At 69.4% G+C, this 456,142-nt stretch carries 442 protein-coding genes, 6 tRNA genes, 4 pseudogenes and 1 riboswitch (2 of these 453 only partly in view); of the genes and pseudogenes, 193 read left to right on the forward strand and 259 right to left on the reverse strand.

Features of this window, described 5'->3' with window-relative positions; all coding sequences use genetic code 11:
* Positions 1-231, forward strand: partial view of a transglutaminase TgpA family protein gene (locus tag H4W30_RS28435; RefSeq protein ID WP_192745617.1) — the 3' end only. It extends 2,277 nt beyond the left edge of the window; the window shows 231 of its 2,508 coding nt (coding positions 2,278-2,508); its start codon lies beyond the left edge, outside the window; it ends in the stop codon at positions 229-231.
* A 170-nt stretch (positions 232-401) separates the two neighbouring features.
* Here the strand turns inward: H4W30_RS28435 and H4W30_RS28440 are convergent, their stop codons facing one another.
* From H4W30_RS28440 to H4W30_RS28450, 3 genes are all read right to left on the reverse strand, one after another.
* Positions 402-815, reverse strand: coding sequence for a DUF3040 domain-containing protein (locus H4W30_RS28440; protein WP_192745618.1), 414 nt, complete (start codon positions 813-815; stop codon positions 402-404).
* Between the two features lie 197 nt (positions 816-1,012).
* Positions 1,013-2,230, reverse strand: a complete 1,218-nt coding sequence (gene dinB / locus H4W30_RS28445; protein ID WP_192746848.1) for a DNA polymerase IV — start codon at positions 2,228-2,230, stop codon at positions 1,013-1,015.
* Positions 2,231-2,629: 399 nt separating this feature from the next.
* Positions 2,630-3,361: a methyltransferase domain-containing protein gene (locus H4W30_RS28450; RefSeq protein WP_192745619.1), complete on the reverse strand. Its 732-nt coding sequence runs from the start codon at positions 3,359-3,361 to the stop codon at positions 2,630-2,632.
* Between the two features lie 109 nt (positions 3,362-3,470).
* Here H4W30_RS28450 and H4W30_RS28455 point away from each other — a divergent pair, with 109 nt between their 5' ends.
* From H4W30_RS28455 to H4W30_RS28475, 5 genes are all read left to right on the forward strand, one after another.
* Positions 3,471-4,328 (forward strand): ParA family protein, encoded by an 858-nt coding sequence (locus H4W30_RS28455; protein ID WP_126737598.1) that lies wholly within the window; start codon positions 3,471-3,473, stop codon positions 4,326-4,328.
* A 6-nt stretch (positions 4,329-4,334) separates the two neighbouring features.
* Entirely contained in the window at positions 4,335-5,138 is an 804-nt protein-coding gene (locus H4W30_RS28460; protein ID WP_192745620.1) for an Fpg/Nei family DNA glycosylase, read from the forward strand.
* 126 nt (positions 5,139-5,264) lie between these two features.
* Entirely contained in the window at positions 5,265-6,314 is a 1,050-nt protein-coding gene (add, locus tag H4W30_RS28465) for an adenosine deaminase (protein ID WP_192745621.1), read from the forward strand.
* 356 nt (positions 6,315-6,670) lie between these two features.
* Positions 6,671-7,234, forward strand: coding sequence for a GNAT family N-acetyltransferase (locus H4W30_RS28470; RefSeq protein WP_192745622.1), 564 nt, complete (start codon positions 6,671-6,673; stop codon positions 7,232-7,234).
* Between the two features lie 180 nt (positions 7,235-7,414).
* Positions 7,415-8,464: a quinone-dependent dihydroorotate dehydrogenase gene (locus H4W30_RS28475; protein ID WP_192745623.1), complete on the forward strand. Its 1,050-nt coding sequence runs from the start codon at positions 7,415-7,417 to the stop codon at positions 8,462-8,464.
* Here H4W30_RS28475 and H4W30_RS28480 read toward each other — a convergent pair.
* The 4 genes from H4W30_RS28480 to H4W30_RS28495 all read right to left on the reverse strand — a co-directional run bounded on the left by H4W30_RS28480 (position 8,424) and on the right by H4W30_RS28495 (position 13,388).
* A complete protein-coding gene (locus tag H4W30_RS28480) occupies positions 8,424-10,022 on the reverse strand; it encodes an amidase family protein (RefSeq protein WP_192745624.1) in 1,599 nt (532 codons plus the stop codon). The genes H4W30_RS28475 and H4W30_RS28480 overlap by 41 nt on opposite strands.
* 392 nt (positions 10,023-10,414) lie before the next feature.
* Positions 10,415-11,392: a phage shock envelope stress response protein PspM gene (pspM, locus tag H4W30_RS28485; protein WP_192745625.1), complete on the reverse strand. Its 978-nt coding sequence runs from the start codon at positions 11,390-11,392 to the stop codon at positions 10,415-10,417.
* Positions 11,393-11,466: 74 nt separating this feature from the next.
* Positions 11,467-12,312 (reverse strand): PspA/IM30 family protein, encoded by an 846-nt coding sequence (locus tag H4W30_RS28490; protein WP_126737591.1) that lies wholly within the window; start codon positions 12,310-12,312, stop codon positions 11,467-11,469.
* A 194-nt stretch (positions 12,313-12,506) separates the two neighbouring features.
* Complete coding sequence (locus tag H4W30_RS28495) at positions 12,507-13,388, reverse strand: RNA polymerase sigma-70 factor (protein WP_192745626.1); 882 nt, start codon at positions 13,386-13,388, stop codon at positions 12,507-12,509.
* 170 nt (positions 13,389-13,558) lie between these two features.
* Between H4W30_RS28495 and H4W30_RS28500 the strand changes: the two genes are divergently transcribed.
* Entirely contained in the window at positions 13,559-14,035 is a 477-nt protein-coding gene (locus tag H4W30_RS28500) for a carboxymuconolactone decarboxylase family protein (protein ID WP_192745627.1), read from the forward strand.
* A 52-nt stretch (positions 14,036-14,087) separates the two neighbouring features.
* Here the strand turns inward: H4W30_RS28500 and H4W30_RS28505 are convergent, their stop codons facing one another.
* From H4W30_RS28505 to rimO, 4 genes are all read right to left on the reverse strand, one after another.
* Complete coding sequence (locus H4W30_RS28505; protein WP_185927427.1) at positions 14,088-14,537, reverse strand: helix-turn-helix domain-containing protein; 450 nt, start codon at positions 14,535-14,537, stop codon at positions 14,088-14,090.
* Positions 14,538-14,638: 101 nt separating this feature from the next.
* On the reverse strand, positions 14,639-15,100 hold the full coding sequence (locus H4W30_RS28510) for a CinA family protein (protein ID WP_192745628.1): 462 nt from the start codon (positions 15,098-15,100) through the stop codon (positions 14,639-14,641).
* Positions 15,097-15,738, reverse strand: a complete 642-nt coding sequence (gene pgsA / locus H4W30_RS28515; RefSeq protein ID WP_192745629.1) for a CDP-diacylglycerol--glycerol-3-phosphate 3-phosphatidyltransferase — start codon at positions 15,736-15,738, stop codon at positions 15,097-15,099. Before pgsA ends, H4W30_RS28510 begins: the two co-directional genes overlap by 4 nt.
* Positions 15,735-17,183: a 30S ribosomal protein S12 methylthiotransferase RimO gene (gene rimO / locus H4W30_RS28520; RefSeq protein ID WP_192745630.1), complete on the reverse strand. Its 1,449-nt coding sequence runs from the start codon at positions 17,181-17,183 to the stop codon at positions 15,735-15,737. The genes pgsA and rimO overlap by 4 nt, the downstream gene beginning before the upstream one ends.
* A gap of 88 nt (positions 17,184-17,271) precedes the next feature.
* On the opposite strand from rimO, the gene H4W30_RS28525 reads away from it, so the two are divergent.
* Entirely contained in the window at positions 17,272-17,799 is a 528-nt protein-coding gene (locus H4W30_RS28525; protein ID WP_192745631.1) for an amino-acid N-acetyltransferase, read from the forward strand.
* Here the strand turns inward: H4W30_RS28525 and H4W30_RS28530 are convergent.
* Positions 17,796-18,323 (reverse strand): CGNR zinc finger domain-containing protein, encoded by a 528-nt coding sequence (locus tag H4W30_RS28530; RefSeq protein ID WP_192745632.1) that lies wholly within the window; start codon positions 18,321-18,323, stop codon positions 17,796-17,798. The two genes, H4W30_RS28525 and H4W30_RS28530, sit on opposite strands and share 4 nt — an antisense overlap.
* A gap of 57 nt (positions 18,324-18,380) precedes the next feature.
* Between H4W30_RS28530 and H4W30_RS28535 the strand changes: the two genes are divergently transcribed.
* Complete coding sequence (locus tag H4W30_RS28535) at positions 18,381-19,226, forward strand: alpha/beta fold hydrolase (RefSeq protein ID WP_192745633.1); 846 nt, start codon at positions 18,381-18,383, stop codon at positions 19,224-19,226.
* A gap of 10 nt (positions 19,227-19,236) precedes the next feature.
* Entirely contained in the window at positions 19,237-19,881 is a 645-nt protein-coding gene (locus H4W30_RS28540) for a nitroreductase family protein (protein WP_192745634.1), read from the forward strand.
* A gap of 16 nt (positions 19,882-19,897) precedes the next feature.
* On the opposite strand, the gene H4W30_RS28545 is transcribed toward H4W30_RS28540, so the two are convergent.
* Together H4W30_RS28545 and H4W30_RS28550 are read right to left on the reverse strand one after the other, a co-directional pair.
* Positions 19,898-20,356 (reverse strand): hypothetical protein, encoded by a 459-nt coding sequence (locus H4W30_RS28545; protein WP_192745635.1) that lies wholly within the window; start codon positions 20,354-20,356, stop codon positions 19,898-19,900.
* A 53-nt stretch (positions 20,357-20,409) separates the two neighbouring features.
* Positions 20,410-22,737 (reverse strand): DNA translocase FtsK, encoded by a 2,328-nt coding sequence (locus H4W30_RS28550; RefSeq protein ID WP_192745636.1) that lies wholly within the window; start codon positions 22,735-22,737, stop codon positions 20,410-20,412.
* 298 nt (positions 22,738-23,035) lie between these two features.
* Between H4W30_RS28550 and H4W30_RS28555 the strand changes: the two genes are divergently transcribed.
* The 6 genes from H4W30_RS28555 (at position 23,036) to H4W30_RS28580 (ending at position 28,204) form a co-directional block, all read left to right on the forward strand.
* Positions 23,036-23,845 (forward strand): lysophospholipid acyltransferase family protein, encoded by an 810-nt coding sequence (locus H4W30_RS28555; protein ID WP_192745637.1) that lies wholly within the window; start codon positions 23,036-23,038, stop codon positions 23,843-23,845.
* 47 nt (positions 23,846-23,892) lie between these two features.
* Positions 23,893-24,507 carry an NAD(P)H:quinone oxidoreductase gene (gene wrbA / locus H4W30_RS28560; RefSeq protein WP_192745638.1) on the forward strand — a complete coding sequence of 205 codons (615 nt, stop codon included), beginning with the start codon at positions 23,893-23,895 and terminating at the stop codon, positions 24,505-24,507.
* A gap of 70 nt (positions 24,508-24,577) precedes the next feature.
* Positions 24,578-24,868 (forward strand): hypothetical protein, encoded by a 291-nt coding sequence (locus H4W30_RS28565; protein WP_192745639.1) that lies wholly within the window; start codon positions 24,578-24,580, stop codon positions 24,866-24,868.
* Complete coding sequence (locus tag H4W30_RS28570) at positions 24,868-26,400, forward strand: alpha/beta hydrolase (protein ID WP_192745640.1); 1,533 nt, start codon at positions 24,868-24,870, stop codon at positions 26,398-26,400. Before H4W30_RS28565 ends, H4W30_RS28570 begins: the two co-directional genes overlap by 1 nt.
* 71 nt (positions 26,401-26,471) lie before the next feature.
* Positions 26,472-27,029 carry a hypothetical protein gene (locus tag H4W30_RS28575; protein ID WP_192745641.1) on the forward strand — a complete coding sequence of 186 codons (558 nt, stop codon included), beginning with the start codon at positions 26,472-26,474 and terminating at the stop codon, positions 27,027-27,029.
* 203 nt (positions 27,030-27,232) lie between these two features.
* Positions 27,233-28,204: an EamA family transporter gene (locus tag H4W30_RS28580; RefSeq protein WP_192745642.1), complete on the forward strand. Its 972-nt coding sequence runs from the start codon at positions 27,233-27,235 to the stop codon at positions 28,202-28,204.
* Here H4W30_RS28580 and H4W30_RS28585 read toward each other — a convergent pair.
* Positions 28,181-28,768 carry a DUF305 domain-containing protein gene (locus H4W30_RS28585; RefSeq protein WP_192745643.1) on the reverse strand — a complete coding sequence of 196 codons (588 nt, stop codon included), beginning with the start codon at positions 28,766-28,768 and terminating at the stop codon, positions 28,181-28,183. The two genes, H4W30_RS28580 and H4W30_RS28585, sit on opposite strands and share 24 nt — an antisense overlap.
* Before the next feature lie 153 nt (positions 28,769-28,921).
* Between H4W30_RS28585 and H4W30_RS28590 the strand changes: the two genes are divergently transcribed.
* A complete protein-coding gene (locus H4W30_RS28590) occupies positions 28,922-30,331 on the forward strand; it encodes an amino acid permease (RefSeq protein WP_192745644.1) in 1,410 nt (469 codons plus the stop codon).
* On the opposite strand, the gene H4W30_RS28595 is transcribed toward H4W30_RS28590, so the two are convergent.
* The 6 genes from H4W30_RS28595 to thyX form a co-directional block, all read right to left on the reverse strand.
* A complete protein-coding gene (locus H4W30_RS28595) occupies positions 30,261-31,796 on the reverse strand; it encodes a VWA domain-containing protein (RefSeq protein ID WP_192745645.1) in 1,536 nt (511 codons plus the stop codon). The genes H4W30_RS28590 and H4W30_RS28595 overlap by 71 nt on opposite strands.
* A gap of 336 nt (positions 31,797-32,132) precedes the next feature.
* Entirely contained in the window at positions 32,133-33,830 is a 1,698-nt protein-coding gene (locus H4W30_RS28600) for a ribonuclease J (protein WP_185927423.1), read from the reverse strand.
* Positions 33,827-34,840, reverse strand: coding sequence for a 4-hydroxy-tetrahydrodipicolinate synthase (dapA, locus tag H4W30_RS28605; RefSeq protein ID WP_034312161.1), 1,014 nt, complete (start codon positions 34,838-34,840; stop codon positions 33,827-33,829). Before dapA ends, H4W30_RS28600 begins: the two co-directional genes overlap by 4 nt.
* Positions 34,841-34,951: 111 nt before the next feature.
* Positions 34,952-36,460 carry a serine/threonine-protein kinase gene (locus H4W30_RS28610; protein ID WP_192745646.1) on the reverse strand — a complete coding sequence of 503 codons (1,509 nt, stop codon included), beginning with the start codon at positions 36,458-36,460 and terminating at the stop codon, positions 34,952-34,954.
* 82 nt (positions 36,461-36,542) lie between these two features.
* Positions 36,543-36,935, reverse strand: a complete 393-nt coding sequence (locus tag H4W30_RS28615) for an ACT domain-containing protein (protein WP_034312164.1) — start codon at positions 36,933-36,935, stop codon at positions 36,543-36,545.
* Positions 36,935-37,687, reverse strand: a complete 753-nt coding sequence (gene thyX / locus H4W30_RS28620) for an FAD-dependent thymidylate synthase (RefSeq protein ID WP_007029376.1) — start codon at positions 37,685-37,687, stop codon at positions 36,935-36,937. The genes H4W30_RS28615 and thyX overlap by 1 nt, the downstream gene beginning before the upstream one ends.
* Positions 37,688-37,820: 133 nt before the next feature.
* On the opposite strand from thyX, the gene H4W30_RS28625 reads away from it, so the two are divergent.
* Positions 37,821-38,345: a toxin-antitoxin system HicB family antitoxin gene (locus H4W30_RS28625; RefSeq protein WP_192745647.1), complete on the forward strand. Its 525-nt coding sequence runs from the start codon at positions 37,821-37,823 to the stop codon at positions 38,343-38,345.
* 11 nt (positions 38,346-38,356) lie between these two features.
* Positions 38,357-39,265 carry a DUF4097 family beta strand repeat-containing protein gene (locus H4W30_RS28630; protein ID WP_192745648.1) on the forward strand — a complete coding sequence of 303 codons (909 nt, stop codon included), beginning with the start codon at positions 38,357-38,359 and terminating at the stop codon, positions 39,263-39,265.
* 74 nt (positions 39,266-39,339) lie between these two features.
* Here H4W30_RS28630 and H4W30_RS28635 read toward each other — a convergent pair whose 3' ends face one another.
* Both H4W30_RS28635 and H4W30_RS28640 read right to left on the reverse strand, forming a co-directional pair.
* Positions 39,340-39,825: an HAD domain-containing protein gene (locus H4W30_RS28635; protein ID WP_192745649.1), complete on the reverse strand. Its 486-nt coding sequence runs from the start codon at positions 39,823-39,825 to the stop codon at positions 39,340-39,342.
* A gap of 97 nt (positions 39,826-39,922) precedes the next feature.
* Positions 39,923-41,143 carry a winged helix-turn-helix domain-containing protein gene (locus H4W30_RS28640; RefSeq protein WP_192745650.1) on the reverse strand — a complete coding sequence of 407 codons (1,221 nt, stop codon included), beginning with the start codon at positions 41,141-41,143 and terminating at the stop codon, positions 39,923-39,925.
* A 59-nt stretch (positions 41,144-41,202) separates the two neighbouring features.
* On the opposite strand from H4W30_RS28640, the gene H4W30_RS28645 reads away from it, so the two are divergent.
* Complete coding sequence (locus H4W30_RS28645; RefSeq protein ID WP_225949901.1) at positions 41,203-41,763, forward strand: GNAT family N-acetyltransferase; 561 nt, start codon at positions 41,203-41,205, stop codon at positions 41,761-41,763.
* 66 nt (positions 41,764-41,829) lie between these two features.
* On the opposite strand, the pseudogene H4W30_RS44300 reads toward H4W30_RS28645, so the two are convergent.
* Positions 41,830-42,063: pseudogene (locus H4W30_RS44300) on the reverse strand (GtrA family protein); the annotation flags it as partial.
* 323 nt (positions 42,064-42,386) lie between these two features.
* On the opposite strand from H4W30_RS44300, the gene H4W30_RS28655 reads away from it, so the two are divergent.
* Positions 42,387-42,908, forward strand: a complete 522-nt coding sequence (locus H4W30_RS28655; protein WP_192745652.1) for a YqaA family protein — start codon at positions 42,387-42,389, stop codon at positions 42,906-42,908.
* 49 nt (positions 42,909-42,957) lie between these two features.
* Here H4W30_RS28655 and H4W30_RS28660 read toward each other — a convergent pair whose 3' ends face one another.
* The 14 genes from H4W30_RS28660 to H4W30_RS28725 form a co-directional block, all read right to left on the reverse strand.
* On the reverse strand, positions 42,958-43,806 hold the full coding sequence (locus H4W30_RS28660; protein WP_192745653.1) for a hypothetical protein: 849 nt from the start codon (positions 43,804-43,806) through the stop codon (positions 42,958-42,960).
* Between the two features lie 497 nt (positions 43,807-44,303).
* Entirely contained in the window at positions 44,304-44,753 is a 450-nt protein-coding gene (locus H4W30_RS28665; protein WP_192745654.1) for a tetratricopeptide repeat protein, read from the reverse strand.
* Positions 44,750-45,496, reverse strand: a complete 747-nt coding sequence (dapB, locus tag H4W30_RS28670; protein ID WP_192745655.1) for a 4-hydroxy-tetrahydrodipicolinate reductase — start codon at positions 45,494-45,496, stop codon at positions 44,750-44,752. The genes H4W30_RS28665 and dapB overlap by 4 nt, the downstream gene beginning before the upstream one ends.
* Complete coding sequence (locus tag H4W30_RS28675) at positions 45,493-46,857, reverse strand: M16 family metallopeptidase (RefSeq protein WP_192745656.1); 1,365 nt, start codon at positions 46,855-46,857, stop codon at positions 45,493-45,495. The genes dapB and H4W30_RS28675 overlap by 4 nt, the downstream gene beginning before the upstream one ends.
* A 92-nt stretch (positions 46,858-46,949) precedes the next feature.
* Positions 46,950-49,196 carry a polyribonucleotide nucleotidyltransferase gene (locus H4W30_RS28680; RefSeq protein WP_192745657.1) on the reverse strand — a complete coding sequence of 749 codons (2,247 nt, stop codon included), beginning with the start codon at positions 49,194-49,196 and terminating at the stop codon, positions 46,950-46,952.
* 235 nt (positions 49,197-49,431) lie between these two features.
* A complete protein-coding gene (gene rpsO / locus H4W30_RS28685; protein ID WP_003084034.1) occupies positions 49,432-49,701 on the reverse strand; it encodes a 30S ribosomal protein S15 in 270 nt (89 codons plus the stop codon).
* Between the two features lie 129 nt (positions 49,702-49,830).
* Entirely contained in the window at positions 49,831-50,340 is a 510-nt protein-coding gene (gene thpR / locus H4W30_RS28690; protein ID WP_192745658.1) for an RNA 2',3'-cyclic phosphodiesterase, read from the reverse strand.
* Positions 50,341-50,384: 44 nt separating this feature from the next.
* Complete coding sequence (locus H4W30_RS28695; protein WP_125675891.1) at positions 50,385-50,867, reverse strand: helix-turn-helix domain-containing protein; 483 nt, start codon at positions 50,865-50,867, stop codon at positions 50,385-50,387.
* Positions 50,868-50,982: 115 nt separating this feature from the next.
* Positions 50,983-51,945, reverse strand: coding sequence for a bifunctional riboflavin kinase/FAD synthetase (locus H4W30_RS28700; protein ID WP_192745659.1), 963 nt, complete (start codon positions 51,943-51,945; stop codon positions 50,983-50,985).
* 39 nt (positions 51,946-51,984) lie between these two features.
* Complete coding sequence (truB, locus tag H4W30_RS28705) at positions 51,985-52,908, reverse strand: tRNA pseudouridine(55) synthase TruB (protein ID WP_192745660.1); 924 nt, start codon at positions 52,906-52,908, stop codon at positions 51,985-51,987.
* A 29-nt stretch (positions 52,909-52,937) separates the two neighbouring features.
* Positions 52,938-54,248 (reverse strand): MFS transporter, encoded by a 1,311-nt coding sequence (locus tag H4W30_RS28710; protein WP_192745661.1) that lies wholly within the window; start codon positions 54,246-54,248, stop codon positions 52,938-52,940.
* A 186-nt stretch (positions 54,249-54,434) separates the two neighbouring features.
* Positions 54,435-55,757 (reverse strand): MATE family efflux transporter, encoded by a 1,323-nt coding sequence (locus H4W30_RS28715; protein ID WP_192745662.1) that lies wholly within the window; start codon positions 55,755-55,757, stop codon positions 54,435-54,437.
* Positions 55,758-55,881: 124 nt separating this feature from the next.
* Positions 55,882-57,051 (reverse strand): preprotein translocase subunit SecY, encoded by a 1,170-nt coding sequence (locus H4W30_RS28720; protein ID WP_192745663.1) that lies wholly within the window; start codon positions 57,049-57,051, stop codon positions 55,882-55,884.
* Between the two features lie 48 nt (positions 57,052-57,099).
* Entirely contained in the window at positions 57,100-58,095 is a 996-nt protein-coding gene (locus H4W30_RS28725) for a DHH family phosphoesterase (RefSeq protein ID WP_192746849.1), read from the reverse strand.
* A 40-nt stretch (positions 58,096-58,135) separates the two neighbouring features.
* On the opposite strand from H4W30_RS28725, the gene H4W30_RS28730 reads away from it, so the two are divergent.
* Positions 58,136-59,179, forward strand: coding sequence for a TRM11 family SAM-dependent methyltransferase (locus tag H4W30_RS28730; RefSeq protein WP_192745664.1), 1,044 nt, complete (start codon positions 58,136-58,138; stop codon positions 59,177-59,179).
* 235 nt (positions 59,180-59,414) lie between these two features.
* Here the strand turns inward: H4W30_RS28730 and H4W30_RS28735 are convergent, their stop codons facing one another.
* The 7 genes from H4W30_RS28735 to rimP form a co-directional block, all read right to left on the reverse strand.
* Positions 59,415-60,260 (reverse strand): alpha/beta hydrolase, encoded by an 846-nt coding sequence (locus H4W30_RS28735; RefSeq protein WP_192745665.1) that lies wholly within the window; start codon positions 60,258-60,260, stop codon positions 59,415-59,417.
* Position 60,261: 1 nt separating this feature from the next.
* Complete coding sequence (gene rbfA / locus H4W30_RS28740) at positions 60,262-60,738, reverse strand: 30S ribosome-binding factor RbfA (RefSeq protein WP_126737747.1); 477 nt, start codon at positions 60,736-60,738, stop codon at positions 60,262-60,264.
* Positions 60,739-60,767: 29 nt separating this feature from the next.
* Positions 60,768-61,061, reverse strand: a complete 294-nt coding sequence (locus H4W30_RS28745) for a DUF503 domain-containing protein (protein WP_126737748.1) — start codon at positions 61,059-61,061, stop codon at positions 60,768-60,770.
* A 73-nt stretch (positions 61,062-61,134) separates the two neighbouring features.
* Positions 61,135-64,158, reverse strand: a complete 3,024-nt coding sequence (gene infB, locus H4W30_RS28750) for a translation initiation factor IF-2 (RefSeq protein WP_192745666.1) — start codon at positions 64,156-64,158, stop codon at positions 61,135-61,137.
* A 145-nt stretch (positions 64,159-64,303) separates the two neighbouring features.
* Positions 64,304-64,519 carry a YlxR family protein gene (locus H4W30_RS28755; RefSeq protein ID WP_034312224.1) on the reverse strand — a complete coding sequence of 72 codons (216 nt, stop codon included), beginning with the start codon at positions 64,517-64,519 and terminating at the stop codon, positions 64,304-64,306.
* Between the two features lie 110 nt (positions 64,520-64,629).
* Positions 64,630-65,670, reverse strand: a complete 1,041-nt coding sequence (gene nusA, locus H4W30_RS28760; protein WP_126729275.1) for a transcription termination factor NusA — start codon at positions 65,668-65,670, stop codon at positions 64,630-64,632.
* The gene (gene rimP, locus H4W30_RS28765; protein WP_192745668.1) at positions 65,667-66,206 is read right to left on the reverse strand and encodes a ribosome maturation factor RimP; all 540 of its coding nucleotides are present in this window, start codon (positions 66,204-66,206) and stop codon (positions 65,667-65,669) included. The genes nusA and rimP overlap by 4 nt, the downstream gene beginning before the upstream one ends.
* A 135-nt stretch (positions 66,207-66,341) precedes the next feature.
* Here rimP and H4W30_RS28770 point away from each other — a divergent pair, with 135 nt between their 5' ends.
* Entirely contained in the window at positions 66,342-67,271 is a 930-nt protein-coding gene (locus tag H4W30_RS28770; RefSeq protein WP_192745669.1) for a ferritin-like domain-containing protein, read from the forward strand.
* 83 nt (positions 67,272-67,354) lie between these two features.
* Here H4W30_RS28770 and H4W30_RS28775 read toward each other — a convergent pair whose 3' ends face one another.
* From H4W30_RS28775 to H4W30_RS28795, 5 genes are all read right to left on the reverse strand, one after another.
* The gene (locus H4W30_RS28775; RefSeq protein WP_192745670.1) at positions 67,355-67,975 is read right to left on the reverse strand and encodes a hypothetical protein; all 621 of its coding nucleotides are present in this window, start codon (positions 67,973-67,975) and stop codon (positions 67,355-67,357) included.
* Between the two features lie 88 nt (positions 67,976-68,063).
* Complete coding sequence (locus tag H4W30_RS28780) at positions 68,064-69,083, reverse strand: aminotransferase class V-fold PLP-dependent enzyme (protein WP_192745671.1); 1,020 nt, start codon at positions 69,081-69,083, stop codon at positions 68,064-68,066.
* A 10-nt stretch (positions 69,084-69,093) separates the two neighbouring features.
* Positions 69,094-69,855: an isocitrate lyase/PEP mutase family protein gene (locus tag H4W30_RS28785; RefSeq protein WP_192745672.1), complete on the reverse strand. Its 762-nt coding sequence runs from the start codon at positions 69,853-69,855 to the stop codon at positions 69,094-69,096.
* Between the two features lie 226 nt (positions 69,856-70,081).
* On the reverse strand, positions 70,082-71,587 hold the full coding sequence (locus H4W30_RS28790) for a PH domain-containing protein (protein WP_192745673.1): 1,506 nt from the start codon (positions 71,585-71,587) through the stop codon (positions 70,082-70,084).
* Positions 71,584-72,126 (reverse strand): PH domain-containing protein, encoded by a 543-nt coding sequence (locus H4W30_RS28795; protein WP_192745674.1) that lies wholly within the window; start codon positions 72,124-72,126, stop codon positions 71,584-71,586. The genes H4W30_RS28790 and H4W30_RS28795 overlap by 4 nt, the downstream gene beginning before the upstream one ends.
* Positions 72,127-72,181: 55 nt before the next feature.
* Here H4W30_RS28795 and H4W30_RS28800 point away from each other — a divergent pair, with 55 nt between their 5' ends.
* Positions 72,182-72,799, forward strand: coding sequence for a TetR/AcrR family transcriptional regulator (locus tag H4W30_RS28800; RefSeq protein ID WP_192745675.1), 618 nt, complete (start codon positions 72,182-72,184; stop codon positions 72,797-72,799).
* Here the strand turns inward: H4W30_RS28800 and H4W30_RS28805 are convergent.
* From H4W30_RS28805 to H4W30_RS28820, 4 genes are all read right to left on the reverse strand, one after another.
* Positions 72,784-73,146 (reverse strand): winged helix-turn-helix transcriptional regulator, encoded by a 363-nt coding sequence (locus tag H4W30_RS28805; protein WP_126729291.1) that lies wholly within the window; start codon positions 73,144-73,146, stop codon positions 72,784-72,786. The two genes, H4W30_RS28800 and H4W30_RS28805, sit on opposite strands and share 16 nt — an antisense overlap.
* A gap of 35 nt (positions 73,147-73,181) precedes the next feature.
* Positions 73,182-73,763 (reverse strand): TetR/AcrR family transcriptional regulator, encoded by a 582-nt coding sequence (locus H4W30_RS28810; protein ID WP_192746850.1) that lies wholly within the window; start codon positions 73,761-73,763, stop codon positions 73,182-73,184.
* A gap of 51 nt (positions 73,764-73,814) precedes the next feature.
* Positions 73,815-74,252: an SRPBCC family protein gene (locus tag H4W30_RS28815; RefSeq protein ID WP_192745676.1), complete on the reverse strand. Its 438-nt coding sequence runs from the start codon at positions 74,250-74,252 to the stop codon at positions 73,815-73,817.
* Positions 74,253-74,528: 276 nt separating this feature from the next.
* Positions 74,529-76,319 carry a CocE/NonD family hydrolase gene (locus H4W30_RS28820; protein WP_192745677.1) on the reverse strand — a complete coding sequence of 597 codons (1,791 nt, stop codon included), beginning with the start codon at positions 76,317-76,319 and terminating at the stop codon, positions 74,529-74,531.
* Between the two features lie 73 nt (positions 76,320-76,392).
* Between H4W30_RS28820 and H4W30_RS28825 the strand changes: the two genes are divergently transcribed.
* From H4W30_RS28825 to H4W30_RS28870, 10 genes are all read left to right on the forward strand, one after another.
* Positions 76,393-76,761 (forward strand): hypothetical protein, encoded by a 369-nt coding sequence (locus tag H4W30_RS28825; protein ID WP_192745678.1) that lies wholly within the window; start codon positions 76,393-76,395, stop codon positions 76,759-76,761.
* Positions 76,758-76,922 carry a hypothetical protein gene (locus H4W30_RS28830; RefSeq protein ID WP_192745679.1) on the forward strand — a complete coding sequence of 55 codons (165 nt, stop codon included), beginning with the start codon at positions 76,758-76,760 and terminating at the stop codon, positions 76,920-76,922. The genes H4W30_RS28825 and H4W30_RS28830 overlap by 4 nt, the downstream gene beginning before the upstream one ends.
* Positions 76,923-76,934: 12 nt before the next feature.
* Positions 76,935-77,624: a response regulator transcription factor gene (locus H4W30_RS28835; protein WP_126729298.1), complete on the forward strand. Its 690-nt coding sequence runs from the start codon at positions 76,935-76,937 to the stop codon at positions 77,622-77,624.
* Positions 77,621-78,979, forward strand: coding sequence for a HAMP domain-containing sensor histidine kinase (locus H4W30_RS28840; protein WP_192745680.1), 1,359 nt, complete (start codon positions 77,621-77,623; stop codon positions 78,977-78,979). The genes H4W30_RS28835 and H4W30_RS28840 overlap by 4 nt, the downstream gene beginning before the upstream one ends.
* A gap of 158 nt (positions 78,980-79,137) precedes the next feature.
* Entirely contained in the window at positions 79,138-80,046 is a 909-nt protein-coding gene (locus H4W30_RS28845; protein WP_126729301.1) for a LysR family transcriptional regulator, read from the forward strand.
* A gap of 121 nt (positions 80,047-80,167) precedes the next feature.
* Entirely contained in the window at positions 80,168-81,325 is a 1,158-nt protein-coding gene (locus tag H4W30_RS28850) for a CaiB/BaiF CoA transferase family protein (RefSeq protein WP_192745681.1), read from the forward strand.
* A 10-nt stretch (positions 81,326-81,335) separates the two neighbouring features.
* The gene (locus tag H4W30_RS28855) at positions 81,336-82,100 is read left to right on the forward strand and encodes a crotonase/enoyl-CoA hydratase family protein (RefSeq protein WP_192745682.1); all 765 of its coding nucleotides are present in this window, start codon (positions 81,336-81,338) and stop codon (positions 82,098-82,100) included.
* Between the two features lies 1 nt (position 82,101).
* The gene (locus H4W30_RS28860; protein WP_192745683.1) at positions 82,102-82,848 is read left to right on the forward strand and encodes an acetoacetate decarboxylase; all 747 of its coding nucleotides are present in this window, start codon (positions 82,102-82,104) and stop codon (positions 82,846-82,848) included.
* Positions 82,845-83,771, forward strand: a complete 927-nt coding sequence (locus tag H4W30_RS28865) for a 3-hydroxyacyl-CoA dehydrogenase NAD-binding domain-containing protein (RefSeq protein ID WP_192745684.1) — start codon at positions 82,845-82,847, stop codon at positions 83,769-83,771. Before H4W30_RS28860 ends, H4W30_RS28865 begins: the two co-directional genes overlap by 4 nt.
* 1 nt (position 83,772) lies before the next feature.
* Positions 83,773-84,942 (forward strand): acyl-CoA dehydrogenase family protein, encoded by a 1,170-nt coding sequence (locus H4W30_RS28870; RefSeq protein WP_192745685.1) that lies wholly within the window; start codon positions 83,773-83,775, stop codon positions 84,940-84,942.
* A gap of 54 nt (positions 84,943-84,996) precedes the next feature.
* On the opposite strand, the gene H4W30_RS28875 is transcribed toward H4W30_RS28870, so the two are convergent.
* Positions 84,997-86,493, reverse strand: a complete 1,497-nt coding sequence (locus tag H4W30_RS28875) for a neutral zinc metallopeptidase (protein WP_378234210.1) — start codon at positions 86,491-86,493, stop codon at positions 84,997-84,999.
* A 126-nt stretch (positions 86,494-86,619) separates the two neighbouring features.
* On the opposite strand from H4W30_RS28875, the gene H4W30_RS28880 reads away from it, so the two are divergent.
* On the forward strand, positions 86,620-87,873 hold the full coding sequence (locus H4W30_RS28880; protein ID WP_192745687.1) for an HNH endonuclease signature motif containing protein: 1,254 nt from the start codon (positions 86,620-86,622) through the stop codon (positions 87,871-87,873).
* Between the two features lie 145 nt (positions 87,874-88,018).
* On the opposite strand, the gene H4W30_RS28885 is transcribed toward H4W30_RS28880, so the two are convergent.
* Together H4W30_RS28885 and H4W30_RS28890 are read right to left on the reverse strand one after the other, a co-directional pair.
* Positions 88,019-88,675, reverse strand: a complete 657-nt coding sequence (locus tag H4W30_RS28885; protein WP_192745688.1) for a response regulator — start codon at positions 88,673-88,675, stop codon at positions 88,019-88,021.
* Positions 88,672-89,787, reverse strand: a complete 1,116-nt coding sequence (locus H4W30_RS28890; protein WP_318780681.1) for a sensor histidine kinase — start codon at positions 89,785-89,787, stop codon at positions 88,672-88,674. The genes H4W30_RS28885 and H4W30_RS28890 overlap by 4 nt, the downstream gene beginning before the upstream one ends.
* Positions 89,788-89,957: 170 nt before the next feature.
* Here H4W30_RS28890 and H4W30_RS28895 point away from each other — a divergent pair, with 170 nt between their 5' ends.
* The gene (locus H4W30_RS28895) at positions 89,958-91,739 is read left to right on the forward strand and encodes a PDR/VanB family oxidoreductase (RefSeq protein WP_192745689.1); all 1,782 of its coding nucleotides are present in this window, start codon (positions 89,958-89,960) and stop codon (positions 91,737-91,739) included.
* Positions 91,740-91,743: 4 nt separating this feature from the next.
* On the opposite strand, the gene H4W30_RS28900 is transcribed toward H4W30_RS28895, so the two are convergent.
* Both H4W30_RS28900 and H4W30_RS28905 read right to left on the reverse strand, forming a co-directional pair.
* Positions 91,744-92,943, reverse strand: coding sequence for an LCP family protein (locus H4W30_RS28900; protein WP_192745690.1), 1,200 nt, complete (start codon positions 92,941-92,943; stop codon positions 91,744-91,746).
* 174 nt (positions 92,944-93,117) lie between these two features.
* A complete protein-coding gene (locus tag H4W30_RS28905) occupies positions 93,118-93,861 on the reverse strand; it encodes an SDR family NAD(P)-dependent oxidoreductase (RefSeq protein ID WP_192745691.1) in 744 nt (247 codons plus the stop codon).
* A gap of 100 nt (positions 93,862-93,961) precedes the next feature.
* Here H4W30_RS28905 and H4W30_RS28910 point away from each other — a divergent pair, with 100 nt between their 5' ends.
* Positions 93,962-94,588 (forward strand): TetR/AcrR family transcriptional regulator, encoded by a 627-nt coding sequence (locus tag H4W30_RS28910; protein ID WP_192745692.1) that lies wholly within the window; start codon positions 93,962-93,964, stop codon positions 94,586-94,588.
* A 36-nt stretch (positions 94,589-94,624) separates the two neighbouring features.
* Positions 94,625-96,190 carry an MDR family MFS transporter gene (locus H4W30_RS28915; protein WP_225949903.1) on the forward strand — a complete coding sequence of 522 codons (1,566 nt, stop codon included), beginning with the start codon at positions 94,625-94,627 and terminating at the stop codon, positions 96,188-96,190.
* Positions 96,191-96,285: 95 nt separating this feature from the next.
* On the opposite strand, the gene H4W30_RS28920 is transcribed toward H4W30_RS28915, so the two are convergent.
* Complete coding sequence (locus tag H4W30_RS28920) at positions 96,286-96,537, reverse strand: WhiB family transcriptional regulator (protein WP_126729318.1); 252 nt, start codon at positions 96,535-96,537, stop codon at positions 96,286-96,288.
* 179 nt (positions 96,538-96,716) lie between these two features.
* Here H4W30_RS28920 and shbA point away from each other — a divergent pair, with 179 nt between their 5' ends.
* Positions 96,717-97,892, forward strand: coding sequence for an RNA polymerase sigma factor ShbA (gene shbA, locus H4W30_RS44580; RefSeq protein WP_318780737.1), 1,176 nt, complete (start codon positions 96,717-96,719; stop codon positions 97,890-97,892).
* A 3-nt stretch (positions 97,893-97,895) separates the two neighbouring features.
* Here the strand turns inward: shbA and H4W30_RS28930 are convergent, their stop codons facing one another.
* Entirely contained in the window at positions 97,896-99,269 is a 1,374-nt protein-coding gene (locus tag H4W30_RS28930; protein ID WP_192745693.1) for an MFS transporter, read from the reverse strand.
* Between the two features lie 58 nt (positions 99,270-99,327).
* Between H4W30_RS28930 and H4W30_RS28935 the strand changes: the two genes are divergently transcribed.
* On the forward strand, positions 99,328-99,720 hold the full coding sequence (locus H4W30_RS28935; protein WP_192745694.1) for a MerR family transcriptional regulator: 393 nt from the start codon (positions 99,328-99,330) through the stop codon (positions 99,718-99,720).
* 7 nt (positions 99,721-99,727) lie between these two features.
* Here H4W30_RS28935 and H4W30_RS28940 read toward each other — a convergent pair whose 3' ends face one another.
* Positions 99,728-100,294, reverse strand: a complete 567-nt coding sequence (locus tag H4W30_RS28940) for a hypothetical protein (RefSeq protein WP_192745695.1) — start codon at positions 100,292-100,294, stop codon at positions 99,728-99,730.
* 155 nt (positions 100,295-100,449) lie between these two features.
* On the opposite strand from H4W30_RS28940, the gene H4W30_RS28945 reads away from it, so the two are divergent.
* The 3 genes from H4W30_RS28945 (at position 100,450) to H4W30_RS28955 (ending at position 103,079) form a co-directional block, all read left to right on the forward strand.
* Positions 100,450-100,512: transfer RNA gene (locus tag H4W30_RS28945), tRNA-OTHER, on the forward strand.
* 260 nt (positions 100,513-100,772) lie between these two features.
* Positions 100,773-102,392, forward strand: a complete 1,620-nt coding sequence (locus H4W30_RS28950) for a TROVE domain-containing protein (RefSeq protein ID WP_192745696.1) — start codon at positions 100,773-100,775, stop codon at positions 102,390-102,392.
* Positions 102,393-102,551: 159 nt separating this feature from the next.
* Positions 102,552-103,079: a hypothetical protein gene (locus tag H4W30_RS28955; protein ID WP_192745697.1), complete on the forward strand. Its 528-nt coding sequence runs from the start codon at positions 102,552-102,554 to the stop codon at positions 103,077-103,079.
* 198 nt (positions 103,080-103,277) lie between these two features.
* On the opposite strand, the gene H4W30_RS44305 is transcribed toward H4W30_RS28955, so the two are convergent.
* A complete protein-coding gene (locus tag H4W30_RS44305) occupies positions 103,278-103,412 on the reverse strand; it encodes a hypothetical protein (RefSeq protein WP_264082889.1) in 135 nt (44 codons plus the stop codon).
* Between the two features lie 300 nt (positions 103,413-103,712).
* On the opposite strand from H4W30_RS44305, the gene H4W30_RS28965 reads away from it, so the two are divergent.
* Genes H4W30_RS28965 through asnB form a run of 4 tightly spaced genes read left to right on the forward strand, consistent with a single transcriptional unit; the run spans position 103,713 to position 107,426 of the window.
* Complete coding sequence (locus tag H4W30_RS28965; protein ID WP_192745698.1) at positions 103,713-104,924, forward strand: MFS transporter; 1,212 nt, start codon at positions 103,713-103,715, stop codon at positions 104,922-104,924.
* Complete coding sequence (locus H4W30_RS28970) at positions 104,921-105,691, forward strand: hypothetical protein (RefSeq protein WP_192745699.1); 771 nt, start codon at positions 104,921-104,923, stop codon at positions 105,689-105,691. Before H4W30_RS28965 ends, H4W30_RS28970 begins: the two co-directional genes overlap by 4 nt.
* A complete protein-coding gene (locus H4W30_RS28975; protein WP_192745700.1) occupies positions 105,684-106,301 on the forward strand; it encodes a CGNR zinc finger domain-containing protein in 618 nt (205 codons plus the stop codon). The genes H4W30_RS28970 and H4W30_RS28975 overlap by 8 nt, the downstream gene beginning before the upstream one ends.
* A 3-nt stretch (positions 106,302-106,304) precedes the next feature.
* Complete coding sequence (gene asnB, locus H4W30_RS28980) at positions 106,305-107,426, forward strand: asparagine synthase (glutamine-hydrolyzing) (protein ID WP_192745701.1); 1,122 nt, start codon at positions 106,305-106,307, stop codon at positions 107,424-107,426.
* 66 nt (positions 107,427-107,492) lie between these two features.
* Here the strand turns inward: asnB and H4W30_RS28985 are convergent, their stop codons facing one another.
* The 3 genes from H4W30_RS28985 to H4W30_RS28995 all read right to left on the reverse strand — a co-directional run bounded on the left by H4W30_RS28985 (position 107,493) and on the right by H4W30_RS28995 (position 111,499).
* Positions 107,493-108,383, reverse strand: coding sequence for a helix-turn-helix domain-containing protein (locus H4W30_RS28985; RefSeq protein ID WP_192745702.1), 891 nt, complete (start codon positions 108,381-108,383; stop codon positions 107,493-107,495).
* A gap of 103 nt (positions 108,384-108,486) precedes the next feature.
* Complete coding sequence (locus tag H4W30_RS28990; protein ID WP_318780682.1) at positions 108,487-110,415, reverse strand: S8 family serine peptidase; 1,929 nt, start codon at positions 110,413-110,415, stop codon at positions 108,487-108,489.
* 748 nt (positions 110,416-111,163) lie between these two features.
* Positions 111,164-111,499 (reverse strand): WGxxGxxG family protein, encoded by a 336-nt coding sequence (locus H4W30_RS28995; RefSeq protein WP_192745703.1) that lies wholly within the window; start codon positions 111,497-111,499, stop codon positions 111,164-111,166.
* A gap of 168 nt (positions 111,500-111,667) precedes the next feature.
* Here H4W30_RS28995 and H4W30_RS29000 point away from each other — a divergent pair, with 168 nt between their 5' ends.
* The 4 genes from H4W30_RS29000 to H4W30_RS29015 all read left to right on the forward strand — a co-directional run bounded on the left by H4W30_RS29000 (position 111,668) and on the right by H4W30_RS29015 (position 114,935).
* Positions 111,668-112,297: a hypothetical protein gene (locus H4W30_RS29000; protein ID WP_192745704.1), complete on the forward strand. Its 630-nt coding sequence runs from the start codon at positions 111,668-111,670 to the stop codon at positions 112,295-112,297.
* A gap of 755 nt (positions 112,298-113,052) precedes the next feature.
* Entirely contained in the window at positions 113,053-113,310 is a 258-nt protein-coding gene (locus H4W30_RS29005) for a hypothetical protein (protein WP_192745705.1), read from the forward strand.
* A complete protein-coding gene (locus H4W30_RS29010) occupies positions 113,307-114,191 on the forward strand; it encodes a hypothetical protein (protein WP_192745706.1) in 885 nt (294 codons plus the stop codon). Before H4W30_RS29005 ends, H4W30_RS29010 begins: the two co-directional genes overlap by 4 nt.
* Before the next feature lie 9 nt (positions 114,192-114,200).
* Positions 114,201-114,935 carry a tetratricopeptide repeat protein gene (locus H4W30_RS29015; RefSeq protein ID WP_192745707.1) on the forward strand — a complete coding sequence of 245 codons (735 nt, stop codon included), beginning with the start codon at positions 114,201-114,203 and terminating at the stop codon, positions 114,933-114,935.
* Between the two features lie 57 nt (positions 114,936-114,992).
* Here H4W30_RS29015 and H4W30_RS29020 read toward each other — a convergent pair whose 3' ends face one another.
* Together H4W30_RS29020 and H4W30_RS29025 are read right to left on the reverse strand one after the other, a co-directional pair.
* Positions 114,993-115,553, reverse strand: a complete 561-nt coding sequence (locus H4W30_RS29020; RefSeq protein WP_192745708.1) for a hypothetical protein — start codon at positions 115,551-115,553, stop codon at positions 114,993-114,995.
* A gap of 963 nt (positions 115,554-116,516) precedes the next feature.
* Positions 116,517-116,593, reverse strand: a tRNA-Ile gene (locus H4W30_RS29025).
* A gap of 222 nt (positions 116,594-116,815) precedes the next feature.
* Between H4W30_RS29025 and H4W30_RS29030 the strand changes: the two genes are divergently transcribed.
* The gene (locus tag H4W30_RS29030) at positions 116,816-116,965 is read left to right on the forward strand and encodes a hypothetical protein (RefSeq protein ID WP_192745709.1); all 150 of its coding nucleotides are present in this window, start codon (positions 116,816-116,818) and stop codon (positions 116,963-116,965) included.
* A 25-nt stretch (positions 116,966-116,990) separates the two neighbouring features.
* Here H4W30_RS29030 and H4W30_RS29035 read toward each other — a convergent pair whose 3' ends face one another.
* The 7 genes from H4W30_RS29035 to H4W30_RS29065 form a co-directional block, all read right to left on the reverse strand.
* Positions 116,991-117,512, reverse strand: a complete 522-nt coding sequence (locus tag H4W30_RS29035; protein WP_192745710.1) for a hypothetical protein — start codon at positions 117,510-117,512, stop codon at positions 116,991-116,993.
* A gap of 55 nt (positions 117,513-117,567) precedes the next feature.
* On the reverse strand, positions 117,568-118,332 hold the full coding sequence (locus H4W30_RS29040) for a polyphosphate polymerase domain-containing protein (RefSeq protein ID WP_192745711.1): 765 nt from the start codon (positions 118,330-118,332) through the stop codon (positions 117,568-117,570).
* A complete protein-coding gene (locus H4W30_RS29045) occupies positions 118,329-118,913 on the reverse strand; it encodes a DUF4956 domain-containing protein (protein ID WP_192745712.1) in 585 nt (194 codons plus the stop codon). The genes H4W30_RS29040 and H4W30_RS29045 overlap by 4 nt, the downstream gene beginning before the upstream one ends.
* Before the next feature lie 60 nt (positions 118,914-118,973).
* Positions 118,974-119,636 carry a response regulator transcription factor gene (locus H4W30_RS29050; RefSeq protein ID WP_192745713.1) on the reverse strand — a complete coding sequence of 221 codons (663 nt, stop codon included), beginning with the start codon at positions 119,634-119,636 and terminating at the stop codon, positions 118,974-118,976.
* The gene (locus tag H4W30_RS29055) at positions 119,633-121,024 is read right to left on the reverse strand and encodes a sensor histidine kinase (RefSeq protein ID WP_192745714.1); all 1,392 of its coding nucleotides are present in this window, start codon (positions 121,022-121,024) and stop codon (positions 119,633-119,635) included. Before H4W30_RS29055 ends, H4W30_RS29050 begins: the two co-directional genes overlap by 4 nt.
* Before the next feature lie 9 nt (positions 121,025-121,033).
* The gene (locus H4W30_RS29060; protein WP_192745715.1) at positions 121,034-121,294 is read right to left on the reverse strand and encodes a hypothetical protein; all 261 of its coding nucleotides are present in this window, start codon (positions 121,292-121,294) and stop codon (positions 121,034-121,036) included.
* A 73-nt stretch (positions 121,295-121,367) separates the two neighbouring features.
* Positions 121,368-122,186 (reverse strand): NAD(P)H-binding protein, encoded by an 819-nt coding sequence (locus H4W30_RS29065; RefSeq protein ID WP_192745716.1) that lies wholly within the window; start codon positions 122,184-122,186, stop codon positions 121,368-121,370.
* 137 nt (positions 122,187-122,323) lie between these two features.
* Here H4W30_RS29065 and H4W30_RS29070 point away from each other — a divergent pair, with 137 nt between their 5' ends.
* Both H4W30_RS29070 and H4W30_RS29075 read left to right on the forward strand, forming a co-directional pair.
* Complete coding sequence (locus tag H4W30_RS29070) at positions 122,324-123,469, forward strand: CaiB/BaiF CoA transferase family protein (RefSeq protein WP_192745717.1); 1,146 nt, start codon at positions 122,324-122,326, stop codon at positions 123,467-123,469.
* Between the two features lie 58 nt (positions 123,470-123,527).
* Positions 123,528-124,691, forward strand: coding sequence for an FAD-dependent monooxygenase (locus tag H4W30_RS29075; protein ID WP_192745718.1), 1,164 nt, complete (start codon positions 123,528-123,530; stop codon positions 124,689-124,691).
* An 11-nt stretch (positions 124,692-124,702) separates the two neighbouring features.
* Here H4W30_RS29075 and H4W30_RS29080 read toward each other — a convergent pair whose 3' ends face one another.
* The gene (locus H4W30_RS29080; protein WP_192745719.1) at positions 124,703-125,176 is read right to left on the reverse strand and encodes a MarR family winged helix-turn-helix transcriptional regulator; all 474 of its coding nucleotides are present in this window, start codon (positions 125,174-125,176) and stop codon (positions 124,703-124,705) included.
* Between the two features lie 76 nt (positions 125,177-125,252).
* On the opposite strand from H4W30_RS29080, the gene H4W30_RS29085 reads away from it, so the two are divergent.
* From H4W30_RS29085 to H4W30_RS29105, 5 genes are all read left to right on the forward strand, one after another.
* A complete protein-coding gene (locus H4W30_RS29085) occupies positions 125,253-126,026 on the forward strand; it encodes an ABC transporter permease (RefSeq protein WP_192745720.1) in 774 nt (257 codons plus the stop codon).
* A gap of 146 nt (positions 126,027-126,172) precedes the next feature.
* On the forward strand, positions 126,173-126,754 hold the full coding sequence (locus H4W30_RS29090; protein ID WP_192745721.1) for an RNA polymerase sigma factor: 582 nt from the start codon (positions 126,173-126,175) through the stop codon (positions 126,752-126,754).
* Positions 126,745-127,311: an Asp23/Gls24 family envelope stress response protein gene (locus H4W30_RS29095; protein ID WP_192745722.1), complete on the forward strand. Its 567-nt coding sequence runs from the start codon at positions 126,745-126,747 to the stop codon at positions 127,309-127,311. The genes H4W30_RS29090 and H4W30_RS29095 overlap by 10 nt, the downstream gene beginning before the upstream one ends.
* Positions 127,301-127,702 carry an Asp23/Gls24 family envelope stress response protein gene (locus tag H4W30_RS29100; RefSeq protein WP_192745723.1) on the forward strand — a complete coding sequence of 134 codons (402 nt, stop codon included), beginning with the start codon at positions 127,301-127,303 and terminating at the stop codon, positions 127,700-127,702. Before H4W30_RS29095 ends, H4W30_RS29100 begins: the two co-directional genes overlap by 11 nt.
* The gene (locus H4W30_RS29105) at positions 127,699-128,004 is read left to right on the forward strand and encodes a hypothetical protein (protein WP_192745724.1); all 306 of its coding nucleotides are present in this window, start codon (positions 127,699-127,701) and stop codon (positions 128,002-128,004) included. Before H4W30_RS29100 ends, H4W30_RS29105 begins: the two co-directional genes overlap by 4 nt.
* A gap of 59 nt (positions 128,005-128,063) precedes the next feature.
* Here the strand turns inward: H4W30_RS29105 and H4W30_RS29110 are convergent, their stop codons facing one another.
* Positions 128,064-128,741: a fasciclin domain-containing protein gene (locus tag H4W30_RS29110; protein WP_192745725.1), complete on the reverse strand. Its 678-nt coding sequence runs from the start codon at positions 128,739-128,741 to the stop codon at positions 128,064-128,066.
* A gap of 88 nt (positions 128,742-128,829) precedes the next feature.
* A complete protein-coding gene (locus H4W30_RS29115) occupies positions 128,830-130,386 on the reverse strand; it encodes a molybdopterin-dependent oxidoreductase (protein WP_192745726.1) in 1,557 nt (518 codons plus the stop codon).
* Between the two features lie 291 nt (positions 130,387-130,677).
* Here H4W30_RS29115 and argG point away from each other — a divergent pair, with 291 nt between their 5' ends.
* On the forward strand, positions 130,678-132,126 hold the full coding sequence (argG, locus tag H4W30_RS29120; protein ID WP_192745727.1) for an argininosuccinate synthase: 1,449 nt from the start codon (positions 130,678-130,680) through the stop codon (positions 132,124-132,126).
* A 75-nt stretch (positions 132,127-132,201) separates the two neighbouring features.
* On the opposite strand, the gene H4W30_RS29125 is transcribed toward argG, so the two are convergent.
* Entirely contained in the window at positions 132,202-133,470 is a 1,269-nt protein-coding gene (locus H4W30_RS29125) for an SON protein (protein WP_318780683.1), read from the reverse strand.
* Positions 133,471-133,588: 118 nt separating this feature from the next.
* On the reverse strand, positions 133,589-134,773 hold the full coding sequence (locus H4W30_RS29130; RefSeq protein ID WP_192745728.1) for a PQQ-dependent sugar dehydrogenase: 1,185 nt from the start codon (positions 134,771-134,773) through the stop codon (positions 133,589-133,591).
* 325 nt (positions 134,774-135,098) lie between these two features.
* Here H4W30_RS29130 and H4W30_RS29135 point away from each other — a divergent pair, with 325 nt between their 5' ends.
* Complete coding sequence (locus H4W30_RS29135; RefSeq protein WP_192745729.1) at positions 135,099-136,259, forward strand: thioester domain-containing protein; 1,161 nt, start codon at positions 135,099-135,101, stop codon at positions 136,257-136,259.
* A 53-nt stretch (positions 136,260-136,312) separates the two neighbouring features.
* Here the strand turns inward: H4W30_RS29135 and H4W30_RS29140 are convergent, their stop codons facing one another.
* A complete protein-coding gene (locus tag H4W30_RS29140; protein ID WP_192745730.1) occupies positions 136,313-137,056 on the reverse strand; it encodes an AraC family transcriptional regulator in 744 nt (247 codons plus the stop codon).
* 54 nt (positions 137,057-137,110) lie between these two features.
* On the opposite strand from H4W30_RS29140, the gene H4W30_RS29145 reads away from it, so the two are divergent.
* Positions 137,111-138,310, forward strand: coding sequence for an MFS transporter (locus tag H4W30_RS29145; RefSeq protein ID WP_192745731.1), 1,200 nt, complete (start codon positions 137,111-137,113; stop codon positions 138,308-138,310).
* A 244-nt stretch (positions 138,311-138,554) separates the two neighbouring features.
* A complete protein-coding gene (locus H4W30_RS29150; RefSeq protein ID WP_192745732.1) occupies positions 138,555-140,558 on the forward strand; it encodes a tetratricopeptide repeat protein in 2,004 nt (667 codons plus the stop codon).
* 313 nt (positions 140,559-140,871) lie between these two features.
* Here H4W30_RS29150 and H4W30_RS29155 read toward each other — a convergent pair whose 3' ends face one another.
* Positions 140,872-142,089 (reverse strand): hypothetical protein, encoded by a 1,218-nt coding sequence (locus H4W30_RS29155; RefSeq protein WP_192745733.1) that lies wholly within the window; start codon positions 142,087-142,089, stop codon positions 140,872-140,874.
* Positions 142,090-142,489: 400 nt separating this feature from the next.
* Between H4W30_RS29155 and H4W30_RS29160 the strand changes: the two genes are divergently transcribed.
* Complete coding sequence (locus H4W30_RS29160; protein ID WP_192745734.1) at positions 142,490-145,333, forward strand: ATP-binding protein; 2,844 nt, start codon at positions 142,490-142,492, stop codon at positions 145,331-145,333.
* A gap of 338 nt (positions 145,334-145,671) precedes the next feature.
* Here the strand turns inward: H4W30_RS29160 and H4W30_RS43860 are convergent, their stop codons facing one another.
* Positions 145,672-146,040, reverse strand: a complete 369-nt coding sequence (locus H4W30_RS43860) for a helix-turn-helix domain-containing protein (RefSeq protein ID WP_318780684.1) — start codon at positions 146,038-146,040, stop codon at positions 145,672-145,674.
* 222 nt (positions 146,041-146,262) lie between these two features.
* Here H4W30_RS43860 and H4W30_RS29165 point away from each other — a divergent pair, with 222 nt between their 5' ends.
* Together H4W30_RS29165 and H4W30_RS29170 are read left to right on the forward strand one after the other, a co-directional pair.
* The gene (locus tag H4W30_RS29165; RefSeq protein ID WP_192745735.1) at positions 146,263-147,573 is read left to right on the forward strand and encodes a lipase family protein; all 1,311 of its coding nucleotides are present in this window, start codon (positions 146,263-146,265) and stop codon (positions 147,571-147,573) included.
* An 87-nt stretch (positions 147,574-147,660) separates the two neighbouring features.
* Positions 147,661-148,305 (forward strand): TetR/AcrR family transcriptional regulator, encoded by a 645-nt coding sequence (locus H4W30_RS29170; RefSeq protein ID WP_318780685.1) that lies wholly within the window; start codon positions 147,661-147,663, stop codon positions 148,303-148,305.
* 115 nt (positions 148,306-148,420) lie between these two features.
* On the opposite strand, the gene H4W30_RS29175 is transcribed toward H4W30_RS29170, so the two are convergent.
* The 3 genes from H4W30_RS29175 to H4W30_RS29185 are packed head-to-tail and all read right to left on the reverse strand — an operon-like array spanning position 148,421 to position 151,655.
* Complete coding sequence (locus H4W30_RS29175; protein WP_192745737.1) at positions 148,421-149,269, reverse strand: SDR family NAD(P)-dependent oxidoreductase; 849 nt, start codon at positions 149,267-149,269, stop codon at positions 148,421-148,423.
* On the reverse strand, positions 149,266-150,165 hold the full coding sequence (locus H4W30_RS29180; protein WP_192745738.1) for an alpha/beta fold hydrolase: 900 nt from the start codon (positions 150,163-150,165) through the stop codon (positions 149,266-149,268). The genes H4W30_RS29175 and H4W30_RS29180 overlap by 4 nt, the downstream gene beginning before the upstream one ends.
* Positions 150,162-151,655 (reverse strand): flavin-containing monooxygenase, encoded by a 1,494-nt coding sequence (locus H4W30_RS29185; protein ID WP_192745739.1) that lies wholly within the window; start codon positions 151,653-151,655, stop codon positions 150,162-150,164. Before H4W30_RS29185 ends, H4W30_RS29180 begins: the two co-directional genes overlap by 4 nt.
* Before the next feature lie 89 nt (positions 151,656-151,744).
* Between H4W30_RS29185 and H4W30_RS29190 the strand changes: the two genes are divergently transcribed.
* The gene (locus H4W30_RS29190) at positions 151,745-152,989 is read left to right on the forward strand and encodes a PucR family transcriptional regulator (protein ID WP_192745740.1); all 1,245 of its coding nucleotides are present in this window, start codon (positions 151,745-151,747) and stop codon (positions 152,987-152,989) included.
* 3 nt (positions 152,990-152,992) lie between these two features.
* Here the strand turns inward: H4W30_RS29190 and H4W30_RS29195 are convergent, their stop codons facing one another.
* Complete coding sequence (locus tag H4W30_RS29195) at positions 152,993-153,307, reverse strand: effector-associated constant component EACC1 (RefSeq protein ID WP_192745741.1); 315 nt, start codon at positions 153,305-153,307, stop codon at positions 152,993-152,995.
* Between the two features lie 97 nt (positions 153,308-153,404).
* On the opposite strand from H4W30_RS29195, the gene H4W30_RS29200 reads away from it, so the two are divergent.
* The 4 genes from H4W30_RS29200 to H4W30_RS29215 all read left to right on the forward strand — a co-directional run bounded on the left by H4W30_RS29200 (position 153,405) and on the right by H4W30_RS29215 (position 157,361).
* Positions 153,405-154,184: an isocitrate lyase/PEP mutase family protein gene (locus H4W30_RS29200; RefSeq protein WP_192745742.1), complete on the forward strand. Its 780-nt coding sequence runs from the start codon at positions 153,405-153,407 to the stop codon at positions 154,182-154,184.
* A gap of 34 nt (positions 154,185-154,218) precedes the next feature.
* Positions 154,219-154,848: a DUF2238 domain-containing protein gene (locus tag H4W30_RS29205; protein WP_192745743.1), complete on the forward strand. Its 630-nt coding sequence runs from the start codon at positions 154,219-154,221 to the stop codon at positions 154,846-154,848.
* Positions 154,849-154,911: 63 nt separating this feature from the next.
* A complete protein-coding gene (locus H4W30_RS29210; RefSeq protein WP_192745744.1) occupies positions 154,912-156,333 on the forward strand; it encodes an amino acid permease in 1,422 nt (473 codons plus the stop codon).
* A 293-nt stretch (positions 156,334-156,626) separates the two neighbouring features.
* Positions 156,627-157,361: a hypothetical protein gene (locus H4W30_RS29215; RefSeq protein WP_192745745.1), complete on the forward strand. Its 735-nt coding sequence runs from the start codon at positions 156,627-156,629 to the stop codon at positions 157,359-157,361.
* Between the two features lie 54 nt (positions 157,362-157,415).
* Here H4W30_RS29215 and H4W30_RS29220 read toward each other — a convergent pair whose 3' ends face one another.
* On the reverse strand, positions 157,416-157,754 hold the full coding sequence (locus H4W30_RS29220) for a YybH family protein (protein ID WP_192746856.1): 339 nt from the start codon (positions 157,752-157,754) through the stop codon (positions 157,416-157,418).
* Between the two features lie 77 nt (positions 157,755-157,831).
* Here H4W30_RS29220 and H4W30_RS29225 point away from each other — a divergent pair, with 77 nt between their 5' ends.
* On the forward strand, positions 157,832-158,803 hold the full coding sequence (locus tag H4W30_RS29225) for a helix-turn-helix transcriptional regulator (protein ID WP_192745746.1): 972 nt from the start codon (positions 157,832-157,834) through the stop codon (positions 158,801-158,803).
* Between the two features lie 32 nt (positions 158,804-158,835).
* Positions 158,836-159,087, forward strand: a pseudogene (locus H4W30_RS29230) (helix-turn-helix domain-containing protein); the annotation flags it as partial.
* A gap of 614 nt (positions 159,088-159,701) precedes the next feature.
* Here H4W30_RS29230 and H4W30_RS29235 read toward each other — a convergent pair.
* The 4 genes from H4W30_RS29235 to H4W30_RS29250 form a co-directional block, all read right to left on the reverse strand.
* On the reverse strand, positions 159,702-160,955 hold the full coding sequence (locus H4W30_RS29235; protein WP_192745747.1) for an HNH endonuclease signature motif containing protein: 1,254 nt from the start codon (positions 160,953-160,955) through the stop codon (positions 159,702-159,704).
* Between the two features lie 134 nt (positions 160,956-161,089).
* A complete protein-coding gene (locus H4W30_RS29240) occupies positions 161,090-161,530 on the reverse strand; it encodes a Dabb family protein (protein ID WP_192745748.1) in 441 nt (146 codons plus the stop codon).
* Entirely contained in the window at positions 161,527-162,366 is an 840-nt protein-coding gene (locus H4W30_RS29245) for an SDR family oxidoreductase (RefSeq protein ID WP_192745749.1), read from the reverse strand. The genes H4W30_RS29240 and H4W30_RS29245 overlap by 4 nt, the downstream gene beginning before the upstream one ends.
* A gap of 26 nt (positions 162,367-162,392) precedes the next feature.
* Complete coding sequence (locus H4W30_RS29250) at positions 162,393-163,757, reverse strand: MFS transporter (protein ID WP_225949907.1); 1,365 nt, start codon at positions 163,755-163,757, stop codon at positions 162,393-162,395.
* Positions 163,758-163,833: 76 nt separating this feature from the next.
* Between H4W30_RS29250 and H4W30_RS29255 the strand changes: the two genes are divergently transcribed.
* On the forward strand, positions 163,834-166,530 hold the full coding sequence (locus tag H4W30_RS29255; RefSeq protein ID WP_192745750.1) for an AAA family ATPase: 2,697 nt from the start codon (positions 163,834-163,836) through the stop codon (positions 166,528-166,530).
* On the opposite strand, the gene H4W30_RS29260 is transcribed toward H4W30_RS29255, so the two are convergent.
* Together H4W30_RS29260 and H4W30_RS29265 are read right to left on the reverse strand one after the other, a co-directional pair.
* The gene (locus H4W30_RS29260) at positions 166,520-167,836 is read right to left on the reverse strand and encodes an outer membrane protein assembly factor BamB family protein (RefSeq protein WP_192745751.1); all 1,317 of its coding nucleotides are present in this window, start codon (positions 167,834-167,836) and stop codon (positions 166,520-166,522) included. The two genes, H4W30_RS29255 and H4W30_RS29260, sit on opposite strands and share 11 nt — an antisense overlap.
* 185 nt (positions 167,837-168,021) lie before the next feature.
* A complete protein-coding gene (locus H4W30_RS29265; RefSeq protein WP_192745752.1) occupies positions 168,022-168,897 on the reverse strand; it encodes an FG-GAP repeat domain-containing protein in 876 nt (291 codons plus the stop codon).
* Positions 168,898-169,048: 151 nt separating this feature from the next.
* Between H4W30_RS29265 and H4W30_RS29270 the strand changes: the two genes are divergently transcribed.
* From H4W30_RS29270 to H4W30_RS29280, 3 genes are read left to right on the forward strand one after another with little or no spacing between them, the layout of a single operon-like run.
* Positions 169,049-169,648, forward strand: a complete 600-nt coding sequence (locus H4W30_RS29270) for a helix-turn-helix domain-containing protein (protein WP_192745753.1) — start codon at positions 169,049-169,051, stop codon at positions 169,646-169,648.
* Positions 169,649-169,681: 33 nt separating this feature from the next.
* Positions 169,682-170,089 (forward strand): hypothetical protein, encoded by a 408-nt coding sequence (locus H4W30_RS29275; RefSeq protein WP_192745754.1) that lies wholly within the window; start codon positions 169,682-169,684, stop codon positions 170,087-170,089.
* Positions 170,073-170,993 (forward strand): phosphotransferase, encoded by a 921-nt coding sequence (locus tag H4W30_RS29280; protein WP_318780686.1) that lies wholly within the window; start codon positions 170,073-170,075, stop codon positions 170,991-170,993. Before H4W30_RS29275 ends, H4W30_RS29280 begins: the two co-directional genes overlap by 17 nt.
* Before the next feature lie 7 nt (positions 170,994-171,000).
* Here the strand turns inward: H4W30_RS29280 and H4W30_RS29285 are convergent, their stop codons facing one another.
* The 5 genes from H4W30_RS29285 to H4W30_RS29305 form a co-directional block, all read right to left on the reverse strand.
* On the reverse strand, positions 171,001-171,318 hold the full coding sequence (locus H4W30_RS29285; protein ID WP_192745755.1) for a hypothetical protein: 318 nt from the start codon (positions 171,316-171,318) through the stop codon (positions 171,001-171,003).
* An 86-nt stretch (positions 171,319-171,404) separates the two neighbouring features.
* Positions 171,405-172,091: a flagellar basal body-associated FliL family protein gene (locus H4W30_RS29290; RefSeq protein ID WP_192745756.1), complete on the reverse strand. Its 687-nt coding sequence runs from the start codon at positions 172,089-172,091 to the stop codon at positions 171,405-171,407.
* Positions 172,092-172,222: 131 nt separating this feature from the next.
* The gene (locus H4W30_RS29295; RefSeq protein WP_192745757.1) at positions 172,223-172,897 is read right to left on the reverse strand and encodes a response regulator; all 675 of its coding nucleotides are present in this window, start codon (positions 172,895-172,897) and stop codon (positions 172,223-172,225) included.
* Positions 172,876-173,982, reverse strand: a complete 1,107-nt coding sequence (locus H4W30_RS29300) for a hypothetical protein (RefSeq protein ID WP_192745758.1) — start codon at positions 173,980-173,982, stop codon at positions 172,876-172,878. The genes H4W30_RS29295 and H4W30_RS29300 overlap by 22 nt, the downstream gene beginning before the upstream one ends.
* A complete protein-coding gene (locus H4W30_RS29305) occupies positions 173,979-175,070 on the reverse strand; it encodes a sensor histidine kinase (RefSeq protein WP_192745759.1) in 1,092 nt (363 codons plus the stop codon). Before H4W30_RS29305 ends, H4W30_RS29300 begins: the two co-directional genes overlap by 4 nt.
* A 217-nt stretch (positions 175,071-175,287) precedes the next feature.
* On the opposite strand from H4W30_RS29305, the gene H4W30_RS29310 reads away from it, so the two are divergent.
* Positions 175,288-175,704, forward strand: a complete 417-nt coding sequence (locus H4W30_RS29310; RefSeq protein ID WP_225949908.1) for a hypothetical protein — start codon at positions 175,288-175,290, stop codon at positions 175,702-175,704.
* A 142-nt stretch (positions 175,705-175,846) separates the two neighbouring features.
* Here H4W30_RS29310 and H4W30_RS29315 read toward each other — a convergent pair.
* Positions 175,847-175,919 (reverse strand) — tRNA-Asn (locus tag H4W30_RS29315).
* A 163-nt stretch (positions 175,920-176,082) separates the two neighbouring features.
* On the opposite strand from H4W30_RS29315, the gene H4W30_RS29320 reads away from it, so the two are divergent.
* Positions 176,083-176,262: a hypothetical protein gene (locus H4W30_RS29320; RefSeq protein ID WP_016332496.1), complete on the forward strand. Its 180-nt coding sequence runs from the start codon at positions 176,083-176,085 to the stop codon at positions 176,260-176,262.
* A 42-nt stretch (positions 176,263-176,304) separates the two neighbouring features.
* Here H4W30_RS29320 and H4W30_RS29325 read toward each other — a convergent pair whose 3' ends face one another.
* From H4W30_RS29325 to dnaG, 3 genes are read right to left on the reverse strand one after another with little or no spacing between them, the layout of a single operon-like run.
* The gene (locus H4W30_RS29325; protein WP_192745760.1) at positions 176,305-177,069 is read right to left on the reverse strand and encodes a trans-aconitate 2-methyltransferase; all 765 of its coding nucleotides are present in this window, start codon (positions 177,067-177,069) and stop codon (positions 176,305-176,307) included.
* A gap of 33 nt (positions 177,070-177,102) precedes the next feature.
* Positions 177,103-177,603 carry a hypothetical protein gene (locus tag H4W30_RS29330; RefSeq protein WP_192745761.1) on the reverse strand — a complete coding sequence of 167 codons (501 nt, stop codon included), beginning with the start codon at positions 177,601-177,603 and terminating at the stop codon, positions 177,103-177,105.
* Between the two features lie 2 nt (positions 177,604-177,605).
* Positions 177,606-179,513, reverse strand: a complete 1,908-nt coding sequence (gene dnaG, locus H4W30_RS29335; RefSeq protein ID WP_192745762.1) for a DNA primase — start codon at positions 179,511-179,513, stop codon at positions 177,606-177,608.
* 45 nt (positions 179,514-179,558) lie between these two features.
* Here dnaG and H4W30_RS29340 point away from each other — a divergent pair, with 45 nt between their 5' ends.
* Entirely contained in the window at positions 179,559-180,497 is a 939-nt protein-coding gene (locus H4W30_RS29340) for a sigma-70 family RNA polymerase sigma factor (protein WP_192745763.1), read from the forward strand.
* Between the two features lie 58 nt (positions 180,498-180,555).
* Here H4W30_RS29340 and H4W30_RS29345 read toward each other — a convergent pair whose 3' ends face one another.
* Positions 180,556-181,122 carry a carboxymuconolactone decarboxylase family protein gene (locus H4W30_RS29345; RefSeq protein ID WP_016332491.1) on the reverse strand — a complete coding sequence of 189 codons (567 nt, stop codon included), beginning with the start codon at positions 181,120-181,122 and terminating at the stop codon, positions 180,556-180,558.
* A gap of 186 nt (positions 181,123-181,308) precedes the next feature.
* On the opposite strand from H4W30_RS29345, the gene H4W30_RS29350 reads away from it, so the two are divergent.
* Entirely contained in the window at positions 181,309-182,544 is a 1,236-nt protein-coding gene (locus H4W30_RS29350; RefSeq protein WP_192745764.1) for an aldehyde dehydrogenase family protein, read from the forward strand.
* Here H4W30_RS29350 and H4W30_RS29355 read toward each other — a convergent pair.
* From H4W30_RS29355 to H4W30_RS29410, 12 genes are all read right to left on the reverse strand, one after another.
* Positions 182,534-184,336 carry a glycosyl transferase gene (locus H4W30_RS29355; RefSeq protein ID WP_192745765.1) on the reverse strand — a complete coding sequence of 601 codons (1,803 nt, stop codon included), beginning with the start codon at positions 184,334-184,336 and terminating at the stop codon, positions 182,534-182,536. The two genes, H4W30_RS29350 and H4W30_RS29355, sit on opposite strands and share 11 nt — an antisense overlap.
* A gap of 9 nt (positions 184,337-184,345) precedes the next feature.
* Positions 184,346-185,422, reverse strand: a complete 1,077-nt coding sequence (locus tag H4W30_RS29360; RefSeq protein ID WP_192745766.1) for a serpin family protein — start codon at positions 185,420-185,422, stop codon at positions 184,346-184,348.
* A 348-nt stretch (positions 185,423-185,770) separates the two neighbouring features.
* Positions 185,771-187,039, reverse strand: coding sequence for a deoxyguanosinetriphosphate triphosphohydrolase (locus H4W30_RS29365; protein ID WP_192745767.1), 1,269 nt, complete (start codon positions 187,037-187,039; stop codon positions 185,771-185,773).
* Positions 187,040-187,078: 39 nt separating this feature from the next.
* Complete coding sequence (locus tag H4W30_RS29370; protein WP_192745768.1) at positions 187,079-187,732, reverse strand: YdcF family protein; 654 nt, start codon at positions 187,730-187,732, stop codon at positions 187,079-187,081.
* Positions 187,733-187,764: 32 nt separating this feature from the next.
* A complete protein-coding gene (locus H4W30_RS29375; protein WP_192745769.1) occupies positions 187,765-188,370 on the reverse strand; it encodes a response regulator in 606 nt (201 codons plus the stop codon).
* Entirely contained in the window at positions 188,367-189,563 is a 1,197-nt protein-coding gene (locus tag H4W30_RS29380) for a sensor histidine kinase (RefSeq protein ID WP_192745770.1), read from the reverse strand. The genes H4W30_RS29375 and H4W30_RS29380 overlap by 4 nt, the downstream gene beginning before the upstream one ends.
* 13 nt (positions 189,564-189,576) lie before the next feature.
* Positions 189,577-190,305 (reverse strand): ABC transporter permease, encoded by a 729-nt coding sequence (locus H4W30_RS29385; RefSeq protein WP_192745771.1) that lies wholly within the window; start codon positions 190,303-190,305, stop codon positions 189,577-189,579.
* On the reverse strand, positions 190,302-191,219 hold the full coding sequence (locus H4W30_RS29390) for an ABC transporter ATP-binding protein (RefSeq protein WP_192745772.1): 918 nt from the start codon (positions 191,217-191,219) through the stop codon (positions 190,302-190,304). Before H4W30_RS29390 ends, H4W30_RS29385 begins: the two co-directional genes overlap by 4 nt.
* Positions 191,220-191,365: 146 nt before the next feature.
* Positions 191,366-192,754 carry a glycine--tRNA ligase gene (locus H4W30_RS29395; protein ID WP_192745773.1) on the reverse strand — a complete coding sequence of 463 codons (1,389 nt, stop codon included), beginning with the start codon at positions 192,752-192,754 and terminating at the stop codon, positions 191,366-191,368.
* A gap of 91 nt (positions 192,755-192,845) precedes the next feature.
* The gene (locus H4W30_RS29400; RefSeq protein ID WP_192745774.1) at positions 192,846-193,508 is read right to left on the reverse strand and encodes a class F sortase; all 663 of its coding nucleotides are present in this window, start codon (positions 193,506-193,508) and stop codon (positions 192,846-192,848) included.
* Positions 193,509-193,624: 116 nt separating this feature from the next.
* On the reverse strand, positions 193,625-194,257 hold the full coding sequence (locus tag H4W30_RS29405) for a class F sortase (protein ID WP_192745775.1): 633 nt from the start codon (positions 194,255-194,257) through the stop codon (positions 193,625-193,627).
* A gap of 6 nt (positions 194,258-194,263) precedes the next feature.
* Positions 194,264-195,334 (reverse strand): hypothetical protein, encoded by a 1,071-nt coding sequence (locus tag H4W30_RS29410; protein ID WP_192745776.1) that lies wholly within the window; start codon positions 195,332-195,334, stop codon positions 194,264-194,266.
* Between the two features lie 262 nt (positions 195,335-195,596).
* Here H4W30_RS29410 and H4W30_RS29415 point away from each other — a divergent pair, with 262 nt between their 5' ends.
* Both H4W30_RS29415 and H4W30_RS29420 read left to right on the forward strand, forming a co-directional pair.
* Entirely contained in the window at positions 195,597-195,980 is a 384-nt protein-coding gene (locus H4W30_RS29415) for an ArsR/SmtB family transcription factor (RefSeq protein ID WP_192745777.1), read from the forward strand.
* A gap of 2 nt (positions 195,981-195,982) precedes the next feature.
* Positions 195,983-196,396 carry a Fur family transcriptional regulator gene (locus H4W30_RS29420; protein ID WP_034316411.1) on the forward strand — a complete coding sequence of 138 codons (414 nt, stop codon included), beginning with the start codon at positions 195,983-195,985 and terminating at the stop codon, positions 196,394-196,396.
* Between the two features lie 68 nt (positions 196,397-196,464).
* On the opposite strand, the gene H4W30_RS29425 is transcribed toward H4W30_RS29420, so the two are convergent.
* Genes H4W30_RS29425 through H4W30_RS44310 form a run of 8 tightly spaced genes read right to left on the reverse strand, consistent with a single transcriptional unit; the run spans position 196,465 to position 202,097 of the window.
* The gene (locus H4W30_RS29425) at positions 196,465-197,190 is read right to left on the reverse strand and encodes a TIGR03943 family putative permease subunit (protein WP_192745778.1); all 726 of its coding nucleotides are present in this window, start codon (positions 197,188-197,190) and stop codon (positions 196,465-196,467) included.
* Positions 197,187-198,203 (reverse strand): permease, encoded by a 1,017-nt coding sequence (locus H4W30_RS29430; protein WP_192745779.1) that lies wholly within the window; start codon positions 198,201-198,203, stop codon positions 197,187-197,189. The genes H4W30_RS29425 and H4W30_RS29430 overlap by 4 nt, the downstream gene beginning before the upstream one ends.
* Before the next feature lie 37 nt (positions 198,204-198,240).
* A complete protein-coding gene (locus H4W30_RS29435; protein WP_005158775.1) occupies positions 198,241-198,663 on the reverse strand; it encodes a hypothetical protein in 423 nt (140 codons plus the stop codon).
* Positions 198,660-199,481, reverse strand: a complete 822-nt coding sequence (locus H4W30_RS29440; RefSeq protein WP_192745780.1) for an isoprenyl transferase — start codon at positions 199,479-199,481, stop codon at positions 198,660-198,662. Before H4W30_RS29440 ends, H4W30_RS29435 begins: the two co-directional genes overlap by 4 nt.
* A 39-nt stretch (positions 199,482-199,520) precedes the next feature.
* On the reverse strand, positions 199,521-200,282 hold the full coding sequence (recO, locus tag H4W30_RS29445; RefSeq protein WP_125676128.1) for a DNA repair protein RecO: 762 nt from the start codon (positions 200,280-200,282) through the stop codon (positions 199,521-199,523).
* Positions 200,283-200,337: 55 nt separating this feature from the next.
* Positions 200,338-200,778 (reverse strand): CD225/dispanin family protein, encoded by a 441-nt coding sequence (locus H4W30_RS29450; RefSeq protein WP_125694554.1) that lies wholly within the window; start codon positions 200,776-200,778, stop codon positions 200,338-200,340.
* 38 nt (positions 200,779-200,816) lie between these two features.
* On the reverse strand, positions 200,817-201,287 hold the full coding sequence (locus H4W30_RS29455) for a CD225/dispanin family protein (protein ID WP_192745781.1): 471 nt from the start codon (positions 201,285-201,287) through the stop codon (positions 200,817-200,819).
* A 54-nt stretch (positions 201,288-201,341) separates the two neighbouring features.
* Positions 201,342-202,097, reverse strand: coding sequence for an RDD family protein (locus tag H4W30_RS44310; protein WP_318780687.1), 756 nt, complete (start codon positions 202,095-202,097; stop codon positions 201,342-201,344).
* Between the two features lie 48 nt (positions 202,098-202,145).
* Between H4W30_RS44310 and H4W30_RS44315 the strand changes: the two genes are divergently transcribed.
* A complete protein-coding gene (locus H4W30_RS44315) occupies positions 202,146-202,694 on the forward strand; it encodes a hypothetical protein (RefSeq protein ID WP_192746946.1) in 549 nt (182 codons plus the stop codon).
* 204 nt (positions 202,695-202,898) lie between these two features.
* Here the strand turns inward: H4W30_RS44315 and H4W30_RS29470 are convergent, their stop codons facing one another.
* The 13 genes from H4W30_RS29470 to H4W30_RS29530 all read right to left on the reverse strand — a co-directional run bounded on the left by H4W30_RS29470 (position 202,899) and on the right by H4W30_RS29530 (position 213,020).
* On the reverse strand, positions 202,899-203,351 hold the full coding sequence (locus H4W30_RS29470; protein WP_126729486.1) for a DUF2752 domain-containing protein: 453 nt from the start codon (positions 203,349-203,351) through the stop codon (positions 202,899-202,901).
* Positions 203,348-203,698 carry a CD225/dispanin family protein gene (locus H4W30_RS29475; protein ID WP_126729487.1) on the reverse strand — a complete coding sequence of 117 codons (351 nt, stop codon included), beginning with the start codon at positions 203,696-203,698 and terminating at the stop codon, positions 203,348-203,350. The genes H4W30_RS29470 and H4W30_RS29475 overlap by 4 nt, the downstream gene beginning before the upstream one ends.
* Positions 203,699-203,723: 25 nt before the next feature.
* A complete protein-coding gene (locus H4W30_RS29480) occupies positions 203,724-204,065 on the reverse strand; it encodes a CD225/dispanin family protein (RefSeq protein WP_126729489.1) in 342 nt (113 codons plus the stop codon).
* Between the two features lie 156 nt (positions 204,066-204,221).
* The gene (era, locus tag H4W30_RS29485; RefSeq protein WP_016332464.1) at positions 204,222-205,121 is read right to left on the reverse strand and encodes a GTPase Era; all 900 of its coding nucleotides are present in this window, start codon (positions 205,119-205,121) and stop codon (positions 204,222-204,224) included.
* Complete coding sequence (locus tag H4W30_RS29490) at positions 205,121-205,447, reverse strand: cytidine deaminase (protein ID WP_192745782.1); 327 nt, start codon at positions 205,445-205,447, stop codon at positions 205,121-205,123. Before H4W30_RS29490 ends, era begins: the two co-directional genes overlap by 1 nt.
* Positions 205,440-206,792, reverse strand: a complete 1,353-nt coding sequence (locus H4W30_RS29495) for a hemolysin family protein (protein WP_192745783.1) — start codon at positions 206,790-206,792, stop codon at positions 205,440-205,442. The genes H4W30_RS29490 and H4W30_RS29495 overlap by 8 nt, the downstream gene beginning before the upstream one ends.
* A gap of 11 nt (positions 206,793-206,803) precedes the next feature.
* Entirely contained in the window at positions 206,804-207,358 is a 555-nt protein-coding gene (ybeY, locus tag H4W30_RS29500; protein ID WP_126729494.1) for an rRNA maturation RNase YbeY, read from the reverse strand.
* A complete protein-coding gene (locus H4W30_RS29505) occupies positions 207,355-208,440 on the reverse strand; it encodes a PhoH family protein (RefSeq protein WP_192745784.1) in 1,086 nt (361 codons plus the stop codon). Before H4W30_RS29505 ends, ybeY begins: the two co-directional genes overlap by 4 nt.
* Positions 208,441-208,554: 114 nt before the next feature.
* Positions 208,555-208,905, reverse strand: coding sequence for a histidine triad nucleotide-binding protein (locus tag H4W30_RS29510; RefSeq protein ID WP_192745785.1), 351 nt, complete (start codon positions 208,903-208,905; stop codon positions 208,555-208,557).
* A 437-nt stretch (positions 208,906-209,342) separates the two neighbouring features.
* Complete coding sequence (locus H4W30_RS29515; RefSeq protein ID WP_192745786.1) at positions 209,343-210,095, reverse strand: 16S rRNA (uracil(1498)-N(3))-methyltransferase; 753 nt, start codon at positions 210,093-210,095, stop codon at positions 209,343-209,345.
* A 3-nt stretch (positions 210,096-210,098) separates the two neighbouring features.
* Positions 210,099-211,262: a molecular chaperone DnaJ gene (gene dnaJ, locus H4W30_RS29520; RefSeq protein WP_192745787.1), complete on the reverse strand. Its 1,164-nt coding sequence runs from the start codon at positions 211,260-211,262 to the stop codon at positions 210,099-210,101.
* Between the two features lie 42 nt (positions 211,263-211,304).
* Complete coding sequence (hrcA, locus tag H4W30_RS29525) at positions 211,305-212,330, reverse strand: heat-inducible transcriptional repressor HrcA (RefSeq protein WP_192745788.1); 1,026 nt, start codon at positions 212,328-212,330, stop codon at positions 211,305-211,307.
* An 81-nt stretch (positions 212,331-212,411) separates the two neighbouring features.
* Positions 212,412-213,020 carry a DUF1707 SHOCT-like domain-containing protein gene (locus H4W30_RS29530; protein WP_192745789.1) on the reverse strand — a complete coding sequence of 203 codons (609 nt, stop codon included), beginning with the start codon at positions 213,018-213,020 and terminating at the stop codon, positions 212,412-212,414.
* Between the two features lie 245 nt (positions 213,021-213,265).
* Between H4W30_RS29530 and H4W30_RS29535 the strand changes: the two genes are divergently transcribed.
* Positions 213,266-214,456 (forward strand): lipase family protein, encoded by a 1,191-nt coding sequence (locus tag H4W30_RS29535; protein WP_318780688.1) that lies wholly within the window; start codon positions 213,266-213,268, stop codon positions 214,454-214,456.
* A 242-nt stretch (positions 214,457-214,698) separates the two neighbouring features.
* Here H4W30_RS29535 and H4W30_RS29540 read toward each other — a convergent pair whose 3' ends face one another.
* Positions 214,699-216,195 (reverse strand): CoA-acylating methylmalonate-semialdehyde dehydrogenase, encoded by a 1,497-nt coding sequence (locus H4W30_RS29540; protein ID WP_126729505.1) that lies wholly within the window; start codon positions 216,193-216,195, stop codon positions 214,699-214,701.
* A 144-nt stretch (positions 216,196-216,339) separates the two neighbouring features.
* Between H4W30_RS29540 and H4W30_RS29545 the strand changes: the two genes are divergently transcribed.
* Together H4W30_RS29545 and H4W30_RS29550 are read left to right on the forward strand one after the other, a co-directional pair.
* The gene (locus H4W30_RS29545) at positions 216,340-217,962 is read left to right on the forward strand and encodes a PucR family transcriptional regulator (protein WP_192745791.1); all 1,623 of its coding nucleotides are present in this window, start codon (positions 216,340-216,342) and stop codon (positions 217,960-217,962) included.
* A gap of 59 nt (positions 217,963-218,021) precedes the next feature.
* Entirely contained in the window at positions 218,022-218,387 is a 366-nt protein-coding gene (locus H4W30_RS29550) for an SSI family serine proteinase inhibitor (RefSeq protein ID WP_126729507.1), read from the forward strand.
* A gap of 174 nt (positions 218,388-218,561) precedes the next feature.
* Here the strand turns inward: H4W30_RS29550 and H4W30_RS29555 are convergent, their stop codons facing one another.
* The 3 genes from H4W30_RS29555 to H4W30_RS29565 form a co-directional block, all read right to left on the reverse strand.
* Positions 218,562-220,115, reverse strand: coding sequence for a DUF4153 domain-containing protein (locus H4W30_RS29555; RefSeq protein ID WP_192745792.1), 1,554 nt, complete (start codon positions 220,113-220,115; stop codon positions 218,562-218,564).
* Between the two features lie 70 nt (positions 220,116-220,185).
* Positions 220,186-221,211: a HAMP domain-containing sensor histidine kinase gene (locus tag H4W30_RS29560; protein WP_192745793.1), complete on the reverse strand. Its 1,026-nt coding sequence runs from the start codon at positions 221,209-221,211 to the stop codon at positions 220,186-220,188.
* Positions 221,208-221,891, reverse strand: a complete 684-nt coding sequence (locus tag H4W30_RS29565) for a response regulator transcription factor (RefSeq protein WP_192746860.1) — start codon at positions 221,889-221,891, stop codon at positions 221,208-221,210. The genes H4W30_RS29560 and H4W30_RS29565 overlap by 4 nt, the downstream gene beginning before the upstream one ends.
* A 241-nt stretch (positions 221,892-222,132) precedes the next feature.
* On the opposite strand from H4W30_RS29565, the gene H4W30_RS29570 reads away from it, so the two are divergent.
* Genes H4W30_RS29570 through H4W30_RS29585 form a run of 4 tightly spaced genes read left to right on the forward strand, consistent with a single transcriptional unit; the run spans position 222,133 to position 226,882 of the window.
* Positions 222,133-223,704, forward strand: a complete 1,572-nt coding sequence (locus H4W30_RS29570; RefSeq protein ID WP_192745794.1) for an NCS1 family nucleobase:cation symporter-1 — start codon at positions 222,133-222,135, stop codon at positions 223,702-223,704.
* Positions 223,655-224,497, forward strand: a complete 843-nt coding sequence (locus H4W30_RS29575; protein ID WP_073846488.1) for a nitrilase-related carbon-nitrogen hydrolase — start codon at positions 223,655-223,657, stop codon at positions 224,495-224,497. The genes H4W30_RS29570 and H4W30_RS29575 overlap by 50 nt, the downstream gene beginning before the upstream one ends.
* Entirely contained in the window at positions 224,497-225,882 is a 1,386-nt protein-coding gene (gene hydA, locus H4W30_RS29580) for a dihydropyrimidinase (protein ID WP_192745795.1), read from the forward strand. The genes H4W30_RS29575 and hydA overlap by 1 nt, the downstream gene beginning before the upstream one ends.
* A 10-nt stretch (positions 225,883-225,892) precedes the next feature.
* Positions 225,893-226,882 (forward strand): TIGR03842 family LLM class F420-dependent oxidoreductase, encoded by a 990-nt coding sequence (locus tag H4W30_RS29585; RefSeq protein ID WP_192745796.1) that lies wholly within the window; start codon positions 225,893-225,895, stop codon positions 226,880-226,882.
* A 53-nt stretch (positions 226,883-226,935) separates the two neighbouring features.
* On the opposite strand, the gene H4W30_RS29590 is transcribed toward H4W30_RS29585, so the two are convergent.
* Positions 226,936-228,423: an FAD-dependent monooxygenase gene (locus H4W30_RS29590; RefSeq protein WP_192745797.1), complete on the reverse strand. Its 1,488-nt coding sequence runs from the start codon at positions 228,421-228,423 to the stop codon at positions 226,936-226,938.
* A gap of 174 nt (positions 228,424-228,597) precedes the next feature.
* Between H4W30_RS29590 and H4W30_RS29595 the strand changes: the two genes are divergently transcribed.
* Positions 228,598-230,061, forward strand: a complete 1,464-nt coding sequence (locus H4W30_RS29595; protein WP_192745798.1) for an alpha/beta hydrolase — start codon at positions 228,598-228,600, stop codon at positions 230,059-230,061.
* Here H4W30_RS29595 and H4W30_RS29600 read toward each other — a convergent pair.
* The 5 genes from H4W30_RS29600 to H4W30_RS29620 are packed head-to-tail and all read right to left on the reverse strand — an operon-like array spanning position 230,037 to position 234,115.
* Positions 230,037-231,266, reverse strand: a complete 1,230-nt coding sequence (locus H4W30_RS29600; protein WP_192745799.1) for a styrene monooxygenase/indole monooxygenase family protein — start codon at positions 231,264-231,266, stop codon at positions 230,037-230,039. The two genes, H4W30_RS29595 and H4W30_RS29600, sit on opposite strands and share 25 nt — an antisense overlap.
* A 9-nt stretch (positions 231,267-231,275) precedes the next feature.
* Positions 231,276-232,511, reverse strand: coding sequence for a serine hydrolase domain-containing protein (locus H4W30_RS29605; RefSeq protein ID WP_192745800.1), 1,236 nt, complete (start codon positions 232,509-232,511; stop codon positions 231,276-231,278).
* 10 nt (positions 232,512-232,521) lie between these two features.
* Positions 232,522-233,322 carry a siderophore-interacting protein gene (locus tag H4W30_RS29610; RefSeq protein WP_192745801.1) on the reverse strand — a complete coding sequence of 267 codons (801 nt, stop codon included), beginning with the start codon at positions 233,320-233,322 and terminating at the stop codon, positions 232,522-232,524.
* Positions 233,323-233,351: 29 nt separating this feature from the next.
* The gene (locus H4W30_RS29615) at positions 233,352-233,708 is read right to left on the reverse strand and encodes a hypothetical protein (protein WP_318780689.1); all 357 of its coding nucleotides are present in this window, start codon (positions 233,706-233,708) and stop codon (positions 233,352-233,354) included.
* Positions 233,705-234,115 (reverse strand): SgcJ/EcaC family oxidoreductase, encoded by a 411-nt coding sequence (locus H4W30_RS29620; protein ID WP_192745802.1) that lies wholly within the window; start codon positions 234,113-234,115, stop codon positions 233,705-233,707. The genes H4W30_RS29615 and H4W30_RS29620 overlap by 4 nt, the downstream gene beginning before the upstream one ends.
* A 109-nt stretch (positions 234,116-234,224) precedes the next feature.
* On the opposite strand from H4W30_RS29620, the gene H4W30_RS29625 reads away from it, so the two are divergent.
* Positions 234,225-234,899, forward strand: a complete 675-nt coding sequence (locus H4W30_RS29625; RefSeq protein ID WP_192745803.1) for a TetR/AcrR family transcriptional regulator — start codon at positions 234,225-234,227, stop codon at positions 234,897-234,899.
* 276 nt (positions 234,900-235,175) lie between these two features.
* Here H4W30_RS29625 and H4W30_RS29630 read toward each other — a convergent pair whose 3' ends face one another.
* From H4W30_RS29630 to H4W30_RS29645, 4 genes are read right to left on the reverse strand one after another with little or no spacing between them, the layout of a single operon-like run.
* Positions 235,176-236,198, reverse strand: a complete 1,023-nt coding sequence (locus H4W30_RS29630) for a GNAT family N-acetyltransferase (RefSeq protein WP_192745804.1) — start codon at positions 236,196-236,198, stop codon at positions 235,176-235,178.
* A complete protein-coding gene (locus tag H4W30_RS29635; RefSeq protein ID WP_192745805.1) occupies positions 236,192-237,235 on the reverse strand; it encodes a GNAT family N-acetyltransferase in 1,044 nt (347 codons plus the stop codon). The genes H4W30_RS29630 and H4W30_RS29635 overlap by 7 nt, the downstream gene beginning before the upstream one ends.
* Positions 237,232-238,335 carry a hypothetical protein gene (locus tag H4W30_RS29640; protein WP_192745806.1) on the reverse strand — a complete coding sequence of 368 codons (1,104 nt, stop codon included), beginning with the start codon at positions 238,333-238,335 and terminating at the stop codon, positions 237,232-237,234. The genes H4W30_RS29635 and H4W30_RS29640 overlap by 4 nt, the downstream gene beginning before the upstream one ends.
* Positions 238,335-239,060: a hypothetical protein gene (locus H4W30_RS29645; RefSeq protein ID WP_192746862.1), complete on the reverse strand. Its 726-nt coding sequence runs from the start codon at positions 239,058-239,060 to the stop codon at positions 238,335-238,337. Before H4W30_RS29645 ends, H4W30_RS29640 begins: the two co-directional genes overlap by 1 nt.
* Positions 239,061-239,380: 320 nt before the next feature.
* On the opposite strand from H4W30_RS29645, the pseudogene H4W30_RS44765 reads away from it, so the two are divergent.
* The 6 genes and pseudogenes from H4W30_RS44765 to H4W30_RS29665 all read left to right on the forward strand — a co-directional run.
* Positions 239,381-240,331, forward strand: a pseudogene (locus H4W30_RS44765) (glycosyltransferase family 2 protein); the annotation flags it as partial.
* 387 nt (positions 240,332-240,718) lie between these two features.
* A pseudogene (locus H4W30_RS44770) lies at positions 240,719-241,297 on the forward strand (ATP-grasp domain-containing protein); the annotation flags it as partial.
* A gap of 57 nt (positions 241,298-241,354) precedes the next feature.
* Positions 241,355-241,615, forward strand: a complete 261-nt coding sequence (locus tag H4W30_RS44775; protein ID WP_378234213.1) for a hypothetical protein — start codon at positions 241,355-241,357, stop codon at positions 241,613-241,615.
* Positions 241,612-242,889, forward strand: a complete 1,278-nt coding sequence (locus H4W30_RS29655) for a hypothetical protein (RefSeq protein ID WP_192745808.1) — start codon at positions 241,612-241,614, stop codon at positions 242,887-242,889. Before H4W30_RS44775 ends, H4W30_RS29655 begins: the two co-directional genes overlap by 4 nt.
* 20 nt (positions 242,890-242,909) lie before the next feature.
* Positions 242,910-244,712, forward strand: a complete 1,803-nt coding sequence (locus tag H4W30_RS29660; protein ID WP_192745809.1) for a carbamoyltransferase family protein — start codon at positions 242,910-242,912, stop codon at positions 244,710-244,712.
* Positions 244,709-245,419: a hypothetical protein gene (locus H4W30_RS29665; protein ID WP_192745810.1), complete on the forward strand. Its 711-nt coding sequence runs from the start codon at positions 244,709-244,711 to the stop codon at positions 245,417-245,419. The genes H4W30_RS29660 and H4W30_RS29665 overlap by 4 nt, the downstream gene beginning before the upstream one ends.
* Positions 245,420-245,612: 193 nt before the next feature.
* On the opposite strand, the gene hemW is transcribed toward H4W30_RS29665, so the two are convergent.
* The 3 genes from hemW to H4W30_RS29680 form a co-directional block, all read right to left on the reverse strand.
* Positions 245,613-246,827: a radical SAM family heme chaperone HemW gene (gene hemW / locus H4W30_RS29670; RefSeq protein WP_192745811.1), complete on the reverse strand. Its 1,215-nt coding sequence runs from the start codon at positions 246,825-246,827 to the stop codon at positions 245,613-245,615.
* Positions 246,828-246,891: 64 nt separating this feature from the next.
* Positions 246,892-247,248 (reverse strand): hypothetical protein, encoded by a 357-nt coding sequence (locus H4W30_RS29675; RefSeq protein WP_192745812.1) that lies wholly within the window; start codon positions 247,246-247,248, stop codon positions 246,892-246,894.
* A gap of 85 nt (positions 247,249-247,333) precedes the next feature.
* Entirely contained in the window at positions 247,334-247,747 is a 414-nt protein-coding gene (locus tag H4W30_RS29680; protein ID WP_192745813.1) for a VOC family protein, read from the reverse strand.
* Positions 247,748-247,830: 83 nt separating this feature from the next.
* Here H4W30_RS29680 and H4W30_RS29685 point away from each other — a divergent pair, with 83 nt between their 5' ends.
* From H4W30_RS29685 to H4W30_RS29725, 10 genes are all read left to right on the forward strand, one after another.
* Positions 247,831-248,403 (forward strand): TetR/AcrR family transcriptional regulator, encoded by a 573-nt coding sequence (locus H4W30_RS29685; RefSeq protein ID WP_192745814.1) that lies wholly within the window; start codon positions 247,831-247,833, stop codon positions 248,401-248,403.
* A 153-nt stretch (positions 248,404-248,556) separates the two neighbouring features.
* Entirely contained in the window at positions 248,557-248,643 is an 87-nt protein-coding gene (locus tag H4W30_RS44780) for a putative leader peptide (protein ID WP_360907593.1), read from the forward strand.
* Positions 248,644-248,679: 36 nt separating this feature from the next.
* A complete protein-coding gene (locus tag H4W30_RS29690) occupies positions 248,680-250,374 on the forward strand; it encodes a nitrite/sulfite reductase (protein WP_192745815.1) in 1,695 nt (564 codons plus the stop codon).
* On the forward strand, positions 250,371-250,523 hold the full coding sequence (locus H4W30_RS29695; protein WP_034316341.1) for an eL43 family ribosomal protein: 153 nt from the start codon (positions 250,371-250,373) through the stop codon (positions 250,521-250,523). Before H4W30_RS29690 ends, H4W30_RS29695 begins: the two co-directional genes overlap by 4 nt.
* Entirely contained in the window at positions 250,520-251,215 is a 696-nt protein-coding gene (locus H4W30_RS29700; protein ID WP_192745816.1) for a phosphoadenylyl-sulfate reductase, read from the forward strand. Before H4W30_RS29695 ends, H4W30_RS29700 begins: the two co-directional genes overlap by 4 nt.
* 11 nt (positions 251,216-251,226) lie before the next feature.
* On the forward strand, positions 251,227-252,147 hold the full coding sequence (gene cysD / locus H4W30_RS29705; RefSeq protein WP_034316337.1) for a sulfate adenylyltransferase subunit CysD: 921 nt from the start codon (positions 251,227-251,229) through the stop codon (positions 252,145-252,147).
* The gene (locus H4W30_RS29710; RefSeq protein WP_192745817.1) at positions 252,147-253,409 is read left to right on the forward strand and encodes a sulfate adenylyltransferase subunit 1; all 1,263 of its coding nucleotides are present in this window, start codon (positions 252,147-252,149) and stop codon (positions 253,407-253,409) included. The genes cysD and H4W30_RS29710 overlap by 1 nt, the downstream gene beginning before the upstream one ends.
* On the forward strand, positions 253,406-254,143 hold the full coding sequence (locus H4W30_RS29715; RefSeq protein WP_192745818.1) for a sirohydrochlorin chelatase: 738 nt from the start codon (positions 253,406-253,408) through the stop codon (positions 254,141-254,143). The genes H4W30_RS29710 and H4W30_RS29715 overlap by 4 nt, the downstream gene beginning before the upstream one ends.
* 195 nt (positions 254,144-254,338) lie before the next feature.
* Positions 254,339-254,962 carry a cyclase gene (locus tag H4W30_RS29720; protein ID WP_192745819.1) on the forward strand — a complete coding sequence of 208 codons (624 nt, stop codon included), beginning with the start codon at positions 254,339-254,341 and terminating at the stop codon, positions 254,960-254,962.
* Between the two features lie 78 nt (positions 254,963-255,040).
* On the forward strand, positions 255,041-255,814 hold the full coding sequence (locus tag H4W30_RS29725) for an enoyl-CoA hydratase family protein (protein WP_192745820.1): 774 nt from the start codon (positions 255,041-255,043) through the stop codon (positions 255,812-255,814).
* 64 nt (positions 255,815-255,878) lie between these two features.
* Here the strand turns inward: H4W30_RS29725 and H4W30_RS29730 are convergent, their stop codons facing one another.
* Genes H4W30_RS29730 through H4W30_RS29740 form a run of 3 tightly spaced genes read right to left on the reverse strand, consistent with a single transcriptional unit; the run spans position 255,879 to position 256,926 of the window.
* Entirely contained in the window at positions 255,879-256,235 is a 357-nt protein-coding gene (locus H4W30_RS29730; RefSeq protein WP_192745821.1) for a barstar family protein, read from the reverse strand.
* Positions 256,232-256,711, reverse strand: coding sequence for a ribonuclease domain-containing protein (locus H4W30_RS29735; protein ID WP_126729552.1), 480 nt, complete (start codon positions 256,709-256,711; stop codon positions 256,232-256,234). The genes H4W30_RS29730 and H4W30_RS29735 overlap by 4 nt, the downstream gene beginning before the upstream one ends.
* An 11-nt stretch (positions 256,712-256,722) precedes the next feature.
* Complete coding sequence (locus tag H4W30_RS29740) at positions 256,723-256,926, reverse strand: hypothetical protein (RefSeq protein ID WP_126729554.1); 204 nt, start codon at positions 256,924-256,926, stop codon at positions 256,723-256,725.
* A gap of 59 nt (positions 256,927-256,985) precedes the next feature.
* Between H4W30_RS29740 and H4W30_RS29745 the strand changes: the two genes are divergently transcribed.
* The 3 genes from H4W30_RS29745 to H4W30_RS29755 all read left to right on the forward strand — a co-directional run bounded on the left by H4W30_RS29745 (position 256,986) and on the right by H4W30_RS29755 (position 260,733).
* Positions 256,986-257,963 carry a zinc-binding dehydrogenase gene (locus H4W30_RS29745; RefSeq protein WP_192745822.1) on the forward strand — a complete coding sequence of 326 codons (978 nt, stop codon included), beginning with the start codon at positions 256,986-256,988 and terminating at the stop codon, positions 257,961-257,963.
* A 171-nt stretch (positions 257,964-258,134) separates the two neighbouring features.
* Positions 258,135-259,178, forward strand: coding sequence for an alpha/beta hydrolase (locus H4W30_RS29750; RefSeq protein ID WP_192745823.1), 1,044 nt, complete (start codon positions 258,135-258,137; stop codon positions 259,176-259,178).
* 79 nt (positions 259,179-259,257) lie between these two features.
* Complete coding sequence (locus tag H4W30_RS29755) at positions 259,258-260,733, forward strand: amino acid permease (protein ID WP_192745824.1); 1,476 nt, start codon at positions 259,258-259,260, stop codon at positions 260,731-260,733.
* Here the strand turns inward: H4W30_RS29755 and H4W30_RS29760 are convergent.
* Entirely contained in the window at positions 260,708-261,757 is a 1,050-nt protein-coding gene (locus tag H4W30_RS29760; protein WP_192745825.1) for a nitronate monooxygenase, read from the reverse strand. The genes H4W30_RS29755 and H4W30_RS29760 overlap by 26 nt on opposite strands.
* Before the next feature lie 152 nt (positions 261,758-261,909).
* Here H4W30_RS29760 and H4W30_RS29765 point away from each other — a divergent pair, with 152 nt between their 5' ends.
* Positions 261,910-263,673 (forward strand): family 20 glycosylhydrolase, encoded by a 1,764-nt coding sequence (locus H4W30_RS29765; RefSeq protein ID WP_192745826.1) that lies wholly within the window; start codon positions 261,910-261,912, stop codon positions 263,671-263,673.
* Positions 263,674-263,729: 56 nt separating this feature from the next.
* Positions 263,730-264,176 carry a pyridoxamine 5'-phosphate oxidase family protein gene (locus H4W30_RS29770; protein WP_126729562.1) on the forward strand — a complete coding sequence of 149 codons (447 nt, stop codon included), beginning with the start codon at positions 263,730-263,732 and terminating at the stop codon, positions 264,174-264,176.
* 52 nt (positions 264,177-264,228) lie between these two features.
* Here the strand turns inward: H4W30_RS29770 and lepA are convergent, their stop codons facing one another.
* Positions 264,229-266,070: a translation elongation factor 4 gene (lepA, locus tag H4W30_RS29775; RefSeq protein WP_126729564.1), complete on the reverse strand. Its 1,842-nt coding sequence runs from the start codon at positions 266,068-266,070 to the stop codon at positions 264,229-264,231.
* A 113-nt stretch (positions 266,071-266,183) separates the two neighbouring features.
* Here lepA and H4W30_RS29780 point away from each other — a divergent pair, with 113 nt between their 5' ends.
* Positions 266,184-266,771: a class I SAM-dependent methyltransferase gene (locus H4W30_RS29780; RefSeq protein ID WP_192745827.1), complete on the forward strand. Its 588-nt coding sequence runs from the start codon at positions 266,184-266,186 to the stop codon at positions 266,769-266,771.
* Here H4W30_RS29780 and H4W30_RS29785 read toward each other — a convergent pair.
* Together H4W30_RS29785 and H4W30_RS29790 are read right to left on the reverse strand one after the other, a co-directional pair.
* Positions 266,768-267,142 carry a VOC family protein gene (locus H4W30_RS29785; RefSeq protein ID WP_007034800.1) on the reverse strand — a complete coding sequence of 125 codons (375 nt, stop codon included), beginning with the start codon at positions 267,140-267,142 and terminating at the stop codon, positions 266,768-266,770. The two genes, H4W30_RS29780 and H4W30_RS29785, sit on opposite strands and share 4 nt — an antisense overlap.
* Positions 267,143-267,165: 23 nt before the next feature.
* Positions 267,166-268,071: an EamA family transporter gene (locus H4W30_RS29790; RefSeq protein WP_192745828.1), complete on the reverse strand. Its 906-nt coding sequence runs from the start codon at positions 268,069-268,071 to the stop codon at positions 267,166-267,168.
* A 331-nt stretch (positions 268,072-268,402) separates the two neighbouring features.
* On the opposite strand from H4W30_RS29790, the gene rpsT reads away from it, so the two are divergent.
* Positions 268,403-268,663 (forward strand): 30S ribosomal protein S20, encoded by a 261-nt coding sequence (rpsT, locus tag H4W30_RS29795; protein ID WP_007034798.1) that lies wholly within the window; start codon positions 268,403-268,405, stop codon positions 268,661-268,663.
* A 52-nt stretch (positions 268,664-268,715) separates the two neighbouring features.
* On the opposite strand, the gene holA is transcribed toward rpsT, so the two are convergent.
* The gene (holA, locus tag H4W30_RS29800; protein WP_192745829.1) at positions 268,716-269,699 is read right to left on the reverse strand and encodes a DNA polymerase III subunit delta; all 984 of its coding nucleotides are present in this window, start codon (positions 269,697-269,699) and stop codon (positions 268,716-268,718) included.
* A gap of 135 nt (positions 269,700-269,834) precedes the next feature.
* Positions 269,835-269,967, forward strand: a riboswitch (SAM riboswitch).
* 13 nt (positions 269,968-269,980) lie between these two features.
* Here holA and thrC point away from each other — a divergent pair.
* Entirely contained in the window at positions 269,981-271,246 is a 1,266-nt protein-coding gene (gene thrC / locus H4W30_RS29805) for a threonine synthase (RefSeq protein WP_005158594.1), read from the forward strand.
* A 17-nt stretch (positions 271,247-271,263) separates the two neighbouring features.
* Here the strand turns inward: thrC and H4W30_RS29810 are convergent, their stop codons facing one another.
* The 7 genes from H4W30_RS29810 to nadD form a co-directional block, all read right to left on the reverse strand.
* Positions 271,264-273,669, reverse strand: coding sequence for a ComEC/Rec2 family competence protein (locus tag H4W30_RS29810; protein ID WP_192745830.1), 2,406 nt, complete (start codon positions 273,667-273,669; stop codon positions 271,264-271,266).
* Complete coding sequence (locus H4W30_RS29815; RefSeq protein WP_192745831.1) at positions 273,666-274,388, reverse strand: helix-hairpin-helix domain-containing protein; 723 nt, start codon at positions 274,386-274,388, stop codon at positions 273,666-273,668. The genes H4W30_RS29810 and H4W30_RS29815 overlap by 4 nt, the downstream gene beginning before the upstream one ends.
* A gap of 145 nt (positions 274,389-274,533) precedes the next feature.
* Entirely contained in the window at positions 274,534-275,379 is an 846-nt protein-coding gene (locus H4W30_RS29820) for a DegV family protein (RefSeq protein WP_192745832.1), read from the reverse strand.
* A 10-nt stretch (positions 275,380-275,389) separates the two neighbouring features.
* The gene (octT, locus tag H4W30_RS29825) at positions 275,390-276,115 is read right to left on the reverse strand and encodes a diglucosylglycerate octanoyltransferase (protein WP_192745833.1); all 726 of its coding nucleotides are present in this window, start codon (positions 276,113-276,115) and stop codon (positions 275,390-275,392) included.
* A gap of 2 nt (positions 276,116-276,117) precedes the next feature.
* Positions 276,118-276,732: a histidine phosphatase family protein gene (locus H4W30_RS29830; protein ID WP_126729709.1), complete on the reverse strand. Its 615-nt coding sequence runs from the start codon at positions 276,730-276,732 to the stop codon at positions 276,118-276,120.
* Entirely contained in the window at positions 276,729-277,133 is a 405-nt protein-coding gene (gene rsfS, locus H4W30_RS29835) for a ribosome silencing factor (RefSeq protein ID WP_016332398.1), read from the reverse strand. Before rsfS ends, H4W30_RS29830 begins: the two co-directional genes overlap by 4 nt.
* 55 nt (positions 277,134-277,188) lie before the next feature.
* Entirely contained in the window at positions 277,189-277,788 is a 600-nt protein-coding gene (gene nadD, locus H4W30_RS29840; protein WP_192745834.1) for a nicotinate-nucleotide adenylyltransferase, read from the reverse strand.
* A gap of 161 nt (positions 277,789-277,949) precedes the next feature.
* Between nadD and H4W30_RS29845 the strand changes: the two genes are divergently transcribed.
* The 3 genes from H4W30_RS29845 to argS all read left to right on the forward strand — a co-directional run bounded on the left by H4W30_RS29845 (position 277,950) and on the right by argS (position 283,230).
* Positions 277,950-280,055, forward strand: a complete 2,106-nt coding sequence (locus tag H4W30_RS29845; RefSeq protein ID WP_192745835.1) for a RecQ family ATP-dependent DNA helicase — start codon at positions 277,950-277,952, stop codon at positions 280,053-280,055.
* 91 nt (positions 280,056-280,146) lie between these two features.
* A complete protein-coding gene (locus H4W30_RS29850) occupies positions 280,147-281,433 on the forward strand; it encodes an MFS transporter (RefSeq protein WP_192745836.1) in 1,287 nt (428 codons plus the stop codon).
* Between the two features lie 72 nt (positions 281,434-281,505).
* Positions 281,506-283,230 (forward strand): arginine--tRNA ligase, encoded by a 1,725-nt coding sequence (argS, locus tag H4W30_RS29855; RefSeq protein ID WP_192745837.1) that lies wholly within the window; start codon positions 281,506-281,508, stop codon positions 283,228-283,230.
* On the opposite strand, the gene H4W30_RS29860 is transcribed toward argS, so the two are convergent.
* A complete protein-coding gene (locus tag H4W30_RS29860; RefSeq protein WP_192745838.1) occupies positions 283,225-284,499 on the reverse strand; it encodes an FAD-dependent oxidoreductase in 1,275 nt (424 codons plus the stop codon). The two genes, argS and H4W30_RS29860, sit on opposite strands and share 6 nt — an antisense overlap.
* Positions 284,500-284,591: 92 nt before the next feature.
* On the opposite strand from H4W30_RS29860, the gene H4W30_RS29865 reads away from it, so the two are divergent.
* A complete protein-coding gene (locus tag H4W30_RS29865) occupies positions 284,592-285,227 on the forward strand; it encodes a TetR/AcrR family transcriptional regulator (RefSeq protein WP_192745839.1) in 636 nt (211 codons plus the stop codon).
* Positions 285,228-285,426: 199 nt separating this feature from the next.
* On the opposite strand, the gene proB is transcribed toward H4W30_RS29865, so the two are convergent.
* From proB to H4W30_RS29890, 5 genes are all read right to left on the reverse strand, one after another.
* Positions 285,427-286,536 (reverse strand): glutamate 5-kinase, encoded by a 1,110-nt coding sequence (gene proB / locus H4W30_RS29870; protein WP_192745840.1) that lies wholly within the window; start codon positions 286,534-286,536, stop codon positions 285,427-285,429.
* Positions 286,533-287,996, reverse strand: coding sequence for a GTPase ObgE (gene obgE, locus H4W30_RS29875; protein ID WP_192745841.1), 1,464 nt, complete (start codon positions 287,994-287,996; stop codon positions 286,533-286,535). Before obgE ends, proB begins: the two co-directional genes overlap by 4 nt.
* 109 nt (positions 287,997-288,105) lie before the next feature.
* Positions 288,106-288,363, reverse strand: a complete 258-nt coding sequence (gene rpmA, locus H4W30_RS29880) for a 50S ribosomal protein L27 (RefSeq protein ID WP_007034782.1) — start codon at positions 288,361-288,363, stop codon at positions 288,106-288,108.
* A gap of 38 nt (positions 288,364-288,401) precedes the next feature.
* Positions 288,402-288,716, reverse strand: a complete 315-nt coding sequence (gene rplU / locus H4W30_RS29885) for a 50S ribosomal protein L21 (protein ID WP_005158538.1) — start codon at positions 288,714-288,716, stop codon at positions 288,402-288,404.
* Positions 288,717-288,882: 166 nt separating this feature from the next.
* Positions 288,883-291,984 (reverse strand): translation initiation factor IF-2 N-terminal domain-containing protein, encoded by a 3,102-nt coding sequence (locus H4W30_RS29890; RefSeq protein WP_192745842.1) that lies wholly within the window; start codon positions 291,982-291,984, stop codon positions 288,883-288,885.
* Between the two features lie 526 nt (positions 291,985-292,510).
* Here H4W30_RS29890 and H4W30_RS29895 point away from each other — a divergent pair.
* Positions 292,511-293,941, forward strand: a complete 1,431-nt coding sequence (locus tag H4W30_RS29895) for a S8 family peptidase (RefSeq protein WP_192745843.1) — start codon at positions 292,511-292,513, stop codon at positions 293,939-293,941.
* A gap of 4 nt (positions 293,942-293,945) precedes the next feature.
* On the opposite strand, the gene H4W30_RS29900 is transcribed toward H4W30_RS29895, so the two are convergent.
* The 3 genes from H4W30_RS29900 to H4W30_RS29910 are packed head-to-tail and all read right to left on the reverse strand — an operon-like array spanning position 293,946 to position 296,504.
* Positions 293,946-294,773, reverse strand: coding sequence for an ABC transporter permease (locus H4W30_RS29900; RefSeq protein WP_192745844.1), 828 nt, complete (start codon positions 294,771-294,773; stop codon positions 293,946-293,948).
* 1 nt (position 294,774) lies between these two features.
* Positions 294,775-295,590, reverse strand: coding sequence for an ABC transporter permease (locus tag H4W30_RS29905; RefSeq protein ID WP_192745845.1), 816 nt, complete (start codon positions 295,588-295,590; stop codon positions 294,775-294,777).
* Positions 295,590-296,504, reverse strand: coding sequence for an ABC transporter ATP-binding protein (locus tag H4W30_RS29910; protein WP_046199923.1), 915 nt, complete (start codon positions 296,502-296,504; stop codon positions 295,590-295,592). The genes H4W30_RS29905 and H4W30_RS29910 overlap by 1 nt, the downstream gene beginning before the upstream one ends.
* Positions 296,505-296,622: 118 nt before the next feature.
* Here H4W30_RS29910 and H4W30_RS29915 point away from each other — a divergent pair, with 118 nt between their 5' ends.
* On the forward strand, positions 296,623-297,633 hold the full coding sequence (locus tag H4W30_RS29915) for a M14 family zinc carboxypeptidase (protein ID WP_192745846.1): 1,011 nt from the start codon (positions 296,623-296,625) through the stop codon (positions 297,631-297,633).
* A gap of 53 nt (positions 297,634-297,686) precedes the next feature.
* Here H4W30_RS29915 and H4W30_RS29920 read toward each other — a convergent pair whose 3' ends face one another.
* From H4W30_RS29920 to H4W30_RS29935, 4 genes are all read right to left on the reverse strand, one after another.
* A complete protein-coding gene (locus H4W30_RS29920) occupies positions 297,687-301,031 on the reverse strand; it encodes a phosphodiester glycosidase family protein (protein WP_192746863.1) in 3,345 nt (1,114 codons plus the stop codon).
* Between the two features lie 127 nt (positions 301,032-301,158).
* Positions 301,159-301,902, reverse strand: coding sequence for a maleylpyruvate isomerase family mycothiol-dependent enzyme (locus H4W30_RS29925; protein WP_192745847.1), 744 nt, complete (start codon positions 301,900-301,902; stop codon positions 301,159-301,161).
* 55 nt (positions 301,903-301,957) lie between these two features.
* On the reverse strand, positions 301,958-302,368 hold the full coding sequence (gene ndk / locus H4W30_RS29930) for a nucleoside-diphosphate kinase (RefSeq protein ID WP_005158515.1): 411 nt from the start codon (positions 302,366-302,368) through the stop codon (positions 301,958-301,960).
* A 64-nt stretch (positions 302,369-302,432) separates the two neighbouring features.
* Entirely contained in the window at positions 302,433-302,780 is a 348-nt protein-coding gene (locus tag H4W30_RS29935) for a winged helix-turn-helix transcriptional regulator (protein ID WP_192745848.1), read from the reverse strand.
* Between the two features lie 112 nt (positions 302,781-302,892).
* Between H4W30_RS29935 and H4W30_RS29940 the strand changes: the two genes are divergently transcribed.
* Positions 302,893-303,786, forward strand: a complete 894-nt coding sequence (locus H4W30_RS29940; RefSeq protein WP_192745849.1) for an NAD(P)-dependent oxidoreductase — start codon at positions 302,893-302,895, stop codon at positions 303,784-303,786.
* Here the strand turns inward: H4W30_RS29940 and H4W30_RS29945 are convergent.
* A complete protein-coding gene (locus H4W30_RS29945; RefSeq protein WP_192745850.1) occupies positions 303,740-305,296 on the reverse strand; it encodes an alkaline phosphatase D family protein in 1,557 nt (518 codons plus the stop codon). The two genes, H4W30_RS29940 and H4W30_RS29945, sit on opposite strands and share 47 nt — an antisense overlap.
* A 158-nt stretch (positions 305,297-305,454) precedes the next feature.
* Between H4W30_RS29945 and H4W30_RS29950 the strand changes: the two genes are divergently transcribed.
* Positions 305,455-307,839 carry a penicillin acylase family protein gene (locus H4W30_RS29950; protein WP_192745851.1) on the forward strand — a complete coding sequence of 795 codons (2,385 nt, stop codon included), beginning with the start codon at positions 305,455-305,457 and terminating at the stop codon, positions 307,837-307,839.
* Positions 307,840-308,001: 162 nt separating this feature from the next.
* Here H4W30_RS29950 and H4W30_RS29955 read toward each other — a convergent pair whose 3' ends face one another.
* On the reverse strand, positions 308,002-308,400 hold the full coding sequence (locus H4W30_RS29955; RefSeq protein WP_125694671.1) for a DUF4233 domain-containing protein: 399 nt from the start codon (positions 308,398-308,400) through the stop codon (positions 308,002-308,004).
* Positions 308,397-310,073: a bifunctional tetrahydrofolate synthase/dihydrofolate synthase gene (gene folC, locus H4W30_RS29960; RefSeq protein WP_192745852.1), complete on the reverse strand. Its 1,677-nt coding sequence runs from the start codon at positions 310,071-310,073 to the stop codon at positions 308,397-308,399. The genes H4W30_RS29955 and folC overlap by 4 nt, the downstream gene beginning before the upstream one ends.
* A 70-nt stretch (positions 310,074-310,143) precedes the next feature.
* Between folC and H4W30_RS29965 the strand changes: the two genes are divergently transcribed.
* Together H4W30_RS29965 and H4W30_RS29970 are read left to right on the forward strand one after the other, a co-directional pair.
* Positions 310,144-310,773, forward strand: a complete 630-nt coding sequence (locus tag H4W30_RS29965) for a class I SAM-dependent methyltransferase (protein WP_192745853.1) — start codon at positions 310,144-310,146, stop codon at positions 310,771-310,773.
* 107 nt (positions 310,774-310,880) lie between these two features.
* A complete protein-coding gene (locus H4W30_RS29970; RefSeq protein WP_192745854.1) occupies positions 310,881-311,756 on the forward strand; it encodes an SGNH/GDSL hydrolase family protein in 876 nt (291 codons plus the stop codon).
* Positions 311,757-311,807: 51 nt separating this feature from the next.
* Here H4W30_RS29970 and H4W30_RS29975 read toward each other — a convergent pair whose 3' ends face one another.
* Positions 311,808-314,441 (reverse strand): valine--tRNA ligase, encoded by a 2,634-nt coding sequence (locus H4W30_RS29975; protein ID WP_192745855.1) that lies wholly within the window; start codon positions 314,439-314,441, stop codon positions 311,808-311,810.
* 107 nt (positions 314,442-314,548) lie between these two features.
* Here H4W30_RS29975 and H4W30_RS29980 point away from each other — a divergent pair, with 107 nt between their 5' ends.
* The 4 genes from H4W30_RS29980 to H4W30_RS29995 all read left to right on the forward strand — a co-directional run bounded on the left by H4W30_RS29980 (position 314,549) and on the right by H4W30_RS29995 (position 319,181).
* A complete protein-coding gene (locus tag H4W30_RS29980; RefSeq protein ID WP_225949914.1) occupies positions 314,549-315,505 on the forward strand; it encodes a hypothetical protein in 957 nt (318 codons plus the stop codon).
* A 31-nt stretch (positions 315,506-315,536) separates the two neighbouring features.
* The gene (locus H4W30_RS29985; RefSeq protein WP_192745856.1) at positions 315,537-315,860 is read left to right on the forward strand and encodes a hypothetical protein; all 324 of its coding nucleotides are present in this window, start codon (positions 315,537-315,539) and stop codon (positions 315,858-315,860) included.
* Positions 315,861-315,903: 43 nt separating this feature from the next.
* Positions 315,904-318,216, forward strand: coding sequence for an FdhF/YdeP family oxidoreductase (locus H4W30_RS29990; protein ID WP_192745857.1), 2,313 nt, complete (start codon positions 315,904-315,906; stop codon positions 318,214-318,216).
* 80 nt (positions 318,217-318,296) lie between these two features.
* A complete protein-coding gene (locus H4W30_RS29995; RefSeq protein ID WP_192745858.1) occupies positions 318,297-319,181 on the forward strand; it encodes a hypothetical protein in 885 nt (294 codons plus the stop codon).
* A 3-nt stretch (positions 319,182-319,184) separates the two neighbouring features.
* Here the strand turns inward: H4W30_RS29995 and H4W30_RS30000 are convergent, their stop codons facing one another.
* The 4 genes from H4W30_RS30000 to H4W30_RS30010 are packed head-to-tail and all read right to left on the reverse strand — an operon-like array spanning position 319,185 to position 322,877.
* Complete coding sequence (locus H4W30_RS30000; protein ID WP_192745859.1) at positions 319,185-320,585, reverse strand: LCP family protein; 1,401 nt, start codon at positions 320,583-320,585, stop codon at positions 319,185-319,187.
* A 48-nt stretch (positions 320,586-320,633) separates the two neighbouring features.
* A complete protein-coding gene (locus H4W30_RS30005) occupies positions 320,634-321,377 on the reverse strand; it encodes an SDR family NAD(P)-dependent oxidoreductase (protein ID WP_192745860.1) in 744 nt (247 codons plus the stop codon).
* A 13-nt stretch (positions 321,378-321,390) separates the two neighbouring features.
* The gene (locus H4W30_RS44320; protein WP_255355414.1) at positions 321,391-321,519 is read right to left on the reverse strand and encodes an MFS transporter small subunit; all 129 of its coding nucleotides are present in this window, start codon (positions 321,517-321,519) and stop codon (positions 321,391-321,393) included.
* Positions 321,516-322,877, reverse strand: a complete 1,362-nt coding sequence (locus tag H4W30_RS30010; RefSeq protein WP_192745861.1) for an L-lactate MFS transporter — start codon at positions 322,875-322,877, stop codon at positions 321,516-321,518. The genes H4W30_RS44320 and H4W30_RS30010 overlap by 4 nt, the downstream gene beginning before the upstream one ends.
* A 101-nt stretch (positions 322,878-322,978) precedes the next feature.
* On the opposite strand from H4W30_RS30010, the gene fdhD reads away from it, so the two are divergent.
* A complete protein-coding gene (gene fdhD, locus H4W30_RS30015) occupies positions 322,979-323,809 on the forward strand; it encodes a formate dehydrogenase accessory sulfurtransferase FdhD (protein WP_192745862.1) in 831 nt (276 codons plus the stop codon).
* 160 nt (positions 323,810-323,969) lie between these two features.
* Here the strand turns inward: fdhD and H4W30_RS30020 are convergent, their stop codons facing one another.
* On the reverse strand, positions 323,970-325,406 hold the full coding sequence (locus H4W30_RS30020) for a carotenoid oxygenase family protein (protein ID WP_192745863.1): 1,437 nt from the start codon (positions 325,404-325,406) through the stop codon (positions 323,970-323,972).
* A gap of 72 nt (positions 325,407-325,478) precedes the next feature.
* Between H4W30_RS30020 and H4W30_RS30025 the strand changes: the two genes are divergently transcribed.
* Together H4W30_RS30025 and H4W30_RS30030 are read left to right on the forward strand one after the other, a co-directional pair.
* On the forward strand, positions 325,479-326,177 hold the full coding sequence (locus H4W30_RS30025) for a TetR/AcrR family transcriptional regulator (protein WP_192745864.1): 699 nt from the start codon (positions 325,479-325,481) through the stop codon (positions 326,175-326,177).
* A gap of 133 nt (positions 326,178-326,310) precedes the next feature.
* Entirely contained in the window at positions 326,311-327,252 is a 942-nt protein-coding gene (locus tag H4W30_RS30030; RefSeq protein ID WP_192745865.1) for an alpha/beta hydrolase-fold protein, read from the forward strand.
* A 2-nt stretch (positions 327,253-327,254) separates the two neighbouring features.
* Here H4W30_RS30030 and H4W30_RS30035 read toward each other — a convergent pair whose 3' ends face one another.
* The 6 genes from H4W30_RS30035 to tig all read right to left on the reverse strand — a co-directional run bounded on the left by H4W30_RS30035 (position 327,255) and on the right by tig (position 333,093).
* The gene (locus H4W30_RS30035) at positions 327,255-328,175 is read right to left on the reverse strand and encodes a sensor histidine kinase (RefSeq protein WP_318780690.1); all 921 of its coding nucleotides are present in this window, start codon (positions 328,173-328,175) and stop codon (positions 327,255-327,257) included.
* A 75-nt stretch (positions 328,176-328,250) separates the two neighbouring features.
* A complete protein-coding gene (locus H4W30_RS30040) occupies positions 328,251-328,631 on the reverse strand; it encodes a hypothetical protein (protein WP_192745866.1) in 381 nt (126 codons plus the stop codon).
* Positions 328,632-328,734: 103 nt separating this feature from the next.
* Positions 328,735-330,030 (reverse strand): ATP-dependent Clp protease ATP-binding subunit ClpX, encoded by a 1,296-nt coding sequence (clpX, locus tag H4W30_RS30045; protein ID WP_016332355.1) that lies wholly within the window; start codon positions 330,028-330,030, stop codon positions 328,735-328,737.
* Between the two features lie 218 nt (positions 330,031-330,248).
* A complete protein-coding gene (locus tag H4W30_RS30050) occupies positions 330,249-330,920 on the reverse strand; it encodes an ATP-dependent Clp protease proteolytic subunit (protein WP_016332354.1) in 672 nt (223 codons plus the stop codon).
* A 27-nt stretch (positions 330,921-330,947) separates the two neighbouring features.
* Positions 330,948-331,550: a ClpP family protease gene (locus H4W30_RS30055; RefSeq protein ID WP_016332353.1), complete on the reverse strand. Its 603-nt coding sequence runs from the start codon at positions 331,548-331,550 to the stop codon at positions 330,948-330,950.
* 172 nt (positions 331,551-331,722) lie between these two features.
* On the reverse strand, positions 331,723-333,093 hold the full coding sequence (gene tig, locus H4W30_RS30060; RefSeq protein ID WP_125676316.1) for a trigger factor: 1,371 nt from the start codon (positions 333,091-333,093) through the stop codon (positions 331,723-331,725).
* Positions 333,094-333,545: 452 nt separating this feature from the next.
* On the opposite strand from tig, the gene H4W30_RS30065 reads away from it, so the two are divergent.
* The 7 genes from H4W30_RS30065 (at position 333,546) to H4W30_RS30095 (ending at position 344,320) form a co-directional block, all read left to right on the forward strand.
* On the forward strand, positions 333,546-335,558 hold the full coding sequence (locus H4W30_RS30065) for a fatty acid desaturase (RefSeq protein ID WP_192745867.1): 2,013 nt from the start codon (positions 333,546-333,548) through the stop codon (positions 335,556-335,558).
* A 356-nt stretch (positions 335,559-335,914) separates the two neighbouring features.
* A complete protein-coding gene (locus H4W30_RS30070; protein ID WP_225949917.1) occupies positions 335,915-337,450 on the forward strand; it encodes a sensor histidine kinase in 1,536 nt (511 codons plus the stop codon).
* Positions 337,451-337,454: 4 nt separating this feature from the next.
* Positions 337,455-339,302 carry an ArnT family glycosyltransferase gene (locus H4W30_RS30075; RefSeq protein WP_192745868.1) on the forward strand — a complete coding sequence of 616 codons (1,848 nt, stop codon included), beginning with the start codon at positions 337,455-337,457 and terminating at the stop codon, positions 339,300-339,302.
* A gap of 74 nt (positions 339,303-339,376) precedes the next feature.
* Positions 339,377-340,630, forward strand: coding sequence for a bifunctional glycosyltransferase family 2/GtrA family protein (locus tag H4W30_RS30080; RefSeq protein ID WP_225949918.1), 1,254 nt, complete (start codon positions 339,377-339,379; stop codon positions 340,628-340,630).
* Between the two features lie 4 nt (positions 340,631-340,634).
* Positions 340,635-342,491, forward strand: coding sequence for a glycosyltransferase family 39 protein (locus tag H4W30_RS30085; protein WP_192745870.1), 1,857 nt, complete (start codon positions 340,635-340,637; stop codon positions 342,489-342,491).
* A 43-nt stretch (positions 342,492-342,534) separates the two neighbouring features.
* On the forward strand, positions 342,535-343,356 hold the full coding sequence (locus H4W30_RS30090; RefSeq protein WP_318780691.1) for a hypothetical protein: 822 nt from the start codon (positions 342,535-342,537) through the stop codon (positions 343,354-343,356).
* 265 nt (positions 343,357-343,621) lie between these two features.
* On the forward strand, positions 343,622-344,320 hold the full coding sequence (locus H4W30_RS30095) for a PP2C family protein-serine/threonine phosphatase (protein ID WP_192745872.1): 699 nt from the start codon (positions 343,622-343,624) through the stop codon (positions 344,318-344,320).
* Between the two features lie 9 nt (positions 344,321-344,329).
* On the opposite strand, the gene H4W30_RS30100 is transcribed toward H4W30_RS30095, so the two are convergent.
* The 4 genes from H4W30_RS30100 to H4W30_RS30115 are packed head-to-tail and all read right to left on the reverse strand — an operon-like array spanning position 344,330 to position 347,241.
* Positions 344,330-344,794, reverse strand: coding sequence for a DUF2127 domain-containing protein (locus tag H4W30_RS30100; protein ID WP_192745873.1), 465 nt, complete (start codon positions 344,792-344,794; stop codon positions 344,330-344,332).
* 43 nt (positions 344,795-344,837) lie between these two features.
* A complete protein-coding gene (locus H4W30_RS30105) occupies positions 344,838-345,242 on the reverse strand; it encodes a hypothetical protein (protein WP_192745874.1) in 405 nt (134 codons plus the stop codon).
* Positions 345,243-345,281: 39 nt separating this feature from the next.
* The gene (locus tag H4W30_RS30110) at positions 345,282-346,739 is read right to left on the reverse strand and encodes an amidohydrolase (protein WP_192745875.1); all 1,458 of its coding nucleotides are present in this window, start codon (positions 346,737-346,739) and stop codon (positions 345,282-345,284) included.
* 49 nt (positions 346,740-346,788) lie between these two features.
* The gene (locus H4W30_RS30115) at positions 346,789-347,241 is read right to left on the reverse strand and encodes a MarR family winged helix-turn-helix transcriptional regulator (protein WP_192745876.1); all 453 of its coding nucleotides are present in this window, start codon (positions 347,239-347,241) and stop codon (positions 346,789-346,791) included.
* A gap of 143 nt (positions 347,242-347,384) precedes the next feature.
* Between H4W30_RS30115 and H4W30_RS30120 the strand changes: the two genes are divergently transcribed.
* The 3 genes from H4W30_RS30120 to H4W30_RS30130 all read left to right on the forward strand — a co-directional run bounded on the left by H4W30_RS30120 (position 347,385) and on the right by H4W30_RS30130 (position 351,482).
* A complete protein-coding gene (locus H4W30_RS30120) occupies positions 347,385-348,566 on the forward strand; it encodes an MFS transporter (protein WP_192745877.1) in 1,182 nt (393 codons plus the stop codon).
* Positions 348,567-348,594: 28 nt separating this feature from the next.
* A complete protein-coding gene (locus H4W30_RS30125; protein ID WP_192745878.1) occupies positions 348,595-349,428 on the forward strand; it encodes an aldo/keto reductase in 834 nt (277 codons plus the stop codon).
* A gap of 212 nt (positions 349,429-349,640) precedes the next feature.
* Positions 349,641-351,482 carry a M48 family metalloprotease gene (locus H4W30_RS30130; protein WP_318780692.1) on the forward strand — a complete coding sequence of 614 codons (1,842 nt, stop codon included), beginning with the start codon at positions 349,641-349,643 and terminating at the stop codon, positions 351,480-351,482.
* Positions 351,483-351,700: 218 nt separating this feature from the next.
* On the opposite strand, the gene H4W30_RS30135 is transcribed toward H4W30_RS30130, so the two are convergent.
* Both H4W30_RS30135 and H4W30_RS30140 read right to left on the reverse strand, forming a co-directional pair.
* Positions 351,701-352,531, reverse strand: coding sequence for an SAM-dependent methyltransferase (locus tag H4W30_RS30135; RefSeq protein WP_192745880.1), 831 nt, complete (start codon positions 352,529-352,531; stop codon positions 351,701-351,703).
* Between the two features lie 139 nt (positions 352,532-352,670).
* Entirely contained in the window at positions 352,671-353,768 is a 1,098-nt protein-coding gene (locus H4W30_RS30140; protein WP_192745881.1) for a sialidase family protein, read from the reverse strand.
* A 144-nt stretch (positions 353,769-353,912) separates the two neighbouring features.
* Between H4W30_RS30140 and H4W30_RS30145 the strand changes: the two genes are divergently transcribed.
* The gene (locus H4W30_RS30145; RefSeq protein WP_192745882.1) at positions 353,913-355,232 is read left to right on the forward strand and encodes a serine/threonine-protein kinase; all 1,320 of its coding nucleotides are present in this window, start codon (positions 353,913-353,915) and stop codon (positions 355,230-355,232) included.
* Between the two features lie 49 nt (positions 355,233-355,281).
* A complete protein-coding gene (locus tag H4W30_RS30150) occupies positions 355,282-355,671 on the forward strand; it encodes a hypothetical protein (RefSeq protein ID WP_192745883.1) in 390 nt (129 codons plus the stop codon).
* Here the strand turns inward: H4W30_RS30150 and H4W30_RS30155 are convergent.
* Together H4W30_RS30155 and H4W30_RS30160 are read right to left on the reverse strand one after the other, a co-directional pair.
* On the reverse strand, positions 355,664-355,840 hold the full coding sequence (locus H4W30_RS30155) for a hypothetical protein (protein ID WP_192745884.1): 177 nt from the start codon (positions 355,838-355,840) through the stop codon (positions 355,664-355,666). The genes H4W30_RS30150 and H4W30_RS30155 overlap by 8 nt on opposite strands.
* A 58-nt stretch (positions 355,841-355,898) precedes the next feature.
* Positions 355,899-356,441 (reverse strand): type 1 glutamine amidotransferase domain-containing protein, encoded by a 543-nt coding sequence (locus H4W30_RS30160; RefSeq protein ID WP_192745885.1) that lies wholly within the window; start codon positions 356,439-356,441, stop codon positions 355,899-355,901.
* Between the two features lie 98 nt (positions 356,442-356,539).
* Between H4W30_RS30160 and H4W30_RS30165 the strand changes: the two genes are divergently transcribed.
* A complete protein-coding gene (locus H4W30_RS30165) occupies positions 356,540-357,547 on the forward strand; it encodes a DNA topoisomerase IB (RefSeq protein ID WP_192745886.1) in 1,008 nt (335 codons plus the stop codon).
* Here the strand turns inward: H4W30_RS30165 and H4W30_RS30170 are convergent.
* Positions 357,530-359,110, reverse strand: coding sequence for a SpoIIE family protein phosphatase (locus tag H4W30_RS30170; protein WP_192745887.1), 1,581 nt, complete (start codon positions 359,108-359,110; stop codon positions 357,530-357,532). The two genes, H4W30_RS30165 and H4W30_RS30170, sit on opposite strands and share 18 nt — an antisense overlap.
* A gap of 184 nt (positions 359,111-359,294) precedes the next feature.
* On the opposite strand from H4W30_RS30170, the gene H4W30_RS30175 reads away from it, so the two are divergent.
* Positions 359,295-363,938 carry a HAMP domain-containing protein gene (locus H4W30_RS30175; RefSeq protein ID WP_192745888.1) on the forward strand — a complete coding sequence of 1,548 codons (4,644 nt, stop codon included), beginning with the start codon at positions 359,295-359,297 and terminating at the stop codon, positions 363,936-363,938.
* A gap of 389 nt (positions 363,939-364,327) precedes the next feature.
* On the opposite strand, the gene H4W30_RS30180 is transcribed toward H4W30_RS30175, so the two are convergent.
* Positions 364,328-364,401 (reverse strand) — tRNA-Gly (locus tag H4W30_RS30180).
* 84 nt (positions 364,402-364,485) lie between these two features.
* Between H4W30_RS30180 and H4W30_RS30185 the strand changes: the two genes are divergently transcribed.
* The 10 genes from H4W30_RS30185 (at position 364,486) to H4W30_RS30230 (ending at position 373,023) form a co-directional block, all read left to right on the forward strand.
* Positions 364,486-364,559, forward strand: a tRNA-Pro gene (locus tag H4W30_RS30185).
* Positions 364,560-364,678: 119 nt separating this feature from the next.
* On the forward strand, positions 364,679-364,987 hold the full coding sequence (locus tag H4W30_RS30190) for a DUF2695 domain-containing protein (protein WP_225950467.1): 309 nt from the start codon (positions 364,679-364,681) through the stop codon (positions 364,985-364,987).
* A gap of 217 nt (positions 364,988-365,204) precedes the next feature.
* Positions 365,205-365,654, forward strand: a complete 450-nt coding sequence (locus tag H4W30_RS30195) for a GNAT family N-acetyltransferase (protein WP_192745890.1) — start codon at positions 365,205-365,207, stop codon at positions 365,652-365,654.
* Positions 365,655-365,696: 42 nt separating this feature from the next.
* On the forward strand, positions 365,697-366,863 hold the full coding sequence (locus tag H4W30_RS30200) for an ROK family protein (protein WP_192745891.1): 1,167 nt from the start codon (positions 365,697-365,699) through the stop codon (positions 366,861-366,863).
* A gap of 89 nt (positions 366,864-366,952) precedes the next feature.
* Complete coding sequence (locus tag H4W30_RS30205) at positions 366,953-367,972, forward strand: ABC transporter substrate-binding protein (protein ID WP_192745892.1); 1,020 nt, start codon at positions 366,953-366,955, stop codon at positions 367,970-367,972.
* The gene (locus H4W30_RS30210) at positions 367,969-368,730 is read left to right on the forward strand and encodes an ABC transporter ATP-binding protein (RefSeq protein WP_192745893.1); all 762 of its coding nucleotides are present in this window, start codon (positions 367,969-367,971) and stop codon (positions 368,728-368,730) included. Before H4W30_RS30205 ends, H4W30_RS30210 begins: the two co-directional genes overlap by 4 nt.
* Entirely contained in the window at positions 368,727-369,563 is an 837-nt protein-coding gene (locus H4W30_RS30215; RefSeq protein ID WP_192745894.1) for an ABC transporter permease, read from the forward strand. The genes H4W30_RS30210 and H4W30_RS30215 overlap by 4 nt, the downstream gene beginning before the upstream one ends.
* Positions 369,560-370,882 carry an LLM class flavin-dependent oxidoreductase gene (locus H4W30_RS30220; RefSeq protein ID WP_192745895.1) on the forward strand — a complete coding sequence of 441 codons (1,323 nt, stop codon included), beginning with the start codon at positions 369,560-369,562 and terminating at the stop codon, positions 370,880-370,882. Before H4W30_RS30215 ends, H4W30_RS30220 begins: the two co-directional genes overlap by 4 nt.
* Positions 370,879-371,781: a TauD/TfdA dioxygenase family protein gene (locus H4W30_RS30225; protein ID WP_192745896.1), complete on the forward strand. Its 903-nt coding sequence runs from the start codon at positions 370,879-370,881 to the stop codon at positions 371,779-371,781. The genes H4W30_RS30220 and H4W30_RS30225 overlap by 4 nt, the downstream gene beginning before the upstream one ends.
* Positions 371,782-371,808: 27 nt before the next feature.
* Positions 371,809-373,023: an RNA polymerase sigma factor gene (locus H4W30_RS30230; RefSeq protein WP_192745897.1), complete on the forward strand. Its 1,215-nt coding sequence runs from the start codon at positions 371,809-371,811 to the stop codon at positions 373,021-373,023.
* On the opposite strand, the gene H4W30_RS30235 is transcribed toward H4W30_RS30230, so the two are convergent.
* The 3 genes from H4W30_RS30235 to H4W30_RS30245 are packed head-to-tail and all read right to left on the reverse strand — an operon-like array spanning position 373,016 to position 376,129.
* Entirely contained in the window at positions 373,016-374,782 is a 1,767-nt protein-coding gene (locus H4W30_RS30235; RefSeq protein ID WP_192745898.1) for a M48 family metallopeptidase, read from the reverse strand. The genes H4W30_RS30230 and H4W30_RS30235 overlap by 8 nt on opposite strands.
* A gap of 21 nt (positions 374,783-374,803) precedes the next feature.
* Positions 374,804-375,250: a nuclear transport factor 2 family protein gene (locus tag H4W30_RS30240; RefSeq protein WP_192745899.1), complete on the reverse strand. Its 447-nt coding sequence runs from the start codon at positions 375,248-375,250 to the stop codon at positions 374,804-374,806.
* 3 nt (positions 375,251-375,253) lie between these two features.
* Positions 375,254-376,129 carry a TIGR03619 family F420-dependent LLM class oxidoreductase gene (locus tag H4W30_RS30245; RefSeq protein ID WP_192745900.1) on the reverse strand — a complete coding sequence of 292 codons (876 nt, stop codon included), beginning with the start codon at positions 376,127-376,129 and terminating at the stop codon, positions 375,254-375,256.
* Positions 376,130-376,240: 111 nt separating this feature from the next.
* On the opposite strand from H4W30_RS30245, the gene H4W30_RS30250 reads away from it, so the two are divergent.
* Positions 376,241-377,014 carry a hypothetical protein gene (locus H4W30_RS30250; RefSeq protein ID WP_126729820.1) on the forward strand — a complete coding sequence of 258 codons (774 nt, stop codon included), beginning with the start codon at positions 376,241-376,243 and terminating at the stop codon, positions 377,012-377,014.
* A gap of 319 nt (positions 377,015-377,333) precedes the next feature.
* Here the strand turns inward: H4W30_RS30250 and H4W30_RS30255 are convergent, their stop codons facing one another.
* Both H4W30_RS30255 and H4W30_RS30260 read right to left on the reverse strand, forming a co-directional pair.
* On the reverse strand, positions 377,334-378,143 hold the full coding sequence (locus tag H4W30_RS30255) for an Fpg/Nei family DNA glycosylase (RefSeq protein ID WP_192745901.1): 810 nt from the start codon (positions 378,141-378,143) through the stop codon (positions 377,334-377,336).
* 1 nt (position 378,144) lies between these two features.
* A complete protein-coding gene (locus H4W30_RS30260; RefSeq protein WP_192745902.1) occupies positions 378,145-378,618 on the reverse strand; it encodes a ribose-5-phosphate isomerase in 474 nt (157 codons plus the stop codon).
* Between the two features lie 45 nt (positions 378,619-378,663).
* Between H4W30_RS30260 and H4W30_RS30265 the strand changes: the two genes are divergently transcribed.
* Both H4W30_RS30265 and H4W30_RS30270 read left to right on the forward strand, forming a co-directional pair.
* A complete protein-coding gene (locus tag H4W30_RS30265; RefSeq protein ID WP_318780693.1) occupies positions 378,664-379,383 on the forward strand; it encodes a 2-phosphosulfolactate phosphatase in 720 nt (239 codons plus the stop codon).
* Entirely contained in the window at positions 379,380-380,183 is an 804-nt protein-coding gene (locus tag H4W30_RS30270; RefSeq protein ID WP_192745904.1) for an MBL fold metallo-hydrolase, read from the forward strand. The genes H4W30_RS30265 and H4W30_RS30270 overlap by 4 nt, the downstream gene beginning before the upstream one ends.
* On the opposite strand, the gene H4W30_RS30275 is transcribed toward H4W30_RS30270, so the two are convergent.
* Positions 380,180-380,800 carry a mycothiol-dependent nitroreductase Rv2466c family protein gene (locus tag H4W30_RS30275; protein ID WP_192745905.1) on the reverse strand — a complete coding sequence of 207 codons (621 nt, stop codon included), beginning with the start codon at positions 380,798-380,800 and terminating at the stop codon, positions 380,180-380,182. The two genes, H4W30_RS30270 and H4W30_RS30275, sit on opposite strands and share 4 nt — an antisense overlap.
* 169 nt (positions 380,801-380,969) lie before the next feature.
* On the opposite strand from H4W30_RS30275, the gene pepN reads away from it, so the two are divergent.
* Entirely contained in the window at positions 380,970-383,543 is a 2,574-nt protein-coding gene (gene pepN / locus H4W30_RS30280) for an aminopeptidase N (RefSeq protein ID WP_192745906.1), read from the forward strand.
* Positions 383,544-383,613: 70 nt separating this feature from the next.
* Here pepN and H4W30_RS30285 read toward each other — a convergent pair whose 3' ends face one another.
* Together H4W30_RS30285 and ctaJ are read right to left on the reverse strand one after the other, a co-directional pair.
* Positions 383,614-384,096: a DUF5130 family protein gene (locus tag H4W30_RS30285; protein ID WP_192745907.1), complete on the reverse strand. Its 483-nt coding sequence runs from the start codon at positions 384,094-384,096 to the stop codon at positions 383,614-383,616.
* A complete protein-coding gene (ctaJ, locus tag H4W30_RS30290) occupies positions 384,083-384,340 on the reverse strand; it encodes an aa3-type cytochrome oxidase subunit CtaJ (RefSeq protein ID WP_034313897.1) in 258 nt (85 codons plus the stop codon). The genes H4W30_RS30285 and ctaJ overlap by 14 nt, the downstream gene beginning before the upstream one ends.
* 291 nt (positions 384,341-384,631) lie before the next feature.
* On the opposite strand from ctaJ, the gene H4W30_RS30295 reads away from it, so the two are divergent.
* Complete coding sequence (locus H4W30_RS30295; RefSeq protein WP_192745908.1) at positions 384,632-384,985, forward strand: hypothetical protein; 354 nt, start codon at positions 384,632-384,634, stop codon at positions 384,983-384,985.
* 117 nt (positions 384,986-385,102) lie between these two features.
* On the opposite strand, the gene H4W30_RS30300 is transcribed toward H4W30_RS30295, so the two are convergent.
* Positions 385,103-385,597, reverse strand: a complete 495-nt coding sequence (locus H4W30_RS30300) for an HNH endonuclease (RefSeq protein ID WP_007034711.1) — start codon at positions 385,595-385,597, stop codon at positions 385,103-385,105.
* Between the two features lie 419 nt (positions 385,598-386,016).
* Between H4W30_RS30300 and H4W30_RS30305 the strand changes: the two genes are divergently transcribed.
* Genes H4W30_RS30305 through H4W30_RS30315 form a run of 3 tightly spaced genes read left to right on the forward strand, consistent with a single transcriptional unit; the run spans position 386,017 to position 388,966 of the window.
* Entirely contained in the window at positions 386,017-386,997 is a 981-nt protein-coding gene (locus tag H4W30_RS30305; RefSeq protein ID WP_192745909.1) for a mechanosensitive ion channel family protein, read from the forward strand.
* A gap of 20 nt (positions 386,998-387,017) precedes the next feature.
* Positions 387,018-387,413 carry a globin gene (locus H4W30_RS30310; RefSeq protein ID WP_125676391.1) on the forward strand — a complete coding sequence of 132 codons (396 nt, stop codon included), beginning with the start codon at positions 387,018-387,020 and terminating at the stop codon, positions 387,411-387,413.
* Entirely contained in the window at positions 387,413-388,966 is a 1,554-nt protein-coding gene (locus tag H4W30_RS30315; protein WP_192745910.1) for a glycoside hydrolase family 13 protein, read from the forward strand. The genes H4W30_RS30310 and H4W30_RS30315 overlap by 1 nt, the downstream gene beginning before the upstream one ends.
* A 21-nt stretch (positions 388,967-388,987) precedes the next feature.
* Here the strand turns inward: H4W30_RS30315 and H4W30_RS30320 are convergent, their stop codons facing one another.
* A complete protein-coding gene (locus H4W30_RS30320) occupies positions 388,988-390,448 on the reverse strand; it encodes an LVIVD repeat-containing protein (protein ID WP_192745911.1) in 1,461 nt (486 codons plus the stop codon).
* 87 nt (positions 390,449-390,535) lie between these two features.
* Between H4W30_RS30320 and H4W30_RS30325 the strand changes: the two genes are divergently transcribed.
* Positions 390,536-391,177 carry a DUF305 domain-containing protein gene (locus H4W30_RS30325; protein ID WP_192745912.1) on the forward strand — a complete coding sequence of 214 codons (642 nt, stop codon included), beginning with the start codon at positions 390,536-390,538 and terminating at the stop codon, positions 391,175-391,177.
* On the opposite strand, the gene H4W30_RS30330 is transcribed toward H4W30_RS30325, so the two are convergent.
* The 9 genes from H4W30_RS30330 to H4W30_RS30370 form a co-directional block, all read right to left on the reverse strand.
* Entirely contained in the window at positions 391,174-391,449 is a 276-nt protein-coding gene (locus H4W30_RS30330) for a hypothetical protein (protein ID WP_034313878.1), read from the reverse strand. The genes H4W30_RS30325 and H4W30_RS30330 overlap by 4 nt on opposite strands.
* A 62-nt stretch (positions 391,450-391,511) precedes the next feature.
* Positions 391,512-392,147 (reverse strand): hypothetical protein, encoded by a 636-nt coding sequence (locus H4W30_RS30335; protein WP_192745913.1) that lies wholly within the window; start codon positions 392,145-392,147, stop codon positions 391,512-391,514.
* Entirely contained in the window at positions 392,140-392,559 is a 420-nt protein-coding gene (locus H4W30_RS30340) for an acyl-CoA thioesterase (protein WP_034313873.1), read from the reverse strand. Before H4W30_RS30340 ends, H4W30_RS30335 begins: the two co-directional genes overlap by 8 nt.
* Positions 392,559-397,532, reverse strand: a complete 4,974-nt coding sequence (locus H4W30_RS30345; RefSeq protein WP_192745914.1) for an NAD-glutamate dehydrogenase — start codon at positions 397,530-397,532, stop codon at positions 392,559-392,561. Before H4W30_RS30345 ends, H4W30_RS30340 begins: the two co-directional genes overlap by 1 nt.
* A 345-nt stretch (positions 397,533-397,877) precedes the next feature.
* Positions 397,878-400,502, reverse strand: coding sequence for a tetratricopeptide repeat protein (locus H4W30_RS30350; protein WP_192745915.1), 2,625 nt, complete (start codon positions 400,500-400,502; stop codon positions 397,878-397,880).
* A gap of 16 nt (positions 400,503-400,518) precedes the next feature.
* Positions 400,519-402,195 (reverse strand): energy-dependent translational throttle protein EttA, encoded by a 1,677-nt coding sequence (gene ettA / locus H4W30_RS30355; protein ID WP_125676410.1) that lies wholly within the window; start codon positions 402,193-402,195, stop codon positions 400,519-400,521.
* Positions 402,196-402,291: 96 nt separating this feature from the next.
* Positions 402,292-402,741: a single-stranded DNA-binding protein gene (locus H4W30_RS30360; protein ID WP_225949922.1), complete on the reverse strand. Its 450-nt coding sequence runs from the start codon at positions 402,739-402,741 to the stop codon at positions 402,292-402,294.
* 185 nt (positions 402,742-402,926) lie between these two features.
* A complete protein-coding gene (locus H4W30_RS30365) occupies positions 402,927-403,469 on the reverse strand; it encodes a hypothetical protein (protein WP_192745917.1) in 543 nt (180 codons plus the stop codon).
* Positions 403,470-403,562: 93 nt separating this feature from the next.
* Positions 403,563-405,590 carry a cytochrome c oxidase assembly protein gene (locus H4W30_RS30370; RefSeq protein WP_192745918.1) on the reverse strand — a complete coding sequence of 676 codons (2,028 nt, stop codon included), beginning with the start codon at positions 405,588-405,590 and terminating at the stop codon, positions 403,563-403,565.
* A 42-nt stretch (positions 405,591-405,632) separates the two neighbouring features.
* Here H4W30_RS30370 and H4W30_RS30375 point away from each other — a divergent pair, with 42 nt between their 5' ends.
* Positions 405,633-406,271 (forward strand): histidine phosphatase family protein, encoded by a 639-nt coding sequence (locus tag H4W30_RS30375; protein WP_192745919.1) that lies wholly within the window; start codon positions 405,633-405,635, stop codon positions 406,269-406,271.
* Here H4W30_RS30375 and H4W30_RS30380 read toward each other — a convergent pair.
* Positions 406,245-407,372: a sensor histidine kinase gene (locus H4W30_RS30380; protein WP_192745920.1), complete on the reverse strand. Its 1,128-nt coding sequence runs from the start codon at positions 407,370-407,372 to the stop codon at positions 406,245-406,247. The two genes, H4W30_RS30375 and H4W30_RS30380, sit on opposite strands and share 27 nt — an antisense overlap.
* A 96-nt stretch (positions 407,373-407,468) precedes the next feature.
* Positions 407,469-408,647 carry an MFS transporter gene (locus H4W30_RS30385; RefSeq protein ID WP_192745921.1) on the reverse strand — a complete coding sequence of 393 codons (1,179 nt, stop codon included), beginning with the start codon at positions 408,645-408,647 and terminating at the stop codon, positions 407,469-407,471.
* A 121-nt stretch (positions 408,648-408,768) separates the two neighbouring features.
* Here H4W30_RS30385 and H4W30_RS30390 point away from each other — a divergent pair, with 121 nt between their 5' ends.
* The 7 genes from H4W30_RS30390 (at position 408,769) to H4W30_RS30420 (ending at position 414,507) form a co-directional block, all read left to right on the forward strand.
* A complete protein-coding gene (locus tag H4W30_RS30390) occupies positions 408,769-409,818 on the forward strand; it encodes a LacI family DNA-binding transcriptional regulator (protein ID WP_192746867.1) in 1,050 nt (349 codons plus the stop codon).
* A 187-nt stretch (positions 409,819-410,005) separates the two neighbouring features.
* Positions 410,006-410,395 carry a peptidase inhibitor family I36 protein gene (locus H4W30_RS30395; RefSeq protein ID WP_192745922.1) on the forward strand — a complete coding sequence of 130 codons (390 nt, stop codon included), beginning with the start codon at positions 410,006-410,008 and terminating at the stop codon, positions 410,393-410,395.
* 242 nt (positions 410,396-410,637) lie between these two features.
* A tRNA-Arg gene (locus tag H4W30_RS30400) sits at positions 410,638-410,711 on the forward strand.
* Between the two features lie 262 nt (positions 410,712-410,973).
* Positions 410,974-411,582: a hypothetical protein gene (locus H4W30_RS30405; RefSeq protein WP_225949923.1), complete on the forward strand. Its 609-nt coding sequence runs from the start codon at positions 410,974-410,976 to the stop codon at positions 411,580-411,582.
* Positions 411,579-412,631: a peptidoglycan-binding protein gene (locus H4W30_RS30410; RefSeq protein ID WP_318780694.1), complete on the forward strand. Its 1,053-nt coding sequence runs from the start codon at positions 411,579-411,581 to the stop codon at positions 412,629-412,631. Before H4W30_RS30405 ends, H4W30_RS30410 begins: the two co-directional genes overlap by 4 nt.
* Complete coding sequence (locus tag H4W30_RS30415; RefSeq protein ID WP_192745924.1) at positions 412,628-413,317, forward strand: ABC transporter ATP-binding protein; 690 nt, start codon at positions 412,628-412,630, stop codon at positions 413,315-413,317. Before H4W30_RS30410 ends, H4W30_RS30415 begins: the two co-directional genes overlap by 4 nt.
* Entirely contained in the window at positions 413,314-414,507 is a 1,194-nt protein-coding gene (locus tag H4W30_RS30420) for an ABC transporter permease (RefSeq protein WP_192745925.1), read from the forward strand. Before H4W30_RS30415 ends, H4W30_RS30420 begins: the two co-directional genes overlap by 4 nt.
* On the opposite strand, the gene H4W30_RS30425 is transcribed toward H4W30_RS30420, so the two are convergent.
* From H4W30_RS30425 to H4W30_RS30435, 3 genes are read right to left on the reverse strand one after another with little or no spacing between them, the layout of a single operon-like run.
* Positions 414,504-414,989, reverse strand: coding sequence for a GerMN domain-containing protein (locus H4W30_RS30425; RefSeq protein WP_126729859.1), 486 nt, complete (start codon positions 414,987-414,989; stop codon positions 414,504-414,506). The two genes, H4W30_RS30420 and H4W30_RS30425, sit on opposite strands and share 4 nt — an antisense overlap.
* The gene (locus H4W30_RS30430; protein ID WP_192745926.1) at positions 414,986-416,389 is read right to left on the reverse strand and encodes an ATP-binding protein; all 1,404 of its coding nucleotides are present in this window, start codon (positions 416,387-416,389) and stop codon (positions 414,986-414,988) included. The genes H4W30_RS30425 and H4W30_RS30430 overlap by 4 nt, the downstream gene beginning before the upstream one ends.
* The gene (locus H4W30_RS30435; RefSeq protein ID WP_126729862.1) at positions 416,386-417,069 is read right to left on the reverse strand and encodes a response regulator transcription factor; all 684 of its coding nucleotides are present in this window, start codon (positions 417,067-417,069) and stop codon (positions 416,386-416,388) included. Before H4W30_RS30435 ends, H4W30_RS30430 begins: the two co-directional genes overlap by 4 nt.
* 66 nt (positions 417,070-417,135) lie before the next feature.
* Here H4W30_RS30435 and H4W30_RS30440 point away from each other — a divergent pair, with 66 nt between their 5' ends.
* Positions 417,136-417,747 carry an MFS transporter gene (locus H4W30_RS30440; RefSeq protein WP_192745927.1) on the forward strand — a complete coding sequence of 204 codons (612 nt, stop codon included), beginning with the start codon at positions 417,136-417,138 and terminating at the stop codon, positions 417,745-417,747.
* Between the two features lie 3 nt (positions 417,748-417,750).
* On the opposite strand, the gene H4W30_RS30445 is transcribed toward H4W30_RS30440, so the two are convergent.
* Positions 417,751-418,161: a MarR family transcriptional regulator gene (locus H4W30_RS30445; protein WP_192745928.1), complete on the reverse strand. Its 411-nt coding sequence runs from the start codon at positions 418,159-418,161 to the stop codon at positions 417,751-417,753.
* Between the two features lie 87 nt (positions 418,162-418,248).
* Between H4W30_RS30445 and H4W30_RS30450 the strand changes: the two genes are divergently transcribed.
* The 4 genes from H4W30_RS30450 (at position 418,249) to H4W30_RS30465 (ending at position 421,445) form a co-directional block, all read left to right on the forward strand.
* Positions 418,249-419,325: a substrate-binding domain-containing protein gene (locus H4W30_RS30450; protein ID WP_264082891.1), complete on the forward strand. Its 1,077-nt coding sequence runs from the start codon at positions 418,249-418,251 to the stop codon at positions 419,323-419,325.
* 83 nt (positions 419,326-419,408) lie between these two features.
* Entirely contained in the window at positions 419,409-420,032 is a 624-nt protein-coding gene (locus H4W30_RS30455; protein WP_192745929.1) for an AmiS/UreI family transporter, read from the forward strand.
* Positions 420,019-421,017: an aliphatic amidase gene (locus H4W30_RS30460; protein WP_192745930.1), complete on the forward strand. Its 999-nt coding sequence runs from the start codon at positions 420,019-420,021 to the stop codon at positions 421,015-421,017. Before H4W30_RS30455 ends, H4W30_RS30460 begins: the two co-directional genes overlap by 14 nt.
* A 29-nt stretch (positions 421,018-421,046) precedes the next feature.
* Positions 421,047-421,445 carry an SRPBCC domain-containing protein gene (locus tag H4W30_RS30465; RefSeq protein WP_192745931.1) on the forward strand — a complete coding sequence of 133 codons (399 nt, stop codon included), beginning with the start codon at positions 421,047-421,049 and terminating at the stop codon, positions 421,443-421,445.
* Here the strand turns inward: H4W30_RS30465 and H4W30_RS30470 are convergent.
* Positions 421,385-422,875: an MFS transporter gene (locus H4W30_RS30470; protein WP_378234888.1), complete on the reverse strand. Its 1,491-nt coding sequence runs from the start codon at positions 422,873-422,875 to the stop codon at positions 421,385-421,387. The two genes, H4W30_RS30465 and H4W30_RS30470, sit on opposite strands and share 61 nt — an antisense overlap.
* Before the next feature lie 55 nt (positions 422,876-422,930).
* Between H4W30_RS30470 and H4W30_RS30475 the strand changes: the two genes are divergently transcribed.
* Complete coding sequence (locus tag H4W30_RS30475) at positions 422,931-423,353, forward strand: winged helix-turn-helix transcriptional regulator (RefSeq protein ID WP_192745932.1); 423 nt, start codon at positions 422,931-422,933, stop codon at positions 423,351-423,353.
* An 8-nt stretch (positions 423,354-423,361) separates the two neighbouring features.
* Positions 423,362-424,333 (forward strand): ROK family transcriptional regulator, encoded by a 972-nt coding sequence (locus H4W30_RS30480; RefSeq protein WP_192745933.1) that lies wholly within the window; start codon positions 423,362-423,364, stop codon positions 424,331-424,333.
* Here the strand turns inward: H4W30_RS30480 and H4W30_RS30485 are convergent.
* From H4W30_RS30485 to ligD (H4W30_RS30505), 5 genes are all read right to left on the reverse strand, one after another.
* The gene (locus tag H4W30_RS30485; RefSeq protein ID WP_192745934.1) at positions 424,311-425,699 is read right to left on the reverse strand and encodes an amino acid permease; all 1,389 of its coding nucleotides are present in this window, start codon (positions 425,697-425,699) and stop codon (positions 424,311-424,313) included. The two genes, H4W30_RS30480 and H4W30_RS30485, sit on opposite strands and share 23 nt — an antisense overlap.
* A 32-nt stretch (positions 425,700-425,731) precedes the next feature.
* Positions 425,732-427,096 carry a pyridoxal phosphate-dependent decarboxylase family protein gene (locus H4W30_RS30490; protein WP_192745935.1) on the reverse strand — a complete coding sequence of 455 codons (1,365 nt, stop codon included), beginning with the start codon at positions 427,094-427,096 and terminating at the stop codon, positions 425,732-425,734.
* A gap of 79 nt (positions 427,097-427,175) precedes the next feature.
* Positions 427,176-427,709 carry a MarR family winged helix-turn-helix transcriptional regulator gene (locus tag H4W30_RS30495; protein WP_126730007.1) on the reverse strand — a complete coding sequence of 178 codons (534 nt, stop codon included), beginning with the start codon at positions 427,707-427,709 and terminating at the stop codon, positions 427,176-427,178.
* A 105-nt stretch (positions 427,710-427,814) separates the two neighbouring features.
* Positions 427,815-428,087, reverse strand: coding sequence for a hypothetical protein (locus H4W30_RS30500; RefSeq protein WP_192745936.1), 273 nt, complete (start codon positions 428,085-428,087; stop codon positions 427,815-427,817).
* Positions 428,088-428,147: 60 nt separating this feature from the next.
* On the reverse strand, positions 428,148-429,065 hold the full coding sequence (gene ligD, locus H4W30_RS30505; protein WP_192745937.1) for a non-homologous end-joining DNA ligase: 918 nt from the start codon (positions 429,063-429,065) through the stop codon (positions 428,148-428,150).
* 45 nt (positions 429,066-429,110) lie between these two features.
* Between ligD (H4W30_RS30505) and ligD (H4W30_RS30510) the strand changes: the two genes are divergently transcribed.
* Entirely contained in the window at positions 429,111-430,076 is a 966-nt protein-coding gene (gene ligD / locus H4W30_RS30510) for a non-homologous end-joining DNA ligase (protein ID WP_192745938.1), read from the forward strand.
* Here the strand turns inward: ligD (H4W30_RS30510) and H4W30_RS30515 are convergent.
* Positions 430,054-430,446, reverse strand: a complete 393-nt coding sequence (locus tag H4W30_RS30515) for a VOC family protein (protein ID WP_192745939.1) — start codon at positions 430,444-430,446, stop codon at positions 430,054-430,056. The genes ligD (H4W30_RS30510) and H4W30_RS30515 overlap by 23 nt on opposite strands.
* Positions 430,447-430,451: 5 nt before the next feature.
* Positions 430,452-431,306 (reverse strand): sigma-70 family RNA polymerase sigma factor, encoded by an 855-nt coding sequence (locus H4W30_RS30520; RefSeq protein WP_192745940.1) that lies wholly within the window; start codon positions 431,304-431,306, stop codon positions 430,452-430,454.
* Positions 431,307-431,411: 105 nt separating this feature from the next.
* Between H4W30_RS30520 and H4W30_RS30525 the strand changes: the two genes are divergently transcribed.
* On the forward strand, positions 431,412-431,825 hold the full coding sequence (locus H4W30_RS30525) for a VOC family protein (RefSeq protein WP_192745941.1): 414 nt from the start codon (positions 431,412-431,414) through the stop codon (positions 431,823-431,825).
* 38 nt (positions 431,826-431,863) lie between these two features.
* Here the strand turns inward: H4W30_RS30525 and H4W30_RS30530 are convergent, their stop codons facing one another.
* The gene (locus H4W30_RS30530) at positions 431,864-432,910 is read right to left on the reverse strand and encodes a WXG100-like domain-containing protein (RefSeq protein WP_192745942.1); all 1,047 of its coding nucleotides are present in this window, start codon (positions 432,908-432,910) and stop codon (positions 431,864-431,866) included.
* Between the two features lie 6 nt (positions 432,911-432,916).
* Entirely contained in the window at positions 432,917-433,219 is a 303-nt protein-coding gene (locus tag H4W30_RS30535) for a hypothetical protein (RefSeq protein WP_192745943.1), read from the reverse strand.
* A 174-nt stretch (positions 433,220-433,393) separates the two neighbouring features.
* Here H4W30_RS30535 and H4W30_RS30540 point away from each other — a divergent pair, with 174 nt between their 5' ends.
* Positions 433,394-434,203: a DUF4097 family beta strand repeat-containing protein gene (locus H4W30_RS30540; RefSeq protein ID WP_192745944.1), complete on the forward strand. Its 810-nt coding sequence runs from the start codon at positions 433,394-433,396 to the stop codon at positions 434,201-434,203.
* Positions 434,204-434,680: 477 nt separating this feature from the next.
* On the forward strand, positions 434,681-435,937 hold the full coding sequence (locus tag H4W30_RS30545) for an HNH endonuclease signature motif containing protein (RefSeq protein WP_192745945.1): 1,257 nt from the start codon (positions 434,681-434,683) through the stop codon (positions 435,935-435,937).
* A gap of 641 nt (positions 435,938-436,578) precedes the next feature.
* Here H4W30_RS30545 and pip read toward each other — a convergent pair.
* Positions 436,579-437,514: a prolyl aminopeptidase gene (pip, locus tag H4W30_RS30550; RefSeq protein ID WP_192745946.1), complete on the reverse strand. Its 936-nt coding sequence runs from the start codon at positions 437,512-437,514 to the stop codon at positions 436,579-436,581.
* A 133-nt stretch (positions 437,515-437,647) separates the two neighbouring features.
* Between pip and H4W30_RS30555 the strand changes: the two genes are divergently transcribed.
* Positions 437,648-438,727 (forward strand): carboxylate-amine ligase, encoded by a 1,080-nt coding sequence (locus tag H4W30_RS30555; RefSeq protein ID WP_192745947.1) that lies wholly within the window; start codon positions 437,648-437,650, stop codon positions 438,725-438,727.
* Positions 438,728-438,739: 12 nt separating this feature from the next.
* On the opposite strand, the gene H4W30_RS30560 is transcribed toward H4W30_RS30555, so the two are convergent.
* The gene (locus H4W30_RS30560; protein WP_192746871.1) at positions 438,740-439,345 is read right to left on the reverse strand and encodes a response regulator transcription factor; all 606 of its coding nucleotides are present in this window, start codon (positions 439,343-439,345) and stop codon (positions 438,740-438,742) included.
* A gap of 466 nt (positions 439,346-439,811) precedes the next feature.
* On the opposite strand from H4W30_RS30560, the gene H4W30_RS30565 reads away from it, so the two are divergent.
* The gene (locus H4W30_RS30565; protein ID WP_034313799.1) at positions 439,812-440,510 is read left to right on the forward strand and encodes a helix-turn-helix transcriptional regulator; all 699 of its coding nucleotides are present in this window, start codon (positions 439,812-439,814) and stop codon (positions 440,508-440,510) included.
* Between the two features lie 76 nt (positions 440,511-440,586).
* Here H4W30_RS30565 and H4W30_RS30570 read toward each other — a convergent pair whose 3' ends face one another.
* Positions 440,587-441,582 (reverse strand): DUF1702 family protein, encoded by a 996-nt coding sequence (locus tag H4W30_RS30570; protein ID WP_192745948.1) that lies wholly within the window; start codon positions 441,580-441,582, stop codon positions 440,587-440,589.
* A gap of 439 nt (positions 441,583-442,021) precedes the next feature.
* Between H4W30_RS30570 and H4W30_RS30575 the strand changes: the two genes are divergently transcribed.
* From H4W30_RS30575 to H4W30_RS30585, 3 genes are all read left to right on the forward strand, one after another.
* Positions 442,022-442,627 (forward strand): response regulator transcription factor, encoded by a 606-nt coding sequence (locus H4W30_RS30575; RefSeq protein WP_192745949.1) that lies wholly within the window; start codon positions 442,022-442,024, stop codon positions 442,625-442,627.
* A gap of 164 nt (positions 442,628-442,791) precedes the next feature.
* Complete coding sequence (locus H4W30_RS30580) at positions 442,792-443,604, forward strand: AfsR/SARP family transcriptional regulator (protein ID WP_192745950.1); 813 nt, start codon at positions 442,792-442,794, stop codon at positions 443,602-443,604.
* Positions 443,605-443,651: 47 nt separating this feature from the next.
* Positions 443,652-444,338: a winged helix-turn-helix transcriptional regulator gene (locus H4W30_RS30585; RefSeq protein WP_192745951.1), complete on the forward strand. Its 687-nt coding sequence runs from the start codon at positions 443,652-443,654 to the stop codon at positions 444,336-444,338.
* 45 nt (positions 444,339-444,383) lie between these two features.
* Here H4W30_RS30585 and H4W30_RS30590 read toward each other — a convergent pair whose 3' ends face one another.
* Positions 444,384-445,004 (reverse strand): L-threonylcarbamoyladenylate synthase, encoded by a 621-nt coding sequence (locus H4W30_RS30590; RefSeq protein ID WP_005154159.1) that lies wholly within the window; start codon positions 445,002-445,004, stop codon positions 444,384-444,386.
* Positions 445,005-445,358: 354 nt separating this feature from the next.
* On the opposite strand from H4W30_RS30590, the gene H4W30_RS30595 reads away from it, so the two are divergent.
* The gene (locus H4W30_RS30595) at positions 445,359-447,680 is read left to right on the forward strand and encodes a sensor histidine kinase (protein ID WP_192745952.1); all 2,322 of its coding nucleotides are present in this window, start codon (positions 445,359-445,361) and stop codon (positions 447,678-447,680) included.
* 18 nt (positions 447,681-447,698) lie between these two features.
* On the opposite strand, the gene H4W30_RS30600 is transcribed toward H4W30_RS30595, so the two are convergent.
* The 8 genes from H4W30_RS30600 to H4W30_RS44325 form a co-directional block, all read right to left on the reverse strand.
* Positions 447,699-448,307, reverse strand: a complete 609-nt coding sequence (locus H4W30_RS30600; protein ID WP_192745953.1) for a response regulator transcription factor — start codon at positions 448,305-448,307, stop codon at positions 447,699-447,701.
* Between the two features lie 244 nt (positions 448,308-448,551).
* On the reverse strand, positions 448,552-448,740 hold the full coding sequence (locus H4W30_RS30605) for a hypothetical protein (protein WP_192745954.1): 189 nt from the start codon (positions 448,738-448,740) through the stop codon (positions 448,552-448,554).
* 285 nt (positions 448,741-449,025) lie between these two features.
* Positions 449,026-449,571 (reverse strand): carboxymuconolactone decarboxylase family protein, encoded by a 546-nt coding sequence (locus tag H4W30_RS30610; protein ID WP_192745955.1) that lies wholly within the window; start codon positions 449,569-449,571, stop codon positions 449,026-449,028.
* Positions 449,543-450,025 (reverse strand): DUF6187 family protein, encoded by a 483-nt coding sequence (locus H4W30_RS30615; protein ID WP_192745956.1) that lies wholly within the window; start codon positions 450,023-450,025, stop codon positions 449,543-449,545. Before H4W30_RS30615 ends, H4W30_RS30610 begins: the two co-directional genes overlap by 29 nt.
* The gene (locus H4W30_RS30620) at positions 450,018-451,346 is read right to left on the reverse strand and encodes an FAD-dependent oxidoreductase (protein WP_192745957.1); all 1,329 of its coding nucleotides are present in this window, start codon (positions 451,344-451,346) and stop codon (positions 450,018-450,020) included. Before H4W30_RS30620 ends, H4W30_RS30615 begins: the two co-directional genes overlap by 8 nt.
* 8 nt (positions 451,347-451,354) lie before the next feature.
* Positions 451,355-451,840, reverse strand: a complete 486-nt coding sequence (locus H4W30_RS30625) for a DUF6423 family protein (protein WP_125792998.1) — start codon at positions 451,838-451,840, stop codon at positions 451,355-451,357.
* A 220-nt stretch (positions 451,841-452,060) separates the two neighbouring features.
* Complete coding sequence (locus tag H4W30_RS30630; protein WP_192746872.1) at positions 452,061-452,369, reverse strand: DUF6235 family protein; 309 nt, start codon at positions 452,367-452,369, stop codon at positions 452,061-452,063.
* A 92-nt stretch (positions 452,370-452,461) separates the two neighbouring features.
* Complete coding sequence (locus tag H4W30_RS44325; RefSeq protein WP_264082933.1) at positions 452,462-452,584, reverse strand: hypothetical protein; 123 nt, start codon at positions 452,582-452,584, stop codon at positions 452,462-452,464.
* A gap of 306 nt (positions 452,585-452,890) precedes the next feature.
* On the opposite strand from H4W30_RS44325, the gene H4W30_RS30635 reads away from it, so the two are divergent.
* Positions 452,891-453,067, forward strand: coding sequence for an eL24 family ribosomal protein (locus H4W30_RS30635; protein ID WP_192745958.1), 177 nt, complete (start codon positions 452,891-452,893; stop codon positions 453,065-453,067).
* Between the two features lie 351 nt (positions 453,068-453,418).
* On the opposite strand, the gene H4W30_RS30640 is transcribed toward H4W30_RS30635, so the two are convergent.
* The 5 genes from H4W30_RS30640 to H4W30_RS30660 form a co-directional block, all read right to left on the reverse strand.
* Complete coding sequence (locus H4W30_RS30640; protein WP_192745959.1) at positions 453,419-453,610, reverse strand: acyl-CoA carboxylase subunit epsilon; 192 nt, start codon at positions 453,608-453,610, stop codon at positions 453,419-453,421.
* An 11-nt stretch (positions 453,611-453,621) separates the two neighbouring features.
* Positions 453,622-455,163, reverse strand: coding sequence for an acyl-CoA carboxylase subunit beta (locus tag H4W30_RS30645; RefSeq protein ID WP_225950489.1), 1,542 nt, complete (start codon positions 455,161-455,163; stop codon positions 453,622-453,624).
* 158 nt (positions 455,164-455,321) lie between these two features.
* Positions 455,322-455,489, reverse strand: coding sequence for a DUF6222 family protein (locus tag H4W30_RS30650; protein ID WP_185926945.1), 168 nt, complete (start codon positions 455,487-455,489; stop codon positions 455,322-455,324).
* Between the two features lie 17 nt (positions 455,490-455,506).
* Entirely contained in the window at positions 455,507-456,079 is a 573-nt protein-coding gene (locus H4W30_RS30655; protein ID WP_192745961.1) for a flavin reductase family protein, read from the reverse strand.
* Between the two features lies 1 nt (position 456,080).
* Positions 456,081-456,142, reverse strand: partial view of an acyl-CoA thioesterase gene (locus tag H4W30_RS30660; RefSeq protein WP_192745962.1) — the 3' end only. 379 nt of this gene lie beyond the right edge of the window; only the last 62 of its 441 coding nucleotides appear in the window; the start codon falls outside the window, past its right edge; the stop codon is at positions 456,081-456,083.

The following is a 456,142-nucleotide window of genomic DNA, read 5'->3' on the forward strand; positions in this document are numbered from 1 at the left end:
GTGCGTGTGGCGGGCCGGAAGGTCGTCGAGAAGCACCGTCTGGACGAAGAGGGCCGCACCGGTCTGCGGACGGTCATCGGTGTCGTGGAGCGGTCCTGGTACTCGGACCAGCCCGCGGACGACCAGACGCTGGGCCCGGCCTTCGACGAGGTTCGCAAGAGCCTGAAGCGCAACGCGCCGATGTCGTGGAAGGGCCGCCTGTTCCCGCGCTCGCTGCGGCGAGGCAAGTAGGCGTCGCGGCGGGCGTTCGGTCCCGCCGCCCAAGTACGTGAAGGCCCCCTTCACTGCGCTAGACGCAGTGAAGGGGGCCTTCACGTACTTGCTGCGGGTTCCCGCCACTCACGACAACGCGAACATGCCGGCAGGGCGTCGCCCTGCCGGCATGTTCGCGTGTGTGGGAGCTATTGCTCCTCGAAGCGCTGGCGGAAGCGCTCTTCCATGCGCTGGGTGAACGAGCTCCGGCGCGGGGACGGCTTGCCGCCACCTCCGCCGGCCCCCGGGCCACCGCTGTCCTTACCGCCTTCCGTTTCGGCTCCTTGCCGAATCGATGTGACGGCCATCATGACTCCGAAGAACATCACGAGGAACCCGAGCACGCTGATCACGGGGATCTCGGCGACCCGGATGTTGACCACCACGCCGAGCACCAACAGTGCGACGCCCACTACGAACAGGGCGATGCCCTGCAAACGCCGTCGGCGGGCGGGGCGGCGCAACCGGGTGCCTCGCACCGTGGATGCGAACTTGGGGTCCTCGGCATAGAGCTCGCGCTCGATCTGATCGAGCAGCCGCTGCTCATGCTCGGAGAGTGGCATCTTTCCTCCTCCGGCACAGCTGTCGCGGGCGCCGGGCCGCGCAACGTCATGGACCCAACAGACAACCCCAGGCGGGGTGTCTCTGTCCAGGATACGAGCCCCGCGCTCGTCCGACTACCCGATCCCGTATCCAGTAGGGATCGAATTGCCCGAAACCACCCGGCTCGGCTCTCTCGAAGACGGCCGAGCGGGCTAAGTCACTGGTCACGAGGGGTCAGCAGTGACGCGGGCCGCACCGCCGCGGCCCCGAACTTCGACCTCGCGACGTCGGCGGCGACTTCCGCATCCCGCCAACGGGGTTCGGGTGACTCAAAAAGCAGCTGCTCTCCATCACTCTCCGTGTCCAATCCCTCGACCCTTACCCCGATCAGGCGGACTGCGCCCGTCGGCGCGTGCTCGGTCAGGAGTTCGACGGCGGTGCGGTGGATGTCGCGGGCCACGTCCACTCCCACGGCGGTCGTCCTGGCGCGGGTGATCGTCTTGAAATCCGCGAACCGGACCTTGATCGACACCGTCCGCCCGCGCAGCCCCCGGCGGCGCAGGGTGGCGGCGACGCGTTCCGACAGCCGGAGCAGTTCCAGCCCCAGCGCCGCGCGGTCGTGGAGATCCACATCGAAGGTCACTTCGGCGCCGATCGACTTGTCCGGCGACTCCGGGACGACCTTGCGATCGTCGTGCCCGTTCGCGAGCGCGTACAGATGCTCCCCCAGCGCCCGCCCGAGCGACCGCCTCAGCCTGGACAGCGGAGCGGTGGCGACGTCGGCGACGGTGTCGAGACCCTGCTGCCGCAGCTGCTCCTCGGTGCGCTTGCCGACGCCCCACAGTGCCGACACGGGCAACGGGTGCAGGAACGCGAGCGTCTCGGCCGCCGGGACGACGACCATGCCGTCCGGTTTCGCCATCCCGGACGCCAGCTTGGCGACGAACTTGACCTTCGCGACGCCGACCGAGCAGCTGATCCCGAAGTCGGCGGCGACCCGCTCCCGGATCCAGGCGCCGAGCCGCGCGGGCGAGGAGTCCAGCCGTTTGAGCGCCCCGCTGACGTCCAGGAACGCCTCGTCCAGGCTCAGCGGCTCGACCAGCGGCGTCAGCTCGCGGAAGATCCCCATGACGCCCTTGGAGACCTCGCCGTAGAGCCCCGGCGTCGGCGTGATGCAGATCAGCTGGGGGCAGAGGCGTTTGGCCGTCGAGAACGGCATGGCCGACCGGACGCCGAACTCGCGTGCCGCGTAGCTCGCCGCCGCGACGACGGACCTCGGCCCGCCGCCGGAGACGACCACCGGTTTGCCCTCCAGCTCGGGGCGCGTGCGCAGCTCGCAGGACACGAAGAAGGCGTCCATGTCGACGTGCAGCAGGCCGCAGCCGGTGTCATCGGGCCAGGTGGTGGCGCCGGTCGTCACGCGGTAGCGGGCCATCCCGCCGGGCAGTTCAGCGTTTCTCCCCACCCCCGGACGTTAACCCGGACCACCGACAGTCTCGTGAGTGGTCAGGGACGTGGGGGCCGAGGGTGTCTTGTGTACCTACCGCGGGTGCACGGGTGGCGTTTCGGAGCGCACCTGTACTGGTGAGGTCCTGGTGGGTGCCGGGCTTGGCAGGGGGTTGCGAAAGCCACTTTCGCAACGTTGAGGGTTGCGAAAGTGGCTTTCCCAACGTCGGCCATGTCCGGCACGACCCGCTCTGGCGAGCATGTCGCGAAAGCCACTTTCGAGACGTCTGATGTCCCGAAAGTGGCTTTCGCGACACCCCTCCCCCAGGCCTTCACCGACCGGACCGGGGATCACCAGCGCTCGGACCACCGACGGTCCCGTGAGTGGTCAGGGACGGTGGGCCAGGACGTGCAGCCTGCTGGCGACGTCCCGCAGCGGCGGGACCGAAGCCGCCGCCAGCTCGAACTCCGCCAGGTCCTCTTCCCGCACCCCACCGGGCACGAAGTCCGCCACGACACCGTCGCCCTGCAGCGAGGTCACCTCGAGCCCCACCTCGACCAGCTGGGTGCGGAGGCCCTCCGCGTCGAAGCGCCGCAGCACGGTCTCCCGGCCGCCACCCAGGACGCCGCTCTCGGCCGCGAGGAGTTCCCGCGCCTCCCCGAGGCGTCCGGCCAGCGCGCGCTGCAGGATCGCGGCGTGGCGGTTCGCGACCAGCACCGACACGGCGCCACCGGGGCGCACCGCGGCGGCCAGCGCGGTGAGCACGAGCGCCGGGTCGTCGACGACTTCGAGCAGCCCGTGCGCGAGCACGAGATCGGCCGAGCCCGCCTCGACGTGGGCGCCGAGCGCGTCGGAGTCGTCGGCGATCACCGTGATGCTGCCGGAGACGCCCTCTTCCTCGGCGCGGCGGCGCAGGGTCGCCAGCGCGTTGGGGTTCGGCTCGACCACGGTCACCAGGCAACCCGCCGAGGCCAGCGGCACCGCCCAGCCGCCGCTGCCGCCGCCGACGTCGACGACGTGCGGCTGTTGTGCGCCTCGCGCCCGTGCGGCCCGGAGTTCTGCTTCGAGAACCCGGCGAACCGCCCCCGATCCCCGCGTGGCCACGGTGTCCGTCTTCATAAACGCACAGGGTAATGCCCGCCTTCGCCGGCCCGCCGGGTGTAGTCCGATGCGGTGTTCGACACCTTGCCACGGAGCCACCCCGCCGACTGCCCGTAGGCTGTATCGAGTGCACACGGTCGCTGTTCTCAGCCTGAAGGGTGGCGTCGGTAAAACGACGGTCGCCCTCGGTGTCGCGTCCGCCGCGCTGCGTAGGGGCGCCCGGACTCTCGTGGCCGACCTCGACCCGCAAGGCAACGCCACCACCTCGCTGGACCCGCCCTTCACCGATCGCACGCTGGCCGACGTCCTGGAGACGCCGGTGCGCTCGGTGCTCGAACGCGCGATCGCGCCCAGCGTGTGGAGCGACCAGATCGACGTCCTCGTCGGCGCCGAAGAGCTGGAGATGCTCAACGAGCCCGACGCCGACAGCCGCCGCCTGGAGAACCTCTCCCGCGCGCTCGACGAGCTGCACACGAATCCGCTGCGCGAGGAACCCTACGAACTGGTGATCCTCGACTGCCCGCCGTCGCTCGGCAGGCTGACCCGCTCCGCGCTGGTGGCCGCGGACAGCGCCCTGATCGTCACCGAGCCGACGATGTATGCCGTCTCCGGCGCGCGCCGCGCGCTCGACGCGATCGAGAAGATCCGCGAAGAGCAGAACCCGGGGCTGCGGCCGATCGGCGTCGTGGTCAACAAGCTCCGCGTGCGCTCCTACGAGCACCAGTTCCGCGTGGCCGAGCTGCGGGAGAACTTTGGCCCGCTGGTGATGCCGACCGCCATCCCGGACAGGCTCGCCGTGCAGCAGGCACAGGGCGCGTGCAGCCCGATCCACGAGTGGCATTCCCCCGGGGCGCAGGAGATCGCGCTCACCTTCAACATGGTGCTCGCGAAGGTCCTGCGGTCGAGCCGGGCCGGGCGGCATCGCGTCCGCGGCGAAGAAGAGCCCGAGGCACCCGCCAAGCTGAGCGACACCGGCACGGGCTGACGTCCGATGCCCGAAGGCGACACCGTCTTCCTCGCCGGCAAGGTCCTCGACAAGGCGTTGGCGGGCAAGACATTGCTGCGGGGCGAGTTCAGGGTCCCCCAGCTGGCGACGACGGATCTCGCCGGACGCGACGTGCTCGGTGTCGGCACGGTCGGCAAGCATCTGCTGACCCGCCTCTCCGGAGACCTCACCCTCCACAGCCATCTCCGCATGGACGGCAAGTGGGACGTCTACCGGGTGGGGGCGCGCTGGCGGCATCCGGCGCATCAGGCGCGGGTCATCCTGGCCACCGAGGATCTGCAGGCGATCGGTTTCCGCGTGCACGACCTGGAACTCGTGCCCACGGCTGAGGAAGACCGCTTGGTCGGGCATCTCGGCCCGGACCTGCTCGATCCACAATGGACGGACGAGCTCGCGGAGCGGGCGGCGGCCGCGCTGGCCGCGGATCCGGACCGCGAACTCGGCGATGCCCTGCTGGATCAGCGGATCATGGCCGGGATCGGGAACATGTACAAGGTCGAGATGTGCTTCCTGCTCGGCGTCACGCCGTGGACCCCGGTGTCCGAAGTGGACCCGGCGAAGGTCGTCGCGCTCGGCCGGAAGCTACTGAAGAGCAACGCGTGGCGCACCTCGCAGACCACCACCGGCGATCTGCGCCGCGGCCGCGAGCACTGGGTCTACGAGCGGACCAAGCAGGGCTGCTTCCGTTGCGGCGGACGGCTTCGCGTCGCGCCCCAGGGCGCCGGGCACCAGGCGAGGCCGACGTGGTTCTGCCCGAAATGCCAGTCCGGGCCCGCCCCGAGCGGCTAAGCTGGTCTCGTGACGCTGTTCAAGCTCCCGCTCTACGGGGCCGACACCGAACGCGGCGACCTCGCTCCCTGAGCCGCCCGCTCCCTCCGCACGTCACCTTTCTCTTCACTCTCAGGGAGCTTTGTCATGCCCGGAATCCTCACGGGCACGGCGCTGCGCGCGTTCGTGCACGCCCTGCCCAAGGTCGAACTCCACGTCCATCTCGTCGGTTCGGCGAGCCTGCCCACGGTGCTGGAACTGGCCCGCCGCCGCCCGTCCGCGGGGGTGCCGACGGAGCCGTCGGCGCTCGCCGAGTTCTTCACCTTCCGCGATTTCCCGCATTTCCTCCGCAACTACCTGGCGGTGACGTCGCTGGTGCGCGACGCCCGCGACATCCACACCCTCGTCACCGGGCTGGCGGCCGATCTGGCCGCGCAGAACGCCCGCTACGCCGAGGTGACCGTGACGCCGTACAACCACGTCCTCGACGGCATGCCGGCGGACGATCTCCTCACCGGTCTCGCCTCCGGGCGGGCCGCGGCACGGGCCGACCACGGGGTGGAGCTGGCCTGGTGCTTCGACATTCCCGGCGAGAAGGGCGTCGTGGCCGGCCGGGAGACGGTCGTGTTCGCGCTCCGCGAACGCCCCGAAGGACTGGTCTCCTTCGGGCTCGGCGGCCCCGAGGTCGGCGTCGGCCGGGCGCAGTTCGCCCCGTTCTTCACCGCGGCCAGGGAGGCGGGGCTGCACAGCGTCCCGCACGCGGGCGAGACCACCGGGCCCGCCACTGTCTGGTCGGCGGTGCACGATCTCGGCGCGGAGCGGATCGGGCACGGCGTCGGCGCGCACACCGACCCGGCGCTGATGGAATACCTTGCCTTGCAACGGATCCCGCTGGAGGTCTGCCCGACTTCCAATATCCGGACCGGGCAGTTCGCGTCGATCGCGGCGCATCCCGTGCGACGGCTGCTCGATCACGGTGTGCTGGTCACGCTCAACACCGACGACCCACCGATGTTCGGCGCCACCCTCGACGGCGAGTACGTGGCGGTGGCCGAGGCCCTGGGCCTGACGGCGGCCGAAATCGCCCTGTTCGCGAAGAATGCCGTGGACGCCTCTTTTCTGCCGTCGGCGGACAAGACCGTCCTGGTGACGGAGATCGAAGAAATCTTGTTGCAGGACCCCGAACTCCTCGCATAGCGTGGCGGTACACGAGAGAGGAGGTGGTCCAAAGTTGTATTCCAACAGGACTCGTGAGGTGGCTGTCCGCTAGCGGACCCCACGCGTAGGACTTCAGAGCAGCGATACAACGCAAGTTGGAGCCACCTTCGGCTCGTCGTCTCTGCTTCGCGTGATGCCTGATAGCGAATACCAGGCAGTCACCGGGCCCCCGAGGTTCCCGAGCACCGGTCCGGCTCGGGCCCGGCCGCCGATTCCGGCGTCCGGGAGCCGCCTCGGGGGTACCCCTATTTCCGGGGTGTGCCGTCCGTCGCCCCGAAGGACCGTCCGCCGCGGTTCCGCCCCCAGGAACCTCTCCGACTCGATAGCCTGACACCATGCTGAGGCCCGATTTCCCGATCATCACCCAGCGCCTGACCCTCCGTGCCTTCACGCCGGCGGATCTCGACGAACTCAACTCCTTCCAGTCCCGCGCCGACGTCGCCCGTTACCTCTACTGGGGCCCGCGCAGCCGGGCCGAATCCGCCGCCGCGCTCGCCAAACGGGTGCACAGCAGCACCCTGTCGAAGGAAGGCCAGTTCCTCGCGGTGGCCGCGGAACTGACCGAGACCGGACAGCTGATCGGCGACCTGAACCTCGAGTACCTCAGCAGCGAGCACCGGCAGGGCGAGATCGGATTCGTCTTCCATCCCGATCACCACGGGAAGGGGCTCGCCGCGGAGGCCGCCGTCGAGGTGCTTCGGCTCGGGTTCGAAGACCTCGGCCTGCACCGGATCATCGGCCGCTGTGACGGGCGCAACACCGCGTCCGCCGCGCTGATGGAACGCCTCGGCATGAAAAAGGAAGCGCATCTGCGGGAGAACGAGATCGTGAAGGGCGAGTGGTGTGACGAACTCGTCTTCGCGATGCTCGAAGACGAGTGGAAGGCGAGCCGCACGTGATCAAGGCCGAAACTCGGCCTCCGGCGTGTTACGCCTCCAATCACGCGAGTTCCGCTTCCACGCACGCGTGATACGCCTTCGGGCACCGTGAGACGTCCGTCTCGGCCCGGGGAAGGCGTCGCCACGGGCCTAAGGCAAGCGGGATCATTCGGCACGTCGGCCACCAGGCATGATGGGGCCGTGCTTTTCGACAAGATCGTCCGTCCCGCCCTCTACCGGGTCTCCGGCAGCGACCCCGAAACCGTGCACGAACGCACCATCGGCTCGCTCGCCAGGCTGAGCCGGGTCTCCCCCGCGCTCGCCGCGCTCGGCCGCGTCTACCGGACGGACGATCCGGTCACCTTCCTCGGGCTCCGCTTCCCGAACCGGGTCGGCCTCGCCGCCGGGATGGACAAGAACGGCCGCGCCCTGCACGCCTGGCCCGCGCTCGGTTTCGGCTTCGTCGAGGTCGGCACGGTCACCCGGTATCCGCAGCCGGGCAACGACAAACCGCGGCTGTTCACCCTCGCCGAGACCGACGCGGTGATCAACCGGATGGGCTTCAACAACGAGGGCGCGGAGGCGCTCGCCGCCCGCCTCGCCGCGACCGGGAAACCGCCCGTGCCGCTCGGCATCAGCATCGGCAAGTCCAAGGTGACCCCGCTCGACGAAGCCGTCGAGGACTACCGGTTCTCGCTGCGGGCGCTGTACCCGTACGCCGACTACTTCGCGATCAACGTCAGTTCCCCGAACACGCCGGGGCTGCGGGCGCTGCAGGACAAGTCCGCGCTGGCCGAACTGCTCGCCGAGCTGCGGAAGACCTCGGCCGAACTCGCCGGGGATGCGAAGCCGACGCCGGTGCTGGTGAAGGTCGCCCCCGACCTCACCGACGAAGCGCTCGCGGAGCTGTTGGAGGTCTGCCTCGACCACGGTGTCGCCGGGTTGATCGCGACCAACACGACGCTGTCACGCGAAGGGATCGCCCCGACGGAGGCCGCCGTCGGTGAGCAGGCGGGCGGGTTGTCCGGCCGCCCGCTCACCGCGCGCTCGGTCGAGGTGGTGCGGTTCGTGCACGACGAGACCGGCGGCGAGCTGCCGATCATCGGCGTCGGCGGGATCTTCGACGCCGGCGCCGCCGCCCGGATGCTCGACGCCGGCGCCGGTCTGGTCCAGCTCTACACCGGTTTCGCCCTGCACGGTCCCGGCTTGGTCAAGCGGGTCGCCCGAGGTCTCGCGGCCCGGCCGTACTGACGAACCTCAGGTAGGCACGCCAGCACTGGTATCTCGTCAGCTCCGTCGCCGTCGCCGCGGCGGCCTGGTCGCACAGGACCGCCAGCGGGGTTTCCCCGTGCTCCAACCGGATCCGGCCCAGGACGAACGGGGCGGGCAGCGTCGCCGCGAAGGCACCGAGCGCGGCGGGCGAGAGCCGCCAGCGTTCACCCGAAAGCATCGTGTGCTCGCCCGTGGCACTCACCGGCACGACTCCCGGCTGCGGTGGATCGGTGGGCAGCAACAACATCCGATAGCCCTCGCCGGTCCGGACCAGACCGGTGAACCGGGCCCCCGCGGCGACCAGGCTTCCGTTCAACGGCTGGCCGCGCAGGTGCGCGCCGAACACCACGAGATCCGCACCCGGTGCGGGATAAGGGAAATCGGCCTGCTCGTCGGTGAGCACGGCGGCGAGGTCGATGGCGACCTGGTCGTCGAACGGCCGTACCACCACGGAAACCCCGTACGGCCCCAGATCCGACGGCGACGACGGCACCGTGACCGCGGCGAGGTCGAGCAGGTTGACGAACGCGGTGAACCGCTCCAGCCGTTTCGCGACACCGTCCGGATCGGACAGCGCCTCGGCGACCGAGGGATGATCCGCGACCGTCGGGAGCACGAGGGCGTCGTACTCCGACAGCATCCGGAGCGCGAGCATCCCGGCCTCGGCGACACGCACCCGGTCGGCGGTGAAGCCGTCGTCGTGGATCAACCCGCCCACCGTCAGCAACGCCGAGACCTCCACGGTCTCCACCCGTGCGCCGGACGCCCGAAGCGCGGAAACCGCGCCGAGGAAGGCGGACCGGGACTGCAGCGACAGGCCGGTGAGCGTGTCGGAACCCGGGATCGCCACCCGCGGCCGGTCGCCCGCGGACAGCCGGACGTCCGGCGGCCAGTCGCGGGAAAGCGGGTCGATCCCGTCGGGACCGGTCATCAGCCCCAAGGCGCGCTGTCCCAAGGTGAGGCTGCGGGCGAAGACGGCGATCCCGCCGCACGGCGCGGCGCCGGTCTTCGGCACGAGCCCCAATGTCGGCTTCAACCCGACGATCCCGTTGAGGGAAGCGGGAACCCGGCCCGCGCCGGCCGTGTCCGTGCCGACCGCCAGATCGACGAGACCGAGCGCGACGGCGACGGCCGCGCCGCTGCTCGCGCTCCCGGAGACCCGATCGGTGTTGAGCGCGGCGCTCACGGCGCCATACGGGCTGCGGGTGTGTTCGAGGTCGCTGCCGAACCGGTCGCAGTTGGTCTTGCCGATCACGACCGCGCCGGCCGCGGTCAGTCGCGAGACGGAGGTGGCGCCGGCGACGTCGATGGCGTCGGCGACCGCCACCAACGTCCCCGCGAGCGGCAGGTCCGCGCCCGCGCGAAGACGTTCGTCGACCGCCTTCGCGTCCACGAGGGTGTCTTCCACGGGGCGCAAGGTGATCCAGACGTCGGGCCGGTCGACCTCGACGATCCGGTCGTAGGCGGCGATGACGCGCTGATAGGCACTGGGAGGAGGAGCGGGGGCCGGTTCTGGTTCCGGGGGGAGCGTCGTCACTGGGCGTCCTTTCCTCGGCGGGGACGAGAAAGACCACTGCGAGATCCACTGTGTCCGGTCCCCCACCCTGGAACGCCCGCTCACGCGGGCTGGGTTCAGGCCCGAGCTGGGAAGAGCACTGCGTGCATGGAGGAAACGTTAGGCATCGCGAGTCGCCCTCACCAGCGGTTTCGGGTTACGCGAGCGTTTCGGTATCACACAGTGAGCATGTCGTTACGCAATGGAGTATTAGCGACGACGAATGAGACGATGGTCCAGGAAAGCGCCTGCTCAGAGCCTACCCGTTTGCGTAACTCGCGTGATCGAACGCGTAACTCGCGTGTTTGGAGGCGTAACTCGTGAGTTACGCCTCCAAACACGCGAGTTACGCCTCTGATCACGCGAGTCGCGCGTCAGGACAGCTCGCGCAGGGCCATGGCGAGGCCGGCGAGCTTGTCGGTCGCGTCGGAGAGCTGTTCCTTGGACGACGTCATGCCGTCCGAGCTCGCGGCGACGGTGTGGCCGGCGGCCGCGACGAGACCGCCGTAACCGTCGAGACCGTCGTCGAGCTGCTCGCGGAGTTGCTTGACGGCGGCGTCGAGAGCGCCGCGTTCCCGCTCGGGTGCCGCGTCACGTCCGCGTTCGATGGCCTGGATCCGGCCGGCCAGCCCGCGGAGGGCCTGAGCCGCCTCGGCGGCGGTGGTCCGGGCGTCCGCGACGGCGATCTCCGAGACCGGCATGGTGCCGAGCGACGTCGGCTGCGAAAGCTGGCGAAGCAGCTCCGCCAGCGAAGCCTCGCTCTCGGCGAGGCGCTCCATCGGCTCACGCGCGACGGACCGCGCCGGAGGCAGCGGCGGCGGAGCGGCGGGCGCCGCGGGCAGCACGGTGCGCTTGAGCTCCCGCAACCGCAGCCCCGACTTGACCCCGAAGGTGCCGAAGATGACGGCGAACGCGCCGCCCGCGATGGCCTGGAGGACGTCGGCCTGGCCGTCCTTCAACAGGCCGGTGCCCGCGACGACGGCGAACAGTCCACAAAGGAAGGTGAGGAGGATCCAGAACGTCAGCGCCCGCGAAGTGCGGCGCTTGCGGCGCTCCAGTTTGGCGGCGGGTTCGTTCCAGCGCGCCCATTTCGCCTTCGCGTCGGCGACGACCGGGATCTGGCCCGCGGCCATCGACGTCAGCTGCTGGGAGATCTTCGGGATGGCGGGCACCTGCGGGCGCGGCCGGGGCGGCGCCGGCGGAGCGGGCCGCGGCGAAGAACCCTGCTCGGAGGGCGGGATGTAGCGCTGCAGCTTCTCCTGCGCGCGCTGGGCGTAGTCGGGCAGCTTCTCGATGTGCTTCTCAAGCTTGGCGGTGAACTCCCCGAAGTCCTTGCGCCTGCCCTGGCCCATTGCCCTCTCCCCTGTCTTCTGGTGAGACCGGTCCCGCACCCGCGCGGGGTGCGGGACCGGCTCCCGTTGGTGTGTCAGGCGGGGTTCTTGCCCTGTTCGGCCTGAACCCGTGCCTGGATCTCACGCTGGATGTCCGCGGAGCTCGACCCCTTCGCCGGTGCGGCGGCGGTCTTGCCGTCGGTCACCTGAGCGACGGAGTCACCCTTCATGGACGCGCGGATCTGCTCCAGCCGCGAGTGCCCCGCGAGCTGCGTCGTGGAGGCCTGGACCTCCATCATCCGGCCCTGGACGGAGTTCTGTGCGAGTTCGGCCGAGCCCAGCGCGGTGGTGTAGCGCTTCTCGATCTTGTCGCGAACGTCTTCCAGCGACGGGGTGTTGCCCGGCGCGGCCAGCTGGCTCATCTGGTTCAGCGAGGCGGAGACCTGCTCCTGCATCTTCGCCTGCTCCAGCTGCGAGAGCAGCTTGGTGCGCTCGGCCAGCTTCTGCTGCAGCATGGTCGCGTTGCGCTCGACGGCCTTCTTCGCCTGCTCCGCAGCCTGAAGCGACTGGTCGTGCAGGGTCTTGAGGTCCTCGATGCTCTGCTCGGCGGTGACGAGCTGCGCGGCGAAGCTCTCCGCCGCGTTCTCGAACTCGGTCGCCTTCTGCTCGTCGCCCTTGGCACGCGCCTCGTCGGCGAGCACCAGCGCCTGGCGGGTCGAAGCCTGCAGCTTCTCCACGTCGCCGAGCTGGCGGTTCAGCTTCATCTCCAGCTGACGCTGGTTACCGATCACCGAGGCGGCCTGCTGGGTCAGCGCCTGGTGGTTGCGCTGCGCCTCCTCGATGGCCTGCTGGATCTGTACCTTCGGGTCGGCGTGCTCGTCGATCTTCGACGAGAACGCCGCCATCATGTACTTCCAGAACTTCACGAACGGGTTGGCCATCTCCTCCGCCTGCCTTCTCGCATCCCACGGGCTGTTACCTCGAGGTGGGGCGTCCCCTCTGTGATGTTGCAACGTCCCGACCCCGGCGTTGAGTTCCATCGTGTCAGGTCGGCGTCCCGCGTTCCAGGCGACCCCGACGGAATTCAGGGATCCCCCTGACTGTGACGTCCACGACGTTTCGGGTTCACCCTCCGTCAGCGGCGCAGCGCGGTCTCCTCGTCCATGCGTGACAGCTTCTCGGGATTGCGCACGGCGTAGAGCCCGGTGATGAGCCCGTCCTCCACCCGCAGCGCGACGACGGTGTCGACCTCGTCACCGAGCCGGAGGATCAGCGCGGGATACCCGTTGACCTGCGCCGTCCGCATCGTCGCCGCGTCGTCCCGCACCGGGCGGCTCGCGGCGAGCAGCGGCGCGACCAGCGCGGCGCCGACCACGGGCTCCAGCAGGGCCTGCGCCACTCCGCCCCCGTCGCCGAGGAAGACGACGTCCGGCGACAGGACGTCGAGCAGTCCTTGCAGATCACCGGTCCGGACCGCGCGGTGGAACGCGTCGAGCACGCCCTTCGTCTCGCCGGGCGACGCGGCACCACGGGGCCTCCGCGCGGCGACGTGCGCCCGCGCCCGGTGGGCGATCTGGTGGACCGCGGCCGGGGTCTTGCCGACGGCTTCGGCGATCTCGGCGTAGGGCACGTCGAACACCTCGCGCAGCACGAACACCGCGCGTTCGGTCGGGGTGAGGGTCTCCAGCACCAGCAGCATGGCCATCGAGACGCTGTCGGCCAGTTCGACGTCTTCGGCCACATCGGGGCTGGTGAGCAGGGGTTCGGGCAGCCACGGGCCGACGTAGGACTCCTTGCGCCGGCCGAGCGTGCGCAGCCTGCCGAGCGCCTGCCGGGTGGTGATGCGGACCAGGTACGCCCTCGGGTTCTCCACGGTGCCGAGGTCGACGCCCGACCAGCGCAGCCAGGTCTCCTGGAGGACGTCTTCGGCGTCGGCGGCCGAGCCGAGCATCTCGTAGGCGACGGTGAACAGCAGATTCCGGTGGGCGACGAACGCCTCAGTGGCGGTGTCGGACATGGACGGCTCCTGTTCTCGGCGCGGGTGTCCCCACCAGACGCCGCGTCCCCTCGATTTCTGACACGTCATCGCCGTGACGCACGTCACGATCTGATGCTGTCAGCGGCGCCGGGCCGCCGGCATCTGGTGGTCGTCCGGTTCAGCACACGACCACGAAAGAGGACGAGACCATGGATTCCCGTTTCGATCTGAACAGCAACGAACTCGGCGCCAAGCTCGGCAAGCGCTTCGCGAACGTCAGTGTGGCCATCAAGGGCTCGACCCTGCCGAAGGTCACCCAGGAGCTGGTGTCCCTGCGGGCCAGCCAGCTCAACGGCTGCGGCTTCTGCGTCGACGCCCACGCCAAGGACCTGGCGGCCGCCGGCGAACCCGCGGTCCGCGTCAACCTGGTCGCCGCCTGGCGCGAATCCACGGTGTTCACCGAGGCCGAGCAGGCCGCGCTGGCGCTCGCGGAGGAAGGCACCCGCATCGCCGACGCGCACCAGGGCGTCTCCGACGAGACCTGGGCCCAGCTGCGCAAGCACTACGACGACGACCAGGTCGCCGCGCTGGTCTACCTGGTCGCGATGATCAACGCGGCCAACCGGCTGCTCGTCATCACCCACACCAAGGGCGGCTCCTACCAGCCGGGCACGTTCGACAACTGACGGAAGAGGCCCCAGGCGGACTGCCTGGGGCCTCTTGCCGTTCACAGCGTCGCTAGGCGGCGACCATCTTCGGTGCGGAGATCGTCGTCCGCAGCGCGGGGCTCATCCGCGGCGGCGGCGAGATCCGCAGGTCGGCCAGGTCGTTGCCGATCAACTCGGACACCAGGCGACCGCCTTCGAGCTCGCCCGCTTCGGCGCCTTCCCGCTCCGGAGCGCGCCGCTTGCCCGCTTCGACCTTCTCGTCCACCGGGGCGACCTCGACGTTGTCCATCGCCGAGACGTCCGCCGCGACCTTGTGCAGGAGTTCGCCCAGCGGAAGGTCCAGGGCCTCGCAAATGGACGCCAGCAACTCGCTGGACGCCTCCTTCTGCCCGCGCTCGACCTCGGACAGGTAGCCGAGGCTCACCCTGGCGGCGCGGGAGATGTCCCGCAGCGTTCGACGCTGGTTCGTGCGGGCGTGTCGGAGCCGGTCGCCGATCGCCTCGCGCAACAGCACGGTCATCACGCGCCTCCCTTCCAGGACTGACTACCCCCTACGTTACCCAGAGCGGTGCCCCGGGCGCAGGTGTTGACACGGCAATACGCCAAGGGCGAACGCGGCGATCATGCGAGATGTTCCCCCAGCAGGGCGAACGCCCCCGAGACCGCCCCGGCCCTGACCGCGGCTCGATCACCGCTCAAGTCCAGTGTGCGGACGGTGAGCACCCCCGGGCCCGCGAGGCCGACGTGGACGGTGCCCGGCGCGACGCCGTCCTGCCCGTCCGGACCCGCGACGCCGGTCAGGCCCAGGCCCCACGTGGCGCCGCATCGATCCCGTGCGCCGGCGGCCAATTGCGCCGCGACCTCGGGATGAACGGCGCCATGCGCGGCGAGGAGGTCTTCGTCGACGCCGGCCAGCTTCGCCTTGAGGTCGGTGGCATAGACCACCAGTCCACCTCGGACGACGGCACTCGAACCGGGGACCTCGGTCAGCGTCGCGCAGACGAGCCCGGCGGTCAGCGACTCGGCCGTCGCCACCGTCTCCCGCCGCTCGATCAGGTGAGTGATCAAGGTCTCAGGTTTCATGCGCCCGCGGCACGCCTTCCGGCCGCGCGCAGCCGGACCGCGCGCACGACGTAATCGAGCCCGGTCACGACGGTCAGCACGAGGGCGAGCCCCATCAGCACCCAGCGCACCGGCTCGGCGGCCTCCGGCAAGGGCAGCAGGTACGCCGTGATGGCCGCGATCTGGGCGAGCGTCTTGGCCTTGCCACCCCGGCTGGCCGGGATGACGCCGTGCCGGATGACCCAGAACCTCAGCAGCGTCACGCCGATCTCGCGGATCGCGATGACGATGGTGACCCACCAGCCCAGTTCGCCGAGCACGCTCAGCCCGACCAGCGCGGCGCCGATCAGCGCCTTGTCCGCGATCGGGTCGGCGATCTTGCCGAAGTCGGTGATCAGCCCGTACTTGCGCGCGACCCAGCCGTCGACCTGGTCGGTGAACGACGCGATCGCGAACAGGGCGGTGGCGATCGCGCGCCAGAAGGTGTCCGCCCCGTCGCCGGTGAACAGCGCCAGCACGAACAGCGGCACCAGCACCAGCCGCGACATCGTGAGCAGGTTCGCCAGGTTCAGCGTCGGGACCGGCGTGGCCTCGGGGACCCGGGCGTGCTCACCGCCCGTCCCCTCACCGGCCCCGGCGTCGCTCGGGGCGGCATTCACCGGTCGGCCTCGGGCGGCGCGGGCCGCACGATCAGGTCGACACCCTCGGAGTCGACGACCTCGCAGCGCACGAAGTCACCCACCGCCAGCTTGGGCAGGTCCTCGGTCTCGATCAGGACGCATTCGCCGTCGACCTCGGGCGCCTGGTGCGCGGCGCGGCCGATCGGGTCCTCGCCGTCCTCGGCCTGTTCGATCAGGACGTCGACGAAATCGCCGATCCGGTCCTCGGCCCGCTGGGAGGTCAGCTCCTCGACCAGCGCGGAGATCCGCGCGACCCGCTCGGCCACCACGGACTCGTCGAGTTTGCCGTCGAAGGTCTCGGCCTCGGTGCCGTCCTCGTCCGAGTACCCGAAGACGCCCACCGCGTCCAGCCGCGCGCCGGTCAGGAAGCGCTCCAGCTCGGCGAGGTCCTCCTCGGTCTCGCCGGGGAAGCCGACGATGACGTTGGTGCGGATGCCCGCGTTGGGCGAGTACTCCCGGATCTGGTCGCACAGCGCGAGGAACGAGTCCGTGGAGCCGAAGCGGCGCATGCGGCGCAGCACGGTCTCGCTGGAGTGCTGGAAGGAGAGGTCGAAGTAGTCGGCGACGCCCGGCGTGGTCGCGATGGCCTTGACCAGGCCGGGACGGGTCTCGGCGGGCTGCAGGTACGAGACGCGGACGCGTTCGATCCCCGGCACCCCGGCCAGACGCGGGACCAGCAGCTCCAGCGCGCGGGCGCCGTCACGGCCGAAGTCCTTGCCGTAGGAGGTGGAGTTCTCCGAGACGAGGAAGACCTCCTTGACGCCGTTCTCCGCGAGCCACATCGCTTCGGCGACGATCTCGTCCGGCTGCCGGGACACGAAGGACCCGCGGAACGACGGGATCGCGCAGAACGAGCAGCGGCGGTCACAGCCGGACGCGATCTTCAGCGCGGCCACCGGGGAGGTGTCGAGCCTGGTCCGCAGCACACGCGGGCCCCAGCCGTGCTGCGCGTGCCCTGGCACCTCGACCGACTCGGCGGCCGTCGGACGCTGGACCGGGCTGATCGGCAGCAGCTTGCGGCGGTCGGACGGGGTGTGGGACTCGACCTTGCGGCCGGCCACGACGTCGTCGAGCCGCTCCGCGAGGTCGGCGTAGTGGTCGAAACCCAGGACCGCGTCGGCCTCGGGCAGGCTCTCGGCCAGCTCGTTGCCGTAGCGCTCGGCCATGCAGCCGACGGCGACGACCTTCTTGCCGGTGTCGGACGCCGCGAGCAGCGTGTCGACCGAGTCCTTCTTGGCCGACTCGACGAAGCCGCAGGTGTTGACCACCACGACGTCGGAGTCCTCGGGCTCGGCGGCGAGCTCCCAGCCGCCCGCCGCCAGCCGTCCGGCGAGTTCCTCGGAATCGACCTCGTTGCGGGCGCAACCGAGGGTCAACAAGGAAACGCGACGGGTGGCGACAGGATCAGTGGTGGGAGAAGGCACGTGCCTTAGGGTAGCTGGCCTGTTCGCGGGGTCGGCGATCGCTCGCTCGGGCGAGCCCTCGGCCGGCCGGGGCGCCGGGGATGGCTTAATGGTGGACGTGCCCTCAGACCCTCTCTCGCACCGCCGCCCCACCGTCCGCCGGGCAAGGATCGCGGACGTCCGCAAGATCAAGGCGCTGGTCGATTCCGACGCCGGGACGGTGCTGCTGGAGAAGGAACTCGTCACCCTCTACGAGAGCGTCCAGGAGTTCTGGGTCGTCGAAGACGGTGACGACGTGCTCGGCTGCGGCGCGCTGCACGTGCTGTGGGAGGACATCGCCGAGCTGCGCACCATCGCGGTCGACAAGGACTCCCGGGGGCGCGGCATCGGGCACGCGCTGGTGGCGCAGCTGATCGATTTCGCCCGCGAGATCGGGCTGAGGCGGCTCTTCGTGCTGACCTTCGAGACCCATTTCTTCGCCGGGCACGGGTTCGTCGAGATCGACGGCACCCCGGTGACCCAGGAGGTCTACGAGGAGATGCGGCGCTCGGCCGACCCGGGTGTCGCGGAGTTCCTGGACCTGCCGTACGTGAAGCCGAACACCTTGGGCAACAGCCGGATGCTGCTGGAGCTTTAGCCCTTCTTCGCGTGGCGCGCGACCCGGACCCGGTTGCCGCAGAGCGACGGCGTGCACCACACCCGCCTGCTGTTGGCCGCCACGAACAGCATCGAGCAGTCGTGCGCGCCGCATCGCCGCAGCTGAGCGGCACGGGGCCCGGACACGAGGTCGATCGCCGCGACCGCGACGGCGGCCAGCGCGATCTCGCCGCCGTCCTCGCCATGCCACGACGTCTTCGCGCCGTCGGCGGTGAGCCGTGGGCTGGTCGGGACGGCGGCCGCGGCCGCGTTGACCCGCTCCACCGCCCACGCCTCGGGCTCCCGCGCGGCCACTGTCGCCTCCAGCAGTTCACGCACCGCTGAACGGAGGCGCCTCGTCTGCTCGGCCGAAGGCGGCCGGGCACCTTCGGGCAAAGCTTGGGTCGCCCAGAACTTCGCGTGACCGCCGTCGAGCAGGTCGATCGGCGGGGAGACGGCCAGCATCACGGTGTCGGCGAGGTTCACCGCGAGATCGTCACCGGGAAGCGAGTCGAGATCGAGCATGCCTTGACACTATCAGGTACTAATGGTTCAAGACAGTTTTAACCATTAGGGAGTGTCATGGCCGTCATCCGGCACCGTTCCGTCAAACTCGGCGACGTCGAGGTCTTCTATCGCGAAGCAGGCGACCCCGAAGCACCCGTGCTGCTCCTGCTGCACGGCTTCCCGACGTCCTCACACCAGTTCGTGCGGCTGATGCGCCGTCTCGCCGGCCGGTGGCGGCTCGTCGCGCCGGACCTGCCCGGCTTCGGGCAGACCGTCACGCCCGAGGGCTTCACGTTCACCTTCGACCGGCTCGCGGAAGTGGTCGGCGACTTCGTGGACGCGCTGGAGCTGCGCCGCTACGCGCTCTACGTCTTCGATTTCGGCGCCCCGACAGGCCTGCGGCTGGCCGTCTCGCGCCCGTCCCAGATCACGGCGCTGATCACGCAGAACGGCAACGCCTACGTCGAAGGGCTCGGTCCGGCGATGCCGGACTTCCCGTCCCTGACCGACGAAACCGAGGCGCGGCGTGGATTCGAGGCGATCCTCGAACCGGAGCAGATCCGGTTCCAGTACAGCGGTGCCCGCGATCCGGAGACCATCGATCCCGCGAACCACCTGCTGGACCAGTACTTCCTCGGCCTGCCCGGCCGGGCGGAGGCGATGCTGGACCTGTTCTGGGACTACCGGAACAACCCGCCCGCCTATCCGAAGTTCCAGGCGTGGCTGCGCGAAGCCCAGCCGCCCGTACTCGCCGTGTGGGGGCGCAACGACCCGTTCTTCGTCCCTGCGGGCGCCGAAGCGTTCCGGAATGATGTTCCCTCGGCGGAGGTTCACCTCTTCGACACCGGGCATTTCGCGCTGGAAGAGGACCTCGAACCGATCAGCGAACTGATCGACCGCTTCCTCGCGCAACATCTCTGAAAGGCGGCTCATGGACACCTCGGTCACCGACCACCTGCTCAGCACGACGCGCGCGGTGCGCCGCAAGCTCGACCTGGACCGGCCGGTGGAACCCGAGGTGATCGAAGAGTGCCTGCGGCTCGCGCTCCAGGCGCCCACGCCGGGCAACCAGCAGGCGTGGCGATGGCTCGTGGTGCGGGATCAGGGCGTGAAGGACCGGCTGTCGGAGCTGTTCCGGCGGGTCGGGAAGGCATATCTGGAGACGAACGCGGCGGCGCTGGGCGAGGCGATCAACGAGCCTTCGGTGGCGCGGGCGTTCGCGTCGGGTCAGCACCTGATCGACGTGATCGACCGGGTGCCCGTGTTCGTCATCCCGTGTCTGACCGGCAGGCCCAGCGGTGACAACGCCGCCGACGCCGCTTTCTACGGCGGGATCTTCCCGGCGGTGTGGAACTTCCAGCTGGCGCTGCGGTCACGCGGCCTCGGCTCGACGCTCACGACGTACCACCTGACCCACGAGGCGGAGGCGGCCGAAATCCTCGGCATCCCCGCCGATGTCACGCAGGTCGGGCTGCTGCCGGTCGCCTACACGACCGTGCCGGATTTCAAACCGGCGGCGCGGGTGCCGGTATCGGAGGTCGCGTACCTCGACGGCTGGGGCAACGCGCTCCGGTGAGACAGCACGTCCCTCGCTAAGCCTTCGACACCCGCAGGGTGACCTGGTCGCCCCCCGAACTCACGGCGACCAGGTCCACCCGGCAGGCGGCGAACTCGACGGACTGCCTGCCCCCACGCCCGGTGGAGGCGAGGGCCGCCGTCGTCCGCTCACCGCGTCCCGGTTCGGCCAGCGCCAGCTCGATCACGGCCTCGCCTTCCCAGACGCAGACCATTCCCTCGGCGCAGCGGGAATCGGACACCAGGCGCGCGAAGCGGATGCTGACGTCCTTCGACGCGACCTCGGTCGTTTCACCGGCCTTGAGGTCGACGGTCTCCCCCAGCTCGACGGCGTCTTGAACAGGCCGCTGTACCGGCGCGGGCTGGACCACCGGCGCCCGGCTCGCGGCGGGTTCTTCGCGCGCGGCGGAGCTGCCGGCTCCGCAGGCGAGGCCGACCAGGGCGCAGAAGACGACGAGCAGCTTCTTGAGGTCCACGTGCTCTGGACGTAGCGGAGGCTCCGGTCCGTTGCATCGGTCCTTCGAAAGCCTCAGTCGTCCGAGACGTCGCCGCCGTTCGCGTCCCCGCCACCGCGGATCATGAACAGCACCGACTCCAGTTCCTCCGGCTTGATCAGCACGTCCCGCGCCTTCGAGCCCTCCGAAGGCCCGACGACACCACGGCTTTCCAGCAGGTCCATCAGGCGCCCGGCCTTGGCGAAGCCGACGCGCAGCTTCCGCTGCAGCATCGACGTCGAGCCGAACTGCGAGGTGACGATCAGCTCGGCGGCCTGCAGCAGGACGTCGAGATCGTCGCCGATGTCGGAGTCGATTTCCTTCTTCTCGCCGGCCTTCGCCGCGGTGACGCCGTCCTGGTAGTCCGGCTGCGCCTGCTCCTTGGCGAAGTTCACCACCGCGGAGATCTCTTCGTCGCCGACGAAGGCGCCCTGGATGCGGACCGGTTTCCCGGCACCCATCGGCAGGTACAGCGCGTCACCCATACCGATGAGCTTCTCCGCGCCCGGCTGGTCGAGGATGACCCGCGAGTCGGTGAGCGACGAGGTCGCGAACGCCAGCCGCGACGGCACGTTCGTCTTGATCAGGCCGGTCACGACGTCGACCGACGGCCGCTGGGTCGCCAGCACCAGGTGGATACCGGCGGCCCGCGCCTTCTGGGTGATCCGGACGATCGCGTCCTCGACGTCGCGCGGGGCGGTCATCATCAGGTCGGCGAGCTCGTCGACGATCGCCATGATGTACGGGTACGGCGCGTACACGCGCTCGCTGCCCGGCGGCGCGGTGATCTCGCCCGAGCGCACCTTCTTGTTGTAGTCGTCGATGTGCCGGACCTTGTTGACCTGCATGTCCTGATAGCGCTGCTCCATCTCCTCCACCAGCCAGGCCAGCGCCGCGGCGGCCTTCTTCGGCTGGGTGATGATGGGCGTGATCAGGTGCGGGATGCCCTCGTACGGGGTCAGCTCGACCATCTTCGGGTCGATCAGGATCATCCGGCATTCGTCCGGCGTCGACCGCGCGAGCAGCGACACCAGCATCGAGTTCACGAAGCTCGACTTACCGGAACCGGTGGACCCCGCCACCAGCAGGTGCGGCATCTTCGTCAGGTTCGCGGTGACGAAATGGCCCTCGATGTCCTTGCCGAGCCCGATGACCATCGGGTGGTTGTCCTTGACCGTCGACGGCGCGCGCAGCACGTCGCCGAGGCGCACCATCTCGCGGTCGGAGTTCGGCACCTCGATACCGACGGCGGATTTGCCGGGGATCGGCGCCAGCAGCCGGACGTTGTCGGTCGCCACCGCGTAGGCGATGTTCTTGGTCAGCGCCGTGATCTTCTCGACCTTCACGCCGGGGCCGAGTTCGACCTCGTACCGGGTGACGGTCGGGCCCCGCGTGAAGCCGGTGACCTGCGCGTCGACGTTGAACTGCTCCAGCACGCCGGTGATCGCCTCGATCATGGCGTCGTTGGCCTTGCTGCGGGACTTCGGCGCGTCGCCGAGCTTCAGCAGGTCCGGCGGCGGGAGCTGGTAGTCGCCTTCGACGGTCCTGGTGACCGCCAGCGGTGCCTCGGCCTTCTTCGGTTTCTTCTCTTCGACCGGCTTGGGTGCGGGCTTCGGCGGGCGCAGCGGCGTCGGCGCTTCGGCCAGCGCGGCTTCGATGTCGAGCTGCTCGCCCTCTTGGTCGCCCGTGGCCTGACGGCGTCGCGACGGCTTCCGCAGGCGGACCGACTTCGGGTCGGCCTCGGTGACGGCGTCGCGTTCCTCGTGGATGGCCTTGCGCTCGGCCTCGGCCTCTTCGATCTCTTCGGGGTCGAGACCCCAGTTCCGCAGGCGGTGCGGGATCTCCCGGACCGGCGTCCCGGTGAACACGAGCGTGCCGAACAGCAGCGCCAGCACCAGCAGCGGCACGGCGACCCACGTGGTGACCCCCATGGTCAGCAGGCCACCGGAGAACGCGCCGATCACCCCGCCGGCGTACATCCGGCCGTCGTTGGTCTCGGGCAGCGCGGTGAAGATGTGCAGCAGGCCGAGCACCGCCAGCACCACCAGCAGGGTGCCGATGACCATCCGCGGCCGGGCCTCCGGCATCGGTTCCGACCGCATCAGCGCGACGGCGACCACGGTCAGCACCAGCGGGAGCGTCACGGCCCCGGCGCCCAGCAGTGAGCGGGCACCGACCTCGACCCAGCCGCCGATCGGGCCCGCGGCCCGCCACCAGACCCCGAACGCGATCACCAGCGCCAGGGCGATGAGGCCCAGCGCGAGACCGTCACGACGGTGCTCGGGTTCGAGTTCGCGGCCGCGGCCGACCGTCCGCGCGAGGGTGCCGAGGCCCTTCGCGAGCAGGTTCCAGGTGCCGCGCACGCCCTTCGCGAACGTGCCGGACGACTTCTTCCGCGGCGCCGGACGCCGTGGAGCGGGCTTCCTCGCAGCCGTTGACCTGGGCTTCGCCGGGGTACGCGGCTTTCGCGCCGGCCCCTTGCTGCCGCCGCTTCGCGCCGTACTCCGTTTCCTGGTCGTCGACCCGCTAGCCATGTCTCCACGGTAACCGCCTCGACCCTCCAGCCCCGGCTGCCACTCGGAGCACATCCGGAACATTCGTCTCAGGTCACAGCTTGAGCGGCCATCCGGGTGAAAAGCGGGCCATGACATGCTCTGCCCCATGTTCGCGCTGCATCAGGATGAGAATTCGGCTCGCCGCGCCCCGGCAATCTGGCGCACGATGCTGAACATCGACCGGGGGCTGGTCAACTTCGTCGGAAAGCTCACCGTGACCGGCGGTGTTTCGGCGGAACTGCGCCGGAAGCCCTTGCTCATGACGGCCAACCACATCGGCGTCTTCGACGCGTTCGTGCTGATGGCCGCCTGCAAGCGGATCGGCATCAATCCGCGGTTCATGCTGGCGGGCGGCATCCTCGACGCGCCGGTCATCGGCCCTGCGCTGCGGCTCAGCGGTCACCTGCGGGTCGACCGCAAACAGGCGTCGACGGCCATCGGCCAGTTCGCCGAAGCCACCGAAGCCCTGCGGGCCACCCGCGACCCGCTGATCGTCTATCCCGAGGGCCGGATCAGCCACGATCCCGGCCTGTGGCCGGAGCGCGGCAAGACCGGCGCGGCGCGGCTCGCGCTGGCCGCCGGGGTGCCGGTGATCCCGATCAGCCAGTGGGGCGCGCACGAAGCCGTGTACTGGGGAACGGAGACCGTCAACGGCCCCGCCGATCTGGTGCCGCTCGCGAAGTCCGGGCTGAGCGCGCCCATGCGGCGGCCGCGGTTCAAGGTGCACTTCGGCGATCCGGTGGACCTGTCGGAGGTCGAGCCGGAGCGGCCGGGGGCGGGGGTCCGCGCGCACGCCAAGATCATGCAGGCGATCACCGACGGTCTCGTCCCGCTGCGCCGCGACGAACTGGACAAGCCGCGCTTCCACGATCCGACGCGGCCGACGGACACCGTCAGCCCCTGGAAGAAGTACTGAGTCCGGATCCTGAGACGGGTGCTCACGCTCGCCTAAGGTCGGCGGACGTGAGCACCCGCATCCTCGTCGTCTACTACAGCGCGACCGGCAACACCGCGAAACTGGCGTCGGCGCTGGCCGACGGCGCCCGCGAGGCCGAGGCCGAAGTCCGCGTCCGCACGGTTCCCGAAACCGCCCCGCCCGGCGCGGTGGCGAGCAATCCACGCTGGCAGGCGTGGGTGGACGCGGGGCCGCACCACGAGACGGCGACGCTGGAAGACCTGGAGTGGGCCGACGGGTTCGCGGCCGGGAGCCCGACCCGCTTCGGCGGTCCCGCCGCCCAGCTGAAGTCCTTTTTGGACAGTACCGGCGGCCTGTGGGCCAAGGGAAAGCTGGTGAACAAGGTCGCGACGTCGTTCACCACCGCCTCCACCGCGCACGGCGGCCTCGAAGCGACGGTGCTGGCGACGAACAACATCTTCTACCACTGGGGCGCCATCGTCCTGCCGCTCGGCTACACCGATCCGCGGCTGCTCGAATCGGGCAATCCGTACGGCGGTTCGTTCGTCTCGCGCAAATCCGCCGAACCCGACGATCTCGCCCTGGACGCCCTCCGGCTGCAGGGGCGGCGCCTCGCCACCGTTTCGCGCTACGTCGCCGACGGTCTTTTCAAGGACGGGTGAAGGGAACCGCGCGTCCGGCTCCCGCGTCATAGTGTGGTCACACAGCGTCACGCTATGGGGAGGAAGCGGGATGACCGGCGGGTACGAGGTGGCCTTGGCGGCGATCGGCGCGGCGTCCAGCGCGGCGAAACGGGCGTCGGACGACGTCGGGAAGGTGAACCTGGCGGCCGCGCTTTCCGGCGTCGCGGCGGGTCTGCCTGGCGGTGTGTCCGGCGAAGCGGCCCGCTTGCTCGCGGACTCCTGGGGCCGCGCGGTGCCCGGCTGGGCCGAGAACACCGCGGACTACTCCGCACGACTCGGCGCGGCGGCCGCGCGTTACCGCTCGAACGAACTGGCGGCGTCGCGGGAACTTCCCGTCTGATGCTCACCTGGGGAGACGTGCGCCGCTGGGATCCGGCCGCGATCGGCCGCGTCGCCGACGCGCTCAACGACGGCTGCACCAAGATCATCGCCGCGAACGACGACGTCGAAGCCATGGCCCGCTTCCCGGGCTGGACCGGCGACGCGGCCACCGCCGCGTCGACACGGGGCGCGTCGCTGACCTCCACCCTGGAACGGCTCGTCGCCGAGGCTGCCGCGGTCCGGCGAGGCGCTCACGAGGTACAGATCGCGCTGGACCGGATCGTCGCGTTCGTGCGGGAGACCGACGAACTGGCCCACCGGCACGACCTGGCCATCGGCGCCGGTGGCGAGATCTCCGTCGGCGTTCCACGACCGGACCAGACCCGCCTGATGGCGGAACTGGCCGACAGGGTCGAACAGGGCCTGCGCCGCGCGGCCGACGTCGACGCCGATTTCGCCGAGATCCTGCGGCGGGCCCTGCGTGGCGAGATCACCGAACAGGGTGGCGGCACGCTCGCCCAAGCGGCCGACGCCGGAGCCGCGCAAAGCGGGCTGTCGATCATCGGCCCACCGGAGAACGGCACCCCGGGCGATAACAAGGCCTGGTGGGCAAGCCTGTCTGATACGGCGAAAGTCGCTCTGCTGCAGGGAAATCCGGGTCTCGTCGGCAATCTCGACGGGATCCCGGCGGCCGACCGCGACGCCGCCAACCGCGCCGTCCTCGCGCGCGAGATCGCGCGGCTCCAAGGCGACCCCAAACTCAGGGGACTCGAAGCCATCCGACAGCGGCTGGACCGGTCGGACCCCCAGGCGTTCCTGCTGGGACTGGCCACCAGCGGCGACGGGAAGGCGATCGTGTCCGCGGGGAATCCCGACACCGCCGCGAACGTGGCGACGTACGTGCCGGGGACCGGTTCGGAGTTGTCGAAAATCGGCGGCGATCTCAACCGGTCCGACAAGATGTGGGCCGCGGCGACCACGTCGGGCTCGCCCTCGACGGCCGTGATCACCTGGCTCGGCTACGACGCGCCGGACGAGCTCACCGACGCCGCGAGCGACAAGTACGCCGAGGGGGGCAAGGCGGCCCTCGCGCAGTTCCAAGACGGGCTGCGGGAAACACACCAAGGACCGCCGTCGCACAACACGGTGCTGGGGCACAGCTACGGCACCACCGTCGTCGGGCACGCGGCCGGTGACGGTGGCCTCGCCGCGGACGAACTCGTCTTCGTGGCGAGCCCCGGCGTCGGCGCGCACGATGTGAGCGAACTGCACCTCGACGGGGTGAATCAGGACGAGATCGGCAAGCACGTGCACGCGACGGTCGCCGAACACGACATGATCAACCTGGCCAATGTCGAGATCGCGGGGTACGACCCGATCCTCGGCCAGGACCCGACCGACGCGGACTTCGGCGGGCAGGTGTTCACGTCGGCGCCGGGCACGGACGGGTGGGGCGGGTACAGCACGGAGGCGCACAGCGAATACTGGGAAGACAACAACCCGTCGCTGAACAATCTCGGCCAGATCATCGCCGGGAAACCGACGACGTGAACCGGGCACTCACATTCATCCTCGCCTCGCTGATGTTCTCGGCGGCCTGTTCCCCTGGAGGTGGGGACGACATGGAATCGACGATCACCGAACAGCAGGCTCGCGACAAGGTCGAGCAGTACATCCAAGGCGCGTTGTCGGCGTTGCCCGCCGACGCCGAATTGAAGCCGTTCACGCGGAACCGTTCGGAATGCACCGATCCGACCGACAAGGGACCGCTGGGCCGCTTCGAGATCTCGGCGACCTACGAGATCGTCGGCCTGGACTCCGCGCGGTTCGCCGAGCACTTCACCGCGATCACTCGGTGGTGGGAAGCGAACGCCTTCAAGATCCTGACCGACGCCCGGCCGACGGATCAGTATGTCTTCGCGCGCAACACCGGCGATGCCTTCGACATGTCGATCAAGGCGAACGACCTCGGCAAGTTCTACGTCGGCGCGACCTCCCCCTGCGTCTGGCCGAACGGCACGCCCGAACCCCAGGCCCTCGAAGCCACCCAAGCCACCGAGCCCGAGCAGCCGGTCGCCGCTCCCCCGCCGCCGGAACCGGTCCGCAAACCGCGTCGAGCCCCCGTCGACGACGAGGACTTCGCCCAGACCGACTGGACCGACGGCGGCACCTCCTTCTGACCGCTCGCGGTGGCGACGTGTCGCGAAAGCCACTTTCGCGACGTCTGATGTCCCGAAAGTGGCTTTCGCGACGTCGGTGACCGTGGGCGGCAAGGCGATTCCGGCCATCCGGTGCCGGATGTGGTGAGTGGGCCGGATTCCGGGAAGCCCAGCCGCTGGGAAAACGGGTCGACCCGCCGCCACCCGGCCTCTACCCTCCGGCCGTGACCGCCGAACTCGCCGCCGCCCCCAGCCAGCACGTCGCACACCGCGGCCGGGGCATCACGCTGATCCTGCTCGCCGCGCTCTTCTTCGGGACCTCGGGTGTGCTGGGCAAACCGGCGATGCAAGCCGGGTTGTCACCGGAGCAGGTCGCGGCGATCCGCATCGGGCTGTCGGCGATCGTGCTGCTCGCGCTGGTCGCCGTCTTCCGGCCGAAGCTCCTCAAAGTCACGAAGAACGAGTGGCCGCTGCTGCTCGCGTACGGCTCCCTCGGTGTCGCGGGCGTCCAGCTCATGTACTTCCTGGCGGCGGGCCGGATCCCGGTCGGCATCGCGATCCTGCTCGAGTTCACCTCTCCGGTGCTGATCGCGCTGTGGGTGCGGTTCGTGCGCCGGGTGCGGCTGCCGAGGGTGATGTGGGCGGGCATCGCGCTGGCGATGACCGGGTTGATGCTGGTCGCGCAGGTCTGGGAGGGGCTCAGCCTGGACGTCCTCGGGTTGCTCGCCGGGCTGGGCGCGGCCGTCTGTTCGGCGGGCTACTTCCTCTTGGGCGAACGTGGCGTCGCGGACCGCGATCCGCTCGGCATGGTCACCTGGGGCATGACGATCGGCGCGGTCCTGGTGTGCGTGGTCGCCCCGCCGTGGACGATCCCGTGGGGCATCCTCGACACGCCTGCGACGTTCGGGCCGTGGGAGCCGCCGGTGTGGTCGTTGCTGATCGCGCTGGTGCTGATCGCGACCGTCCTCGCCTACGCGACGGGCATGGCGGCGCTGCGCCATCTTCCGGCGCCGGTGGCGAGCGTCGTCGGGCTGGTGGAGCCGTTGATCGCCGCCACCGCGGCCTGGCTGCTGCTGGGCGAGGCCCTCAGCTGGATCCAAGCCGCCGGCGCGGTGGTGCTGCTGACCGGCGCGTACATCGTCCAGCTGAATTCGAACGTGGTCCAGACGGACTCAACCCTGCTGGAAGCCCCGTAGGTCGCTGATCTCCTGCTGCTGCGAACGTGAGGTCGTCGCGGCGAGATCGCGGGCGTCGGGGTTGCGGCCGTGCTGGGTTTCGGCGTCGGCGATGCGGACGCCCGCTTCGCGCTGGCGCAGCAGCCGCGCGGCGAACTGGCGGTCGAAGTCCTTTCCGGACAGTCCGGCCAGCGCCGCCATGTCACCCGGGCTGATGTACCCGTCGCGCTGGACGTGTTCGAGGTTCGGGTCGTCCGGCGCGGGCTGGCCCCACGCCTCGATGAGCCCGGACAGCCGCGCGATCTCCGGTTCGTGCGTGTCGATGACCCGCTTCGCGAGCGCCTTCAGCTGCTCGTTCGACGCGCGGCTTTCCGCCAGGGAAGCCAGATCCATGCCCTGCTGATGGTGCGCCAGGGCCTGCCGCGCGAAGGCGACGTCGGCGTCGTTGAACGGGACGGCGGCCTGCTGCGCCACCGGTGATGACGCCGGAGGCGCCGTCTGCGACTGGGGTGCCTCGTCCGAGCAGCCCGCGAGCGCGGCGGCCAGGGCGACGGCGGGCAGGAACCGGAGGACGGCGTGCGGCATCGAAGAGCTCCTCGGAACGCGCGGTGGAGGTGCCTAGGTTCGCAGAGTCCACATCGGCCTGTTCACCTGGGGTTGCGCAAACACTTTTCCTCCTGGCCTCGCGGTGCGACAATCCCGCGATCCGCCGTCACTCCGACAGGAGGTAACCGCGAAATGGGTGCAGAAGCCGGTTCCGAACGGGCGGGTCTGCGCCCGGACCTGCGGCAACGTCACGTCCGGATGATCGCCCTCGGCGGCATCATCGGCGCGAGCCTGTTCATCGGCAGCGGCGCGGTCATCCACACCGTCGGCCCGGCGGCCGTCCTCTCCTACGCCATCGGCGGCCTGATCGTCGTGCTGGTGATGCGGATGCTCGGCGAGATGGCGACGGCCGCGCCGTCGCAGGGCTCCTTCATGGAATACGCGCGGACCTCGCTCGGCGGCTGGGCGGGCTTCACGGTCGGCTGGCTGTACTGGTACTTCTGGGTCGGCGTGGTCGCGTTCGAGGCCGTCGCCGGGGCGAAGATCCTGCAGACGTGGATTCCCGTTGTGCCGCAATGGATCTTCTCGCTCGTGCTGATGCTGCTGCTGACCGCGACCAACCTCGCCTCGGCCCGTTCGTTCGGGGAGACGGAGTTCTGGCTCGCGTCGGTCAAGATCGCCACGATCGTGGTGTTCCTGGTGGTGGGCGTCCTGTTCGTGCTCGGGGCGTGGCCCGGCGGATCGTTCTCGGTCGGCAACATCGCGCAGGACGGTTTCCTGGCCAACGGCCCGTTCTCGGTGGTGCACGGGGTGGTGATCGTGATCTTCTCCTACTTCGGCGCGGAGATCGTCACCATCGCCGCCGCCGAATCGCGCGAGCCCGAAGTGGCCGTGCGCAAGGCGACCTCGTCGATCGTCTGGCGGGTCATCGTCTTCTACGTCGGCTCCGTGACGCTGTTGGTGATGATCACCGGCTGGCGCGACATCCCCACGACGACGAGCCCGTTCGCCGCCGCGTTCGGCCGGTTCGGCATCCCCGCCGCCGAGACGGTGGTCAGCGCGGTGGTGCTGACGGCCGTGCTGTCGGTGCTGAATTCGGGTCTGTACACCGCTTCCCGCATGCTGTTCGCGTTGCGCGGCAACGGCTGGGCGCCGAAGTGGATCGCGGACACGAACCGGCGCGGCGTGCCGTGGAAGGCGATCCTGGTGTCCACGTCGGTCGGCTACGTGGCCGTGGTGATGAACTTCGTGTCCCCGGACAAGATCTTCTACTTCATCATCAACTCCGCCGGCGCGGTCGCGTTGTTCGTCTACGCGATCATCGCCGGCTCACAGCTCCGGATGCGGCGCCGCCTGGAGGCCGAGGCACCAGAACGGCTGAAACTGCGCATGTGGGGCTACCCCTGGCTGAGCTGGCTCACGCTCGCCGGGACGCTGGCCGTGGTCGCGTCGATGCTGTTCGTGGACGGGGACACGCGGGCCCAGCTGTACCTGAGCCTCATCAGCCTGGCGGTGATCCTCGGCGTCTACTTCATCCAGCGCCGGCGATCCGGCCCAGAGCACCGTAGAACACCTCTCCGATCCTCGCGGGATCACGGCTGAGGAAGGCCTGGCCGCCGGCGGGCGCGACGAGCTGACGGAGTTCGGTCTCGTCGGCCTCCGGCCCGATCCCGATGGCGATCAACGGCACCGGGCGGTCCCGGTCGCTCAGCTTTCCCAATTCCGCCACCAGGTTCTCGCGGCTGATGCCACCGGGATCGGTGTCGCGGCCGTCGGTCATCACGATGACGAGGTTCAGCTTCCCCCGCTCCCATTCCTCGTGCGCCAGCCGGTAGATGTCGAGGACACTGTCGTACAGCCCGGTCTGCCCGTCCGGCACGGCACGGACGGCGCGCAACCGGTCGACGGCGGCCAGCTGCTGACGGATCGGCGCCATCGGCAGGATCTCCCGGTAGTCGCGGTCACCGTCCACTTTGGTCGCGAAGGCCAGAAAACGGGCCTGTGACGTGGATCTGAACAGGTGCAAGGCGTTCTCCGCCGCCTCCAGCGTGATCCGCAGCCGGGACTTGCCCGTGCCCGGGACCGGCGCGCTCATCGAACCGGACACGTCGATCAGCACCTGGACCCGGGCGCTCGCGTTCACCGCGGCCCACTGGCTGAGTGCCTTGGCGACCTCCGCGGCGTCCGGGATTTCGGCGCTGCGCTGTCCTTGTGCCTCGACGCGTTGATCGGTTTCGGTGAGCCGCAACGCCTGCCCGCCGGCGGCGCGCAGCTCCGACCTCGGGCCGGTCGCGGCACCGCGGAGCAGCGCGCGTTTCAGTTCCGCGACGGCCTTGCCCTGCTGCGCGGTCGCTCCCTCGACCTCGACGAACGGGTAGTCGAGCGCGGGAGCGGCGGACGAGTACACGGCCACCGACGCGGTCTCGCCTTCGAGAAGGGCGGAGTTGTGCCGCAGCACTGCGTTCTCGGCCGCTGGGAACACCGTCGCGCCCGATGTGGTGGGCAAGAATTTCCGGAGCGAAGCCACGTACGCGGAGGCGTCCTTCGTGAGCTCGCGGAGTGCCACCAGCGCGGAAACCCCGGCGGGATCGCTTCCCGGGTCCGGCATGCCGGCGACGATTCCGGTGTGGCCGAGTACTTCCGGCCAGGTCAGCGGCTTGCGGGGCCAGCCGAGCTCTCGCGCGACCGGCTCCGCGACCGCGAGCACGACCGGCGAACTGGCGATCGACGGTCCGGAGAGGGGCACACCGCCGGCCTTTCCCAGGAACAGCGTCGAGGACGGGATCCAGGCCTGCGGCCGGGACGCCGCCCCGGACAGCTCGGCCGCGACCTGGTGGGATTCCCTTGCCTGGACGTCGAAGGCGATGCAGGCGAGATCGAGAGCGCGGGCGGCTTCGGTGACCGCGGGGGCGATGTCGGGCGACGCCGCGACGACCACCCGCACGGGCTCGCAGCCGGGCTCGGACCTCGCCATCGCCACGGCGACCCAGGTGGCCGCGCCGAGCACGGTCACCAGCAACGGGAGGAGTATCCGTTTTCGAGTCCGGGCGGTGGCGTGGCGTCCCATGAACTCTCCCGGCAGGGGGCTCGAGGAGCGTCCGAGGGTACGCCGACCCCACCCCTAGGGGAAGGCCGCGACTTTCGGCGGAGAAAGACCCCACCGAGGCGGGAGGTGCCCAGGCGCGGCGCGCGAAACACTTGCCCGGTAAGGAAAGCACTCGAAACCGGGGGAAATTCGTGATGAACCGGCCCACTCGTGCGGAACAGCGCAAAGCCCGCAACGCCCTTTTCGGCCAGGCGCTCACGGTCGCCTTCGCGCTGCTGCTCGCAGCCGCCACTCGCGCGTGAAGGCCCCCTTCCCTCGGCTGAGCCGAGGGAAGGGGGCCTTCACGCGCGTTCGGGACTAGACGGGGATGACCGTCGGCACGATCATCGGACGGCGCCGGTAGGTGTCGGCGACCCAGCGGCCGACGACGCGGCGCACGGCCTGCGCGATGCGGTGCGTGTCGGTGATGCCCTCGGCCTCGGTCCTGGCGAGTTCCATCTCCACCATGGGGAGCACGGCGTCGAGCGCCTTCGGGTCGTCGGAGAACCCGCGCCCGGACACCGTCGGGCGGGTCACCGCGCGGCCGGTGCTGGTGTCGACGGCGACGGTGATGGCGATGAAACCGCCTTCGCCCAACACGAGCCTGTCCGACAGCGTCGACTCACCGACGTCACCGACCGAGAGGCCGTCGACGTACACGTGCCCGACCTCGACCCGGCCGGTCCGCGTGGCCTTGCCGTCGACGAGGTCGACCACGACGCCGTCCTCGGCGATGACCACGTTCTCCGGCGCGACACCGGTGCGCACGGCCAGCTCGCCGTTGGCGCGCAGGTGCTTCCACTCGCCGTGCACCGGCATGACGTTGCTGGGGCGCACCGCGTTGTACAGGTACAGCAGCTCGCCCGCCGACGCGTGCCCGGACACGTGCACCTTGGCGTTGCCCTGGTGCACGACGTTCGCGCCGAGCCGCGTGAGGCCGTTGACGACGCCGAAGACCGCGGTCTCGTTGCCCGGGATCATCGAGCTGGCCAGTACGACGGTGTCGCCGGCGCGGATCGAGATCTGCCGGTGCTCGCCGCGCGCCATCCGCGACAGCGCCGACAGCGGCTCGCCCTGCGAACCGGTCGACACGAACAGCACCTTGCTCTCGGGCAGGTCGCCCGCCTGGTCGAGGTTGACCAGCAGGCCGTCGGGCACGTTCAGCAGCCCGAGGTCGGCGGCGATCCCCATGTTCCGGACCATCGAGCGGCCGACGAAGGCGACCCGGCGGCCGTGCCGCACGGCGGCGTCGAGCACCTGCTGGACGCGGTGCACGTGGCTCGCGAAGCAGGCGACGATGACGCGCTGGCCGACCTTGCGGACGACGTCGTCGAGCACCGGGCCGATGTCGCGCTCCGGCATGACGAACCCGGGCACCTCGGCGTTGGTCGAGTCGACGCAGAACAGGTCCACGCCCTCGTCGCCGAGCCGGGAGAACCCGGCGAGGTCGGTCAGCCTGCCGTCGAGCGGGAGCTGGTCGAGCTTGATGTCGCCGGTGTGCAGCACGACGCCCGCGGGTGTGCGGATGGCCACCGCGAGCGCGTCCGGGATCGAGTGGTTGACCGCGAAGAACTCCAGGTCGAACTCGCCGACCTTGCGTCGCTCGCCCTCGCGGACCTCGATCAGGTTCGGCCGCTGCCGGTGCTCCTTGGCCTTGGCCGCGAGCAGCGCGTTCGTGAACCGGGAGCCGTAGATCTTCAGGTCCGGGACCAGCCGCAGCAGGAACGGGACGGCGCCGATGTGGTCCTCGTGCCCGTGGGTGAGGACGAGGCCGTCGATGTCCTCGAGGCGGTCTTCGATCGCGCGGAAGTCGGGCAGGATCAGGTCGACGCCGGGCTGGTCGTCTTCGGGGAAGAGCACCCCGCAGTCGACGATCAGCAGACGGCCGCCGAACTCGAAGACGGTCATGTTGCGGCCGACTTCGCCGATCCCGCCGAGCGCGACCACGCGCAAGGCGCCTTCGGGCAGCGCGGGCGGTGGGGTGGTCGGTCCGGGTCCGGTTGGCAATGAACTCACCGAGGCATGGTCCCTACGCTGGTATGTGAGGTCGGCGCCGTGTAGGCCGCCGCTGAATCTGCTTGTGCCACTCGTGCACCATGCCAGTCACTGGCGGCGCTTTCCCCGAGCGGCACGCCCCCCTGGGCGAGATCCGCGGAAATCGCCTGGAGCTGCTCGTCGTTCGCGGCCACGATGGGCAGCCGCGGGTCACCGATGTCGAAGCCGCGCAGCCGCAGGGCCGCCTTCGAGAACGCCACGCCGCCGACCCGGGACATCGCCCGCAGGACCGGCAGCATGCCGCGGTGGTTGGTGCGCGCGGTGGAGGTGTCGCCGGACTCGTAGGCGTCCATCATGCCGCGGATACGGCCCGCCACGACGTGCCCGATCACGCTGACCACGCCGGTGCCGCCGACCGAGACCCACGGGAGGTTGAGGCCGTCGTCACCGGAGTAGTAGGCGAGCTGGGTGTTCGCGATGACCTCGGAGCCGGCGATCAGGTCGCCCTTGGCGTCCTTGACCGCGAGGATGCGCGGGTGCTCGGCCAGCCGCAGCAGCGTGTCGACCTCGATGGGGACGATCGAGCGCGGCGGGATGTCGTAGAGCATCACCGGCAGCTCGGTGGCGTCGGCGACCGTGGTGAAGTGCGCGTAGAGCCCGGCCTGGCTGGGCCGCGAGTAGTACGGGGTGACGACGAGGATGCCGTGGGCGCCGGCGGCTTCGGCCTGCTTCGCCTGCTCGATGCTGTGCGCGGTGTTGTTCGTGCCGGCCCCGGCGACGATCGTCGCGCGGTCACCGACGGCCTCGACGACGGCCCGGACCAGCTCGGCCTTCTCGGCGTCGGTCGTGGTGGGGCTCTCGCCGGTCGTGCCGTTCACGACGAGACCGTCGTTGCCCAGTTCCACGAGGTGTTCGGCCAGCTCCTGCGCCCGCTTCAGGTCCAGCGCGCCGTCGGCGTCGAAGGGGGTGGCCATCGCGGTGAGCACGCGCCCGAACGGTCTTCCCGGCGCTGCGGTGGGTGGAGTGGACATGCTGTGAAGGTACCTCCTGCCAGCGCCGAACCCCTTGCCGACGTGGTCGCTCCCGCCGAATGCGGGAGATTTTCCGCGGCGAAGGCGAACTCGGCGCAAACTCTCTGTGAGCTATTTGACCTTGGTCGTGATCTGCGCGGGGATCTGGCTGCCGTCGGTCTTGGCGAGCAGGCAGTAGTAGCCGCGTGAATAGCTCGGGTCGTCCTCGTTGGGCGGCCGGTTCCATTCGGCTTCGGTCGGCACGACGGCCCGCCAGGTCAGCGAGGCTCGTTGCGCCCCGGGCACGACGTTCGAGTTGAAGGTCGCCGAGCAGAGCGACTCGGCGATCCGGTTGACCGCGTCCGCGCCGGGATACACCGCGACCTGGGCTTCGTCGTCCGAAGCGGACTCGACGTCGAGCAGGCTGCCCTTGGCGAAGACCTCCAGCAGATGGTCCTTGTCGCAGCTGATGCCGTCGTTCAGGTTGACGCCCTCTTTGAGCGGCACGTTGTAGCAGTCACCGGAGGAGCCGAGCTTGACCTGCCCGTTGATGCCGTAGGTCAGGGTGGGCTGGGCCTGATTGTTCCCCTCCGGCGCGGCCATCCACCGGCCGAGGAAGATCCCGCCGACCAGCGCGCCGATCACGGCGACCGCGGCCAGGCTCAGCCACAGCGGGCGCAGGTTGCGCTTCGCCGGGGCCGGGGCCGGGGCGAGCCGGGTCATCGGCTGACCGTGCTGCGGCATCATCGCCGTGCCGCCCGAAGGCGGCGTCGGCTGGGCCTGCACGCCCTGCGCGGCCGCGAGCAGGCTGCGCACCTGGTCGTACGACATCCGCGCCTCGGGTTTGGTGACCAGCAGGCCGAGGATCGCGGCGGCCAGCGGGCCCTGGACCCTGGTCAGGTACGGGGCCTCGGTCATGATCGCGTGCAGTGTCGCGGCGGTGGTCGACCGTTCGAACGCGACGATGCCCTCCGCGGCGAAGAACAGCGTCGTGCCCAGCGACCAGAGATCGGATTCCGGCATCGCGTCGCGGCCCTCGACCCGTTCCGGCGCCATGAACGCGGGCGAGCCGACGATCATGCCGCTGGTGGTCAGGCGCGGGTCGTCGGCGGCGTGCGCGATACCGAAGTCGGTGAGCTTCACCCGGCCGTCCGGCGCGACCATGATGTTCGCGGGTTTGACGTCGCGGTGCACGATCCCGGCGGCGTGCGCGGCCCGCAGCGCGGACAGCACCCGCTCCCCCACCAGCGCGACCTGCTGGGCGGGCAGCGGCCCGTGGTCGCGCACCAGGTCGGCCAGGGTCGGCGCCTCGACCAGCTCCATCACGATGTAGGTCGCGCCGTTCTCGGTGACGACGTCGTACACCGTCACGACGGCCGGGTCGTTGAGGCGCCCACCCGAGCGGACCTCGCGCAGCATCCGCTCCGACAGCACCGAGGCGTCCTCGGGCGCGTTGGGGAACTTGAGCTCCTTGATCGCGACCTGACGGCCGATCACCTGGTCCTGCGCGCGCCAGACGATGCCCATCCCGCCGCGGCCGAGCTCGCCCAGCAGGGCGTATCGGCCGGCGACGATCCGCGCGCCGGAGGCCTGCTGCGTCTGCTGGGGCGGCCCGTACGGACGGGTCTGTTCGTCGGTCAAGGTTCGGTGCTCCTTCGGTTCGCGCAGGATGCTAACTCGGACCCGTTCGCGCGCCGAAAGGTTCCTTCGCCGGGCTCGTGAATCAGACCGTGACCTCGTGCCCGGCTTCCCGGAGCGCCTTCACCGCGCGCTCCAGTTCCGGGGCCCGGACCAGCACGTGGTCGGTGTCGAACGTGGACATCGAGAACAGCGCCACCCCGGCGGCGGCCAGCTCGCTGGACAGCGCCGCGATGATGCCGGTCAGCGTGAAGGCCAGCGGCCCGCGCACCGACAGCAGCCGCCAGCCGTCCTCGACGGTGGCCCCGGCCGGCGCGAGACCGGCCGGGCAGATCACCGACAGCTCTTCCGGGGTGCGTGTGATCGAGATCAGCACGGGCTCGCCGGGGTCGAGCAGGTTCGCCGGAACCGGCGCGTCCGGGGCGAGGCGGGCGACCGTGTACTCGCCGGGCCGGACGTCGATCGCGAGGCGTCGCATCAGCCCTCGAGGACCTTCGGGCTGGACGCGACCTCGGTGCCGTCGGGCAGCGCGGAGATGGTGAAGTCCGCGAACACGTTGCTCGAAGCCTTCTGCAGCTCGCGCAGGCACTCGATGGCCAGGGCGCGGATCTCGACGTCGGCGTGCTCGGTGGCGCGCATCGCGATGAAGTGCCGCCAGGCGCGGTAGTTGCCGGTCACCACGATGCGGGTCTCGGTCGCGTTCGGCAGCACGGCGCGGGCGGCCTGGCGGGCCTGCTTGCGGCGCAGGGTCGCGCTCGGCACGTCGGCGAACTTCTCCTCCAGCCCGGCGAGCAGCTCGGTGTAGGCGTCGACGGCGGCCTGCGAGGCGGCGAGGAACTTCGCGTGCAGCTCCGGGTCCTGCGCGATGACGTCGGGCTCGACGAACGCGGCGTCGCGCTCCGGCACGTAGCGCTGCGAAAGCTGCGAGTAGGAGAAGTGACGGTGACGGATCAGCTCGTGCGTCAGCGACCGGGAGATGCCGGTGATGTAGAAGCTGACGGAACCGTGCTCCAGCACCGAAAGGTGACCGACGTCGATGATGTGCTCGAGGTAGCCGGCGTTGGTGGCGGTCTTCGGGTTCGGCTTCTTCCAGGACTGGTAGCAGGCCCGGCCCGCGAATTCGGCCAGCGCCTCACCACCGTCGGCATCGGTCGACCACGGTACGTCCGACGGCGGGAAGAACTCCGTCTTCGCGATCAGTTGAACCTTGGGTGACACGGTCTCGGCCACGTTCGCACTCCTTTTCGACCCCTGCTCCACGACTCCGGGCAGCGTAACCGCAAGCGTCTTTGACGCCGGGGAGACATCACGGTGACGTCAGCTCTCCTTGACATGACATCACAAGTGACGTCATAGTGGTGTCATGGATCTGACGCCGTACATCACAAGCCTTCGCGAGGACCTCGCGAACACGGCTTCGGCCGGCGACGAGCAGACGCGGCGCGCTGCCGCGCTGCTGTCGTCGGCGCTGGAGCCGGCCGCCCGCCTGACCATCATGAACGCCCTCGCCGACCTGGCCGCCGAAGTGACTTCCGCGCTGCCGGGGCACGTCGTCGACGTCCGGCTCGACGGCCGCGACGTGCGCGTCGTCGTCACCGGGGCGAGTGAGAGCGCCGAGCAGTCCGCGCCCCGCCAGGAGGCGCCGCGGGAGGCCCCGCGCACGCCCAAGGTGGACACGGGCGACATCACCCGCATCACGCTGCGCCTGTTCGAGCAGGTCAAGGGCCAGGCCGAGGCCGCGGCCGCCGCTCAGGGCGTCTCGCTGAACACGTTCGTCTCGCAGGCCGTCCAGGGGGCGCTGGGCAAGAGCGGGAGCGAGCACTGGCACTACAAGCAGAAGCCGGGCGGCGGTGCGGGGTCGCACCTGCACGGCTGGGTCCAGGGCTGAGGGGGACGAAAATGACCGAGGAAAACACTCCCGCGGGTGAAGAGACCGTGCGTGTCGAGGACTTCGAGGCCGAAGGCCCGATCGAGATCGACGTGAGCGTGGGCATCGGCCGGGTGACCATCGAACTGACCGGCGAGAGCGGCGTCCACGCCGAGGTCCGCCGGGACGGCGGCGAACAGCAGCCGTGGGTGGACGGGATGACGAGTCTGCTCAGCTGGGTCGGGGAACGTTTCGGAGACCAGCTCGGCGGTTCACCGGTGGGGTCGGCGGGTGACGCCGTGGCGCAGACCCGGATCGAGAAGGTCGGCAACCGGCTGGTCGTCCAGGCGCCGAAGGCCTGGCAGCTGAAGAACGTCCCGCTGGCCGTGACGGTCCGGGCGCCCGCCGGTTCGCACCTGGAGGTGCGGGCCGGGGCGGCCGACGTCACGGTGACCGGCTCCGCCGGGCGGGCCGACCTCCTGACCGGCGCCGGCAAGATCGGCCTCGAACGGGCCGACGGTTCGGCGATCGTCCGCACCGGCACCGGCGACATCAAACTCGGGCCGACCCTGTCCGGTCTCCAGCTGCGCACCGGCAGCGGCTCCGTCGAGGCGGCCTCGGTGAGCGGTTCGGCCACGCTCGCGACCGGCACGGGTGACGTCTGGCTCGGCGAGGTCGCGGGCGAGGTCCTGGCGCGCACCGGCAGCGGCTCCCTCTCGGTGGCGGACGCCGCCTCCGGGACGCTGGAGCTGACCACCGGATCGGGTGAAGTCCGCGTCGGGATCCGCGGCGGCGTTCAGGCGGAGATCGACCTTTCGTCGACGACCGGGTCGGTGTCGAGCGAACTGGAGGTCGCGGAGACCGCGCCCGCGGAGGTGTCGCTGAAGGTGCGGGCGCGCACCGGCACCGGCGACGCGGTGGTGACCAGCGCGGCCAGCTGAGGTCGCGGACCGCAGGGGGATCGAGGGACCTTTGCTCTCACTTTTCCACGGGGGTGGGAGCGAAGGTCCCTCGCTCATTTCAGATGCTCACGGACGACCGACAGATGGACGCCGGTGATGCCTGTGCGCGGGTCGACCCGCACCAGGTGGGTGACTTTTCCTTCTCGCCTGGCCAGGAACGCGTCCCTGGCCGCGGGGTACAGATCGAAATCGTCGTCGAGCCACACGAGGGGCCGCTGCCCGGCATAACGAGCGACGGCGTCGAACTTCCAGCCGCTGTCGACGTTCGCGCAGTCCACGGCGGGAAGCGTGGGCAGGCCGATGGCCGGTCCCACCATGGTGTTCGCCTGATGGCCCCAGGTCGTCGCCCAGACCAGCTCCGCGTCACCGGCCGCGTCGAGCAGCGCCGTCCCGTGACCCGGGTTGAGCCACATCCGCAGCGGATGACGCCGGCTCCAGCCTCGGAGCCGGAACTTGTGCTCGACGAACCCCGGCGGCTTGGGCTTGGCCGCGAAAGGGTTCAGCGGACCGTCGACGTCGAGGAAAAGCACCGGCCGCATCGGTCCATGATGCCCGAGGCCCACCCACGAATCGGACGTTGACGAAGGATTTGGGACCTTGCGTGTCCCGGATCCTTCATCAACGGCTCGGTCCGGATCAGTGCACGAGGCGTGAGAGCACCGGAGCGAGATCACCCCGCTCCCCCACCACGACCCCGTCCAGCCCCTGCCAGTCCGCCATCAGCCGCAGCTCGCCCGCCAGCTCACTGGCCACGCGTGCGACATCGACACCGGGCTCGGCGAAGGCGCCCTGAACGCGAAGCACCCCGGCGGCCCGATCGCATTTGAGGTCGACCCGGCCGACGAGTTCGCCGTCGAGCAGGAACGGGAACACGTAGTACCCGTAGATCCGCTTCGGCTCCGGCACGTAGATCTCGATGCGGTAGAAGAAATCGAAGATGCGCTCGGTGCGGGCGCGTTCCCAGATCAGCGGGTCGAACGGCGACAGCAATGCCCGGCCGGTGACGCGACGAGGCGCCTTCGCCGCGACGTGCCGGTACGCCGGGGCGGGCCAGCCGTCCACGGTCACCAATTCGAGTACACCCTCCTCGACCAGTTCGGCCACCGCCCGCTTGCTCACGTCCGGGCCGAGCCGGTAGTAGTCCCGCAGATCCGGTTCGGTGCCGATGCCCAGCGCGACGGCCGCGCGGGTGATCAGCTCGCGGGCGCCTTCCTCCGGGCTCACGGTCCGAGACAGGATCTCCGGCGGGACGACGCGTTCGGTCAGGTCGTACAGCCGCTCGAACGACCGGCGCGTGCCGGTGGTCAGCTGCCCCATGCCGAAGAGCCACTCGCAGGCCTTCTTGACCTCCGACCGCTCCCACCACGAGCCGGGTTTCGTGCCGGTCCCCTTACCCTCCAGCGCACGCTCGATACCGCCCGCGCCGATCGGCCCGAGTTCCTTGACCACGGTCAGGATGTCGTCCACCAGCTGGGGCGTCTGCTCCAGCACCCGCGCGTAGTTCGTCCACCAGCCCATGCGTTTCGCCCCGGACCGCAGGAGCGGCCAGTCCGCGATCGGCAGCAGACTCGCCTCGTGGGCCCAGGTTTCGACCAGCAGCCGGGGTTTGCGCGCGGAATGGGACCAGGCCGCGTCGTCCACCAGCGCGGGCTCGTACGCACCGAGCCGGGAGAACAGCGGCATGTAGTGCGCGCGGACCGCGACGTTCACCGAATCCAGTTGCAGCAACTGGATTCGCGACAGCACGCGTTGCAGATGCCGCCTTGTCGCCGCTCCGCCCGGACGCGCCTCGGCAAACCCCTGTGCGGCCAGCGCGATCCGGCGCGCGACCGGCCCGCTGATGGTCGTAGTGCTCATCCTGCGCATGCTGCCATCCACCACCGACAGTTTCCGGCCGCACCGCTAATCTGCGCAGCATGGCCGCCGCCGAAGTCCGCCCAGCAGTCGTGTCCGACGCCCCCGAGATCGCCCGCATCCAGCGCGACACGTGGCGAAGCGCCTACACGGAGTTGCTCGGCGAAGCGGCCGTCGCCGGGCTCGACATCGACGAACTCGAAAAGACCTGGACCGAAACGATCGAGTACCCGGGCACGCGCGTCTTCCTCGCCACCGAAGGCGAGTTCACCGTCGGCTTCTGCGTCGCCGGTCGCGCTCCGGTGAGCGAGGTCGCCACCGCCGACGGATCGCTGCCCGACGACGCTTCGACGACGGCGCTCATCGCCTCACTGCTCGTCGAGCCGCGCTGGGGACGGCGCGGGCACGCGGGACGCCTGCTGGCGAACGCGTCCGCCTGGCTGCGCGGGGACGGCGCCACGCGCGGGATCAGCTGGGTCGCCCAGACCGATCACGCGTCACTGGGCTTCTTCCGCCGCGCGGGCTGGTCGCCCGACGGGACCGTCCGCATCCTCGACACCGGGAGCACGAACGTGCGCGAAGTCCGCCTCACCGGCGGCCTCGACCTCGAGCTCACTCCGTGACTTCGCGAACACGACCCAGCGCATCACCGAGTACATGAAGACGCCTTCGCACGCCCCGGCGATGAGCCGGGAGAGGCGGTAGTCGACGCCCAGCGCGGCCAGCCCGGCGCCGACGCCGAGCAGGAACGCCACGTAGTTGATGATGATCGCGATGACGTACAGCACCGCCTGTTTGCCGACGGGCGCGTGCGAACGGAAGTTCATGCTGCGGTTCAGCACGAAGCTCAGGCCGAACGCCGTCGCGTAGGCGAGCGTGATCGCCAGCCACACCGGCAGGCCGAGCCAGCTCCGGAGCAGCATCAGCAGGATCAGGTCGACCCCGAAGGTGAACCCGTTGATGAGCGCGAAACCGAGGAAACTCGGCGCCACCAGCCGGGAAAGCCCGAAGGGGAGGCGCCGCACCACGGCCGCGCAGAAGTCGGCGAAGCGATCCGCGAAACCTTTGCCGCGGACCGCGTCGTGCACGTCGGCCACGGATTCAGCATGGCAGCGGCAGGTGGCCGCGAACCGACGAACAGGTGATCTTCTGGTGCGGCCCGGAAGCCGGGAACGGGGGCTGGCCCCAGTGCGTCCTGGTTTTCAACTGATAGCTTGGAGAGAACGAAGATAACGGGGAGGCAACGATGGCAGGCTGGTTGCTCCTGTCGTTCGGCGTCGCCTTCGGCTCCGCGATCCTCCCCGTCGTCAGCATCGAGATGTTCCTCATCGGCCTGTGCGCGAGCCAGCCGACGATGCCGTGGCTGCTGCTCGGCGCCATCGTCGCGGCCGGTCAGGTGGGCGGGAAGACGCTCTACTACCTCGCCGCGAAGGGCACGATCAAGCTGCCGAAACCGCTGCACGACCGCCTGCACCGGGAGCGGCCGCCCACCGCGCGCCGGGAAAGATGGCGGGCGCGCACCAAGAAGATGCGCGCCCGGCTCGACGCACTACGCGAACGGTGCCACCGGCATCCGCATTGGATGGCGGGCACGTACGGGGTGAGCTCGGTCGTCGGCCTGCCGCCGTACATGGCCACGAGTGTCCTCGCGGGGCTGGTGCGGATGCCGCTGGCGACGTTCCTGGCCACCGGTTTCCTCGGCCGCTGGCTGCGGTTCAGCCTGCTGGCCGCCTCCCCCGCCCTGTTCGCGGGCTGGTTCCACTACTGAGCCCCGCGCATTCAGAGGACTAAGTGCGGGAAGCGGCTTCGCCCGAGCCTCACTTAGGTGACAGATTAGCGACCGGCGCTTCGGTAGCACGGCCGGACTCACCGGCGCCGTTGCGTTCGACCTGCTGTTCGACGCCCTCGACCCACTGGTCGAACTGCTGCGCCAGCCATTCCTTGGCCTCGGTCGAGACGTAGCCGCACGCGTCCTTGACCAGTGGGTCTACGGCGTGGTTCCGCACTTCCTCGTGCTTTTCCGGTGCTGGGCAGATGAACACCGCGAGCATGCGGAGGTTCCGCAGCAGTTCATCGCCGGTGAGCAGGCCGAAGAGGGGCGAATGTGCGGCCGCTGCGACCTTGAACGCTCCCCACGCCTTGTCCACGATCATGCCCACGACGACTTCATCGAGTTGTGGCCGCTTCTCCTGTTTGCTGGACCCACGAATCGCCTCGACTATGAGCCTCTTGGCCTTGTCAGGAACCGTGTCGACAGCCTTGCCGAACTTCTCCAAGACCAGCACGAAACCGATGAGCAGGTCACACCAGCCGTGATCAGCGAGCTGCAAGCGGATCGCCCTGACTTCGTCGGGACTCCCAGGAAGACTTTCGACAATTTCCTGCCAGATGTCTTCTGTCATCGCCTTTGCGATGACGTTCACCTGATCCACGACATCCGGTGGGGTGGGGATGTCCGTGGCAGCAGCCGATACGGCATAGGTTTCGGAATCCGATACGTTCATCGCGCCGAGCCGTTCGGCGTTGTCACTTGTCTCAGCGTCAGGCCGCCGACCTTCAGGGCTGTCCCCCGCCGTGCGTTCAGGCCTCTTCCGCTGGGGTGGAGGCGGCGTGTGCGCCGCTCCAGCAGCATTACGCGCCAGCCACTCGGCGGCGTCAAGTCTCATCAGATCCATGCTCGCTTCCCGAGCAGGCTGGTTCCGCGTCTTCTTGCGCTTGGGTGAGCACCACTTGGCCAGCTTCTTGAGGATCGAGTCACGTTTGGCCAGCCGCGTTTGCTCCGGTTCCCGAGCGAGTGTGACCCAACCTTCCCAGCCGTGTTGGGACCCGCCGCAGTTGCCACATTTGCAGACGTGCCCCGTAGCGTTCGAGCAATTTTGCGGATGCTTACCGGTTGACACCATCGACGGCCCCTCGTTCGACAACCCACCCGGACTCGATCTTCCGAGCCGAAAGGTGCGCGACATACCGCCGCGCTGGTTGTCGACGAACTACCGTCCGCAACTGAATTGAACGCAGGAATCCCGTAGGCCACTTCAGTCGCAGAGAGTGCCTATTACCGTCCGCATCCGGGTGAACACCCGGTCGAACCGCCGGAAATCATGGCTGCCGTCGTCCGCGATCAGCCATCTGCTCACGTCCTGAGCCCCGCGCATTTAGTCGACTAAGTGCGGGAAGCGGCTTCGAGTTCGACGGCGCGCCGCATCGTGGCGCGGGCTCGTTTCCGGTCGCCGGCGATCTCGTACGCGTACGCCAGCCGGTACCAGACGCGCCAGTTCTCCTGGTCCGCCTCGACTTCGGCGCGGCGCTCCTCGAACCAGGCGTCCGCGGCGTCGCGATCCACCCGGCCAGAAGGACGCCGGGGCAGATCGGAGACGTCGGGCAGGCCGCCTTCCTCGTCCAGCCGCCGGGAAAGCCGCTGGATCTGGACGCCGGAACGCCAGGTGGTCACGATGATCCAGATCCCGAGCAACGGCAGCAGCAGGACCCCGACACCGAAGAGCACCGGCACCGTCTCGCCGGTGCGCAGCAGCGCGATGCCCCGGCCCGCCAGCAGGACGACGTAGACGGCGAGCGCCGCCGTCATCACCAGCGCGAAGTTGCGGGCCCTCACAGGTCGAGGATGTTCTCGAGACCGACCGTGAGGCCGGGGCGCGTGAGCACCGAACGCACACCGAGCAGCACCCCCGGCATGAACGACGTGCGGTGCAGCGAATCGTGCCGGATGGTCAGGGTCTCCCCCTCGCCACCGAACAGGATCTCCTCGTGCGCCACCAGTCCGGGCAGCCGCACCGAGTGCACGCGGACATCTTCGACGAGCGCCCCGCGGGCACCGTCCACTTCGGACGTCGTCGCGTCGTCGCCCGGTGCGAGACCGGCTTCCGCGCGGGCCTCGCCGATCAGGCGCGCGGTGTGCGCGGCCGTGCCGGAGGGCGCGTCGGCCTTGCGGTTGTGGTGCAGCTCGATGACCTCGGCCGAGTTGTAGAACCGCGCCGCCTGCTGGGCGAACCGCATCGCCAGCACCGCGCCGAGCGCGAAGTTCGGCGCGATCAGCACGCCGAGCGACGGGTCGGCCGCGAGCCACGAGCGCAGCTTCTCCAGCCGCTCCTCGCTGAAGCCGGTGGTGCCGACCACGGCGTGGATTCCGTTGCCGGTCAGGAACTCCAGGTTGTCCATCACCGCGTCGGGATGGGTGAAGTCGACGACGACCTGAGCCTGCTTGAGCGCCGCGAAGTCGTCGCCGGCGTCGAGCGCGGCGACGAGCTCCATGTCGTCGGCGCCGTCGACGGCGTTCACCACTTCCTGGCCCATCCGGCCGCGTGCGCCCAGCACACCGACGCGAATCCCAGCGGTCATGATGCGATCACCTCGTGCAGATCGTCCGGAAGGTCGTCGGCGTGAGCGTACGGCCCGACCACCGCCGCCGCCGAGACGCCACCAGGGCGGGCGAGCAGAGTGCGAGCGAGCGCACAGACCTCTTCGGTGGTGACGGCGTCGATCCGCGCCACCGTGTCGTCGACGCCGAGATAGCGGCCGTAGTTGAGTTCGTTCTTGCCGATCCGCGACATGCGTGACGAAGTGTCTTCGAGGCCGAGCACGAGCCCGCCCCGCAGCTGTCCCTTCGCGCGCGCGACCTCGGCTTCGCTCAGCCCGTCCTTGCCGACGAGTTCGAGCACCTCCCGGATCACCCCGGCGACCTCGCCGAGCTTTTCCGGCTGGCAGCCCGCGTACACGGCCATGTGCCCGGTGTCGGCGTAGCTCGCGACGGACGAGTACACCTGGTACGCCAGGCCGCGCTTCTCCCGGACCTCCTGGAACAGGCGCGAACTCATCCCGCCGCCGAGCGCGGCGTTGAGCACCGACTGCGCGAACCGGCGGTCGTCGTGCCGCGACAGCGAACGCAGGCCGAGCATCACGTGCGCCTGCTCGGTGTCGTCGGTGTGCAGCGCGAGTTTCGGCGCCATCGCGATCCGCGCCCGTCCGCCGCGCGGCGGCACCGGCGTCGCCGCTCCGGTCAGCCTGGTCCGCAAAGCCTTGCGCACCAAGCGAAGCACCTGGGCGTGCTCGACGTTCCCGGCGACCGCGAGCACCATCCGCGGCAGGGTGTAGCGGCGCCGGTAGAACCCGCGCAGCGCCGTAGCGGACATCTCGACGATGGACTTCTCGCTGCCCAGCACCGGGCGGCCCAGCGCGTGGTCGCCCAGGATCGCGCCGACGAAGGTCTCGTGCAGCAGGTCTTCGGGGTCGTCGTCACGCATCGAGATCTCTTCGAGCACGACGCTGCGCTCGGTCTCGACGTCCTTGTCCGTGCACAGCGCCTCGAACACGACGTCGGTGACGAGGTCCATCGCCAACGGCAGATCCTCGTCGAGCACCTGCGCGTAGTAGCAGGTGTGCTCCTTCGCGGTGAACGCGTTGAACTCGCCGCCGACCGCGTCGATCTCCTCGGCGATCTGGGTGGCGTCCCGGTTCGTGGTGCCCTTGAACAGCAGGTGTTCGAGATAGTGCGCCGCGCCCTCGACCGACGACGGCTCGTCCCGCGACCCGACCCCGACCCACAACCCGACCGTCGCCGACCGGGAGGCGGGAACGTGCTCGGTGATGACCCGGAGGCCACCGGCCAGCACACTGCGCTTGACCACCGCACCGTCCGAAGTGGACTCCAGCGTGCGGGTGCTGCCGACGGGCTGTTCGTGCCCGGGAACCTGACGAGCCAACGGATTCCTTACTCACATGTCACGAAAGGGTCGTTCAGGACGAGATGTCCCGAACGACCCTTCCCTGACGATTCACATCGGTCCAGCCAGGACTACTGCGCGTCGGCCTTCGGGGCCTCGGCCTTGTCGCCCTCAGCCGCCTTGGCGTCTTCTTCCTGGACCACGATCAGGCTGATCTTGCCGCGGTTGTCGATGTCGGCGATCTCGACGCGGAGCTTGTCGCCCACGTTGACCACGTCCTCGACCTTGGCGATCCGCTTGCCGTTGCCCAGCTTCGAGATGTGCACCAGGCCGTCCTTGCCCGGCAGCAGCGAGACGAACGCGCCGAACGCGGCCGTCTTCACCACGGTGCCGAGGAAGCGCTCGCCGACCTTGGGCAGCTGCGGGTTGGCGATGGCGTTGATCTTGTCGATCGCCGCCTCCGCCGACGGGCCGTCGGCCGCGCCCACGTAGATCGTGCCGTCGTCCTCGATGGAGATGTCGGCGCCGGTCTCCTCGGTGATCGAGTTGATCATCTTGCCCTTCGGGCCGATGACCTCGCCGATCTTGTCCACCGGGATCTTCACGCTGGTGACACGCGGGGCGAACGGGCTCATCTCGTCCGGGCCGTCGATCGCCTCGGCGATGACCTCCAGGATGGTGAGGCGGGCGTCCTTCGCCTGCTTCAGCGCGGCCGCGAGGACCTCCGACGGGATGCCGTCGAGCTTCGTGTCCAGCTGCAGCGCGGTGATGATGTCCTTGGTGCCGGCGACCTTGAAGTCCATGTCGCCCATGGCGTCCTCGGCACCGAGGATGTCGGTCAGCGCGACGTAGCGGGTCTCGCCGTCGACCTCGTCGGAGATGAGGCCCATGGCGATGCCGGCGACCGGCGCCTTCAGCGGGACACCCGCGTTCAGCAGGGCCATGGTCGAGGCACAGACCGAGCCCATCGAGGTGGAGCCGTTGGAGCCCAGCGCCTCGGAGACCTGGCGGATCGCGTACGGGAACTCGTCCCGCTTCGGCAGGACCGGCACGAGGGCGCGCTCGGCGAGCATGCCGTGGCCGATCTCGCGCCGCTTCGGCGAACCGACGCGGCCGGTCTCGCCGGTGGAGAACGGCGGGAAGTTGTAGTGGTGCAGGTACCGCTTCGTGGTCTCCGGGGAGAGCGAGTCGATCTGCTGCTCCATGCGGAGCATGTTCAGCGTGGTGACGCCCAGGATCTGGGTCTCACCGCGCTCGAACAGCGCGGAACCGTGCGCCCGCGGGATCACGGCGACCTCGGCGGCGAGCGAGCGGATGTCGGTCAGCCCACGGCCGTCCATGCGGATCTTGTCCGTGAGGACGCGCTTGCGCATGATCTTCTTCGACAGGGCCTTGAACGCCGCGCCGATCTCCTTCTCACGGCCCTGGAAGGCTTCGCCCTCGCCCAGGCCGACCTTCTCCAGCACCGCGGCCTTGACCTGGTCGGTCGCGTTGTCACGGTCCTGCTTGCCCGCGATGGTCAGGGCGTTCGCGAGGTCATCGGTCGCGATGGCGGCGACGGCGTCGAAGGCGTCCTGCTCGTAGGCGAGGAAGACCGGGAACTCGCCGGTCGGCTTGGCGGCGAGCTCGGCCAGCTGCTGCTGGGCCTCGCACAGCACCTTGATGAACGGCTTCGAGGCCTCGAGGCCCTCGGCGACGGCGATCTCGTCCGGCGCCTTGCCGCCGTCGGCGATCAGGTCGAGGGTCTTCTCGGTGCCTTCGGCCTCGACCATCATGATGGCGACGTCGTCACCGACGATCCGGCCGGCGACCACCATGTTGAAGGTGGCGTCCTCGAGCTGCTTCCAGGTCGGGAACGCGACCCACTGGCCCTCGATCAGCGCGACGCGGACGCCGCCGACCGGACCGGAGAACGGCAGGCCGGCGATCTGGGTCGAGGCCGAAGCCGCGTTGATCGCGAGCACGTCGTACGGGTCTTCGGGGTTGAGGCTCTGGACCGTGATGACGACCTGGATCTCGTTGCGGAGACCGTCGGCGAACGACGGGCGCAGCGGCCGGTCGATCAGGCGGCAGGTCAGGATCGCGTCGGTCGACGGGCGGCCCTCGCGGCGGAAGAACGCGCCGGGGATGCGGCCGGCGGCGTACATCCGCTCTTCGACGTCCACGGTCAGCGGGAAGAAGTCGAAGTGGTCCTTCGGGTGCTTCGACGCGGTGGTCGCCGAGAGCAGCATGGTCTCTTCGTCGAGGTACGCGACGACGGCGCCGGCGGCCTGACGGGCCAGGCGGCCGGTCTCGAAGCGGACGGTGCGGGTGCCGAAACGGCCGTTGTCGATGACGGCTTCGGTTTCGTGCACGGTGACTCCGGTGGAGTCGGTCATAGGGTGTATCTCCTCTTTTGATCCTCTGTAACGGCGCGAGTCTCCCACCCTGGGACCTGTTTCGCCTGCGGACGCTCGAGGAGTGAGGCCGGTCTTCGATCGAAGCCCCCGGGCCGTTGCCCGGAAGCCACTACCGAGGACCGGCGGACGGTTCCTCGTGCGCGCTCGCGCCGCGTGTTGCTGTACTTGGACCGAGGGGGAGCGACCGCTGTGGTCACTCCCCCTCGGGTTCAAGCTATCGGCGCAGGCCGAGACGCTGGATCAGCGCACGGTAACGCTCGATGTCCACCTTCATCACGTAGTTCAGCAGCCGGCGGCGGCGGCCGACCAGCAGCAGAAGCCCGCGACGGGAGTGGTGGTCGTGCTTGTGAGCCTTGAGGTGCTCGGTGAGGCCGACGATGCGCTTGGTCAGCAGCGCGACCTGGGCCTCCGGGGATCCGGTGTCCGAGTCGTGCACGCCGTACTCGGCAAGGATCGACTTCTTCTCTTCGGTGGACAAAGCCACAGTGGTGCTCCTAGATATTCTGTGCCGTGCGGCCCGGACGATGTCTTCACGCCGGGTGAGACGGTCACGGCCGCCACGGACTGCAGCCGGACCCAATCATCGAGGCTACCAGGCTCGTGATCAGCGGCTTCAGGCGCGGGCGTGGTCCAGCGCGTACGACCGGATCACCCGGTAGCGCGAAACGCCCTGTTCACGGTCACTGCTCATCAGAACGGCCTCGGTCGCCGTCCAGGTCTCACTGGTGAACCCGGCCAGCCGCTCCTCCCACGCGCTCGCGGCTCGCGGCCGGTCGCGGGGGAAGCGGGCCAGTGTCAGGTGGGCCACGTACGGCCTGCCCTCGTTCTCCGCGCCGGCCTTCACGGCCAGCTCGTGGAGCCCGGTTCCGGACACACTCAACCACAGCACCCCGGGGAATGTCGCGGCCTTTTCCAGCCGGAGGTCGATCGGGCCCGCGCCGTCCAGCCGCGCGGCGAGCCAGTCGCCTCGGTCCGCCGGGTCGTCCCGGCCGTAGAAACCGAGGGTGATATGCCAGTCTTCGCGCGCCGACCAGCGGAAATCGCCTTCTTCGGGTGTGCCGAGGGCGGCGGCGACCTGGTCGAGGACGTCGTCCGGCGGGATCAACGCACTGAAGAGCGTCATGGGCGCGTGACTCGCGTGATCAGAGGCGTAACTCGCGTGTTGCGTCAGGAACCGTTCCGTGCGGCGCGGCGCAGCAGGTCCGCCAGGGACGGGAAGTCCTCGTCGAGCAGCTTCGCGGCTTCGGTGAGGTCTTCGTCCTCGCCGATGTCCCGCAGCGCCACGAGCACACCCTGGTCGTCGGCGACGGCACCGACCGGGATGCTGTCCCGGCCCACCGTCGGCCGCGAGTCGCGGACGTCCTCGAGCGCCTCCTGCATGGCCTTGCGGTCCCCCGCGGCGACCGCCGGGACCAGCACCTTGCGCTCCAGCATGATCATCTTGGCGAGGACGACGGGGTTCCCGATCTTCGCGCGGCGCCCGCTCATCACCTGGCTGAGCATGGGCGCGCTGATGCCGAGGACCTCAGCGAGGAAGGCCTGGGAGATGTCGAACGCGACGACCAGTCTCCGCACGCGATCGCCGAGCGGCTCCCCGTACCACTCCTTCTGCAGCGCGATGTTCCGCTGGACGATCTTGTGGTCCTCCACCTGGTCCGCTCCCCTTAACCCCATCGAACGCCATGCGCGGTCCGTGACATCTTGCCACCGGAACGCACGTGAGCGGGTGTGTTTGCCGATTGTCATCCGGCCAAGGCCGGAACCGTCAGTCCTGCTCGCCGAGCAGTTCCCTGGTGCGGGCGACGTCCTCGTCGATCTGCGCCACCAGCCCCTCCGAGGTCGGGAACCGGACCTGATCCCGCAGCTTGGTGACGAAATCGAGCGCGACGTGCTGCCCGTAGAAATCCTCGTCGATGTCGAGGACGAAGGCCTCGACGGTGCGTTCCCGCCCCGAGAAGGTCGGGTTGGTGCCGACCGACACGGCGGCGCGCAGCCGTCGGCCGGAATCCGACGAACGGGTGAACCAGGCGCTGTAGACACCGTCGGCGGGCACCGCGGCGAACCGCGGCGTCGACAGGTTCGCCGTCGGGTAGCCGAGGTCGTGCCCCCGGCCGTCGCCCCGGACGACGATGCCCTCCAGCCGGTGCGGCCTGCCGAGCGCTTCGGACGCCGCGACGACGTCCCCGGCGTCGATGCACGAGCGGACGTAGGTCGAGGAGAAGGTGATGTCGTTGTCCGCCTGCTCCTGGGCGAGCAGTCCCTGCAGTTCTGCCCCCTGCGCCACGAAACCGAACCGCTTACCCAGCGTGCGAAGGAGTTCGACGTCGCCGGCCGCCTTCGCGCCGAAGGTGAAGTTCTCCCCCACTATCACCGCGGCCGCGTGCAACTTGTCCACCAGCACCTCGTGCACGAACTCGTGCGCCGTCAGCCGCGACAGCTCCAGCGTGAACGGCAGCACGCAGAAGACGTCCGCGCCCAGGCCCTCGACCAGTTCCGCCTTGCGGCGCAACGTGGTCAGCTGCGCCGGATGACTGCCCGGCCGGATCACCTCCGACGGATGCGGATCGAAGGTCAGCACCACGCTCGGCACGCCGCGTTCGGCGGCGGCGCGGACCGTCCTCGAAATCAGCTCCTGATGACCGCGGTGCACGCCGTCGAAAACGCCGATCGTCACCACGCACCGTCCCCAGCTCCCGGGGAGGTCACCCAAACCACGCCAACGCTGCACTTCTGGCCCCGTCTCCTCAAGCCCGCTCCGGTCAATACCCTAGGCGGGCAGCAACACGACCACCGACCGGGCCAGTTCGCCTTCGTCCGCGGCGAGCGCGAGCACCCGGCCGTCCGGCCCGAACATCCCGTACGTGCCCTCGATCCCGGCCGCGGGCACCCTCTGTCCATATCGGACCGCCTGCGCCATGCGGACGTCCAGATCGCGGCGCGGGAACGCGGCGGCGACGGCGGCGTCGAGGTCCAGCGACAGCTCCGGCTTGTCCTCGAGCTGGTCGAGGGTGCGGGCCTTGGCGAGGGTGAACGGCCCGACCGTTGTGCGCCGCAAGGCGAGCAGATGCCCGCCGGCACCGAGCCCGGCGCCGAGATCGCGGGCCAGCGCCCGGACGTAGGTCCCCGACGAGCATTCGACAACGGCGTCGAGTTCGATCCGGCCCGCCTCGCGGCGGGTGGCGAGCAGGTCGAAGCGGTGCACGGTGACCGGACGCGGCGGGATGACGACCTCTTCACCGGCGCGGACCCGGGCGTACGCGCGTTTGCCGTCGATCTTGACCGCGCTGACCGCGCTCGGCACCTGCTGGATGTCGCCGGTCAGCGCGGCGATCCCGGCCGCGATCGCTTCGTCGGTGATCTTCTCGACGACGTCCGGGGCGGCTTCGGCGATCGGCTCGCCCTCGGCGTCGTCGGTCGTGGTGGACAGTCCCAAAGAGAGGGTCGCGAGGTAGGTCTTGCGGTCCAGCGCCAAGTGGCCGAGCAGTTTCGTCGCGCGTTCGATGCCGAGCACCAGGACGCCGGTGGCCATCGGGTCGAGGGTGCCGGCGTGCCCGACCTTGCGGGTGCCCATGAAGCGCCGCGCCTTCGCGACGACGTCGTGGGAGGTCATCCCCGACGGCTTGTCGACGATGACGAGACCGGGCGGCGGGGCGGGACGTTTCTTGGCTTGAGCCTGATTGGGGCGCGACACGGGCCGAACCCTATCTTTCGGGGCTTCGCCTAGGACGAGACGGGCAGTGGTGCTTCGGCGTCCCAGCGGCGGCGCCGGATCTGCACCGGGATCGCCTCGCCGCGCGCCTCGGCCTCGAACAGCACGGCACGGGTGCGCCGCCACCACACGAGCATCCGGAAGGTGCCGAACGCGAGCACCGCGAGCACGGACAGCAGCGCCAGCCGGAACGTGCCGCCCGTCCATTCGAGCAGCACGCCGACCGCGAGGGCCGAGATCGTCGTGGCCACGAAACCGCCGACGTTCACCACGCCGGTCGCGGTGCCGACGCGCGAGAGCGGGTTGTAGTCCCGCGCCAGCGCGAAACCGATCATCGACGCTGGGCCGCCGAGAGAGAGGAACGCGAACACGGGCACCAGGACCGCGACCGGGATCGTCCCGCCCCAGCCGAGCAGGACCGCCCACATCACCGCGGCGCCGCCGATGTACCCGCCGACGAGCGGCATTCGCAGCGACGGGCGCCGCCCGATCAGCCCGCCGATCACCGGTCCGCCGATCATCGACCCGAACACGAACACGATCAGCAGCGAACTCGCGGTGGCCTTCGGATATCCCTGCCCCTGCACGAGGAACGGGACACCCCACAGCATGGTCAGCACGTTGGGCGCGAACATCGTGCTGAAGTGGACCCAGAACCCCAGCCGGGTGCCCGGGGTGCGCCACGCGGCGGCGACCTGGCGGCCCAGCAGCTTCGGGTGCACCCGTTCGCGCACGGGCGCCGGCTCGCCGGGCGGGGAGTCCTTGACGCGAAGGGCGACGACGGCGGCGTACAGCGCGGTCACCAGGCCGACGGCGAGGAACGTCGGGGTCCAGCCGGGACCGTCGAGCAGCAGACCGAGCGGGACCGTCGCGGCGAGGTTGCCGACGTAACCGATGGCCCCGGTCAGCGCGGCGAGCAGCGCGTACTGGCGGCCGGGGAAATGCGCGGCGATCAGCCGCATGATGCTCACGAACGTCAGCGCGTCGCCGAAGCCGACGACGGCGCGGGCGACCAGGCCGAGCGGATACGAATCCGCGATCGCGAGCAGGATCTGGCCGAGGCCGAGGAAGAACACGGCGGCGGTGAGCACGCGGCGCGGGCCGTAGCGGTCGACGAGGACGCCGGTGGGGATCTGCATCGCGGCGTAGACGCCGACCTGCAGGACGGTGAACGTGCCGAGCGCGGCCGCGCCGACGCCGAAACGGTCGGCGGCCTGGAGCCCGGCGACCCCGAACGAGGTGCGGTGGAAGACGGCGAGGAGGTAGACGGTGACGGCGGCGAACCAGATGAACCAGGACCGGCGGGTGGCTCGGCCTGTCACAGTGTTTCCTCCTCGGGCACGGTTTCGGGCGTGGAGACGCCCGCACTGCCGCCTCATATAGTTGTAGCGCGTAAGCAACGGCGAAACATAGCCGTTACCCGGGTGCTTTTCGCCACACGCCTCCCCCTCCCGCATTTCGTCCTCTGAATGCGGTAGTCGCCCCACGCAAGGACCGCATCCAGAGGACTAAACGCGGACGGCGCCCTCGACGGCCCACCGCCCCGAGCGCCACCGCACCAGCAGGGTCGCCAGCCGCAGGAGCATGAACAGCGAGAGCCCGGTCCAGATCCCGGCCAGCCCCCAGCCGAACGCGAGCGACAGCCAGATCAGCGGCAGGAACCCGAGCGCCGCACTCAGCAGGGTGGCGTTGCGCAGGAAGGCGGCGTCGCCCGCGCCGAGCAGGACGCCGTCCAGCGCGAACACCACGCCGGCGATCGGTTGCAGTGCGACGAAGAACCACCACGCGTGCGGGATCTGGCCGAGCACCGCCGCGTCGGAGGTGAACACCCGCGGCAGCACCCCGGCCACCGACGCGAACACGACGCCGAGGAAGCAGCCGAAGATCAGCCCGTAGCCGGTGATCTGCCGCGACAGCCCGCGAGCCCGTTTGCTCGCCCCGGCACCGAGGGCGGCGCCCACGAGCGACTGCGCGGCGATCGCGAGCGAGTCAAGCACCAGCGCGAGGAAGGTCCACAGCTGCAGCACGACCTGGTGCGCGCCGACGGCCTCGGTCGACGTCCGCGCGGCGACCGCGGCGGCGGAGACGAAACACGCCTGGAAGGCGAGACTGCGCAGCACCAGATCCCGGCCGAGGCCGAGCTGGGCGCGCATCACCTTCGGTTCCGGGCGCAGCGGGACCCGTTCCCGCACCAGCGCCGCGATGAACAGCGACGCCGAGATCACCTGCGCGACGACGTTCGCGATCGCCGACCCTTCCAGCCCCCAGTCCGCGCCGTACACCAGCACCGGGCACAGCACGGCGGAGATCCCGTTGCCCGCCAGCACATAGCGCAACGGTTTCGCGGAATCCTGGACGCCGCGCATCCAGCCGTTGCCCGCCATCGTGATCAGGATGAACGGCGTGCCGAACAACGCGATCCGCAACCAGGAGACGGCGGCGTCGGTGATCGCGGCGTCGCCGGACAGCACCCGGGCGATCGGCGCGGCCAGCAGCTGCCCGGCGACGATCACGACCAGTCCGACGATCACCGCCAGCCAGGTCGCCTGGACACCTTCGCGGACTGCGTCGCCCCGGCGGCCCGCACCGTGCAGCCGCGCCGTCCGCGCCGTGGTGCCGTACGACAGGAACGTCAGCTGGCTCGATACCTGCGACAGCACGACACCGCCGACGGCGAGCCCGGCCAGCGGCAGCGCGCCGAGGTGACCGACGACGGCCGTGTCCACCAGGACGTACAGCGGTTCGGCGGCGAGGACGCCGAGCGCGGGCACGGCGAGACCGAGCACGCGTTTCGGCGGGACGCGCTCGTCGGGTTCGGGAGCTTCAGGCACCGATGCAGACTAGACGTCTGGTACGACAGTCCCAGTCGCCGGGAAACCGGCCGGGCGGAAGCGGGCCTGCTTCGCACCGGTGACGTAGGCGCCGATGTCCTCGGCGGGGGTTGGCTCCCGCACTTCAGCGGAGGAACGGTGCGTAGCGGCGTTGCTGGCGCAGCGATTCGATCTGCCGCGTGGTGTCGAGCGAGACACTGACGAGGAAGACGAGGACCACCTGCAGGGTCACCCCGGCGACGAGCGGCATCGGGCCCGCGTCCAGCAGGGCAAGGCCGGCGGCCGGGAGCAGCGCGACCACGCCCGAGCAGAGCGCGCCGAAGGCGATGATCCGGCGGCTCACGTGGTCGAGGTATTGGGCGGTCGGGTTGCCCGGCCGGATCCCGGGAACGAAACCGCCCACCCGCACCAGTTCGCCCGCCACCTTGTCCATGTCCTGCCGCACGGCCGCCCTCGCGAAGGCGAAGAAACAGACGAGGACGAAGTAGCCCCCGATCCACCAGGGATCTCCCAGGCCGAAGAAAAACGCCGGTACCGACAGCAGTACCGCGGCGAGAACGGCCGGACTGTTGGCTTGCGGGAACCGGAAGGGAACGTAGGTCGGTGTCCCGCCGAAAGCGCGCCTGCCGATCATCCGCTTGGCGTACTGCACCGGAACACGGCGCTGTCCCTGCGCGAGGAAGATCGTGAACACCGTGATCGACAGCGTCACCACGATCGTCACCGCGATCGCGGCCCAGCCCGTCCTTTCGTACAGGCGCAGGAACTCCGGCGGCAGCACCGCCAGGACCTGCGCGAGCAGCAGGATCCGGACGCCGTCGCCGAACCCCCGGTCGGTGATCACCTCGGTCAGCCGGAGGACCACCGCGGTTCCCGCGGTCAGGCACACGACGGCGATGGCCGCGTGTCCGTCTAGGACGCTCTGGCCGTGGAACACGAGCGCCCCGACGGCGCCCAGCAAGCCGAGCACGACGGTGAGCCGCCGCTGGTACCGCTTCAGTATCCGCGCACCGGCTTCGCCTTCGGCCCGGAGCGCGGCCAGCCGCGGGATCAAGGCGATCAGCCCTCGCAGGAGCCGCGGTGCGGCCAAGCAGGGCAGGACACCCAAAGCGAACACCGGCAGGGTGGCCAGGCCACCGCCGGTGAGGAGGTCGAGGATCCAGCGCACCGGGTGATCGGCTTCCGGCGCGTGGACGGTCACTTGGGGAGTGGGCAGGCTCTGGCCCAGCCGGAACAGCGCGACCACGCCCAGCGTGACCAGGATCCGGCGGCGGAGGGAGTCTCGCTCGTTCATCGTGGCTCACGTTAGGAACCACCGATGAAATTACGATGACACCGGTCGTCAGAGCAGCGGCGCCCTCGACAAGGCCTCCCGCAGCTTGCCGAGCACCTCGTCCGCCGTGCCCTCCGCGGTGCACCCGGCGGCCTGTCGGTGACCGCCGCCGCCCAGCTCCCCCGCCGCCGCCGAGACGTCGACGCCACCCGCCGAGCGAAGCGAGACCGTCCATCGCTGCCGCGGCCCCGTCGGTTCGGCCTCCTTGAGCACGACGGCGACCCCGGCCTCACGAGTGGACCGGACGACGTCGATGACCGCCTCGACCTCCTCGGCGCGGACGGATCGCGCGGCGTCGAGGGTCACCACGGCGTGGGCGAGGCCGAAACCGCGTGCCTCGTCCGGTTCGAGCCGGGCGCCCGCGAGGACGTCCGAAAGCATCGGCAGCCATGCGAACGGGTGATCGTCGACGATCTCGCGGACCACCTTGTCCGGGTCGACTCCGGCTTCGAGCAGCTTCGCGGCCATCAGATGGGTCGACGGGCGGGCCCGGCGGAACCCGCTCGTGTCGGTGACGAGCCCCGCGTACAGGCAGCGCGCGATCGGCTCGTCGATCTCGGTGCCGAGTTCCTCCAGCAGCGCGAAGACGAGAACGGCGGTGGCTTCGGCGGTGTCGTCGACGACGTGATGCGTGCCGTAGAAGACGTTGGACGCGTGGTGGTCGATCACCAGGACGTCACCGCCCGCCGAGCGGACGGCGTCCACCCGCGGCGCGAGCTTCCCGAGCCTGCCCGGGGTGGGCGTGTCCAGCGCGACCAGGAGCTGTTCAGTCTCCGGCAGCTCGCTCGCGGTAACGAAGAGTCCGCCGGCGTCCAGGCTCCGCAGGGTTTCGGGCATCTCCTCGGGCTCGCCGACCGAGACGCGGACCTTGACGCCGCGCTGCTGAAGCGCCCGGCCCAGCGCCAGCGCGCTGCCGAGCGCGTCGGCGTCCGGGCGGACATGACCGAGCAGGGTCACGTCGTTCGCGCGCGCCAGCAAGGCGGCGGCTTCCTTCAGGTTCGGCACTGGAGTGGCTGTCACAATCAGTCAAGCTACGCTCTACCGGATGTCCGAGTACGCGATCCTGGTCTACCCGTCCGCCAACCGGGTCTACACCGACTCCACTCCGGCCCTGCTGCGGGCGGAGCTGGCGGTGTTCGGTCTGTCCGCTTTGGAGACCGAGATCTCCGAGATCGGCGAGACGGAACTCGGCGGCGTCGGCTACCTCACCTTCACCACGCCCGCCCCGCTGAGTGAACGCGATCTCGCGCTCCTTTCGAACCTTTCCGCGCTGTACGCGCTGTTCGAACTCGGCGACGGCGTCCTCAAGCCGGTGACGATCAGCCCGCTCGCGAACTTCGACTCGGATCTGCTGACCATCCAGAAATATCCGGGCAAGACGAACGAGCTGTTCACCAAGCTCCTCGTCAACGTCACCCTGATGTCGACGGCGAACCCGGCGGCGATGCTGGACAAGCCACTGCATCTTCTCGATCCGCTTTGCGGCCGCGGCACCACGCTGAACCAGGCGATGATGTACGGCTTCGACGCGACCGGCCTCGACGTCGACGGCAAGGACTTCGACTCCTACGAGCTGTTCATCAAGACCTGGCTGAAGCAGAAGCGGATCAAGCACAGCGCCGAATCCGGTCAGGTGCGCCGCAACAAGGTCCGGCTCGGCAGGCGGCTCGACATCGGTTTCGGGATCACCAAGGAGCGGTACAAGGCCGGTGACGTCCGCAAGCTGAGCTACCTCAACTGCGACACGCTCACCACCGACGAACTGCTGCGGCCGAACTCGGTGGACCTCATCGTCACCGACGCCCCGTACGGCGTGCAGCACGGCAGCCACCGCACCCAGGACGCGTCGCTCGCGCGCAGCCCGCGCGACCTGCTCGCGGCCGCCGTTCCTGTGTGGACGCGGGTATTGCGGCCCGGCGGCGCGCTCGGCATCTCCTGGAACACCAACGTCGCGCCCCGCGAGGAGCTCGCCGCGATCCTGGACAAGGCGGGTTTGGTGGTCCGCGAGGACGGCCCGTTCGCGGAGTTCGCGCACCGGGTGGACCAGGCGATCGTGCGGGACCTGATCGTCGCCGCGAAACCCGCCTAGCCCCACGCGTTTCGTCCTCTGGATGCGGTAGTCGGCATCGCGCACTATGTCCGGGGCCTGGCGCGAATGGCCCCGGTGAGCATGTCGCGAAAGCCACTTTCGCGACGTCTGGTGTCGCGAAAGTGGCTTTCGCGACACTGGCGCCGGAAGGTCGCCCTCGCGCCTCACGCATTTCGTCCTCTGAATGCGGTAGTCGGCATCGCGCACTACCGCATCCAGAGGACGGAACGCGGGGTCAGACGATGCGTTCCCCCACGAACTTCAGCACGTCCGGCATGATCTCGCGCCAGTAGTCGTCGTTGTGCGCGCCGGGGGTCATCTTCGCGACGGCGGGGTTCAGCGCCTTGATGAGCTTGCGGTCGGCGCCGGCGAAAGGATCCGAGTTCCCGCACCACACGCCGGTCGATCCGGCGGAAAGGTCACCGGTGTGCAGCAGCGGCTCATGCGATTCCCACTGCGCGCGATCCGCGAAGACCTTGCGGGACTTGGCATCGGGCCAGCTGACGAACAACGCCGCGCTGGCGACGGCGACGGCCTTGAGGTCCTTGTGGTCACGGGCGTAGCGCAGCGCGCCGAACCCGCCCATCGAGATCCCGAACATCGCCGACGGCGGCCGCAGCTGACGCTGGGCGAGCCAGCCGGGCAGTTCGTCGGACAGCATCCGCTGCGGGTCGTCGCCCTTGCCGACGTCCACCCAGTAGTTGTCGCCGTCGACGGCGGCCACCGCGAACCCGGGCCGCCCGGCCGCGACGGCCTGGTTCAGCGCGTCCTGCACGCCGAGATCCAGGAACGTCCGCGCGTCGGCGCCGCGCCCGTGCAGGGCGACGCAGACCGGCATCCCGACCCGTGACACCCCGTCGGGCGCGATGATGACGAGGTTGACGTCGCGGTTCCGCGCCGCGGACCGCATCTTCTGCACCGTGACCGCTTCGGTGAGCGGCGTCGGGGTGCTCGGCGGGGCCACCGGAGGCGGCCCCACCAGGGGCGGTTTCTCGGCGCCGCAAGCGGAAAGCAGCGCCGAGCCGCCGAGAGCCGCGGCCCCCAGCAGCAGGCCACGCCGGCTCACGGCGTGGTCCACCATCTCAGCGACGGGTCTCCTCGTCGGCGAACTCATCGTCTTCGGCCTCTTCCCGCGGCGGCTTGTACGGGTCGGGTTCACCGGCGTGCTGCGCCCCGGTCGCCCGCCGGGCGACCTCCGCGTCGGCCTCCCTGGCCTTCGCGAGGAGGTCTTCGATGCGCTTGGCGTCCTCGGGAATGCTGTCGGCCACGAAGGCCAGCGTCGGGGTGTAGCGGACACCCGTGCCCTGCCCGACCTTCGTGCGCAGGACACCGCGAGCGGATTCGAGCGCCGCCGCGGCACCGGCGTGGTCGGGCGTGGACTCCAGGTTCTCGCCGAGCACCGTGTAGTAGACCGTGGCGTCGTGCAGATCCGCCGTGATCTTCGTGTCGGTGATCGTCACGTGGTTCAGCCGCGGATCCTTGATGTCGTGCTCGATCGCGTGCGCGACGATCTGCGAGATCCGCTTGGCGAGCTTACGAGCCCGAGCGGGGTCGGCCATGGGATTTCGTCTCCTCGAAAGGTCTTCTGCTAGTCGTCCGGGCCGAGCAGCCGGCGGTGGGTGGAGAGCAGTTCGAACTCCGGCCTCCCGGCCATGAGGCGCTCACACGAGTCGAGCACGTCACGAACGTGCTCGCCACTCGCCGCGACCACGGCCACACCGATCAGCGCGCGCCGGTGCAGGTCTTGATGGCCGGCTTCGGCGACGGAGACGTCGAAACGCCTGCGTACCTCGGCCAGCACCGGCTTGATCACGGATCGCTTCTGCTTGAGCGAGTGGACGTCGCCCAGCAGGATGTCGAGCTCAAGAGCTCCTACGAACATGTGGGATTCTGGGTTGTTTCGAAGGTGAAGCGGCGCTCCCCCGCCCAGATGCGGGAGAGCGCCGCTTTGTCACTTACGCACGCGGCTTTTCGCGCTGCTCGTAGGTCTCGATGATGTCGCCGACCTTGAGGTCGCTGTACGACCCCAGAGTCAGACCACACTCGAATCCGTCGCGGACCTCGACCACGTCGTCCTTGAACCGCCGCAGCGAGCTGATCGGCAGGTTCTCGGCGATGACGGTCGCGTCGCGGAGCAGACGGGCCCGCGCGTTGCGGCGGATCTCGCCCGAGACGACGAGACAACCGGCGATGGTGCCGATCTTCGACGACTTGAAGACGTCGCGGATCTCCGCCTTGCCGAGCTCGACCTCTTCGTACTCCGGCTTGAGCATGCCCTTCAGGGCCTGCTCGATCTCTTCGATCGCCTGGTAGATGACCGTGTAGTACCGGACGTCGACGCCTTCGCGGGTGGCCCGCTCGGTCGCCTTGCCCTGCGCACGGACGTTGAAGCCCAGGACGATCGCGTCGGACGCGGTCGCCAGGTCGATGTCGGACTCGGTGACGCCACCGACACCGCGGTGCACGACGTTGAGTTCGACGTCGTCGCCGACCTCGAGCTGCACCAGCGAGGCTTCGAGCGCCTCGACGGTACCGGAGTTGTCACCCTTGATGATCAGGTTGAGGCTGTTCGTCTCCTTCAAGGCGGAGTCGAGGTCCTCGAGGCTGACCCGCTTGCGGCGCGACGCGTTGAGGGCGTTGCGCGTCCGGGCGGAGCGGCGCTCGGCGATCTGCCGGGCGACGCGGTCCTCGTCGACCACCAGGAAGGTGTCGCCCGCGCCCGGCACCGAGGTGAACCCGATGACCTGGACGGGACGCGACGGGTACGCCTCCGTGACGTCGACGTTGTGCTCGTCGACCATCCGGCGGACGCGGCCGTAGGCGTCACCCGCCACGACCGAGTCACCGACGCGCAGCGTGCCTCGCTGGACCAGCACCGTGGCCACCGGACCGCGGCCGCGGTCGAGGTGGGCCTCGATCGCGACACCCTGGGCCTCCATGTCCGGGTTGGCCCGGAGGTCCAGCGCGGCGTCGGCGGTCAGCAGGATCGCCTCGAGCAGGCCGTCGATGTTGATGTTCTGCCGCGCGGAGATCTCGACGAACATCGTGTCGCCGCCGTACTCCTCGGCGACCAGGCCGTACTCGGTCAGCTGCTGCCGGATCTTGTCCGGGTTCGCGCCTTCCTTGTCGATCTTGTTGATCGCGACCACGATCGGCGCCTTGGCGGCCTGCGCGTGGTTGATCGCCTCGACCGTCTGCGGCATCACACCGTCGTCGGCCGCCACCACGATCACCGCGATGTCGGTCGAGTTGGCACCACGGGCACGCATGGCGGTGAACGCCTCGTGACCCGGGGTGTCGATGAAGGTGATCAGACGCGGGTTGCCCTCGAGCTCGGTCTCGATCTGGTAGGCGCCGATGTGCTGGGTGATGCCACCGGCTTCACCTTCGCGCACCTTCGTCTTGCGGATCGTGTCGAGCAGGCGGGTCTTACCGTGGTCGACGTGACCCATGATGGTCACGACCGGCGGACGGACCTGCAGATCCTCTTCCTCACCCGCGTCTTCGCCGTAGGTGATGTCGAAGGTCTCGAGCAGCTCCCGGTCCTCTTCCTCGGGACTGACGACCTGAACGTTGTAGTTCATTTCGCCGCCGAGCAGTTCCAGGATGTCGTCGGACACCGACTGCGTCGCGGTGACCATCTCACCGAGGTGGAACAGCACCTGCACCAGCGAAGCCGGGTTGGCGTCGATCTTCTCGGCGAAGTCGGTCAGCGAGGCACCACGCGGCAGGCGGATCGTCTCGCCCTGCCCCTTGGGCAGACGGACACCACCGACGCTGGGCGCCTGCATGTTGTCCATGTACTCCTGGCGCTTCTGCCGCTTCGACTTGCGGCCCTTGCGCGAGGGGCCACCGGGACGCCCGAAGGCACCCGCGGTACCGCCACGGCCACCGGGGCCGCCACGACCGCCGCCGCCACGGAAACCGCCGCCACCGGCCGGGGCACCGCCGCCGCCACCGGGGCCACCGCCACCGGGACGGAAACCGCCGCCACCGCCGCCGCCGGGACGGAAACCGCCACCGCCGCCGCCACCGGGACCGCCGCGGAAACCTCCGCCGCCGCCACCGGGACCGCCACGAGCGCCGCCACCGGGGCCACCACGGGCTCCGCCGCCGGGGCCACCACGGCCGCCACCGGGACCACCGGCCGGACGGGCCGGGCGGCCCGGCATCATGCCGGGGTTCGGACGCGGGGGCATGTTGCCCGGGCTGGGCCGGTTACCGCCGGGAGCGCCGCCACCGGGACGCGGGGCCGGACGGTCGCCGCCCTGCCCGCCACCGGGACGCGGCGGACGGTTGTCGCCGCCCTGCTGGTTGCCGCCACCGGGACGCGGGGCGGACGGGCGCGGGGCCGGGGCACCGGAACCCACGCCGAACGGGTTGTTGCCGACACGCGGGGTGCGCGGGCCGGGCTTCGGGCCGCCGGGCTTGGGACCCTGCGGCTTCGGCGGCACGACCGAACCCTGCGACGGCGTCTGGGACGCCGGCGGGGTGGTGGGTGCCGCCGGGGTCTCCTTCTTCGGCTCGGCCGGAGCGGCCTTCGCCGCCGGAGCGACCTCTTCCTTGGGCGCCGGCGGCCGGGGGCCGGGGCGCGGACCCGGGCGGACACCCGGGGTGGCGGGCCGGGACGGCTGCTGGGCCGGGGCCGGCTTCTCCGACGCTGCCGGAGCGGACGCCGCGGGGACGGCCGGGGCCTCGGACTTCGCCGCGGGCGCGGGCTGAGCGGGCTTCGCGGCCGGAGCCGGGGCAGCGGGCTTCGCGGGCGGCGCGGGTGAAGGACGGGGGCCGGGGGTCGGAACCGGCTTCTTCTTGCCGTCCTTGGACGGATACGCGTCACGGAGACGACGGGCGACCGGCGCCTCGACGGTGGACGACGCGGACTTCACGAACTCGCCCTGTTCCTTCAACTTGGCGAGAACTTCCTTGCTGGTGATGCCGAGCTCTTTCGCGAGCTCATGTACTCGGGCCTTGCCTGGCACAGCTCTCCTCATCTGGGGAGGCCGGCGGCAGACCCGCAGACCTCGTCCTATTGTCGCGCGTTCATTGATTCAGCTTCACGGCTGACTCATGACGGGTCGACCTGCTTCCTGATTCCATCCGGCACCGGGGATGTCCCGGCGCCCTTTAGCCTTCGGCGTGCCGCTCCAGGCGTTCGTGGACACCCTGGGCGTCGAGCGATCCGGGAACACGAAGTGCCCGGGGGAACGCCCTGCGCCGCTCGGCCTTGGCCAGACAGTCCGGCACGGGGTGCAACCAGGCACCCCGGCCCGGCAACCGCCGACGTTCGTCGACGATCAGCCGACCGTCCGCCGCGACCACTCGCAGCAACTCGCCGATCAAGGCCCGCTTACGGCAACCCACACACGTGCGAACCGGGACTTCCCGGTCATGCTGGAGGTCGGTTCCCGGCCGCGGGCTCTGAACCACTCGTAAGTCTAGCGCTTCGACCTTCACTCAGCCGAACCGGTTGCCGCGGCGGGCCGCGCCTGCCCGGCGTGTGCTTCGTCACCCTGCTCAGGGGCGGCGTCGCTGCGGATGTCGATCCGCCAGCCGGTGAGCCGGGCGGCGAGGCGGGCGTTCTGCCCTTCCTTGCCGATCGCGAGCGAAAGCTGGTAGTCCGGGACGACGACGCGAGCGGTCTTGGCTTTCTCGTCGACGACCCGTACGGAAACAACCTTCGCGGGCGACAGCGCATTCCCGACGAACTTCGCCGGGTCTTCGGAGAAGTCGATGATGTCGATCTTCTCGCCCGCCAGCTCGCTCATCACGTTGCGCACGCGCGCGCCGACCGGACCGATGCACGCGCCCTTGGCGTTGACGCCGGGCACCGTCGAGCGGACCGCGATCTTGGTCCGGTGTCCCGGCTCCCGCGCGACGGCGGCGATCTCGACCGTGCCGTCGGCGATCTCGGGGACCTCGAGGGCGAACAGCTTGTGCACCAGCTTCGGATGCGAACGGGACAGCGTGATCTGCGGACCGCGGTTGCCGCGCGAGACGGTCACGACGTAGGCCTTGATCCGGTCGCCGTGCTCGTAGGTCTCGCCGGGTACCTGCTCGATCGCGGGCAGCACGCCTTCGATGTCGCCGACCTGGATGACGACCATGCCGCGGGCGTTGGCGCGGGCGTCGCGCTGCACCACCCCGGCGACGATCTCGTTCTCCTTGGCGGAGAACTCGCCGAAGGTCTTCTCGTGCTCGGCGTCGCGCAGCCGCTGCAGGATGACCTGCCGCGCGGTGGTCGCCGCGATCCGGCCGAAGCCCTCGGGGGTGTCGTCCCACTCCTCGTCGGTCTGGCCGTCCGGGGTGAGGGTGTGCGCGAGGACGCGGACCAGGCCGCTCTTGCGGTCGATGTCGATCCTGGCGTGCGGCTGGTGGCCCTCGGTGTGCTTGTACGCGGTGAGGAGCGCGGTTTCGATCGCTTCGATCACCGTCTCGAAGGGGATGTCCTTGTCCCGTTCGATCGCGCGCAGCGCGGCGATGTCGACGTTCACTTCGGCTCCTCCTTCGGCTCCGTGGTGGCGGCGTTCAGGGCCGACGCATCGTTTTCCAACAGTTTCAGGTCCTCGGCAGGTGGTTGCTTGAACTCGATCTCGATGACCGCCTTGGTCACCGAGGCGTAGCTGACGTCCCGGATCTCGCCGTCCACGAGCACTCGCGCGGATTTCTCCCCCGCGTGCCCCACGCGGCCGATGAACGCCGCGCCCTCGGCCGGGGTGATCTTGACGAGGCGGAACTTCGCGCGCCGCCAGTGCCGCCGCACGGTGAGCGGCCGGTCGAGACCCGGCGACGTGACTTCGAGCGTGTACGCGCTCGCGATCACGTGCTCGTTCTCGTCGAGCGCGGCGGAGACGGCGCGGCTGACGCTCGCCACCTCGTCCAGCCCGACGCCGTCGTCCCCGTCGACGACGACCTTGACCAGCTGGCGGCGGCCTGCCTGCTGGACCTCGAAGGAATCGAGGTCGAAACCCGCGGCCTTGACGGCTTCGGCCACGATGGGCTCCAGCCTGCTGGCGAGGTCGTTGGGCACGGTGGAGCGCTCCTGTTCGGCTGTGGGCGACCCGGCGGCGTGGATCCGGGTTCGGTAGTGGACCAGCTTATCCGGTCACCCCCGCGTGACGCGCGAGCGGCGGCCCCGCGCGGGGTACTGGCAGGATGGGGCGGCGTGACCGGAAGATCGACAGAGCCGAGCCGTCGCACTTTCCTGCGGATGGGAGCGCTGGCCGCGCTGGCCGTGCCGCTGGCGTCCGCCTGCTCCCCCGGCTTCGACGAAAGCCCCGACCCGCTGGGTCCCCTGCTGCGCGCGGCGGAGAACGACGCGGCCGGCGCGAAGGCGCTGGGTGCCGAGGGCGAAGCGGTCGCCACCGCGCGGGCCGCGCACGCGGCGGCGCTCAAGACCGAGGTGGACCGGCTCAACCGGCCGAAGCCGGAGCAGCCGGGTCCGGCGGCGATACCGCCGCCGTCGTCGCTGGACGGGCTCAAGGAGCGGCTCGCCACGGCTCGTAAACAGGCCGAGGGCCTCGTGCCGTCACTGCCCCGCTATCGCGCCGGGATGGTCGCCTCGGTGGCGGCGGGCTGCGCGGCGCTGCAGCAGAGTTCGGAGAAGATCGGCCGCGGCGACGACGCCGGACCGGTCGAAGTGCCCGCCGGGGTCCAGCTCGCCGGGGAGAGCGCGGAAGCCGTCCAGCAGGCGCTCGCCGCCGAGCACGCGGCGATCTGGGTGTACGGGCTGGTCAGCGCGTACCTGCCCGCGGCGTTCACCGGCGCGGTGTCCCGGGGCACGGCCGAGCACGTCAAGCGACGGGACGTCTGCGAACGGATGCTTTCCGCGGCGGGTCAGACCCCCACCGGCCCGGAGGCCGCGTACGTGCCGCCGAGGCCGGTGACCGACGCGAACTCGGCGATGGAACTGGTGGCGACGGCCGAGGCGGACGCGACCTCGGCCTGGCTCGGCGTGATCGACCGGACGGACGACGCGGCCCTGCGGACGACGGCGCTGAACGCCCTGATCGGGTCGGCGCGGCGGGGCACGGCGTGGCGGGCGGAGTTCGGCGCGAAGCCGGTGGCGATCGCGATGCCCGGCCAGTCGGCGTAGCCGAAGGACGCCTTCCCCGCCCGTGAGCTGAAAGGGCCCTTCACCGCGTGAGATGCGGTGAAGGGCCCTTTCAGCTCACGGGGTCAGCGGCGCAGATCACCCGAAAGCCGCAGAGCGTCGGTCGCGATCCGCTCGATCAGCGGCTTGTCGGTCTGCTTGTTGTAGAAACCGGCCAGCACGATGGCCACCTCCGGCCCGGTGACGTGGGAGTCGTAGGCCGCGTCCTGCCCGGAGATCTTCGGGGCGCCCTGGTCCTTGAAGGTCCCGTCGCGCACCAGGTCGGACACGTTGCCCGTGCCGTCCTTGTCGGTCAGCGCCTTGAGCTGGGTCGCGGTGACCTCGCCGGGCATGGTGACCAGGACGACCGAGACCAGTGCCTTCTTCCCCCCGGTCTCGGTCGTGTACAGCGCCCGCGAAAGGCGGGTGCACGGCGTGTCGGCGAAGAACTTCTTGGTGTCGCCGTAGGCCTTGCTCGCACAGTCGGTGGTGACCTGCGGTCCTTCGACCAGCGTGTACTGGAACTGGCCGCTCTTCGACGGCGGGTCCGCGACCGGGGTCACCTCCGGCTCGTGCCGGATGAGCCACCAGAGCAGGGCGGACACGACCGCGATGGCGACCAGTCCGGCGCCCTTCAGCGCCAGGCCCTTGGTGTCCCTCGGCGGATTCGGCGCGGACGGCGGCCCGCCCGGCCCTGCCGGTCGCACCGGCTGAAGCCGGGCCGTTTCCGTCGGTCCCGGGGTAAATTGCGCACCAACCACGGGAACATACGGTAGTTCACGCCGCTCCGGCGGTTCACCTGAACGTGCTTATCACCCGTTCGACGTCGTCGGCCGTGTTGTAGAGATGGAAGCCGAATCGCTGCCGTCCGGCCCGGGTACCGGCCACGATGCCCGCTTCCCGCACCCGGTGGGCGTCGGCGTCGAGCGAGACGATCGCACTCCCCTGACCGGGTGAACCGAGCGCTTCGAGGAGTGCGTCGGCGAGCCCCACGCAGTGCGCGCGGACGGCGGCGAGGTCCAGCGACGCGAGGTAGTCCAGCGACGCCGCGGCGCCGACGAACGCGAGCCAGGCCGGGGAGAGGTCGAGCGAGCGGGTGCCCTCGGCGAGCCGCAGCGGGAGGCCGTAGACGGTCTGCCAGCGGTCCTCCCCCGCGTACCAGTTCGCGGCGACCGGCACGGCCCGCTCCAGCACCCGCGGATGCGCGGCCAGCCACGCCGCCCCGCGCGGCGCGAGCAGCCATTTGTACCCGGCGGCGACCACCCAGTCGGCCCAGCCGAGGTCCAGCGGCTGCCAGCCGGCGGCCTGGGTGGCGTCGAGCAGGACCGCGGCACCCGCCGCCTCGGCCGCGGCCCGGAGCGCCTCCAGGTCGACCTGGGCGCCGTCGGCCGACTGGACGACGCTGACCGCGACGAGGTCGTGCCCCTCGACGCGGGCGGCCAGCTCGGCCAGCGGGACTTCGGTGACCTTCACCCCGCGGTGCGCCTGAGCCGCGAAGGGGAAGGTGACGCTCGTGAAGTCGTTCGCGGCGGCGAGCACGCTGGCGCCGTCGGGCAGGCCGGCGGCCACGTTCGCGATCAGCTGCGAGACCGACGCCCCGACCGCGACCTGTTCCGCCGGGACCCCGATCAGCGCGCCGAATCCCGCCCTGGTCCGCGCGACGGGCTCGTCGAAGTCCGTCGGACGGGCTTCACCGCGGCGCCATCGCTCGACCGCGTCCGCCACGGCGTCGGCCACGTGCGACGGCGGGATGCCGATACTGGGCGTGTTCAGATAACCGGGCGGGACGGCGAATTCGGCTCCGAAGGTCTGCATGCTCCCGAGATTAATGAGATTCCGGGAGCAGGGCGGCGACGTCGGCGTACGACGGCGGGGTCAGCGGGAGCTCGCCGCCGTCGCGAACGGCCTCCACCGTGCGCAGCGTGGCCGCCAGCGCCATCCGGTACGGCAGCGAACCGAGGCTGACCCGCGCGACGCCGAGCCCGGCCAGGCCGTCGACGGTGACCTTGCCTGGCAGGAACAGCAGGTTCACCGGCACCCCGACGGCTGCCACCAGCCGCTCGACGTCCGCGGGCGCGGCGAGCCCCGGTACGAACACCCCGTCGGCGCCCGCGTCCACATAGGACAAACAGCGTTCGATCGCAGTGCCGATGTCGTTCTCCCCCAGCCAATGCGTGTCCGTCCGCGCGTTGACGAAGAGCCCGGGAGCGCGCTCCTTCGCCGCCGCGATCTTGGCCGCGTGCCGCACGGGGTCGCCGAGCGTGTCTTCGAGGTTGATGCCCGCGACACCGGCTTCGGCGAGTTCCGCCGCCAGCGCGCCGACCTCGCCCGGGTCTTCGCTGAACCCGTCGGCGAGGTCGACGCTGATCAGCGTGTCCAGCCCGGTGAGGCGCCGCGCCAGCCGGACGGTGGCGTCCTTCGAGGACGGGGCGCCGTCCGGCTCGCCCTCGGCGGCCGACACCCCGAGGCTGGTCGTGCCGAGCGCCGGGAAGCCTTGTGCGGCAAGGAAGGCGGCGGTGCCGAAGTCCCAGACGTTCGGCAGGAGCAACGGGGAACCGGGGACGTGCAGGGCGGCGAATGCGGTCATGACACGACGGTAGCGAGTGGACGCTTCGGTGACGGCCGAAGCGTCAGGCCCGGGGGCGCATGTCGCGAAAGCCACTTTCGGGACACCAGATGTCCCGAAAGTGGCTTTCGCGACGCCCGGCACCACCTGACCGGCCGCGCACCCCGCCGACGTTGCGAAAGCCACTTTCGCAACGTTGAAGGTTGCGAAAGTGGCTTTCGCAACACGGTCGCCCACCCCCGAAGCGTCAGCCCCGTTCCAGGAAAGGCGTCAGCAGCTCCGGCACCGACTCCTCCGCGAACAGCAGCCCCTGCTCCTCCCCCGCGTCGTACACCGAGTACGCCCCGGCACCGGCGGCCGTGGTCGCCACGACGGTCAGCAATCCCTTGCGCCGCTGGAAGATCGACTGTTTCACCGTCCAGCCGATCACGCCTTCGCGTTCCAGCGCGAACGTGCTCCGCCGCACGGTCCCGTGCCGCCCGACGAGGTACCGCCCGGTGATCCCGTGCCCGAGGTTGCGGTAGGCGTCCAGCGCCAGCAGCATCGACACCGGCAGCAGCACGACACCGAACGCGGCCCCGATCACCAGCAGGACGTCGGTCAGCAGGAAGCCGAGGAGCGCGAAGATCGCCAGCAGGACCACCACCGAACCGACCCACCAGCGCAGCAGCCGTCCCCGCGCGGCGCGCGGATGTCCGGTGAGCCGGACGGCTTCGGTCGGCGAGACCGGTTCGCGCAGGACCACCGCGGCGACCCGGTTGGCCGTCGCGACGGGCGCGGCGGGCAGGAGCGTGTGGTAGTCGGTCTTGTCCTTGTCGTCGCTCTGCCGCATTCCGGTGGCGATCGCGTCGACCCGCGCCGCGCCGGAGATCCGGTTCCCGAGCGGTTCGACGAGGTCGATGCCGCGCATCCGGCGTTCCTCGATCGAGATCGAGCGCGTGGTGAACAGGCCGCGGCGCACCCGCAACGTGCCGCCGGCTTCGCGGTCGAGCCGGTAGTTCCACCACATCTCGATCCACAGGCCCAGCGCGCCGATCAGGCCGACGAGCATCGCGATCGCCAGCAGGATCAGGATCGCCACCACCAGCGGGATCCCGCGGAACAGGCCGATCACCCAGTCGATCAGGCCCTTCTGCAGGCCCGCCCATTCGGAGATCTGCATGAGGCCACCACCGGCCGCGAGGCCCAGTGTCGGTGTCAGGAAAGACATCGGCGCGTAGCGGATCCAGCTCCGGTCGAGTTCGGCGAGCGGCGCGTCGTCGTCGGTCTCCTCGATTTCGGCGCGGCGCAACAGATCCGCGCGCAGCCGCTCGGCCTCGGCGCGAGAGACGGGGTTGAGCTTGATCCGGCCCTGCCCGCCCGATTCGTGCGAACCGGTGCCGATGGTCACCACCGCGACGCCGAACAGCCGGTGCAGCGGGTTCGCCGTCAGGTCGACGTTGCGGATCCGTTCGCGCTGCAGGGACTTCCGCGAGCGGAACACCAGCGTGAACGCCGTCTCCAGCCGGTCCGGCGTGACCCGGTACCGCACGCCCTTCCAGTAGAAGAGGTCCGCCAGCACACCGCCGGCGACGAGCACCACCCCGCCCGCGGCGACCCAGGCGAGCGCGACCCAGAACCTCGCGCCGCCGCCCACGATCGCGGCCGTGGTCGGGATCGCGGCACCGACGGCCGCGCCGGTCATCATCACCGCGGTGACGGCGAGCGTCCGTTTGTCGAGTGTGCTCCAGCCCTCGAACTCGCCCGAGGTCATGTCGCGTCCCCCGGCGTCGCCTGCGTCGTCTCGGTCAGCTGCTCCGCCAGGCTCGCGGCCAGTTCGTGGTCGAGCCCGCGGATCTTGACCGCGCCCCGCGCCGACGCCGTGGTGACCGTGACGGTCGCGAGCTTGAACACCTGCTGCAGCGGGCCGCGCAGGGTGTCCACGGTCTGGATCCGCGACATCGGCGCGACGCGCCACTCCTGCCAGAAGAACCCGGAACGCGCGTACACCGCCGTCTCCGTGACCTCCCAGCGATGCACCTTGAACCACCACAGCGGCATCGCGATCACCCACACCAGGCCCAGCGCCGCGAACACCGCCGCCGGTGTCAGCAGCCAGAACCGCACGGGCGCGATGAGCAGCCCGAGCACCACCAGTACCAGCACCGGCGCGCCCCAGAAGAGCGTTCCCTGCAGCCGCCACCAGCCCACGACCCGCTGATCCAGCGCGTTCCGCGGCGGCCTGAGCCACACCTTCCCCCGTTCGGCTTCCACCGAAATCACCCCCGACGAATGTTTACAATGCGATCGCATCGTAATAGCGTCGGACAGTAGTGGCAATGCGATCGCATGGCAAACAGCGGAACGGATGGTGAGGGTGCCGAAGCAGGTGGATCACGCGGCGCGGCGCGCGGAGATCGCCGAGGCGCTGACGAGGCTGACGGCCAAGCGGGGCCTCGAAGGAGTCAGTCTCCGGCACGTCGCCGCCGAAGCGGGCATGTCGATGGGCTTGGTGCAGCACTACTTCAAGACCAAGGACGAGATGCTGCTGTTCGCCGTCGAACGCCGCTCACAGGTCTACGAAGAGCGCATCAAGGCCCAGCTGGAGGCCGGCGAACTGCCGTCGACGCCGAAGGCCATCATCCGCGCGATCATGGTCGAGATCCTGCCGCTCGACGAACGGCGCCGCGGCGACTGGCTGATGGGGGTCGCGTTCTTCATCCGCGCGATCTCCGATCCGTCGTTCGCGGCCGCGTTCACCGACGGTGTCCCCCAGCTGTTCGAGCTGTTCGCCCTCCTGATCCGGCAGGGACAGGAAGCGGGCGATGTCGACAAGTCGGCCGACCCGATGCACGAATCCGCGATCCTCTGGGCGGTCGCCGATTCGCAGGGCACCAACATCGTGATGAAACACCGCACGCCGGACGAGGCGCTGTCCACTGTGGACTACCACCTCGACCGGCTGTTCGGTCAGGCGGTGAGCTGACCGTCGTAGTTCTTGCGCGCGTCGAGGACCTCGCCCATGTGGACGCGAGCCCATTTGTCGAGCATCTCGAGCGGTTCGGCGAGGTTGCGGCCGAGCGCGGTCAGCTCGTATTCGACGTGTGGCGGGATCTCCGGGTACGCGGTGCGCGTCAGGATGCCGTCCCGGACGAGGCTGCGCAGCGTCTGGGTGAGGACCTTCTGCGAGATGCCGCGCACGCGTTTGCCGATCTCGGTGAACCGGAGCGGGCCGTCGCCGAGCACGCCGACGATCAGCACGGTCCACTGATCGCCGATGCGGTCGAGCAGCGCGCGGGTGGGGCAGTCGGGGTCGTACGGATCTCCGAGCACGTGACCTCCTCACTCTCCTCGGGAGAGTAACACGCCTAGTGAGAGGGGGTGGGCTGCATCAGCGCCTCGAACAGCAGGATCAGATGGCGGCGGCCGCGTTCCCAGCGCGCCTCCAGCTCGCTCTGGTCGCGGGTCGCCCAGCTGGCGATGAGGATGCCGCGGACGACGTCCATCGCCGTGTACACCGCGTGCAGGAACTCCGGATGCGCCGAATGGTCCGGCAGCAGCGCCTTGCCGAACTCGACCAGGCTGCTCGTCGCGATCGGCTCGACCACGGCCATCTGGGCGCGCAGTTCCGCGTCGGTCCGCGACGCCACCCACAGCTCGACGGTCGCCGAGAAGACCGGCCCCTGGTGCATCTCCCACAGCAGCTGCAACGCGTCCCCGACCGGATCGGCCGACGCCTTGAGCCGGTCGATCTCCGCCATCGCCACCTCGGTGCGTCTGGCCGCGAGATGCCGGATCGCGGAGGTGACGAGGTCGGTCTTGGTCGGGAAATGGTGCACCTGCGCGCCGCGGGTCACCCCGGCGCGATCCGCGACGCGGGTGGTCGTGGTGCCCGCGTAGCCGTATTCGACGAGGCAGTCGATCGTGGCGTCGAGCAGCCTGACGCGCATCGCGGCGCTGCGTTCCTCCTGGGTGCGTCGTGGGGCTGCCATGCGCCTACTTTATGGTGCGCCGCGCGAGGCACGCGCCACGAGGCTCTCGACCATGCGCCCGATGAAGTGGCCGAGGAACCGGCGATGGAACCAGCCGGTGCCCGGGATCTTGGCGGTGAACGTGGAATGCCAGTGGATCTCGGTGCCGTTCCGCACGGGGGTGAGATCGACGTAGGCGCGATAGTCGCGCAGCGGGAGCCCCTTCTTCAGGGCGTAGCCGAAGCGCTTGCCGGGTTGGAGCGCGATGACCTCTTCGCAGCTGTGGACGCCGTTGGTGCTGAAGACGCCGACGGCGCCGAGACCGTTCTCGTCCCCCTTCCGAAGCAGGCGGAACGAGCCCATGGGTGACCAGTCGGGCCAACGCTCGCGGTCCACGAGGAGCGCGTAGACGGTTTCGGGGCTCGCGCTCGTGTGGCCGTGGACGGAAATGCGCTGGATCTTCATCATCCGTGCTCCTTCACCGGGGTTCGTGCCAGGGGAAGCCGTCCGGGTCCGCGGCTTCCGAAGTCCGTGATACCCCGGACACTCATGTCGCGAAAGCCACTTTCGGGACATCAGACGTCGCGAAAGTGGCTTTCGCGACATGCCCGACAGCACCGAAACCTCGCGATCACTCCGCCAGGTCGAACACCTGCCCCACCGGCGTTGCGAAAGCCACTTTCGCAACGTTGAAGGTTGCGAAAGTGGCTTTCGCGACACGCCCGACCTCTCGCATTCAGAGGACTAAACGCGGCCGACGACAGGGACCGAGAGCGAAGTCCCGCTCAGCTCGAACGTCACCCGGGAGCCGAGCGCGGGCAGCTCCGGGTCGAACATGTCCCCGTCGGTCCCGCCAAGGACGAGCGCCAGCCGGTGCCCCGCCGGGACGACGTGGTCGAGACTGCTCAGCCGGAACGTCATCGTGTACGCCTTGCCGGGCACGAGCGGTTCGCCGCGCCACAGCGAGCGATGGTGGCCGAGGTCCGCCCAGCCGGTCGCCACGATCCGTTTGTCCACAGTGGTCAGATCGGCGACGGTGTCGAGGAAGCAGCCGGTGTCCGCGGCGGTGCCCGCGCCCCAGCAGGAGCGGGTCGTCAGGTCCTTCGTGCCGAGCGCCGGCCACTTCGTGTTCCGCACGGTCGCGGGGCCGTAGTCGACCAGCACCGCGCCGATCCGCGCGGCGGGCTTGTCCGAGCGTGCGGTCACCGTGACGGTGGCGGTCCCGGCGACACGGGTGTCCGCCCGCAGGGGTTCACCTGCGAAAACGAGCCGGTCCGGGCTGGTCACCGACGGGTTCTCCACCCACTGCGACGCCCCGCGCGCCGGATCGTCGGTCACCGAGGCCGTGCCTGACGACGGGCGACTCCCCAGTCCGTTCTCCGTGGGCCACAACACGCGCTGCTGGGTGGCGGGCGGCCAGCGGCGTTCGTCGGTCCAGCGATCCGGGGTGTGTTCGATCCGGATCGCGGGTTCGGTCTCGACGCCGTTGCGGACGCCGAGCAGCCAGCGGTCGAACCAGCGGTGCAGGGTCTTCACGAACAGCGACCGGTCGAGGTCGAACGGGTCGACGTGCGCCGCCTGGTGCAGCCACGCCTTGCGCGGCACGCCGTGGGAGTTCAGCGCCTCCCACCACGGGCCGAACTGGATCGGGTTGACGTTGAGATCGTGGAAGCCCATCGACGCGAAGACGCTCGCGCGCACCTTGCCGGTCTTCGCGACGTAGTCGAGCCCGCGCCAGTAGTCGTTGAAGTTCCCGTCCGTCCCCGCGCGCCGCGCATTGTCCTCTTCGAACGGACGGCACAGCTTCTCGGCCCGCTCGTTGTAGAAACCCGGGCCGCCCGCCCAGCCGAAATAGGCGCCGTGCGAGTTGTGGACCTCGTAGTACGAGCTGACCCCGGCGATGGGCACGATTGTCTTCAGGCCTTCGATCCCGGACGCGGCCATCCCGATCGCCGTCGCCCCGTCCTGCGACTTCCCGATCGCGCCGACCGACCCGTTCGCCCACTCCGCCCGCACGCGTTCGGGCCCGAATGGCGTGCGGAAAGCCCGCGCGCGCCCGTTGAGCCAGTTCACGACGCCGTTGCCGGACGCGACGTCGTCGAAGCACCCGGACGAGCGATTGGTGCCCCCGACGTCGACCAGCACGACCGCGTACCCGCGCGGGACGAAGTAGTTGTCGTAAAACAGGGGGAACTGGGACGGCGTGCCGTCGGGGAGGTACGTCTTCGGCTGGCGCTCGTTGCCGCGCCCGACCTTCTCGAAGTACGGGCTGACGTCCATGATCACCGGGACGCGCTGCCCGCGCGCGGTCGGTTCCGCCGGGCGGATGATGTCGGCGGCGACCCGGTCGGTCTGGCCGTCGCGGTCGAGGTCCTGGCCGGTCTCCACCCAGGCGGTCTCCCGGATGGCCTTCTCGTAGGAGAACACCGGCTCGCTGACGCCGTCGCGGAGGACGAACGCGGGTGACGCGACGGCGGGTGCGGCGGTCAGCAGCAGTGTCGCCACCACGGTGGCGGTCAAGGTCTTGAGCCCCATCGTCCGAGTATCGCTTACAAAACCCGAACATTTCCCCGACATTCCTCGTATCCGGCCGCGCGACGCTCTTCGCATGCTGAAACACACCATCGCCGCCGGACTCGTCGCGGCCGGTCTCGTCGCCCTCGCCCCCGCCGCCTCGGGCCAGGCACCGATCACCCTGAGCCCCGAAGAATCCCGGACGCTGTGCGCCGATTGGCTGCCGAAGCTCACCCAGCGCACCACCAACCTCACAGAACGCATCAACGGCGGCCCCGAGGTCCGCGGTTCGGTGGCGAATCTCAAGGCCAGGGCCGAGGGCCAGCGCAAGAAGGGCCACAACGACGCCGCCGACAGGCTGCAGAAGCGCGCCGACAAGCGCAACGCCAGGCTGCCCGAGCTCACCACGGCGAAGCAGAAGCTCGACGCGTTCGCGAACGCGCACTGCAAGGCGGGCAAGTGAAACGATTCGTGGCCGCCGGTTTGACCGCGCTCGCGCTGTTCGGCGCGGCCGGGTGTTCCGACGAAGAACCCGCTTCGAGCCCGGCCCCGGGGCAGCTCAGCGACGTCCAGCAGACCCTCGACTCGATCGAGCGGGACATGGCCGGCGACCCCGCCCCGTGACAGGATCGGCCGGTGACGACACAACCGGGACGCGGGCTGGTACTGGTCGTCGAGGACGACCCCGCGATCGCCGAACTCGCTTCGCTGTACCTGCGGCGGGACGGGTTCGGCGTGCATGTGGAGGCGGACGGCGGCGCGGCACTGGCCACGATCCGGCGGCTGCGCCCGGTCGCGATCGTGCTCGACATCGGACTGTCCGGAATGGACGGTATCGAGATCTGCCGGGCGCTGCGCGCGGACGGCGACTGGACGCCGGTGCTGTTCGTGACCGCGCGCGACGACGAACTGGACCGCTTGCTGGGCCTGGAGATCGGCGCCGACGACTACCTGACGAAACCGTTCAGCCCGCGTGAACTCTCGGCGAGGGTCCGGACCGTGCTGCGCCGCGCCGCCGGAACGCCTTCGCCCGCCGAGACCTACACGGCGGGCGGCGTCCGCGTCGACGTCACCCAGCGCCGCGTCTGGGCCGAAGACACCGAGATCGCGCTGACGTCGACCGAGTTCGAGCTGCTCACCCATCTGGTGCGGCGGCCCGGCCAGGTGTTCAGCCGCGAGCAGCTACTCAGTTCCGTCTGGGGCTACGCGGCGTCGGCGGGCACGCGGACCGTCGACGTCCACATCGCCCAGCTGCGCGGGAAACTGGGCGAGCACAGTCCGATCAGGACGGTCCGCGGGATCGGTTACGCGGCGGACGCCGGATGAACCGGACCTCGCTCGCGCTGCGGATCACCGTGGTGTGCCTCGCGGTCGCCGCGGTCGCGGTGGTGGTCGCCGGGCTGGTCGCGGCCCGGCTCATCCGCACCACCGGCAGCGACGTGCTCCGGCAGTCGCTTTCGGCGCAGGCCGACGTGGTCGCGAGCCAGCTCGACGAGTCCGGCATCGGCAACCGCCTCCGCGTCGGGAAGGCCGCGGAAGTCGTTCGTGGGCAAGGGATCGACGTCGTCGTCCGCCGTCCGAACGGGACGATCGACGGTGATGGGACGGTCGCGGCCATCGCCGCCACCAAAACGGGATTCTCGCGCTCGGGCACGGTGGTCGTCGAAGGACGGCGATACCTCGTCGAAGTCCGCGCGGTGGGCGAGAGAGGTGCCGCGTTCGCGCTGGTCCAGTCGACGGAGATCGGCGAGGCGCGCGGCAGGACCCTGGTGCGCAACACCGTGCTCGCGCTCGGCGCCGGGCTGGCGGTCGCCGCGATCGCGGGGCTGCTGCTGAGCCGGATGCTGTCGCGGCCGCTGCGCCGGGCCGCGTCGGTGGCGAACGGGATGCGGGCCGGACGCCGTGACCTGCGCGTTCCGGTCGAAGGGCCGTCCGAGGTCGCGGACGTGGCGAAATCGGTCAACGAACTGGCCGACGCCCTGCGGTACAGCGAGGCGCGGCAGCGCGAGTTCCTGCTTTCGGTGTCGCACGAACTGCGGACGCCGCTGACCGCCGTCACCGGATTCGCCGAGGCGATCGGTGACGGCGTGGCCGAAGGCGAGGACGCGCGCCGCGCCGGACAGACCATCCATCGCGAAGCGGAACGGCTGGAACGCCTGGTCAGCGACCTGCTGGAGCTGGCGCGACTCGGTGCGGACGAATTCCGCCTCGACCCGGCGCGCCTCGATCTCGCGGCGCTGGTCGACGAATGCGCGGCCGTCTGGCGGCTGCGCTGCGCGCGGCAGGACGTCACGCTGCTGGTGGAGCGGCCGGCGGGCGAGGTGCCGGTCGTCGCCGATCCGCGGCGGCTCCGCCAGGTCGTCGACGGGCTGGCCGAGAACGCCCTGCGCGTGACCCCGGCGGGCGCGCCGATCGTGTTCTCCCTGGTGGCGGCCGACGGGCAGGCCCGGCTGGCGGTGCGGGACGGCGGGCCCGGCCTCGCGCCGGAGGACTACCCGGTCGCGTTCGAGCGCGGGGTGCTGAACCGGCGGTATCGCGACAGCCGTCCGGTCGGTTCGGGCATCGGGCTCGCGCTGGCGCACGGCCTGATCACGCGTATGGGCGGGACGCTGACGGCGGGCCCGGCGCCCGAAGGCGGGGCCGCGTTCACGGTGACTCTGCGGTTGGGCCGTGCCCGGTGAGTCCGCTCGATGGGCTTCGAGGTCCAGGTGGTTCCTGGCGGTGCGGGCGGATCGCCCTCGTACCGGGTTGTACTCGGGCGCATCCGCCCGTGGCGCCAGGGGCCGCCTGGGCCCGAAGACCGCGAGCGGACTCACCGGGCACGGCCTAGGGTGAGCGCGTGGAGATGTTGCACCTGCGGTATTTCGTGGCCGTCGCCGAGGAACTGAACTTCTCCCAGGCGGCCCGCAGACTGCATATGGCCGCCTCCCCGCTGAGCCAGCGCATCAAGGATCTCGAACACGAACTGGGCCACCGGCTGTTCGACCGCAGCACGCATCACGTCACGCTCACCGCGGCGGGCACCGCGCTGCTGCCGATCGCGCGAGACGTCCTCGAACAGGTCAACGCGATCCCCTGGCGGTTGCAGGAGGCGGTGAAACCCCGGCGGAGCACCGTGTTCATCGGCATCCCCGCCGGTGTGCACCCGGCCCTGCGGGAACGGGTCAAACGTCTGGAAGAACGCTGCCGCGACCGGTTCGAACTCAAGCGCTGGCCGGGCACGACACCCGATCTGGTCGCCGCGGTGCACCAGGGCAAACTGGCGTTGTCGCTGGTCCGGATGCCGGTCACCGATCCCGCGCTGGAGATCGTCCCGGTGCAGGTGGAGCGGCTCGGCGCCGTCGTCCCGGCCGACCGGTTCGCCGGACGGGAGACCGTCACCATCGCCGAATTGAGCGATCTGTCCTATATCCCGTCCGCCTCGGAAAGCATTCCGGCCTATTCGGACGATATGGACCACACGCTGTCGAAGGCGGGGATCAAGAAAAGGCTCAAAGTCGGCGGAACCGAATATTCGGGCATTTCCGAACTGGTGGCGAACGGTTCGTCGTTCTCGATCACGATGCTCGATCCCGCCAGCCCGATGCATCTGTTCCTCGTCGACGGAGCCACCATCCTCCCGTTCTCGGATTTCCGGCCCCGGCTGGAGACCGCCTTGGTCTGGCGACGGGACCGGGCCGAAGAGGGCGACCTCGCCGAACTGGTGGCCGGGGTGCGCGAGATCTTCGCCGAACCACTTTCGACCTGATCGAGACCCAAGAATGGTATGACCACCGCGGTCATACCATTCTTCGTTTCTTGATCATTCCCTTTCCCGCAATTCGCGCCTAATTTCGGTTGTAGAGCGAACAACGGCGAAGGGAAGCAAAATGACTCAAACCGCCACCGGCCCACTGGACGGCGTTCGCGTGATCGACCTCTCGACGGTCGTCATGGGCCCGTACGCCGCACAGATCCTCGGCGATCTCGGCGCCGACGTGATCAAGATCGAGTCCCCCGCCGACACCGTGCGGGTGGGCAGGTTCCGCACGACGCCGGGCATGACTCCGCTCAACCTGAACGTGAACCGCAACAAGCGCAGCGTCGCCCTCAACCTCAAGGACGACCAGGAGCGCGAACAGGCGCTCGAGCTGATCGACACCGCCGACGTGCTGATCACCAACATGCGCCCCGGCGCGCTGAGCAGGCTCGGCATGGACTACGCCGACCTCGCCGCGCGCAACCCCGGCCTGGTCTACGCCCACGCGCAAGGGTTCCGCGGTGACTCCGACCGCGCCGGGCACGCCGCCTACGACGAGACCGTGCAGGCGTCGTCCGGGCTGGTCGACGTCGCGAACCGCGCGCTGGGCAAGCCGGTCTACCTGCCGACGATCATCGGCGACAAGGTCTCCTCCCTGACCATCGCCTACACCGTGCTCGCCGCGCTGGTGCACCGCGACCGGACCGGCGAGGGCCAGCGGGTCGAGATCCCGATGACGGACACGCTGATCGCGTTCAACCTCGTCGAGCACCTCGCCGGGCACGTCTTCGAGCCCGCGGAGGGCCCGACCGGCTTCGGCCCGTCGCTGAACCCCGGCCACCAGGCGGTGCACACCAAGGACGGCATGGCCTGCGTGATCCCGTACAACCCGCAGAACTTCCGCGACTTCTTCCACGCCGCCGGGCGGCCGGAACTGGCCGAGGACCCGCGGGTCAACGGCGACGCGATCGACGGCGCCGACCACGAGGCGCTGGCCGCGATGATCGCCGAATGCGCGCCGGCGCTGACCACCGGGGAGTGGACCGAGGTCTGCGCGAAGCACAGCATCCCGATGGCCCCCGTCCTCGAACTCGACAAGGCGCAGGACGACGAGTACGTCCGCGACGGCCACCTGCTCGACGTCGTCGAGCACCCGAGCGAGGGCGCGATCCGCACCATCGGCATCCCCGTCAAGTTCTCCGCGACCCCCGGTTCCGTCCGGCGCCTGGCACCCCTGCCAGGTCAGGACACCGAAGAGGTCCTGCACGAACTCGCCACCACCCGCTGAGGAAGAAGCCATGAGCACGGAAGTACGGACAGAGAAGGTCGGCGGCACGCTGCTGATCACGATCGACCGGCCGTCGGCCCGCAACGCGGTGAACGCCGCCGTCGCGGCGGGCCTGGCCGAAGCACTCGACCTGCTGGAGACCGATCCCGCGCTGCGGGCCGGGGTCCTGACCGGCGCCGACGGTTCGTTCAGCGCCGGGATGGACCTCAAGGCGGCGCTGAAGGGCGAGTCTCCCGAGATCCCCGGGCGCGGGTTCGGCGGCCTGACCGAGGCCGAGCTGTCGAAACCGCTGATCGCGGCCGTCGAAGGCTGGGCGATGGGCGGCGGATTCGAGCTGGCGCTCGGCTGCGACCTGATCGTCGCCGCCGAAGACGCGAAGTTCGGGCTGCCCGAGGTGAAACGCGGGCTGATCGCCGCCGGCGGTGGCGTGATCCGGCTGCCGAAACGGATCCCGCACCACCTGGCGATGGAGTTCCTGCTCACCGGCGAGCCGATCGGCGCCGAACGCGCCGGAACCCTCGGTCTGGTGAACCGGGTCGTCCCGAGCGGCGAGGCCGCCGCGGTCGCGCTGCAACTGGCCGAACAGATCGCCGCCAACGCTCCCCTGGCGCTCGCACTGGTCAAGAAGATCGTCCGCGCGGCGGACGGCGTCCCCGACGCGCAAGCGTTTGCCACCCAGCGTTCGGAGCTTCCGGCGCTGATGAAGTCGGCCGACGTCCGCGAGGGCATGCAGGCCTTCGCCGAGCGCCGCGCTCCACAGTGGACAGGTGAGTGAGATGAAGCAGCAAGACGTTCTCCGGCATGTGACCACGCCGCTCACGAACCCGGCGTACGCGCCGGTGGTGCCCCGGTTCACGAACCGGGAGTACCTGAACATCGTCTACCGCACCGACGCCGACGCCCTGCGCGCCGTCGTGCCGGAGCCGCTGGAGATCGACGAGCCGCTGGTGCGGTTCGAGGTGATGAGGATGGGCGACGTCAGCGGTTACGGGCCCTACACCGAGTCCGGGCAGGCGATCCCGGTGGGTTTCGAGGGCGAGCGCGGCGAGTACCTGCACGCGATGTACCTCGACAACTTCCCGGCCACCGCATCCGGCCGCGAGATCAGCGCCTACCCGAAGACCATCGGCTCGCCGAGGTTGTTCGCCGAGAACGGCGCGCTCGTCGGCACTCTGGACTACGGCAGCCAGCGCGTCGCGACCGCGACCATGGGCTACAAGCATCACCGGCTGGACGTGGCCGAGGCCGAAACGCAGATCACCGTGCCGACGTTCATGCTCAAGACCATCCCGGACTACGACGGCTCGCCCCGGGTCTTCGAACTGGTGCGCACCGAGATCACCGACGTGGTGGTCAAGGAAGCGTGGACCGGGCCGGCGCGGTTGCAACTGTTCCAGCACGTGCTGGCCCCGCTCGCCGATCTCCCGGTGCTGGAGGTCGTTTCCGCGAGCCACATCCTCACCGACCTGACACTCGCCCCGGTCATGCCGGTCTTCGACTACTTGAAGGGAGTTCGGTCATGACTTTTCGCGCCGCCGCGGTGATCGGCGCGGGCACCATCGGCCTTTCGTGGACGGCGTTGTTCGCCGCGCACGACATGGAGGTCCGGGTCTCGGATCCGCGGCCGGATCTCGCCGACGCCGTCGCCGGCGCGCTGGAGACGTTCGCCCCGCATCTCGGCCGGACCGCCGCGGACCTCGCCCCTCGCGTCCACCTCGCCGCGGACGTCTCCGAAGCCGTCCGCGACGCGGATGTCGTGCAAGAGAACGGACCCGAGAACGTCGAGTTCAAAAAGGACCTGTTCGCGACCCTGGTCCGCGAGGCGCCGGCCCACGCGTTGTTGCTCAGCTCGTCTTCGGCGATCCCTTCGACCGCGTTCGCCTCGGAGCTGGACGACGCGTCGCGGGTCCTGATCGGCCACCCGTTCAATCCGCCGCACCTGATCCCGCTGGTCGAGGTCGTGCCCGGTGAGCGCACGAGTTCCGAGTCGGTCGAGCGGGCCGTCGAGTTCTACCGGTTCGCCGGCCGCACGCCGGTGGTGGAACGCAAGGAGATCCCCGGCTTCGTCGGCAACCGGCTGCAGAACGCGCTGAGCCGCGAGGCGATCTACCTGGTGGAACAGGGTGTCGTGTCACCGTCCGAACTGGACGCGGTGATGACGAACTCGCTCGGCATCCGCTGGTCGACCGTCGGGCCGTTCCTCGGCTCGCATCTGGGCGGCGGTCCCGGCGGCTACCGGCACATGGCCGAGCACATCGGCAAGTCGATGAAGCAGATGTGGGCGGGCCTCGGCACGCCCTCGCAGAACCCCGAAGAACAGGAACGGCTCATCGAAGCCGTGGAAACCGCTTACGGCTCCTCCACGTACTCGGAACTCGCCGAGACGCGCGACCGCAAGCAGCTCGCGGTGCTGTCCGCTTTGGACAGTGCCAGGGAGGAGAACTGAAATGACCGCCGACTTCTACGCCTACGAGGACCTGCTGCCCGAGGAGGAGCGCAAGCTGCTGCTCAAGACGCGTGACTTCATGCGCACCGAGGTCAAGCCGCTGGTGAACGAGTACTGGGCCAAGGGCGAGTTCCCGCACGAACTCGTCGGCAAGTTCCGCGAACTCGGCCTCGCCGGGCTGCCCTACGAGGGCTACGGCGAGCACCTTCCGGCCACCAGTCACCTGCTCAGCGGCATGATGGCGATGGAGATGACCCGGACGGACCCGTCGGTGGCGACGTTCTTCGGTGTCCACAACGGACTCGCGATGTACAGCATCTACTCGGGTGGCGACCAGGAACAGCGCGATCGCTGGCTCCCGTCGATGGCCGCGATGGACAAGATCGGCGCCTTCGCGATGACCGAACCGCTCGGCGGTTCCGACGTCGCCGGCGGCATGCGGACGACGGCCCGACGCGAGGGCGACAGTTGGATCCTCAACGGCGCCAAGAAGTGGATCGGCAACGCGACCTTCGCGGACCTCGTCATCGTGTGGGCCCGCGACGAGGAGGACAACCACGTCAAGGGTTTCGTGGTCGAAAAGGACTCGCCGGGATTCGTGCCGGTCAAGATCGAGAACAAGTTCGCGTTCCGGATCGTGGAGAACGCCGAGATCACGCTGACCGACGTGCGGGTGCCGGAGGCAAACCGGCTGCAGGGCATCGATTCGTTCCGCGACGTCGCCGAGATCCTGCGCGCGACCCGCGGCGGCGTGGCGTGGCAGGCGCTGGGCGTGATGATCGGCGCCTACGAGCTGGCGCTGGACTACGCCAAGGAACGCGAACAGTTCGGCCGTCCGATCGCGCGGTTCCAGCTGGTGCAGGATCTGCTGGTGAAGAGCCTCGGCAACATCACCGCGTCGTGGGGCATGCTGGTGCAGCTGGCCAGGCTGCAGGACGCCGGGATCTTCAAGGACGAACACTCGTCGCTGGCGAAGGCCTTCGTGACGTCGCGGATGCGGGAGGTCGTCGCCTGGGGCCGCGAGATCTTCGGCGGCAACGGGATCGTGCTGGACAACGACATCATGCGGTTCTTCACCGACGCCGAGGCGATCTACTCGTTCGAAGGCACCCGGGAGATGAACACGCTGATCGTCGGGAAGGCGATCACCGGCCAGAGCGCCTTCGTGTGACCTGAGTGCGCGTGAAGGCCCCCTTCCCTCGGCTGAGCCGAGGGAAGGGGGCCTTCACGCGCGATACTTCTCGCCGCACGTCTCCTGGGTGCCGGAGAAGAAGCCGTCACGGAAGGCAGCGACCCTGGCGAACCCGGCCGGGAGTGTCCGGCCCCGGACGTCCGCGGCGATCAGGCTGTTCCGCGTCAGCATCTCGGCGATCGCCTCGTCGAGGTCGCCCGGTGACAACGTGAGGGCCCTGCCGTCCACGAGGGTCGACGCCCAGAAGCCGGTGAGGCAGGCTGTGCGCTGCGCGGCCACCGGTCCGTCGAGCCGGAATCCGCCCTCCTGCTGGACCGCGAGCGTGTAGCGCGACGCAACCTCGGCGAACGCGGCGAAGTCACCGATGCCGCCCTGTCGTCCCCTGCGCGGCGGGGTGCCGATGCGGACCAGGCCGTCGAGGTCGAGGTTGATCTGGTTGGACTCCGAGCAATACGAGGCGAGCGCGTCCTCCGCGGTCACACCGCACGCGGCTCCGGTGGTGAGCGTCGGCGGGGTGGCCGCGAGCCGGAAGGCCTGCCGCAGGCTGGTGGTGAGGTCGGCGAGTGCCCGGCGGTCGTCGAGGCGGACGTTCTCCGCCGCCGAACCGGATCCGACCTGGGTGCTCCGGCCCTCGATCTCGCGCTCGTCGATCTTCGCGCACCGGGCGGGCCCGTCGGTGAAGCCGAACTGGAACGCGGACACCCGGTCGAACGCGTTGCCGTGCGCGCCGTCGTCGTCGAAGGCCACCCCCGCGGAGTCCCGGATCCGGAACAACGCCGTGAGCACTTCGTTGAGCCCGCGGCCGGTGGACACCTGGAACATCGGCGACCGGCCCTCGGCCACCCAGCGGAAGTACGCCCCGGTGTAGCAGTCGGCCTGCTGCTCCTTGACGATCGACGGGCTCGCGGCTGGCAGCCCCAGCCGGAACTGGACGGCGTGGCCGATCTCGTGGGCGAGTACGGCCATGACCGCCGCGGGGCCGAGGGAATCGTTGAGCGACGGCAGCAACTCCCCGCGATCCCAGGCGACGACGTCCGGCCCCGCGCAGTAGAAGGCGTTCACCAGACCTGCCGTCGGGGCACCGCAGACCACGCGGTCGCGGCCCGCGGAATCGTAGGAGACGAGGGTGGCCAGCGGCCGGAACTCGCGTTCGAAGGTCGCGGGCAGATGCTCGCGCCAGTACCGCTGTACGTCGGCGACGGCGTTGGCCGCGAGCCTGTCGATCTCGCCGCCGTCACCTCCGACGACCGGGAGACCGGCGTCGAGCACGCCGGGTTTGAGACCACTGGGACCGTCGGCGATCTCGAGCCCCGCGACGCGGGTTGGGTCCACCGGTTGCGCCACGCCGTCCACGGTCGCGGCACAACCGGCGAGACCGAGGGCGAGACTCACCAGGATCGTCCAGCGCTTCATCACACCATCCCCGTCGCCGTGGCCACCCCTGACTCCAGGGACACGGACGACGGCGCGAGGCGGTTCAGAAGAATCTTGGGCGCTTCCGGAGCGACTGGCGTGACCACCCTTCGCAATTAGCCGACCTTGCTTTCGGGTAATCGTCGTTTCGCGACCAAATCACCCTTCAGTGTTATCCGCTCGTTTCGGTCGTTACGTAAAATTACGAACACGTGTTCGATTGATTTGCGGTATTATCGAGGGGTGTCCGAGACCTTCCTTCCCGAGTTGCCGCAGGAGTTGTGGCGTGCCGGCAAGCTGGAGCTTGCCCATGGCGTGCAGCAGTCTCTGCAGGTGATTCGGATGGCCACCGCTGGGTTGGGGCGGTTCTTGGCGGAGGTCGAGTCTCGGGGCGCCAAGGATTTGGTCGGGCATGGCAGTACGGCTAGCTGGCTCGCGGAGATGGCGGGGTTGTCGCGCGGTGAAGCGGGTGCGGTGGTGAAGCGGGCCATCGCGTTGAACCCGACGCGGAACCTGGATGGCACCGAAGCCCCGGCCGTGGCACCCGAGACGGCCGCGGTCGCCGCCGAGGGATTGGTTGGGGACGAACGGATCGACCAGATCCTGGAGATTTTGAAAAGGCTCCCTGCCGACACCTCGGCCGAGGATCGGGCGGTCGCGGAGAAGATCCTCGCGAACCTCGCTCCGAATGCCGGTCCGCACCAGCTCGCCAAGGCTGAAGCGAACCTGCTGGGCTGGCTCGACCCCGACGGCAACGAACCCAAGGAGCCTGAGCCCAAGGAACCACGCCGCGAAATCACCCTGGAACGCCGCAGAGACGGCTTCTGGAAACTGACCGGCCTCCTGGACGACGAGACCGGTGCCCGAACAGCGGCCGCACTCGAGGCCTACGCCCAGCCGCGACCGGTGGACGAGTTCGGCCAAGCGGACCTGCGGATGAAATGCGAACGCATGGGCGACGCCTGGGCCGAACTCCTCGACCTCGCCATCGCCTGCCCCGACCAACCCGGAACCAGCGGCTACCGCACCCTCGTGCACGTCACCATCGGACTCGACGAACTCAAATCCGGCCTCGGCACCGCCTGCCTCGACTTCGTCGGAAGGATGACCGCGAGAGAAGCCCGACTCGCCGCCTGCGACTGCCTGATGCTCCCGGTTGTCATGAGCGCCGCCGGAGAACCCCTCGACGTGGGACGGCTCAGACGATTCGTCACCCCAGGGCAAAGACGCGCGTTGAACATCCGCGACGGTGGCTGCGCGTTCCCCGGCTGCCATCGGAAGCCGAAGAACTGTCACGCCCACCATATTCATCACTGGGCAGACGGCGGGCCGACAGATCTCCGGAATCTCGTGCTGCTGTGCGGGTTTCATCATCGGCTGATTCATCACGGTGATTGGGAAGTCCGGATGGCGGCCGATGGGTTACCGGAGTTCATCCCACCGCAGTACCGGGATCCGCTCCGACAACCCCGCCGCAACACCCTGCACCACCGCTGAACCCCGAGGAGCCCGCCAGCCACACCCGGCGACGGGCCCCTCGGCATGCCCACGTCGTCCGTCGCGAGCGCCTACGTCAGATCAGTCCAACGGCGACCTGAGCATCAAGGCCATCCCCTGGCACTGTCCATTCACAGGACAAGGCCTAATCAAGCAGAGCGGCCCGGTGCGCGAGCAGGGCGGCCTGGACGCGGTTGGTACACCCGAGCTTGGCGAGGATACGGCTGACGTGGGTCTTCACGGTGGCTTCGCTGAGATGGAACTCGGCGGCGATGTCCATGTTGGACAGACCGCGGGCGACCGCGACGAGCACCTCGCGTTCTTTGCCGGTCAAGACCTCGAGCCGCCGTTCGGCGTCGGCCCGCGGCCCGGCGGCAGGTTCACCAGCAGTGAACCGGGCGAGCAGGCGGCGGGTGATCTTGGGGGAAAGCATCGCGTCACCGCGAGCGGCGGACCGGACCGCGGCGAGCATGTCGCCGGCGGTGGCGTCCTTGAGCAGGAAGCCGACAGCTCCGGCACGCAGCGCGGTTTCGACGTACTCGTCGAGGTCGAAAGTGGTCAGGACCACGACCTTCGGCGGATCAGCCAGCCCCTGAAGCCGGCGGGCGGCGTCGAGGCCGTCGGCACGGGGCATCCTGATGTCCAGCAGGATGACGTCGGGCCGGGTGGATCGGGCCAAACTCACCGCTTCCGCACCGTCGGCCGCCTCACCTGTGACGGTGATGTCGTCGGCGGACTCCATGATCGTGCGCAGCATCGAACGCACCATCCACTCGTCGTCGGCGATGAGAACGCGAATCACCGGCCGGACTTCCCTTCGAGGGGAACGACAGCCTCGACGAGAAAACCTCCGTCGGCGGTGGGCTCGGCGGTCAGCTCACCGCCGACGAGACGGATCCGTTCCGCGATACCGAGCAAGCCGTGCCCGCCACCGGGCAGTCCGTCCACCCGCTCGGACGCGGCACCGGCACGATTGAGCACGGTGAGCCGGAGCCGACCCGTTTCACGCAGCACGCGAACCCGAGTCTCGGGGTTCCCTGCGTGCTTACGGACGTTGGTGAGTGCTTCCTGGACCACTCGGTACACCGCATGCTGGACCAGCGCGGGTGCCTGCCCTCCGGTGTCCGCCTCGAGGACGACCGGCACCCCGAGCGCGCGGGTCTGGTCCACCAGGTCGACGAGGTCGGCCAGGCCTGGTTGCGGAGCCAGCGGTGCCGCGTCGCTTGCCCTCAGCACGGACACTACGGAGCGCAGTTCGTCCAGTGCGGCACGCCCGATCGACCCTATCCGCCCGGCGACCTTGGTGGCGTCACGGCCGTTGGTGGCTTCGAGCGCTGTCGCGTGCAGCACCATGAGGGAAACCCGGTGGGTGACGACGTCGTGCATGTCGCGCGCGATCTGGGCACGTTCGTCGCTGCGGGCCTGCCGGACTCTCAGATCTCGTTCTTGTTCGGCTTGTTCGACCCGTTCACGCATTTCGGAGATCAGCTCGCGCCGGGTGCCGACGTAGAGGCCGAGCAGTGCCGGCGCCACGCAGACTGCGATGCTCTGCGGAAGGCTTGCGTCCAAACCGCCCAGCCGCCAGATCGGCAGGCCGACCACGATCAGCGTACCGAATGTGCTGATGGCGGTGAGCCGCCACGATCGAGTGCGTTCGGCGACGGTGTACTGGGCGAGCACGACCGCGAAGATCCCGGACAGCACCACCCAGCCCGCCAGAGCGACTCCGGCGAACAACCACGGACGATTCCGTCGGAACCAGGCCGCGGTAGCCACCAGCACCACGGCCGGGAGCCAGAACCACAACGGCGGTTGCCAGCGGAAGTAGCCATAGATGAGACCCGCGGCCGCGAACGGGGTGGTCGCCGCCCCGCAGCCGACCGCCAGCACGCCGTCGATCACCCGTGCAGGCACTGGGATCAGAGGCTTGTCCACAGGGCGCACACCGATCAACCTAATCCGATCGCCATCCGCGGGCATCAGGGGAAAGTTGTAGACAGCGGGAGTGGAGATCCTTCCATCGACGTCCGATTCGCGTCGTCACGCCGATGTGGCAGACATGTGGGCACCACGACCCTTCGTTCATGACGAAAACCCGCTTTCCGGCCTGGCGCACGATGACACCGCGGGCGCACCCACGGTGGTGGCAGCTCGGTTTCGCCACGTTCGCCGTGGTCGCGATCCTGATCCTGTTCCCCGGCGAGAACGCCGCTCTGCCCACGATCCGCACGATGGGGGTGATCGGCTACGCGGTGGCCGCCGCCGTCGCCCTCGGATGCGCAGCGGCCTTGCCGAAGCCGGGCGCACGAAGGCTGCTCATCGGCTTCCACCTGGCGTTCGTGCCGATGCAGTTCCTGTTCGCTTTCCCGAACCCGGTACCGAACCTCGGGATGGCGCTGTCAGTGGTGATACTGGTCGGGCTGCGGCCCCGGTTCTCGAAGCTGTCACCGCGGTCCAGGAAGATCTGGCTCGTCCTGCACATCGGTGTCAGCGTGGGCTGGCTGGGTCTTTCACTGGGGATGCTCACACTCGCGCTCGTCGGGCTATTCGCCGGGACCCACGTCGTGCGGCACGGCGCCTACGAGATCTTCCACATCTTCGACCTCGTGATCGTGATTCCCAGTGTGGTACTGACGATCGTCACCGGCCTCGTGCTCTCGCTCGGCACACCTTGGGGATTGGCCAAACACCGCTGGGTACTGACGAAATTCCTGATCTCCCTGAGTATCCCGGCCGCGGCCGCGGTGGAAAGCAGGTGGGTCACCGAACTGGTCGCACGTACCGAAGACCCGGCCGCCCGGCCGGGCGCGCTCGGTGTCGCGCTCGTAGTCACCGTCGGTGGCTTCACGATCTCGCTGTGGGGCGCCACCATTCTTTCCGTCCTGAAACCCTGGGGCAGGACCCGATGGGGTCGTGACCGCGATTCAGCGCCCGCCATCGCGGTCACCGTCGCCGACCGGCGCCAGGTCGCGAATGACACCGTCGCACTGACTCTGGCGCCAGTGGGCAACCATGACCTGCCGACTTGGGAGCCCGGTGCGCATGTCGACCTGATCCTGCCGTCGGGTTCGATCCGTCAGTACTCATTGTGCGGCGACCCCGCCGAAACGCGTTACTACCGGCTCACCGTGCTGCGCGACGCCGCGGGCCGCGGCGGTTCCGGTGAAGTACATGCCCTTCGGACTGGCATCCAGGTGAAGATCCGCGGGCCCCGCAATCACTTCCCGATCGTCGACGCTCCGGCGTACCTGTTGGTCGCCGGAGGCATCGGGATCACTCCCTTCCTCCCGATGCTCCCCCGCCTCGCCGCCACCGGATCGCCGTGGCGGCTGATCTACCGAGGACGATCACTCGACCACATGGCCTACGCCGAACAGCTCGCGGCGGCTCATCCCGCCCAGGTCTCCCTGTACCCCGCCGACACCTGTCGGCGTCCGGATCTCGCCGAACTGGTGCGAGGGCTGCCCGCCGGAGTCGCGGTCTACTGTTGCGGGCCCGCGGAACTGGTCGACGCGATGACCGAGGTAATGCGAAAGGAATGCCCCCAAGGCACACTTCATGTCGAGAGATTCGCCGCCACGACCCGGACAGGGGAAAGCCGTCCGTTCGACGCGGAGCTGCGACGCAGCGGGCGGACCGTGCGGGTACCCGCGAACGGCACCCTGCTGGCCGCCATCCACGAAGTCAGCCCCGGCGTGCCCGCGTCCTGCGTGACCGGCGTGTGCGGCAGCTGTCGAACGACGGTGCTCGCCGGTGTCCCTGACCATCGCGACGACGTGCTGCAATCCCATGAGCGAGACCGCGCCGACGTCATCTACCCCTGCGTCTCACGAGCCAACGGCGACAAGCTCGTGCTGGATCTCTGACCGCTCAGTTCACGCAGCCGGCCATCGCGGACGGCGTGGAAGCACCGGACGACGAAGGCGGCGCGGCGATCGAAGAAGTCGCCGCGACCGGCTTGATCCCGATCCCGCCGTTCGGCTCCCCCACCGCGGCGACGCTCGTCGAATTCAGCGCGGCCTTCACGAACGCCTGCACCTCGGCCGGATCCACCTTCACCGCGTCGCCGTCCGACGGCGTCGGCAGGGAGAGACTCTGGACCGGGATCGTCTGGAACTTCAGCGCCCCGGAACTCATCCCCCGCAGCTGTTGCGCGAAGCTGAGCACGTCCCAGCCGCGGTCGAGCACGACCGAACCCTGGACCGCGCCGACCAGCGCGCTCAGCCTGGTGGGATCGGTGAACGTCCCGGCGTCCAGGACGGTCTTGGCCATGCTCGACAGGAACGCCTGCTGCCGGGCGATGCGGTCGAGGTCGCTGGGGAGCCCGTGCCGCTGCCGCACGAAGGCGAGCGCCTGCGGCCCGGAGAGCAGCTGTTTGCCCGCCGGGAACGACGCCCCGGAGAACTTGTCCTGCACCGGTTCGTTGAGGCAGACCTCGACCCCTCCGACGGCTTCGCTCAGTGCGGAGAACCCGGCGAGGTTGACCGCCGCGTAATGGTTGATCGACAGCCCGGTGAACCGCTCGATCGTCTGGATCGTGAGTTTGGCGCCCGCCTCGTTGGCCTTGACCTCGAGCTCCGGACCGGAGAGTCCCTGCGCGCGCAGGGAGTTCATCGCGGCGTTCTTGCCGCGGCTGTACGCCGAATTGATCTTGTGCTTGCCGAGCCCGCCCGCGATGTCCACATAGGAATCGCGCGGGATCGAGATGGCCGTCGCGGCCGCGCCACCCGCCGGGATGTGGACGATGATCATGGTGTCGGTGGTGTCACCGCCGTCGTCGCTGTCCCCGGCGTGCAACGCGTCGAGGACGTTCTGCGGCAACGGGTTCCCGTTCGTGTCGGTGCGGGAGTCGATGCCGACGAGCAGGATGTTCTGCGCCACCTTCAGCGGTTCCCCCGCCGGGCCCACGGGCATCTGGGCGGAGGGCGCGATGACGTCGGCCGTGACGATCGCTTGGTCCAAACGGCTCAGCTGGGTCCACGCGAAACCCGTGACACCCAGTACGGCCGTCGACACCAGGCCCAGTGCGACGCGGCCGCCGATCCGCCGTCCTCGCGACGTGAGCAGCACGACTTCTCCCCGCTTCCGTGAATGATCCCCCGCATTCGAGGATCACCGCGTTAGCTGGGAATTACCTGAGAAACGTGTCATAACCGGGTCTTAAAGCCCGTTCGGACCAGCCGGAGTGATCAAGCAGACAACCGGCCGCGACACCGAGTACCGGACCGACCGCGCAGCGCTGCCCTACCGGGGCATGCGGCGCCAGATCGCGCGTGGCATCACGCGCATCACCGAGAACACCAGCCTCAGAAGTCCCGGCACCCACACGGTTCCTCGCCGCTTCCGGAGCGCGGCGACCGTCGCGTCGGCGACCTGATCCGGAGTACTGGAGAACGGCGCGGGCGACATTCCCTCGGTCATCCGCCCGATCACGAACCCGGGCCGGACGAGCAGGAGGTGCACGCCGGTGCCGTGCAGTGCGTCGGCCAGGCCGCTCGCGAAACCGTCGAGGCCCGCTTTCGCCGAGCCGTAGACGTAGTTCGCCCGCCGGACCCGCACCCCGGCGACCGACGAGAAGACCACCAGGCTTCCGTTTCCTTGCTCACGAAGCACATTCGCCACATGCGTCAGCACACTCACATGAGCCACATAGTCCGTGTGGACGATCGCGACGGCGTGGGCGGCGTCCGCTTCGGCGCGTGCCTGGTCGCCGAGAATCCCGAATGCGGTGACGACGACGTCGAGCGGCCCGTGGTCCGAGACGACCTTCTCCAGGAACGGGCCGTGCCCGGCGAGGTCGTCGGCGTCGAACTCGACGGCTTCGACCGCTTCCGCCCCTGCGGCCAGCAGCCGCTCGGACTCCGCGCCGAGGTCCGCGCTCCGTCGCGCGGCCAGCACGATCCGGCGCGCCCCGCCCTTGGCGAGCCGTTCCGCGACCGCGAGGCCGATCTCGCTGCGTCCGCCGAGTACCAGCACCGTTCCGCTCACCCGCCGTAGTCTGCCAGGCGGCCCGGCGCCGTTCGCCAGTGGCACGTTTCACAGACTGCAATTTTGCAGTATCTGCATCTTCGGGCGTATCGTCATGCTCATGCCCGAACCCGTCAAAGGTCTCCGCGAGCGCAAACGGCTGGAAACCCACCGTGCGCTGGCGACCACCGCCGTCCGGCTCGTCGCCGAACGCGGTCTGGACCACGTGACGGTCGAGGACATCAGCGCGGCGGCGGGGGTTTCACCGCGCACCTTCTTCAACTACTTCGCCTCCAAAGAGGACGCCGTCGTCATCGCGCACGCCGACACGGCCGAGCGGACGCAGCGCACCATCGACAGGTTCCTTGCCACGCCGAAGGAAGTCAGCACTCCACGCGCTTTCGTCGACGCGATGAAGGAAGACTTCGCCCAGGTCGACGAGAACCGCGAAGAGTGGCTCGGCCGGATGAAGGCCATTCAGGAGAACGCCACCCTGCATTCGCGCGCGGTGGCCATGAACCACGACACCATCGCGCCGCTGATCGAGGCGATCGCGCGCCGCACCGGCGTGGATCCCAAAGCCGAGCTGTACCCGACGCTGCTGCTGTCCACGCTCGGCGGCGCGGTGAACGCCGTGCTCATGCTCTGGTACCAGCACGACGGCCGGGTGTCCGCGCTCGACCTGCTGGACGACGCCGTCGAAACGCTTCTCGCCGGGCTCCCGGAGCCCGGCGGCCGCGCGCGCTGACGCGCCCGGCACCACAGAACACGAAGGGGGACGCCCATGTCCGTATCCACGACCGAACCACGTGAACCGGAGGCCCCGGCGGGCTCGATGGACCGCAGACAGGTCCTCGAAGCGATGTCGGGGCTGATGATGGGCATGTTCGTCGCCATCCTCGCCTCGACCGTGGTCGCGAACGCGCTGCCGCGGATCGTCTCCGAACTCGGCGGCTCCCAGGCCTCCTACACCTGGGTGGTCACCACCGAACTGCTCGCGATGACCGCGACGGTTCCGCTCTGGGGCAAGCTTTCCGATCTGTACAACAAGAAACTGCTGATCCAGCTCTCGCTCGGCCTGTTCGTGGTCGGTTCGCTGGTCGCCGGGTTCGCGGGCAACATCGAGCTCCTGATCGGCAGCCGGGTCGCGCAGGGCATCGGCGCGGGCGGGCTCACCGCGCTCGCGCAGGTGATCATGGCCGCCATCGTCTCCCCGCGGGAGCTCGGGAAGTACTCCGGCATCTTCGGTGCCGTGTTCGCCGTCGGGACCATCGCCGGCCCGCTGATCGGCGGCGTCATGGTGGACACCTCGTGGCTCGGCTGGCGCTGGTGCTTCTTCCTCGGTGTCCCGTTCGCGGTCGCGGCGATCCTGCTGCTGCAGCGCACCTTGAACCTGCCGACGATCAAACGTGACGTGAAGGTCGACTACCTCGGCGCGTTCCTGATCATGGCCGGTGTCTCGACGCTGCTGGTCTGGTCGTCGCTGGCCGGGCACCAGTTCGCCTGGGGCTCCTGGTGGACGGTCGGCCTGGTGAGCGCCGGCGTGGTCGTCCTCGCCCTCGCCGTCTACGTCGAGTCGAAGGTGGCCGAGCCGATCCTGCCGCTGGGCCTGTTCCGCAACCACACGGTCGCCCTGACCACCCTGGCGAGTTTCCTCGTCGGTGTCGCGATGTTCGGCGGCACTGTGTTCCTGTCGCAGTACTTCCAGCTCTCGCTCGGCAAGTCGCCGACGGTGGCCGGGCTGCTGAGCCTGCCGATGATCTTCGGCATCCTGGTGTCCTCCACGGTCTCCGGCCAGCTGATCAGCCGCACCGGCAAGTGGAAGAGCCACCTGCTGCTCGGCGCGGCGCTGATGACGGCGGGCCTCGGCCTGCTGGGCACCATCGACGCGAAGACGAACCTCGTCGTCCTCGGCGCGTACATGGTGCTGCTGGGCGTGGGTGTCGGCATGCTGATGCAGAACCTGGTCCTGGTGTCCCAGAACGACGTCGACGCGCACGACCTCGGCACGGCGACCTCCACGCTGTCGTTCTTCCGCAGCCTCGGCGGCTCCATCGGGGTGAGCGCGCTCGGCGCGGTGCTCGCGAACCGGGTCCTCGCGCTGATGAGCGAGAAGCTCGGGCCGCTGCCCGGCGGCGGCGAAGGCGGCGCGGTGCCGAACATCGCCACGCTGCCCGAACCGGTCGCGAACGTCGTCCGCGAGGCCTACGGGGAGGCGACCAGCGAGCTGTTCCTGATCAGCGCGCCGATCGCGCTGCTGGTCGTCGTCGCCGTCGCGTTCCTCAAGCACAAGCCGCTCAAGACCCAGTCGGGCAACGAGCGGCTGGCCGAGGAGACCGCCGCCGCCTGACCGTCATGACGGAGGGGCCCGGTTCACGGAACCGGGCCCCTCTTTTCGCGCGCACGAAGAACACGACAGTAATTCGGCAACACGATCGAATGCTTTCAGGCGGCGCTGCCGACGCGAATCACGTGGCGTCGCTCGCTACCGGTCAGCCCGCCGAAAACTCCATGGGCCAACCCGTTTTCCACGGCGTAGGCCAGACAGGCCGAAGTGACCGGGCACCGGGCGCAGACGGCCTTCGCCCTGGCAGCCTGCCGGGCGCCGGGGCCGGTTTCGGTGACCGGGAAGAACAGTTCGGGATCCTCACCGCGGCAAGCGGCCTCGCTAAGGTCACCCGCCATCCTCATTTCCATTTTCCTATCACCTCCTTTTTCTCGATTTTCCCTTCCTCGTCAAACGACTTCCGGGTATCCGGCCTCGTACGCCACGCAAACATCACCTTGACCGAATCGTTACACTCAGCGGCCCGCTCACTGCACCTGTCCCTGTGAGGGCATTCGCGTCAGGCGGCGGAGAGCGGTGAGTGCGGGTGATGGGCCACGACGGGTTCGACGAGTTCTTCCACGCCGAATTTCCGCTGCTCACCGGCTTTCTGTGCAAGGCGGGCTTCGCGCTGGACCCGGCGCGGGACGCGGCCGCGGAGGCGATGCTGAACGCCTACGAAGGGTGGCCGGGCATCACGCAGCCGAAGGCGTGGGTCCGCCGAGTCGGGCATCGGCGGGCGAAGGAACAGACGGCGACCAGGGCCGATTGGGTCTTCGACGACGCCGGCCGGGAGGACAAGCTCAGCGCCCTCGCCGACGAGGCGTCGTCCGTCCTGACGATGCTGGGCAGGCTGCCGAAACGCCAGCAACTCGGCATGGCGTGGGCGCTGGACGGCTACTCGTCGCGGGAGATCGCCGGGGTGCTCGGCGTCGCGGACGACGCGGTCGGCGCGACCCTCCGCCACGCGCGTGACCGTCTGGCCGAGCACGACCCCGCCTTCGTCGACAACCTGGACAGCGCCAACAGCGCCTTCATCGACGCGCTGAGGACGGGACTCGACGTCGACGACACCCTGTCCCGGATCAAGAACCGCGCGATGATCAGGGAACTCGCGCTGGTGGCGCCCGGCGCCCCGGCGGAGTCGGAACCCGAGCAGGTGACGCCGTCGCGTTGGTACACCCTCGACGAACCCGTCGCGGCCGCCGGACGAGGCGACCGGCGGGCCCTGAACCAGCTGCTGACCACCATCCGCCCGCTCGTGATCCGGTACTGCCGGGCGCGGATCGGCAGGCAGGAACGGACCTACGCCTCGGCGGACGATGTCGCGCAGGAAGTCTGCGTGGCGATCCTCCGCGCGCTGCCGACCTACCGTGAACGAGGACGGCCGTTCCTCGCCTTCGTCTACGGCATCGCCCACCACAAGGTCGCCGACGCCCGCCGCGCCGCCGCCCGCAACCGCACCGAACCCGTCGCCGAAGTCCCCGACGGGGTCTCGGAAACCGCCGGCCCCGAACAGCAAGCACTGCACAACGAACTGAGCGACCGCATGGGTGAACTGCTGCGGATCCTGCCGGACAAACAGCGGGAGATCGTCGTGTTGCGGATCGTCGTCGGCCTGTCCGCCGAGGAGACCGCCGGTGTGGTCGGCTCGACGGCGGGAGCCGTGCGGGTGGCGCAGCACCGGGCTTTGACGCGATTGCGGAAAATCCTCACGGATGCCTGATCGTCAGGCGTCCGGTCGCCTGACGGCGAGCACGGCGAGCCCGCACAGCACCACCACACCGATCACCGCGACCACGGCGAGCCCCGTGGTGAAACCGTGCCCGCGCTGGACGAAGGTGCCGACGCTGCCGAGGACGGCGACCCCGAGTGCCAGCCCGAACTCCACGCTGGTCTCCGACAACGCCGACGCCGCCCCCGCCCGGCCCGGTGGTGCCGCGCCGATCACGATCTCCGTGCTCAGCGCCATCACCGGCCCCAGGCCGAGGTAGATCAGGACGAGACCGGCGACCAGCGGCGCGATCCCCTCTTCGGCCGGCGTCAAGGCCAGCACGCCGAAGCCGAGCGCCGACACGACCAAGGACGACGCGAACAGGCGGTGGACCGGGATCCGGCGAGCCAGTGCCGGAGCCGCGACCGACGTGAAGACCATCGCGACCGCGGAAGGCACCAGCCACATCCCGGCCGCGATCGGCGACAGATCGGCTTCCTGCTGGAGGTAGAGCGCGGCGAACAGGTAGATCCCGGCGACGCAGGCGAGCGCGGCGAGAAGGACCAGCAGCGCGTTCCGGAACGGGCGCGCCGCGAACAACCGGAGGTCGATCAAAGGCACGCTCAACCGCCGCTGCCGCCGCAGGAACACGGTTCCGGCGCCACCACCGAGCAGCAGCGCGGCCCCGCCCGCCGCCACCGACCCGCCTTCCGCGAGATGCTTGATGCCGTAGACGATCGGCAGCACGGTCGCCAGGGACAGGCCCACGCTCGCGAGGTCCAGCTTGCCGGGCTCGGGGTCGCGGTGCTCCGGCAGCAGGAACGGGCCGGTGATCAGCAGCAGGAGCATCACCGGGACGGCGAGCAGGAACACCGAACCCCACCAGAACCACTCGAGCAGCAGCCCGCCCGCCACCGGGCCGAGCGCCACTCCGCCGGACAGGCCGGCCGACCACAGTCCGATCGCGACACCGCGCTGACGAGGATCACCGAACATGTTCCCGATCAGGGCGAGGGTGGACGGCATGAGGGTCGCACCGGCGATGCCGAGTAACCCGCGGGCGACGATCAGCAGTTCGGCCGACGGCGCGTAGGCCGCCAGTACCGAAACGATCAGGAAGGCCGCCGCGCCGATCAGCAGCAACCGTCGCCTGCCGATGCGGTCGCCCAGCGTGCCCATGGTGACGAGGAAACCGGCCACCAGGAAGCCGTAGGCGTCGGAGATCCACAGCAGCTGGCCCGGGCTCGGGGCCAGCTCGGCGGAAAGACTGGGAAGCGCCAGGTAGAGCACCGTGGCGTCCATGGACAGCAACGCGGTCGGCAGGACGAGCACGGCGAGGCCGAGCCATTCCCGTGGCCCCGCGGAGGTTTCGAGTTGTCGGTCGGACATGCCTCGACGCTAAAGTCTCACATAGATGTGAGAGTCAAGGGCGAGTCGCGGAGGGGCCGTGCGCATCAGCGAACTGGAACGCAGGACCGGGGTCAGCCAGCGTCTTCTGCGCTATTACGAGGAACAAGGACTGCTGCGGCCCGAACGTCTCCCGAGCGGCTATCGCGTGTACGCAGAAGCCGACGTCACCACCGTGGAGCACATCCGCAACCTTCTCGCCGCGGGGCTGTCCACCACCACGATCGCCGATCTGCTGCCCTGTATGGGTTCCGACGGCGGCAGGCTCATCGCCGACTGCCCGGAACTGTTGGTGGACCTGCATCGGGAACGCGCCAGGCTCAGTGCCGCGATCGCCGAACTGACCACCGCCCGCGGCACCCTCGACCAGGTGATCGCCACCGCGCCGCCCGCCGTCGAGCACGAGGCCGCCCGGCTGGGCGGCCTCGGCTAGGAGGGGCTCAGGGGCGGCAGCGTTCCGCGGTCGCCGCCGCCGTCTTCAGCTCGGGAGCCCCCAGGATGGCCGCGACCGGGTCGAGCGCGCCGTGCGTGTCCTTCTGGGCGGCCATGAGCCCGTCGACCGCACGGCCTTGCGCCGCGGTGTCGTCCTTCCCCGCCGCGTCCAGATCCGCCTTCGCTTTCACGGTCTTGTCGCGTGCCGAGGTGTACTTCGCGAGGAAGTCCCGCTTCGCCGTGTCTCCGGCGGGAACCGGCGCGGCGGGCAGCGCACTGAGGCCGTCGACCGTCTTGGCCAGGATCCCCGCGTAGTGACCGAGTTGCGCGCTGGTGCTCTTCTTGATGGCCTCGACGGTTTCCCCGCTCGCCGACGGCATCGTGTTGTTGCCCTCGACGAAATCCTTGACCGCGCCGCAGAAGCCGTTCATCCAGGCCACCGCCGCGGCGGGATCCGCGGCGGACGGCGAAGGCGCCGCCTGCCGGGCGGCCGGTGCCGGATCCGGCGCGCAACCGGCCAGCACCGCCGCGGCCAGGACGATTCCCGCGGCGACCGATGTCTTGTGGGCACACATTTCCGTTCCCCTCTCCCCCGGCTGCTGTTCCCGCCGGTGCGAGGACGGTGACACGGCGGCGCGCCCGCCGTCTGCGTCATCTGACGCAGAACGAGAGGACCGGTAATTCCGGCGACGTGGACGCGAGCGCTCTGTTAGCTTGGGCGAGCACTCCCGGTGCGCAGGTAACGGTTACTTCCTCTTTCACAGGAGAGACGCGGGTTCGAATCCCGCCGCGGGCTCCGGCCCGCGTCGACCAGCGGCCAAGGTCACTTTCGTCACCGTCACCGATCATTTCTCGGGAGCCCACAACTTCAGATGTGCCCGGTGCGCAGGCGACGGCTACTTCACCGTATTCCAAGGGTTGCGGGTTCGAGCCCCGTCCGGCAGGCATCCTGCCGGTAGCTCAATCGGTAGAGCATTGGACAAGCACCGTCGCCGACTTTTTCTCGGGCCACATCCGGAGTCGAAGCTCCCCTCGAACGAAACGAGGGTCGAGGTGTCGAAGTTCAACACCGCGGGCACCCGCCCGGCGGCGAGCTCACCGATCGCCGGTGAGCGGAGCCCCGGCGGCGTCACCCACGAAGGCGGGGACGGCTACCGGCGGGACACCAAGTCCGAACTGTTCCTGCTCGCCGTCACCAACATGGTCGGCGAGAACACCTTCTACGAGACGGGCGACGAACGCGACACGCGTTACGCCGCCCTCGTCCGGAAGGCCGCACTCGCCGATCCCGAGTGGACGGCGCGGTTCCTGCGCTGGCTCCGCACGGAAGCGAACATGCGCACCGCCGCGATCGTCGGCGCCGCCGAATACGTCCGCGCCCGGCTCACCGCCGACACGGACGACCGGTCGTACGCCGCCACCACCGCGAACCGCGCCGTCGTCGGCTCCGTGCTCCAGCGCGCCGACGAGCCCGGCGAGCTGCTCGCGTACTGGACCTCCTTGTACGGCAGGAAGATCCCGAAGCCGGTCAAGCGTGGCGTCGCCGACGCGGCCGTCCGGCTCTTCCACGAAACGTCGTTCCTCAAGTGGGATTCCGACGCTCGCGCCTTCCGGTTCGCCGACGTCCTCGGCCTGGCCCACCCGGACCCGAAGGACGCGGCGCAGGACGCCCTGTTCAAGCACATCGTCGACGTCCGGTTCAACCCCGGCCGGGAGATCCCCGCCGAATTGCCGGTCCTCGGCGCCCGCGCGGAGCTCATGGCGTGGGACGGGGAGAAGCGACGCGACCTGTTCCGCGGCCCCGAACTCGGCACCGCGCGGTCGGTTCTCCGGCAAGCGGGCATGACGTGGGAGTCACTGGCCGGCTGGCTCCAGGGCCCCATGGACGCGCGGGCGTGGGAAGCCGTGATCCCGTCCATGGGCTACATGGCGCTCCTGCGAAACCTCCGGAACTTCGACCAGGCAGGCGTGTCCGACGAGGTCGCCGAGCGGGTCGCGGCGCGCCTGGCCGATCCGGAGCAGGTGGCGAAGTCACGGCAGTTCCCGATGAGGTTCCTCTCCGCGTATCGGGCGGCGCCGTCGCTTCGCTGGTCGTACGCGCTGGAAAAGGCGATCTCCGAGTCGCTGTCGAACGTGCCCCGCCTCCCCGGGCGGACGTTGATCCTCGTCGACACCTCGGGGTCGATGAACGCCGGTTTCAGCAAGGACGGCACGCTGATGCGCTGGGACGCGGCCGCGATCTTCGGGATCGCGCTCGGGCTCCGCTGCGAAACGGCGGACGTCGTGTCGTTCTCGAACGGCTACTACGGCGGCACCGGGTCGAAGGCCTTCGAAGTCCGCGGCGGTGAGTCGCTGCTGCGTGCGCTCGACCGGTGGAAGAACGGCGGCTACTTCATCGGCGCCGGCACCGACACCGTCGGCGCGGTCCAGCGCCACCTGCGTCCGGAGCACGACCGGCTCGTGATCCTGACCGACGAGCAGCACTCGGCGGGCAACGTCGACGAGGCGGTGCCGAGGGGCACGGCGCTGTACACGTGGAACCTCGCGGGCTACCAGCACGGCCATTCGACGTCCGGCCACGGGAACCGGCACACCTTCGGCGGCCTGACCGACCAGGCCTTCCGGATGATCCCGCTCCTCGAAGCGGGCCGGAGCGCCGACTGGCCGTTCTGACCGCCTGGGCGGGACCGTCCTCATCGGACGGTTCTGCTCGGTGGCCGCCTTGTGCTCTCAGGCGATTCAGGTGCCGTGTCACTTCCACAGGCAGCCCTCCGTGCGCGACGGTTCACCGAGCAGCACTGGCGGTCATTGCCGCAGCACTATGCTGCGACGATGATCCCAGCACGGCACGGCGTTCTGTTCGCCGAATACGGGCAGTTCTACCTTCAGGACGTCGACGCTCACAACCGCGCGATGCGCGACGGCGCGGCCATGGATCCCGATCGGCCCGCGGGCGGCTGGACCGAGGACGCCGTCCAGCTGCACCGGATCGGGTTGGAACCACATTCGATCTCAGTGGGGACAGCACGTGAGGACCTTGTCGAAACGGTCCTCGCAGTCCACACCAGCCCGCCGCAACTGACCATCAACGCTGAGCATGTCGTGGAAGCCGACCTCGACGTTCCGACCGGGAACGTATCGATCGTGGGCTGCACCCAGCCGCCGCAGCCCGAGCACGCGGTGACCGTGACTCCTGGCCGATACCGCGCGCGAGTCTGCTACATACCTTCAGTTCCACCCGCCGACTCCGACCCAGACGCACCTGGAGACCACTTCAGCTACCAGATCGACATCTGGCCCGCCACCGAACCCAGTGCCCTCACCGTAGTCAGACAGGGAACGTCTCCCTGGGCAGGTTGATCCCACAACAACGACGGCGTTGCAGGGTCTCACTGCTCGTGGCATGTCGATCTCGAGCGCCTGCGATTTCTGTCTTCTCCCACAGCGATGTCGTCAATATCAGTCTCGCCCATTGCACGATGCGTTGCCGCGCATAGGGAAAGAGATTCTCTCGAACGTGCTGGGCGCAGCTTGTCGTTCCCTCTATGTCCAGCAGGATCACGGCGTGTCCGGCAGTTCGTCGAGCGTGGTCATGCGGGTGGCGATGCGGTCGCCGGTGAAATCCCCGATCCAGCCTTCGGCCGTGCGAAAGAAGCGGATGGCGATGAAGTCGGGGACGTTCGGGTGACGCAAGCGTCCAAGCGTGTCATCCGTCGCTCGCCGCGCTCCGCGTTTAACTCCGACACCGAGGGGTAACGCGCGACATCCGACCCCGCGCGGGACTACGCCGATCCAGTGATGCCTCAACTAGCTACCACCGTAGCGCCGATTAATGGTGCACCGCCTCCACCGCCGAGGAAACAGCCCAGATCAGAGGGGGCAATCCGCTTATGTAACCCTACTTTGCGGTCGCGAATCAGCGGCTGCTACTCTATTCCGGTGAAATCTTGATAGACGGTGCTTGCGTGATCGTTCGCGGGGTAAATGGACAGCATGCGCACCGGAGCAGCAGTCACCCCGGCACGAGACGCGGATCGCGGCCTGGCTGGCCCGTGGCTTCTCGGTCTGTCCGGACTGGCGACACTCGCGGTCACCTACGGCTTCGGCCGCTATGGGTACGGCCTTTTCCTTCCGCGTTTTCAAGCCGAATTCGGCGGGTCCACCGGCGCGCTCGGAGCCGTGACCAGCATCGGCTACCTGGGTGAGTTGCTCGCTCTCGGCGTCGTGGGCTGGTGGGCGGGCCGGAAGTCGCCGCGTCTGCCGATCGCGATCGGGTTGGGTTGCGCCGGTGCCGGCATGCTGCTCATCGCCGTGGCTCCCAGCACGTGGGTCCTGGCCGTGGGAGTCGCGGTCTCCGGCATGGCTCCGGGATGGGTCTGGACGCCGTATTCCGACGTCGTCCAAGACACCGTGAAACCCAGCGGGCGAGCGCACGCACTGTCGATGATCAGCACCGGCACGACCTTCGGGGTCGTGCTCGCCGGCCCGGCCGCCTTCTTCGCCACGGACTCTCGATGGAGGTTGGTCTGGCTCGGTGCAGCGGTAGTCGCGTTCCTCGTGACGGTGTGGAACATCCGCGCACTGCCGTCCGCCCCGGTGAACCGCGTACGACCACAGGAGACGGTCCAGTGGCGCGAACTGACCGGCAGGCGGGATGCGTGGCCCCTGTTCGTGGCGGCCACGTCATCCGGGCTCATCGGCGCGGCTTACTGGTCGTTCGCCGGAGTCGCGGTCGCGACGGCCAACGGCGGAGACGAACGCGTTGCCCCGGTACTGTGGACGGTCATCGGGGTCGCGGGAACGGTCGGTGTGTTCACCGGCCGTTTCGTGCGACATCACGGCCTTCGTGCGATCTTCGTGACCGCACAGATCACCCTGTCCCTCTCGACAGCCGTTCTGTGGCTGGCGCCCGCGGGTTGGGGATTCGCCTTGACCTCCGCCGTGCTCTACGGCTGTGGCTTCATGGTCGGCGGCACACTTTTGTCGGTGTGGAGTTCGATGGTCTTCCCCGACCATCCCACTCGCGGCTTCAGCGTGGTGGTCGTCTTCATCACCCTCGGCGCCATAGCGGGCCCGGCCGTGCTCGGGCTCGTCGTCGACAACGCCGGTCTTCCCAGCGCCTTTGCCATCGCCACCCTGCTCGCTCTCGCCACACTGGCCGCCCTGCCACGACACTCCCGTACCCGATCGGAGGAGACACAGTGACCACAGCCATCACACTGACCCGCAGCGACATCCTCGGCCGCCCCAGCTTCTGGAAGGTCTCCGAACTCGGAGTCCGGCAATTCGACCACGGTTACCCCGAACAGCTGCTCGACACCATCCTCATGAAGGCCCATGAGCTGAGGGAGAGTGCGGCGAAGACCAACCTCAACCTGCGCTACCTCCGCAACGCACACCACCACATCCCCGAAGTCGCCCAACTGATGCACGACAGGGCGAGACTGGATCGACTGAGCGGACTCGCCGGCGTTCCCCTGGAGCCCTATCCCGTGGACTTCCTCGGCTCCATGATCACCTTTATGGGACCGGAGGACGGCACCGTCGACTGGCACGGGGACAGTGTGCCGGTCACCGAACTCGTCGCGCTGTCCGCCGACGACGTCGCCGGCGGCGAACTCGCGATCTATCGTGGCGAACTCGACGAAGGTCGTGCGCGACTGGCCGCTGAAGGAGAGCTGCCCGATGACCGGACCCTCAAGCTCACTCACCGGGTAGGGCACAGCATCTTCGGGCAGCTGATGGGTGTCCTGCACAGAACCTCTCCGATGACGTCGGGCACGCGGGTGACGCTGAACCTGAATCTGCGCTCGGCGGCCCAGCCGCACATCGATGATCAACGGCTGAGTCACCTGGCTGCCGAAAGCCCGGACTTCGCCTGGCTCGACCACTACGTCAGCGACGTGCGGTGCCGCCAATTGCCATCACTGCGAAACACCGCCACGCTCGCCGGGAAGGATCGTGATGTCTGAACCACTGGAGCACATCGGCGGCCTGGTGTGCCTCGATTTCGCCAACACCGTCGGCCCACGACGATCGCGTGCCGACAAGGACGCCCACGATTACCTCACGGACTTCGCGAGCCTCGTCGAGTGGTCCGCGGACGCCGGAACCATCGGGGCGAACCGCGCGGGTCTGCTACGCAAACGCGTCCATCGTGATCCCGAAGCCGCCCGGGACACGCTTTCGCGGGCCAAACAACTACGCGAGGCCATCTACGCGGTGTTCGCCGCCGTCGCCCAAGGCGATGAACCTCCACGCCCGGCGCTCACCGATCTCCAGCGGGCCTACTCCGAGGCAATGCGACGCGCCGACCTGGTCTCGACCCCGACGGGCTTGAACTGGAGTTGGTCACCTCGCGGTGAGCTCGACTGCGTTCTCTGGCCGGTCGCCCGCTCCGCCGCGGAGGCGGCGATCAACGCCGACTTCAACCGGATCAAGGAGTGCCCCGGCCACGACGGCAGTTGCGGCTGGCTTTTCTACGACACCAGCAAGAACGGGTCCCGCCGGTGGTGCAGCATGAGCGCCTGCGGCACGTGGGAGAAAACCAGCCGACGTGGTTCCGCTGCCAGGAAGGGATGACTCGTGTGCGGCATCGTCGCCATCCACGGTGAACCAGATCCGCGACTCGGCATGCGGATGCTCGAGCGCATCGCCCACCGCGGTCCGGATGACCAAGGAAACGTCGAACTCCCGGACACCTGGCTCGGCCATCGCCGCTTGTCCATTGTGGATACCGAGGGTGGGCACCAGCCGCTCGCGGACCAGCTGGGCAACCAGCTGGTCGGCAACGGTGAAATCTACAACCACGCGTCCCTGCGCACGCTGTTCGCGGATGATCACTGGTCGACCGGGTCGGACAACGAGGTCGCCCTGCGCGTCATCGTCGACGGCGGGGGCCATGCACTCGCGGCGCTGCGAGGCATGTTCGCGTTGATCGCCGCCGGCCCAGGACTTCCCTTTCTCGCGGCCCGCGATCCGGTCGGTGTGAAACCTCTGTACTGGTCACGTACGCCCGGTTCGGTGTTGTTCGCCTCCGAGATGAAGGCGTTCGACCGCGAGCACCGCGATCGCGTGCGCCCGTTTCCGCCGGGCTGTTTCTGGACCCCGCGCGATGGTCTCCAACGCTTCGCGAGCGCTGTTCCTCCGCAGAACCAGGCGCCGGCGACCCGCACAGATCACGAAAAGGCTGTGCGCGACGACCTGATCGCCAGTGTGCATCTTCAGATGATGGGCGATGAACCACCCGGGGTGCTGTTGTCCGGTGGCCTGGACTCCAGCATCGTCGCCGCCATCGCCTCTCGTTGGTGCCGCGAGCGTGGGCACCGGCTGCGCACCTTCTCCGTCGGTACCGTCGCCTCGGCAGACCTCGCCGCCGCCCGACGGGTCGCTGCCTACCTGGACACCCAGCACTTCGAGCGGACGTACACCGCCGAGGACGCGATCGCCCGGGTACCCGACGTAGTCCGCGCTGTGGAGCACTACGACCCCGCGCTACTCCACAGTTCTGTCGCCAACCACTTCCTCGCCGAGCTGGCGGCTCGTCACACGAAAGCGGTGCTCACCGGTGAAGGTGCGGACGAACTGTTCGCCGGATACCGCTACCTACGGGACTTCCAGGACGACAACGCGCTCGACGCGGAACTTCGCCGCACCGTGTCCACACTGCACACACTGCACACACTGCGGGCCCGGCCGAACGAGTGATGCCGTCGGCCGGTCCCCGACCGAGGCACTGGCCACCACCTCGAAACGCGCGGGGGGTCACGGCGGTCAGGAGGCGGGCCAGTCCCAGCGCAGGCCACACCGGCCCGGGCCGAAGTCGACGACGACGCTGTGCGCCGAATGGTCGTCGTCGAGGGGTGCGGGCCAGCACTTCTCGACCTCGTCGAGCGTGCAGTAGCGGGTGACGCGGGAGGGCAGGGCCAGGGGGTCGAAGCGGACTTCGACAAGGTACTCGCGGACGGGTGTCCGGCAGCGTCGCTCGTAGTACGTCGAGTGAGCCGGGGACGAGACGTCCAGCCCGTGCTCGATCAGGATGGTCTCGTTCCGCGCCAGGGGGCGGGAGAACAGGAGTTCGGCGGCGACGAGTCCCGCCTCGACGTCGACGCGGACCCGGCCGAGGCCGCAGTTGCGGATCGCCCGCACCTGCGGTGGTACCGCACACGGCAGATCGAGTTCGTGGACCACCACGAGCCGGTCCAGGCCGTCGTCCTCGGCCCGCAGCACTTGCCGGCTCATCCGCGATTTCACGCCGCGGTCGGCGCCGATGTCGATGCGGTCGTGTCCGCTGAGCCGGGTCAGCCGCGCGTCCTGGCTGATGTCGAGGTCGTCGAGCAACCGCTCCACGGGCGCGACGTTCGGGAAGAATTCGGTGCCCAGGACGATCTGCCGGGTTCGGGCGGCCCTGCCGCGCGGCTTGGGTGGGTCGAGCAGGGCGGCCAGCGCGCCTCGCGGCAGGCCGACGATCTGTTCGACGTTCCTCAACGCGGCCAGCGAGGCGGGGCGCGGCTGGGTGCGCCCGGTCTGCCAGTAGCTCAGGGTGGCCGTGCTGACCGGCGTGCCCATGGCGCGTAGCCGCGCGCCCAGACGTTCCAGGCTGATACCTCGCTTGTCGATCGCCGCCCGGAGCGCGCCCGGGAAAGCAGGGTGTCCGTTTCTCACGCGGGGACCGTAACTCCTGGAAATGCGGGAGGGAAGGATCAACTTTACGCGCGAGTAGGCAGCGCCCCGCCTGCCTGGCGGGGCGCTGCCAAGGGTGCTCGCGTCAGCTGGTGCTGAGCGCCGTGTCGTCGATCAGGAACGAGGTGGCGAGAGAGGCGTCCTCCGCCCCGGTGAACTTGATCGTGATGTTCTGGCCGAGGTAGCTCTTCAGGTCGAACGAACGCTGCACGTACGAGGTGGTCTCGTTGAGGTTGGAGTAGGTCGCCAGCGTCGCCAGCACGGTGCCGGACGAGTTGAGGACCTGAACCTTCAGCGTGTCGTAGGCGACGGACTCGGTCTCCGCCGAGTCGACCCGCAGGTGGAACGACAGCGTGGCGGCCGTCGCGGTCGACGGGATGGCGACCGCCTGCGACAGGGTGTCGGTGTGGGCCTGGCCGTAGCCGTTCAACCACGCCTTCCACGAGCCGCTGCGCGCCGCCGCGGAGGTGTCGGAGTTGATGACACCCGCGCTCGCGGCCCAGCCGGTGTTGCCGGACTCGAAGCCGGGGTTGGCGAACAGCTGGCCGGTCGGGGCCGGGGTCGTGCCGCCGAGGGAGGCGATGGTCTTCTCCGCGTCCACCAGGCCGGCGCCGCACCCGCCGGTGCAGCTGCCGGGGATCGCCCGGGCGTTCTGCTTCAGGCTGGTCTCCACGTCGCTCGGGGACATCGACTTCTCGCCCAGCATCAGCGCGACGAGGCCCGCCACGTGCGGGGTCGCCATGCTGGTGCCCTGGTAGTACTGGTAGGTCTCGCTGCCGGGCGTGGTGGTGCCGGTGTTGAGGGTGGACAGAACACCGTCGGTCCTCGTGGTGGTCTCTCCGCCCGGGGCGGCGACGTCGACGATGGTGCCGTAGTTGGAGTAGTGCGCCCGATTACCCTGCCGGTCCAGCGCGGCGACCGTGACCACGTTGCCGCAGTTGGCGGGCTGGGAGTTGCTCGCGTTCTGGTTCTCGTTGCCCGCGGCCACGACGACCGTGGCGCCGCGGCCGACCGCGTTGTTGATCGCGTTCTGGTAAGTGCTGCTGCAGGCGCCGCCGCCGCCGAGGCTCATGTTGATGACCTTGGCCGGGTTGGCGTTGGCGGGCACACCGCTGACGGACCCGCCCGAGGCCCATACGACCGCGTCCGAGATGTCCGACAGCGTGCCGCCGCAGCGGCCGAGCACGCGTGCGTGGACGAGCTTCGCCTTCGGCGCCACGCCCGCGACACCCTTGCTGTTGCCGGTGACCGCGCCGATCGTCCCCGCGACGTGCGTGCCGTGCCAGCTGGAATTGCGGTCCGACGACGGCACCGGGTTGCCGTTCTGGTCCGTGCCGCACTCGCCGGTCTTCATCCAGTCGCCCTCGTCCTGAGGGTTGGAGTCGCGCCCGCCGCCGTCGCGGGAGACCCACGAGTCGCTGATGAAGTCGTATCCGGCGACGGTGTTGCCGTCCAGGTCGGAATGCGCGGTGCGGCCGGTGTCGACCACCGCGACCGTCACCCCGGCGCCGTCGGCGGTGTCCCATGCCTTGGGCAGCTTCATACCCGCGGTCGCCTCGAAGTAGTGCCACTGGTCGGCGTACGAGGGGTCGTTCGGAGTGGCCGTCGGGTGGAAACGGACGTCCGGCTCGACGTAAGCCACGTCGGACCGTGCGGCCAGCGACCGCAGGAAGCCGCGAGCCCGCTCACCGGAGAGCTTCTTGTCGGTCCGCACGACGACGCCGCCGACTGCCAGTCCGCGGACCTCTTGGACGGACACACCGTGCCGGGCTCCCGTCTCCCGGAGCGCCTCGGCACGTGCGGAGCGCGAGCGTCCGGCCTCGGCGCGTGGCTTGAAGGTGGCGATGAACTGGTCGTACTGCTCACCTTCGACCACGTTCTCGGTGAACGCGCGGCCGGGCTGGTCATCGGGCCGGTCCACCGGCTGCGCTTCGGCGACGGTCGCGACGCCCGTGGCCATCAGCGACGCCACCGCGGTGGCCGTCAGCAGGCGTCTGAGATGTTTCGTGCTCACGAATGCGCTCTCCTTGGATACGGGGAAGAAAAGCTGCGAGTTTTCTCGCGGTGAGAGCAGATCCTGAGCGAGCGGCTGGGTGAACGGAAGGTTCAAACGTTAAGAATTGAATACTTTCGTCGTAGCGGGCACCACGAGGGGTCGAAGACCGTCCATGCCGGTTACCAAGTTGCCAACTCCCGGTTTTGACACAACGGTGCCATCGGTCTCCTGCCTGAGGTGACGCCGTCGCCCGGGGCAGACATGGCCAGGCTCCGGCCGAAACGGAAATGATTTTCTTTCCCGGCAAGGAAGAGGCGGGTCGCCGATTCGATCCACTATTTCAAACACAGCAGACAGCGGCGAAATCGTTTATTCCGACCCGCGAAGAAAATATCTCCGGCAGCCAGCCGATTCGCTGGGATAATTCATCGGCGACGCAAAGGTCACGATTCTGCGTGTCTTGTTTTTCCGTTCTGGCGTCGGCATGCGACCAACGGAAGCGGGTCTCGCGTTAACCAGCCCGCGCGGCACTACCCCCAGTCGCCGCGAGCGATTCGACGTCTTCCCGCCCTACCGCCTGCGTTTTCCTCTTACCAGTACCGCCTGTCATGCGCTTTTCGCACTTCTCGCCGACTCACCACCGCATACTTCGCCTACTGCGACAAGGAAGCCGGCGTCACCCGTGTGGGGCCGCCACCGTCGGGTGGACGGTGGCGGCTCGGACCGCCCGGGGACCGGGGAACGGATCGCCGGTGGCGCGAGGGGCTCAGACGCCCGGCGGGTTCCGTCGCGGTTCGGCGGGCGGATAGGTGTTCGCTGGCGGCGTCCCGGCACCCGCGGCCGGATAGCCCGCCATCGCGCCGGCCTTCGGCCCGCGACGGACCAGGCCTGCCAACCCGAGCAGACCGAGAAGACCCAGAAGACCCCACAGGCCGTTGTCACCGTCGGAATCAGTCCTGTCGTTCGGGTCGTTCTCGGCCTGGTGCCACGCCTGCGTCGCGGCCGCGGGTTCGGGCGCCGCCGACGCCGGAATCGTTCCGGTCAGGGCGATGGCGCCGGACACCACGAACGCGGAGATGAGTTTCGCTCCCCTATGGCGCATTGATCATCCTTCCTTCGATGGCAAACGATCATCGACTTCTGCGTACCCGCGCCGAGGGCGTCCACACTCAGGGCATTTCGAACGTCACCCACAAGGTTGTCTTCCGGATTAGAAGACCGCACACAGGTCACCCGTTGGGAACCGGCCACTAGGGAAGCGAGGACGGCGATGACGGCATGGTGGGGTTTGACCGGCCTACTCGGCCTTCTGGGGACTTATGGACTCGTCAGGATCCGGCACCGAGCGGACGTCCAATCCGAAGCTCCGGCCGCGGACGCCTTCGCCCGGTATCCTGCCGCCCGCGAACCGGCGGTGCCGAACGCCGACACCGCGCACACTCCGCTCATGACCCCGGCGATCACGCCGGAGATGATCGGTGGCGCGGGCCGGAGGCGCGCTTCCCGGCCCGCCAGGGTTCGCGCCCACCGGCAGCCACGAACGACGGCGTCCCAGCCGAACCAAGGCGGAACGCAGGCCGTCGCGGAGCCAGTCACCGATCCCGGCACCGTTCCGGTCCAGGCTGGCCCGCCCGAGCCGGAGACGCCGCCGACCGTGGCTTTGCCAGGGCAGCGACCTGCGGAGGAAGGGACCATCGCCGGGGAACTCACCCCGGATCGATCCGATCGTGAGGATGCCGCGGAGGAGACGCAGGCGGAACCGCCCGAGATTTCGAAGCCGGAACCGGCAAAGCTCGCGGAGGCGGCCGCGAAGACCCCGAATCGGTCCCGTCCCCGCCGGGTGCTCGAAGTGGTCGTCCGCCAGGCCAAGAAGGCCAAGGGGATCCTCCACCGGAACTGAACACCTCGCGCAGGCGGCGCGGGCCGGCCCCCAGAACCCAGCCGACCCTTCACGAAGCGTTCCTCGGCGACGACCGCGACGAGGTAGGACGTCCGGCGAACGGCTTCAGCGGCGGCGAGATAAGTCGCGGCCTCGTGCAAGCGGTCGTCTGTGCAGACCGGAACAGCTCATCCGGGCACCTTCCCCGGCTGGATCGGCGGCGAAGGCACCGGCGGGAAGACGAAACGATTTAGGCGGGTACCGCGCGCCAACGAGGTACCCGCCTGATCATCCGAGCGCGTGTCCGGACCCAACCGGAAAGGCGTTGTGGATGGGAGCACCACACGAAGCGTGTCTCCGGCTCCAAGGTAAAGCCCCCGGCCGTCCAGTCGCCAGGCGGGCCGGGCGTCCAGGACACTCCCAGCCCCGTCCTGGACGCCCAGGACTATCTCCCGTCAGCCCAGTGCGCGATTTCCGCAGTTCAGGGACCCCACTCACTCAGCGAATAGTGACGTAGGTCACAGTATTTTTTCCAGGCGGTGCGCGTCCTGCACCGTCCTGGACGTGGTCGTCGACGGCAGGCCGGTGCACGTCCCGGGGGATCGGGCCATGATGAACAGGACGGTCACGTCACTGTCGGTCCCGGACTCGTCACCTCTCGCTCGGCGGCGCCAAACGCTGTGCGAGTGTCCGGTTCCTCGATGGCGTGACCGGTGTTGTCCGGACCCAACCAGGAGATGCTCGCGCGTCCGTGCGCGCGGGCAAGAGGAGTTGTGATGCACGCGAGGATCACGCCGGGGAAGCCCAGAGGGGTCGCCTGCTCGCAGACCGCGGGCGAGCAGATCCGCGCGGTCGCGCAGCTGCCGGTGCTGCTGGTGTTCGTGCTGGTGCTGCTGCTGCACGGATTCGACCCGCAGATCGCAGTCGCGACGGCCGCGGCCACCACGGTGGTCGCCTTGTGGAGCGGGCCGGTCACGCTGGCCGCGCTCGCACGGCGGCTGCCGGTATTCGGCGAGCTGGGCGGTGCGCGATGAGCGTCCCGCAGCCGTTCCTGCCCGAGGAACCGCCGAAAACGTCGTTGCGGCTGGTGCAGAACAAGCCGCTCCGTGCGCAGCGCGGACCGTCGCCGGCGTCGTTTAGGGCGGAGGAGGCGGTCACGGCCAAGGAGTTCTGCGGGCTGCTGGACGAGCTGCGCAAGTGGGTCGAGATCTCCTTCATGACCATGCAGCGCCTGACCGACAAGAAGCTGTCGAAGTCGCGCGCGCACCAGATCGTGCACGCGGACCATCTGCCCAGCCCCGAGGACCTGACCCTGTTCCTCGAGGCGTGCAACGTCACCGCCGAGGAGGCGAGCCGGTGGCGTCGCGGCGCCAACCGCGTCCTCAACGGCCCGCCTCGGGAGAGCGTGTTCGAGTCGCCGCCCCCGCGCCTGGCGCCGATTCCCCCGCCTCCGCCCCCGAAGCCGGAGCCACAGTCCCCGCCCACGCAGGCATGGCCGCCCCCGTCCGCACCACAGCGCTTCGGGGCGGGCGCCACGCCGGTGATGGCGGCGCCGACTGCGGAGGCGGCGCCATCACCGCAGCCACAGTTCGTGACGCCGTTCCCGGCGGGCGCGAAAGTGCCCATGGTGGTGACCATGCGGGCGCTGATGGTGTTCACGCTGGTGGTGCTGTTGCTGACCGGCTCCGTCACGACGCTGTGGCTGCTACGGATCCCCAGCGAGCTGATCATGACGATGCTCGGGGTCGTCGCCATCTCGGTCTCGGGCTGGCTGCTGTCGCTGCGCTGGCGCTGGCAGCTCATGGTCGAGCAGCAGAAGCAGAACCGCACGATCCCGGCCTACCTCGCCGAGGACGATCCTGAGGAGTTGTTCGGCACGGACGCGCAGACCGCTCCCCCGGTCATCGGCGTGTAGTAGCCGGCCATGGTCAGGCGCATCCGCATCCTGCCGCGGCGCCGCCCTCCCGGCGGCGCCGCGGCCCAGGGCCCCCGATCCCAGCAGGTCGATGACAACGTCCCCCCGGCGCCGAGCCTGTGGGACGACTACCTCGCCCGCCCGCCCGAACCCGCCGACGACGAAACCCGCTGGCTCGGCGAAGCCGAGAACGGCGACACCGACGCCATGTTCGCCCTCTCCCAGCTCTACGAGACCACCGGCCGCGTCACCGACGCCGAGACCTGGCGCCGCCGCGCCGCAACAGCCGGGCACCTCACGGCGATCACCGCCGAAGCACATCTGCACACCCAGCGAGGCTCCACCGGCGAAGCCCGCTTCTGGTGGCGCCAAGCCGCCGAACTCGGCGACCAACACGCCCGGTACTCCCTCGCTCTCCAGCTCGAACGCGACGGCGAGACCGACGAAGCCGAAACCTGGTACCTGGCCGCCGCCAAAGACGGCCACGTCCTCGCCCAAGCCCAGCTCGCCTATCTGCTGCACCAGCGCGACGACGAGCAGAACGCCGACTACTGGTGGCACCGCGCGGCCGAGCGCAACCACCTCACCGCTCTCTACAACCTCGGCGCCCGTGCACTCGAGGACGACCGCCCCCACGACGCCGAAACCTGGTGGGCCCGCGCCGCCGACCTCGGCCACCTCGACTCCGCCCACCGCCTCGCGACCCTGCTGGCCACGAACCAGGACGACCGCGCCAAGCACTGACGGGAGCGAGGCCTCAGCCCTGCCGGCGGCTGCTGTCGGCAGGGCTGAAGGGCGGAGTCAAACGAGCTGATCGTCGTCGGCTTCCTCGTACTGCTCGTCCTCGTCGGGGTGGCGCCACATCGCGCTACGACCGGGGGTGAGCCCGATCGGCCGGAAGGGCCGGAAACGGACTCGGACACCATCGAGCCACACGGCGTTGAGCTCGCCGAGCGCGTTGATCCCGGGCAGGAGCTCGCCCGACTCGATCGTGCCGGTGTCCGGGTTCTGCGCGAAGTACAGCAGCTCGCGGACGACTTCCCACGCGTGCGGGCCGCCGACCCAGTCGAGGTCGATGTGGCCGTCGATCGTGCGCCACCGGTCACGCTGCTGGGCGTCTTCGAGGATCCCGGTGTCGCGTAGCGCCAGTTCGATCGCACCGAGGGCCGCGCGATGCTGGCCGACGGTCGGCCGCGGCCGCGGTGACTCGACCAGGCCCTTGTCCCAGATCGGGGTGAGATGGGGATACTTGGTGGTGATCGCCAGTTCCCGTTCCACGTCGCGGCGGGCTTGCCGGTAGGTCACGTCGAATGCGTGCTGACGAACGTGGATGATCTCTTTGAGCTTACGGTTGTCGGTCATGTCCGATGTCCTCGCCGCGAGGTCCCACGCCACCTCGCCGGGTGCACATGATCGAACCGACGGGGTTTCTGTACGCGATTCTGTGAACCTTGTCCTCGACGCGCCACCGGCGTGGGGCGGGATCGGCGCTCGGAGTTAGGCCTGCGTACCGGCCGCTGCCGGCGTAGCCGATGCGTCGCGCGCCGACACCTCAGCGGTCGGCCGCGAACGCCGTAGCAGGATGGCGCTGCAGACCAACGCCCTAGAGGAGTCCAAGGTCCTAGAGGCGCATCGCGATCGCGGTCGACCCGCCGGTACCGGTGGCGGCCCCCAGATCAGCTTGAGCACGCGAAAAGCGTCCGCGCGGTGCTGCTTGTCGGGCCGGGACAGCGCGACATGAGTGGCGTAACTGATCAGCACGGCGACGAACACGGCGTATCCGCCGAAGAACCAGAGCCACATGGCGACTGGAATCCCTTCAACCCGAGGAACGGGTCCTCTCGCGCGGCGGACTTCGTCAAATTCCTCGAAGTCAAAGCGGACCACGAGTACCCGACGCCCCGAACAGATCGAACTCGCCAAGCACACCAACGCGACGCCGAACTCATGTCTCCCATCGGGTACGCCACGCTCTAGCTCAAGTTCACCGCCAGACGTGACCGTGTCGGTTCCAAGATGCACAGGGCAAGGGTAAAACCGCGGACGTCACTAGACTTCTGCTCGAGAACACGGATTACGCCCAGCCGACTCGCGACCACACTCGGCTTGTCCAGCCGTCGAAGCGAAGAACTCTCGCCCCGCTGAAGTCCCCACCGCAGCGGTTGTGACGAAGATGCAGAAAGGGTGCTACGCCACCAACCGGCTCCGCAGAGCACTTCTCCCACGAGGAGCACACCGGAGCAAACGGAGACCAGTCACGATTAGCGCCGAGGCGAAATTGGCGCCAAGGGCCAACATCCCCTCAGGTCGGCAGCGGTATCGGTGTGGTGGGCCGGGTCGGGCTCGAACCGACGGCCAAGGGATTATGAGTCCCCTGCTCTAACCAACTGAGCTACCGGCCCCAACGGTGCCCTGACACCTCCGCGGGAGCCGTCCCAGCCCGAACAGCGGGTTTGCGAACGCACAGAAGTCCCAGTTCGCTCCAAGTTATCACAGCGCTCACCTGCCACGATCGCCTAGGCCGATCAGCTGGTTTCCGGCGCCGGGCCAGGCCGTCTCGTCTAGGTTTCAGGGACCAACGCCGGGTGGCGCGCCGCCCGGGCCCGGCGGGCAGGGAGGCGCTCGTGGCGAATCCGGTCGCCATCGGGCTCGGTGTCATAGCCGTCCTCGGCGCCGTGGTGTTACTGAGGGCGAGCATCCGGGTACTGCGGCGAGCCGGTCTCCGGGTCGACGCGATCCTCGCTGAAGAGCTGGACGATCGGCCGCCGCGGTAGCCGATGCCTGGTCCTTTGTGGACGGTCAGCCGCCCAGGCCGGATCCGCCACCCGGAGGCGTAGCGGTGGTCTCAGGAGGCATTGTGGTGGTCGGTGTCGGTGTCGGTGTCGCGCTGGTCGGCCGCGTTGGCGTCGTGGTCGGCGGCGGCAAGGTTGTCGATGGCGGCTTTGGCGTGGTCACCGGGGCACCGCCATAGGCCGCGAAACTGAACCAGATCGCCCCACCCGCCTTCGGCGTGGTCTGGTCGAACATCGCCCGCACCTGGAACGTGGTCGCCGTGTACGAACCCTGCACCGTGTTCAGCATGTACGCATTGAACTGACCCGGCGTGTTCGCCGAGACCACCACCACCGCCGGGACCGCGCCCAAAGCGTGCTGCACGGTGCACATCCCGGCGCCGTCGGTCACGCACGACGTCTCCGCGGCCTGCACGCTCGGCGACGGCGACGGGCCGACGGCGCCGGAAGTCCCGGCGAACACGGTGCCCCCGGCCGCGGCGACGGCCAGCCCCGCCACGGCGAGCGCGGCCTTCTCCCTGATCCTCATTCGTTCTCCCTCGCTCGGAACCCGAAAGCAAGGGTCGCCGCCCGTGCCGCGATCGTTACGCCACGCCGAGCCGCCGCAGCGCCGGGCGCCACCGGTTCCCGCCGGTGGCCAGCCCCAGCGCTACCAGGCCCGCGCAGTATTTGCTCACCGACTGCTCCCGGATCCGCAGTTTCGCCAGCGCCTCCGTGACACTGTTGCGCTCGGACGACGACTTCACTTCCAGCAGCACCAGGTCTCCCCCGGCGGCAAGGCTGCGCGAGCCCGAACGCCACACCAGCGACGTGTCGCAGGTGATCCGCGCGTCGGCGGTGACGAGGGTGGTCCGCCGGTAGTCGGTGACCAGCGCGGGAGTCAGCGGCCGTGGCGCCGGGCGGCCGTAGGCGGTGGTGAGGGCGTCGTCGAGGAACGCCAGCGCGGTCGCGGTCAGGCCGTGCGCCGCCTCGGCCGGGTGCGGGCGGCGGACCTTGACCGTCTCGTCGCGCTTCCCGCTCACCTTGAGCTCGCAGTAGGTGTCGGCCGAGTCGGTGTAGGTCCGGGTGCGGATCTTGAACCGGCGCCGCCGGTCCTGCCGGTGCGCCCGGTAGATCGCGAGATCCGGCGTGTCGAAATACGTCGACGAGTAGCCGAACACGCGTTGCCCGTCGATCTCCAGACAGCGCGGCGAAAGAACCTCGGTGACGGCCAGGAAGTCGTTGAGCGGCAGGACGTATTTGCGGTCCGTCCGGCTCATCAGCCCGCTCGTGGCGACGACTTCGGCCAGCGACAGCGTAGGAAGTCCTTTCGCCACCGCCGCGACGGTGGCCGTCCCGCGCCCGCTCACCGGTTCCCCGCCGGGGCGCCGTGCACCACCGCGGCCGGGTCCGGGCGGAACCGGACGTCCACGACGGTCACCTCACGGACATAGTCCACTTCGGACACACTGTGCCGCACCACCGTTCCGCCGAGCCGTGCCCGCAGTTCCATCAGCATCGTCTGTTCGTCGGGGTACACGGTGTCGAGCACGACCGTGCGCCGCTGCGGGCCGCGGGTGCGCGACGGGTGGTCCGCGACGTACATGACGCCGAGCAGCAGGACGTTGAAGACCGCGACGATCCGCCAGTCCGCGGACGGCAGGCCGTTCACCAGCCCCAGCACCAGCGCGACGAAGTAGTACGCGACCTCCTGCTGGCTGATCGAATCGGACCGCAGCCGGATGATCGACAGCACACCGAAGAGACCCAGCCCCAGCGCGCTCGCGGTCGACACGGAAAGCAGCACCGCGACCGAAACGCAGACACCGACGTTCAGCGCGAGATAGGCGCAGGCGAGATCACCGCGGTGGTGGCGACGGGCGTAGATACCGTAAGCGAGGATCACTCCGACGACGAGGTCGACGGCGAGATGAAGCAGTGTCGTGGTCATGGAAACCACTGTGACGGCACAAGAAGAGACCGCGGTGAGAGCCGGATGAGAACCGTCTCATCAGGACTCACCGAGCCGATACCCCATGCCCCGCACGGTTTCGATCCGCTCGGCGCCGATCTTCCCGCGCAGGTATCGGATGTAGACGTCCACCACGTTCGATCCCGGGTCGAAGTCGAAACCCCAGACGCCGCCGAGCAGCTGCTCCCGTGACAGCACCTGGCCGCGGTTGCGCAGCAACGTCTCCAGCAGCGCGAACTCGCGGGCGGTGAGGTCCTTCTCCTCCCCCGCGACCGAAACCTTCCTCGTTCGCAGGTCGAGCGAGAGCTCCCCGGCACGCAGCACCGCCGGCTCGGCTTCGTGATTTCCCCTCAGCCGCAAGCGGATCCGGGCCAGCAGTTCTTCGAACGCGAACGGTTTGGCCAGATAGTCGTCGGCGCCGCCGGACAGCCCGGCGACGCGGTCGACGACGCTGTCCCGGGCGGTCAGGATGATCACCGGCACCGTCCGGCCCGCCGCCCGCAGGGCCCGCAGCAGATCCGAGCCGTCGAGATCCGGCAGGCCGAGGTCGAGGACGACCAGGTCGTGCGCGCCGGTCAGCGCCTCGGTCAGCCCTTCGGAGCCGGTCTTGACCCAGCGGGTCGCGAAACCCTGCGCCCGCAGGCCCTTCTCCACGAACGCGCCGATCCGGGCGGAATCCTCCACCACCAGCACACTGGTCACCGGTCCGCACCTTCCGCGACGGGGATCTCGATGGTGAACCGCGCGCCTTCGCCGGGCGCGGTGTCGAGCAGGACACGGCCGCCGTGCGCCTCGGCGATCGCGGCCACGATCGCCAGGCCGAGCCCGGCGCCGTCGTCGCCGCTCGAGTTGCTGCCGCGTTTGAACCGTTCGAAGATCCGGCTTCTCGAATCCGGCGGGACACCCTCGCCGGTGTCGCGGACCCAGAGCCGCGCCGTCGTCGCGGTCACCTCGGAGCCGAGGGCGATCTCCTGGCCCGGAGCGGTGTGCCGGACGGCGTTGGAGACCAGTTGCAGCAACGCCTGCGCGAGCCGCTGGCCGTCCGCGCGGACCTTCACCTCGGCGACCGCGTCGAGCCGCCAGACGCGGTCGGCCAGCGGCCGCGATTTGGCGAGGGTCTCGACGGTGAGGTCGGCGAGGTCGGTCTCCCCAGGGGTGAGGAAATCCGGGTTGCCGGACTTCGCGAGGACCAGCAGATCGTCCACGATCCGTTGCATACGCCCGAGTTCGTCGAGGACCAGATGACGGGTGGCGGCGTTCTCGCCGGGGTCTTCGCCCATCAGCTCGATATGGCCGCGGACGATGGTGATCGGCGTGCGCAGTTCGTGCCCGGCGTCGTCGATGAACTCGCGTTGCCCGGCGAAGGCGCTTTCGAGCCGGTCCAGCATCGTGTTGAAGGTGCGCCCGAGCGCGGCGACGTCGTCCGAGCCGCGGACCTCGATCCGGCGCGAAAGATCGGTCTCGCCGATCTGCTCGGCGGCCAGGCGGACCTCCCGCACCGGGGCGAGGATGCGCCCGGCGACCAGCCAGCCGATCAGCCCGGCCAGCACCAGCGCGGCCCCCGACATCGCGGCCATCACGCCGACGACGTCGTTGATCTCGCCGGCGGCGTGGTCGACGAACTCGACGATCACCAGCGCGCCGCGGCCCGGTGAGCCCTCGATGGTCACCGGGACGACGCCGTAGCGCGCGGATCCGACCGCGGTGGTGACCGTGCCGTACGCCGGGCTCGTCGCCCGGGACAGTTCCGCGACGAACTTCGGGTCGGTGTCGAGCCGGACCGGCGGCTCGATCGCGCTCCGCCTCGACGCGGCACCGTCGCTGATCGAGAAGAACGTCTCGTACTTCTCGGGCAGGTTCCGTTCCAGGTGACGGCCGAGGACCGCCTCGACGGTGGCGGGCTGCCCGGCCGGGCGGGCGTCGGACGACGCGAGGAAGGCCCTGAGTTTTCCGGTCTCGTGGGCGATCTCGTTGTCGAGGCGCTGGTCCAGCTGGTTGTGCAGGACGGTGCGGGTGGCCAGCAGCGATCCGGAGAGCGCGAGCAGCACGACCAGCAGGACCCACGCGAGGATCCGGGCGCGGGCGCTCACCGGCCCGGCTCAGTCGTCGAGGTCGAAGTGGTCATCGGCGTCATCAGGGTCATCATCGACGTCGTCGTCGTGCCCGGCCAGCCGGGGCGGGACGACGGCGGGCGGCGCCCCCGCTTCACCCGGGCCGGTGACGGCCTGCCCGGCCGGGGCGACCACCGCCGGGCCGAGGTCGGGTGGCGAGGCCGCGGTGGCCGCGATGACGGCGAACGTGCCGGCGGTCGCCACCACCACGGCGGCGCCCCCGGCCAGGACGATGATTCGGACTCGCATACCAGCCAGGCTGCCCGGCGCGGGTGAGTCACCGATGAGGGCTCGATGAGAACTTTCTCATCGAGGCTCCCCGTCACTTGAACGCTGCCGCGTTCCGCGCCGCCCAGTCGGCGAAGGTGCGCCCCGGCCTTCCGAGCACCTTCTCGACGTCGGGGCTCACCCGCGCTTCGTCCTCGGTCGGCTTGCCGAGGATCGAAAGCGTGGCCTCCACGACCACCGGTGGCATGAACTCCGACATCGCGGCGCGAGCCTCGTCTTCGCTCAGTTCGGTGAACCGCAGCGGCTCGCCGAGCGCGTCGCCGAGATCCGCCGCCTGCCGCCTGGGCGAGATGGGCTCGGGTCCGGTGAGCACGTAGGTCCGGCCGTGGTGGCCGGGTTCGGTCAGCACGGCCGCCGCGACGTCGGCGATGTCCGCCGGGTCGATCACGGGCAGCGCGACGTCGCCGAACGGCGCGGCGACGACCCGATCGGCCCGGATCGCCGGCGCCCACTGGAAGGCGTTCGACGCGAAGCCGCCCGGCCGCAGCACTGTCCACTTCGGACTCGCCGCCTTGACCGCCTCCTCGAACGCGGGCGCGTGCCGCCCGGTCCCGACCCCCTGGGACGACAGGAGCACGATCCCGGCGTCACCGGCGGCCGCGACGACCTCCGCGACATCGCCGCCCGCGGCCATGAATTCCCCCGACGTCAGAAGGAAAACCCGGTCCGCTCCGGCGAAGACCTCGTTCAGTCCTTCGGTCCGGGCGAGATCGGCCCGCACGGTCCGCACGCCCTCCGGCACGTCCGACGGCGAGATCCGGCGCGACACCGCCGTCACCTCTTCTCCCGCGGTGACAAGGTTTTCCACCAGCAGCCGTCCGACGTTCCCGGTCGCTCCGGTCACCACGATCATGATCACTCCTCGGCTCGCGTTTCGTTGACGCGACCGAAGCTACCTTCCTGGCGATAGTAGGTACCTAGAGGAAAGTAATGGGTTCGTGAGCGCGATCACAACTTCGCGGGCGGGACCGTCCGCTTAGGGTCGGGCCCATGCCCGAAACCGCACTCGGCCCGCTACGCGTCCTCGACTTCTCGCGGGTGCTCGCCGGCCCGTTCGCCACGATGCTGCTGGCCGACCTCGGCGCCACGGTGATCAAGGTCGAGCGGCCGGGCACCGGCGACGACACCCGCAGCTGGGGTCCGCCCTACGACGCCGCGGGTCAGGCGACGTACTTCCAGTCGGTGAACCGGAACAAGACGAGTGTGGCGCTGGACCTCGGCGATCCGGACCACCTCGCCAAGGCCCGCGCGCTCGCCCTGGAGGCCGACGTCGTGGTCGAGAACTTCCGGCCCGGCGTGATGGAGCGGCTCGGGCTCGGCCCGGAGGTCCTGCTGGCGGCGAACCCCGGTCTCGTCCTTTGCTCCATCACGGGTTTCGGCTCCGGCGGCGGCGCCGCGCTGCCCGGTTACGACCTGCTCATCCAGGCCGTCGGCGGGCTGATGAGCATCACCGGCGACCCGGCGGGCGAGCCGCAGAAGGTGGGCGTCGCGCTCGTCGACGTCCTGGCCGGGCTGTTCGCGAGCGTCGGCATCCTCGCCGCGCTGCGCCATCGCGACCGGACCGGGCAGGGGCAGCGGGTCGAGATCGACCTGCTGTCGAGCCTGCTCGCGGCGCTGGTCAATCAGGGCAGCGCCTACACCTCGGGCGGGACGGTCCCGGCGCGGATGGGCAACCGGCATCCCAGTATCGCGCCCTACGAGCTCGTCCCCTGCGCCGATCACGAACTCGCGCTCGCGGTCGGCAACGACCGGCAGTTCGCGGTGTTGTGCGAGGTCATCGGGCTGCCGGAGCTCGCGGACGACGCCAGGTTCGCGACCAATCCGGCGCGCGTCGAGCATCGGGCCGGACTCCGCGCGCTGCTCGAAGACCACTTCGGCAAGCGTCCGGCGGCCGAGTGGGCGGCGGAGCTGAGCGCGGCCGGGGTGCCCGCCGGGGAGGTCAACGACGTCGCGGGCGCGTTCGCGCTGGCCGAACGGCTCGGGCTGAGCCCGACGGTCGATCTCCCGCGGCCCGACGGCACCTCCGTGCGGCTGACCCGCAACCCGATCGGGTTGTCGGCGACGCCGCCGCGCTACGAGACCGCGCCGCCGGACGACCCCGGCCAACTCACCCTTCCCTTTCCCGGCTGGAGCTGACGGGAAGCCGTCAGCGGGCTGTCAGTGCTTCGTCAACACCGGCCGCGAAGCTCCGGGCATGACGAACAGGACAGCCCTCATTTCCGGCGCCAGCATCGCCGGGCCCGCCCTCGCCTTCTGGCTCACCCGTCAGGGCTACGCGGTCACCGTCGTCGAGCGGTCGCCGGAACTCCGCACCGGCGGCCAGGCGGTCGACTTCAAGGGCGCCACCCACCGCTTCGTGCTGGAGCGGATGGGCGTCCTCGACGAGATCCGCCGTCAGCAGACCGGCGGGCTCGACCAGACCATCGTCGACGCCGAGGGACGGCCGCTCGCCGTCCTTCCCGGCGAGTTCACCGGCGGCGACGTCGAGATCCGGCGCGGCGACCTGGCACGGATCCTCCACGAACGGACCGAGCGGGACTGCGAGTACGTCTTCGGCGACTCCATCGCTTCGCTGACCGAGACGGCCGAAGGCGTCGACGTCACCTTCAAACACGGCGCCCCGAGACGCTTCGACCTCGTCTTCGGCGCGGACGGCATCCACTCCACCGTGCGACGGCTGGCGTTCGGCCCGGAAGCGGACTACGTGAAGCACCTCGGTCACTACTACGCGCTGGTCGAGACCGACGAGACCGACGGCGGTCCCGCGGTGATGTACAACGAGCCCGGCCGGATGGCGGCCACCGGCGGGCCCAAGGCGAACGCGTTCTTCGTGTTCGCCTCCCCCGAGCTCCGCTACGACCGGTACGACCTCGAGCAGCAGAAGGAGATCTTGACCACCGCGTTCGACGGCGGCGGCTGGCGGCTGCCCGAACTGATGGAGATGGTGAAACGCTCGGACGACGTCTACCTGGACGCGATCGCCCGGGTCACGATGGACGGCTACTCCACCGGGCGTGTCGCTCTCCTCGGCGACGCGGCGTACGGCAACACCCTGGCAGGCTTCGGCAGCGGGCTCGCCGTCGTGGCGGCGTACGTCATCGCGGGCGAGCTGGCCGCGGCCAACGGCGACCACGAACTCGCCTTCCGCCGGTACGACGAGAAGTTCCTCCGCTACGCCAAGGTGACCCGCAACGCCAACGCCGGCCCGTTCCTCGCGCCGCCGACGAACCTGCGGATCAAGCTGCGCGACCAGATGTTCCGGCGGCGGCTCCTGCTGCGCTTGATGCTGTGGATGACCGACAAGCTGGCCACCGACATCACCCTCGACGAGTACCCCGCGCTCGCCCGGCAGTGCTGATTCAGAGATTCTCAGAGTGGCGGCGCGGCACCGTGGCCGCGTACGTCCCCGGCCCCGTGCTCGGCGACCTGGAGCAGCAGCCCCGCCGCCACACGCACGATCTCCCGTTCGGCGGGGGTCAGCGCTTCGCCGAGCGCACTGGCCAGCCAGCGGTTGCCGTCACGCACATGCTCTCGCAGGGCTTCGCAGCCCACCTCGGTGATGGCGATCCGCTGGGCCCGCCGATCGTGTTCGTCGGGGCGCCGCGCCACCCGGCCTTCCGCTTCGAGCGCGTTCAGGACCCTGGTCAGGGACTGCGGCTGCAGTCCCTCGATCGCGGCGAGCGCGCTGACGGTCAGCGGACCGCTGTGCCGCAGGTTCGCCAGCACCGACGCGGCCAGCCTGCTCAGGCTGTGGCCTTCGCCGGGCTGTTCGGCCCGGAGTCGCGACGACAACCGCGAAACGGCCCAGCGCACCGCTTCGGCGGTCTGCGTGGCTTCACTCACGATACAACGCTATCACTTAGCTATCCTTCACAAACCGCAGGAGAAGTTGCTTAATAATAAAGCGTAAGCTTTGTATATGGCTCCGAGTCCGTGGCGAGTGTTCTGGGGTCTGCTGGAACACGATCTGCTCATCACCCGAAAGCAGCTCGGCGGGGTGCTGGCGCAGGTGCTCATGCAACCCCTGCTGATGCTCCTGGTGTTCGGGAAGGTCCTCGGCGCGCTCGGCTACACCCCGCCCGGTTACGCGCGGCTGCTGCTGCCCGGTCTCGTGGCGCTGAACGCCTTCTTCGCCGCCGCCCAGAACGCGTCCTTCCCGCTCGCCATGGAATTCGCCACCCGCACCATCGAAAACAGGCTTCGGGCGCCCGTGGGTCTCGGCTGGATCGTCGTCGAGCGGATCGTCGCGGCGGCGTCGCGGGGACTGGTCACGGCCGTGCTCATGGTCCCGGTCGGCGCGCTCGTGCTCGGTGAGCTGTCCTGGCGGGTGGCCGGCCTCCCGGCGGCACTGGGCTACACCGTGCTCGGCGCGCTGGCGGGCGGCGCGGCCGGGGTGACGATCGGCTCACTCGTCTCCCCCACCCGGATCGGGATCACCTTCTCGCTCGTGATGCCACCGCTGCTGTTCACCGGTTCCGCCCAGTTCCCCTTTCCCGACCTCGCCGCCGTCCCTTGGTTCCGGGCGTTGTGCGCGCTGAATCCGATGACCTACGTCAGCGAGGGCCTGCGTGGAGCGCTGACGCCGCAGATCGTTCACCTCCCCGGGTGGCTGTGCGCGCTCGCGCTGGCCTTCGCGTTGGCCGTGTTCACCCCCGCGGGTCTGTTGGCGTTCCGACGGCGGGCCATCACCTGACTTCGGCGTGCGCGGCCCTCGACGGCGTGGTCGGCTGGACGAAGTTTCCCGCGTGACGTTTCCGGGGAAGCCGTGTCTTACGGGTGTCACCGCAGGCAGGTGATGGAAGGGAGCTTCGGCATGGCGGCACTGCACAGGTGCGCTCGATGACGACTTCGGCGAGAACCGAACCGCTCGCGGCCGGCGAGACCGTGCTGGACGACGCGACGTTGGTCGCGCGCGCCCGCGACGGCGAGATCCGGGCGTACGAACAGCTCGTCCTGCGGTCCCAGGGGCCGATGTACCGGCTGGCGCTGCGGATGCTCGGGAACAAAGGGGACGCCGAGGACGTCGTCCAGGAGGTGTTCCTCGTCGCCTGGCGGCGGCTCGACCAGTTGCAGGAGGACGCGGCGTTCGTCGGCTGGCTCTACCGGATGACGACCAACCGGTGCCTGAACGTGATCCGCGCCAGGAAGCCGGTGGCCGACGTCGAGCTCGACCAGCAGGAGTCCGCCGGTTCGGCGGGGCGGCCGGAGCGCGCGGCGGAGACGAGCGCGCAGATGACGGCGCTGACCGGGGCGTTGGACGAGCTGACCGCCGAGCAACGGGCTTGCTGGCTGTTGCGCGAGGTCCACGGCCGCTCCTACGAGGACATCGCGAAGGCGATCGGGGCGACCCCCACCGCGGTGCGCGGACGCATCGCGCGAGCACGAGCACAGTTGGCGGAGGTGATGGCGCCATGGCGATGAACCACGCGACCCGGGACTACCTGCTGCCGTGCGGCCGTGATGTGGAACAGATCTGGGACCGGCTCGACGAGGTCGACGCCGGCCGGGCGGACCAGCACGAACTCGACTGCCCGCACTGCCGGGCGACCCGTGAAAGCCTCCGGGTGCTGCGCGGGCTGACCAGGGAACTGGCCGAGGACGACGCCGAGCCGTCGCCGGATCTCACCAGCCGGATCATGTCCGCGATCCGCGCCGAGGTGCGGCGCCGGGAGCTGGTGCCGCTGGCCAGCCCGGAGCCGGGCGAGGTGCAGGTGAGCGATCAGGCGGTGGCGGCGGTGCTGCGGTTCGCCGCGGACTCCGTGGACGGTGTCCGCGCGCGGCGGTGCCGGGTCCACCGGTCGGATGAAGACGCCGACCCGCTGGCCGTGAACGTGGAACTGCACCTGGCGATCGCGCATGATTTCGACGGTGACTCGCTGGAAGTGGTCCGTGAACGGGTCACGGCGGCGGCCGGAGCCAGAGTGGGGCTCCGGCTGGCCCGGCTGGATCTGACGGTGGAGGACATCTATGACGCGTGAGCAGGCCCCGGCCAGGCCACTGACCGAAACGGTGATCTCCCCGCCGGTGATCGCGGCGGTCGCCGCGCACGCCGCGGCCCAGGTCCCCGGCGTGGTCCGCCTGGAACCCGGGCTGCGCGGCCTGGCCGGTTCGCTGACCCGGATCGCGCGGCAGCGGATCAAGGGCCTCGAACCGGCGCCGACGGAAGGGGTCCGCGCGTTCGTCGAGCACGATCCGCCGGACGTCCGGGTGGAGATCGACCTCTCCCTCTCCGGGCTGGACCAGGCCGCGGCGACGGCACAGGCGGTGCAGCGTGCCGTCGGCAAGGCGGTCACCGAGGCGACCGGGCTCACCCCGTCGGCCGTCTCGGTGTCCATTTTGGACATCGAAATCCGTGGAGGACTGTTGTGACCGCACGATCCGAACTGACCGCGTCCCTGCTGAGCACGCTGCGCGAGGTGCCGGGGCTGCGCGCGGCCACGCCGTCGACCACCGCCGCCGCTTCGGCGGTGCCGTGGGACCTCGACGTGATGGCCGTCGACATCTCCGAGAACGTCGTCGAGGTCCGCGTCGTCGCGCTGGAGGTGCCGATCCCGCCGCTCACGGAGGTCGCCGGGGCGGCCTTGCGCGCGGTGCTCACCGGAACCCCGTGGGAGAACGCGAGCCTGCGGATCGTCGTGACCGACGTCGACGCCGCCGCGCTCGTTCCCTGACACGAAGATCGCGGTGGCCACGCCCGGGAGCGTGGCCACCGCGATCATGGTGTGGGGACCTAGTTCTTGTTGGTGCCCGGCGTCAGCACCTTGTCGATGACGAAGACGGTGGCGTTCTTGGTGGGGATGTTGCCGCACAGGACCTTGGCGCCGTTGACGGTCATGTTCTCGCCGGAACCCTCGATCTTGACCGGTCCGCCCGCGGTGTTCAGGCTCTCCACGGACTTGGCGGATTCCAGGCCCTTGGCGTCGTAACGCTTGCCGACGACGTGGTACTGCAGGATCGGCGCGAGCTGGTCGGGCTTGCCGGCGAGCTCGTTGAACTTGGCGTCACCCAGCGCCTGGAAGGCCGGGTCCGCCGGGGCGAACACGGTGATGGCCTGCTGGCTGTTGAGGGTGTCGACCAGGTTGGTGGCCTTCACCGCGGCGACCAGCTTGGTCAGCAGCGGGTTGGTCGACGCGGCGCTGGCCACCGGCTGCGGGCCCATCGAGTCGAGCGAACCGGGCGCACTGCCCTGCGGCAGCTGCGAGCAGGCCGGGCCGAACACGTCGGCGTTGGTGGTGACCCCGTCACCGGAAGCGGCGCTGGACATCGGGGCCGACATGGATGAGGACGGGGCGGGCGCGGGGGCGCTGCTGGAGCTGCCGGACGAAGCGCTGTCGTTGCTGCTGCAGGCGGCCAGTGCCAGCGCGGTGGCCGCGGTGAAACCGATTCCTGCGACGCGAAGCTTGCTCACGGAAAATCACTCCATTTGTTTTTCGGACTCTTACCGGGTATTCGGAACCACGGCGAAATCGGATTGCCACCCTTTCGAGTGACGCCGATCACCGTGCGGTGAAACTGATGACATGCCAGCCCGTCGCACCGTCCGGAACGGTTCCGGCGCGGGCGTCGGTCTGGGTGTAACCGGATTTGTCGACAGCCCGGACGGTGACCTGGTGACTGCCGGGCGGGACGTCGAATTCGGTCCACCACATCCGCCAGGTGTCGACGTTCACCTCACGGGAAAGTGTTGCGGGCTGCCAGCTCCCGCTCGCGCCGAGGCGGACTTCGACCCGTTCGACGCCGGTGTGCTGTGCCCACGCCACGCCCGAGATCCGGACCTTGCCCGCGGGTACCGTTTCGAATCCTTTCGGACTGTCGATCCTGGACTGCGTTTTGATCGGGGCCTGTTCACCCCAGCCGCGGTCGAGCCAGTACGCGCGGCGCGCTTTCCAGGTGGTGATCTCCAGATCCTTGACCCATTTCGTCGCCGAAACGTAGCCGTAGAGACCGGGGATCACCATTCGCGCGGGAAAACCGTGTTCGACCGGGAGCGGTTCGCCGTTCATCCCGATCGCCAGCATCGCACCGCGTTCCGGGTCGAGCGCGGCGACGACCGGGCTGCCCGCCGTCCAGCCGTCGGTGCTGGTCGAGAAGATCTGCTCGGCACCGGGTTGGACCTCGGCCTCCCGCAGCAGATCCCCGAGGTCGACGCCGATGAAGTTCGCCGTGGACACATAGGTGCCGCCGACCTCGTTGGACACGCAGGTCATGGTGATGGTGCGCTCGATCAGCGGACGATTACGGATGTCGTCGTAGGTGTACCGCTTTTCGTTGCGCACCATGCCGTGCAGGCGCAGGCTCCAGTCCTCGGCGCGGACCTGCGGCACCGACAGCGCGGTGTCGACGCGGTAGAAGTCGCGGTTCGAGGTGAGGAACGTCGGCGTGCCCAGTTTGGCGAAATCCGCGTCGGCCGGGATCGGCGGTGCCGGCTCGGCGGGTACGAGCCGTCCGACGGCCGCCCGGGAAGACTCCGCGTCCCTGGTCCCGGCGAGAAGCTGTCCTCCGGCCCCCGCCGCACCCGCGGCGACGACGGCACCGGCTCCGGCCAGCAGCACCGACCTGCGTGACGGCGCGGCGCCCGAGGCTTCGACCTGGGGCTTGACCGAGGCCAGGCGATGCAACCAGAGGAACACGCCGACCCCGGCGATCAGGCTGGCCAGGGGCGCGAGCAGCGCTACGCCCGAGAGGTCGGGGCGCTGCGAGACGGCGAGCCCGCCCAGCAGCCCGAAGGCGGCGATCAGCACGACCCCCGGAACGGGTGACCGGCGCGAGACGATACCCGCCAGGGCGGCGGCCAGCACCATCACGACGGCCATCCCGCCGAGCAGCACGAGCTTGTCGTAGACGCCGAACGTCCGGACCGCGAAATCCTTCAGCTCCACCGGCGTCAGATCGATCGCCCCGTTGCCGACCGCGAGGTACGGCGAGGCGTTGGCGCTGATGAACCCGGCCACCAGATGACCGGCCGCCAGCGCCGCGGCGAGGGCCACGACACCGATCAGCGCCGCCCCGAAGAGCGGGAGGCGTGGTTCCCGGTCGGTCCGCGAAGTCTTCATGCCAGGTGTTCGACGCCGCCCGGCCCGCGGACTGGTTTTCCTTTCACCGCAAGGAAAAGTCCGGTTTCACATAGGGCCTCACCCAGTATTCGTGGCGGATCCCTTCACGGACAGGTCACGAAAGGGACACGGTCCCGAACGCGTAACTCGCGTGATCAGGCAGCGCACTCGCGAGTTACGCCTCTGATCACGCGAGTTACGCAGCCAATCACGCGAGTCACGCCACCCACCCGAGTTGCCCTGCTCACCCCGGCTTGCATGGTCATACACACCTATGCATATACTTCCATCATGTCCAAGGTACTCACCTCTCTGCCTGTCGGCGAACGCGTCGGGATCGCCTTCTCCGGCGGCCTCGACACCTCGGTAGCGGTCGCGTGGATGCGCGAGAAGGGTGCAGTGCCGTGCACCTACACCGCTGACATCGGCCAATACGACGAACCCGACATCGCGTCGGTCCCGGGCCGGGCGAAGGCCTACGGCGCCGAGATCGCGCGCGCCGTCGACTGCAAGGCCGCGCTGGTCGAGGAAGGTCTCGCCGCGCTGTCCTGCGGCGCCTTCCACATCCGCAACGGCGGCCGTACCTACTTCAACACGACGCCGCTCGGCCGCGCGGTCACCGGCACCCTGCTGGTGCGCGCGATGCTCGAGGACGACGTCCAGATCTGGGGCGACGGGTCCACCTTCAAGGGCAACGACATCGAGCGGTTCTACCGCTACGGCCTGCTCGCGAACCCGTCCCTGCGGATCTACAAGCCGTGGCTGGACGCCGCGTTCGTCAGCGAGCTCGGCGGCCGCAAGGAGATGTCCGAGTGGCTGCAGGCCCACGACCTGCCGTACCGGGACAGCACCGAGAAGGCCTACTCCACCGACGCGAACATCTGGGGCGCGACGCACGAGGCCAAGTCGCTGGAGCACCTCGACACCGGTATCGAGATCGTGAACCCGATCATGGGCGTCCGGTTCTGGGACCCCGAGGTCGAGATCGCGCCGGAGGACGTCACGATCGGCTTCGAGCAGGGCCGGCCGGTGACGATCAACGGCAAGGAGTTCGCCACCGCGGTCGACCTGGTCCTGGAGGCCAACGCCATCGGCGGACGGCACGGGCTCGGCATGTCCGACCAGATCGAGAACCGGATCATCGAGGCCAAGAGCCGCGGCATCTACGAGGCGCCGGGGATGGCGCTGCTGCACGCGGCGTACGAGCGGCTCGTCAACGCGATCCACAACGAGGACACCCTCGCCAGCTACCACAACGAAGGCCGTCGTCTCGGCAGGCTCATGTACGAAGGCCGCTGGCTGGACCCGCAGGCGATGATGCTGCGCGAGTCGCTGCAGCGGTGGGTCGGCGCGGCCGTCACCGGCGAGGTCACCCTGCGGCTGCGGCGCGGCGAGGACTACTCGATCCTCGACACCACCGGCCCGTTCTTCAGCTACCACCCGGACAAGCTGTCCATGGAGCGCACCGAGGACTCGGCGTTCGGCCCGGTGGACCGGATCGGCCAGCTCACCATGCGGAACCTCGACATCGCGGACTCGCGCGCCAAGCTCGAGCAGTACGCCGGGCTCGGCATGGTCGGCGGCGGGCACCCGACGCTGATCGGTGCCGCGCAGGCCGCGTCGACCGGCCTGATCGGGGCCATGGACGCGGGCGGCGCGCAGGCGATCGCCTCGCGCGGCAAGGCTTCGGCCGAGGACGAACTGCTTGACCACGCCGCGATCGAATCCGGCACCGACTGACCCGAAAACACCGGGACGCGAAAGCGCCGGGCGCGCGGCATCGAAGCCGTTCGCCCGGCGCTGTTCTTCATCCGGTCAGCCGCCGAGCTTCGACCGCCGTTCCGTCAGCTCGTCGACCAGGCGGGTGATCTCGACCTGCCCGATCGCTTCGGCCAGCACGGCGACCGACGCGATGCTCTCGATCCGGTACTGGACCGGCACGCCGCCGGAGGCACGCGATCGCGCTTCCGCATCCGCCTTCTTCTCCGCCTCGACGGACGAGAAGACGCTCCCGGCCCCGCCGTTGACACAGGTGATCGAAGCCGAGCCGTTCAACGGCAGGCCGGCGGTTTCCCGGCAACTGCCCGCCGGGCGGCCACCGATGGTCACGTTCGCGGTCATCGTGGCGTTGACCTGGCCGCTGACCTTCCCGCCGCTGCTCGCCGAGGCGGAGTTGGACACGTTCGCCGTCACCGTGCAGCCCGACGAGCTGCACGCGACCGTGGCCGCGCCGTTCATGTCGAACCGCACACTGGTGTCGACGGCACCGGACAGCTTCTTGGTGTTCGTCGTCAGGTTTTCGTAGACGGCGTCGGTCTCCTGCGGGGACAAAGCGTCCACATCGGACTCACCGAGGCCGGCGCCGGACGGCATCGGCGGCTGTGACTCCGAGCCGGGCATGGACGGTATCCCGCCGGGCATTTTCAGGGAGTAGCGGAGAAGGCGGTGCGGTGCCTCCTTCGAGACGTACAGGTCACCCGCCGGCGTGCTCGCCTTCAGCGCCGGAACGTCCCGGACGGTCTCGTTCTGATCCGCGGGGATCTCGTCCGCCCGGTCCAGCGCCGCGCGCAGCCGGGCGGCGAGTTTCTCCGGGGATTCGAACTGCTGCAGAGCCGGGCCGAACAGCGCGTCCTCACCGGTGATCCACCGGTCCTTGAGCTCGTCGGTCCCGCCGGCGTCCGCCATCGCCCCGGGCAGCATGCCGTCCGGCGCCTTGAAGTAGACCTTGCCGCCGACGACCAGGATATCGATCTTCTTGCCCCGGAAGGACATCGTTCCGGACGTCTCGCCGTGCGCGGTGGTCTTGACGTCGGTCTTGATCATCCCGCCGACCCCGGAGGTGCTGTTCCGGACGGCGGGCGCCGAGGAAAGCCCGGCGAGTGCCTGCTCGAAGGGTTCGCGGTCCCCTTTCGACGGCCACAGGAGCCAGGTCGTCAGACCCGCGAGGAGCACCAGCACCAGTCCGGCGATGCCGCCGAACAGCAGCCACCGGGGTTTCCGGGCGGGCGGCCCCGGTACCGGTTGCGGGACCCAGCCCTGCGGCGGCGGCCACTGCGCGCCTCCGGGTGGGAATGTTTGCTCCACGTCGCCCTCCATCACTGTTTTCACCGGACGACCTCACGCTAGGGAGCGATGATGAAAACTTGATGAAACGCGATCGGGTGCCCCGGCCGCGCCGGGCGGACGCGGCCGGGGCGGGCCGCTATCCCTTGCGCGCGAACGAGATCCGGTGCAGTCCGCCGGGGGTCTCGTCGGCGAGGTACAGCTCGCCGTTCTGGTCGGTACCGAAGGTGGTGGCGTCGAGCGGGAACTCGCCGATCCGGGCGCTTTCGTAGGTGCCGTCGGTCTTCTCGCGGACGGCCCAGGCCGTGCCCTGGCAGAAGTCGGTGGCGAGGTAGGTCCCGCCGGCCAGTGCCGCGTACTTCCTGCCGCGGTAGACGTGCCCGCCGATCACCGCGCAGCCCTCCGCGCCGGAGATGTAGTGGAAGACCGGATCGGTGTAGGTCACGCCGTCCTTGCAGCGTGTCTCGTCGAAGACGACCGGCCCTTCTTTGCAGGACCAGCCGAAGTTCGCGCCGCCCTTACCCCTGGCGAGGTGGTCGACCTCCTCGAACCGGCCTTGGCCGACGTCGCCGATCCACAGCGAACCGTCGGCCGGGTCGAAGGAGAAGCGCCACGGATTGCGGAGCCCGTACGACCAGATCTCCGGACGCGCGCCCGCCACGCCGGCGAACGGATTGCCTGCCGGGACGCAGTATTTCAGCGGCTGGCACGCGCGGTTGACGTCGATGCGCAGGATCTTGCCCAGCAACGTGTCCAGCCGCTGCCCGGTGGCCAGCGGATCGCCCCCGCCGCCGCCGTCGCCGATCCCCCAGTACAGGTACCCGTCCGGGCCGAACGCGAGCTGGCCGCCGTTGTGGTTGGGAAACTCGGAATGCGGCTGCGTGATCAGCTCGGTGAGCTCGCCGGTGTCCAGCCGGACGCGGGAGAGCGTCACCGCGCTGTCGGACTTGCGGGTGTACGCGACGTAGACCCGCCTGTCCTTGGCGATCGCCAGCCCGAGCAACCCGCGCTCGACGTCCGCGCCGTTCACCTTGGCGCTGATGTCGAGAACCGGCTTCGCGGCGAGCCCGGTCCGGGGATGGTAGGCCCGGACGACGCCTCGCTTCTCCACGATGAGGATCCGGCCGCTGCCGTCGTTCATCGCCGTGATCGCGGTGGGGTTGACCAGCCCGGACGCGACCTTGGTCGCCGTGGCGGTCAGCTCGCCGAGCGGAACTCCCCGCGTTTCCAGGGGTTCCGCACTGCTCGCGGCCGGGAGCAGCGCCCCGGCCAAAGCGAGCCCGGCCACCAGGGACAACCCCCGGCGGAGGTGCCGTCGCGTCATGAGGACTCCAATCGCCAGTGAATGGTCTGGTCCAATTCAACAGCGACCGGAGGAGCGGCGGTACCTCCATCCGCGAGCTTTCCGTCGGTTTCTTTCCGTCGAAGATCCGTTCTCTACTCGCCCAAGATCGTTTTCCTGCCGTTCACCCTCGTTCGGGGCAATTCGGACATGAGCCATACCCCTGAGTAGCCACTTGTGAGACCTCTGTATGCTCCGCTCTCGCTCGATGGGATGAGTTATCCCCCACTCGGGCGAGCCGTTGCGGTCGGGGCCTGTGGTCGCACACGGCACTGGCATTCGTGGTCCGTATCCGGATGGGAGACACATGCACGGCAGGTCAGTTCTGGTTCGCGGCGGGATCGCGGTGGCCTCCGCGGCCGTCGCGTTGACGATGGCCGCTCCGGCCGCCCTCGCCGACGACGGCGCGGCGCGTGGCCGGGTCATCGAAAAGGAAGGCGAACGCGGGTTCGGCATCAACTTCGAGAGCGGGGACCCCGCCGGCGCGGTGCTGTTCACGCTCAAGCTGTCCGACGGCAGCAAGCTCAAGATGTACTGCGTGCAGGTCGAGGTCGGCATGCGGACCGATCAGGACATGATCGAGCGTCCGTGGAACAAGTACCCGGACACCAAGTCGCCGTTCAACAAGAACAGCTCGAAGCTCAACTGGGTGCTGCACCACGGCTACCCGGCGGCGTCGGTGAAGGCGCTCGAAGGCACGCTCGGCAAGGGCGACGTCAAGTTCAACGGTGGCCTGTCCGTCAAGGAGGCCATCACCGCGACGCAGGCCGCGGTGTGGCACTTCAGTGACGGCAAGGACCTGAAGCGGGCCAACCCGGTTTCGGGAGAGGGCGCCGGAGAGTCCGCCGCCGACGTGCTGGCGGTCTACGACTACCTCGTGGGCAAGGACAACGTCGGCATCGGCCAGCAGCCGAAGCCGACCCTCGACATCGGCCCGGCCAAGGCCTCGGGCGCCACCGGCACCCGGATCGGCCCATTCAGCATCGCCACCAGCGGTGACATCACCGAGCTGACGAGCAAGCTGCCCGAGGGCGTCAAGGTCACCGACGCCGACGGCAAGGCGCTCAAGGCCGCCGACATCAAGGACGGCACCAAGGTCTACGTCGACGTCCCCAAGGACGCCAAGGACGGCTCCGGCACCTTCTCGCTGAAGGTCAGCGGCCACCTCGACACCGGCCGCCTGTTCGTGGGCGAGAACTACGACAAGGTGCCCGCCCAGTCCCTGATCGTCGCGCAGTCCGAGAAGACCTCGGTCGCCGCGAACGCGACCGCGAACTGGAAGCAGGGCGGCGCGCCCGTCACCGAGACCCCGGCCCCCACCACCCCTGGTGGCGCCGAATCGGGTGGCGGCGACGAACTCGCCAACACCGGTGCCTCCGCGACCATGCCGCTGATCATCGGTGGCGCGCTTCTCGGCGCGGGTGTGCTGATGGTGCTGCTGGTCCGCCGTCGCCGTAGCGAGGCGTAAGAACCGAACGAAGAGCGGGGCCGGTCCTTTGTGGACCGGCCCCGTTTTCGCGTTCACCGGTCGTAGTACCTGCCCGGCGTATGCCCGAAGGCGCGGCGGAAGACGTCGATGAACGCGCTGGTGGACGACCAGCCGCAGGCATGCGCCACCGCGGTCACCGGGGTGTCCTCGGCCAAGAGGACCAAGGCGCGATAGAGCCGTAGCTGCGTGCGCCACTGCGGGAACGTCATGCCGAGGTCGGCTTTGAAGAGCCGAGCCAGGGTGCGGCCACTCGCCCCGACCCGCGCGCCGAGAACGGCCAGCGTCCGGCCGTCGGCCGGATCGGCGCTGAGGATCTCGCACAGTGCGCGCAGCCGCGGGTCGGCCGGCGTCGGCAGGTGCAGGGGTTGCCGCGGCGAGGCACGAAGCTGATCGAGCAGTACCGCGCGCAGCCGCCGTCGTTCCGGGGAGTCGTCGTGCGGCGGATCGGTGTAGGCGCGGATGAGTTCGCGCAGGAGCGGTCCGACGGCCAGCACACTCGGTCCGTTCAGCCGCAACGGGTTCACGGTGGCGGGCAGGCCGACGAGACGGAGTTCGAGGTCGCCGTGCGCCTGATGGGCGTGCACGGTCCCGGCGGGCACCCAGATGGCCCTCGTGGCGGGCGCGACCCAGGAACCCCTGTCGGTGGTGATGGCCAGTACGCCACGAGCGGCGTAAGCGACCTGATGATCGTCGTGGCGGTGCGCGTCGATCGTCATGCCGGAGGCCAGGGACCGGACCTGGGTGGGCGCCGCGGGCATGTGGCGGATTTCCGTCATCGTTTGTCATTTTATCGGAAGCGCGACACCGCGATCCGCGACGAGCATGGCGACGTGTCGAAGAACAAAGCGATCACCCTGTTGTCGGCCGGGCACGCGTGTGTGGACGTGTACCAAGGTTCGGTCGCCGCGCTGGTGCCGTTCTTCGCGGCCGAACGCGCCTACGGCTACGCGGCGGTGTCCGGCATCGTGCTCGCCGCTTCACTGCTGTCGTCGGTGGCGCAGCCGTTGTTCGGCGCGCTGACCGATCGTTGGGCGATGCCGTGGTTGCTGCCGTCCGCCACGCTCCTCGGCGGGCTCGGCATCGCCCTCGGCGGACTGGTCGGCTCCTACCCGCTGACGCTGGCTTTCGTCGCCGTGTCGGGAATCGGGGTGGCCGCCTACCACCCCGAGGCCGCACGGGTCGCGAGGATCGCCGGTGGTGGCAGCCATACGGCCATGGGCTGGTTCTCCCTCGGCGGGAACATCGGCTTCGCGGCCGCGCCCGTACTCGTCACCGCCGTCATGGCCCTCGGCGGGCTGCGGATGTCGCCGTTGCTCGTCGTTCCCGCACTGGCCGGTTCCGTGCTGTGCCTGCCCGTGCTGCGTGCCCTCGCCAGGACCAGCCGCACCGGCGGCTCGCCGGCGGAGGCGACAGGGGTCGACGACTGGAGGTCGTTCGTGAAGCTGTCGGCGGCCGTCGTCTTCCGCTCGATCGTGTTCGTCGGCCTGAGCACGTTCGTCTCGCTCTACGCGCAGCAACGGGCCGGAGGCGGCACGGCGACGGGCAGCGCCGCGCTGTTCCTGCTCTACCTCGGCGGCGCCGCGGGCACTTTGCTCGGCAGCAGGCTGGCCGGGCGCCGGGACCGCGTCATCGTCGTGCACCGGTCCTATCTGGCCACCGTCGTCGCGGTCGCGGGCGTCGTTTTCGTGCCGGGCCCGGCCTTCTTCCCGTTCGTCCTGCTGGCCGCGGTGGGCCTGTACATCCCGTTCTCCCTGCAGATCACGCTCGCGCAGGACTACCTCCCCACGCGCGTCGGCACCGCCAGTGGCGTCACCCTCGGCCTGACGGTCAGCATCGGCGGTCTCGCGAGCCCGGTCATCGGAACGGTCGCCGACCACAGCTCGTTGCGGACGGCCTTGGTCCCGCTGATCGCGCTGCCTCTCTTGGGCTGGCTCGTATCTCGCTCACTGACGGAACCGGGCGCACCGAAGGGCTCGGATGAGCGGAATGCGCCCGAAGGCATGAACCTGACCGGCGAGAGAATCCGGTGACAGAAAACGTCCGTCCATTGTGGATGCGCAATACTTTCCGGAAATCCTGAAGAAGAACGCCCGTGCGGACGCACGTGCACGAATTCGTCTGTTCGTGTGATAGTCAAACCACAATTTCTCGCCTGGAACCGCACTATTGGGGACACTGGACTGTCGGAGACCAAACGGGGGGACACCGCATGGACTACCTGGGACGGCGCTCGCATCAGCCGGAAGCAGCCTGGAAGAGCGGTGGGGTCGGACGATGACCGCCCCGGCCGACCTCGGAGTCCCCGCGAATCGGCCTTGGCAGATCCCCGCGGCGCCCGCCGTGTTCGAAGCGCGGGAACGGTTCACCGCCGAACTCGACCGGCTCTGGCACGACGGCACCGGACGGCGACTGGTGGTGGTGAGCGGGGTGGGCGGAGTCGGCAAAACCTCGCTGGCGCTGGACTGGCTCGACCGCAGGTCGGATGAGTTCCCCCACGGCATCCTCTACAGCGATCTCGGTGGCGCACGCGAGCAGCCGCCGGAGGATCCCGGCGAAGTCCTGCACGGATTCCTCACCGCGCTCGGCAGTTCGCCCGCCGAGATCCCGTCGAGCCTCGACCAGCGAGCGGCGGCGTTCCGCACGGCCACCGCGTCGCGGCGGATGGCGATGCTGCTCGACGACGCGGCTTCCGTCGCCCAGGTCCGCCCGCTCCTGCCCGCCGGGCAGGAGACGGTCGTCGTCGTCACCAGCCGGTGGCGGCTCACCGATCTGGGTATCGACGGCGCGCAGTTCGTCGATCTCCCGCCACTCACCGATTCCCAGGCACGGGCGCTGTTCGAGCGGTACACCGGAACCGAACGCCTCCGGTCCGATCCGCCCGCCGCCACGGAGATCGTGTCCTCATGCGGCGGGCTTCCCCTCGCGCTCTCGGTGGCGGCCGCCCGGCTGAGAACCCGGCCGCGACGGACCCTCGCCCGCGAAGCCGCCGCCTACGGACGTTGGACGTCGACAGGGGGCAGCTCCACCGACAAGGCGCTTTCGTTGAACGCGATCTTCGAGGTCGTCTACGAGGGTCTGCCGCAGAGCGCGGCGCGGGTCTACCTGGCGTGTGGAGTGCACCCCGGGCCCTTCGTGTCCACCGAGCCGCTGGCCGCCGCGCTCGGCCGCCCGGTCGGCTCCGTCGAGGACGACGTCGACGAGCTGATCGAGGCGAACCTCCTCACCGAAACCGGTGAAGACCGGTTCGTCCAGCACATGGTGCTGCACAGTGACGCGCGCGCCCGTGCCCGCACCGCCTTGCCGGGCGACGAGCAGGAACGGCTGGGCCGGTCGTTCGCCGGGTGGTACCTCGACCGGGTCCTGGCCGCCGACGAGGCGATCCATCCCCATCGGACCCGGTACGCCACTCGGGCGCGCCGGTCGAAGGATTTCGTCGAACGCGCGGATGGTCTCGCCTGGTGGCGTGAACACCTGTCGGTGATCCGCGCCGTGTTCAGCGAGGCCGCGGAGCACGACTGGGACGACATCGTGTGGCAGTTCTGCGAGGCGTCGTGGGGGTATTTCCTTCACCACCGGGATTACCGGCCGTGGATCGCGATGAACGAACGGGGGGTGCTGGCGGCCACGAGGGCGGATCTCCCCTTGGTCCAGGCCAGGCTCAGATCCCAGCTCGGTTACGCCTACGCCAAAGTCGGCCGGTACGACAAAGCGACCGAACAGAACCTCATCGCGCTCCGCCTGGGACAGCAGGAGAACGACGGCCCGACGCAGGCGACGGCACTCTCCCAGCTGGGCAGATCCGCACGAGGCCGCGGGGACCTCGACGGCGCCCTCGACTTCTATCGTCAGGCGGCGGATCTGCAGGAGCGGCTGGGCATCCCCCGCGGGGTGGCGCTGTGCCGACGTCGGCAGGGCGAGGTGCTCTCCGAACTCGGACGGTACAGCGAAGCCATGATCGAGCTGACCGCCGCGGCGACCGTGATGGCCGGGATCGGCGATGCCGCCCAGCATGCCCGGTCCGCCATGGCCCTCGCCCGCATCCAGGCGGCCGAGGGCCGGGCCGAAGACGCGATCGGCAGGCTGACCGAGTCGCTACGAACGGTGCGAGCACTCGATTCCCCTTACTACACCGCCGAGATACTGACCGCACTCGGCAACATCGAGTTGCAGAGCGGCCGAGAGCAGGAAGGCGCCGGCCATCTCGCCGAAGCTCAGGCCCTTTACGCCGACGGGGGCGACGCCCACACCGGTGCGCCCGGAGACGGCACGCAACCGTGAGGTCCAGTCCTCCTGCTCGGACTGGCGCGATTTCACCGCCATAGACACCGTCTTCGTCCGGTCGGCGATGACGTAGCCGTCCGGATGGACCACGATCGCGACAGTCGCACCGAGGTGACGGTTCAACGCGTCCTCGGCGGCGATCCGTGCCAGGTCGCCGGTCCGGACGTCTTGCAGGAGCAGGATGTCCCCTGCCCTCGCCCAGGCGCCCGGCACGGCCGCGAGTACATCGGCGTCGAGACCGTCGATCCGCAGGCGAATACGGGCGACACCCAGCGCGGGACTGTGGACCGCGTACACGATGCCCATGTCGTCACACCTCGATCGGGAGCGGCGCGGGCAGCATCGGGATCGACGGCGGGCAGTCCGGCTCGGGCAGTCCCACGAGGCGATACATGGCAGACCGCAGGATCCCCGCCGCACGGCCCGGCCTGGAGCTGATCGCCGCTCCGGCGACCGAGGACAAGCGTTCCTGACGGCGGATGGCTTCGGCCTCTTGGAACCGCAACGGTCCCGGCTCCAGGATCGGCGCGTTCTCCCGGACGAGGTCGGCGATACTGCCGGGCCGCAGCCGGTCGCTCGGCCCGGCCGCAAGGGTGACCGGGCAGCCGATCGCGGCGGCGTACGCGGTGGTCGAACCGTGGTCGCCGATCACCCAGTCCGACGCGATCATGGTCGCCTGCCAGCCTCGGTCCGGCGGGATGAGCCGCAGCCCCGCCTCGACGCAGTCGGACAGCCAGGCCGTCACCTGCCTGCGTCCGTGCACGGTCCACACGTTGGGGTGCAACACCGCCGCGACCGAATATCTCGATGAGGGAAGCGCCTCGAGAACCGCCCTGCAGAGGCTCGGGACCCGGCCGAAGATCGAGTCGGTCGACCACGTCGAGCTGATCGTCACCAGCCGCCGGCGTGGATTCAGCCCCAACGTCTGCCGGTAGTGCTCGCGAAACCGGCCTCCGTCGATCATCCGGTCCAGGCAGATGTCGCCTACCACCGTCGCGACAGGCAACGCTTCCGGGCACAGAGATCCGAGCGCCGCCCGTTCCTCCTCGGTGGCCAGCGCGAGCACCGAGGGAAGAATGCGGCCCCGATAGGTCAGGAGTTCGCGGTCGAGGCCGGTGGCCGGAAGCACGGGAGTCTCGGCCTTCCGGCTGTACAGATGCGATTTCATCGTCCCCGCGCCGTGCCCCACCAGCAGGATCGGGCCGCGGAGCTGCTCGAGATGGCGATGGCTGGCCGCCAGGACGAGGTCGAACGTGTGGTGGACCGCCTGCTCCCACGGCATGAGCAGCCCGTGCTGCGCGCGGACGAACTCCTCCACCCCCGGCCACTGGTCCGTGGTGTGCGGAACGGTGAACACCAGCTGGACCCGGTGGTCCGATTCGAGCAACGGCACGATGTCCAGCAGTCTCGTGCCGGCGGTCATCGTCGGGACGACGACGAGCGCCGTCCGGCACCCGGCCCGCGTCACCCGCGCCTCCGCGCCGGCCCCGACCGGGCCCCGGATCCACATCTCCCTGCTCACGAGCATCCCCTCTCGTCCGTCGAATCGGAGACCGAGAGTGGCCCGAGCACCTGACACGGCCCTTTCGTACCGTGGTTGACGCCGCTGACAAAGGATCACTCCTCATCCGGTCAACGCTGGTCGAGCTGGTTCAAAACGAAAAAGAATGTGAAACTGGAGACCGAGGCGAGGGGCCGGCAGCGACACTGCCGCCGGGAAGGGGGCTGCCATGGAAGTTGCCTTCGGAGTTCTCGGGCAGACTACAGTGCGAATGCACGGGAATTTGGCCGTGAATTGGGGACGACCACGAGAAGAGGGCATCCTCGCGGCTCTGCTGACCCGTCCCGGTAAGCGTCTTTCCATCGAAAACGTAGTCGAATGGGTTTGGGACGAACAAGAACAACGGCCACGTGACCCGCGAGCTACGATGTACCAATATGTCACCCGGCTCCGCCAGCTTTTCCGGGAGACGCGCGCACCCGCGGCGCTGATCACCGCGAACGGCCGGTACATCCTCGACGTCGACCCTTCGCTGATCGACTACGTCGCCTTCCGCGAAGCCATGAGGGAAGCCAGAACGTTCGGCGACAGCGATGAACACCTGCGTGCGTGCGAGGCGGCCACGGCGGCGGTGCGCCTGTGGCGGGAGCATCCGCTCGCCGATCTCACGACCAGGCTCGCGGAAGAGTGGCGCACGTCGTTCATTCATTCCGATTGGATACCCGCGAACACTTTCCTGCTCGACGAACTGCTCGCTACCGGACAATCGCTCACCGCCCTGCAGCGACTGGACGAACTCGATCGCGACCATCCGAACGAGCTGGGCTTCGCCAAACTCCGTCTGAAAGCACTGAAATCCGCGGGACGCCACGGCGAAATCACGGCGTTCTACCTGAGGAAGTACCGGGCTCTTCGCGCCGACGGCGACGGGCAGGCGGCCGACGAACTCCGCGAATTCCACGAAGAGCTCGATGCCTCGGTTCCGCAATCCATTCAGGTCACCGCCGGGACCGCAGACAGAAAGACCGGGCAAGTCGAGGAAAGCGTCATCCCACTACGGCGGCTGCCCCGGGATATCGATCGATTCGTCGGCCGCGCGGACGTTCTGGCGAAACTGGACTCCTTGACCATCGACGCCACCGGCGCCCCACTGGCGACGATCGTCTGCGTGACCGGGCCGCCCGGCGTCGGCAAGACGACGACCATCGGACATTGGGCCCACCGCTCCGCCGAGCGCTTCGCCAACGGCGTGATCATGATCGATCTGCACGGCTTCAGCCGAACTCCGCGCTTGGAAGCCAACGACGTCGTCGACGTCCTGCTTTCGGCGCTGGACTTCCGCGTCGACCGCATCGTCAGCCCCGCAGGCCGGATGGCGAAACTGGCCACCCTCCTCTCCCAGCGGCCCGCCCTCGTCGTACTGGACAACGTGGAGAATTACGGGCACGTCCGGCCGATGCTGGACGTATTGACACCGTGCACGGTGATCCTCACGTCGCGACGGCGCCTGACACCGCTGACGGCCCTGCACAACGTCCCGTCGGTCTCGCTCGACCCCTTGTCGCCCGCGGAGTCGTGCGAACTGCTGGCGCATCGCATGCGTAATCGCGGGCAGGACGAACCCGAACTCCTCCAGAGGCTCGCACGATTGTGCGACTGCATCCCGCTCGCCCTGAGCATCGTGGCCGACCGCGCGGCCAGCCGTGGCGGGTTGCGCCTGCGCACGCTCGCCGATCAACTGAAGGACGCGGAAACCCTCCTGACGATCGGCGACGACGGAGACGGCGCCGGAATCCATCTGCAGGCCGCGTATTCGTGGTCGTACAACGCGCTCGAAGAGGCCGAACAGCGCATGTTCCGCCTTCTCGGCCTGCATCCCGGCACGGAGATGAGCCCGGCGGCGCTGGCCTCGGCGGGAGCGATCAGCATCCCGGCCGCGCGAAGGTCGCTCGACGCGCTTTTCGCCTCACATCTGATACAGCACCCTGGCGACCTCGACCGTTATCGCATGCACGACATCCTCCACCGATACGCGACAACCCTCGCGGACCGGGAAGACGACGGCGACGGGCCCCGGCGGCGATTGCTGTCGTTCTACCTGCACACGGCCTTCAACGCGCACGCGACGGTGCACCCGCACAAGCAGCGGCCACCGATGATCCCGCTCGAACCCGGCACCGTGCCACTGGACTTCGATTCCCCCGCCGCCGCCCGCCAATGGTGTTTGAACGAGCGAAGCAATCTCAACGCCTTGGTGGAACATGCCCACCGTCACGGTCTCCACGAGCATGCCTGGCGCATCCCCCATCTCACCAGCGACATCTACGACCGGTACGGGTTCTACGACGACATCGTGAACGGACTGGCGATCGCGGCCCGGTCGGCCTCCGCCGCCGGGAACCTGGAGGCCGAGGCGAGCACGCTCAACGACCTCGGCCAGGTCCATATGCTCATCGGGAACGACGAGACGGCCGATCACTACCTGCGGACCGCGTACGACCTCGTCCAGGAGCAGGGCGACGACTTCGGCAGGCTCGCCGTCCTGCTCAACAAGGCCCGGCGCCACCATCACGCCGGCCGCACGCGTGAGGCGATCACCCGGTATCGCGAATGCCTCGCGCTGGCCCACGTCGTACGCGATCCCGGCCACCTCGGCACCGCCGAGTACCGGCTGGGAGACGCGCTCGAAGTCGCGGGCGAACACGAGGCCGCGGTCGAGCACTACCGGCGTGCGCTGGAGGTTCGCCGGGAAACCGGTGACGCTTCCGGGCAGATGGCCGTCCATACCGCTTTGGCGGGCGTGCTGACACAGCTCAGCCGGTACGACGAAGCCTCCCTGCACGCCAACAAGGCCTTGCTGCTGGCCGACGAAATACATCACCTGCCCGCGACCATGAAGTTGTACAGCGTGCTCGCCTCCCTCGCGCACGCGCAACTCAAGGATCGAGAGGCGATCCAGTACGCGAACCACGCCGTCGACCTCGCCGAGCGCACCAACAACGCCACCGGGCAGGCTCGGGCACTCGCCACCCTTGGCCGCATCCTCGCCGATCGGGGAAACTCCCCTGACGCCCGTGATGTTCTCGGACGCGCGGCAGGCCTCTACCGTGACCGGGGGCGCCACGCGAAGGCTGTCGAACTGGAGGCACGGATCGCCGAACTCGGCAAAGAGCCGCTTACCATTCCGGCAGCCAGGCGAAGAGGCGACGAGGACACCGTCGCGATGCTGCCACCATCCCGAAATCTCGACGAAAATCACTCGACACGGTGATCCTTGCGCGATCGCAGAGGGGTAGCAGCCGTCCGTCTTTCGGCTGAAACCCCAGCTGAGCGCGCTGAGCGCGGACCCACGGACAGTAGAGGGCAACGGCAATGCGGGCAAGTCGGCTCCTCAGGCCGTTGACGACGTCCTGAAACGGCTCTAGATTTGCCATATCCGGGATGATTGAAGCACTGAGCTCGGATACGCATCTCCCGAATCCCCAAGGAGTATCTTGAAGAAGTACCTGGCGTCCGCACCTGCCCTGACCCTGCTGTTCGTCACCACGGTCGTGCTGACGAGCCTCGACTGGTGGCGGACGTACTGACCCGATGCGACCTGCAGGAGATCTAGGCGGGCCCGCCGGGTTCGACACCTCGGGGCCCGCCCCCCTTGGGCCTTAGCCGGACTCCGTTCTGCAGCAGCATCCTTCGGGCGACCCCGAAACTCAGCCCGAATCTTTTTGCCACGTCGTGAATGTTCGCCCCATCGAGATAAGCCTGAACCAGACCAGGTGGGGCCGACGGAGTCGTCGGCCCCACCTGTCTCAGCGTCACACCAGCCGATATGAGTGAGGACCGCACCTTGTAATAGGTCATTCCGAAGCGCGCGGCCAGTTGCGTTATGGTGGCTCCACCTTCATACGCTCGGACGAGTTCGGCATCGGCATCGAGTTCGTGATCCCCTCTGCGGGCTTCGGGATCGCCCGGGTCCGTCATCGCAAGGCCACCACCCCACTCTTGGCACGACCACGTTTTCCCACAGTCGTACGTGCGCGCCGTCAAATCCAGCCCCCACCGGTGTTCTCTTGCTCACGCCCACCCTCGGCAGTGGCGTCGAGAACCCGACAAAAATCATGTACGCCTCTGTACACCATCGGTTACCGGCTGGTAGGTTCCGGGCATCCGAACGTGATCCACTTCATGATTCAAAGGGGAGTCATGACCCGAAAGCCCGCTCGTCTGCTGGCCGTCGCGATCGCCCTCGTCGTCGGTTTCGCCGCCGCGCCCGCCGCCTCCGCCGCCCCCGCGACCGATCCGTTCTACAGTTACGACGGCAGCGAACCGCTGTCGTCGTACAGCCCCGGGACCGTGTTGAAGACCCGGACGCTCAATTACCACGTCATCGGCATTGCCACGCCGCTCAAGGTGACCCAGTTGCTGTACCGGTCCACCGACGCGCAGGGCAAGCCGTCCGCGAACGTCACTTCGGTGCTGCGAAGCCTCACCGGTGACAGCACCAAAGCCGTTTCGTACCAATCGTTCTATGATTCGCTCAACCCCGAGCACAGCCCGTCGCGGGCGATCGCCGGTGACGTCTCGCTCGGCGGCCTGATCGCCAACGCGGAGTCGCTGTTCATCGCACCCGCCCTGCTACTGGGCTACAACGTCGTCATTCCCGACACCGAGGGCCAGAAGGCGAACTTCGCCGCCGGGCCCGAATACGGGACGAACACCCTGGATTCCATCCGCGCCGCGACGAGGTCCCCCGGAACGGGGATGAACGACAAGACCCGGGTCGGGCTCATCGGGTATTCGGGCGGCGCCATCGCGACCGGCTGGGCCGCCGCGCTCGCGCCGGATTACGCGCCCGAGGTCAACAAGAACCTCGTCGGTTTCACCGAAGGCGGAGTGCTCGTCAAGCCGTCGCACAATCTCAAGTACGTCAACGGCAGCGTCGCGTGGACCGGCGTCATTCCGATGGCGCTCATCGGCGTCTCACGGTCCTTCGGCATCGATCTCAAGCCGTACGCGAATTCTTACGGCCTTCAGGTGCTCAAGGACATGGAAAAGGCGTCGATCGTCGACGCGCTCGGCCGGTATCCCGGGCTGACGTGGGAGAAATTCGTCAAACCCGAGTACGTCAACCCGAACAAGGTGCTGCCGTACGTCGAGGCCGTGAACAAGATCAACCTCGGTTCGGCTCCGACGCCGACCGTGCCCGGCTACATCGCGCAGGGCAACAACGGTGCCCTGGAAGGAACCTTCGGCAATCCGCCGGGGATCGGGACCGGCGACGGGGTGATGGTCGCCGGCGACGTGCGCTCGCTCGCGCGGCAGTACTGCGACACCGGCAACAAGTCGATCAAGTACGACCAGTACAACACGCTGAGCCACGTCGGGGCGGCCGTCGCCTGGGCGCCGCTGGCCATCGGCTGGCTCAACGACCGGTTCGCGGGCAAGACGGCCCCGACCAGCTGCGGGAAGATCGCGCCCGGCAACTCCCTTGCCCCGGAGGTGCCGGTCGGCTGACCGCACAGGTCCGTGAAGGCCTCCTTCCCTACCCTGTCAGTAGGGAAGGAGGCCTTCACGGATTTCCGGACCGGTACGGTGCCGCACGTGACCGAGCACCGCAAGCTGCCGAAGGGGCCGCACAACCTCAGCCGCGACGAGGTCGCGGAAACCCAGCGCGCGCGGCTGATCGACGCGGTACTGGAGAACACCGGCGAACGCGGCTACGTCGCCACGACCGTCGGCCACATCACCGCGACGGCGGGCGTGTCCCGGACCTCGTTCTACGAACAGTTCACCGGCAAGCAGGACGCCTTCCTCGCCGCCTATCGCGAGATCACCACCGAGTTCATCACCCAGGGCGTCGCCGTGGGCGCCGAGGCCTCGGCCCCGCTGGACGCCGTCGCCGCCTGTTGCGATTTCCTCGTCGACTACGTGCACCGGCGCCCCACGGCCGTCCGCGCCGCGTTGCTGGAGATCTACGCGCTCGGCGACGCGGGGCTAGAAGCGCGGGAGAACACCTTGCGCGCCGGTGAAGCCGTCTTCGACCGGACGGCGGAATGGCTGCGCGCCACCGATCCCGCGCTGCCGTCACCGCCGCCGTTCACCGCGCGCACAGTCGTCGCCGCCACCATCGAACTGATCACCCAGGCCATCTGGATCGGCACGGAAGACGCGTACGAACAGGCGCGCGAAGCCGTCCGCTACACGTGGCTGCTCGGCTTGTTCGGGCACCGGAGCGTCGACGCCTAGGGCGTACTTCATAGTGAGTGTGGGTGCGTCGCGAAAGCCACTTTCGGGACGTCTGGTGTCCCGAAAGTGGCTTTCGCGACATGGGTACCGGCGCCGGCTTCGATCGGAACGCGCCCTAGCGGGCGAGACGCCGCCGCTCGAAGTCGACGATCAGCTTCGGGTACCGCCGCGGGAGCAGGCGGACGAGCCGGTCGACCAGTTTCGCGTCGTTCCCGACGAGCACGCGCGGTTTCCCGGCCTCGACGCCGTCGACGATGATGCGGGCTGCCTGATCCGCCGGCATCTTCAGCAGCTTTTCGTTGTACACGCGGACGCGTTCCCGCTGTTCGGCGGTGGGCTCGATGCCGCGCGCCTCGGCTTCCTTCAACGCCGCCGAGGCGATGCCGGTCTTGACCCCGCCGGGATGGACGACCGTCACCCGCACCGGATGCCCGCCCGCGATCATCTCGGTGCGCAGCGCCTCGGTGAACCCGCGGACGCCGAATTTGCTGGCGCAGTAGGCGCTGAGCGTCGGCTGGGCCATGAAACCGTTGAGGCTGGAGATGTTCACGACCTGGCCGTCGCCGGAATCGATCAGATGCGGCAAGAAGGCCTTGGTTCCGTTGATGACGCCGAAGAGGTTGACCGCGAGCGTCCGGTCGTACAGCTCCCAGTCCGCGTCGAGCACGGTCTGCCCGCCGCCCGCGACCCCGGCGTTGTTGTAGATCTGGTGCACCACACCGAACTGCGCGGCGACGGCCGTGGCGTACTCCAGCACGGCCGCCCGGTCGCTGACGTCGAGCGCGGCGCCCTGCACTTCCGCACCCAGGGCCTTGACCTCGGCGACGGTTTCGGCCAGCCCGGTTTCGTCCACATCGGACACCGCGAGCCGGGCTCCGCGCCGCGCGAGTTCGAGCGCCAGCTGACGGCCGATGCCGGAACCGGCACCGGTGACGACGGCGACCTTGCCGCGAACACCGCTCATCGGGTTTCTCCCGCCGGGTCGAGGGCCAGTTCGGCGGTGAGCTCGACGAGCCGCTCGACCAGGTCCGGGGCGATGTGGTGGCCCATTCCGGGGATTTCGACGTAGCGGGCGCCCCTGATCGCCTTGGCGGTCGCCCGCCCGCCGCTGTGGTGGACCATGCGGTCGGTGTCGCCGTGGACCACGATCGTCGGGCAGGTGATGCGGGCGAGTTCGGCGGTGCGGTCGCCGCTGGCCTGGATCGCGCCGATCTGACGGGCGATACCGCTGCGGGCGCGGCGTCCTCCGGCCCGTTCCCACAGTTCCTCGGCCCAGGCCGTTTCGACGTCCTTGTCCAGCGGGAACGTGGCCGAACCGAGGTGGCCCATCAGCGACAGGTGCCCTGCCACGGATTCCTCGACGGTCCGGGCGGGCCGCCGCGCCATGCGCACCAACGTCGACTTCGCCGGCTGCCCGACGCGGCGATGCCCGGTGGTGGAGAAGATCGACGTCAGCGACAGGACCCGGCCGGGGGTCCGGGCGGCGACGGTCTGCGCGATCATGCCGCCCATCGACATGCCGACCAGATGCGCCTTCTCGACGCCGAGGTGGTCCAGCAGGCCGACGGTGTCCGCCGCCATGTCGCCGAGGTCGTAGGCGTCCGGCAGCGGCCGGGCCAGCAGTTGCCGGAGCTTGCCGGGATTCGGCGCCTTGATCCGGTCCGAGCAGCCCGCGTCCCGGTTGTCGAACCGGATCACGCGGAAGCCGCGGCCGGTGAACCCCTCGATCATCGGCCGCGGCCACGAAGTGAGATCCAGGCCGAGCCCGGCGATCAACACCAGCGGCACCCCGTCGGACGGGCCGTCCTCGCGGTAGCAGATCCGCGGGCCGCCGGGCAGGTCGGCGAAACCGTCGGTCACGAGTTCACCGCTTCCCGGACTTCGGCGCGGGAGAAGTGCAGCTCCGGATCGGTGATGTCGTCCGCGCGCAGCAACTTGATGTCCGAGTGGTAGCTCATCGAGGTCAGCCACGGCATGCGGTCGCCCTGGCGCGGGAGCTGGTCGAGAGCGCGCTGGACGTATCCGGCGGCGAAGTCCAGGAACGGTTTCGTCGGCATGTCCGGGTCGGCGAGGACGGGACGGCAGACGTCGTAGCCGTGGGCGTCCATATGCGCCAGCAGACGGCAGAAATGCTCGCACAGCAGGCCGATCTTGAGCGTCCACGACGAATTCGTGTAGCCGATCGCGAAAGCGGCGTTCGGCACGTCCGAAAGCATCATTCCCTTGTACGCGACGGTTTCCGGCATGATCACCGGTTTCCCGTCGACACTGAACTTCGCCCCGCCGAAGACCTGGAGGTTCAGGCCGGTGGCGGTGACGATGATGTCCGCCTCCAGCTCCCGCCCGGATTCGAGCAGGATCCCCTTTTCGGTGAACGTCGCGATCTTGTCGGTGACGACGTCGGCCTTGCCCTTGCGGATCGCGGCGAACAGGTCGCCTCCGGGCACGGCGCACAGCCGCTGGTCCCATGGGTCGTACGGAGGGTTGAAGTGTTCGTCGACCGGATAGCCCTTGGGAAGCTGCTTCTTGTTGACGTAGCGGATGAGCCCGCGGGCGGTCTTCGGGAACTTCTGGCAGAACTGCCAGACCGCCAGTCCCTTGCGGATGTTCTTGCGGCGGGTGAGCGCGTACGCCCGCTCCTCGCCGAGGATCTTGCGCAGGCCGTTGGCGATCTTGTCCTCGCGCGGCACCGGCATGACGTAGGTCGGGGTGCGCTGCAGCATCGTCACGTGCGCCGCGGTGCCCGCCATCGCCGGGATCAGGGTGACCGCGGTGGCGCCGCTGCCGATCACGACGACGCGCTTGCCCGCGTAGTCGAGGTCCTCGGGCCAGTGCTGCGGGTGCACGATCGTGCCGGTGAACCGGTCGCGGCCCTCGAAGCGCGGGGTGAAGCCCTCGTCGTAGCGGTAGTAGCCGCCGGCGTTGAACAGCCAGCCCGCGCTGAGGCTGGTGCGCTCGCCGGTGTCGGTCCGCTCGATCTCGAGCAGCCAGCGGGCCTCGTCGCTCGACCAGGCGGCGGAAAGCAGCTTGTGGTGGTAGCGGATGCTGGGCTCGATGCCGTTCTCCGTGATCGTCTCGCGCAGGTACGACAGGATCCGGGGCGCGTCGGCGATGGACTGCTTGTCCCGCCACGGCTTGAACTCGTAGCCGAAGGTGTGGAGGTCGGAGTCCGACCGGATGCCCGGGTAGCGGAACAGGTCCCAGGTGCCGCCGGAAGTGCCGCGCGCCTCCAGGATGGCGAACGTCTTGCCCGGGTTCTCGGTCTTCAGGTAGCGCGCGGCGCCGATCCCGGAAATCCCGGCACCGATGATGACCACGTCGAGGTGCTCGACGGGGGTGCTCGTCGTCATGCGGTACTCCAGCCTCGTCTCGGTTGCCTCCACGATGCGGGGAGGGCGGGGAATTGCGCTAGCGCTATCTGCACCATCATGATGTATGGATGGTGCAAAGTGCCGCATCGCCGTGGCCGACGCTGTCGCCTGAGGCGCGTGACCTCTTCCGGCGGGGCGCGGAAATCGTGCTGCATCCACGCGCCGAATGGATCGAGGAGCTGCACGAGGCCTCGCTCGGCGGGGACAGTATGCGCGCGGTCGCCGAGGACCCCGTGCTCACCGAGGGGACCAAACGCGCCAATCTGGCGAATCTGCTGCACTGGGCCGCCGCCAACGTGCAGCGCCCCGGTGAACGGGTCGCCGCCAATCTGAACCAGGAGGTGCTGGACGGCGCTCGCGACATGGTGCGCCGCGGCTTCGACTCCGGCGGCCTCGACGCCTACCGGCGGGCGCAGGGCGTGGCCTGGCGCCGGTGGATCGAGATCTGTTTCGACCTCACTTCGGACCCGGTCCTGCTCCGCGAGCTGCTGGACGTCTCGTCGTTGTCGATCACCACGTTCATCGAGGACACCGTCGCCGCCGTGTCCGAACGGATGGCCGCCGAACGCACGGAACTGACCCGCGGCGCCCACGCCGAACGGCGGGCCACGGTCACCCTGCTGCTGGAAGGCGCGCCCATCAGCCGTTCGCGCGCCGAAGCCCAGCTCGGTTACCCGCTCGCCGGGCCGCATACGGCCGCGATCGTCTGGAGCGGCTCGGTGACACCGTCGTCCCAGCAGCTCGAAACCGCCGCGGAGACGCTCATGCGGGCGAGTGGCGCCTCGCACCGGCTGACCGTCGTCGCCAGCGCCGCCGCCCTGTGGGTCTGGCTGCCTGGCCGGACCCAGCCGCGCGCGGACCGGCTCGCCGAAGACCTCGCGCCGCATCCCGACGTCCGGGTCGCGCTGGGGCGGCCCGGCAGCGGGATCGACGGGTTCCGCCGCAGCCATCTGGACGCCGCCGCCACCCAGCGGATGCTCGCCCGGCTCACCTCGCCGCAGCAGATCGCGCGGTACCAGGACATCCAGCTGCTCGCGCTGCTCACCGGCGATCCGGCGCAGGCGGGCGAATTCATCGCCGACACGCTCGGCGGACTCCGGCACGCCGACGCCGAGACCCGGGAGACCGTGCGGGCCTACGTGCACGAACTCGGCAACACGACACGGACCGCGGAACGGCTCTACACCCATCGGAACACCGTCGTCCGGCGGCTGGCGCGAGCCGACGAACTGCTCCCCCGGCCGCTGGCGGAGAACGCGGTGGACGTGGCCGTCGCGCTGGAAACGCTGCGGTGGCTGGGAAGCGGCGCGTGACGGTCACGAAAGCGGCAGGTCCAGGTTCCGGAGCATGGCGCGTTGTTCGGCGGTCAGCTCACCCTCGACCGTGATGGTGAACGGGGGCGTCTCCTCGCGGGAGCGGAGGAAGTTGCTCCAGGCGATGCCCAGATTCGCCAGCCCGGTCAGTGAGCCGATGGACATGCAGATGACCTCGAAGGCGCCCAGCTCCTCAGTGCTCCGCGAACCCGCGAGGCTGATGGTCGCGGACCGCGTCACGTCGGCGTCGTCGCGGAGCCAGCTGTAGAACTCGGTCAGCGCTTGTTCGTCGCCGGCGGCGTTGATCGTCAGCTCCATGGGACCTCCCTCGAAGTGCTGTCCCTACCAGTCGCCGCCCCGGCCCGGCGCGTAACAGGAATCGGCTCCGCCGCGCGAAAACCTCTAGATTGACGGCATGGTTTCCATCGCCGAGAAGGCCACCCGGCTGCAGGAATTGCACGCCGCCCCCGAACTCTTGCTCGTCGTCAACGTGTGGGACGCGATCACCGCGAAGGTCGTCGCCGAAACCCCTGGTACGCAGGCCCTCGCCACCCCGAGCCACGGTATCGCCGCCGCCCGCGGCTACCCCGACGGCGAGGTGATCCCCCGCGACGAGATGATCGCCGAGGTCGCCCTGATCGTCCGGGTGGCGGGTGATCTGCCGGTCACCGCGGATCTGGAGGCGGGCTACGGCGACCCGGGCGGCACGGTCGCCCGCGCGATCGAGGCCGGCGCGGTCGGCTGCAACCTCGAAGACCAGATGAAACCGCTGGACGAGTCGGTCAAGGCCGTCGAGGCCGCGGTCGCCGCCGCCCAGTCCGCGGGGATCGACTTCGTGCTCAACGCCCGCACCGACGCCTTCCTCCGGGCGGGCGACCGTGACCCCGAAGAGGTGCTGGCCGAGGCGATCACCCGTGGCCGCGCGTACCTGGACGCCGGCGCGTCGAACTTCTTCGTGCCCGGCAAGCTCGACGAGGCCCAGGTCGCCAAGCTGGTCGAGGCGCTGGGCGAGCGCAAGGTGAACCTGATCGGCGTCCCGGGCTCGATCCCGCTGGCTACCGCGCAGAAGCTCGGCGTCTCCCGGGTGTCCTACGGGCCGTTCAGCCAGAACGTCGCGCTCACCGCGCTGGCGAAGCTGGCCGAAGACGTCTACGCCGGCGGAGGCCTGCCCGCCGACATGCGCAAGCTGAACTGAGCGAGCCGGGGCCCGTCGCAGTAGGGTCCCACGCATGGTGCGCGGAGTCGGCCGGACGGAAGGCATCCTGCTGGCCGGCTCCGTGGTCGCGGTGCTCGTGGTGACCGGTGTCCTCGCCAGGTCCCCCGGCACCTGGCTGCTGGAAGTCGTCTGGGTGCTGATCGGGCTGCCGCTGGTGGTGGCCCTGCGCAAACGTTTTCCCCTGACCCGGCTGCTGTGCTGGCTGCTGGTGCTGCACGCGATCGTGCTGTGTTACGGCGGGCAGTACACCTACGCGGAGACCCCGGCGGGGGAATGGGTGCAGAGCTGGCTTGGCACCCAGCGGAACAACTACGACCGGTTCGCCCACGTCGTCCAGGGTTTCGTCCCGGCGATCGCCGTGCGCGAGGTGCTGCTGCGCCGGACCCCGCTGCGACCCGGTGCCTGGGTCGCGTTCCTGACCGTCTGCGTCTGCGTGACGATCGCCGCCGGTTTCGAGTTCGTGGAATGGCTCAGCGCGATGATCGCCGGCGCGGGCGCGGACGATTTCCTCGGCACCCAGGGAGATGTCTGGGACACGCAGTGGGACATGTTCCTCTGCCTGTGCGGCGCGGTGCTCTCCCTGCTGGTCTGGCGCAGGGTGCACGATCGGCAACTCCGGGGGATTCCGGCGAACAGCCTGTAATGCAGGTAACCAAGCAACGATCTCCTGTCCTGCGTGTTCAGCGCGGCAGATACGGTCCTCGGCATGACTCTGCGAGCCGCGGCGGTGCGGCGGAAACCGGTCGCCGACCTGATCGCCGACAGTGATCACGGCACGCTGAAGCGATCACTCGGCCTCGGGCAGCTGACGATGCTCAGCATCGGCGCGACGCTGGGCAGCGGGATCTTCGTCGTGCTCGGCGAAGCGGTCCCCGTGGCGGGTCCCGCGGTCGTGCTGTCGTTCGTGCTCGCCGGGGTCACCGCGCTGTTCTCGGCGCTCTCTTACGCCGAACTCGCCGGAATGATCCCGGTGTCCGGTTCGTCCTACTCCTACGCCTACGCGACGCTCGGTGAGCTGGTCGCCTGGGTCTGCGGCTGGTGCCTGGTGCTCGAATACGGCGTCTCGGTGGCGTCGGTGGCCGTCGGCTGGGGGCAATACCTCAACGAACTACTGCGGCTGGCGTTCGGTTTCGCCATCCCCGACGCGTTCAGCCAGCCGCCGGGCTCGGGCGGGATCGTCAACGTCCCGGCCATCGTCGTCGTGCTGCTCGCCATGTTCCTGTTGCTGTCCGGCGCGAAGGAGAGCGCGCGGGCCAACGCGATCATGGTCGTGATCAAGGTCGGCACGCTGGTGCTGTTCTGCGCGATCGCGTTCTCGGCGGTGCGGGCGGCGAACTTCGCCCCGTTCCTGCCGCTCGGCCTGGCCGGGCTGAGCGCCGGTGCCGCGAAGCTCTTCTTCTCCTACATCGGTTTCGACGCGGCTTCCACCGCGGGCGAGGAGGCGAAGAACCCGCAGCGGGACCTGCCGAGGGCCATCCTGCTCTCACTCGCCATCGTCACCGTGCTGTACTGCCTTGTCGCCGTGGCCGCGGTCGGCGCCCTGCCGTGGCAGGACTTCGACGGCCAGGAGGCCGCGCTCGCGCATGTGCTCGGCGCCGTGTCCGACAACCCGCTGTGGGCCGGATTGCTGGCCGTCGGCGCGATCGTGGCGATCTCCAGTGTCGTGCTGACCGTCCTCTACGGACAGACGCGCATCCTGTTCTCCATGTCGCGCGACGGGCTGGTCCCCGCTTCGCTGTCCAAAGTGGACCCCAAAACCGGGACGCCCCGGATCAACACCCTGGTGGTCTCCGGCTTCGTCGCGACGCTGGCCGCGTTCGTCCCGCTCGGGAAGCTGGCCGACGCCACCAGCATCGGCACGCTGTTCGCCTTCGGGCTGGTGAACATCGCCGTCCTGCTGCTGCGAAAGCGGCAACCGGAGGCACCGCGCTCGTTCCGGGTGCCCTTCTCCCCTGTCACCCCGATCCTCGGGGTGCTGTGCTGCGGCTACATGATGCTCAGCCTCGACGGCGAGACCTGGATCGTCTTCGCCGGCTGGATGGCGCTCGGCCTGGGCATCTACTTCGGTTACAGCATGCGCCGATCCCGGCTGGCCGTGGATTCGCCCGTTCGCCGCCATAATTCCTAGCCTGTCCAGCCCTAGTACGAGCCGGATCATTGAAGTGACGGTGATCGGTAGGGGACACTTCCGTCCGCCCCCACGGAAAACCCCTACCGTGAACCGAGGTCCCCATGCGCCGATATGGCATTACCGTGCTGACCGCGTGCCTCGCCCTGTCCCTCGCCGCATTCCCCGCCTCCGCTACCGCGCAAGAGACGGCGGCTCCCTTCTGTTATGAAGAACCGGTACAACCGAAAGCCGACGTCAGTGACATAAAGGCCGGTTTCCAATCCACGAAGTGGTTGCAGACGATCCAAGCCGTGTACAAGCGGCGCTGGCCCAGCGGCGAAGCCCTCGCGATCGCGCAGGCCAAGGACAAGTACTTCAGCCAGTTCGTGAACAAAACCAGTTTCAACGCGCTCGCCGAGTCCCTGATGGTGGCGATCCACGAAGAGACCCACATGTGGGACCTGGATCCGTCGAGAACATCGTGGGACGTGTACGTCTCGGCGTGGATCGACGCTTCCCGGAAGGCGATGAAGGTCCCGATCCACGGCGGCTTCCCCCGCCGCGAGATCCTGCCGCTGATCACGGACGATCTCACGCGTTCGATGGACGACATCTACCTGCGGGATCAGCAGCAGGGCTCGTACCGGATGCAGGGGATCATCGCGGAACTCAACGCCGGGCTCATGGGATTGCCCGCGGCGAGCGTCGTCGCCGAGTACATCCAGGGCGTCGGCGCGAGCAATTCGCGGGACATCGCGGCCACGAACATGCGTTACCTTCAGCTGTACCTGCGTGTCGCCAAGAGCAAGTACCCCGATTACTGGGCCAAGATCAAGGCACAGCCCGAATTGCGCGAATTCGTGCTCGTCGAATTCCTCCGGACCGCCTACTGGCTGGATCAATCCGCACCCCACGCCGCCAAACTCGGCAGCGCGGACGTGGCCAAGATCGTCGCCAAGAACTACGCGCCGGAGAACGTCGCGATCATCGAGGAGTTCACCGGAGCCAAGGTGAACACGGGTGCGGCCAGGAACTGCACGCTCTGACACCGCGCGGCCTGCCGGTGGCGGACGCGGGTCCGCCACCGGCAGGCCGTCCCGTCACGGCACGAAGACCGGCTGGTCCAGCGCCCAGAGCCAGGAGCCGTCCGGCTGACGGCGGGCGACCTCGATGGTCGCCTCACCGGTGGTCAGCGTGGACGCCGTGAGCGCGAGGTCGCCGCCCACCAGCGCCGGATGCTGCCTGCCCGGCAGGAGTTCCGGCGCGGCCGCGACGAACTCCTCGTACACCTTGCGGATCTCCGCGTGCCCTTTCGCGATGTTGCCCGGCGGGAACGCCAGTACGGCGTCCGGTTCGTACAACGCCACCAGTCCGTCGACATCGCCCGCGTTGCCTCGCTCGATGAAGAACCTGCCCAGATCGTTCGGCTCGGTGGCCACAGTCCTACTTGTCATGGGGATGAGCCTCGCAGCGAATCACGACATCCTGTGTCGTGTATTCCGCTAGAGTTCCGGCCATGCGCGCCGACCGGCTGGTCTCACTGGTGCTGCTGTTGCGGCACCGCGGCCGCCTGTCCGCGACCACGCTCGCGCGCGAACTGGAGGTCTCCACCCGCACCGTGTTGCGCGACATCGAGGCGCTGTCGGCGGCGGGTGTCCCGGTGTACGCCGAACGCGGCAGGCACGGTGGTTTCGGGTTGCTGCCCGGTTTCCGGACCGAACTCACCGGGCTGAACCACGACGAGGCGCTCGCGTTGCTGATCGCCGGATCACGGCGCGGCGCGCAGGCCTTCGGTCTCGGCTCGGCGCTCGCGTCGGCCATGCTCAAGGTGGTCGACGCGCTGCCGGAAGGCCAGCGGGACACCGCGGCGGGCGCGGCCCGGCGCCTGCTCATCGACCCGGAGACCGATCTGCTTTCGCGCCGGGTGGCCGCCGAAGAGGTGCCGGACACCGTCGTCTCCGAGATCCGGCGCGCGGTGTTCGCGGGACACAAGCTGCGCATCCACTACGCGGCCGAGGGCCGGGCGCCGCAATGGCGCACGGTGGATCCGATCGGCCTGGTCACCGTCCGGGACCGGGGCTATCTGCTGGCCACGAGGTCCGGCGAGGACCGGACCTATCGGCTGTCCCGGGTGCGGGCCGCCGAGGAACTCCCCGAACCGGCGCAACGCCCGGACCGGGTGGACCTGGACCGGACCTGGCAGGAACGCAGCACGCGGTTCCGGAGCGGAGGGGACCAGGTTGTCGTGTCGGTGCTGGTGGCTCCGGCGCGGCGGGGCGAGCTGGTGGGCACCGCGCTGGCCGTGCTCACGGAAGAAACGGCCGAGGACGGGCGGCTGCGCATGGAGGTGACCTTCCAGGACGCGCGGCACGCCGAATGGGCGTTGTGGCAACTCGCCACGGACGCGGAAGCCGTTGCCCCACCATGGTTGCGCGCTTCCCTGCGGGATCGGGCCGTCGCGATCAGCAGCCGCTATGGCGAAGGGTGAGGCCGAACGCGGCGGGGCGGGATAATCCGGCCATGACGAACGCCGCCCTGGGAGGGGCAGCCACGACTTTCAAGGTGCTGCTGAAGGAGTACCGCGTCCGGGCCGGCCTCACGCAGGAGGAACTCGCCGAGGGGTCCGGGGTGAGCGTCCGCGCCATCAGCGACATGGAACGCGGGATCGCCAAGAGCCCGCAACGCCGGACGATCGAAGCCCTCGCTGCGCCGCTGTCGTTGTCCGACGACGAGCTGACCGGTCTGCAGAAGGCCGCGCGGCAGGGCCGCGCCCCCGCGCGAACGCGCGCCGCCGGTTGTCCGAGGCCGAGGAACTCTACGAACGCATCGGGCTGACGCAGGCGCGGATCGACACGCTCGGAGAACGGGCGGCGCTGTCAGAGGAGATGGGCGACCCGGTTTCGGCGCGCGCGGGCCGGGGTCTCCGTGACCGGCTCGGTCGCTCCGATGTGGACGGTTCGGGGCCTTAGGCTGATGCTCCTCGAACGCCGAGGCCGGTCCAGCCTCGCCTGGGTCGTTCCGAAGCGCGTCGGCTGTGTCCGTCGCCGCTGAACAACGGGCACGAACCTAAGCCGGGTTGACGTCCGATTCAGGCAGGCTTCCCGGCAGAACCGGGGCTGGTGGTTTCTGCCGGTTGGTTCGGGGCTGGACGGTGGTGGTGTTTTCGGCCGGGGAGAGACGGTGGTTGAGGCTGTGGGCTCGCAAGCCGTTTGCCTGCGGGCATGCCTCGGGGTTCGCCGGTGGTGAAGGGTTTTCTGAAGCTGGAAACCCAGCGGCCAAGGCGAGGCGCTCGTCCTGTGACTGAGGGCAGGGTCGGGCATCCACGATGCCTGTCTGCGGGCATGCCGAAGGGCCCGTCGCCGGTGTGGCTGGCGGGCTCTTCGGGTTCAGCGGTGGTGCAGGGTGTTGCGGCGAGGTTGTCGAAGCGGATCTCGGTACTGCGGTGGGATGAATTCCGGTAACCCGTCGGCCGCCATGCGTACTTCCCAGTCACCGTGGTGGATCAGCCGGTGATGGAACCCGCACAACAGCACCAGATTCCGAAGATCCGTCGGCCCGCCGTCCGCCCAGTGGATGATGTGGTGGGCGTGACAGTTCTTCGGTTTCCGATGACATCCCGGGAACGCGCAGCCTCCGTCCCGGATGTTCAGCGCGCGTCGTTGCCCTGGGGTGACGAACCGCCGCAGCCGACCCACATCCAGAGGTTCACCTGCGGCACTCATCACGACCGGGAGCATCAGGCAGTCGCAGGCGGCGAGTCGGGCTTCGCGGGCGGTCATCGTGCCGACGAAGTCCAGGCACGCGGTGCCGAGACCGGATTTCAGCTCGTCGAGTCCGATGGCGACATGAACAAGCGTGCGGTAGCCGCTGGTGCCCGGCTGGTCCGGGCACGCGATCGCCAAGTCGAGGAGTTCGGCCCAGGCGTCGCCTAGGCGTTCGCATTTCATCCGCAGGTCCGCCTGACCGAACTCGTCTACCGGTCGCGGCTGGGCGTAGGCCTCCAGCGCGGCGGCGGTGCGGGCACCGGTCTCGTCATCCAGCAGACCGGTCAGCTTCCAGAAGCCGTCCCTGCGCCGCTCCAGCGTGATCTCGCGGCGTGGATCCTTGGGTTCGGGGTCTTTCGGTTCGTTGCCGTCGGGGTCCAGCCAGCCCAGCAGGTTCGCCTCTGCCTTGGCGAGCTGGTGCGGACCGGCATTCGGGGCCAGGTCGGCCAGGATCTTCTCCGCGACCGCCCGATCCTCAACCGAGGTATCGGCAGGGAGCCTCTTCAAGATCTCCAGGATCTGATCGATCCGTTCGTCCCCGACCAACCCCTCCGCGGCGACCGCGGCCGTCGCGGGAGCCATAGGCGGAACTTCGTTGCCGTCCAAAGCCCGGGTGGGGTTCAGGGCGATCGCTCGCTTCACCACCGCACCCGCCTCGGCCCGCGACAACCCCGCCATCTCCGCGAACCAACTCGCCGTACTGCCATGCCCGAACAAGTCTTTCGCGCCCCGAGACTCGACCTCCGCCAAGAACCGCCCCAACCCAGCGGTCGCCACCCGAATCACCCGCAACGAATGCTGCACACCATGGGCAAGCTCCAGCTTGCCGGCACGCCACAACTCCTGCGGCAACTCGGGGAGGAAGGTCTCGGACACACCTCTATAATACCGCAATTCATCGAACAGACGTTCGTAATTTTAAGCGACAAGCGAAACGCAAGAATAACACCGAAGGGTGAACCGGCCACCAGCACCGATTCACCCTCGGCAACCCTGGAGCAATTAGCCGACTAAATGCGAAAGGGCCCACCGGTCGACGGCCCATGCCTGCCAGGCGCGGCGCTACCGCTGTACTCCCTGAGATCGGCGACCAGTCCGGCCACATCGGGCACGTTCTCGAACCGCCGCCGGTGCACGTCGGCGATCTTCGCGCCGATCTCCGGATCCGGGTCGTCGGTGACGTCGTAGGACACGAACCTGTCGATCAGCGGCAACCCGATACGGTCCATTTCGAGATGCGCCGGGTGATTCATGTACTCCTCGTAAGCCTCGATGTCTTCGAGCACGGTGACGGCGCCGTAATCGAATTCCCCACCGAAGTCGGGGCCGACGACGCGTGCTTTGATGACGGGAATGGCGTTGATATGGTCACCCATCCGCGCGAGCCCAGCCGCTTTGTCCTCTTCGGAAACGCCGACCTTGAGCGTGAACCGAATGCAGTGATAGATCACTGCGCGGAAAAGTGGTCGCGGGCGAATTCGGTGACGTCGCGCGCGGGTTTCCCGGTCAGCTCGGCGACGGCCATGTGCACTTCGGCGGCTTCTCCCCTGGCGTAGTGCGCGTAGTCCTCGATGAGGCCGTCGATCTGCCACGGCGGAAGCAAACCGGCCAGTGCCGCGGCGAATTGATCGGCGGAGGTGTCGTGGAAGGTGACGGTCCGCCCCATGGCTTCCGAAAGAGCCTGGGCGATCTGGGCGTGGGTCACCGCACGCGGTCCGGTCAGCGTGTAGGTCCGGCCGGCGTGCCCCGTTCCGGTCAGCACGGCCGCGGCGGCGTCCGCGATGTCCCTGGTGTCGATGGCACTGACAGCGGCGTCGCCGATCGGGGCGGCGAGGAAACCCTGTTCGATGGTGCCGGAGAACGCGAGCAGTGCCTGCAAATACAGGTTGGGACGCAGCACGGTGTACTCGATCCCGAGCGATCGGACGTGCGCCTCGACTTCGGCGTGCCAGCGCAGGAACCGCACCGGCGAGTCGCCGCGCGCCGCGTACTGCGAGAGCAGCACGAGCCGGTTCACCCCGGCGTCCCGGGCGAGGTCGGCGAACCCGATCTGGAGCGAGGCGGCGTCGGATGCGGAAGGACTGTTGAGGAAGACCGCGTCGACGCCTTTCAGTGCCGCGCCGACCGCGTCGGGATCACGCAGATCGGCGACGACGGTTTCGGCGCCGGGGATGATCCGCCCGGGGTCCCGGGTCATCGCGCGGACGGCGACCCCGCGGGTCAGCAGGGCGGGAATCAGGGCGGATCCGAGGGTTCCGGTCGCGCCGGTCACCAGGATGGTGTCCATTGTGGAATGTCCTTTCTCGACAGAGGTCAACGACGGGTGGAGAAGAGCGACACCGCGAGGGCGATGACGACGAGCACGGCTTCACCGAGGAACGCGGTCGTGAACGAGATGTCCCCGTGCGTCCCTGCGGCGCCGATGGCGATACCGGCGAGCGCGGCGAGCCCGACCGCGCCGCCCAGTTGCTGCGCGGCGTTCACGAGTCCGCTGAGCAGGCCCGATTCACCGTCCGCGCTGTCGCGCACCGCCATCGCGGTGGCGTTGACGGCACCGAGCCCGAGCCCGGTGCCGATCAGCAGGAAAGCGCCCAGCAGGCTGACGGAGAAGCCGCTGGTCGTGGGATCCCCTGCCAGCCAAAGGAATCCCGCGAGCAGCACGACGAGGGCGGTCGGCAGCGCCCGGCCGAGCCCGATCCGTTTCGCCAGGATGGGCGCGAGCACACTGCCCACGATGATCATGACGGCGAGCGGGAGCTGAGCCATTCCGGTCGCCAGCGGGCTCATCCCGAGCACGTCCTGCTGGTACTGCGGCAGGAAGAAGAACAGGCTGGTCAGGGTTCCGCCGATCAGCACCATCACCACGTTCGCGGTGACCACCGGCTTCCGGCGGAACACACCCAGCGGCACCAGCGGACGCGAAGAACGCCGTTCGACGAACACGAACGCCACCAGCGAAACGAGACCGGCCACGAGACCGGCGATCGTGCCGGGCGCGGTCCACCCGGCGTCGGAGGCGGAGACCATGCCCAGCGCGAGCCCGGAGATCCCGACGGTGATCGTGACGGCGCCCAGCGCGTCGAACCGGCCCGGCCTGCCGGGCACCGGCGGCACGGCGCGCCACACGACGATCGCCCCGACGGCACCGAACGGCACCGGGGTCACGAACACCGCCTGCCAGCCGAGCAGTTCGGTCAGCGTGCCGCCGAGGAAGACGCCGACGAGACTGCCCGCTCCGGCGACCGCGCCCCAGATCCCCATCGCGCGGGTGCGTTCCGCGGGCGACGAGTAGAGGCCGAGTACGAGCGAGAGCGCGGCGGGCATCAGGACCGCCGCCCCGATCCCCTGGCCGATCCGCCCGGCGATCAGCAGCCCGCCGGTGGTGGCCAGCGCGCAGAAGGCCGACGCCGCGAGGTAGACGGCCATTCCGGTGAGGAACACCTTCCTGGCCCCGAGCACGTCGGCGAGCCGGCCGCCGAGCAGCAGCAGACCCGCGAACGTCACCAGGTAGCTGTCCACGACCACCGTGAGTTCGGCGGCGGTGAGCGCGAGGCCCTGCCGGATCGTGGACCCGGCGAGGTTCACCATCGTGGCGTCGAGGATGACCAGGAACATGGCGCTCGCGAGGCCGAGCATCGCCACCCCGCGCGAGATCCGTTTCGTCGCTCGTACTGTCATGCCGCCACGATCGCGCGGGCACCGGTCCGCTCGCGTCGGCGACAATCACCTACTTCGCCTCGCTAGGGTTCAGACCATGCCCACGACGTCTCACCGTTCGCTCGTCGGCAGACGAGACGAGATCGATCGCCTCCTCGCCCTGGTCCGGGCGGCGAGCCGGGGCGAGGGCGGGGTGCTCGTGCTCCGCGGCGAGCCGGGTATCGGCAAGAGCGCGCTCCTGGACCACGTCGAACGAGCGACGGCGGCGGAGTTCCAGGTCATCCGCGCGTCCGGGTCGGAATTCGAGGGTGAACTGCCGTTCGCGGCCCTGCATCAGTTGTGTGTCCCGGCACTGGCGCATCTCGACGAACTATCCGCCCCCTACCGCGAATCCCTTCTCGTCGCCTTCGGGCTGGCCGACGGCACGCCGGACCCGTTCCGCGTCGGTCTCGCCGCGCTCGAACTGCTGGCGACCGCCGCGGGGACGCGTCCGATGCTGTGCGTGGTCGACGACGCGCACTGGCTGGACACGGCGTCGGCGAGGGCGCTGACCTTCCTGGCGAGGCGGATCGCGGCCGAACCGATCGCGATGGTGTTCGCCGCCCGCGACCAGGAGCCGGTGCGCGGGCTGGACGAGTTGCCGGGGCTGACGGTCGGCGGGTTGAGCGATACGGACGCGCGTGCCTTGCTGGCCGAAGAAAAGACCGTGACGCTGGACGAGCGCGTGCGTGACCGCCTGCTCGCCGAGGCCCGCGGCAACCCGCTCGCGCTCATCGAACTGCCGAAGGCGGGTGGTTTCGCGCCGCCGGCGCCGTCTCCGATCGCGAGCCGGATCGAGCGCAGTTTCCGGGACAGGATGGCGGAACTGCCGGTGGACGCGCGGCGGCTGCTGATCCTCGCGAGTGCCGATCCCACCGGCGATCCCGTTCTGCTGTGGGCGGCGGCGGGGCGGCTGGACATCGACGTGCCCGCCGCGAGCGCCGCGGCCGAAGCGTCCGGACTGATCCGGTTCGGCACACGGGCGCGTTTCTGTCATCCGCTGGCGCGGTCCGCGGCGTATCGGGCGGCCGAACCGAAGCAGCGCCATACGGCCCATCGAGCGCTGGCCGAAGTCACCGACGCGGAAACCGCCGGAGACCGGCGGGCCTGGCATCGGGCCCAGGCCACCACCGGGCCGGACGAACAGGTCGCGGCGGAGCTGGAATTGTCGGCGTCGCGGGCGCAGGCACGCGGAGGGGTGGCGGCCGCGGCCGCGTTCCTCGAACGTGCGGCGGCGCTTTCCCTCGACCCCGCCAAGCAGACCGAGCGCACCCTCGCGGCCGCGCGGACCACGCTGGAGGCGGGCGCGACGGACGCGGCGGCGGATCTGCTGGCCAGCGTCGACACCGCGACCTTGGACGTCCCCCAGCACGCCTCGGTCGACCTGCTGCGCGGGCGGATCGCCTTCGTCCAAGGCGCGGAGGGGGCCGTCCGCGGGCCGGACCTCATCCTGCGGGCGGCGGAACGGCTCGCCGCCGCCGATCCGGAGCGGTCACGCGAGTTCTTCGTCGCGGCACTGGAAATGGGGCTCGTGGTCGGCCGGGCCGCGGGAGTGCTGGACCGGGTTCTCGACGCGGCCCGCTCGGCGCCGCCGCCGTCGGGGCCGCCGGATCTCCTCGACGCGCTGGTGCGGTTGACCACGGAAGGACACCATGCCGGGGTGCCGGCGCTTCGCCGGGTTCTCACCGGCGACGACGCGGGCTGGACCAAGACACCGGCCTTGGCCACCGTGCTCGCGGGTGAGCTGTGGGACATCGACCTGCACGCGACGATCGTCGACTGGCTGGTGCGGACCGGGCGGGACACGGGATCGCCGATGACCATCCGGCTCGGCCTGTCCCAGGTGGCGTTGCACGCGGTGCTCACCGGGAACTTCGGACGGGCGATGGCCGCGATCGGCGAAGAGGAGGCGATCGCGGACGCCGTCGGCGATCCGCCGCAGCTCTACCCGCGCGTGCATCTGGCGGCGATGCGCGGCCGCCGCCGGGAGGTGCTCGATCTCTTCGCCGAAGCGACGACCCGCGGCAGCGGGCAGCTGACCGCGAACGCGCACTGGGCGACGGCCGTGCTGTACAACGGGCTCGCCGAGTATCCGGCCGCGCTGGACGCGGCGACCCGGGCCGTGGCGAGCGGCGACCTCTTCCTCACCGGCATCGCGCTGCCCGAGCTCGTGGAGGCTGCGGTGCGCTGCGGGAAGGACTCCGTCGCCCGGTCCGCGCTGGATTCCTTGACCGCCCGCACGGAACCCGCGGGCACCACCTTCGCCCTCGGGATCACGGCGAGCGTGCGGGCCATGGTCAGCGACGCGGAATCCGACCATCTGGAAGCGCTCCGGTATCTGGCGGACGGCCCGCTCTCGGTGCACCTCGCGCGAGCGCGGCTGCGCTACGGCGAGTGGTTGCGCCGAGAGGGACGCCGTCGTGAAGCGCGTGAGCAACTTCGCACCGCGCACGAACAGCTGGCGAAGATCGGGCTGGAGGCGTTCACGCGGCGGGCCGCCGACGAACTGCGGGCGACCGGGGAGGTCGCCCGAAGCCGTTCCGGGCCTTCCTACGATCACCTGACCATGCAGGAGACGCATATCGCGCGGCAGGTCGCGGCGGGCGCCACGTCGAAGGAGGTGGCCACCCGCCTGTTTCTCAGCCCCCGCACGGTGGACGCCCACCTTCGCAACATCTTCCGCAAGCTCGGCATCACCTCGCGCAGGCAGCTGAAGGACATGCCCGATCTCCGCGACGCGGAGCTCAGCTCTTGACCGGATACGCCAGTGACTCGCCGTTCTCGCCCGCGGCGATGCCGGCGTACTCGCTCACGAGCGCCGGGACGAGCCCGACGTCGTCGGTGGCCAGATCCTTGCCCGTCCTGGCGTCCAGCACGATCGGCTGACCGCCGCCGGTCTTGCCGTAGACGGCGCCGTGCCAGGCGAGCGTGACGCTGGGAGCCACCCGGTTGGCCGCCTTGTCCGGCAGGGTCCAGAGCGGGGCCGCGGTCGCGGCGTCGTAGCCGGTGAGCACGCCGCCCGCGTCGCAGACGAGCACCGATCGTTCGTCGTGGCGGCAGGTTCCGTACGAGCTGGGGCCGAACTGGTCCTCGCCGTCGACCTTGCGCTTTTCCGCGCCGGTGGCCGGGTCGAGGAACAGGAGTGACGAATCACCGCTGCCGTAGTCGGTCCTGGTGAGCACGACCAGGGCCGGATCGGCGCGGACCAGGACGACCGCGGACGATCGCGCGGCGCCGGTCCATTTCTGCCCGCCGGTGGCCAGGTCGAGCGCGGTCGCCTGGACCATCGAGGAGTTCTCGGCGACGTTGAAGTCGGCGCCGACGACGACGTCGCCGTGCACGCTGCCCGCTTCGTAATCCTTGCGCTCCCACAGGGTTTTCCCGCTCGCGGGGTCGAGTGCGACCGTGACGTGGTCGTCCGAGCGGCCGTAGCGGGCGATGACGGCTTTGTCCGTGACGGCGACGACCTCGGTGACGGCGTTGCTCGCGTCGGCGTACTGGTCGTCGGAGACCTTGGTCTCGGACTGCCAGACCTTGGTGCCCTTCTCCCGATCCGCCGCGATCACCGACAGTGCGACGTAGCCGGGCGTGGTGCCCTTTTCCGGGATGACGACCGGGACCGCGGCCACGACGAGCTTGTCGCCGACCGCGGGCGGCCGTGGCCCGGTGGTGTTGACGAACGGCCCGCTCTGGTTGTACGGGTCACCGGGCGTGCGCTCGAACGGGACGGTCCATTTCTGTTGCCCCGTCAGCACATCCACCACGTTCAACGCGGTGGGCGTGACGATGTAGCCGGTGCGATCGCGCAGCGTCATGAACAGCGAGGTGACGTGGCCCGCGACATTGGAACGCAACGCGCCCGGTGGAAGCGCGACGGGCGCGCTCTTGTCGAACGACCGGGGCGGGTCGGCGGTTTTCGCCTCCGGTGTCGCGGACGTGGGTGGCTGCCCGGCGGCCGCCGAGCCGCTCGGTACCGGGGCCGGGGCCGGGTCGTCGGTTCCGCAGCCCGACGCCGTGAGCGCGGCCCCCAGGCAGGCCACGAAGACCAGAAATCGCCGCATTTGCGCACCTTCCCTGCTCGTTCTCCGCTCCGGTCGGAGCCACGGCAGGACGTTAGCCGAACTCGCACCCGCCGTGTGGCACTTTCACCCAAAGTGTCACTACTGGCTGGTCAAGGGGCTGATGTTGATCCACATCCGGAGACCTCCGTCTTCCGTGTGCGGAAGACGGAGGTCCCGTTCACGACTCAGACCGGGATGTCACCCGCCGTCCCCCACTGGGTGGTGAACAGGCCGAGGCCGTACCAGGTCCCGTTCGACGGCCGCCACACCACGAAGTCCGCTCGCGGGTCACCGCCGAAATTGCCCGCCATGGGCACGTCACCGGCCACACCCCATTGCTGGGTCGCGATCCCGAGCACGTACCAGACACCGTTGCCCGGCCGCCAGACGGCGAAATCGGCACGCCCGTCGGCATTGAAATCACCGGCGACCGGAATATCGCCCGAGACACCCCATTGCTGCGTCGCGATTCCCCGCACGTACCAGACGCCGTCGCTCGGCCGCCAAACCGTGAAGTCGGCGCGCCCGTCGGCGTTGAAATCACCGGCGACCGGAACGTCACCGGCGACACCCCATTGCACCGTGGCGATACCGAGCACGTACCACGTGCCATTACTCGGCCGCCACACCGCGAAATCGGAACGGCCGTCACCGTTGAAATCGCCGGTCAGCGGAACGTCGCCGGACACGCCCCACTGCTGGGTCACCACCGCGCCGGTGCTGCTCTGGATGATGTACCAAACACCGTTGCCCGGCCGCCACACGGCGAAGTCGGCTCGACGATCGCCGTCGTAGTCCGCGGCCACCGGCACGTCGCCGGAGACACCCCACTGCTGGGTCACGACACTGCCGTTGCCGCTGCGGATCACGTACCAGAAACCGTTGCCAGGACGCCAAACCGCCTTGTCGGCGAATCCGTCGCCGTCGAAATCCGCGGCTGTCTTCTGAGACGGCGGCGAGGCGGCGATACCGATTTCGTCCGCGCTCGCGGCCGTCGGTATCGCCAGCAGGCCCGCGAGCAGACCCGCCAACGCCGTACCCAGCCGAATGGATCTTCGCATTTTGCCGGAACCTCTTTCCGTTCGGTGGACGCACTCTTCCCAGCCCGCGCTTTTTGACCGAAGATACGGACCGGGGCAGTTCCAGCCTGACACCGGCGGCGTCGCCTTGTCAGCAAGGATTCCGTCCAACGGACCGCGCGAGGGGATTTCAATGGAGACCAAGAGAAGACCCAGAAGCGTCCTCGAAGGCGCCTTCACCCTATTGGATGCCTTGGTACGACATCAAGGTGAAGCAGGATTGACCCAGCTGGCCAATTCCTGTTCGATACCGAAATCGACGGCATATCGATTACTCGAGCAATTGACCGCACTGGAGGTTGTCCAGCGCAGCGAAAACCGCTATCGCGTCGGTGCGCAGGCATTCCGGCTCGGCCAATCGTGGCAGCCGTATCCGCGGCTGCTGGAACTCGCGCGCGGCGAACTCCGGCGCCTGGCCGCGGCCACCCGGGCCAGTTCGGTACTCGCCGTCCCCTGCGACGGCCGCATCCTGATCGCCGCCGCCAGCCTCACCCGGCCCGAAGACGGCGACCTGCTCCGGCCCGGATCGACCGTGCCCCAGCGCACCGGCCGGTTCTGCCCCACCTGGCAGGCCGAACACGAACTCGTCGCCGTCGAAGCGGCCGTCCGGCTGCCGACCGGCCGGACGATCGGTTCGCTCGCGACCGTGCTCACGGTGCCCCGGACCCCCGTCACGATGTCCGACACCGTCGCCCGCGCCGCCCGCACCCTCGGCGCGGCGCTGGCGGGCTGAGCGACGTGCGAGATCTCGCGCTACGGTCCTCTCGTGACCCCGGCCGAAGCCCGCGAAGCCCTCCTGTTCCACTCCGGCGCGCACCCCGATGTGGACGATCCGAGGTGGCAGAAGGGGTTTCTCGGGTCTTTGCGACCCTTCAGTGGCTTACGCGAAGAGAACTACCATGAGGTGATGGCCGCGCTGCGGGCTCTCACCGAACAGCTGCAGGCCGACTCGGTGCCGCGTGAAGTCGTTTCCGCCGTGGTCGGAATCTGTCACTTCGCGCGGGCCTGGGGCGTCGCGCCCGACGGCATGCTCCGCGGCAACGGCCTGATCGGCGACGAGGACGCGGCTCGCCTCGAAGAGTGGATCTGGACCATTTCCTACGCGCTGTCGATGATCTTGGACGGCGACGCGGCGGAGGCCTTCGACGAGTACGACCGTGAACGTCGTCCGTAGGCCGGACTGGCTGCCGACCTGGTGCGTGGAACACCTGGGAGCCGAGCCGGTCGCCGTGCTGTTCGAGGCGCGGTCGATATCGGCGGTGTTCGGGCTGCGGCTGGCCACCGGGCGCGACGTCGTGGTGAAGGCGCGGGAAGACGACGGCCGCGCCGCGTCGTGTGTCGCCGCGCAGGCCCTGCTGGCAGGCCAGGGATTTCCGTGCGCCCGGCCGATCACGCCCGTGACGAGCGTGGGGGCGCTGGCCGTGCACGCCGAGGAGTCCAGGCCCGGCGGTGAGCTGCTGCGCGGCGACTCACCGGACGTCGCCGCGCGTTACGCGGCGGTGTTCGCGCGGCTGATGGCCGCGCTGGCCGGCGTGACCGTCCCGCCGCCGCTGCCGAATCCCCGCTGGATCCGTTGGGACCACACGGATCCCGGGTTGTGGCCGTCCATCGAGGACCTCGACCGGCGGGATCAGCACGCCGTGCCCGCGTACGTCGTCGAGACGGCCGGGCGGCTCCGCGAACGGCTGCTCGCCGCGCACCTGCCCCGCGTACTCGGTCACGCTGACTTCGAAGCGCAGAACCTCCGCTGGCACGACGGCCGGATCTTGGCCGTGCACGACTGGGACAGCCTGGCGTGGCAGCCGGAGGCGGCACTGGCGGGAGCGGCGAGCGCGGTCTTTCCCAAGACCGGGCCCGCCTTGCTGCCGCCGATCGAAAGCTCCGAGGCGTTCTTGGCCACCTATCAGGAGATCCGGGGCCGCCGGTTCACCACGGAGGAGCACGAGGTCGCGTGGGCGGCGAGCCTGTGGCCGGCGCTGCACGACGTCCGCTGGGAAACGCTGCACGGCACTTCCCAGGGTTCGCACGATCTCGTCCGCGCGCAGGTGGCCGAACGCCTGCGCCGCGCGAACGCCTGAGATGAGGTCAGCAGGCCTTGACGACGACCGAGTGCACCTTGCCCGGGAAGTCGAGGACCCGCACGTTCCGGTTACCGGCAGGCACGCGGACCTGGTAGGCGCCGGGGTAGACCGGGTAGCCGAAGTAGCTGCCCGCCGGGGCCGCGCCGGTGCCCGCGATCATCGAGCCGTCGGTGCGGTGGATCGTGGTGGAGACCGCGCTGCCGCAGGTGTTGTAGATGTAGATCTTGCCCTTGGTCGCGGCGGAGGCGGAGCCCGCGCCGAGGACCGAGATGACCAGGCCCGCGGTGGCCAGAACCGCGAAAGCGCGCCGGGTGGTCGTCATGGTGCTCCTCAGGATGTGCCGGGGTATCGGCCACAAGATATCCGCGGACGCGTCCGCGCACTGCCGGTCGAACGCACCACACGAGCTCAGTGCTTCGGCGCCACTTTGCCGATGGCGGCGGTGGCCAGCGCGGTCGCCCCGTCCTTGACCGGCGCGCCGTCGGTCTGGTTGGTGTAGTCGACGTGGTACACGACGTTGCGGTACCGGGCGGTGACCGCCACCGAGTGGCCGCGTTTCCCTTGCTCGACGAGCAAGGCCTCGTCCGCGTCCTTCACGTTCACCGCGACCCCGTTCCGCACCCGGCGTTTCAGGTGTTCCGTCGCGGCGTCCACCCCGGACTTCGTGCGCGTGGCACGGTAGACGTAGCTGGTGACGATCACGTGCGCCGCCCGGACCTTGTCCTTGATGAAGGTGTCGGTGTTGTTCCAGGCGCACTGCCCCTGTTCCAAGGAGTCCGAGGTCGAGTTGGCCGACCCCGCCTCGAAATCCGTCCGGCCGGGGATGTAGCGGGCCACCTCGCTCTTGTCGAAGACGGCACAACCGATCGGCGCCTTCGCCACGTCCTGTGAGGCGTCCACCGGCGGTGGCGCGTCGGAGCCGCCCTCCCGGACGAAGAACCAGTATCCGCCGAAAGCCAGCCCCAGCACCATGACCGTGCCCAGTGCCAGCAGCACGATCAGCAGCCCGGTCTTCTTCTTGCGAGGCGGCTGCCGGTAGTACTGCCACCCCGGTTGCGGCACGGGATAGGCCCCTGGCGGACCGGGCTGGCTCATCGAACTCCCTCGGGCGTCTTCCTCGGCGCGGTGCCGCGGGCATCCGGTCCCCTCGACACCGAATGCCCGCGACGCCCCCTGCTCCGGTGACGCTAGACCGATCGCGGCCGCCGGGATGTCCGGTGAACGCCCTACATCGAAGCCTCGTTCAGCTCGGCTAGCGTGATGACACCGTCGTGGAGCGCCCGGGTGACGAGCTGGCTCTTGGTGCGGGCTTCGCGCCCGACGTTCGAGTACTTCACGCGCACCCGGGCGATATGCGTGTCGACGGTCTTGACGGTGATGTGGAGTTTCGCGGCGACGAGTTCCTTGGAGGAGGCGGCGAACCATGCCCGCAGCACCTCGATCTCCCGAGGGGACAAACGTGGCCTGCCCGGGGAGTCGTCCGCGGCGAGCGCACCGGACAGCGACGGCGCCGTGTACGCCTGCCCGGCGGCGACGGCCCTGATCGCGGGTACGAGATGTCCCGGCCCCTCCCGTTTGGTCAGATACGCGAGCGCACCGAGATCGATGCACTTGATCGCGGTGGCGTTGTCCGCGTGCTGGGAGTACACGACCACGCGGCGTCCGCTCTCGACCAGGCGGCGCAGTTCGCCGAAGTCCGGTTTGCGCGGCACCAGTTCGAGATCGAAGATCACCACGTCGGCGTCCGCGCCGGGGCCGGCCCACACGTCGCCGAGGCGATCTCCGGCGTCGATGAGACCGATCGGCGGATCCGCCTGCTCACACCAGTACCGCACACCCGCCGCGATCGCGGCGTGGTCGTCCACGATCACCGCCGTGATCAGCTCTCCGCCGGCTGCCATTGGGCCTCCATCCAGACTGTTCCGTCTCCGTCGAAGATCTCGATCCGTACGTCCGGTGTGCCCGGCGTCGACGCGATCGGTTCGGCGCAGTCCGCGACCACGTTGACCGACACCAGCCCGGGGCTGCCGACCACGGTGACCCGCGCCCAGGATCCGGCCGTCGCCAGCGCGGTGAGCGCGGCGTCGGTGAGGTCGCGCCGGACGGCCACGGGCGGCACGGGCCACTGGCCGCGCACGTCCAGATCGACCTCGACGCCTTTGCGGTCGGCGATGTCCGCGCAATGCCTCAGCTCGTGCAGCAGCGGGTTCTCCACCGCGTCGGTTTCGGCGAACAGCCGCCGCATCCGGGCCGCTTCGATCGCACATTCCCGCTGTACCAAGGGATCCGATGGTGCGAGCGAACCGTCCGCCAGCCCCGTCAGCAACGGCACGGCCGTGTCGCCGAGTTCGGTGAGCCGCTGCTTGCGGCGGCTGTGCGCGCCGGCCGCGACGGCCTCCGCGGTGCGCAATCGTTCCAGTTCCCGGGTGGCCTCGGCCGCCCGCGCGCCGATGCGGCCCAGCACGGCCGCGACCACGGCGACGCACAGCGGAAGGCCGATCACCGTCACCGAACCGGTCACGAACCTGGCCAGCACGCCCCGGCTCACGTCGTGGAACAGCAGCAGGTTCGCCAAGGCGAGCGACTCGTGCGCCAGCAGGAAGGCCAGCATCGTCCGCAAAGGACGGTCGAGCAGGACGACGATGCCCGCCCAGTTGGCCGCGCCGAACAACCAGTCCACCGTGGTCGCCGTCTTGCCGTCCGGCAACGTCAGGTACGCCAGCGCGGACGCGGCCAGCACGAGGGCGACGGCGGGCCACCGCGCCGGGCCCCACGGCCGCCGCCGTACGACCAGCACCGCTTCCACGGCCAGGACCGCGCTCAGCGCGGCCAGTGCGGCGAACTGGGCGGCGGGCAGGTCGTGGGATTTCAGGCCCCGCACCAGATTGCTCGTCCCGAGCACGTCGACGGTCAGGATCGCGACGAGCAGCACGGCGATCCGCAGCCCGCGCCTCAGCTGGTCGTGGGTCGCTTCGCCGCCGTTCATGCCGGCCACTTCAGCCGGACCACCGTGCCCGCCCCTTCGGCGGAGGTGATCGTCGCCGTGCCACCGACCCGGTTCATCCGGCCGTGCACCGACTCCCGCAGCCCGCGTCGCGCCGTCGCCTGGTCGGCGGCGAATCCCTTTCCCTCGTCGGAAATCTCGACCGAGAGCGCCTGCGCGTCGCCGCTCAACCGGACTCCCGCACGGTCCGTCCCGGCATGGCGGCGCACGTTGTTGAGCGCCTCCCGGACGGCTCCGGCGATCGCACCCGCCACCTCGGACGGCAACGAAAGCCGCGGCGGTACGTCGAGCTCGACGGTCAGGTGGCCGTTGTCGAGGTCCGCGCGGAGCAACTCGACGAGGTCGGCCTCCGGCGAGGTTCGCCCGTCGTCGAGGGACCGCAGCCGGGCCAGGTCGCGGCGTGCCTGCGGGGCCAGCCAATCCGCGTCCGGGGGCACCTGCCCGAGACCGACCATCAACAGGGTGGTGGCCGCGGTGTCGTGCAACGAGTTCGCGAGCTCCCGTTCGCCGGCGCGGACCGCCGCCGCCACAGCGGCCTCCCGGCGCACCTGCTCGGCCTCGGCCGCCGTGCGATCGGCACGTTCGGCGGCGCGGGTGACGAGCACCCAGGCCACCCTGGACATCGCCGCCATCGCCGGCACCCAGAGCTGCGACGCGGTCAGGCGGAGCCCGGCGGCGTCGAAGACGACGAGCATCCCGCCACCGGCGATCAGCGCCGCGAGGCCGCCGGTCAGCGGCGGGGTGTGCCATTGCCAGGTCACGCACGCGAAGACGACCAGGAGCCGGAGCCAGCCCGTGTTGCCATCCGCCTCGGCGTCGGTCCAGAAGACGGTGAGACACAAGCCCAGCAGCACCACCACGTCCACGGCGACCGGGGCCCGCCGCGGCCACCATCCCTGCGCACAGGTCCAGACCACGGCGACGGCGACCACCACGGCCGTGGCCGCGAACTCGTCGGGTGAGCTTCTGAGCAGGCCGATCGCCGCTATGGGCGGCAAGGTCGCGACCCGCACGGCGACGGCGTACCGGCGTCCGAAGCCGGTCAGCAGCCGCCTGGCCTCCCCCGCCACCCGCTACCTCGCCCACCGTCGAATCCGGCATACCTCGCGTGGGTGACGATACCGGCCGCCGACGTCGGGTTGTGCCGATTCCGGAGGACCGGGCCATGACTCCTCCTCGGTGAATTTCCACCGCCACCGCGCCACGGATCGGCGATCTCCCCCCCCCCCCCCCCCCCCCCCCCCCCGGCCCCGAGATCGTCGAGATCACGTTCAGAAGGAGGACACCATGGCCGAAACGACCATCGAGCCCAGCCCCGAACTGCGGGCGCTCGACCGGCTGGTGGGCACCTGGAAGGTGACCGGCGGAGCGGAAGGCACCGTGCGGTACGAATGGATGCCAGGCGGATGCTTCCTGCTGCAACACGTCGATCTCGCCGAGTCCGGCGAGTCGATCACCGGGATGGAGGTCATCGGCAACCTCGGCCCCTTCGGCGAGCCGCCGGGCAAGGACGTGGTCTCCCGGTTCTACGACTCGGCCGGGAACACCCTCGACTACACCTACGAACTCATCGGCGACACCCTGACCATCTGGGCCGGCGCGAAAGGCAGCCCCGCCTATTTCCCGGGCACGTTCGACGCCGAGGGCCCTTCTCTCACCGGAGATTGGGTGTACCGGACGGAGGCGGCTACACCTCCACCATGACCCGGATCTGACCGCCACCCCGTCCGGCCGGGTGCGGCGCCTCCGCGGCGCCGTATCCGGGACCCGGGGCGATCGCCTGAAGTACCCTGAACGCGAAGAAGCCCAGACCACTTGGCCTGGGCTCTCCTGAAGGAACGCTGTGCTCCCCCGCTTGGACTCGAACCAAGAACCCTCCGGTTAACAGCCGAATGCTCTGCCAGTTGAGCTACAGGGGATTGTGCTCCGTACCGGCCGGATCGCTCCGACCGATGAGAGAACTTTAGCCCATGCCCCCCGGCGGCCGCGCACCCACCCCCCACTTTGGGGAGCACCTCGTCAAGCTCGCGTTTTGAGGGACAATGACAGCTGGAGCAAGATCGAACGGAGGCGTGGACTCGGATGAAGATGTTCCTGCTGGGCGCGGCCGCGGGCTACGTGCTGGGCGCGAAGGCCGGCCGGGGGCGGTACGAGCAGATCGTGCGGACCTACCGCAAGGTCGCTGACCACCCCATGGTGCAGGGCGCCGCCGGGGTCGCTCGCGCCAAGGTCGGCGAGCGGTTCGGGCGGCCTCAGCGCTGACCCGGACCGAAAGGGCCCTTCGCCACTGGCGGAGGGCCCTTTTCACGGCACGACGGCGACCACGAAGACGCGCCGGAACTCGAACCAGGTGGTCCCGTCGGGACGCGGCGGGTAGGCCTCGTCCAGCTTCCGGGCGATCTGGGCACGGAAGTGGTCCCAGTCCTCCCCCGGCAGCGCCTCCTTGACCGGCCGCAGCGAGGTGCCGATGATCCATTCGAGTACGGCGTCCTCCCCGGTCAGCCGCTGCAGGTACGTCGCCTCCCAGGCGTCGACGGCGCATCCCTCGTCGGCCAGCAGGTTCCCGTAGCCGAGGGGGCTGTCGACGGCCTCGTTCTCCCGCAGGACGACGTCGGCGAGGCGCGGAGCCCACTCCTCGGTGCGCGCGAGGGCGCGGACCAGGGCGTGCGACGGCGCGTCGAAGTTGCCGGGGACCTGGAACGCGAGCGTCGCCCCGGACGGCAAGCGGTCCACCCATCGGCGGAGCAGGCGACGGTGCTCCGGGACCCACTGGAGCACGGCGTTCGAGATGACCACGTCGGTGTCCGGTTCGGGCACCCAGTCGTTGACGTCGAGCACACGTGCGTCGACGCCCCGTGAGCGGGCGGCTTCGACCATTTCGGGTGAGCTGTCGCTCGCCTCGATGATCGCGTCGGGCCAGCGTTCCGCCAGGCCGGCGGTCAGGTTTCCGGGGCCGCAGCCGAGGTCGGCGACGCGGCGGGGATTGCCGGCCGGTATCCGCGCCACGAGGTCGTGGAACGGCCTGGCCCGCAGGTCGGCGTAGTCGAGGTACTTGACCGGATCCCACATGGCGCCTCCCAGCGATACAGTACGAGTGTACTGCTAGGCCAGCTTCCTTGCCGCTTCCTCGGCGATCGCCTTGACGACGTCGGCGTCGGTGCCCGGATCGGGCCGCACCTGCAGCACCGTGCCGTCCTGACCGGGGACCTTGCGCTCGACGAACCACGCCCCGCCGGTTTCGAGGTCCTTGCGGTGCCGTCCCCGGACCGAGCCGTCGACCCGCTGCCGCACCAGGATCGGGACCTTGCCGGGTTTGGGCAGCCGGAACCGGACCGGGGTCTTGTCGGCCAGCAGCACGGCGTTCCCCGCCGTCCCGGTCTCCTCGGACTCGGTCAGCGTCAGCACCCCGTCGGACCACGCGGCCTTGCCGACCAGATGCCAGCCGACCCGGCGCGGCCCCGGGATCCACAGCCCCAGCGCCGTGACCAGCAGATATCCGCCGCCCTCGACCGCCGCGCTCCCGACGACGTGCTCGCCGTCGTCCAGCGAGCCGCCGAAATCCGCCGGGACACGGTCACCCAGCAGGTGACGCAGCCAGCCCATGCTCAGTCCAATCCGCCGATGGCCTGTTCCTTCAGCGCCTTCCGGTACTGCTCGAGCGCGACGAGGTCGCCGAACAGGGCGCGGTAGTCGTCCGGCGCCTCGACCGGGGAAAGCCGCTGGAGCTTCGACTTGATCTCGTTGATCTGGCGGCCGACGAGGCTTTCCTGCACCGCCGCGAGCTGCGCGGAGATGTAGCGCGAGTCGACCTCGCCCTTGGCGCGCAACGGTTCCACCGAAAGCTCGCTGAGCACCCGCCGCACCGTCCCCTGCGGGCAGTGCGGGGCGGCGGCGTCGAGCAGGGCGGGCCCGGTCAGGCCGGAACCCGCTCCCCCGGCGGACAGCAACGCCTTGTGGATGGCGATGTAAACCGGATGGGTGAAGGCGTCCTCGGGGAGCGCGTCGTACTCGGCCCCGGCGAGCATCGGCTGCTGCAGCGCCGCCTTGAGCGCCTCACGCTGCGCGATGAACCGCGGATCGCCGGGCGCGGGCCGGGGAAGGTCCTCCTCGGCCGCGGCCGCCGCCGAGGAGGGAGCGGGCCGCCGGACCTCGATGGTGGCAGAGCGTTTCGCCGCCGCCCCAGCGCTGCCGCGCACCCGGTTCACCACCTGCGCCGCGTCCTGCCAGCCGACCCACCACGCGAGTTTCGACGCGTAGCCGTCGCGGCTGGCGCGGTCCTTGATCCCCGCGACCATCGGGACGGTCTTCTGCAGGGCCGCCACCTGACCGTCGACGGAGTCGAGGTCGAACGCCTTGAGCATGCTCTTGATCGCGAACTCGAACAGCGGGATCCGCCGCGCGACCAGGTCGCGCACCGCGGCGTCGCCCTTGGCGAGCCGCAGTTCGCACGGGTCCATACCGTCGGGGGCGACCGCGATGTACGTCTGCCCCGCGAAGGTCTGGTCGCCCTCGAACGCCTTCAGCGCCGCCTTCTGGCCCGCTTCGTCACCGTCGAAGGTGAAGATCACTTCGCCGCGGAAGGCGTCGTCGTCCATCATCAGCCGCCGGAGGACCTTCATGTGGTCCTCGCCGAACGCCGTCCCCGACGACGCGACGGCCGTCGGGACGCCCGCGGCGTGCATCGCCATCACATCGGTGTAGCCCTCGACGACGACGACCTGGTGCCGCTTCGCGATCTCGCGTTTGGCCAGGTCGAGGCCGAACATCACCTGCGACTTCTTGTAGATCGGCGATTCCGCAGTGTTCAGGTACTTCGCCGAGACGCGGTCGTCGTCGTACAGGCGCCGCGCGCCGAATCCGACCACCTCGTTGCCGACGTCGCGGATGGGCCAGAGCAGCCGCCGGTTGAACCGGTCCATCGGCCCGCGCTGCCCCTCCTTGGCCAGTCCGGCCGTGAGCAGTTCCTTGACCTCGAACCCGCGGTTGAGCAGATGCTTCGTGAGCTTGTCCCAGCCCGCCGGCGCGTACCCGCAGCCGAACGTCTGCGCGGCGGCCGCGTCGAAACCCCGTTCGGACAGGAAGTCCCGCGCCGCCCGCGCGTCCGGGGTGAGCAGCTGCTCGGCGTAGAACTCCTGCGCCGCGCGGTGCGCCTCGATCAGCCGGGCGCGGGTGCCGCGATCACGCTGGACGCTTCCACCGCCGCCTTCGTAGGTCAGCCGGAACCCCACGCGATCCGCGAGGCGCTCCACGGCTTCCACGAACGAGATCAGGTCCATCTTCTGGATGAACTTGATCACGTCACCACCTTCGCCGCAGCCGAAGCAGTGGAAGGTGCCGTGGGTGGGGCGCACATTGAACGACGGGGTCTTCTCGTTGTGGAACGGGCAAAGCCCTTTCAGGCTGCCGCCGCCGGCGTTGCGGAGGGCCACGTAGTCACCGATGACCTCGTCGATCCGGTTACGTTCGCGCACCTCCGCGATGTCGCTTTCCCGAATCCGTCCTGCCACGCTCATCACTCTAGTTCCCGCTCCCCGAGCGCCGTGCGGCACACTCGGGGAATGAGCACCGCCCTGGACGAACTCGCCGGGAACTTCGCCGCGTTGCGCCCCCATCTGGTCTCGGTCGCCTACCGGCTGACCGGCACGCTGTCCGACGCCGAGGACGCGGTCCAAGAGTCGTGGCTGCGCCTGAGCGGCCTGGACGAACAGCGCCGCTCGGCCATCGAAGATCAGAAGGGCTGGCTGACCACCGTCGTCAGCCGCATCTGCCTCGACCGGCTGCGGTCCGCGGCGGTGCGCCGCGAGCGGTACGTCGGCGAATGGCTGCCCGAACCGGTCCTCGGCCCGCTGGGGACGCCGTCGTCGGAGGATCCGCTGACCGTCGCCGTCCGCGACGACGGCATGCGCATGGCGGCGATGGTGGTCCTCGATCGGCTGACGCCGGAGCAACGCGTGGCGTTCGTCCTGCACGACGCGTTCTCGGTGCCGTTCGGGGAGATCGCCGAGATCCTGGGCTGCACGCCGGAAACGGCGCGCCAGCACGGTTCCCGCGGCCGCCGCGCGGTCGCCGACGCCGATCCGCCGCCCCGGACGGCGCTCGCCGAGCAGCAGCAGATCATCGAGAAGTTCATGACCGCGATGCTCACCGGCGACATCCAGGCGGTGGCCGAGGTCCTGCATCCCGACGTCGTCCTGGTCGGCGACGGCGGCGGCAAGGCGCGCACGGCGGTGCACACGGTCGCCGGGTTCGACAAGGTCACCCGCCTGTTCCAGGGCCTCATGCGGATGTACGACCCGGCAGGCATCGAACAGGCGAGGCCCGCGCTGGTCAACGGCGACCTCGGGCTCTACATCCCGCCGCAGGCGGCCTCCGAGGGGTACCGGGCGCTCGACGAGCACGTCGACGCGTTCGTCATCCGCGACGGGAAGATCGTCGCGATCTACGACATGGCGAACCCGGACAAGCTCACCACCGCGCGGACCCGCGTCGGCCCCTGACCGCGTTTAGTCCTCTGAATGCGCCAGGGCGCATTCAGAGGACTAAACGCGGGAGTTTTCAGGGAAGCGGGATCTTGCAGGCGTCGCCCGAGGTGAAGCCCTGCGCGGTGATGTCGAGCGCGCTGTTCATCCGGGCCCGCATGTTCTCCAGGCCGATCTGGTAGGTCAGCTCGATGACGCCCTTGCGGCCGAACTCGCGTTCCAGCTCGGCGACCTGCTCGTCGGTGGCGGTCACCGGGCTCGCCGTCATCGCGTCGGCGTACGCGAGCGCGAGCCGCTCCTGGTGCGTGAAGGCGGGCGACTTCGCGTAGTCGTCGATGTTCTTCAGCCGTTCGATGTCGAGGCCCTCGTGCAGTTGCAGCATGGTCCCGAAGTCGATGCACCACGAGCAGCCGAGCTGGGTCGCGACGCGGTACACGGCCAGCTCGCGCACGTTCGACGGCAGCGTCTTGCTGGCCTTCTCCGCCATCATTTCGTGCATGCCGTTCGCCCGGAGCAATGCCGGGTGGTGCGCGTAGACGGCCATCGGCTCGGGCACGGCGCCGAAGCGCTTGCCGGCGAACTTGTAGAACAGCTTCAGCAGGAAGCCGGCCTCGGCGGTCTTCACGGCGGGAATACGCGGCATGGTGTCCTCCTCGTGCGATTGCGATCACCGAATGGACGAGACGGCCCACGCGGACGTGACAGTGACGCCGGTGACGCACGCCACGCGGCCGGTCGGGGCCTCGATTTCGCCTTTTCGCCGGAACCCCCAGTCGATCATCGACGGTAGGCTGGTGAGTCGGCCCTTTGCCCTCCCAAAGGAGGAACGATGCTCGCCGTCGAGGACCCCGCCACCGGACAACGGATCACGGCCGTCCCCGACTGCGGGCCCGCCGAGGTCGACAAAGCGGTCCGCGCCGCCGCCGGGGCATGGCCCGCTTGGCACGTCTCGGACCGGCACGCGGCGCTGACGTCGTGCGCGGTCGTCGTCGAGGAGGCCGCGCCCGTGCTGGCCCCCGTGCTCTCCGAAGAGCAGGGGAAACCGCTTCACGAGGCCGAAGCCGAGTTCGCCGAGGCGGCGTCGCGGTTCCGGTACTTCGCCGGGTTGCGGCCGGAACCGCGGGCCGACGGCGGCGGACCGGTCGCCGCGATCACGCCGTGGAACTTCCCCGTGCAGTCGGCCGTCGCGAAACTCGCGCCGGCGTTCGCCGCCGGGAACACGGTGGTGCTCAAGCCGTCGCCGCGTACCCCGCTCACCACGCTGCACCTCGGCCGGATGCTGGCGCAGGTGCTGCCGCCGGGCGTGCTGACCGTGCTCACCGGACGGGACCCCCTCGGCGAGTACTTGCTCGCCCATCCCGGGATCCGGCAGGTCGACTTCACCGGTTCGGCCGACACCGGGAAGCGGATGGCGGCCGCGCCGGAATGGCGGCGGCTGACGCTGGAGCTGGGCGGCAACGATCCCGCGATCGTCCTCCCCGGCACGGATCCGGCCGCGATCGCGGAACGGCTCTTCTGGAGCGCGTTCGCCAACTGCGGTCAGCTCGGCGTGGCGGTCGAGCGGGTCTACGCCGTCGGGCCCGGCTACGACGGCGTCGTCGAGGCGCTCGCGGCCGTGGCGGCGCGAGTGGTGGTCGGTGACGGACGGACGCCCGGAACGCAGCTCGGCCCGGTGAACAACCGGCCGCGGTACGACCGCGTCACCGGTCTCACCGACGAGGCGCGGGCGGACGGCGCGCGGATCGTGACCGGCGGACCGCTCGACGGGCCCGGGTACTTCTTCGCCCCGGCGATCCTCGCCGAGGCGCACGACGGGATGCGAGTCGTGACCGAGGAACAGTTCGGCCCGGTGCTGCCGGTCGTCCGATGCTCCACAGTGGACGAAGCGGTCGGGCTGGCGAACGCCACGGCGCCCGGCTTGTGCGGTTCGGTGTGGGGCGCGGACGAGGAGTACGCCGCCGAAGTCGCGGCTCGGCTCGGCAGCGGGACGGTCCGGGTCAACGCGCACCTGGCGATGCCGGTGGGCTCGCGGTGGTCCGCGAGCCGAGCCGGCCTCAGGGCGTGATCGTCCGGACGTCCCACACCCAGACGCCGTCGACGAACTCGGCGGGTTTCCGCAGCAGCAGGTCCACAGTGGTCCGGAAGGCGTCCTGGTGTTCGCGCGGGATCAGCACGAGCACGTCGGCGTTCCAGTACCGCAGATCCTCCAGCGCCTGCACCCGCTGCGATTCGGTGATCGTCGCCGGTACGCCGGTCTGCTTGATCTGGTCGAAGATGACCGACGTCGGCCGCTGGACGGCGCCGTAGCGGCCGCGTTTGTCGTCCGGGCCGCTCGGCCCGACGAAGTAGCCCTCCGGCATCGAATAACCGAGTCCCGCGTCGATCTGCCAGTGCAGCGGTTCGGATTCGCCGGAACTCGGCAACGGCACGGGTACCACGGTCCCGCCGGGCGCGACGTAGCTCCGCCAGGTGCCGTCGGCGAGGAACCGCGGTGTCGGCGGCCGTTCCTTGACGATCAGCTGCGTCGGCGCGATCGGCAGCAGGACCGCGATGACGACGCCGATCCACAGCAGCCGCAACGGGAATCGCCGCTCCCCCGGCACTTCGGGGAGTTTCGACGCGACCGCGTAGACGCGCTCGGTGGCCAACGCCAGCAGCGCGCCGATCAGCGGGATGCAGCCCATCGCGAGCCGCGATTCCAGCAGCGACTCGAACAGCGGCAGCTCCGAGAAGAGCTTCCACGGTCCCGGGATCCCGGTTTCCTCGTGCACCACGATGATCTGCACGCCGAGCGAGAGCCAAGCCATCACGAACATGGAGATCGCCAGCGCCCGCGCGAACGCCTCGCGCCACAGCCAGACGGTGATGACGACCATCAGCACGATCAACGGCCAGCCGAAGAAGGCGTTCTCCTCGGTGCGGTTCATCGACACGTCCGCGGCCGCCTGCGGCTGCCCGGCGACCGACTGCGTCGCGAACCGCGTGAACGCGGCCGTGTCGTTCCCCACCGGGCCGTGCTCGATCGCCTGGTAGCTCTGCGGGCCGAAGAACTGCCACCACAGCGGGAAAGCGCACAGCACGAGCGCCACGAGGACCCCGATGCCGACGCCGATCCCCAGCGGTTTCGCCATCGGCGGGAACTCGCGGTGGTTCGTCGCGAAGTAGGCGATGGCGAAGATCGCGAACGCCATCGCGAAGATCAGCAGCGGTTCCTCGCCGAGGAAGATCTGGTACGCCGCCAGCAGGCCGAGGAAGATCCCGTTGCGGACGGGGCGTTCGCCGCGCGCGATCTTGAAGACCAGCAGCGCGATGAACGGCAGGACGAACCACGCGACGAAGTTCGGGTGCGCGTTGCCGTGCGAGATCATCGGCGGGGCGAAACCGACGAAGGCGCCGCCGATGGCCGCGCCGACCCGGTGGGTGACCAGATGCCGCGAGAACACCCAGTACCAGGCGGCCGCGGTGCCGGCGAGACCACCGGTGAGCGCGATGGCCCAGGTGACCGTCGGGCCGAAGGTCAGCGTGACCGGCGCGAGCGGGATGCCGATGCCGAGCATGGCCGTGTTGGCCATCAGGTTCACGCCGAGCGGATTGTTCTGGAAATGCGTGCTGAGCGGATTCCTCAGATGCAGCACGTTGTCCGCGGTGACGGAGAAGAACCACTCCCACAGGTTCTGGTCCGACGCGCTGTTCCAGAGATAGCCCTCCTCGAGGTCGAGCCAGAGCCCGTTGTAGAGCAGGAAGGCGAACAGCAGGAAGCCGCCCATGATGGCGGCGTCGGCGGCGGCGAACCGGCGGGGTCTCGTGGGAGTCTTCTCGCTCTCCATCGCCTCAGCCTCAGCCTGGAAAAGACTCACTGACCGTCCTCACGGCTCGACTACGCGGGCGAGAAAGTAGATCACACCCGTCGAGGCGTGCCTGACGAGCAGAAGGAACGGCCGATCGACGGCGACTTCGAGCGGTTCGTCGACGATGAGCGACGTCAATCGCATCAGCACCGCCGTCGCGGCGGCGCCTTCGAGGCCTTGTTCGTCGATGCGGAGCACGGACTGGTGGACGACCTCGGACACTTCGAGCCGGTCGTCGTCGGCGAGCCCGGTGAGGTCGGCGCCGGCGGTGAACATCGTCCGCACACCGAGTTCCTGGAGTTTCGCCGTCAGCGGGCTGTCGACGTCGAGGTCGAGTTTCGGCAGCGACAGGGCGATGGTCTTGGACCGCGTGTTCTCCAGCAGCCGCGCCAGCTTGCCCGCGTCGAGCTCGGCGTCGTCGAGATCGCCGTCCGGCAGCAGGACGATCGCCTCCACCCCGCCCTCGGCACCGAGGCGGACGACCTGCCAGCCGTCCTCGTGGGTGTGGTCGAGCTGCTTTTCGAGCCACATCGTCGGCACCGTACGGGTGCCGGACGGCGCGTGGAAGTCGGCGGGCGCGGTGTTGTCACTCGAGAACGGGTTGGTCCAGGCGGTTTTGAGATACAGGGCGTTGACGATCGCGGCGACGGTGTCCCGCGCGACGGTCCCCGGCTTCAGCAGTTCGGGGATCAGTTCGCGGGTGGCCTCGGCGACGTCGGCGTTGATCAGCCGCCGCGCGGCCTCCGGATCGTCGCCGAACGGGGCGCTTTCGACCTTCCCGCCCGGCCAGGTGGCGAGCTCCTCGCGGAAGGAGTCCTCGAGCGGGAGCCCGTCCCAGGCCCAGAGCGTGTTCGCGACCGCGAGTTCGGGACCGTCGTCGAGCAGCGACGAGGCCTTGCCCAGCAGGTCGGCCAGCTCGTCCGGGTCGCCGAGCAGCGCGATCAGCTCTTCTCTGGTCTTGCCCTTGGCGGCCTGGGTCACCAGGCCGAGCGCGCTCGCGATCGAGTACGGCGAGAAGCACGCGTTCTCCGCGCGGCTCGCCAGCACCCGATAGAGGTCCAGACCAAACCGGAGGTGGCTTTCGACAGCGCCCATGCCGCAGACCGTACCGTGGACGGGGCCGCCCGTCTCCTGTCCGAAAGTTCCGCCTTGTCCGCGGGGCGGCGCCGAGGCGACCGTCGGGCGACGCGGTTGGCGGCGACCTGCCCGGCCGTGCGGGCGAGCAGGTGAAGGCATGTCGCGAAAGCCACTTTCGGGACACCAGACGTCGCGAAAGTGGCTTTCGCGACATGCTCGGCGGCCGCTGGGCCGGTCACCGACTCCCCCGGCGTTGCGAAAGCCACTTTCGCAACCTTCAACGTTGCGAAAGTGGCTTTCGCAACGTCGGCTGAGTCCTCGTGAGTGGTAAGGACGGTTAGAACCGTCCTTACCACTCACGAGGACTCAGCCGTGGCGGCCCGTATGCCAGGCGTGCCACGCGTAGGCCTGCGCGTCCGTGAGCGACGCCACCTGGTCGACGACCACGCGCAGCCGGGCCGCGTCGTCCGAGGCGGCCTCCCACGCGGGCAGGAACAGGCCGTCCAGCGAATCGGGCGCGCGGCGGCACAGCGCGACGACCAGCTCGCCGAGCATCTGGCGCTGGCCGTCCTGCATCGCGAGACGCCGCTTGTCACTCATCACGTACCGCAGCGCGAGCGCCTTGAGCAACGCGACCTCGGCCGCGACCTGCTCCGGGATGACCAGCCGCGCGGCGTAGCGGCTCAACGGCCCTTCGCCGTACACCTGCCGTGTCGCGCCGACGACGGCCGTCGCGAACCGGCCGACCAGCTCGCTCGTCAGCCGCTTCAACGCGACCTGAGCCTTGAGCGACCCGTCGAGCCCCGGTTCGCTGAGCTCGGCGACCACCGGCAGGTCGAGCAGTTCCTTCGCCGCACCCTCCAAAGTGGACTGCGACCGGTGCGAAAACCGCCGCGCCGCCTCGGCCACCGCCGCGCGTTCCTCCGGGTCGGCCAGCACGCGCAACGAGATCCGCCCGGCAAGCACTCCGTCTTCGACGTCGTGCACGGAATAGGCGACGTCGTCGGACCAGTCCATGATCTGCGCTTCCAGGCAGGTGCGGCGCTCCGGCGCCCCTTCCCGGACCCACGCGAACACCTCGGCGTCGTCGGCGTAGACGCCGTACTTCGCATTGCCTTCTTCACGTTGCCACGGGTACTTCATCGAGGCGTCGAGACAGGCGCGGGTGAGGTTCAGCCCGCCGACGAGCCCCCCTTCGAGCAGGACCTTGGGCTCCAGCCTGGTCAGGATCCGGAGTGTCTGCGCGTTGCCCTCGAAACCACCGCAGGGGTGGGCGACCTCGTTCAGCGCGCGCTCGCCGTTGTGCCCGAACGGCGGATGCCCGATGTCGTGCGCGAGGCCCGCCGTGTCCACCAGGTCCGGATCCGCGCCCAGCTCGTCCGCGATACCCCTGCCGATCTGCGCGACCTCCAGCGAATGTGTCAGCCGCGTGCGGGGCACACCGCTGACCTCGGCCCCTTCACCCGGGCCGACCACCTGGGTCTTGCCCGCCAGCCGGCGCAGCGCGGCCGAGTGCAGCACTCGGGCGCGATCACGCGCGAAGGCGCTCCGCCCGTCCGCGGCGCCTTCCAACGCCGCGCCCTTGGGCCGCTCGGGCAGCAGGCGCGCCCTGTCGGCCTCGGTGTAGGTGTCCACCCGACCAGACTAAACGTGCTCACCGACACTTATCGGGCGTCAGACCTCGCCGGTACCGAACAGACTGTCCGCCGGCGACTTCGTGAGGCGGTAGTACAGCAGCGCGCCGGTCTCGCGGACGATGTAGCGCGCCTGCGTCTCACGGGTCTGCACGATCGGGCCGCGATGGGTGGGCGACGTCCAGGTCTCGAGCCCGAGGTCGTCGGCCATCACCCGCGCGCGGAAGGAGTGCCACGGGTCGCTGACCAGCACGGCGGTCTTCCAGCCCCGTTTCTGCACCTGCTCGGCGACCGCGCGGAGGCTCCGCAGCGTGTCGCTGCCCTCGCCGACCGGCAGTGTCGCCGACGGGGGAACGCCGCGTTTGCGCAGCCACTGCGCACCCGCGTGCGCCTCGGTGTAGTTGTCGTCCGCCTTCTTGCCGCCCGCGGTGACGATCACCTTCGCCACGCCCTGGTCGTACAGCGTCTTCGCCTTGGCCAACCGGGCCTGGAAGATCTCCGACGGCCTGCCGTTGTACTGGGCCGCGCCGAGCACCACGATGACATCGGCCCGGTCGCGCACGTCCTCACGCGCGACCTGCCAGACCCGGAACGCCGTTCCGCCGATCACCGCGACGACGACCAGCAGGAATCCCGCCACTATCCGGCGAAGCCAGTTCGCGCGAGTCGGTTTCGTCCGTTCGGCGGTACTCACGTGGGTGATTCTCGCAGAGCGGGGAGTCGATCTCAGAGCCAGCCGTGCTCTTCCGCGAGCCGTACCGCCTCGGCCCGGGTCCTCGCCCCGGTCTTGCCCATCGCGGCCGAAAGATGGTTGCGCACGGTCCCTTCGGAAAGGTGCAGCCCACGGGCGATGTCGGCCACCGTGCGGCCGTCCTTGGCGGCTCTGAGGACGTCGTGTTCGCGTCCGGTGAGCGGGCTCGCGCCAGTGGCGAGCGATTCCGCGGCGAGTGCGGGATCGACCACCCGGAGCCCGCCGTGGACCCGCCGGACGGCGTCCACGAGCTGCTCCGGCGGAGCGTCCTTGACGACGAACCCCACGGCCCCCGCGGCCATCGCCCGCGAGAGATAGCCGGGCCTGCCGAAGGTGGTGCAGATGATGATCCGGCACAGCGGAAGCGCGCCGTGCAGCTCGGCGGCGGCTTCGAGACCGTCCTTGCCCGGCATCTGGACGTCCAGCAGCGCGACGTCCGGGGCGGTCTCCTTCGCCCGCTGGAGCACTTCGTCACCCGAGCCGACCTGGGCGACCACCTCGATGTCGGCTTCCAGGCCGAGCACGGTGGCCAACGCCCCGCGCACCATCGCCTGGTCGTCGGCGAGCAGGACCCGGATCACGCGCGGCCTCCCGTGGGTTCGGAGAGTGGCGCGGGCGCGCCGCTCCGGAAGGCGGACTCGGGTACCTCCGCCCGGAGGAGCCATCCTCCCCCAGGCGGCGTGGTGGCGGTCAAGGTCCCGCCGACCGCGTCCAACCGTTCGGTGAGACCGCGCAGGCCGTTGCCCGCCGCCGCCTCGCCGCCGGCACCGTCGTCCTCGACTTCCAGCCAGGTCCTGCCGAAGCGGACTTTCACCCGTTTCGCCCCGGAATGCCGGATCACGTTGGTGACCGCTTCCCGCAGCACGTAACCGAAAGTGCGCTGCAGGGCGGGATCGACGTTGTCCACCGCGTGCGGCAAATCCGCGTCGATCTCAGCCGCCCGCAATGCCGCCCGCGCCCCGGCGACCTCCGCCGACAGCGACACCTCGCGATATTCGGAGACCGTGGCCCGGATGTCCGAGAGCGCGCTGCGGGTCAGGCCCTCGACCTCGCGGATCTCCTGCAGCGCGCGGGGGTCGTCCTTGCCGCTCTCCAGGATCCGGCGGGCGAGCCCCGCCTTGACCGTGATGGTGGTGAGGCTGTGGCCGAGGATGTCGTGCAGATCCCGCGCCAGGCGTTCGCGTTCGCCCGCCACCGCGAGCGTCGCGATCTCCTGGTTCGCCGCCTCCAGTTTCCGCACCGCCCGGACCAGGTTCGCCATGAAGAACATCGCCGCGGTGATCGAGGCGACCGCCACAAGGTCGCCGAAATCGTCCTTCCCGACGGCCAGGTGGACGGCCAGCACCAGCAGCAGGGCGCCGCCGTCCAGGATCAACGCCCACGCCGGCGGCAGCGTGAAGGCCAGCACCGCCGTGGCGTAGATCAGGACGTACGGGTTGTTGTCGTGCAGGAACACCAGGGCGAGACCGAGGAGCAGCATCACCACCGAGAAGACGTAGGTCGTCTTCCGCCGGGAAGGCCGCAGGACGAGCGGGAACAGCAGATAGCAGGCGCCGTAGGCGATCAGGAGACCGACGATCACCAGCTTGTCCGGGGTGATCCCGTGGGTGGTCAGCTCGACCAGCGCCGGGATGAAGCTCGGCAGGACGCAGGCGGTCCCGAGAATCGCCCACCGTCCGGGCCGGGGCCCCCGCCCGGTCCGCGGCGGCATGTCCGACCACCAGTTCTCCCGGTCGCCCAACCCCGTTCTCACCCTGCCCGGGTACTCGTTCACCGGTTCACCCTTCTCAGACCCGCGCACTGTCCTTACGGTAACGCCTGATCACGAGCGTCCCGAGGATCGCGGTCCACGCCGCCAGCACACCGAGCGCGGCCGGGAGGCTCACGGTGAGATGGTCGGTGACGACCGGGCGGACCAGCTGGATCAGCCAGTACGTCGGCGTCAACTGAGCGACGTCAGCCATCCACGACGGCATCCCGTCGATCGGGATCCACAGGCCGCCGAGGAAACCCATGCCCATCATGACGATCATGTTCAGCGGCTGCATCGACTCCGGCGTGCCGAACTGACCGAGCAGGAGGCCGAGCAGCACCAGCGGGATCGCGCCGAGCCAGATACCCGCCACGAGCCGCAGCCAGCCGGCGGCGTCGAGATGGACACCCTGGAAGAGGACACCGACCAGCGGGACGACGAGCAGCGCCGGCAGGGCGACGAGCATCGCCGAGAGCGCCTTGCCGCCGAGGTAACCGGCGCCGGTCAACGGCGTCAGCCGCAGCTGGCGCTGCCAGCCGGTGGACCGCTCGATGGCGAGTTTCGTGCCGCTCGTCATCGCGGCGGAAAAGGCCCCGAAGGCCATCATATTGACCATGATCACACCCGCGATGTTCACTTCACCCGCGGCGAAGACGTTGGCCTGCAACAGGAACATCAATACCGGGAAGGCGACGGCGAAGAGCACGAACCTGGTCGAACGGAAGGTGCGGACGATCTCGGTCTTGAGGTAGGTCGGGTTCATCGGACGGCTTCCTCGCTGGTCGTCAGGGAAAGGAACGCGCCTTCGAGGCCGACGGCGCTGATCTCGATGTCGTGGGCTTCGGGTACGTGGCTCAGCAACGCCCGCAGCGTCGCGTCGGAATCGGAACTGGAGATCGCCACACGGCCGGCGCGGAGTTCGAAGCCGGTGACCGCGGGCAGCGCCGCGATCACCGGCTCCGCCGCCGCGGGCACCGCCGCGCGGATCGTGCGCCCCCCGGCCAGCGCACGGACCTGCGCGACCGAACCGTCCGCGACGATCCGGCCCGACCGCATCAGCACGACCCGGTCGGCGAACTCTTCGGCCTCTTCGAGATAGTGGGTCGCGAACAGGACGGTGCGGCCGGAGTTCGTGTACTCGTACATGGACTTCCAGAACTCGCGGCGCGTGCCGACGTCCATCGCGGCGGTCGGCTCGTCGAGGATCAGCAGATCGGGGTCGCTCACGAGCGCGACGGCGAACCGCACGCGCTGCTTCTGCCCACCGGAAAGCTTGGTGGAGCGCCGGTTCGCGATGTCCTCGATCCCGGCGCGGCGCAACGCCTCGCGCACGGGCATCGGCTCGCGATGCAGCGCCGCGACCATGCCGAGGGTCTCCGCGACCGTGAGATCCTCGACGAGCGCGCCGCCCTGCAGCATCGCGCCGATCATCCCGTCGCCGACCGCGTCACCCGGCTCCCGCCCGAAGACGGTCACGGTGCCGGCATCGGGTTTCGAGAGCCCCAGGATCATGTCGACCGTGGTGGATTTGCCCGCGCCGTTGGGGCCGAGGAGGGCGACCACCTCGCCCGGCGCGATCGTCAGGTCCACACCGTCGACGGCGTGGACGTCCCCATAGTGCTTACGCAGCCCGGAAAGCCGGACCGCCGCCCCCGCGGTGATGTCTTGTTCTCGCATACTCAGAGCTTGTCGCGCGGGGGCGTCCCGGCCTTGGGCCGCGCGTCACGACCTGGGGGTGACAGTTGTCAGGGGTATAGCGCGTGAAGGCCCCCTTCCCTCGGCTGAGCCGAGGGAAGGGGGCCTTCACGCGCAAAAAACGGAACTCAGGCGCCGATCAGGCGCCCCGCCAGATAGGACTCCAGCTTGTCGATCGCGACCCGCTCCTGCGCCATGGTGTCGCGCTCCCGCACGGTCACCGCGTGGTCGTTGAGCGAGTCGAAGTCGACGGTGACGCAGTACGGCGTCCCGATCTCGTCCTGGCGCCGGTAGCGGCGGCCGATCGCGCCGGCGTCGTCGAAGTCGACGTTCCAGTGCTTGCGCAGCGCCGCGGCGACGTCGCGCGCCTTCGGCGTGAGGTCGGCGTTGCGCGACAACGGGAGCACGGCGACCTTGAACGGCGCGAGCCGGTAGTCCAGCTTGAGCACCGCGCGGGTGTCGGTGCTGCCCTTGGCGTTCGGCACCTCTTCCTCGTGGTAGGCGTCGACGAGGAACGCCATCATCGACCGGCCGACACCGGCCGCAGGCTCGATGACGAACGGGCGGAACCGCTGCTTCGTGGCCTGGTCGAAGAACGACAGGTCGACACCGGAGTGGTTCGAGTGCGTCGTGAGGTCGAAGTCGGTGCGGTTCGCGATGCCTTCGAGCTCGCCCCATTCCTGGCCGGCGTTGAACGCGAAGCGGTACTCGACGTCGACGGTGCGCTTCGAGTAGTGGGAGAGCTTTTCCTTCGGGTGCTCGTAAAGACGGAGGTTGTCCGCCTTGATCCCGAGGTCCTTGTACCACTCGGTGCGCGCGTCGATCCAGTACTGGTGCCAGGTCTCGTCCTCGCCCGGCTCGACGAAGAACTCCATCTCCATCTGCTCGAACTCGCGCGTGCGGAAGATGAAGTTGCCCGGCGTGATCTCGTTCCGGAACGACTTGCCGATCTGGCCGATGCCGAACGGCGGCTTCTTGCGCGCCGCGGTCTGCACGTTGAGGAAGTTGATGAAGATGCCCTGCGCGGTCTCCGGGCGGAGGTAGTGCACGCCCTCCTCGGACTCGACCGGGCCGAGGTAGGTCTTGAGCATCATGTTGAAGTCACGCGGCGCGGTGTACTGCCCGCGGGTGCCGCAGTTCGGGCACGGCACCTCGGACAGGTCGTCCTCGGACACCTCCTTGCCCGAGCGGGCGGAGAAGTCCTCGGCCAGCTGGTCGGCGCGGAAACGCTTGTGGCAGGACAGACATTCGATCAGCGGGTCGGTGAAGACGTCGAGGTGACCCGACGCGACCCACACCTGGCGCGGCAGGATGACCGAGGAGTCGAGGCCGACGACGTCGTCGCGGCTCTGCACGACGGTCTTCCACCACTGGCGCTTGATGTTGTCCTTGAGTTCGACACCGAGGGGCCCGTAGTCCCACGCCGACTTGGTACCGCCGTAGATCTCTCCACACGGGAAAACGAAGCCTCGACGCTTGCACAGGCTGACGACGGTCTCAATGGTGTTGGCGGGCACTCCACGCTCCGAAGCATGCGGGGACGGGTATGGACTAGAAGGACCAGACTAACCGCCCGTCCCCGCACGACCTCCGGCGAGGTCGGACCGCTCAGGGCCTGCTGACCAACGAGGCGGTGACGATGCGGTTGTCCTCGTAACCGTCGGTCCCGCCGACGTACTCGCCGCCGCAGGTGACCAGCACCAGCCGATGCGGCCCGTCCGGTCCGAACAGCTTCTCCGACTGTTCGGCGAGCTTCGTCTTGTGCACGGTGACGACCTCGCCGATCTTGTAGACCCACTTGCCGCCGTCGGTGTCGACGACGTCGACCTGCTGACCGGTCTTGAGCCGCCAAAGTTCGTCGAACGGGCCCTTCTTCCCCTTCCAGTTCACATGCCCGGAAAGCAGGGAAGCACCCTGGTCGGCGCCCAGTTTCGCGCCCCACCAGGTGGCTTCGTCGAGACCCTCGGGGATGGGGAGGGTCCCGTCCGCGGTCAGTTCCTTGCGGATCAGTTTCGCCGTGCCGCCACCGGGGAGCCGGACCGTGCCGGGCGCCTGTCCCGTGTCGGCCGGAGTCTGCGCCTGCTGTCCCGCCGACGTGTCCGCCTGACCGGGGGCGGCCGCGACGACAGGATCACTCTTTCCGGTGAACACCAGCACCGAGACCACGGCCGCCACCACGAAGATCGCGGCGCCGATGAGGATCAACCCCAGGCTGGAGCGCTTTTTCGGCCGCTCCTCGCTCGCCGTGCCGTCGTCGATCTGTCCCACCATCGGGTATTACTCCTTGCTCGCGTCAAGCCGCCGGAGCGGCCGGTGTCGCTAGACACGCGACGCGAGCCGCGAGTGGTTGCACCGACTTCCCGCATTCAGAGGACGAAAAGCGGGAATCAGGCGGGCGGCCCGGAAACGGGAGTCGCGACGATGACCCGGTTGTCCCGGTAACCGTCCGTACCCCCGAGGTAGTCGCCGCCGCAGGTGACCAGCACCAGCCGATGCGGCCCGCTCTGCGCGAACAGCTTCGCCGCCTGCGCGGGCAGGTCGTTCTTGTGCACGGTGACGACCTCGCGCACGCGATAGACCCAGATACCGCCCGCCGCGTCGCTGACGGCCACCTCCTGGCCCTCGCGCATCCGCCACAGCTCGTCGAACGGCCCTTTGACGCCACCCCAGTTGACGTGCCCGGAGATCAGCGACGTCCCCGCTTCCGCGCCGAGCCGCACACCCCACCACGCCGCGTCGCCGAGACCGCGCGGGATCGGGAGGACACCCTGAGCGGTGACCTCGGACCGGACGAGTCTCGCCGACCCGCCTTCGGGCAGGCGGATCGTGCCGGGCCGCTGCCCCCGTTTCGAACTGTCGGCGGGCAGCGCCAAGGGAGCACCGTCCTCACCCGGCATGACCGCGGGTTCGGCGAACGACACCGCCGGCGGTTCCGGCGGGATCCAGGTCAGCACGACCACGCCCGCTGAGATGGCGATCGCGGTGACCACGGCGGACAGTCCCGCCAGCCAGGGCCGCACGGGCCGCTACTTCTCCCGCAGCGGCGCGGGCTTGCGACGGCGAAGCATCAGCATGGCCGCGGCGCCGACGAGGATGCCGCCGCCCAGCAGCCCGAGCCCGACCACGGTCCGCGTCGAGTCCTCGGCCTGCGGCGGGATACCGCCCGCGGGCACCGTCCCCGGCACCGCGGGCTGCTCGGGCGCCGCGCCCGGTCCCGTACCACCGGCGGGCTTCGCCACGAAGTTCCTCGGGATCGCGCAGCTCACGCCGCCGAGCACGACCGTCGTGCGGGCCTCGCGCAGATCCTTGCCCGTCTCGTCGCGCACGTGCGTGACGATGTCCACTTTCCAGCCCGCGACCGCGGTCACGTCGCCGGCGCGCCAGCCGTCCTGCCGGATGAGCTGGTCGAAGGCGGTCACGCGTGTCACGGTCAGGTCGGAGGTGGTCTTGTCCTTGCTGAGGCTCTCGTTCTTGATCATCGACGGCGGACCGAGCTTGAGTCCCTTGACGTCGACCCCCGAAGCACCGGACGGCTTGAGGTCGCCGTTCTCGCCCCGCACCCAGATCTTGCCGACGCTGGTCGACGACGTCGCCTTGCCCGGCGCGGCACAGTCGACCGAGCTCTTCGCGCCTTCGAGCACCAGCACGGTGTTGTCGAGCGGCTTCGCGCCGCCGCGCCCGTTGTCGATCAGGGCGTAGTTGCTTTCCGCGACCGCCGTCGGGACCGTGGTCTGCTGCAGCGCGGCGACCACGTTGTGATCACGGCTGGCGATCCCGGCCGGGAACGGGCTCTGCGCGCCGTAGCGGCCCAGGTTGATGGCCCATTTGTCACCGAGGGTGCCCTGCTCGCCGGCGTCACGCGGGACGACGGTGCGGTCCGGGGAGAGTTTCGACTGGCCGGGCGTCAACGGCGAACGCTGGGTCTCGGTGATCAGCGATCCCGGGTTCCCGATCCGCACCGACGCCACGTTCGCGAACGACACGGGGCCGGTCTTCTCATCGACGGCCTTCGTCGTCTGCGCCGAGGCCAGCCCCGGAACCGACGCCAAAGCGACGGCCGCCGTCGCGGCGGCCAGCTTCGTCACGAAACGAGTCATGTCTCCCCACTGCCTTCTCCGGGCACTCAGAGCGCGGTCGTCAGTGTGAAGCGACGAAACGCTCCGCGACAACCTTGCACCGTTGGCGACGACATGCGAAGCGGAATGGTCATTTCTTCGCGAAGTCACCCGAATGGAGCAGTAACGTCGCCGCCAAGTGGTCGCCCGGTCGGCGAACAGACCAGCCGGGACGGGAACACTAAGATGGACTGGACTGTTACTGGCAATGACTTCGGAAATCATGATGGACTTGGAGGCCGCGATGGCTACGGTGACCCCGGATTCGGCCGCCGCGGGCCTCGCGGAGGACCCCGGACCGCATTCGTCCGCCCGTCCCCCCGCCGAACCCGCCGTGCCGGCATCGCCCGCCGTGCTCGCGGACGCGGGTGACCTGCTCCGGGCCCTCGCCGCCCCCGTGCGCATCGCCATCGTGCTGCAGCTGCGTAACGCGGACCGATGCGTCCACGAACTGGTGGACACGCTCGATGTCGCGCAGCCGCTGATCAGCCAGCACCTGCGGGTACTGAAGACCGCGGGGGTCGTACAGGGTGAGCGACGCGGCCGTGAGGTGGTGTACCGGCTGGTCGACGATCACCTTGCGCATATCGTGGTGGACGCCGTAGCCCACGTTCAGGAGGGGAAGTGAGCATGAGTCCGACGACGGCCAACAGTTCCGCGCCGGTGCCGGGACGCCGGTCGACGAAACAGCGGGCCGCCGTGGTGGAGCTGCTCAAGGAGATCGACGACTTCCGTTCCGCCCAGGAACTGCACGACGAGCTGCGCAAACGCGGCGACGGTATCGGGCTCACCACGGTGTACCGGACGCTGCAGTCGCTCTCGGAGGCCGGCGAGATCGACGTTCTGCGCACCGACACCGGCGAGGCCATCTACCGGCGCTGCTCGTCGCACCACCACCATCACCTCGTGTGCCGGATCTGCGGCAGCACCGTCGAGGTCGAGGGACCGGCCGTGGAGCGGTGGGCCGAGAAGATCGCCTCGGAGCACGGCTTCTCCGACATCAGCCACACCGTGGAGATCGTCGGTACCTGCTCGAACCACTGACAGCTGGGCCCTCGTGAGTGGTAAGGACGGTTAGAACCGTCCTTACCACTCACGAGGGCTTAGCGGGATCAGTACTCGTACGGGTCCTTCGGCGCCGGCACCTGCCGCACCGACGTGAGCGTCAAGTCCGGCATATAGCTGTTCTCCCGCACCGCGGTCCCCGGCACGACCGTCCCGGTGACCTCCAGCCAGGTGTCGTCCCCGAAGCCCGACGCGCCCTCGCCCACCATCCGCACGGTGATCGGGTAGGCGTCGGCGGCACAGCAGCCGATCACCATCCTGGCCAGCATCGTGTTGCCCTCGTTGTGCACCACGAACCCGGACAGCCGCACCGTCCGCCCGTTCAGCGAGCCGCTGGAATCCCAGCCCGCCCGGCTGACGAACTCGTTGACCTCCAACGGGACCACGTCCCCGGCGGGCAGCGGCGGGAAGGCGGCCGCGTTGCTCGCCGAAGCGCTTTGCGGCGCCCTGGCCTCCGTGCGGGTCACCGAATCGGCGCCCAGCGCGGGCGGCGCGACCAGGAACACGGCCAGCACCGGCACCATCAGCAACCAGGCCGACCGGGTGTTGTGCTCGTGCGCGTGGACGTGCCCGGACACGACGGCGGCGGCCCGCGCGGCCAGCAGGTCGCGGACGATCGCGACCGCGCCCAGCGCGACCATCACCGCGCCGCCGGCGATGATCCACGGCTGCTGCGCGGGTTTGACGTAGCGCAGGTAGTCGCCGTTGATCGTGATCTTGAGCAGCGCCCCGCCGAGCAGGATCAGCAGGATGTTCTGGGTCTCGCGTTTCACGCGCCACCTCCGAGGATCAGCACACCCGAGACCACCGCGCAGGACAGCGCGACCACGAACGTCACGGGCGCGAACCGCAGCGCGAACGACTTGCCGAAGGTACCGGTCTGCAACGCGAACAGCTTCACGTCGATCGCGGGCCCGACCACCAGGAACACCAGCTTCGGCAGCAGCGGCATCGCGGTCAGCGACGCGGCGACGAAGGCGTCGGCCTCGCTGCACAGCGCCAGCACGACGGCGAGCACGGCCATCACCAGCACGCCGAGCACGATCTGTTCCCCCAGCACCCCGAACCACTTCGCGGGTACCAGGACGTTCATCGCGGCGGCGATCATCGCACCGAGCACCAGGAACCCGCCCGCCTCGACCAGGTCCGCCCGCGCGGTTTCGGCGAAGGTCTTCCAGCGCGAGCCGTGCTGGACCTCGGGAAGACGCCGCAAGGCGCGCTCCGCGATCCAGTCGAGCTTGCCCCATTTCGCCCACAGCCAGCCCATCACCATCGCCGTGGCGAGCGAACCGGCGAACCGGGCGAACACCATCTCCGGGTTCCCGGGGAACGCCACCGCGGTGGCGACCAGCACCACCGGGTTCACCGCGGGCGCGGCCAGCAGGAACGTCAGCGCGGCCGCGGGCACGACACCCTGCCCGATCAGCCGCCGCGCGACCGGCACCGACGCGCATTCACAACCCGGCAGGGCGACCCCGGCCAGCCCCGCGACACCGACCGCCGCACCGGCCCGGCGAGGCAGCACCTTCTCCAGCACCCGCGCCGGCACGAACGCCGCGATCGCGCCGCTGATCAGCACCCCGAGCACCAGGAACGGCAACGCCTGCACGCAGACCGCCACGAACACCGTCGAGCCGGTCCGCAGCGCGGGCACGTCGAACACCTGCTGGAGCCAGCTCTGCCCGAGGATCGCGATCAGCAGGATCGCGCAGAGCACCTCGATCGAGGTGATCTTGAACCGCCGGGCCGGCTTCCGCTCCGGGGCGCTCCTGGAAATGGTTTCCATGCGCGCGATGATGCCAGGTGACCCAGCGTTCCGGCGGTCACTCCCCGGGAGCGGTCCCCAGCAGGTCCGAACGCAGCTGCGACGCCGTCGAGACGACCAGCATGAGCAGCGTTCCGAGCGGCGAGGGATCCATGCCCTCGGCCGGGAACGCGTACCTCAGCGTGATGTCGATGCCCTTCTCCGAACGCACGACACCGAGCGTCCCGAACAGGCCCTGTCCGGCGCGTTCCGCCGCCGAGGCCGCGATCGCCGGGTCGTCCGGCAGGTCCCAGGCGACGACACAGGTCAGGCTCAGCACGGTGAGGCCTTCGGCCAGCCGGGTCGCCTGGATGACGCACGGGACGTCCGCGTGCGAGAAGGTCAGCGCGCCGTCGTCGTCGACGTGGACTTCGAGATAGCGCTCGAGGGCTTCCCGTGCCGACGTCAGCAACGCCGCCGTGTCGGCTGCTTCGGTAGTCATGCCTTCCCTTCGGAAGCCTTGTCGATGGCCCCGCCGAAGCGGCGGTCCCGTTTCGCGAACTCGAGGCAGGCCCGCCACAGGTGGGTGCGGTCGAAGTCCGGGAAGAGCGTGTCCTGGTAGACCATCTCGGCGTAGGCCGACTGCCAGAGCAGGAAGTTCGACGTGCGCTGCTCCCCCGACGGACGCAGGAACAGGTCCACGTCCGGCATGTCGGGCTGGTACAGGTACTTCCCGATGGTCTTCTCGGTGACCTTGTCCGGGTTCAGCTTCCCGTCGGCGACGTCGTGGGCGATCCGGCGCATGGCGTCGCCCAGCTCGGCGCGGCCGCCGTAGTTGACGCACATGGTCATGTTCAGCGCCGTGTTGTGCTTGGTCTTCTCCTCGGCGACCTGCAGTTCCTTGATGACGCTCGCCCACAGCTTGGGACGGCGGCCCGCCCAGCGGATGCGGACGCCGATCGAACCGAGGTAGTCGACCTGGCGGCGGATGGTGTCGCGGTTGAAGCCCATCAGGAAGCGGACCTCCTCCGGGCTCCGCTTCCAGTTCTCGGTGGAGAACGCGTACACCGACAGCCATTTGACGCCCAGCTCCACGGCACCGCTGGCGACGTCGATCATCACCGCTTCACCGCGTTTGTGGCCTTCGATCCGCGGCAGTCCCCGCTGGTTGGCCCAGCGGCCGTTGCCGTCCATCACCAGCGCCACATGCTTCGGGAGGAGTTCCTTGGGGATCTCCGGCGGCCGGGCACCGGACGGGTGCGGCTCCGGCGCGCGAAGTTCGAATTGTGACGCCTTGTTCTCGCGTCCCCTGCGCAGCACCTTCGAGCCTCCTGATCGAGCGAACCTGTGCCTGCGACCCTACTGCGCCTGCGTGCTGGTCTCCCGCGCACGCCTCTCCACCAGCGGCAGCGACCGCAACTGACGCTCCAGATGCCACTGCAGATGGGCCGCGACCAGGCCGGACGCGTCCCGCCGCGGCACCGGCTGCGAAGCCTCGGCCACCGGCCACTCGCCGTGCAGGAGCGCCGCGAGCAGCGTCAGCACCTCCGGGGAGGGGTGGACACAGCCTGGGACCCGGCAATCCGGGCACATCGAGCCGCCGGCGGACACGCTGAACGCCTTGTGCGGCCCGGGCAGGCCGCAGCGGGCGCATTCGGTGATCGCGGGCGCCCAGCCTGCGTAGGCCATGGCCCGCAGGAAGAAGGCGTCGAGGATGAGGGAACTGTCCCGTTCCCCGCCCGCGAGCGCGCGAAGCGCTCCGACGACGAGCATGTAGAGCTTGAGCACCGGCTCGCCCTCTTCGGCGGACAACCGGTCCGCCGTCTCGGCGATGGCGCTCGCGGCGGTGTAGCGCTGGTAGTCGGCCACCAGCGGCAGCGCGAAGGCGTCGACCGTCTCGACCTGGGTGATCACGTCGAGGGAGCGGCCGGTGTAGAACTGGACGTCGACGTGGCCGAACGGCTCCAGCCGCGCCCCGAAGCGCGATGACGTCCGACGCACGCCTTTCGCGACCGCACGGACTTTGCCGTGCCGCCGCGTGAGCAGGGTGACGATCCGGTCGGCCTCACCCAGCTTGTGCGTCCGCAACACCACTCCGGTGTCGCGATAGAGGTTCACCACCCCGACATCGTCCCACCTGGGACCGACATCGGGGTGGTGCGCCCCGGAAACGAAATCAGCAGTAGCTGCCGTAGCAGCTGTAGGTCGACGCGCTCGTCGCCAGGATGACGGCGAAGATGATCCAGACGATCGAAAGCAGGCAGCCGACGCCACCGATGATCGTGGCGATCAGGCAAAGCGTCTTCGTCGACTTCGACGCGTCCGCGGCCGCGGCGTAGTTGCCCTGCATCTTGTAGGTGTTGACCTCGTTGGACTTCATGATCGCGAAGATCGCAATGATCCAGAAGAGGAAGATGCAGCCGATCGCCCAGCCCTTGTAGTCCTTGATGGCGTTGATGTCGCCACCGCCGCCCGGCATACCGCCCGGAGCGCCGTAGGGGGAAGGCTGGCCGTACGGAGCGGGCTGCCCGTAAGGAGCGGGCATGCCACCGGAAGGCGGCCCATAGCCAGGCTGCTGCTGTCCATAGGGCTGCTGCTGGCCGTAGGGGTTGGTCATGAAAGTGGTCCTCGTTGTTCTTTCGGCTTCGGGTCGGGCTAGATGCTCGCGGCGACCAGGACGATCCAGAGAATGGAGAACAGGCAGCCGACCCCGCCGATGATCGAGGCGATCATGCACATGGTCTTCGTCGACTTCGACGCGTCCATGGCGGCGGCGTAGTTGCCCTGCATCTTGTAGGTGTTGACCTCGTTGGACTTCATGATCGCGAAGATCGCGATGATCCAGCAGAGGAAGATGCAGCCGATCGCCCAGCCCTTGTAGTCCGGGATCGAGTTGATGTCACCGCCGCCACCGGGCATCCCGCCAGGGGCGCCGTAGGGCGCGGGCTGACCGTACGGCGAGGGCTGGCCGTACGGTGCCGGCTGGCCGTACGGCATCGGGTTCGGGCCGGAAGGCTGGCCGTACGGCGCGGGCGTGGCGCCGGACGGGGGTCCGTATCCGGGCTGAGGCTGCTGGCCATAGGGCTGCTGGCCGGGGCCGGGCTGCTGGCCGTACGGGTTCGTCATCGGGTTCCCCACTTGTGTCGTGCTTCCCGACGGGTGGATCCCGCCGGTCGTTCCTTACTTCTGCGGTGTTCCGGGCCCGTTCGGCCCATCCGCTCCGGGCAACTGCTGCCTCAGCTGCTCCGGGGTGATCTTCTGCGTCGGCTCGGCTTCGTCGAACCCGGACGGCGCCTGCTGAGGTTGCTGTCCCGGGCGGAGGACCTGCGTCGGCTCGGCCTCGCCCAGGGCCGGTCCAGGCTCGGACTCCGCGGACGGCGCCGCGGTTCCCGGCGTCTGCTGCCCGAACGGCTGGGACGGCTGCTGCCCGAACGCCTGGGGCTGCTGGGACTGCTGGGGCGCGCCGAACGGCTGCTGCTGCGGATGCTGACCGAACGGCGAGGGCGGCGCGGGGAACGACGACGAAGCCGGCTGCGGCGGCGCGGGGAATCCCGGCGACTGGCCGAACGGCGCCGACGCGGGCGCGGCGTCGGCCTCACCCGGCACGACGACGGTGCTGAGGATCTTGTCGGCGAACGTCTGGTTCTTCTCGTCCCACAGCGGCCAGAGGTAACCGAGACCGCAGACCCAGCCGTCGAGGTTGTGGCACAGGTCGCGGACGAAGGCCATCAGCGGGCCGATCGGCTGCCCATCGCTCTCGCGGACGAGCTTGATCTTCAGGATCTTCTTGCCGAGCGACTGGCCGGTGGTGCCCATCCTGATCCACCGGTTGTAGACGGTCCAAGCGAAGCCTGCGAGGTAACCGAGACCGGCGATGAGCAGACCGAGCGTTTCGGGCCCCGCCGCCGAGATGATCGCGCCGATGATCGGCAGCACGACGATGGGGCCGAAGTCGATGAGCGTCGCGCCCGCGCGCAGGCCCCAGTGGGCGTAGTCGGTCTGCGGGCCGAACTGGGCGGCCTGGCCGAACGGCGAGGGCTGGCCCTGCTGCCCGAACGGGGACGGCTGCCCCGGCTGCTGGCCGAACGGCGACTGCGGCTGCGCGCCGAACGGCTGGCCCGGCTGCTGGCCGAACGGGGACTGCTGCTGTTGCCCGAAGGGCGAAGCCGGTTCGCCCGGCGCCTGCTGCCCAAACGGCGAAGACTGGCCACTCTGCTGCGGCTGTTGCCCGAACGGCGAAGCCTGTTCGCCCGATGCCTGCTGCCCGAACGGCGAAGACTGGTCACCCTGCTGCGGCTGCTGCCCAAATGGCGAAGCCTGTTCGCCCGGCGCCTGCTGCCCGAACGGCGAAGACTGGTCACCCTGCTGCGGCTGCTGCGGCTGTTGCCCGAACGGCGAAGACTGGTCACCCTGCTGCGGCTGCTGCGGCTGTTGCCCGAAGGGCGAAGGCTGGCCACCTTGCTGAGGCTGCTGCCCGAACGGCGAGGGCTGCTCTCCCGACGGCTGTCCGAACGGCTGCTGCGCCTGCGGTGACTGCGGCTGCCCGTCCCCCGGCGGGGGCCCGGATCCGGGCGGCGGCTGCTGTCCCGGCGGCTGCTGGCCGTAGGGAGTGGTCATCGAAATCCCCTCGCTGGTTGCGGCGACCCGGGCTGAATGTACGGCATGGGTACACACCGAGCAGACCGGTGCGCGGGAGCGTACTCGGTACCACCGACGATCCGGGCCTCGGCCCGGCACTCACACGTAGAGCGAGGTGAACGGGGCGAAAGGCAGGTTACGGATGACGAACCAGACGACGAACACGACACCGAACGCGAGCGGCGTCCAGCGCCAGTGCAGCCAGCTGTTCACCGCGCGGCCCCGAAGCCTTCCGACCGCCCAGGCGACGGTGCTCCAGACGAGCAGCAGAAGGACCACAAAGGACACCGCGTTGTAGTGCAGCGCGGCGGGGATGTCCCCGTGCAGCGCGCTGTAGACCATGCGCATGCCGCCACAGCCCGGACAGGCGATGCCCAGCAGGGTCTTGGTGGGACAGACCGGAAGCGGCCCGCCCGGAGTGGTGGGATCACCCAGCCAGAGGACGACGCAGCCGAGCCCCGCGCCGGCGGCGATGGCCAGGGGTGGCCCCAGCGCGCGGGCCTTCGCCTTGAACCCGCGCGCCGGGAATCCCGTGTAGACGGACGACGTCACGGCGTGAAGCTTCCCGCCGACGCGCCGATGATGACCATCACCACGATGAAGATGATGTACAGCAGGAAGAGCACGCCGGTGGAGATCGCTCCCCACATGGCCCACTTCTTCGCGTCGTCGGCGGCCTTCTGGGCTTCGGCGTGGAAGCCCTGCGACCACAACGTCTGCACCTGGCTCGACTTCACGATCGCCACGATACCCAGCGGCAAGCAGCACAACACCGTGCAGAGAATGGCCCACACCAGGTTGTTGTCCGGCGGCGGGCCGTAGTTCGGCACGCCGCCGTAGTACGGCTGCTGCGGCGGTGGCCCGCCCGGAGGCGGGTAGTTCGGGTACTGGTCGGTCATGAGGTCTCCCCCTCGATCGCCTCGATCAGCGGTAGGTGTTCACGTCGACCGAGGTCGCGAAGACACCGAGCACGACGACGAGGATGACGTACAGAACGGCGATCACGGCACCGACGATGGCCGCGATGATCGACCACTTCTTGGCCGCGTCGGCCGCTTCCTGCGCCGCGGCGGGCTGCCCCTGCGCCCAGAGGGTGTTCACCTGGTTCGCCTTGACGATGGCGACGATACCGAAGGGCAGGCAGCACAGGATCGTGGTGAGGATCGCCCACACCAGGTTGTTGTTGGGCGGCGGGCCGGGGTTGTTGAAGCCTCCACCGCCCTGAGGGTCGCCGGAGTAGTTGGGCAGGCCCTGGTTGTCGGTCATTTACCGCTTTCCCTTCACGAATGATATGCAGAACTACGACCCGGGCGCGCCGCCCGATCAGCGATCACCGGAGTCAAGGGTTGAGACTCTAAGGTCACCCGTCCGGTTCCACACCATCAACCGGTCTCCGCGACCGAATCGAGACATTCCGTTCAGTCAGAAGCCCAGCCGTCGCAACTGACGGGGGTCGCGCTGCCACTCTTTGGCGACCTTGATGTGCAGGTCGAGGTAGACCTTCGAGCCGAGGAGCCCCTCGATCTGCTGCCGGGCGCGGGCGCCGACGTCCTTGAGGCGCTCACCCTTGTGCCCGAGGATGATGCCCTTCTGGCTCGGTCGTTCCACATAGAGGAACGCGTGCACGTCGATCATGTCGTCCCTGCCCTCGTGGGGCAGCATTTCCTCGACGGTGACCGCGATCGAATGCGGAAGCTCGTCGCGCACACCCTCCAGCGCCGCCTCGCGGATCAGCTCGGCGACCAGGGTCTGCTCGGGTTCGTCGGTGAGTTCGCCGCCCGGATACAGCTGCGGGCCTTCGGGGAGGTGCCGCACCAGCAGATCCGAGAGCGCGCCGACCTGGAAACCGTCCACAGCGGACACCGGGATCAGCTCGGCGAACTCCATGACCTCCTGCAGGGCGAGCAGCTGCTCGGCGACCTGCTCGGGTTTCACGAGATCCGTTTTGGTGACGACGCCGATCACCGGGGTGCGCTTGGCGATCTTCTTGAGTTCGGCGGCGATGAACCGGTCACCGGGACCGACTTTTTCGTTGGCGGGCACGCAAAGCCCGACAACGTCCACTTCGGACCAGGTCGAGTGGACGATGTCGTTGAGCCGCTCGCCGAGCAGGGTCCGCGGCCGGTGCAGCCCCGGTGTGTCGATGATCACCAGCTGGGCGTCGTCGCGGTGGACGATGCCGCGGATGGCGTGGCGGGTGGTCTGCGGTTTGCTGGAGGTGATCGCCACCTTGCTGCCGACGAGCGCGTTGGTCAGCGTCGACTTGCCCGCGTTGGGCCGTCCGACGAAGCAGGCGAATCCGGAGCGATGCGGCTCGGCCATCAGCTCAGCACCTTGCCACTGGGATCCGCGAGATAGACCGGGGCGTCTTCGGCGATGTCCCGCACCGCCTGGAGCGAGGCGCCGTTCAGGAGGGCGTCCCCGCTGACCACGACGGCGGCCTCGATTCCTTCGGCTCCACTCGAAACGGCGGCGGCGACGGCGGCCTGCAGCGCGGTCAGCTTGAACGACGGCTGGTCGACCGTGCTCGCCGCGTAGGTCCGGCCGTCGGTGTCGCGGAGCGCGGCGCCTTCGGCGGCCTGGGTGCGGGCTCGCGCGGACCTGGCCAGGGTCACCAGCTTCTGGTCCTCGGCGTCCAGCTCAGGCATGTTCGACACTCCTGTCACTTTCATCGGGCTGCGGGACCCGGGTCCGGCGCCTGCCCTGGGCGGGGTCGGTCACCGCGTCCGCGTCGGCGGGGTGGACGACCACCGTGGTGATCCGCATCCGCCCGCGCCGGTCCTTACCGCCTTCGGCGAACAGCCGAAGTCCGGCGACCTCGGCTTCGGCCCCCGGCAGCGGGACCCTACCCAGTCGCTCGGCGAGCAGCCCGCCCACGGTCTCCACGTCGTGGTCTTCGAGGTCGATCCCGAACAGTTCGCCCAGGTCGTCGATCGAGAGCCGGGACGACACGCGGACCGCGCCGTTTTCGAGTTCTTCGACCTCGGGGCGTTCGTCGGCGTCGGATTCGTCGGTGATCTCGCCGACGATCTCTTCGAGGATGTCCTCGATGGTGAGCAGGCCGGCGGTGCCGCCGTACTCGTCGACGGCGATCGCCATGTGGTTGTGCGAGACCTGCATCTCCTTGAGGAGGTCGTCGAGCCGTTTGGAGTCCGGCACGAAGCTCGCCGGGTTCATCAGCTCCTGGACCTGGCGCTGCGAGCCGCCCTCGGCCATGTACGCGGGCATGAGGTCCTTGATGTTGACCACGCCCACCACGTCGTCGACGGAGTCGCCGATCACCGGCAGCCGGGTGAACCCGGTCCGCAGGGCCAGGGCGAGGGCCTGGCGCACGGTCTTGTCGTGCTCGATCCAGACGATCTCCGTGCGCGGCACCATGACCTCGCGGGCGACGGTGTCACCGAGCTCGAACACCGAGTGGATCATCTCGCGTTCGGATTCCTCGACGACGCCGCGTTCCTGGGCGAGGTCGACCAGCTCCCGCAGTTCGACTTCGGAGGTGAACGGGCCTTCGCGGAAACCGCGGCCGGGGGTGATGGCGTTACCGAGGACGATCAGCAGCCTGCTGAGCGGGCCGAGGATCGACCCGAGGACGCGGACGGGGCCCGCGACGACCAGGCCGATCCGGTACGGGTGCTGGCGGCCGAGGGTGCGCGGGCCGACCCCGATGATCACGTAGCTGACCACGACCATCACGCCCGCGGCGACGACGACGGCGAGCCACAGCGGCTGGACCCAGCCGAGGACGTCGACGGTGACCAGCACGGTGGCGGTCAGCTCGCAGGTCATCCGCAGCAACAGGATCAGGTTGATGTGGCGGCGGCGTTCGGCGATGACCAGGGAAAGCTGGCGCGCGCCGGGCCTGCCGAGCCGGACGAGACCGTCGGCGCGGGCCTTCGAGACCGTGCTGACCGCCGCGTCGGCGGCCGCGAACACCCCGGCGAGCAGGATCAGCGCGATGGCGATGATCAGCAGGGCCGCGGGACTACCCATTCCGGCGCCGCCTAGGCCGGGGGTTCGTCGGCGGGCACGGCGTCGAGGCCGGCGGTACCGAGGAGCCTGTCGTCCGCGGAGCGCTGCGCGTCACGCTTGTTGAGCGCGGCCACGGCCGCCTGGAACTCGCCGAGGATCCGCTTCTGCAGGCCGAACATCTCGCGTTCCTCGGCCGGTTCGGCGTGGTCGTAGCCGAGCAGGTGCAGCACGCCGTGCGTGGTGAGCAAGTGCAGCTCGTCCATCAGCGAGTGGCCGGCCGTCTTGGCCTGGTCCTTCGCGAACGCCGGGCACAGCACGATGTCACCGAGCAGCGCGGGCGAGGCGTCCGGCGCGTCGGGGCGGCGTGACGAGTCGAGCTCGTCCATCGGGAAGGCCATCACGTCGGTGGGACCGGGCAGGTCCATCCACCGCTCGTGCAGGTCCTCCATCACCTCGAGGGTGACGAGCAGGATGGACAGCTCGGCGAGCGGGCTGACCTCCATCTTGTCGAGCGCGAACCGGGCGGCCGACACGATGGAGGTCTCGTCGACGTTCACGCCCGATTCATTGGCGATCTCGATGCTCATGAACGACGCTGCCCTTTCCAGCCGTTGCCCTTGTCCTGGCTGTCCTGCAGCGCCTGCCACTTCTCGTACGCGTCGACGATGTCGCCGACGAGCTTGTGCCGCACCACGTCCTGGCTGGTGAGCTGGGCGAAGTGCAGGTCCTCGACACCTTCGAGGATGTCGCGGACCACCCGGAGGCCGCTCTTCTGGCCGTTGGGGAGGTCGACCTGCGTGACGTCGCCGGTGACGACGATCTTGGCGCCGAACCCGAGCCGGGTGAGGAACATCTTCATCTGTTCCGGCGTGGTGTTCTGCGCCTCGTCGAGGATGATGAAGGCGTCGTTGAGGGTGCGGCCGCGCATGTACGCCAGCGGCGCGATCTCGATGGTGCCCGCCTGCATCAGCCGCGGGATCGACTCGGGCTCGACCATGTCGTGCAGCGCGTCGTAGAGCGGGCGCAGGTACGGGTCGATCTTCTCGTTGAGCGTGCCCGGCAGGTAGCCGAGGCGCTCACCGGCTTCGACCGCCGGGCGGGTCAGCACGATGCGCGTGACCTGCTTGGCCTGCAGTGCCTGGACGGCCTTCGCCATGGCGAGATACGTCTTGCCGGTACCGGCGGGGCCAATGCCGAAGACGATCGTGTGCTTGTCGATGGCGTCGACGTAACGCTTCTGGTTGAGCGTCTTGGGCCGGATCGTCTTGCCGCGCCGGGAGATGATGTTCATGCTCAGCACTTCGGCCGGTGACTCGTGGTCACCGGTGGAGAGCATGCCGACGGTGCGGCGGACGGTGGCCGGGTCGACCTGCTGGCCGCGGCCGGCGAGCGTCACGAGTTCGGCGAAGACACGCTCCGCGAAGGCGACGTCGGCGGGGGCACCGGTCAGGGTGACCTCGTTGCCCCGGACGTGGACGTCGGCGGCGAGGAGTTCCTCGGCGACGCGGAGGTTTTCGTCCCTGGAGCCGAGCAGGCTGAGCGCGGCGGCGTCGGGGATGGGGAATCGGGACTGGGCCGCCTCGGTGATCGCGGCCTCGTCGGCCTTCGTCGGGATGACGTCCGCGGGAACGTCGGGTCGGGCGGCTTCACCCGGTACGGTTCCGGCCACGTGGCCTCGGGCCTACTTCCTGCGCTTACGCTGCGATTTTCAACGACAGTGACAAGTTCGATGTTACTGGTTGCGGGTGTCGGCACGCAGTCCGGTTTCCGGAGGGCGCGCGCCTCAGCGGCCGAAATGCCCCAGCTGCTCGCCGCCGAGCACGTGCGCGTGCACGTGGAAGACGGTCTGCCCGGCGTCACCGTCGGTGTTGAACACCACCCGGTACCCGGACTCGGCGATCCCCTCGATCTCCGCGACCTTCCGGGCCGTCGAGGCCACGTCGGCGAGGAGTCGCGGGTCACCCGCGGCCAGCTCGGCCAGATTGCGGTACCGCTTCTTCGGCACCACGAGCACATGCACCCGAGCCTGCGGCGCTATGTCCCGGAACGCATACGTCGTCTCGTCCTCGTACACCTTCTCGGACGGGATCTCGCCCGCGATGATCCGCTCGAACAACGTCTCCGCGTCACTCATCCCCCCACCCTATCCCCACCCCCGCGCCGCACCCGCGTGCGCGGATGGACGACACGCTTCGCCACACGCGAAAGTGCCGCCGGTACCGAAGACCACGCACGCTTTGCTCTGCTGCGCCGCCCGCCGATCGCGCCGTGGGGCCAGGGGCTCGCCCCGGACCAACACGCGAAATCCGCGCCGCGGCGCGGATTTCGGGGTGTGGCAAGGAGCGAAGGCCGGAAATGAAGATGCCGCGGCGCGGTGGACCCTGGGGGTCGGCCCACCGCCGCCGCGGCTCCGCCGGACCGAGGGGGGAGGTGCCCGGCGGGGATTCACGCGCGCGACCGGGCTTCATCCCCAGTGGCGCGCCGAAACCGTGTGTTGCGCGTCAGTTAACGAGAGTAACGGCTGTTTGCGTGATCGCGCCATAACTCGCCGCAAATTGGTGGGGTGTTTTTTCACTTCCAGCGTTCTGTGAGAACCCCTAGCGCCCCGAGGGCCACGGCGGCGGCGGTGGAGGTGCGCAAAACGGTGGGGCCCAACCGAATGGCGGTCGCGCCGGCGTCGGTGAGGGTGCTCAGTTCTTCGTCGGTGATGCCGCCTTCGGGGCCGACGACGAGGAGGATGTCGCCCTGTGCCGGGAGCTCGATCTCGGTGAGGCGGGTGGTGATGCCGGATTCGAGGACGAGTGCGCGGGAAACGGTCTGGGCGAGTTCGGCGAGTTCCCGGGTGGTGACGGGTTCGGCGACTTCGGGGACGTGGGCGCGGCGGGCCTGTTTGGCGGCGGCGCGGGCGGTGGTGCGCCAGCGGGTGAGGGCTTTGTCGCCGCGGGTTCCTTCTTCCCAGCGGGCGACACTGCGCGCGGCGCGCCAGGGGACGATGGCGTCGGCGCCGGCTTCGGTGGCGAGCTCGACGGCGAGTTCGCCGCGGTCACCCTTCGCGAGCGCCTGAACGACGATGACGCGTAGTGCGGGCGGTTCCTCGGTCCAGTGTTCCTCGATGGTGAGGGTGAGCGCCGCGTCGCGGCCCGCCTGGACGGCTTCGACGACGCAGCGCGCCATGCCGCCTTCGCCGTCCGAAAGCACGAGACGTTCGCCCACGCGCAGGCGGCGGACGGTGGCGGCGTGCCGGGCTTCCTCACCGTCGAGCGTGGTGCGCCCGGAGCCGGGCAGCGCGGCGGTGAGGAAGACCGGCAGTGTCGTCTCTGGCACGGGTTACCGGTGGTTCTTGGTGCGCAGCTTGGAGAACAGCCCGCCGGGCTTCGAGCCGTTCGAGGCGAGCGAAGGCACGTCCTCGCCGCGCTGCTGGGCGAGTTCGACGAGGAGGTCGCGCTGGGCGTCGTCGAGTTTGGTCGGCACGACGACGTCGATGTGGACGTGCAGGTCGCCGCGGCCGTCGACGCGGCCGGAGGACCGCAGCCGCGGCATGCCCTTGGCGGTGAGCACGAGTTCGGTGGCGGGCTGGGTGCCCGGCTCGATGTCGAGCTCGTAGTCGCCGTCGATGAGCGTCTCGATGGGCACCGTGGCGCCGAGCGCGGCGGTGGTCATCGGGATGCGGAAGTTGCAGTGCAGGTCGTTGCCCTGCCGGACGAACACCTCGTGGGGCGCCTCGTCGATCTCGACGTACAGGTCGCCCGCGGGGCCGCCGCCGGGGCCGACCTCGCCCTGGCCGGAGAGGCGGATGCGCATACCGTCGCCGACGCCCGGCGGGATCTTGGCGGTGACGTTGCGGCGGGCGCGGACCCGGCCGTCGCCGCCGCACTGGCGGCAGGGGTCGGGGATGACCTCGCCGAAGCCGCGGCAGACCGGGCAGGGACGGGCCGTGACGACCTGGCCGAGGAAGGACCGCTGCACGGACTGGACCTCGCCCGCGCCGCCGCAGGTGTCGCAGGTCTTGGTGCCGGTGCCTTCGGCCGCGCCGGCGCCGCGGCACAGGTCGCAGACGATGGCGGTGTCGACGGTGATCTCGCGGTCGACACCGGTGGCGCATTCCTCGAGGGTGAGGCCGAGGCGGATGAGCGCGTCGGAGCCGGGCTGCACACGGCTGCGCGGGCCACGGCCGCAGCCGCCGCCACCTCCGGCGGCGCCGAAGAAGGCGTCCATGATGTCGCCGAGACCGCCGAAGCCCGAGAACGGGTCACCGCCGCCGCCGCGGGCGCCGCCGTCCATCGGGTCGCCGCCGAGGTCGACGACCTTGCGCTTCTGCGGGTCGGACAGCACCTCGTACGCGGTGGTCACCTCGCCGAAGCGGTGCTGAGCGTCTTCCGACGGGTTGACGTCGGGGTGCAGTTCACGGGCCAGTTTGCGGTACGCGCGCTTGATCTCCTGATCCGTCGCGTTCTTCGCAACCCCGAGAATGCCGTAATAGTCCCTCGCCACCGTCTCCGCCTTCTCCTTCTGACTTCGACCTCAACGCCGCGTTCAGCGGCCGGAGAGGATCTGCCCCACGTAGTTCGCCACCGCGCGCACCGCGGCGATGGTGTTCGGGTAGTCCATCCTGGTCGGCCCGACGACGCCCATACCGCCCAGCAGCATGTCGTCCATCCCGTAGCCGATGGACACCACCGAGGTGCTGCGCATCTGCTCGTCCTCATTTTCCTCACCGATGCGCACGCTGATCGCACCGGGGTTGCGCGCGGCCGCCAGCAGCTTGAGCACGATGACCTGCTCCTCGAGCGCCTCCAGCACCTGCCGCAGCGATCCGGGGAAGTCCGAGACGTTGCGGGTGAGGTTGGCCGTGCCGCCGAGCACCAGCCGCTCTTCGGGGTGTTCGACCAGCGATTCCACCAGCACGGTACAGACGCGGGTGAGGCTGTCGCGCAGCTCGCCCGGCGACTTCTCGGGCAGTTCGGCGACCGACGCCGCGGCGTCGGCGAGACGACGGCCCGCCAGCGCCCCGTTGAGCACCGTGCGCAGCCTGCCGACGTTCTCCTCGGTGATGACGTCCCCGAGGTCGACGGTGCGCTGGTCGACGCGGCCGGAATCGGTGATCAGCACCAGCATCAGCCGCGCGGGGGTGAGCGGCACCACTTCGAGGTGGCGGACGGTGGAGTTGGTCATCATCGGGTACTGGATGACCGCGACCTGCCTGGTCAGCTGCGCGAGCAGCCGTACCGACCGGCGCAGGACGTCGTCGACGTCGGTGCCGCTGTCGAGGAAGGCCGTGATGGCCCGGCGTTCGGCCGCGCTGAGCGGTTTGACCTCGGCGATCCGGTCGACGAACAGGCGGTATCCCTTGTCGGTGGGTATCCGGCCCGCGCTGGTGTGGGGCTGTGTGATGTAGCCCTCTTCCTCCAGCGCCGCCATGTCGTTGCGCACCGTGGCGCTGGACACCCCGAGGTTGTGTCTGTCGACGATCGCCTTGGACCCGACGGGCTCCTGGTTGGAGACGTAATCGGCGACGATCGCGCGCAGCACTTCGAATCGGCGTTCTTCCGCGTTGGCCACCCGCACCTCCCTCGGCTCGTCCTCACAACGAGTTTACGGAAGGTGGAGTGCCCGGCGAGCCACCGGACTTCTTTGCGGCCGTCAGCCCCGCCCGCGATGAGAGCGCCGTCGCGGCTCCGCGGGCTTCCGGATCACTTTCACCGACCCCCACCAGGCGAAACCCGTGACGCGCAGAACCGGTGCGCCCGGCGTCGGGCGCAGTCGCCCCGTCCCGCGGCCGCTGCCGAATCCGCCCATCAGGCCGATGCCCCGGACGTCGAGGGCGAAGTCCTCCGGCACGACGATCCTGACGCCGCCCATGACCGCCACCGCCCTGATCACGCAGGATCCGTCGGCGATCCGGGCGTGCCGCAGATCGAGGCGCACGCTGCCCCAGAACGCGCGGGTGACGTGGCGCGGCGGCAGCGGCCCGTCGAACCGCCGCGTGGTGGCGGACATGACGGCGAACGAACGCCGTCCACCTTGCTCGCCGTCTCCGGGATGGGACAGGGCGAGTGCGCCGCCGGAAGCGAGATCGGCGACCACGGGCTCGAATTCCGCGAAGGTCTTGGCCGCGTAGACGGCGTCCAGCCTCGTTTCCAGTTCACCGGCGGTGATCCGTCCGGCCCCCATGGCTTCGTACAGCACTCGCGCGATGTTTTCGCGATCGGAATCGGCCACCCGCATCGCCGACCGCTTCGGTTCCGACATGACGGCGATGCTAACCCCGGATCCGCGCTCGCTCCGGCGATTCCCGGCGATCGGGCGGAAAGCCATGACCGCCATGAGCCAATTCGATTCCGCCGCACTGCCGGAGATGACAAAACCCTTTTCCGAGATTGACCGTGCGGGCACGGAAACGCTTCCATCTAGACATTCTTCCACCGGCCGCACAATCCGACTCAGTGTGGAGCGCAGTGATGACTTCCTTCCTTCGCCATGCTTTCATCGCCATCGTGACCGCGACCTTGGTCGCCGCGGGAACGACGGTCGCGGGCGCGGACACGAATTCGGTGTACACCTCCTCTTCACCACTTCCCGCCGGCGAAAACGGTGACGTGGTCAAGTCGCAGCCCTCGACCTACAACGGCGCGAAGGCGACCCGGATCCAATACCTTTCCCGGGACAACAAGAACAAACAGGTCGCGGTGAGCGGCACCGTTCTGGTGCCGGACAAACCGTGGAACGGTCCCGGCGAACGGCCGATCGTGGCCTACGCGCCCTTCACCTTCGGCATGGGTCCGGACTGCGCTCCCTCGAAAACCCTCGCGGGAGAGGGCGCCTCGGACCTGATCTCCGGTTTCCAGGGTGGATTCGTCAACGCGTTGCTCGGCGCCGGATTCGCCGTGGCGCAGACCGACTACATCGGACCTTGGGTGGAGGGCAGCGGCGACCACCCGTACGTCGTCCGGCTGTCCGAGGCGCACACCGTGCTCGACGTCGTCCGCGCCGCGCAGCGGCTGCCGGGAACGGGACTGCCCGCCGGAGGCCCGGTCGGTATCGCCGGTTACTCCGAGGGCGGCAGTGCCGCCGCGGCCGCCGCCGAACTGGCCGCCACCTACGCACCCGAGCTGGACATCAAGGGCGTCTACTCCGGTGCGCCGCCCGCGGACAAAGCGGTGCTGTCGAAGTCGCTCGACGGCGGGATGTACGCCGGGTTCCTCGGTTACGCCCTGATCGGGATCAACCAGGCCTACCCCGAGGCCAGGCTGCTGGACCTGGCCAACCCGGCCGGGGCCGACCTGTTCCTGAAGGCCCGGCAGACCTGCACCCTGAACGCCGTCCTCCAGTTCATGTACAAGCAGACCAGCTCGCTGACGAAGGAGGGCAAGCCGGTCTCCGCCTACCTTTCCCAGCCGCCGTTCGACGCGATCGTGGCGGAGAACCGGATCGGCACGATCAAACCCGCCATGCCGGTCATGGTCGAACACAGCCCGCTGGACGACGTCATCCCGGCCGCCGTCGGCAAGCAGATGGCGAAGGACTGGTGCGGTAAGGGCGCCAATGTGCAGTGGAAGGACTTGACGACCTTCACGCCATTCTTGTCCCACGCGCTGGGCATGACGACCGCGTCCACCGATGCCACCGAGTGGCTGAAGAGCGCGTTCAACGGGCAGGCGGGCAGCGGCAACTGCGGCCGGTTCTAGCCGAGGGTGACTTAGGTACCTACTGGCTTCCGGCCGCCGTTTGGGTCTGGGGGCTGGAGCCGGTGTCGCGAAAGCCACTTTCGGGACGTCAGACGTCTCGAAAGTGGCTTTCGCGACATGATCACCAGGCCTGGCCACGGACCCCCGGCCAAGCCCCAGCACCCGACGGTACCGAGCGCCTCGGGTTCTCGTGAGTGGCAAGGACGGTTCTAACCGTCCTCGCCACTCACGAGGCGCTGTCGTCAGCTGTTGCGCGGGAACCCGAGGTTCACCCCGCCCTGCGAGGGGTCCGGCCACCGCGACGTGACGACCTTCGTCCGCGTGAAGAAGTGGAACCCTTCCGGCCCATAGGCGTGGCTGTCCCCGAACAGCGAGTCCTTCCACCCGCCGAACGAGTAGTAGCCCACCGGCACCGGGATCGGCACGTTCACGCCGACCATCCCGACCTCGACCTCGTTCTGGAACCGCCGCGCGGCCCGGCCGTCGTTGGTGAAGATCGCGGTGCCGTTGCCGTAGGGGTTGCCGTTGATCAGCTCCAGCGCCGCGTCGTACCCCTCGGCCCGCGCGACCGCCAGCACCGGCCCGAAGATCTCGTCGGTGTAGATCGACATCTCCGGCGTGACATGGTCGAACAGCGTCGGGCCGAGCCAGAACCCGCCGTCCTCACCGTCGACCTCGACGCCGCGGCCGTCGACGACGAGCCGGGCGCCCGCGTCGACCCCCGCCCCGACGTAGGACTCGACGCGTTCGTGGTGGGCGGCGGTGACGAGCGGGCCCATCTCCGAGGTGGGCCGCATGCCGTCGCCGACGCGGAGCCGCTTGATCCGCTCGGCGATCTTCGCGACCAGTTCGTCGCCGACCGGGTCGACCGCGACCACGACCGACACCGCCATGCACCGCTCCCCCGCCGAGCCGAAGCCCGCCGAGACGGCCGCGTCGGCGGCGAGGTCGAGGTCCGCGTCCGGGAGGACGACCATGTGGTTCTTCGCGCCGCCGAGCGCCTGCACGCGTTTCCCGTGCCTGGTCCCGGTTTCGTAGACGTACTTCGCGATCGGCGTCGAGCCGACGAACGAGATCGCCTTGACGTCGCGGTGTTCCAGCAGCCCGTCGACGGCCACCTTGTCGCCGTGCAGGACGTTGAGGACGCCGTCGGGCAGGCCGGCCTCGGCGAACAGTTCCGCGATGAACACGGCCGCGGACGGGTCCTTCTCGCTCGGCTTGAGCACGACGGTGTTGCCGCAGGCGAGCGCGTTCGGCACGAACCACAGCGGGACCATCGCCGGGAAGTTGAACGGCGAGATCACCCCGACCACGCCCAGCGGCTGCGAGATCGAGTAGACGTCGACACCGGTGGAGGCGTTCTCGCTGAACCCGCCCTTGAGCAGCTGCGCGGCACCGCAGGCGTACTCGACGTTCTCGATCGCGCGCGCGACTTCGCCCGCCGCGTCGGACTCGACCTTGCCATGTTCGCTGGTGACGATCTTCGCCAGCTCGTGGCGCCGCGCCGAAAGCAGCTCACGGAAGGCGAACAGCACCCGCGTCCGCCCGGCCAGCGACGTCCCGCGCCAGCCCGGCAGCGCCCGGGAAGCGGCCGCGACGGCGGCGTCGACGTCGTCCTGCGCCGCGAAGGCGACCTTCGCCCGCACCCGGCCGGTGGCCGGATCGAACACGTCCCCGGATCGTTCGCTCACGCCTTCGCACGGTTTGCCGTCTATCCAATGGGTGATGCGGTCGGTCACGGGTTCCGCCCTCCTGATCGCCGGTGCCTGCTCCCGGTCGAGTCTGGGCGCGCGCGCCACACCGACGCCATCGGCAACGTGTACGGACTCCCGGTCCCGGCCGTACAGTCTGTCTCCAGCGTTGCCGAACCGGGTGGGAGGCCGATGTACCCGACCGTCGCCGAAGTGCTCGCGCTGCCGGTGCTGCGTCAGGGCAGGCCCCATGTGGTGGCGGGGGCGGCGGGGCTGGACGCGCCGGTCCGCTGGGCGCACGTCGCCGAGGTCGCGGACATCGCCCCGTTGCTGCGGGGCGGGGAACTCGTGCTCACCACCGGGGTCGCGCTGCCCGACGACGGCGCCGCGCTCGCCCGGTACGTCGCGGATCTGGCCGGCGTCGGGGTCGCCGGGGTCGTGGTCGAACTGGTGCGCCATTGGAGCGAGAAACTGCCGTCCGAGCTGGTCGACGCCGCGGACCGGCACGGTGTCCCGCTGATCACCCTTTCGCGCGAGACGCGTTTCGTGTCGGTCACCGAGGCGGTGAACGGGCTGATCGTCGACGCCCAGGTCGACGAACTCCGCGCGGCGGAACGGGTCCACGAGACCTTCACCGCGCTGACCGTCGCCGGCGCCGAACCGGGGGACATCCTGCGCGAGGTCGCCCGGCTCACCGAACATCCGGTCGTGCTGGAGACGCTGTCGCACGAGGTCCTCGCCTACGACACGGCTGGAACCGACCCCGGCGAACTGCTGCCCGGCTGGCCGTCCCGGTCGCGGCCGGTGCAGGTCGGCGAGCGGACCGGCTACCACGCGGGCGCGGGCTGGCTGATCACCGTGGTCGGCGCGCGCGGGCACGACTGGGGGCGGCTGGTCGTCGTCTGCGGGGAGCCGCCGCCGCACCGGCACGTCGTGGTCGCCGAACGCGCCGCGTCCGCGCTCGCGGTGCACCGGCTGGTCGCCAAGGACACCGACTCCCTCGAACGCCAGGCGCACCGCGCGATCCTGACCGAGCTGCTGGCGAACCCGGTACCGCCCGCCGAACTGACCGCGCGGGCCTCCGCGCTGGGTGTCCCGCTGACGGGACGGCTGCTTGTCGGGGTCGCCGTGCGACCCCGGATCACCGTGACCGCCAAGACCGCGCAGTCCACTCCGGTGCTACTGCGGGAACTCGCCGAGGCGACCGTGCTCGCCGCGCGGCACGCCAAGGTGTCCGCGCTGGTGGCCACCGACGACACCCAGGTGCGCGCGCTGATCGCGCTCTCGCCCGAGGCCGGGGTCGACGCGGTACTGAAGCGGCTGGCGAACGACGTCCACGAGGCCCGCGCCGGCGCGCCCGCCGTGGTCGCGGTCGGGACCACTGGTGGCGGACCCGCCGACGCGCGCCGGACGCTCGTCGAAGCCGCGCAGGTGGCCGCCGCGGCGCTCGCCGAGAACGTCGAACGGGTGGTCCACCGGCTCGACGACGTCCGGTTGCGCGGGCTGCTGCACCTGCTGGCGGGCGACGAACGGATCACCGCGTTCGCCGCGCGGGAGCTCGGCCCGCTGCTGAGCCGGGACGCCGCGCAGGGCAGCAGACTCGTCCAGGCGTTGAGGCATTACTGCGAGCACGGCGGCAACAAGTCCGCGGCGGCCGCCGCCGCGCACACCTCCCGCACCGCCTACTACCAGCAGCTGGCCAGGATCGAGCAGGTCCTCGGGGTGCGGCTCGAAGATCCGGAGTCGATGCTCTCGCTTTATGTCGCTTTGCTCGCGCACGATATTCGAAAAGCCGACAACCACACGTCCGAGTGAGCAAATCTCACCCGAGCGTGGAACACAGTGACCGGGTCACGTCAGCCGATAGGGTTGATATGGCTTTCTTCGAACCGATCGGCGCCTGCGTGCTCGCGCTGGCCTGTATGGCCCCGGCGCCCCCCGCCGAATCCACGTTCCAGCTGACCAGCCACGACACCAGGGGCCGGGTCGGCACCGTCTCGCTCACCTGCGGGCCCACCGGAGGCTCCCACCCCGGGCGCGGGAACGCCTGCGCCAAACTGTCCGAAGTGGACGGAGAATTCGACAGGCTCCGCCCGGAACCGCGGGCCTGCACCCTCGAGTACGCCCCGGTGGACGTCTCCGCGGTCGGCAAATGGCGCGGTGAACCGGTCACCTACCGGACCTCGTACGCCAACCGCTGTGTCGCCGACGCCGAGTCGGCCGGCGTCTTCACCTTCTGACCGGAAGCCCCGGCGGGAGTTGCGAAAGCCACTTTCGCAACGTTGAAGGTTGCGAAAGTGGCTTTCGCAACACAGCCGCGCCGGGCCTCCCCCTCGGTGGCCCGGCGGCACCGTTCACCGCGGCCTTGATCGCCCTCACCCCCACGAGGGCGATCAAGGCCGTGGTGTCACGACTCAAGGACGGGCCGGGTACCGGCACCCGGCCCCGCCCTCCGCGGCGACAGGGGTCTGACGCGCGAGGGACCGGCTCAGGTTCCAATCGCGCCAATCATCTTCCGGAATTCCCCGCACGACCGGCCTGAGCACACAGGACCGCAGCGGCTCCGGGAGCCGGTCCACCGACGGCACGACGTCGGCGGAAAACCCGGACAGGTAACGGGTGTCGAGCGTCTTGCCGTGCGCGAGCCGGTCGATGTTGCGGTCGGCGATGAACCGTTCCGGATCGAGGACGGCCAGTCCGAGCAGCGCCGCGACGGCGGCTCCGATGGCCGCGCGCGGCAGCCACGCCGACCGCAGCGGGATCAGGGACACGAGCACCAGCACGAAGATCAGGCCGATCCAGAGTTCGCACACCTCGACCAGCAACCGCAGCACGGTGAACCCGTACGCCTGCTGGTATGTCCACATGCGACTCAACGCCGAGGCCACCAGCACCAGGCTGAGCACGCTCAACGCGCCGAGCAGCCCGCGCTGCCAGGCGCGGTCGGCCACCGACGACTTCGGCGCCCACCGGAGCGCGGCGGCGACCAGCAGCAGGGTCAGCACGGTGCTGGCGGAGAGCTGCCAGAACCCGCTCCTGGCGTATTCGGCCGCGGTCAGCCCGCTCGTGGCCAGGACGTATTCGGTGCCGCCGAACAACACGACCAGGCGGACCACGACGAAGCTCGTGAACAGCGCCACCAGCACACCGAGCGGCAACGTCCATTCGAGCCGGTGCTTGAGCCGTTTGCGCGGCGCGTCGTCGGCAGCGGGCAGCGGAGGCGCCGCCAGCAGGTAACACGCCCCGGTGACGGCGAACGCGGCCACGACGAAGAAGAACCCCCAGCGCACGAAGCTCCCCGGGTTCAGCTCGGGGATCACCGCGTCGACGACGTTCGCGAACGCGGCGTCCGCCCCACGCAGGAGCGGCACGAACACCAGCAGCAGCAAGGCGCTGGCCAGCACCGGCACGAGGAACCTCGGCCTCGCGCGGCCTTCCTGTTTCTTGCCGAGCTTCGCGAGCCCGCGTCCGATCCACGGGATCGAAAGCAGCGCTTCGATGGGGACCGCGAAGACGTCGTAGACGATCGTGTTCACGGTGCGTTTCCCGACCACGGCGAGGGATCCGGCGACGAGGGCGGCCAGTACGCACAGCACGTTCAGCCACACCGACGCACGGAACATGCCGACGGCGAGCAAGCCGAGCGCGGCCGCCGCCCAGACCGCGTTGACCAGGCGGAAATGCGGTTCGGCGTCGCCGCGGGCGCGTTTGTCGGCGAAGTAGACGGCCACCGCGAAGGCGAGCCCGGCCACGAACCAGCCGGCTCCGGGCTCGTCCGGCATGGCGACGGCGGCGATCAGTCCGGCCGCGACCGCCGCGGGCAGGACGGAGCCGGGCAACGGGACGATCGCCGATTTCGGCGGTACGCGGGGGCGCATCAGCACCGGGATCGGTGGCGCGGGCGGCAACGTGGCGGTCACCGAGGGCGGCGACGCGTGCGCCTGCCGGTCTTCCTGGTCTTCGCTCATTCCAATCCTCCAGTTTGCGAAAGCACATTTCGCAGTGTGTGTGGAGCCGCCGGAAACGCGCGGCAGGGAACTACGGAACGGGGATCACGACGCGGATGACACAGCCCGGCCGGTGCTCGGGCGTGACGACCGCGATGCTGCCGTCGTGGAGGTCGACCACCCACCGCGCGATCGCGAGCCCGAGACCGGTGCCCCCGCCGCCCGCCCGCTCGCCGCGGGTGAACCGCTCGAACACGCTGTCCCGCTCCCCCGGCGGGATCCCGGGGCCCTCGTCTTCGACCTCGATGACGACGTCGGCCTCGCGGGCCTCCGCCCGCACCCGGACCTCTCCCCCGGCCGGGCCGTGCCGGACGGCGTTGTCGAGCAGGTTGACCACGACCTGGTAGAGCCGGCCGCGATCGGCGACGGCCGTCGCGCCGGGCGGCTGGACGTCGACGGAGAAGCGCACGCCGCGACCGGTGGCCCCCGCTTCGGCGGCGACCTCCTCCAGCAGCAGTTCGAGATCGAACTCCTCCAGCTGCAAGGGGAACGCGCCCGCGTCGATCCGCGAGAGATCGAGCAGTTCCGAGACCAGCCTGCCGAGCCGCTCGGTCTGCTGCAGCGCGGTCTTCAACGTCGCCGGATCGGGTTTGGCGACGCCGTCGACGAGGTTCTCCAGCACCCCGTTCAGCGCGGTGATCGGCGTGCGGAGTTCGTGGGAGACGTTCGCGATCAGCTCGCGGCGCCGCTGGTCCGAGGCGTCCAGGTCGGCGGCCATCTGGTTGAAGGCGTGCGACAGCTCCCCGACCTCGTCGCGGGCGGTCGCCCGGACCCGCCGGGTGTAGTCGCCCTTGGCCATCGCGCGGGCGGCGGCGGTCATCTCGCGCAGCGGCCTGGTCATCCCGTGCGCCAGGATCTGCGAGGTCACCACGGCGAGCACCATCGCGGCGATCGTGGTCCGCGGCGGGAGCCAGCCGATCTGCCAGTTGAAGAAGGCGAACGCGATACCGCCCGAGGACACCAGCAGGATCGCGAGCTTGAGCTTGATGGAACGGACCGGGTCGAGTGGTCTCGGGAGGGCGTCGACGATCCGGCCGAGCAGCGGGCGGAGCTTCACGATCCCACCTCCAGGGCGTAGCCGACGCCGTGCACGGTGCGGATGAGGTCCGCGCCCAGTTTGCGGCGCAGCGCCTTGATGTGGCTGTCGACCGCGCGGGTGCCCGAGCCGGTGCCCGCGACGTCCCAGTCCCAGACCTCGCTCAGCAAGCGTTCCCTCGGCTGCACCGCCCTCGGGCGTTTCGCGAAGTGGACGAGGAGGTCGAACTCGATCGGCGTCAGCTGCGCCTGGTTGCCGGCGCGCGTGACCCGCCGCTGCTCGACGTCGATTTCGAGATCACCGAGGACGATCTTCGTGCCGGCGTCGCTCACGTCGGCCCTGGCCGATCGTTCGACCCGGCGCAGCAGCGCGTGCACCCGTGCCGAGAGCACCCGCATGGAGAACGGTTTGGTGAGGTAGTCGTCGGCGCCGACGCCGAGGCCGATCAGCATGTCCGTCTCGTCCGACCGGGCGGTCAGCATGAGCACCGGGACCGGGCGGCGGGCCTGGATCCGGCGGCAGACCTCGAGCCCGTCGAACCCCGGCAGCATCACGTCGAGCACGACCAGGTCCGGCTCGCGTTCGGCGTCGGTCTCGACGCCGGAGGGGCCGTCGTGCGCCAGGTCCACGGTGAACCCCTCGGCCCGCAGCCGCGCGGCGATGCTCTCCGCGATGGTCACGTCGTCCTCGACGACCAGCACCCGGCGTCCTCCCAGTTCCATGGGGATGACTGTAAGCACCGGCCGTGGAGACCATCCGGGTGAGCTGTGGAGATCCTGTGGAGATGTTTCGGCCGGTTTGCCGGATTACTACGTCCGTGTGTGTGACGCAGGTCATGCACCAGGAGCCCGCGAACGCAATCGACAGTCTGCGCTCCGACGCCACCAACAGTGAACAGTCTGCCAGTCCCACCCGCGCGGCGCGGGCGAGCACGATTCCGCAATGGAGCCGACGGCACGCGGTACGCAGCACGTGCATCCTGATGGCCGGGTGGAACTCGGCGAGGTCGAGTCCTTGAAGGACAGCCGCTTCTACAACGAAGAACTCGCCCCGGTCCCGGTCGAAAAGCGGACCTGGACCACTTACACCTACTTCGCGCTGTGGATGGGCATGGCGCACAACATCCCGTCGTACGCGCTAGCGGCGTCGCTGATCGCGCTCGGGATGAACTGGGTACAGGCACTGCTCACGATCACCATCGGCAACCTGATCGTGCTGATCCCGATGCTGCTCAACAGCCACGCCGGGACGAAGTACGGCATCCCGTTCCCGGTGTTCGCCCGCGCCTTCTTCGGGATGCGCGGCGCGAATCTGGCGGCGCTGCTGCGGGCGTTCATCGCGTGCGGTTGGTTCGGCATCCAGACCTGGGTCGGCGGCGAGGCGATCTACATCATCGTCGGGCGGCTGGCCGGATCCGGCTGGAAGAACTCCACCGTCGTCCTCGGCCAGCACTGGACGCTGTGGCTGTCGTTCGGGGTGTTCTGGGTGATCCAGATGCTCATCATCTGGCGCGGGATGGAGGCGGTCCGGAAGTTCGAGAACTGGACGGCGCCGCTGGTCTCGGTCGGCTTCCTGATCCTGCTGGGCTACGTGCTGATCAAGGCGGGCGGCCTCGGCCCGATCCTGGCCGAGCCCGGGAAACTCGGCTGGGGGCCGGACTTCTGGAAGGTGTTCGCCCCGGCGCTGATGGCGATGATCGCGTTCTGGTCGACGCTTTCGCTGAACATGCCGGACTTCACCCGCTTCGGCGGCAGCCAGGGCAAACAGATCCGCGGCCAGATCCTCGGCCTCCCGACCACGATGACGTTCATCGCGATCGTCGCCATCCTGACCACCTCGGGCGGCAGCGTCCTCTACGGCGAGCAGATCTGGGACCCGGCGAAACTGGCCGACCGGTTCGACTCCCCGGTCGTCGTGGTGGTCGCCCTGATCGCGCTGGTACTGGCGACGGTTTCGGCGAACCTGGCGGCGAACGTGGTCAGCCCGTCCTACGACTTCTCCAACGCGTTCCCGAAGAAGATCACCTTCGCCGTCGGCGGGCTGATCACCGGCGTCATCGGCATCCTCATCCAGCCGTGGCGGCTCTACTCCGACCCGAACATCTACATCTTCGCGTGGCTCGGTTTCTACGGCGGCCTGCTCGGCGCCGTCGCCGGGGTGATGGTCGCCGGCTACTGGGTCGTCTACCGCACCAAGCTGCGGCTGCGGGATCTGTACACCGAACGCGGTATCTACTGGTTCAACGGCGGCTGGAACTGGCGCGCGCTGGTCGCGACGCTGGTCGGCGCCGTCCTCGCGGTCGGCGGCGCGTACGGCGGGCCGTTCCCCGCCGACGGGCTGATCCCGCTGTTGAAACCGCTCTACGACTACAACTGGGTCGTCGGCCTGGCGGGCGCTTTCGTCGTCTACCTGCTGCTGTCCCTGCCCGAACGCAAGCGCACCACCGAAACAGAGGAGGATGCAAGTGAGCGACGTGGTCCGAGCCGGATTGATCCAGCAGCGGTGGACGGGTGACAAGGAGTCCATGATCGCGAACGCGGTCGATGCCATCGGCAAGGCCGCTTCGCAGGGCGCGCAGGTGGTCTGCCTGCAGGAGTTGTTCTACGGCCCGTACTTCTGCCAGGTGCAGGACACCGACTACTACTCCTACACCGAAGGCATCCCCGATGGGCCGACGACCAAGCTCATGCAGGAGGTCGCCGAACGCCACGGCGTCGTGCTGGTCGTCCCGATGTACGAGGTCGAGCAGCCCGGCGTGTACTACAACACCGCCGCGGTGATCGACGCCGACGGCACCTACCTCGGCAAGCACCGCAAGAACCACATCCCGCAGGTGAAGGGCTTCTGGGAGAAGTTCTACTTCCGGCCCGGGAACATGGGCTACCCGGTGTTCGACACCGCCGTCGGCCGTATCGGCGTCTACATCTGTTACGAGCGGCACTTCCCGGAGGGCTGGCGCGCGCTCGGCCTGGCGGGCGCGAAGATCGTGTTCAACCCGTCGGCGACCAGCCGGGGCCTTTCGGAATACCTGTGGCGGCTGGAGCAGCCCGCGGCCGCCGTCGCGAACGAGTACTACGTCGGCACGATCAACCGAGTCGGCGTGGAACCCTTGGGCGACAACGACTTCTACGGCCAGTCGTATTTCGCGGACCCACGCGGCCAGCTCGTCGGCGAAGCCGCGTCCGACACCGAGGAGGAGATCGTCGTCCGCGACCTCGACATGGGCAAGCTCGCCGAGGTACGGGATCTGTGGGCCTTCTACCGGGACCGGCGTCCCGACAGCTACGGACCTCTCGCGGAGGCGTGATGACCACCCTCATCAGCGGCGGGCAGGTGCTGTCCACGATAGGCGCTTCGGCGGCGGACGTCCTCGTCGACGGCGAGACGATCTCGGCCGTCGGCGCGCCCGGCACGCTCGGGCCCGCGGACTCGGTCATCGACGCCACCGGGAAGTACGTGCTGCCCGGCGGGATCGACGCGCACACTCATATGGAGATGCCGTTCGGCGGGACGCATTCCGTCGACACCTTCGGCACCGGGACGACGGCCGCGGCGTGGGGCGGGACGACCACGATCATCGACTTCGCCGTCCAGGCGAAGGGCACGTCCCTGCTGTCCACTATGGACAAGTGGCACGAGAAGGCCGACGGGAACTGCGCCATCGACTACGGCTTCCACATGATCGTCTCCGACGTCAACGATTCGTCGTTGAAGGAGATGCAGGCCTGCGTCGACGGCGGAGTCGGCAGCTTCAAGATGTTCATGGCGTATCCGGGGGTATTCTACTCCACGGACGGCGAGATCCTGCTGGCCATGCAGAAGGCGCGCGAGATCGGCGCGACCATCATGATGCACGCGGAGAACGGCATCGCGATCGACCAGCTGGCCGCGCAGGCGTTCGCCGCCGGGAAGATCGACCCGGTGCAGCACGGCCTCACCCGGCCGCCGGAGCTGGAGGGCGAGGCGACCTCGCGCGCGATCCAGCTGGCCAAGGTGACCGGGGCGCCGCTGTACATCGTGCACCTTTCGGCGTCGCAGGCGCTGGCGGCGGTCGCGGAAGCACGGAACGAGGGGCAGAACGTCTTCGCGGAGACGTGTCCGCAGTATCTCTATCTGTCCATTGAGGACTTGGCGAAGCCCGATTTCGAAGGCTCGAAGTACGTCGCCTCTCCCCCGCTGCGCGAGAAGTCGCACCAGGCGGATCTGTGGCGGGGTCTGCGCACCAACGATCTCTCGGTGGTGTCGACGGATCACTGTCCGTTCTGTTTCAAGGACCAGAAGGAACTCGGCCGCGGCGACTTCCGCGCGATCCCCAACGGGATCCCCGGCGTCGAGCACCGGATGGACCTGCTGCACCAAGGGGTCGTGGCGGGCGAGCTCACCCTCGGCCGCTGGGTCGAGACCTGCTCGACCACCCCGGCGCGCATGTTCGGGCTGTACCCGCGCAAGGGCGTCATCGCGGCGGGTTCGGACGCGGACATCGTCGTCTACGACCCGGCGGCGAAGCAGACCTTGTCGGTCGAGACGCACCACATGAACGTCGACTACTCGGCCTACGAAGGAATGGAGATCACCGGCAGGGTCGAGACGGTGCTCTCGCGCGGCCGCGTGGTCGTGTCGCCGTCCGGCTTCTCGGGCAGTACGACGCACGGGAAATTCCTCTCGCGCGATCTGAACCAGTACCTGAACTGAGGCGGTGGCCGTGGACTTCGGAATTGTTCTCCAGACCGATCCGCCCGCACGCGACCTGGTGCGGCTGATGAAGGCCGCCGAGGGCCAGGGTTTCCGCTACGGCTGGACGTTCGACTCGTGCGTGCTGTGGCAGGAACCGTTCGTCATCTACTCGCAGATCCTGGCGGCGACGTCGTCGATGATCGTGGGGCCGATGGTGACCAGCCCGGCCACCCGGGACTGGTCGGTGATGGCGTCGACCTTCGCCACGCTCAACGACATGTACGGCAACCGGACGGTCTGCGGGATCGGCCGCGGCGACTCGGCGCACCGGGTGGTCGGTATGCCACCGTCCACTTTGGCCACCGTGCGCGACTGCATGCACGTGGTCAAGGAACTGGCCGAAGGGCGTGAAGTCCTGTTGCGGGACAAGCCGGTGCAGATCCCGTGGATCCGCAACGGCAGGCTCGAGATGTGGATGGCGGGATACGGGCCGAAGGCACTGAAGACGGTCGGCGAGCACGCCGATGGCTTCATCCTGCAGTGCGCGGATCCCGCGATCGCCCGGTGGACCATCGGCTCGGTCCGCGAGGCCGCGCGTGCGGCGGGGCGGGATCCGGCCGGGATCACGATCTGTCTCGCGGCCCCGGCGTACGTCGGCGACGATCTGGCGCATCAGCGGGAGCAGTTGCGCTGGTTCGGCGGGATGGTCGGCAACCACGTCGCGGATCTCGTGGCGCGGTACGGCGATTCGGGGCCGGTGCCGCGCGAGCTGACCGACTACATCCGTGAGCGGCAGGGCTACGACTACTCGCACCACGGGCGGGCGGGCAATCCGTCGACCGATTTCGTCCCGGACGAGATCGTGGACCGGTTCTGCCTGCTCGGGCCGTCTTCGGCGCACGTCGAACGACTGGAGGAGCTGGCTTCGCTCGGTGTCGACCAGTTCTCGCTGTACCTGATGCACGACCAGCGCGAGGAAACCCTGAAGCGCTACGGCTCGGAGGTCATCAACCGCTGACAGGCTCGTGAGTGGTAAGGACGGTTCTAACCGTCCTTACCACTCACGAGACGTCACGCGAACCAGGTGGCGAGGGACTCCCGCAGGCCGTCGGCGTCGTCTCCCGCCCAGGCGACGTAGCCGTCCGGGCGGATCAGGAGGGCGTCGGCGGGCCGGTCCTCGGCCTTCGCGATTTGGACGTCCACGCGTCCTTCGGCGAGTTCGCGGAGTTCCGGCCGCCCGGCGAGGTCGAGCAGCACCGGCCGCGCCGGCCGCAGCAACTCGGCGACACTGGTCGCGCCCTCGTCCGTCTCCAGCGCGAGATCCGGGACGAACGTGCCGGCGAGCGCGTGCCCGGAACCCGGCATCGGGTAGCGCGTGTCGGTCCCCGCCACGTGGGAGGCCAGGCGTCGCGCGGCCGACTCGTCGTCCAGCAGTTCCTGGAAAACCGCGCGGAGCGCTTCGGCGGCTTCGTCGTGCCCGCGCCGCAACGCGACCTGCGCCCGGGACTGCAGGAGCGCCCGCGCACCGGCGGCGTGCCGTTCCGCGTGGTAGGTGTCCAGCAGCCCTTCCGGCGCCCGTCCCTGGATCTCGGCGGCCAGCTTCCACGCCAGGTTGACCGAGTCGGACATGCCGACGTTGATCGCCGTGCCGGTGGACGGCAGCAGGTGAGCAGCGTCGCCCGCCAGCAGGATCCGGCCCTCGCGGTAGCGCTCCGCCTGGCGGGCGGAGAACTGGTAGCGCGAGAGCCGGACCGGGTCGCCCAGCGGGACGTCGCCGCCGAGCACGCGGCGGATGCTGTCCCCGAGCTCGGTCAGCGTCATCGGCACGTCGTCGTCGACCTCGCCGGGGTCGTCCTCCGTGGTCTGGATGAACAGGATCCCCGGCGTCAGCGAGCCGAGCGCGAACACGCCGGAGTCGGTGCGCGTGAAGCCCGCCTTGATCAGGCCGAGTTCCGGCGTCTCGATGTCGCCGTTGTCGTGGACGGTCAGCCCGTCGGGGATCTTGACCTGCCCGATCCGGTTCACCTCGGGATAGGTGGTGCCGGGGAAACCGATCCCCGCCATCGACCGGACGGGGCTGCGTCCGCCGTCGCAGCCCACCAGGTACGGGGCGGTGACCTCGTACGTCCCCTCGGGACCGCGTACCTCGGCGGTCACCGAGTCGTCGTCTTGGCGCAGCCCGACGACTTCGTGCCCGCGACGCACTTCCGCGCCGAGCTCGATGGCGTGCTCCTCCAGCAGCCGCTCCAGCGACTGCTGACGTACCGAAAGCGCCTTCAGCGGCGGCTCCTCGAACCGGGTGAGGTCCACGTGCACCCCACCGAACGGGAAACGATGCGGCGGGACGGGGTCGGTGACGAGGCCCCGCACCTTCTCCAGCAGGCCGCGATAACGCAGCAGGTCCAGGATCTGCCCGCTGAGGCCATGGGCCTTCGGAGTCTTCCCCTGTTCCGGCCGCCGTTCCAGGATCAGCGGGCGCGCACCGGCCAGCCGCAGCTCGGCGGCCAGCATCAGACCGGTCGGGCCGGCACCCACGATGATCACGTCGACGTCCGTCAAATCTTCACTCCTGTTCGGCCTGTTCTCGCTACGGCCGAGGATTCTGCGGTACCACCGGGGTCTTGCCGCAAGCCCCCCGGTGCGCTATATGTTGAACATGGAGGGGTACGCCCCACCATTTTTCCGGGTACGAGCACCAGGGATCGCCCGCCCGCGAGGCGGGACGCTGGGCCGGTGACCAGAATCCGTATCGCCACTGCGCTCACTCTCACCGCACTCGCCGCCGTCACGATCACGCCCGCGGTTTCTGCCGCGCCGAAGGGTCTCGCCTGGGGTCCCTGCCCGTCCGGATCGCCACCGGGGTACGACTGCGCCGAGATCGAGGTCCCGCTGTCCTATCAGGACCCGGGCGGCCCACGGATCACCCTCGCGCTCGGCCGCCTCCCCGCGACGGACCAGAAGCACAAACGCGGCACCCTCTTCACCAACCCCGGCGGCCCAGGGAACAGCGGCCGCTTCAGCAGGTTCCAGACCCCGTCCCTGCACCGGCAATTCGACATCGTCGGCTTCGACCCGCGCGGTATCGGCGCCAGCACGCCGGTGCGCTGCTTCACCAGCGACGCCGAAACCGAGCCGCTCAAACGAATCCTGGGGAACTTCCCGATCACCGCCGAGCAGGAGACCCGGCATTTCGCCGACGCCCGCGAGGTCACCGCGTCCTGCGGCCGCAACGCCGGGCCGCTACTCGGCCACCTGTCGACCGCGAACGTCGCCAGGGACCTCGACAGGATGCGCGAAGCCGTCGGTGAGCACCGTCTGCGCTATTACGGGCTCTCGTACGGCACCTATGTCGGCGAGGTGTACGCCAACCTCTTCCCGCATCGCGTCGGCGCCTTGGCGCTGGACGCGGTCAACGATCCGATCGCCTGGTCCACCGGGCACCGTCCGGAGGACGCGAACGTCCCGTTCAGCATCAGGCTCGGCGGGTTCCGGGACGCGGACCGCGCACTCCAGGCGTTCCTCGACGCGTGCGCGGCCGACCCCCGGTGCGCGTTCCGCGAGCCGGGGAAGGACTTACGGGCCAAGTACGACGCGCTCCTCGACCGGCTGGAAGCGTCGCCGGGGCCGGTCACCTATCAGGACGTCATCCGGCGTACCCACCACGCGCTGACCGACGAGGCCAATTCGCCCGCGCTTGCGCAATTCCTTCAGTCCGTGGCGAATCCTGTCGCGGCGAAGGACATCGCGACGCCTTTCGATTCCGCGATGGGCGGCGGCGGGACGATCTGCGCCGACACCGCGAACCCGCGTGATCCGGCCGCCTGGCCCCGTGCCGCCCGCGCGGCCGACCGGGAAGGCCGCGGTTTCGGTTCCTACGACGCGTATCTCTCCTTGCCGTGCGCCTTCTGGCCCGCCTCCGATCCGGCGCGGTACACGGGACCGTGGAACCGGCCGACCGCGCCGATCCTGTTGCTGGCCAACGGCAAGGGCGACCCGGAAACCCCGTACGCCGGGGCGAAGCGGGCCGAACGCATCCTCGGCAACGCGCGGCTACTGACGCTGGACGCCTGGGGGCACGGCGCGTTGAACCGCAGCGCCTGTGTCGACGCGACTGTCGACGCCTATCTGTCTCACGGACGCCTTCCGGCGCGCGGCACCGTGTGCACCCCGGATCACGCGCCGTTCGACGCCAGGTAGGCCCGTGCGGTGTCCGCGTCGGTGAGCCAACCGGCGTAGTCGACGGGATCGGCGAAGATGTTCGCGAACCGGCGCGCCACCTCGGGCGCCGTCTGCGCGGCTTCCAGGGTGGCCAGCACGTGATCCGGCGGCGGTCCGAGCAGATCGTTGCTCAGCCGGGTCGCGTGCTGTGCCTTTTCCCAGTATTCGGCGAAGGTGCCGCGCAGGAACGCTTCGTCGAACGGACGGTCGCCGTGGCCGAGGATGCGCCGTTCGTAGACCGCGGCCGCGTGCGCCGCCATGTTCGCGCCCTGTCCGGCGATCGGGTCGTTCGTCACCGCGGCGTCGCCCATCGCGAGGACCTTCGCTCCCGACGACAGCGTCCCGACCGGGTCGCGCACGATCGGCAGGACCCGGCCGCGCAGGACGTCCAGCGGCCCGCTGGGGACGGCGCCGGCGAGTGACTCCTCGACCCACGGGAACTGCTTGCGCAGCAACGTCATCGCGATCTCGAAGTGCTCGTCGACGCCGGTGACGCCGTCCCAGACGTCCATCGGGCCGCCGGGTACGCCGAAGAACCCGAGACCGAAGACGGGGCCGCGCACGGACTGGATCGGCAACCCGAACAGCTCACCGGCCTGGGAGAGCCCGAACGTCAGGCCCGGATACACCGGAAGCGGTTCGTCCCGGCCGGAGACGAGGTACAGGATCCCGATGGTGCGCTGCGGCTCACGATGCGGGGAACGCGCGTCGTCACGGGAGAAGAGAGCGTCGAACTGCGGTCCCCGCCCGGCCGCGACGAGCACGAGATCGAACTCGCGGGCGTACTCGTCCAGCCCGTCCGGGGTCACCTTCCCGATCTGCACTTCGCCGCCGCGGTCGGCGAAGGCGGTCAGCCAGGCGGACACCTTGACCCGTTGATCGACCGACTGCGCGGGCTGGTCGAACCGGGCCTGCCACGAGACGGCGGGCTCCGGGGAGTCCCCGGCGAGCCCGAACGACGCGCCGAGGATCTCCGGGGCCTGCCCGTCCCAGAAGTTGATGCCCAGCGCGCGTTCCCTGGTCAGCGCGGGATGGAACACGCACTGGTTCGAGATGAGCCTGCCGCCCCGGATCGTTTCCGCGTCGCGATCGGTGACCACGGTGACGGCGTATCCGTGCCGCTGCAGGCCCAAGGCCAGGACCAGTCCGGCTTGTCCGGCCCCGACCACCACGATCCGGCGCATGGCTCCCCCTCAGTCGAGCAAGGCTTGGTACACCAGGTTCCTCAATTCGACGCGGATCGGGTAGGTGGAAGAGGGCAGCAACTGGGTGAAGAACAGGACCGTGACGTCCTCGTCCGGGTCGACCCAGAACGCGGTGCTCGCCGCGCCGCCCCAGGCGAATTCCCCGGCGCTGGCCAAGGTCTTCGCCTTGACCGGGTCGTCGAGCACGGAAAAGCCCAGCCCGAAGCCGAAACCGTCGTACGGCGCCTCGGAGAACCCGGTCCGGCCGCAGGTCTCCAGGTCGACGCCGCCGGGCAGGTGGTTGGTCGCCATGAGCCGCACCGTGCGCGGGCCGAGCAGCCGGACACCGTCGAGTTCGCCGCCGCGCACCAGCATCTGCGCGAAACGGTGGAAGTCACCCGCCGTGGAGACCAGCCCGCCGCCGCCTGAGAAGCACGAGGGCTTCACGCGGCCGAGCGCACCGAGCTCGTCGTGACGGAACGGCTCCTTGGTGGCGGGATGCGGCACGTAGAGCGCGGCCAGCCGGTCGAGATCGCCGTCGGCGACCTGGAACCCCGTCTCGTGCATGCCGAGCGGGGCGAAGATCCGCTCGGCGAAGAAGACGTCGAGCGACTGGCCGGAGACGACCTCGACGAGCCTGCCGAGGATGTCTGTCGCGACCGAATAGTTCCATTCCGAACCGGGTTCGAACAGCAACGGCAGCCGCGCGATCGCCTCGGACACGCCCGCCAGGTCGAGCCCCGGCGCGGTGCCGAAGTCGAACCCCGCCTCGCGGTAGGCCGCGTCGACCGGATGCGTGCGGTGGAAACCGTAGGTGAGCCCCGCGGTGTGGGTGAGCAGATGCCAGAGGCGGATCGGTTCGGTGGCGGGCACGGTCGCCTGCTTCACCGACGAGCCACCGGCGAAGACCCGCGGTTCCGCGAACTCCGGCAGCCAGCGGGAGATCGGATCCTTGAGGTCGATGAGGCCGTCTTCGACGAGCATCATCGCGGCGACCGAGGTGACCGGCTTGGTCATCGAGTAGACGCGCCAGATCGTGTCGGTTTCGACCGGCAGCCCGGCCTCGATGTCGCGCAGCCCGTTCGACGCGAGATGCGCGACCTTCCCGTTCCTGGTCACCACGGCCAGATACCCGGGGAGCCGCTTTCGCGCCAGATACCCGTCGAAGTGCTTGTCGATCCGGCGCAGCCGCTCCGCGTCGAAACCCACCTCGGCCGGGTCGACGTCCACCTTCAGCTCGATCATGCGACCGAGGCTACGCGTTCCGCTCGGCCTGTTTCTCCAGTCGCCACGCCTCGTCGGTCTTCCCGATCCGCCAGTATCCGGAGATCGACAGCAGGTCGCGCCGCATGCCCCGGTCGTCCAGCAGATGACGCCGGAGGTCCCGGACGAACCCGGCCTCACCGTGGACGAACGCCTGCACGACACCTTCGCGCCAGTCGAGCGCGCGGACGGCGGCCGCGAGGTCGTCGCCCCGGCTCCGGTGCAGCCAGGTGATCCGCGCGTCGCCCTTGGTGGTCAGCGACTGCTCTTCGGCGGCGTCCTCCACCAGGATGAACGCGTGCACGGGAACACCCGCCGGCATCGCTTCGAGTGACGCGGCGATCGCGGGCAGGGCGCTCTCGTCACCGGCGAGCAGATGCCAGTCGGCCTCCTCGCCCGGCGCGTACGCCCCGCCAGGACCGGAGATGAGCAGCTCGTCGCCGGGTTTCGCGGCGGCGGCCCACGGCCCGGCGACACCCTCGTCACCGTGGTGGACGAAGTCGAGCACCAGCTCGCCGAGGTTCGCGTCGAAGGCGCGGACGGTGTACGAGCGCATCCGCGGCCACTGCTCGCGCGGCAGCTCTTCGCGGACGCGGGCCAGGTCGAACGGCTCGGGGTAGGTGACGCCGGGCACCCGGAAGTGCACCTTGACGTAGGCGTCGGTGAATTCGTTGGGCCGGAACGAAGCGATCTCTTCGCCCCCGGCGACGATCCGGACCATGTGCGGGGTGATCCGCTCGGTGCGCAGCACCCGCAGCCGGGTCGCCGACACCGCTCTCCGCGCCTCGGCCATGCACACTTCCTTTCCTTGGTTAGGTGAACCTAACCGAGCGTACGCCTCTCGCCGCCGGACCGGGCGAGGTCTCCCATCATCCGATCAAAGCTCTCGCCGACCCTTTCGGCGAATCCGACGAAGAACCGGTTCGCCAGCGGAACCGCCCATCGGCTCCAGGTGGCGACGTTGTACACCCGGTGGGTCACCCGGGCACCGGCCGGATCCTCCTCGACGGTGTACTCGCCGCGATACCACCAGCCACCCTGCTGGGCGAGGAAACGACGTTCGGCGTCCATCTCGAAGCCGGGGTTGTACGGCTGGGCCCGCAGCGTCTCCGCAAGCCTGGTGAAGACTTCCGCTGCCGGCGCGGGGACCACGCCGGACACCTCGACCAGGAGCTTCACGATGCCCTCGCGGCCGGATCGCTCACCCGGGTGTTCTGGAAGGACGCGACGCGCCAGCCGTCGGACTCCTCTACGAGGACGTACGTCAGCGTCGACTCGCGGCCCGGCTCCGGCTTGCCGTCCGCGAGCGACGACCCGCCGCCGGACACGACGATCGCGACGTCCGGCCGGACGAACCGCACCTTCGCCTCGCCGCCCGCCCCGAGCTTCGACCCCTTGAGCGGCCCCTCGAACAGCGACCGATGCGCGCTTTCGATCATCGCCCGCCCGGGCATGTTCATCCCGAAGAAGGTCACGTAGTCGGCGTCTTCGGTGAAGAGCGACGCGTACGCGGCCGCGTCGCCGTCGTTCCACGCGTCGGCGAGTTTGCCCAGCACGGCGAGGACTTCGGTCTGTCGATCGGTCATGACTTCCTCCTGGACGAACACTGTTCGTTTGACGAACACTGTTCTACAGGCGAACGGTGTTCGCGTCAAGTAGAGTTCCCGGCGAACCCCGGACCAGGAGGCGAACGAAGTGAGCAGGCCCCGGCGTCGCGCCGAGAAACCCGTGCTGTCCCAGGAACTCGTGGTGAAGACGGCACTGGACCTCCTCGCCGCCGAGGGACTGGAGGCGGTGAGCATGCGGCGCGTGGCCCAGGCGCTGGAGACCGGCCCGGCGTCGCTCTACGCCCACGTGGCGAACAAGGAAGAGCTCCACGAGCTGATGGTCGACCACGTCCTCGCCTTCGGCCCGTTCCCGGAGCCCGATCCGGAACGCTGGGTCGAGCAGGCGAAAGAGCTGCTGCGCGACAACGTTCGCGCGCTGACGTCGGTCCCGGGGATCGCCAAGATCGCGTGGGCCATCCCCGTGCCGGTCGGCGCGAACGCCTTGCAACAAGCCGAAGCGATGCTCGCGGTGCTGCGCGCGGGTGGCCTCGATCTCAAGCGGGCCCTGTTCGCCGCGGACGCGTTATGGCTCTACGCCAAGGCTTTCGCCTACGAAGGCGCCGGCTGGCAACACGGCGACATCGACCTGGCCGAACAGGAGGAACGTGGCAAGCGGATGGTCGAGTACATGACGTCGTTCCCGCCCGGCGCCTTCCCGAACCTGCTGGCCTCGGGTGAGTACTTCACCGCGGAGACCGCGCAGGAACGCTTCGAGTTCGCCATCGATCTCTTCTTGCGAGGCTTGACCACCACCGCTTCGTGAGGACCCGGCGACGTGTTGCGAAAGCCACTTTCGCAACGTTGAAGGTTGCGAAAGTGGCTTTCGCAACATCTCTCGGGGCGCATGGCCGGGGCGAGCGTCGGACGGGCCCGGCCGTGACCAGACGGACGACACAGGGCAGAACCAGGCCGCGCGCGTGTCGTCCGTCTGATCACGCGTGTCGTCCATCCAGTCACGCGTGTCGTCCATCCAGTCACGCGCGTCGTCCATCCAGTCACGCGTGTCGTCCATCCGATCACGCGTGTCGTCCGGCCGAGCTCAGAGCAGCGCCACCGCGGCCGCGTACTGCGGCACCAGCTGAGCCCCCAGCGAAGTCTTTATCTCCGACATCTTCTTCCCGAACACCACCCGCGGCCGCCCGCCTTCCACCGCCCACCGCACCGTTTCACCGTAGAAGTGGAAGTACAGATTGGGCCGCCCGCCGAGTTCCGGCGGCAGCGCCGCCCAGTGCCGGGCGATCGGCAAAGCCGGGTGGTCGAGCAGGGTCGCGACGGCGAGCGCCCGGCCCGTGGCCGTCTCGCGGTACTCGATGACGTGCACGTCCGGTTGCCGCAGCAGCGCGCCCAGGTAGCCCACGAACGCCGGAAGCGGCACGATCGGCACGTCGTGGTGCTTGGTCTCGTTGTACCGCAACAGTTCCGCGATTTCGACCGGATCGGCCTCGGCACCAGGACGCACGCGCACGTCGACCGACGGGTCGGCATCGAAGGTCCGGAAGATCTTGCGCAGGTTCTGCTTGCGCTTCCTGGCCAGCGAGTGCATCCAGTCGTCCCGGCTCGAGAACGGCGTGACGTCGAGGACGGCGACGTCCTCGGTCCGGCGCACCATCTTCAACCGGCCGCGGACACTGTCCACTCCGGACTCACCGACCTGCCGCACCAGCAGTGCGCGCAGGCCGAAGCCGAGTTCCGCGCGCATGGCCGGGACGAACGAGTCCAACAGCATGCCGACGCCGCCGTCCTCGGCCGCGTCGTCGAACCACCAGCCCGGCATCGCCCCCGAACCGGGCGAGCGGACGTCGAGCCCGCCGAACCGGCCTCGCCCCACCGGGCGAGCGAACCGGTACCGCCGGGTGAGTCCGGTGACCCAGGCGGAGCTGACCACGCCCCGCGGTTCACCGGCTTCGAGCAGGACCGTGACCGGTTGCTCGGTGCGCGCCGCCCACGCCTGAGTGGTGAGCACCTCCCAGCTCCAGTCCGCACGCAGTCCCGCCTTGGCCCGCAACGCTTTCCAGTACGCGGGCTCCGGATCGCGGCGGGGGTCCAGCACCTCGATCACCATCGCGTCACCGGTCTCGGCACGATGACCCCGAGCAGCGGAACCGGCTGGAAACCCAGCGTCGCCTTCAGGTCGGTCAGTCCTCGCCCCATCGACAGCGACTTCCGGTTGCCTTCGATCATGTAGCGCACATTCCGGACGACGGCCTCGAAGTAGAGATGCTTCGGCCGTCCCTCTTCCGGGGCCAGCGCGGCCCAATGCTGGTGCAGCGGCACGACGGGATGGTCGAGCACGTTGGTGAACGCGAGCAGCCTGCCCTCGCCGTCGTGGTAGGTCGAGGTGATCACATCCGGTCTGCGCACGAGTTCGCCGAGGTATTCGGCGGTGACCGGACCGCGCCAGTCGAACTTCACCGGTCCCATCCGCTCACGGTGCTCCCGCAGCATGGTGGCCAGCTCCAGTGCGTCGAGGTCGGTGCGGCCCGCCTCGGTGCGGACGATCACTCCCGGGTCGGCCGCGATCTTCTTCGACTGGCTGCGCAGGCTCAGTCGCCTGCTCCGGCGCAGGGACGCCAGCCACCCGTCGACGTCGACGAACCGGTTCTCCAGCACCGACGTCGGCATCGTGTCGCGCACGGGCCTGCCCCGTCCGGTCAGCATGTCGAGCGACTCCGGCTCGACTGTCCGGTAGAGGACGCCCAGGCACCCCGGCCCGGTGAAGCGGCACACGGCACGCTCGAACCGGCGCATGATCTCCCGCCGGTCGGCGGCGTCGACACCGTCGGCGAACAGCCACGGCGGGTATCCGGAAAGCCACGCGTGCTGCACCTCGACCCAGCGCGGTCCGAGCCGCGCGACGCCGCGCACGGCACCGGGGCGGTCCGGCGAGACCGGGGCGCACAGCATCGCCAGTACCGCGGCGACGATCTCGCCTCCGTCGGTGATCACGGTGAGCACGTTCGGGCTGCGGGAAAAACGCGACTCCACCCGCAGCAACCCGTAGTCCCACGGCACCGGTGCCTGCTGCGCGGCGAGGAATCCCGCCCAGCCCTCGGGTTCGGGGTCGGTCCGCGGGTCGAGCACCCGCACTTCCCAGCTCATCGGCCCAGCACCGGTCTCGGCACGGCGACCGACACCAGGGGCCTGGTACCGAAGCCGAGCGCGGTCTTGTTCTCCAGCATCGCCCGGCCGGCGGTCAATTCGGGGCGTCGATGCGTGATCATGTGCTCCACTGCCCTGGCGTAGAAGTCGACATAGAGCCCTTTCCGTCCGCCGCCCGCGCTCGGCAGCGCGGCCCACTGGTGCAGCGCGCAGCCGTCCTCGGCATCGAACACCGTGCCGAATCCCAGCAGCCGCCCGGATCCGTCGCGGTAGGTACGGGTGACGACGTCCGGACGGCGCACGATCGCGTCCAGATAGGACGGTGCGATCGGGCTCCGGGTGTCCATGTGCAGCCCGCCGAACCGCGACCGCTGACCGCCGGCCCAGGCGCGGTCGTCCTGCCTGGACCGGTGGGCGTTCAGCAGCACGGCGAGTTCGTGGCAGTCCAGATCCCGGCGGGCCGTCGCCGCCTCGGTGCGCAGGTCACCGTCCTCACGCAGGTCGTGCAGCGTCTTCCGGATCTCGTCGTCGAGCGACCGTTCCCATTCGTCCACGGTGGAGTACTCGTTGGTCAGCACCGCGGCCGGGTCGATCTCGCGGGACATCCGGCCGCGGCCTTCCAGTGCCGGAAGGAGCTCCGGATTCATGGCGCGATAGATCAAGCCCAGCAGCCCCGGGCCGAGGTGGTCGCACAGTGCCCGTTCGAACCGGCGGACCACTTCCCGCCGCTCGGTCTCGTCCAGCCGCTCGTCGAGCACCCCGGCGGGATACCCGCTGAGCTGCCAGAGGTAGGCTTCCGCCCAGCGCGGGCGGAACCGTCCACCCGGGACGGACAGCGGCGCGAAGTCACCCGCCCGCCAGCTCCGGCACACCATCACGGTGAACGCGCCGACGATCGTCCCGTTCCGGCGGAGCACCGCGAGCACCGCGGGGTTCTTCGCCATCCAGGCTTCCCGGCGCAGGACGTCGTACTCCCACACCGGCCACAACCGCGCCCGCCGCAGGAACCCGCTCCAGCCTTCGGGTTCGGCCGCGCTTCTCGGATCGAGCACCTCGACGTCGAACGTGGTGCTCCGTGCCGCCACCTTCGTCGTCGCCATCACGTGAGCACGACCGGTGTCCCGTGTCGCGGGCACGGCGCGATCTCACCACGGACGCCGCCCGCCGGGAGCACGTCCACGAACCGCGGGGATTCCTGACGCAGCAGCGTGAAGGCGAGACCGCCCGTCGTCGGGCGCGCGTAGACGCGGAGCCAGTCGAGATGCCAGCGACCGCATTCCCCGATCGCGCCCAGGTAGCCCAGCGCCGGATCGTGGAGCACCCCGTACGGGCCGGAGTCCATTGTGTCCAGTTCTCGTCGCGGTACGGATTCGACCCGGTACGCACGGTCCTCGGGCAGTGCCGCCGCGAACACGGCGAGCTGCTTGTCGTCACCGATCGCGAGCACGCGGCGACCGCGGCGGAGCTCGGCCGACAGTTCCGCCAGGACACCCGGCGCCGGCACGTCGGGATCCACCACACAGCAGCGCACTCCGCGCGGCAGGTCCACCGGCGCCCGCACCTCGTCACCGCCGAGCACGACGACCAGTGCGTCCCCGGTCACCGAACGTGCCTTACGCAGCACGGGACCCAGGCCGCGGCTCGGGTCGATCCGTTGTGCGCCACCGGCGAGCGGTACCAAGTCGACGATCTTGTGCACCGCCTCGGCCAGCGGCGCCGCACCGGAATCCGTCCCGGTGCGACCCGGCACCAGCACGGGATCCGTTCTGCCGTCGAGTGCCCAGCGCTCCCGGTAGAACGGCACCGTCGCGAAGGCCGACCGCACGGACCGCCGGTAGGCGGCACGCCAGGCGGCACTCACCCCCACTGTCCACATGGCGCGCAAGCTTGCGTCATCGATGCCGGTTTGGGAATACCCCGCGCCAGGTTCATCCGGTTTTCGCCCGACTTCCCATCTTTTCGACTGAGCTGAAAGGACGAACTTGCGGATTCCGCTGGCGGGAACAAAGCGAGTCTGCCTATAACACGGGAACTTTCGAGCCGGCACGACCTGCCGGCGCCTGGGGCAAGGGGACTCATGAATCGTGAAAACACAACGCGTGACGCTGCGAACACGATAGCGCACTCACCGCAGGGATTCGCCAGATGAGCTGGTCGATACCCGGACCCACACGGAGTGGACTCACCGTGGTCGTCCCGTGCTTCAACGAAGTCGACAACGTCGAGCCCTCCTACCGGGAGATCGTCGCCGAGTTGGGAAATCTCCCACTCGAACTGCTTTATGTCGACGATGGGAGCACCGACGGGACGCTGGACGTCATCCGGGCGCTCGCGCACACCGACCCTCGGGTGCGGTACGTGTCCTTCACCAGGAACTTCGGCTTCGAGGCGGCCTTTTCCGCCGGTTATCGGTACGCGGGGAAACCGTGGCTTCTGCACATCGACGCGGACCAGCAGTTTCCCGCTTCCGAAGCGGGGAAATTGATCACCGCGGCCGAGGCGGGCAACGACGCCGTTTTCGGTGTTCGCACCAATAGACAAGATCCCTTACCAAGGCGCTGGGGCACCGCCGCCTTCCATTTCCTCGGCCGCCGTGTGCTGCGTATCGAGATCCCGCCCGGCGCGACGGCGTTCCGCCTGGTGCGCACGGAGCTCGCGCGCAAGATCGTCGATCTCCGGCTCGGCACCCCGTACTTCCTCGCCACCGTGCCGAGGCTGACCAGCCGCTACACGACGGTCCAGGTGGCACACCGGGCCCGTGAACGCGGCGAGTCCAAAGTGGGCTTCGGTTTTCTTTCCTCGCACGCCATCGAGCTGTTCGTCGGCTTCACCCGGCGGCTGACGACGGTGGCTTCGAGTACGGCGATGCTGACCGCCGGGATCTCGGTACTCGCCGGGATCGCCGCCGCCACCGGGCTTCTCGGCTTGACCGCCGCTTCGGCGCTGACGTTCGTCCTGTTCTCCGTGCTGCTCGCGGTGCTCGCGCTGACCGTCCGCTACCTGGTCGTGGTCGGCGCGGGACAGCCGCGGCCACGGCAGTTCTACATCAGGGAGGCCAACTTCCCGGTCGACGAGGACGACCGGCTCTACGCCTCGGCCATGGCCGAGATCCATCCTGGGGAAAGGCAAGCGGGAGTGAAGAAAACCGAAGACACGGCGGCCGCACGAAGCCTGGTGATCCTGGGCGGTGCCGACGGTTCGGTCAGCACGTACCACCGGGCGCGGGAACTCGGTTTCCGCACGATCTGCGTGGACGTCCGCGCGAGCGCGCCCGCCGTGGCGCTGGCCGACGAGTTCGTCCAGGTCAGCGTCCGCGCGCCGGAGCAGATCGCGGCGGCGCTCGACGGACGGGACGACATCGCCGGGGTGCTCTGCCCCGCCAGCGACGTCGGGCTGCCCGCGCTCGCCTGGCTCACCCGGCACTGGGGCCTGCCGGACCCGCTGCCCGAGGCCGCCGTCGCCGCTTCGGTCGACAAGTCGGTCTTCCGGGAACTCTGTGACCGGCTGCGCCTGCCGACCTACCGCAGTGTCGGCGGGAAGCCGGGCCCGGATCTCGCGCTCGCCGCGCAGCAGCTGCGGTTCCCCACGCTGGTGAAGCCGGTCGACTCCTCCGGGAGCCGCGGTGTCGTCTCGTGCGCGAGCCCCGGTGGCCTGACCACCGCTTTCGCCGACTCGCTCGCGTTCTCACCCTCGGGCAAGCTCGTGGTGGAGGAACACCTCGACGGCTCGCACTACACGATCGAAGCGCTCGTGGTGGACGGCCGGATCGTGTTCCACGCGGTCACCCGCCGGACGTTGACCCCGCCGCCGTTCTTCGTGACGGCGTCCCATCTGCTGCCGGCCGGGCTGCCGCCGGTGGTGGACCGCGCGCTGCCCGTGATGCTGGCCGCGTTGTGCGGGGAACTCGGTTACCGCACCGGGCCGCTCACCCTCGACGCGGTCCTCGGCCGTGACGGGAAGTTCTACCTGATCGAGATGGGCGCCCGGATGGGCGGGAACGGTCTCGCCGAGGCGATCGAGCACAGCACCGGCGTGGACCTGATCGCCGCGGGGATCGCGGCCGCGACCGGCGACGAGGTCGTACTCTCGCCGCGCGACCCGCGGCCGACGCTCATCCACATCCTCGCCTCCGACCGCGGCGGCCGGATCGTGCGCATCGAAGGCGTGGACGAGGTCCGCGCCATGCCCGCGGTCCACAACCTGGAGCTGTTCGCGGAGCAGGACTCCTACGTCAAGCCGTACGAGCAGGCCGGCTACAAGATGGGGTACGCGGTGCTTTCGGCGCCGACCGTGCCCGAGGTGCTCGCGGCGGAGGACGAGTTGCGCGGCACGCTGAAGTTCCTGCTCGACGAGCAGGGGATGGCGGTACCGCTCCCTTGACCGGAACCTCGCTCACCGGTGACGGCACCGCGTCGATCGCGGCGCCGAAGCCGTCGATGACGCTCCGGCTGCTCGCCGGGCGTGGCGTCTTCCGGCTGGCGATCCAGGCGATGGGCCTGGTGCTGATCACCGCGTGGGGCGCGCACGACTACGGCCGGTTCGCCACCGCGCTCGGGCTGATGACCTGGCTCCACTTCGTGCCGTCCGCGGCGGAGAAGTCGGCGCTGAAATGCCTGCCCCGGCTGCGAATGACGCGGGACGCGGTCGCGGCGCTCGCCATCCGCGTCGCAGTCGTCCCGGTACTGGTGGTCCTGGCGGCGATGGCGGTCGCGCTGATCGTCGCGCCGGACTCGGACGCCGCGCTGTACCTGACGTCCGCGGGCTGGTCGATCTCCGGCGGCCTGCTGATGACGGTCTCCGGCCTGCACCGCTTCACCGGAAAGTCCACTTTGGACGCTCTGGCGTTCACCGCGGGCGCACTGGTGGTCGGCGCCGTGACGGTGGGCACCTGGTTCGTCCGCTGGTCGCCGTTGACCCACCTCGGCCTGTTGGTGGGCGGGATCCTGCTGATCCTCGGCTTCTCCGCGGCGCTGCTGCCGAGGAAGTGGCTGCGCGTCCACCGGATCGAGGGACACCGGCTCCTGCCCGCGTTCGGGCGGACCACCGTCCTGCTCGGGATGACCGAGGTGCTGGACGTACTCGCGACGTCGACCGTGTTCGGGGTGCTGGCGCTGGCGGGCCGGACCGTCGACAGTGGACCGTTCTACGTCGCGTTGCTGGCGAGCAGCGCGTTCTGCTCGCTGCTGTTCTACCAGCTCCGAGTACACCAGCCGTCAATTTCGGCGCGGCTGCGCGGAAGCGGGGCGGCGGCGGGCCGGGCACGCGCGGTCGAACTGCTCAAGCTGGTCGAACGAGGCTCGCTCGCGTTCCTCGGCCTGGTGGGCGTCGCCCTCGTGATCCCGGCCGCCCGCGCGGTGCTGACCGCTGAAAACACCGTCGGCGCGTACCTGGTCCTCGGCGTCTTCGTCCTGGCCGAGACGGTGCTGTTCGCCGTCCAGCTCTACGCGGGTTTCCTGATCGAGAACACCAACAGCAAGGTCCTCACGCTCACCGCGTCGACGTCGATCGCCGGCCTGGTCGCCACCCCGCTCGCCGCCATCGCACTCGTCCCGGCGATGGGGCCGGTCGGCGGGTTCGCCGCCCTCGTCTTCGCGATCGGCGCGCGGGCATTCGTCCTCCGGCGGCTGCTGCGCCGTCACCACCCCGAACTCTGAACGTCGCACTGGAGAAGGAAATGTACGTACTGGGAATCAGCAGGGTCCACGACTCGGCGGCCGCGCTCGTGCGCGACGGCGAGATCATCGCGTTCGCCGAAGAAGAACGCTTCACCCGCAAGAAGCACGACGGGGACTTCCCCGCGGAGGCGATCAAGTTCTGCCTGGAGCGCGGCGGGATCACCCTCGCCGACGTCGACCACGTCGCCTACTACTGGCAGCGCTGGCGCGAAGGCATCCACGCGGCGAAGGTGTTCGCGAAGTACTTCCCCGCGACACTGGAGGTCTTCCGCAACCAGAACGGCGACGAGGGCGGCTCCTCGGCGGGAATGGTGGAGACGTTCAAGACCGGTGGCGGCAAAGGCGTCGACGACTATCACGTCGGCGGCGCGGTGCTCGCGCACATCAAGCGGTCCTTCACCCTCGAACGCGACGTGAAGGAGGCCGTCGGCTGGACCGGCCCGACGAAGTTCAAGACGCATCTGGTCGACCACCACAAGGCGCACGCCGCCAGCGGGTACTTCATCTCGCCGTGGGAAGAGTCGGCGGTGCTCACCTTCGACGGGATCGGCAGCGACGGCACCGCGACCTATCTGGGCCACGGCAAGGGAAACCGGATCATCGACATCCGGCGGATCAAGTTCCCGCACTCGCTCGGCGCGATGTACGCCGGCGTCACCGGCTACCTCGGCTTCTACCCCACCCGTGACGAAGGCAAGATCATGGGGCTGGCGCCGCTGGGCAACGACACCTACGTCGACGCGTTCAAGCAGCTGATCCACCTCGACGACGACGGCGGTTACGAGCTCGACCTGAGCTTCTTCGGCCACCACCGCACCGGCAAGCACGTGATGTCGAAGAAGTTCACCGACCTGTTCGGCCCGGCGCGGCCCAAGACCCGGGTCACCGCGGAGAACCCGGTGCCGCAGCACTACTGCGACGTCGCCTACGCGTTGCAGGTCACCCTGGAGGAGGCCGGGCTGCACATCGCGCGCTGGCTGCAGCGGGAAACCGGATCGCGGCGGCTGTGCGTCGCGGGCGGTGTCGCACTGAACAGCGTGATGAACGGGCGGATCCTGCTGGAGACGCCGTTCGAGGACTTCTTCGCCCAGCCCGCGGCGGCCGACGACGGCTGCGCGCTCGGCTCGGCGCTGGAGGTGTCCGTCGGCAAGTACGGCAAGCCGCGCCCCCGCGACGGCTACACCTACACCGGCCCGGATTACACCGAGGCGGAGATGGAACTGGCGCTGCAGGACGCCGGGGTCCGCTACACCAAGGTCGACGACATCGCCGCGCACACGGCGAAGAAGATCTCCGAGGGCAAGATCATCGGCTGGGTACAGGGGCGAATGGAGTGCGGGCCGCGCGCGCTCGGCAACCGCTCGCTGGTGGCCGACCCGCGCGACCCCGACTCGAAGACGCGGATGAACGAGAAGGTCAAGCACCGCGAGGCGTTCCGGCCGTTCGCGCCGTCGTGCCTGGCGGAGCGCGCGGGCGACTGGTTCGTCAGCGACTATCCGTCGCCGGTCATGCTGCTGGTGTTCGACGTCCTGCCGGACAAACGCGACGAGGTCCCGGCCATCACCCACGTCGACGGCACCGCCCGCGTGCAGACGGTGACCGAATCGGACAACCCGCTGTACTACCGGATGATCAGCGAGTTCGAGAAGATCACCGGTGTGCCGATGGTGGTCAACACCTCGTTCAACGACAACAACGAACCGATCGTCGCCAGCCCGGCCGACGCGGTGGCCTGCTACCTGAAGACCGACGTCGACGCCCTCGCCCTCGGGCCGTTCTGGGCAGAGAAGGACGACCTGTGACCGCGACACTGCCCGAGACCGACGGCTGGGTTCCCGCGCTCTACCGGCGGCGGAAATGGCTGTGGCTGGTGCCCGCCGTCCCGGCCGTGGCGACCACGCTGCTGATCATGGTGATCCTGCCGCCGGACCAGACGCTGGACAACGTCGTCGACTGGGCGTTCAAACTGTGCCCGTTCGTGTTCGCGGTCGCCACGGTGGCTCTCTTCCCGCGGACGAAATGGGGCCCGGCGCTGATCGTGCTCGCGGTGTTCGTCTACATGTCCTATTTGGACACCGAGCTGATCATGCGGATCCAGGCGTTCGCCAGGAACGCCGCCACCGACGAGAACGCCTTCCAGCCGGTGTACCAGTTCGAGTTGTTCATCGTGACGTTCATCGTCCTGTTCGGGCTGATGGCGTACCGGCTGGGCGGCGGCCGGACGGCGAACGTGCTCAAGACCGGGATCGCGGCGATCCTCGTGGTGATCTCGGGCGCGAACGACCTGACGTTCTGGGCGCTCAACGACGTCTGGGCGGCCGGGACGAAGCCGACCGAGCTGAAGTGGGCTTCGCATATGATCGTGTTCCTCGGCGGGCCGCCGAGCGTTCCGGTCGCGGTGATGTTCATGCTGGTGCACCTGGTGCTGGCGGCGGTCGTGGTCGCGCTGCCGGTCGGCCGGTGGGTGGACCGGGCGCTGGGGTTCGCTTCGACCTCGCGCGAGGCATAGGTCAGTCGTGGCTTGGCCCGTCGGCCCCGTTATGCCGGCGCATGTCGCGAAAGCCACTTTCAGGACATTGGATGTCTCGAAAGTGGCTTTCGCGACGCCTTCGTCACCCGGGCCGCCATGTCGGCCAAGGAAGTTGCGAAAGCCACTTTCACAACCTTCAACGTTGCGAAAGTGGCTTTCGCAACACCTCCGTTCACGTGAGCCGGCGCACCAGACCGTCGGCCAGCAACCGCCCGCGATCGGTCAGCACCGCCCGACCCTGACCCTCCAAAGCGGACTGATCCAGCAGCCCTTCGGCAGCGGCGGCGCGGGCTTCGGCCCGGCCGTCGTCGTCGAGGGCGTCGAGCGGAAGTCCTTCGGACAGCCGGAGTTCCAGCATCACGCGTTCCAGGTGCCGGTCCTCGTCGGTCAGCAATTCGCGGCCGGCGGCGGGTGACTCCCCGGCGGCGAGGGACGCGGCGTAGCGGGCCGGGTGCTTGACGTTCCACCAGCGCACGCCGCCGACGTGGCTGTGCGCGCCGGGACCGGCGCCCCACCAGTCGCCACCGCGCCAGTAGCCGATGTTGTGCCGGCAGCGGGCTTCCTCCGAGGTCGCCCAGTTGGACACCTCGTACCAGCGCAGCCCCGCCGAGGCGAGGACGCGGTCGATCATCTCGTAGTCGGCGGCCAGCACGTCGTCGTCCGGCGCGGGCAGTTCACCGCGGCGGATGCGGCGGGCGAGCGCGGTGCCCTCTTCGACGATCAGCGCGTACGCCGAGACGTGGTCGACACCCGCGGCGAGCACCGCGTCCAGCGAAGCCTGGAGGTCTTCGGTCCGCTCCCCCGGCGTGCCATAGATGACGTCGAGGTTGACGTGTTCGAACCCCGCGGCGCGAGCCTCTTCGGCGGCCGCGACCGGACGGCCGGGAGTGTGCACGCGGTCGAGGATCTTCAGCACGTGCCGCGCGGCCGACTGCATCCCGAGCGAGATCCGGTTGTACCCGGCGTCGCGGATGCCCGCGAAGAACTCGGGCGAGGTGGACTCCGGGTTGGACTCGGTCGTCACCTCGGCGTCCGGCGCGAGGCCGAAGGTGTCACGGACAGCGTCGAGAACGCTTCGGAGCCCGTCCGCGCCGAGCAGGGACGGGGTGCCGCCGCCGACGAAGACGGTGTCGACCGCGGGCGGCTTCCCCAGCACGCGCGCGGCGAGGTCGAACTCGCGCTTGAGGCCTTCGAGCCAGGACTGCGGCGACGAACCGCTGTCCAGTTCGCCGGCGGTGTAGGTGTTGAAGTCGCAGTAGCCGCAGCGGGTCGCGCAGAAGGGGACGTGCACGTAGACACCGAACGGTCGCGTGCCGAGCCCTTCCAGCGCGCTCTCGGGGAGCGCGGACTCGACGGGCGTGGTGGTTTCGGGCAGCAACGCGGGCACACCCCAGTGTCCCCCACGCCGTGAAGGCCTCCTTCCCCGGGGAAAGAGGCCTTCACGAGACGGGTTATCTGTCGGCGATGCGCACCTTGACCGACGTGGAGCGGGTGCCGTCCTCGAACCGCACCCAGACGAGGGTCTCCATGCTCAGCGAGTAGTCGTTGACCACGTGGTCGACCGACCAGTCGCCGTAGCGGTCCGTGACGGCATCGCGGCTCATCGCGACCTCGACGAGCACCGTATGGGCCACATGCCCCCGGACGCCCGGCGAGCAGCCGACCGCCTCGAACCGGTACGAGTCACCCTTGTGCAGTACCGCCCCTTCGTCGGGCGAGATCAGCCTGCACCCCTGCTGAGCCCCGGAAGCGGTACCCGGGATCAGCAGGGACGCCAGCACCATCGCGGCGACCACCCATCGGCGCATGCGCAACTCCTCCGTCCTCTGTGGATCGGAGACCGAAGCTAGCGGCGAAGGCGGCCCCGCGCGGCCTCACTCACCCGAAGCGGTACTAGGCCAACCCGTTCGCGGCCAGCCACTCCGGCGACGGCGGGATCGCCTCGATGATGTCGATCAGGAAGCCGTTCAGGTCCTCGATGTAGAAGTGCCGCTGGCCGAACTCCTCGTCGACGAGTTCGGTGACGATCTTGACCCCCTCCGCGCGCAGCCGCTCGTACTCGGCCGCCGCGTCGGCGACCATGAAGCCGACCATGGAACCGGCCGCTTCCTGCGCCCGCCACGGCTCCGGCGTGGCCTTGTGACCACGCTTGGCGAAGCTCATCTCATAGCCGGGGACGCCGACGTTGAGGCTGGAGAACCAGTCGAGCTCGATCGTCACCGTCAGCTGCATGTGCCGCTTCCACCAGGCGGTGGTCTCGGCGATGTCGTCGACGAGCACACAGGCACCGAAACCGCTGAGTTGCATCTGGTGTTTCCTCCCGGTTGTTAACCACTTGATGCGTAGTACTATAGACATAGTGGTTTGACCGAGGCAAGGAGAATGTTCCGATGCGACAGAACCCGGAGCGCAGGACCGCGCTGACCGACGCCGCCATCACCGTCCTCGCCCGCGAGGGCGCCCGCGGGCTCACCTACCGCGCCGTGGACGTCGAAGCGGACGTCCCGCCGGGAACGACGTCGAACTACTTCCGCAACCGGGACCAGCTGCTCGGCGAAGTGGGCGTCCGCGTGCAGGAACGGTTGTCGGCCCCGGCCGACGTGATGGCGAACCCGCAGGCGGAATCGCCGTCCCACGACCGGGTCGGCGTCCTGCTCGGCGAGCTCATGGGGCGTCTGACCGCCCACCGCGAGCCCTACCTCGCCCTGCTCGAACTCCGGCTCGAAGCCACCCGGCGCCCGGATCTCTCGGCCGCGCTGACCAAGACCGTCCGCGAGGGCATCGACATGAGCGTCGACTGGCACGTCGCGGCTGGGATGCCCGGCGGGCGCGCCGAAGTGCTGCTGATGTACCTCGCGCTGACCGGGCTCACCGTCGAACGGCTGACCCTGCCGGAGGTGCTCGCGGACGTCACCGACGAAGACGTCATCCGGATCATCGTGGACCGCGTCCTGCCGTCGTGATGAGCGCGCGTTCTGCGTCACAATGCCCGGCGGCGAACCCGGGCTTGACCTTCCAGTCAGGACTCTGACCAGCAAAAACAGCCGAATCCGGACGGTGTTCCCAGTATTCGGACCGGCCTGGACCACATAGTGGGCGCGTGGCACGCTGAATCAATGACCCGCGCCGGAATCACCCTCGTGGCACGCCGCCACGTGGACCTCCGTCGTGTGGCGAGCGCGCTCTGTGCGACGAACCGCTGACTCCCCGCCACCACCACGATCTGCCGGAGGACTCCCATGTCGTCGCCCACGCGCGAGACCCCTGCCCGCACGCCCCGGGTGAAACAGAAACGGGGCGAGGGACAGTGGGCGCTGGGGTATCGCGAACCCCTGAACCCCAACGAGCGGTCCAAAAAGGACGACAATCCGCTCAACGTCCGTGCGCGGATCGAGAACATCTACGCCCGCGGCGGCTTCGACTCGATCGACCCTGGCGACCTCCGCGGCCGGTTCCGCTGGTTCGGTCTCTACACCCAGCGCAAACCGGGGATCGACGGCGGCCGCACCGCGACGCTGGAACCCGAAGAGCTCGACGACCGCTACTTCATGCTGCGGGTGCGGATCGACGGCGGCGCGCTGACCACCGGCCAGCTGGCCGTGCTCGCCGAGATCTCGCAGACCCACGCGCGCGACACCGCCGACATCACCGACCGCCAGAACATCCAGTACCACTGGATCCAGATCGAGGACGTCCCGGCGATCTGGGACAAACTCGAAAAGGCCGGGATGACCACGCTGGAGGCGTGCGGCGACAGCCCGCGCGTCATCCTCGGCTCCCCCGTCGCCGGTATCGCGGCCGACGAGATCATCGACGGCACCCCCGCGATCGACGAGATCAAACGCCGCTACATCGGCGACCCGCGCTACTCGAACCTGCCGCGCAAGTTCAAGACCGCGGTCTCCGGGCAGCAGGACGTCGCGCACGAGATCAACGACGTCGCCTTCGTCGGCGTGAACCACCCCGACCACGGCCCCGGCTTCGACGTCTGGGTCGGCGGCGGGCTGTCCACCAACCCGATGATCGGGCAGCGGCTGGGCGCCTGGGTCTCCCTCGACGAGGTCCCCGACGTGTGGGAAGGCGTGATCAGCGTCTTCCGCGACTACGGCTACCGGCGGCTCCGCGCTCGCGCCCGGATCAAGTTCCTGGTCAAGGACTGGGGCGCCGCGAAGTTCCGCCAGGTGCTGGAAGACGAGTACCTCAAGCGCAAGCTGACCGACGGCCCGGCGCCCGAGGTGCCCGCCGGCCAGATCGACCATGTCGGCGTGCACCCGCAGATCGACGGGAAGTTCTACGTCGGTGCCGCGCCGGTCGCGGGCCGGGTCTCCGGATCCACCCTGCTGGCGGTCGCCAAGGCCGCCGAGCGGGCCGGGTCGAACCGCGTCCGCCTGACCCCGCACCAGAAGCTCGTGGTCCTCGACGTCCCCGAGGCCGAGGTGAACGGGCTGAAGAGCGAGCTGTCCGAACTCGGCTTGGAGACCGAGCCTTCGCCGTGGCGCCGCGGGATCATGGCCTGCACCGGCCTGGAATTCTGCAAACTCGCGATCGTCGAGACCAAGGCCCGCGCGATCGAGCTGGTCACCGAACTGGAGAAGCGTCTCGCCGACATCCAGGCCGAGATCGAGAACCCGGTGACCGTGCACCTCAACGGCTGCCCCAACTCGTGCGCCCGCGTCCAGACTGCCGACATCGGCCTCAAGGGCCAGATCGTCACCGACGAGGACGGCAAGCAGGTCGAGGGCTTCCAGGTGCACCTCGGCGGCGGGCTCGGCCTGGACGCCGGGTTCGGCCGGAAACTGCGCGGGCACAAGGTGACCGCGTCCGAGCTGACCGCGTATGTCGAGCGGGTCGTGCGGGCGTACATCGCCGGCCGCGAACCCGGCGAGCGGTTCGCCCAGTGGGTCCTGCGGGCCGACGAGGGCGTCTTGCAATGACGGAGCGCGCGACCCCGTACTACTGCCCTTTCTGTGGCGATGAAGACCTGCGGCCGGAAGAGGGCGGCTCGTGGCTGTGCTCGGGCTGCCGCCGGGTCTTCACCGTGAAGTTCCTCGGACTGTCCTTTCCGGAGGTGTCGCAAGGATGACCGCCACTGCCGACTACAAGACCCTCGCCGAACGGGCTTCGAAGGAGCTCGCGGAGGCGACCGCGACCGAAGCCCTGCGCTGGACCGCGGAGACCTTCGGCGACGACTTCATCGTCGCGTCGAACATGCAGGACGCCGTCCTCATCGATCTGGCCACCCAGGTCAAACCCGACGTCGACGTGCTGTTCCTGCAGACCGGCTACCACTTCCCCGAGACCATCGGCACCCGTGACGCCGTGCAGGCGGTGTACCCGGGCGTGCGGATCGTCAACGCCGAGGCCGAACAGAGCGTCGCCGAACAGGACGCCGAGTACGGGCCGAAGCTGCACGAACGCGACCCGAACCAGTGCTGCCACCTGCGCAAGGTCGTGCCGCTGCGGAACACGCTCGCGAAGTACTCGGCGTGGGTGACCGGCGTCCGCCGCGTCGACGCGCCGACCCGCGCGAACACCCCCATCGTCACCTGGGACGACCGCAACGGGCTGGTGAAGATCAACCCGATCGCGCCGTGGTCCGACGACGAGTTCAGGGACTACATCGACGAGCACGGGATCCTCGAGAACCCGTTGGTGTCCATCGGCTATCTGTCGATCGGCTGCGCGCCGTGCACGGCGAAGGTCGCTCCGGGCCAGGACCCGCGCAGCGGCCGGTGGGCCGGGCAGGGCAAGACCGAGTGCGGTTTGCACGGGTGAGAAGGGACGACATGACCACGCTCGAACCAGTCGCCGCCGCGGCACAGGACAACCTGGCGGCCTTGGAATCCGAGGCCATCCACATCTTCCGCGAGGTGGCGGGCGAGTTCGACCGGCCGGTGATCCTGTTCTCCGGCGGCAAGGACTCGACGCTCCTGCTGCACCTGGCGATCAAGGCGTTCTGGCCCGCTCCGGTGCCGTTCCCGTTGCTGCACGTGGACACCGGGCACAACTTCGACGAGGTCATCGACTTCCGCGACCGTGTCGTCGAGCAGCACGGGTTGCGGCTGGTCGTGGCGAAGGTCCAGGACTGGATCGACGACGGCAGGCTCGAAGAGCGCGCCGACGGCATGCGCAACCCGCTGCAGACCACGCCGCTGCTCGACACGATCGCCGAGAACAAGTTCGACGCGGTCTTCGGCGGCGGGCGCCGCGACGAGGAGCGCGCTCGCGCCAAGGAGCGGATCTTCAGTCTGCGCAATGCTTTCGGCCAGTGGGAGCCGCGGCGGCAGCGCCCCGAACTGTGGAACCTCTACAACGGCCGCCACCGCCCCGGCGAGCAGGTCCGCGTCTTCCCGCTGTCCAACTGGACCGAGGCGGACGTCTGGAACTACATCGCGCGGGAGAAGGTCGAGCTGCCGTCGATCTACTACGCGCACCGGCGCGAGGTCTACCAGCGCGACGGCATGTGGCTGGCCGAAGGCCCGTGGGGCGGGCCGAGGCCGGACGAGGTCGTCAAGGAACTGACCGTGCGCTACCGGACCGTCGGCGACGGTTCGTGCACGGGCGCCATCGAATCGACCGCCGCCACGGTGGACGAGGTCATCGCCGAGGTCTCGGCCTCCCGGCTCACCGAACGCGGCGCCACCCGCGCCGACGACCGGATGTCGGAGGCGGCGATGGAAGACCGCAAGCGGGAAGGGTACTTCTGATGTCCAGCCTCCTCAGGCTCGCGACCGCGGGCAGTGTGGACGACGGGAAGTCGACCCTGGTCGGGCGGCTCCTGTACGACACCAAATCCGTCCTCGCCGACCAGCTGGACGCGGTCACCCGCGCCAGTGTCGACAAAGGACTGTCCACTCCGGACCTCTCCCTGCTCGTGGACGGCCTGCGCTCGGAACGCGAGCAGGGCATCACGATCGACGTGGCGTACCGGTACTTCGCGACTCCGAAGCGCAGTTTCGTGCTCGCGGACACACCGGGGCACGTGCAGTACACCCGGAACACGGTGACCGGGGCGTCCACCGCGCAGCTGGCCGTGCTGCTGGTCGACGCGCGCAAGGGCGTCATCGAGCAGACCCGCCGTCACGCCGCGGTGCTCGCGCTGCTGGGCGTCCCGAACCTGGTGCTGGCGGTCAACAAGATCGACCTCGTCGGCTACGACGAAGCGACGTTCACCGTGATCGCCGAGGAGTTCGCCGAGCACGCCGCTTCGCTGGGCTACGAGCGGGGTTCCGTGCTCGCGGTGCCGGTTTCGGCGCTGGTGGGCGACAACGTGGCGGAGAAGTCGGACAAGACCCCCTGGTACGCCGGCCCGACGCTGCTGGAGCACCTGGAAACCGTGCCCGTGGCGCCGGATCCGCACGATTCGGCGTTCCGGTTCCCGGTGCAGTACGTGATCCGGCCACGCACGGCCGACCACCCCGACTACCGCGGGTACGCGGGGCAGATCGCGGCGGGCACCGTCCGTCCGGGCGACGAGATCGTCGTACTGCCGCAGGGAATCCGCAGCCGGGTGGAAGCCATCGACACCGCCGACGGGCCGCTCGCCGAAGCCGGCGCCGGCACCTCGGTGACGCTGTTGCTCACCGACGACGTCGACATCTCGCGGGGCGACCTGATCGCCGCCGCGGACCGGCAGCCGACGGTGACCGACGAGATCACCGCGACCCTGTGCTGGCTGTCGGCCAAGGCGCTCAAACCGGGCGCGCGGGTACTGGTGAAGCACGGGACGCGGACGGTGCAGGCCCTCGTCGGCGAACTCCACGCGCGGTTCGACGAGCAGACGTTGTCCAGTGTGGACGATCCGGGCACGTTGGAGCTCAACGACATCGGCCGGGTCACGCTCCGGCTTGCCGAGGAGATCGGCGTCGACGACTACGGCGTCAGCCCGCGGACGGGCGCTTTCCTGGTCATCGACCCGAAGGACGGCGATACACTGGCGGCCGGACTCGTCGGCGAAAGGTTCGCATGACCCCACCGCTCCTCGCCGTCGCACACGGCAGCCGCGATCCGCGGTCCGCCGCGACCATCCGTGCCCTGCTGGACGTCTCCCGTGGGCTGGCGCCGGAAGTCGACATCCGTGAGTCCTTTTTGGATCTTTCGGAGCCGTTGCTCACCGACGCCCTGCGTGGCCTCTACACCGAGGGGCATCGCGAGGTCGTCGTGGTACCCCTGCTGCTCGGTGTCGCGTACCACGCCCGGGTCGACCTGCCCGCGCTGGTCGCCGAGGCGACCGCGGACTGTCCGGGCCTCGACGTGCGGGTTTCCGGGGTGCTGGGTATCGACCCGCTCATCGAGACGGTCGCGCTGGACCGGCTCACCGAGGCGGGAGCCGACCTGGACGACCCCGGCCTGGGCGTCCTGCTGGCCGGTGTCGGTTCGTCGAACGTCGCGGCGAACGACGCGGTCGCCGGGATCACCACCCGCTGGCAGCTGCGTCGAGGATTGCTCGCCACGCCGGCCTTCGCCAGCGCCGCGCAGCCGGACGTGCCCGCCGCCATCGCGCGGTTGCGGCTCAACGGCGCGCAGCGGCTCGCGGTCGCGGGCTGGTTCCTCGCGCCGGGGCTCCTGCCGGACCGGATCGCGTGCCTGGCCCGCGAAGCCGACCCGTCGGTGATCGTCGCCGGGCCGCTGGGCCCGGATCCGCGGATCGCCGGGCTCGTCCTGGACCGCTACGACGTCGCCGCCGCCCGGCTCGCCGCCTGATCGTTCATCGGCTCAGTAGCACGACCCCGTCCCGTACGGGCGCTTGATACCGATTTTCGGTGGGTTCCGTTCCCAGTTCCGTGACACCCCGCGTATGGGAACGGAGATTTCTTGACGAGTTACTTAACTTGCCGGTAACTCTCTAAACGCTGCGCAGCTCCCTCTCTCCCCATCGAACCCCCAGGTAGGTGGAACATGAAGGCTGCCATCCGTGCCCTGGTCTGTGCCTCGGCCGTGCTCGTCCCGCTCGCCGGTCTCGCCGCACCGGCTTCCGCGGCGACCACCGTCGTCTTCGACTGCGAGGCGAAGCCGCCGCTCGTCGGTAACAAGTACCTCAAGCTGAACCAGGACGCCGACGTCACCGCTCCGGCCACGGTCGCTCCCGGCGCCGCGCTCGACGTCGTCATCGACCCGGCGCCGAACACCGTCCCGGCCGAGGTCAGCGGCTACCAGGTCAAGAACATCAAGGACTTCTCCCTGAAGATCCCCATCCCGGCGAACTCGACCTGGGTCGGCGCCGACCTCGCCGGCGGCTCCGGCATCGGCTCGACCCCGCCGAAGATCACCGTCTCCGGCAGCGTCGCGACGCTGAGCTTCCCCGGCCCGATCGCGGGCGGTTCGACGTTCGAACTGCCGACCGTGACCGCCCATCTGACCGCGGGCTCGTCCGGCACCATCGAGACGAAACTGGGCGGGACCAGCTACAGCGACCCGGGCCTGACGTTCACCGCCGTGGTCAGCGCCGGTTTCGACGTCTCCGCCCCGACCACCTGTTTCCCGAACCCGAGCCCGACGTTCACCACGACGACGATCGGCTGACCCGTGCCTGCGCCACCGTCCTCGGGATGGTGGCGCAGGCCACTGCCCGGCCCGACTTCGCTCGTGCGAAGGTGGGGCATGGCTGACGAACTGGTGCACTACGACGTGGTGGGCGGCACCGCCACGATCACCCTGGACTCCCCGCACAACCGGAACGCGCTCTCCGCCCAGCTGCGGCGTGAACTGAGCGAATCGCTGGACAAGGCGAAGTCGGACGACGCGGTGCGGGTCATCGTGCTCACCCACACCGGCCCGGTGTTCTGTGCGGGCATGGATCTCAAGGAGGCCCGCGGCGCCGGTGCGGGCGCCCAGGGCGTCAACGAGTTCCCGAAGATCCTCGAACAGCTGTGGACCAGCCCCAAACCGGTCGTGGCGAAGCTGGCGGGCCCCGCGCGGGCGGGTGGGATCGGCATGGTGGCCGCGACCGACATCGCCGTGGCCGTCCACGAAGCGACCTTCGCCTTCTCCGAGGTGCGGATCGGTGTCGTCCCCGCCGTCATCTCGCTCACCGTGCTGCCACGGCTCAACGCCCGCGCCGCGCACGAGCTCTTCCTGACCGGTGACACCTTCGACGCGAAGCGCGCCGTCGAGATCGGCCTGCTGAACTCCGCCGTTACCGCCGACGAACTCGACGGCGAGGTCGCCCGCTACGTCAAGGCGCTCGCCCTCGGCGGACCGAAGGCGCTCGCGGCGACGAAGGAACTGCTCAGCAAGCCTCGCCCGGCGACGCCGTCCGAAGGCTTCGAGGCCATGAACAAGCTGTCCGCCGGATTCTTCGCGAGCGAAGAAGGACAGGAGGGCATCACGGCGTTCGCGCAGAAGCGCAAGCCGAACTGGGTTCCGGAGGCCTAGCCGGTGTCTCTCAAGGCGCGCGTGCCCGCACCCAATAAACCGACTCCGGTTTGAGAGACCCGCTCTAGTCCGGCAAGACGACAGTGAGGCGCCGGGAGTCCTTCCGGTCACCGGAGGGCCCCAGCGCCCGCTGCGCGTCGGACAGCACGCTCCGCACGGCCAGGTATGCCTTGGGATCGCGCTCCCTGAGACCCGAGGAGCCGGACCAGATCAGCACGTGCTCGCCGGCCGGGAGCCACGACAGGTCGGTGAGGCAGTCGTAGAGCGCGTCGAGGTTCTTCCCGAAGTAATCGGGGAACGACAACGCCGCCGCGATCGCGTCGAGCGTCGTGTCCTTGTCGACCGTCCGCGTGCCGTCGATCAGATGCGGGTACGCGCCGCGGGCGAACGCCTTGTCCGCCGCTTCCTTGCCCGCGCTCATCGGCTGGGATCCACGACGACGAAGGACTTGTAGTGGTCCTCGGTGTAGTACAGCTCCTTGCCGCCACCGGTCACCAGCCGCCTCGCCCCGCGATCAGGGCTGCCCGGCGTCTTGACCGTGTATTCCCGGTAGTAGCCGGAACCCTTGGCCGGCAGGACCTTCTCCCGGTTCTGGAAGGTGACGTCGTCGTTGCGCGGATACGGGTACGGCCCGCCCGCCTGGATGAGCTTCCAGGTGTCGGACGCCTGCGGGGGAAGCCCGGTGAGCGGTTTGACCGGGAGCCCGGACTCCGCCCCCGCGACCTTGCCCTTCGCGCCGCTCGCCGCGGCGTCGCCCGACGGCGCGGCCGAAGCGGACGAACTCGCCGGAGCGCTCTTCGTGTCGTCACCGCTGATGCCGTCCTTGACGAACCAGCCTGCGAGCACCAGCACGATCAGGCCGATCAGGGCGGCGGTGATCCGCCTACGGTTGAACATGGTGTGCCAGCTTAGGACGGCCGGTCGGAGTCGTTCGCATCGCGGGCCGTGCCGAAGAACCGGGCGAGCTTGCCGAACACCGTGTCGAGCACCAGGGCCGCGACCAGGCACAGCGGCACCACGACCGCCATGACCAGCACGAACTGCACGGGAAACGGGGCCTGCGCGAGCCATAGCTCGACGCCGTCCCACCAGTCTGCAAGCCCGTTGAACACGCTGTGAGCCTACGCTCGCGCCCGCTGCCACCACCGGTCAGGCCATGTAGGTTGCTGACATGTTCGCCGTTTACGCTTCCGAACCCAACGCCGAAAAGCCGCTGGACTCGCTCGTGATCGGCGAGCGACCCGAGCCCGACGTGCCCGAAGGCTGGGTGCGGGTCGGCATCAAGGCCGCCAGCCTCAACATGCACGACCTGTGGACGTTGCGCGGCGTCGGCATCAAACCCGAGCAATTCCCGATGATCCTGGGCTGCGACGGCGCGGGCACCCTCGACGACGGCACCGAGGTCGTCGTCCACTCGGTGATCAACGCCCCGGGCTGGCAGGGCGACGACACTCTCGACCCGAAGCGCACCCTGCTCACCGAGAAGTACCAAGGCACCTTCGCCGAGCAGGTCGTGGTTCCCGCGCGCAACGTCGTGCCGAAGCCGTCGAGCCTGACCTTCGCCGAAGCCGCGACCATGGGCACGGCGTGGCTGACCGCGTACCGGATGCTCTTCGTGAAGTCCGGGCTGCGGCCGGGACAGACGATGCTCGTGCAGGGCGCCTCCGGCGGCGTGTCGACCGCCCTCGTCCAGCTCGGGCGCGCGGCCGGGTTCCGGGTCTGGGTGACCGGGCGCAGCGAAGAAAAGCGTGCGCTGGCCGAGAGTCTGGGTGCACATCAGACCTTTGAGTCCGGCGCGAGGCTGCCGGAGCGGGTCGACGCCGTCTTCGAAACCGTCGGCAAGGCGACCTGGTCGCACTCGGTGAAGTCGCTCAAACCGGGCGGGATCATCGTCGTTTCGGGCTCCACCAGCGGCCCGGACGCTCACGCGGAGTTGCAGCGCGTGTTCTTTCTGCAACTGCGTATCGCGGGTTCGACCATGGGGACCAGGGACGAACTGAACGATCTCCTCGCCTACCTGGAGCTCACGGGGGTCCGTCCGCAGATCGGCACCGAGCTGCCGTTCTCCGAAGCCGAAACCGGGTTTAAGAACATGCTCGACGGGGAAACCTCCGGCAAGGTGGTCTTCACACATTCATCGGAGGGGTGAGCTCTCCCCCTCGCCGCGATGAAGCGCGCACATAGGCGCACGTCCGCGCGTTCCGCGCAGGTCAAACAGTCATTTCGCGGTCTTGTCAAGTGTCAAGAACGTTATGACTCGGGGAGCTTTTCACGACCAAAGTTCGACCAAAATCCGACCTCTCGCGGTTAGCCTTGAAGAATGACCGCATCGCAGCGGCCCGAACCGGCGGACCCCGGGGGCCGGACCAGCACCGACGCCGACCCGATCCGCGTCTCGTTCCGGCGCTACGCCGGTGTCCGCACCAGAGTGCTCGAGGTCGGGCCGCAGCCGGTGGAATCCACCGACCGTGCGCCCCGGCGGATGCTCGGCAAGCGGGCCGCCGCACGCGGGCAGGTCAAACCGACGGCGCCGAGGCTGGTGCTGCTGCACGGCTATTGCGACAGCGCCGACACCTGGCGCCCGGTTCTGGAGCTGCTCGCGGCCGCCGGTGTTCCGGCGGTCGCGGTCGATCTGCCCGGATTCGGTGACGCGCAGCCACTGCGGCCGGGCCCGATGCTCCCGCAGTTGGACGCGTTCACCGCGGCCGTGGTCAAGGAGCAGGCCGTACTCGGCACGGTGGTGCTCGCCGGCAACTCGCTCGGCGGCACGATGAGCCTCCGGGCCGCCGAGAACCACCGGCTGCCGGTCGCGGGCGTGGTGTCGATCGCCGCGCCCGGTTTCGTGGACAGCTGGCTCATCCGCACCGTGGCCCGGTATCCACTGCCGCTCCGGATGTACTCGGCCCTCCCACTCCCGATCCCCGGTTTCCTCGTGCGCGCCGTCGCCGAGCAGGTCGTCCCCCGGCTGCTGTACGCCGACTCCTCCCTCGCGGACGCTGCTCAGGTCCGCCGCTTCACGTCGCTGTTCCCGGACTACCGGTCCACCACCACCAGGCTCGAACAGGCGAGGCAGCTCGTCGAAGAGCTGGCGAACGCGTACCGGCTCGAGGAGGTCCGCATCCCGCTCCTGGTGGTCGTCTGCGGCAAGGACAAGCTGGTCAGCGCCGCCTCCGGACGCCAGCTGCACGCGCTGGTCCCGCACAGCAGGCTGATGGTGCGCGAGGACTGGGGCCACTGCCCGCAGCTGGACGACCCCGTCGAGATCTCCGAGCTGCTGACCTACTTCTCTGCCGGCGCGTCCAGGCCGTCGAAGATCGCCGCTCGCGTGGCCGCCGAAGTGAGCGAGGACACCGTCGCCGGATAGGTGCGAAGTCCCGACTCCCGCTACGGTGCCCTTCGGACTGTGACCCAGTCCGAAGGGCACAACCTGTTGGGAGACGACGATGTCCGCACCGCGCAGCCTGGGCTCGGGATCCGGGATTTTCCGCCGTAAACCGATCGATCAGATCCAAGAACTCAGTGGGGGCGGAGGGCTCCAACGCACGCTCGGCCTGCGGCAGCTGACCGCGATCGGCGTCGGGGGCATCATCGGCGCGGGGATCTTCTCCCTGGCCGGCGCGGTCGCGAACAAGACGGCCGGACCTGCGGTGCTCATCTCGTTCCTCATCGCGGGTATCGCCAGCGCCGCCGCCGCGTTCTCCTACGCCGAGTTCGCCGGGTTGATCCCGCGCGCCGGGTCCGCCTACACCTACGGCTACACCGTGCTGGGCGAGATCGTCGGCTGGTTCATCGGCTGGGACCTGCTGCTGGAGTACACCGCGATCGTGGCGGTGGTCGCGATCGGCATCTCCGGCTACTTCAACGAACTGCTGGGCTATCTCAACATCGAGCTCCCGACCTGGATGCTGGGTGCTCCGGGCACCGAAACGGGCGATGTCGCGCCGGGGTCCTACAAGATCAACCTGTTCGCCGTGCTGCTGTGCCTGCTGATCGCCTTCATCCTCAACCAGGGCATGAAGAACGCGGCCAGGTTCGAAACGCTGCTGGTCTACCTGAAGGTCGGCTTGGTCCTGCTGGTCATCGTCGTCGGCGTCTTCCACATCAACACCGACAACTACTCGAACTTCTTCCCGTTCGGCCTCAGTGGCGCGTTCACCGGCGCGGCGACGGTGTTCTTCGCGGTCTTCGGTTACGACGCCATGTCCACCGCCGCCGAGGAATCGACCGACTCCCAGAAACACATGCCGAAGGCGATCATCTACTCGCTCGCCATTTCGATGGTGCTCTACGTGCTGGCCTGCCTGGTCCTGACCGGAATGGTCAACTACAAGGACATCGACAGCGAGGCCGCCTTCTCCAGCGCCTTCGCCGGGCTCGGCATGAAGTGGCTCGGCCTGATCATCGCCGTCGGCGCGATCATCGGTATCACCACGGTGCTGTTCACCTTCCTCATGGGCGCGAGCCGGGTCGGCTACTCGATGAGCCGCGACGGCCTGCTGCCCAAGTGGTTCAGCAAGACCCACCCGGTCCGCAAGGTGCCGAGCCGGATGACCTGGGTGCTCGGTATCGCGTCGGCTGTCATCGCCGGCCTGCTGCCCATCGGCGAGGCCGCGGAACTGACGAACATCGGCATCCTGCTCGCGTTCGTCGTCGTCTGCATCGCGGTGATCGTCCTGCGCTACAAGCAGCCCGACCTGCCCCGGTCCTTCAAGACCCCTGGCATGCCGATCGTGCCGATCATCGGCGTCGTCTTCTCGATCTGGCTGATCACATTCCTGAACCCGGAGACCTGGCTGCGGTTCGCGGCCTGGTTCGTCGTCGGCCTGATCATCTACTTCGCCTACAGCCGCCGTCACTCCGCGATGAACGCGAACAACGGCGACGCGAAGCAGGTCAGCGGAGACGACTCAACCGCGTAGCGGCATCGCGGGCTTCGGCCTGGAGGCGTCCGACGATCGACGCCGCCGGGCCGGAGCCCGCGAGTTCGTAGGTCTGCCCCGCGTAGAGGGACATGATCTCGGGGTCGCCCGCCTTGCCCGCCGCCGCGCGGATCGGTTTGGTCAGGTTGTTGATCTCCGGATACGCCGACGGCGCCGTGGCCGAGAAGTCCGCGACCACACGGTTGACCAGCGACCGGGCAGGACGCCCGCTGAACGCCCTGGTGAACGCCGTCGGCCTTCCGCCGTCCGCGAGCGCCTGCCGGTGCGCGGGCTGCGTCCCCGCCTCGTCCGCCCGCAGGAAAGCGGTGCCCAACTGTGCCGCGACGGCCCCCGCCGCCAGCACCGCCGCGATGTCGGCACCGTGCACCAGCCCGCCCGTCGCGACTAGCGGCAGGTCCGTCCGCGCCGAGACCAGGCGGAGCAGGCTGAGGACGCCGTACTGCGCGCCCCCGCCTTCGGCTCCGGGCTCATCGGCGAAGAGGCCTCGATGCGCTCCGGCCTCGAAGCCCTGGACCACAAGGGCGTCCGCGCCGACAGCCACGGCCTGATCGGCCTCCGCCGGGCTGGTGACGGTGACGGCCACCTTGCTCCCGTTGGCGTGCAGGCGTTCGACGTCATCGGGTGAAGGGGTGCCGAAGGTGAACGAAACGACCGGCACCTTCCGTTCGAGGACGACCTCGAGCTTCGCGGCATAGGCGTCGTCGTCCCAGCGCGGCTCGCCGGGCTCGACACCGTGGCGTTCGGCCTCCGCGCGCCAGCGCTCGACATGCGCACCGAGGTCCGCCTCGGCGGCGCCGCCCGGGACGAAGAGGTTCACGCCGAACGGCTCGCCGGTCAGCCCGGCCGTCTTCGCGATCCGGTCCGAGAGGGCGTCGGCGCTCAGATAGCCCCCGGCCAGGAAGCCGAATCCCCCCGCCGCGGTCACCGCGGCCACGAGCTCGGGAGTGGTCGGCCCGCCCGCCATCGGGGCCGCGATCACGGGAAAACGCAGATCTTCGAACACGTTTCCGACGATAGTCCCCTCGCGATGACACGGAATGTGACGTTCGAGTCACTCCAAGGTTCGGCCGTGGTGGTCTAGACCTTTAACGCCGGAAATGCGACCATCGGACAACGCGTGACGCGCGTCACGCCCCTGTCCCCTGGAGGCACCCGGTGAAGACCTTGAAAGCGCGGCTGGGCCGCGCCTTCGTCGGGGTGGCGCTGCTCGCCGGCGCCACCACCGCAGCCGCCCCCGTCGCCGACGCGGCCACCCCGCCACTGCAGGCGATCGTCCCGGTCCCGGTCTCGGTCCGCGCGGTCACCGGTTCCGACCACACCCTGACCGCGAACACCAAGATCTACACCCAGGCCGGTTCGGCACAGGCCAAGGCGGTCGGCGACTACCTCGCCGGGATCTTCCGCGCGTCCACCGGCTTCCCACTGCCCGTCTCCGACGCGCTATCGGGCACCCCTGCCGACGGGATCTCACTCCTGCTGTCCGGCGCCGACTCCCGTGTCGGTGACCAGGGCTATCAGCTCAACTCGACATCCGCATCGGTCGTCCTGCGCGCGACGACCGCGCAAGGTCTCTTCGGCGGCGTTCAGACACTGCGGCAGCTGCTGCCGGGCAAGATCGAAAGCTCCACGGTCCAGCAGGGGCCCTGGACGATCCCGGGTGCCGACATCCTGGACTATCCGCGATTCGGCTACCGGGGCGCGATGCTCGACGTCGCCCGGCATTTCCATCCGGTCGCCACCGTCAAGCGGTACATCGACCAGCTTGCGCAGTACAAGATCAACAACCTGCATCTGCACCTCGCCGACGACCAGGGCTGGCGCATCCAGATCGACAGCTGGCCGCGACTGACCACCTACGGCGGCAGCACCCAGGTCGGCGGCGGCGCCGGCGGCTACTACACCAAGGCGCAGTACGCGGAGATCGTGAACTACGCGGCCTCCCGATTCATCACGGTCATCCCGGAGATCGACATGCCCGGGCACACCAACGCCGCCCTGGCCTCGTACGCCGAGCTGAACTGCAACAACACCGCTCCCCCGCTGCGCACCGACACCGCCGTCGGCTACAGCTCGCTCTGCATCTCGAAGGAGATCACCTACACCTTCGTCAACGACGTCATCCGCGAGGTCGCCGCGCTGACGCCCGGCCCGTACTTCCACCTCGGCGGCGACGAGGCGCAGGCCACCAGCGACGCGGACTACCGCACGTTCATGAACCGGGTGCTGCCGATGGTGGCCGCCGCGGGCAAGCAGGTCGTCGGCTGGCACGAGATCGGCAAGGCCACCCTGCCCGCCACGGCGACCCCGCAGTTCTGGGGTACGACGACGTCCAGCACGGAGGTCTCGAACGCCGTCGCCCGCGGCAGCAAGGTGATCCTGTCGCCTGCCAACAAGGCCTACCTGGACATGAAGTACAACTCCAGTACCCCGATCGGGCTCTCCTGGGCCGGCTACATCGAGGTCCAGGACGCCTACAACTGGAACCCGGGCGCCTACCTCTCCGGCGTTCCCGAATCCGCCGTCCGCGGCGTCGAATCCCCGCTGTGGACCGAAACCGTGGTCACCCCGGCGAACATCGACTACCTCGCGTTCCCCCGGCTCCCCGCGCACGCCGAGCTCGGCTGGTCGCCGTGGTCGACCCACGATTGGAACACCTTCCGAGTACGCCTCGGTGCCCAAGCCCCGCGGTGGCAGGCCCAGGGCCTCGACTACTACAAGTCGAGCCAGGTGCCCTGGGAAACCGGATCCGGCAACCCCGGCACCTGCTCGCTCCCCGCCTGGGACCGCGCTTCGGTCTATACCGGCGGAGCGACCGTCTCCCACAACGGCCACAAATGGACGGCGCAGTGGTGGACGCAAGGCGAAGAGCCCGGGACGACCGGCCAATGGGGTGTCTGGCGGGACAACGGCACCTGCTGACCCGTCCAGTAGTCCGCTCGGCCCCTTCACCGGGCCGGGCGGGCTACGGTGGTCCCATGGCCGCAGACCTCGAACTCGTCCGCACACTTTCTTTGCGCGAAAACGGACTCGCGACCGTTTCGACGGTCCGCGCCGACGGCACCGTCCACTCTTCGGTGGTCAACGCCGGCGTCTTCGAAGACCCGGTCACCAAGGCACCGGGAGTCGCCTTCGTGGCGATGGGCGGGGTGAAGAAACTCGACCTGTTCCGCCGGGCGGGCCACGCCACGGTCACCTTCCGGCGCGGCTGGGAATGGGCGGCGGTCCAGGGAAGCACGCACCTGATCGGACCGGACGACCCGGACCCGGACTTCGACCCGGCCGGCCTTCCCCGGTTGCTGCGCGAGGTCTTCATGGCGGCGACGGGGACCCACGACGACTGGGACGAGTACGACCGCGTGATGGCCGCCGAACGCAGGGTCGCCGTCTTCGTCACGGCGAACCGCATCAGCGGGAATCGCTGACGCGAAAGGGCCGCCCGGATCGTGATCCGGGCGGCCCTTTCGCGAGTGCCGTCTACTTCTTCTTGCTACCGGCGTCCTCAGTGGACAGTGCGGCGACGAAGGCCTCCTGCGGGACCTCGACCCGGCCGACGGTCTTCATCCGCTTCTTGCCTTCCTTCTGCTTTTCCAGCAGCTTGCGCTTACGCGAGATGTCACCGCCGTAACATTTCGCGAGCACGTCCTTGCGGATCGCGCGGATGGTCTCGCGGGCGATGATCCGCGACCCGACAGCCGCCTGGATCGGGACCTCGAACTGCTGCCGCGGGATCAGCTCACGCAGCCGCGTCGCCATCCGGTTGCCGTAACCGTAAGCGGCGTCCTTGTGCACGATCGCCGAGAACGCGTCGACGGTCTCGCCCTGGAGCAGGATGTCGACCTTGACCAGGTCGGCGACCTGGTCGCCGCCCTCTTCGTAGTCGAGGGACGCGTAACCGCGCGTACGCGACTTCAGTGTGTCGAAGAAGTCGAAGATGATCTCCGCGAGCGGGATGTTGTAGCGCAGTTCGACGCGGTCCTCGGAGAGGTAGTCCATCCCCAGCAGCGTGCCGCGCTTGGCCTGGCACAGCTCCATGATCGTGCCGACGAACTCCGACGGCGCCAGGATGCTCACCTTGGAGACCGGCTCGTGGACCTCGGAGATCTTCATCCCGGACGGCCAGTCCGAGGGGTTCGTCACCACGACCTCGCTCTTGTCCTCGAGCACGACGTTGTAGATGACGTTCGGCGCGGTCGAAATCAGGTCGAGGCCAAATTCGCGCTCGAGCCGGTCCCGGGTGATCTCGAGGTGCAGCAGGCCGAGGAAGCCGCAGCGGAACCCGAACCCGAGCGCCACGGAGGTCTCCGGCTCGTAGGCGAGCGCGGCGTCGTTGAGCTGGAGCTTGTCCAGTGCTTCACGCAGTTCGGGGTAGTCCGAGCCATCGACCGGGTACAGACCCGAGTACACCATCGGCTTCGGCTCGCGGTAGCCAGCGAGCGGCTCCTCGGCACCCTTGCGCTCGGAGGTGACGGTGTCACCGACCTTCGACTGACGGACGTCCTTCACCCCGGTGATGAGGTAGCCCACCTCGCCGACCCCGAGCCCCTTGCTGGCCTTGGGCTCCGGAGAGATGATCCCGACCTCGAGGAGTTCGTGGGTGGCACCGGTCGACATCATCTTGATCCGCTCGCGCGGCGTGATCTTCCCGTCGACGACCCTGATGTAGGTCACGACGCCCCGGTAGGTGTCGTAGACCGAGTCGAAGATCATCGCGCGGGCCGGCGCGTCCGCGTCCCCGACCGGCGGCGGGACCTGCTTGACGCACTCGTCGAGCAGTTCGGTCACGCCCATGCCGGTCTTCGCCGACACGCGGAGCACGTCCGAGGGCTCGCAGCCGATGATGTGCGCCAGCTCGGCCGCGTACTTGTCCGGATCGGCCGACGGCAGGTCGATCTTGTTCAGGACCGGGATGATGTGCAGGTTCTTCTCGAGCGCCAGGTAGAGGTTCGCCAGCGTCTGCGCCTCGATCCCCTGAGCGGCATCGACCAGCAGAATCGCCCCTTCACAGGCCTCCAGCGCCCGGGAAACCTCGTACGTGAAGTCCACGTGGCCGGGAGTGTCGATCAGGTGCAGGACATGGTCCTGGCCGTCGACCTTCCAGGGCAGGCGCACGTTCTGCGCCTTGATGGTGATCCCGCGTTCCCGTTCGATGTCCATGCGGTCGAGGTACTGAGCGCGCATGGCCCGCTCCTCGACCACGCCGGTGAGCTGCAGCATCCGGTCGGCCAGGGTCGACTTGCCGTGGTCGATGTGCGCGATGATGCAGAAGTTCCGGATGAGCTCCGGGGGCGTGAAGGTCGTGTCGGCGAACGTCGTCAACGGGTTTCCTCGCGAAGGTCGGGGTGTGCCACCTCTATGCTCCCATGCCGCTCCGGGTGCGAGTGGGGGTCATCCCCGATGCGGCCCGTGATGAGCTGTGGTGCCCTCGAAGTATGAGCACTTCACTGTCCCAGATACTCGACCGAACGTTCGGCCGTCCCCGTGGACTGCTCGGCCGGTTCGGCGGCCGGGCGATGGCCCACGGCAACGCCGCCACCGAACTTCGCGTCGTCGAGCTGGCGTCAATCGAGTCCGGCGAAACCGCCCTGGTCGTGGGACCTGGCCCGGGCGTCGGTCTCGAGGCCACGGCCGGACGCGCGGGCCGCGCGATCGGCGTCGACCCCTCCGCGGAGATGCTCGCCCTCTCGCGCCGCCGCTGCGGCGACGAGGTGGAGCTGCGGCACGGCACCGCGGCCTCCACCGGCCAGCCGGACGAAAGCGTCGACGTGGTCCTGAGCGTCAACAACGTGCAGTTGTGGGAGGACCGGGCGGCGGGATTCGCCGAACTGTTCCGCGTGTTGCGGCCCGGCGGGCGGCTGCTGCTGTCGTCGCACGAGAAGTGGCTGCCGGTCTCCCGGCACGAGCTGGCCGACGAAGTGGCCGCCGCCGGCTTCACCGACCTGCAGACCTGGACGTGGGAACCGCCGGGCTTCGGCGCCTCGCTCGCCGCTCAGCTGCGCGCGATCAAGCCGCTGGACTAACGCGGGTCAGTGCGTAACGGGTGCTCACGCGGCACCTCGACCAGCACGATCCTGGTGCCGTCCGGGTCGGCGATCCACGCTTCGTCCAGCCCCCAGGGTTCACGTCGTGCCCCGCGGACAGGCTCCAAACCCTTCTCCGCGAGTTCCTCGAGCGCCGCCGGCAGATCCCGGACCTGGAGCCACAAGGCGACGTCAGGGGTCGGGCCGGTCTTCCCGGTACCGACGATCTCGATCGACCCGTTCCCGGCGAAGAACACCGTCCCGCCGGGGAACTCCTTGTCGATGGCCAGGCCCAGGGTGTCCCGATAGAACGCCGTCGACACGTCGAGGTCCTTCGGGTGGATCAGCACCCTGCTGCTCAGCACGTCCATGGCTCAATCCCTACCGGATGGGTTCAGGCCATCGCAATCGCGGTGATCCCCGCCAGCACCACCACCGACCCGGCCAGCCTGCGGACGGCGTTCGCCTCCCCCAGGACCAGCCAGGCGGCAAGGCCACCCAGGACGATGCTCAGCTCCCTCGCCGGTGCGACGAGACTCACCGGAGCGATCTGGAGGGCATAGAGCACCAGCAGGTAGGCGACCGGTGAAAGGACGCCGACCACGAGCACCTCGCGCTTGTGTTCGCGCCAGAGCCACGAGACCTCTTCGCGGTCCTTCAGCGCGTACGGCGTCATGAGGACGCTCTGCACGATCGCGCCGGTTCCGAAGTAGACGATCGGCGGGACCCCGAGACCCGTGACCGAATGCGCGTCCCACAGGGTGTAGGCGGCGATCGTGAGACCGGTCAGCAGGCCGTAGACCAGGCCTTTGCGGCGGGCGACACGGTCGGCGGCGTCGGCATGCGCCGGCGCCCGCCCTGACCCGATCACCAGCACCCCGGCGACGACGAGGAACGCGCCCACCAGGCCGAGCACGCCCGGCCGCTCGCCGAGCAACACGACGGCCGCGAGCACCGAGATCAGCGGCCCGGTACCACGGGCGACGGGATAGACGACGGAAAGGTCGCCGACGGCGTAGCCCCGCTGGAGGACGACCCCGTAGGTGACGTGGAACACCGCGGCGACCACCGCGGCGAACAACCAGGTCCACTGTGGACGTTGCGGCTCCACGGCCAGCGAGACGGCCATGACGGGGACGAGCAGGACAGCGGACAGGCTGTAGTAGGCCCAGACGAACCGGGCTCCGCCACGACGGATCCGCTTGGCCGCGAGATTCCAGCCCGCGTGGATGACGGCGGCGATGACGACGAAGGACAGGGCGGTGGCGTTCACGACGGACCTTTCACGTTTTCCGCGCATGCGGAAAACACCGGTCCTCCAGGCTTTTGTCCCGTCAGATGAACGGCGGCGCTTCCGGCCCCGCCGATGGTGCCGCTCGGACCTGTCCCGTCTGCCCTGATTGTGTGTTTCCCGAGCGGGCAGGCGGCGGAACCCTAGGCACTACGCTCCGCACCGTACCTCAAGCCCTCGTCCCGAGGTGGCCGCGAGCCACCCCTGGACGGCTGTTAAGCTTGCCTTTCACCGTCGTGTGGCATTCCGTCATGGAGGAAACCCGCGCGCTCTCACGAGTACGCAGGGCCGGTCACAGCGCGGCGGTGAAACCACCGAGAGATTCAAGAGGAGCGCCCCCGTGGCCAACATCAAGTCGCAGATCAAGCGCATCACCACCAACGAGAAGGCGCGTCAGCGCAACCAGGCGATCCGGTCCTCGGTGAAGACCGCGATCCGCAAGTTCCGTGAGGCCGCCGACGCCGGCGACAAGGCCAAGGCCCTGGAGCTGCAGAAGGACGCGGCTAAGAAGCTGGACAAGGCCGTGACCAAGGGCGTTCTCCACGCCAACCAGGCCGCCAACAAGAAGTCCGCGCTGGCGAAGCGCGCGAACTCTCTCTGATCGGCTTTCGAAGGGCCCCGGCGACTCGCGTCGCCGGGGCCCTTCGTCGTGTTCAGCGGCTTGTGCCGTGAGCGACGACGACCTCCAGGACGGCGCGCTCCAACGCATACTCCGGGTTGGCCGCGACCCCCTTGACCTCGGCGTTGAGCCGGGCGACCACCCGCATCGCGGTGGCGAGCCCGTCCTGGCCCCAGCCGCGGGCCTGCCCCTGCGCCTTGCGCACCTTCCACGGCGGCATGCCCAGCTCACCCGCCATCTGGTTCGGGTTGCCGCGACCGGCACCGGACACCCGCGCGATCGTCCGGACGGCGTCGGCGAGGGCGTCCGCGACCAGCACGTGCGGTACGCCCAGCTGCATCGCCCAGCGCAGCGACTCCAATGCCGCCGCCTTGTCCCCGGCGACGGCCTTCTCCGCCACGGCGAACCCGTTCACGTCCGCGCGGCCCCGGTGATAGCGCCGGACCGCCTGTTCGTCGACCGCTCCGCCGGCGTCCGCGACCAGCTGGGTCGCGGCCGACGACAGTTCACGCAGATCCGAGCCGACCGCGTCGATCAGCGCGAGCACCGCCGCACCGTCGATCTTCCCGCCGACCCGGCGGACCTCGTTGCGGACAAAGGATTCCCGCTCGGCAGGCTTGGTCAGTTTCGGGCACTCGACGACCTCCGCACCGGCCTTCTTCAAGGCGGTGGGGAGGCCCTTCGCGGCCTTGCTCCGGCCACCTCCGCTGTGCACGACGACGAGCACGATGCCGTCGGCGGGGGCCTTCACGTAGGCCATCACCCCGTCGGCGAGCTCCTGCGAGATGTCGTGCGCGGACTCGAGGACGATCACCCGCCCTTCGGCGAACAGGGAGGGACTGACCATCTCCGCGAGCGCCGGGACTGTGAGGTCCGACACCCGGATCCGGGTGAGATCCGCCGTCGGGTCGGCCGCTTTGGCCGCGTCCGAAGCGCTGCGGACCGCGCGTTCGATCAGCAGCTCTTCCTCACCGAGAACCAGGACCAGCGGCGATGGGGCGGAAGCTTGCGTCGTCACGGTGACGATCCTGCCACTCCTCCTCTCGTGTGCTTTGTCCGGTGATGTGTTGCGGGCACTGTGGCCCCACCTGAGCCTCATGTCGTACGGTGTTGGCGAGGCGACGCGATCACACGCGTGCCGACAATCGAATACCGCTCATCCAGAGGGGCAGAGGGAACGGCCCGATGAAGCCCCGGCAACCGGCGTCAGCCTGTCATTCCGCGATCGCGGGATAGCTGACGAACACGGTGCCAATTCCGGCCCGCCATGGCGGGGCAGATGAGGAAAGGAACCTCGCGATGACCGCAACCCTCGGCACGACCTCCACCACCAAGACCCCGGATCTCGGACCGGCCGTCGAACTGGTGTCGAAGGAAGAGGGACACCGGCAGCCGCTCGCCCCCGAATTCGTTTCCGCCGAGGACTTCTCGCCGCTCGAAGTCGCCTACGACTTCGGCCGCGTGCGCCGCGAGGACATCGAAGCCGGGCCGAAGAACATCTGGCGCTACAAGAAACTCCTTCCCGTTCCCTCGAACGTCGAAGAGATCCCCAACACCGAGCCCGGCGCCACCCGGCTCATCCAGGCCGACAGGCTCGCGAAAGCCTTGGGCGTCAAGAAGGTCTGGGTCAAGGACGACACCGGCAACCCCACTCACTCGTTCAAGGACCGCGTGGTCGCCGTCGCTTTGGCGGCCGCGCGCGAGTTCGGGTTCGACGTGCTCGCCTGTCCCTCGACCGGCAACCTGGCCAACGCCGTCGCCGCCGCGGCGGCCCGCGCCGGCTGGCGGTCGGTCGTGCTGATCCCGAAGACCCTGGAACGCGCCAAGATCCTCACCACCGCCGTGTACGACGGTGACCTGATCGCGGTCGACGGCAACTACGACGACGTGAACCGGCTCGCCACCCAGCTCGCCGCCGAGCAGGAGAGCTGGGCGTTCGTCAACGTGAACGTCCGGCCCTACTACTCGGAAGGCTCCAAGACGCTGGCCTTCGAGGTCGCCGAACAGCTCGGCTGGCGGCTTCCCTCCCAGATCGTGGTGCCGATCGCCTCCGGTTCCCAGCTCACCAAGGTGGACAAGGGTTTCCGCGAGTTCGGGCAGCTCGGCCTCGTCGACGAGACGCCGTACAAGGTGTTCGGCGCGCAGGCCACCGGCTGCTCCCCCGTCTCGGCTGCTTTCCGCGCCGGGCACGACGTCGTCCAGCCGGTCAAGCCGGACACGATCGCCCGGTCGCTGGCGATCGGGAACCCGGCCGACGGCCCCTATGTCCTCGACGTGGTCAACCGCACCGGCGGTGCGATCGAAGACGTCACCGACGAAGAGGTCGTCGAGGGTATCCGGCTGCTCGCCCGCACCGAAGGCATCTTCACCGAGACCGCCGGCGGCGTCACCGTCGCGACGGCCAAGAAGCTCATCGAGACCGGCAAGCTCAACCCGGACGAGGAGATCGTCCTGCTGATCACCGGCGACGGCCTCAAGACCCTCGACGCCGTCGAGGACAAGATCGGCCCGAAGGCCACCGTCAGCGCCTCGGCCGACGCGGTCCGCGAGGCTCTGGGCATCTGAGTTCCCGACGGCCCGCCTCAAGAACGAGGCGGGCCGCGGGGCTCACCCCTGCGTACCAGGGCGAGACCTCGCGCGTCGGCGACGACAGCGGTGTCGCCATCCGTGTCCGTCCTGGCGACCGACGCGCCGACGGCCACCAGATTGTCCAAAGTGGACTTGTTCGGATGCCCGTAGGTGTTTCCGGCGCCGACGCTTACCAACGCCGCCCGCGGCGCGACGGCGTTGAGGAAGTCCGGTGCCGTGTAACGGCTTCCGTGGTGCGGGACCTTCAGGATCTCGGCACGCAGTTCGGCGCCCTCGGCCATCAGGTCGGTCTGCGCCGAGAGCTCGATGTCGCCCGTCAGCAGCACCCGGCCCGCCGGGGTCCCGGCGCGCAGGACGACGGAGCCGTTGTTGATCACCGTGCCGTCCTGTTCACGGACCGATCGACTGGTGACGTACCGCGGCCCCAGTACGTCCAGTGACAGCCGCGGCCAGTCCAGCCGCTGCCCGATCTCCAGCTCCAGCAAGGGAATCCCGCGGCGCGCGGTCTCGTCGGCGACCTGCTGCCACGCCCAGGCGGGAGCCCGGCCGGGGCCGACGGCGACCGCCCCGACCGACCTGCCCTCGAAGACGGATTCGAGACCGCCGATGTGGTCGGCGTGCAGATGACTCAGCACGATCAACGGCACCCGGTCGACGCCGAGCCTGCTCAGGCATTCGTCGACCGGCCCCGGCTCCGGCCCGGTGTCGACCAGGACCGCCCGCCCTTGCTCACCTGTGGCGAGGGCGACGGCGTCACCCTGCCCGACGTCGCAGGCGACGGCACTCCACGACGCCGGCGGCCATGCCGGAGCAAGCACTCGTACCGGTACGAAGACGAGCAGCCCGGCGGCCAACGCGACCGCCAGGAGGATCCTGGCGTGCCGCAGCCGGATGGCGACGAGCAGCACGACGAGCGATCCGGCCGCCAGCAGCCCGCCCCACCAGCCATCCGGCCAGTCCAGGACCGCTCCCGGCGCACGGGCGCCGTGGCGGGCTACGGTGATGAGCCAGCTCGCCTCGGGTTCGGTCAGGCGGACCAGCAGCGTTCCCGCCGACGGCCACCACGGGCCGACGACGGTGGCGAGCACACCGAAGACGGTGGCCGGGGCGACCACCGGCGCGGCGAGCACATTGGTCACCACCGAAACGAGACTGACCGATCCCGCCATGCCCGCGATGACCGGCGTCGTCACCACGAACGCGGCCAACGGGATGGTCAGCCCCTCGGCGTAGCCTGCCGGAACACCGCGTCCGACCAGCCATTCCGCCCACCTCGGCGCCAGCAGTACCAGACCGGCCGTGGCCAGTACCGAAAGCGCGAACCCGAAGTCGGCGGCCATCGCGGGGTCGGCCACCACGAGCCCCGCCACCGCGAACGCCAGCGCGGGCAGCGCCGAACCCCGGCGCCCCAGTGCCAATGCCAGCAGCCCGACCGCCCCCATGACCCCGGCGCGGAGCACGCTGGGCGCGGGGCCGGCGAGGACCACGAACCCGGCGAGCCCCGCGGCGGCCGCGGCGGCGGAGGTCCGCGGCCCGACCCGGAGCACCCTCAGCAGGAGGAGGATCGAGCCGCAGACGATCGCCACGTTCCCACCGCTCACGGCCATCAGGTGGGACATGCCGGAGTCCGTGAACTCGCGTTCGACCCTCGGGGACAGTGTGCTCGTGTCCCCCACGACCAGCCCGGGCACGAGACCGGCCTGCTCCTCCGGGAGGACGGCGCACAGCTCCCGGAGCCCGGCGCGCAGCGATTCCGCGGCTCGCTGCCACCAAGGCTCCGGCCCGAGGGCCGACGGTGGGCCTCGCACCGAGAGGACAGCGACCGTCAGCTCGGCCCCCTTCGACGGCGCGAGCCGCCCCGAGGCGGTGACCTGCTGCCCGGGCAACAGGCCGGTCCACCCCTCGGCGGGAGCGAGCAGGAGGATCCGGCCGGCCGAATCCACCACCCGCTCACCCGTCACCGCGGTGTCCACCGTCGCGGCGATGACCACCAGGCGGGTGCCTGCCCGGCGATCCGCGTATCCGGCACCGCGGACCGGACGTGGCCGCTCGGTGACCACCACCCTCGCGGTGACGTCACTCCCCCGTGCGGCGGCGGCACGGAGGTCGTCGTGCTCGGCGGCCCGGATCCGCAGCGCCACCGGACCGGCGGTGAGCACGCCGAGGACGGCCAGGGCACCCAAGCCCGCCACCCACCGGGACGCCGTCCGGCGGGCACGGACACCGGCGGCGATCGCGAGCACCACGGCGGCCGCACCGCAGAGCATCGTGATCCACCAGCCGCCCAACAACCCGGAAAGAGTGCCGAGCCAGGCAGTCATCGCGGCCGGTATCAGCCGCAGGTCCTGCCCTCGCCACGACGCGGTGTCCACTTCGGACGGATCGGCGGACGGGTTCATCCGACGGACACCAATTCCCGGATCTTCTTGAACTTGCTTTCGCCGATCCCTTCTACGTCACGGAGTTGCTCGACGCTGGTGAACCCGCCGTGCCCGGACCGCCAGTCGACGATGCGTTTCGCCATCACTTCGCCGACCCCGGGCAGGGTGTCGAGTTGCTCGGCCGTGGCCGAGTTCAGGTCGAGCTTCCCCGGCGGTGCCGCCGTTCCCGCCGCGGCGGGAACGGGGACGCCGACGGCCACCTGCTCGCCGTCGGTGAGCCGCCGGGCCAGATTCACTCCGGTCAGATCCGTTCCGGGCTGTGCCCCACCGGCCGCCGTGAGGGCATCGGCGACCCGTGCGCCCGGAGGGACCGTGACCAGGCCGGGTTTGAGGACCCGGCCGACGACGCTGATCACCAGAGGCGCCTTGCCCGCCGCGGCGGGGACGTCTCCGGCGGCCTTCGCCGACGGCAGGGGCGGCGGGGTCTCCGCCCCCGGCCGGTGTCCGAACAAGGCGATCGCGCCGGTCACGATCACGGCCACCGCGATCAGCACGGCCGCCACGACGAACCACCGCCGGTTCACCGGGATCCCGTCCGCCGTGAACCGGGCGGGCACCCAGCGGCGGACGAGCCTGCCCGCGGGCGGGCCCTGGGTGGGCGACGACAGCTGCGCTGCCAGCCACGCCAGCCTGGCGTTGACGGAAGGTCCCGATGGACGGGCGGTTTGGTCGAACACGTGAACGACGCTACGGAGCGGAAGTGGCGGGCGGCAGTGGTGAATCCCGAAGCTGTGGACAAGTGGGGTGTTGTGGACAACCCGGCTGCGCTCGGGGCCTGTTCACCGGTTTCCGTCGGGGCGGTGTGGGAGGCTTGCCGGTTTTCTAACCGGCTCGCTGGATCACGACGCCGAGCACGCCGGGGCCGGTGTGGGCCCCGATGACGGCGCCGATCTCCGAGACCACGCACCCGTCCGGGCAGTTGATGGATTCCTCGAGCCGGTTGGCCAGTTCGACGGCGCGCTCGGGGGAAGCCAGGTGGTGGACGGCGATGTCGGCGAGCCCGCCTTCGGCCGCTTTCACGGCGAGTTCGACCAGGCGCGCCACCGCGCGATTCATCGTCCGCACCTTCTCCAACGGCTGGATCCGGCCTTCGGACATGTGGAGCACCGGTTTCACCGCGAGCGCCGTGCCGAGCAGGGCGGCCGCCGGGCCGATCCGCCCGCCGCGGCGCAGGTATTCGAGGGTTTCGACGGCGAACAAGGTCTCCGAGCGGCTCACCGCGTCGACCGCGGCGGCCTCCACCTCGGCGGGTTCCGCCCCGTCAGCGGCGGCACTCGCCGCGCGCAGAGCGGCGAAGCCGAGCCCCATCGCGGTGCTGCGCGAATCGACCACGCGCACCTTGTCCGGCCCGACCTCCTGGGCCGCGAGCACCGCGGCCTCCCAGGTGCCGGACAACTCCCGCGACAGATGAACCGACACGACGGCGTCCGCGCCCTCGGCCAGCGCGGCCCGGAACTCCTTGACGAATTCGGCGGGCGTCGGCCGGGACGTCGTGACCAGTCTGCGTTTGCCGAGCGCCTCGGCCAGGGCGGCAGGGCCCATTTCGAGGCCGTCGAGGAAAACGACGCCGTCCACGAGGACGTGCAGCGGGACCACCCGGATCCCGTTCCGTTCGGCGAAGCCTTCCGGCAGGTGGGCGGTGGAATCCGTGACTACGGCGACCGACACGGCAGTCAGCCTACGTTGCCGCGGGGCGGAGCACCGGGGCCATCAGGCGGGCCATTTCCGCGCCGACGGCGGCATGTCCCTCCCACCCCCAGTGCATCCCGTCCGGATTGCCCCGCCCGCTCAGCACGTGGTCGCCGACGACGGCTTCGAGATCCAGCAGCGGGACGTCCGCGCGACGGCCCCAATCGGCGAGGGCGGCGGCGGCACCGGCGCGGGCGGTGTGGACGCGGCCGTACGAGTCGGATCGATGCACGGAGGGCAGCATGCCGAAGATCGGCAGCTCCGGTCGCAGCGTGCGCAAAGCCCCGACAGCGGTGTCGAGATACTGGACGGTGAGCTTCGACGGCAGGACCACCGGGCGCCCCCGGAGGGCGATCGCGAGCCGCGGTTGAGCGGCCAGATACGCCTTGCGCACCACGCGCCGCAGCGGGTCGGGCCGCAGATAGCGGAGACCGGTGCGCAGGTAGGTGGGCAGCGGCGAGGGCAGGGTGTCCATGCTCCCGACGGCCAGCACGACGGCGTCGACATGATGCAGATCGGCCCAGACACGCGGATCACCGATCAACGACCACCAGGCGTCACGGGCGGTCCAGCCGAAGCCGGCGACGAGGTCCGCGGCGCCACCGAGCGCTTCGGCGGCGATGTTGGGCCACAGACGCGCGTCGTCGGCGGCGTGCGGGCCGTCCGGGCCGTGGAAGCTGAGGGAATCGCCGAACACCAGCAGGCGCGGGGCCATGTTCAGCCGGTGATGCCCGCGTTGTAGGCGGCCAGCCGCCAGTTGCCGTCACGCCTGGTCAGTTCGACCCAGTGACAATTCGCGATCCCGCCCAGCGAAGGCCAGGACGGGACCGGCAGGCCGAGCAGTTTCGCGGTCAGTGCGATGATCAGGCCGCCGTGCGTGGCCAGCAGTACCGCGTCGCCGGCGTCGGAATTGGGCCGGTCCAGGTCCGCGACGACCTCCATCGCGCGTTCGGCGACATCGACCCGCGACTCGCCGCCGGGCGGTGCCCAGGTCGCGTCGACGCGCCAGCGCGCGCGTTCCCCTGGGTACGCCTCGTCGACCTGCTGACCGGTGAAGCCCTGCCATTCACCCAGATGGGTTTCCCGGAGGCGCTTGTCGATCCGCAACGGGACGCCGATGGCCTCCGTGAGCACGGTGGCCGTGTCGGTGGCGCGGCGCAGATCCGAGGCGATCACCAGATCCGGCGAGAACCGGGCGAGCGCGGGCACGGCGAACCTGGCCTGGTTCCAGCCGACCGGTGTCAGCGCGGAGTCCAGATGCCCCTGCATCCGGCCTGCCGCGTTGTAGTCGGTCTCGCCGTGGCGCCAGAGCACCAGCCGCCGCGGGCTCACGAGGCGCCTTGCGCGTCGGCGGGGTCCTCCTCGGCGGGTGTCTCCAGACCGGCGACCTCGATCCGCGGGCAGTCCTTCCAGAGCCGCTCGAGACCGTAGAAGGAGCGTTCCTCCTGGTGCTGGACGTGGATGACGACGTCGACGTAGTCCAGCAGGACCCAGCGGCCCTCACGGGCGCCTTCACGGCGGACGGGCTTGTGCCCGCCGAGCCGGAGCTGCTCCTCGACGTTGTCGACGATGGCGCCGACCTGGCGCTCGTTGGGCGCGGACGCGATGACGAAGGCGTCGGTGATGACCAGCTGGTCGGACACGTCCAGCACGACCACGTCGCTCGCCTTCTTGTCCGCCGCCGCATGGGCGGCCGCTACGGCCAGCTCTCGTGCCTCGGACGTGGCTGTCACAGTTCTCCTCAAACAGATGGCTTTACTCGCGGGTTCGCCCGACGAGGATACCCGGTCAGGAACCCCGGTCTTTCCGATAGAGGTCCTTTTTGGCGATGTAGCGCACCACACCGTCGGGGACGAGGTACCAGACGGGCTCCCCGCCTTCGACGCGTTCGCGGCACGCGGTGGACGAGATCGCCATCGCGGTCACCTCGACCAGGCTCACCTTCCCGCTCGGCAGATGCTGTGAATTGAGCCGGTAGCCGGGCCTGGTGACGCCGATGAAATGGGCGAGGTCGAACAGTTCGTCGGCGTTGCGCCAGGTGAGGATCTGTTCGAGCGCGTCCGCGCCGGTGATGAAGAACAGCTGGTCGTCCGGGTACTCGGCACGCAGGTCGCGCAGGGTGTCGACGGTGTAGGTCTGCCCGACGCGGTCGATGTCGACGCGGCTGACCGAGAACACGGGGTTGGACGCCGTCGCGATCACCGTCATCAGATAGCGGTCCTCGGCACGGGTGACCACCCTGTCGGACTTCTGCCACGGCTGACCGGTGGGCACGAAGATGACCTCGTCGAGCGCGAATCGCGCCTGGACCTCACTGGCCGCGACGAGGTGCCCGTGGTGAATGGGGTCGAACGTGCCGCCCATGACCCCGATCCTGCGTGGTGACATGGGTCGTGAGCCTATACAGCGCGCGAGGCTCCACGCTCGGGTCGCCGGACCCACCGACCGGTGGTGATCTGGGTCACATTACAGTCCGTTCCATGGATGAACGGTCCGTTCACCACATGCCGATCGCGACTTCGTCGGTGGCATGGGGTAGAGGTGGGGACGTGGACACATCGACTCTCCGGGACCGCGCCGAGACCCTCCTCCAGTCGTTGGCGGGCGAGGGCGCCCGCCTGCGTGACGACCAGTGGACGGCCATCGAGGCGCTGGTCGCCCACCGCCGTCGCGCGCTCGTCGTGCAGCGCACCGGCTGGGGGAAGTCCGCGGTGTACTTCCTGGCCACCGCGTTGCTGCGGGAACGGGGCAACGGCCCGACGGTGATCATCTCGCCGTTGCTCGCGCTGATGCGCAACCAGATCTCCGCCGCGGCGAGGGCCGGCATCCACGCGGCGACGATGAACTCCGCGAACCCGCAGGAGTGGGATCAGGTCCAGGCGGCGATCGCGGCGGGCGAGGTCGACGTCCTCCTGGTCAGCCCGGAGCGGCTCAACAACCCGGATTTCCGCGACACCGTCCTGCCGAAGCTGACCGCGACCGCCGGCCTGCTCGTGGTCGACGAGGCGCACTGCATCTCGGACTGGGGCCACGACTTCCGCCCGGACTACCGGCGGCTGCGGACCCTGTTGAAGGACCTGCCCGACGGTGTCCCGGTGCTCGCCACCACCGCGACCGCGAACGACCGCGTGGCCACCGATGTCGCCGAGCAGCTCGGCATCGGCAACGGGGGCGACACCCTCGTCCTGCGCGGCAGCCTGGACCGCGAAAGTCTCCATCTGTCGGTGGCCAAGCTGCCGACGTCGCAGGCCCGGCTCGCCTGGCTGGCCGAGCACCTGGTGGAGCTGCCGGGTTCCGGCATCATCTACACGCTCACCGTCGCCGCGGCGCACGACGTCGCGGGGTTGCTGACCGAGCGCGGCTACCCGGTCGCCGCCTACACCGGGAAGACCGACCCGGCGGACCGGCAAGCGGCCGAAGACGACCTGCTGAACAACAACGTCAAGGCGCTGGTGGCCACTTCGGCACTGGGCATGGGCTTCGACAAGCCGGACCTGGGCTTCGTGGTCCATCTCGGTGCACCGTCCTCCCCGATCGCCTACTACCAGCAGGTCGGCCGTGCCGGGCGTGGCGTCGACCGCGCCGAAGTGATCCTCTTACCGGGCCACGAGGACAAGGACATCTGGGCGTACTTCGGCTCACTGGCCTTCCCGGACGAGCTTCGGGTGACGCAGGTGTTGAACGCCCTGGCGTACGCGGACCGTCCACTGTCGACACCGGCGCTCGAACCGTTCGTCGAGCTTTCCCGGTCCCGGCTGGAGATGGTCCTGAAGGTGCTGGACGTCGACGGCGCCGTCCGCCGGGTGAAGGGCGGCTGGGAGGGCACCGGCGAAGAGTGGCGCTACGACAAGGAGCGCTACGCACGAGTCAGCGCGGCGCGGACCAACGAACAGAACGCCATGCTGGCTTACCTGGAGACCACCGGCTGCCGGATGGAGTTCCTGCGCAAGCAGCTCGACGATCCCGAAGCCACCCCCTGCGGGCGATGTGACAACTGCACCGGACGGCATTGGGACACCACGATTTCCGACGACGTCGTCGACGCCACCCGGCAACGGCTGCGCCGTCCGGGGGTCGAGGTCGCGCCGCGGAAGATGTGGCCGACCGGGATGGCCGGGCTGGAGGTCCCGCTCTCCGGGCGGCTGCCGGCGGGCGAGCAGGCCGAGACCGGCCAGGTCGTCGGCCGGGTGACCGACGTCGGCTGGGGCACGCGGCTGCGCGAACTCGTCGGCCCGGCCGCGGCGGACACCGAACTCCCCGAACCGGTCTTCCAGGCCTGTATCGAGGTACTCAAGGGCTGGCAGTGGACGGAGCGCCCTGTGGCGGTGGTGGAAGTGCCTTCCGCCACGCGACCTCAGCTGGTCCACAGCCTGGCGACGAAGCTGGCCTCGATCGGACGCCTGGAGTACCTGGGCGCCATCGCCTCGGCGGGGCCGCCGCCGCGTCAGGCGAACAGCGCGCAGCGGCTGGCCGATCTGTGGAAACGCCTCAGCCTCCCCGAGGACCTGGCGGCGCGAGTGGCCGCGGCCGACGGCCCGATCCTGCTGGTCGATGACCTCATCGACACAGGGTGGACGATGACGCTGTCCGCGCGGCTGCTCCGCCAGGCGGGAGCGCGTGCGGTGCTGCCGTTCGCTCTCGCCAGCACCTCGTAACCGAAGAGCGCGATCCCGACATTCGACAGGTTCTTTCCCGCGCGAGGACTTTCTGGCAAGGTTCCGTCCACGCGCGAGTACGGAGGTGCCGATGGCGGACTCAACGACGGAGCGGCTGGGACATCGGCTCCCGGTGAAGAAGTTGTTCGCCGCCAGTGTCGGCAACGCGCTGGAATGGTTCGACTGGACCATCTACGCGACGTTCAGCATCTACTTCGCCAGTGAGTTCTTCCCGAAGGGCAACGAAGCCCTGGCGTTGATCAACACCTTCGCCACCTACGCGCTGGCGTTCTTCTTCCGCCCGCTCGGCGGGATGCTGCTCGGCCGGTTCGCCGACGTCAGGGGCCGGAAGCCGGCGATGATCCTGACCATCGTGCTGATGGCTGGCGGATCGGTGGCCATCGGCCTCCTGCCGACATTCGACCAGGTCGGCTGGTTTGCCCCGATCCTGTTGCTGCTGGCCAGGGTGGCACAGGGACTGTCGCTCGGCGGTGAGGTCTCCAACGCTTCGGCCTACCTCGGTGAGATCGCCCCGCCCGCCCGTCGCGGCCGGTACTCCGCCTTCTTCTACATCTCGACCGGTTCCGCCGTCCTGCTCGCCTCGATCCTCGGGTTCGTGCTCGCGCGGACGATGTCCAAGGCGGATCTGACCGCGTACGGCTGGCGGATCCCGTTCCTGCTCGGCGGTGTTCTCGGCATCGTCGGCCTGTGGCTCCGGCGCAGTCTCGCCGAGACCGAGATCTTCGAGGAGAAGAAGTCGACGGCGCGCCGGGTCGAACGTCCGCTGCGCACCACCCTCCGCGAGCACCCGCGGGCCGTCGTGCAGCTCGTGGGCTTCTCGATGCTTTCGACCCTTTGCTACTACACGTTCTTCAGCGCCCTGACCTCCTTCGCGGTCAAGACCCGCAAGGCCGACGACGTCGACGTGTTCCTCGCGTTGTCGATCGCGACGGCGTTGTTCGTCGCGCTCCAATACCCGATGGGCGCCTTGTCGGATCGTTTCGGACGCAAACCACAGCTGCTCGTGTGGGCGGCGGCGACCGCGATCCTCATCGTCCCACTGTCCACTTTGGTCAGGCCGGGGCTGCCGGGTCTGATGATCGTGTTCTGCGTCGGGCTCTGCCTGTACACGGCGATGACGTCGATCGCGCCCGCGATCATGAGCGAGCTGTTCCCCACCGAACTGCGCGGCCTTGGCATCGGCGCCTGGTACAACCTGACCGTGGCGTTGTTCGGCGGGACTGCTCCCCTGGTGCTCACCGCACTGTCCGACGCGGGGCTGTCGACGCTGTTCTTCTGGTACGTGGCCGCCGGAGCGGTGATCGCGTTCTTCGTCATCCGCACCCTGCCGGAGACCAAGGGCAGCGACCTGCGCTGAAAACTCCGTCGCCGATGACGTGACGAGGTGGCTACCCTCGCGCTCCTACGACGAGTGCGAAGGAGGGACACCGTGTTGTTCGGCGATGTAAGCGAGGAACTGGCGCGACGCGTGGTGGAAGCCCTTCGCCACGTCACCGATATCGAGCCTCCCTCCGCGCTGGTGCGGGTCTCCGCGCAAGACGGGGTCGACTACCAGTGCGATCTCGCGATGAGCCTGGGCAAGCGGCTCGGCAAGCCGCCGAGGGAGATCGCCGCCGCGATCGCGGCGCGGCTCGACGTCGCCGACCTCGCCGAACCACCGGAGGTCGCGGGGCCGGGCTTCCTGAACTTCACGCTGCGCTCGTCCTGGCTGGCCGAGCGGACGACCGCGCTCAACGGTGACCCGCGGCTGGGTGTCGCGGTGACACCGCGGCCGCGGCGGATCGCCATCGACTACAGCAGTCCGAACGTGGCGAAGGAAATGCACGCCGGCCACCTCCGGTCGACTGTCATCGGTGACGCGATCACGCGATTGGCGCGGTTCGCCGGACATGAGGTCATCCCGCACAACCATCTCGGCGACTGGGGTACCCCGTTCGGCATGCTGATCGAGCATCTGCTCGACGAGCGTCCCTCGGGTCCGTACACGATCGGAGATCTCAACGGCTTCTACCGGGCCGCCCGGTCGAAGTTCGAAAGCGACGACGACTTCGCGAGCCGGTCGCGGAACCGTGTGGTGCTCCTGCAAAGCGGTGACGATGAGACCTTGTCGCTGTGGCGGCGCCTGGTCGACGAATCGACACGGCATTTCACCCAGGTCTACGAACTCCTCGGCATCGACCTAACGGGCCGGGACATCTACGGCGAGAGCTTCTACAACCCCTTTCTCGCCGCGGTCGTAGACGACCTGACCGCCGCTGGGCTGACCGAGGTCAGCGATGGCGCGGTCTGCGTCTTTCCCGACGGCTTCCGCAACCGGGAAGGCGATCCTCTGCCGCTCATCGTGCGGAAGCGGGACGGTGGTTACGGTTACGCGGCCACCGATCTCGCGACCGTGCGGTACTGGACGGAACAACGTGGGGTGACCGACCTGCTCTACGTCGTCGGTGCGCCACAAGCGCAGCACTTCGCGATGGTGTTCGCCGTCTGCCGGGCCGCCGGTTGGCTCCGCAATGAACATCGGGCCGAGCACATCGCGTTCGGCTCGGTGCTCGGTGAAGACGGCCGCGCCATGAAGACCCGGGCGGGCGAGTCGGTCCGTCTCTCCGACCTGCTCGCCGAGGCGGTCTCCCACGCCGCCGAAGTGATCGACGGCCGGGGCGACCTCTCCCCCGACGTGAGGGCAGAGGTCGCCGAGGCGATCGGGATCGGCGCGCTCAAGTACGCCGATCTTTCCGGCGATCGCGAGCGTGACTACGTCTTTTCCTGGGACCGGATGCTCGCCGTGAACGGGAACACGTCGGTCTACCTGCAATACGCCAACACGCGAATCCGTTCCGTGCTGGCGAAGGCGGGCCAGGACCTCACCGGAGCGCGGATCCTGCTCGGCCATCCCGCGGAACGGGCGCTGGCGCTCGCGCTGACCCGCTTCCCCGAGGCGGTCGGTGCGGCGACCACCGGGTATCTCCCCCACAAGTTGTGCACCTACCTGTACGAAACCGCGGTCGTGTTCACGCGGTTCTACGAACAGTGCCCGCTACTGAACGCGGAAGGTGCCGGCGTCCGCGACTCACGGCTGCTGCTGGCCGAACTCACCTCGAAGACGCTGACGCTGGGTTTGTCCCTGCTCGGCATCTCCACCCCTGCCCGGCTATGAGTCGCCGTGGTCGCTGAAGACCTTGCGCTTCAACGGAGGGACCGCCTGGAAGAAGCGGAACATCCCTCGTGCCATCGTTCGGCCCGCCCGGTTCTCCGACACGAACTGGCGGGCACTGCGTTCCGATTCGCGCACCGCCGCGAAACCGTAGTCCCGCATCCGCTGCTCGTAGTCGGCGACCGCGGCGTGCACCGCGCCGGTCTTCCGTGCTTCGACGAGGTTGCGGCACAACAGCTGCGCGTCCCGGAGCGCGGTGTTCGCGCCGATACCGCGAAACGGCGTCATGCTGTGGATCGCGTCACCGAGCAGGGTGATATTGCTCGTCGGCCAGGGAGCGACGGGCTTCGACGTGAAGATCGGCAGCCGGGACACCGATCCCTCGGGTGAGCCGGCAACCAGTTCCTTGAACGCGGGGGCCCAGCCGTCGATCAGGTCCAGCACCAGGGCTCGCAGCGCGGCACCGTCCAATGAGGACAGGTTGTCCGGGTAGCGCCGGTCGTCCGCCGCGAACGCCCACATGATGTAGCTCGAGGTGTTGTCGAACAGGACGGGGTCGTATTCGGCGGTCTCGTCGTTGACCGACGAGACACCGGCCAGTTCGTGCGGCGCGGTGAACAAGCCCGCGCCGGTGCGCGGCATCACCAGGCTCGGACCGTCGGTGAGCTGGGCGGGCAAACGCTTGCGGGTCTCTTCGGTCAGCGGATGTTTGCCCGCGATCGCGACGATCCCGGTGTCCACCCGCTCGGCTTCGGGAAGGAACTGTTTACGCACCCGGGAATTGGCCCCGTCGGCGCCGATGACCAAGTCGGCCTCGACGGTGCTGCCGTCGGCGAACTCGCAGACGACCACCTCGCCTTCACGGCGGTAGCCGACGAACTCCTTGCCGTGGTGCAGAACTCCGTCGAGCCCGTCGGACAGCACCTGATGGAGGCTGATCCGGCTGACCGAGTGGTGATCGGACGCGGGATCCGGGCTCGACGTGAGCTCGCTGTCGATCACCATCAGGTCCTGCAGCCGCTCGGTGACGAACGTGAACGGCCCGCTCGCGCTGCCCGCGGTCTCCAGGAAACGTCGCCAGAGCTCGGGCGGCAGGCATTCGTGCAGCGCGGCCGAGCCGTGCGGATTGATGTGCACGCGATAGCCCTGCAGGCGTTCGGTCCGAGTACGGCTGCGTTCGTGAACGGACACGTCGATTCCCGCCTTGCGCAGACCTTGCGCCAGGCAGAGCCCACCCGTGCCGCCGCCGATGATCGCGATTCTCGTAGTCATGGGTTTCTCCTTCGCTTCGCCGACAACTATCAACCATCTGGATGATACAGTCAACTACATGTTTGAAAGAGTCAGCGGCTAAGCTGAACCGCATGTCCGAAGCCGTCCCGCGCAGCCCTCGCCGCGCCCCCGTCGAACGCCAGCGCGATCCCGAGCGCACGAAGGCACAACTCTTGGAGGCGGCGAAGGCCGAGTTCGGCGCGAAGGGGTATGCCGCGGCACGCGTCAGCGAGATCGCCGCGAAAGCGGGCGTGAACAAACAGCTGATCTCGTACTACTTCGGCGGCAAGGAAGGGCTGTACAACGCGCTGACGGCGACGATGTACGACGATTACGCCGCGGCCGCCGACCACGAGAAGCCATTCGCGGAGGTCGTCCGGTTCTTCGCCCAGTCGGGAGTCCGGGACCACGACCTCGCCAAGCTGTTCCTCTGGGAGAACCTGACCGACGGCGCACCCGACGCGGTCGGCGTCGAGGGCCAGCGCGGGTTCCTCCAGCGACAGGTGGAGTACGTGCGGGCCCGGCAGGCCGCGGGCGACTTCCCTGCCGACCTCGACCCCGCGTTCCTGCTGGTGATCTTCATGGCCGCGTCCAGTGCCGCGCTGGCGCTGCCTCGCGTCGTACGCGCCGTCTCCGGCCAGGACCCCGCCTCGGCCGAGTTCGCCGAGGCCTACGGCGAGCAGTTGGCGCGTCTGGTCGGTCACCTAGCCGATCCAGGCAAGCGGTAGCAAAGGTCCCCCGCTACCGCTTGGACCCTTCGGGCCACCGCCGGACTAGGGAGGGCAAGTGGAAGAACGGCGGCCGACGTTCGGCATGTGTGGCGACTGGCGCGGCGCCGAGGACCTGATGCGGCGGCCCAGCGAACCGGGACGACGATCGCGGAAGAGAGGCCCAGGTTCGCGGAACTTCCTGCCCGGGCCTGGTGCGCTAGCGGCGCAGCGGGACGAGGTCGTCCGCGTGAACGACCTCGCGTCGCTGTTCCGCAGGGAGGTCGTGACTGGAGCGGCCGATGAGGTCGGGCAGTTCGCCCGCGTCGAAGGCCACGACACCGCGCGCCACGGTCCGCTGCCGGAGATCGACCAGGTCGACGACGTCGCCCGCCTGGAAGTCACCGTCGACGCCGGTGATCCCGGCGGCCAGCAACGAACGGCGACGGCGGACGACGGCCGCGACCGCGCCGTCGTCGAGGTGCAGTTTCCCGGACGCGCCCGCGGCGTAGCCCAGCCAGAACCGGCGGGCCGACAGCCGGGAGTCGGCGGCGGCGAAGGCCGTGCCGACCTCGGCGGTGGTCAGGGCGCGCGCGGCCTCGGAAGCGGCGGCGAGCAGGACAGGGATTCCGGCGCCGGCGGCGGTGCGGGCGGCGGCGAGCTTCGAGACCATGCCGCCGGTGCCGAGCCCGGAGCTCGACATGCCGACGGTGATCCCGTCCACATCGGACTCCCCGGCGACCTCGGCGATCTTGCGGGTCGCGCCGTCGCGGGGATCCCCGTCGTACAGACCGTCCACATCGGACAGAAGGACGAGCGCGTCGGCGCCGATGAGGTGGGCCACCAGCGCGGCCAGCCGGTCGTTGTCGCCGAAGCGGATCTCTTCGGTGGCCACGGTGTCGTTCTCGTTGACCACCGGAACCGCGCCGAGGGCCAGCAGCCGGGTGAACGTGTTCTGCGCGTTGCGGTAGTGCGCGCGGCGCACGACGTCGTCCGACGTCAGCAGAACCTGGCCCACCGTCAGGGAGAACCGGCCGAACGACTCGGCGTAGGCGTGCGCCAGCGCGAGCTGGCCGACACTGGCCGCGGCCTGCTGGGTGGCGAGGTCACGCGGCCGTTTGCCGAGCGAGAGCGGCGCGAGACCCGCGCCGATCGCACCCGAGGAAACCAGCACGATCTGCGTGCCGCGGGAGACCCGGCCGGCGATCGCGTCCACCAGCGCGTCCAGCCTGGTCACGTCGAGACCGTCGCCGGCGGTGGTCAGCGCGGAGGAACCGACCTTGACGACCACCCGCTTCGCGTCGGCGATCGCCACCCGGGTTGAGCTCACTCGTCGTCCATCTCGTCTTCGTCTTCGATGCCGTCCGGACCGTCACGACGGATCCGGCGGGCTTCCTTGCGCTCGGCGGCACCGATCCGGCTGGTGTTCTCCAGCCGCACGTCCGTGCCCCGGCCCGACAGGTGCACAGCGACCCCGGCCGGGGTCGACGGCTCCCACTCGAACTGCACGTCGCCGATGGTGACGGGGCTGCCGGGTACGGCGCCCTTGCGTGCGAGTACTTCCTCGACGCCCAGCCGGTTGAGCCGGTCCGCGAGGTAACCCACGGCTTCGTCGTTGCCGAAGTTGGTCTGGCGGATCCACCGCTCCGGGCGGGAGCCGCGGATGATGAACGCGCCTTCCTCCTCCGGGTCGTGCTCGACGGTGAAGCCCGCGTCGTCGACGGCCATCGGCCGGAGCACGACCTTGGCAGGCTCGGGGGCGGGCTGGTCGGCGCGGTACTTCTCGACGACGGCGGCGAGCGCGTAGGTCAGTTCCTTCAGACCCTGCCGCGACGCCGTGGAGATCTCGAACACGCTGAGCCCGCGGGCTTCCAGCTCCGGGCGCACGAACTCGGCGAGTTCGGCGGCGTCCGGGATGTCGATCTTGTTCAGCACCACCACGCGCGGCCGGTCGGCGAGGTCGCCGCCGAGGCTCGGGGTGTAGCGGGCGAGCTCTTCTTCGAGGGCGTCGATGTCGGACAGCGGGTCGCGCCCCGGCTCGAAGGTGGCGCAGTCGACGACGTGCACCAGCACCGCGCAGCGCTCGATGTGGCGCAGGAAGTCGAGGCCGAGGCCCTTGCCCTCGCTCGCGCCGGGGATCAGCCCCGGGACGTCGGCCATGGTGAACACGGTCGAGCCGGCGGTGATCACGCCCAGGTTCGGCACCAGCGTGGTGAACGGGTAGTCGGCGATCTTCGGCTTGGCGGCCGACAGCACCGAGATCAGCGACGATTTGCCCGCGGACGGGAAGCCCAGCAGTCCGACGTCGGCGACCGAGCGCAGCTCCAGAACGAGGTCGCGGGTCTCCCCCGGCTCGCCCAGCAGCGCGAATCCGGGCGCCCGGCGGGCCTTGGAGGCCAGCGCGGCGTTGCCGAGGCCGCCGCGGCCGCCCTGAGCGGCGACGAACGTGGTGCCGGGGCCGACCAGGTCGGCCAGGATCTCGCCGTCCTCGGTCATCACGACGGTGCCGGACGGGACGCGCATCTCCAGCGTCTCCCCCGCCGCGCCCGCGCGGTTGCCGCCCTGGCCCAGCTTGCCGTTGCCGGCGCGGGCGTGCGGGCGGAAGTGGAAGTCGAGCAGCGTGTGGACGTTCGGGTCGACGACCAGCAGCACGTCGCCGCCGTTTCCGCCGTTGCCGCCGTCCGGGCCGCCGAGGGGCTTGAACTTCTCGCGGTGCACCGAGGCGCAGCCGTTCCCACCGTCACCGGCGGCCAGATGGATCACCGCTCGGTCCACGAACCGGGACGCCATGACTTGCCTCTATTCACTCGCGAAAAAGGGGATACACAAAACAAACGAGGGGTGGGCCCGGATATTCCGGCCCCACCCCTCGTCAGAGGTTCTAACTCGAAGCCGGAACTCAGGCTTCGGTCGGCACGATGTTGACCGTCTTGCGGCCACGCTTCTCGCCGAACTGGACCGCACCGGCGGCCAGCGCGAACAGCGTGTCGTCGCCGCCACGGCCGACGTTCACACCGGGGTGGAACTTGGTGCCACGCTGGCGGATCAAGATCTCGCCCGCGTTGACTTCCTGGCCGCCGTAGCGCTTGACGCCCAGTCGCTGCGCGTTCGAATCGCGACCGTTGCGGGAGCTGGACGCACCCTTCTTGTGAGCCATGGCTCAATCCTCTTTCTGACGAAGATCCGGAGAAAGTCCTACTTGGAGATGCCGGTGACCTCGACGCGGGTCAGCTTCTGCCGGTGACCCTGGCGCTTGTGGTAGCCGGTCTTGTTCTTGAACTTGTGGATCCGGATCTTCGGACCCTTGGTCTGCTCGACGACCTTGCCGGTGACCGAGACCTTCGCCAGCGCGTCGGCGTCCGTGGTGACGTCGCCACCGTCCACAAAAAGGACTGCGGGGAAGGTGTGCTCGGTACCCGGCTCGCCTTCGAGCTTCTCGACCTCGACGACGTCGCCGACGGCCACCTTGTACTGCTTGCCGCCAGTCTTGACGATCGCGTACGCCGACACGGAAGTCTCCTGCTTACTCGACAACGGGTGGGGGCTTGCGTGATCGGCCCACCCAAGTTTCGGTGGTCCTGATGCTGCGCAAGGTGCCCGCTCTAGGTGGCGGGCCGTTCTACAGGTTACGTGGGGCTCCCCGGTGCGATCACACCGGGGTGCCCCTAGGTGTTCACTAGCTCTTTTCCGACGCCTTGACCGGCGGACCGGCCGGCCGCGAGGCCGCCCGTCGCGGACGACGGCGGGTGGTGGAGCGCACGGCCGGGGCCGGGACGTCCACCTCGGGCTCGGTCTCGTCCTGAACGGAAGGAGCCTCGGAGACCTCTTCCGTCACAACAGTCTCAGAAGTCACCGGAACCTCGGGTGCTTCGGGCTCGGGGCCCGATTCCGCGACTACGGCGATCTCTTCCTCGCGCACGGCCGGAGCCTCGTCGTCCGAAGTCGTCACCGGCTCGCCGGCGAGTTCGGTCGCGGGCGCCTCGGCGACCGCCTCCGGAACCGGCTCAGCGGCCGCCTCGGCCGCCTGTTCGACGGTCGCTTCGGCAACAGGCTCCGAGACCGGCTCAGCGGGCTTCTCAGCCGCCTGAGGGGCGTGGCCGTTGAGCGCGGCGCCCTCGGCGTTCTCAGCGTTCTCCGGAGCCTCGTGCGAGTGCTCGCCCTTGGCCGCCTTGGTGGCGTTGGCCACGGCCTGGACCGCCGAAACCACCGACTCGCGCTGAGCGGGCGCCGGGGGCGCCTCGGTCTTGGCCGCGGCGGGCTCGTTCTGGCCCTGGTCCTCGCCCTTGCCACGGCCGCGGGACCGGCGGGAGCCCTGCTCCTTGCCGCCACCGCCACCGCCGCCACCACCGTGGCTGTGCCCGTTTCCGCCGCCACCGGTGCGCTGCGGCTCGGTCGAGACGACCACGCCACGGCCCTTGCAGTGCTCACACGGCGTCGAGAACGCCTCGAGCAGCCCGGTGCCGATCTTCTTTCGGGTCATCTGCACCAGGCCGAGCGAGGTGACCTCGGCGACCTGGTGACGCGTGCGGTCGCGGCCGAGGCATTCGGTCAGCCGGCGCAGCACGAGCTCGCGGTTGGATTCGAGCACCATGTCGATGAAGTCGATGACGATGATGCCGCCGATGTCCCGGAGCCGGAGCTGGCGGACGATCTCCTCCGCCGACTCCAGGTTGTTCCTGGTCACCGTCTCTTCGAGGTTGCCACCCGATCCGGTGAACTTGCCGGTGTTGACGTCGATGACCGTCATCGCTTCGGTGCGGTCGATGACGAGGTAACCGCCCGAGGGCAGCCAGACCTTGCGGTCCAGCGCCTTGGTGATCTGCTCGTCGATCCGGTGGTCGGCGAAGGCCGAACCGGTGCCCGTGTACCGCTTGACGCGATCCGCCAGGTCCGGCGCCACGTGCTGGACGTAGTTGTAGATGGTGTCCCAGGCCTTGTCGCCCTGGATCTCCAGCTTGGCGAAGTCCTCGGTGAACAGGTCACGCACGACCTTGACCAGCAGGTCCGGCTCTTCGTAGAGCATGACCGGGGCGCTGTTCTTCTTGCCGCCGTTGCCGGCTTCGGCCTTCTCCTTGATGACGTCCCACTGCGCCTTGAGGCGGCGGACGTCGCGGTCCAGCTCCTCCTCGCTGATGCCCTCGGAGGCGGTGCGGATGATCACACCGGCGTCCTCGGGGACGATGCGCTTGAGGATGTCCTTCAGGCGGCGGCGCTCGTTCTCCGGGAGCTTCCGGGAGATGCCGGTGGCCCCGCCCGCGGGCACGTAGACCAGGAAGCGGCCCGGCAGCGAGATCTGCGTGGTCAGCCGGGCGCCCTTGTGCCCGACCGGGTCCTTGGTGACCTGGACCAGCACGGAGTCGCCGGTGGAGAGCGCCTGCTCGATCTTGCGGGCCTTGCCCTCGAGACCGGCGGCGTCCCAGTCGACCTCACCGGCGTAGAGCACGGCGTTGCGGCCGCGGCCGATGTCGATGAAGGCGGCCTCCATCGACGGCAGCACGTTCTGCACGCGGCCGAGGTACACGTTGCCGACGATCGAGCCGGTGCCCGACGACGTCACGAAGTGCTCGCACAGGACGCCGTCCTCGAGCACGCCGATCTGCGTGGAGTCGCCCTTCTCGGCGACGACCATGGTGCGCTCGACCGACTCGCGGCGGGCGAGGAACTCGGCCTCGGACAGGATCGGCGCACGGCGGCGGCCTGCCTCGCGGCCGTCCCGCCGGCGCTGGCGCTTGGCCTCGAGCCGGGTCGAGCCGCGCACGCTGCGGACCTCGTCCCGCGCCGGGCGCTCGGTCTCGGCGGCCTTGGCCTGGCGCACGTGGACGACCGTGTTGGGCGGGTCGTCGCTGGTGGCCTCGGCGTTGTCGTCGTCCCCGCCCTTGCGACGGCGGCGGCGACGGCGACGCTTGCTGCCACCGTCCGAATCGCCGTCGTTGTCCGAATCGGCTTCGGCGGACGCCTCTTCGGCGGACTCGGCCGCGGCCTCGTCGGTCTCGGCGTCCTTGTCCTTCGCGCGCTGCTGACGCCCGCGCGGGGTTTCGGCAGGCTGCTCGTCCTCGTTCTCGGACTCGGCCGAGCTCTCGTCCCCGCCCTTGCCCCGGCCGCGTCCACGACGGCCGCGACGACGGCGGCGACGGCCGTTGGCGTCGTCACCGTCCTCATCGGTGCCGTGGCCTTCGGCCTGCTCGGACTGTGTCTCGTCCTCGTCGGAAGCGGTTTCCTCGGTCGGGGTGAAGGCCGGCTCCGGCTTGCGAGCGGGCTTCGCCGCGACGGGCTCCGGCGGCAGGAACACCGGCGACGGCGCGGCGAACACCGGGACGTGCACGGAGGCCTTCGCGGGCCTGGTCGTGGCCTGCGGCGGCTCCGGCGTCACCGGGGCGGCGAGCGCGGGCGGAACACGCCGCGAAGGGGCCTCCGCCTGCGGAGCGGGCTCCGGCTGGGCTTCGGGCTTCGACTCGGGAGCCGCCGGGGTCTCGGCGACGGGAGCTGCCGGGGCCTCGGCGACGGGAGCTTCGGCGGCAGGAGCTGCCTCGGCGGTCTCGGGCTCGCCGCCGGCGAGGGCTTCGGCGAGCTTGTGCGCCACCTCACGGGTGACGCTGGACTGCGCGCTCCGGACGGTCTCGCCGAGCTCACCGAGCTTGGCCATCAGTTCACGGCTGTTGGATCCCAGCAGCTTCGCCAGCGCGTGCACCCGGATCCGGGGAGGCAGTTCGCCCAGCTGGCTTGCGATGGGTGTGGCGGTATTCCCGCCGGTGACGGCGGGTGTGTCCGCGTTCGACATATATCTCCTCCGCCCCCGGGCGCGTCGGCTGGCTCACACCGGCTCGACGCGGCCGCGCAGGGGCCCCTTTCTGTTCGTTCCGCCGTGGTGGTCACCAGCAGCGGGAATCCTTGCCCGGCACCGCGACGGCGCCGGGGTTGTCCGGGCGCCGCGTACGGCTGAAGGTCTGCTCGGCGGAGCGCTGGCCACGTTCGCGACATCGGGCCGCCCGCCACGTCGTCGAGCCGCATGCAGCGGCGACGCGTGTGGAGGATGTGCAGCACACCACCGGGCCACGAGACCGCGAGCGCCACCTCTCACGTGGGCCCGTCGGCCAGCGGCCACCGCGAGTATCCCACACACCGGCCCCACTCCGGTGTACTCGGTGCCACAGAGCTGGCTCCCGGGCGCGCCGCGGCCACCGGCCGAGCGAACTTCGCGGAAGAGCTTGTCGACCCGGCCGAGGGTGGCTAGCGTGCCGCTCGGGGGGTACTGAAGCGTAGGCCTCGGTGCCCTCGTCGTCCGATGTTCTCCGGTGGGAGGTCCGGTGTCCCTGCTGGGGCGGTCCCTGCGAGCGGCCGTGTGCGCCTTCGTGGTGCTCTGCGGTTCGGTCGCCGCCGTGACGACGGCCGAGGCGGAGCCCTCGTGTCATCCCCAGGGACGGGCGCTGCGTTACGTCGTCGCCTTCGACAAGGGCACTTCCGAGGCCGAGGCCAAGGCCGCCGTCTCGGACGGCTGCGGCAGCACGACGACCTACTATCCGCAGATCGCGGTGGCCGTGGCGACCTCGGCCGACCCCGCCTTCGCCGAACTGGTCCGGCCCGCCGCCGCGTTCAGCGCGCAGGCGGAACGGCTGGCGGTGCAGCGGGCCAACGGCACGTCACCGGCCAGGTCCGCGCCCGCTCGGGCCGAACTCCAGCCAACGGATCCGGCGAAGGTGCCCTCCGCCGACCGCACCGGCGAGCAGTGGGACATGCGCGCGATCGGCGCCGACAAGGCCCACACGATCGAGCCGGGCAGCAGGGACGTCGTCGTCGGCGTCCTCGACTCCGGCGTCGACCCCGCCCATCCCGAACTGGCGGGCGCCCTCGACCCCGCGAAGTCCGCGGGCTGCCTGACCGGCGTGCCCGACCGGAACTGGGCCGCGACGACCTCGGTGCACGGCACCCATGTCGCGGGGATCATCGCCGCGGCCGACGACGGCAAGGGCGTCACCGGGGTGGCGCCCGGGGTCCGGATCGCCTCGGTGAAGGTGATCGACGATCGCGGGTACGCCGACCCCGAAGCCGCCGTCTGCGGGCTGATGTGGGCCGCCTCACAGGGCATGACCGTGACGAACAGCAGCTACTTCGTCGATCCGTGGTCGCTCTCGTGCGCCCACAACGACGAACGGGGCGTGGTGAACGAGGTCATGGCCCGCGCCGTCGAGTACGCGACCTCGGCGGGCACCCTCACCGTCGCGGCGGCGACCAACGAGGCCGCCGAGCTGGTGCCGTCGCCGCGCTCGGGCGCCCGCTCCGGCTCCGAAGGCTGCCAGGCGCTGCCCGCGGGCCTGCGTGACGTCGTCGCGGTGTCGTCCGTGAGCGAGGAGCGGGTCAAAGCCGGCTACAGCTCGTACGGACTGGGCGTGATCGACGTGACCGCTCCCGGCGGCGAGGCCGGGCGATGCGTGCTCTCGACCGTTCCGGGCGGATACGCGCCGCTGTGCGGGACGTCGATGGCGGCGCCGCACGTCGCCGGCGTCGCGGCGTTGCTCGCTTCGAAGCACCCCGGCTACAGCGCCCGCCAGCTGAGGCTGACGCTGGACGCCCAGGCCACCCCGATCGCGTGCCCGGCCGACTACGACCTGACCGGTGACGGCTCGCAGGACGCGTACTGCACCGGGTACGCGGGGTTCAACGGCTTCTACGGGCACGGGCTGGTCGACGCGCTGGCCGCGGTGGCGCCGCGGCGCACGGGCGCGAACCCGGCCCGCTGACCGGTCAGCGCAGAAGCAGCTTGCCGAACCGCTTCGAGGACGCGTAGATCCCGACCGCCGCCAGCGCCACCAGGTACGCCACGTTGCCGGCCATGCCCCACGACAGGACGCCCGCCGAAAGCCCGCGCATCAGCTCGATGCCGTGGTACAGCGGGAAGACCTGAACGATCCACTGGATCCCGGCCGGGTACACCGAAAGCGGGTAGAACGTCGTGGAGAACAGGAACAGCGGCATCAGCACGAGGTTGATGTAGTCGAACTGCGACACCGACCGCAGGAAGGTCACCAGCACGATGCCGATGGCCGAGAACGCCATCGCGATCAGCAGCGCCGCCGGGATCATCAGCAGGGCCCACCACGAGCCGGGGAGCCCCATCACGGTCATCACGCCGAGGAAGGTCGCCGAGTAGATCCCGCCGCGCAGCACCGACCAGCCGACCTCGCCGAGCGCGATGTCCAGCGGCCCGATCGGGGTGGCGAGCATGGCGTCGTACAGCTTGGCGTACTTCAGCTTGAAGAACAGGTTGTACGTCGAGTCGAGGATCGCGCCGTTCATCGCCGACGCCGCGAGCAGGCCGGGCGCGACGAACGCGACGTAACTCATCGCCTGCCCGCCGGGCCCGACGACCTCGCCCACGAGCTTGCCGAAGCCGAGCTGGAAGGCCATCAGGTAGAACAGCGGCTCGAAGACGCCGGACACGAACAGCATCCAGGCGTGCGAGTAGGTCAGGAAGGTGCGCTCCAGCACCGCCGTCGACCGGCCGCTGTACAGCGCGGACGGCAGGATGCGCAGCAGCACCCCGCGGCGCGGGGCTTCGGTGAGCACCGCCATTTCAGACCACCAGCCGTCGGTAGAAGTACTTGTGCGCCAGCGCCCAGCCCGCCCCGGCCAGCACGACCAGGAAGGCGAGATGACCCAGCGTGGCGAGCGGGCCGACGGTGCCGAGGCTGACCGCCCTGGCCGCCTCGTTGCCGTGCCACAGCGGGGAGATCCAGGCGATCCACATCAGCGGGGCGGGCAGCTCGGTGATCGGGAAGAACGTGCCGGAGAACAACGTCATCGGGATCAGGACGAACCGGAACACCAGGCCGAACCGGGTGCCCTCGTCGTAGGTGGTCGCGGCGAGCGCCATCACCGGGGTGCCGCACGCGATCCCGGTGAGCGTCCCGATCAGGATGACGGCCGGCACGCCGAAACTCGTCCAGGATCCGAAGAGCGCCGCGATGACGGCGTAGATCACGCCCGCCAGGGTCAGCCGCAGGCTCACCCACATGATCTGGCTGCCGAGCACCTGACCCGGCGTGATCGGCGTGGCGGTGACGGCGATGTAATCCTGCTGCCATTTGAACCCGGACAGCACCGGGTAACTCGACTCCCCCACCGCCAGCTGCGCGGCACCCGCCACGAGCAGCGCGGGAGCGACGTACTCCAGGTACGAGAACCCGCCCGTGGCCGCACCGGCCTGGACCTGCGAACCGAACCCGAGCCCCATCGCGGCAAGGAAGAGCACCGGCTGCAGGCCCGTCGAGTACAAAGTGGACACCCAGTACCGGCGGTACCACATCCAATGGCCCTCGACCCGCAGCCAGGCTCCCGCCCAGCGCGAGACCACGCGGCCCGTCGACGCCTTCGTCTGCGCGGTGGTCATCAGTCCACCAGCGTCCGGCCGGTGAGGCGGAGGAAGACGTCCTCCAGCGAACTGCGGCGGACCAGGCTCGACAGCGGGCGCAGGCCGCGCGCGTGCGCCTGTTCGAGGGTGGCCTCGCCGGTCATCGTGTAGAGCAGGACGCGGTCCGGCAGGACCTCGACGCGTTCGGCCAGGCCCTCGATCCGCTTCGCGGCCGCCTCCTGCTCGCCGTTCGGGAAGCGCAGCTCCACGACCTCGCGGGTGGAGTACCGGCTGATCAGGTCCGCTGGCGAGCCCTCGGCGGCGATCCGGCCGTTGTCCATCACGACCAGCCTGTCGCAGAGCTGCTCGGCCTCGTCCATGTAGTGGGTGGTGATGATGAGCGTGGTCCCACCTGCCTTGAGCCGGAACAGCCTGTCCCACAACAAATGCCGGGCCTGCGGGTCGAGCCCCGTTGTCGGCTCGTCGAGCAGGAGCAGCTCCGGGTCGTTGACCAGGGACCGCGCGATGGTCAGCCGCCGCTTCATCCCGCCGGAGAGCGAATCGACCTCCGCGTTCGCCCGGTCGGTGAGCTGGGCGAACTCCATCAGCTCCTCGGCCTTGCTCCGCACGTGCGACCGGGAGAGCCCGAAGTAGCGGCCGTAGATCTGCAGGTTCTGCCGGACGGTGAGCTCGGTGTCCAGGTTGTCCTGCTGCGGCACCACGCCGAGCCGGGCCCGGATCTTCGGCCCCTCGACGTCCGGATCCATGCCGAGGACCCGCAGGTCACCGTCGGTGCGCGGCGAGACGCTCGCGATCATGCGCATGGTGGACGACTTGCCCGCGCCGTTGGGCCCGAGGAAGCCGAACGCCTCCCCCGGGCGGACCTCGACGTCGATCCCGCGTACGGCCTCGAAATCGCCGAACCGCTTGACCAACGCCTTCGCCTGCACCATCGCCGGTTCGTGCTCTGAGTCACCCACGGTTGGCACCCTAGGACCTGCCACCGACAAAACTCGACCGGTTTATCCGGCCCCTTGTCGGCCGCTGCCCGCTCATCGATACTCACCGACCATGAGTCTCAAGCCCAGAATCGCCCTGTTGTCCGTTCTCGTCAGCGCCGGGCTCCTGGTGGCGCCTGCCGCCCAAGCGGCGGAGACCGGTGCGGCCACTGTGGACCCGCGGCCGTCCACCGCCAAGCTGGCCTTCGAGCTGCACAAGCTGGCGGCGCTCAGCCACGGCAAGATCCGGGTGGACAAGATCGGCCGCAGCAACGAGGGCCGTCCGGTGTGGGCGGCCAGGGTCGGCCACGGCAAGACGCGGATCCAGTACGTCACCCAGCAGCACGGCGACGAGCCGCTCGGCACCCCCGCCGCGCTCGAGTTCCTGCGCAAGGTCGGGGTCGGGCACAGCCCGTGGGCGCAGAAGCTGCTCGCGAAGGTGACCGTCGACATCGTCGTGCGCGCCAACCCCGACGGGCACGAGCGCGACTGGCGCTACAACTACGACCCCGATGCCACTCCCGAATACGGTGAGAAGGGCAAGGGGTACGACATCAACCGCTACCACGACCCGGCCGTGGCGCCGAAGGACAACCCGGCCACCGAGGCGGGCCTGATCCAGCGGCGGAACGCGTCGTTCAAGCCGGACATCATGGTCGACTACCACATGCAGGGCCGCTACCGGGACGCGAACGGCAGGGAGATCACCGCTTCCACGATGTGGCCGACGCATCCGGGCGTGAAACCGTCCGATGTGGACTTCGCGAAGCAGATCGCGGTCGTGGTGCAGCGGTCGATCGACCGCAACGGCGGCTACGTCTCGCAGTACCCGGGCGGTGACTACCAGGGCATCGCACGCAATGGGTACGGGCTGCTCGGCAACGGCAGCGTGTTGATCGAGCTGAGCCTCATCCCGGAGCGGGAACAGCAGCAGATCCAGGACGCGCTGGCGTCGATGCTCGCGATCGCGCAGTCCGCGGCCGACGGCTCGGTGCGGAAGGTGGACCCGGCCGACGCCGAGGCGATCCCGCCGCGGGGTCCGGCGCTGCCGGGGTCGGTCGAAGAGGAGCACGAAGCCGCCTGAGCCTCGTGAGTGGTGAGGACGGTTAGAACCGTCCTCACCACTCACGAGGTCGTTCAGCGGACAGTGACCGAGAGGCTCTTCGTCACCCCGTTGACGGTGACCGAAAGGTTCGCCGTCCCCGGCCGCAGCGCGGTCAGCACCCCGGTCGCCGGGTCGAACGACGCGACGTCCCACGGCATCGCGGGCAGGAAACCGCCGGCGACATGCGTACCCCAGCCGCCATTCCAGTCCGCGCTGACCGGATACGAAACCGGCACCTGACGCGCTCCCTGCGTCACCACGGCCCGGACGTCCGCCTTCTCCCCGCGTGTCAGCGACGAGGGCCCGGACAGCGTCAGCGCGTCGACGTTCGGCCGCGTCTCGAACCGCACCGGCTGCGCCTTGTCCCCCGGTTCGAACCGGACCATCGTCCACCCGACGAACCCGCCGTCACCCGGGGCCGCCGCGGGCGACTTCCCGGAGTTGCCGTTCACCAGATACGGCACGCCGTCGACGCGCGAAAGGTTGAAAACGCCCGCGTGCGAGGCGATCGCGGCCGCCTGCTTGCCCGACTCGCGTTCGAAGGCGGTCAGCCAGCCGGTCAGCATGGCGGCTTCCTTGCGGTCGGCCAGCTGTGAATTCCCGGCGGGGCTGGGGTCCTTCACCGGATGGTGCATCGCGACGACGACGCCGCGGATCCGCTTGTCCGCCTTCGCGCCGTCGAGCGCCTCGCGCAGCATCCGGATCTGGTCGAACCCGCCCGCGCGCAGCGAACCACGCGAGGAATCCATCAGCACCAGCCGGATCCCGGCGATGTCGGCGACGCGATGGCTCTCCCCGAACGCCGCCTGGAACTCGGCGAGCCCGTGCCCGCCGTCGGCTTCGTGGTTGCCCGGCACGTAGTACCAGGGCGCCTTGCCGACGAGTTCTTCATCGATGATCGAGCGAGCCAGCACGAAATCGGCGGCCGTACCGCGATCGACGAAGTCACCGTTGATCAGCACGAGATCCGGTTTCGCCGCCACCGCCTCGCGCAGCGCGCGACGGGCCTGGGCGACCAGCGGCCCGTCCGGCTGGTCCGCGGTGAACTGCGCGTCGCTGACCACGGCGATCCGCAGGCCGCCGGTCGCGGCGCCGTCTGTGATCAGCGCCGGGTCACGCGGGGCCGGATCGGCCGGGACGGCGGCCGCGGGCGCGACCTCGAAGGTGAGGTCGTCGAAGACCAGCCGTCCTTCGTACTGCTGGGCCGGGACGTTCTCGACGGCGTAGAACTTCGTCAGCCGCTGCCCGTCGGGGAGCCCGGCGGGGATGGCCGCGCGCACGTAGCGCCAACCCGTCCAGTCGACGCTCAGCGACAGATCCACGACGGACGGGACGTTGGCGGCGTCACGGAGTTCCGCCCGCAGCCAGGCGCCCTTCGCGTCGCCGTTGACCCACAGGCCGACGCGCTGGCTGCCGGGCGGCAGCGCGAGCGGCGCCGCCGAGTTGACGTACGCCGCGCGCGTGGCGTTGGTCCCGTTCAGCCGGTAGTCCAGCGCGAGGCCGCGTCCGCCGTCCCGGCCGGGGGCCTCGGAAAGCGCGGCACCGACGACGGCGGGGAAGACGCTGGCGGACCAGCCCGCCGGGCCGTCCAGTGGAGACGCCACGCGGGACTCCGTGCCGACCGAAGCCGCCAGATGCGTCACCTTCCCACCGGCGGTGGCGGTGATCGCCGAAGCACCCGACCCCTTGAGCGCGGTGACCGCGAACCCGTCACCGGACGGCTCGATCTTCACCACCGCGGGGTCGTAATCGAGTTTGACGTCGTCGGGCTCGATCCACGTGCCGTAACCGTCGGCGTCGTAGCCGAACACCTTGAACGTGCTCTTCGCACCTTCGCCGGACAATGCGACCTGCTCGGTACTCGTGCCCAGGCGGACCGGGGAGCCGAGGACATTCAGCGTGGCCTTGCCCATGACGCCGCCGCGTTTCGCGTAGACGTCGACGTTCGCGGGCGCGTCCGGCCGGAACCGGTCGGCGTGCGCGGTGAACACGCCGTCGGTCACGGTGCCGCGCAACGGATTCGTACTGCGCCACTGGACGTGGGCGTCGACCGCGGCGCCGGTCTCGTCGTGACCTCCGGCGACGAGTTTCCGCGTCAGGCCGGAAAGAACTCGCGTCGCGTCGGCGGTGTCCTGCGCGGGACGGGGCGCGAATCCGGTCAGGCGTCCGCTTCCCGGCGTGGTCGCGACGCCGATCCCGTTGGGCACCAAGCGTTCCCCGCCGTCCGACGGCGAGTTGCGGACCAGCGGCGCCTTCTCGCCCTCTTCGCGGGCGAGCATGGTCGACGAGCCGCCGCCGTCGAGGTTGAGGGCGTCGTCCGCGCCGAGCGACTTCATGTGCCGGGCGAGTTCGAGTTCGGTCATGCCGCGGCTGTCGGCCTGGCGGCCGTCGACCGTCGCCAGCCACATCTTCGTGCCGTCGGCCGAGAACCCGACCGCGGTCCGCGGGTGCATCGCGACGTTGTCGACCGGCTGCACCGCGCCGTCACGCAGCAGGACCTTGTTGCCGCCGATCGAGACGGACAGCTTGCCCGCGTCACTCTTCGGCGCGTACGTGACCCCCACCCGGTCGCCGGTCTTCAAGCCGGACAACGTGTCCACGCCACCGTCGCGGGCGAGCAGGACCGTCGCACCGGCCGCGATCGGGCCGTCCGCGGGCTGCGGCCGCACCTGTGTCACGACGCCGTCGGAGACCTCGACCTCGACGACGCGCTGGGCACCCGCGACCGAAGTCCGCCGCGAGGACGCGCCCCACAGCGGCGTGTAGACGCCGATCGCGTCACCGCTCAGCACGGGACTGTTGAAGTTCGACGCGGGTACGACCCGGCCGTCGGGCAGGGTGACCGACGCGTCGAGGAACACCTCCGCGAGCCGCGCCTTTCCTTCTTCGGTGATCGACGCGGTCAGGTTGTGGCCGCGCGCGGGCGCCGTCTGGAGTTTCCCGGCGTCGATGCCGACGCCGATCGGCGCTCCGCTGGCGTTGATGTCGAAGAAGTCCCCGTTGACGCCGGCGACCGCGCCGGCCCTAAACACCTGCTGCGAAAGCGGTGTCCGCGCGGAAACCGCGCCAGGGCTGAGGTATGTCGGCTTGAGCGTCTTGCTGGTGAGGTCGACGGCGAGGGTGTCGCCGCGGATCCAGCCCGCCGGGTCGTACCGGTCGAACTCGGTCAGGCTCAGACCCGGTGCCACGCGCGAAGTCGCGCTCGTGGTGACGAGGCCGTCGTCGGGCGCGGCCACGGCGTACGCGGACGGGCCCTCCTTCGCCGAGGACGCCGCGGGGGCGGCTTCGATGGGCGCCGGACCGAGCGGAGCGGCCAAGGGATCGGCGTGCGCCGGTGGGGCGACGAACAATCCGGGCAGCAGGGCAGCGAGCAGCAACAGGCGTGAATTTCTCACGAATTACCCCACGATCGAGTGATAGGCAGCATCGCTCAGCACAGCGGACGCGAGCCGCCAGGAGAAGACCCCGAGGTGAACGTGAACCGAACGGCGTAGGGCGCGAAGGTCAGGGCGTCATGGGCCCGGCGAGGAAGGTCTCGGCCGCCTCGACGTCACCGGTGATCTTGATACCCGAAGTGGCCAGCTCGATCCGTTGCCACAGCAGCAGATCCAGCTCCTCCGCGGACCCTTCGACGACGGCGCCCGCCGCTTCGGCGGGATCCGCCTGCCGCGAGCCGGGGACGTCGGTCTCGCCCGGCGGTGTGATCAACCAGGCGTGTCCGGTGTCGGATGTCTTCAGCAGCAACGGAACGGTGACCGCCGGCGGGGTGTGCCAGCGCTTCACCTTCGGCAGCATGCCGAGAAGGACCTCGTCCACGCCGTCGGCGGCGAGGGACGGGTCCAGGGTGTATTCGGTCCCTGCCGCGCGGTGCGCGTCGAGCAGGTGCACCGCGGTCTCGTGGACCTGGCGGCGGAACCAGAAGGACTTGGTCTTGGCGGCGGCGGTGAAGTTCCAGGCGCCGTCTTGGGGAGCTGCCTCGCTCAGCGCGTCGATGAGCTCGTCCGCGCTTTCGCGGTACCAGGGGGCGAGATCCCCGCCCGGTTCGGCGTCGAGGTCCTGCGGGGCGGGCTCGCCGGTGCGCACGATCCCGGCCGCCCAGCGGTGGACGTTGCCGAGGTGGACGACCAGGTCACGCAGGCGCCAATCGCCGCAGCACGGCACGGGTGCGGTGTGGTCCCCGGTGCTCGCGACCCGCGCGAAACCGGTGGTGAGCTCCCGCAAGCGCTCCAGGTACTCGTCCGGTGTCATCGTGGCTCCCCAGGTTCGTGGACGGCGCGGCGCTCCCGCGCCGTCCACGATTCTGTCAGACCTCGGGGAACCAGAGCTTGAGCTCGCGCTCGGCCGACTCCGGGGAGTCCGAACCGTGCACCAGGTTGTACTGGGTCTCCAGCGCGAAGTCGCCACGCAGGGTGCCCGGGGTGGCCTTCTCGACCGGGTCGGTGCCGCCGGCGAGCTGACGGAACGCGGCGATGGCGCGCGGGCCCTCGACGGCGATCGCGACCAGCGGGCCCGAGGTGATGAACTCGAGGAGGTCGCCGAAGAACGGGCGCTCCTTGTGCTCGGCGTAGTGCTCCTCGGCGACCGAGCGCTCGACGGTGCGCAGTTCGAGGGCGGCGAGCTTCAGGCCCTTGCGCTCGATGCGAGCGATGACCTCGCCGACGAGGCCGCGCGCGACGCCATCGGGCTTGACGAGGACCAGCGTGCGTTCAGTCACGGCGGTATTACTCCTTGGGTGGGATTCGTGCTATTCGCCCGGAGCCTACTGGGTGCTTCGCCGCTCACTTCACTTCGGACCAGGGAATGGCCTCGATCCGTTCGAGGTGCTCCTCGCCCCACTCCCCGAGCGCGGCCATCGCGGTGTTGAGGGAATCCCCGAACTCCGTCAGCGAATACTCCACCTTCGGCGGAACCTGGTGGTACACCTCGCGATGCAGCAGTCCGGTGGTCTCCATCTCGCGCAGTTGCAGGATCAGCACCCGCTCGCTGATGCCGGGCACCGCGCGCCGCAACTCCCCGAAACGCAGCGGCCCGTCCTGGAGGGCGAACAGGATCAGCCCTTTCCATTTGCCGCCCATGACGGCGATCGCGGCGTCGAGGCCGCAGGTGAACGTGCGGTTCTTGGTCATCGCCTCACATACCTTTTTGTCAGTACCCGGCAAAATAGTAGGTACTTGATCGAATGTACGCGACCGCCCAGCATGAGGTCTTCCCGAAGATTTCCTTGGACTGGAGCGAAAAATGCCGAAGACGCCGGTGACCGTCGTGGGCCTCGGTTCGATGGGTTCAGCCCTGGCGGACGCCTTGCTGGCGGCCGGGCATCCGACCACCGTGTGGAACAGGACGGCCTCGAAGGCCGAGCCGCTGATCTCGCGTGGAGCGATCCTGGCCGCGACTGCCGGGGACGCGGTTCGGGCGAGCCCGCTGATCATCACGTGCCTGACCACCTACGAAGACACACGCGCGGCCTTGGAAGCGGCCTCACTGACCGGGCGTGCTTTGGTGACCTTGAACAGCGGCTCACCGGCGGAGGCGCGCCGGATGGCCGAATGGGCGAAAGAGCGCGGCGCGCGCTACCTCGACGGGGCGATCAAGAACGTGCCGTCGGCCGTGGGCGCGCCGGACACGCTGCTGTACTACGGCGGCGACAAGGCCGTCTTCGACGAGCACCTGGAGACGTTGCGGGTGCTCGGCGGCGACACCGTCCATCTCGGCGAGGAAACCGATCTGGCGGCGCTGTACGAAACGGCCGTCGGCGGCACCCTGCTGCCCGCGCTGGTCGGGTTCTTCCAGGGTGCCGCCGCGCTGCGGTCGCGCGGGCTCGCGGCCGAGACGCTCCTGCCCTACGCCACCAAGTGGTTCGAGATGATCATCTCGGTGCTTCCGGTGTTCACCAAGGAAATCGACAGCGGCGACTACTCGGAGCCCGCGTCCTCGGTGGACATCTTCCACGCCGGCGCCGCCGCCGACCTCGGGCTGGCCGAGGAAGGCGTCGACGTCGCGTGGCAGCAGCCGATGCACGACCTCGTGCGGCGGGCCGTCGAGGCCGGGTACGGCGATCGCAGCATCTCGGTCCTGACCGAACTGCTCAGCGTTGGGGCCGCAGGGTCTTCGACCACAGCGAAGCGCCCGTAGCGTCCCTCAGATCGACAGTGAGCGCGCCGCTCCGTCCGTCGATGTTCACCTCGCCGAAGTGCTGGAAACCGTCGGCGGGCGAGGTGTTCGCGGCGGGCGGGGCGTGCACGAACACCGCTTCCGGCCCGAACGTCGGGTCGAGGGTGTTCGGGCCGAACGCGCCGGCGTTGAGCGGGCCGGAGACGAACTCCCAGAACGGGTCGAATTCGGTGAACGACGCGCGATCCGGCGAGTAGTGGTGCGCCGCGGTGTAGTGCACGTCGGCGGTCAGCCAGACGACGTTGCGCACCCGGCGCCGCGAGATCTCCCGCAGCACCCAGGCGAGTTCGGTCTCGCGACCGCCGGGCGCGCCGGGCAGGCCGTTGGCGACGCCTTCGATGGCCTTGCCGTCCGGGACGGTGAGGCCGATCGGGAGGTCTGCCTGGATGATCTTCCAGGTGGCGGTGCTGCGGTCGAGCGCGTCGACGAGCCAGCGGGCCTGACGGTCGCCGAGGACATGGCCCGGTTTGGTCTGGTCCGAGGTGTTGGCGTCCTTGTAGGTCCGCATGTCCAGCACGAAGATCTCGGCGCGGGAGCCGTGCCGGAAGTTGCGGTACACGCGGCCGTCGACGGCCTGGCGGCGGTCGATCGGGTGCCATTCGTGGAACGCCTGGAACGCGCGGGCGGCGAGCACGTCGACCCGCTTTTCGGTGTATTCGGGGCGATCGTTGAGGATCTCACCCGGGTACCAGTTGTTCACGACTTCGTGGTCGTCCCACTGGACGTAGGCGGGAACGTTCGCGGTGAAGCGCTTGAGGTTCTCGTCGAGCAGGTTGTAGGCGAACTGGCCTCGGTACTCGTCGAGCGTCTCGGCGACCTTCGCCTTCTCCGGGGTGACGATGTTGCGCCACACGCGCCCGCCGGGCAGCGCGACGGTCTCGGTGAGCGGCCCGTCGGCGTAGACCGTGTCTCCACAGTGGAGGAACAGATCGGGACGGCGGTCGGCCATCGCGCGGTAGATGGTCATGCCGCCGCGTTCGGGGTTGATGCCCCAGTTCTGCCCGGCGACGTCGCCGGACCACAGCAGCCGGACGTCCGAGCGGCCGACCGGGGCGGTGGCGAAGCGGCCGGTGACGGCCTCGCTGCGGGTGCGGCCGTCGAGGTCTTCGGCGGTGACGCGGTAGTGGACCTCGGTGCCCGGCATGAGGCCGGCGACGCGCACCTTGCCGGTGCCGCCGGTCTCCGGGCTCATCACCGGGCCGCGCACGACGCGCGCGTGCCGGAACGACGGATCCCGGGAAACCTCCACGATCAGCCGCGACGGCCGGTCGGCGCGCGACCAGACGATGCCGGAACCGGTGCTGACGTCGCCCGACTGGACACCGTGGGTGAGCACCGGGCGGTCGCGGCGGAGGAGCGGGACGGCGTTCGCGGTCGCGGTTCCGGGAAGGAGCAGTCCGCCCGCGACCGCTCCGGCGCCGGTGAGACCGGCTTTGAGCAGTGTGCGGCGGTTGTGGTGGGTTGCGGTCATGGCGCGGTTCTATCCCGTGGTCACGGCCGGTGGACCAACGCCGGTTGACCTGGTGATGAACGAACGGGCGGTAGCCGGCTCAACCGTTCGGTCGATGCCTCCCCGTGTCGGCGCCGGTACTTTCGATCACGGGGACGATCGATCCGGATGGGGGAACGATGCGAAGGTTCCAGCGCGGTCTCGTGCTGCTCACGGCGGCCTTGGCGGTGTCGAGCGTGACGACGGGGGTCTCGTCGGCGGACGAGCTCGGCCGGTCACGGGCGGTGATCCGGTACACCGAGTACGGCATCCCGCATATCGCGGCGAAGGACTTCGACGGGCTCGGCTACGGCTACGGGTTCGCCGCGGCCAAGGACAACATCTGCGAACTCGCGAACACCTATCTGACGGTGTCCGCGCGGCGGTCCGCGTACCTCGGCGCGGGCGGCCAGGGCAACCCGGCGATGAGCGAGGCGGAGAACAACCTCGACAGCGATCTGCACTTCCAGCGGATCAACGACTCGGGCGTGGTCGAGCGGCTGCTCGCCCGGCCCGCGCCGCACGGCCCGCGGACAGAGGTGCGGGAGCTGGCGGCCGGCTACGTCGCGGGTTACAACGCGTACCTGAAACAGACCGGCGTCCAGCGCATCACCGATCCGGTCTGTCGCGGCGCGGACTGGGTCCGGCCGATCACCGAACTCGATTTCTACCGGCACTTCTACGCCGTCACGTCGGTCGCCGGGCAGGGCTTGCTCGCCTCCGACCTCGTCCGCACCCAGCCTCCGTCCACAAAGGACGCTTCCGTCGCGGGGCCGGAGTCGGCGCCGAAAATCGCCGACGGGCTCCGGAGGACCATGAAGACCGGCGAACTCGGCAGCAACGGTATCGCCGTCGGCGGAGACGGGACGAAGTCCGGCGGTGGCCTGCTGCTCGGGAACCCGCACTATCCGTGGCAGGGCGGTCGCCGGTTCTGGCAGTCGCAGCTGACCATTCCCGGCCGGTTCGACGTCGCGGGCGGAAGCCTGTTAGGGCTCCCGATCCCGCAGATCGGCCACAACGCCGACGTCGCCTGGACGCATACGGTGTCGACGGCGATCACGTTCGGTCTCTTCGAAGTGCCGCTGTCACCCGGCGACCCGACGACGTACCTGGTGGACGGGAAACCCGAGAAGATGACCGCGCAGGAGGTGAAGGTCGAGGTCCGCGAGCCGAGCGGCGAGCGACGGCAGGTCGCCCGCACCTTCTACGGGACACGGTACGGCCAGGTCCTCGGTTCGGCGTTCGGCGTGCCCACGCCGTGGACGGCGAAGTCCGCGCACGCGCTGCGGGACGGGAACGCCGGTAACCTGCGCGGCCTCAACACCTGGTTCGAACTGGCCGGAGCACGCGGCACCACGGACGTCGCCAACGCGCTCGCGCGCACCCAAGGCGTCCCGTGGGTCAACACCATCGCCACGGACAGGGCCGGGAACGCGCTCTACAGCGACATCCAGGTCGTCCCGCACGTCACCGACGAGCGGGCGGCGGATTGCGGGACCGCGCTGGGCCGGGCACTCTTCCCCGGCACCGGTCTCTCCATTTTGGACGGTTCGAAGTCGTCGTGCGACTGGGGTTCCGACCCGGGTTCCCTGGAGCCGGGGCTGTTCGCGCCGTCCCGGCTGCCGCTGCAACAGCGACGCGACTACGAACTCAACGCCAACGACAGTGCCTGGCTTTCCAACGCCCGCGCACCGATCGCGCCGCTCCCCCGGATCGTCGGCTCGACCGGCACTCAGCGGTCGGACCGGACGCGGGAAGCGCTCATCGCCACCGAAGAGGGCTTGGCGGGCAAGGGATTCACGCCGTCGTCGATGAAGGACATGCTGTACCGCGACCGAAGCCGCACGGCCGAGCTCGCGTCCGCCGACACGGCCGAGATGTGCGCGGCCTTCCCCGGCGGCCAGGCTCCGTCCTCGTCGGGGCCGGTGCCCGTCGGCAACGCCTGCGCGACGCTGGCCTCCTGGGACCGCACGTTCCGGCTCGACAGCCGCGGCGCGCTGTTCTTCGAGCGGTTCGTGGACCGGATCGGCGGCCTGCGCGGCATCTGGCAGGTCCCGTTCGACCCGAACCGGCCGGTCACCACCCCGAACACCCTCGCGACCGGGAATCCCGACGTGCAGAAGGCCTTCGGTGACACGCTCGCGGAGTTCCGCGCCAACGGCATCCCGGTCGACGGCAGGCTCGGCGACCACCAGACGGTGACCAGGGCCGGCCAGAGGATCCCGATCCACGGCGGGCCGGGCGACCTCGGCGTGCTCAACGTGATCACGGCGCAATGGGATCCGGCCAAGGGCAATCACGAGGTCGGGCACGGATCCAGCTACGTGCAGGTGGTCGGGTTCAGCGGCAAGGCCGCCTGCCCGGACGTCTCGACGATCATGACCTACTCGCAGTCGACCGACGTCACGTCACCGCATTTCGCCGACCAAACGCGGCTGTACTCGCGGGGCGGCTGGGTGCGGGGACGCTTCTGCGCCGCGGACATCGCGCGGTCGCCGGAGCTACGGGTGGTGAGGCTGCGCTAGGCGCGTGATCACGCGCGTAACTCGCGTGATCAGAGGCGTAACTCGCGTGCTTGGAGGCGTAACTCGCGTGATCGGACGCCGCACACCCGTGTGCTGCCTCCAGACACGTGAGATACGCCTTTGATCACGCGAGTCACGCCGTGGCCCTGGGGCCCGGAGAACCTACTGCGGTTGCTGTTGCTGGCTGGGCAGTGTCCCGGCCGCCATCCGCCGCGCCACATCGCGGCGCAGCCACAGGAGCCACAGCCAGATCCCGAGGAAGATCACCCCGAGGATCGCGACGGCGGGCAGCGCGACGAAAAAGGCGATCAGCGCGACCTGCAGGACGAGCACCGCGGGCACCGCCCACGGCTTCTTCAGGAAACCGCACAGCACGATCAGCGCGACCGCGATGACGATCACCGACCAGCCGGTGAACGAGCCGACACCGCCGCCGAGCTTCGCCACCACGGGCAGCGCGAGCGCGACGGTGATGCCCTCCATGATCAGCGAGCCCGCCATCACGCCCCGGAAGGACTTCATCGGGTCCTTGGCGGGCGGTTTCGGGGTTTCGTCGGTCACGCCGGCTCCTTACCGAACAGGGTCCTGGCCTCGCCCGCGGTGACGACCGAGCCGGTGACCAGCACACCGCCGCCCGCCAGCGGTTCCTCGGGGTCGTCGCTCTGCTCGACGAGGCCGATGGCGGTCTCGATCGCGGCGTCCAGGCTGGGCTCGGCCACGACCCGGTCTTCGCCGAAGATCGAGATGGCGATGTCGTTGAGCTCGTCGAGCGGCATCGCGCGCGGGGACGAGTTCTTGGTGACGACGATCTCGGACACCACCGGTTCGAGGGCGTCCAGGATGCCGCGGGCGTCCTTCTCCGCCATCACGCCGACCACGGCGGCGAGACGGCGGAAGGCGAACTCCTCGGCGACGGTGGTCGCGAGCGCCTTGGCACCGTGCGGGTTGTGGGCGGCGTCGAGCAGCACGGTCGGCGCGGCTCGGACGCGCTCCAGCCTTCCCGGGGTCTCGACCTCGGCGAAGGCTTCGCGGACGGCTTCGATGACCAGTTGCTTGTCTTTGCCCGCACCGAAGAACGCTTCGACCGCGGCCAGCGCGAGCGCCGCGTTGGCGGCCTGGTGCGCGCCGTGCAGCGGCAGGAAGATCTCGTCGTAGACCCCGCCGAGGCCCTGCAGCTTGAGCATCTGCCCGCCGACGGCGACCTCGCGCTCCAGCACGCCGAACTCGCTGCCCGCGCGGGCGACGCTCGCGTCGACCTCGACGGCGCGTTCCAGCAGGACCTTCTGCACTTCGGGGTCCTGCTCGGCGATGACCGCGACACTGCCGGGTTTGATGATCCCGGCCTTCTCCACCGCGGCCTTGACCGGGGAGCCGCCGAAGTACTCGACGTGGTCGACGCCGATCGGCGTGATGACGGCGACGTCGCCGTCCACGACATTGGTGGCGTCCCAGGAGCCGCCGAGCCCGGTTTCGACGACCGCGGCTTCGACGGGCGCGTCGGCGAAGGCCGCGAACGCCATCCCGGTGAGCACCTCGAACTTGCTCATCGGCACCGCGTCGGGCCCGCCCGCGTTGTCCACCATGGTCACGTACGGCGCGACGTCGCGATACAGATCGACGTACGCGGCGGCGGAGATGGGGGCGCCGTCGAGCGCGATCCGCTCGGTGACCAGCTGCAGATGCGGGCTCGTGTACCGGCCGACGCGCAGGCCCATCCGGGTCAGCAGCGCGTCGATCATCCGGGTGGTCGAACCCTTGCCGTTGGTCCCGGCGACGTGCAGCACCGGGTAGCCGCGGTGCGGTTCACCCATGAGGTTGACCAGGGCCGCGATCCGGGCGAGAGACGGCTCGATCTTGGTCTCGGGCCAGCGCTGGTTCAGCTCGGCCTCGACGGCGAGCAGTTCGCGGCGCGCCTGCTGCCCGTTCGGGTCGGCCGGGGCGAACTCGTCGCCCTGGTCGTCCAGTTCGTGCAGCTCCACGTCCTCGGGGGCGACGAGGTCCGGCACGGGGCCGAGCGCGAGGTTGTCCCCCAGCTGCCCGATCCCGCCGATGCCGCCCCGTGAACCGCCACCCGCCTGGTACGCGGCGTCGGGTGCGTCCAGATCCGGGTCGGTGTCGTCGGACGGATCGTGGGCGCGGGCCCCCAATTCGTCGACACCGGCGAAACTGTCCAGATCTGCCAGGTCCGGGGATTCCCTGAAATCTTCGGAATCCCGGCCGTCACCTCGCGGCACGAACTCTCCTCTTAGCCTTGCTACCTGTCACGCCGAGTCTACGTGCGGCTTTTCCTGGCACTCTCGACGCATGGGGTTCAACCACAACGACCACTACCACCCGCTCCTGCTCGACCAGCTGCCTCCCGGCCCCGGCGTGGCGCTGGACGTGGGCTGCGGCGGCGGGCGGTTCGCGCGGCGGCTCGCGGCGACCGGGATGCACGTCGAGGCGATCGACCGGTCCGGCCCGATGATCGAGCTCGCCCGCGCCGCCGGTTCGCCGGGGCCGGGCACGATCTCGTACCGGCAGGCCGACGTGGTCGCCGAGAAGCTGCCGGAGGAGGCGTACGACTTCATCTCCTGCCTCGCGTCGCTCCACCATGTGCCGTTCGACACGGTCACGAAGCTGCGTGACGCACTGGTCCCGGGCGGTGTGCTGGCCGTGCTCGGCCTCGGCAGGCCCAGCACGTTCGCCGACTACGCGCGAGCGATCGCGGCCTCGCCGGTCAACGCCGTGGCGAGGGTGATCGTGTACGCGGGCGAGCGGCTCAACGGCGGGGTCGATCCGCTGCCGAAGGCGCCGATCATGGAGACCTACCCGCCGATGAACCGGATCCGGCGCGACGCGGAGCGCCTGTTGCCGGGGAGCAAGGTCCGGAACCTGCTCTTCTTCCGCTATCTCCTCGTCTACCGGCGGCCGGAAGACGATCACCCGATGTGACACCCCAAGCGGGTGAAACCGGCGCCCGACCACCCGATCGGCGGCGCCGACGGGAGCGGATCCGGTTCATTTTTGAGAGGCCATCCAGTCCGGAGATCGGGGTCCTCATGCGCTACAGACGCGTCCTGTTCGCGGCCGTCTCGACCGTCGTCCTGCTGATCGCCTCCGCCACGGCGGCCACCGCCGCCACGCGGTCCTACCGGAATTACGTCGCGCTGGGTGATTCCTACACCTCCGGGCCGCTCATCCCGCTCCCCCGCCTCGACCCGCTCTTCTGCGGCAAGTCGACGCAGAACTATCCGTCGATCCTCGCCACGGCCCTGCGGGTCCGCTCCTTCACCGACATCAGCTGCGGTGGCGCCGACACCACCAACATGACGCAGCGGCAAAGCGTCACCCTCGGCAGCAACCCGCCCCAGTTCAGCGCCCTGCGCGCGAACACCGACCTGGTCACGGTCGGGATCGGCGGCAACGACTACGACGTCTTCGGCACGCTGGTCGGCACCTGCCCGTCACTGCGCGCGAGTGATCCCACGGGGAACCCGTGCCAGGACAAATTCACCGTGGGCGGGGTCGACACCATCAAGGCCAAGATCGCCGACACCGGCAAGAACGTCGAGAAGGTGCTGGCCGGGATCCACGCCCGCTCGCCGCGCGCCGACGTGCTCGTCATCGGCTACCCGCGGATCGCGCCGGAACGCGGTTACTGCCCGAAGATCCTGCCGTTCGCCGAGGGCGACTACGCGTGGCTCAACGACGTCGAGAAGGCGCTGAACTCGGCGATCGAGAAGGCGGTCGCCGCCGATGGCAAATCGACCTTCGTGGACACCTTCGGCCCGTCGGCCGGGCACGACGCCTGCGCGAAGAACGGGGCCGCCTGGATCAACGGGCAGCACACGAAACTGCTCGCCGCCGCGGCGTACCACCCCTACCGCACCGGGATGGTGGGCGTGGCCGGAGTGGTCCTCCGTCACCTCCGCTGAAAGCCTCGTGAGTGGTAAGGACGGTTAGAACCGTCCTTACCACTCACGAGGTCAGGAGGCGGGAAGCGTCGCCAGTCGGGCGTTGATGCGCTCGATGTCCGCGACCGCGGTCTCCTTGCGGGCCCGGATCTTGCCGATCACCGGCTCCGGCGCCTTGTCGATGAAGGCCTGGTTGCCGAGTTTGGCCTCGGCCTGCGCCAGTTCCTTCTCCGCCGCGCCGAGGTCCTTCTGCAGGCGCTTGCGTTCCGCGGCGACGTCGATCGTGCCGGACAGGTCCAGCTCGACGGTCACCACACCGGCCGACAGCCCGACCTCGAGCGACGCGCTCGGCGCGAAGCCCTCTTCCGGCTGGGTGAGCCGGACCAGCGAGCGGATCGGCTCGTCGTGCCCGGTGATCTCGGCGAACCCGTCGCCGGACAGCCGCGCGGCCACCTTCTGGCTGGGCTTGAGGCCCTGGTCCGCGCGGAACCGACGGACCTCGGTGACCAGCTTCTGCACGTCCGCGATCCGCTTGTCCGCCACAGCGTCGGCGTACGAGGAGTCGGCCACCGGCCACTGGGCGATCACCAGCGACTCACGGCCGGTCAGCGCCGTCCACAGCTTCTCGGTGATGAACGGGATGAACGGGTGCAGCAGCTTCAGCACGGTGTCGAACACGTGCCCCAGCACCGCGCGGGTCGCCGTCACGCGGGCCTCGTCACCCTGGAAGACCTGGACCTTCGACAGCTCCAGGTACCAGTCGCACAGCTCGGTCCAGGTGAACTGGTACAGCGTGTCGGTGGCCTTCGCGAACTGGTAGTCCGCCAGGTATCCGGTGACCTCGTCGACGACGTTGCCGAGCCTGCCGAGGATCCAGCGGTCGGCCTCGGTGAGCTCGGCGGCCGGGGGCAGCGGGGCGTTGGCGTCCGCGCCGTTCATCATCGCGAACTTGGTGGCGTTCCAGAGCTTCGTGGTGAAGTTCCGGGAGCCCGCGACCCACTCTTCGCCGATCGGCACGTCGGTGCCCGGGTTGGCACCTCGCGTGAGGGTGAACCGCAGCGCGTCGGTGCCGTACTTGTCCATCCACTCGATGGGGTCGACGCCGTTGCCCGCGGTCTTCGACATCTTCTTGCCGAACTGGTCGCGGACCATGCCGTGCAGCGCGATGGTCTTGAACGGCGCCTCGCCGGTGGCGTAGAGGCCGAACATCATCATCCGCACGACCCAGAAGAACAGGATGTCGTAGCCGGTGACCAGCACCGACGTCGGATAGAACTTGTTCAGGTCCGGGGTCTTCTCCGGCCAGCCGAGGGTGGAGAACGGCCACAGGCCCGACGAGAACCAGGTGTCGAGGACGTCCGGATCCTGGGTCCAGCCCTCACCCGACGGCGGCTTCTCGTCCGGTCCGACGCAGACGACCTCGTCGTTCGGGCCGTACCAGACCGGGATGCGGTGGCCCCACCACAGCTGGCGCGAGATGCACCAGTCGTGCAGGTTGTCGACCCAGTCGAAGTAGCGCTTCTCCATCTCCGCCGGGTGGACGTTCACGCGGCCGTCGCGCACCGCGTCGCCGGCGGCCTTCGCGAGCGGGCCGACCTTGACGAACCACTGCAGCGAAAGCCGCGGCTCGATCGGCTCCTTGGACCGCTCGGAGTGCCCGACGCTGTGCAGGTACGGACGCTTTTCCGCGACGATGCGGCCCTGCTCGCGCAGCTTCTCCCGCACCGCGACACGGGCCTCGAAGCGGTCCATGCCGTCGAATTCGGTGCCGGTGCCGTCGATGCGGCCCTGCTCGTCCATGATCGTGATCATCGGCAGGTCGTGCCGCTGGCCGATCTCGAAGTCGTTCGGGTCGTGCGCGGGCGTCACCTTGACCGCGCCGGTGCCGAACTCCGGGTCGACGTGCTTGTCCGCGACGATCGGGATCTTTCGCCCGGTCAGCGGAAGCTCGACCTCGGTACCGATGAGGTGGGTGTAGCGCTCGTCGTCCGGGTGGACCGCGACGGCGGTGTCGCCGAGCATCGTCTCCATCCGGGTGGTGGCCACGACGATCGCGTTCTCGCCGTCGCCGTAGCGCATCGAGACGAGCTCGCCCTCGACCTCTTCGTGCTTCACCTCGGCGTCGGACAGCACCGACCGCAGCTCCGGCGACCAGTTGACCAGCCGCTCGGCGCGATAGATCAGGCCGTCGTCGTAGAGCTTCTTGAAGATCGTGTTGACGGCCTTGGACAGGCCGTCGTCCATGGTGAACCGCTCGCGGGTCCAGTCCACGCCCTCGCCGAGGCGCTTCATCTGGGCGAGGATCTTGCCGCCGTGCTCGTTCTTCCACTGCCAGACGCGCTCCACGAAGGCCTCGCGGCCGAGCTCGCGGCGGCTGGTGCCCTCGGCGCGGAGCTGCTTCTCGACCAGCGCGTGGACCGCGATGCTCGCGTGGTCCATGCCCGGCAGGTACAGCGTCTCGTCGCCGAGCATGCGGTGGTAGCGGGTGATGGCGTCGATCAGGGTGTGCTCGAACGCGTGCCCGATGTGCAGCGAACCGGTCACGTTCGGGGGCGGGATGACTACCGTGAACGGCGGCTTGTCCGACGTGGGGTCGGCCGTGAAGTAGCCGGCGTCTACCCAACGCTGGTAGAGCGAGGCTTCTTCGTCGGCCGGGTTCCAGGTACCCGGAAGGTCGGTCTGCTGCGGCTGGGCGTTCTCGGTCACAGTTGACAAGTCTACGAACCCCCTCCATCGACTTCCTCACCGGCCGTAACGCCCGGCGTTCCCAGGCGATGAGGGGTTGTCGTGACGCACTGGGGAGGGGCGGGCTCTTGGAAGACCGGCGGCTGGAGACGCATCCGGATCTGATGGATCCGAATTGGCGCGAGCACGCGGAAGTGGACGCCTGGCTCGGCGCGAAGAAGCAGGCGTCGCACCGCCGTTTCCGGGTGTCCGGCGGCCCCGTCCTCGTCCTGGCGCTGATCGCGCTCGTGGTCGCTGCGGTCGTCGTGCACCGGGTACAGGGACGCGGCGTCAACGACGTACCCGGCTTCGGGCAGCCGCCGAAGGCCGCCCCGGTTTCCGGTGCGGTCGACCTGAACCGGCCCTACGACCGCACCCCCGCCGCGAACTGGCGCGAAGGCATCGCCGGGGTCATCGTGCCGCCGGGGCGGGCTGTCGGCGATTTCACCGCCGGGGAGGTCGACGCGGCGTACCGGACCGTGACGGAGGCCATCGCGGCGGCCCGGCTGGGTTCCCCGGCACTGCAGTACGCGGACGGCTCGGAACTGCTCCGCCTGCTCGCCCCGAACGAACGCGTCCGGCTCGAACCGGCGCTCGCCGGCCCGCTCAAGGTCGAAAAGGGCAAGTACCTGACCCTCATCGGCCCGAACCGGCTGCTCCAGGTGAGCCCGCGCATGACCGGCTTCCTGACCTCGAAAGCCGGCGAGAAGGGCGAACTGATCTTGCACGCGAGTTACACGACCGCGTACGCCTTCGACGCGCATCCGGGTGAGGCCCGGTCGCCGGCGGACATAGTCCCGTTCGTCCGCGACGAGCAGGACTACGTGATCCGCAAGGCGCCGCCGTTCGCCGAGGCCGACGCCGGGCTCAGCTTCGGCGAAGGCGCGGGCTACCACTCGCACATGGCGTGTGACGCGCTCAAGGCCGGCATCCTCGCGCCCCAGTACTCTGACAAGAGCAAACCCGTCGACGGAGCGCTCGCGGTCGACGAAGTGGACACCTACGACCCGACGAAACCCCTGCCGTCGACAGGCAACTGCGGTTAGCCGGCCGAAACCCCTGGGGAAGAGGACAGAGATGGACGAAGAGGACCGGCGGATCGAGACCCACCCGGACCTGGTCGACCCGAACTGGCAGAAGCACGCCGAACTGGACGCCTGGCTCGGCGCGAAGAAGGAGCTCAAGAAGAAGCGCCGCAAGCAGCGCAAGGCGGCGGCCTCCGCCGGCGGCTACTCCGCGCCGGGGTCGAGCCGGTGGCCCGGCATCGCCGCGATCGTCGCACTGATCGTGCTGGTCGTGGCCGCGGTGACGGTGAACGCGGTGCAGGAACGCGGCGTCAACGAGACACCTTGGTTCCCGCTCGACGAAACGCAGATCGCCCGGATCGTCACCGACGCCTGACCCCTCGGTCGCGCGCGGAGGCGGCAAGGCGCACGATGGGGGCATGACCCGCGAAGCACCCGCGAACGACGTTGACGAGACACAGCTCGAGGTCGGGAAACCGAAGAGCTGGGCGGCCGGGATCCCCGGGGTCGCCGTCTCCCTGATGCGCGGCATGGAACAGATGGGCGCCGCGCGCACGGTGAAGACGCTGCGCCTGCTGAATCAGCGCGACGGCTTCGACTGCCCCGGATGCGCCTGGCCGGAGCCGCGCGAGGTCGACGGCGAGCACCGCAAGCTCGCGGAGTTCTGCGAGAACGGCGCGAAGGCCGTCGCCGAGGAGGCGACGAAGCGCCGCGTCGGCCGCGAGTTCTTCGCCGCGCACTCGATCCACGAGCTGGCGGACAAGACCGACTACTGGCTCGGTCAGCAGGGCCGCATCACCGAACCGTTCGTGCTGCGCGAAGGCGCTTCGCACTACGAGCCGATCTCCTGGGACGACGCCTTCACGCTGGTCGCGGACGAGCTGCGGGCACTGAGCGACCCGAACGAGGCGATCTTCTACACCTCAGGCCGCACCAGCAACGAGGCCGCGTTCCTCTATCAGCTGCTCGTGCGCTCCTTCGGCACCAACAACCTCCCCGACTGCTCCAACATGTGCCACGAGTCCTCCGGCGCGGCGCTCGCGGCGACGACCGGCATCGGCAAGGGGTCGGTGTCGCTTGCCGACATCCACAAGGCGGACCTGATCGTGGTGGTCGGCCAGAACCCGGGCACCAACCACCCGCGCATGCTGTCCGCGCTGGAGGAGGCCAAGGGCAACGGCGCCAAGATCATGGCGGTCAACCCGCTGCCCGAAGCCGGTCTGATGCGGTTCAAGAACCCGCAGAACGTCCGCGGCGTGGTCGGCAAGGGCACCCCGCTGGCCGACGAGTTCGCGCAGATCCGGCTCGGCGGCGACCTCGCGCTGTTCCAGGCGATCGGACATCTGCTGCTGAAGTGGGAGCAGGAGACGCCCGGCACGATCGTCGACCGCGCGTTCGTCGAGTCGTCCACCGAGGGATTCGAGGACTACGCGAAGCATCTGCGCGAGATCGACTGGACCGAGGTCGGCACCGCGACCGGGCTGCCGCGGGAGCAGATCGAGCGGCTCGCGCGGATGATCGCGACGTCGAAGCGGACCATCTACTGCTGGGCGATGGGCCTGACCCAGCACAAGCACGCGGTGCAGACGATCTCCGAGGTCGCGAACCTGGCGCTGGTGCGCGGCATGATCGGCGAGCCGGGAGCGGGCCTGTGCCCGGTGCGCGGGCACTCCAACGTCCAGGGCGACCGGACGATGGGGATCTGGGAGAAGATGCCCGAGTCCTTTATGGACAGTCTCGACGCCGAGTTCGGCATCAGGGTCCCGCGCGACCACGGATACGACACCGTCGCCGCGATCCGCGCGATGCGGGACGGCAAGGGCAAGGTCTTCTTCGCCGTCGGCGGCAATTTCGCGTCCGCCACCCCGGACACGGAGCTGACCGAGAAGGCGCTCAAGTCGTGTTCGCTGACCGCGCACGTGTCGACGAAGCTCAACCGGTCGCACGTCGTCCCCGGCAGGACGGCGCTGATCCTGCCCACACTCGGCCGCACGGAACGCGACGTCCAGGCGGGCGGCGAGCAGTTCGTCACCGTCGAGGATTCGATGTCGCAGGTGCACACCTCACGCGGCAGGCTGGCCCCGGCCAGTGAGCACCTGCTGTCCGAGGTCGCCATCATCTGCCATCTCGCGGAGGCCCTGCTCGGCGCCGGGCACGCCGTGCCGTGGCGGGACTTCCACGCCGACTACGACCTCATCCGCGACCGGATCGCCCGCGTCGTCCCGGGCTGCCACGACTACAACGCCCGGGTGCGTGAGCCCGACGGGTTCGTCCTGCCGCACGCGCCGCGTGATTCGCGGCAGTTCAACGGGACCGCCAACGGCAAGGCGAACTTCACCGTCTCCGAGCTCGAGTATCCCGAGGTGCCCGAGGGCAGGCTGCTGCTGCAGACGATGCGCAGCCACGACCAGTACAACACCACCATCTACGGGCTTTCCGACCGTTACCGCGGCATCGAGGACGCGCGGCGTGTGGTGCTGGTGAACCCCGAGGACCTGGTTTCGCTCGGGCTAACCGACGGCGCGATGGTCGACCTGGTCTCGGAATGGCGGGACGGCGACCGCCGGGCCCCGCGGTTCCGGGTGGTCTCCTATCCGACGGCGAAGGGCTGCGCGGCGGCGTATTTCCCCGAGGCGAACGCGTTGGTGCCGCTGGATTCGGTGGCCGACAAGTCGAACACGCCGGTGTCGAAGGCGATCGTGGTGCGGTTGGAGCCGGTGACCGCACCTTAGGCCGCCCGGTCGGCGGTGTCGGGCGGGACGGGCCGGGTCCACCGTGAAGTGACCGACCCACTTCGCGGAAAGGCCTTGCCATGTCACGAAGATCGGCTCTGCGTTGCTTCGCCGCCCTGGCCTCGCTCCTGCTCGTCGCGGTACTGCCCGGCGCGGCCACCGCCGCTCCGGGCGCACCGCCGCCACTGCCCTTCGTCTCCCAGCTCGACCTGTCCTGCTACCGGACCGAGGGCTACAAACCGCCGCCCGTGGAGCTCACCCTCACGCACCTCAACCCCGTCCTCGCGAAATTGCCGTCGGAGACGGTCAAGCTGGGCGAACGCCGGCAGCTTTGCGTGCCGGTCGCGAAGAACGGCGCGATCCCGCCGCCGGGCATCCTCGACTACGTCCGCTGGGTGGATCTGTCCTGCTACCGGATCGAAGGCCGCGCGGCCGACTTCCCGCTGACGCTGAGCCAGCTGAACCCCGTCGTGCAGAAGCTGGGTATCCAGGACGCGCACGTCACGATGTTGTCGCCGGAGCAGTTGTGCGTCCCCGTCGCGAAGAACGGGAAGCTGCCGCCGCCGGAGATCCTGTCGTTCGTGCGGCACATCGACCTCGAGTGCTACGCCCTGCGCGTCCTCGGTATCCCCACCATCCCGTTCCCGCTGACACTGGGCCATCTCAACCCGGTGCTGGCCGACCGGCCGAAGACGGACGTCAAGGTCGGCAACGCGCGGCAGGTGTGCGTCCCAGTGGCCAAACGCGGTGACGAGATCCCGCCGGAGGTGCTCGGCACCATCCAATGGCTGGATCTGGCGAAGGCGGACGTAAGCACCGCGCCCAGCGTCGTCGGCCCGGTCTCGCTGAAGCTGACCCACCTGAACCCGGTGCTGGCGCGGCTACCCAGTGAGGAGGTCGTCATCACCGAGCCGACCCAGCTCGGCCTTCCGGTGGCCAAGAACGGCAAGATCCCGCCGGGCTGAGGATCAGTCGATGCATCCGGCACTGTCCGGGGTGATCGGCTGCTCACCCTGGGCAGGCGCTCCCCCGCCCGCGGACACGCCCGGTCCTTTGTAGACCTGACCGAGGACGACCTCGACCTGGCCCGCGGCGACCGAATCGGCTTTCTGGACGTCCAGTCCGCCGAGCAGTTTCGCGATCTCCGCCGCGGGCCCGGACGCGTCGCTGTACCGGACGACCGACGTCCGCCGCCCGGCCTCGGCCTTCGTGTCGCCCTTGCCGTAACCCTTCTCCGCCAAGAGATCCGAGACGCGGGCGGCGAGACCGTCCTTGCCGCTCGCGTTGACGACGTCGACCTTGGGGCCGGCCGGCGCCTGCGGGGTCGCGGGCTGCGCGCCGATCAGCGAGGCGGCGAACGCGCGCACCTGGACGGGATCCACCTGCACGGCGGTCCAGGTCGGATGCCGGGGGTCGTAGCGGTAGTCGGGGTTGACCACCGGGATCGTCTCGAACGCGATACCGCCTCCGGACACGCCGCGCATCTGCCGGACGAAGTCGAGCAGGTCCCACGAACCGTCGAGCACCACCGAACGCTTCACCGCGTCGATCAGGTCGGACACGCGCGCCGGGTTGGCGAGGGTCCCGCCGGACAGCACCTTTTGCGCCAGCCCCGCGAGGAACACCTGCTGACGGCGGACGCGGTCGAGGTCGCTGCGGGGCAGGTTCTTGCGCTGACGGACGAAGGCGAGCGCGTCGGCGCCCTGGATCGTCTGCCGCCCGGCCGGGAAATCCGCGCCCGAATCCCGGTCCTTGGTGGCCTTGTTCAAGCAGACCTCGACCCCGCCGACCGCCTTGCTGATCTCGTAGAAGCTCAGCAGGTTGACCTCGGCGAAGTGATCGATCTTGACCCCGCTGAGCTCCTCGACCGCCTTCAGGGTCGCCTTCCGCGCCGCGGTGATCGCCTGCTTGTTGATTTCGGCCTTGTCGGTCTTGCCCGCCGCGCGCTGCTCGTTCGCCGAGGCGAACTTGGTCCGGCCGAAGATCTCGTTGATCTTGCTCTTGTCCTTCGTGCCCGGCTGCGCGACCCAAGAGTCCCGCGGGATCGAGAACGCCTTCACGGCCTGCTGCCCGTTGGGGATGCGGAGCACGATGAGCGTGTCGGTCAGGTCGTCGCCGTTGGCCCCGGCGCGCAGTTCGCGCAGGATCTCCGGCGGGAGCGGCCGGTCCTGGTTGTCGGTCCGCGCGTCGCGGCCGACCAGGAGGATGTCCAGCGAGCCGTCGGCGGGCTGCTCTCCCGGGTCCGGCGCCTCGATCACGTCTTCACGCGTGACGCCTTCGAGCGACTCCAGCGTCGTGTATCCGTACGCGGTCCCGCCGAACACCGCCACCGCCAGCGCGGCGACCAGGACCTTCCCCAGCTTGTGCACGTTCCATAGACGCGCGGAAAGCCTTCAGCGCTGCATTCGTGATCCAGTTCACATCCGCAGATACGAGGCGCCGTTCAGGTCGAGGATCGCGCCGGACGCCCACGCGGCGTCGCCGGAAGCGAGGTAGAGCACCGCCGCCGCGACCTCCTCCGGCGTGCCGACCCGGCCGAACGGGCTCTCGCCGCGCGCGCCTTCGACCTTCGCCGCGACCCGGTCCGTCGCGGTGAAGCCGGGCGCGACGGTGGTCACGGCGATCCCGTGCGGAGCGAGGGCGACGGCGAGCGACTGCCCCAGCGAGTGCAGCGCCGCCTTGCTCGCGCCGTATGCCGGGAACTCGGGCTCGCCCTTGAAGGCTCCCCGCGAGCCGATGTTGACCACGCGGCCGGGCGCGCCGCGCTCGATCATGTGCCGGGCCACGCAGTAGGTCACGTTCGCGGTGCCGAGCACGTTGACGTCGAGCATCCGCCGCCAGACCCGCTGCCAGTCCTCATAGGACACTTCGGCGACGGGATGGGCCGAGGACGCGGACGGTGCGAAGGCGGCGTTGTTGACCAAGACGTCGACACCGTCCACCAGCGCCTCGGCCTCGTCGGCGACCCGCCGCGCCACCTCGGGATCCGCGAGGTCGCCCTGGACCAGGCCGTGCCCGGAACCGGGAAGCTCGCCGAGGGTCCGCTCGGCGTCCTCCCGCTTCGAGGCGTAGTGGACGGCGACACGGTCGCCCTTTTCCGCGAAGGCGCGGGCGATCGCACGGCCGATGCCGCGCGACGCCCCGGTGACCAGAATTCCCACGAGCCGACCTTACTCAGCCGCCGAAAAGCTGGACCACCTTGCGGAACAGTTCGTAGACCCCGTAGGCGAACGGGAGCGCGACCCACAGCCAGGCGAAGACCATCAGCCCGGTGCGGCGGCGTTCGGGAGCCTGTTCGGTCATCGGGCCTCACTCCTCGCGGGCTCGCCGGACGGCGCCGGCTCGTGGAACTTCGGGTTGACGGGGCGCACCAGTTCGTTGGCGACGAAGCCGACCACCAGCAGGCCGATCATGATGAACAGCGACGTCGAGTAGAGGTCGGGGCCGACCTTGCCCGCCGCCTTCTGGCTGTCGGCGATGGCGTTGACGATGAGCGGCCCGAGCACACCGGCCATCGACCACGCGGTCAGCAGCCTGCCGTGGATCGCGCCCACCTGGTACGTGCCGAAGAGGTCCTTCAAGTACGCGGGGACGGTCGCGAAGCCACCGCCGTAGAACGACAGGATCAGCATGGCGCACAGGACGAACACGAGCTTCGACGCGTTGGTGGTCAGCGCGATCACCAGGTACAGCAGTGCGCCGACACCGAGGTAGAGCCGGTAGATGTTCTTGCGCCCCACCAGATCCGAAGTGGACGACCAGACGAACCGGCCGAGCATGTTGGTCAGCGAGAGCAACGCGACGAACCCGGCCGCGGCGGCGGTGCCGACCGGGGTCGAGGTCTCACGGAAGAAGTCCGCGATCATCGGCGACGCCTTCTCCAGGATGCCGATGCCCGCGGTCACGTTGAAGCACAGGACCACCCAGAGCAGCCAGAACTGCGGCGTCCTGAGGGCGTTGCGCGCCGACACGTTCGCGGTGGTGATCATCGCGTTGCCGTGGTCGGTCTTGGGTTCCCAGCCCGCCGGCTTCCAGCCATCGGCGGGAACGCGGACGAGCAGGATGCCGAGGGTCATGAAGACCGCGTAGACCAGGCCGTGCACGAGGAAGGCCGTCGCGACCGTCCCGGCCGACCACGGCGCCGCGCCCAGCATCTGCGAGGACCACGGAGAGGCGATCAGGGCGCCGCCGCCGAAGCCCATGATCGCGATCCCGGTGGCCATCCCCGGCCGGTCCGGGAACCATTTGATCAGCGTCGACACCGGCGAGATGTAGCCGATGCCGAGCCCGATGCCGCCGATCCCGCCCCAGCCGAGGACGACGAGCCAGTACTGCGACGTCGCCACGCCGAGCGCGGAGAGCAGGAAGCCCGAGCTGAAACAGACCATCGAGACGAACATCGCCCAGCGCGGCCCGTTGCGTTCGACCAGCGTCCCGCCGAACGCCGCCGACAGCCCGAGCATCACGATGCCGAGCTGGAACGGCAGCGCGCTCTCCGTGCCGCTGAGCCCGAGAGTCTTCTCCAGCGGCGGTTTGAAGACGCTCCACGCGTACGCCTGCCCGATCGACAGGTGGACGGCGAGCGCGGCGGGCGGCACCAGCCAGCGGCTCCAGCCCGGCGATGCGACGATGCGGGAACGGTCCAGGAAGCCGACAGCCATCCGGCGCCTCCGTACTCTGGGGATGTGCACTGGGAATGTATTACTTAATTCCCGACGTTGCAGTATCCGAGTGTCGAATAACCGGTCAGAAGGGTGGACAAGTGGGCAGGGTGACGGTGCGGCGTCCGGTGCGGAAGATCTCCGCGACGAAGGACGTCCGGCGGCCCGACGCGCTCGCGGCCGAAGAACCGCTGGAGATCCGGGTCGGCGGCAAGGCACTCGTGGTCACCATGCGCACACCCGGCAACGACGTGGAACTGGCGCACGGGTTCCTCCTGTCGGAGGGCGTGCTCGCCTCGCGTGAGGACGTCGCGGTCGCGCGGTACTGCGACGGCGTCGACGACCAGGGGCGCAACACCTACAACGTCCTCGACATCGCGCTGGCCGAAGGGGTGGCTCCGCCGGAGACCGGCGTCGAGCGGAACTTCTACACCACGTCCTCGTGCGGCGTCTGCGGCAAGGCCGCGCTCGACGCGGTGAAGCTGAAAAGCCGGTTTTCGCCGGGGAAGTCCGAGTTCGCGGTGAGCACCGACGTGCTGGCGACGCTCCCGGACACCCTTCGCGCGCACCAGAAGGTGTTCTCCAGCACGGGCGGGCTGCACGCGGCCGCCCTGTTCGACGGTGACGGGAACCTCGCCGTCGTCCGCGAGGACGTCGGCAGGCACAACGCCGTCGACAAGGTGCTCGGCTGGGCGCTGCAGGAGGGCCGGATCCCCGCGGCGGACGCCGGGCTGCTGGTGTCCGGCCGCGCCTCGTTCGAACTGGTGCAGAAGGCCGCCATGGCCGGGATCGGCCTGCTGGCGGCCGTTTCCGCGCCGTCGTCGCTGGCCGCGGAACTGGCCGACGAGAACGGCATGACCCTCATCGGTTTCCTGCGCGGCGACAGCATGAACCTCTACGGCGGGGAACAGCGGGTGCTCGGCCTGGACTGAGCAGGGCGCGAAGTGTTGCGAAAGCCACTTTCGCAACGTTGAAGGTTGCGAAAGTGGCTTTCGCAACGTCGGCGGAGGTGGCGACTAGCCCGCCAGACGTCGCGAAAGCCACTTTCGGGACATCCGACGTCCTGAAAGTGGCTTTCGCGACACCTCCCCTTCAGCCCTCCGCGCCCACCCAGTTGCCGTGGAAGCCGTTCGGCACGCGGTCCGGCAGGTGCACGGCACCGACGGTCTCCAGTGTCCCCGCGTCCAAAATGGTCAGATCGCTCTTCTGCGTCGCGGCGTCGTAGACGAAACCCATCAGCACACCTTCGTCCTCCCCCGCGTCCACAGAGGACGGCACGAAGACGAACTCCCCCACCTGGCTGCCCGCGCCGAATTCCCGCGAAGCGACCGAACGGTTCCACAGGTCGTGTTTGAGCAGTGCCCCCGAGGACGCCGATCCGTCCTTTGTGGACACCGAGTAGCCGAAGCGATGCCGCCGTCCCACCAAACGCTCGTCGACGCGCGGGAACTCCTGCCCCTGGTCGTCGAGGCGTTCCTCGACGACCTTGCCGGCACTCAGGTCGATCGTCCAGCGGTCCAGGGTCGGCGGCCCCTCGGCGGGCCCGAGCAGTTCGGTGTCGAACATCTTCGGGTGGCGGACGACGTCCAGCACGATGTCGTCGCCGTCGTCGTAGGCGTTCATCGGGTGGAAGACGTAGCACGGCTCGATCTCGAACCAGCGGACGTCGCCGTTGCCGCCGTCGCGCGGCATGACCCCGATCCGCGCCGGGTACTTCGGGTTCCAGCGGTACGGCAGGCCGGCGTTGCCCGAGACCCGCTGACGCAGCTTCGCCGCGAAGGGATCCGGCACCTTCACCTTGCCCACCAGCGCCGACAGCACGAGCCGCGCGGGCGTGCGCAGGACCGACGGGACGGACGCGGCGACGGCCTGCTCGCTGTCGAAGGCGACCGGGAGGTCGTAGAACACGACATGCTTCTCGGTCAGGGAGAAGTCGTGCATCATCGGCGAACCGGTGACCTCGACGTCGACCGTGCGGCGGGCCCGTCCCCGCGCGTCGATCACCGAGTACTGGACCTTGTTGCCCGAGCCGAAGAAGTACGACACGGCGTGCAGTTCGCCGGTCTCCGGATCACGCTTCGGATGGGCGGTGTAGCCGCCGGGAAGCGTGCCGTCGAAGTCGCAGACACCGACGGTGTCGAGCTCGTCGGTCAGCTCGAAGCTGGTGGCGCCGCCCTCGATCAGCGCGAGGGTCTTGCCCGCGTGGCCGATCACGTTCGTGTTGGCCCCCAGACCGGCGGCCACACCGCCTTCCCAGCGCTCGCCCAGGTCCGCGGACAGCCGCGGGTTGCGCACCCAGCGGTTGCGGTACCACTCGGCGCGGCCGTCCCGCAGCCGGACGCCGTGCACCATGCCGTCGCCCATGAACCAGTGATAGGTCGCCGGGTCCACTTCGGACAGCGGGTTCGGCCCGTTCCTCAGGTAGCGGCCGTCCAGGTATTCCGGGATGTGCCCGGTGACGCTCAGTTCGGTGATCGTGTGCTCGCGGCTGACCGGGGCGAAGTTGCCCTCGAGGAACTTGTTGCCCATCACTGGCCCCCTACCGGCGGAATAACGATGTTATGCATTCATTTATAACAGGGTTATGGGATACTGGCAAGCATGGCATCGAAACCCTCCGCCGCCGAGGTCAAGGCCAAGCTGATCGAGGCGGCGATCCGGCTGCTCTCGGACGGCGGCCCGGAGGCGCTCCAGGCCCGCAAGCTGGCGGCCGAGATCGGTGCGTCGACCATGGCCGTGTACACCCACTTCGGCGGGATGGGCGCCTTGGTGAACGAGGTCGCGCGCGAGGGCTTCCGGCGGCTGTCGGCGAATCTGGGCGAAGTCGAGGAGACCGACGACCCGGTCGCCGACATCCTCACCCTGGCGCTGGCCTACCGGCGGACCGTGGTCGACAACCCGCAGCTCTACGCGGTGACCTTCGGCCAGAGCCAGCCCAGCGGGCAGAAGGCGGCACTGGGCGACATGACCAAGGAGGAGACCCGCCAGAACGCCAGCGAAGAGGGCATCGAGGCCTTCGGCTATCTCGTTCGCGCCGCGAAGCGGGTGATAGACGCGGGCCGGTTCCGTCCCACCCCCGAATTCGAGGTCGCCGCCCAGCTCTGGAGCGCCGTGCACGGCTACATCACGCTGGAGGTCGCCGGGCATTTCGGCGACGGCGAGAATGGTGTGGACCACATCCTGATTCCCCTGGCCACCGCGATCGGCGTGGGTCTCGGCGACACTTACGAGGCGGCGATGCGGTCCGCCCGGGTCTCGATCGAGGCGTGGCGCGCGAAAGAGGGAAACATCGGCACCTGATCCGGCGATACCCCGGTCACAGGTCGGTGAATCGTGCAACCTTCGAGCGGAAACGCGCGTCTGACCTGGTGGAAGCCCTCGGCCGGAAAGAAACCGCGGGGGAATGGGGAGCGGGAACGGGGAACGGGGATCGGTGAACGAGGACGACCAGGGGCACACGACGCTGCCGGGGGTGGACGGCGCCCGCCGGTGGCTGAGCCGTCGGTCCGTGCTGATCGCCGGCGCCTCCGGTCTCGGAGTCGCCGGGCTCGCCGCCGGTACGGCCACCGGGGCCCTGCCGTTCAGCGAAGCGCTCCAGCGGGCGCTCGGTGTCGCCTCGCCGACGCCGGCCACGCAGCTGGGCAGCCCCCGCGTCGAACGCGTCTACTCCGAAGCCCGCGGCCGCGAGGTCGATCTCGTGCTCATGCTGCCGACCAAGGCCCCGCCCAAGGGCCTGCCGATGTCGCTGATGCTGCACGGCCTCCACGGCACCGCGCGCCACGCGGCCCCCACCGGGCTGCTCAAGCAGCTCGGCAGCGAGGTCGCCCGCAAGGCGGTGCCGCCGTTCGGGTTCGTCGCCGTCGACGGCGGTGACCACTACTGGCACGAGAACCAGCCCGGGGACAACCCGATGGCGATGCTGCTCGAAGAGGTCCCCCGCTGGCTGGCCGCCCGCGGCCTCGGCGGCCGGGACGGGCAGCCGTTCGCCGCCACGGGGCTTTCGATGGGCGGCTTCGGCGCGCTGCTGTACACCCGGCGCCGCCTGGAACGCCGTCGTCCGCCCGCCGCGGTCGCGGCGCTCGCGCCCGCGCTGATCACGTCGTGGGCCGAAATGAGCAAACGCCGCGCGTTCCGCGACGCCGCCGACTGGGGTTCGCTGGATCCGTTGCGCCACATCAATGTCACCAAGAGCGTGCCGACCGGTATCTGGTGCGGGACCGAAGATCCGTTCATCGGCGGGGTGCGGAAGTTCATCTCCGAAGCGCGGCCCACGGTCGCGCACACCGCGCGCGGCAAGCACGGCGACAGCTTCAACCGCACGGTCGTGCCGAGCCTGATCGCGTTCCTCGGCAAGCACGTCCCGAAGCACGCCTGAGCTCAGACGCGGAAGTAGATCCTGGTCACGGTCGAACCCGGTCTGAGGTACTGCCGGACCAGATCGGCGACCTGGTTCACCAGCACCAGACCACGTCCGCCCAGCTGTCCCGGCAAAGCGGGACGGCGGCCCGCCAGCGGATCGCTCAAGGTGCCTTCGTCGACGACCTCGCAGAGCACGTGGCCCTCCTCGCGCCAGACCCGCACGACACCGTGCCCGGAACCGTGCAGCACGCTGTTGGCCGACAGTTCCGCCACGGCGAGCACCAGATCCTCCACCCGTTCCCTGGCGAGCCCGCTCTCTTCGGCCCGGACCTGCGCGAACCGGCGCACCGCGGCGAGCGTGCCGAGGTCGAAGCGGAACGCGTCGGCCGACCGCGGCTCGGGCAGCGGCAGGTTGTACTTCTCGACGACCGCGTCGGGTGCGTAGCCCGGGCTCGGGCGATCCCCGTCGGCTCCGGAAAGGGTCGGATGGGTCCGCTCCGCGTCGGCGAGAACGTCGGCTTCGAGCCGGGTGCGGTCGTACGGGCACAGGATGCTGAGGTCGCGATCGCCGAAGGCGAAGTTGATCAGTGCCTCGTGCTGCGCGCACGCCGGGTACTCGACGGCCGAACGGCCCGCCCAGATCGGCTCGCCGATGATCCGGACCGGCCCCGGCCGGTTGTCCGCGAACGCGAGCAGCACACCGGGGAGGATGCGGCCCGGATTCCGGCCGGCTTCGCTCATGTCGATGAGCTCGACGTCGGCGGCGGACTCCCCCAACGCCGCTTCGATCAGGGCCAGGTTCCGGCTCGGCACGGCCACCGCCACGGGCTCGTCGTGCTTCAACCCCTCCAGGATGTACGGAACCGTACCGTCCAGGTACTCGGCGTCACCGGAGTAGAGCAGACCCACGTGCGAGAAGGGCCCCGCGGTGACTGTCACGGACTCGTCTTACCCCGTCCAGGGGATTCTGAAACCCTGCTAACGGAGGGAAATCCGGAAAAGTGTGCCGGGCGATCAGCCGAGCCAGCGTCCCGCCATCGAGATCAACCAGAATCCGGCGAGCGTCGCACCGGTGAACAGCCCGGTCCAGGCGACGAGCGGCTGGTTCGCCTCCGCGCTCCGCGCCCCCTTGATCCGGAGGAGCGCGTACGCCGAAACGGCGAAGAACGGCAGCGGGATCAGCGGTAGCGGCGACAGCCGGACGACGCCGGCCACCAGGCAGGTCGCCACCAGCACGCCCAGCGCGATCGTCAGCGCGCGCGGGATCCACGGATGCCCGCGGTAGGCCCCGACGACGATGCGTTCGGTGAGCTCGACGAGTCCCCTGACCTCGCGTGGACTCGCGGCTGCCAGCTCGGGAGCCTCGTTCTCGTCCTTCGTGGGAGTCAGCGGCACTCTCGCATCCTATCCCGGTCCGGTCACCGGCCGGACCGGGCCGGAGAAACCGATGCCCCGGCCGGAAGGATCCGGCCGGGGCATCAGTGACGAAAGGTGTTCTCTAGGCGGACTTCTCGCCGCGTTCGCTGCTGCGACGACGCGACGGCTGACGTGCCACGATCGTCGGGTTCACGTTCTCGCGGACGGTCTGCTCGGTGATGACGACCTTCGCGACGTCGTCGCGGCTGGGGATGTCGTACATGACCGGCTGCAGGACCTCTTCCATGATCGCGCGCAGGCCGCGGGCGCCGGTGCCGCGGAGCACGGCCTGGTCGGCGATGGCCTCGAGCGCGGTCTTGGTGAACTCCAGCTCGACGTTGTCCATCTCGAAGAGCTTCTTGTACTGCTTCACCAGCGCGTTGCGCGGCGTGGTCAGGATGCTGACCAGCGAGTCCTTGTCGAGGTGGGTCACCGTCGCGACGACCGGGAGACGGCCGATGAACTCCGGGATCAGCCCGAACTTGATCAGGTCCTCCGGCATGGTGTCGGAGAAGATGTCGCTCTCGTCGATCTCGGCCTTGGTGCGGATCTCCGCGCCGAAACCGAGGCCGCGCTTGCCGACCCGCTCGTTGATGATCTTCTCCAGCCCGGCGAACGCGCCGGCCACGATGAACAGCACGTTCGTCGTGTCGATCTGGATGAACTCCTGGTGCGGGTGCTTGCGGCCGCCCTGCGGCGGCACCGAGGCGGTGGTGCCCTCGAGGATCTTCAGCAGCGCCTGCTGCACGCCCTCGCCGGACACGTCGCGGGTGATCGACGGGTTCTCCGACTTCCGGGCGATCTTGTCGACCTCGTCGATGTAGATGATGCCCGTCTCGGCGCGCTTGACGTCGTAGTCCGCCGCCTGGATCAGCTTGAGCAGGATGTTCTCGACGTCCTCGCCCACGTACCCGGCTTCGGTGAGCGCCGTGGCGTCCGCGATCGCGAACGGGACGTTCAGCATCTTCGCCAGGGTCTGGGCCAGGTAGGTCTTGCCGCAGCCCGTCGGCCCGAGCATCAGGATGTTGGACTTCGCCAGCTCGACGGTCTCGTCCTTGGAATCCTTCGGCCCGGCCTTGTCGTCGGACTGCACACGCTTGTAGTGGTTGTACACCGCCACGGCCAGCGATCGCTTCGCGTCGTCCTGGCCGATGATGTACTGCTCGAGGAACTCGTGGATCTCGGCGGGTTTGGGCAGCTCGTCGAGCTTGACCTCACCGGCCTCGGCCAGTTCCTCTTCGATGATCTCGTTGCAGAGATCGATGCACTCATCGCAGATGTAGACCCCGGGGCCGGCAATGAGCTTCTTCACCTGCTTTTGGCTCTTGCCGCAGAAAGAACATTTCAGCAGGTCGCCGCCGTCACCGATCCGTGCCATGGCCGTTGACCTCGTCCCCTCCGGCGCGATACGCGCCTGACTGTCTTACCGCCCCGGTCACGGATGACCGCTCGGAGCCTCACACACTGCCACTGACGGTACCCGCCCGATGCCGTCGGCGGGAGAACCAACGTCACATCTGAGCACGCCAGAAGCTGACCATAGACCAGGGATCCGGTGCGTGTCGTCTCCCGACACGCACCGGTCCCCTCCCACGATCAGCTGCTCGAAGCCTTGCGGTACTCGAGCACCTCGTCGACGATCCCGTACGCCTTGGCCTCGTCGGCCGTCAGGATCTTGTCGCGCTCGATGTCCTTCTTGACCTCGTCGGCGTCCTTGTTCGTGTGCTTCGCCAGGATGACCTCCATCTGGCGCCGCACCCGCTGGATCTCGTTGGCCTGGATCTCCAGGTCCGAGACCTGCCCGTAGGTGCCCTCGGTGGCGGGCTGGTGGATCAGCACGCGCGAGTTCGGCAGGGTGAACCGCTTGCCGGGGGTGCCCGCGGCCAGCAGCACCGCGGCGGCCGAAGCGGCCTGGCCGATGCACATCGTGACGATGTCGGGGCGGACGTACTGCATCGTGTCGTAGATCGCCATCAGCGCGGTGAACGAACCACCGGGCGAGTTGATCAGGATCATGATGTCGCGGTCCGGGTCCTCGTGCTCGAGGTGCAGCAGCTGGACCATGACGTCGTTCGCCGACGCGTCGTCGATCTGCACGCCGAGCATGATCTGGCGCTCTTCGTACAGCTTGTTGTACGGGTTCGATTCCTTGATGCCGTAGCTCGTGCGCTCGACGTACGAGGGCAGGACGTACCGCGACTGCGGCAGCTGGAGCCGCGACTGCATCCCGGGCGCCTGCGACCCGATCGGAAGCTGGAAGTTGCTCATTGAATTCTCCTGTGTGCGAGGCGCGGATCAGCTGTTGGGAAGCGGGTTCTCACGAGTGAGGACCTGGTCCACGAAGCCGTAGTCCTTCGCCTCCTGCGCGGTGAACCAGCGGTCGCGGTCGCCGTCCTTGACGATCTGCTCGACCGTCTGGCCGGTCTGCTCGGCGGTGATCCGGGCCAGCTCCTGCTTCCACTTGCCGAACACCTCGGCCTGGATGGCGATGTCGGAGGCCGTGCCGCCGACCCCCGCCGAGGGCTGGTGCATGAGGATGCGCGCGTGCTGCAGCGCGTACCGCTTGCCGGGCGTGCCGGACGAGAGCAGGAACTGCCCCATCGACGCGGCGAGGCCCATCGCGTAGGTCGCGACGTCCGGGCGGATCAGCTGCATGGTGTCGTAGATCGCGAAACCCGCGGTGACCGAGCCACCGGGCGAGTTGATGTAGAAGCGGATGTCCGACTCGGAGTCGTCTGCGTCGAGCAGCAACAACTGGGCGGTGATCCGGTTGGCGACCTCGTCGTTGACCTCGGAGCCGAGGACGACGATGCGCTCCTGGAGCAACCGCTCGAAGACCGAGTCGGTGAGGTTGAGCCCTGCGGTACCGGTCCGCGCCTGGGGCGTGTGCTGCGTCACGTCATGCCTGCCTTTTCGCCGACGGCGGCGGGTGGAACGTTCGCCGCCGCGTATGTCCAGATGCTTGAGGATCTTGCAACCGACCCTAACGAACTTGGGCGGTGCAGAATGCCTGACACCGCCCAAGTTCGCTTACAGCTTTACGGTCCGTTTCGAGCGGACCGGATATTCCCTACTCGGCCGCAGTCTTCGCGGGTTCCTCGGTGACCTGCGTCTCCTCGGCTGCGGGGCCGAAGAGCTCTTCGAGGTCGACCGTGGCACCGGAGGCGTCGGTCACGGTGGTCTTGCGGACCACCGAGGCCAGCGCCTTGCCGCGACGGACGTCGGCGTAGATCGCGGTCAGCTGACCGGACTGCTGCGCCCGCTGGACGTACTCGTCCGGGCTGACGCCGAAGCGCTGCGCCTGGTAGATGATGCGCTCGGTGAGCTCGCCGTCGTTGACCGACGTCTGCTCGGCGTCGGCGATGCTGTCCAGCAGCAGCTGCGTGCGGACCGCCTTCTCCGACTCCTCGCGGACCTCGGTGTCGAACTCCTCGATCGTGCGGCCTTCGGCCTCGAGCGCCTTGGCGAACTGCGCCTCGTCGTGGTCGAAGGGGTGGATCGCGTCGTGCTTGCGGTTCTCGATCTCGGCCTCGAGGACCTTCTCCGGGATCGCGACCTCGGTGCGCTCGAGCAGTTCCTCGAGGACCTTGTCGCGGGCCTGGACACCCTGCTGCATCTTCTTGACGCGGCCGAGGCGCTCGCGAAGGTCGGCCTTCAGCTCGTCGATCGTGTCGAACTCGCTCGCCATCTGGGCGAACTCGTCGTCCGCCTCGGGCAGCTCGCGCTGCTTGATGGTCTGCACGGTGACGGTGACGTCGGCGTCCTTGCCGGTGTGCTCGCCGGCGACCAGCTTCGTGGTGAAGGTCTTGGTCTCGCCCGCGTTCGCGCCGATGATCGCCTCGTCGATACCGTCGACGAGCTGGCCGGAGCCGATCTCGTAGGACAGGCCGGTGGTCGAGGCCTCCTCGACCTCCTGGCCGTCGACGGTGGCCGCGAGGTCGATCGAGACGAAGTCGCCGTTCTCGGCCGGGCGGTCGACACCGGTGAGCGTGCCGAACCGGGCGCGCAGCTCGTCGAGCTGCTCGTCGACCTCGGCGTCGGTCAGTTCGACGTCGTCGACGCTGACCGAGAAGCCCTCGAGGTCGGGCAGCGAGATCTCCGGGCGGATGTCGACTTCGGCGGTGAACTCGAGGACCTCACGGTCCTCCAGCTTGGTCACCTCGAACTCGGGCTGGCCCAGCGTGCGGACCTCGCCCGCGCGCACGGCTTCCATGTACTTGGCCGGAATGACCTCGTTGACGACCTCGTCGAGCACCGGGGCTCGCCCGATCCGGCTTTCCAGCACGCGAGCCGGCGCCTTGCCCGGGCGGAAGCCGGGGATGCGCACCTGCTGGGCGATCTTGCGGTAGGCGCGGTCGAAGTTCGGCTTGAGCTCGTCGAACGGCACCTCGACATTGATCTTGACTCGCGTCGGGCTGAGCTGCTCGACGGTGCTCTTCAACGTATTCTCCTCGAGCGGTAAACGATGTGTTTGAGCATCCGCATGTCGTCGACGGCGGATGTGCCCTGGTCACCTTGCAGACCGGGCCGTCCGAGTCTAGGCCGTGTCGCTCACCGGTCCGGTCCCGGGGCCACCACCCCGCCCTCATCCGCCGCTCACGGGTTTCGAACGACGTCGCAGCAACCACCCGCCGACCACCCGATCGGACCAGTTTTCGGTTCTTCTCTGTTACGAACCGGCCCTTTCCTGGACACGGATGCGTGCCACGATTCACCATCGGGCGCCGTGACGAGGCGTTTCGGCGATCGGATGAAGTTTACAAACCAATACTAATTGTCTACGGTGTGACAGCTTGTCCCGGTAGCATCGACCGAGGGGAACGATCGATGACCGTCGCCGTAACCCGGTCCGGGGACACGGGGGAATCGTCCGAGAGAAGACCGAGACGCGGTGTGCCCAACCCGCGTCTCCCGTTGCCGGTGGTCTCGGTGCCGACGGTGCTGCTGTTCGTCGGCGGCGCCATGGTCTGGACGGGCGCCACCTGGCTGGTCGTCAACGAGGCCGCGCCGCTCTGGGTGACCATTCCCCTGCACGCGCTCGTCACCTTCACCATGTTCACCGTGCTGCACGAGTCGACGCACCACGCGGCCGGCCGGCTCACCTGGGTCAACGAACTGCTCGGCAGGCTCGCGATGCCGTTCGTGGCGGTCTACGGCTCCTTTCCACTGGTGCGCTACATCCATCTGGAGCACCACCGCAACACCAACGAGGACGCCCACACCGATCCCGACGCCTGGACCGCGCACGGCCCCTGGTGGCAGCTGCCGTTGCGCTGGCTGACCATCGACTTCTGGTACGCCCGCTTCTACGTGGCGCGGCAGCGCACGCGGCCGCCGTCGGAGCGGGCCGAGACCGCGGCCGCCGTCACGCTGAGCCTCGCCGCGTTCGCCTGGCTGACGGTGAGCGGCCACGGCTGGGAACTGCTGATGGTCTACCTGATCCCGCAGCGCGTCGGGCTGGCCGTGCTGGCCTGGTGGTTCGACTGGCTGCCGCATCACGACCTCGGCGCGCAGCGGCAGAACCGGTTCGGCGCCACGCGCGTCCGCGTCGGGCTCGAATGGCTGATGACGCCGATCATGCTGTGCCAGAACTACCACCTGGTGCACCATCTCCACCCCGCGATCCCGTTCTACCGCTACCTGCGCACGTGGCGGGACAACCGCGAGGCGTACCTCGCCAGGGACGTTCCGATCGCCACCCCGTGGGGCCGCGAGCTGACGTCGTCGGAGTACCGCGAATGGCGTCAGCTCACCGATTCGTTCGACGAGGAGCCGCCCGCGCCCCAGCCTCGGCAGCCGAGCCGCTTCCACTCGCTGCGGGTCGCCGAGGTCCGGCCGCTGTGCGAGGGCGCCGTCACCGTGACGTTCGACGTCCCGGAACGGCTCCGGGAGACCTTCCGGTTCACCCCCGGCCAGCATCTCGTCATCCGCGCGGAGGTCGACGGGGAAGAGGTGCGGCGCGCCTACTCGATCTGCTCGACGCCGGACTCCGGTGTGCTGCGGATCGCGATCAAACATCAGCTCGGCGGCGCGTTCTCGACGTTCGCCACCACGGAACTCGCGGCGGGCGACGCACTGGACGTCCTGCCGCCGGACGGGGAGTTCACGCTGACCCCGGCGCGGAGCCGCGCCGGCCGGTACGTCGCGCTCGCCGCGGGCAGCGGGATCACGCCGATCCTCTCGATCCTGACCGCGACCCTGCAGGACGAGCCGAACAGCAAGGCGACCCTGCTCTACATCAACACTTCCGGGGCCAGCACGATGTTCGCCGGCGAACTCGCCGCCCTCGCCGCGAGGCTGGGCGGGCGGCTGCACGTGGTGCACTACCGTACCGACGAACGCGACCCGGATCTGCGCACGCAACGGCCCGAGCGGCCGTTCGACATCGTCGGCGAGGCGCTCGCCATCTCGCACGAGCGCTACCAGCGCGGCCGTCTGGACGGCACCCGTCTCCGCGCGCTGCTGCAGTCGCGGCTGCACCCGGCGAAGGTGGACGAGTGGTTCCTGTGCGGCCCGCGCGACCTCGTCGACATGGCCCGCCGGACCCTCGCGGACCGCGACGTCCCCGAGGAGAACGTCCACTTCGAACTGTTCCAGGGCGCGCTGCCCGTCCGCCCCTCGCGGCGGCCGGGCTCGACGCTGACGGTGACCGCGGGCGGGAAGACCGCCGAAATCCCGGCGACGGTGGGCGAAACCGTGCTCAGCGCCGCGCTCCGGCACGGCGTCGACGCGCCGTACGCGTGCGTCGGCGGGGCCTGCGGCACCTGCCGGGCGACGGTGGTGCGGGGCAGCGCGCGGATGGACGTGCACTACGCGCTCGGGGACGACGAGGTCGCGGCGGGGCGGATCCTGACCTGCCGGGCGGTGGCCACCTCCCCCGAACTGGCCGTCGACTACGACCGCTGACCCCGGCCGCCATCGCGTATCTCACGTGACTGGATGGACGACACGCGTGATCAGACGGACGACACGCGTGATCAGTGGGACGACACACGTGTCCAGGCGGACGACTCGCGGCGGACCCGGCCGCACACGCGTGTCGTCCAGCCAGTCACGTGTGTCGTCCGTCTGATCACGGGTGCCGTCCGTCTGATCACGACGCGGCCGCCCCGGTTTCGCTGGCCGGGTGGGACGTTGCACGTTGCGAAAGCCACTTTCGCAACACCGGCCGGGGATCACCCCGCTTCTCTGCAGCCACAGCACACAGCGGGCTCACAGGCGGAACACAACGCGCGCATACGACCGCGGCGCACGCTCGGGTCATGGCACCCGGTCCGGTCCCGACCACCGGCCCGCGCCGGTGGATCCGGCCCGGGCGGCTTTCCCTGCGCGCCAAGCTGACCGGCTCGATGGTGCTGCTGCTCACCTTCGTCTGCCTGGCGATCGGCGTCTCCGGCGAGATCGCCTTGCGGTCGTTCCTCACCCGCCAGATCGACGACCAGCTCTCCGCCGCGTCGGCCCGCGCCCACGACTTCGCGAGCCGGCCGCCGGAGGACGGTCTCGGTCCCAATCCGCTCAACGCGCCCGGCCAGGCCTCCGGGACGCTGAGCGTGCGCGTGTCCGGCGACCGCGTTCTCTACGCGGGAGTCCTTACCGTGCAAGGACTTCCCCAGGGGCTGTCGGCCGAGCAGGAGTCCGGCCTGTTCTCCATCCCGGCGGACCGGCCGCCGATGACGCTGACGATCGGCGGGCTGGGCGACTACCGCGTACAGGCCGTCACGATTCCCGGCGGCGTGGTCGTCACCGGGCTTCCGCTCGCGCCGATGCAGGACACCCTGACCACCGTCCGGTGGATCCTGTTCGGGGTCGCGGCGGCGGGCGTCACCGGCGCCGGGTTCCTCGGCGCGTTCGCGGTCCGGCGCACGCTGCGGCCGCTCGACCGAGTCGCGGCGACCGCGGGCCGGGTGTCGGCGATGCGGCTCGACCGCGGCCAGGTCGCGCTTTCCGTGCGGGTGCCCGAGATCGACACCGATCCGCGGACCGAGGTCGGCCAGGTCGGTTCGGCGCTGAACCTCATGCTCGGGCATATCGCACGGGCGCTGGAAGCACGGCACGCCAGCGAGACCCGGGTCCGCCGGTTCGTCGCCGACGCGAGCCACGAGCTCCGCACCCCGCTCGCGGCGATCCGCGGGTACGCCGAACTCGCGGGCCGCGGCAGTGCGCTGGCGCCGCCGGAGATCGTCGCCCATTCGATGGCGCGGATCCAATCCGAGGCCGCGCGGATGACGACCCTGGTCGAGGACCTCCTGCTCCTGGCGAGACTCGACGCGGGACGCCCGCTCGAAGCGAGTGAGGTCGACCTGGCCCGGCTGGCGGCGGACGCGGTCGGCGACGCGCATGTCGCCGGTCCGGACCACCGGTGGGAACTGCGGCTCCCACCGGTTCCCGTACTCGTCCGCGGTGACGTCCAGCGTCTGCACCAGGTACTGGCGAACCTGTTGTCCAACGCGCGCACGCACACCCCGCCGGGCACCACGGTGATCACCGCGCTGACCCGCTCGCACGGCGGGGCCGCGGTGCTCACCGTCACCGACGATGGCCCCGGTATCGCTCCCGAACTCCTGCCGAGCGTGTTCGAACGGTTCGCCCGCGGCGACTCCTCCCGCTCCCGGACGGCGGGCGGCACCGGGCTCGGGATGGCGATCGCGTCGGCCATCGTCGTGGCGCACCACGGCTCGATCGAGGTGCACAGCCGTCCGGGACACACCGAGTTCGCGGTCCGGCTGCCGGTGATCGGATCCTCACAGCGGGTGCACAGCTTCGGCACAACCACACCCCAGGTCGGCCCCCGACGCTGAGCCCATGACCCTCCTCGCCTCCCGCGACGAAGCCGATCGAACCGACCCCTCCGCCCGGGACCGACCGGCCGATCCGCGCTGGGTCCGGCCGTCCGTGGCCGCGCTGCTGCTCGCGACCGCCCTCCTGTATCTCTGGAATCTCGGGGAATCCGGCTGGGCCAACGCTTTCTACTCCGCGGCCGTGCAGGCCGGGTCGCTGAGCTGGAAGGCGTTGTTCTTCGGTTCCAGTGACGCCGCGAACGCGATCACGGTCGACAAGACCCCGGCCGCGTTGTGGGTGATGAGCCTTTCCGCGCGCTTGTTCGGCGTCGGCGCGTGGAGTGTCCTGGTGCCGCAGGCGTTGATGGGCGTCGGCTCGGTGGCGTTGCTGTTCGCCGCGGTACGACGGACTTCCGGTCCGGCCGCGGGTCTGCTGGCGGGAGCCGTCCTCGCGCTCACTCCGGCCGCCGCGCTGATGTTCCGGTTCAACAATCCCGACGCGCTGCTCGTCCTGCTCCTGACCGCGGGCGCCTACTGCGTCGTCCGCGCGCTGGAGAACGCGAGCCCGCGCTGGCTGGCCTTCGCCGGGGTCGCCGTCGGATTCGGCTTCCTCGCCAAGATGCTGCAGGCGTTCCTGGTGCTGCCCGCGTTCGGGCTCGCCTACCTGATCGCCGCTCCGACGACGGTGGGCCGCCGCCTGCTGCACCTGCTCGGGGCCTTGATCTGCACCCTCCTGTCCGCCGGCTGGTACCTCGCCGTCGTCGCGCTGTGGCCGGCCGCCGACCGGCCGTACATCGGTGGCTCGCAGGAGAACAGCCTGTGGGAACTGGCTTTCGGTTACAACGGCTTCGGCCGCATCACCGGCGACGAGGTCGGCAGCGTCGGCGGAAACCCCAACGGCGGCTGGGGCGGCACGGGCTGGGACCGGTTGTTCGGCAGCGAGATGGCCGGCGGGATCGCGTGGCTGCTTCCGGCCGCCGTCGTCGCGCTGGCCGCCGGACTGTGGTTCACCCGCCGCGCCCCGCGCACCGATCGCGGGCGGGCGGCGCTGATCGTCTGGGGTGGCTGGTTCCTGACGACCGCCCTGGTGTTCAGCTACATGAGCGGGATCATCCACGCCTACTACACGATCGCGCTCGCCCCGGCGATCGCCGCGCTCATCGGGATCGCGGGCACCCGGTTGTGGCGCGCACGAGGGAATCCGGCCGCCGCGGGCACCTTGAGCGCGGGAATCGGCTTGACCGCGTTGACGGCGTATCTCCTGCTGTCCCGGCGATCCGACTGGCTTCCCGGATTGTCGATCGCGATCCTCGTGACCGGTCTGCTGTGCGCGTTCCTGGTGTTCTTCGCCTCGCGATTGCCTGGCGTGGCAAGGCGTCTGCTCGCGACAGGCACACTGGTCACCGTTCTCGCGGGCACCGGCGCGTACACGGTCGCGACGGCCGCCACCCCGCACTCCGGCGCGCTTCCCTCCGCCGGGCCGGATATGGGCCGGGGCATGCGGATGGGCGGCGGCGGGCTGCTCGGGACGAGCCTGCCCGGTGAGGAACTCGCCGCCCTGATCCGGCAGGACAGTGCCAAGTACACCTGGGCGGCGGCGACCGTGGGCTCCAACAACGCGGCGGGCTATCAGCTCGGCAGCGGGGCTCCGGTGATGGCCGTCGGCGGGTTCAACGGTACGGACCCGGCCCCCACACTGGAAAGATTCCAGGAATACGTCCGAAATGGACAGATCCACTACTTCCTCGGCGAAGGCATGATGATGCGAGGGGACAGCGGCAGCGACGCCGCCGAGCGGATCGCCGCCTGGGTCGCGGACACCTTCACACCGACCACTGTGGACGGTATCACCGTCTACGACCTGAGCCGGTGAATCCCATGACAGGACACAGCGACAGCACAGCTCGGACACAAGGCGACCTCAGCGCGATGACCGAGATTGACACCATGACAACCGCGACCCTCTCCGGCGCCGACTCCGGCCGCCGCCCCGCCATCGCCCCGGACGGCTCCCCCGTGCTCGACGTCGTCATCCCCGTCTACAACGAGGAAACCGACCTCGAACCGTGCGTCCGGCGATTGCGCGCGCACCTCGTGGAGCAGTTCCCGTACCCGTTCCGGATCACCGTCGCCGACAACGCCAGCACGGACGGCACCCTGCGGGTCGCCGAACGGCTGAGCCGCGAATTCGACGACGTCGAAGTCCGCCACCTCGACGAAAAAGGCCGCGGCCGCGCGCTGCGTTCGGTTTGGTCCACTTCGGACGCTCCGGTGCTCGCGTACATGGACGTCGACCTCTCGACCGATCTGGCCGCGCTGGGACCGCTCGTCGCGCCGCTGCTTTCGGGACACTCAGACCTCGCCATCGGCAGCAGGCTCGCCCGCGGCGCGCGGGTGGTGCGCGGGCCGAAACGGGAGTTCATTTCCCGCTGCTACAACCTGATCCTGCGCGGCACGCTGGCGGCGAGGTTCAGCGACGCGCAGTGCGGTTTCAAGGCCATCCGCGCCGACGTCGCCGAGCGGCTGCTCCCCCACATCCAGGACACCGGCTGGTTCTTCGACACCGAACTGCTCGTCCTGGCGCAGAAGGCCGGGCTGCGGATCCACGAGGTCCCCGTCGACTGGGTGGACGACCCGGACTCGTCGGTCAACATCATCGCCACCGCGACCGCCGATCTGAAAGGGATCGCGCGGCTGGCCAAGGCGACGATGACGGGGCAGATCCCGATCAGCGGCCTGCGCGAACAACTCGGCCGCGCTCCGATTCAGGTAGAGGCACCGGGGGTGGCGCCGAGCCTGGTGCGGCAGCTGGTGCGGTTCGCCGCCGTCGGCGTCGCCAGCACCATCGCCTACCTCGTGCTGTTCCTGCTGCTGCGGACGTTCACCGGCGCGCAGGCGGCGAATCTCGTCGCGCTGCTGGTGACCGCGATCGGCAACACCGCGCTCAACCGGCGGCTGACGTTCGGCATCCGCGGCCGGGAAGGCGCCGGGCTGCACCAGTTCCAGGGTCTCATCGTGTTCGGCCTCGGGCTCGCGCTCACCAGCGGCGCGCTGGCGCTGCTCCACACGATGACGGCTCCCGGCCTGCCGCTCGAGATCACCGCGCTCGTGCTCGCGAACCTCGCGGCCACCGTCCTGCGTTTCCTGCTGCTGCGCGGCTGGGTGTTCCGCCGCCGCCCCGCCACCGAGATGGAGAGCTGACCCCATGACCACCGCACTCGCTTCCCGGGTGGACCCCGGCCACGCCGGGGAAAGCGCCACGAAACCACCCGGCCGGTGGGTCCGGCCCGCCGTCTTCGGGCTGCTCGCCGCCACCGCGCTGCTGTATCTCTGGAACCTGACCGCCTCCGGCTACGGCAACTCGTTCTACGCCGCGGCGGTGCAGTCCGGCACGCAGGACTGGAAGGCGTGGCTGTTCGGCTCGGTCGACGCCGGGAACGTGCTCACCGTCGACAAACCGCCCGCCGCGCTCTGGGTGACGACGGCGTTCGCCAGGCTCTTCGGCTTCTCCAGTTTCACCGTGCTGGCCCCGCAGGCGCTGATGGGCGTCGCCTCGGTCGGCCTGCTGTACCTGACGGTGAAACGGACCTCCGGCCCCGTCGCCGGTCTGTTCGCCGGGGCGGCGTTCGCCGTCACGCCGGTCGCCGCGCTCATGTTCAGGTTCAACAACCCCGACGCGTTCCTGACGCTGCTGCTGATCGCCGGCGGGTACTGCGCGATCCGCGCGATCGAAAAGGCGAGCCCGCGCTGGCTGGCCTTCGCCGGCGTCGCCATCGGGTTCGGCTTCCTGACCAAGATGATGCAGGCGTTCCTGGTGCTGCCCGCGTTCGGCCTCGCCTACCTGGTCGCGGCGCCGACGTCACTCCGGAAACGGTTGCTCCATCTCGTCGGCGCGGTGGTCGCCGTGGTCGTCTCGGCGGGCTGGTTCATCGCGCTGGTCGATCTCTGGCCGACGGACTCGCGTCCGTACATCGGGGGCTCGGACGGCGACAGCCTGCTCGAACTCGCCTTGGGCTACAACGGACTCGGCCGGATCTTCGGCCGGGGCGGCGGCGTGATGGTCGGCGGACCCGGCGGCACGGTCAGCTCCGGCGGCGGGAACGTCGGTTTCGGCGGGGAGAGCGGCCTGACCAGGATGTTCGGCGCGAGCTTCGGCGGCGAGGTGTCGTGGCTGCTGCCCGCCGCGCTGATCGGGCTGGTCGCGGGGCTGTGGTTCACCCGGCGAGCCGCCGGGACCGACCGGACGAGGGCCGCGCTGATCGTGTGGGGCGGTTGGATGCTCGTCACCGCGCTGGTGTTCAGCTTCATGAGCGGCATCGTGCACCCGTACTACGCCGTCGCGCTGGCGCCGTCGATCGCCGCCGTGGTGGCGATCTCCGGGACCTCGTTGTGGCGGGGCCGGGCACATCTCGCGCCTCGGGTGTTCCTGTCGCTGATGATCGCGGCCAGCGCCGTCTGGGCGTACATCCTGCTGGACCGCGACGCGGATTGGCTGCCCGCGCTGCGCTGGATCATCGCCGGGCTCGGCCTGCTGACCGCGACCGTCGTGCTGGTGGGTGTCCCGCCGGCCCGCAAACTCGTCGCCGTCGTCGCGACAGCCGCCGTCCTGACCGCCGGGCTCGGCACCACCGCGTACGGCATCGCGACCGCTTCGCAGGCGCACTCCGGTTCCATCCCGATCTCCGGCCCGTCGGCAGGCGGCGAACGGGGAATGGGGATGGGCATGGGAATGGAGGAAGGCTCGTCCGCGGAGCTCCGGGCCGCGCTCGCCGCGACCACGACGAAATGGGCCGCCGCGACGACGAGTTCGCAATCGGCGGCGAACCTGGAACTCGCGAGCGGGAAGTCGGTGATCGGCATCGGCGGCTGGAGCGGCGGAGATCCCGCCCCGACGCTGGCGGAATTCCAGCAGTACGTGGCCAACGGCGACATCACGTACTACGTCGAAGGCGGGCGCGGCGGCGGACCTGGTGGCGGCTCGAACGAGATCTCCGAATGGGTCGCCGAGAACTTCAGCGCCACCACGGTCGGCGAGCAGACGGTGTACCACCTGCTCTCCTGAAAATCCGTCGACAATGTCGGGGCGCACGGGAATCCTGGACGGCGTGAATCGGCCGTACCGCTGGGATCTCGTGCGCCCCGACCAGCTCGGGACGCTACTGGAACGCGCCGGAAAACCGTCGCTGTGGTTCCTGGACGAGCTGATCGAATGCGCCGCGAAGGTGATCGCCCGTGCCGGTGACGCGGATCTGTACTTCGTCGGGCGCTCGGCGGACAGCGTGCACGATCTGCTGAGCGGAACTCCTTGGCGGGAAAGGATCCACCAGTTGCCGCTGTCGTTCGCCGGGGTCTACTCCGGACTGAATGAGTCCGATGTGGACACTCTGCGCGGCTATCTCGCTTCGGTGGGGCTGAGCCCGCACGACCTGGCCCGCGGGCGGCCGAAGGTGTTCGTCGACCTCGTCTACACAGGACAGACGTTCACCGAGCTCTACGGCTTTCTGCGGCGCTGGATCGAGGACGAACGCGAGGCCTGGAGCATCATCCGCGGACGGCTCCGGTTCCTCGGGATCACCATCCGCGAGGACACGAGCCCGACGGCGTTCCGCTGGCAGCAGCAGTTCGGCTGGCCCGCCGACCTGCCCGCGAACGGCGTCCGGAACATCTCGCTCGACGAGCCGGTCTGGTCCTACTTCGGCAACACGCAGCCCAAGCTCACGGCGTCGTTCCCGCGGCCGCGCTGGTCGGACGAGAACGGTCGCGCGCCGGAGCATTCGGACAAGCGGCTGCAGGGGCTGGCCGAGGCGGTCGCGATCGTCGAGGCGGGCCGCTCGAAGGCGGGGCGGGACCTGCTGGTGCGGCATCTGCGGAAGGAACCGGCGATGGCGGAGAGCTGGCTGCGGACGCTGATCACGCGCCTGCGCTGACCCCTCCCCGTGACTCGCGTGATCGAAGGCGTAACTCACGTGCTTGGAGGCGTAACTCACGTGATTGAAGGCGTAACTCGGGTGGTGCGCCTCCGATCACGCGAGTTACGCCTTTAATCACGCGAGTTACGTCTCTGATCACGCGAATTACGCCTCCGGTCACGAGGGCGGGACCGACAGCCGTCCGACACCGAACCCTCAGGTCGCCCACAGGATCAAGGCGCACCCTGGAAGCAGGGAATCACCCAGGGGTGAGGAGAAGACCATGAGGGAGCTTCCGCACTGGCACACGGCGAGCGCGCAGGGGCCGCGCGAACACAACGCGGACGCCGTCGCGGCGTACGCGACCCCGGGCGGCCGGGGGATCGTGTTCGCCCTGGCCGATGGAGTCGGAGATCACCCGAACGCGGCACGTGCGGCGCGGACGGCCGCCTCGGCGGCGTCCAGGACGCCGGTCGAGCAAGGGGCGGCCGGGGCCGTTCTCGCTGCTCAGCGGGCCGTGCTCGCTCTCGGCGAGGCCGGTGACTGCGTCCTCGTCGTGGCCGTGCGGACCGACGAGGGGTATGGCATCGCGTGGGTCGGGGACGCACGGGCGTACGCTTGGGACGGTTACACCGTGCGGCAGGTGACGAAGGACCATACGCTCGCGCAGTACTTCCGCGACCACGGACAACCCGTGACACCGCGGATGGAACACGTCGTCACCACCAGCGTCCGCACGGCCGGTGCGCACGAGATCGGCACGGCCACCGTCACGACCGGCGGGCTCGTGCTCACCAGCGACGGTGTGCACAAGACGCTCAGCGGGCCGACCATGCTCGACATCCTCGGGATGCCGGACAGGGCGGCCACCGAGCTGGTGCGGACGGCGATCTCGCTCGGTGGCTCCGACAACGCCACCGCGCTCGTGGTGGATCCGCCCGGCGCGGACGTCACCACGGAAAAGTTTCGCGTCGCGGCCTGAACCGGGCGGTCAGGCCGCGACGCGATCCCGTTTGAGCTGCCGGTACTCGCGCAGGACGAGCACGACGATCACCACGTCGAGGGCGGCGAAGAACGGAAGCGCGAGCGAGTGCGTGTGGATCGCGCGGAAGATCTCGTAGACCACGAAGGCCGAGAGCACCACGGCGGCGACGGGGTAGGCTCGCATCACCTTCTTCGCCAGCGCCCAGACCAGGCCGAGTTTGACGAGCCCGTGCGCCACGAGGTACACGACGGCGAACGTCCGGCCCTCGGCGAAGTGACCGGCGGCGAGTTCGAGGTGCCGGGCCAGCGTCCCTTCGGGGTCGCCGAGCAGGTCGCGAGTGACCACGGCGTGCGCGAAACCGGAGATGACCGACGCCGGCACGATCAGCAGGACCAGCCCGCCGGCCAGCTGCAATGCGCCGTCGAGCCCCTTCAGGGTGATGGCGATCCGGAACAGCTTCTCGGTGCTCATGTCATCCGACCCTGCCGCACCCCGCCGCCGCGCGCAGCCGCCGTCACCGGAACAGGCGGTCCCGGCAGGTCGGGCACCGCTCGTGCCGGGCGGTCCGCCGGGAGCGGTCCCTGCCGTAGAAGGGAAAGCACGGCGCACCGCAGACGGCGAGATAGATCCGCCCGCAGCGCAGCGGCCGATCGCCGACGTGGTGGGCCACGACCAGTGCCCGGTGGTGCTCGCCCGCTTCGGGCAGCCAGCCGTCGTCCGGCAGCTTCGCGAGCACGTCGGCGTCGACGTCATCCGAATGGGCGAGCAGTGCCGCGCCGAGGTCGGTGAGCCGTTCCCCGAGATCACGGAGGACGTCGGCGCGCGGCACGTCCTCCTCGACCATCCGGGTGACGAAACCGATGTCGGTGCTCAAGGAGCCGTGGAGGTCCCGGAGCCGGTCGAGCAGACGGTGATCCATGCCCTTCCATTAAGGCGTTGCGTCACCGCAAGAAAAGACTCAGGACGCGTAGGTGACACGGCCGTCCATCACCGTCGCGGTGATCGGGATGTCGCGTAGCCCGGCCGGGGACAGCCGCGCCGGATCCACGGCAGTGACGACCAGATCCGCGACGTCTCCGACGGCCACCGACGTCCGGCCACCCGACGACGCGGCGAGCGCGGCCTCCAGCGGCATGGACTGCTCGGGATGCCACGGCGGGCGGTCGTCGTCGGTGCGGCTGACCGCCGACGCGATCGCGTCCCACGGGTCCAGCGGCGCGACCGGCGCGTCCGAGCCGAACTCCAGCGTCACCCCGGAGCGATGCAGAGCGCCGTACGGGAAGGCACGGTCGGTCCAGCCGTGCCAATGCCGGTCGGCGACGTCGCGGTCGTCCGGCTGATGGGCGGGCTGCACACTCGCCACGACACCCAGCTCGGCGAACCGCGCGACGTCCTCGGCGCACAGCAGTTGCGCGTGCTCGATGCGGCCCGCGCAGCCGACCTTCGCGAAGGCGTCGAGCGCGATCTTGTTGGCGTGGTCGCCGATCGCGTGCACCGCGGGCGAAAGGCCGTTCGCGGATGCCTTGCGCATCAACGGTTCCAGCTCCTCGGGCGGCAGTTCGAGCAGCCCGTGGGACTCGGTTCCGGCGTAGTGACCCACGCAGTACGCGGTACGCGTGTTCAGCGAACCGTCGACGAACAGCTTGAACGGGCCGACCGTGAGCAGGCCGCCACTGTCCTCCAGTACGTCTCCGGAACGGTGGCCGCGTTCGATGGCCGTGTCGAGCAGGTACTTCGCGATCACGCAGGAGACCCGGACCGGCAGGGGTCTCCGCGCCTGCCGTCGCCGCCAGTCGGTGACCGTGTCGGCGTATTCGTAGTCGGCGATCCTGGTGACGCCGCGGGCGGCCGCCGCGTCGAGGGCGTCGGCCACCCAGCCGTCGACGACGTCCTCGGGAGCGATCGGGAGTTCGGCAGTCGCGCTCATGCAGTCGTTCTCCAGCAGCACCCCGGTCGGATGCTCGCGGCCGATGAGCTTGAGCGCGGCCGGGCTCAGCCAGAGCGTGTGGAGGTCGGCGCTGAACAGCGCGACCGGATGCCCGGGCAGCGCCTTCTGCAGCAGATCCTTGTGCGGGGCGTCGGGCCAGAGTCCGTCGCGGAACCCGGCGCCGAGCACGAGTTCGCCGGGCGGCGCGGGATTCGCCAGCAGGTGTGCCAGCACGAGCTCGACCGTGTGCGCGGCGGAAGCCGCTTCCCCCAGTGGGATCCGGCGGCGCGCGGCCGACCACTGGGCGGTGTGCACGTGCGCGTCGACCAGGCCGGGCAGCAGGGTGCCGCCGTGCCCGTCCAGGATCTCCGACGCCTCACCCGCCTGCCCCGGGCCCGCGATGGCCGCGATCCGGCCGCCCTCGATCCGCACGTCCGACAGGGAACCCGCCAGGCCGACCCGGACCCGGCGCAACAGAAGATCGTCCACGCCCTCACCTTGCCAGCCCGGCTCGCGAGTAGTCACCTACTTGCGAGGGTCAGGAGCGGGCGAAGGTGAGCTTTCCGAGCGCGGCGACCAAAGGCGCGAGTTCGGGTAGTTCTTCGGCGGCGGCCAGAGCCTCGGTCAGGACGGCGTCGTGCGTCGGCCGGGCGGCCGCGAGCAGCTCCTGCCCCGACGGCGTGACCTCCGTGTAGATCCCCCGCCGGTCGTCCGGGCACAGGTATCGCTGCAGCAGCCCCCGGTCCTCCAGCCGCGACACCAGCCGGGTCGTCGCCGACTGGCTGAGCACGACGGCGTTCGACAGCTGGTTCATCCGCAGGTGGAAACCGTCCTGCCGGGCGAGCACGTCCAGCACGGTGTACTCGCTGACGGACAGCGAGTGCTGCTGCGCCAGCGCGCGCTCCAGCGCGTCCTCGATCCGCGCGTGCAGTGCGGCCAGGGTCCGCCAGCCCTGCGCGCGTGCCTCCACGGCGTCGTCGGCCAGTGACACGGTTCACCTCTTCCCCGGTTGCCCGAGCTTCGTTGCGTCATGCATCATCAAGCGTGTGCAATATACGGCGCGTGCAACTATTTCAGGCGCCCGTAGTTGCCAACGCCAGACAACACCACTCTACGGGAAGAAGTGAGCCTCCAATGCCCGCCGCTCTGCTCGCACTGGCGATCAGTGCCTTCGGTATCGGCACCACCGAGTTCGTGATCATGGGCCTGCTGCCCGAGGTCGCGGGCGACTTCGGCGTCTCGATCCCCTCCGCCGGACTGCTGATCTCCGGATACGCGCTGGGCGTCGTGGTCGGCGCCCCGCTGCTGACCGCGCTCGCGTCGCGGGTGCCGCGCAAGACGGTCCTGGTCGGCCTGATGGTCCTGTTCATCGCAGGCAACGTCGTTTCGGCGCTGGCCCCCACCTACGGCCTGCTGATGACCGGCCGCGTGGTCGCCGCGCTCTCGCACGGAGCGTTCTTCGGTGTCGGCGCGGTCGTCGCCGCCTCTCTGGTCGCGCCGAACAAGCAGGCGGGCGCCATCGCGATGATGTTCACCGGGCTGACCGTCGCCAACGTCCTCGGCGTGCCCGCGGGAACCGCGCTCGGCCAGGCACTGGGCTGGCGTTCGACGTTCTGGGCGGTCAGCGCGCTCGGCGTGATCGGCCTGATCGGGATCCTCGCGCTGGTCCCCGTGCAGGCGACGACGAAGAGCGCCGGGCTGCGCAGCGAACTGGCCGTGTTCCGGCGTCCGCAGGTGTGGCTCGCGCTGGCGATGACCGCGCTCGGCTTCGCCGGCGTGTTCGCGTCCTTCACCTACATCGCCCCGATGATGACCGAGGTCGCCGGCTTCTCCCCCGGCGCGGTGACCTGGCTGCTGGTGCTGTTCGGCGGTGGCCTGTTCGTCGGCAACCTGCTCGGTGGCAAGGCGGCCGACCGGTCGCTGATGCCCAGCCTGTACGTCATCCTCGCCGTGCTCGCGGCCGTGCTGGTCGTGTTCGTCTTCACCGCGCACGCCCAGCTCCCCGCCGCGATCACCATCGCGGTCTTCGGCGCCGCCGGTTTCGCGACCGTCGCGCCACTGCAGGCCCGCGTCATGAACAAGGCCGAAGGCGCGCCCGCGCTGGCTTCGGCGGCCAACATCGCCGCGTTCAACCTCGGCAACGCCGCGGGCGCGTGGCTCGGCGGCAAGGCCATCGACGCCGGGCTCGGCTACACCGCGCCCAACTGGATCGGCGCCGCGCTCGCGCTCGCCGGACTGCTGGTCGCGGTCATCTCGGGCATGCTCGACAGCGGGCGGCGAAAGGCTCGTCGCGCCGAACTGGCCCCCGCCGCCTGACCCGCAAGTACCCACGAAAGGAACGCAAGTGACCGACATTCCCACCGTCGAGCTCAACAACGGGGTGGAGATGCCGCAGCTCGGGTTCGGCGTCTTCCAGGTGCCGGACGAGGAGACCACCGCCGCGGTGAAGGCCGCGCTGGACGCGGGCTACCGCAGCATCGACACCGCCGCCGTCTACGGCAACGAAGCGGGCGTCGGCAAGGCGCTCGCCGAAGCCGGGATCCCGCGCGACGAGCTGTTCATCACCACCAAGCTGTGGAACAGCGAACAGGGCTACGACGCCACGCTGAAGGCGTTCGACGTCAGCATGGCCAAGCTGGGCCTCGAGAAGCTGGACCTCTACCTCATCCACTGGCCGACGCCGGAGCGCGATCTCTACCGCGACACGTGGAAGGCCTTCGAGAAGCTCTACGCCGACGGCCGGGTGCGCGCGATCGGCGTGTCCAACTTCCAGCCCGCGCATCTCGAACGGCTTCTCGACGCCGGCTCGGTGACCCCGGCGGTCAACCAGGTCGAGGTGCACCCGTACCTGCAGCAGGCCGAAGTGCGCGAATTCGACGCGAAGCACGGCATCGCGACCGAAGCGTGGAGCCCGCTGGCCAAGGGCGGCGCCCTGCTCGGCGAGGACGCGATCACCGCGCTGGCCGCCAAGCATGGCCGCACGCCGGCGCAGATCGTCCTGCGGTGGCACCTGCAGCTCGGCAACGTCGTCATCCCGAAGTCCGTGACGCCGTCGCGGATCAAGGAGAACCTCGACGTCTTCGGGTTCACGCTGTCGGAGGAGGACATCGCCTCGCTGTCCGTACTGGACCGCGGCGAGCGGACCGGGCCGGATCCCGACACCTTCAACGTCGCCTAGTCATCAGCCTCGTGAGTGGTTAGGACGGTTAGAACCGTCCTTGCCACTCACGAGGCTCTGGGCTTTCGCAGGTCGCGGGCGTAGCCCTTTGTTCTCGCCCGAGCCCGCTGCGTAGCCGGTTACTATTCGGCCGCACAGACGGCACTTGTGCGAAAAGAGGTAACCGGACGATGCAGGCCCGAGGACGCGCCGTCCTCGCGACACTTCTGCTCGTGGCGTTCCCAGTGGTGGTCGTCGCGGTGGGTGTCGCCAGTGTGCTGGCGGGCCTGCGGATCCAGGGCAAGATCGGCACCTACGTCATGCTCGGCGGGCTCGCGATCATGATCGCGCTCGGCTTCGGGCTGGTGAGCGCGCTGCGGGCGCGGCGTCCCCCGATCGAGGGGCCGCGGCTGGACCGCGAAGCGCATCCCGCGCTGTGGCGGATGATCGACGATCTCGCCGCCCAGGTGAAGACGCGGCCGCCGGACGAGATCGTGCTGATCGGCGAGATCAACGCCGCGGTCACCGAGGACGCCCGGTTGCTCGGCTTGCGGCCGGGCCGCCGCACGATGCTGATCGGGCTGCCGCTGATGGCCGCGCTGAGCGTGAGCGAGCTGCGCGCGGTGCTCGCGCACGAACTCGGCCACTACAGCGGCGGCCACACCCGGTTGCTCGCGCTGACCTACCGCGGCACCCAGACGCTCGCCTTCACCGTCGACAGGCTGGACGGCGGCCCCGCCAGGGCCTTGCTCTCCGCGTACTCGAAGCTGTACCTCCTGATCGCCCGGTCGGCGAACCGGCGGCAGGAACTGCAGGCCGACGAGGCGTCCGTGCTCGCGGCGGGCAGCCGGACGGCGGCCGCGGCGCTGCGGAAGGTCGCGACGCTGAGCCCGCTGTGGAAGGACTACTCCGAGCGCTATCTCTCGCTCGGCGCGGCGGCACGGCGCACTCCCGCCGTCCTGCTGGGGTTCCGGTCGTATCTCAACCACCCCGTCCAGCGGGACTGGGTGACCGAGTACGCCGACGACATCATCGACGGCGAGGAGCTGTCGAAGTACGACAGCCATCCGCCCACCAAGCGGCGGATCGCCGCGCTGGCGGGCGTGCCGGACAACCCGGTGAAGCCGGACGCGCGGCCGGGCTGGTCGCTCCTGGGGGCGCCGAAGATCGACGTACCCGAGGCGGAGCTGGCCGTGCTGGTCCGCGACGTCGGACCGCGCGCCGACTGGGACGAGGTCGTCAAACGCGCGGGCCGCGCGTCGGTGGCCGAGGGCGCGAGAATGCTGACCTCGGCCGGGATCGAAAGCAGGCTGGCGCCGCGCGGCACGATCGGCGAGGTCGTGCGGGTGCTGCGCGACGGGGACGCCGACGCGCTCGCCAAACCCCTGCGGGCGCCGTCCCGCGAGGAGGGCCTCGCGCTGCTCACCGAACTGTTCGCCGACACCGTCACCGCCGCGATGATCGACAACGGCGTCGCCGCCCACCGCCTGAACTGGGGCGGCGGCTGGGAACTGTGCCTCGGCGACGGCGAGCCGTTCGACGTCGCCGAACTGGTCGGCCCGGCGGTGCGGAGCCCGCGCGCGGTCGACGAACTGGTCCACAACCTGCAACTGCTGAGCGTGCCGGCCGGGTACTTCTGCAAGCAGGAACCCCAGCCCGAGCCGGATCCCGCCGAAGCACGGATGCTCGGGATGTTCACCGCGCTCAAGGCCAAACGGAAGCTCTACGACCTGGTCGTCTGCGACACCGAAGTGGTGTTGCTGCCGATGGCGCGTTCGGTGCTGATCCGCCGCGGCCTCGCCGGGCTGATCGGGGCGCGTGGTGTGTCGGACCGCAAGCGGATCCGGAAACTGCGCGAGCGCGGCCTCGACGATCTGCGCGCCGAACCGGGCGCCCGGCGGATCCCGTTCTCGGACATCGTCGCGGGCGGCTTCCCCCGCCGGAAGCTCACCGCGTACCTGACGCTGGAGCTGTCCGACGGCGAGACACTGGAACTGGCTTTCACCGGCAACACCGAGGACTTCGGGACCGCGCACGACGAACTGACGGCGTTGTTCGGGTCGCTGAGGGCTTGACGCGCGCTTTTGTGTCGGGTGCCTCCACCCGGGTTGCGAAAGCCACTTTCGCAACCTTCAACGTTGCGAAAGGGCATTCGCAACGCAGCCGCCAGAGGCGAGCCTGCGCCGACCGTCGCCCGAGGACGGCCCTCCGCGCACGTCGCGAAAGCCACTTTCGCGACGCCTGACGTCCCGAAAGTGGCTTTCGCGACATGCCGCTCCGGCAGGCCCGCCCCTTAAGGCTTGATCCCGACCCCGCCGAGGCTCAGGTGGTTCAGCTCGGTCAGCGGAGCCAGCCGCGGCCCCTCCGGCCACCACTCGTGCAGGTGAACGACACCGGGCTCCAAGACCTCCAGCCCGTCGAACAGCGACTCGATCTCCTCGCGGCCGCGATGCACGGTGCGGTGCCCGGTGCTCGCCATGAGGTCGTCGAGCTTCCGGGCGAGCGCGCCGCGTGCGCCCTCGCCCGGGGTGAAGTCGTGGGTGATCAGCACGTAGGAGCCGGGCGCGATCGCGTCGACGTACGCCCGGACGACGGACCGCGCCTCGTCGAGGTCTTCGATGTGGTGCAGCACCGAGTTCAGGATCACCGCGACCGGGCGGTCGAGCTCGATGTGCTCGGCGACCACCGGATCGGCGAGGGTCTGCTCCGGGTCGGTCAGATCGGCGCCACTGACATGGACGAGCAGGTCTTCCAGCAGCGCCAGCCCGTGCGCCTGGACGACCGGGTCGTGGTCGACGTAGACGACCAGCGCGTCCGGGTTGTACCGCTGCGCCGCCTGATGCGTGTTCTCCGAGGTGGGCAGCCCGGAGCCCAGGTCGAGGAACTGGTCGATCCCGCGGGCGCCGGCGAGGAACCGGACCACCCGGTTCGCCCAGGAGCGGAACTCCTTGGCCATCGAGGCGGCGTCGGGGGCGATGGCGAGCAGGTCCTCCACCGCCCGCCGGTCGACCTCGTAGTGGTCGTGCCCGCCGAGAAGGACGTCCTTCATCCGGGCGAGGTTGGGCTTGCTGTAGTCGAGGGGAAGCGGGCGCCTCGGCACAGACCGGACCTCGTCCGAAGTCATGGACACGTTCCACCCTTCAGCCGCGCACGGGCCGCGCGAACGCGCCCACGGCTCCCTCGACATCGACGGACCGTACACAGATTACGACATGGCGTGCTGTCCCGTGAACCTCCCCAAGGGCCTTGCCTACCTGCGCCGATCACCCGAAGACGAGCTCACGCCAGGTGATTCCCCCGTCGGTGGTGCGGTACACGGCGGACCCGCCCTCGGCGTCGGGCAGGCCGTCCACGACCACGCCGACCCGTTCGTCCGGGAAGTCCAGATCGTTGAGGCAGACGCCGCGGCCGCTGAGCACGGTCGTCGTCCAGGTCGATCCGCCGTCGGCGGTGCTGTGCAGGAATCCGGTGCCGCCGCCTTCCGCCGCGACGGTCGCCGCCGTGGGCGAAGCCGCGCTGAAGCTCTGGTCGATCCCGAGGGTGGGCGCCTGCGCCGTCCCGGTGAAGTGCCCACCGAGCTTCGGCGCGCGCCACAGCCGCCGGACGGTCGCCCCCGGCTGCGGCGTCCCCGGTCCCCCACTGCACAGCGCCAGTACCTGGCCCCGCCGGACTCCGCTCAGTGACGCCGAACTGTCCGCCGGGCAAGGCGGTGGCGCGGCCGCGAAGGTGAGGCCGTCCGACGACGTCCAGTACTTCTGGACGCGGTGGTCCGCCCCCATCGAAACCTGGATCCCGCCGCTGGTGGCGATGTCGCCATAGGTCGAGGAGCCGGTGACGGTGAATCCCGGGACCGGCAGGAGCAGCCGCGTGCCGGCGATGCCGGCGTACAGCGTCGTCGTCGACGGGGTGCCGAATCCGGTGACCATCGCGAACACCCGCGGTCCCGATTCGGCGATTTTCGAAATATAGAAGGGTTCCCGGGCACCGGCGAGGCGGACCTCGGACCATTTGACGCCCCCGTCGTGGCTGGCGAGCAGCCGGGTGCCGTCGGAAAGGAACGCGTCGCGCCCGTCGATCACCGTGAGTTTGACCTGATTGTGGTTGTCCGGCAAGGAGATCGGCGGTTCACCGACGCGGCGCCACCGCTTCCCGCCGTCGGTGGTCGCCAGCAGCGAAGCGCACCATCCGGGTTTCCCGCACGGCGAGAACCCGAGGACGAATCCGTGCCGCGGCCCGGTCCAACTGGTCGACGCGGGGGCGAAACCCTCGGGCACCGGCGCCTCGGCGGCGGCGGGCGGAGTGAAGACGGCCAGGGCGGTCAGTGCGGTGGCGGCGAGCGCGGCCCACCGGTTCGGCTTCATGACCACGAGACGTCCGGCCCCCGCCCGGGTTGCCCGTCGCTCGAAGTGAACCCTCCGTTCATCTCCGGTACTCTCGCAAATCTTGTTTCGCCCGGGGCCGGACCGGGTATACGGCGTTCGGCCGGTGAGACGGAGGTAGCACCGATGGACGACGCGGGTGCGCGTGCTGGTGGTGATGAAGAAGAAGACCCCGGGACCACTCAGCGCCGGTTCAGCCTGAACGTCCACGACCCGGACCATCTGCCACGCAGGCTCGCCGGCCGGTACGAGGTCCGCGAGCTGCTCGGCCGCGGCGCGACCGCGCGCGTGTTCCGCGCCTGGGACCTGCGCGAAGGGCGCGAAGTCGCGCTGAAATTGTTCCACGCGGACACGATGGCCAGGGACGAGCGCCGCCGGGAGCAGGAGATCCAGACCCTCAGCGCGGTCCGCCACCCCGGCCTCGTCCCGCTGTACGACGCGGGCTCCGACGACGGCTACACCTACCTCACGATGCGACTGGTCGAGGGCCCGAACCTGGCCCAGCGCCTGCGGTCCGGCCCGCTCTCCCAGGACGAGGTCGTCGAACTGGCCGCCCGGCTGACCGACGCGCTCGCGCACGTCCACGCGCACGGCATCACCCACCGTGACCTGAAACCGGCGAACATCCTGATCGACGGCGACGGCCCGTTGATCGGCGACTTCGGCGTGGCGCACGCTTTCGACGCGACGAGGGTGACCGAGACCGGCGGCGTCGTCGGCACGGCGGCGTACATGGCGCCCGAACAGGTCCGCGGCGAGAACGTCGGCCCGCCCGCCGACATCTATTCGCTCGGCCTCGTGCTGCTCGAATGCCTGTCCGGCGAGCGGGAGTACACCGGGACACCGGTCGAGGCCGCGGTCGGCAGGCTGCACCGGCCGCCCCGGATTCCAGGCGGGTTGTCGGTGACCATGACTACCTTGTTGCGCGGGATGACCGCGCGGAAGCCGGCGCAGCGTCCGACGGCCGCAGCCATTTCCCGGATCCTGCTGGAGGATTCCACCGGGACGAAGGTGGTCCGTCTCGCACCCGCGGCCCGTAAACGGGCGGCGGTGGTCGCCGCCGTCACCGCGCCCGCCGCCGCGATCACCCTCGGTGTCATGCTGGCCTTCAACCAGACGGGAACGCCCGCACCGATCCAGCCGGAAGGGATGGTCCCCCCGGCGGTGACCAGCACTTCGGGACCGGTGGCAGGCCCGGGACCGCAGGTTTCGGAGGCCGTCGAGGTGCCCACCCGCGGCCCGAAGGCGAGCAACGGCACCGTCGTGGTGACCGAAGCGGTCCCGGCTTCCGGCGCGGATCCGACAGGCGCCCGGAGCACCGAGGCCACCTCCGCGCCGAGGGACACGACCGCCGCAAGCGACCGGCAGAGCACCTCGGGCAAGCCGAGCAAGACCAAGCCCGGCCCGCCGACGACGAGGAGCAGCAGGCCCGGCCCACCCGGCTGAGCGACCGCACGGTACGGGTGTCCACTGTGGACGATGATGGGAGACGGCGATGACCTACATCAACGACCCGCGAGAGCCGCAGGAAGAAGAAATCGTCGAACGGACACCCGGCAGGATCCGCGTCGTGCGGGTCGTCAACGCCGTCGTCCACGCGGTGTGCTGGATCTCCGCGCTGGTGCTGCTCGTGCACATCCTGCTGGTGTTCGGCGAAGCCAACCCGGGGAACGGGTTCGCGCAGCTGATCGACCAGTGGTCGCGCGCCGTCTCACTCGGCCTGCGGAACCTGTTCACCCCGGACGGCCTCAAACTCCGCACCCTGTTCAACGACGGTCTCGCCGCGTTGCTGTGGCTGATCATCGGCGGCGTGGTGACCGACCTGGTCTCGCGGATCGGCCTCCCCGGCCCGAAGCGGGTCTGGTACCGGCGCTCCCTCAGTTGAGCGAGCCCGGTCTCCCCTCCGGGGCGTCACCCGCCTGGGCCTGCTCGGCCTGGGCGTCCGTGACCTCCGGGGCGGCCGTGGTCTCCGCGGGCCGCGTCCGTTCCGGCTCATGCTCGGTCTCGAAATGCTCACGGCACCAGCGGCCGTAGCGTCTGGCATGCACGGTCATCGCGGCACCTCCTTCCCCGCCACCACGATCCCTCAGTTCTGTGACGCGCGCCACTCGTTTATCCGGCGAATCGGGCGACGATCTCGGCGCAGAAGGCGGGCAGGTCGTCCGGATTGCGGCTCGACGTGAGGTTGCCGTCGGTGACGACCTCCTGGTCGACGACGGTTCCGCCGGCGTTGCGGATGTCGGTGCGAATGCTGGGATACGACGTGAGCGTGCGGCCGCGGACGACGTCGGCCTCGACCAGCGTCCACGGCCCATGGCAGATCACGCCGACGGGCTTGCCGCTGTTCACGAAGTCGCGCACGAAGCGGACGGCGTCCTCGTCCGCGCGCAGGTTGTCCGGGTTCATCGTGCCGCCGGGCAGCACAAGCGCGTCGAAGTCGGCGACCGTAACGTCCTTGACGACCCGGTCCACGGTGAACTTCTCGGCCTTGTCGATGTCGCCGTTCATGGCCTGGATCTCGCCGGGCTCCAGCGAGACGACTTCGGCCGTCGCCCCGGCGTCGGTGACCGCCTTGCGCGGCTCGACCAGCTCGACCTGCTCCACGCCGTCCGCGGCGAGGATGGCCACGCGGTGTCCGTTCAGCGATGTCGCCATCGGGTTCCCTCCTGAGGTCGTAGTCGCTTTCGGACTACCCCGGACCGCGACCGCCGAACCATGGGTATGAACTCCCGCCGCGGCGGGTATCTGCCCGCATGCGACTTCGGCGAGCGGACCTGGCGACCCCCGGTATCCGGAGGCGGCGCAGAGGTCGTGGCTTCGGCTATCTGACCCCGGACGGCGAGTCGCTGAAGGACGGGGAGACGATCGAGCGGATCAACGCGCTCGCGATACCGCCCGCGTGGCGGCGCGTGTGGATCTCCCCGCACGAGAACGCCCACATCCAGGCGGTCGGGATCGACGACGCCGGGCGGAAGCAGTACCTCTACCACCCCGAATGGCGACGGGCCCGGGACGAGGAGAAACACGATCGCGTCCTCGCGCTGGCGCGGAAGCTGCCCAAGCTGCGCGAGACGGTCCAGGAGGATCTCGACTCTCGCGGCCTGAAACGGGAACGCGTGCTCGCCGGCGCCCTGCGGATGATCGACCTCGGGGTCTTCCGCACCGGCGGAGAGAGCTACGCCGACGAGCACGGCACCCACGGGGTGGCGACGTTGCTGTGCGAGCACGTCGAGCTCCGCGGCGAATGCCTGGTGTGCGACTACCCCGCGAAACACGGCATCCAGCGGAAGGTCCGGCTGCGGGACGAGGCACTGGTACGGCTGGTCCGCTCCCTCCGGCGGGTGAGAGGCGGCGAAGTGCGCCTGCTCGCCTACCGCGACGGTGACGGCTGGCACGAGGTGAAGGCCGACGACATCAACGACCGGCTCCGGGAAATCGTCGGCGACGGTTTCACCGCCAAGGATCTGCGCACCTGGAACGCCACCGTCCTGGCCGCTTCGGCCTTCGCGGGGCTGGAGAAACCATCCAGCCAGCGCGGTTTGAAACGCGTGGAGAAAACCGTGATGACCGAGGTGGCCGAGGGGCTCGGCAACACGCCCGCCGTGGCGCGGCGGTCCTATGTGGACCCTCGGGTGGTCACCGCCTACCACGAAGACCGGACGATCGCGCGCGCGGCGCGGAAGGCGGAGAAGGTGGCCGATCCGAACGAGGCCCGCGACATCGTGGAGCGGGCGGTGGTGCGGCTACTGAACGGGTCGTGAGGCTTCGATGGCGAGGACGGCGATGTCGTCGTGCGTCCCGCTGCCGAGCCATTCCCGCACCGCGGAACGGATCCGGGCGACGACCTGGCGGCCGGACATCCCCTGGCAGCCCGCCAGCAGGTCACGCAGCCGTTCGTCCCCGAACAGGTCCGACGGCCGCTCGTGGTGCCGCGCTTCGGTGATCCCGTCGGTGTAGAGCAGGCAGACGTCGCCCTCGGCCAGCCGGATGGCGGTCTCGGCGAACCGGGCCTGCGGGGAGATCCCGACCAGCGTGCCGGGCAGGGTGATCTCGTCGACCCCGCCGCGGCGGCGCACCACCAGCGGCGCGGGATGCCCGCCGGAGGCCAGCGTGACGCCGAGACCGTCTTCGCCCGCCAGCACCGAACCGAGCACCAGGGTGGCGAACCGGCCGCTGCCGCCGGTGATGAGCAGGGAGTTCAGCAGGCTCAGCAACGTCGTGTTGTCGTGCTCGACGAGGTCGAGCGCGGCGAGGGTCTGCCGGACCCGGCCGGTGAGCGCGGCCGCCTCGGCACCCTTGCCGCAGACGTCGCCGAGGACGAACATCGCGCCGCCGTCTTCGCGCGGCAGGACGTCGTAGAAGTCGCCGCCGACGTCGAGCAGGCCGCCCGAGGGCTCGTACCAGACGTCGAACTTGGCACCGTGGACGTCCGGTGGCGGCGTCGGGCGCAGCGTGGTCTCCAGGCCGCGAGTGGCTTCTTCCTGGCGGGCGTAGCGGTGCGCGTTCGCCAGCGCCGTCCCGGCGGCGCGGGCGAACTCGGTCACCGCTCGCGGGTGGTCCTCGCCGAACGCGGGCGCGCCGCGCCTGCCGAGCACCACCGCGCCGGTGACTCCTCCGGAGCCGCCGTCGAAGCCCAGTGAGACGACCGTCACCGACGAATGGACGGCGAGCCGTTCCGCGACGATCGCAGGCAGGGCCGCGATCTCCTCCTCCGGGACCGCCTTGGCCTCGAGTTCGTCCGTGGAGGCGAAGGTGCCCGCGAGCACCGGCGCCAGCTGGGCGGGAACGCGCCTGATCCGGCCGTGCCCGTGAGTGGTGCGGTGATCGCAGCTCCACCACTCCCACCGGCCGCGAGTGGTCGGCAGCAGCACGAAGACACAGTCCGCGAGCTCGGCCGCGGCGAGCTCGGCGATCGCCTTCGCCGTCCCGTGCCGCCCCCGCGCGGAGGCGAGCCGGGGCGCCGAAGCGGCGAGGAAGCCGTCCACGCGCGGGCCGTCGGCCGCGACCGCGGAGGTCACCGTCCACGCGTGCCAGCCGCCGGGCAACGTCCGGATCCGGGCCGGGAACCGGCGGCCGGTGTGCTCGACATGCCCGACGTCGGGACCTTCGGCGGTCAGTATCGGGCGGCCGCCGCCGAACAGCTCGCGGGCGGCGGGATTCGACCAGCGCAGCGCGCCGCCGACGTCCTGCACCAGCACCGCGTCACGGACGTCTTCGAGCAGCTCGCGCCAGAACCGCCCGGATTCGGGCAGGGCTCCCTCGCTCGTCGGGGGCGACGACTCCGAGGGGAGCGACGTCGAGGCCGGGGCGGGCCGTGACACCATTCCCGGACCTCCTCCTGCCTTGCGGGTAGCGCAGTGTGAGCGGGCGGACTGGCTCGAAGTGTAGGTCGAATCATGGCACGCTGATGCGACGACCATGGCTTGGCATGCGTGGTGGAGAGGGTCGACACAGATGACACAGCACTCCCAAAGGGACCGGATCCCCGTGGAAGGTGGTGGCGGCCAGGTGGACGAAGCCACCCTGGAACGCCTGCTCGCGGCGGCTCGTGACCTCGGGGACGGCAACTTCCGCCGGCGGCTCGTGGCGCACGGCGACGGGCTCGCGGCCCAGCTCGCGGGCGCCTTCAACGACATCGCCGAGCGGAACCAGCGACTGGTGACCGAACTCCTGCGCGTCCGCGAGGCGGTCGGCAAGGAAGGCAGGCTGACCGAGCGGGTGGCGGCCGAGATCGGCCCCGGCGGCTGGGCCACCGCGGTCGACGTCGTCAACGGCCTGATCGAGGACGTGAGCAGGCCCACGGCCGAGCTCAACCGCGTCCTCGGGGCGGTCGCCGAGGGCGATCTGTCCGAGCCGATGCCGCTGGAAGTCGGCGGGCGGCCGCTGCAGGGTCAGTTCGCCGAAGTCGCGAAGACGGTCAACGGCCTGATCAAGCAGCTTTCGCGGTTCGCGACCGAGGTCACCAGAGTGGCCCGCGAGATCGCCACCGAAGGACGGCTCGGCGGCCAGGCCGAGGTCCCCGGTGTGGCGGGCACCTGGCGTGATCTCACCGACAACGTCAACGTCATGGCCAGCAACCTGACCGACCAGGTGCGCAACATCGCCCAGGTGACCACCGCGGTGGCGCGGGGCGATCTGACCCAGAAGATCAACGTCGACGCGCGCGGCGAGATCCTGGAGCTCAAGAACACCGTCAACATCATGGTCGACCAGCTCTCGTCGTTCGCTGACGAAGTGACCCGGGTTTCCCGCGAGGTGGGTAGCGAAGGCCGGCTCGGCGGCCAGGCGCAGGTCCCCGGCGCGGCGGGCACGTGGCGCGACCTCACCGACTCGGTGAACCTGATGGCGGACAACCTGACCGACCAGGTCCGCAACATCGCCCAGGTGGCCACGGCGGTGGCGAAGGGCGACCTTTCGCAGAAGATCAACGTCGACGCCAAGGGCGAGATCCTCGAACTCAAGAACACGCTGAACACCATGGTCGACCAGCTGTCCTCGTTCGCGGACGAGGTCACGCGGGTGGCGCGCGAGGTCGGCAGCGAAGGCCGGCTCGGTGGCCAGGCCTCCGTGCCGGGTGTGGCGGGCACCTGGCGCGGGCTCACCGATTCGGTGAACCAGATGGCCGACAACCTCACCGACCAGGTCCGCAACATCGCCCAGGTCACCACCGCGGTGGCGAAGGGCGACCTGACGCAGAAGATCACGGTCGACGCGCGCGGCGAGATCCTGGAGCTCAAGACGACCGTCAACACGATGGTCGACCAGCTCTCGTCGTTCGCCGACGAGGTCACGCGAGTCGCGCGCGAGGTCGGCACGGAAGGTCAGCTCGGCGGCCAGGCGCAGGTGCCCGGTGTCGCCGGGACGTGGCGCGACCTCACCGGGTCGGTCAACTTCATGGCGAACAACCTCACCGCGCAGGTCCGGAACATCGCCCAGGTGGCGACGGCGGTGGCGAAGGGCGACCTGTCGCAGAAGATCGCCGTCGACGCCAAGGGCGAGATCCTCGAACTCAAGAACACGCTGAACACCATGGTGGATCAGCTGTCCGCGTTCGCCGACGAGGTCACCCGCGTCGCCCGCGAGGTCGGCAGCGACGGGCGGCTCGGCGGCCAGGCGCAGGTGCCCGGCGTCGCCGGGACCTGGAAAGACCTCACCGACAACGTCAACTTCATGGCGAAGAACCTGACCGACCAGGTCCGGAACATCGCCCAGGTCACCACCGCCGTCGCGAAGGGCGACCTGACCCAGAAGATCATCGTCGACGCGCGCGGCGAGATCCTGGAGCTCAAGAACACCGTCAACATCATGGTCGACCAGCTCTCGGCCTTCGCCGACGAAGTCACCCGGGTGTCCCGCGAGGTCGGCACCGAGGGCAAGCTCGGCGGCCAGGCGCAGGTGCGCGGCGTCGCCGGGACCTGGAAAGACCTGACGGACAACGTCAACGTCATGGCCACCAACCTCACCGACCAGGTGCGCAGCATCGCCACGGTGACGACGGCGGTGGCGAACGGCGACCTCTCGAAGAAGATCTCGATCGACGCGCAGGGCGAGGTCGCGGTCCTCGCCGAGACGATCAACAGCATGGTCGAGACGCTGCGCGCGTTCGCCGACGAGGTCACCCGCGTCGCCCGCGAGGTCGGCACGGAAGGCATCCTCGGCGGCCAGGCCCGCGTGCCGAACGTGGCGGGCACGTGGAAGGCGTTGACGGACAACGTGAACGTCATGGCCGACAACCTGACCGGCCAGGTGCGGAGCATCGCGACGGTGACTACCGCGGTGGCGCAGGGCGATCTGTCGAAGAAGATCGACATCGACGCGCGCGGCGAGATCCTCGAACTCAAGACCACCATCAACACGATGGTCGACCAGCTCTCGGCCTTCGCCTCCGAAGTCACCCGTGTCGCCCGCGAGGTCGGCACGGACGGCACGCTCGGTGGCCAGGCGGAGGTGCCCGGTGTCGCGGGCACGTGGTCGCGGCTGACCGAAAGCGTGAACCAGCTGGCCGGGAACCTGACCACCCAGGTGCGGGCGATCGCGCAGGTGGCGACCGCGGTGACCGCCGGCGATCTGACCCGGCACATCACCGTCGACGCGTCCGGGGAGGTGGCCGAGCTCAAGGACAACATCAACCAGATGATCGCGAACCTGAAGGAGACCACCCGGGCGAACCGCGAGCAGGACTGGCTCAAGACCAACCTCGCGCGGCTGTCCGCGCTCATGCAGGGGCACCGCGATCTCGCGTCGGTGGCGTCGCTGATCCTGTCCGAGCTGACCCCGCTCGTGTCCGCGCAGCAGGGCGCGTTCTTCCTCGCCCGTGAGGACGAACAGGAAGAGGTGGTCCTGGAGAGCATCGCGACCTACGGGCTGGCGAAATCCCAGACCGGGCTGCGGTTCTCCCCCGGCGAGTCGCTCATCGGGCAGGCCGCCGTCGACCGCCGCACGATACTGGTCCACGAAGCGCCGCCGGAGTACGCGCTCATCTCGTCCGGGCTGGGTTCGGCCGCTCCGGTGAACGTGATCGTGCTGCCGGTGCTGTTCCAGGGCGAGGTGCTCGGCGTGCTGGAACTGGCGACCATCAACGCCTTCAGCACCGTCCACATCGACCTGCTGGAGCAGCTGAAGGAGACCATCGCGGTCAACGTCAGCACCATCCAGTCGAACTCCCGCACCGAGGCACTGCTGACCGAATCCCAGCGCCTGGCACAGGAACTGCGCGCCCGGTCGGAGCAGTTGCAGGCGCAGCAACGGGAACTGCGCCGGTCCAACACGGATCTGGCGGAGAAGGCGGCGCTGCTGGCACAGCAGAACCGCGACATCGAGGTCAAGAACAGCGAGATCGAACAGGCGCGGCAGGAGCTCGAAGAACGTGCCGGGCAGCTGACCATGGCGTCGCAGTACAAGTCCGAGTTCATGGCGAACATGTCGCACGAACTGCGGACTCCGCTCAACAGCGCGCTGATCCTCGCGAAACTGCTCTCGGAGAACCCGGACGGGAACCTGTCGGAGAAGCAGGTCCAGTTCGCGCGGACGATCTACTCGGCGGGCAGCGACCTGCAGCAGCTGATCAACGACATCCTCGACATGGCCAAGGTCGAGGCCGGTCATCTGGACCTGCAGATGTCGGACGTCACGCTGCCCGAACTGGTGGAGTACGTCGAATCGATCTGCCGTCCGCTCACCTCGGACAAGGGCCTGGAGTTCGCCGTCCTGATCGACCCGCCGGTGCCTTCGTCGATCCACACCGACGAACACCGCGTACAGCAGGTGCTGCGGAACCTGCTGTCCAACGCGGCGAAGTTCACCGACGAGGGCGGCGTGCGCCTGCACATCCGGATGGCCGATCCCGGCGAGGTCGAAGCCGACTCGCTCCGCAACGCCCCCGGCGTTCTCGCGTTCGCCGTCGAGGACACCGGGATCGGCATCGCGCCGGACAAACTCGCGATCATCTTCGACGCGTTCCGCCAGGCCGACGGCACCACCAGCCGCAAGTACGGCGGCACCGGGCTCGGCCTGTCGATCAGCCAGCAGCTGACCGAACTGCTCGGCGGCGAACTGCGCGTCCGCAGCGAACCCGGCAAGGGCAGCACGTTCACGCTGTACCTGCCGGTGAGCGCGTCGAACCTGGTCGTCCCGACCACCGCCGCGGCCGGCGGCGTCCCGCTGATCATGGCGGTGCCGCAGGTGGCCCCTTCCGCGCCGTCACAGCGGTTCCACGGCGAGAAGATCCTGATCGTCGACGACGACCTCCGGAACGTCTTCGCGCTGGCAGCCGTGCTGGAGCGCAACGGCCTGGAGGTCATCTACGCCGAGACCGGCGTCGCCGGCATCCGGGCGCTGGAACGGCACGAGGACACCGCGCTCGTCCTGATGGACGTGATGATGCCGGAACTGGACGGCAACGCCACGATCACCGCCATCCGCGCCGAGGCCGCGCACGAAGACCTGCCCGTGATCGCCGTCACGGCGAAGGCGACCGCGGAGGACAAGGCGCGGACGCTCGCTTCGGGCGCGGACGACTACGTGACCAAGCCGGTCGACACGGACAAGCTGCTGGACCTGATCGCCGCGCACCTGGAGGCGGATGCCGCTTCCAGCGGACTCTCGCAGGCCGTGGCGGGCGCCGGTGACGACTCGGACTCCGGCGCGGACTGAGCCTTCGGTCCAGGTGGTCTCGCGTGACTGGACGGACGACACGCGTGATCAGCTGGACGACACGCGTGTCTGGATGGCCGACTCGCGTGATCAGGCGGACGACACACGCTCGCGGCCGGGCCGCCGCGTGTCGTCCGTCCAGTCACGCGTGTCGTCCGTCTGATCACATGTGTCGTCCGTCTGATCACGCGTGTCGTCCAGCTGATCACGCGAGATCGCCAGACCGCAGGGAACCTCGACGCTGACCCGAAGCGTCACTCACGGGGGGCTGCACGGGGATGTCCTGAAGGGCACCTTTGAGACGTTAGAGGTCTCAAAGGTGCCCTTCGAGACGCCCGGACGCGAAAGAACCCGCAGGCCAGACGCCTGCGGGTTCTGTTGTGGAGCGATGGAGCGGGTGACGGGAATCGAACCCGCGTAGCTAGTTTGGAAGACTAGGGCTCTACCATTGAGCTACACCCGCGTGCCCCCGGAGTACCGGGTGCGAAAACAGCTTAGCGTGACCCGCTAGGCTGTGCGCACACCCCCCGGGAGATCGGGGAAGTCACGGGCTGTGGCGCAGTTTGGTAGCGCATCCGCTTTGGGAGCGGAGGGTCGCAGGTTCAAATCCTGTCAGCCCGACTCAAGGTCTTGGACCTGCATGAACACCTCGTTCGGAGCGGCGGAGCGAGGATTTTCACTGCCGCCTCGCCGCCGAGCAGAACGCGGCCTAAGGCCTGTTTCAACGTTGATCACGTGTGATGCACACTGTGCTCGTGGATCCGGGCGAGGCGGCGCGGCGCAAGGCTTTGCGCAACGCGTACAGGGAGCAGCAGCGTGTCGGCGCCTGGAGTGCTCTGGGGCTTGATCGTGCCGAGCTGGACGCGTTGTACGACTGGCTGGATGAGCAGCTTGGCGCCGAAGGCTGCGACCACAGCCTCCGGCTGACCGAGGTATGGGCGTTGGAGCGGGGTATGGACTGGCCGACGCTCCGGGAGGCTCTCGGGGACGCCGGCGGGTATTGCGACTGCGAGGTCTTGGCCAACACGGACCCGGACCAGACGGCGTAGGGCCCTAGCGCTTCGGCGAGTTTTCTTCGCACATCGGGTAAAGCACGGCCTCCGCGCACGGTCGCTCGACGCGGACCGGCGACATCGAAATCCACACAGTCCGGCGTGACCGGACCGGTCACGACAGGTGTGTGGAAAGAGGGACACTCAACGTCCCTGTTTCCACACACCCCGCACGCAGCGTCACACCTCACCCGGCTCGGCTTTAATGGCGATCATGGAGATCCGCCACGCCCGCACCGCCGACGCCCCAGCCGTGACCGCACTCCTCACCGAGCTGGGTTACCCGGACAACGACGAGACCGACGTGCGCGGACGGCTCGAACGCTGGGCCCGCCATCCCGAGGGTGCGGCGTTCGTCGCCGAGGTGGACGACGAGGTGGTCGGTGTCGTCGCGGTCGTCGCGATCCCGCTTCTCGAGCGGCCGGGTTCCGGCGGGCGGATCGTGGCCCTGGTGGTGGATGAGACCCGGCGAGGCTCGGGCATCGGACGCGAGCTGGTCGCCGCGGCTGAAGCGGAGGCGCTGCGCTTGGGCTGCGACACCATGGAGGTCACCAGCTCCCGCCACCGGACCGCCGCGCACGCCTTCTATCGCGCGCGGGGATACGAGGACCACTGCGAACGCAGCGCACGATTCCTCCGAAGGCTGAGCACTCCCGGATCGTGAGAGCCCTAGGCCCACCGGCACCCGCTTGCGAACATCGGCACCGTGACCGGCAGGCGGAGCGCCAGTGCCAGCGCGGTGATCCGCGTGGTGCTGGACGAAGGGGCGATCGCGCGCAGCACCATCGCGCGCCGCACCGGGCTGAGCGCCGCGGCCGTCACCGGGCATGTGGCGGAACTGATGCGCCGCGGGTTCCTCACCGAGCTGCCCGAGGTCGCCGGCGCGGTCGGCAGGCCGTTCGTGCCCGTGGACCTCGACACGGGGCGGTTCGTGGTGTGCGGAGCGCATGTCGCGGTCGACCATCTCACCGTCGGGCTGCTGGACCTACGCGGGAAAGTGCTGGCACAGCACGAAACCCCGCATCACGGCGCCGAGCCCGCCGTACAGGCCGCGCAGATCGCGGAGCTGCTCGACGACCTCCTCGTCGGACACGCGCCGGAGCGGACGCCGCTCGGGTTGGGGGTGGCGACCGGCGGCTGGGTCGACGAGTCTTCGGGGACGGTGGTGGAGCACGGTCTGCTCGGCTGGCACGGGGTCCCGTTGCGCGATCTGCTCACCGAGGTCACCGGTCTCGACGTCCGGGTCGACGGGCATTCGCGGGCGCTCATCCACGCCGAACGCCTGCTGGGGCAACCGAGAGCGCGCCGCAGTGTGGTGCAGTTGTTCACCGGCAACGTGGTCGACGCCGCCTTCGCTACCGGTGACACCGTCCATCATGGACCGCGGTCGGCGGCGGGCGCCGTCGCGCATCTGCGGGTCGACGACAGCGAGGAACCGTGCCGCTGCGGCCGATCCGGTTGTCTCGAAGCCACCGTTTCGGAGCGCACGGTCGCCCGCAAGGCCGTCGAAGCACGAATCGTCGAAAAACCGATCTTCGCCGACGTACTCCGTTTGGCGGCATCGGGAAACAAAAGTGCCGTCGCCCTTTTCCATGAACGCGCGAGAATCATCGGACAGGCCGCCGCATTGCTCTTCGACGTCCTCAATCCGGAAATCCTCATCGTGCTCGACCAGAGTGTACGCGACGTCGAAGGCTGCCTTTCCACGATCCGGGACGAGGTCTCCCAGCGCTCCTGGGTCTGCCAGGACGCCGAGAAAAACGTTGCCGCGTCGAGCTTTCCGGGCACCGAGCTGGCGACGGCGGGCGCGGCGGTCATGCTGAACGCCCTCTACGGGGATCCGCTTTTCACGAACCTCGCCAACGCCTCCTGAGTTACTTCACTAAATCGCAAAATTGACGCTCGTCGCGGGCCTGCGAAGAATCTTCTTCAACGACGCATACCCGAACGAAAGAGCCCACCGTGAAGAAACCAGTGCCCTTGATCGCCGCGCTCATCGCCGGATTGGCGCTGTCCGGCTGCGGCGCCTCCGCCACTCCGGCGGGCGTGGCCGGGCAGCCGGAGAAGCTCGAACTCCGCTACCAGGGGTCGGCGAACAACGTCACCTTCCCCGAACTCGCCGAGGACCTCGGGTACTTCGGCCCGGTCAAACTCAAGTGGGTCGGCAACACGATCAGCGGGCCGCAGGACATCCAGTCCGCCGCGACCGACCAGACCGACTTCGGCGGCGCCTTCACCGGCGCGGTCGCCAAACTCGTCGACGCCGGCGCCCCGATCAAGGCCGTCGTCAACTACTACGGCTCCGACGAGAAGACCTTCTTGGGCTTCTACGTCAAGGAAGACAGCCCGATCCGCACGGCGCGCGACCTCATCGGCAAGAAGGTCGGCGTCAACACCGTCGGCGCGAACCTGGAGGCCGCCCTCGACACCTGGCTCAAACGCAACGGCCTCTCCGACGCCGAGATCGACCAGGTGCAGCTCGTCGTCCTGCCGCCGATCAACACCGAACAAGCCTTGCGTAACGGCCAGATCGACGTCGCCGCGCTCAACGGCGTCCTCCAGGACCGCGCCCTCGCCGGAGGCGGCGTGCGGCCCATCGTGAAGGACGTGGAGGCGTTCGGCCCCTACAACGGCGGGCCGTACGTGCTGCGGACCGACTTCATCAAGAAGTACCCGGAGACCACGAAGACCTTCGTCACCGGCGTGGCCAAGGCGATCGAATGGGCGCGCACCACACCACGCGACGAGGTGATCGCGCGGTTCACCAAGATCATCCAGAACCGCGGCCGCAACGAGAACACCGACACGCTCAAGTACTGGAAGAGCACCGGCGTCACCAAGGGCGGGCTGATCTCCGACCACGACTACACCCTCTGGACCGGCTGGCTCAAGCAGTCCGGCTTCATCAAGAACGACCAGGTCGACCTCGAGAAGATCTACACCAACGAATTCAACCCGTACCGCGAAGGCGGTGGCGCATGACCGCCAAGATCAGTCTCCGCTCGGTCACCAAGACCTTCGGCACGCTGACCGCGCTGGACGACGTCTCCCTCGACATCGAGGACGGCACATTCCTCTCGCTGGTCGGCCCCAGCGGTTCCGGCAAGTCCACGCTGCTCGATCTGCTCGGCGGGCTCGCGAAACCCACCTCCGGCGAGGTCCTGATCGACGGGAAACCGGTCACCGGGCCGGGATTGGACCGCGGGGTCGTGTTCCAGCAGTACGCGCTGTTCCCGTGGCGCACCGCCCACGCCAACGTCGAGTTCGGCCTCGAAGGCGGCACCCTGAACAAGCGGCAGCGTGCCGAGCGAGCACGGGAATTCCTCGACCTGGTCGGGCTTTCCGGCTTCGAAGACCACCTCCCCCACCAGCTTTCCGGCGGCATGAAACAACGCGTGGCGATCGCGAGAAGCCTCGCCTACGACCCGGACGTGCTGCTGATGGACGAGCCGTACGCCGCGCTGGACTCCCAGACCCGCGAACTGCTGCAGGAGGAACTGCGGCGGATCTGGCTGCGCACCGGCAAGACCATCGTCTTCATCACCCACAGCATCGAAGAAGCCGTCTACTTGGGACAGAAGGTCGCCGTGCTGACGTCGCGGCCGGGCAGGCTCAAGGCCCTCGTCGACATCGACCTCGGTGACCGCTCGAACGACGACCTGCGCTCGGCACCCGCGTTCGTGGCCCATCGCCACCGGCTGTGGGAACTGCTGCACGACGAGATCCGGAGGGCCGCATGACCGCGACACTCGAAGCGCCGAAAGTCCACACTGGACCGAAAACAGCCGAGAAGCCCTACAAGAAGAACCGGATCGGCAAGGCTTTCCGCAGTTCGGCGGCGATCCTGCTCTTCCTCGCCGTCTGGGAGCTCGCTCCCCGATACGTCCTCGACGAAAGCACCAGGACCTTCCTGCCGCCGTTGTCGGAAGACCTCGCCGCCCTCTGGGAGCTCGTCCTCAACGGGCAGCTGGCCGACCATCTGCTGGCGAGCCTCGGCCGGTCCGCCGCCGGATTCGTGATCGCGGTAGGCATTTCGGTGCCACTCGGCCTGCTGATCGCCTGGTACCGGCCACTCGCCGAGTTCCTGAACCCGCTGCTGGAGCTGGCCCGCAACACCGCCGCGCTGGCCCTGCTCCCGGTGTTCACGCTTCTTCTCGGCATCGGCGAGGTGTCCAAGATCGCGCTGATCGTCTACGCCTGCGTCTGGCCGGTGCTGCTCAACACGATCGCCGGGGTGAACACCGTGGATCCGTTGCTGGTCAAGGCCGCGCGTTCGCTCGGGCTGTCGAGTCCGAGCCTGTTCCGCAAGGTGATCCTGCCGTCGGCGGTACCGACCATCTTCACCGGGATCCGGATGGCGGCGGCGTACTCGATCCTCATCCTGATCGCCGCCGAGATGGTCGGCGCCAAGGCCGGGCTCGGCTATCTGATCAACAACTCACAGGTCAACTTCCAGATCCAGCAGATGTACGCCGCGATCATCACGGTTTCGGTGCTGGGCCTGGCCATCAACGCGGGCTTCGTCGCACTGGAGCGGCGGTTCTCCACCTGGCGGGTCAAGGAGAAGGCATGAAACATCTGCACCTCAACGCGTTCGTGATGCCGAACGGTCATCACGAGGCGGCGTGGCGGCATCCCAGCACGGATCCGCACCGCGCCGCGACACTGCGGCACTACGTCGACATCGCGCGCACGGCGGAGCGCGGCAAGCTGGATTCGCTGTTCCTGGCCGACGGCGTCGCCTTGTGGGGCCACGTCCGCTACAACTCGCACACCCTGTTCGAGCCGCTGACGCTGCTTTCGGCGCTGGCCGGGGCGACAGAGCGCATCGGGCTGATCGCCACCGCGTCGACGACCTACAACGAGCCGTACCACCTGGCCAGAAAGTTCGCGTCGCTCGACCACCTCAGCGGTGGCCGCGCGGGCTGGAACATCGTGACGTCGGCGGGCGAGGACGAGGCCCGCAACTTCAACCGCGACGCCAGGCCTTCGCACGCGCTGCGCTACGAACGGGCCACCGAATTCGTCGAAGTCGCCAAGAAACTCTGGGACAGCTGGGACGACGGAGCGGCCGTCGTCGACAAAGCGACCGGGGTCTACGCCGACACCGACCGCATCCACCCGATCGACCACGACGGCCCGCACTTCCAGGTCCGCGGCCCGCTGAACATCCCGCGTCCCGTGCAGGGGCACCCCTTGCTCGTCCAGGCCGGTTCTTCGGAGACAGGCAAGGAGTACGCGGCCCGCTTCGCCGAGGCGGTGTTCACCGCGCAGCAGACTTTCGCCGACGGCAAGGCTTTCTACGACGACGTCAAGGGAAGGCTCGCGAAATACGGCCGCTCTCCCGACGAGATCAAGATCCTGCCGGGGATCAGCCCGATCCTGGGCCGCACCGAGGCCGAGGCGAAGGAGCGCGAGGCCGAACTCAACGCCCTCATCACGCCCGCATATGGCGTGCGGCAGCTGTCGACCATGCTCGACCACGACCTGACGCCGTACCCGCTCGACGGCCCGCTGCCCGACGTCGGCGCCTTCACCGAAGGCGCGCAGAGCCGGTTCGAGCTGGTCACCGGCCTGGCGAGGCGCGAGAACCTGACCATCCGCCAGCTCATCGAGCGGCTAGCGGGCGGCCGGGGGCACCGTGTGTTCGCCGGCACCGCCACGCAGGTCGCCGACCAGCTGGAGCTTTGGTTCACCGAAGGCGCCGCGGACGGTTTCAACGTCATGCCGCCCACGCTTCCGGGTGGTCTCGAGGACTTCGTCGACCTCGTGGTCCCCGAACTGCAGAAACGCGGCCTGTTCCGCACCGAATACACCGCCACGACTCTGCGGGGCCACTACGGCCTCGCCCGCCCTGTCACCCGCACCCGAGTAAAGGAGCACGCCGCATGACCGCCCTCAACACCCAGGTCGAGGTTCGCAAGATCACCGGCAGGATCGGCGCTGAAGTCGTCGGCGTCGACCCGGCCAAGGAACTCGACGCCGCGACCGTCGCGTTCGTCACCGAGGCCCTGCACGAGCACAAAGCGCTCGTCTTCTCGGGCGTCGACCTCGACGACGCAGGTCAGCAGCGATTCGCCGCGCACTTCGGCGAGCTGACCAAGGCGCATCCGACCGTCCCGTCGGTCGACGGCGAGCCCGCCATCCTGCCGGTCGACAGCGAGCAGGGCCGCGCGAACCAGTGGCACACCGACGTCACCTTCGTGCTCAACCCGCCGAAGGCCAGCACACTGCGCAGCCTGGTCGTGCCTCCGTACGGCGGCGAGACGCTGATCGCCAACTCGGCAGCGGCCTACCGGGATCTGCCCGAACCGCTCCGGGCGTTCGCGGACACGCTGCGCGCCGAGCACACCAACGACTACGACTACGCGAAGGCGCCGGAAACCCTCGACGAGGCGGAGCAGGAACGCCGCAAGGTGTTCGTCTCACAGAAGTTCCGCACGGTCCATCCGGTGGTGCGGGTGCATCCGGTGACCGGCGAGCGCGGGCTGTACATCGGCGGGTTCGCGCAGCGGATCATCGGGCTGTCGAAGGGCGAGTCGCGGGACATCCTGCGGCTGCTGCAGTCCTACGTGACCCGGCCGGAGAACGTCGTCCGGGTGAGCTGGGAGCCGAACCAGCTGGTGCTGTTCGACAATCGCATCACCCAGCACTACGCCGTCGACAACTACGACGACCTGCCCCGCCGCCTGAACCGGGTGACCGTGGCGGGCGACGTCCCGGTGGGGATCGACGGGGTGCCGAGCGAGTCCCTCGAAGGCGACGCTTCGCACTACTCCCCCGTCGCCTGACCGCGCGCATGGGGTAAGACTGGCGTCGTGAAGGACGATCGTCAGGTGGAAGCGCTCCTGCGGGAGCTGGCCCCGCAGGTCATCGGGTTGCTGGTGCGCAAGCACGGGCAGTTCGACGCCTGCGAGGACGCCGTCCAGGAAGCCCTGCTCTCGGCCGCGCAGCAATGGCCGGAGCAGGGCATCCCGGACAGCCCGAAGTCCTGGCTCGCGACGGTCGCCACCCGGCGGCTGGTGGACGAGTGGCGCAGCGAGAGCGCACGACGGCGGCGCGAAGAGAACGACGCGCTGATGGCCTCCGCTCCGGCCACTGTGTCCGATTCGGACGACACGCTCACCGTTCTTTTCCTGTGCTGCCACCCTTCCCTGTCCCCGCCGTCGCAACTCGCGCTCACCCTGCGCGCCGTCGGCGGCCTGACCACGGGCGAGATCGCGAACGCGTTCCTGGTCCCGGAATCGACGCTGGCCCAGCGGATCAGCCGCGCGAAACAGACCATCAAGAAGGCGGGCGCCGAGTTCGTCCTGCCGCCCGCCGGGGAACTGGCCGAACGGCTGCGGGTCGTCCTCCAAGTGCTGTACCTCATCTTCAACGAGGGCTACACGACCAGCGGCGGCCCCGACCTGCACCGCGCGGATCTGACCGCCGAGGCGATCCGGCTGACCCGGCTGCTCCGGCGGTTGATGCCGGACGAGGACGAGGTCACCGGCCTGCTCGCGCTCATGCTGCTGACCGATGCCCGCCGCTCCGCCCGCGCCGGTGAGAACGGCTCGCTCGTCCCTCTCGCCGAGCAGGACCGTTCGCGCTGGAACGCCGAGATGATCGCCGAAGGCGTTTCGCTGGTGAGCGAGGCTCTCGCGGCGGGCCCGGTCGGGCCGTACCAGGTGCAGGCCGCGATCGCCGCCGTCCACTCCGAGGCGGCCACCGCGGCCGACACGGACTGGCCCCAGATCCTCGCGCTCTACGACGTCCTCGAAAAGGTCTCGCCCGGCCCGGTCGTCACGCTCAACCGCGCCGTCGCGGTGGCCGAGGTCAACGGGCCGGAAGCGGGCCTCGAACTGCTGGCCACCCTCGACGACGACAGCCGGATGAGCCAGACGCACCGGCTCGATTCCGTCCGCGGGCACCTGCTGGAACTGGCCGGGGACACCGGATCCGCGCGCGAGGCCTACCTCCGGGCCGCCGGCAAGACCGCGAGCGAACCGGAGAAGCAGTACCTGAAGCGGCGCGCGGAGCGGCTCACCTGAGCACCCGGAGGATCGTCTCGTGCGACTTCTCGTGGACGTAGCCGGTGTAGACGGCGTGGATCCGGTGCTCGACGCCGTTGTAGAGGGTCACGGTCGCCTTGAGCGGGATGTCGCGTTGCTTCTCCACGTGTGAGAACTCCTCGTACGGCAACCAGACCGCGCCTGCCCGCGCGGCGACCGCGAACGGGGCCTGCGCCATCAGCGCGAGCAGTGCGTCCTTCCCGGAGTCCGCCTCGGCCTCCGGGCCGGGTGAGAAGATCAGGCCGCGTTCGGTGATGACCAGATGGCCTGGCCGGTCGTCGAACTTCACGCTCGCCAGCCCGCCGATCACCGGGGCCTCACCCGGCGAGAGCCGCTCCGTCCCGCCGTTCGCGGCCGCCGGGTCGATACCCAGCCGCGCCAGTGCCGCACGGGCGCGCGCGGCGTGCTCGGGCTCGCCGATCAGCAGATCCTCGACGAGGTCGAAGTCCAGGAAGGAACCGTCGGCGAGGACGAAATCCGGTTCGTCGTCCCACCGGTGCACGAACCGCATCGTGCCCGCGTCCAGCGCGGCCAGCACGATGGCGGCCGTGAGCCCGTCCTCCGGGACATCCGCTCCCGGCAGCGTGAGCAGCGCTTCGAGGCTTCCGCCTGGCTGTCCCGAGGCCCGTGCGATGGCCCGGTACGCGGCCTCGGCGTCGACCTTCAGCCGCGCCAGTGCCACCTCACGCGGATACGTGTCCCAGGGGAGACGACGGCACTCACCGAAGTCGAACGACGCCTCCTCGAGCCGGGCGGCGGACCGGACCGGATCGGCGAGCAGGCCCAGCGCCGGACGTTCGTCCACATCGGACTTGTCGGGCGCGGTGTCCAAGGCCCACAACCGTTCCGCCGTCGGCGGGTGGGTGTCCCAGCGCGAGGGCGGCCGGATCGGCTCGTCCATGGTGGCCAGTCGTTCGCGCCGTGCTTCGAGCATTCCGGCGAAACCGCCGTAGAGGTCGTCGGGGGCCATCCCGACGTCCGCGCCGGGTCCGACGTGGACACTCAGATACCGCGTCCACTCCTCGCCGAGCCGCGCGTGCAGGCGCAACGCCGAATGCGCGGCGGCCCGTCCGGCGATCCGGCCCATGACCTGGTCGGCCCCGTACTCACGACGGCGGCTCGCCACCCGCTGGGTGAGGACGAACAGCCGCGCGTAGCCGCGGAACAGCCACGCCAGCGGGTTGATCGTGCTCCGGGGAAAACGGTCGAGCATCCGCGCGACGGCGACGTGGGAGCGGTAGCCGGTCACGCTGGTCCGGCCGTCGAGCTGCGCGTAATGGGCGAACTCGTGCGCCAGCACGGCGCTCGCCTGTGCGCGGGTGAACGCCTGAAGCGTCGGAAGGCCGATCGACAGGAACCGGCGACCGGGTTTCAGCCCGAACAGCCGCGCCTCCTCGACCACCGACGCCCCCGGCCCGGCGGTGAGCCACACCTGGTCCGGCGGCCGGGTGCCGATCGTCTCCGCCAGTTCGGTGAGGGTGGCCCACAGCTCGGGGGCGTCGTCGCGGTAGAGCGGAACCCCTTTCGGCACGAAAGGCACCGGGCGCATCGGCAGGAGCGCCACGACCCCGGCGCCGAACAGCAGCCCGAGGCCGAGTGCGGCGAGGATGAACAGCGGCACGTTGTCGATCCCGGCCAGCAGGAAGCCGCCGCCGAACGCGAGCAGGAGAAAGATCAGCGTGTCCAAGGCGTAGAAGCCAACGACCAGGAACACGACCTTGACCACGCCGATCCGCATGGCGTGGAACCTACCCGGGTGTCACTCGTCGGCCTTCCTGGCCGTGGCCATGGCGCGCTCGGTCTCCCAGAACGCGCGCATCGACACGATCAGCCCGTCCTCGCGCACCCGGTAGACGAACACGCCGTCGGTGTCGACGCGGTAGCCACCGGGCAGGTACGTCGTGATGGTGCCGACGTTCGCGACCTCGTCACCGGCCGCGTGCGAATCGCGGATGGTGAACTGGAAACGTTCGACATTCGCGATCGTCTTGTCCCAGAAGGCGCTGATCCCGTCCTGACCGTGGTGGCCCTTACCCTCCTCGTCGAACATCGACGGGCCGATGGGGTCCTCGACCACGGCGTCCCCGGCGAAGAGCGCGAGCCAGGCTGATTTGTCCCCCGCGGTGACCGCGGTCATCGAACGGAACGCGGCCTGCCGCGCGGGCGGCTGCTCGGTGGCCGGATCCCAGCAGACGTCGACACCCATGGTTCAGTCTCCGATCTTCGCGATGATCTCGTCGCCGAACTTCTTGATGGAATCGAGCTTCGGGCCGACTTCGGCGTCGAAACCGAGGCCGTCGAACACCCACGGCATGGTGATGATGTCGGTGACGCCGATGTCGCCCTGCTCGCGATAGCCGTCGAGACCGAATTTGTCGATGCAGACGGCCTGGTACTCGAAGGGATCGTCGGCGCGGCCCTGGTCGGCCAGCAGCCCGCGCAGTTTGGCGATCGTGTCGCGGAGGTCGTCGAACTTCATCATCGCCGAAGACCAGCCGTCGGCGACGCGGGCGGCCCGGCGCAGCGCCACGTCGGTGTGCCCGCCGATGTAGAACGGCACCCGCGACGGCGGCGTCGGGCTCATGCGGAGCTTGTCGAAGTCGAAGAACTCGCCGTGGAACTCGACCATCCCGCCGTCGAGGATCAGGCGCAGCACCTCGATGGCCTCGTCCACGCGTTTGCCGCGCTTCTCGTACGGCGCGCCGCACCAGCGGAACTCCTCCGGCGACCAGCCGACGCCGAGCCCGAGCCCGAACCGGCCGCCGGTCAGCGCCGCGACCGAGTTGACCTGGCGGGCCAGCAGCACCGGGTTGCGGGAACCCAGTTTGAGCACGGAGGTGTAGAAGGTGAGCCGTTCGGTGACCGCGCCCATCGACGCGGCCGCGATCAGCGGATCGGCCCAGGGCGTCTCTTCGGTCCAGAAGCGGCTGCCGTCGGGCGTGTACGGATAGTCGGCCGAGACCGTCTCGGAATAGAACAGGGAATCCGGGAGCGCGATCGAGGAGAAACCCGCCTCTTCGGCGGCCCGGGCGAGCTCGCCCAGCTGATCGAGCGGGTTCATCGCGATCGACAGGGTGAACTTCATGGAGCCGAACTATAACGTGTTCTAGTTTCACCCGCCAGTGTCCTCAGGGAACCCCCGGCGGGTTCCCCGCGTTGATCCGGGCAAAGGCCGAACGATTCCTGGAGTGAACCCATGGGCACCGCGATCTTCCTGATCGTGCTCCTCGTCGTCGTGGTCGGCGGCGGCATCTACTTCGCGAAATCCCAGGCGGCGGCCAAGAAGCGCCAGCTGGACGACGCGAAGGCGGACGCACGGCGCCTCGTCGAACGACTCGGCGGTCAGGTCATGAACCTCACCGGCACGGACACCGCCTCCCAGCAGGCGATGGCGGACGCGTCCGAACGTTTCACCGCGGCGGGCTCCCAGATGGAGCAGGCGCAGACGGTGGAGCAGGCCCGCCTGGTGCGCGAGACCGCCATCGAAGGGCTCTACTACGTCCGCGCGGCCCGCCTCGCGATGGGCATGGACCCCGGTCCGGAACTGCCCGGCAGCGAAGAGCGCGATCGGGCGGGCAAGGTCACCGAGTACCGCTCGGTCGACGTCGAGGGCGAGCACTACGAGGCTTCGCCGGACCCGAGCCAGCGCACGCCGCACTACTACCCCGGCGGCCGCGTGGCAGGCCGTCCAGTGCCGCAGGGCTGGTACAGCGAGCCGTGGTGGAAGCCCGCGCTCGTCGCCGGTGCCTGGGGTCTCGGTTCGATGCTGCTGTTCAGCGCGATGTTCTCCGGTATGGCCGGGATCGCGAGCGCGTCGGCCTGGGAGTCGGGTTACGACGCGGGCCAGGAGGACGCCGGCGCCGGTGATGCCGGCGGCGACGCGGGCGGAGACATGGGCGGGGACGCCGGTGGGTTCGACGGCGGCGGCTTCGATGGTGGCGGGTTCGACGGCGGAGGCTTCGACTTCTAGCGCCGGTCTTCAAGCGCTATGAAAGGTCCTTTCCTTGCGGAATCTGCAAGGAAAGGACCTTTCATAGCGTTCGGGGCCGGTTTCGGGCGGTTGGGCCACCGCAGCACGTTGCGAAAGCCACTTTCGCAACCTTCAGCGTTGCGAAAGTGGCTTTCGCAACGCTGACGAACGGGACGGCCGATCAACCACGGCCTGGTCCGGCACGGACGGGCGTGTCGCGAAAGCCACTTTCGGGACGTCTGATGTCCCGAAAGTGGCTTTCGCGACACGAGCACCGGCACCCAGGCCTGAGGGGAACGCGCAGCAGGCGCCGAATCCCTCAAGCGGGCTGGCAGGTCGGGCACCAGAAGAGGTTCCGCGCCGCCAGATCGCTCCGCAGCACCGCCGTCCCGCACACGAGACAAGGCATTCGCTCGCGACGGTAGACGTAGACCTCGCCCCCGTGCCGGTCCTGTCGCGGCGCGCGGCCCGTGACCTCGGGCAGATGCTCCGGCGCGACGGTGTCGATCCGTCCCACCCGGACACCGTGCCGCATGAGCGTCACGAGATCCGCCCACATGTCCTCCCACAGCCCGCGATCGAGCGCGCGGCCAGGGACGAGCGGGGCGACACCGTGCCGGAACAGCACCTCGGCGCGATACACGTTGCCGACGCCCGCCAGCACCGACTGGTCCATCAGCAAAGCCGCGATCGACGTCTTCGACCGCGAGATCCGCTCCCACGCCTTGTCCGGCTTCGCGTCACGCCGCAGCGGATCCGGGCCCAGCCTCGCCTTGATCGCGTCGACCTGGGCCCCGTCGAGGAGTTCGCACCGGGTCGGACCGCGCAGGTCGGCGAAATGGGTCGGGCCGGCCAGGCGCATCCGCACCTGCCCCACCGGCTCGGAAACGGGCAGCGGCACGTCGGAGAACGTGCCGTAGAGGCCGAGGTGGACGTGCACCGTCCCGTGTGGACCGTAGTCGTGGAACAGATGCTTCCCGTATGCCTCGGCCTTCACCAGCACCCGGCCGTCCAAACGGGACGCTTCGGCGGCGAACCGTCCCTGCGGGCTGCTCACCTCGACCGGGTGACCGGCGAACCGGCGTTTGTGCAGACGTGCCAGGCGATGGAGCGTGTGCCCCTCGGGCATGTCAGTGCTCGGGCAGCGGCGGCGGCCAGCCGGTGTTCTCGTAGTCCAGGATCTGCTGGACGCGGCGGCCGTGGCGCTCGTCCTGGCTCGGCGGGGTCGCGAGGAACGCCTCGACGATCTCCGTGGCCTCTTCGGTGGTGTGCATTCGCGCGCCGACGCCGATCAGCTGGGCGTGGTTGTGCTCGCGGGTGAGCTTCGCGGTCTCGACGCTCCACGCGAGGCCGGCGCGAGCGCCCTTCACCTTGTTGGCCGCGATCTGCTCGCCGTTGCCGGAGCCGCCGACGACGATGCCGAGGCTGCCCTCGTCCGCGACGACGCGGCGGGCCGCCTCGATGCAGAACGCGGGGTAGTCGTCGGCCGCGTCGTAGACGAAGGGGCCGACGTCCTCGACGTCGTGGCCCTGCTCCTTGAGGTGGGCCACGAGGTGGTTCTTCAGTTCGAAACCGGCATGGTCGGAGCCAAGGTAAACACGCACAGCGCGGAGTCTGCCATCACGTTCCGGGGCGAGCATGCTGTGGGGGTGGACATCAGACTCGAATGGGGAAGCGAGGGCGTCGCGGCCTTGGGCGCGGACTGCGCCGTCCTCGTCGTCGTCGATGTGCTTTCCTTCTGCACCACAACGGATCTCGTACTGGGCAACGGCGGCCGGGTCCTGCCCGTCCGATGGCGCGATCATCGCGGCGAAGAGGCCGCGAAAGCGCGCGGTGCCATCCTGGCGGGTGAAAACGAATGGACGTTGCGACCTTCGTCTGTGACGCAAATCCCTTCCGGAACACTTCTGGCGCTTCCCTCACCCAATGGCGCCACGCTGTGCGACACCGCCGCCACGACCGGTGCCCATGTGCTGGCGGGCTGCCTGCGCAACGCGACCGCCATCGCCACTCGCGCGGCGGAACTCGCGGACGGACGACCGATCGGTGTCATCCCGGCGGGGGAACGCTGGGGCATCGGCATCCGCACCGAAGCCAATACCTTCGGACCGCTGAGGCCGTGTGTCGAGGACCAGCTCGGGGCGGGGATGATCGTCGCGGCGCTGGACGGCTACGGCCGCCTGTCCGCCGAAGCCCGTCTCGCGGCGACGGCGGCGAAAGCGATCGACATCGCCGAAGCGCTGACCGAGTGTTCTTCAGGACGTGAACTCGCCGAGGCCGGGCACGCGAACGACGTGAAGCTGGCCGCGGAACTCGATACAAGCAGCACGGTCCCGTTGCTGCGCAACGGAATTCTGGAGGATTCGTGACTTGGCTCGAACTCGCGGACGGCGTGTACGCCCGCCGTTACGAGGAGCTGGACCTGACCGTCGGCCTGGTCGTGGGCGGTGAACGCTGCCTGGTCGTCGACGTCCGCGGTGACGTCGACCAGGGCGCCGAACTGGCCGCGGCGGTCCGGGAGATCACGCCGCTGCCGTGGTCGGTCGTCTACACCCACGCGCATTTCGACCACGCCTTCGGCACGACGGCGTTCCTGCCGTGCGACGTCTGGGCGCACGAAGCGTGCCTCGCCGAGCTGACCACCTTCGGCGACGGCGCGCGGCGCAAGTGGATCCAGCACTACCTCGGCGAGAACCGCCCGGAGATGGCGGAGGCGCTGGAGCGCACCGAGATCACCCTGCCGGACAAGCCGGTCACCGACACCGCCGAGATCGACCTCGGTGGCCGCACCGTCGTGCTGCGGTTCCTCGGCCGGGCACACACCGATCACGATCTGTTCGTGCACGTGCCCGACGCGGGCGTGATCTACGCGGGCGACGCGGTCGAGAACGCCGAAGCCGGCTTCAGCGCGTTCTCGTTCAACGACGGCAGTTTCCTGGCCGAATGGTCCGGCGTGATGGACGCGATCCTCGCGCTGGAGCCGAAGATCATCGTGGCCGGGCACGGGGACCCCGTGGACACCGCCTTCATCGAGAAGCACCGTGACGGGTTGCGCGAACTCGTCGCGTTCAAGACCCGGATCGCGGCCGGAGACCTCACGACGGACGAAGCCGTCGCGAGGTCTCCCTACCCCGCCGATGTCACCAAGGCGGTCTTGGAGACCCCTTAGTCGAAGTTCAGCTCACCGGACCGCGTGCGCTTCAGTTCGAAGAAGTCCGGGTAGCTCGCCAGCGCGCGGGCGCCGTCGAAGACCTTGACGGCGTCCTCGCCACGCGGGATCGAGCTGAGCACCGGGCCGAAGAAGGCGACGCCGTCGATGTGGATGGTCGGGGTGCCGACGTCCATTCCGACCGGATTCATACCTTCGTAGTGACTCTTTTTGAGCGCTTCGTCGTACTCGGCCGACTCCGCGGCGTCGGCAAGTTCCGCCGGCGCGCCGATGGCTTCGAGGGTCTCCTTGATGACCTTCGGGATGTCCTTGTCGCCCTGGTTGTGGTGGCGCGTGCCGAACTCCGTGTAGAAGTCGCGCAGGGCCTCCTCGCCGTTCTTCTGCGCGAGCGCGGTGGCGACACGGACGGGGCCCCAGCCGCTCGCCAACAGCTCCTTGTACTGCTCAGGCAGGTCGTCGCGGCCGCTGTTGAGCTCGGACAGGCTCATGATCCGGAACCTCAGGTCGAGGTCGCGGTGTTTCTCCACCTCGAGGATCCAGCGCGAGCTGATCCACGCGAAGGGACAGATCGGATCGAAGTAGAAGTCGACCTTGGTCTTCTCGGACGGGGCGGTCATCAGGTTCTCCCAGTGCCATCGTCTTGGGCGGGCCGGTACACACACAGGGTGCTACACAGCGAGCCAACATCGCGGCCGTCGGCGTTGTTCCCGTCGTCAGCACGGGCCCCGACATGATTGGATGCCTGTAGTTGGAAACCAAAACCGATACCGATGACCAGAGGTGCCAGTGCCCGCCCCCAACCTGACCCGAGACCAAGCCAAGCTGCGCGCGGAGCTGCTCGACGTCGAGTCCTACGACATCGAGCTGGATCTGACCGACGGCCGTGGCGGTCCTGGTGAGAAGACCTTCACGTCGAAGACGACGATCAAGTTCGCCAGCGCCAGAAGCGGCGAAGCGTCGTGGGTCGACATCGTCGCCGAGGGGATCGAGTCGGCCGTCCTCAACGGGACGGAACTCGACGTCAGCGGGTACGTCGAGGACAAGGGCGTCGAGCTGCCCGGCCTCGCCGAATCGAACGAGCTCGTCGTGGACGCGGTCTGCCGGTACATGAACACCGGCGAGGGCCTGCACCGGTTCGTCGACCCGGTCGACGACGGCGTCTACCTCTACACGCAGTTCGAGACCGCGGACGCGAAGCGCATGTTCGCCTGCTTCGACCAGCCCGACCTCAAGTCGGTCTACCGGCTCACCGTGGTCGCGCCGAAGGACTGGAAGGTCATTTCGAACGCGCTGGTCGAATCCACCGAGGAGACCCCCGAAGGGGCCGTCCGCACCGTGTTCAAGGTGTCCGAGCGGATCTCGACGTACCTGGTCGCGCTGATCGCCGGCCCGTACAGCGAGTGGCGCGACGAATTCACCGACGAACACCGCACGATCCCGCTGGGCATCTACTGCCGCGCCTCGCTCGCCGAGCATATGGACGCGGACAAGCTGTTCACCGAGACCAAGCAGGGTTTCGCCTTCTACCACGAGAAGTTCGCCACCCCGTACCCGTTCTCCAAGTACGACCAGCTGTTCGTGCCGGAGTTCAACGCGGGCGCGATGGAGAACGCCGGCGCGGTCACCTTCCTGGAGGACTACGTCTTCCGGAGCCGCGTCACCCGCTACGCCTACGAGCGCCGCGCCGAGACGCTGCTGCACGAGATGGCGCACATGTGGTTCGGCGACCTGGTCACCATGCGCTGGTGGGACGACCTGTGGCTGAACGAGTCGTTCGCGACCTTCGCGAGCGTGCTGGCACAGGCCGAGGCCACCGAGTACAAGAACGCGTGGACCAGCTTCGCGAACATCGAGAAGTCGTGGGCGTACCGGCAGGACCAGCTGCCCTCGACGCACCCGATCGCCGCGGACATCGTCGACCTGCACGCGGTCGAGGTGAACTTCGACGGCATCACCTACGCCAAGGGCGCGAGCGTGCTCAAGCAGCTCGTCGCCTACGTCGGGCTGGAGCACTTCCTCGAAGGCCTCAAGGTGTACTTCGGCAAGCACGCCTGGGGCAACGCGACCCTGGCGGACCTGCTGGGCGCGCTGGAAGAGGCTTCGGGCCGCGACCTGTCGTGGTGGAGCGCGCAGTGGCTGGAGACCACCGGTCTCAACTCGCTGAGCCCGCGCTACGAGGTCGGCTCCGACGGCACGTACACCGCGTTCGCCGTCACCCAGACCGGTGCCAAGCCGGGCGCCGGTGAGCTGCGGACGCACCGCGTCGCGGTCGGCGTCTACGACGAGGACGAGAACGGCAAGATCGTCCGCAAGCACCGCGTCGAACTCGACGTCGACGGCGAGCGCACCGAGGTGCCGGCCCTGGTCGGTCTCCCGGCAGGCAAGCTCGTGCTGGTCAACGACGACGACCTGACCTACTGCACGATGCGGCTCGACCCGGCGTCGCTGACCACGCTGATCGACCGGATCGCCGACATCACCGATCCGCTGCCCCGCACGCTGTGCTGGTCGGCGGCGTGGGAGATGACGCGCGAGGCCGAGCTCAAGGCACGCGACTTCGTCACCCTGGTGCAGCGCGGTGTGCACACCGAGACCGAGGTCGGCGTGGTGCAGCGGCTGCTGCTGCAGGCGCAGACGGCGCTGAACTCGTACGCGAAGCCGGAGTGGGCGGCGGACAAGGGCTGGCCGGAGTTCTCCGCGCGGCTGCTGGAGCTGGCGCAGGGTGCCGAAGCCGGCTCGGACCACCAGCTGGCGTTCGTGAACTCGCTCGCCGGCTGCGTGCTCGACGACAAGACGCTGGCGATCATCGCGAGCTGGCTCGACGGCACGGCGCCGCTGGAGGGCCTGACCGTCGACACCGACCTGCGCTGGCGCCTGCTGCACGCGCTGGTCGCGCACGGCAAGGCGGAGAACCGCGAGATCGACGCGGAACTCGCCAAGGACGACACCGCCGCCGGACGGCGTCAGGCGGAGCGCTCGCGGGCGCTGCGGCCGACCGAGGACGCGAAGGCCGACGCGTGGCAGCGGGCGGTGTACGACGACGAGCTGCCCAACGCGGTCAGCGACTCGCTCATCACCGGCTTCTCCCACCCGGGCCAGAAGCACCTGCTCGGCGGCTACGTGACGCGCTACTTCGAGGTCATCGACGAGGTGTGGCAGCGGCGCTCCAGTGAGCGTGCGCAACCGACCGTGGTCGGGCTGTACCCGTCGTGGGCCGTCGAGCCGTCGACGGTGGAGGCGTCGGACGAGTGGCTGGCCGGGGAGCACCCGGCGGCGCTGCGCCGTCTCGTGTCGGAGGGCCGAGCCGGGATCGTGCGGGCGCTGGCCGCCCGTGAGTTCGACTCGCAGGCCGGCAACTAGTCCCGTAATGCCGTGAAGGCCTCCTTGCCTACCTTGAGGGTAGGGAAGGAGGCCTTCACGGCGTAAAGCGTCAGTGCTGCGGAGCGCCAGCCTGGTCGCTCAGCATGCGGAGGGCGTTCACGAGGCCGCCGATGAGGTCGCCTTCCTTGAAGGAGGCGACCATGCTGGCCACGGCGAGCTTCGCGCCGCGGTCGGGCAGGCGGTGCCGGGCCTGCGAGCCCGTCACGATCTCGATCACGCGCTGCCCGGGCGACACGGCGATGACGACACCGTCGGCCGGGTTGTCCGTCGAGGTCAGCAGGCCTTCGGCGGTGGCGCGGGTGTCCTCGCCGAGGTCGCCGAGGTACACGCTGAAGTCCAGCCCGGTCTCGCGGCTGGCCAGCGTCAGCGCCTCGTCCAGCCGGGCAAGCTGCTGGGTGGTGAATGGGCTGATCGGACCAGCCGGTTCGTACATCTTGGCGGCGGAAATCCGGCCGCTGGAGGTAACGGCGGCGCCGTAACCGGGCTCTTCGTCAACAGCGGTGGACGAATGGGTCAGTTCACCAGTTGCCACGAGCGCCTCCCGTCACCGAAGCTCCGTCCGCCGCACCGACGGCGGTCGCGCCGCCCGCGTGCGAATGCCTGGCGCCGACACCGTCGGGGTTGGCGCTCCACCACATGGCCGGGTACTCCCACGGCTGCCCCGGCCGGTACCGGGCGACGCCCGCGCCCTTCGACCGCAGCGTGGCCACCCCGCACAGCGCGTAGATGACCAAGGGGATCACCGCGAAGACCAGGATCGTCTCGACAAGGTTCACGCGCGTGAGCGTATCCGATGGCTCGCGGCCGCACCCGCTCGCACGGGCGTGTGCGCGGACACCTACCGCTCGTCGTCCGGAGGGGGCCGTCCGCCGCTTGCCGCGAAAGCGCTCCCACGTTGGGGCGAAGCCCGCAAGGCCGAAAGGTTGCAACTCAACGTACGGGCGGCCGCACCCGGCGCTGTCGTCTTGTCGCGGCCTTGAAATCCTCGTAGCTTTTTCACCTGTACGGGCCTTGCGCCCAGCTCCCCCACCCCAGCAGGTAACGCACCGGTCGCAGGAGGACATGTCATGCAGAGCACCCAGACACCCGGCCAGGCGATCATCGACGACATTTCGTCACTCTTCGAAATTGGATTCGTCGCCGGTACGCGTGTGACGGCGGGCACACGGGTTACGCGCGGTACTCGTGTCACTCGCGGTACGCGGGTCACCGCCGGCACCCGGGTCACCCGCGGAACGCGCGTCACCCGAGGCACCCGTGTCACCGCCGGCACCCGCGTCACCCGTGGCACGCGCGTCACCCGAGGCACCCGCGTGACGGCCGGAACCCGCGTCACGTGCGGCACGCGCGTCACCCGCGGAACCCGGGTCACCCGTGGCACCCGCGTCACCTGCCAGAGCGACTTCTCCCTCGCCGCCTGAGTCCGAGCACGACCGGTTTGTAGGGGACGGCGTACTCGTAACGAGCTCCACCACGGCATCATCGGCCCGCCCCGGCCGCCGAAAGGCAGCCGGGGCGCCGACGTGTTCAGGATGCGATCAGGCCGCGGTACCCAGGTACGGCCGCCACAACGGGTCGGCCTCCTTCGAATGCGCGAGCAGCCGCCAGTGCGGCCCGTGCGGGGCCCTCGGCACGACGCGCAGGCGCCAGCCGATCTCGGAAAGCAGCTTGTCCGCCTTCCGGTGGTTGCACTTGGCGCAACAGGCCACGCAGTTCGTCCAGCTGTGGGGTCCGCCACGGCTGCGCGGGACGACGTGGTCGATCGTCTCGGCCCGCCCTCCGCAGTAGGCGCAGCGGTACCGGTCGCGGTGCATCAGCCCGGCCCGGGTCAGCGGCACCTGCGCGCGGTAGGGCACGCGCACGTAGGTGCTCAGCCGGATCACCGAGGGCACGGGCAGCGAGACCGTGGCGGCGTGCAGTTCGAGCCCCGCCGGGTCTCCGTGCACCACCTCGGCCTTGCCGCACATCACGAGGACCACCGCGCGCCGCAACGGCAGCGCCGTCAACGGTTCGAACGTGGCGTTCAACAGCAATACCCGTCTGCGACCCCAAGACGACGCTGATGTCGTGGTGGGTACCGCCGTAGTCGACGGGTCCCGCCCTCTACGCTGTCCGGGCGGGCGGGCAACACCCCCTGGCCGCGTTCCCGGCCCGCCCGGTGGAGCCCCGTGCGAGGGGGCACCTCCCGGATGTGCGCGCAACACGACCTCCGGCGCCTGTCCGGCCACGGCTTGGCTCGGGACGCCGAGGGGGATGGGTTGTCGGTCTGGCACTCGACCACCTCCACCGGTGCAGGCATAGTCGACCACAGATCAGCCCCAAAGTGCACGTGTGTTACTGGACGTGTCACATGCACGCGACCCGGCGGCCACATGATGTTGGCTGATTCGCATCCGCCGGGGACGAGCGGCGTGACCGGTCCCCGTCGAGTACGAAAGGACATTTCCTCTCCGTGAACCTGCTGCCCACCGAACCCCCGGCCTGCACGCGCGAGGCCGGCAGCCTGTGCTACCAGGTGTTCCAGGTCACAAAGAACGAATGGCTCTCCGCGTCGGCGGGCTGGCTGCTGACGAAGCCGCTGAGGATCCTGATGATCGTCGCCGTGGCGTTCCTGCTGCGGTACCTGGTACGACGCCTGATCAACCGCGTGACGCGGATGCCGAACGGCGGTTCCTCGAAGCTGCCCGCCCTGTTGAGACCGCTGCGGGAGAAGGCTCCCGAGGTGCTCGGGTCGGCGGTGATGGAACGGCGCCGTCAACGCGCCGCCACCATCGGCTCGGTGCTCAAGTCGATGGCGACGTTCCTGATCTACGGCCTCGCGTTCATCCTGGTGCTGGGCGAGCTGGGCATCGACCTCGCGCCGATCATCGCTTCGGCCGGCATCGTCGGTGTCGCGCTCGGATTCGGCGCGCAGAACCTGGTCAAGGACTTCCTGTCCGGCATGTTCATGATGATCGAGGACCAGTACGGCGTCGGTGACGTCGTCGACGTCGGCGAGGCGTCGGGCACCGTCGAGGCCGTCGGCCTCCGGATCACCACCTTGCGTGACATCAACGGCACCGTCTGGTACGTCCGCAACGGCGAGGTGCTGCGGGTCGGCAACTCGAGCCAGGGCTTCGCGGTGGCCGTCGTCGACGTCCCGCTCAGCTACTCGGCCGACGTCGAGAAGGCCACCGAGCTGATGGCCGACAAGGCGAAGACGCTCCTGGAGAGCGAAGGGCTCGCACCGAACGTGCTGGAGCCGCCGGAGATGCTCGGCGTGGAGACCGTCACCCCCGAAAGCATCAAGCTCCGCCTGACGGTGAAGGTCCGGCCGGGCAAGCAGTGGGCCGTGCAGCGCGCGCTGCGTGCGCATCTGCTCGCCGCGCTCGACGAAGCCGGCTTCGAGCCCCCTCTGGGGCGCTTTATGTCGTCCGGCCCCGCGGTCCAGTAGGACAAGGGCAGAATGGAGCTGTGTCCGTGACCGAACCTGACCCCACCACCCTGTACGAAGCGATCGGCGGTGAACCGGTCTTCACTCGGATCGTCGCGCGGTTCTACGCCGAAGTGGCGGTCGACGAGGTGCTTCGCCCGCTGTACCCGGAGGAGGACCTCGGCCCGGCCGAGGAGCGTTTCCGGCTGTTCCTCATGCAGTACTGGGGCGGCCCGCACACCTACTCGGACCAGCGCGGTCACCCGAGGCTGCGGATGCGGCACGCGCCGTTCAAGATCGGCCCGATAGAACGTGACGCCTGGCTGCGCTGCATCAAGATCGCGGTCGACGAGGAGAACATCGAGGAGCCCTACCGCTCCCAGCTGTGGGCGTACCTGGAGATGGCCGCCAACAGCATGATGAACAGCTTCGTGTGATGGAACGCGACGTGGCCTGGTGGGCCCAGGCGGTCTTCTACCAGGTCTACGTACGCTCGTTCGCCGATTCGGACGGGGACGGCGTCGGTGACCTCGAAGGCATCCGCGGCAAGCTCGGGTACCTGGAGCTGCTCGGGGTCGACGCGCTGTGGCTGACGCCGTTCTACCGCTCCCCCATGGCCGACCACGGCTACGACATCGCCGACCCGCGCGACGTCGACCCGATGTTCGGCACCCTCGGCGATTTCGACGTCCTGCTGACCGAGGCGCACAAACGCGGTATCAAGGTCACCGTCGACGTCGTCCCCAACCACACCAGCAACACCCACGCCTGGTTCAAATCGGCGATGGCCGCGCCGCCGGGCAGCCCGGAACGGGATCGCTACATCTTCCGTGACGGGCTCGGCCCGCGCGGCGACCAGCCGCCGAACAACTGGGTCAGCGCGTTCGGCGGCCCGGCGTGGACGCGGGTCCCGGACGGCCAGTGGTACCTGCACCTGTTCTCGCCGCAGCAGCCGGACCTGAACTGGACCAACCACGAGGTCGCCGCCGATCTGGAGCGGACCCTGCGCTTCTGGCTGGACCACGGCGTGGACGGTTTCCGCGTCGACGTCGCGCACGGGATGGCGAAACCGCCGGGCCTGCCGGACATGGACCCGCGGGTGAACCCGCTCGGGCCGAGCGAGTTCTACGATCCGCGGTTCGACAACGACCGCGTCCACGAGATCCACCAGATGATCCGCAAGGTGCTCGACGAGTACCCGGGCACCATGGCCGTCGGCGAGATCTGGGTGACCGACGAGGAACGGCTCGCGCGTTATCTACGGCCGGACGAGCTGCATCTGGCGTTCAACTTCCGGCTCGTGCTCACGCATTTCGACGCGGACGCGCTGCGGACGGCCATCGAGCGGTCGCTGGCGGTGCCGAAATCCGCCGGTGCCCCCGCCACCTGGACGTTGAGCAACCACGACGTCTGGCGGCAGGTCAGCCGGTACGGCGACGGTGAACGCGGCGTCCGGCGCGCGCGGGCGATGGCGCTCGTCGAGCTCGCGCTGCCCGGGGCGGTCTATCTGTACAACGGCGAGGAACTCGGGCTCGGCAACGTCGACATCCCGCCCGACGCGGTCGCGGACCCGCGGGCCAAGACCTCCGGCGCCGAGTTCGGCCGGGACGCGTCACGGGTGCCGCTGCCGTGGGAAGGCGACCTGCCGCCGTTCGGGTTCTCGCGCAATCCGCGCACGTGGCTGCCGATGCCCGCTTCGTGGGCTTCGGTGACCGTGGAAGCTCAGCTGGAGGATCCGGCGTCGACGTTGTCGCTGTACCGGCGGGCGATCGAAATCCGTAAGTCGCACAAGGCCTTCCGCGGCGACGACCTCGAATGGTACGGCGCGCCCGCGGGGTGTTTCGCGTTCCGGCGACGGGGCGGCGGGCTGGTGTGCGCGTTGAACACGTCGGCGAGCCCGATCGCGCTGCCGCCCGGCGAGGTGCTGCTGTCGAGCGTTCCGCTGGTGAACGGGAAACTGCCGCCGGACGCGGCCGCCTGGCTCGTCTGAGCCAGGCGGCCGCTTAGCGGACTACTTGTTGAAGCCCGGGTGCAGCTTGTACTGCGTCTGGGCGTTGAACTCGTTCTGCCGGACGAGCTTCGCCGGGAAGGTCCGCCAGTCGTTGAGGTCCAGGACGTCCAGGCCCTTCACGATGTCGGACGAGTAGATGTGGCCGTTGTACCAGTACGCGGACCACGTGCCACCGCCGACGAGCTTCTCGTTCGAGAGCGGGCCACGCTCCCAGAACGCGATCTCCTTCGGGTTCTTCGCGTCGGTGAAGTCCCACACCGAGATGCCGCCCTGGTACCAGGACTGGACCATGATGTCCTTGCCCGGCACTGGGATCAGCGAACCGTTGTGCGCCACGCAGTTCTCGGTCTCGGACTGCAGACGCGGGATCTTGTAGTAGCTGACGAACTCCAGCTTGCGGTCGTCGCCGCGGCCGGTGATCTGGTAGATGCCGTTGGCGCCGCGAGTCGGGCCGAACTTCTCCAGGCAGGTCGCCATCCCGCCGCCGCCGAGCTCGTCGGTGAAGACGACCTTGGTGGCGTCGTTGTTGAAGGTGGCGCTGTGCCAGAACGCGAAGTTCACGTTGTCCTGCACGCGGTTGATGACCCGCGGCTTGATCGGGTCGGAGATGTCGATCAGGACGCCGTCACCCATGCAGGCACCGGCCATCAGATCCTTCTCCGGCAGCGCCGTCAGGTCGTGGCAGCCGGTGGTCTCCGACCGGCGGGTGCCGTCGGGGTTGGGACCGCCGGGGTTTCCGCCGCCGTCGGCGGCTGGGAACATCACCGGCGTCGCGACGAGCGAAGCCTTCGCCGGGTCCTTCACGGGGACCTTGATGATCGACAGCTTGTCGTGCGGCGGCTGGCAGTCGGGCAGGTTGGCCGCCGGCGCGTACGACGAGACGTAGATGTAGACGTCCTTGCCGCGCTTGTCCGGCACCAGGGTGTTGGTGTGCGAACCGCAGTCCGTCTCGATCGCCGCGACGTACTTGGGCGCCGCGAGGTTCGAGATGTCGAAGATCTTGATGCCCTCCCATGACGTCTTGTCCGAGGCGGGCTTCGAGACACTGGTGCACGAGTTGTCGCTGCGCGACGAATCGGTCGACAGGAAGAGCAGGTCACCGGAGACCGACACGTCGTTCTGCCCGCCGGGGCACAGGACCTGGCTGACGATCTTCGGGCGGTACGGGTTGCGGACGTCGAAGACGTTGAACCCGTCGTAGGTGCCGACGATCGCGTGTCCCTTGGTGAACGCGATGTCGGTGCCGGTCGAGTCCTTGGTGAACGGTCCCTGCTGCGGGACGTTCGCGATCGACCGGAGGTTGGGGCTGTGGACGATCTCGTCCACGCCGGGAATCGCGGTCGCCGACGGTTCGGCGATGACGGCCGGCGCGGCGAGCGCGCTGGAGGCCCCGAGGGCGGCGACTGCGGCCGCCGACACGAAGACCCTGGTCAAGCGGCGTTTCAGCCCAGGCTGCAGCACGATATGGCTCTCCTTCCACCCAGCTTTACGCGCACCTTATTCCTTATTTAGGCTCAACAGATACCGACCAACGGAGGAACTCCCGGGATGAGAAAAAGTTTGACATCGGCACTGGTCGCCGCTGCTTTCGTAGTCTCGGGCTGCACCGGCGGCGAAACCCCGGCGCAACCGGCCCAAAGTGCTCCGGTGATCCAGCCCGGGAAGCCCGGCGAGCAGGCCGGCACCGGTTCCCCCGCCCCGGTGAACCGCGATCAGCCCAACGAGGCCGACGTCGAGTACATGACGATGATGATCCCCCATCACCAGCAGGCGAAGGTGATGACCGACCTGGTGCCGGGCAAGACGGCGAACGAGCAGATCCGGGCGATCGCCGGGCGGATCTCGGTCGCGCAGGACGGCGAGGTCACGATGATGAAGACGTGGCTGAGCGACCGTGGCAAGCCGGTGCCCGGCGACGGACACGCGGGTCACGGTGGCGGGCACGATCACGCGCTCATGCCGGGCATGGCGACCGAGGCCCAGCTGGCGGATCTGCGCGCGGCGAACGGGGTGGCGTTCGAAAAGCTGTTCCTCGACCTGATGATCGCGCACCATCAGGGCGCGCTGACGATGGCCGAAGCCCAGCTCGGCAAGGGTGTGGAGATCAAGGCACAGGAGATGGCGCAGGAGGTCATCACCGGCCAGTCCGCCGAGATCGAGCGGATGAAGACCATGCGCGGAAAGCTCTAGGCCTCGCCGGAGCCCATATCGCCGAACCCGGAGTCGTCCGAGTCGTCGAGGGTGCCCGAGACGATCCAGGTCGCCAGCGCGGCGGCCTGGACGTAGGGCGCCGCCTTCGCCGCGGCCCGTCCCGCGGATTTGGCGCGGCCCCATTTCTCCGGGCGTTCGGCGCGTTCCGGCGCCTCCTCACCCGGCGGGCGCTCGGTCCGCCACGGGGTCTCCTCCGGCCGGACCTCGGCGAGGAAATCCGCCGTCGGGTCTTCCCCGTCCTTGTCGCTCATGGAGACAGCCTGACACCGCGGGCGGCCTTAAGCCACCCGCGGCGCGAAGCGTAAGGAACCTGTCAGAACAACAGCGGCAGGAGCGCGTGACGGCGTTTGAGGACCGCGCCGTACCGCGCGTCGATGCGCATCCACGAATCCGTGGCGGTGACGCGGACGACGTCGCCGTCGATCGACGAGTCCACGAACCCCATCCCCGACAGCGCGAACAGGCACCGCATCTGGACCTTGATCTCCAGCTCGTTGCCCGAAACGGTGAGCACCGCCTGGTCCATCAGCGACGCGGGCGGGTTGCCGTGCGGGCCGACGTTGTCGCGGGCCAGTGTGACGCCGCGATCGGCCAGCTCGGAGATCACCGTCGCCGGCAGCTCGTCCACCAGCTGCCAGCGGCCGGGAGCGGGCAGCTCGGAGTGCCACATCAGGTCGCGGGCCGGGCCCGGATCCATCCGCTCGCCGCCGGCCACGGTCAGCGCTGCGAGCAGCTCGTTGCCGGACACCGTGATGTCCGACGGCGTGATGTCACCGGCCACGGCCCTGGTCGCGAGGACCTCGAACGGCGTCGCGCACCACGCCTCGACGACGCCGTCACCGCGCTGGCGCAACCGCACCAGCGTGTTCTGGTCGAGCCGGACCGCCCTGGCCACGAACGCGCCGAGCGTTTCGCGGTCGCCCGCGTCCGGGATGACGAGCTCAGGCATCCGCGAACCCCTTCTCCAGGAAGGCGCGTTCGTCCTCGGTCAGCCGCCGGGGCCGCTCCGACGCGGTGTCGAACGGTGCGAGCACCGTCTCCGCGGTGACCGCGACCTTGTCGGCCTCGGCCGGGCCGTCGTGCACCCGGTAACCGAGGGTGAAGCTGGCGTGCTTCAAGTCCTTCAACGAGATCTCCACCCGGATGTCCTGATCGGACACCACGATCGGCGAACGGTAATGGACGGCCAGCTTCACCACCACGATGCCCTTGGGCAGTTCGGTGAGCCCCGCGCGGACGGCGTCCCCGAACAGCAGGGGGATCCGTGCCTCTTCGAGCAGGGTCACCAGATTCGCGTGGTTGACGTGCCCGTAGACGTCCATATCCGACCAGCGCGGCCGGATCAGGGAAATGTAGCTCACTACCTCACCGTGCTCCGGATCTGCCTCGCCGCCACCGACAGCGTCGCCAGGTCGAGCTTGCCGGACTGGCTGATCTCGTCCAGTGCGACGCGGGCCCGCTGCAACCGTGAGGCGTTCGTCTTCTCCCAGTGGGCGATCTTCTCGTCCGGGTCGGTACCCGAATCGCTGTGCCGCAAGGCGTCCAGCGTGATCGTCCGCAAGGAACCGTAGACGTCGTCCCGCAGCGCCAGCCGCGCGAGCGCGTGCCAGCGGTTGCCGCGTTCGAGACCGCTGATCGACGTCAGCATCTTGTCGATGCCGAGGTGGTCGGACAGCGCGTAGTACAGGCCCGCGGTCTCCGCCGGGGTGTGCACCGCGTCGATCCCCACCTGCTGCTCGGCCAGCTCCGCGACGTCGGTGACGTCGAGCAGGCCGTAGGTGTGCAGCAGCAGCGCCACCCGTCCGGCGAGTTCCGCCGGGACACCCTTCTCGATCAGCCGCTCGGTGTTCGCGTCCACCGAAGCGCACTCGACACCGCGAAGCAGCTCGTGCGCCCGCGGGGCCAGCTCGCCGACCACACGGCCGAACCGGTTGATCTCGGCGAGCGGGGCCAGCGGCTGCGGCCGGTTGGTGAGGAACCAGCGGGCGGCCCGGTCGAGCAGCCTGCGGGTCTCCAGCATCATCTCGTCCGCGACCTCGGTCGGCACGACGTTGTCCAGCGCGTCGATCTGGGCCCACAGCGACGGCAGGTCGTACACGTGGGTGACCACGGCGTACGCGCGGACGGCGTCGGTCGCGGTCGCGTTCATCTCCTCCATCAGGCGGAAGACGTACGAGATCCCGGCGCCGTCGACGACCTCGTTGGCCACCATCGTCGTGATGATCTCGCGCTTCAGCGGGTGCTGGAAGATCGCGTCGCCGAAGCGCTCCCGAAGCGGCTTCGGGAAGTACTCGGGCAGACGACGCGAGAACACCTCGGAGTCCGGCAGCTCGCTCGCCAGCAGCTCGTCCTTCAGGTCGAGCTTGACGTGCGCGAGCAGCGTCGCCAGCTCCGGCGAGGTGAGGCCTTCGCCCGCCTTCTCCAGCGCGCGGAACTCCGCCGAACTCGGCAGCGCTTCGAGCTTGCGGTCGAAAGCGCCCTTCGCGACCAGGGCCGCGACGAGCCGCTGGTGCACCGAGACCATCGGGCCGGCGTGCGCCCGGCTGACGCCGAGCACGGCGTTCTGCCGGTAGTTGTCGGCCAGCACCAGCTCGCCGACCTCGTCGGTCATCTGCTCCAGCAGTTCGTTGCGCTGCTCGGCGTCCAGCGATCCGGTCGAGACCAGGTGGTCCAGCAGGATCTTGATGTTGACCTCGTGGTCGGAGCAGTCGACGCCCGCGGAGTTGTCGAGCGCGTCGGTGTTGATCTTGCCGCCCGCGCGGGCGAACTCGATCCGGCCGAGCTGGGTCAGGCCCAGGTTCCCGCCCTCGCCGACGACCTTGACGCGGAGCTGGTTCCCGTTGACGCGCAGGGCGTCGTTCGCCTTGTCGCCCGCGTCCGCGTGGGATTCGTTCTCGGCCTTGACGTAGGTGCCGATACCGCCGTTCCACAGCAGCTCGACCGGCGCCAGCAGGATCGCCTGCATCAGGTCGTTCGGCGCCAGCTTCGTGACGTCCTCGCCGAGGCCGAGCGCCTCGCGGACCTGCGGGCTGATCGGGATCGTCTTCGCCGACCGCGAGTAGACCCCGCCGCCCTCGCTGATCAGCGAGCGGTCGTAGTCCTCCCACGACGAGCGCGGCAGGTCGAACAGCCTGCGCCGCTCGGCGAACGAGGTCGCCGAATCCGGGTTCGGGTCGAGGAAGATGTGCATGTGGTTGAAGGCGGCCACGAGCCGGATGTGCTCCGAGAGCAGCATGCCGTTGCCGAAGACGTCACCCATCATGTCGCCGATGCCGACGACGGTGAAGTCCTCGGTCTGGGTGTCCTTGCCCAGCTCGCGGAAGTTGCGCTTGACGCTCTCCCAAGCACCCTTCGCGGTGATGCCCATGGCCTTGTGGTCGTAGCCGACCGAGCCACCGGACGCGAAGGCGTCGCCGAGCCAGAACCCGTAGTTCGCCGAGACCTCGTTCGCGATGTCGGAGAACTTCGCGGTCCCCTTGTCCGCCGCGACCACGAGGTAGCTGTCGTCGCCGTCGTGGCGGACCACCCGCGGCGCCGGGACGGTCTTGCCCTCGACGCGGTTGTCGGTCACGTCCAGCAGGCCGGAGATGAACATCCGGTAGCAGGCGATGCCCTCGTTCAGCTGGGCGTCACGGTCGAGGCCCGGGTCACCGGTGGCCGCCGGCGGGCGCTTCACGACGAAGCCGCCCTTCGCGCCGACTGGCACGATGACCGCGTTCTTGACCGCCTGTGCCTTGACCAGGCCGAGGATCTCCGTGCGGAAGTCCTCCCGGCGGTCGGACCACCGCAGGCCACCGCGCGCGACGTCGCCGAAACGCAGGTGCACACCCTCGATCCGGGGCGAGTACACGAAGATCTCGTACTTCGGCCGCGGCTCGGGCAGTTCGGGCACCGCGCTCGGGTCGAGCTTGAGCGCCAGGTACTGGCGGGAGTTCCCGTCCTCGTCCGTGACGTGGTAGTTCGTGCGCAGCGTGGCGAGGATGACCGACATCAGCCGCCGCAGGATCCGGTCCTCGTCGAGGCTCGTCACCTCGTCGACCAGCCTGTCGATCTCGGCGGTGAGCTGCTCGGCCTGCGACGCGCGGGCCTCGTCGCCGAGCGCGAGGTCGAAGCGCGTCTCGAACAGCCGCACCAGCGCGGTGGCGATGTCGGTGTGCGCGAGGACGGTGTTCTCGATGTACTCCTGCGAGAACGGGATCTTCGTCTGGCGCAGGTACCGCGAGTAGGCCCGCAGGATGGCCGCCTGGCGCCAGGTGAGCCCGGCGCGCAGGACGAGGCCGTTGAAGCCGTCGACCTCGCAGTCGCCGCGCCAGGCGGCGTGGAAGGCGTCCTGGAAGCGGGTGCGGAGGTCGTGGTCGGCGTGGTCGAGGACGGCCGGGTCGATCAGCAGGCCGAAGTCGTAGATCCACGACCGGCCGCCGTCCTCGCGGCGCAGTTCGTACGGCCGTTCGTCGACGACCTCGACGCCCATCCGCTGCAGGACCGGGAGCACCTGGGAGAGGGTGACGCCCTCGCCGCGCAGGTACAGCTTGAAGCGCCGCTCCCCCGCCTCCGCGTCGGCGGGCAGGTAGAAGGACATCGACAGGTCGCCCTCGTCGGTCAGCGACTCCAGGGCCCGGAGGTCCGCGAGCGCTTCGAGCGCGGTGAAGTCCTCCTTGTAGCCCTCGGGGAACACCGCGGCGAACCGCTGCCCCTGTTCACCGGCGGACTCCTCACCCATCAGGCCGATCGGGGCGCCGCCGTCCCCGGCGCGCCCGCGGCGTTCGGCGAGGATCGCCTCGACCATCCGGTCGTCCCAGCTGCGAACGGCTTCGTTGAGCCGTTCCTGGATGCGCAGGGTGTCCGGCTCGGACCGCTGCGACGGATCGGTGTGCACGATGAAGTGCACCTGCGCGAGCACGGTCTCGCCGATACGCGCGCTGTACTCCAGTTGCGTGCCTTCGAGTTCTTCGAGCAGGACCTCCTGCATGGCGAGCCGCGAACGGGTCGTGTAGCGGTCACGCGGGAGGTACACGAGGCACGAGTAGAAACGGCCGTACGGGTCACGGCGCAGGAACAGGCGCAGGCGTCTGCGATCCGAAAGCGTGATCGCGCCCGTCGTCGTCGAGTAGAGGGAGTCGGTGTCGGCCGAGAACAGGTCCGCGCGCGGCCAGTTCTGCAGCACTTCGAGCATCCGCTGGCCGGAGAAGGACTCCATCGGGAAGCCCGCGCGGTGGATGACCTCGCGGACCCGGTTGCAGACCACCGGGATGTCCAGCACGTTCTCGTGCAGCGCGGTGGTGGTGAACATGCCGAGGAATCGGTGCTCACCGGTGACGTTCCCGTTGCCGTCGAACGTTTTCACGCCGACGTAGTAGGGATACACCGGGCGGTGCACCGTGGACGGCGCGCTCGCCTGGGTCAGCACCAGCAGCGTCGGCGCGAGCGCGGACGCCGCCGTGTCCGGACCGGCGGTGAGGCTGCGCGCGGCCAGGCTGTCCTGGCGCAGCACGCCCAGCCCGGTGGCGAGCACCGCGCGCAGGGCGGGCTCGTCGTTGTCCGGGTGCGGGTTGTCGATCAGCTCGTAACGGCGGTACCCGAGGAAGGTGAAGTGTCCGTCGGCGAGCCAGCGCAGCAGCCGGGCACCCTCCGCGACCTCGTGGCCGGGCAGGCGCGGCGGGTTCTCGTCGAGCTCGTCGGCGAGCCGGCGCGCGGTCTCCGCCATCTTGTCGGTGTCCTCGACGACCTCGCGGACGTCACCCAGCACCGACGACAGCCGGTTGTCCAGCTCGCGGGCGCGGTTCGGATCCGTCACCAGATCGATCTCGATGTACATCCACGACTCGGCCGCCGAATTCGCCGGCGGCTCCGCCGGGTCGGCGTCCGGGTGGACCTCCAGCAGCTCACCGGTCAGATCCCGGCTCACCACCACGATCGGGTGCACGATGCGCTGCACCTGCACCCCGTCGCGCGCGAACTCGGCCGCGACGGAATCCACCAGGTACGGCATGTCGTCCGTGACGACCTGCACGACGGTGGCCTCACGCGTCCAGCCGTCTTCGGGGCCCGTCGGGTTCAGCAACCGCACCGCGGGACGGCCGGGCATCCGGTCCTTCGCGAGCTGCAGATGCGAGCGGACGGCGCCGACGAGGTCGACCGGGTCGTCACCGAGAATCTCTTCGGCCGGGATGTGCCGGTAGTACAGGCGGATCAAGTCGCCGATCTCCGGGGCGTACGCCGCGGCGGCGTCGATCAGGTCGTCCCGGATCTGCTCCGGGTTCGCCGACCGGCGCCGGGCGCCATCCTCGGTGCCGACATCTTTTCCGGGCGGGGACGAGACTCCCGTCGAGCTCATTTGAGGCAACTCTCCACTGTAGCGAGATTGACACCGCGACCGGCACGACTCTGTACCGGACCAGACCCAACCTACAGCTCCGGACAGTCGGCTCCACAAGGCCGGGTCCTTCCCGGCCGTCGAAGATTTCCCTGCTCAGATACCGGAATCGCCGTGATCGGTTCAGCTACTCGCGGGTCACATCGGCGGTCTGTCCGGGCCTCGCCGCGACCCGCCGCACCGGGGTGACCAGCACCCATTGCCGCACGAAGCCGCTTCGGGGGACCTCACCCGGCAGACTGAATCGTTCAAGCCAAGGCTGGCTTCACCCGAGGTGGGAGCAAGGGACCTTTGCTACCGCCCCGGTCAGTCGCCGCCGTTGGTCCGGTGCCGGTCGTGGCCGTTGACGGGACGCTTTCCCGAGTCCTGGGACCCGAGCTGCTTCACGAGCGCGGCGGCACTGGCCGTGCCCGCTTGATGCTCCGCGAGCGCGCGGGCGAGCAGGTCGGCGAGGCCGGCGTCCGGCGGCGGCTCGTCCTCCGCGATCGCGCGGGCGTAGCTCTCCGGGAACGGCGTGATCGGACGCCAGGAGCCGGTGTCGGTCAGCGGGTCGAGCGCCGGCGGCATCCGCAACCGCGGCAGCCACGGATCCGCGACCTCTTCCTTGGCGGCCGGGCGGGGGCTTTCGCCCGTTCCGCTTCCCCGCGACGGCGCCGGGTCCTCCCGAGGCGGCGGCGCGAGCGGGACGGCGGGTTCGCTGTACTCGGCCAGAGACTGGTCCTGGCGGGCACGGCCGGTGTCGGCACGTTCTTCGGCGGCGGGTTCGGGGCGTAAGGGATCCGCGGCGCCGTCCGCGCGACGGCGGCCACCGCCCTGCCCACCAGTGCTCGAGATCCCGAGCCGGTCCAGCACCGACTTCGCCGCCACGGAACCGTGTTCGGCGTCGTGCCTGGTCTTGCGCGAGGCCGGCGCCGAAGACCGGCGCGCCCGCTCTTCGGCCGCCCACTCGTCGCTCTCCCACAACGGCGCGGCGGTGCCCGGCGGACGCGGCGGCTGGGTCTCCGCCGTCACGCGCGGCCGTGGTTCGGCGGCGGGTTCGGGAGCGAGAAGCAGTTCCGGCAGGACGGTTTCCGACGCCGCCACGGGTGACGGCTCCTCGGCCCGGCGCCTCGTGCCCGGAGCGCGGGTTTCCGGCCGGGCGATCGCCGGTTCGGGCGCGACGGTCTCGCGCGCCGCGGGCTCCTCCTGACGACGGCGGCGCACGGGTTCCGGTTCCGGACGAGACACCGGTTCGGAACGCCACGCCGGTTCGGTGCGCGACACCGGCTCTGGGCGCGACACCGGTTCCTGGTGCGACACCGGCTCTGGGCGCGACACCGGTTCATGGTGCGACACCGGCTCTGGGCGCGGCGCGGGTTCCGGCTTCGGCGGCGGCATCAGTTTCGGCGCGACGGGTTCGGCCTTGGTCTCGCCCCTCGTCGGCGCCTTGGCTTTCTTCGGCACCCGACGACGCCAGTCACTATCGGACGCCGCCGCTTCCCGGGCGGGCTCGGGGCGGGACGGCGGCTTCAGCACCGGCGCCTCGCTCTTTTCCGCGACCGGTGTCGCGGCGGGCTTCACCGAGCGCGGCGGCACGGCGGCGCGCGGAGGTTCGGCCGGCGTGGATTCCGCATGCCTGCTCTGACGCGCGGGCTGCGACGGCTCACGGCGAACCGGCGGCTCGGCCGCGGCCCGCTTCGGGGGCGCCACGTCGATCGGCGGGATCGGCGGGATCACCGCGGTCACCTCGGCCGGTTCCGGCGCGGGAGCGGTCACCGCGGCGGCGGACGGCCGCGTGGCGACTGCCCGCAGCACGTCGTCGAGGTCGACGGCGGCGTTCTCGGCCGCGCCGAATTCGCCGACCAGGACGTTGCACGCCTGCCTGCGCGCGCGGGCGTGCAGATGTTCGGCCGCACGCGAACGGTGCAGGCAGCCGATGGCCTCCTCGGCGCGGCCGAGCCGTTCCTCGATCTGCGCGAGTTCCAGCCACAGCCGTGCCGTGACGGCATGCAGGTTGTGGTCCTCGGCTCCGGCGACCGCCTCACGGACGAGCATTCCCGCGGCTTCTCCTGATCCCGCGGGCAACAGGACACGAGTGGCCACCGCCAGCCGCAGCCACGCGGCGGGCGCGATCCCGGCGGCACGGACGGGCGCGTCGAGGATCGGCTGCGCGACCTCCAGCGCCATCTCCGTGTCGCCCCGGTCCAGCAACGTGCAGACGAGTTGCAGGATCAGCCGGATCCGGACGAGACCTCCGTCGTCTTCGGGGTTTCCGAGCTTTTCGAGCATGCCCAGCCCGGTCCGCGCGGCGTCGGCGGCCGATGTCAGGTCACCGTGCCGCCGGCGGTGCGCCGACACCCCGACCCGCAGCAGCGCGCGGATCAGCAATTGGGAATCCGCCGTCATCGAGCCGTCGCCGAGCACGAGCTTGTCCGCTTCGGCGAGCACCCGGTCCAGTTCCGCCTTGCGGCCGAACTGCGCCAAGCAGCCCACGAGGTGACACAGCGCCTCGGCCCGGTGCGACGGCGAAACCGCCGGATCCGCCAGCAACGGACGCAGCACGGCCAGGCCCGTCAGCGGGATGCCCACGCTGCGCGCGCAGACCGCCAGGTCGATCCTCAACCGGGCGGCGATGTCGCCGTAGCCCGCGTGTTCCGCGGCGCGCAGGGCGGCCACCGCCCGGCCGACCGTCCGGGGACGGCCTCCCAGCCGGACCCGGGCGCTCACCACCAGGCTCTCCGCGCGGATCCACTGTTCGTCTGCACCGGCGGCCTCGGCGAGCGCGGCCGCGCGCTCCCCGAGGACCAGTGCGAGCTCGGGCGCCCTCAGGTGCAGGGCGTCCGCGCGTTCGATCAACCTGCCGACAGCGGACAGGGTTCCCCCGGTGGCAGCCGTCCGCCCGCCCACCATGGTGGTGGGCAAGCCCGGCCGTTTGCGCTTGCTGGCTTCCACGGGGAACCCCCGGCCCTCAGTCGCGGGTCAGCTTGCGATGGGTGACGCGGTGCGGACGAGCCGCCTCGGCACCGAGACGTTCGACCTTGTTCTTCTCGTAGCCCTCGAAGTTACCCTCGAACCAGAACCATTGCGAGGGGTTCTCGTCCGTGCCTTCCCAGGCGAGGATGTGCGTCGCGACCCGGTCGAGGAACCACCGGTCGTGCGAGATGACCACGGCGCAGCCGGGGAACTGCTCGAGAGCGTTCTCCAGCGAGCCGAGGGTCTCGACGTCCAGGTCGTTCGTCGGCTCGTCGAGCAGGATCAGGTTCCCGCCCTGCTTGAGGGTCAGCGCCAGGTTCAGCCGGTTGCGCTCACCGCCGGAAAGCACGCCCGCCGGCTTCTGCTGGTCCGGCCCCTTGAAACCGAACGCGCTGACGTAGGCACGCGAGGGCATTTCGGTCTGCCCGACGTGGATGTAGTCCAGCTTGTCCGAAACCACCTCCCATACCGTCTTCTTCGGGTCGATCCCGCCACGGTTCTGGTCCACATAGGACAGTTTGACCGTCTCGCCGATCTTGACCCGGCCGTCGTCCGGCTCCTCGAGCCCGACGATCGTCTTGAACAGGGTCGTCTTGCCGACACCGTTCGGCCCGATCACGCCGACGATGCCGTTGCGCGGCAGGTCGAACGACAGGCCATCGATCAGCACGCGGTCGTCGAAACCCTTGCGCAGCTTCTCGACCTCGACGACCACGCTGCCCAGCCGGGGCCCCGGCGGGATCTGGATCTCTTCGAAGTCGAGCTTGCGGTGCTTGTCCGCCTCAGCGGCCATCTCCTCGTAGCGGTCGAGCCGGGACCGCGACTTGGTCTGGCGCGCCTTGGCGTTGGACCGGACCCATTCGAGTTCGGACTTCAGCCGCTTGGCGAGCTTGGCGTCCTTCTTGCCCTGGACCTCGAGGCGCTCGCGCTTCTTCTCCAGGTACGTGGAGTAGTTGCCCTCGTAGCCGACGACGCGGCCGCGGTCGAGCTCCATGATCCACTCGGCGACGTTGTCCAGGAAGTACCGGTCGTGGGTGACGGCCAGGACGGCGCCGGCGTAGTTCGCGAGGAACTGTTCCAGCCACAGCACGCTTTCGGCGTCCAGATGGTTGGTGGGCTCGTCGAGGAGCAGCAGGTCGGGCGCGGACAGGAGCAGCTTGCACAGCGCGACCCGGCGGCGCTCACCACCGGAGAGGTGGGTGACCGGCTCGTCCGGCGGTGGGCAGCGAAGCGCGTCCATGGCCTGCTCGACCGTGGAGTCGATCTCCCACGCGTCGGCGTGGTCGAGCTCCTCCTGAAGCTTGCCCATCTCCTCCATCAGCTCGTCGCTGTAGTCGGTCGCCATGAGCTCGGCGACCTCGTTGAAGCGGTTGAGCTTGACCTTGATGTCGCCAAGGCCTTCTTCGACGTTTTCGCGGACGGTCTTTTCCTCGTTGAGCTCCGGCTCCTGCATGAGGATGCCGACGCTGGCGCCAGGCTGGAGGAAGGCTTCGCCGTTGCTGGCCTGCTCGATCCCCGCCATGATCTTCAGAACGGTGGACTTACCCGCGCCGTTCGGCCCCACCACGCCGATCTTGGCGCCGGGGTAGAACGCGGTGCTGACGTCGTCGAGGATGACCTTGTCCCCGACGGTCTTGCGCACCTTCTTCATGGTGTAGATGAACTCGGCCATGCAAACGATCGTAGAGCGAGGCGATCGCGGCCTTGACGGCGGTCACCACCGAGCTACCGACAGTCAGCCCGATATCACTGAGCGAGCACCGGAACCTCACCCCACGGGCGCCTCCTCCAGCGCGGTGACCATGGGATTCCCGGCGGACGGCGGCAGCGGCGGGATCGCCCTGGGCCGATCCCGCCCGATCCGGTGGATCTCGGCCGAGCAGCGCGCGAGGTTGGGCCCGATGGAGAAGGCCTCAAGCTCAGGTAGACCCAGAGGTGCCGGGATCTCCTCCGCGGTCTCGGCGCCGCGCAGGCGCCCGGCCACGATCACCGGGTCGCCCTTGCTCAGGCAGGAGAACGCCGCCATCGCCAGCTTGCGCCAGCACGTGACCTTGACCGCGAGCTGGCGGCCCTCACCCCACTCCCCTCTTTCCTTGTCGTACCGGCGTTCGACACTCCGCAAGCCGAACGACACGACGTCGTGCCCGTGCACCCGCTCCGGATGGTGGATCGGTTCGCTGGTCAGGTTGCCGATCATGGTCACCCACGTTTCGCCCATCGCCATCACACTCGCCCTTCTCCTCGTTCCGGGGCTCTCCCGGCGTTTCCCTTGATCACAGATTGCCTCGGATCGAAGGGCGGAAAGGGACACGAGCGGAATCTGTGGACAACTCCGGCCGATGTGGGCTTCCTGTGGACAACTCGGGCTGAACGGCCGGCGTGGGCGCGGAGATGTGGTAGGCCCTACCGGTCGGGTGTCAGGTCGTACGTCATGTAGTCGAGGATCAGGTGGTCGCCTTTGACTTCGACGAAGAGCGAGAGTGGTGGCGGCGGGTTCCGCAGGTACGCGACCGCGGCCTCGGTGAACCGGACCTTGCCCTTGCCGAGCTGGGTGATGCCCTTGGGTTCTTCGAGCGTGGCGAGCCATTCTGCGTGCCCCGGGTCCACCACAGCGGTGTACGTCCTCGCGGCACGGCCCGATGACCGTTCGACCGAACGCAAGATGTCGGCGTAACGAGCGTGGTCGAGAACGGCGCGGACGGCCGCGTCGCACGTCGGCAACCCGACGGCCACCTGGGCGTTCCCGTAGTAGTTGCCCTGCGGCACCCGGGCGTAGGCGAGCCACACCCCTCCGGCCGTCCCGATGGCATGGCCGACGGGCAAGCCGCCCGACGCCCCGTCATCGACGCACACGTACACGATCTTTTCGCGACCGTCGTGTTCCGTTTTGAGGAAGAGGTTCCGTTGCTCCAGAAGCTTGCGGACGGCTGCTCCGACGTCTGCCACTGCGGTCTCCCCACGATGCTGAACCTGACACTGGGCTCCAGGTTTCCACCGCCGAGGGCGCCGCGACTCCGGCTGTCCTGTTGCGGTCAAACGCTACGAGCCGGAATCCTGCCCCCGCCCCTGATCCGCGAGTTTCTTCAGCATCGCGTTGTAGGCGTTCAAATCCGCGTCACCGGACGCCTCCTCACGGCGGTCCCGGCGCCGCGCCTCACGCTCGTCCTGCCGCGCCCACTGCACCAGCAGCGCGACGAGCACCAGCAGCACCGGCAGCTCACCGGACGCCCACGCGATCCCGCCGCCGAGCCGCTGGTCGGTCAGGAGATCGGTGACCCACGGCAGTTTCAGCCCGCGGTAGAAGTCCTGCCCGAGCACGGTCTGCATGCTCATCAAGGCGATCCCGAAGAAAGCGTGGAACGGCATGGCGGCGAACATCATCCCCAGCCGTCCCAGCGGCGGGAGCCGTCGCGGCGCCGGGTCGACCCCGATCACCGGCCAGTAGAAGACGTACCCGGCGAGCAGGAAGTGCGCGTTCATCGCCAGATGCGCCCAGTGGTAGTTCAGCGCCGAATCGAACAGGCCCGAGAAGTACAGGCCGTAGAAGGAACCGACGAACAGCAGAAGCGCGACGATCGGATGAGTCAGGAACCGCGAAAGAGGCGAGTGCACGAAGGCGAGCAGCCATTCACGCGGCCCGGGCGGGGCGTCCTTGCCTGCCGTGGGCAGCGCGCGCAGCGCCAGCGTCACGGGCCCGCCGAGCACGAACAGCACCGGCGCCACCATGGACAGCAACATGTGGTTGCCCATGTGCACGCTGAACATCGCGGGCGCGTACCGGCCGATACCGGACGACGTCGCGATCAGCAGTACGAAACAACCCGCGAGCCACGCGATCGTCCGGCCGGTGGCCCAGGTGTCGCCGCGGCGCCGCAACCGCCGGACCCCGGCGAGGTACAGCCCGGCGAGAACGAGCGCGAGGGTGCCGTAGACGAGGTCGAACCGCCAATCCGTGAGCAGCCGGAAGACGGTCGGCGGACCGTAGAGGTCGTATCCGATCAGCAGTTCCGTCGTCGACGGCTGGGTCAGCGATTCCTGCGGCGGCGGGGTCTTCGCGAGACCGGTGGCGATGCCGATCGTGACGAACATGATCAGCACCTCGACCGCGGCGAGCCGCAGCAGCTGGCCACCGCCGGCGCCGTTCACCAGCCCGGCGACGCCTTTCTGCCGTTGCTGATGACCGAAGACACCGAGCAGCAGCAACGCGACGACCTTCGCGACCACCAGCAGGCCGTAGTCGGTGGTGAACAGGTCGGCGATCCTGATCCGCACCAGCGCGTTCACGATGCCGGAGACCGCCATCACGATCCAGCAGACCAGCGCGAGCTTGGAGAACCGCGTGGCGGCGAGCTTGAGGTTCTCGCCGCGGCGCCAGCCGAGCGCCAGCAGCGCGACCAGGCCGCCGACCCACAACGCGGCGGCGACCAGGTGGTACAGCAGGCTGTTGGTCGCCATGTCGTGCGAGCCGCCGCTCGCGGAGTGCCCGGTGACCGCGACCGGGACCAGGCCGCCGACGGACAGGAAGAAGACCACCGTCGTCCAGCCCCAGGTCAGCGCGAGACGGCAGCCGAGCGCGACGAGCAGCGCGATCAACGCGGTGAACAGCCAGGCCTTCGGCTGCTCGATGGCGTCGACGAGGTCGACCAGCACCTGCGGCGAGAGCACCTCGGTGAACGGGCGGCCCGCGCCGTCGGCCGCGGAGAAGAAGATCGACGCGGTGGCCGCGAAGAACCAGACCCACGCCGCGACGCCGGCGACGCGGATGGCCGCGTAACCGTCGGCGGCGAGCGTGCCGGACTTCTGCGGCGGGACGAGGAACGCGGCAAGCAGCAGCGAACCCACGCACAGCACCGAAGCCGCCTCGGCCAGCACCCGGACGACGGTGATGCCGTAGCGGGTCACCAGGCCCGGGTCCGGGAGTCCGGCGATGACGTAACCGGCGCCACCGGTCAGCGCGACCAGGCCGACGGCCACCACCGCGGCCAGGAGCGCCCCGATCGACACCAGCGGCAGGACACCGGCCTTCCGTGCGGGTGGGGCCGGTTTCGTCTCGGGGTCTGAAGGCACGTCACGAGGGTATGCCGAACGCGCAACCGGCAAGATGGCGGCGTGCGGATCATCCTGCTGAGGCATGCCGAGTCGCTCGGCAACGTCGACGAGCTCGCCTACACCCGGATCCCCGACCACGCCCTGCCGCTGACCGACGCCGGTCGTGAACAGGCGAAGCTGGCGGGCCCGGAGCTCAAGGAGGTCCTCGGCGGCCGTCGGACGGCGGTCTACGTCAGCCCCTATCTGCGGACGCGGGAAACGTTGCGGCTGCTGGACATCCGGGACACCTGCGAGCGGATCGTGCCGGAGCCGAGGCTGCGGGAACAGGACTGGGGCAACCTCCAGGACCCGCTGGAGCAGGAGGTCCAGAAACAACGCCGCCACGAGTTCGGGCACTTCTTCTACCGGCTCCCGTTCGGCGAGTCCGGGGCGGACGTCGACGACCGGGTCGCGGCGTTTCTCAGCGAACTGGCGGCGTGCGGCGAAGATCACCCCGAAACCGTGCTGGTCGTCTCACACGGGCTCACCATCCGCTTGCTGTGCCGTCGGCTCTTCGGCTGGAGCATCGAGCTGTTCGAGTCCCTGTCCAACCCGAAGACCTGCGAGTACCGCGTCGTGGAGCGGGTGGACGGCAAATGGGCGCTGGACCGTCCGTTCCTCCAGTGGCGGGACTCACCCGACGGGGAGACGCAGGACTGAGGGGGCGAGCAGCACCACCCTCGTCCCCAGCCCCGGGCTCGATTCGATCCGCGCGAATCCGCCGATCTCCGCCATCCGCGCGATGATCGAGTTTTCGAGGCCGAAACCGCGCCGCCGGTCGCCGACGTCGAAACCGGCGCCGTGGTCGCGCACCGTCAGCGAAACCCCGCCGCTGATCTCCTCGACGCTCACCACGGCCCGCCTGGTCCCGGAGTGCTTCAGTGTGTTGCGCAGGGCTTCCCTGGCGGAGTCGTGCAGCGCCATGGCCGCCTCCTCCGAAAGCTCCGGCGCGGCGTCGTCCTGAACGACGACCTCGGCGCGCAGCCCCTCCGCGGCCATTTCGGCGGCGAGCAGCCGTAGCCGCTGATGCAACCCGATCCCTTCGGTGGATTCGTGTTCGAGGCTGATCCGGATGCGCATCGCCTGGGCGCGCGCGGTCCGGCGGACGCGGTCGAGGCTGGCCGCCGGGTCGAGTTCATCGGCGGGCGCCGGGATCGCGAACGACTCCATCACCTGCAGGACGGTGTCGTGGACGTCGCGTCGGTGCCGTTCACGTTCCGCCGCCCGGCCCTGCTGCTCCCCGAACCCGACCGCGAACCGCATCGACGCGCCGACCAGTCCGGCGACCGCGAGGGACACCACCAGCGCAGTCGCGAGCGTGAGCAGGAGACCGAGCGAGGAGGCCGGGTCCAGCAGCGTGTGCGGGACAACCGCGGCCACGATGGCCAGTGCTCCGGCCGCCGCGCCGCGCAGCAGGGCCCAGATCATCACCGTGCCCATCAGATGGGTCCAGGTGATCGACGTGATCGCGGTGTCCTGCGCGAACGACGCGGCCCCGAGGACGAAGAGCACGGCGAACGCGCTGTCCACCAACGGAACCAGCCTCGTCCCGGCCGCGGACCAGCGGAAGATCCAGACGGCCGCGACGACGTTGGGCACCAGGTGCAGCGCCACGAACGTCCACAGCACCGACGACCCCGCGCCCGCCGCCCACAGCGCCTGCACCAGCATCGCCAGCCGGAACGCCACCGGGACCCCGGCGAGCCAGGGCACCGTGGTCCGCACCAGCCGAGCCGGGATACCTCCGCCACCCCCGAGCATCAGCGCCTCCCCGGATTAGCCTTGCTGAAACAGCGACCGAAGCGCATTCATTTCAGTTTACCGAGGTGTCAGCTTGCCCGGGGTCCGGCGGCGATGTCAACGGGCAACGGGTTCAACCATCTCCTCCCGTTTCCCCGCCCGCGCCGCGGCCACCGCGGACGGCACGATCAGCGCGGCGGTCAGCCCGACGAACAGGAACGACACCGAAAGCGACGTCACCTGCGCGATTCCGCCGATCAGCGGCGGCCCGGCGAGGAAACCGGTGTAGGCGATCGCCGTGACGAAGGCCAGTTCGCGCTCACCTCCCGTCCCGTCGGCGCGTTTGCCCGACGCGCCCGCGAGGCTCAACGCGATCGGGAAGGCCGCGGCGAGCCCGGCACCCGCCAGCGCGAAACCGACGAACCCGAACACCGGAACGCGTGTCAGCGCGGCGAGCACGAGGCCCGCCGCCGCGATCCCGGCACCCACCGCCAGCGCACGCGTCGCGCCGAAACGGTTCTGAAGCCAGGCACCCGCGAGCCTGGCGAGCGCCATGGCCAGGGCGAACCCCGAGTACGCGAAGGCTGCGGCGCCCTCGCCGACGCCGTGCACGGACGTCATCAGCAGCGCGGACCAGTCGGAACTCGCGCCCTCCGCGATCGCCGAGAACAGCGCGATGGCGGCGAGCAGCCAGAGGACGGGACGCTTGATCGGTGCCACTCGCGGCTTCTCGACGGGTTCGGCGTGTTCGGGCCGCGCGCCGGGCACGGCGGCGATGACGAAGGCGAGCACCACCAGAGCGGCCAGCGCGGCGACCGTGAGGTGCCTCCCCGGCGACCACTGGTGCGACGCGGCGAACCCCGCGGCGACGGAGCCCGCCAACGCCCCGAAGCTGAACCCGGCGTGCAGGATCGGCATGATCGCGCGTCCGGACCGGCGCTCCACCTCGACTCCGGCGACGTTCATCGCCACGTCGAGCGCGCCGACGCTCGCCCCGAGGACGAACAACGCCCCGGCGAGCAGGACGACCGACGTCGCGAAGCCGATCATCGGCAACGCGGCACAGGCGATGATCGTGCTGCCCGCGACCACCGCGCGGGCGCCGTACCGCTCGATCAGCCGCCCCGAGACCGAGGCCGCGAGCAGCATGCCGACGCTGGCGCCCAGCAGGGCGAGCCCGAAGACACCCGGAGAGGCGTCCACCCTTTCCGACAACGCCGGCGTCCGCGGCGCCCAGGAGCCGAGCGCGGCCCCGTTGAGCGCGAACACGACGAAAACGGCCGTACGGTCACGCATAGACCCCGGTCTCCTTTCGATTCCTCTTCCCCCAGAATGACTTAAGCGCTTCAGAAAGTCCACCGCCCCCGGCCGGGACTAGACTGCGGCGGTGACCAGCACGCGACGGCGAAGGCCGACGTTGGACGATGTCGCCGAAGCCGTCGGGGTGTCGCGCGCGACCGTCTCCAACGCCTACAACCGGCCCGACCAGCTGTCCGCCCAGCTGCGGGAAGAGGTGCTTCGCGCAGCCAAGAAGATCGGGTACGCGGGGCCTAATCCGACCGCCCGCAGCCTCGCCACCAGCCGCACCGGCGCGATCGCCGTCCTACTCGACACGAATCTGTCGACGGCGTTCTCGGATCCCGCCTTGTCGGTCACCCTCGACGCGCTCTCGACCGTCGTCGACCCCGAGGGGCACGCCCTTCTGCTGCTGCCCGGCGATGGCGAGAGCGGCGGCCCGCGCGCGGAACGGATCCTGACCGCGCAGGCCGACATCGCGGTGGCGTATTCGCTGGCCGACGGCGCCCCGGCGCTGACCGCGGTCCGGGACCGGGGCCTGCCGCTGGTGGTGATCGACCAGCCGCATATCCGCGGTTCGGCGAGGATCGGCGTCGCGGACCGGGCCGGAGCGGCCGCCGCGGCGCGGCACCTGGTGGAGCTCGGGCACCGGCGGATCGGGATCTTCTCGGCACAATGCCTCTCGGCTCCGCGCGGCGGCGAACTGAGCGTGGCCGAGGCCGGGAACAGCCGGTTCCACGACAACCGCGAACGGATGGCCGGCTACCTGGAGACGCTGGCCGAGGCGGGGATCCCGGCGGCGGACGTGCCGATCTGGGAGGCGTCCGGGCTGTCGGTCGAAGCAGCTCTCCCGAGCGCTTTCGGCCTCCTGGACCGGCGGCCACGGCCGACGGCGCTGCTGTGCATGTCGGATCTGCTCGCCCTGGCGGCGATTTCGGCCGCCAGGCAGCTCGGCCTGTCGGTCCCGGGTGACCTGTCGGTCGTGGGCTACGACGACGTCTCCCCCGCCCGGTGGTCCGAACCACCGCTGACGACGGTCCGGCAGGACCTCGCCGCCAAGGGACGGGCGGCGGGCGAACTGGTGCTGGGCCTGCTGCGCGGGGAGAAGGCCCCCGCGCCCGCCGAGGTACCCACCGAACTGGTCGTCCGGGACTCCACCGCGCCCGCATAGCAGCCGATTCCGGCACGCGCAAGGCGTCCCGGCGATATGTGGACAACTCGCCCCGATCGAGCGGCGCACAACTACTTATCCACAGAAGTAGAAATGCGGGCAGACAAACCCTGCCCCGCGCGCCATCGTGGAATCACACATTCACCGACGGCCATCGAGCCGCCGATTCACGGGGGAGAACCCAGCCATGCAACGACGTTTGACGAACCTGCGCGCCCGCCTCCCGCACGTCCTCCTGCTGGCCATGTTCGGCCTGCTGACCAGCGCCGGAGTCGCGAGCGCCACCACCGCTCCGCCGGAACCCGCCTGCCAGAAGGGAGAGTTCTGCGTCTGGGGCGCGGAATCGTACGGCGGCGCGGTGCACAAATTCGACCTGCGCACCGCCAATCCCGATGAATGCATTCCCTTACCCGAAGGCTTCGACGGGCATTCGTTCGTCAACCGGCTGAGCCGGGACGTGACGATTTATCAGAGCGAGGAGTGCACCACGGAGGGAGATTTCATCACCTATCCGGGTGGCGGCACCTACGTACCCCAGGGCCCGTTCGTGATCCGCGCCCTCAAGATCTGGGACTGACCACCCCGGCGGTTCGTGCCGGTCGCTCGCGGACGAGTCGACTCGCGACCTGCGCGAACCCAGGGGCCGCTCCCCCGAAGCGGCCCCGGCCCGTGAGCGCGTCACCCCGCGTCGTGACGCGCTCACGGGCGTTCCAAAAAAGGGTGGGCTCGACCTGAAACGATCTGGCGGTGTCGAACGATCGACAGGTTGGCGACGGCTAAGCTGCCGATGCCGGGCGACACCCAACGTCGCCGACGTCGGCCCTCGTAGCTCAGCTGGATAGAGCAAGAGCCTTCTAATCTCTAGGTCGCAGGTTCAAGTCCTGCCGGGGGCACGTCGCAGACGGTCCTGTCGCGAGGCGCGAACGCGCTTCGCGACAGGCCTTCCCAAGACTCGGGCGGAACGCCTTCGAGCCGGGTCGCCGCTTGTTCACCTCTCGATCCGGCAGTTCGTCATCTTTCCCCGAAGCACCCGGCGTTCTCGGGTACACGTGCCTTGTCGGGAAGATCACGTCTTAGCAGCGTGGCGTCGCGTTGTTACGTTCCCATCATGTCTTCGTAGAAGGACGACCATGTGCCCCTCGCATGCTCGTCCGCATGAGCAGCGAAACCCGTTCCAGGCGGCTGGCCGCGTTGCTGGCCCTCCCATTTGTGCTTTTGACGGCGTGTGGTGGCGAGAAGCAGAAAGCGGACATCGCGTCGGCGAACCCGCCGGGCGTGGCCGCACCGGTCACTTCCTCTGCCGCCCCGCAGGCTGAGGGGAAAAGTGCCTTCTACGACGCGCAACTCGCCTACACGCAGTGCATGCGCAAGGAAGGTTTGAAGGACTGGCCGGATCCCTTGCTTTCCGGTTACGCCGACTGGACCAAGATCGAGGTCGTTCAGGAAGAGGAGGAACGGAAGGACTCCCAGACGAGACTCAGCGCGGCCATGCAGGCGTGCAAGGAGCCGATGCAGAAGGCGATGCAGCTGGAGCCGCAGAAAGACCAGCAGAAGGTGTACGAGTCGCTGCTGGCCCACGCCCAGTGCATGCGGGCCAACGGCGTCAGCAAGTTCACGAATCCGAGCATGCAGAACGGGGTCGCCCAGCCCGGTGGCGACCCGAATCCGGCCGACCCGCAGCTCGACACGAACTCTCCGGCGTACAACCAGGCGGAGACCGCGTGCCGGGACAAGCTCATCGAGCAAGCGCAAGGTATGCAGTGAAGCGCTGGCTGGTGGCCGGCGCGGTGACGGCTGTGGTGACCGTGGTCGGAATGGGCGTCTTCGTCGTGGTCGGCGACGACTCCGGCGGCAAGGCGGTCACCGCGAGCGCGCCGCCGGCGGTCGCCGAGATCACGCGCGCCGACCTGGTGCGGAGCAAGACCGTCGACGGCCACTTCGACTACGCGAACCGCCGCGCCGTGAAATCTCCGGTGGAGGGGACGGTGACGCAGGCCGCCGAACCGGGCAAGACGTTGGAGCGAGGTCAGATCCTGTACAAGCGGGACGCCCGGCCGGTGGTCCTGCTCTACGGGTCGACGCCGATGTTCCGTGACCTGACCGTCGGCACGCTGGGGCCGGACGTCCAGCAGCTGAAGCGCAACCTCCGCGACCTCGGCCGGGCACGGGGCCTGCCCGTCGACAACAAGTACGACGAAGCCACGCAGGCCGCGGTGAAGTCCTGGCAGGAGGCGCTCGGCGTCCTGGAACCGACCGGTGACCTCGGCAAAGGCGACCTGGTGTTCCAGCCAGGGCCGGTGCGGGTGGTCGCCGCCGACGCCGCCTTGGCCGACCAGATCGGCGCGGACAAGCCCGTCCTGACGATCGCGTCGACCAAGCCGGTCGTGCGGGTCCAGCTGGACAAGGACGACCGGGCGCTGGCGAAGGCGGGCACCCGGGTCGAGGTCAGGTTGCCGGAGGGTGGCACAGCGGCCGGTCAGGTGTCCGGGACGGTCAAGGCCGAGTCCGGGAACGGCACCGAGGCCACCACCGGGATCCAGGTCGAGATCACCCTGGACGACGGCGCCGCGGTACCCGAGGAGCCCACCGGGACCTCAAGCGTGAAATTCATCCAAGAGAGCAGGAAGGGGGTGCTGACCGTCCCGGTCGAGGCCATCGTCGCGCTGCGTGAAGGCGGCTACGGCCTGCAGATCGTCCGCGCGTCCACGACCACGACCGTACGGGTCGAGACGGGCATGAGCGCCGACGGCCGGATCGAGGTCACCGGCGCCGGGCTGGCCGAAGGCATGCAGGTGGGAGCGGCCAAGCCATGACGGCGGTGATCGAGCTGATCGAGGCCACCAAGTCCTATCCCGGCGACGTGACCGCGCTGCGCGGCGTGGACCTCCGGATCGACGAGGGCGAACTGGTCGCCATCGTCGGCCCGTCGGGGTCGGGCAAGTCCACCCTGCTCAACCTGATCGGCACGCTCGACCGCGCCACGTCGGGCACGGTGCGGGTGGCCGGTTACGACGTCGGTGGCCTGTCGGACGCCGGGCTGTCGGCCTTGCGTGCCCGGCACATCGGATTCGTGTTCCAGCAGTTCCATCTGGCACCAGGCCGAGACGCCGTGACCAACGTCGCCGACGGGTTGCTCTACGCGGGCGTACCGAGGAGGCAGCGTCGCGACAGGGCGCGAGCGGCCCTCGGCCGAGTCGGTCTCGGTCACCGGCTGGACCACACGCCCGAGGAGTTGTCCGGCGGAGAGAAGCAGCGTGTGGCGATCGCGCGGGCCCTGGCCGGCGAGCCCGGCCTGCTCCTGGCCGACGAGCCGACCGGAGCGCTGGACACCGCGTCCGGCGAGGTGGTGCTGAACCTGATCCACGAGTTGAACGCGAGCGGTACGACGATCTGCGTCATCACCCACGACACCGGGATCGCGGCACGGCTACCCCGGCGCGTCGGGCTCCGGGACGGCGCGATCGTCTCCGACACCAGGGCGGCGGTGGCCGCGTCGTGAGCACGCCTCTGAAACCCGCCCGGCTCTCTCCTCCCGACATCCTCCGGGTGGGAGTGAGCGGGTTGCGGACGCGCCGGACGAGAGTGGTGCTGTCCGCGCTCGGGATCGCCATCGGCATCGCGACGATGGTCGCGGTGGTGGGGCTGTCCACGTCCAGCCGGGCCGACCTGATGGCGCAGCTGGACCGGCTCGGTACGAACCTGCTGACCGTCGAGGCGGGAAAGGACGCCGACGGCGAACCGGTGAAGCTCCCCAAGGCCGCGGTCGCGATGGTCGAGCGGATCGGTCCGGTCGAGAAGGTCACCGCGACGGCGGAGGTCGACGCGCGGGTTCGGCGCAGTGACGCCGTCCCGGAGGAACTGGCTCCGGGCGTCACGACCCAGGCCACGCGCATCGATCTGCTCGACGCGCTGGGCGCGCGGGTCGAGCGGGGCCGCTGGCTGGATCCGGCCGGCGAGCGCGTGCCGGCCGTCGTGCTCGGATCGGTCGCGGCCGGGCGGCTGGGTGTGGCCGAGCCCGGCGCCAAGATCCTCATGAACGACGAATGGTTCGTGGTCATCGGGATACTGGCACCGGTCGAGCTCGTGCCGACCCTCGACCGGGTCGCGTTGGTCGGTTTCCCTGTCGCGGAAAGGTTCTTCGGCTTCGACGGGCATCCGACCACGATCTTCGAGCGGTCTTCCGATGCCTCGGTGGAAGCCGTCCGCGGCGTGCTGGCCCGCACGGTCAACCCTGGCGACGAGCACTCGGTGAAGGTGTCGAGGCCGTCCGACGCACTGGTGGCCAAGGCCGCCACGGACAAGGGGCTGACCACGCTCATGCTGGGGCTGGGCGCGGTCGCGTTGCTCGTCGGCGGGGTCGGGGTCGCGAACACGATGGTCGTCTCGGTACTGGAACGGCGCCGCGAGATCGGGCTCCGGCGGGCTCTCGGCGCCACGAAGAACGCGATCCTTCTCCAGTTCCTCACCGAATCGCTGCTGCTGTCCGCGCTCGGCGGCGTGGCGGGCGCGCTGCTCGGCGCTGGCGCGACCATCGGTTTCGCCGAGGCACAGGGCTGGACGGCGGTCGTCCCACCGTGGTCACTGGGCGCGGGACTGGCCGCGACGCTCGTGATCGGTGTGGTCGCGGGGCTCTATCCGGCCGTCCGGGCCTCCCGGCTTCACCCCACCATCGCGCTCAACGCGGCCTAGCCGGTCAGGAACTGGGAGCACTGGTAGGGACCGACGGCGCCCCCCTGTGCCACGACGGTCACCCGTACCGCGTCGGGCCGGGTCCCGTGCAGCAGGGACTCGGCCCGCGCAAGGGTGCAGACCAGCTGACCGGCGGCCATCCCGGCGACACCGGTCACCGGCGTCCGCGGCAGCCGCAGGGTCACGTGACCTTCGATGGCGGACGCGGAGAATTCGCCGGTGATGGCGGTCAGATCGGTGAGCCCGGCTACGAGTTCGGCTTCGTTCGGTCCCGCCATGACGAGTTTGACCGCGGCGGCGAGCTCGGTGATCTCCTTGTCTGGACGGGAAACCCCGCGCAGCCCTCGATCCGAGGCGAAGTAGATCCGCATCCCTTCGGGGATCCCGGAAGCCGGTGCGCCGCCGTCGAGTACTTCGGTCGGCCGCACGCCACAGCCGGCGACGAGGGCCACGGCCACGAGGGACACGACCAGACGTTTCATCGGCTGGCCTCCTTTCCGTCGCGGGGCAGCCGGAGAAGGAACACCGCGCCACCGCCTTCGCGATCGAAGTGGGTGATGAGCCCGCCGTGCAGGCACGCGTTCTCCTGGGCGATAGCCAGCCCCAGACCACTGCCTTCGGATCGCGTACGGGCACTGTCCGCCTTGTAGAAGCGCTCGAACACGTGCCGCGCGGCTTCGGCCGAGAGCCCTGGCCCGTGATCGGAGACCTCGACGAGCACGTCGTCCGGGGTCGAGCGCAGCACCACCGTCACCGGGGGCGCGCCGTGCCGCAGGGCGTTCCCGACGAGGTTGGCGACGATGACGTCCAGCCGCCGCCGATCGAGCCGGGCTCGCACGGGCGTGAACTCGGCCGAGACCTGGTCCGTCCAGCCCCGCGTGGACAACGTCGCGCGGAGAGCCTCGGCGACGTCGAGGTCCTGCCGGGTCAAAGTCGCGGCCTGGGCGTCGAAGCGCGAGATCTCGATGAGGTCGTCGACGAGCCGGGCCAGCCCGGCGGTCTCGGTGCTCACCGTCCTCGCGGCGTGGGCCGTGTCGGGTGGCAGACCGTCGGCGTCCTCGTCGAGCACGGACGACACCATGGTCATCGCGGCGAGCGGGGTGCGAAGTTCGTGGGAGACGTCGGCGACGAATCGCCGCGCGCGGGCTTCCTGCTCCCGGATCTCGGCGACCGACGATTCCAGCGCGTCCGCCGTTTCGTTGAAGTCCTTGGCCAGATCGGCGAGTTCGTCGCGGCCCTTGACCGGGACGCGGGTCTCCAGCGCGCCGTCCGCCAGCCGTCGCGTGGCCTTCGCGAGCCGCCGGATGGGCCGCAGGACCGTGCCGGCGGCGAGCAGGGCGAGTACCGCTGCGAGCAGCACGACCGGGACGACGCCGTCGCGGACGGTGGTCAGGAGCGCGGCGATGTCATCCTGCTCCGGCCCCAGCGAGATCACCTCGAACACCTCGACGCCGGACGGCCGCCCCGAACCGGCGAACGCGACCGGTGTGCCCACGACGAGCCACGGCCCGCCGTTCCACTCGACCCGCTGGAAACTCAGCCGGTTCTCGGCCTGCACCCGTTCCCGCAGCCCGGCGGGAATCGCCTCCTGATCGGCGGGCGCGACCAGGTCCTGATATCGCGCGACGACCCGCGCGTCGCGGGAGCCGGACGCGATGGCCTCGGCGAGCCGGTTCAGCGCGCGCCGGTCGGGCGGGATGTCGAATTCCCCGACACTCGCGTTCACGCGATCGCGGAAGTTCTGCACAGCGGAGGAACCCGCGCGTTCGAGAATCGCTTCGCGTGCCTGGTCGTAGGCCAGCATCGTGGCGGTGGCGGCGCTGAGCAGCGACACCAGCACGAAAGCGACCAGCAGACGGCCGCGCAGCCCCCCGAACCTCACAGCGGACCGAAGCGGTAGCCGAACCCTCGCACGGTCTGCACATAGCGCGGCCGGGAAGCGACGTCTTCGATCTTGGCGCGCAACCGTCCGACGGCGGCGTCGACCAGCCGCACATCGGCGAAATAGTCGTGTTCCCAGACCAGTTCCAGCAGTTGTTCGCGAGTGAAGACCCGGCCGGGTGCGGCGGAAAGTTCCAGCAGCAGCCGGAGTTCGGTCGGCGGGATCGCCAGCGGGACACCGTTCTTGGTGACGGTCAGGCCCGCGCGATCGAGGACGAGCCCTTCGAAGTCTTCACGGTTCCGCACGGCCGGGGCGACCCGGCGGACCGACGCGCGGATCCTGGCCTCCAGTACCCGCGCCGTCACCGGCTTCACCACGTAGTCGTCCGCGCCGGCCTCCAGTCCGCTCACGATGTCGGAATCGTCGCCGCGTGAGGTGAGCATGATGATCGGCATCGTGTGCGCTTCGCGGATCCGTCGGCACACCTCGAAACCGTCCATCCCGGGCAGCATCAGATCCAGCACGACCACCTCGATCCCGCCCGCACCAGGACGCCTCACCAGGTCGAGCCCGTCCTCACCGCTGCCGGCGGCATCGACATCGTGACCGTGGCGCCGCAGGACGAGTTCCATCGCATCGCGGACGGATACGTCGTCTTCGATCAGCAGGACATGGGACATGATCGTGATTATCGCGCCTTCGGTGAACCGGTCCATCCACCTCGCCGCACGCTATAGGTTGTGCGCATGTATGTGCCGACGCAGAACGGTCCGCAGCCGGCCGCCGGTCCTCCCTGGTGGCTCGTCATCGGTCCCGGGTTCGCCGCGCTCATCGGTCTGTTCCTGCTCACCGTGATCTACCGCTTCGACGGTGGGCCGGACCTGCAGATCGATTTGGGCATGTCCAGCCAGTCGTTCCTGCTGAACGTCGTCGTCGCGTACGTCGTCGCGGCCGCGCTCGCCTTCCCGGCGGGCCTGCTGCTCGGCGCGCGCTTCCCGACGTCGGTGACCGTGCCCGCGATCGTCTTGATGCTGTTGGGCGTTCTCTTGGTCGCCTTCGGGCCCAGCAGCGGGATGATCCTGGCCGGCCGGGTGCTCAACGGACTCGGCGCGGGCGCCGCCCTCGGCGTGACCGTCGCGTTGATCCGGCGTCTCAGGACCGGTCGCGGCGCAGCGGCCGGGGTGACGGCGGGGCTCGGCGTCCTCGCCTTGGTGATCGCACCTGTCCTCGGCGGGCTGCTCTCGGACGCCACCGGCTTTCGCGTGGTGTTCGTGGTGGCCGCGCTGTTCGTGTTCCTCGCGCTCGTCGTCGCCGGGGTCATCGGCATCGTCACGCTGGCCAGGCCGAAACACGCCTGATCTTCAGTCGCCGAGCGTCCGCAACACCGTGAGCACTTCGTCCGGCACGTCGAGGAGTGCTTCCACCTCCGACACCTTCGCGGCCACGCGGCGGTGCGTCGCGCGGCCACGGGCGCTGAGGTGGACGAGGACGCGGCGCCTGTCGGCGGCGTCGACCTCTCGGTAGGCCTGCGCGGTGGTCACGAGTTTGTCGACCACCCTGGTCAACGTCGGGGCGGTGGCGAGCGTCCGGTCGGCGAGGTCGGCCATGGCGAGGCCGCCCTTGCCGCTCAGCGTGTCCAGTACCAGCCATTGGTCCAGGGTGAGACCTTCCTTGGCGAGCACCTGCTCCACCCTGGCGGCGACGGCCCGGGCGGCGCGGGTGAGCGAGCCGGTGAGCGACGTTCCGGCGGCCGTGACGCCGCGTGTCCCCATATCCCGTCCCCTTGCCAAAACCGGACACCCTCGCAATACTTCCAGGTGAAAGCACTTTGACCTTACCGGGCCACCGCACGGAGCGCCATGCCCCCACGCCTCGCCACCCGGCCCCGCGACGACACCTGGCGTGTGGCCATGGTGGTCCCGTTGCAGGGACCGGCCGGGCTGTTCGGCCCGTCGTGCGAGGCGATCACGGAGCTGGCCGTCCACGAACTCAACGCATCCGGCGGCATCCTCGGCAGGCAGGTCGAGGCCGAGGTGGTCGACGGCGGCGGCACTCCCGCGCGAGTAGCCGGCGAAGTGCGGCGCCTGGTCGACAGCGGACGGGTCGACGCGGTGAGCGGCTGGCACATCTCGTCGATCCGGCACGCGCTCGCGCCGGTCGTGGCCGACAGGGTGCCGTACGTGTACACGTCGCTCTACGAAGGCGGCGAACGCCGCTCGGGCATCTTCTGCACGGGCGAGACGCCGCGCTGCCAGATCGAGCCGGCACTGCGCTGGCTGCGCGATCATCTCGGCGCCCGGCGCTGGTTCGTCGTCGGCGACGACTACGTCTGGCCGCACCGGTCGACCCGCGCGATCCGCCAGTACGCCAAGGATCTCGATCTGCGCATCACCGGGGAGGCGTTCGTCGGGCTGGGCGCGGGCGATATGTCCACAGTGGTCCGCGCGGTCGAACAGTCCACAAGCGACGGTGTACTCATGTTGCTGGTCGGGCAGGACGCGGTGCGCTTCAACCGGGCGTTCGCCGCGCACGGGCTGAGCGACCGGCTGCTCCGGTTCAGCCCGCTGATGGAGGAGAACATGCTTCTCGCCAGTGGCGCGAACGCCACCGGCAACCTCTACGTCTCCGCCGCCTATTTCCGGTCGATGGTCACCGCCGACGCCATGGACCTCCTCGGCCGCTACGTCGACCGCCACGGACCCGGTGCCCCGGCCTTGAACAACGCGGCCGAATCCTGTTACGAGGGGCTGCATACGCTGGCCGAACTCGTCGGCAGGGCGGGGACGCCGGAGCTTCCCGCGCTCAACGCGGCGATCGACGGCGTCGCCTATCACGGGCCGCGCGGCACGATCGAGTTCCGCGGGCAGCAGGCCGATCAGCACGTCCATCTCGCGGTCGCCGACGGCTACGACTTCGAAGTCCTCACCCGGCTCTGAAAATCCGCCCTTGACTCGCTCCGGTCCACCACATACTTTCATTTGAAATTATTCCATGTGACGCACGTTCTGCGGAGGTGAGCATGGGCAACGTTGGCCTGCTCTACGTCGGCGCCGCCTTGATGATCAACGGCCTGATGTTGCTCGGCCGGATACCTCCGCGTTCGGCGGCGGTGCTGAACCTGTTCGTCGGCGCGCTGCAGTGCGTCACCCCGACCGTGCTGATCGTCCAGGCGAACGGGAATCCGGACGCGGTCCTCGCCGCGTCCGGCCTGTACCTTTTCGGTTTCACGTATCTGTACGTCGGCATCGCGAACCTCGCCGGCCTGGAGCCCGAAGGCATCGGCTGGTTCTCGCTCTTCGTGGCGGGCGCCGCCGTGGTGTACGCCGGGATCGCCTTCTGGCACGACAACGACCCGGTTTTCGGCGTCATCTGGCTGTCCTGGGCGTTGCTGTGGACGTTGTTCTTCCTCGTACTCGGCCTGGGCAAGGAACATCTGACGCGATTCACCGGCTGGACCGTCCTGCTGCTCAGCCAGCCGACGTGCACGGTGCCCGCCTTCCTCGGCCTCACCGGCGCCTACCGCAGCGACGGCGGCACCGCGCTGCTGGCGGCCGCGATCGCGGTGGCGCTGGTCGCGGCCGCCGGATCCCTCGACGTCCTGAAAAACCGTTCGGAGAAAAGGAGTCTTCATGCGACACGGTGACATTTCCGCCAGCCCGGACACGGTCGGTGTCGCGGTGGTCAACTACAAGATGCCGCGCCTGCACACGAAGGCCGAAGTCCTCGACAACGCCCGCAAGATCGCCGAAATGGTGGTGGGCATGAAGTCCGGGCTTCCCGGCATGGACCTCGTGGTGTTCCCCGAGTACTCGACGCAGGGCATCATGTACGACCCGAAGGAGATGTACGAGACCGCGGCGACGATTCCCGGCGAGGAGACCGAGATCTTCGCCGCCGCGTGCCGGGAAGCCCAGACGTGGGGCGTCTTCTCGATCACCGGCGAGCGGCATGAGGACCATCCGGCCAAGCCGCCGTACAACACGCTCGTGCTCATCAACGACCGCGGCGAGATCGTTCAGAAATACCGCAAGATCCTGCCCTGGTGCCCGATCGAGGGCTGGTACCCCGGCGAGGACACCTACGTCAGCGATGGTCCGAAGGGCATGAAGATCTCGCTGATCATCTGCGACGACGGGAACTATCCGGAGATCTGGCGCGACTGCGCGATGAAGGGCGCCGAGCTCATCGTGCGCTGCCAGGGCTACATGTACCCGGCCAAGGAACAGCAGGTCCTGATGGCCAAGGCGATGGCGTGGGCCAACAACTGTTACGTGGCCGTGGCGAACGCCGCCGGTTTCGACGGCGTGTACTCGTACTTCGGCCATTCCGCGATCATCGGCTTCGACGGCCGCACGCTCGGCGAGACCGGCGAAGAGGAATACGGGATCCAGTACGCGCAACTGTCGGTTTCGGCGATCCGCGACGCGCGGACCTACGACCAGTCGCAGAACCACATCTTCAAGCTGCTGCACCGCGGCTACACCGGCGTGCAGGACGCGGACGAAGGCGACAAGGGCGTGGCGGACTGCCCGTTCGACTTCTACAAGCTCTGGGTCACCGACGCCAAGAAGGCGCAGGAGAAGGTCGAGTCGATCACCCGCGACACCATCACTCCTCGGCACCCCTGACGAGTGCAGGGCGCCCTAGACTCGGCGCCATGGACAGGATCGACAGCGGCAGCCGGACGATCGCCGCCCCGCCCGAGACCGTCTACCGGGCACTCCTGGACCGGGAGTCGCTCGAATCCTGGCTCCCGCCCGAAGGTATGCGCGGCCGGATCGAGCATTGGGATCCGCGGCCAGGCGGCGGTTTCCGCATGATCCTCACCTACCTCGACGCGTCCGCCGCGCCCGGCAAGTCGTCGGACGCGACGGACGTCGTCGAAGTCGGGTTCGCCGAGCTGGTGCCCGCCGAACGTGTGGTGCAGCGGGCCGTCTTCGAGTCCGAAGACCCAGCGTTCGCGGGCACCATGACGATGACCTGGAGCCTGGCGGATCACGAAGCCGGGATCGCCTCTTCGCTGGCCAACCTGGCTTCCTTCGCCGAAACGCGCTGACGGCCGGACGCGATGACGATCGCGGCGAGGACGGCCATCACCAGCGGCACGACCAGCGCCGCCCGGAAACCGCCGAGCGCCGCCTCTCGCGAACCGTCACCGAGCGCGGCGACGTTGACGGCGGTCACCGCGGACAGCCCGAGCGCCGCGCCGAACTGGAACGCCGTGTACAGCAGGCCGCCCGCGAGGCCCTGTTCATCCTCGGCGATCCCGTCGGTGGCGACGATCGTCAGCGGACCGTAGGCGAGTGCGAACCCGAGCCCCAGGATGATCATCGACGGGAACATCGCCGCGTACGTCCAGTCCAGGTCCAGCGGCAGGAAGAGCGCGTACGCCACGGCGGCGAGCACGAGTCCACCGAAGATCAGCCGGGTGTTGCCGAACCTCGCCACCAGCCGCGGGGTCAGCGTCGGCGCGAGGATCGCGTCGATCCCCACGGCCAGCAGCGCCAGGCTCGTCTCCAGCGTCGACCAGCCCCGCAGTTCCTGCAGGTACAGCGTGACGAGGAACTGGAACCCGAAGAACGATCCGGCGAACAGCAGGGCGCTGACGTTCGCCCGCACCAGCGGACCCGACTTCAGGATGCCGAGGCGCACCAGCGGCGCGGGCGAGCGGCGTTCGACGACCACGAAGGCCGTCAGCGCCGCCACTCCCCCGGCGAACGACGCGAGGGTCCAGCCCCAGCCCTGTCCGGGGTGTTCCAGCCGGACCACCGCGTAGGCGATCAGCAGCATCGCCACGGTCACGGTGAGCGCTCCGGGGAGGTCCAGGCGACGCGGCACGCGTTCCTCGCCCGCCGGTTCCTTGATCAGCCACAGCGCGGCGAGCAGGATGACGGCGGACAGGATCACCGGAGTGAAGAACACCCAGCGCCAGTCGATCCTGGTCAGCAGGCCGCCGATGACCAGGCCGAGCGAGAAGCCGCCCGCCCCGGTGCCGGCGTAGAACAGCAGCGCCTTGTTGCGTTTCGGGCCTTCCTCGAAGCTCGTGGTGATGATGGACAGCCCGGCCGGGGTCATGAAGGCCGCGGCGACGCCGGTGACGAACCGGGCGAGCAGCAGCATCCAGCCTTCGGTGGCGAACCCGCCCAGCCCGGAGAAGACGAGGAACACCACCAGCCAGGCGATGAACATGCGACGTCGGCCGTACATGTCGGCGGCGCGCCCGCCCAGCAGCATGAACCCGCCGTAGCCGAGCACGTAGGCGCTCACGACGCCGCTCAACGTCGCCGTCGACAGCCCGAGTTCGGCCCGGATGGACGGCAGCGCCACGTTCAGCATCGCGACGTCGATGCCCTCCAGGAAGATGGCGCCGCACAGCACCACGAGCACGCCCCAGGCCCGCCCGCCCATCCGGTCGGCGCGCGGAAGCGTTTGCGAGTTGCTCAAGATCGGATCTCCCTCAGTGAACGGGAACCGACGGTTACCCATCAGCCGGTCGGTTCCCTCTTGTAACCAAGGGGATCTTCCGTCACCATCGACGACCATGGAAGAAGGCACTTTGAACTCACCTAGTCGTTGTGAACTCACCGAGGAGGACTACGAGGCCTTCCAGTGGGACACGCGCGAAGACTGCGAGGTCCGCCAGATCCTCGACCGGGTGGCGGACAAATGGTCGCTCCTGGTGATCGCGCTGCTCGACCGGAACACGCTGCGGTTCACCGAGCTCAAGTACAAGATCGACGGCATCAGCCAGCGCATGCTCACCACCACGCTGCGCCATCTCGAACGAGACGGGCTGGTGAGCCGCACCGTCTACCCGGTGGTGCCGCCCCGCGTCGAGTACGCGCTGACGCCGCTGGGGATGACGCTGCACAAGACGATCCAGTCGCTGGTCACCTGGACCGAGGACCACCAGGGCGAGATCGCCCTCGCGCGCGCCCAGTACGACAAACGCGCCGCCGTCTAGGGAGCCGCATGGCCAGACTGTCCGGAGGGGATCCGTCACTGCTGCGGCGGCTCAACGCCATCGCCGTCCTGCGGGCGCTGTACGAGGCCGAGGAACTCACCCTCGCGGAGCTGGTCAAGACGAGCGCGGTCTCCCGTCCGACGGTCGAGGAGATCGCCACCGACCTCGGGGAACAAGGGCTGGTCGAGGAGGTCCCGCTTCCGCCCGGCGCGCCGCGGCCGGTGGGGCGGCCCGCCAAGCGGTACCGCTTCCGCCACGAGTCCGGGCACGTCGCCGGCCTCGAGATCGGCCCGCGTCAGGCGTTGTGCCTGGTCGCCGACCTGCGGGGCGAGGTCGTCGGACGGGCGAAGACCGGGCTCACCCCCGAGACGGACGCGGCCACCCGGCTCGCCACGGCGCATCGGGTGCTCGCCGCGGCCCTCGAAGGTCACGCCGGCGTGCGGGTGCTCGGCATCGGCACGACGGGCGTGGTGTCCGGCGGCAAGGTCGTCCACAATTACCGCCTTCCCGGCTGGACCGGCGTCGACCTGCCCGCGGAGTTCGGTGGCGGCTGCCCGGTGCTGGCCGGGAACGACACCGAACTCGCCACGCTTGCCGAACACTGGCGCGGTGCCGCGCGCGGCGTCGACGACGTCGTCTACGTGCGGACCGGGCACACCGTCTCGCTGGGCCTGCTGCTCGGCGGGAAGCTGCACGCGGGCCACCACGGCGCCGCCGGCGAGATCGGCGCCCTGCGACCGGCAGGCGGGTTCGCCGAGCTCGTCGCCGCCACCGTCCTCGCCGTCGATCCGCAGCTGGTGGTGATCGGCGGCACCGGCGATCTGACCGCGAAACTGCGCACCGAGCTCGCTCGGCTTTGCCTGTTCCCGGTGCGCGTCGAGACCTCGGCGCTCGGCGAGGACTCGGTGGCGCTCGGCGCGGTCCGGCTGGCGCTGAACCGGGTGGAGCGCGACCTGTTCAGTGTCGAGGACGTCGCCTGAGCAGGCTGATCACCACGATCAGCACGGCCACCGCGCCGCTGGTGAACAGCTGCGTCCGCGCATCGGCGTCCGTCCACATGAGAACGAGGACGCCCGCCATCGCGAGCAGCGCGACCCAGCTGAGCCAAGGGAAACCCCACATCCGTACCGGCAGGTCCGCGGCCGTGCCGTCCCGTTCCGCCGCCTTCCGCAGCCGCAGCTGCGAGATCGCGACGAAGATCCAGACGAGCAGGATGTTCGCCCCGATGGCGTTCAGCAGGAAGGGCAGGACGTGTTCGGGGGCGAGGAAGTTCAGCAGTACGGCCACGAAACCGAAGGCCACCGACGCGAGCACCGCCGTCCGCGGGACGCCTGCGCCGGACAGCTTCAGCATCGCGCGCGGCGCTTCGCCACGTTCGGCCAGCGAGAACACCATCCGTGAGGCGCCGTAAAGGTTGGCGTTCAGCGCCGACAGCAGCGAGGTCAGCACGACGAAACTCATCAGGAGCGCCGCCGACGGCACCCCGATCCGCTCCAGGATGGTCACGAACGGGCTGGTGTTGGCCGACGCGGTCTCCCACGGCAGCAACAGCACCATCAGCGCCACGGAACCGACGTAGAACAGCAGCAGCCGCACGATGACCGTGCGCGTGGTGCGGCGGATCGAATCCGCCGGGTCGTCGGACTCCGCCGCGGCGATGGTGACCAGTTCCATGCCGCCGAAGGAGAACGCGACCGCGAGCAGACCGGTCAGCACGCCCTGCAGGCCGTTGGGCAGGAAACCACCGTGCCCGGTGAGGTTGTCCAGGCCGACCGGCGTCGTACCCGGCAGGATCCCGAACACCGCCAGCGTGCCCAGGACGAGGAAGGCGACCACGGCGGTCACCTTGATCGCGCCGAACCAGAACTCGAACTCCCCGAACGAGCGCACCGCGAACAGGTTCACCACCGTGAGCACCGCCATGAACAGCAGTACCCAGGTCCACTGTGGAACCTGCGGCAGCAGCCCGTTCGCGATCCCCGCCGCCGCGGTGGCCTCGGCCGCGACCACGACCACCAGCAGCGACCAGTACAGCCAGCCGACGGTGAACCCGGCCCAGCGGCCGAGCGCCTTCTCCGCGTACACCGAGAACGAACCGCTGCTCGGCTCGGCGGCGGCCATCTCGCCCAGCATGCGCATCACGAGCACCATGAGCAGGCCGGCGACCACGTACGACAGCAGGATGCCCGGCCCCGCGGTCTTGATCCCCGCGCCGGTGCCGACGAACAGCCCGGCGCCGATCGCCCCGCTGATGGCCAGCATGGTGACGTGCCGCCGCCGGAAGCCGGTGCCGAGCGACCTGGTCTCGGTCGCGGTCACGGGTTCGGCGGGACCTGGTGCGGGCATGGTGGATCCATTCGTCTGCGGTACGCGGGAGCTCAACCGCGGGACAACTCTTCCAGCCGTTCGTGGAGCCGGTCGACGTGGTCCTCGCTTTCGGGCTTCATCAGCACGCTACGCAGGATCCTCGCGCCGTCCGCATCCGCGTCGGCCCCGGTGTGACGCAGACCGAACTGCGGCTCGCTCACCCGCAGCGTGCTGAGGAACACCGGCTCCCTCGCCGCGGCCATGCCGTTGCGCAGGATCCGCGCGCTCGCCTGGTCGATGTTCGACAGCGAAAACGGTTCCGTGCGGGGGAAGTAGGTGACGATGTCGAGTTCCGGTGGCTGGTACAGGTCGAACCGCTCGGAGTCCTCCAGCAGCTTCGCCCACCGCAACGCCGCGCGGCGCCCGGCGGCGAGCACCCGGCCCAGCCCCTCGGGAGTGGGCGGCAGCACCCGGAAGGTGAGCCACAACGCGGCGGCGGCCGCCCCCGCCCGGGAGCATTCGAGGCTGATCTCGCCGAGATGCAGGTCTTCCGAGGTGAAGTAGGTGTACGGCGAATCGTGCAGGTAGAACCGGCCCGCAGCGGGATCTTTGAACAGCACCGCGCCGCAACCGTAGGGCTGGAGGCCGTGCTTGTGCGGATCGATGACGATCGAATCGGCCTCGGCGATGGCGAGCCACGGGGCTTCGGGGAGCCCTTCCGGACCGTCCAAACCGGACAGAAGCCGGAAGAACCCACCGTAGGCGGCATCGACGTGCACGCGGACGCCGTAGCGTTCACGCAGCGCCAGCGCCTCGTGGACCGGCTCCACCGTGCCGAGCGCGGTCGTGCCGGCGGTGAGCACCACGGTGCCGATCTTCCCGGTGCGCAGCAGGTCTTCGAGCGCGTCGAGGTCCATGGCGCCGCGCGCGTCGACGGGCACCGTGTGTCCCTCGACGCCGAGCACGCCGCACATCCGGCCGTGCGTGTAATGCGCCTCGGCGCTGTACGCGATCCCCTTGCCCGGATGCGTTTCCCGCGCGACGAACAGCGCTTCGAGGTTCGCCATCGTGCCGCTGGTGGTCAGATGCCCCAGATGTTCCGGGTAGCCGAACATCGTGGCGAGCTGACGGACGACCTCGCGTTCCATCTCGGCCGTCGCGGGGCCGCCGTCGAGCGCGTGGTTGTTGGGGTTGACCAGCATCGCGGCCAGGTAGCCGACGACCGCGGCCGGATGCGGCGGTTTGAGCATCTGGCCGGCGTAGGAGGGGTGGAAGAACGGGTAGTTGTCCTTCAGCCGCTCGGTGAGCTCCTCGAACGCCGCCTCGAACCGCCCGTCGGAGACCTCCAGGGACGGATGCTGCCGGAAGGCGGCGAACGTCTCCGCCCACGCCTCGTTCGACGTCAACGCCTGACCGAGCCAGTACCGGAAGTCCATCGAGCACGCCCTTCGCTTCGTTCGGCTCCAAAAAACGTAGGAGCCGGTGAAGGCCGCGCGCAACCGTCTTCGGTAGGGGTCAGATCTTGCGGGTCCGCCGCTCCTCGCCCTTCTCCTCCAGTTGCCGGACGATCTCCCGCAGCGAAGCGGCCAGCTCGGTGCACTTCTCGGGGCTGAGCCGGGCGGTGACGAACGCTTCCTCCTGGTTGAACTCCGGGAAGAGTTCCCGCATCAGCCGTTCCCCTTCCGGGGTCAGCGCGAGCAGTACCAATCGTCCGTCCACCGGATGTTTGCGCCGGGTGACCAGGCCGTGCGCCTCCAGGGTCTTCATGACGCCGGTGAGCGTTCCCTTGGTGATGCCGGACTCGGCGGCGACGTGCCTGGTCTCCTTCTCGCCGAAGATCCACACCACCCACAGCACTACGAACGCGGTCCAGGTGAGACCCGCCGTGCGCAGGACCGAGTTCTCGAAATGCAGCCGGACGGCCGTCGCGGCGCGGTGGAGATTGGCCACCGCCTCCATCCGCTCCCACAGCAGCGGGATACCGCCCAGTTTGGCCCGCACGGCGGTCTCGGTCTCGGCCAGTGTGTGATACCCGGTCAACAGCCACATCCTCACCGGCCCCGGAGGTACCAGCCCGGTGGGCACGCACCCCCGCGCACCCGCTCCGCAGATCGTATGCGGAACGGGCGTGAGTCCACAGTGGCCTTTCGGAGGTCAAGCGGCGGTCGCCAGCGGCTCCACGAGCTCTTGTCCTGTTTCGGACAATTCCGCCGGTACCCGGCTGCCGGGAACACCACCGGCGGGAAGCCGGATCAGGCCGGCGTGGGCGAGGCGGTGGGCCGTGCTCTGGTCGCTGCACGGCAGGCCGTCGACATAGAGATCCGGCTCCAGGCTGACGGTGATTTCAGCCCGTCCCTGTGCCACGGCTCGGAGCATGGCCAGGGCCCGGTGCGACAGGCCTTCGGGGTCTTGCGCTCTCTCGTTCATTCGGGGTCACTCCTCTGACCTGGGAGTTTCCCGTCAGCGATGGTTCAAACATGACCCCGGTCACCGTTGGGGTACGGCCGCGCGATGCTCGGTGATGTCGCCGAACAGGTCGCCCATCTCCTCGACGCGCTCGAGCACCTGGCCGGCGGTGAACAGCAGGTCCTCGGCCTTGCGGCAGGCTTCGACCTCCTCCCAGGTCACCGGCGTGGAGACGGTCGGGATGGCGCGGCCCCGCAGCGAATACGGCGCGATGGTGGTCTTGGCGGTGTTGTTCTGGCTCCAGTCGATGAACACCCGGCCGGGGCGGATGGCCTTCGCCATTTTGGCGACCACGGTTTCCGGTGAGCGGCGCGCCAGCTCCTCCGCGACGGCCTTGGCGTACTCGGAGGTGCGTTCGTCCGACCGCGTGCGCACCGGGCAGTACAACTGCATTCCCTTGTTGCCGCTCGTCTTCGCGTACACCGTCAGGCCGTCCCCGGTCAGCAGGTCGCTGAGGATCTCGGCCACCCGGCAGCAGTCGACGACGTCCGCGGGCGGCCCCGGATCGAGATCGAACACCAGCAGATCGGGCGATCTCCGCGCGCCGCGCGGGCCGACGGTCCACTGTGGAATGTGCAGTTCCAGCGCGGCGAGATTGGCCGCCCACATCAGCGTCGGCAGGTCGCCGACCACCGGGTAGTCGAGCGTCTCCTCCCCGCCACGACGGCCGCGGTTGGTGAGCTTCGCCGTGCGCACCCAATCGGGGGCGTGCCGGGAAACGTTCTTCTCGTAGAACGGTTCGCCGTCGACGCCGTCGGGGAACCGGCGGAACGTGGCGGCGCGGTCACGCAGATGGGGGAGCATGGCGGGGGCTATCCGGCGGTAGTAGTCGAGGACCTCGCGTTTCGTGAAACCATGCGCGGGGTAGAGCACCTTGTCCAGATTGGACAAGCCCAGCCGCCGCCCCTCGACCTCGACCGTCATCCGCTGCTCAGGCACCCTTCGACGATAGAGGACCGAAGGGATTTCCGGGTACCGTGAGGCATGAGCTCCGTGCCGGACGCGATCGCCCCGATGCTGGCGACCGACGGCGACCTGCCCACCGGCGGATGGGGCTACGAATACAAATGGGACGGCTACCGCTGCTGCCTGCGTGTCGCGCGGGACGGCGAGACCCGCCTGACGAGCCGCCGAGGCCTCGACGTCACGGCGACGTACCCGGACGTGACCGCGGAAGCACTGAGCGGGCACGAAGCCGTCCTCGACGGCGAGATCGTCGTCCTCGACGAGCAGGGGCGGCCCAGCTTCCCGCTGTTGCAGACCCGGCATCTGCGCACCCCGGACGCGTCCCTGCTGGAACGCAGCCCGGTGCATTTCTTCGCCTTCGACGTGCTGTACCTCGACGGTGACGACCTGCTCGACGAGCCGTACGAGGCCAGGCGCGAGGTGCTGACCTCCCTGGGCGCCGATGGCCGCATCGCCATCCCACCGGGTTACACCGACGACGACATCTCCCCCGATCAGCTGCTCGACGTCGTCCGGCAGCACGCGCTCGAAGGGCTGATCGCGAAGAAGCTCGACAGCCGCTACCACCCGGGCAAGCGGACACGCCAATGGATCAAACGGGCGCTGTGGCACACCCAGGAGGTCGTGATCGGCGGCTGGCGGCCCGGCGATGGACGGCGTTCGGGGACGCTCGGCGCGTTGCTGCTGGGCGCGCACGACGAAGCCGGCGACCTTCGGTACATCGGCGACGTCGGGACCGGATTCAGCGACAAGGTCCTCGAAGACCTGCACGCCCGGCTCACCCCGCTGGAGCGGAAGAAGCCACCGTTCGCGTCGGAGGTCCCGCGCGACCGGGCCCGGCGGGCGCACTGGGTGGAGCCCGAACTCGTCGGGGAGGTCGTGCACCGGAACTGGACGCCCGACGGCCGTCTGCGGCACACGACCTGGCGAGGACTGCGGGCGGACAAGACGCCGGAGGACGTCAAGTTTCCCTCCGCTGGATGAACCGAAGCATGTTGCCGGAGGGGTCGAGGAAGGCACAATCGCGGACTCCGCCGGACCGGTCGATCGGTTCCTGCATCACTTCCGCGCCCGCGGCCTCGATGCGCTCGAAAGTGCCGTCGCAGTCGTCGGTCGCGAAGACGAGACGGCTCAGCAAGGCTTTGGCCATCAGGTCTTCGATCGCGGACCGGTCCGCCGGTGAGGCGCCCCGGCCGGGCGGTTCGAGGACGATCCGCACGTCCGGCTGCGAAGGCGGACCGACACTCACCGGTCCGTCGTCCCACACGGTGAAGCCGAGCACGTCACGGTAGAAGCCGAGAGCGCTGCCGACATCGTGGACGACGAGCGTGCAGGAGGAGAACCGGAGCTCCATGCCGGTCAGACCTCGCTGACTTTGGCGCTGAGGAAGGCGATCTCGCGCCCACGGAGGCTCTCCGGGTCGGTGTCGATGTCGATCCGGGTGATCTTCCCGTCGCCGAAGCTGAACGTGAAGACGGCCTTCGCCTCGCCGCGATGCGACCAGACGGCCGACGGAACGCCGTCGACCAGTGCGAGCCGGGCCGCCTCGGCGCGTCCGGAGAAGAAGGCAGCCACCGCCTGGCCGCCGCGGACCTCGCCGACCACGGCGTCCGGGTCGAGCAGTTCGAGCAGGGCTTCGAAATCCCCGTTCCGGGCAGCGGCCAGGAAGGCGGCGATGACCTCCCGCTTCGGGGATCGCGCGGCGTCGGTCTCGTCGGAGGCGGTCCGCACCCGGCGCCGTGCCCGGCTCGCGAGCTGCCGGGACGCGGCCGGGGAACGGCCGAGGACGGTGCCGATCTCACCGAACGACACGGCGAACACGTCGTGCAGCACGAACGCGAGCCGCTCGGCGGGGGTCAGCCTGTCCAGCACCACCATCAGCGCGACCCCGACCGAGTCGGCCAGCAACGCCTCGTCCTCCGGGTCCTGCCGGCCGGTGACCGGCGCGGTGGGTTCGGGCGGCAACGCCCCGGCGGACTCCTCCCGCCTGGCGCGGCGGGATTCCAGCATGTTCAGGCACACCCTGGCGACGACCGTGGTCAGCCAGCCCGCCGGATTCTCGATCTCGCCGGTGTCCGCGCGGCTGACCCGCAGCCACGCCTCCTGCACCGCGTCCTCGGCCTCCCCGGGCGAGCCGAGGATCCGGTAGGCCACCGCCCGCAAGCGGCTCTGGTGCTCGGCGAACCGCTCGCTCACCCAATCGTGCTCGGCCATCTGTCACATTCCTCCGTCCGGGTCGGTCACATCGAATGACCGGCGAACCCGTCCCGATGTGACATCGCCGGTCCGACCACCCTTTCGAGTCCACGGGAGAACATCATGAAAGCGCACGTCAGCTCGATCCTCCTCGGTGTCCAGGACCTGGCCCGGTCCAAGGCGTTCTACACCGAGGGGCTCGGCTGGAAGATCAAGGACGACTACGGCGTCTCGGTGTTCTTCGAACCGGACGGCGGCACGTTGGTCGGCTTCTACGGCCGCGAGGGACTGGCCGGCCAGGTGGGCACGAGCGCCGAAGGCAGCGGGTTCAGCGGGCTGGTCCTCACCTACGTCGTCCGTAGCGAAGCCCGCGTCGACGAGGTCGTCGCGGAGGCGGAGAAGGCGGGCGCCACGATCCTGAAAGCCGCGGGCGCCCTGCCGTGGGGCGGGTACGGCGGCACCTTCGCGGACCTGGACGGCTACATCTGGAGCATCAGCTACAGCCCCAAGGGCGCGGATCAGCCGTACGCGGAGTGATCACCGCTGTGAGCCTGGCCCCGCGCGAGGAGCCAGGCTCACAGCGGCCGGATGGCGTCCGCCTGCTCGAATCTCTCGCGGCGGTCGAGGATCGCGTTGGTGACGGCCTCCGGGGTCAACGCACCCGGGCCGTACTCGTGCGCGAGGTCGATCCCCAGTTGCACGGCCGCCTGGTCGGCGGGATCGGTGGGATGGCCGTCCTTCCAGTCGGCGGCGTTGGCGCCGGCGTGCAGGGTCCATTCGTCGATTCCCCCGAGGGTGCCGACGTACCCGTAGTGGATGTTCGACCAGACGTCGTACCGGATCTGTCCCTGCAGCCCCGGCAGCGGGGTGAACGTGTTGTCCCCCGTGGTCATGTCCAGGATCCGGCCCTTGTGGTCCCACTGGGCGCCGGTGTTCACGAGGTCGTACCACGCCTTGAGCGCCTCGGCCTTGTCGGCGATCGAAGTGAAGGGATTCACCTTGTCCTTCAAGAGATCCCGGATGTTCTGGAGCTCCGGCGACTGCCCGTTGCGCACCATCTCGTCGGTGATGAACGCGAGAATGGCGTCGTATTCGGCGACCGGGTTCTCCGAAGCGTTCTGAGTGGTGACGCCGGAATCGAGGCCTTCGACCGCCGCGACGCCCGCGGTGAGCAGGTCCCGGACCGCGTTGGCCACGACGAGGACGAAATCGCGCCGTTCCTCTTCGTTCCGCATGTTCGCGTAGGGCTGCTCCCGGTCGTCGACCGTCGCGCGGATGGACTCCTTCACCTGCGCGACCAGCGACGCGAACCGGCTGACGTGGTCGAACAGCTGCTGACAGCTCGCCCTGACGTTGGTGGTCGTCCGTATCGTGCCCTCGACGCGCTGCGCGAACATCTCGCCGGCCTTGTCCCGCCACGCGTCCCGGATGTCGCCCGGCTCGACCCGCACCGGCGCGAACGCCAGTGAGGCGTCACGCCAGGCGACCGCGAGCGCCTGGACCTTGTCCTCGTCGGTGTCCGGCCAGGCCATCGCGGGCTCCCGGCTCCCCCGGACCGCTTCGATCTCGGCTCTGACGGCCGCCCACAATCCGTGGGCGTTGTTCGGCGGCGGCACGACCATCCGGGCCTACTTCCCGAGCCCGGCGGCGGCGTCCCGATCCGCCTGGGCATAGGTCGCCGCGGAGATCTTCGCTCCGTGGCCGTCGGCCTGCCACAGTGCCGGGAGCGGATCGGCGTGACTCAGCACCGAGACCTCCGACGGCCGGTATCCGCCGAGGAAAGCCGTGCCGAGCGGGTCGACGCCGATACCGGCCCGCTCGGATTCGATGGTCCGGCGGAACTTGCCCCACTCGCGTTCCATGTCGTCACCGATCGCGACGAGTTGTGCCCCGATCCGGTTCACCGTGGTGATATCCATGTCGACGGACATCGGGCCTCCCTTCCCTTCGGGCGATTCTCCGGCCGCCCCGCGAGGGCCGGGCCGTCGTGGCCTGTACCGGCCAGACCGTGTCTTCGGCGTGTCAGTGCCGTGGCGGTCCGGTGTCAGGACGGTCGGCGATCGTTGCTTTCACAACGAGAGATCACCACCACCAAGGAGTTCGAAATGTCTGTCTTCCCCACGCCGCAGCCGATCACCGCCACGCTGACCATCGCCGGTGCCCGGGTGCGCGTCGCCGCGAGCGAACGCCCGGACACGGTGGTGCTGGTCGAGCCGATCGACGCCGCGAGCAAGTCCGACGTGAAGGTCGCCGCGAACACCAAGGTCGGCTTCGACGCCGGGAACCTGTCGATCGAGACCAAGAAGGCGGGCGGCAAGAACGGCTCGGTCGCGATCACCATCGAGGTGCCCACCGGTTCGCGGCTGGTCCTGAACACCGCCTGGTCGGACGTGAACGCCGAAGGGCAGTTCGGCGACTGCGCGCTGGAAATGTCGTCGGGTCAGGTCCGGATCGAGCACGCCGCGGCGGTGCGAGGCAACCTCTCGGCCGGTGAGGTCGAGATCGGGCACGTCGCCGGGACCACGGACCTCGAAGGCGGCTCCGCCGGGGTGCGGATCGGCGAGGCCGGCGGTGTCGTCAAGTACTCGGGTGCGACCGGGAAGGTCTGGATCGGGCACGCCCGGTCCGACGTCGACCTTTCCGGTTCGAGCGGGAGCTTCGACATCGACCGCGCCGACGGCGACGTCGTCGCACAGGCCGCCAACTGCCCGATCCGCGTCGGACGGCTGTCGCGCGGTTCCGCCGAGCTGGCGAACGCGTCCGGCGGTATCGAGGTCGGCGTCGACGCGGACGCCGCGTCGGTGGATGCCAAGAGCACCAAGGGATCCGTGCGCAACTCCGTCGCCGCCGGCGGGAGCGTCAAGGTCCACGCGCGCACGCGGCTCGACGACATCGTGATCCACCGCGCCGCGTGACCCCGGGGTCCGAGGTGGTCGCAATCAGTCGGCTGATTGCGACCACCTTGCGCGTTGCTTTCGTTTGAAGTGGCCAGAGCAGGCTGACACCGGTGGGTGCTGGGGTTCGGAGCATCGAGTGTCTCGATTGCTGGATGCGGACGCCTTTGACTTCTCTTCGCACGTTTAAGGCGCTTCGCTACTTAAGACTTCCTTCGCTGTTGCCATTTTTCGGCGGGGATTCGACTCGCTTGCCTCGCGTTCTTCGATGGCGATGGCTCGATCCCGCACTTCAGCGCTTCGAGATTTCATCACTGACACGTCGTCTCGCCGGGCCTTGCCCTTAAGAACACTTCGCTCCCTTTGGGCTCTTCGTTCCCCTCAGTCGTTAACCCTCCTTCGCACCCCTTAAGAACGCTTCGCAGCCTATTTTCGCCAATTTTCCGTGTTGGGCCGTTTGAGCTAGCACAGGTGTTCGAATCGGAGTAGCTTGGTGTTGTGGCCAGCGACGATGCACCCCAGGAGACGTCCACCGAGTGGTGGCGCGTCGATACCGCGACGCTGCATGCCCGCAAACAGGAACTCGAAATCCTGAAGCGACGGGCGGATGCGGAGCAGAATGCGATCCTGGCGGAAATCAATTCCCGTGGGGTGCGTGGGTGTAGTGGTCATTCGACGTTGGCGGCACTGATTTTCGAGGACTTCCTGGTGACCGACAAGGAAGCCAGTGCCCGCGCCGACCGCGTCCTCGCTCTACATCCCGGCCCCGCGATCGGCGGAGATCCCGAACCACCCTTGGCGCCGTTGACCGCCCAGGCCGCCGCCGAGGGCGCGATCGGCGGTAGCCAGATCGACGCGATCATCCGCACCCTGGCGCGCATCCCCTCCACCGTGCCCGAGGACGACGTTCGGGCCGGGGAGGCGATCCTTGTCGAGTTGGCGCGTCGGGCGGGACCGCGGCAGATCGCCCGCGCCGGACGCCGCCTGCTCGACGAACTCGACCCCGACGGCAAAGAACCCCGCAACGAGGACCCGAAAGACACCCGCCCGGAGCTGCGGTTCGTCAAACACCGCGACGGCACCCTCGGGTTGAAAGGCACCCTCGACCTGGAAACCTACGCCCGCCTGAAATCCGACCTAGACCCCATGGCCAAGCCTCATAAGGCCATCGACGGAGTCCGGGACTCCCGCACCCAAGACGAACGCTATGGGGATGCCTTCACCGACTACGTGCGATTGAAGACCACCAGCCGCAACCTCCCCGGCCAAGCCGGCGAAGCCACCCACATCCTCATCACCATGTCCTACGACGACCTCATCCGGGACATCGGCGAAGCACATTTGGATTTGGTCGGCCCGATCAGCGCCACCGACGCCCGCATCCTCGCCTGCGACGCCCGCGTCCGCCCCGGCGTCCTCGGCACCGCAGGCGAACCGCTGGACATCGGCCGATCGAAACGCACTGTGTCCCTCGCGCAGAAGTACGCGTTGACCCTCCGCGACGGCGGCTGCGCCTTCCCCGGCTGCGACATGCCCGTACCCCGCTGCACCGCCCATCACATCGTTTTCTGGCGCCACCACGGCGAAACAAAGATCGACAACCTCGTCCTGCTCTGCACCAAACACCACCGGCTCATCCACCACAGCGAATGGAAAGTCCAGATCGCCCAAGACGGACTCCCCGAATTCACCCCACCCACCTACCTCGACCCCACCGGCACACCAAGACGCAACACCATGCACCTCAGAACATAGGCCGACCCCTGCGAGAAATCGCCGAAGCTCGGCGACGAACTCACCTTGGAGGGCCTTGATGAAGCCGGCTTGGAATGGCTGCCTCAACGGCCGCGACGTAGGCGAATTACCCTCGGCCGATGGCCGACGGGTCCGTTTCGGCGCGCTTTTCCGTCCCTTCGGTGGGCACAGGAGACCGTGTCGGAGCCCAGCCCGTTCGCCGGCGATCCCGTGCACCGCAACACTCCCCTGATCGCCGAACTGGACGAACAAGGCAACCACGATGCCGGACGCCTACCGAACCATGCTCGACGAAAACCAACCCGGATCACGAACCTTCGTTCAGCTGGGTGAGGCACCGCCCGATCCTCCTGCGGTTCACTGCAGCGCGGGCCGCGGAGGATTACGCACTCACGGATGGAAGCATTGGCGCCACGATTCTCCGGACGCTGGCCCATCTGACGACCGTCATGGAGGTGTGCACGCGTACTTGCCTGAAAGGCGGAGTGAGCCTTGCCCAGCTCGGCCAGGTACGGAACCGACTACTTTCCCTTGAGAGCTAAGGCAAACGGTCTGTCGCCGTAGCAGCCGACTGTGTGGATATGTCGCGTTGGGCGACCCGAAATTCACACGGCCGCAACCGGTCGCCCCAGCCCCAAACCTCAGCCCGCGAATCGATCCAGCGCCGCCAGCTTCCACGCTCGTTTCACGTCGCTCGAGTGATGTCCCGAGTCGTCGTCGATCAGCAACTCCGCGCCGGGCCAGGCTCGGGCGAGTTCCCAGGCCGTGTCCACCGGGCAGCTCAGGTCCCGCCGTCCGTGGATCAGCACGCCGGGAATGTCCCGCAAAAGACCGGCGTCGCGGATCAGCGCGCCGGGCTCCAGCCAGCCCGCGTGGGAGTAGTAGTGCGTGACGATACGGGCGAACGCGAGTTCCCACTCGCCGATCGGTCCATTGTGGATTGTCGCGCCGGGCTCCAGTGACAGCACGGTGTCCTCCCAGACGAGCCAGGAGCGGGCGGCCTCGGTCCGCACCCGGATGTCGGGATCTTCCATGAGCCGCGCGTAGGCGGCGACGAGGTCGCCGGTGAGATCACCGCGGAAGCGGGCCCATTCTTCGGGGAAGAACCGACCGACACCGTGATACAGCCAGTCGATCTCCGATGGCCGTGTCGTGCTGATGGAGCTGACGATGATCTCGGTGACCCGCTCCGGGAACCGTTCGGCGTAGGCGAGCGCGAGCGTCGTGCCCCACGAGCCTCCGGTGACGAGCCAGCGTTCGATCCCCAGATGCTTCCGCAGCCGCTCCATGTCGGCGACGAGATGATCCGTCGTGTTGTGCCGGAGGCCGGTCGCCGGGTCGCTCGCGTGCGGGGTGCTGCGGCCGCAGCCGCGCTGATCGAACAGCACCGCACGGTAGCGGGCCGGGTCGAACATCCGCCGCATGCCCGGCGTACAGCCCTGTCCGGGGCCGCCGTGCAGCATGACCGCCGGCTTCCCGGCTGGATTCCCGCAGGTCTCCCAGTAGACGAGATTGCCGTCACCTACATCGAGCAGCCCGCTGTCGTAGGGCTCGGCCGGTGGGTACAGATCGATCATGAACCAAGGCTAGACCGTCAGTGAGGCCACGAAACACTTTCGCCGCAACGAAGTTCAGCACACCGGCCCTTTCCTCGCCGCGTCCGAGAGGGCAGATTCAGTGTCACCGGCGAAAACCACGGAACGGGGAACCATGTTCACCCTTGGTGTGGAAGAAGAGTTCGTCCTGCTCGACCCGGTGGACGGCTCGGTCGCGTTGCGGGCTCCCGAACTACTCGAAAGCCTCCCACCCGGGCCGGACGTCTCCGGTGAGCTGATGCGGTTCCAGATCGAGACCGCGACCGGCGTCTGCCGCGGCCTGGACGAGGTGCGCTCGGAACTGACGCGGCTGCGGCAGATCGTCGCGACGGCGGCGCGGGCCGACGGGTGCCTGATGGCGGCGACGGGGATCCCGCCCGGCGGCCTGCGGGGAGACACGCTCACGCCCGAGCCCCGGTACCGGCGGATGGCGCAGGCGTTCCCGGACCTGATCGGCGAGGCGGGGACATGCGCCTGTCATGTGCACGTCGGGCTGCCGTCGCGGGATCTGGGCGCACGGGTTCTCGCCGGGCTGCGGCCGTGGCTCGCGCCGTTGCTGGCGCTCAGTGTCAACTCCCCGGTCGAGAACGGCGCCGACTCCGGCTGGTCGAGCAGGCGCTTCCCGCTCTGGGACCGGTGGCCGACGGCCCGGCCACCCGACGAATGGTCCGGCGCGGCCGCGTACGACCGGAGCATCGGGGAGGCCGTGCGCCACGGCGCCGCCCTCGACGCGGCGGGGGTGTACTTCTACGCCCGCCTTTCCCCTCGATATCCCACTGTAGAGGTGCGGATCGCCGACGTCTGCCTGTCGGTCGACGACGCGGTGCTGCTCGCCGCGCTGGTGCGCGGGCTGGTCGCGACCTGCGCGGCGACGACGAGGCCGCCGCGCGCCCGCGGTACCCGGATCGGCGCGGCCTTGACGGCGGCCGCGCGCCGGGGACTGGACGGGCCGGGCGTCGACGTCTTCACCGGCGGGGAGGCCGATCAGCGCGATCTGCTCGGTGAGCTCGTCGAATTCGTACGGCCGGCGCTCAGGGCGGCGGGTGACGAGGAGGACGTCGAACGTGGGCTGGAGGCGCTGTTCGACCACGGCACCGGCGCGGCCCGGCAACGCCGGCTGCTCGCGGAAGCGGCCTCCACCGGCGAGTTCGCCGCGGAGCTCGCCCACGCCACGATGGCCGTCCCGGCCAGGTGAGCCGCCCCAGCGTCACAGCCAGCCGGACTCCCTGGCGATCCGCACCGCGTCGACCCGGTTGCGGGCGCTGAGCTTCGAAACGATCGTCGTCAGGTAGTTCCGCACGGTACCGGCGGACAGGAACAGCTCGGCGGCGATCTCGGTCGGGTCGGAGCCGACCGACGCCAGCCGGAGCACCTCGATCTCGCGGGTGGTGAGCGGGCAATCCTCGCTGTCCCAGGCGGCGAGCGCCAGATCGCCGTCGACGACGCGCCGTCCGGCGGCGACTCCGCGGACCGCGTTGGCGAGCCGGTCGGCGGGCGCGTCCTTGCGCAGGAAGCCGTTGACCTTCGCGGCCAGCGCCCGCCGCAGGGTGCCGGGGCTGCCGAGCGAGGTGAGGATCAGCGTGCGGACCCCGGGAAGCAGCTCGTGCAGCTCGGCGGCCGCGGTGAGGCCGTCCTTGCCCGGCAGGTCGATGTCGATGAGCGCGACGTCGGGGCGCGTGGACTGGGCGAGCGGGAGGATCTCGTCGCCGCTCGCGCATTCGGCGACGACCTCGATGTCGGCTTCCAAGCCGAGCAGCGCGACCAGTGCCCCCCGGACAATGTGCATGTCCTCGGCCACCAGGACCTTGATCATCGACCCCATCTGCCTTTCCGCCCGCGTCGCTCCCCCGAGCCGACGATACTATCCTCACACACCCGTTCCGCGAAATGGAAACCGGCCCTTGACCACCGAGGGGTGCGCGGTCAAGAGCCGGTTCTGTGTTGTCGCGGGAATACGTTCTTCGCACCACGCCAACACGGTCGGGGGGTTCCGACGTGAATGCGCTACCAGGAATTCTGCGGCCGCCCGGCGCCGGGATCCAGTGCGCGCACCATTGCCGGACCGTGGTTTTCGCATGCTCGGGCCGTGCGCCGGGCGACCGTGAAATTTTCACGTCGCCGCGCACATGATTCCATATCGGGCGATGAATCCAGCACTTCAGGAGTAGCGGCGGCGAACAGTAGTGTCGGAAACCGCAAACATCCCAGAAATCCTCGAGCGAAAGGACGGCACAATGGATGAGACTGTCCGGCGAGCCGTGGAGCGAGCCATTGGGGCCATGCACGAGAAACTGGGCGAAGAGCTCACTATCGACGACATCGCCCGCGCCGCGACCTTCAGCAAATTCCATTTCAGCAGGGTGTTCCAGCAGGCCACCGGCGTCTCTCCCGGCCGGTTCCTGTCGGCGCTGCGGCTCGACGAGGCCAAACGCCTGCTGCTGACGACCTCGATCTCGGTCGCCGACATCAGCCATCGCGTCGGCTACAACGGTGTCGGCACCTTCAGCACGCGGTTCAGCAACCGCGTGGGCCTCTCTCCCTCCGCGTACCGCCGGCAGGGCGGCTTCCAGCACCGTCTGGCGGGCGAACCCCTGCCCGGCGCGAAGCCGGCGATCGTCCGCGGTTTCGTGTCCGCGCCGCCGGAGATCTCACCCGGCCTCGTGTTCGTGGGTCTCTTCCCGACCCGTATCCCCGAGGGCGCGCCCGTGCGGCACACGGTCATCGACGTCCCCGGCCCCTATCAGCTGACCGACGTCCCGGAAGGCACCTGGCACCTCGTCGCGCACTGCGTGACCGGGCCGCTCACGCGCCGCGGCACCGGGCTCACCGGGCACCACGGGCCGATCACCGTCGAACCGGGCGTCACCGCGCGGCTGGCGGACCTGCGCGTGCGCCCCAAGCGCCTGTTCGACCCGCCGGTCCTGCTCGCGCTCCCCGATCTGCGGCACCGGCCGCAGCCGGTCAGGCAGGCGGCCTGAGCCTCCCCCGCGTGCCGTGAAAGGGCCGTTCAAGACGCCGACGTCTTGAACGGCCCTTTCACGACATCCAGGGGCCTCAGGCGGCCAGGCGGCCCGCCGACGGGGCGAGACCGTCCCGGATGTTCTGCCGCCACAGCTCGTACGCGGGCGTCCCGTCCGCGGCGTCCTCGGTGACCTCGGTCGAGTCGGCCAGGTCGACGGCCTCCTCGATGCTCAGCCCGGCGAGCGTCCGCGCGGCCAGGCGGGTGTGCGGGGGGACGAACGACGAGAACGTCCTCGCCTTCACCGCGAACACGACGCCGAGACCGAGTTCGTCCTGGTGTTCACCCGCCGCCTCGCGCAGCCTCTCCAGCCCGGCCTGGTCGCAGCCGCCCGCGAAGGTCGAGGCCAGCCCGACGCCGCTCCACAGGTCCGGGCGGCGTCCGGCGGGGAAGCGGTCCACCGCCTCGGCGACCTTCACCGGATCACCGCCGTTGATGAACCACAACGCCCGCCCGATGCCCTGGTCGCACGCGCGGGGGAAGTACTCGGGGGCGCCCGCCCACGGGTACGTCTTGGGCACGAACTGCCCACCGACCCACTTGTCCGTGTCGAAGTAGGCACGATCGAAGGCGTAACCGTCGACGGCCAGCCAGCTCATCGTCGGGTGGAACGGGACGCCGTCGAGCTCCGGCAGCACCTTCTTCCACAGCGGCCGGGGCAACCGGGCCATCGCGAAGCCGATGCCGATGTAGGTCAGGAAGACGTGCGGGAGGCCGGGGCCGCTCATCAGTTCGGCCGTGCGGTCCTTCCGGCCGCCGGGCATCACGTCGAGGATGGTGAACGCCATCGCCGCGCCCTCGTAGGCGAACCCGCGCATCTCGGGCTCGACCATGTCCAGCCGCCGTTCGGCCTCCCACAGCGCCGGCGCGTCGATCCCCCATTCGAACCCGCACACCACCGACTGCGGGATCGACTCCAGGCGTGCGGTCGCCGGCGTCGGCGGCACTCCGAATCCGCGCCCCTCGAAACCGACCGAAGCCAGCGAAGGCGCGAACAACACCCTACGCAGAGCACCCAGCAATGAGCTCATCACATACGTCCTTTGTGGATAGTGGCGAATTCGCGCGTGAAACCGGCTCGTGCCGAGGACACCACGGCGCGGTCTCTCCACGCTCGACGTCCGATCGAGATCGGCACCGGTACCGCCGAACAGGCCATCCCGGGCTGCCGGAAAGGGCGGGTTCACCCGTTCGCCGGATCAATTCACCGGAATGCAAGGTACTCAACAGGGAATGAAAACCACTTGGGACACCATTTTTTGCCAACCTCTTACATGACGTAGAGTAATCGATCGCTCGCAGTTTCACCACCCTCGAAGCCACGCCATCGTCGCAGCTCACCCTGGGATCGATCATGGCGAAGCTGCCACCGGAAAATGCACAACCTTGTATCGTGCGAATCAGATTCACTCTTACGGGTTTGCTGGCTACACTGAGAGTTACCGTGTTTCTGGGGAAGAGGAGGTCGGAGTGATCCGAGTCCTGTTGGCCGAGGACATGCACCTGGTCCGCGGCGCCTTGGTGGCCCTGCTGAATCTCGAACAAGACATCGAGGTCGTCGCGGAGGTGGGTTCCGGCGACAAGATCCTCCCGATGGCGGCGGAGTACCTGCCGGACGTCGCGATCATCGACATCGATCTGCCCGCCAAAGACGGGATCACCGCCGCTTCCGAACTCTGCCAGCAACTTCCGGACGTCCGCACGCTGATCCTCACGTCGCTCGGCCGTCCGGGCACCGTACGCCGCGCGCTCGACGCGAAGGTCAACGGCTTCCTGCTCAAGGACGCGCCCGCCGACAAACTCGCCAACGCGGTCCGCTCGGTCGCCACCGGCCGCCGGGTCATCGACAGCGAACTCGCCTTGTCCGCATGGGAAACCGAGGACTGCCCGCTGACCCCGCGGGAGGTCGAGATCCTCCGCCTCGCCGCGAACGGGCGCACGGTCGCCGACATCGCGGCGGAACTGTTCCTGTCTCCGGGAACCGTCCGGAACTACCTCGCCACCGTGGTGACGAAACTCAACGCCCGCAACCGGGTGGACGCCATCCGCATCGCCCGCGAGTCGGACTGGCTCTGACCCGGTTCGCGTCTTCTCTTTTGCCACAACCTGTTCAGTGCTCCAAGTCGTGACGATCGCATACGGGGCAAAGAAAAAATCACGGCCCGCCGGGTGTTTCCGGCACTGTTCCGAAGGTTCCGCCTCTGTCACTGTCATTGAGGGGGAGTCCGGAGGGGCAGGGGATGCACGCGATGACGATCGAACCGGGTGACACGGTCGCCTCGACCGATGCGCCGCACGGCGTGCGCGCGCGTCTCCTCGGCCCGCTCGAACTGCACGTCGGTGCCGCCGATCGCGCGCCGAGCACGCCGAAACTCCTGCAACTGCTGGCGATGCTGCTCATCCGCCCCGGCAGGACGGTCCACGTCGACTCCCTCGTGCACGAGCTGTGGAACGAAGCCCCGCCCCGCAGCGCCCGCCGGGCCCTGCACACCTACGTCCACCACCTCCGGCGTCACCTCGACCCCGGCGGCACCGGCGATCTGCTGGTCACCAGCCCGCCCGGCTACCGGCTCGAGATCGACGCGGGTGTGGTCGACGTGGCGGAATTCCACCGGCTCCACCGGCTCGGCCGCGAACTGCTCGAAGCAGGCGACGACGCGGCGGCCGCGCACGCCTTCCGTACCGCATTGGACCTGTGGTCCGGCCCCCCGCTGGCGAACATCCACTGTGGACCGACCCTCGCCGCCTACACCGTCTATCTGCTGGAGGAGCGGCGCGATGCCCGTGACCTGTGGATCGAGGCCGAGATCCGCGCCGGCAGGCACCGGGAGATGCTCGGCGTGCTGCGGTCGCTGACCACCGCGGACCCGTTCGACGAAACCCTGCACGCCCACCTGATCCGCGCACTGGGGCTCAGCGGACGACGCAGCGACGCCCTGGCGTCCTACGAGTGGCTGCGCTCCAGGCTCGAGGACGAACTGGGGGTGAAACCCAGCGCCGAACTGCGAGAGCTGCACCGCGAACTGCTTTCCGAGGGACACCCGGTCCGCTGACCGCGCACCACCGCCACCACCAGATCCAGGAATATGAGGAGTCAAGCATGACCGCTCGCACCTATGGCCAGTTCTGCGGCCTCGCCCGCGCCCTCGAGATCATCGGGGAACGCTGGTCCCTGCTCGTGATCCGTGACCTGGTGCTCGGCCCGAAACGGTTCGACGAGCTGCAACAGGGCCTGCCGAAGATCCCGATGAGCATCCTGTCGACCCGGCTCAACGAGCTGGAGCGGCACGGCGTCGTCCAGCGCCGGGTGCTCTCGCAGCTCGACGCCGGGGTGGTCTACGAGCTGACCGAGTACGGCAACGACCTCGACCAGATCGTGCTGCAGCTGGGCCTGTGGGGCGCCCGCTCGCTCGGCGACCCGACGGCGGACGACCTGTTCACCCTCGACTCGGCCGTCCTGTCGCTGTACACCACGTTCCAGCCGGACGCGGCCCGCGGCGTCCACTGCGCGTTCGAAATGCACTACGGCGGCGAGATGGTCGTCCACGCGGTGGTCGAGGACGGCGCGCTGACCGCGGGCGAGGGCCCGCACCCGGACCCGGACCTCGTCATCGAGCCGCGCGGCCCGGTCATGCTGAAGCTCCTGAACGGCGAGATGGACGCCGCGAGCGCGCTCACCAGCGGCGCAGTGGCGGTCAAGGGCGATCCGGAGAAGCTGGAGCTGTTCACCCGGATGTTCCACATCCCCTCGGCGCCGGCGAAGTCCGAAGGGCTCGTCACGCACTGAGGACGTTTCCAGCGGCGGGACCGGGGACACCGGTCCCGCCGTTTCCTATTCGAACCGCGAGGTGTCGCCGGCGCCCCGCCGCACGATCTCCGGTTCCCCCGACGAGAAATCGATGACCGTGGTGGGTTCGACCCCGCAGTCACCGGAGTCGATCACCGCGTCCACCACGTGCTCCAGATGTTCCTTGATGTCCCAGCCCTGGGTCATCGGCTCCTCCTGGTCGGGCAGCAGCAGCGTGCTCGACAGCAGCGGCTCGCCGAGTTCGCCCAGCAGTGCCTGGGTGACCACGTGGTCCGGGATGCGCACGCCGACGGTCTTCTTCTTGGCGTGCAGCAGCCGTCGCGGAACCTCCTTGGTGGCCGGGAGGATGAACGTGTAGCTGCCGGGCGTGGACGCCTTGACCGCGCGGAAGACCGCGTTGTCCACGTGCACGAACTGGCCCAGCTGAGCGAAATCCTGGCACACCAGGGTGAAGTGGTGGCGGTCGTCGAGTTTGCGGATGCTCCGGATGCGGTCGATGCCCTGCTTGTTCCCCAGCTGGCAGCCGAGGGCGAAGCAGGAGTCCGTCGGATACGCGATGAGCCCGTCTTCGCGCAGGATGTCGACGACCTGTCCGATCGCGCGCCGTTGCGGATTTTCCGGATGTACGTCGAAATACCTGGCCATGCGCAGAGCTTAAGGCCACCCGTTCCCTTCCGCCCGCGAGGGCGCCGCGTACACAGTGGATCTCCGCGGCGCCCGTTCCCGGACGCCGCGTCTTCCATCGTGGCATGTTCCGCGATGAACGGGGTGGTGCGAACAACCCACACCCGTGCGGGTGAACGCCGGAGTTTTTCCCGTCCCCAGCAGGGAAAGCGTCTCCCTGTTCGCCGTTCTCCCGTCGTCCGAAGGACCGGCCCGGGTAACGAACATGGGCTATGATCCGAATCATAGCGATGGAAGGCCGTGTCACGGCCCGGGCCGTCGCGAGGGGGGGACGCGACCAGATCGAGCCGTCTTTCTGTTACCACTGGGGTGCCTGTGCCGGACCAGCTCGCTGTGACCGCCGAACCTCTCGGAACCGCCGGTATCGACCGGCGTCCTCGCCGGGCGCTGTTCCTCGCCGGGCTGGTCATCACCGTCGTCTTCGTCAACGCCTGCCTCTTCGGTCTGCTCGGCGTCCTGCTTCAGCCTGGGATGGACCTGCAGCACGGCTTGCTGGCCGTGCTGTACGTCGGGCCCGTGCTCGCGATCCAGCTGCTGTACTTCAGCCGTCCGGCGATCCGCCTGGACACCCGGCTGGCGAAGGCGACTCTGGGGGTCCAGACCGGTCTCGCCTATCTGCCGGTACTGCACTTCGACGAGGCGCTGACCTCGCTGACCACCATCGCAGCGGGCAGCTCGCTGCTGATCCTCCGCCCCCGGGTCGGCTGGCCGGTGTTCACCACCCTCATCGCGGCCACGTCATGGATTCTGTGGTTCTATGCCGACTCCGCGCTCGGAGCGACGATCGACACGATCAGCGCGGTGGTCTACGGACTGGTCACGTATCTGCTGACCTGGCTCGCGAGGCTGGTGAACGAACTGCATCAGGCCCGCACCGAACTGGCGAGGCGGGCCGTGGCGGAGCAGCGGCTGGCCTTCGCCAAGGATCTGCACGACCTGCTCGGGCTCGGCCTGTCCGCGATCTCGCTCAAGGGCGAACTGGTGCACCGGCTCCTGCGCAAGTCACCGCGGCGGGCGCGCGAGGAACTGGCCGAGATCACCGGGATCGCGCAGCGCACGCTGTCCGACGTGCGGTCGGTGGCCAGGGGGTACCGCGAGCTGTCGCTGGACAAGGAATCGCGCACCGCGGTGTCGTTGCTTTCAGCCTCCAACGTCGCGGTGCGGGTCGATCTCGAGCAGGTCGAGCTGCCGGTGAAGCTGCGCACCTTGCTGGCGAAGGTGCTGCGAGAGGGCGTCACGAACGTGCTCCGCTACACCGGCGTCCAGCACTGCGAGATCGCCGTGCGCGCCGGCGAGGGCCGCGTCGCGCTGGAGATCGTCCACGACGGCACGGCACACGAGGACGTCCCGGCGGAGACGGCCGAGAGCCTCCGCGAGGTGACGGACGAGGTCATCGGACACGGCGGGACGCTCAGCGCGGGTCCCGACTCGGCCGGACGATGGCGCCTCCATGCCGAACTGCCGGTGCCCGAGCAGGCCGACCCCGCCGAAGCAGCACTGGCGCGGAGTCCCAGTCACTGGTCCCGGATCGACGCCAGGAACGTCCAGTGGATGCTGACGGCGGTCTTCATCGCCTTCGGTCTCTCGGCCATGTCCCGGGTGTTCAACCTGACCGGGGACGGCTGGCGCATCGCGCTCATCGCCGGCCCCATCACCGCACTCGTCACCCTGCAACTGGCCTATTTCGCCCGGCCGAACGTCCGGCTGCGCTCACGGCGGAGCTACGCGCTGCTGTTCGTTCAGGCCTGTCTGGTCTTTCTGCCGCTGATCCCGCTCGGACACGCCTGGGTGAGCCTGCCCAGCCTGTTCGCCGGCACCGCCCTGCTGGTGCTGCCGCCGATCGCGGGATGGGCCGCGTTCGCCGCGACGGTCGCCGGGCCCGTGCTCATCCGGATCGATTCCGGCGCCGGCTTCCTCGACGCGTTCAACACCTTCGCGTCCCAAGTGAACACCGGCCTGATGGTCTTCGGGCTCATCTGGCTGACCCGGCTGGTGACCGAACTGGGTGAGACCAGGAAACGGCTCGCCGAGGTCGCGGTCGCCGAGGAACGGCTGCGCTTCGCCCGCGACCTGCACGACCTGCTCGGCATGAGCCTCTCGGCGATCGCGCTGAAGAGCGAGCTGACCAGCCGGATCATGGACATCGACACCACGCGGGCCTCCGACGAGCTGCTGGAGATCCTCGGCCTGACCCGGCAGGCACTGACCGACGTACGCTCGGTGGCGAGCGGCTACCGCGAACTGTCGCTGGACAAGGAGTCGCGGTCCGCACAGGCGGTGCTGACGGCCGCTGACGTCCAGGTGCGGCTGGAAATGGAGCACGGGGATCTGCCTGCCCCGGTGCGCACGGTGCTGGCCGTGGTGCTGCGCGAGAGCGTGACGAACGTGTTGCGGCACAGCAAGGTCGAACGATGCGAGATCGCGGTGCGGCGGGTCGGCAACGGGGTCGCGCTGGACATCGTCAACGACGGTGTCGAAAACGGGCGACCCCAGAATCCGGACAAGCCCGCGCGGGTCGAGGTCGCGGGCAGTGGCATCACGAACATGTCGGATCGCGTCGCCGGGCTGGGCGGCGAGTTGACCGCCGGTGTCGAGGCCGACGGACGGTTCCGGTTGCGTGCCGTCGTGCCGGTCTAGAGCACGGTCCGGCACCGCTCAGATCCAGCCGGATTCCTTCGCGATCCGGATCGCGTCGACCCGGTTGCGTGCGTTGAGCTTCGCCACGATCGTGGTCAGGTAGTTGCGCACCGTTCCGGTGGAGAGGAACGCCTTCGCCGCGACCTCCAGGGTGTCGCGGCCCTCCGCGGTCAACCGCAGGACGTCGATCTCGCGCGGGGTCAGCGGGCAGTCCACGGTGTCCCAGGCGGCCAGCGCCAGCTCGCCGTCGACCATCCTCCGTCCGGCGGCCACCCCGCGCACCGCGTTGGCGAGCTTCTCCGCGGGGGCGTCTTTCAACAGGAAACCGTTGACCTTGGCCGCCAGCGCCCGGCGAAGGGTGCCCGGTCTGCCGAGGCTGGTCAGGATCAGCGTCCTGACCTCGGGAAGCTGCTCGTGGATTTCGGTGGCCGCGGTGAGGCCGTCCTTGCCTGGAAGGTCGATGTCGATGATCGCGACCTGGGTCCGCGAACTCCGCGCGGCGGCAAGGATCTCGTCTCCGGACGCCACTTCGGACACCACTTCGATATCCGGCTCCAGCCGCAGGAGCGCTACCAGCGCCCCCCTGACGATATGCATGTCCTCGGCTATGAGAACTCTGATCACCATCGGCGCCGCCCCCTCCGCGCACGCTGTCCCCGTCACCCAACCTAAACACGGCCAACCGGAATGCGTTCCACCATTCGAGTGATGAGTCGGCTCTGCCACGAGGTGTCCGGCTTGGTGGATTACGCGGCGAACGAGTTACCCGGATACGAGTTCCGCACTCAGTGGCGACTTTCCGTAATCTCACAAAGCCGACCGCCTCTCACGTTCGCGACGTGAGAGGCGGTCGGCGGAGCGGTGGCCGGTTTCAGCTCGCCTCGGCCAGCGGCGGAGGGACCTCACAGGTGGTGAAACAGCCGAAGACCTGCCCACCCTGCCGGTTCGACCAGTTGTCGAACCGGTCGATCACCAGCTCGACCTGGTGCCCGGCCGAAGTGGTGTCGATTCCCCGGACAGCGAATAGCGAACGGACGTTGTCGGTCACAGCGTTCTTCATCGAAATGGCTCCCAGGCTGGTCGGGTGTTCTTGTTCGATGAGGAAATCGTGCCTGAGCACCCGGTTCGCAGCCAGTGTCGTGCATCATCGCGGGAATGTGCTTTTTACCTACTCCGGAAGGTTCTTCCGACTGCGCCGTTCCCGCGATCAACGCCATCGAATGGAGCAATGTGGACGGTCGCCGATGACGGAACGTGGTCGACCGATCTCATTGCGACACGATCACCGATAGTCATCGGAATACCCCGGACAGACCAATCCACGCGTCCACTGTGGACAGAGGTTTCAAGAACCGAGCAGGGTCGCCAGGCCGGCGTATCCGCCCTCTTTCAGGCGCACGCCGGACGTCTTCGCGTACGCGGCGTCGGCGCGGATCCCGAGCCCCTCGACCATCCGGTTCATGAAGTTGAACAGGGCGCACACGAGCACCGCGTCGTGCAGCGCGGCTTCGTCCCAGCCCGCCGCGAAGACGGCCTCAGCGTCCTCTTCGGTCACCTGGGACGGCGTACGCGTCAGCTTGCCCACATAGGCCAGCACGGGCTTCATGCGCTCGTCCACGGGCGCGGAACCGAGGTCGGCCAGTGCGGCGGTCAGAAGTCCTTCCGGCACACCGAAAGCCTCCGCGGTGACGGTGTGGACCCCGTGGCAGTAGCCGCAGTCGTTGACGCCGGAGACGTAGGCCGCGATCAGTTCCCGCTCCCCCGCGCCGAACGCCGACGGCGCCCGCATGATCAGCTCGTGCAAGTCCAGCAGCTTCGCCGCCGGAGCGGGAAACCGCTGGAACACCTGCAGCAGCGTGGCGTCAGTCGGCAAAGACCCGAGATAGGACATCTTGTGCGCTCCCCTGTTCCGGCGACCGCAGGGTCGAGGCGGACCGGACCGCGTCGTCGATGTCGTCGCGCCGCAGCCAGCAGGCCGCGAGGCAGGACACCGATGCCGGTCCCAGCCCGGTCACCGTGGCGGTGACGCGCGCGGTCGCGTGTTCCCATTCTCGGCGCAGGGAACCCGCCGACGTCATCTCCGGACCTGCTTCGATCAGCGGGCGGACCGCGCGCCAGCGGAGGATGCCTGCCTCGACCAGCGCTTCGGTGCGGAGGTCGAGCGCGTCGTGCCGGGCCTGGTCCACGGCGAGGGCGACCAGCGCGGGCTCGTCGGCGATCCGGGCGAGCCCGACGCCGGCGAGCAGGCGTTCGGCGTCTAGCCCCAGCAGGATCACCCCCGCCTCGGTCGAGGGGGCGTCGTCGATCGACGGGAGGGTGAAGCGGGAGTCGTAAGGCTCAGACACGGGCGACGTCCTTCGTGGCCGTCCGCAGCGGGAGGTCGCGCCGCAGGTTCTCGGCGACGGTGGCCGCGACCCGCGCGGTGGCGACGCGGTGACCGTCGATGTTGCGGGCGGCGGGCCCCAGTGCCATCCCCGCGGCCGCGCCGACGGCGAAGACCCGGGGCGCGCCGAGGTAGGCGAAGGTGCGTTCGTCCAGCCGCGGCCAGCCGCCGCGGTCGAGGACGGCCTCGTCGGGCATCAGGCCGTCCCCGATCGACGGCGTGGTGCCGAGCGCCAGTACGGCGTGGTCCACGGACACCCGCGAACCGTCTTCGAGGTGGAGGCCGACACCGGTCGTCACCTTCGTGATCGCTTTGCCGCGATGCACGATCAGCCTGCCTTCGGCTTCGGCCGCTTCGAGCATCGGGCGGAACTCGAACATGATCGACGCGCGCCGGAACCGGCCCATCAGTTCGAGCCGCTCGGACCAGCTCACGCCGTCGAAACGAGCGCGGCCTTCGGGCCGGAAGAACGACGAGTTGACGTCGGCGCATTGGTAGCGTTCGCCCGTTTCGCGGACCACCCAGTGCACCTCGCGGCCCTGGGCGAGACCGTTGGAGATCAGGTGCGCGGCGGTGAGGCCGGCACCGACGACGGCGAGCCGGTTCCCGCCATCGGGAACGGGTTCGTCCCAGTAGCTCACGCCGCGCGGCGGACGGCCGCCGCCCCACCAGGTGTCCGGGGCGGACCGGCGCTCCTCGCCGAGGCACAGCACGACGTGGCGCGCGGTGACGGAGAACCGGTCGGCGCGCACGGTGACGGCGTCCGAGGACACCCCAGCCGGCAGCACTTCACGCACCGAACCGCGCCAGGTCCGCTCGGTGACGTGATGACTCGCCGCGAGATGACGGCAGTAGGCCTCGAAGACGTCGACGGGGACGACCGAGCGGTGCCCGGCCTGGGCCATGCGGATCTCCCGGCGTTCCACCGGGGTGAGCACCGACCAGTGCAGGCGGGCGAAGTCCAGGAGTTCGCAGTCGCGGTACCCCTCGACGCCGGGGTGGTGTTCGTACGGCGACCGCAGCACGCGCTGGCCGAGCAGATCGATGCGATCGAAGAACCGGCCGCAGGGGCGGCCGTCGCGGTCGACGACGACGAGGTCGGTCACGCCGTGGTGCCACAGCGCGGAAGCGACCGCGAGCCCGGCCGGGCCCGCCCCGACGACGACCACGTCGGCGGCGGACGGCGGTTCGGCGGTGACCGCCGCGCGGGTGCCGGGGAGTACCGGCCACTCACGCCCGCGCGGCGATTCGAGGAGATGGGGTTCCGGGACGAAGGTGATCACCGGTGTGCTCAGCCGATCACGGTCACCGGGACGATCAGCTCGATCACGGGCCGCTGCTTCATCCCGTTGCTGATCATTTCGTCCAGGGTCTGCTGGGACTGCTCGGCGGTGTCGGTCGCGATCGGGCTGTAGCGGGAGTAGGAGTAGGTCGGCTTCCGGCCGCCCGCGTCGAGCGAGTACACCTTGAGCACCGCTTCGCCGGGGCGGACTTCACCGTCGTAGAAGGTGAGGCGGCGCTGATCCGGCGTCATGAACGACTTCGAGAACTGGCGGGAAAGGACGAGCGTGTCGGCGTCGTTGACGAAGGTCGAGTCCTCGTCGGTGACGACCTGCATCGCGACCCAGGTCTTGTCGGTCAGGTTCGTCTCGGACTTGATGACCTGCCAGCGGCCCGGCTCCGGGAGATTGACACTCACCGAGATGTCGTGATCGGTGGTGTCGATCGCCCCGGAGATCATCAGCACCCGCCGCCGGACGTCGGCGACGCCGGCCATCTGAATGTCACGTGCGCGTACCCGAGTGGAAACATCCAATCCCGGGAATTCAGGTGATGACATCTTTCACGCCTCCCAGACCTCGATATCGCAATTCAATCCCCGGCATGATCCCCCCAGCCGCAAACACCGGAAGAATTTCACGCTGAACTGGACGATGTCAAGATGAGGAACACATGATCCACTCCCGCCGGGACTGGGCCGTTCGGCGGTACCCGGGTCAGGATTCGTCGGATTCCTCAGCCCAGGCCGCCGCGGGAGTGCCCTGCTCCAGCGCCCCGACGTAGACGATCTCGAACGAGGAATCGGCACGATCGATCCCGATACGGAGGACGAGATCGTGTTTCACCAGAAAAAGAAACTGATGCGGTTCCCTGCTGTCGCCGAAAATGTCGTAGATGAGGAAGGCGGAACCGTCCGCCACCGCGAAAAGCGCCTCGTAGACGACATTCCGGTCGGCCTGCGGAGCATTGATCGCCCATTCTTCCAACACCTGCAAACCCGACGTGAGCTGGAGGCGCATAGCCATCCGGAGGCCTCCTCGTGGTCTGGTCGGTTCGCGGGCGATCTTCATCGTCGCGCGCGCGATACCTGATGGTCTTCTTCGTCCGTGCGCCGTACCTAGTTGTAACCGAGGACGATGTGCTCGGCCGGGAAATCGTTTTCGGGGGCGCGCCTCGGCTCTGGGACGACCGCCTCCGGGACGGCCTCCGCGGCCCCGCGCGGGTCGAAATCATCGGTCACAACCCAAATTCGCACCTGTGCCGCCATGACGTTCCTCCCGGCCTTCGATGAACGACTCACTTGACAACCAAGGATGGACCCCTCCGATCGTGACGCGCTCGAGGACGGGCCGAGATCTCGGTGAGCAAAGGAAAAGTGGCCGCCGAAGGGCCGTCGGTAGTGCCCTTGAGGTACCTCGAAACCCAGGGAGCGCACCATGACCGAACGCCTCGACCCGTACGAGATCTACGCCGACGACGAGGTCGATGTCGATTTGCTCGGCCTGTCGTGGCCCGACCCCGCGGTCCCCGAGCAGCGGGATCGGCAATGAGCGCCGCGGCGCGGCAGCGGACCTGCGCGGCCTGCGGGGGCCCGTTCGAGCCTGGGGAGCGAACGGGTCTGGAGGCCGTGCTCGACGGAGGGATCCTCTACGTCGCGGTGCACGCCCGCCACAGTACGTATCCGCCGCGGCGGGAGATCGAGGCGGCGCGACGGCTCGCATGAGCACGCGTGAGCCCGGGCAAGGGGCCGTTTACGCCCGGACGCCCACGAGGGACAGATGGCCACCCTGGAAAACAGGGTCCCGGACCGGCTCATGGCCCGACCCCGCCGCGAAATGTCCACAAAGGACACTTCTAGCCGATTGTGCGCCCGGTTTGTGCAACGATGTCCGGTTCGCGCGGAGATCGTGAGTGAAAAAGAGCGCTAGAACGACCATTGCCACTCACGACCCCCGCGCAAAGCGCCTAAACCGGACACGAATGACCGGATTGCGTCCTTTGTGGACAGGTAGGGTACGTGAGGTTTGACTTACCCCTCAATAGCCCCTTTTGTCACTCACGACCCCGCACCAAACTAGCGCAGCGTCGAGGTACGCCAAGTCGGCGCGGCGAGCGGCGACCAGGCCGAGCGGGCCGGCGCCGCGGGCGGGGGCGCGACGGAGGCCAACGCGGTGAAGACGGCCACGAGGGCCGCCAGTTCGGCGTCTTCCGGGTCCCCGCGCAGGACCCGGAAGACGGGCGCACTGTCCACTCCGGACGGTGACATGGTTCCCCCGTTCAGATCGGGTGGTTGCCGTGCTTGCGCTGGGGCGCCGCCTTTCGCTTGTCCTGCAGCATGTCCAGCGCCCTGGCGACGGCGGACCGGGTGTCCGCGGGGTCGATGATGTCGTCGACCAGCCCGCGTTCGGCCGAGTACTGCGGGTTCATGAACTCCTCGGTGTATTCGGCGACCAGATGGGCGCGCAGCGCGTCCGGATCGGGCGCGGCGGCGAGATCCTTGCGGAACAGCACGTTGACCGCGCCCTCGGCGCCCATCACGGCGATCTGGTTGGTCGGCCACGCCAGCGAGAGATCGGTCCCGATGGACCGCGAGTCCATCACGATGTACGCGCCGCCGTACGCCTTGCGCAGGATCACCTGGACGCGTGGGACGGTCGCCTCGCAGTAGGCGTGCAGCAGTTGCGCCCCGTGCCGGATGATCCCCGAGTGCTCCTGTTCGACCCCCGGCAGGAAGCCGGGGACGTCCACGAGCGTCACCAGCGGGATGCTGAAGGCGTCGCAGAACCGCACGAACCGCGCCGCCTTCTGCGACGCCGGTCCGTCGAGCACGCCGGCGAACACCACCGGCTGGTTGCCGACCAGGCCGACCACCCGCCCGTCGATCCGCGCGAGCGCGCACAGCACGTTGCCCGCCCATCGCTCGTGCAGTTCGAAGAACTCGCCGTCGTCGGCCAGTTCCGCGAACACCTCGCGCATGTCGTACGGCTTGTTCGGCTCCACCGGGACGAGTTCGGCGAACCTGGGCCGCCGGTCCCTGCCCGCGTCCTGCGACGGCTCGCGGGGCGCGGGCTCCAGGTAGTTCGACGGCAGCAGCGACACCAGATAGCGGACGTCGGCGAGGCAGCTCTCCTCGTCGTCGTGCACCACGGTCGCCACGCCGGACGACGCGCCGTGCACGTCCGCGCCCCCCAGTTCGTCGTGGCTGACCCGTTCGCCGGTCACGGTCTCGACGACGTCCGGCCCGGTCAGGTACATGCGGGCGGTGTCGCGCACCATGAAGACGAAATCCGCGAGCGCGGGCGAATACGCCGCCCCGCCCGCGCACGGCCCCAGCACGACGCTGATCTGCGGGATGACGCCGGACGCCTCGACCTGGCGGCGGAAGATGCCGCCGTAGCCGTCGAGCGCCATGACGCCTTCCTGGATCCGCGCTCCCCCGCTGTCGTTGAGGCCGATCACCGGCGAACCGGTGGCGATCGCCAGATCCAGCACCTTGTGGATCTTCGCCGCGTGCGCCTCGCCGAGCGAACCGCCGAAGACGGTGAAGTCCTGCGCGTAGACGAACACCCGCCGTCCGTCGATGGTGCCCGAGCCGGCGACGACGCCGTCGGTGTACGGCCGGTTGTCCGCCAGCCCCAGCCCGCTCGCCTGATGCCGCCGGTACAGCTCGATCTCGGTGAAGGAATCCTCGTCCAGCAACAGTTCCAGCCGCTCACGCGCGGTGTGCTTGCCGAGCGAGTGCTGCCGCCGGACGCCGTCGAGCCGCCCGTCGACGATGTGCTCGCGCAGCTCGTCGCGCTGGGCGCGCAGCAACGGCATCGTCGGTTGCGGTGGGTGCACGGGCTCGGCGCCGCGGGCGAGGGGGATCACCCGCCCGTCGGTCGCCCTCGGGACCCGGGGGCGCCGCAGCCGGTCCTCCGGCAGCGGCACCACCTCGGAGTCCTCCGCGCGTTGTGCGCCCGGATCACCTTGCAGGGTCACGCCGCGTCCCGTAGCCGGGCATCGCGCTCGAGTTCGTCAAGCTCGATCTCGCGCACGATGTCGCGCCAGCACACCCCCCGCCCGAGGCGGGGCATCGTGGTCACCACTGGCGGCCGCTCGACCGTGGGCGCCGGGGCGGGCGGGGTGGATTCGTTGATGGTCATGACGTTTTCCTCTCCTGTCAGGCCGATGCCCGGATCCGGCCGTCGATCTGGTGGTAGCCGCCGCTGTAGAAGACCAGCGAGTCCTGTGCGGTGCCGCGGCTGGAGGCGACCACCTTGCCGAGGAAGATCGAGTGGTCACCGCCTTCGTAGACTTCGGCCAGCTCGCATTCCAGCCACGCCAGCGCGCCGTCGAGCAGCGGGGCGCCGGTCTGCGGCCCGGCCGTCCAGTCCACCGAGTCGAACTGCGCGAGCCCGGCCGGACGGCGCCAGTCGGCGAAGTACTTCGCCAGTTCCTTCTGATCCGACGCCAGGACCGTGACCGCGTACGAACCCGCCGTCACGATCGCCTCGTGCATCCGGGCCGCGCGGGAAACGCAGCACAGCACCATCGGCGGCTCCAGCGACACGGACGTGACGGCGTTGGCGGTCATCCCGTGGGCCCGTTCGCCCCCGGCGGTCAGCACGGTGACCCCGGTGGCGAACTGGCCCATCACCTCCCGAAGGCCGGCCTGCGCGGACAACCGGCGGCGGGCCGCGGGCGACGGCAGGCGTTTCAGCACGGGCCGCGAGGGCTCGTCCGGTGTGCCCACGTCATTCCCCCTTGCCGTCGACCGCGTACGGGGCCAGCGCCTCGCGCAGCTGTTCGGGCACCC

The sequence above is a fragment of the Amycolatopsis roodepoortensis genome, from assembly GCF_014873915.1.
In the GTDB taxonomy this organism is placed as follows: Bacteria; Actinomycetota; Actinomycetes; order Mycobacteriales; family Pseudonocardiaceae; genus Amycolatopsis; species Amycolatopsis roodepoortensis.

Bases quoted from the DNA above. Each gene is read 5' to 3' on its own strand.
- H4W30_RS28440 (WP_192745618.1), bottom strand. From the start codon at position 815: ATGCCACTCTCCGAGCATGAGCAGCGGCTGCTCGATCAGATCGAGCGC.
- dinB (WP_192746848.1), bottom strand. From the start codon at position 2,230: ATGGCCCGCTACCGCGTGACGACCGGCGCCACCACCTGGCCCGATGAC.
- H4W30_RS28450 (WP_192745619.1), bottom strand. From the start codon at position 3,361: ATGAAGACGGACACCGTGGCCACGCGGGGATCGGGGGCGGTTCGCCGG.
- H4W30_RS28460 (WP_192745620.1), top strand. From the start codon at position 4,335: ATGCCCGAAGGCGACACCGTCTTCCTCGCCGGCAAGGTCCTCGACAAG.
- add (WP_192745621.1), top strand. From the start codon at position 5,265: ATGCCCGGAATCCTCACGGGCACGGCGCTGCGCGCGTTCGTGCACGCC.
- H4W30_RS28470 (WP_192745622.1), top strand. From the start codon at position 6,671: ATGCTGAGGCCCGATTTCCCGATCATCACCCAGCGCCTGACCCTCCGT.
- pspM (WP_192745625.1), bottom strand. From the start codon at position 11,392: ATGGGCCAGGGCAGGCGCAAGGACTTCGGGGAGTTCACCGCCAAGCTT.
- H4W30_RS28490 (WP_126737591.1), bottom strand. From the start codon at position 12,312: ATGGCCAACCCGTTCGTGAAGTTCTGGAAGTACATGATGGCGGCGTTC.
- H4W30_RS28495 (WP_192745626.1), bottom strand. From the start codon at position 13,388: ATGTCCGACACCGCCACTGAGGCGTTCGTCGCCCACCGGAATCTGCTG.
- H4W30_RS28500 (WP_192745627.1), top strand. From the start codon at position 13,559: ATGGATTCCCGTTTCGATCTGAACAGCAACGAACTCGGCGCCAAGCTC.
- H4W30_RS28505 (WP_185927427.1), bottom strand. From the start codon at position 14,537: ATGACCGTGCTGTTGCGCGAGGCGATCGGCGACCGGCTCCGACACGCC.
- H4W30_RS28510 (WP_192745628.1), bottom strand. From the start codon at position 15,100: ATGAAACCTGAGACCTTGATCACTCACCTGATCGAGCGGCGGGAGACG.
- H4W30_RS28525 (WP_192745631.1), top strand. From the start codon at position 17,272: ATGGTGGACGTGCCCTCAGACCCTCTCTCGCACCGCCGCCCCACCGTC.
- H4W30_RS28530 (WP_192745632.1), bottom strand. From the start codon at position 18,323: ATGCTCGATCTCGACTCGCTTCCCGGTGACGATCTCGCGGTGAACCTC.
- H4W30_RS28535 (WP_192745633.1), top strand. From the start codon at position 18,381: ATGGCCGTCATCCGGCACCGTTCCGTCAAACTCGGCGACGTCGAGGTC.
- H4W30_RS28540 (WP_192745634.1), top strand. From the start codon at position 19,237: ATGGACACCTCGGTCACCGACCACCTGCTCAGCACGACGCGCGCGGTG.
- H4W30_RS28555 (WP_192745637.1), top strand. From the start codon at position 23,036: ATGTTCGCGCTGCATCAGGATGAGAATTCGGCTCGCCGCGCCCCGGCA.
- H4W30_RS28565 (WP_192745639.1), top strand. From the start codon at position 24,578: ATGACCGGCGGGTACGAGGTGGCCTTGGCGGCGATCGGCGCGGCGTCC.
- H4W30_RS28570 (WP_192745640.1), top strand. From the start codon at position 24,868: ATGCTCACCTGGGGAGACGTGCGCCGCTGGGATCCGGCCGCGATCGGC.
- H4W30_RS28575 (WP_192745641.1), top strand. From the start codon at position 26,472: ATGGAATCGACGATCACCGAACAGCAGGCTCGCGACAAGGTCGAGCAG.
- H4W30_RS28585 (WP_192745643.1), bottom strand. From the start codon at position 28,768: ATGCCGCACGCCGTCCTCCGGTTCCTGCCCGCCGTCGCCCTGGCCGCC.
- H4W30_RS28590 (WP_192745644.1), top strand. From the start codon at position 28,922: ATGGGTGCAGAAGCCGGTTCCGAACGGGCGGGTCTGCGCCCGGACCTG.
- H4W30_RS28595 (WP_192745645.1), bottom strand. From the start codon at position 31,796: ATGGGACGCCACGCCACCGCCCGGACTCGAAAACGGATACTCCTCCCG.
- dapA (WP_034312161.1), bottom strand. From the start codon at position 34,840: ATGTCCACTCCACCCACCGCAGCGCCGGGAAGACCGTTCGGGCGCGTG.
- H4W30_RS28615 (WP_034312164.1), bottom strand. From the start codon at position 36,935: ATGCGACGCCTCGCGATCGACGTCCGGCCCGGCGAGTACACGGTCGCC.
- H4W30_RS28625 (WP_192745647.1), top strand. From the start codon at position 37,821: ATGGATCTGACGCCGTACATCACAAGCCTTCGCGAGGACCTCGCGAAC.
- H4W30_RS28630 (WP_192745648.1), top strand. From the start codon at position 38,357: ATGACCGAGGAAAACACTCCCGCGGGTGAAGAGACCGTGCGTGTCGAG.
- H4W30_RS28635 (WP_192745649.1), bottom strand. From the start codon at position 39,825: ATGCGGCCGGTGCTTTTCCTCGACGTCGACGGTCCGCTGAACCCTTTC.
- H4W30_RS28640 (WP_192745650.1), bottom strand. From the start codon at position 41,143: ATGAGCACTACGACCATCAGCGGGCCGGTCGCGCGCCGGATCGCGCTG.
- H4W30_RS28645 (WP_225949901.1), top strand. From the start codon at position 41,203: ATGGCCGCCGCCGAAGTCCGCCCAGCAGTCGTGTCCGACGCCCCCGAG.
- H4W30_RS28655 (WP_192745652.1), top strand. From the start codon at position 42,387: ATGGCAGGCTGGTTGCTCCTGTCGTTCGGCGTCGCCTTCGGCTCCGCG.
- H4W30_RS28660 (WP_192745653.1), bottom strand. From the start codon at position 43,806: ATGAGACTTGACGCCGCCGAGTGGCTGGCGCGTAATGCTGCTGGAGCG.
- dapB (WP_192745655.1), bottom strand. From the start codon at position 45,496: ATGACCGCTGGGATTCGCGTCGGTGTGCTGGGCGCACGCGGCCGGATG.
- H4W30_RS28680 (WP_192745657.1), bottom strand. From the start codon at position 49,196: ATGACCGACTCCACCGGAGTCACCGTGCACGAAACCGAAGCCGTCATC.
- thpR (WP_192745658.1), bottom strand. From the start codon at position 50,340: ATGACGCTCTTCAGTGCGTTGATCCCGCCGGACGACGTCCTCGACCAG.
- H4W30_RS28720 (WP_192745663.1), bottom strand. From the start codon at position 57,051: ATGAACGAGCGAGACTCCCTCCGCCGCCGGATCCTGGTCACGCTGGGC.
- H4W30_RS28730 (WP_192745664.1), top strand. From the start codon at position 58,136: ATGTCCGAGTACGCGATCCTGGTCTACCCGTCCGCCAACCGGGTCTAC.
- H4W30_RS28735 (WP_192745665.1), bottom strand. From the start codon at position 60,260: ATGGTGGACCACGCCGTGAGCCGGCGTGGCCTGCTGCTGGGGGCCGCG.
- rbfA (WP_126737747.1), bottom strand. From the start codon at position 60,738: ATGGCCGACCCCGCTCGGGCTCGTAAGCTCGCCAAGCGGATCTCGCAG.
- H4W30_RS28745 (WP_126737748.1), bottom strand. From the start codon at position 61,061: ATGTTCGTAGGAGCTCTTGAGCTCGACATCCTGCTGGGCGACGTCCAC.
- H4W30_RS28780 (WP_192745671.1), bottom strand. From the start codon at position 69,083: ATGCAGACCTTCGGAGCCGAATTCGCCGTCCCGCCCGGTTATCTGAAC.
- H4W30_RS28785 (WP_192745672.1), bottom strand. From the start codon at position 69,855: ATGACCGCATTCGCCGCCCTGCACGTCCCCGGTTCCCCGTTGCTCCTG.
- H4W30_RS28790 (WP_192745673.1), bottom strand. From the start codon at position 71,587: ATGACCTCGGGCGAGTTCGAGGGCTGGAGCACACTCGACAAACGGACG.
- H4W30_RS28795 (WP_192745674.1), bottom strand. From the start codon at position 72,126: ATGCGATCGCATTGTAAACATTCGTCGGGGGTGATTTCGGTGGAAGCC.
- H4W30_RS28800 (WP_192745675.1), top strand. From the start codon at position 72,182: ATGGTGAGGGTGCCGAAGCAGGTGGATCACGCGGCGCGGCGCGCGGAG.
- H4W30_RS28810 (WP_192746850.1), bottom strand. From the start codon at position 73,763: ATGCGCGTCAGGCTGCTCGACGCCACGATCGACTGCCTCGTCGAATAC.
- H4W30_RS28815 (WP_192745676.1), bottom strand. From the start codon at position 74,252: ATGATGAAGATCCAGCGCATTTCCGTCCACGGCCACACGAGCGCGAGC.
- H4W30_RS28820 (WP_192745677.1), bottom strand. From the start codon at position 76,319: ATGGGGCTCAAGACCTTGACCGCCACCGTGGTGGCGACACTGCTGCTG.
- H4W30_RS28825 (WP_192745678.1), top strand. From the start codon at position 76,393: ATGCTGAAACACACCATCGCCGCCGGACTCGTCGCGGCCGGTCTCGTC.
- H4W30_RS28840 (WP_192745680.1), top strand. From the start codon at position 77,621: ATGAACCGGACCTCGCTCGCGCTGCGGATCACCGTGGTGTGCCTCGCG.
- H4W30_RS28850 (WP_192745681.1), top strand. From the start codon at position 80,168: ATGACTCAAACCGCCACCGGCCCACTGGACGGCGTTCGCGTGATCGAC.
- H4W30_RS28855 (WP_192745682.1), top strand. From the start codon at position 81,336: ATGAGCACGGAAGTACGGACAGAGAAGGTCGGCGGCACGCTGCTGATC.
- H4W30_RS28860 (WP_192745683.1), top strand. From the start codon at position 82,102: ATGAAGCAGCAAGACGTTCTCCGGCATGTGACCACGCCGCTCACGAAC.
- H4W30_RS28865 (WP_192745684.1), top strand. From the start codon at position 82,845: ATGACTTTTCGCGCCGCCGCGGTGATCGGCGCGGGCACCATCGGCCTT.
- H4W30_RS28870 (WP_192745685.1), top strand. From the start codon at position 83,773: ATGACCGCCGACTTCTACGCCTACGAGGACCTGCTGCCCGAGGAGGAG.
- H4W30_RS28895 (WP_192745689.1), top strand. From the start codon at position 89,958: ATGACGAAAACCCGCTTTCCGGCCTGGCGCACGATGACACCGCGGGCG.
- H4W30_RS28910 (WP_192745692.1), top strand. From the start codon at position 93,962: ATGCCCGAACCCGTCAAAGGTCTCCGCGAGCGCAAACGGCTGGAAACC.
- H4W30_RS28915 (WP_225949903.1), top strand. From the start codon at position 94,625: ATGTCCGTATCCACGACCGAACCACGTGAACCGGAGGCCCCGGCGGGC.
- H4W30_RS28920 (WP_126729318.1), bottom strand. From the start codon at position 96,537: ATGGAAATGAGGATGGCGGGTGACCTTAGCGAGGCCGCTTGCCGCGGT.
- shbA (WP_318780737.1), top strand. From the start codon at position 96,717: ATGGGCCACGACGGGTTCGACGAGTTCTTCCACGCCGAATTTCCGCTG.
- H4W30_RS28930 (WP_192745693.1), bottom strand. From the start codon at position 99,269: ATGTCCGACCGACAACTCGAAACCTCCGCGGGGCCACGGGAATGGCTC.
- H4W30_RS28940 (WP_192745695.1), bottom strand. From the start codon at position 100,294: ATGTGTGCCCACAAGACATCGGTCGCCGCGGGAATCGTCCTGGCCGCG.
- H4W30_RS28955 (WP_192745697.1), top strand. From the start codon at position 102,552: ATGATCCCAGCACGGCACGGCGTTCTGTTCGCCGAATACGGGCAGTTC.
- H4W30_RS28965 (WP_192745698.1), top strand. From the start codon at position 103,713: ATGCGCACCGGAGCAGCAGTCACCCCGGCACGAGACGCGGATCGCGGC.
- H4W30_RS28975 (WP_192745700.1), top strand. From the start codon at position 105,684: ATGTCTGAACCACTGGAGCACATCGGCGGCCTGGTGTGCCTCGATTTC.
- H4W30_RS28995 (WP_192745703.1), bottom strand. From the start codon at position 111,499: ATGCGCCATAGGGGAGCGAAACTCATCTCCGCGTTCGTGGTGTCCGGC.
- H4W30_RS29000 (WP_192745704.1), top strand. From the start codon at position 111,668: ATGACGGCATGGTGGGGTTTGACCGGCCTACTCGGCCTTCTGGGGACT.
- H4W30_RS29005 (WP_192745705.1), top strand. From the start codon at position 113,053: ATGCACGCGAGGATCACGCCGGGGAAGCCCAGAGGGGTCGCCTGCTCG.
- H4W30_RS29010 (WP_192745706.1), top strand. From the start codon at position 113,307: ATGAGCGTCCCGCAGCCGTTCCTGCCCGAGGAACCGCCGAAAACGTCG.
- H4W30_RS29015 (WP_192745707.1), top strand. From the start codon at position 114,201: ATGGTCAGGCGCATCCGCATCCTGCCGCGGCGCCGCCCTCCCGGCGGC.
- H4W30_RS29020 (WP_192745708.1), bottom strand. From the start codon at position 115,553: ATGACCGACAACCGTAAGCTCAAAGAGATCATCCACGTTCGTCAGCAC.
- H4W30_RS29035 (WP_192745710.1), bottom strand. From the start codon at position 117,512: ATGAGGATCAGGGAGAAGGCCGCGCTCGCCGTGGCGGGGCTGGCCGTC.
- H4W30_RS29045 (WP_192745712.1), bottom strand. From the start codon at position 118,913: ATGACCACGACACTGCTTCATCTCGCCGTCGACCTCGTCGTCGGAGTG.
- H4W30_RS29060 (WP_192745715.1), bottom strand. From the start codon at position 121,294: ATGCGAGTCCGAATCATCGTCCTGGCCGGGGGCGCCGCCGTGGTGGTG.
- H4W30_RS29065 (WP_192745716.1), bottom strand. From the start codon at position 122,186: ATGATCGTGGTGACCGGAGCGACCGGGAACGTCGGACGGCTGCTGGTG.
- H4W30_RS29070 (WP_192745717.1), top strand. From the start codon at position 122,324: ATGCCCGAAACCGCACTCGGCCCGCTACGCGTCCTCGACTTCTCGCGG.
- H4W30_RS29075 (WP_192745718.1), top strand. From the start codon at position 123,528: ATGACGAACAGGACAGCCCTCATTTCCGGCGCCAGCATCGCCGGGCCC.
- H4W30_RS29085 (WP_192745720.1), top strand. From the start codon at position 125,253: ATGGCTCCGAGTCCGTGGCGAGTGTTCTGGGGTCTGCTGGAACACGAT.
- H4W30_RS29090 (WP_192745721.1), top strand. From the start codon at position 126,173: ATGACGACTTCGGCGAGAACCGAACCGCTCGCGGCCGGCGAGACCGTG.
- H4W30_RS29095 (WP_192745722.1), top strand. From the start codon at position 126,745: ATGGCGATGAACCACGCGACCCGGGACTACCTGCTGCCGTGCGGCCGT.
- H4W30_RS29100 (WP_192745723.1), top strand. From the start codon at position 127,301: ATGACGCGTGAGCAGGCCCCGGCCAGGCCACTGACCGAAACGGTGATC.
- H4W30_RS29115 (WP_192745726.1), bottom strand. From the start codon at position 130,386: ATGAAGACTTCGCGGACCGACCGGGAACCACGCCTCCCGCTCTTCGGG.
- argG (WP_192745727.1), top strand. From the start codon at position 130,678: ATGTCCAAGGTACTCACCTCTCTGCCTGTCGGCGAACGCGTCGGGATC.
- H4W30_RS29130 (WP_192745728.1), bottom strand. From the start codon at position 134,773: ATGACGCGACGGCACCTCCGCCGGGGGTTGTCCCTGGTGGCCGGGCTC.
- H4W30_RS29135 (WP_192745729.1), top strand. From the start codon at position 135,099: ATGCACGGCAGGTCAGTTCTGGTTCGCGGCGGGATCGCGGTGGCCTCC.
- H4W30_RS29140 (WP_192745730.1), bottom strand. From the start codon at position 137,056: ATGACGGAAATCCGCCACATGCCCGCGGCGCCCACCCAGGTCCGGTCC.
- H4W30_RS29150 (WP_192745732.1), top strand. From the start codon at position 138,555: ATGACCGCCCCGGCCGACCTCGGAGTCCCCGCGAATCGGCCTTGGCAG.
- H4W30_RS29155 (WP_192745733.1), bottom strand. From the start codon at position 142,089: ATGCTCGTGAGCAGGGAGATGTGGATCCGGGGCCCGGTCGGGGCCGGC.
- H4W30_RS29160 (WP_192745734.1), top strand. From the start codon at position 142,490: ATGTACCAATATGTCACCCGGCTCCGCCAGCTTTTCCGGGAGACGCGC.
- H4W30_RS43860 (WP_318780684.1), bottom strand. From the start codon at position 146,040: ATGACGGACCCGGGCGATCCCGAAGCCCGCAGAGGGGATCACGAACTC.
- H4W30_RS29165 (WP_192745735.1), top strand. From the start codon at position 146,263: ATGACCCGAAAGCCCGCTCGTCTGCTGGCCGTCGCGATCGCCCTCGTC.
- H4W30_RS29175 (WP_192745737.1), bottom strand. From the start codon at position 149,269: ATGAGCGGTGTTCGCGGCAAGGTCGCCGTCGTCACCGGTGCCGGTTCC.
- H4W30_RS29185 (WP_192745739.1), bottom strand. From the start codon at position 151,655: ATGACGACGAGCACCCCCGTCGAGCACCTCGACGTGGTCATCATCGGT.
- H4W30_RS29190 (WP_192745740.1), top strand. From the start codon at position 151,745: ATGGTGCAAAGTGCCGCATCGCCGTGGCCGACGCTGTCGCCTGAGGCG.
- H4W30_RS29195 (WP_192745741.1), bottom strand. From the start codon at position 153,307: ATGGAGCTGACGATCAACGCCGCCGGCGACGAACAAGCGCTGACCGAG.
- H4W30_RS29200 (WP_192745742.1), top strand. From the start codon at position 153,405: ATGGTTTCCATCGCCGAGAAGGCCACCCGGCTGCAGGAATTGCACGCC.
- H4W30_RS29205 (WP_192745743.1), top strand. From the start codon at position 154,219: ATGGTGCGCGGAGTCGGCCGGACGGAAGGCATCCTGCTGGCCGGCTCC.
- H4W30_RS29210 (WP_192745744.1), top strand. From the start codon at position 154,912: ATGACTCTGCGAGCCGCGGCGGTGCGGCGGAAACCGGTCGCCGACCTG.
- H4W30_RS29225 (WP_192745746.1), top strand. From the start codon at position 157,832: ATGCGCGCCGACCGGCTGGTCTCACTGGTGCTGCTGTTGCGGCACCGC.
- H4W30_RS29245 (WP_192745749.1), bottom strand. From the start codon at position 162,366: ATGGACACCATCCTGGTGACCGGCGCGACCGGAACCCTCGGATCCGCC.
- H4W30_RS29250 (WP_225949907.1), bottom strand. From the start codon at position 163,757: ATGACAGTACGAGCGACGAAACGGATCTCGCGCGGGGTGGCGATGCTC.
- H4W30_RS29255 (WP_192745750.1), top strand. From the start codon at position 163,834: ATGCCCACGACGTCTCACCGTTCGCTCGTCGGCAGACGAGACGAGATC.
- H4W30_RS29260 (WP_192745751.1), bottom strand. From the start codon at position 167,836: ATGCGGCGATTTCTGGTCTTCGTGGCCTGCCTGGGGGCCGCGCTCACG.
- H4W30_RS29265 (WP_192745752.1), bottom strand. From the start codon at position 168,897: ATGCGAAGATCCATTCGGCTGGGTACGGCGTTGGCGGGTCTGCTCGCG.
- H4W30_RS29270 (WP_192745753.1), top strand. From the start codon at position 169,049: ATGGAGACCAAGAGAAGACCCAGAAGCGTCCTCGAAGGCGCCTTCACC.
- H4W30_RS29285 (WP_192745755.1), bottom strand. From the start codon at position 171,318: ATGACGACCACCCGGCGCGCTTTCGCGGTTCTGGCCACCGCGGGCCTG.
- H4W30_RS29290 (WP_192745756.1), bottom strand. From the start codon at position 172,091: ATGAGCCAGCCCGGTCCGCCAGGGGCCTATCCCGTGCCGCAACCGGGG.
- H4W30_RS29295 (WP_192745757.1), bottom strand. From the start codon at position 172,897: ATGGCAGCCGGCGGAGAGCTGATCACGGCGGTGATCGTGGACGACCAC.
- H4W30_RS29300 (WP_192745758.1), bottom strand. From the start codon at position 173,982: ATGAACGGCGGCGAAGCGACCCACGACCAGCTGAGGCGCGGGCTGCGG.
- H4W30_RS29310 (WP_225949908.1), top strand. From the start codon at position 175,288: ATGGCCGAAACGACCATCGAGCCCAGCCCCGAACTGCGGGCGCTCGAC.
- H4W30_RS29320 (WP_016332496.1), top strand. From the start codon at position 176,083: ATGAAGATGTTCCTGCTGGGCGCGGCCGCGGGCTACGTGCTGGGCGCG.
- H4W30_RS29325 (WP_192745760.1), bottom strand. From the start codon at position 177,069: ATGTGGGATCCGGTCAAGTACCTCGACTACGCCGACCTGCGGGCCAGG.
- H4W30_RS29330 (WP_192745761.1), bottom strand. From the start codon at position 177,603: ATGGGCTGGCTGCGTCACCTGCTGGGTGACCGTGTCCCGGCGGATTTC.
- dnaG (WP_192745762.1), bottom strand. From the start codon at position 179,513: ATGAGCGTGGCAGGACGGATTCGGGAAAGCGACATCGCGGAGGTGCGC.
- H4W30_RS29340 (WP_192745763.1), top strand. From the start codon at position 179,559: ATGAGCACCGCCCTGGACGAACTCGCCGGGAACTTCGCCGCGTTGCGC.
- H4W30_RS29345 (WP_016332491.1), bottom strand. From the start codon at position 181,122: ATGCCGCGTATTCCCGCCGTGAAGACCGCCGAGGCCGGCTTCCTGCTG.
- H4W30_RS29350 (WP_192745764.1), top strand. From the start codon at position 181,309: ATGCTCGCCGTCGAGGACCCCGCCACCGGACAACGGATCACGGCCGTC.
- H4W30_RS29360 (WP_192745766.1), bottom strand. From the start codon at position 185,422: ATGGGCGCTGTCGAAAGCCACCTCCGGTTTGGTCTGGACCTCTATCGG.
- H4W30_RS29385 (WP_192745771.1), bottom strand. From the start codon at position 190,305: ATGAACCCGACCTACCTCAAGACCGAGATCGTCCGCACCTTCCGTTCG.
- H4W30_RS29390 (WP_192745772.1), bottom strand. From the start codon at position 191,219: ATGCGAGAACAAGACATCACCGCGGGGGCGGCGGTCCGGCTTTCCGGG.
- H4W30_RS29400 (WP_192745774.1), bottom strand. From the start codon at position 193,508: ATGGTGGGACAGATCGACGACGGCACGGCGAGCGAGGAGCGGCCGAAA.
- H4W30_RS29410 (WP_192745776.1), bottom strand. From the start codon at position 195,334: ATGACTCGTTTCGTGACGAAGCTGGCCGCCGCGACGGCGGCCGTCGCT.
- H4W30_RS29415 (WP_192745777.1), top strand. From the start codon at position 195,597: ATGGCTACGGTGACCCCGGATTCGGCCGCCGCGGGCCTCGCGGAGGAC.
- H4W30_RS29420 (WP_034316411.1), top strand. From the start codon at position 195,983: ATGAGTCCGACGACGGCCAACAGTTCCGCGCCGGTGCCGGGACGCCGG.
- H4W30_RS29430 (WP_192745779.1), bottom strand. From the start codon at position 198,203: ATGGAAACCATTTCCAGGAGCGCCCCGGAGCGGAAGCCGGCCCGGCGG.
- H4W30_RS29435 (WP_005158775.1), bottom strand. From the start codon at position 198,663: ATGACTACCGAAGCAGCCGACACGGCGGCGTTGCTGACGTCGGCACGG.
- H4W30_RS29450 (WP_125694554.1), bottom strand. From the start codon at position 200,778: ATGACCAACCCCTACGGCCAGCAGCAGCCCTATGGACAGCAGCAGCCT.
- H4W30_RS29455 (WP_192745781.1), bottom strand. From the start codon at position 201,287: ATGACGAACCCGTACGGCCAGCAGCCCGGCCCCGGCCAGCAGCCCTAT.
- H4W30_RS29475 (WP_126729487.1), bottom strand. From the start codon at position 203,698: ATGACCGACCAGTACCCGAACTACCCGCCTCCGGGCGGGCCACCGCCG.
- H4W30_RS29480 (WP_126729489.1), bottom strand. From the start codon at position 204,065: ATGACCGACAACCAGGGCCTGCCCAACTACTCCGGCGACCCTCAGGGC.
- era (WP_016332464.1), bottom strand. From the start codon at position 205,121: ATGGCCGAGCCGCATCGCTCCGGATTCGCCTGCTTCGTCGGACGGCCC.
- H4W30_RS29490 (WP_192745782.1), bottom strand. From the start codon at position 205,447: ATGCCTGAGCTGGACGCCGAGGACCAGAAGCTGGTGACCCTGGCCAGG.
- H4W30_RS29495 (WP_192745783.1), bottom strand. From the start codon at position 206,792: ATGGGTAGTCCCGCGGCCCTGCTGATCATCGCCATCGCGCTGATCCTG.
- ybeY (WP_126729494.1), bottom strand. From the start codon at position 207,358: ATGAGCATCGAGATCGCCAATGAATCGGGCGTGAACGTCGACGAGACC.
- H4W30_RS29510 (WP_192745785.1), bottom strand. From the start codon at position 208,905: ATGAGTGACGCGGAGACGTTGTTCGAGCGGATCATCGCGGGCGAGATC.
- H4W30_RS29530 (WP_192745789.1), bottom strand. From the start codon at position 213,020: ATGTCGGAACCGAAGCGGTCGGCGATGCGGGTGGCCGATTCCGATCGC.
- H4W30_RS29545 (WP_192745791.1), top strand. From the start codon at position 216,340: ATGTACCCGACCGTCGCCGAAGTGCTCGCGCTGCCGGTGCTGCGTCAG.
- H4W30_RS29550 (WP_126729507.1), top strand. From the start codon at position 218,022: ATGGCTTTCTTCGAACCGATCGGCGCCTGCGTGCTCGCGCTGGCCTGT.
- H4W30_RS29555 (WP_192745792.1), bottom strand. From the start codon at position 220,115: ATGAGCGAAGACCAGGAAGACCGGCAGGCGCACGCGTCGCCGCCCTCG.
- H4W30_RS29570 (WP_192745794.1), top strand. From the start codon at position 222,133: ATGGAGCCGACGGCACGCGGTACGCAGCACGTGCATCCTGATGGCCGG.
- hydA (WP_192745795.1), top strand. From the start codon at position 224,497: ATGACCACCCTCATCAGCGGCGGGCAGGTGCTGTCCACGATAGGCGCT.
- H4W30_RS29600 (WP_192745799.1), bottom strand. From the start codon at position 231,266: ATGCGCCGGATCGTGGTGGTCGGGGCCGGACAAGCCGGACTGGTCCTG.
- H4W30_RS29605 (WP_192745800.1), bottom strand. From the start codon at position 232,511: ATGATCGAGCTGAAGGTGGACGTCGACCCGGCCGAGGTGGGTTTCGAC.
- H4W30_RS29610 (WP_192745801.1), bottom strand. From the start codon at position 233,322: ATGGCCGAGGCGCGGAGAGCGGTGTCGGCGACCCGGCTGCGGGTGCTG.
- H4W30_RS29620 (WP_192745802.1), bottom strand. From the start codon at position 234,115: ATGACCGATCGACAGACCGAAGTCCTCGCCGTGCTGGGCAAACTCGCC.
- H4W30_RS29630 (WP_192745804.1), bottom strand. From the start codon at position 236,198: ATGGTGATCGAGGTGCTGGACCCCCGCCGCGATCCGGAGCCCGCGTAC.
- H4W30_RS29635 (WP_192745805.1), bottom strand. From the start codon at position 237,235: ATGAGCTGGGAAGTGCGGGTGCTCGACCCGCGGACCGACCCCGAACCC.
- H4W30_RS29640 (WP_192745806.1), bottom strand. From the start codon at position 238,335: ATGGCGACGACGAAGGTGGCGGCACGGAGCACCACGTTCGACGTCGAG.
- H4W30_RS29660 (WP_192745809.1), top strand. From the start codon at position 242,910: ATGTACGTACTGGGAATCAGCAGGGTCCACGACTCGGCGGCCGCGCTC.
- H4W30_RS29675 (WP_192745812.1), bottom strand. From the start codon at position 247,248: ATGCGCCGATGGGTGGTCGCCGCGATGGTGCTGGCGTCCCTGCTGATC.
- H4W30_RS29680 (WP_192745813.1), bottom strand. From the start codon at position 247,747: ATGCAACTCAGCGGTTTCGGTGCCTGTGTGCTCGTCGACGACATCGCC.
- H4W30_RS29685 (WP_192745814.1), top strand. From the start codon at position 247,831: ATGCGACAGAACCCGGAGCGCAGGACCGCGCTGACCGACGCCGCCATC.
- H4W30_RS44780 (WP_360907593.1), top strand. From the start codon at position 248,557: ATGACCCGCGCCGGAATCACCCTCGTGGCACGCCGCCACGTGGACCTC.
- H4W30_RS29690 (WP_192745815.1), top strand. From the start codon at position 248,680: ATGTCGTCGCCCACGCGCGAGACCCCTGCCCGCACGCCCCGGGTGAAA.
- H4W30_RS29695 (WP_034316341.1), top strand. From the start codon at position 250,371: ATGACGGAGCGCGCGACCCCGTACTACTGCCCTTTCTGTGGCGATGAA.
- H4W30_RS29700 (WP_192745816.1), top strand. From the start codon at position 250,520: ATGACCGCCACTGCCGACTACAAGACCCTCGCCGAACGGGCTTCGAAG.
- cysD (WP_034316337.1), top strand. From the start codon at position 251,227: ATGACCACGCTCGAACCAGTCGCCGCCGCGGCACAGGACAACCTGGCG.
- H4W30_RS29710 (WP_192745817.1), top strand. From the start codon at position 252,147: ATGTCCAGCCTCCTCAGGCTCGCGACCGCGGGCAGTGTGGACGACGGG.
- H4W30_RS29715 (WP_192745818.1), top strand. From the start codon at position 253,406: ATGACCCCACCGCTCCTCGCCGTCGCACACGGCAGCCGCGATCCGCGG.
- H4W30_RS29720 (WP_192745819.1), top strand. From the start codon at position 254,339: ATGAAGGCTGCCATCCGTGCCCTGGTCTGTGCCTCGGCCGTGCTCGTC.
- H4W30_RS29725 (WP_192745820.1), top strand. From the start codon at position 255,041: ATGGCTGACGAACTGGTGCACTACGACGTGGTGGGCGGCACCGCCACG.
- H4W30_RS29730 (WP_192745821.1), bottom strand. From the start codon at position 256,235: ATGAGCGCGGGCAAGGAAGCGGCGGACAAGGCGTTCGCCCGCGGCGCG.
- H4W30_RS29735 (WP_126729552.1), bottom strand. From the start codon at position 256,711: ATGTTCAACCGTAGGCGGATCACCGCCGCCCTGATCGGCCTGATCGTG.
- H4W30_RS29745 (WP_192745822.1), top strand. From the start codon at position 256,986: ATGTTCGCCGTTTACGCTTCCGAACCCAACGCCGAAAAGCCGCTGGAC.
- H4W30_RS29750 (WP_192745823.1), top strand. From the start codon at position 258,135: ATGACCGCATCGCAGCGGCCCGAACCGGCGGACCCCGGGGGCCGGACC.
- H4W30_RS29755 (WP_192745824.1), top strand. From the start codon at position 259,258: ATGTCCGCACCGCGCAGCCTGGGCTCGGGATCCGGGATTTTCCGCCGT.
- H4W30_RS29770 (WP_126729562.1), top strand. From the start codon at position 263,730: ATGGCCGCAGACCTCGAACTCGTCCGCACACTTTCTTTGCGCGAAAAC.
- H4W30_RS29780 (WP_192745827.1), top strand. From the start codon at position 266,184: ATGAGCACTTCACTGTCCCAGATACTCGACCGAACGTTCGGCCGTCCC.
- H4W30_RS29785 (WP_007034800.1), bottom strand. From the start codon at position 267,142: ATGGACGTGCTGAGCAGCAGGGTGCTGATCCACCCGAAGGACCTCGAC.
- H4W30_RS29790 (WP_192745828.1), bottom strand. From the start codon at position 268,071: ATGCGCGGAAAACGTGAAAGGTCCGTCGTGAACGCCACCGCCCTGTCC.
- thrC (WP_005158594.1), top strand. From the start codon at position 269,981: ATGACCGCAACCCTCGGCACGACCTCCACCACCAAGACCCCGGATCTC.
- H4W30_RS29810 (WP_192745830.1), bottom strand. From the start codon at position 273,669: ATGAACCCGTCCGCCGATCCGTCCGAAGTGGACACCGCGTCGTGGCGA.
- octT (WP_192745833.1), bottom strand. From the start codon at position 276,115: ATGGCCCCGCGCCTGCTGGTGTTCGGCGATTCCCTCAGCTTCCACGGC.
- nadD (WP_192745834.1), bottom strand. From the start codon at position 277,788: ATGTCACCACGCAGGATCGGGGTCATGGGCGGCACGTTCGACCCCATT.
- H4W30_RS29850 (WP_192745836.1), top strand. From the start codon at position 280,147: ATGGCGGACTCAACGACGGAGCGGCTGGGACATCGGCTCCCGGTGAAG.
- H4W30_RS29860 (WP_192745838.1), bottom strand. From the start codon at position 284,499: ATGACTACGAGAATCGCGATCATCGGCGGCGGCACGGGTGGGCTCTGC.
- H4W30_RS29865 (WP_192745839.1), top strand. From the start codon at position 284,592: ATGTCCGAAGCCGTCCCGCGCAGCCCTCGCCGCGCCCCCGTCGAACGC.
- obgE (WP_192745841.1), bottom strand. From the start codon at position 287,996: ATGGCGTCCCGGTTCGTGGACCGAGCGGTGATCCATCTGGCCGCCGGT.
- rpmA (WP_007034782.1), bottom strand. From the start codon at position 288,363: ATGGCTCACAAGAAGGGTGCGTCCAGCTCCCGCAACGGTCGCGATTCG.
- H4W30_RS29890 (WP_192745842.1), bottom strand. From the start codon at position 291,984: ATGTCGAACGCGGACACACCCGCCGTCACCGGCGGGAATACCGCCACA.
- H4W30_RS29900 (WP_192745844.1), bottom strand. From the start codon at position 294,773: ATGGCGGTGCTCACCGAAGCCCCGCGCCGCGGGGTGCTGCTGCGCATC.
- H4W30_RS29905 (WP_192745845.1), bottom strand. From the start codon at position 295,590: ATGACCACCGCGCAGACGAAGGCGTCGACGGGCCGCGTGGTCTCGCGC.
- H4W30_RS29910 (WP_046199923.1), bottom strand. From the start codon at position 296,504: ATGGTGCAGGCGAAGGCGTTGGTCAAGCGGTTCGGCGATTTCGAGGCC.
- H4W30_RS29915 (WP_192745846.1), top strand. From the start codon at position 296,623: ATGAGTCTCAAGCCCAGAATCGCCCTGTTGTCCGTTCTCGTCAGCGCC.
- H4W30_RS29925 (WP_192745847.1), bottom strand. From the start codon at position 301,902: ATGACACCGGACGAGTACCTGGAGCGCTTGCGGGAGCTCACCACCGGT.
- H4W30_RS29935 (WP_192745848.1), bottom strand. From the start codon at position 302,780: ATGACCAAGAACCGCACGTTCACCTGCGGCCTCGACGCCGCGATCGCC.
- H4W30_RS29940 (WP_192745849.1), top strand. From the start codon at position 302,893: ATGCCGAAGACGCCGGTGACCGTCGTGGGCCTCGGTTCGATGGGTTCA.
- H4W30_RS29945 (WP_192745850.1), bottom strand. From the start codon at position 305,296: ATGACCGCAACCCACCACAACCGCCGCACACTGCTCAAAGCCGGTCTC.
- H4W30_RS29950 (WP_192745851.1), top strand. From the start codon at position 305,455: ATGCGAAGGTTCCAGCGCGGTCTCGTGCTGCTCACGGCGGCCTTGGCG.
- H4W30_RS29965 (WP_192745853.1), top strand. From the start codon at position 310,144: ATGGGGTTCAACCACAACGACCACTACCACCCGCTCCTGCTCGACCAG.
- H4W30_RS29970 (WP_192745854.1), top strand. From the start codon at position 310,881: ATGCGCTACAGACGCGTCCTGTTCGCGGCCGTCTCGACCGTCGTCCTG.
- H4W30_RS29985 (WP_192745856.1), top strand. From the start codon at position 315,537: ATGGACGAAGAGGACCGGCGGATCGAGACCCACCCGGACCTGGTCGAC.
- H4W30_RS29990 (WP_192745857.1), top strand. From the start codon at position 315,904: ATGACCCGCGAAGCACCCGCGAACGACGTTGACGAGACACAGCTCGAG.
- H4W30_RS29995 (WP_192745858.1), top strand. From the start codon at position 318,297: ATGTCACGAAGATCGGCTCTGCGTTGCTTCGCCGCCCTGGCCTCGCTC.
- H4W30_RS44320 (WP_255355414.1), bottom strand. From the start codon at position 321,519: ATGACCGAACAGGCTCCCGAACGCCGCCGCACCGGGCTGATGGTCTTC.
- H4W30_RS30010 (WP_192745861.1), bottom strand. From the start codon at position 322,877: ATGGCTGTCGGCTTCCTGGACCGTTCCCGCATCGTCGCATCGCCGGGC.
- H4W30_RS30020 (WP_192745863.1), bottom strand. From the start codon at position 325,406: ATGGGCAACAAGTTCCTCGAGGGCAACTTCGCCCCGGTCAGCCGCGAG.
- H4W30_RS30025 (WP_192745864.1), top strand. From the start codon at position 325,479: ATGGCATCGAAACCCTCCGCCGCCGAGGTCAAGGCCAAGCTGATCGAG.
- clpX (WP_016332355.1), bottom strand. From the start codon at position 330,030: ATGGCACGGATCGGTGACGGCGGCGACCTGCTGAAATGTTCTTTCTGC.
- H4W30_RS30050 (WP_016332354.1), bottom strand. From the start codon at position 330,920: ATGAGCAACTTCCAGCTTCCGATCGGGTCGCAGGCGCCCGGGATGCAG.
- H4W30_RS30070 (WP_225949917.1), top strand. From the start codon at position 335,915: ATGGCACCCGGTCCGGTCCCGACCACCGGCCCGCGCCGGTGGATCCGG.
- H4W30_RS30075 (WP_192745868.1), top strand. From the start codon at position 337,455: ATGACCCTCCTCGCCTCCCGCGACGAAGCCGATCGAACCGACCCCTCC.
- H4W30_RS30080 (WP_225949918.1), top strand. From the start codon at position 339,377: ATGACAACCGCGACCCTCTCCGGCGCCGACTCCGGCCGCCGCCCCGCC.
- H4W30_RS30085 (WP_192745870.1), top strand. From the start codon at position 340,635: ATGACCACCGCACTCGCTTCCCGGGTGGACCCCGGCCACGCCGGGGAA.
- H4W30_RS30095 (WP_192745872.1), top strand. From the start codon at position 343,622: ATGAGGGAGCTTCCGCACTGGCACACGGCGAGCGCGCAGGGGCCGCGC.
- H4W30_RS30100 (WP_192745873.1), bottom strand. From the start codon at position 344,794: ATGAGCACCGAGAAGCTGTTCCGGATCGCCATCACCCTGAAGGGGCTC.
- H4W30_RS30105 (WP_192745874.1), bottom strand. From the start codon at position 345,242: ATGGATCACCGTCTGCTCGACCGGCTCCGGGACCTCCACGGCTCCTTG.
- H4W30_RS30120 (WP_192745877.1), top strand. From the start codon at position 347,385: ATGCCCGCCGCTCTGCTCGCACTGGCGATCAGTGCCTTCGGTATCGGC.
- H4W30_RS30135 (WP_192745880.1), bottom strand. From the start codon at position 352,531: ATGACTTCGGACGAGGTCCGGTCTGTGCCGAGGCGCCCGCTTCCCCTC.
- H4W30_RS30140 (WP_192745881.1), bottom strand. From the start codon at position 353,768: ATGAAGCCGAACCGGTGGGCCGCGCTCGCCGCCACCGCACTGACCGCC.
- H4W30_RS30145 (WP_192745882.1), top strand. From the start codon at position 353,913: ATGGACGACGCGGGTGCGCGTGCTGGTGGTGATGAAGAAGAAGACCCC.
- H4W30_RS30150 (WP_192745883.1), top strand. From the start codon at position 355,282: ATGACCTACATCAACGACCCGCGAGAGCCGCAGGAAGAAGAAATCGTC.
- H4W30_RS30155 (WP_192745884.1), bottom strand. From the start codon at position 355,840: ATGACCGTGCATGCCAGACGCTACGGCCGCTGGTGCCGTGAGCATTTC.
- H4W30_RS30160 (WP_192745885.1), bottom strand. From the start codon at position 356,441: ATGGCGACATCGCTGAACGGACACCGCGTGGCCATCCTCGCCGCGGAC.
- H4W30_RS30165 (WP_192745886.1), top strand. From the start codon at position 356,540: ATGCGACTTCGGCGAGCGGACCTGGCGACCCCCGGTATCCGGAGGCGG.
- H4W30_RS30170 (WP_192745887.1), bottom strand. From the start codon at position 359,110: ATGGTGTCACGGCCCGCCCCGGCCTCGACGTCGCTCCCCTCGGAGTCG.
- H4W30_RS30190 (WP_225950467.1), top strand. From the start codon at position 364,679: ATGCACACTGTGCTCGTGGATCCGGGCGAGGCGGCGCGGCGCAAGGCT.
- H4W30_RS30195 (WP_192745890.1), top strand. From the start codon at position 365,205: ATGGAGATCCGCCACGCCCGCACCGCCGACGCCCCAGCCGTGACCGCA.
- H4W30_RS30210 (WP_192745893.1), top strand. From the start codon at position 367,969: ATGACCGCCAAGATCAGTCTCCGCTCGGTCACCAAGACCTTCGGCACG.
- H4W30_RS30215 (WP_192745894.1), top strand. From the start codon at position 368,727: ATGACCGCGACACTCGAAGCGCCGAAAGTCCACACTGGACCGAAAACA.
- H4W30_RS30220 (WP_192745895.1), top strand. From the start codon at position 369,560: ATGAAACATCTGCACCTCAACGCGTTCGTGATGCCGAACGGTCATCAC.
- H4W30_RS30225 (WP_192745896.1), top strand. From the start codon at position 370,879: ATGACCGCCCTCAACACCCAGGTCGAGGTTCGCAAGATCACCGGCAGG.
- H4W30_RS30235 (WP_192745898.1), bottom strand. From the start codon at position 374,782: ATGCGGATCGGCGTGGTCAAGGTCGTGTTCCTGGTCGTTGGCTTCTAC.
- H4W30_RS30240 (WP_192745899.1), bottom strand. From the start codon at position 375,250: ATGGGTGTCGACGTCTGCTGGGATCCGGCCACCGAGCAGCCGCCCGCG.
- H4W30_RS30245 (WP_192745900.1), bottom strand. From the start codon at position 376,129: ATGAAGTTCACCCTGTCGATCGCGATGAACCCGCTCGATCAGCTGGGC.
- H4W30_RS30250 (WP_126729820.1), top strand. From the start codon at position 376,241: ATGGGCACCGCGATCTTCCTGATCGTGCTCCTCGTCGTCGTGGTCGGC.
- H4W30_RS30255 (WP_192745901.1), bottom strand. From the start codon at position 378,143: ATGCCCGAGGGGCACACGCTCCATCGCCTGGCACGTCTGCACAAACGC.
- H4W30_RS30275 (WP_192745905.1), bottom strand. From the start codon at position 380,800: ATGACCGCCCCGTCCGAGAAGACCAAGGTCGACTTCTACTTCGATCCG.
- H4W30_RS30295 (WP_192745908.1), top strand. From the start codon at position 384,632: ATGCAGAGCACCCAGACACCCGGCCAGGCGATCATCGACGACATTTCG.
- H4W30_RS30315 (WP_192745910.1), top strand. From the start codon at position 387,413: ATGGAACGCGACGTGGCCTGGTGGGCCCAGGCGGTCTTCTACCAGGTC.
- H4W30_RS30325 (WP_192745912.1), top strand. From the start codon at position 390,536: ATGAGAAAAAGTTTGACATCGGCACTGGTCGCCGCTGCTTTCGTAGTC.
- H4W30_RS30330 (WP_034313878.1), bottom strand. From the start codon at position 391,449: ATGAGCGACAAGGACGGGGAAGACCCGACGGCGGATTTCCTCGCCGAG.
- H4W30_RS30335 (WP_192745913.1), bottom strand. From the start codon at position 392,147: ATGCCTGAGCTCGTCATCCCGGACGCGGGCGACCGCGAAACGCTCGGC.
- H4W30_RS30345 (WP_192745914.1), bottom strand. From the start codon at position 397,532: ATGAGCTCGACGGGAGTCTCGTCCCCGCCCGGAAAAGATGTCGGCACC.
- ettA (WP_125676410.1), bottom strand. From the start codon at position 402,195: ATGGCCGAGTTCATCTACACCATGAAGAAGGTGCGCAAGACCGTCGGG.
- H4W30_RS30360 (WP_225949922.1), bottom strand. From the start codon at position 402,741: ATGGGCGAAACGTGGGTGACCATGATCGGCAACCTGACCAGCGAACCG.
- H4W30_RS30380 (WP_192745920.1), bottom strand. From the start codon at position 407,372: ATGCTCGGGGGTGGCGGAGGTATCCCGGCTCGGCTGGTGCGGACCACG.
- H4W30_RS30385 (WP_192745921.1), bottom strand. From the start codon at position 408,647: ATGCGTGACCGTACGGCCGTTTTCGTCGTGTTCGCGCTCAACGGGGCC.
- H4W30_RS30395 (WP_192745922.1), top strand. From the start codon at position 410,006: ATGCAACGACGTTTGACGAACCTGCGCGCCCGCCTCCCGCACGTCCTC.
- H4W30_RS30405 (WP_225949923.1), top strand. From the start codon at position 410,974: ATGAGCAGCGAAACCCGTTCCAGGCGGCTGGCCGCGTTGCTGGCCCTC.
- H4W30_RS30415 (WP_192745924.1), top strand. From the start codon at position 412,628: ATGACGGCGGTGATCGAGCTGATCGAGGCCACCAAGTCCTATCCCGGC.
- H4W30_RS30425 (WP_126729859.1), bottom strand. From the start codon at position 414,989: ATGAAACGTCTGGTCGTGTCCCTCGTGGCCGTGGCCCTCGTCGCCGGC.
- H4W30_RS30435 (WP_126729862.1), bottom strand. From the start codon at position 417,069: ATGTCCCATGTCCTGCTGATCGAAGACGACGTATCCGTCCGCGATGCG.
- H4W30_RS30440 (WP_192745927.1), top strand. From the start codon at position 417,136: ATGTATGTGCCGACGCAGAACGGTCCGCAGCCGGCCGCCGGTCCTCCC.
- H4W30_RS30445 (WP_192745928.1), bottom strand. From the start codon at position 418,161: ATGGGGACACGCGGCGTCACGGCCGCCGGAACGTCGCTCACCGGCTCG.
- H4W30_RS30450 (WP_264082891.1), top strand. From the start codon at position 418,249: ATGCCCCCACGCCTCGCCACCCGGCCCCGCGACGACACCTGGCGTGTG.
- H4W30_RS30455 (WP_192745929.1), top strand. From the start codon at position 419,409: ATGGGCAACGTTGGCCTGCTCTACGTCGGCGCCGCCTTGATGATCAAC.
- H4W30_RS30460 (WP_192745930.1), top strand. From the start codon at position 420,019: ATGCGACACGGTGACATTTCCGCCAGCCCGGACACGGTCGGTGTCGCG.
- H4W30_RS30465 (WP_192745931.1), top strand. From the start codon at position 421,047: ATGGACAGGATCGACAGCGGCAGCCGGACGATCGCCGCCCCGCCCGAG.
- H4W30_RS30470 (WP_378234888.1), bottom strand. From the start codon at position 422,875: ATGGGTAACCGTCGGTTCCCGTTCACTGAGGGAGATCCGATCTTGAGC.
- H4W30_RS30475 (WP_192745932.1), top strand. From the start codon at position 422,931: ATGGAAGAAGGCACTTTGAACTCACCTAGTCGTTGTGAACTCACCGAG.
- H4W30_RS30480 (WP_192745933.1), top strand. From the start codon at position 423,362: ATGGCCAGACTGTCCGGAGGGGATCCGTCACTGCTGCGGCGGCTCAAC.
- H4W30_RS30485 (WP_192745934.1), bottom strand. From the start codon at position 425,699: ATGCCCGCACCAGGTCCCGCCGAACCCGTGACCGCGACCGAGACCAGG.
- H4W30_RS30490 (WP_192745935.1), bottom strand. From the start codon at position 427,096: ATGGACTTCCGGTACTGGCTCGGTCAGGCGTTGACGTCGAACGAGGCG.
- H4W30_RS30495 (WP_126730007.1), bottom strand. From the start codon at position 427,709: ATGTGGCTGTTGACCGGGTATCACACACTGGCCGAGACCGAGACCGCC.
- H4W30_RS30500 (WP_192745936.1), bottom strand. From the start codon at position 428,087: ATGAACGAGAGAGCGCAAGACCCCGAAGGCCTGTCGCACCGGGCCCTG.
- ligD (WP_192745938.1), top strand. From the start codon at position 429,111: ATGAGCTCCGTGCCGGACGCGATCGCCCCGATGCTGGCGACCGACGGC.
- H4W30_RS30515 (WP_192745939.1), bottom strand. From the start codon at position 430,446: ATGGAGCTCCGGTTCTCCTCCTGCACGCTCGTCGTCCACGATGTCGGC.
- H4W30_RS30520 (WP_192745940.1), bottom strand. From the start codon at position 431,306: ATGGCCGAGCACGATTGGGTGAGCGAGCGGTTCGCCGAGCACCAGAGC.
- H4W30_RS30525 (WP_192745941.1), top strand. From the start codon at position 431,412: ATGAAAGCGCACGTCAGCTCGATCCTCCTCGGTGTCCAGGACCTGGCC.
- H4W30_RS30530 (WP_192745942.1), bottom strand. From the start codon at position 432,910: ATGGTCGTGCCGCCGCCGAACAACGCCCACGGATTGTGGGCGGCCGTC.
- H4W30_RS30535 (WP_192745943.1), bottom strand. From the start codon at position 433,219: ATGTCCGTCGACATGGATATCACCACGGTGAACCGGATCGGGGCACAA.
- H4W30_RS30540 (WP_192745944.1), top strand. From the start codon at position 433,394: ATGTCTGTCTTCCCCACGCCGCAGCCGATCACCGCCACGCTGACCATC.
- pip (WP_192745946.1), bottom strand. From the start codon at position 437,514: ATGATCGATCTGTACCCACCGGCCGAGCCCTACGACAGCGGGCTGCTC.
- H4W30_RS30555 (WP_192745947.1), top strand. From the start codon at position 437,648: ATGTTCACCCTTGGTGTGGAAGAAGAGTTCGTCCTGCTCGACCCGGTG.
- H4W30_RS30560 (WP_192746871.1), bottom strand. From the start codon at position 439,345: ATGATCAAGGTCCTGGTGGCCGAGGACATGCACATTGTCCGGGGGGCA.
- H4W30_RS30565 (WP_034313799.1), top strand. From the start codon at position 439,812: ATGCACGAGAAACTGGGCGAAGAGCTCACTATCGACGACATCGCCCGC.
- H4W30_RS30570 (WP_192745948.1), bottom strand. From the start codon at position 441,582: ATGAGCTCATTGCTGGGTGCTCTGCGTAGGGTGTTGTTCGCGCCTTCG.
- H4W30_RS30580 (WP_192745950.1), top strand. From the start codon at position 442,792: ATGCACGCGATGACGATCGAACCGGGTGACACGGTCGCCTCGACCGAT.
- H4W30_RS30585 (WP_192745951.1), top strand. From the start codon at position 443,652: ATGACCGCTCGCACCTATGGCCAGTTCTGCGGCCTCGCCCGCGCCCTC.
- H4W30_RS30590 (WP_005154159.1), bottom strand. From the start codon at position 445,004: ATGGCCAGGTATTTCGACGTACATCCGGAAAATCCGCAACGGCGCGCG.
- H4W30_RS30600 (WP_192745953.1), bottom strand. From the start codon at position 448,307: ATGGTGATCAGAGTTCTCATAGCCGAGGACATGCATATCGTCAGGGGG.
- H4W30_RS30605 (WP_192745954.1), bottom strand. From the start codon at position 448,740: ATGAAGAACGCTGTGACCGACAACGTCCGTTCGCTATTCGCTGTCCGG.
- H4W30_RS30610 (WP_192745955.1), bottom strand. From the start codon at position 449,571: ATGTCCTATCTCGGGTCTTTGCCGACTGACGCCACGCTGCTGCAGGTG.
- H4W30_RS30625 (WP_125792998.1), bottom strand. From the start codon at position 451,840: ATGGCCGGCGTCGCCGACGTCCGGCGGCGGGTGCTGATGATCTCCGGG.
- H4W30_RS30630 (WP_192746872.1), bottom strand. From the start codon at position 452,369: ATGGCTATGCGCCTCCAGCTCACGTCGGGTTTGCAGGTGTTGGAAGAA.
- H4W30_RS30635 (WP_192745958.1), top strand. From the start codon at position 452,891: ATGAGCGCCGCGGCGCGGCAGCGGACCTGCGCGGCCTGCGGGGGCCCG.
- H4W30_RS30640 (WP_192745959.1), bottom strand. From the start codon at position 453,610: ATGTCACCGTCCGGAGTGGACAGTGCGCCCGTCTTCCGGGTCCTGCGC.
- H4W30_RS30645 (WP_225950489.1), bottom strand. From the start codon at position 455,163: ATGCCGTTGCTGCGCGCCCAGCGCGACGAGCTGCGCGAGCACATCGTC.
- H4W30_RS30650 (WP_185926945.1), bottom strand. From the start codon at position 455,489: ATGACCATCAACGAATCCACCCCGCCCGCCCCGGCGCCCACGGTCGAG.